The sequence below is a fragment of the Maricaulis sp. D1M11 genome (genome assembly GCF_047308265.1).
Taxonomy (GTDB): Bacteria; Pseudomonadota; Alphaproteobacteria; order Caulobacterales; family Maricaulaceae; genus Maricaulis.
In genome coordinates, this window is the sequence record NZ_JBKQWY010000001.1 from 1 (window position 1) to 451,402 (window position 451,402).

Here is a 451,402-nt window from a genome sequence, read left to right on the forward strand (position 1 = left end):
TCGATCAGCAGAACCGACAGGCCTGCCTGACCGGCACGCGCAGCGCAGAACAGGCCCGCGGCCCCGGCGCCCAGGACGATGAGGTCATAATCGGCTCGCGCAAACACGCTCGTCATGCGAATTCCTTTCGAACCCTGTCCGCCCTATCGCGCCTTTCGGTTCAAACCCACCCATCGGCATTTCGCCTTGTCTTGACAAGTGGTGCCAACACTTCGCCAATCGCACTCAGGGAGATCCGACCTTGATCAAGACACTCGTACCGCAAATCCTGACCAGCCGAACCCTCGCCGCCCTGTCTTACAGCGGACGTGCCGCTATCCGTCGGATCAGACGCGAACCGCCTGTGCTTCAGGCCTTCATCGAGCCCGGCGAACCCTATTCCGAACTACTGGCTCAAGCCCTTCCGCCCTTGGCCGATCGACTGGGTGCCCGGATACACTGGCACCAGGTCGGTCCGCCCGTTGCATCTGCAGCACCGGAACGCGAGCGCCTGGCACGCTGGTCACAACAGGACGCCGAGCTACTCGCGCAGGAGTACGGTCTCGACCCGAACGCCAGCCCCAGCGCCTCCCTCGACATGAGCCCGGTGGAAACCGGAGAGGCTTTGCGTCTCAAACTCGGGCACTATGCCAGTGCCATGACCTGGTTCGAGGGAGAGTGGTTTTGGGGCATAGACCGTCTCCACTTCCTGGAAAACCGGCTAGGAGGTGGGCGGCAGGATCTCACGCTCGCTCCGCCACGCCTGCCGGAGATGGAACTGGGCGGCGAAATGGACGTCTATCTCTCCCTGCGCAGCCCCTATAGCTATTTAATACTTGAACGCTTGGCGCAGGTCCGATCGGTCTGGAACACCCGGATTCATCTCAAACCGGTTCTGCCCATGGTGATGCGGAACCTGCCGGTACCCTGGGCGAAACGGGTCTACATCGTGCGCGATTGCACACGCCTGGCCGATTATCAGGGCTGTGATTTTGGCAGGATCCACGACCCGCTGGGGCCGGGGGTCGAGCGGGGGCTGGCCGTGCTCCATCATGCACTGTCCAACAATAAAGGGTTCGGGTTTGCGTTGAGTTTCCTGCGCGGCGCTTTCAGTGAAGGCGTGGACGCGACAACGCCGCAAGGGCTGAACCACCTGGCCCAGCGCGCGGGCCTGTCCTGGGATCAGGTCCGAGCTGCCCTCAACGATGAAAGCTGGAAAGAGGCGTTTGAGCTCAATCGACAGGCCCTGTTCGAGATGGGCTTGTGGGGCGTGCCCAGCCTGTCCGTAGACGGACAATTTGCCTTCGGCCAAGATCGTCTGGCCCGGGCGGCGGGTTGGTTGGCAAAATCAGCAACGCCTTCCGAAAGTTAGAGCGATCTGCCTCCGAATGAAGAGGCGAGCAAACTGAACGCTACATCAATATATAGGCGCTTTTTCTCAGGTCTCCCCCAAATATGGGCTTGTAATACGAATACAGTTCAGCTTCATATGTCATATGGATGACGAACACCGAAGGGTGGGCATCACCAAGAGAGACTGAGCGGAACTCTTTGTGCAGCCTTCCGTGGGCTGCAAGGAACGGATTCTTACGTTCCGCGCGTTTGAGTATGACTTTGAATGAGCGAGATTGACGCGAGCTTGAGCCATAAAATCTGACGGATGTTACTGGAGATATCCGGAAGAGCGTTTGCCTGATCTATCGACCAACTAGCGCAAACATGGCCAAGAGGGGATGGCTCCCGCCAGAGTCATCCCCACTCTCGCTCTGGAAAGCACAAGGCTTTCTCTCACCCTTGCCGGACATCCCCAGCCGTCAGAACTGACGACCGATCGCAATACCTGCGAAGAACTGGTCATCAGAACCACGCACACTGACCAGCGGGCTATCCGCAAAGTCACCCTGCAATTTGGAATAGTTCGAAATAAGCCACAAGGACCAATCATCGCTGAAACGGTAATTGGCCAGCGCAGTCAGTCCCACATCTCGGATGCCCCCATCCGCAGCAAACGTGTCGAGACCGGTCAGAGCTGATTCCTCTGCAGAGATCGACATGAGCTGGTCGGCATAGTCGTCCGGCGAACCGGAAACACTGGCACTGAGCGCAAAGATCAGGGATTCAGAAACCCCAAACCCGTAAGTCGCGCTGGCTTCCCAGGTGATGCCGTCAAATGTCCCGGTGATGTCTGTACCCACACGGCCCGACAGGAAAACCCGGTCGCGCGGCAGGAAGACCTCATTGGCCACCTGGGCGCGCACAAACCCTCCCCCAACGACACCAGCGTCCACATCCGGCATCAATCGCACGACAGTGTCATCGATATCCCCCGCATCGCGGCCCTGCAGATAGCGGACATAGGGGCCATACTGGATTGCACTGTCCGGATTGATGGTCAGGGTCAGCCCTGGGCCATCCGTCTCGATCCGCATGCCCGCGATACGACCGCGCACGGCACCAAAGGGGATAACGCGAAAATCATCCGATCCCAGATAGTCGGGTGTATAAGCCGCGCCTGCTGCGATCATGAGACCGGGATCCTCGCCCCGTTGAGCTTGGGCGGCGCCCGCCAGACACACGGTGGACAAGGCGGCAACAGCTAGACGCAAAACCATAACAACAAACCTCCAAATGGTATGCGAACAGACATGTCGCACCCGGTCGGGAAGTCAAGCAGGCATTGCGAGCTCTGCTAAAACTCGTACGGCTCGTGATCGAGAAGCCGCAGCGTATAGGCGGCATCACCCAGCTCATTCATGTGGCGATCAGCGCTGAGAACGCCTGTCACATATACCGGATCCCACATGCGCTCGACACGAATGGGCTCGTCAATCGTGACATAGACAATCTGGTTCGGCGGCGGGGGCGGGGTGTGAACACAGGCACCAAAATAGGGGACCAGCAGGAATTCGCTGATCATGGCTCCGCGCTCATACTCCAGGGGCAGGATGAAGCCCGGCATCTTGATCGTTTCACCGATCAGACTCTCTTCCACATTGAATGTACCGATCTGAATGGCCGGCCCGCCGAAATGGTTCATTTCAGACATCATCTGCGTGGCGTTGTAGAGCTGTTCGATCCGCTCCATCTCACCTTCTGGCAGAAGGTCATCCCAGTTGATTTCGATAAAGTCGGTAGCCTCACCCGCCGGTTGTGTTTCAGACCCGGTCGTCGACGGCACCTCGACACTGGTGGACAGACTGGCCAGCAGGCGGTTGTCGGCTACGCTTCCGGCTTCACTCTCCAGCTCAACCACGGCAGCGGTTTCCGCCTCCACAGTCTCGGCCGTATCGGCTTCAGCTTCGCCGCCCCCGGCAGAACACGCGATCAGCCCCAAAGTGAAAATCGGTAGCACAGACACAGACAACCATTCGCGCGTCATATTGAAACCCTTCAAAATCAAGGCTCTGACTAGAGCCGGATCGACAATCCATCCGTCAGCGACAGTCTCAGCGACCGCCAGGCCGGCAGTAGCCCCATAACGCCGCCCGCAATCGTCACGCCGGCAATCGTCAGGACATCCATCAGGCCAGGGCCTGCCAATTGAACAGATAGACCATACTGCGAAGCGACCCAGCCCGTCAGGCCCATCAACAGCGTATGGACGATCACAAATCCGCCAAGCGCACCCGCGAGTGACAGGATCAGTGTTTCACTCACGATCAGGCCAAACACATGTGCAGGACGGGCGCCAACAGCGCGCAGGATAGACATTTCCCGCCGCCGTTCATTGACGCTCGATGACAGACTCGTCAGAACGCTGATCAGCCCCACCAGTACCACAAAGACGGAGATGGCCTGCAGAGCACGCTCGCCGGCCCCGATCACCGTCCACAACTGACTGAGCGCCACACCCGGGATGACCGCGCTCAGGGCCTCGGCGGGATAGGTATTGATCTGCCTTTGAATACGAAGGATCTGCACGGGACTGTCCATGCCCAGAAGGAAAGCCGAGATCTGCTGCGGCTCATGACTGTGGTCATGCTCGTCCTCATCCTCATGCGCCTCGACCAGACCATGCATGGCATCCAGGCCTTCCAGGCTCACATGGACGCTGCGATCGACCGGGGTGCCTGTCGGCGCGAGGATGCCGACGATCCGGAAGGGATAGTTATCATGCTCAGCGAAACTGACCGCGCCCACTCCATGAGCCAGGACGATCTCCTGACCGAGACCATATTCGAGCGCACGCGCCACCTCGGCGCCCAGGACCACCTCGTCAGGCTCCGCGAACCAGCCCCCCTGCGACAGTCGCAAAGACTGGTCTCCCGCATATTTATAGCGCTCGAGATACGCTTCCGTCGTGCCGATCACCCGATAACCGCGGTGACTGTCTCCCAGTGATAGCGGCACCGTCCAGGCCACACCGGGCGCGTTTGCGATCTGCTCATAACTCTCCCAGCTCACCCCCCCTGTCGGGTCACCGATGCGGAATACGGTATAGAGCAAGAGATTGATGGAGCTGGACCGGGCGCCAACAATCAGATCCGTGTCCGAGATAGTCATCTCGAAACTCGCCCGTGCCCCCGTCCGCACCTTTTCTACCCCGAGAAAAAGACAGACGCTCAGCGCTACGGCCAAAATCGTGAACAGGGCCGACATGCGTCGATTGGCCAGACTTTTCAGCGCCAGTTGAACGATCATGAACCGCATCAGACCGTCTCCCCGGCTGTATTGATCTCGCGCAAATCGACCACGCGCTCAAAAGAACCCGCCAAGCCCGGATCATGGCTGACAAACAACAGGGCTGCGCCAGTCCGGGCGCATTCCTCTTTCAAAAGCCCGATAAAGGCATCGCGCGTATCAGCATCAAGCGCCGAGGTAGGTTCATCGGCGATCACCAGTCCCGGAGAACCGATCAGCGCCCGGGCGGCGGCAACGCGTTGCTGTTGTCCGACCGACAGATTGACGGCCGGACGGGTCAGAACATCGCCCTCCAGGCCCAGCCGGTTCAGTAGGCGCAGGGCTTCAGAGCGATCACTCCCTTCGACGCGCCGCGCGCGCGCCGATGAAAACCGCAGCGGCAGGAGCACATTCTCGATCGGGCTGAGGAAGGGCAGAAGGTTGAACAGCTGGAAGATCACGCCCAGCTGATCGGCACGCAGGGCATCGCGACGCGAGTCACTCAGCGCAGTCATGTCGACACCCAGCACGTTTATCTCGCCCTGCTGGGGTTTGGACACGCCGGCGATCAGTCCCAGCAGCGTACTCTTGCCTGAGCCGGACGGGCCAACAAGAAAGACACGTTCACCCCGTGAGAGTGAAAAACGATCCACATCCAGAACAGGGGCCTGGCCGGGCCAGGCAAACACTACAGACTTGATCTCGATGGCAGCGTCTTCAGTGGGAGAAGCGGTCATGGCACTCGGCAAACAACTAGCGGAAGAGCCGTTATATGGGAGCCCTATAGACCTGTCGAGGCGGACACAGAACCGCACCCTGTGCAGGCTGGGTCCCGGGGCAGGCGGACGGTCCGCCCAGTCAGACTCAACCCGTCAAACAGGTACAGGCGTCCATCCAGCGTCTCTCCGGCCGAACAGATGTGTTTGATGGCTTCAAGCGCCATCATCGATCCGATCACACCGGTCAACGCACCCACAATTCCCACAGCCGCGCAGGTCTCGGCATCGGGTGGTGCCTGGGGCACCCAGCACCGGTAACACGGGCTCTGCGGCGACGCGTTGAACAGCCCCACCTGGCCATCCCAGCGACCGACTGCTCCTGACACCAGTGGGATCCCGAGGGCGCGGCTCGCCGCGTTGACCGCATAGCGAGTCTCGAAATTGTCGCAGCCATCCAGGATCAGGTCCGCGCCAGCCAAGATCGACTGCGCGTTTGAGGTATCAAGCATTCGGGCCACGGTGTCGATCCGTGTCCCCGGATGGAGTGCGCTGAGCCGTTCGGCACCAACTTCGACCTTGGGCCGCCCCACATCAGGGGTAGTGAACAGGATCTGGCGCTGCAGATTGCTGAGGCTGACCGTATCTTCGTCGACCAGGGTCAGTTGTCCGACACCCGCTGCAGCGAGATAGAGCGCGGCCGGTGCGCCCAGACCACCTGCCCCGATCAGCACGATATGCGCCTTCGCGAGCGCCTGCTGACCCGCACCGCCAATCTCGCGCAACATGATGTGTCGCGCGAAGCGTTCGATATCGATTTCATCGGTCATAGGACAGGAGTTGGCTGAGTGCGCTCGATCAATCAAGGGCCCGGGCGTGGAAAACCCGTCCGGATGACCGGCCAATCTCACTGATAAACTGGCGAGACAGGTCAAAACACGGCAGTGTCCGCGCCATGTCGACCCTTTCCGCCCCAACCCTCTCCGAGAGCCAAAACCGCCTGCTCACATGGCTGTTGCGAGATCGCCCCAATGTCTTCCTTACCGGTCGTGCCGGGACAGGAAAAACCACGTTGATGCGCGAATTCCTGCGACGTGCGGGCAGCCGAGCCGCCGTTCTGGCCCCGACCGGTGTCGCCGCTATGCAGGCGGGCGGACAGACCATCCACTCGTTCTTTCATTTTCCGCCGCGCCTGATTGAGGGCCGCGATATCAAGAAAGTAAGGCACCGGCGCGCAATTCAGGCCCTGCACACCCTGGTGATTGACGAAATCTCGATGGTGCGTTCCGACATGATGTGGGCCATCGATGCCGCACTACGTCTCAACCGGGACAGTGCCGAACCGTTTGGCGGCGTCCAGATCATTCTGGTGGGCGATCTGGCTCAGCTACCACCGGTTATCCAGGGGGCGGAGGCGGAGTATCTTGAACTCTCCCACCTAGGCCCCTTTTTCTTCCATCCACCCAGCTTTCGCGATGCAGGGATTCAAATGGTCGAGCTGGAGGAAGTCTTCCGACAGTCGGACGAAGATTTCATCGACATCCTGAACGCTGTTCGTGATGGCGATATCGACGGAGACCAGGCCGAACGTCTGAATGAGCGAGTTACCGGGCTCTCCGGCCTGGAAGCGAGCTTGACCCATGTGGTCCTGACCGCGACCAATGAAGCCGCAAACCGGATCAACCAGGCCCGGCTCCAGGGGCTCAATACACCCGGACGATCCTTCGATGCCAAGATCGAGGGGCAGTTTGATCCACGCCTGTTTCCCATGGACAATCCATTGTTCCTGAAGATCGGTGCCCGCGTCATGCTCACCCGAAATGATCCCGGTGGCCGCTGGGTCAACGGAACACTCGGCGAGATCGAGGGATTTGACGAGGCGGCCGTTCGCGTTCGGATCGGTGATCAGGTGTATGCGGTCGAGCCCCAGAAATGGGAACGCAATGCGTATGAATTTGATCCCGCAAAACAGGGGCTGACGCAGTCGGTCAAAGGGGCCTACACGCAATATCCGCTGCGTCTGGCCTGGGCGATGACCATTCACAAGGCCCAGGGCCTGACACTCGACAAGGTGTATCTGGACCTGGCCCGGCGTCTGTTCGCCCACGGCCAGGCCTATGTCGCGCTTTCAAGGGCTCGTACACTGGACGGCCTGGAGCTGTCGCGCCCGCTCACCCCCCAGGATATCATCGCCGACCCGCGGATATTTGACGTAAAATCCTTCTGCGATCCCGCGCCGTCAAGCGTCCTCCTGGACCGCTAGTCAGCATCGAAAGAGCACTGAAGGGCCTCATCAAACCCGTGCTCGCGCTATGGGGACAGGCCTCAGGCCAATCCCCACAACGCCCATGCCTCAGACGCCGTCGAAAAGCGCGGTAGATAGATAGCGCTCCGCACAGCTGGCCAGCATCACCACAATCGTCTTGCCTGCCATATTATCCCGTGCCGCGATCTCGGCTGCTGCCTTCAGGGCCGCACCCGAGGAAATTCCGCCCGGCACACCTTCAAGGCGGGCCGCCTCACGGGCCGTCGCAAAAGCCTCGTCATTGGACACCGTCACGACCTCGTCGATCAGATCGGTCTCGAGGATGTCCGGCACAAAACCGGCACCAATGCCCTGGATCTTGTGCGGTCCGGGAGCTCCACCCGACAGGATCGGGCTATCGGTTGGCTCGACCGCGACAACATGGAAACCCGGCTTGCGGGCCTTCAATGCGGACGCCACACCGGTGAGTGTGCCGCCTGTTCCGACGCCGGACACCAGAACATCGGCCTCTCCGGCCGTGTCATTCCAGATCTCTTCAGCCGTTGTCTTGCGGTGGATCTCCGGATTGGCCGGATTGGCAAACTGGCTCGGCATCACAGCGCCGGGCGTCTCGGCCAGCAATGCCTCGGCCTTGGCGATCGCCCCCTTCATGCCCTTGGCCGCTTCTGTCAGCACGAGTTCCGCACCCAGGTATTTGAGCAAGGCCCGGCGTTCCATCGACATGCTTTCCGGCATGGTGAGGATGAGCCGGTGCCCGCGCGCCGCTGCGACAAAGGCCAGTCCGATACCGGTATTGCCCGATGTGGGCTCGACCATGACGGCGCCCTCGCCCAGCTTGCCGGCCGCTTCGAGAGCATCAATCATCGCCACGCCAATCCGGTCCTTGACGGAGGCCAGCGGATTGAAAAACTCCAGCTTGGCCAGGATCCGGGCCTTGGCCCCATGGGCCTTGGCGAACTGGCCCAGCTCGACCAGCGGCGTATCGCCAATGGTCTCGGTGATATCGGAATAGATGCGGCCGCGGCCGGGTTGCATGCTCATGCCTTTATCCTTTGTCCTGAATACGGAAAGTTCTAGACGCCTGTGGATCCGAAGCCGCCGCTTCCCCGCTCGGTCTCGTCCAGTGCCTCTGCAACGGTCCACTCAGCCTGAATGACCGGTGCAATGACCATTTGCGCGATGCGTTCCCCGCGCTGAACGACAAAATCATCCTGACCATGATTGATCAGATTGACCTTGATCTCACCGCGATAATCCGCGTCCACCGTGCCCGGCGCATTGACACAGGTAATGCCTTTTTTGGCTGCGAGGCCGGATCGCGGACGCACTTGGGCCTCAAAACCCGGCGGCAGGGCGATCGCAATTCCGACCGGGATCAATCGCCATTCCCCATGCGGGATCACGACGGGTTCGTCTGCCGCAATGGCGGCCCGCAAATCCATGCCGGCCGACAAGGCCGTCTCATAGGCGGGCAGGGCCAGACCCTCATAGTGCGGCAGGGGTTTGATCTTGACGTTCACGGTATTCATGCCTGTCCCTCAGAAACTTGTGTGACAGCGCGGGCAATGCGCTGGGCGATCCATTCTGCGATCTCGGCCTTGCTGGCCCGCTCGGATTGTTCGGACGGAGCCCGGGAGATGATCTGGACAGCATTCTGATCGCCCCCCATCACATCACCTGAAACATCATTGGCGATGATCCAGTCACAGCCCTTGCGGTGAAGCTTGCCCCGGGCATGGGTCTCGACGTCATGCGTCTCCGCCGCAAAGCCGATGACCAGTCCCGGGCGACCTACAGGCCTTTGGCTGATCGTTTTGAGAATGTCGGGATTTTCCACCAGGGCGAGCTGCCCCATGGCGCCCTTGTCACCCTTGATCTTCTTGTCCGAAACCTCGGCCGGCCGCCAGTCAGCGACCGCCGCAACCGCGATAAAGACATCCGCTGGAAGTCGTGCCTCAACCTCAGCCAGCATCTCGCGCGCCGTTTCTATGCGGATCGTCGTTACACCCTGGGGATCGACAAGCGCGGTTGGGCCGGACACCAGTACGACATCCGCACCCAGATCCGCACAGGCTTGGGCCAGCGCATAACCCTGTTTCCCGCTTGATCGATTGGAAATGAAACGAACCGGGTCAATCGGTTCGAGCGTCGGACCGGCCGTCAGCACAATCCTGTATCCCGCCAAGGACCGTGTCATGCGAGCTTCGCCTCAATCGCATCGGCGATAACCTGTGGTTCCGCCATCCGTCCGGGTCCAAACTCACCGCAGGCCATATCGCCTTTGTCCGGTCCGACGAAGGACACGCCATCAGCGGTCAGCGTCGCCAGGTTTCGCTGTGTCGCCGGATGTTCCCACATCCGCACATTCATGGCGGGCGCCATCAGGACCGCAGTGTCGGTTGCCAGCAGGGTTGTCGCGGCCAGATCATTGGCCATGCCGTGAGCAGCCCGGGCCATCAGGTCAGCGGTGGCCGGGGCAACGACAATCAAATCCGCAGACCGCGATAGCTCGATATGCCCCATCTCGGCCTCGTCAGTCAGGTCGAACAGGTCTTGATAGACCTTATCACCGGAGAGCGCCGAAACCGAAAGCGGTGTCACAAACTCACATCCGGAGCGGGTCAGAATACAGCGGGACGCAATGCCGCGACGCCTGAGCTCCCGAATGAGCTCCAACGATTTGTAGGCAGCGATACCACCGCCGATGATCAACAGGATCCGCTTCTCGCTCACGGGCCTCTCCACATTTCGCTCCCGCATACCTAACGAGCTGCGCCACAAACCGAAAGACCCGCTCGCTGACAGGATCGGCGAACGAGCACACTTTTTTGCGAGCCAGCCGGTTTTGCGGGCTCATCAGTGATTGCAGGATAGTTGGGAATGTCAGCCCGTCTGACTGTGTGGTGTATTGGCGATCATGTCCCGGACACGCAGAGCATCTGCATGGAGTGCAGCTTGTTTTTCCAGCTGGTGACGGTGGAAAGAGGCCATGACCAGTTCCATGTCATACAGGCAGACCCGGTTCAGTGCGATGACTTCTGCGGGTTTCATGGTCGGCTTGTCTTTCATGCCCCGCTCGATTACGGCCGCCAGCATGTTGGAATACCCCGAGGTGTAGGCGTGTGAGGGATATTCAAGCTTGGAGTGGCGCTCACCGATCACGTCACACTCGCGGTAATAATGCTCGTCGAATTTCGCCTGAAACACGATTTCCGCATGGGCCCGCAGACCCAGTTTGAGATAGCCGAGATTTTCCGGAATAATGAAATAGTGAGCGACCTCCGGCATGGATTCCAGATGGTCGAAAACGGTCTCCAGACACACGTCATAGTGCCGCATCAACCGTTTACGCATGTTGCGGACGGTCTTGATTACATCCTGATCAATCCGGAAATATTCCAGATGGTCATCGCGTTGTTCAGCGGTCGGTATCACGAAACTGGTCATGGGCTCACACAACCACAGAGTTGTTTCCAAACCATGTAGGATTTGGATCAAACTCTATAAAAAGGCCCAGCCAATTGCTGCACCCGCAGCAAGAGCTGCAATCAATCCCGTGCCCCATACCCACCGGCCGCCAGATGATCCCGAGCGCGCCAGTGTCAGACCGCCCGAACGGATCTCGTCTCCCAGCTCGGCCCAGGTATCGATCGCTCCGGGCAAACGCCCCAGGGCCTCCACAACCCGCTCCAGGTGAAGCCGCGCATCGCGCAAACGCCCTTCCGGGCCGAGCTCTCGTTTCATCCAGGTCTCGACCACCGGTGCAGAGGCCTGCCACATATCGTGCCGGTCATCGAGCATGCGCGCGACACCCTCACACTGCACCATGGTCTTTTGCAGCATAATTAACTCTGGACGAAGACGCATGTCGAAGATTTCGGTAATCTCAAGCAATTGCAGGAGAACGCGCGACATTGGCACTTCATCCGCTGTCTTGCCAAAGATCGGCTCGCCGACCGCACGCAGCGCGCTGGCAAAATCCTCGATCGAATGACCCTTGGGCACATAACCCGCTGCGAAATGAGCCTTTGCCGCAGCCAGATAGTCCCGGGTCAGAAATCCGTGCAGGATCTGCGCGAGGAACCGTCGTTCATCCCGTCCAATCCGACCCATTATGCCAAAATCCACGGCCCACAGACGCTCATCCCGATCCACAAACAGATTGCCGGCATGCATGTCAGCGTGAAACACCCCGTGGTCCAGAGCCGTGCCAAGGAAGGCGCGTGTCGCCAGCTGGGCCAGGGCGGTGCGATCAATGGAGGCCTGATCCAGTCCGGCCTCGTCTGTCAGCGCAATGCCTTCAATCCATTGCGTGGTGAGAACGCGCTTGCTGGTGCGCTCCCAGATCACATCGGGAATGCAAAATCCCTCGACAGACCGCGACGCCTCCGCCAGCTCCGTCGCCGATGCCGCCTCAAGTCGCAGATCCGTTTCCAGACGCAAGGACCGCGAGACGGTCTCGACAAATTTCACAGGTTCGAGCCGTCGACTGGCCGGGAAAAACCGCTCGGCCAGCTTCGCCCCCAGCTCCAGGGACTCGATGTCGCGCGCGATCCGGAGCTCGATATCCGGTCGGATGATCTTGACCGCAACGTCTCGTCCATCCGCCAGGCGCGCTTTGTGGACCTGGGCAATCGATGCCGCAGCGACGGGTTCACCCAGCGTGTCAAACAGGTCTTCGGGCTCTGCGCCAAACTCCTCGGTCAGGGTTTTTCGGGCCTCGGACATGCCAAAGGCGGGCATGCGGTCCTGCAGACGAGAGAGACCGCGCGCAAAACGCGGCCCGATCACGTCCCCACGTGTCGCGAGAACCTGGCCAAGCTTCACATAGGACGGGCCGAGTTTTTCAAGAGCCCGCGCCAGTCTCTCTCCCGGATTGTCTTCGCGAGCCCGCTTAGCAAACACACGCAGGACACGCCCGACAAACCGGGCAGGCCAGGGGTAAAGCGCCTGATACTCCAAGGGTAGCACGGCATCGTGGCGCACCAGCGTGAGCGCAGCATGAATCAGGCGGAACAGGGCGGAAAGTCGCGACAACATGCCGGAGGGTTTAGACGCAAGCGGGGGTCTTGGCGAGGGCGACGTGAAGTCGCGCCGCGCCCGGATCGGATCCATTATGGGATTGAAATATTCTCGACATCCACCTAGCGCGCCAATATGGTTTCCTAATGAGACATGTTGCGGAAATCGATGCTCACAACAAGCTGGCGCTTATCCGGTTTCAAGGTCCCGTAAAGGCTGAAGACGGCCCCAAACTCTTGGAGACCCTCGTGGCAGATCCCGACTGGCAAAGTGATTTTGATCGCCTGGTCATTCATGATGGCGGCCAGTATGGCGATCTCGACATCGACAGCCTGGCACGGATCAAGCCCGTCATGGCGAACACTCTGACCCATGCCCAGCACGGCGAGATGACACGCGTGGCTCATGTGTGCAGCAACGATCTCTACCGGCCTATTATCGAATACTGGATCTTGATGACCCGGACCCACTACCCGTCTGAAGCCCGCCTGTTTGAAAGCGAGGCTCTGGCCCGGTCATGGCTTGCCCAGACCCGCGCTTCTTCAGGCCCAGCCGGTATGGAGCGCTGCGATACCGCCTGAAAAATTCGTGTAACTCACACGGTTGAACCCGGCATCGCGCAGTTCCTGCGCAAAACTCTCCTGGTCCGGAAAGCGCCGGATCGACTCCACAAGATATTGATAGCTGTCCCGATCTTTGGCGACATGTTCACCGAGCGTCGGCATCACGTTGAACGACCAGGCATCGTAGAGGGCCTCCCAGGCGCGACTGGTTGGCCGGGTGAATTCGAGACACAGGAACTGCCCGCCTGGCTTGAGCACGCGTCGCATCTCGCGGAGCGCCAGCGACCGGTCAGTGACGTTGCGGATACCGGTCGAGATCGTCACACAGTCTGCCAGCCGGTCCGGGAGTGGCAGATACTGGGCATTTCCTGTTACCCAGTCGATGCGTCCGGAATGAGTGTCCGAGACGCCCCGCTTCACGCCAGCGCGCAACATCTGTTCATTGATATCCAGAACAATCGCCCGGGCATCCCCCACACGCCCCCGGCGACGCGCCGCCCGATCCGCCTTTGTCAGGAAACTGCGCGCCAGATCGCCCGTGCCTCCCGCGACATCGATCAGAGTTTGTCCGGGCTGCGGATTGGCCCGCGTGATCACCATATCCTTCCAGACCCGGTGAACGCCCAGCGACATCAGATCATTCATCAGGTCATAGCGGCGTGCCGATTTGTCGAAGACATCACGGACAAGTCCGGCTTTTTCAGATGCCGGCACATCCCGAAATCCGAACGAGGCTGTATCCTGGGGTGAGGGCGAGGAGGTCTGGCGCTGTGTCATGAGGCCAATCTAGGGCAAGGCCGCATCAACCGAAAGACTTGGGCGCGGTTCACAAGGTCGCATACCGCACGCCAGGTGCAGTGACGACTGGTGAAGCCCCTGGAGAACGCCCTAATGTTCGATACGCATCGAAGAGCGGAGTATGTCATGCCCGAACTGCCCGAGGTCGAAACCGTTCGCAGAGGCCTCATACCCGCGCTGGAAGGCCGACGCCTGCTGAGGGTGGATATTCGCCGCCCCGATCTTCGTTTCCCCTTTCCCGAACGGATGCAGCAAAGACTGGAACACAAGACCATCGAACGCATTGACCGCCGGTCCAAATACCTGCTGTTCCGCCTCTCCTCCGGCGAAACCCTGCTCAGCCATCTGGGCATGTCCGGTCGCTTTTCCATCGAGTCCGACACGGACAGCACCCAGCCCGGTGATTTTGTCCACGCCCAGCCCGCCAATCCTCGACATGATCATGTCGTTCTGGAGGCGGAGAACGGCGTCACGGTTCGCTATAACGATCCGCGTCGTTTCGGTTTCATGGACCTGTTTAGTACCGATGATGACACCGCCTGCGCCTATCTCACCAGTCTAGGTCCCGAACCCTTGTCCAACGCCTTTTCAACGGCGTATCTGGACGAAGCCTTTCGAAACAAGTCCACGCCCGCAAAAACCGCCCTGCTCGACCAGTCGCTGATAGCGGGCCTTGGCAATATCTATGTCTGCGAAGCCCTGCACGAAGCGCGGATCAGTCCACGCCGTGCGGCCAAGACCCTCGTGGGTGCACGCAATGCCCGCCTCGTTCCCGCCATCCGCCGCATTCTGTCCCGGGCTATAGAGGCCGGCGGATCCAGCCTCCGCGATTTCGCCGGAACGGATGGCGCTCTTGGCTATTTCCAGCATACATTTCGGGCATATGGCCGCGAAGGGGAGGCGTGCATCAATGATGGATGTCCGGGCTCGATCGACCGCATTGTACAGTCGGGCCGCTCAACCTTTTTCTGTCGTCGCTGCCAACGTTGAACCAAGGGACCGGCCCACACGCATTTCCCCTTGAACTCGACCGCGAGCTGCGATGCTATCACGCCCTACCCTTCGTTGTTCCAAAAGGCAAATTCATGTTTTCCTTCTCGACCCTCGGCCGCCAACTGCTTGCAGGTGTGGCCGGTCTTCTCGCTCCGGTCGTCACCTTGGCCTCGGCCCATGCCGCACAGGTTGACACGTCCGGCTTTAATGTGGACCCGGCGCTCTATGTGCTCGAGGCCGATGATCACAAGGTCTATCTGTTCGGCACATTCCACGTCCTGCCGTCCGACCTGGCCTGGAACACAGACAAGGTTGCCAGCGCTTTCCTTGAGGCTGACACGCTGATCCTGGAAGCAGATGCCTATTCGCCCCAGGCCCAGGCCTCGATGCAACCGCTTATCGGTCAGCTGGGCCTGGATGGGTCCGGTACACCGCTTGCCGAACGCCTGTCCGCTGAGGCTCGCACAGACCTGGCAGCCCTGGCGACGACCCTTGGTGTACCCGCAGAGGCTCTTGAGGCCAGCATCAATCCGATGCGCCCCTGGCTCGCCAGCGTCATCCTTGGCGTGGGCTACATCACCAATCAGGGTTTTGACCCCAATAGCGGTGTCGACCAGTATTTCTTCACCCAGGCCTCAACGAACGGCAGCCATGCCATGCTGTTTTTCGAGACCGCTGAACAGCAGCTGAACTTCTTTGCCAATATTCCGGACGAGGTGTCTCTGGCGGCCCTGGAAGCATCCCTCGACGAAATGGCGACAAACCCGGCCATGCTGGATGACCTTCTCAAGGCATGGGCCGAAGGTGATATGGTCACGCTTGACCAGCTGGTTCTGGAATCCATGTCCGGCGGTGATGAGATCATCTATGAAACCCTCATCGCCTCGCGCAACTACGCCTGGGTGGAATCGATTGAGACGATGATCGACGAAACCCCCGGTGGCGTCACCTTTGTCGCTGTCGGTGCCGCGCATTTGCCCGGTGAGCAGGGGGTTGTTGAACTTCTCCGCAATGCCGGCTTCGGCGTGGAAGAAGTTGAATAAACTTGACCTTTAGCCTGTTTGGTCGCGGAGCATGTGACTCTGCGACCGGACAGGGTGTCGACCCCCGGTCAGGCTTCATGTATGCAATCGCCGGATTTTCCGGCATAGCCGGAATTCGGAACAGCCAATCGGAGTGCCATATGGCCTATAATACGATCCAGACCCGCACAGAGGGCCGCGTCGGCGTCATCACGCTGAACCGTCCCGAAGCGCTCAATGCGCTGTGCGACGAGCTGACCGGCGAACTCACAGAAGCCCTTGCCCAGTTTGAGTCCGATGACGACATCGGCTGCGTGGTCCTGACAGGCTCCAAGAAATCCTTTGCGGCCGGCGCCGATATCAAGGAATTGCAGGGCCGCAATGCGGTGGATCTTTATCTGAATGATCCGTTCGCCAAGTCCTGGGAGTCGGTCGCCCGGTTCCGCAAGCCCATTCTCGCGGCTGTATCGGGTTATGCCCTGGGCGGCGGATGCGAGATCGCCATGATGTGTGATTTCATCATCGCCTCGGACACAGCCAAATTCGGCCAGCCGGAGATTAATCTGGGTGTCATGCCCGGCGCCGGCGGCACGCAACGCCTGCCCCGCGCCATTGGCAAGGCCAAGGCCATGGATCTGTGCCTGACCGGTCGCATGATGGATGCCGAGGAGGCCGAACGCGCCGGACTTGTGGCCCGTATCGTCCCCGCCGATGAATTGCTTGAGGTGGCCCTCCAGGCAGCCGAGACGATCGCGTCCAAATCGCTCGTGGTGGCCATGCAGACCAAGGAAGCCATCAACCGGTCCTATGAGATGACCCTGGACGAAGGCATTCGCTGGGAACGTCGTGTCTTCCAGTCGCAATTCAATCTGGAAGATCAAAAAGAAGGCATGGCTGCCTTTGCAGAGAAGCGCAGCCCCCACTTCAAACATCGCTGACTCTCACCGAGTCACCTGAATGGTTGACGTGCAGGCCACAAGGGCCTATACGCCGCCGCTCACGGATTTTACCGCCCGGCCTTGAGAATGTGACCGGCCGGCTGCTGGAAGAGGTATGACACATGGCCAATACGAGCTCGGCCAAGAAAATGGTGCGCAAGATCGCTCGTCGCACCGCCATCAACAAATCCCGCCGCTCTCGCGTGCGGACCTATGTGAAGAAGGTGGAACTGGCCATTGTTGCCGGCGACCAGCCTGCCGCTCAGGAAGCTCTGCGCTCCGCAGAGTCCGAACTGATGCGCGCTGTGTCCAAGGGCGTGATGCACAAGAACACCGGCTCCCGCAAGGTCTCCCGCCTGACGGCGCGTGTGAAGGCCATGTCGGCCTGATCCACACGAATTTCCGATCAATCGGAAATTGAATATAGACGCCCGCAGTGTCCACTGCGGGCGTTTTTCTTTGCGCGTCACGCAGAGGGGTCAACGACTGAGACAGGCTCTCAATTCTGATATTTTATTAGTCTGACTACTGACATTTGGGTTTGCCCGAAAAACGCTGATTTTTGGCCCTTCAACACGCCCGCAATGTCGCTTGACGGAACCTTTTTGGAGGGACTGAAATAGCTGCAATGCAGCAAGCTTTGACGCCGCTTTGCATTTCTCGTGTCAAGCGAAGAATCTCCTGATTCCGGAGTTGAATCCTGTTGACCGAAAACGGGGAAGGCGTAACTTAGGAACACCTGAGGGCAATCATTCCCATGCGGATCAAATTACAGGCAAGCGCGACGCAATGCGCGCGCGGCTGGCGGGGGAATTTTGCCAAAAAAACAATAACTTGCGCCCGCCTCGACGCGGGTGACACCTTTAGGGTGAAAGAAGATGGCGTACGAAAAAACGGCGGTTGCAGAGCCTCGTTCAGCGGGCTTTGAACACCAGGAAACCGGGGCAATTTCCGGCATTTGGCGGCAGGTCAGAGCGCGTCTTCGGACCGAATGCGGGCCCGCAATCTATTCGCAAGAAATTGCACGACTGCGAGTCCGTCAGGGCGATACCGGTTCGGTGATTATCATTGCGCCCACCAGTTTTGATCGCGATTGGGTGGAAGATCATACCGGCGCGCGCATTCGTGCGATTTGGGCTGAACTTGATCCGGTTTTGCGTGAGATCCATGTGTTGGCTGAAGGCCAGGTCGAACCGGCCTCCGCGATTGATGTCGCGCTTTCAGACGCTCCGCGCGCTGATCAACCGAAAAGCGAAACAGCATCTCCTCAAGCCAGCTCCAAAACCATTGAGCCGCGCTTTACGTTTGATACGTTTCGTGTGGGACCGGCAAACGAGCTTGCAGCAGCCGCCGCCCGCTCGATCGTCTCGCTGAACGCTGCTCCGTTCAACCCGGTCTTCTTCCACGGCGATTACGGCGTCGGCAAAACGCACCTGATGCATGCCATCGCCAACGCAATCGAGCACGGACCGTCCGGGCGCAAGGCGCTCTATCTGACAGCCGAAGAATTCCTCTCCGGCTTTGTCACCGCCATGAAACAGCGCGACACCATCGCCTTCAAGGAAACCGTCCGCAGCGTCGATGTTCTGCTGATCGATGATGTTCACTTCATCGCCGGCAAGCCCAAGACGGAAGACGAATTCCTGCACACCATCGCCGCCCTCGCTGCCGAGCACAAACAAGTCGTCCTGGCCTCTCACCGGGCACCCAATGAATTGCCCGTGGCGGATAATCGTCTGCGTTCGCTTTTGACCGGTGGCCTGTCCTGTCCGCTCAACACACCGGACCTGGACCTGCGCCGTCAGATTCTCGACTGCAAGATCGCCCAGGCCAAATCACACTACCCGGTGCTGGAAGTGGAAGAAACCGTTCGGGATTTCCTGGCTGCCCGCATCACGTCCAGCGCCCGCGAGCTGGAAGGCGTTCTCAACAATGTCATCTGTCGCACGGCACTGCTGGGCCTTCCGGTAAGCATGGAAGCCGTGTCCTCTGCGCTGCAGGAGTTATCGCTGTCCACCGAAAAACGCCTGACGGTCGACGAAATCCAGAAGGCTGTAGCGCGTCATTTCGGCGTTACACCGCAGGACATCTGCTCCAAGCGCCGCACGCAATCGGTTGTGCGCCCCCGCCATGTCGCGATGTATCTGTCAAAGAAGCTCACGACGCGCTCTTTGCCTGACATCGGCCGACGCTTTGGCGGACGCGACCACTCCACCGTGATCCACGCCGTCAACAAGGTGACCGAGATGCTCGACAAGGGCGACCCGATCGCCAGCGACATCGACACGCTGATGCACACCCTGCGTCAGTAGAAGAGGCAAGCCGCCGACCCCGGTCAGGCGGCGTCCTCGTAAATGTGCTGGATAAATTTCTTGCGATCGCGCATTTTCGGGTATCCTCTGCAATCCTGACTGATTTGCCCGTGACATTTCCTGTCACTGGACCATCCTGATGACGCTGATAGCGGAACGCGAGACATGAAGCTTACTCTCGAGCGCGCCACACTGTTGAAAGCCCTCGGACACGTGCAGGCCGTTGTGGAACGCCGCAACACTATTCCGATCCTGTCCAACGTGTTGATCTCTGCAAGCGCCGAGGGGGCAAGTTTCGCCGCCACGGATCTGGACATCGAGATTCTCGAGACCACCGACGCCACCTGCGAGGGCGAAGGCCTGGTCACCGCCCCGGCCCATACCCTCTATGAGATCTGCCGCAAACTGCCCGACGGTGCGGATGTAACCCTGGAGATCAATGGCGGCGATCCGCGCCTCACCCTGAGCGCCGGCCGGTCCAACTTCTCCCTGCCCTCCCTGCCGCCGGGGGATTTCCCGGTCATGCCGACCGAGGATCTTGAACACCGCTTCTCGCTTGAGGCCTCTGAGCTGGCACGCCTGATCGACAAGACGCGTTTTGCGATCTCGACAGAGGAAACCCGCTTCTACCTCAACGGCATTCACCTGCATGCCGCAGACACCGATGGTCGCAAGACCTTGCGCGCCGTCGCGACAGATGGTGTCCGGCTGGCGCTGAGCGAAATGGACCTTCCCCCAGGTGCCGACGGCATGCCGGGTGTTATCATCCCGCGCAAAACCGTCCAGGAGGTCCGCCGCCTGATCGAGGATGCAGACGAACAGATCGAGGTCTCTGTGTCCGAAGGCAAGATCCGCTTCCGTCTCGGACAGGCTGTCTTGACGTCCAAGCTGATCGACGGCTCCTTCCCCGACTATGAGCGTGTCATTCCACGCGGCAATACCCGCACCATGTCAGTTGAGAACAAGCGTTTCGCCGAAGCTGTGGATCGTGTCGCCACGATCTCGGTGGAGAAGTCCCGCTCGGTCAAACTCGCACTGGCCACCGACACCCTGACCCTTACCGTCAACAATCCGGAAAGCGGTCAGGCCGAGGAAGAACTCGCCGTCTCCTACAGCGATGAAGGCTTCGCGATCGGTTTCAACGCCCGGTACATGCTGGATGTCGCATCGCAGATTGAAGGCGATGAGGCCCGCTTCCACTTTGCCGACAGCGCGTCTCCGGCCCTGGTCACTGACAGTGGCGATGCTGACAGCCTTTATGTGCTGATGCCGCTGCGCGTGTGAGCCCGTCTGACACGACACCTGAACCCTTACCGCCGCAGGTTCCGCCTGCGGCGGTCCGCGTTTTACGCCTGAGTCAGTATCGCTCCTACGCCCATCTGGACCTGGAACTCGACATCAGGCCTGTGGCGTTTTTTGGGGAGAACGGAGCCGGTAAGACCAATCTCATCGAAGCGGTGTCTTTTCTCTCGCCCGGCCGGGGCATGCGATCCAGCGGAGCCGACGCCATCGCCCGACGCTCGGAGGTCGGTACTGCGCCCCAATGGGCCGTGTATGCCGAAATCGACAGTTTCTCCGGTCGCCACGCCATCGGTGTGGGCGCCCAGGGTTCGGCGCGCCGCGAGACGCGTATTGACGGGGATCCAGCGCCGCAGACCGCGCTAGCCCGCCTTGTGCCCCTGATCGCCCTCACCCCGCATCATGATCGACTGTTTGCAGGCCCCCGAGCAGACCGACTGAAGTTTTTCGATCGCCTAGTCTACGCTGCCGATCCAGCCCATGGGGAAGCCGCCTCAGCCTATGAGAAAATCCGGGTGCGACGCCAGCGCCTGCTAGACGAGGGCCATCCGGATCCAACGTGGATCCGTGCACTGGAAACCGACATGGCCGGTCATGGTGTGGCGATGGCGGCCGCCCGTCTCGACGCCCTATCCCGCTTGCAAGCAGAAATCGATCTGCGGCCAGACGGACATTTCCCCGCAGCGGATCTGGGCCTCGACGGCGCCGTAGAGGCGGACCTGGCGGACGGGCTCAGCGCCGCGGAGGCCGAAGACCGGTTTGCCCAGGCGCTGGAAGCTGGTCGTGTGCGCGATGCAGCATCCGGGCGCACTCTGACACGCGGTCCCCATCGCACCGATCTGATCGCGCGCCACCGAATCAAACAACAGGCTGCGGCCGACTGCTCAACCGGAGAGCAAAAAGCCCTCCTGCTGACCCTTGCTCTGGCCCAGGCCCGGGTCTTGCGCGGGCAGATCGGGCTTGTCCCCCTGCTCCTGCTGGACGAAGCCTGTGCCCATCTCGACACCAAACGTCGCGAAGGCCTGGCCGAGGATATTCTTGCTACCGGAAGCCAGGCCTGGCTGACCGGGGTCGAAAAGAGCCTCTTCGACGCCTTTGACACCCAGGCCCAGTTTTTTGAGGTCAAGGATGGTGCAGCGCACCGGGTCTAGGCTGCCGCTTCCGAGTCTGTGCTACTGGGGGACGCTCCGGTGAGATGGAAAATCGCCCCTCCCGTCAGGTCGACCAGGATATGCAGTGCTATCCCCGGCCAGAGGGAACCCGACGCCAGGAAAAGCCCTGTAAGCAAAAGACTGATGGGCAGGATGCGCACCATGCCGCTCACACCCTGGTAGGAATGTCCGATCACAAAGACCATTACAGCCAGACCGGCAGCTGCCCAAACCGGCAGGATCAGGGCGAGCGCTCCAATCAGAAAACCCCGGAAGATGATTTCTTCCGTCACACCCGCTGTGACCGCCACACCATAGAAACGCCGGTATTCACGCCCGTGCTTCGGCTGGATCAAGGCGTAGTCTCCCGACTCCTCAAACTGCTTGCGAAGCGTATCTCTCGTTGTGGACGACAGAGCCGTCTGGGCGATCGTGTAGAGGAGATAAGCCGCACAGAGGCCCGCAACCAGCCAGCTGCCCCATCCCCACACGGTCAAGGCCGGAGCAGATAGTCCAAGGCTCACAAGATCACGCCCGGACACAAACCATGCACCAACCACAAGACCGGCAAGGCTCCAAAGGTGGATCATCAATGAGGCGTAGGCATCAAGCTTGGCGCGCGGGTCCTCGGCCTCAATACACCGACGCAGGGCCGGTTCGCGCCACCAACTTACCAGGAAGAAAACTGCGATAGCGGCCATTCCCAGAACGAGCGGCCATTCAGCTAAAAGAAACTCGATGAGATCGGGCATTGGGTTTCATCCTGTCCTGTGATCATCTCTGATGGATATCAATAACGCGAATGCGAATTCGCATTCACATATGGACATGATTTGGGAATGAGTCAAGGTCAGCGCCCTGCCCTGCAAACACGCTCGCGTGAAACGCGCGACAAGCTGGTCGCCGCTCTCGAAACCTGCCTGCAGAGCAAACGGTTTGATGCGATCAGCGTGGCCGACATCGCGCAGGAGGCCGGTCTGGCAGTGGGCACCGTCTATCGGCGTTTCGAAAACAAGGACGCCTTCATTCCCGTCCTGTTCGAACTGTTTCGAGACCGCCTGAACGAGAGTTACGGGGACGCGGGCGGTCTGGAGATAGATCCGGAGCAAGGGTTGAAACCGGCCCTTCACACAATCACGACCACCAGCTGGTCATTTCTGATCGCACAACAACATCTGGCGCGCGAAACCCTGTTGTATGCGCGTCTCCGTCCGGACCTGGTGGGCAAGGAATGGGATGATCTCTTGGCGGTGGGCCAGGCGAGCTTTGTATCACTGGCCCGGGCCTTTCCCGAGGAGGTCAAGCGCGACCCAAACGAAGCCGGAGAAATGCTCGCCTATTTCTTCAACACCGCCCTCAATGAACGCGCAATCTTCGGTCAGAGCGGTGTCGCAGCCCAGATGACGATGGAAGACACAGCCTTCCTCGAAGCGCTCACACTCTTCGCCTATGGCTATCTGACGACGCCCGACCCATGACGCTGTTTGATTACCTCCAGTTTGCCGGCGCCCTGCTTGTACTGTTTGCTCTTCCGGGCCCGGGCATTGCGGCGATGATTGCACGCACGCTCGACACAGGCCCCTGGCATGCGGCCGTCTATGGGGTGGGCATTCTGACCGGCGATATCTTCTGGTTTACCCTCGCCGTCACAGGGCTGTCGGCTGTCGCAACCCAGCTGGGCGGATTCTGGCTGATCGCGAAACTTCTGGGGGCAGGGTATCTGTTCTACCTCGCGGGAACCGCGTTCTGGTCAGCCTGGAAGGGCAGTCGCCCCAAACCGGTCTTTCCCACCGGGTCCCGACGGTCCTGGGCCGCGACCTATCTCGCGGGGATCGCCATGCCACTCTCCAATCCCAAACCCATCGTCTTCTATCTGACACTTGTCCCGGCATTTGTGCCGTTGGACGCGATCACCCCCCTCACCTTCCTGGCCATGATCGGCTTGATGGCGCTTCTCGCCATACCGACAGCGGGCGCCTATATCGGAGGGGCTCACTACGCCCGGCAGTTTCTGACAACACCGCTGGCACGCCGCGGAACAGATCTTGTCACAGGGCTGGTGATGAGCGGAATTGCCATCATCCTGCTCACGCGCTGAACGCTCTGCCGGGACGTCGATAGAGCACCATGCCGGACTCACGCGCACGCGTGCGCGCGCGTATGGCCACGGCGACAGCTGTGCTGTAAAAAAATGTCATGAGCGAATCACCGAATCACGAGTATGGCGCGGACAGCATCAAGGTCCTCAAGGGTCTCGATGCCGTGCGCAAACGTCCCGGCATGTATATCGGCGACACCGATGACGGTTCCGGCCTGCACCACATGGTCTATGAGGTCGTCGACAACGCGATCGACGAAGCCCTGGCTGGACACTGTACCGAAGTTCTCGTCTGCCTTCACAGCGATGGCTCGGCGAGCGTGCGTGATGATGGGCGCGGCATCCCCACCGAGATTCACCCGGAAGAAGGTGTGTCTGCGGCCCAGGTGATCATGACCCAGCTGCATGCCGGCGGGAAGTTCGACCAGAATTCCTACAAAGTCTCGGGCGGTTTGCATGGCGTGGGCGTGTCTGTGGTGAACGCCCTGTCAGACTGGATGGACCTGACCATCTGGCGCGGTGGCCAGAAACACCATATGCGCTTCCGTCGGGGTGACGCTGAAGACGATCTCAAAATGGTCGGACCGGCTCAAGACGGTGAAACCGGTACGGAAGTCCGTTTCATGCCGTCAACCGACACCTTCTCGATGATCGAGTTTTCGCGCGACACCTTGCTGCATCGCCTGCGCGAACTGGCCTTCCTCAATTCGGGCGTGCAAATCCGTCTGCGCGATGAGCGTGATGCCGAACCGTTTGACGAAGTCATGGTCTATGAAGGTGGTGTGGCCGCTTTTGTCAGCCATCTCGACCGCTCGAAAACCCCGCTGTTCACTCCGCCCGTCCTGATCCAGGGCGAGCGCGAAGGCGTGTCGGTTGAAGCGGCGCTGGAGTGGAATGACAGCTATCACGAAAACGTCCTCTGCTTCACCAACAACATTCCCCAGCGCGATGGGGGTACCCACCTCGCCGGTTTCCGCGCTGCGCTGACACGGATCATCAACAGCTACGCCAATTCCTCCGGCCTGGCGGCCAAGGCCAAAGTCGCCATCTCCGGTGATGATGCTCGTGAAGGTCTGACCTGCGTGCTATCTGCCAAGGTGCCAGATCCGAAATTCTCCTCGCAGACCAAGGACAAGCTTGTGTCGTCCGAGGTCCGGCCCGCCGTCGAGGGCGTGGTGGGCGAAGCTCTCGCGGAATGGTTTGAAGAACACCCCAATGAAGCCAAGGCGATTGTGTCCAAGATCATCGAGGCCGCAACCGCACGTGAAGCCGCGCGCAAGGCCCGTGAACTGACACGACGCAAATCCGCGCTTGATATCACCTCGCTCCCGGGCAAGCTGGCAGACTGCCAGGAGAAGGATCCGGCCAAGTCCGAACTCTTCATCGTTGAGGGTGATTCAGCCGGCGGCTCGGCCAAGCAGGGTCGACATCGAGAGAACCAGGCTGTTCTGCCCTTGCGCGGCAAGATCCTGAATGTAGAACGGGCGCGGTTCGACAAAATGCTGTCCTCTGAACAGGTTGGCACTTTGATCACCGCGCTGGGCACCGGTATCGGGCGCGACCAGATCGACTATGACAAGCTGCGATACCACAAGGTCATCATCATGACCGATGCCGATGTCGACGGCGCTCATATCCGAACTCTGTTGCTGACCTTCTTCTATCGGCAAATGCCAGAGCTGGTTGAGCGCGGCCATCTCTATATTGCCCAGCCGCCCCTCTACAAGATCGCCAAAAACCGGTCCGAACGTTATGTGAAGGACCAGGCTGAGATGGATGCCTATCTCGTCGAGGAAGGCTCGCGCGAAGCCAGCCTGACCCTCACATCGGGCGAAGTGGTGACCGGCGCCGATCTGGCGGACCGTGTTAATGCGGCCCGCGCCGTCAAACTGGCAGTCCAGCGCCTGTCCGCTCGCGCGCCCGGTTTTGCCATCGAGGCCGCAGCATTGAGCGGTGCGCTTGTCACCGAGCCGAGCGATGCGTCCATCGCCGCTACGACCGACCGTCTCAACCGACTGGCGGATGAAGGCGAAGACGGCTGGACGGGCACACGAGGCGATGGCGACAGCCTGGTCTTCGCCCGTGATGTCCGCGGCGTGACCGAGACCGTCGTGCTTGATTCCCATTTGCGCGATACCACGGATGCCCGACGCCTGCATGAACGCGCTGGAACACTGGCCGAAGACTATGCCGGACTGGCCCTTCTGTCCGCAAAAACCGGAACTGTGGACATCCACCAGCCGTCCCAACTGGTCGATGCGATCATGAAATCCGGCGCCAAGGGCATGAATATCCAGCGCTATAAGGGACTAGGCGAGATGAACCCGGATCAGCTCTGGGAAACCACGCTGGACCCGAATGTGCGCTCACTGTTGCAGGTCTCTGTGACCCACGCTGACACAGCGGATGAGCTATTCTCCAAACTGATGGGCGATGTTGTGGAACCTCGTCGCGACTTCATTACGGAGAACGCGCTGGACGCCGAGGTAGACGTCTAGGCGTCTCCTTGGTCCGAAAACAGCTTAGTTCGAGAAGATGATCGGCCCCAGAGCCGAGGCGGCCGCTGCGATCAGGGCAATCGCCAGGACATTGAGGCGGAAGCCCGCCTTGATCATCTGAGCCTGCGTGGCGGCGCCTGAGGCGTAGACGATGGCATTGGGCGCCGTTGCCACCGGCAGCATGAAGGCACAGCTTGCCGCCAGTGCCACGGGAACGATCAAGCGTTCAGGCGGAAGCCCCGCCCCGGCCGCCAAGGCGCCCAGCACTGGCAGGAAGGCGGACGTGGTCGCGACATTGGATGTCAGCTCCGTCAAAAAGACGACGACACCCACCAGCACCAGGATCAGGACCGGTTCGGGAAGATCCGCCACAAAGCTGAGTTGACCGCCCAGCCATCCTGCGAGCCCCGTCGCGGTCAGGGCGGCAGCCAGAGACAAACCGCCTCCGAACAGAATGATCACATTCCAGGGCAGGCGCGAAACACCCGGCCAGTCCATCAAGGCCTGCCCCTTGCCCGACACTCCACCCGCCGGGACCAGGAAGGCCATGACGGCGCCCAGAACAGCAATCTGGGTATTGCCAAGGGACAGGGTCACAGGAAAGCCGGCCCGATCGGACACCCACGCCAATAGCGGGTTCCAGCCAAACTCGCTCCCGGGCTGGCCAATCAGTTCGCCCGGAAGAATACGCCCCATCCACAACACGGCCACCGTACCAAACAACAGCGCCACGCGGATCTCGGGCGAGGTCATCGGGCCCAGCGCTTTCAGCTCGTCACGCACCAGGTCGCGAGCGCCCTGACTGTCAGCACTGTCACCCAGTTTGAACGCCATGCGGGTCAGTACAAACCAGCCCGCGGGAATGACCAGCAATACCGCAGGAAGGCCCATGGCCATCCAGTCGGCAAAACTCATATCGCGGGAAAATTCCCGTTCAAGATAACCAATCCCGATGAGATTGGTGGGTGTACCCACGGGCGTCGCCATACCCCCGATCGAGGCGGCATAGGCCACACCCAGCGCCAGGGCTGTGGCAAACTGGGCCGACCCGCCCCCCTCACGGCGCACCTCCTCGGCGACTTTCATCGCAATCGGGATCATCATCAGCGTCGTCGCTGTATTGGAGATCCACATCGACAACAGGGCCGAGGCCAGCATGAAACCGGCCACCAGCATGCCCGGGCGTCCGCCGAAACGCAGCACGATATTGAGGGCAATGCGTGAATGCAGATTCCACTTCTCGATCGCCAGGGCGACAATAAATCCACCCAGCAGCAGCATCACTATCGGGCTGGCATAGGGACTTGTCGCTGCACCGGTTGATGTAATGCCCAGAAGCGGAAACGCGGCGATGGGGATCAGGGCCGTCGCCGCAATCGGAATCGCTTCCGTTGCCCACCAGCTGGCCATTAACAGTCCGAGCGAGGCCAGGAGCCAGGCTTCAGGCGACAGCGTATCGGGGCGAGGAATGAGTTGCAGGCCGACCGCCAGAACGAGGCCGGTGACAAGTCCGATCCGTTTGGCGGTAAGCAGGCCCGACATCCTGCGTCAGGCGTTCGGGTCTTGAGACGATCCGGCCCGCACATAGCGACGATCGCAATAGGGGCAGACCACAAAATCATCCTGGCCCATTTCGAGAAAGACCCGGGGATGACCCAGCGCGCCACCACCGCCATCACAGGCCACGCGGTGATCGGGAGTCACGATGATTTCGGACGGCGAAGTGGATTTCTGTGCGTCAGCCATGGACAGCCCTCATAGACAGACCGGTATTGGATGCCTAGTTATGGCGGAACAATGATTTCCGTCAATTGCGGGTCGACATGTCTTCTGTCTCTTCTGCCTCAAAATCCCTGCCTGATTACGCCCTGGAAGCCCGCGGGCTTCGCAAGATCTACGGAACCGCCGGGTCCGGGACAGCAAAAGAGGCCCTCAAAGGCGTCGATCTGCAGATTCCGCGCGGCTCGATCTTCGGGCTACTTGGTCCCAATGGTGCGGGAAAATCGACCTTCATCAATATCTTCGCGGGTCTGGTGAAGAAAACCGAGGGCGAGGCTCGCACCTGGGGGCTGGATATCACCACGCAAAGCCGCCGCGCGCGCGCCGCAATCGGGGTCGTTCCGCAGGAAATCAATATGGACGTGTTTTTCACGCCGTATGAAATTCTCGAACTGATGGCGGGCTTTTATGGCGTGCCCCAGGCGGAACGCCGGACCGATGAATTGCTGGACGCGGTCGGACTGGCCGACAAGCGCAATGCCTATGTGCGTCAGCTCTCCGGCGGAATGAAACGGCGCCTGCTTGTCGCCAAGGCCATGGTGCATAATCCCCCCGTTCTGGTCCTCGACGAGCCCACAGCCGGCGTGGATATCGAGCTGCGGCGCCAATTGTGGGACTATGTCCGCGAACTGCATGCGCGTGGCACCACGATTGTTCTCACCACACACTATCTCGAGGAAGCGCAGGAATTGTGCGACCAGATCGCCATTATCAACCAGGGCGAAGTGGTGGCCTGCGAGCCCAAAGAGAAACTCCTGCAGCGCATGGATCGAAAGACTTTGGTCATTCAGCCGGTCGAGGCCCTGTCAGCCATTCCTGAAGGCCTCTCGGGATTTGACGCCAGCTTGCGGGAAGATGGCGGTCTGGCGATCACCTATCGCAAGGGCGAGGCCTCGGTGGCAGAGATGATTGAACGTTTCCGAGCGTCCGGCTCCCGCATCGATGACCTGCGAACGGAAGAGCCTAATCTGGAAGATGTCTTCCTCGCGCTCACCTACAATAATCCCGACGTTCAGCCTCCCACACAGGATCGTTAGCCACGCCGCCAAAGGGCCTTATTCTCCCCGTGCTTTCGGCATGATTTCCCCTTATGGGTGAATTCCGGGGAGGAATAGGAAAAACCAGGGGGAGTTCAAAATGTTCCGAGCATTTCGCAAACTATTCGCCATCGTCATAGCGGCGTCCTTGTTTGGCTTTCTGTCCTGGTTCTTCGGCATATTCATCCAGCCTCAGGGCACGCAGGGCGCCGGTTTTGCCCTCGGCCTGATCGCGGCCAGCGCGGTCGCGTCGCTCATAGTCTACAGCTGGCTGGCCACACCGGGCCCGCTGGCCCGGTTCCGCAATCGCGGGGTCGATGGCATGGACAAGGACTGGGGAGTGGGCATGGTTGCCGAAGGCCAGCGCCAGAAACAACGTCGTCGCGATGAAGACGCTGATCCGGAGGATCTCGGTGGACGCCGGTCCAGCGGCGATATCGATAGCGATATGGATGACGGGGCGATGGCCTGAGCCATCGATCTGACTGTACCGCGTGGCGCCTGCGCAAGGTCTGCATGGATGATTGCGCTCGCGCCCCGCATCAGGTATTCAGCGCTTTCTCTTTGCACCTATAGCTCAGCTGGATAGAGCGCTGCCCTCCGAAGGCAGAGGTCTCAGGTTCGAATCCTGATAGGTGCGCCATCTCTTTCATTGTTCCAGCTCCGCTCGACCCAAGTTTGTCGCCGCTTTCGGTGTCGGGGTCGATGCTCACATGGAACGCGCTCAAGGCTGTGGGTGGCCTGAGCCCCATTTTGTCCCGCATTTGACATGAGACTCTGTAAGAACGGAGACAGACGATGCGCAAGCGCAGATTTTCCGACGAACAAATCATCGCGATCCATGACCGAGCTTGCGCCAATCGATCAAATCGTCTGGCCCGCAAAGACAACCATAACCTTCCCTTGCCCGCTGAACTGGCCTGTCGAATTCGACGCCTTTCAGGCACGTCTGCGGTCACCGCCCGTCGTCACCGTCACTTTTTAAACCTCTATGGAATAACCGAGCGCATCAATCTCGCTGCGCAACCTGGTGTTCACGGCCTCAATGATCGGGGCGTACTTGTCGGGCGCAGTCCGCCATCCCCCCGCCTGACCGCGCGGTCGCTCTGAACTTCCGTATTGCGACTGTAAGCTCTCAATGCCTTTGAGCTCTTCGGGCATGGAACGGTCGAGCGCATCAAACACGGTCTTAAACCCATCACCGGAGGTCAGAACCAAATCTTCAAATCGAACGAGCCTCCCCTGACCGTTTGCGACCTGCTGTCCCATCCAGTATCGCAGCCATTGCCGATAAGCCTGTATTATGTTCACCGTCTTAAAACGTTTATACCGGGCGATCCGTCCACGTTCCGCATCGAAAAATCCCAGGAAATAGTCGGTCGCCAGAAACTGGTCCGGCGGAACCGTCTGGCCAAGTCGATTACAGACATAATCATAGCCGGACAGAAACATATCCCTCGGGTCCCGTACCAGCACTATTCTTGCCGCAAATCTCGACTTACTCGCCCACAACTCCTTCAACTCATGACCGACACCCGCATCATTCAAGTTGTGTGACTTCAGAAAGGCATCGCGGTCAGAGAGGCGCCCGCCTGCATAAATTGAAGCACACCGCATATCAGTCAGCGATTGACGCACGACATTCTGCAGAAAATTACTTCCACTCCGGGGAAAGCTAGCCAGAAGATAGGACTTTCCTTCTGGAGGCGACGACCGCGGCACATACTTCAAGTCACAATCCGAGGGTCTGAATTCAAACACGTCCACCGCGGACGGCTTGATATCAACCAGACAGCACAACTGGCTAAGATCGGTTAGAAACACCTCGCGAAAGAAGACCGCCATGGCATTCCCACCCCAGGGCTCGGCGCGGGCTGCAATACACATTCCATCTGCCTGCAAGGTCAGGATACGATCATCCATCGCGGCTTCGGGTTTGAAAGCCACGCGCAATATGCCGCCTTCATAGTTGTACAGAATGCTGTCAATTTTCTCTTTCAGCTGACGTGCTTCCACCATCGAATAACTTCCCTCTACTTACTGCACTTGGGCCCAATAAGCCTCTCGTAATTGAGAAAAATGTGAGGCGCATTGATTGGAACCGTCCCGGTGAACCGCTTGCTAAGATTGTATGCTGGCACCTGCGCAGCTTAGCTCAAAGTCAGCCCGATATACCCCGTAAAATCTCGAACAGACCCGCTTGATCCGAAGGTGCTAAGTGCCCCCTCAGCGTTGTATCGATTTCGGACCATTCTTTCGCCCCTCGATTGGAGCCAGAGCTAGCTCAAACCCTCACCACTTTTGCGAGCACAGACCAACACCCCCATCCATCGGCCGAAATCTAGAGGACAGGGTCAACCGTTTTGTCACACCCAGAACACAGGAACCGGGACTGCGAGCTGTTACTCCGTAAAGCCGGTAGACGCTCCCAGGGGCGGTTTGAATAAGACCGCTCCAAGATTCAACTTGTATGGACTGGATCCACGGCTAAAGCGAAAGAAGTACAGCCCTGGCAAGAAAATCATGAATTCAGCGCATCCAGACGTCTGACTATTCTGCGCTCCTGAGGCAGAAGATGACGCGCCTCAACATAAGCTGCCTTCGCTTCGTCAATGTGCCCGAGGGCGGAGGCGGCATCCGCCAGATTCAACCAACTCCTCCCGTGATCCGGGCGAAGCCCTGTTGCGACTTTAGCGAAGGTTTCAGACATCTGCAGATCGTTAATAGATTTCGCCATTTCGCTGAGCCAAAAGGCTGATGGAAAGTGCGAGTTATTGAGCTCATAGGCGCTCTGACTCGCTTTGATCGCGGACGGTATATCCTCCAGCAATCTTGAAGACTTGGACAACAAATGAAACGGCTCCGGATGAGCGTCGGAGATCTTTATAGCCTGACGGGCCATGTACTCAGCCCCCATAAAGTCTTTGGCTCTGAACAAAGCTTCGCCGACTGCCGTCCGAAGCTCATAGGAACGCGGATACTTGTCGGCCAACAAATGAAGTTCGGGAAGAAACTTTTCGCTGAATTGCGCGGCTTTAGCTTGTGATAGCGCCTCCGCTACCTCCCCTGAACGTTTGTATCTTATGTATCGATTCACCCACTCCATGAAGGTGAAATCGCCCTCATCATGGAAACGATAGCGCGTGTGTTCATCGACCCAATCAAGGTCAAAATGTCGAATGATGCTTGGATGAACCGGCGCTTGTTTGCTGCGGTAATGCTCGATCGTCAGCGGTACGGGGCGCGGTGTGAGTTCCGGGAAGATCTTGCCAAACAGTTGGTCCGCAATGAAGCTGAGAACAGCATTCGATGGGTGCCTCGGCGAATGAAACAGCCGTTCGGAGCGATACCTTGCTTCGATAAAATCCCACAGCCCGGGCATACCCGTCAGTTCTTCGAGCTTGCGCGTATGAAGCTCGTCCATGTACCTGAGGTGGGTGAGGTCGAACAGCGAGGCGAGATCCAGGGCGACAAACTCATCGAAAATGGGTTCCGGAAGGTCCTGCGCTTCTAACTTCGCATTAATCCAGACATCGCCAAGTTCTTTAGGATAGGCGCCGCTGGGGTATCCCGGCTCGGATCTGTTAAATGGATGAGCTTTGCCACTTAATGGCCAAAGAAAGTGAAGATGTATACGGGGAAAGCGAACAAGCCTCGCTGCGCCTTCAATCGCCTCTTCGACAGGAGGCACCCGGGGTTCGGCGACTTCTGCTGCGATGACATCAGCCGAGGCAATGGCGGATTTCGAAGCCGGTGAATTAAGATAGACAGAAGCAATCCAGCTTATCTTGTGCGAGCTATTGAAGCCAAGCGCCGCCTCTAGCCGCCGCTTGAGAAATTCGCCCTGACTATTGCCGATAATAACGATCTGCATGTGTCACTTTCTGCCGTAAACCGGAGCGCCCATCGCAACCGCGTCACCCGCTACACCCATTACACCGCCGTCAAGCGGGGCTGACCCTAACTCTGGAGTCCAGATTGTTCCCATACAGCCGAACTCCACCCGGACAACGTGGCGCTTAGACACCGCCACAAGAGAAGATGGAGCCCATCTGAATCGTCATAAAGTTCAGACGGTGAAGGTTTTTATTCTACCAGCGCAATCAAATCATCAACGGAATAGTACTTTGGTTCGAGTTTCTCGAAATTGTTGATGTTCTTTTCGAGCCAAGAAACAGATTGTTCGATCTTTTCTATGTTCACTCCTCCGAATTCGAAGAGGCAGTAATCCCACCATTTCAGCGCCAGCAGGCGATCAATGATCTCGCGCGGGAAACGGTATCGAATAATCTTTGCAGGTACGCCGCCAACGATCGCATAAGGTGGAACGTCTTTAACCACCGCCGCATGAGCCGCGATAATGGCGCCGTCGCCAATTGTGACGCCCGACTTCAAAAATGCCCCCTGACCAATCCAGACATCATTACCGATCTTGGTGATCGGACGATCGTTAAACGGGGCAATCTGCATCTCAGTCGTGCGACCAATGCTCTCAGAATATGTTCGCCAGCCCTGGAAGTCGTGAGAGAAGCTGGCAGTTGAAGAGGTCAAGCGGTCGATTGGGTGCTCGGCGAAGCCAACTGCGATATTGTTTGCTAAAGAGCAATAGCGACCCATGCTGAAATGAGCGAGGCTGCCACCATTTATGAGCGCATAGCCGCCAATCTTGATTTCGGTGCTGGAGTGAAGCCCCGCAACGCAGAATACAGGTGCTTCGATGAGCGTTTTTGGATGGAGCGCCAAACCACTGCTTGCGGCAGGAAATCGTAGCCCCAGTTCACTCAGTTTATCCTTGCGTTTAGCGTCGAGCTGAATGACCGCCATGTCTCACCTATAATGTGCTATAGTTTCAACCTACGAATTTCAAAGAAAATTAGTCGAATTACCGAGGCCAACAAGTCAACGACACAATACTAACTTGTGCCCATAACAATTTTTCTGCGCGTCTGTCCAAATTGCTTGCGTCGGTCCGCACGGAAGGCGGGCAGGTCTTCCGGGGTTTTGACCGAAAGTGCCTTGATAGGTGAAAACCCCGGACGAAAATCTGTGAGGGCAACCGCAGCGGCCTCGTGACTAATCTGCCCAAAGCATTTTGGGTAACGAAAACCTGTTTCTGAATGCTCTCGGCGCCGACGTATACACGCATTCTGGATACCTTTCGGACCAGTTTTGCCTGTCCCGCTGTGGACAACACGTTCTTGAGCCACTGTTTTCTTTGTCCCTTTTGGTCAAGCAAACGCACAAAACACCGGCTGGAATTTTAAGACAATCAGGTTTTCGATGCTGTACCGGCTAACTCAAGAATGTCACTTGCGAGATCCTCATATGACAAGGCGAGCTGAGGATGCTCTTCACCATATGGATAGAGATACTTCTGAATGAGTGTACCGACATGATTGACGAAACGTACGCGGCGCTCTTCATCCGAAACATTTATTAAGGCCGCTTCCAGAACATCACGTAACTCATCCCGGGATTGAAGCTCAAAGACCGCTCCCGTTCCACTGAGCGTATTTCGGCCCATCTGGACAATCGGCTTGTTATGGCAACGGCCGATATAGGAAATTGACGAGAGCAGGGTGACGATCAGGTCAGCTGCCATGATGATGTCGATTGTATTCGATTCCCGGATAGTCATCAGACGCGGGTGTTCAAAGTTGAAATTCCCGGGATGAAGGTTGGGATGAGGTTTGAAGAGAACCTCAAAATCCAGCTCTTCAGCCAGGTCTAGAAGCTCAAACAAGGCCTCGCGTGTGTCGCGATAGAAAGGTGAGTGGATCTCCGCCTTAGCGTCGCGAGGTAAAATGCCGGAGTGCCAGTCGTTAATCCCTGCATAGAAGACCAGCGGACGGCCCGGATACCGGCGATTTGCAAGAAAGCCTTCTATCGCATTTACCTGAGAGGCCGGCTTGCGGTCTATACGGGCATCGCGGATTCCGTCGATCATCGCTTCGGCTTTGGCCCGAATGGCCACCGGAAGACGTGTTTTGATTTTACCAACACAGCTCGCTTCGGCCATCATGCCTTGCGGGTCAAATGTGAGTGTGTGCGGAAGCATGCCTTCGTGGGTGACAGCAGACGTCACCCCAATCCGCTCAGCGCCTTTCCGTATGAGGTCCATCAGCGTATTCCACTGGTGCCAGACCAATATGAGTGTCGGTTTGGAGTTTCGCAAAAAGAAGTCAACGACACGCGCCTCGTCAAACACGTCTTCGGTCGTTTTGTTCCAGTCCGGTGCCGAACGGTTGATAGAATTCTTGAAACCGTAAGCATGCTTTTGATTGTACTTAACAACTTCATCAGATTCAGGGTCTTCCGCGGAGTAAATTTCCGGAAGGAAGTCGTCGACGCGACCATATTTGCCATCTATCAGACCGCGGAGCTCAGGGTCGAAGAAGTTGATTTCTTTGGCTGAGGTTCCTGATGAGTTTCGACTATGGTGGAACAGGATGAGTTCGGCGCCGTTTGCTTCGAGCGCATCCTTTAAATTCTCGACGAAAACACGTTTTTCCGGGCGGTCGACAGCATCAAGATTGTGAACGCAGAGAAAGATGCGCGGTTTGTTTGGCTCGCCTTCCAGAGGCAGATGCATAAGATGGTCGCGAAGACCATTCGGACCGTATTCTGCAAGTGCAGACGCAGTGCCAGGTTCTTCTGTTGTTTCCCGCTCAGGTACGGCCATACGGGCCCGAGCCGTCATGCCGCCAACGATTTTGGCTTCGGCAAGAAGCTCGGTGCCCGGCAATAATGTGCCCGAAATGAAAGTTTCCACACGCCATCCGGCGAGCGGGTTATCCTCGACCTTCTGTTTAACGCCAGACACGGCCTGGCACAGAAACTCACCATTCTTGAAGATGTTGATTTCTTCGAGTTCGAGTCCAGCTGCATTAAAAACGCCGCGAATCCAGAGAAGTTTCGTGGACGGATCGAAATCAATATCGGTGAATCGGAAATGCTTTACATCTACAAGATCAGGAACATCGATCGGTTTTAGAAGAATAGCGGCATCATTCTGTATGATGCGCAGGCTAAGACTATTTATATCTTCAGCATCAACTATGTGTTTAAATTCAAACCCGGCTTTTTTTAAAGAAGAATCGCCAGTTTTCGCATATAATTTTTCACTTGGTAGTCCCGTCTTAGCGCCACCAAGCATCTTGCGATTACGGTTTGAAATAAACTCAACTTTTATATTAGTGGACGTGTGGACCAGACCTTTAATCGTCAGCTCTTTTCTACCGACCGCATAGACGATTTTGGAGATGGAAAATTTCGGTGGAGAAGCGACGATAACAGCTGTCTTGCCAGATCCAGCTAGCCAGTTGGGAGTCTGACTGAAAGTTTCAACCGGTTTTATGCGAACATTGTCGACCGTGTCCGAATTGCGGTGACCCGTGTCAACAACGTCATTGTCTATAATATAGTCGACCTTATTGCCCACTTCGTCCTTACGAGCGATGAAAAGTGTAAAACCCTGATTGTGCGTGGTGGGCAGGTCAAACTTGCTGATGATGTCCGGCCGCAACTCGTTCACCGTTGTAAGAATCTGCGTTGGACTTGATTCATCGCCGCACGATTTGCGGATGCCAATGTTAACAATGTCGCTGGAGTTCCTGATCCAGCCACGAACAACGCGAACCTTGCTGTTCTGAGGGCAATCAGAAAGCTGAATGCGGAGCGGTTGGTTTGATTTTGCGGAACCATCAGCATGAGACGGCGAACTACTGCCGAGAACAGCGGATTCGTGTGTTTGCGTGTTCGACGGAGAAACATAGACCGCCTCGGATATACTGTGCGGCACACCATTGCGGAGCGCGACCAAGTGCAGCTCAAAACCGGCCTCAAACAAGATGGATGGAACGAGCGCCGAGAATCCGCAAGGTGTAATCAACCCGCGCTCGGCGAAGTGTTCAAGATCCGGATTCGGCAGGCCAATCACGGCATCGAAAACCTGTCCGTTCGGCAATAGAACAACGACTTCGTCATAGGTCTTGAGCGGTTCGAACCAACCACGAATTTCGGTGAACGCACCCAGGACACAGGCGGATGAGACTTCATAGTGACCCTCATCAACAGATTTCAGTCTTGTGGGGTGGATATCGAGATCCACATTTTCCGCAATAAAACCCTGTCCTCCGTCTATTGTTCCGATCAGGTCGTTATCTGCTACCTCTTCGGCATCGAATTCCGACTTGTTTCCTACAAAATAAACAGCGTGGACGAGGGTTTCATCTTGATAACCGCGAACCGTAACCTTGGTGCAGTTTTCCCAGTTCGTGCCTGTGACCAATGAAGTGATTGGCTTTTTGCTGGTTACGGAACCGCAAACAATGCGAGTATCACCGATATCAAAATGGGTGAACTTACCTATGCCGAGGCGTGAGTCTGGCCCACCAATGCCTTTTCTATGGTTTTCACGGCTGCGCAGGATGAGCTTCTCAAGTTCCTCAGCGCGAAGGTCAACATCACTGAGAAACCGGACATGTTCGTTCGATGAGGACGCCGGATTCGGCATGTTAACAGCCGAAACAAGAGCCTCTCGCATGGCATCCACATCCCCGACAGGAACGAAGTGAGCCCAGTCTCCACAATTTTCGCGCGTCATTGGCAGGTCGTAGGCGACGACTTTCACGTCACAGGCCATCGCTTCGACCGGAGGATAACCATATCCTTCAAAGAAGGATGGAAAAATGAGAACCTCTGCGCTTTTGATGATGCGGAATTTCTCGACATCATCAGGGGCCTGACGGATTTCGATGTCGATACCGTATGGTTCGGCTTTTTCCTGCATGAGTTGAATGAAATCTTCGGACTTGCGCGGATTGCCGATGATTAAAGTGAAGGTGTAGCCTCGTAGGCGTTCGTCAAACAGTTTCCAGAGGTCGACACTACCCTTGTGCGGATCGCTCGGGCGGACGAAGGCAAGGATGCGCTTTTCGCGGCGGACATCCCCTGCCGCTTCCAGTGCCACGCTATTGATGGCGGGCTGCCAGACATCAAAGCCTGTGGAAGAGAGCCGCTTTTTATAGAATGTCCTCGCGTAGCGGTCACTCTCATGACAGCTAGATACGACCGTTCCGCCCATCTCCGGAATGAGGTGCCATTCGCTCCAGCAGGACAGATCGCGCTTTGCGGGTGAATATTCGTTGAACCAGTTGCCGGCCTCAAAGTTGATGAGCATGGGCACGGCACCAGACGCGCGCGCAAAAGACAAAGCGTAGGTGTAAAGCTTGCGAATGGAAGATGCTTGAGGTGCGATGAAAACAGCATCGAAGCGCTTGCTGGGATAGGCGTTAAAGTCTTCCAATTGAACAATGTTAACGGGATTTTCAGGGCAGATCTGCGCCAGATCCTCGTAAAATACCGGATAATTGTTTGTCACGAAGTAGGTTTCATGCCCCCGACGCGCGAGGACCGCGCAGATCATAAGCGCGTGATAGCGACCTCCCGAATAAATTCCCTCAGGACAAGTACTGAAAACCGCCACTCTCATCTGTACCCCCTACAGAAAACTTAAGTCCACAAACATCTCAAAATAACCGCTAAACATATACGATGAAAAAATAATGACAAAGATATCATAACAATTCAGTCGCACATGCCATTTATTGATGGAGCGATTTATAAACATTAGTCTAATTCAGTTTAAATCAATTTACTTTTTAGTTGACTAAATCTATCATATAAAACTCACTTGAAATTAGAAATATAAATAAAAACCGCCCTAGACTATCGCTACAGATTATATTTCCGTCACAATTAGAACACTGCTCACGAACCAAGAATCGAAATTCTCACAATTATCCAATTCAAGACCACCTTTGAATTGCACTCCAACTCGAACATCGTCAAACTTTACTTTTTCTCAAGTTCGTTGATCATCAAAACACCCTGAACACGTTCAGCTCATCGCTTAGTTTCGCAGTCACTTTACTTCACCCACGAAACCCACAAAGCAACCCGAATCAATTCAAAAACTAATTTTGAAAAACAAGGCCCGCGCGGAACCCTTCGTTTATCAAACGCTCGACCACCATACAACTATAAATAGTGGGTTCGGATAAGTAGCTTCCATTACTGGACAACACTTCGAAATTTTTCCAGTCGGCCCCAAACAAATAGGCATTCGGTCTCCGCCACTCTGGTTGTGTCATTTGCTAGACAGTTTGCGGAATCGTTGCAACTCTCCACTTGCTTTGACACCGAAGTTTCAACCAATGCTCGATAACTGAACAGCCAGCTCAGATGCGAAATTTTTGATGAACCCAATCGCTATGGAGAAAGAATAATTGTGGTCACAAGATCACAGCGCGGTCGTCGCAAGACCTCCACGTCTGACGGTGTTGTTTATTCTCAAAGCTTTATCATTTGCGGCTTAGCCGTTTCTCTGCACCCTGACGTCGAATAGATCGCGTAGCTCTCGTTATCGGCAGTGCGCTATCGGAAGACAGGCAGGAAACTTCGCTTCGTAGCTAGTTCTGGCTACAAATGACTCCATTCCGTTCACTTATTGTCGCAAATTTTCAGCACCTTAACCTCCCGCTAGGGCGGAAGCTCAGGTTCAAATCCTGAGAGGTACACCTTTTAGACCTTTGTTCCCGCTCCGCCCGACCCAAACCCCGTAAACCGATGCGTGTTGGGGTCGATGCTCAGATGGAATGCGCTCAAGGCTGGGAACTTTCCAGTCTGCACCGGCAGGTACACCCTCTAGTCCTTTGTTCCCGCTCCGCTCGACCCGAGCCCCGTGACGGGAGGGGGCTCACACACCCCGGACCAATGAGTTTGATCCGGCTTTGCTCCCGCCACGGCAAGGCTTGATCTGGATTGGCGGGGCTAGAAGGCCGACCCCGGTACCCGGCTTACTCAAACACGAGATCACCATCAGAGATCGCGTCGCTCGTCTCATTGCCTGCGATCACCAACAAAGCCAGAAGGGCGACACCCGCGACAAGCCCGATCGTAGCTAGGGTGCCCGGTCCGTCTCCCGATTGCTGATTGTCGTAGGGATTATTCTCATATCCCTGGGAGGGGGTCGTCGCACATCCTGCCGTCGCAAGAGACAATGACGTCAGACCACACATCAACACACGCTTCATCTTGTTTCCTTCACATCCACTGTTGGCGCACGCGATTTGGGGCGCGCGGTTCAAACTGTTTAGCGAGAGGTGGATGATGCCGTGTCCGGTCCAATGGGGAGGATGACACTGCGCATCCACGCCACTTGGCTCGGACATGGCGAAGCGCAGCTCTGGCTGGACAAGTCAGACTGTGTTCGATTGAAAAGGACAAACACCCAGGGATCACACCATGTCGCCCCAGATCACGGCTTCAAGCTGGCTCGACGCGATGCTGGTAGGCATTTGCCTGCTGGCCGCGGTCCAGCAATCTGAACGTCTGTCCCAGGCACCCGCCTATCGCGCCCTTGCCCTTTTTTTTGCGCTCCTGGCCGGATGGTTCAGCCTGCAGATCGCGAGCGACGCCCTGCCCGACGAAGAGGCCCGCCTGACCGGCATCGGCCTGCCCGTATTCTCAAGTCTCGCACCGTCGTTCTGGTTCTACCTGCGAGACATCGCAAGTGATCGCGAAATCCGGGTACAGCCAAACGACTGGCCACACTTGATATTGCCCGCACTCGCTCTGGTTTTTGGCGTTTTGATGTGGGTGATCCCGGCCTCTATTCTGCTCCCCGTTTTCTCGGGTCCTCATCCGGGGATTGGTCCTGTCGGAGCGCTACGATGGATCGCGCAAGGTCTAGGGCTCGCGACACTCGGACAGGTCTTGGTCTATGCCGTGCTGGGCTTCAGACTGTACATAAAAACAGATCGACGGGTCAAAGACCTGTTTGCCACGACCACGTCCCGCGATCTCATCTGGCTACACCGACTCGTGCTTCTGGGAGGACTGGCGGCGGTGACCGCCATCATCGCGGCATTTTTACCCTTTCAATGGGTTGGAGAAAGTCTTCGCTCGGCCTGGGATCTCGTGCTCATCCTGACACTGGCGGTGTGGGCTGGTCGTCAATCCCCGGTCTTTGCGCTCGACACGCCCTCGCCCCAGCGCACCGTGACACGGCTCGCTACGCCGCAAACGCCCCCGGCCTATTCACGATCATCTCTGGATGAGACCCGCCAGGCCGAAATCGCAAAACGGCTCGACAAAGCCCTGAGGATCGATCATCTCCACCTCAATCCCATGATCACCCTGCCAGACCTGGCCCGAGCGGTGGGCGCCAAACCCGGTCACCTTTCCCAAACCCTGAACCAACACATGGGAACCAGCTTCTTCGAGCTGATCAATCGCCACCGTATACTGGAGGCGAAACGGCTACTCCTGACCTGCGAAGATACAATTCTGGACATCGCCTATCGCGTGGGTTTCAACTCACGATCCAGTTTCTACAAGTGTTTTCGCGATATCTGCGGCATGTCTCCCTCCCGATATCGTCAGGAAAACCTGCCGGAAGAGTAAGCCGGACATCGGATCGGCCCCATGGGCTATCCAACAAAACACCAAAGGCCCGTGCAGATCCCGAAGATGAACTGCATCGCCAGATCCATCAGACCGGTGACGACCAACAGCGGCACGCCGGCATAGAGAAAGATCAGCCAGATCGCCATTGGAGTGAGGCGCGATTCCGGAATGGTATGCCCCATCACTGTCTCGGCTTTTTTGGAAAACATGGACTTTGCCCCGGCTGGCTGGTGTGATTCTCGGTGCACACTGAAAGTGATTCCCTGATTTTTTCTCAAGAGAGCCCGCCATGGAGATCCGCACCGGCCTGTCACGCCCCCGCTGGGATAGCCTGATCGGCGACCAGCCGGTCAGCCTGCAACAGGATTGGTGTTACGGCGCCGCAATGGAGACGCTGGGCGCACAGATCATTCGCGCAGAACTGGGCCCCTCTGACAATCCGCTGGCCCTGGCCCAGATCACAACACGTAAGCTGGGCGGTATGCTGACCCTGGCGCTGACCCTGCGGGGTCCGGTCTGGCGCGGGGATGTGTCGGACGGCGACAAGCGCGCTGTGTACAGGACCCTGAAATCCCGCCTGGGACTGGGCTGGCCCCGGATTACCCTGTTCAGCCCTGACGAGACCGAAACGACGGGCACACAAGGACTGGCTCGGGTCACAACGGGATACTCCACCGTGATGCTGGATTTGCAGCCAGACCTGGACGCCCTGCGCAAAGGGTTCAACGGCAAATGGCGCAATCGCCTGGTCGCAGCTGAGAAATCAGACCTCAAGATCCAGGTCAACGGTACCAAACCGGCCCAGTATCTCTGGCTTCTGGAGACAGAGGACGGTCAGCGGCAGGCCCGCGGATACCGCGCGACACCGGGAGAGCTGGTCCCAGCCTTTGTCGAAGCTAAGGGTGATCGCAACAGCCTGTTGATCCTGCGTGCGGACCTGGGCAAGCAAAAGGCTGCGGCCATGCTGTTCCTCATCCATGGCCGCGCGGCCACGTATCATATCGGATGGTCCAGCGATGAGGGCCGCAAGCTGGGTGCCCATAATCTTTTGCTCTGGTCTGCCCTGGGGGCGCTGAAGGATCGCGGGGTGACACAGCTCGATCTCGGCGGAGTGAATACTCAGTCCGGCGCTGGAATCGCCCGGTTCAAAATCGGGACGGGTGGCCAAGTTGTCACATATTCGGGAAGCTGGACGTAATCGACTAGGCAAGGCGGCATCACCTGCCTAAATAAGCGTTCGGGACGACATGCAGGAGATGATCATGCGCCTCGGTCTGGCCGCTCTGGCCCTGGCTACCCCGCTCGTTTTGACAGGATGCGATCAGGCCTCCGGCCCGCAGCGCTATGCCGCCGACTTTCTCGTCATTCATGGCGAAACCGGAACCGTCAATCGCGGCCCGATTGATCCGGTCTATGAACCCCTTCTCGATCGTCTCGGCATAGAGTTCGAAGTCGCCTTCCAACTCAACACCCCCGTGCTCGAGGCCCTGCCACAGTATGAAATCCGCGCGGATTTCCCTGAGGGCGGAGATTTTCACACATTCTCCGGACCTCGGCTGAGTGACGTTCTGGCGCTCGCGGATATTCGTGGCAATACGCTACGCATCACCGCGATCGATGGCTATCAACGTGACGTGGATCTGGAACGCATTCGCCAGTTCAACGTTGTTTTAGCTGTAGAAATGGATGGTCGCGCTCTGCCTCTCGGCGGGTTCGGACCGGCAATGCTGGTCTGGCCCCGGCAGACGGACGAGGCTCTTTTTGGCATGCCCGACGATGATTGGGTGTGGGGCGTTTTGGCCATGGAAGCGCTGGAAACCCCGCAAAACTGACCAAGCCTGACGTCTGTTGCAGAAAATCCCTCCCCAAGCGTGTCTTAAATCCTTAATGTGCGCCCACGATCAATCACGCCCGGGGAGGGGACGAGTACATGTATCAAGAGTCCAGCGCGGCGGCTGAAGAAGCCGGTCCGCTTGCCAATCTTTACGAGACCGTAGTCGGCGGTATCGAGACCTTCAGCGACTTTCTCTGGGGCGGCAATTGGGGCGACACCACGCTTCTGCCGGTCGGCCCGATCACCATCCTCCTCCTGGGTACCGGTCTGTATCTGATGATCGGTCTGCGTTTCATGCCGCTGCGTCAGCTGCCACGGGCCTTCCGGTCCCTGCTGGCCAAGCGTGATGGTAATGATGACGGCGCGATCTCGCCCTTCCAGGCCCTGGCGACAGCTCTCTCGGGCCAGGTCGGAACCGGCAATCTCGCGGGTGTGGCCACAGCGATTACGCTGGGCGGTCCGGCCGCCATTTTCTGGATGTGGATCACGGCCCTGGTCGGCATGGCGTCGGCCTATTCGGAATCCATGCTTGCCGTACGCTATCGCGAACACCCCAAGGATGGCTCCTCCTCAGTCGCGGGTGGTCCGATGTACTATATCCGCAACGGGTTGGGTAAAAACTGGATGTGGCTCGCCGTTCTGTTCGCGGTGGGTACGCTGTTCTCGGCCCTGGCGACCGGCAACATGATCCAGTCCAACTCCCTGACCAATGGTATCGTCACCGCTCTTGGCAATGCCGAGGTGATGGACCCGGACGCCTTGTCCTCGAAAATGATCGTCGGCGTCATCCTGGCTGTTCTGACCTTCATCGTGATCATCGGCGGCATCAAATCCATCGGCTCGGTAGCCGGTCGTGTTGTGCCCATCATGGCCATCACCTATGTCGCCGTCGCCCTCGTCACACTGGTTATCAATTTCCAGGAAGTGCCCGCCGCCTTCTTCTCGATCTTTGAAGGCCTGTTCGAACCTGCCGCCGCTGCAGGCGGTTTCCTCGGCGCCTCGATCGCCGCAGGCATTCGCTTCGGTGTGGAACGGGGCCTGTTCTCCAACGAGGCCGGTCAGGGTTCAGCCCCGATCGCCCACGCTGCGGCTCAGACCAAGGACCCGGTCCAACAGGGCAAGATCGCCATGGTCGGTACCTTCCTCGACACCATCGTCATTTGCACCATGACCGCCCTGGTGATCCTCACGGTGACCGGAGATTTTGTGTACAATGAAGCGGGCGACGTCATCGACTATGCCTGGCAGGCCGGCTTGGAAGGCATTGAGGTCACCCAGGGCGCCTATGCCGCGTCCATGCCCTTTGGTGACTGGTATATCGCCATCATCCTGATGTTCTTCGCCTTCACCACGATTTTGGGCTGGTCCTACTATGGCGAGCGCGCCATTGCCTTCCTGTTCGGCGAAAAAGCGGTCCTGCCATTCCGCCTGGTCTGGGTTGCCTTCGTGTTCATCGGCGCCCTGCAACAGGTCGATGTGATCTGGCGTCTGGGTGGTATCGCCAATGCGGCCATGGCAGCGCCCAACCTGCTGGCACTTCTCATGCTCTCCGCAGCGGTCTTCAAGATCACCCGCGAGCACGATGCGAAGATTGTCGAAGGTGGACTGGATGTCGATTATGACGCCAGCGCCCACGTCGATGATGCGCCGGCAGAGACGGATACCGACACACCGACCGACGGTGAAAAGAAAGACGACTGATAGGTCTGTCCAACGCACTAAAGAAAAGGCCCTGCTTCTGCGGGGCCTTTTTTGTATCTGCTGTTTTAGGGGCCTGTATCCCGAATTGTGGAGCCGCAAGATCAGCGGGTTCGGCGGGGGAACAGGGCGATGATCAGAGCCAGTCCGGCCGCCACCCCGGCGCCATCGGCAATGAAATCGGCCACAGAGGATGTACGGCCAACCCAGTCCATGCCCTGCACCAGCTCGATCAGGGCTCCATAGCTCAGCACAATGATCGACAGCAGGATCAGCGACCGGCGCGGCCAGCCTAGCCGGATCAAGACGGTCAGAACAAGAAACGCGAGGAAATGCTCGACCTTGTCTGAACCGAATATGCGAGGAGGCGTGGCAGATCCTGGCTGAAGTGCTAAATCGGTAATCAACACGACCGCTGTCACGAACAAGATCCGTCCACCCCAGCGCAGTGCGCGGTCTGGACGGGAGGCGTTTGGCTTTTTAGGGTCCGCCGACATTTTCTGGGAGTTCACCATGACCGAATTGCTGAATGACATTGACCGCCTTATCACGCCCCGCACCAACTGGACACGGGAAGAGGCGGCCGAAGTCTATCGCGCTCCCTTCAATGATCTGATGTTTGCCGCTCAGGCCGTGCATCGCCGCAGCCAGCAACCCAATCAGGTCCAGACCAGCCAGCTTTTGTCGATCAAGACCGGTGGCTGTGCCGAGGATTGCGGCTACTGCAACCAGTCTGCCCATTTCGACACCGGCCTTAAAGCATCCAAACTCATGCCGCTCGACGAGGTCCTTGACGCGGCGGAGAAGGCCAAGGCCGGCGGCGCGACCCGCTTTTGCATGGGCGCCGCCTGGCGTGAACTCAAGCCGCGTGACGAAGCCGCGGTCTGCGACATGATCTCCGGCGTCAAGGCCATGGGGATGGAAACCTGTGTCACCCTGGGCATGCTCACCGACGGCCAGGCCGAGAAACTCGCTGACGCGGGTCTGGATTACTACAATCACAATCTGGACACCGCGCCTGAAGACTATGGCCGCGTAATCTCGACACGGACCTATCAGGACCGTCTGGACACTCTGTCGCGTGTTCGCGGTGCCGGTCTGAACGTGTGCACCGGTGGCATCATCGGCATGGGCGAGGATCAGAACGCCCGTATCGGCCTACTGGCCGAGCTCGCCAATCTGGACCCTCAGCCTGAAAGCGTTCCGATCAACCAGCTCGTGGCGGTTCCGGGCACCCCGCTAGGCAATTCCAAACCGCTCGACGGCATCGAATTCATTCGTGCGATTGCCACCGCCCGGATCCTGCTGCCTCAATCGATGGTTCGCCTGTCTGCAGGCCGCGAGACCATGAGCCGTGAATTGCAGGCCCTGGCCTTCCTCGCGGGCGCCAACTCCATCTTTGTCGGTGAGGAATTGCTCACCACGCCCAATCCGGACACCCAGCAGGATGCGGCCCTGTTCGCGGATCTGGGCCTGGAAGCCATGCCCCTGCCCACCGCTCCCGCAGAATAGGACCGACCCTCATGGCAACGCTCGAGACCCAGGATGTCCTTGACAAGCTGACCGGATGGTCGGCGGTGGAGGGCCGCCCGGCCATCACCCGAACTTTCACCTTTGAAGATTTCAACGCGGCATTCGGTTTCATGAGCCGTGTCGCGCTCAAGGCCGAGACGCTCAATCATCATCCGGAATGGTTCAATGTGTGGAATCGCGTCGATGTGGTTTTAACCACGCATGATGCCGGAGGGCTCACCCCGCTCGATCTTGAGCTGGCCGGTTTCATGGACTCTCTGGCCTGACGCAAGGCGCGCTAGTCGGCGTGCACCATCACTGCCGCCAGCAGGACCTCTCCCTTATCCGCACCCAGGACGTGATCCGTCGCGTCCTGCAGCAGCTCGGCTAGCCGGTCAGTATCGGGCACATCACCGAAACGGTAATTGGCACCGGCAAAGTGGCTGAGCGCCGAGGCATAGGCGTCGCGAAGGCGCGGCATGTAACGCTCGGCCCGGGCACGGTCTGCTGTTGTCTCGAACTCCAGCCCCGCCTCGATCTGCAACATGCCGCGATGGCGGAAATTCGCCTGCACCGTCGTGGCGAGCGGCGCCAGCGGCAGATACGTGGTGGACGAGGTGAGATTGCGCCGCCGCCCATCATCCGCTGCCGGCGCAGGCGCGGGTTCTGCACCGCCACCCACCAGGGCATATCCAGGCGTAGCACTCAGGCCTGAGAGCATGAGGGCACTCAGGCCGGTCAGGATCAGGCGTTTATGTCGGCGCAATTGGGTCATGAGCCCGGTATAGCAGGACGGGCTGAAAGAAGATTTCCGGAATTCGTTCGAATTCGATCTTAATTGTACGGAGTCAGAATGATGGGTGCCCGGCGCTTTGACAGGCGCTCATACTCATCCAGCGGCAATTCCGACATCTGACAATGTAACAGCCAGAGACCGTTCTCGGCGCGAATAGGCGTGTTGATGGCCCGCCAGGCCCGCTCCACACCCTCGCGCTGCGCCCGCCAGATCGCATCCATAGTTTCCAGATCGCCAGAAAAGGCACCACTCGCCAGCAGATCGCTTGTGAGGATTTCACCATCGATCACGAAACCCGCCTCGACCGGTTCATTCTCGCTCAGACTCTGAAACTGCGGGTGAGCCCGGAAGCCTTCCGACAAGGCGCGATAAACCAGGCGATCACCATCAAGCGCGAGCACACATATGATCTGAGGGCTGCGGCGCACACCGGTCAAAACGAAATCCAGTACGCTTTGATAGGCTGGATCCTGTAGAACACGGCGAATACGCAGGCGGATATCCTCCGGTGGATCCACCTGACCGGCCTCCAGACGGGAGACATAGGCCTGGCTGACACCTAGCATATCAGCCAGCGATACCTGATTGACACTCGCCATAGTCCTGAAGGATCGCAAGGCCTGCGGCCAATCATCTCTCTCCAAGGCCTCGATCCAGCGACGCTTCATGTCGACGGACACCTTTCCTAGTCAGTCCAAATCCGGCGACGGTAAGATCTGTGCCTGTCCCGAACGCCAGAGGGCAGCGACCTAGCGGCTTGCCGTGTTAACTGTCAAGCACACCTGGATGTCTTGCCGGTGATCTGGACGCTTTGTATCGTTACAGGCTAAGAGCACGTGAGTTTTGCTAGGAAGCGATCACCATGAACCAGCAGCTGATTGCCGATACGTCCCTTTTCGACGCGATCGTGATCTATTTTCTCTATCCGATCCTCAGCCTGGCCTGGCTGATCATTATCATCGGATTTGTGATGTCCCTGCTGATCCAGTTCAATGTGATCAACACCTATAACCCGTTCGTCGCCACGGTCTGGCGCATCGTCACCACGCTGACCGAACCGATCTACCGTCCCATCCGTCGGGTACTGCCTCTCATCGGAGGGCTGGATTTCTCGCCACTGGTCGCACTGTTGATCATCGAATTCTTGCGGGGCTATGTGCTGCCGACGCTGATGCGCATTCTTTAGCCACAGGTCCGCGGATGAAGCCCGCCTGGTCTGTGTGTGATGACGGTATTCTGCTTCACATCCGATTGACCCCCAATGCGCGCAAGTCTGAGCTGGGGCAGATCACAAACATTGATGATACCGCTCACGCACTGTCTGCACGGGTCACGGCCCGTCCCGAGAAGGGCAAGGCCAACACAGCTTTGATCGCCTTGCTGGCGAAACAGTTCAAGCGCCCCAAATCCAGTATTTTGCTGGAGAAAGGGCACGCCTCACGCCTCAAAACGGTCCGAATCCGGGTAGAGGGAGAGGCGAAATCACAATTGACCAGACAATTGGAGGCCTGGCCCCATGAGCGCAATCCTGATTGACGGCAAAGCCGTTGCCGCTGAAATCGATGCCCGCGCCGGAGAACGGGGCAAGATCGTCGCCCAGACGCTGGGACGCGCACCCTGCCTCGCCGTGGTCCTGATCGGCGACGATCCGGCCAGCGATGTCTATGTCCGTAACAAGGTACGCCGGACCGAGGCCGCCGGTCTCACCTCGATCGAGATCCGCAAACCCGCCAGCCTGACCGAAGACGAGGCGATCGCCATAGTGCGCGAGCTGAATGACGATAACAGTGTCGATGGCATTTTGGTTCAGATGCCTCTGCCCGACCACATCAATGCCAATCGGGTGATCGGTGAAATCCATCCGGACAAGGATGTCGATGGCCTGACCGAAACCAGTGCCGGACGCCTGGTGCTGGGCAAACCCGGGCTTAGGCCCTGCACCCCGGCAGGTTGTGTCGAGCTGGCCAAGAGGGCCCTAGGCGACCTGTCCGGCAAGAATGTTGTTGTGGTCGGTCGCTCGATTCTGGTCGGTAAGCCTGCCGCCCTGCTGTTCCTGGAACAGAATTGCACCGTGACCATCGCACATTCGCGGACAGCCGACCTGCCGGGCTTGTGCCGAACCGCCGATATTCTGGTGCCCGCTGTGGGTCGCCCGCAGATGATCAAGGGCGATTGGGTCAAACCGGGCGCCTGTGTGCTGGATGTTGGCATCAATCGCATTGATGCGCCCGAGCGCGGCGCCGGCAAGACCCGCCTTGTGGGCGATGCCGCCTTCGACGAGATCGTGGGACATGCGGGCTGGATCACCCCTGTTCCGGGCGGTATCGGTCCGATGACGATTGCGATGCTTCTGGACAATACAGTCACAGCCGCCGCCATGCGAGCCGGCCTCGCCTGAGCGAAACGACACAATCACTCAATCTCATCCGGTTGCGTAAACGGTTCAGTGACAGCTCTCATGGTATACCTGTCCACCATGGGGAGGGAAAATCATGGCTCAGTCCGAATTACGCGTCTTGCACATTGAAGACGATTTCGCCGATGCACTCCTGGTGCAGAATGCCGTCTGCGAAGCCGGCGATTTCGGTATCGCCTTTGAAGTGGTCCGTACGTTGAAGGATGCTCAAAAGCGTCTCGACAAGGACGAGTTTGACCTCATTCTTCTGGATCTGCGCCTGCCCGACAGCATTCACCCGTCCGAGACCTGGGAGACGACCAAGCGCGCCAGCGGCGATACGCCCATTCTTGTTCTCTCCGGTTCCATCAGTATCGACAGCACCTATTTGCCGTCCGACACACCCAGCCTCGACAAGAATAAGAGTTTTCGAAGCAAGAAGGGCGCGCCGCCGGTCGAAGTGGCAGGGCTCATCCGGGAAACGGTTGCCCAAAGCGACGTCTTCACGCTCTGAGCGGTCTTCGGTCCCTCACCGGGATGCGACAGTTTGCAACTGCGTCGCATGTTTTATGTAGTTGACAGTCATTCGCATAAACACCACATTGGGAAACGTTCTCAACAAGGCGTTTTGCCCATGTATGTCTGCATCTGTAATGCCCTGCGCGATCGCGACCTGGCCCAGGCCGCATCCCATCCGGATGCGACCTCTGCGGCCAAGGTGTTTCAGCGCTGCGCTGCCCGCCCCAAATGCGGCCGCTGCATTCCAGATGTCACGGAGATCATTTCCTCCGTCCAGATCAGTCGCGATGACACGCTGAACGAAGCCGCAGAATAGATTTTTCCGCAATCGCGTCGAAGTTTCACTTGCAAAGATAGTGCTTGGCCACAGGCGAATTGTCACTAGATTGGGCCCTCCTGAAACCGAGGGAGGTCCGCATGAAGGGCGACGCAAAAGTCATTGAATATCTGAACGGTGCGCTGAAGCTCGAACTGGCTGCCGTGAACCAGTATTTCCTCCATGCCCGCATGTTCAAGGACTGGGGTTTTGGCAAGATCGCCAAGATCGAGTACGAAGAATCCATCGACGAGATGAAACATGCGGACGCGCTTATTGACCGCATTCTCTATCTCGAAGGTCTGCCCAATGTTCAGGACCTGGCAAAGATCTATATCGGCGAGACCCTGAAAGAGTGTCTGGAATGCGATCTGAAGATCGAGCACCGGGCTCATCCCTATTATGTGGAAGCCATCGCTCATTGCGAACAGGTCCAGGATTTCGTGAGCCGCCAACTGCTGGTCGACATCCTCAAATCCGAAGAAGAGCATATCGACTTCCTCGAAACCCAGCTGGACCTGATCAGCAAGATCGGTGAAGAACGATATATGCAGTCGCAGATGGAGCCGGGTCAGCATGAAGGCTGAGGATCTCACGCCCGAACAACAAGATGCGCTGGATGCCGCTGCGTTTCGGCGGCTTCTGGCTCATCTTGATGCCCGCAAGGATGTGCAGAATATCGATCTGATGATCCTGGCCGATTTCTGCCGGAACTGTCTCTCGCGATGGTATCGCGAAGCCGCAGACGAGCACGGGCTCGACATTGATGATGCCTCTGCCCGTGAGCGGGTGTACGGCATGTCTTACGCGGACTGGAAAGACCAGTTCCAGCTGCCGGCCAGCGATCAGCAGATGGCCGCATTCAAGGCACGCAAGACTGACGCTTCCTGACGCCTGGCTTCAATTGCAGTTGTGCGACCTGCCCGCGCTCCGGTTGCTTAATAGACGCTAAAGCATCCCCTCGTTAGTCTTTGCAGACTCAAAGCGGGATGGGCTGAATGTCTGCGGATACTGAAAACCTGCGCCTGGACGCACTTTATGCCCTCAACCTGCTCGACACGGAGCCGGAGGAGGAATTCGACGCGATCACGGATCTGGCCGTCGCGTTGACAGGCGCGCGCATGGCTGCCGTTTCGCTGGTCGACCGGGATCGCCAGTGGTTCAAGTCCAATATCGGTATTCCAGCGACTGAGACCCCGCGCGACATCGCGTTTTGTCACCATGCGATCCAGAAGGATGATGTGTACATTGTCCCGGACGCCTTGGCAGATCCGCTCTTCGCCAATAATCCCCTGGTCACAGGCGCACCCCATATTCGCACCTATGCTGGTGTTCCACTGCGCGAGCCCGACGGCTACAAGATCGGCACGTTGTGTGTGATCCATGACGAGGCCCTGTCGATATCCGATGCCGCCCTCGAGCGATTACGAGCCCTGGCGCGTGTGGTGGAAGAGCATCTTGTCTCCCGTTCCGCACTCAAAAACAGCAATCAGCTCTCTTACCTCCTGGCCGCCATTACCGAGGCGCAAAGCGCGCGATTGCTGTCACCGGACGCGGATGTCTTTCCCGACCTGCTGGCCGCACTGAGACGATATACGCAGTCTGAAGCCGGATTCATCGCCCGTATCGATGGCGTGCCCAGCTTGCTGGCGCTCTCCACTGGCTCGATGGCCGAGTCTGATGTTCGAATTGCCATCTCACGCCTGCATGATGTCCAGAAGACTTTGCCGTCCTTGCTGGCCGGCCAGCGGATCTATGATCACGCGACACTTTCCGAACTCGGCACACCTTTTGACAACGCCCTGGGCCTGCCCTTGCGAGATGGAGACCAGCAGATTGGCTGGGTGGGTCTTTTCAATCGCGCCGGTGGCTTCTCGCCCGAGATTGCACAAACCTGTCGCCCGGTTCAGACCTTGCTCTCCAGCCTCCTGCAGGCCGAGGCCCATGAGACCCAACGCCAAGCGATGGCCAACACTCTGGCCCTTACTCATCGACGCTATGACCTGGCTGTTCGCGGATCCGGGGTCGGAATCTGGGAGCTGGACCTCGAACGAAACGAGCTCGCAGCGTCGTTGAACTTGATGCACATGATCGGGCTCGAGTCGCAGATAACGAAGGATGAAGCGTTCACCATCGTTCCCCGCGGCACCATGAGAGGGCCCATCCATCCCGATGACCTGGAACGCGTTGACGTCAAGCTGGATGCGTTGGTGCGAGGCGAGAACGAGGTCTTTGACGCTCGCTATCGTCACCAGCACACGGATGGACATTACATCCACGTCCACACGGTGGGTCGTGCTTATCGCAACGAAGAGGGCCGCCTGACCCGCATGGCGGGATGGACGCGGGATATCACGGACAGTGTTCGGGTTGAGCGAGCTCATGCCCGGGTGAAAGATCGACTGCAAGCGGTGACTGAGCTCGGCGGTATTGGCTCGTGGGAAGTCAACCTTCCAGACGGGCAACCCAGCTGGGATGCCATGACGCGCAAGATCCATGAGGTCGACAGCCAGTACACACCGGACCTGGAAAGCGCCATCAATTTCTATGCCCCCGAGGCCCGCCAGACCATGACAGAGGCCGTCGAGCGGGGATTGAAAACCGGGGCCAGCTGGGATCTCGAACTTCCGTTTGTCACCGCGAAGGGGCGGTCGATCTGGGTCCGCGCGGTGGGCAAGCCTGTCTTTGAACGCGGCCAAGTCGTGCGCCTTGTCGGATCATTCCAGGACATCACGCAACGGCGCCAGTATGAGGCCGAACTGGATCAAAAACGCCGCGATGCTGAAGCCGCCAATCTGGCGAAGTCCCAATTCCTGGCGAATATGAGTCACGAAATTCGCACTCCGCTGAACGGCGTCTTGGGCATGGCGCAATTGCTGGCGGACACACCGCTCAATGCCGAGCAAAACCGTTACGTGTCCACACTTGAAGACTCAGGCACTGCCCTCCTCGATCTCATCGAAGACATTCTCGATTTGTCCAAGATCGAGGCAGGGGCCCTGGTGCTGGAAAGCCATCCTTTCTCACCCGTTGAGATCGGGACCGGCGTCCTGAACATGCTTAGCGCCAACGCCATGGAAAAGGGTATCGATCTCCAGCTCGACACGACTCTGCCCGAGGGACAGGCTTATCTGGGAGATGCCAAGCGCATTCGTCAGGTTCTGATCAATCTCATCGGCAATGCTGTCAAGTTCACCGATTTTGGCGAGGTCGTGCTTGCGATCTCCGACACGAAAGACGGACTGGTTCTGGAAGTCACGGATACCGGTCGGGGTATCCCCGATAATCAGCAGGACAAGATCTTCGGGCGCTTCTCTCAGGTTGACGAGAGCTTTACCCGCGAACATGGCGGGACAGGGCTCGGCCTGGCCATTACACGCGAGATCATCGAGCTTTGTGGTGGTCAAATCACCCTGACCAGTCAGGTTGGCCAGGGGTCGCGTTTTACCGTAATCCTGCCCTTGCCGTCCGCACAGGGACAGACAGCATCTTCCGATGCTGAGGCTCAAACCGATCGCATCCGCAAGCCTAATTCCGTCAGCACAGCCAAACGGACGGGACGGGTTCTCGTGGTCGACGACATCGCCACCAACCAGATTGTGGTGTCTGCTCTGATCCGCAAGCTGGGACTGGGCTGCGACCTCGCCGGCAATGGCGAGGAAGCCTTGCAGATGCTGCAGAGCCAGAGCTTTGATTTGATTTTGATGGATGTGCACATGCCCGTCATGTCCGGCGATGATGCGATCCGGGCCATCCGCGCCTCAGACCAGCCCTGGGCCAACATTCCGATCTATGCTCTATCCGCCGATGCAACGCCCGATGCGCGCGAGGCTCTTTTGAGCATCGGAGCCGACGGGTTTTTGACAAAACCCCTCGATCTCGCAGAAGTCGAAGCTGTTTTGGCCCGGATAACACCGGTAACTGTGGACTAGACGCGGTTCCCGTCAGGCAATCTGGCGGGTTTCCTCTTTCAAGGCCCGGGTAGAGCGGTCCAGCGCCTCACTCGCCTGGGCCACTTCGTTCACACCCGTGCTCATGGAATCGACCCCGGACGCGACTTCCTGCATGTTACCGGACAATTCCGAAGTCACCTGTGTCTGCTGGTCGACAGCTTCAGCCGCCGATGTGGCGACCTGGTCGATCTCGCCAATCGTTGCGGTGATCTGATCGATGGCATCGACAGCACTGCGGGTGGTGTCCTGCATGTTCTCGATCTGCGAGGAAATTTGTTCTGTCGCCTTGGCAGCCTGAGTGGCCAGACCTTTCACTTCAGAGGCCACAACAGCAAAACCCTTGCCGGCCTCGCCCGCGCGGGCCGCTTCGATCGTGGCATTCAAAGCAAGCAGATTGGTCTGTTCAGCAATCCCATTAATCAAGGCGACGACTTCACCAATCTTGCGGGCGCCCTCTGACAACCCACCGACAACCTGATTGGTGGCCTTCGCGCGTTCCACAGCAGACTGCGTAATGGCCGTGGTTCGATCAAGCTGTCCCGCCAGCTCACCAGCGGACGCGGCGAGTTCCTCAATACCCGCTGCAATGCCCTGAACCGAGGCCGAGGTCTGCTGGGATGTCGACGCCATGCCGGTTGCCCGGGCTGCCGACTGAGTCACGGTCGCAGCAATGCTTGAGAGTTCCGCATCGATTGCCTTCACGGCCGCATCGCGCTGCTGGTTTCGGGTGACACGGTCTGTAATGTCAGTTGCAAATTTCACCACACGGTCGATCCGGCCGTTCATGTCATAGATCGGGTTATAGATTGCCTGGATCCAGACATCCTCTCCGGCCTTGTTGACCCGGCGAAACTCTCCCGAATGAAACTTGCCTTGCGCCAGGTCGGCCCAGAACGTCTTGTACTCTGTTGTTCGGGCAAAGTCGGGATCCACAAAGATCGCGTGATGCTCGCCCTGGATCTCGTCCAGAGAATACCCCATCGCGCTCAGAAAATTCTCGTTGGCATCGAGAATACGCCCCTCGAGGTCAAACTCGATCACAGCCTGAGCGCGCCCAAGGGCTTCAATCTTGCCAGCAATCCGAGCGTCAGCCAGCTTGCGCGCCGTGATGTCGGTCGCAAACTTGACGACCTTGTAGACGTCACCCTGATCATTGGTCACGGGGTTATAGCTGGCCTGGATCCAGATCTCACGGCCATCCTTGCCAAACCGTCGAAACTCATCACTCTTGAATTCGCCAGCGGCCAGATCCCGCCAAAACTGGCGATACGAGTCGCGGTCAGCCTCGCCTTCACCCATGAACATCGAGTGGTGCTGGCCTTTGATCTCATTGAGGCTATAGCCCACTGCGCCAAGGAAATTGGCATTGGCCCGCAGGATTGTGCCATCCGGTTTGAATTCAATGACCGCCTGGGATTTCTCCAGGGCGTCCATCACATTCACTGCTGCGTCTTCCGACCGACCAAATGTTAACATAGCCAATTCTCACCCCAACTTGATAATCATATCAAGATGAACAAGATTCCGGTTTCCGGTTTCTTAACATGACCAATACTTCGACCCTACTAAATGTACTGAAATATAACCATCCACAATGTCTGGTTTTGTTGAGCAAGTCTGCATTCCGTTATCATGCGAGCTTCCAACAAAAAACGGCCGAAGGTTGATGCCCTCAGCCGTTATTCAGTAATTTATGTCCGGTTTATCCGTCTAGCGAAGGAAATCGGCCGCGCTATGACGTTCATGGAGCTGGGTCGCTTCATCGCCCCAGGATTTGTTAACGCGAATACCGCGTTTTACGGCCGGTCGGGCATGGATGGTTTCGGTCCACCTCTGGACATTCTTGTAGTCATGAACGGAGAGGAATTCCGCGGCCTCATAGAGAACACCCCGGGCCAATCCGCCATACCACGGCCAGATCGCCATATCGGCAATGGAGTAGTCATCCCCGGCGATGAACTCACGCTCGGCCAGGGTACGGTCCAGCACATCCATCTGACGTTTGACTTCCATCGCGTAGCGATTGATCGGGTATTCAAACTTCTCCGGCGCATAGGCATAGAAATGTCCAAATCCGCCGCCCAGGAAGGGGGCAGATCCCATTTGCCAGAAGAGCCAGTTCAGCACTTCCGCGCGTTGCGGGCCTGATTGCGGCAGGAATTCACCAAACTTCTCGGCCAGGTGCATCAGAATGGAGCCGGACTCGAACAAATGAACCGGCGTGTCACCACTCCGGTCCAGCAGGGCGGGAATTTTGGAATTGGGATTGATATCGACAAAACCGGAGGAGAATTGCTCACCCTCGGTAATACGGATCAGCCAGGCATCATACTCTGCGTCCGTAATGCCCTTTTCCAGCAATTCCTCGAAGAGGATGGTGACTTTCACACCATTGGGCGTGGCCAGGGAATAGAGCTGGAACGGATGCTCGCCCACGGGCAGGGCCTTGTCGTGTGTCGCTCCCGCGATCGGCCGGTTGATATTGGCAAACTGCCCGCCGCTGGCCTCGTCCCAGGTCCAGACCTTCGGCGGTGTGTAAGTGGTGTCAGTCATGAGATTTCCCCGGTGGTTACCGATGGTAACCTAAGAACAGCCCGCGACAGTTCAAGACGGAGCCCTAAAAAGCACCAGATCACGAAGCCGTGTATCTGCGCCCTCGATTCGCATCTATGGACGCCAGCCCGCATACCCCGTAGCACTGCAATACAGGGGAGGCGGACATGACATCCAAGATCACCATTGATGAACTGGCAGGCGATCTGTTTGGCCTGAACATTATGGGCCTGCGGTCAATCATCACGCTATGGCTGAACCCGGCCCGGTTTTTCGAAGCGGCTGATAGTGCCGACTGGCTCGACCGATACACACCATCCGTCAGGCTCTGGCTGTCCCTCATCGCCGTCTCATCGCTTCTGCAGGTCTTCTGGATCGGCAGTCAATCACCGCTTGTCGCGGCCTATACGAACGGTTTTGAGAATGCCGGCCTCATTCTTGGGCCCGACATGACCTATCAGCAGTTGGGTGAGGAAGCCGCTGTTTTGATCTTTGCGGTATTTCCCATCGTCCAGCTTGCAACATTCCTGCTGATCCTGCCCCTCTTTCGGCTTTGGGGGCGTCCCACCACATTCAGCCTGCGCGTTCGCTACGGCTTTGCCATGATGATCCCGAGTGCATCGATGATGCTGATCATTCTTCCCGGCATGTCACTGATGGATCCGGGGTGGGTGACCTATTTCGGGATGGTGATCGGCCTCGTCGCCTTCCTGGTCGATACCCAAACCCTCTATCGAGGCGGCAGACCGGGCAGAACCCCGACGGGTCGCCTCGTTCGGTCGGTCGGAATTGCAGCGATCGCACTCACACTCAACACACTGATGCACGCTCTAACCCAGATTGCAGGCATTATCGCGATCAGTATCAAATACGGGCTGACGACCGCGTAGAACACGCGCCGGTCAGCACCGATCTGGTCCAGGATCCAGGTCAGTCTGGGACAGATGTGCGCTGGGCATTCTTGCTCATCGAGCGATCCCAATCCCACTCGGCGGGCATGGACACACGCGCCACGCGGGAGCCGGTTTGCCGGGCGATCAGGATCAACTGATCAGGTTTGTCCTGCCACGGATAGTGCATCAGCTCCAGCCAGTCACACGGCAGTGTCGGGCCGTCATTCTGGTCAACAATGCAGAAATCCCGGGCCTTCTTGTCCTCGACAAGCACAAGACCTTCGTCTTCCAGGCTCTTGGCAAAGGCCTGTACATCTTCCGGCGTGACCAATGTGCAGGCATACAGCTCGCCATCATTACGCTGACTTGGCGTGCCTTTGAGACGTCCATCCAGACGCTCACCGCCATCGGGCAGGGCCTCCACGGCCGCTTTGCGAACAATAATGGTCAAGGCCTCAACAAGAACAGGCATGCAACTCTCCCCGGCACCATGTTGTGTTGCGCCATGCTGCCATCTGTCTCCCGACACAGCCATCAGCAATTGCAGAACCGGGCGTGTGTCAGCATTGCTCTCGATACCCATACGTCTACTGAGCCAGTATCGAGCCATGAACCGGGACAGTTACATACAGTCGGGAAACGATGAAGCCGATGCTGTGAGTAGATGTATTGACCAGACGGCAGGCCCGGCGCCAGGAGATCTCGTAAGCCTCGATCACCCTCAGCGCCGCCCGCAAGGTCACGGCGAAGGCCCGCACCGAGGTCGCGGCCAACAGCGAGGATGCGCGCTGGGCGTACATCCGAGAGCTAAACGCCGCATCGGAGGCCGGCGCCACCAAGAACAAGGTGCTGGGTGCGGCCCTCGTGACGATCATCGACCGGATGCCCGCACGGTCCCGCCCGTTCAGCTCCGCCGAGCTGGCGGAGCGGCTCTGCGGCGAGGAGACGCGGGCCGTGCAGGAGGCCGTCACCCGCGTGAAGCTGGCCACGCAGGAGGCCCTGAACCGCAACCGCCAGTTCCAGACCGGGCGTGGCGACCCGCTGTCCCGCGTCAAGCAAGCCTTAGACAAGAAGGAAGCCCAGTGATGCCCCTCTACCTGATCCACCGCGAGCGCGAGAACCAGCGCAACCCACACGGCGCGCGTGCCGCCCTCGTTTACGCCGCTGGTCCCGCCGCCGCCATCGCCACGGCCAACGCGCTGGTGCCCGGAGCGAACACGCCCTTCGACGGCTTCGCCACCATTGAGGTCGCCGCCACGGCGGGCGGCTCCCACGTGGACACCTACTTCGACGGGGACGCCGTGAACGTGCTCGGCATGACCCGGGGCGGCAGCCCCGCATGACGCCTGCGCGCCCAGCCTTCCTTGCTGAGATGACGCAGATCGAGCGGGATGAGTGGATCTTCGACGGCTACAGCGTGGTGTTCGATGACGCCACGCGGCTGACCCACACTGCGCTGGTCGCATGGGCGGCGGAGCACCCGGACGGCGACGGCTGGCCGAGGCCTCGGGACGTGATCCGCTTCGCGCGCTTCTACGGTGTCCAGGAGGCGCGCCTTGGCGGCCTCGTCGGGCTGATCCCGCACCGCTGTGGCAACCGCAAGGTCTGGATCGACATGGCCCGCACGCCCGAGGTCGGCTACCGCCTCGGCATCGACCGGTTCGGGCGTGAGGCGCTCTTGGGCTACGGCATGTTCCGCGCAAGCTGGAACCTCCTCGCCCGCAACCGGGCCACCGTCCACTAAGGGTGCCAGCGGGCCGTTGTTAGCTGGGCAAGCGCATATGCGCTTCGCAACGGGATAAATTACTTGCTCGCATCTCACTCTTTTGTAATGGTTTGACCGAGTTTGTGAGCGTTTTCGAAAGAAGAGAGGCGCATTTGAGTACCGATAATCGATTTCTCGGCTTGGCGGACAGCTTGAACCAACTCAGAAGTGATCTTCTGCAAGTGGAAAACGAAGGTAGCGATTCTGAGCTCAAACTGCGCATAGAGAAAGCCCAACTTGAACTCACGATGGTTGCGGCGAGCAAAGCTGGTGGAGAGGTAGGCATGAAGTGGTATATTCTGAGTGCCAGCGCTAGCGGAGAGGTATCGTCAGTATCTACTCAGAAACTCTCTCTCACCCTAGGCGTTGTCGATAAAACCGGCTCCAAGAAAGATATCGGCGGCGTTGACGAATAGTCGTGAGCTGGCGTCAATGCATAGTTGAATTGCGTGGCCGACGCTCTGACGGGAAGATCGGCGTTTGCACCGCTTTTTTTGTCTCAAACATACTCGCCCTGACTTGCAAGCATGGTTTATATTACCGTGACCAACGGCTTAGCGACATTCGCGCGCGACCAAGTGAAAACGAACCCAACTGTGAATTCGAAACCACTATAGTTGGCGAATGCAAAAATAGTGACATTGCAGTGATTCTGGTCACTGATTATTCTTCCCAATGGATGATCAGACTGAGTAGCGAACTGCCTCAATCTGGAACTCGCTGTGCAACAAGGGGTTTTCCAGAGGGAGCAAAGGTCGATAATCAACGATCTGCTATATCCCTTTTTGGTACTGCGCATAGCTATGTTGAGGGGCAAGACTTTATCCAAGTGGATACTGATGTGGACCCCGATGAAAACCCGGAATGGGGCGGACTCTCTGGCGCACCAATGGTCACTGAAGATACTAAAATGCCATCCTTGGCATTTGGGGTGGTTAGGACTGTTCGTAACGCAATGGGGAAATCAAGGCATCTCGAAGTAATTCCGGCTCATGATATTCTAAATTGTCCTGAGTATTGTAGCGCGCTAGCGGAGCATCATTCTGAGTTGACGCGAGCTGTGCGGAAATCGCGGCTAATGGCTGCTCTGGCAGGAGGGAAGTCTGGTCAAAGATTAAACGCGGAGAGCGGGCATCATGCATGGTATCAAAAAGACTATCTAACGCTCGTAAAAGCGGGATTGATGTACCAGTCAACGCATGAGCGCACTCTGTTAGGAATGACCATTACTGAAATCGTGGAACAAAGTGGAGGCTTCGAATACTTGTATTAACTCCCGTCTATAATGTTCTCGATGTCTCCATTCTCAAGTGCTTTTTGAAGTATAAAACAACACCATTTGTTACGAGTCGAGCCTTGCGCTTTCGACCATTCGTTCAATGCGTCACGAACCTGCTCAGTGACTTTAGCACTAATGTGTTTGCCCGGGTGAGTGCCTGGCGATTTGAGCGGCGGTTTGTACGCCGCCTGATTATTAGCTGCATGAGTAATAATCTTTGATGCAATATTTGAGACATTGGTTGCCCGCCCATGCGCCAATTTCTCTAGTTTTTCGTGTAGTCCCTCGACAGACGCATCTTTGTTTATGTTCACCGAGCACGGTTTTGACATTGCCACTTCATCCACTTTCAGAATTTCTCAAAATTAACTTTGTAACTCGAAGACAGTCGGAGTCAACACGAGTCAGTTTGAAGGGGTTCGATCTCGTCTGCAGATTGCGGGGCGATTGGGCTCGCTCAGGTCCTCGACACACATAGAAAGTGTCTGGATGTTGAGCCGGTTGCCGCACAAAAACTCGGAGCCAATTGGCTACTGCGTACCGTAGGTGTCTGTGTTTTTGAGGGAGAGATGGTGCCGCTTGCGTGACTTGAACACGCGACCTACGCATTACGAATGCGTTGCTCTACCAGCTGAGCTAAAGCGGCCTACCACTTGTGGACCGACCCGGTTTCCCCGGTCGGAGGCGGCGGAAACTAACCGCGAATGATGCCAAGGGCAAGACCGGAATCAGCGCGCGCTACACCCCTGTCTTCAGATTGATTTCCACCCCGATATCCGACGGACACAGGCCGGCCACACGGCGCGCCATGGCCTTAAAATCCGGATCTCCCTTGTTCTCCAGGAGCAGATCGACACAGGTTTTCTGCGGCTCGACATGCAGCGCATGCATGGGCTGGACGTTGAGCGCAAACTGTTCACGAACAGAGCTTTCCGTGCGGGCCCGCTCGGCGACGTCCCGCGCCACGCGGCGGGCGAGGCGGATCGGTTCACCCGCACTGACATAGACTTTGAGATCAAAGATATCCGCCAGTTCCGGAGTGCAGAAGATGTGCAGGCCTTCGACGATGAGTATCCGGGCTGGCACACGGCGAGCTGACACATCCCGCCGCGTGTGCGTGGTGAAATCATAAAGAGGAGCCTCGACACTCGCCCCGGATTTCAGTGTACGCAGATGTTGGGCCAGCAGGCGGTGATCTTTTGATGCCGGCTCATCAAAATTGAAGGTGTCCGCATCGAAGTCTTCGAATTCCGACGCGTCGATATAGTAGTCATCCTCGGACAGGACATAGCCGCCCAGGGGTTCGAATAATTCGGCCAGCGCGTCGGCCAGGCGGGTTTTCCCGGAGGCTGAGCCCCCCGTAACCCCCAGCATAAAAACAGGCGTCGTCATGCGGCCCGACCATCCTCTTCGTCCTCGCCCGGCACACCCGGATCATCGGGCAAGCGTGGCAGGTCGCTTGGATCCACCGTCTGGGCAGGCTCGACAAACCGCGGAGCTTTTTTCGGGGCATCCAGCAAAGCCGTTTCCGGAACCGCCTCGATCGCGCCTTCAAAACGTTCATAGCGCGGATGGATCAACCGGTTTTCATCGCCGAAGACATAGACCATGCGGATCCAGTCCGTCTCATCATAGGGAAATGCCCGACCGTCCGGATCCATATCCGACCAGTCAGCCTCGGCAGGAGCGTGAGCCGCGCGTGTCATCCAGCGACGCGCCTGCTCATCCTCTCCCTCCAGACGGGCCAGCCGGGCTGCCAGAGCACACAATCGCGCACTCACAGGAGCGTCATTAAGGAAGGGGTCCAGCAGCGACCGCGCAAAACGGGCATCTCCATCATCCAGCGCGGCCTGCACCAGAAGAAGCTTGCTCTCACGATGATCGGGCTTCAAAGCCGCCAGACCCTTGATGCGCTCGGCCCGGCGGGCCCGAGTATCCGATTTGCGCAAATCGCGATAAGCTCGGGCAAGAGCCGGGTGGGGCGCCGTTGCCCAGGCCGTTTCCAGCAGATCGGAGGCGCGCTTGTGTCGGCGGGCCAGAACCATCAGGCGCGCGGCCAGCGTGGCAGCCGGGGCAAATCCGGGGGCGGCCCGACAAGCCGTGTCCGCATTGTCACGCGCCTTGGCCGGCTCTGTGGTCTCACAGGCCAGGGCCGAGGCTGTCAGCAGGACAGCACGACGCCGCGCGGCGCGATCGGCTCCGACCTGTTTGCGACGCTCACCTTCGGCCAGGGTCTCCAGGGCGTCGTCCCAGCGTGCCTCAGCGAGTTGCGCATCAAACAGGGCCTCGAACGCCCAGTGTGCATCGCGTGACCGGTCGAACGCGTCACGGGCATGCAGGGCGGTGTCGCGATGGTCGCCGCGATCATGCGCCAGCTGAGCCAGTCCACGGCGAGCCACGAGACGGGTTTTAGGATCCTCCAGAAGTGCTTCGTAATGCGCTTCGGCACCCTCCACATTGCCTGCGGCTTCCGCCGCCCGTGCCGCCAGAAGACGCGACAGGGCCGGTCGTTCGAGCAGGGCATCGGCCCGCGCCGCCTGGCGCACAGCGGCTTCACCCTCTCCAGCCGCAGAAGCAATCAGAGCCCGCTCGAGCGCGTCATACCCTTTTTCACGCTGGCGGCGCTTGTTATAGGCGCGCAGCTTGTCCGGGGAGGTCCACAGAATGAAGACCAGCCACCAGATCACCAGAAACAGGAAGGCGAATACGATGATCCCGCCAGCTGCGACGACAAAGGGCAGCTCGGCTTGCCAGCCCAGAAACTGGAACTGCGCCGTGCCGGGGTTGAGCGCCAGGAATGCTCCCAGCGCGGCGGTGAAAATCGCAAAGGCGACAGCCAGGATCAAGCGGATCATGACGGGTCCTCTTCCATGTCCAGGGCCTGACGGGTCAAGTCATCGGAGAGCGCGGCCAGGTGATCATCAACGGACTGACGCGCCCGCACCTGTAGCAGCCAGTCCCGGGCTGCGGCAAGCGAGGCCTCAGGCAGGCGTTCGGTGAGAAGGATCGCGCCCTCCAGGTCCTGATCAGCAAGGCGCGCCTTGATCAACGGCACCAGAGCCAGCGCACCGACGGCATCCGCCTCATCGGCGTGGGTCTGACGATAACGGATTAGTCCGAACAGGGCCTCACCATCATTGTCCGCAGCCAGGATCAGCTCTTCAGGGAAATCCGCCCGGATCGAATCGCGGGTCGCGACTCCCGTTCGGGAAAAATCGCGCAGGGAATCCAGATCGGGCTGGCGACGCCAGATACGGGCAAGCGCTGCACGCTCAGCCTCGAAAGGCTGGTCCGTCTCCGCCCGATCCAGCAAGGCGGTCAGCGCCAGGGCGCGTGAGGCGAGCTGACGATCGGGATCCGTGCCGGTCGCCGCAGTCTGCCCGGCCAGATCGTCCATCCGGCTATCCACCCGGTCGATCCGACGCGTGAGTGTAACAAGCCGGTCTTCCACATCGGACACATCTGTTTCCGGTACGGGTGCCTGCTCCAGACGCTCAATTCGCGCGACAAGAGGCGACAGATCCACAGCTTCGGCCACTTCAGACGACGCCGTCTGGTCATCTCTAATGGGCAATTGGGTGACACGAGCATCGAGATCACTCACCACGCCTTCAAGCGTGCCGATCCTTTGACCCAGAGCACCAATTTGCACACTGAGTGCTTCAAGATCTGCCGGGCGCACTTCAGGCTGCTGTGCGGTCGGTTCGGGCGCCGCCTCCAATGCACTCACCCGAGCCTCCAACGCCTCGACAATGGCAGGGGCAACACCCACGGTGCTTGTCTCGCCTCCGTCGCCCTCACGGGTGACGGACCGGGCTTCAATGGCCGTCAGCCGATCAGAAAAGTCTGTCATCTCCGCATCCAAGGCGGAGCTGTCGAAGCGCGGTTCAGGCCGGGCCTCGAGCTCGGTCAGACGCGCCTGCAGAGCCGCAAACGCCGCCGCGCTCACCTGCGGATCGGAGCCCGCCTCCAGCTGGGTTGCCGGAGCCGGCTGCACAAAGTGCGCGCCATATCCCAGCACCGCTCCGCCAAGCGTGGACAGCAAAAAGAAAAACAGCACGACGGGCAAACCGACGCCTCGTACGGGCGGGCGCTCATCTGCGTCCGGCGCATCCGCCGCAGGCTCGAAATCGACATCGACCGGTTCCGGGTCGATCGCATCAGAATGTTTGGACATGGCTCGCCGCGATTCGTTGAACGCGGGCAGTTTAGGACGCGTTGTGGACCCGCGCCAAGCGCATAGGCTGTGTCACCAGATCCAGAAGCTGGTCTTCATCCGGTTCAGCCGCCGCATAAAGCCCCCCAAACCCAGCCCCTGACAAGGGGCGCAGCGCCCTGTCGCTAATGCCATAGACACTGACTGAACCCAGCCAGTTCTCCAGCCCGAACCGCCGTAAAAGATCGAGGAAGGTCTTGGCACTGCGTGCAGAATGGATCACGACCTGGACCGGTGCACCGGAGATGATGGCGGCAATCGCTTCCTCGCTCAGTATATCGACCGGCACCGCGCCATAACCGATGGCCTCGCGGACACGAAAACCATCCGCCTTCAGGTCCCCCTTGAGATCACCGGCGACATGAATGCCCCGCACATGGAGTAGATCACCCGCCTGCGGGTCGCGTGTCGACCGGATCAGCTGAACCAGCGATGAGACATCGCCACCCGCAGCGGTGACGGATTTGAAACCGATCGAACGCGCGGCATCCGCAGTCGCACTCGCCACGGCCAGAACGGGCAAATCGCGCTCGAAACGCCGCGGGCCCCAGGCCCTCACACCATTGGCGCTGGTGAACACCAAGGCCTGTACATCCGTGAGATCCACATCAATGGCGGCCCGGAAACTGATATCCATGACCGGGGAGATAATCGGCTCGACACCGCGATCACGCAGTCCCTGAGCGGTTCGCTCGGCCCCGGGCCAGCCACGTGTCACCAATACTGTCATGCGGGTCCGACAATCGGTTTGAGCGCGTCTCCGGCGCGGTCACGAATGCGTTGCGCCAGTTCAAAGCCCGCTTCACGGGCCGAAGCCAGATTTGCTGTTTTCACATCGAATCGCATGTCTTCACGCCACGTCATCTCACCGTCAGGAGTCAAAACTTCACCCCTAAAGTCCATTGATTCAATATGAACATTGGCCGCGATCGGCGTTCGACAAGAGCCGTCAAGCCTGTCCAGGAAGGCCCGTTCGGCCTCAATAGCGATTTCAGACGCACTGTGATTGAGGGCCTCAAGGAGGGTTTGAGCCGTGTCATCCCCCTGCCGGATGGCCACACCGATCGCACCTTGCGCTGCGGCGGGCAGCATTTCCGACCGCTCCAAAGCGGGCCGAGCGGACAATTCATGCCCCAATCGCTTCAGTCCGGCCTTGGCGAGAAACGTCGCATACACCTCGCCTGCATCCAGCTTGGCGAGGCGTGTCTGCACATTGCCACGCAGAGGCACGACACGCAGATCCGGTCGCGCGGCCAGCAATTGCGCCTGGCGTCGCAAACTGGCGGTCCCAACCACCACACCCTGCGGAAGATCGGCCAATCGTGTCTCGTTCCGACTGGAAATCAGCATGTCGGCCGGGTCTTCGCGCTCAAGAACCGCCCCGATGACCAAACCGTCAGGCAGGTGAGTGGGGACATCCTTCATGGAGTGAACAGCAAAGCCAGCCCGACCCTCCAGCTGAGCCTCGTCGATCTCCTTGGTGAAAAGCCCTTTTCCGCCTGCTTCCAGCAAGGTCCTGTCCTGGATCTTGTCCCCCGTGCTCACCAGCCCGAGAATGGGAAACAAAGCCTCCCCCTCGGCCCGGTCTGCACCACACGCCACGATGAGGCGCGCCTGCACATCGAGGGCCTGCGCCATGGCCAGCGGTGAACGACGAGTTGCGATCGGCAGGGGATGAGATGGAAGCGACACGTTGCAGGTTTCCGGGACTGGGGATATCGAAGGGATATGGACTTAGCCTCCCCTTCCCCCGCGATGCAAGATCGCCCGCTCACCGTACTCGGCCTGGAATCGAGTTGCGATGAAACCGCTGCGGCCGTTATCCGGCGCTACCCCGACGGCCGGATCGAGGTGCTCGCCGACCAAGTGCGCGGCCAGGCCAGTCACCATGCCCCGTATGGCGGTGTGGTCCCGGAGATCGCCGCCCGGGCCCATATCGATGTGATGGATGATTTGATCTGCGACGCGCTAGAGGAATCCGGTCTCGCGCTGTCGGATATGGATGGGTTTGCTGCGACATCAGGTCCCGGTCTGATCGGCGGTGTGATGGCCGCGCTGATGACCGCCAAGGGCCTTGCCCTGGGCACCGGACGTCCGCTCATCGCCGTCAATCATCTGGAGGGTCACGCCCTGTCGCCTCGTCTCGCCGAGCCGCTGGCCTTTCCCTACCTGCTTTTACTGGTCTCGGGCGGGCATACCCAATTGCTGATCGCCGAGGCCTTCGGTCGTTATCACCGGGTTGGATCAACACTCGACGACGCTGCGGGTGAGGCGTTTGACAAGACCGCCAAGGTGATGGGGCTGGGCTTTCCCGGCGGACCAGCACTGGAACGTATGGCCCAGGCGGGCGATCCGGATCGTTTCCCGATGCCGACCCCGCTCAAGGGCCGACCCGGATGTGACTTCTCCTTTGCCGGTCTCAAGACCGCCGCTCGCCAGATTTTTGAGGCGCTCGACACTCCCGACGAGACAGACAAGGCCGACCTCGCGGCCGCTGTCCAGCGCGCGATTGCCACCAGCCTGGCGTCCCGGGCGCGTCGCGCCATGGTCATGTTCAAGGACCGGTACCCTGACACGCCCACGCCCAGCCTTGTCGTTGCGGGCGGGGTGGCGGCCAATGCCCTTGTGCGCTCCTTGCTGGACGAGGCGGCTCGGGAGGAAGGGTTTCAACGTGTGGCCCCTCCGATGAAATGGTGTACGGATAATGCCGCCATGATCGCCCTGGCCGGTGCGGAACACCTGGCGCGCGGCGAGACAGATACGCTGGATGCGCCTGCACGGGCGCGCTGGCCCCTTGATCCCGAACGGGCGCTCGACGCCCCGATTCTTGGTTCCGGTCGCAAAGGACCCAAAGCATGACCCAGTATGATCGTATCGGCGTTCTTGGCGCCGGAGCCTGGGGGACAGCCCTGGCCCAGACAGCGGCAAAGGCCGGTCGTGATGTCGCCCTGTGGGCCTTCGAGACCGATGTCGTCGCGCAGATCAATGAAACACGCGAAAACCGGACCTATCTGCCCAGCGTACCGCTTGACCCTGCGATCGACGCGGTCTCCGCCGTCTCCGACCTGGATGATTGCGATGCCATTTTGATGGTCGCTCCCGCCCAACATGCCCGTCGCGTGATGGAAGGTTTTGCGCCCTATGCCCGCGCAGGTGTGCCCGTCGTGTTGTGCTCGAAAGGCATTGAGCGTGACAGTCTGCAGATGATGACCGATGTGCTGCACGAAACCCTGCCGCGCGTGGTTCCTGCGGTGCTCTCTGGTCCAAGCTTTGCTATCGATACGGCACAGGGCCTACCGACCGCCGTGACACTCGCCTGTCGCGACGAAGTCGCAGGCAAAGCACTGCTCAAGGCACTCGGGACCAATCGTTTCCGACCCTATCTCAGCGATGATCTAGTGGGCGCCGAGATTGGCGGCGCCGTCAAGAACGTGCTCGCCATCGGCTGCGGGATTGCGGAAGGTCGTCAACTTGGCAAGTCCGCCCATTCTGCGCTGATCGCACGCGGGTTTGCGGAGATGACCCGTCTGGCCCTGGCGCTTGGTGCCAAACGCGACACACTCGCTGGCCTGTGCGGTCTGGGTGATCTTGTGCTGACCTGTTCCTCCCCACAATCGCGCAACATGTCCTGTGGTCTGGCCCTGGGGCAGGGGGAAAGCCTGGATGAGATACTCGGCGCACGCAAAGCCGTGACCGAGGGTGTCGCGAGCGCTCCCGCCGTGGTCGATCTGGCGCGGTCAAACGGCGTTGAAATGCCGATCTGCGAAGCCGTGCGTGATATTCTTGCAGGTGATACCGATGTCGATACCGCGATCGAAGCCCTGCTCTCACGACCCTTCACGTTTGAAACCCATTAAGGCCCAAACCATGTTGTTTCTTGTCTATTGCACCGACAAACCGGGTTCGCTCGATGTGAGAATGGCCAATCGGGCCGATCACATAAATTGGCTCAAGGCACGCGGTGACCGACTGAAAGCCGGAGGCCCCTGGATGAATGACGCCGGGGAGATGGCCGGATCGCTGCTGATCGTTGATGCCCACGATGCCCATGAACTCTCAACCTGGCTGTCTGAAGACCCCTATGCCAAGGCAGGGTTATTCGACCGCGTCGAGACCCGCCCCTATAAATGGGTGTTCCACACGGCCCCGGATCTGGGCTGATGAGCGATCTGTCGCCACCATCCGGCACCCGGCTTGGACATCTCGACCAGCTGGACGATCCCGGAGCATGCCTGTCCGAGTGGCAGGAGGACGCGGTAATCCTTGTGCGCAAGGGTGATGAGGTCCGCGCCTATCTCAACGTCTGCCCGCATGCCGGACGCCCGCTGAACCTGCCGGACGGCCGGGTCTTCCTGCATCAGGGTGAGTTTATTCTCTGCCCGGTGCACGGAGCGAGTTTCGACCTGGTCAATGGACAGTGCGCGGGTGGGCCGGCCGTCGGCGACAGGTTGACCGAGATCGCTATCCGGCTTGAGGATCAGGAGATTTGGGCGGCCTGAACGGCTGAGCGAGCATGAACCGCTCTTGCGCGCCCGATTGACCGGAATGTTTCCCGTGAAACAGGTCTATTCCGGCTGCTCACCGGGCATGTCCGGCGTTTCGGTGTTGTCCTGCGCGCTGGCATCGAGCTCGGCCTGAACGGTGCGAGCAGCCGTCGCGACCTCCATGCCGGACTCCCGATTTTTCACTACAGCGCAGAAGGATCCGTCCATCTCGCGGTGATAGATCACATCATCCGTCGTGACGTTGTAGTCCACGCCAGCGGTGCGGAAGAAGTTTGCTGCCGCACCTTCAACCAATTGACGGTGGTCCTCATTCAGATCCAGAACCTGGAAGAGATAGTCTTCACGGGCACCGTCCAGCGCATGGGAAATGCGAACCGTGCCATCCGGCGAGCGCTCGAGCAGGGTTTGCCCCTCTTCAAGAAGGCCAGATCGGTCTTCAGCAAAACAGGCATCAGAAAACGCCAGATTATCTTCGCTGTAAGGGCCTGTAACCTCGGTGTTCTCTGCCGGAGCAGCAGCGGTATCCTCGCTGGCTGGGGCACAGGCGACCAGAACAGCAAGAGCAGGCAGGATGGACCAGGCTTTCATTTCGAACCCCTACGAATAAACAACCGGATGCGCTCTAACAAAGCTGACACCCGGAATGAAATGAAACTTATGTGTCTGGGTTAAACCAGACCCGGTTACGACGCGAAAAACGCGGCCACATCTCGCACCAGAGCCGTCCGGGCCGCCTCGACAATCCGGGCCCCCGCCTCGGGACTGGCCTGGGCCGGATCCGACCCACACCGCCCGTCCGGGAAGCTTGCCCGAAAATCAGCCGCATCGGCAAAGCGGCCACTCGGCGCGATTTTCGGATGCATCTCCACCGACTTGATCGCCTCAGGATAGGCATAATAGGTCACCGACACTTCAGACGGTGTGGCATGCCCCCCTTCCCCGACCGGGAAATGCTTTTTGCAAACATCCATGACGCCGGGCAATTGCCACCAATTATTCTGCGTCAAACGCACGGGGCAAGCCTCACCGCGCAGGGAGTACTCTGCGTAGAACTCACAAAACGCCGCGTTGAGTGTCGTGATGTTGCCGCCGTGACCATTGAGGAAGTAAATCCGGTCAAAGCCGGTGCGGACAAGGCTGGTGATCCAGTCCTGCAGGGCTGCAATCATGGTCGAGGGACGCAGGGTCATCGATCCGGGGAAATCCAGATGATGCTGGGCCATACCGACATTGAATGTGGGCCCCACGAGGAAACCGGCCGCGTCGGCCGCTTCACCCGCAATAATTTCCGGACACAGCGCATCGGTTCCGATCAGGCCGTTTGGACCGTGTTGCTCCGTCGAGCCGATCGGAATGACAATTCCGCGGGAGGTTTTCAGATAGGCCTCAACTTCCGGCCAACTGGAGAGATGTAGCTTCATTCCGGATCCTCCGCACGCTGTCGCCCGGACCCGTCCCGAACGCTAGCGTGTGCTGCGTCTGCTTCCGCGACGGTAGACGAGTGCAGCGGTAACAGCCATGCCCGCGGCCAGTACCAGAAGAAGATTGAGCATATCCCTCACGGTCTCTTTGCGGACCGCTCCCCGAAAGTCTTTGATTGGGACTTAAGCGCAAACCTCCTTATGCTTGGTAAATTATGATTCACTGTGTCCACAGCCGGAGACTGCGAGCGTCACGAAGTCGTGACTGGAAATCCCGTCATTGTCACAGGCATTAGACGATTACAGCGACGTCTTGGGGGAGAGCTGGACTTGCGGTTCGACATCACACTCATCCTGGCGATATCCACACTGGCTGCTACCGCCTGTACTCCGAATGATCCGCGGCCCCAACAGACCGCGATTGACCGGGCTATCGAGGATTCGACCCGGCCGGAATCTGAGCGTGTTCTGGATGAAAGCCGTCATCCCGCAGATGTCCTGCTGTTCGCCGGTGTCGAACCGGGCTGGGCGGTTGCCGACCTGACGGCAGGATCAGGGTATTACAGCCGTGTTTTGTCGACCGCTGTCGGCGAGAACGGACATGTCTGGTCGCACAATCCGACCTGGATCGCTGAGCGCTTCACAGACATGAACATGGCCATGGCGCAGCTTGCCGAGACCCGAACCAATATGACCTATGTGGTCGAGCCGATCGAGTATTTCGCAAAGGATATCGAGGTGCCCCTCGATGCCGTCTTCATGGTCCTCTTCTATCACGACACGGCGTGGGATGGCACGGACCGCGCCGCGATGAACCAAGCGATTTTTGACGCTCTTAAACCCGGCGGGGTGTTTCTGGTCATCGACCATCACGCTCCAGACGGTTCCGGTGTTCAGTTCGTGAATGACACACACCGGATCGAAGCACGCGTCGTCCTCGAGGAAGTCACGGCCGCCGGGTTCGAACTCATCGAGAACAACGCGATGCTGGCCAATGAGGCCGATCAGCGCGTCCTCTCGGTTTTTGATCCCAGCCTGCGCCGACGCACGGATCGTTTTGTGTATCTCTTCCAGAAACCACTCTGAGACACGTAGACCAAGAAAAAGGGCAGTGTCGATGACACCGCCCTGTTTCCGGAATTACAAGGCAAGCTCACTGGCCCTGTACTGTTTCAGGTCGGATCAGGCTGCATCCAGGGCTGAACGGAAGGCATTGAGTTCCTCTTCAAGCGCACCTGCAGACTGATTGAGCTCGGCAGAGGCTTGAGCGAACTCGCTCGCCGCATCGCTAGCCCTGGAAGCCGCATTTGTCACCTCACCCATGTCTTGCGACACATCGGAGGTGGCACTGGCGGCGCGTTCAGCCAATTCGGCGATTTCACGTGTCGCTGCGCTTTGTTCCGTGAAGGCATCACGCACGCTGTCAGAGGAGGATCGTAGTTCGGCGATGATCTCCGCGATCCGGCCAAGCGCCGTCGCAGCCCCGCCCGATGCTCCGCGCATGGAATCGATCTTACCTGCGATGTCGTTTGATGCCTGGGCCGTCTGTTCTGCCAGGGCCTTGACCTCCGATGCTACGACCGCGAAACCCTTGCCGGCTTCCCCGGCCCGGGCGGCCTCGATGGTGGCATTCAGGGCCAGGAGATTGGTTTGCTCGGCCACGTCGGCAACCAGTTTCATGATCTCTTCGATCTCACGAGCAGCACCCTGGAGATCATCAATGGACCGGCCTGCACCCTCTGCCTCGGCAACGGCCCGTTCGGACACTTCGTCCGAGGTCGAGAGGATCCGGGCCACTTCTGCGATGGAGGCGGACATTTCCTGAGCCGCAGCCGCCACAGACTGAACGTGAGAATTGGTCTCGGATGCTTTGTGAGACGCGCCGTCAGCGCTGGACCGTGTCGCATTGGCGTCACCGCTCAGCTGGGCCGCCAGGCCATCGACCTGGGACGCTGCGCCCGCAACACCGGTCGCGACCGTCCGCAGAGCCGTTTCAAAATCGGCGGCCAGTTTGGCAATCGCTTCGCGGCGGTTTTCAGCCTCGGCCTGAAGATGCGCCTCGGACTCGGCACTTTCAGCCGCAGCATCCTGGGCTGTTTGTGCTTCAGAGGTCTTTTCCTCAGCCTCAACCAGGGACCGGGCCGTATGGAAGGTCAACCACAGCAGGGCGGCTGACTGACCGACAACGACGACGGCATGGAAGACCACACGCCCGAAACTGGCGCCATCGGGAAACACCATCCACGGCAAAGCAAAATTCAAAGTCAGGTGATGCACTGCCGTGACGACCGCTGCCGCCAGGATCGCACGCCAATCCACCAGCATGGCCGTAGCAGACAGGCAGGCGAAGAAGACCATATGCATGTCGAGCTGCCAGGTCGTTCCGCTCAGCAGATAGACCAGAACAGCCGGAAGAATAATGGTGGCACCGCCCGTCGTAATGCGCGACGCATTGGTATTGGGCTGAGTTTTCCAGCTCAAGGCGTTGAGACCCGCAACCAGTCCCAGCACGATTGTCCCCGGCAAGAGTTTGTCAGGCGCGACCCACCAGGCCGCCAGCGGATAGACCAGTGCCGCCAGCCCGAGAAAGACGGTGAGAAGGGTTTGGGCCTGTGCCCGCAATGCGTCCAGCCGGTTCATAGGCTTGTCTCCACACTTGATATGTTTGCATCCTGGATCAGGAAGGTGTTTTCACGACCGGCCAGGCATCCACCCAACGCCCCGGGCGGGAGGACGAGCCAGGCGCCTGACTGTTTCAGGGCCTCCAACGTGTCCGTGCTGTCGATCTGCACGATGGCGATATTGGGCCGGGCTCCAAAACGAAGAAGCCCGGTTTGAGCTGTCGCCGCCGCCCGAACCACGTCGGCATGGCCCCAGCGCATTGGATACACCACAGCGCCCTGCCCCCCCACCACCGGAGCGGTGAGTGACAGGAAAGGTGTGGTCAGGATGGTGAGAACCACCAATCCCGCCGGCAACCATGAGATGAAATCCCGTGCCATAAACACTATTCGTTCCAAGAATAATCCTGGTCCGAAACAACAGTGACACGGTTAACAAAGTGCTTTTCTGGCCGCACCAGAAGGATCGACAAGGCGTACAAGACTGCAGGCTCGGGTGAATTAGGCCCGCATATTTTATGACCCGACGTCTGGATCCGGCGATGTTTCGGGCACAAATCCGAAGATCAGACTGTCACGCACGCCCAAATGCGTCTCCCAGGCCGCCTTGAACCGCCCTTCCCGCTCAAAGCCTAGCGCCTCCACAAGACGGATCGAGGCCTGGTTGTCGGGATCAATATCGGCAAACACCCGCCGCAATTGCCGGGCCGAGGTCGCATAGGTCATCACGCGCTGACAGGCCTCCCGTGCGATCCCTTCGCCCCGTGCGCCCGGCACCAGGATATAGCCCAGTTCGGCGGTGCCCGGCTTGTTGTCAATCAGGACAACCCAACCCAGGGCCGTTTCGATCGCGCCCTTTCGCGTTATGGCAAAGGTCTGCACACCCTCGCCTGTGATGTTCCAGCGCATATAGCTGCGCACCTCGTCAAGGCTCTCAAGCGCCGGGCGCGACCAATAGGTCATGCTGGCTTGATCACCCAGGGCGGCGAACAAAGCTTCCGCGTCCTCGATCTGAAGCGGGCGTAGAACCAGGCGTTCACTCTCCAAAACCGGCACGTCGAGCGCCCGCCCGCGCATCGCGATCAGATCGGAGGATATTTTAAGCCGCACCTCGTCATATCGCTCGGCAATCGCGCTCTGCATGACCTGAAAACACTCGATTTCAAGCCAGTCGCGCCCAGAGAAACAGGCCTGCCGCTGGGCCTCGCTGGGCCAGAGCGCATAGGACCACACAAGGCCGTCCTCGCCATCATGAAGACAGGCGCCATACGAGGCACAAGTTTGGTGGATCAGGCGTGTTGCCTCTTCCCAGGCGCGACGGAAATCCCCCTCACGGCCAGGCTTGAGACGCCAGCGATAAAGAATAGCAACGGTCATACCCTTGTTTAAACGGGTAAAATCATTGCGTCCATGGGCCCGATCAAGCCTCATCCGCCAGACGCTGCTTGCGCAACACGCTGGCCTTCACCTTTTCGCTTTCCGAGCGGAGCTGACCGCAGGCAGCGAGGATATCACGGCCACGCGGTGTACGGATCGGGCTGGCATAACCGGCCTTATTCACCACATCGGCAAAGGCTTCTATCTGATCCCAGTCAGAACATTCATACGGGCTGTCCGGCCAGGGATTGAACGGGATGAGATTGATCTTGGACGGCACGCCCTTGAGCAGTTTCACCAGCGCCCGGGCTTCGGCCAAGCTGTCATTCACGCCTTTCAGCATGACATATTCAAAGGTGACGCGCTTTGAGTTGTTGAGCCCGGGATAGGCCCGGATCGCATCCATCAACGCCTTGATATTATAACGTTTGTTCAGCGGGACCAATTCATCGCGCAGCGGATCATGGGTGGCGTGCAACGAGATGGCCAGCATGGCGCCCGTGCGTTCACCCAGTTCAACAATCTTGGGCACCACGCCGGAAGTGGACACCGTCATGCGGCGACGACCGATGGAGATCCCGTCTCCGTCGGAAATGATGTCGATCGCATCGCTGACCGCGTCGAGATTATAGAGCGGCTCGCCCATGCCCATGAAGACGATATTGGTCAGCTTGCGGTCTTCATTCGAAGTCGGCCATTCGCCCAGATCATCCCGGGCCACCATCACCTGCAACACGATTTCCGCGGCGGTCAGATTGCGCACGAGGGCCTGGGTTCCCGTATGACAGAAGGTGCAGTTGAGCGTGCAGCCCACCTGGCTCGACACACACAAGGCCCCTGACTTGGAGACATCGGGAATGAAGACTGTCTCACACTCCACGCCCGGCGCGAGCTCGATCAGGTATTTGCGAGTCCCGTCCACCGAAACCTGGCGATCAATAATGCGAGGACGATCAAGGGTGAACCGTTCTGCAAGCTGGGCGCGCAGGACCTTGGATACGTTGGACATCTCGTCGAACGAGGTGACACCGTAGTGATAGATCCAACGCCAGAGCTGATCGGCGCGCATCTTGGATTTGCGTTCCTCGACACCGATCTCCATCACAGCCTGGCGCAATTCCTCACGCGTCAGACCGGCCAGTGAACGTTTCACGGGCGCAGTCGCCTCGGTGCCGTCGAGGCGCGGGGCTTGCGGATTAGCAGCAGTGATATCGAGGGCGTGCGCCATGGAGCAGTCCAGCTTTGGTTTTACACAGGGCCGCGGGCCATATCATATTTTTGTCGCGAAGCCGAATCCGAATACGCGGGCCTGGATCAGCCGCACAGCTCACCGACCCGGCGCAAGGCCGCTGTGACCCCACTCAGGGAGAATTCATAGGAGGTGGCCACACCGTCTTGCGTGGCCGTGGCCGTCAGGCGCATGGTCGATCCACGTCGCATGGCCCGCAGAAGCGCCGGCTCGTCTTCAAGATCATCGAGGAAGCCCTCCTGGCCGTCGACAAACATGTCATACCGGCTTGAACCAACCGAAACGCGGGGAGGGCTGGTCGGCAGAAGATCATATCCGACGAGCAGGCTGGGCTGACCCTCCACGACACCGGACTGCCAGCTGGACACCAAGAAATAGACATTGCCATGACCATGTGAGCGCGGTGCGCTATCGCGCGGACGGCTGAGAGCATAACAGATCAGACCGGCATCAGACTGACGTGTGAACACCCGCCAGTCTGAATATTCGCCGCGAAATTGCGGCGCGGTTTGAGCATGAGCCGCGGACAGACCCGACAGCGTGAAACAGGCAAGGCAGACAGCCAGAATAGAGCGCATGACACAGTCCCAGGATGGTTTCACGAACCGATAAAACGCCCGCCATGGGGCGGTTTTGAGGCGTGGTTAACACAATCCTAGAGGTCGGGGGTTTCCGAGATGTTATCATTGCCACCGCGTGCTGCATGCGCGGGAGAGACCGGGGCCAGCCCGCCAAACCGGCTCATATCGTCTGCGAGCTGGGTCGACACAGCCTCCACCACCGCGTCGGCACTCATCCGGCCGGAGAAGCTCAGTCCATAACGACCAACCCGGCCAACAGACCACACATACTGGCGGGTACGGGACCGGTAACGCAGGGTGTAGCTGGTGGCTCCATCTTCCGACAAATGCGCAAACCAGGCCAGTTTGACACCATCGATCAATTCACCCCGTTCGCCTACAAGCGGATGAGGGCGGTGCGGATCATCCAGAACATCCTCGTCCGGCTGACAATCAGCCGTCACCCGATATCCCCGGATCTGAACCTCCTCGGGTGAGGCTTCCGGCCAGCACAGCATAAACACCGGACCTATCGATCGCGGGATGATGAGACAGGTTTGCGGATCTGAGGGATGGACCAGGGCATCCGCATCAAGACGCAGCGCCGCACGTTCGGCCGCGCGAAGGGCTAGACCCGTCATGCGCCGAGCATGAAATACCCGATCCCAGATGTGTTGAGCCTCCCGCCAGAGCGGGCGCAGTCGGCCTGTCAGTGTCATGCCTGCCCCCCGGTCAGACCCGACGGGCCTTCAGGCACCGTCATGAAACCTGATCCAGCCTATAGGCAAGATGGTCTAGCGATGCGAGCCGTATTTTTTCCAATCGCTCTCCGGGCCCAGTTTTGGTCCACCGGGCATCAAGGGACGCTCAGGATAGCCACCCATTGAGACAGTCCGGTCATACAGGGTGACCGCGCAGGCAACGGAGACATTGACGCAGAATTTGGTCGGGATTTTCACGATATGGGCGCACTGGGCCTGCATGGTTTCGGTCAATGATCCGCGCTCACGGCCAAAAACATAGGCCGCACAGGTTGGATGACGGAAGGAGGGCAAATCGACCGCATCATCGGTCAGCTCAATCCCGACCAGCTGGCAGTTTTGCGGCAACACCATCGCATCCATATCCTCCCACTCGTAATAGGGCAGGTGGTCGGCCGATTTCGAGGTGTCAGCCTTATAGACATCGCGCACCCGGTGATGGGCATTGACGGAAAAGGCGAAACTCGCCCCGAACGCATGGGCCGTGCGCATGATGGCCCCGAGATTCATCGGTTTGGAAATGCCTTCCGCCCCGACGGCAAAATAACCGCGCATGATCGCTCCTGGCTGGATTTGCGCGTCATCTTAAGCCGTTTCGACGCGGATGGAGCCATCGACATGCAGTATAGCCCGTTTCATACCCGGCGAGTTGAACGGGGTCGCCACACTGCCGTCCGCGCCCAGCACCAGCATGCCGCCTTCGCCGCCCAGCGCCCCCAGACTGTCGAGCGTGGCCCGGGCAGCGCTCGGCAGGTCCTGACCTCCATAGGCCATACGGGCCGATACGTCCTTGGCCGCTGCGACACGCATGAAGAACTCGCCCTGACCCGTACAGCTGACCGCCACGGTCTGATCCGCCCAGGTCGCTCCGCCAATAATCGGCGTATCACCGACCCGGCCTTCCATCTTGTTCAGCGTTCCGCCGGTCGAGGTGGCCGCCGCCAGACGCCCCTCCAGGTCCAGCGCCACACAGCCCACAGTGCCGGTCGGGAATTCGCGATCATCCGGAGCGGCAGCAGGCGTGTAGTAATCATTCACGCTTTCAACCCGTTCCAAACCCTTGAGGGCCGCAAAACTCTCTGCACCGCGACCCGCCAACATGACGTGAGGTGTTTCCTTCAACACCGCCCGAGCTGCCTGAATGGGGCTGATAAACCCTGTGAGAGCTGCCACGGCTCCGGCCTGCTGGCCCGAACCCTCCATAATGGATGCATCAAGTTCATAACGGCCCGCGCGATTGGGTGAGGCGCCCTTGCCCGCCACATAGAGACCACAGGCTTCCAGGCCGGATACGATCTCGGTCACCACATCCAGGGCGCTGGCCCCGGCATCAAGCAGGTCGCGGCCCATTTCGGCCAGTGCCTGCATGTTGGCGCGTTCCCGAGCATAGTCATGATCCGCCAGAACGCCGGCACCCCCATGTAGCGCCAGGGCACGCTGGCCACGAAACATCTCGCTCATTCTCGTCCTCCAGAGACTTCCGGTCTTGTGACAACAGGCTCTTGATGGCCGGACCGGTCTGACGCCCATAGCACCCAATTTGCCGGGCTTGAAGCCTCATGCGACAGGGCGCGTTTCCTTTTCTAGCAAGCCGCGTTATGTCGGTTCACACAAACAAATTGGTCGATGGGGAGAACATCATGAAACTCGACGCTTCGATTGCCGCCATTGTCACGGGCGGTGCTTCCGGTCTGGGTGAGGGCACAGCTCGTCGCCTGGCCGCTGACGGCGCAAAAGTCGCCATTTTCGACATGAATGCCGAACGCGGCGAACAAGTGGCCCAGGAGATCGGCGGCGTGTTCTGCCAGGTCAATGTGGCGGACGAAGCCAGTGTGGATGCCGGTTTCAAAGCCGCACGCGCTGCGCATGGCCAGGAACGCGTTCTCGTCAATTGTGCCGGTGTGGGCTGGGCCGAAAAAACCGCTCGCCGGTCCTCATCGACGGGTGCCATCTCCGCCCACACAATGGATGGCTTCAATCGTGTCATCTCGATCAATCTGATCGGTTCTTTCATGTGCGCCGCGAAATCGGCCGCAGGTATGATGGCGCTCGACCCCCATGGCGAGAGTGGTCGGGGTGTTATTATCAATACGGCGTCTGTCGCTGCCCAGGATGGTCAGATTGGTCAGGTCGCGTATTCGGCCTCCAAGGGCGGCATCTACGGCATGACCCTGCCGATGGCCCGCGATCTCGCCAAGGAAGGCATTCGCGTCAACACCATCCTGCCCGGCTTCTTCGAGACACCGATCTACCAACAGATGCCGCCGGAGGTGAAAGTGAACCTAGCCTCCCACCTGCAATTCCCGCAGCGTTTCGGCACACCGGCCGAGTATGCCGACCTTGTCGCATTCATGGTCAATAGCGACTACATCAACGCCGAATGTGTGCGCCTGGATGCCGGTGCCCGCATGCCGCCGAAATAGATGATCCGCTGCGGGTTGATCGCCCGCGGTCGAACAATCGAGACGACGCAAGGCCGGCCCTTCAAGGGCCGGCTTTTTGGTACGTGGGTCACGCTTGTTTGTTGCGTGCTTGATACCTTTTCAAGCAGCGATTGAATGCAAAACGGCGACCCCATCGGGGCCGCCGTCTGCTGTCTTCACACCTTGAAACGCGCTCTAGAATGTATGTCGCAGCGTCAAGCGCGCATTGAGCGGCTTGCCGGTCGAGATATTGTCGTTGGAGTGCGCAGCCGGGAAGTAATCTTCATCGAGCAAGTTTTCGATGTTCAGCTGAATTCCGGTCGTTTCGCTAAAATCATAGTACACGGCCGCATCGACCCGGGTGAAATCCGGCACGAGAACAGCATTGTCCTCACGCACAAAGAATTCATCCTGGTAGGTCACGCCCAGAGCCACGGCCAGAGCCTCGGTCGCCTGATACTGGTTCCACACCGAGATCATGTGTTCCGGCGTCTGGCGTGTCGTGTTTCCATCGCTGGATCCGCCTTCAACCTCACCATTGAGATAGGAATAACCGGCCGAAACGAACCAGCGATCGGTCACATCGCCGACCAGTTGCAACTCAAAGCCTTCGGTTGTGCTGCCGGGAACGGTCGTCACGATCGAGGCATCATCCGGGTCCACCGACGTGAACTGCCCCCTCTCCAGCTGGAACAGCGAGGCCGTGAAGCTCAGACCGGAAGAGATATCCCACTTGGCCCCGATCTCGGTGTTCTCGAACACCTGCGGTTCGAGATCTTCCGTCGTCGTGCTCAAGGTCAGGAATTGATCACCCGAGCTGGGCAGGAAAGTCTCGCTGTAACTGGCGTAGAAGGAGACGTGCTCGGCGGGTTTATAGATCACGCCCAGACGCGGGGAAATCTCCTCATCCACGCGACCGCGGCGACCATCATCCGTGGCATTCACCGCCAGATGATCCAGCACCGACACGTCGAACTCGTCATAACGGGCGCCGATGATCAGTTTGACATTATCCGCGATCTCGATCTGATCCTGGATGTAGACGGAGGTAAAGCTGACCTCGGACGAACGGTCACGAACCAGCGGCACGAAATCGAACTCCGGAACAACCAGCGGATCACTCAGAGCGATCGTGATCCGGTCGTCCTGGCTGTCAGCGAAGATATTGTCGATCCGCGCATTATCGGTGTCCTGATTGCCAAACTCTGCGCCAACCAGAAGCGTATGGGCGAACGGACCGATCGTAAATTCAGAAATCAAATTGCCCTGAACGATCAGGTTCTGACGATCTGTCCGGTCCTGATAACCGTCCAGCGTCAGCAGTCCCGGATTGACCGAATTGTCAAATCCAGCCGGATAGAGATTTTGATACAGCTTGTCATAGTCGGCGAACTGAACGGTGACATTGCCTCGTAGAGAGTTGGAGAATGTGTGATCCGCCCGGGCCCGGAAGATATGAGCTTCCAGCGTGGTCAGGTTTTCATCCGGATCCCCGAAGAAGGTGTCGGAATAGCCCTCCAGAGGAACGTCGGGACCATTGGCCACCGAAACGGACGGCACGCCGCGATCGACTGTCCGGTCATCATTGAGATATTCGTAGAACAGCACCACTGTCGTGTCATCGCTGAGATCAAACCGCGCCGTCGGGTTAAGCCCGTAGCGTGTCCCATCATAAAAATCGCGGTGATTGTCGATCTCTTCATAGAAACCATTGAGGCGCACCGCGGCCGTGTCACCGGTCTCGATGTTTGTGTCTGCTGTTACCTGCCAGGCCCCGAATGTATCGATGCTGGACGAAACGGACGTGAAGCTGTCACCGATCACCGGGGATTTTGTGACCCGATTGATCACGCCGCCGCCACCACCCCGGCCGAACAAAAGCGCGTTGGAGCCTCGCAGGATTTCCACCTGTTCGAGATTGTAGAGCGGACGGAAATACTGAACATCATCGCGAATGCCGTTCAGGAAGAAGTCGGCGGTCGTCTGGTTGCCGCGGATATTGATCGCATCCCGGTGGCCCTCGCCCTGGCTGATCGACAGACCCGGGGTGTACCGCAGGATATCACCCAGATTGGTGAACGCCTGGTTCTCGATCATGTCGGCGGAAACGATTGAGAGGCTTTGGGGAACATCGATGATGGGCGTTGGGGTTTTCACCGAATTGATCTGATCGAGCGAGAGGAAGCGCCCCTCGACCCGGATCACATCGTGGATCACATCACCTGCTTGTGTCGGGGCGACCTCTACACTGTCGGCCGCGGCCATACCCGTCACGACTCCACACGCCAGGACCGTCGACAGGCACAACGCCAGTTTGTTCCGCATTGTTCTAACCTTGTTTGCGAATAATTGTTAATTGCGCAAATGATCCAGAATGGCGGAAAACACAAGCCCGAAGTGAGAACGAGATGCAGTTACCAAAGTCGGTGTGACCCGGAATCCTCGGGAGCGCTGAGCATTCGGCGGGGTGCGACACAGCGTCACCGCCCCGTGGGCTCACACGAAAAAGCCCGCACCATGACGGTGCGGGCCGTGTTCATGACACTGAACAGACGCATAAGCTCAGGGAGCTTCAGGCCGCACGATCTGATCGCCCAGGTTTTCAATCACCGAACGAGCATCATAGGCGTTTGCGTCGTCCGGCTTCGGACCGCGGCCAAACAAGACTTCGGCGCTGGCCTCAAACCGCGTGGATTCGCGATACTGGGTATTGTGCCACACCGGATCGTAGCGGCTGCGCCATCCCCAACGCGGGTGATAGAAGGAATAGTGGATCCCGTAGCGATCAAACGGGTCCGAACCAATCGTTTGCACACGGGTTTCCGTATCGGTTGCCCGCGTAGCCAGGATGAAGTGGTCAAACCCTTCCGACACCGTCAGTTCAGCAGCCCGGTACAGAAGATAGGTCTCGACCGTCTCCCGATCCGTGAGGGAATTGCCCTGAAAGGACACGCGATAGCGATTATTCTCGATCTGGCTTTCCTGATAGCCCCAGCGACCGCCGTCCGGGGTCGGCTGATAGGGTGTGGCACTGGCACACGCCGCCACGAATGAGGCCGCAGCCAGTGTCAGAATGCGATATTTCATCATCAACTCTCCCATCTCTTGGCCCATCAAAAGGATGAGGTCAGATCAAAGCCTAGCGCATTCCGTGATCAAGCACAGTGCACATCCCCTTGATGTGTTCACCTGGTCAGGGAATTTAATCCAATGTCCATTCAAGAACCACGGTTTGAGGACGAGCCCGTTCCGGATCCGATCCGTCGGCGGGAAACAAAGGCCACGCCGCATTGGCGAGGAGCCAGGCCCGCCCATCATGCAGATCAATCAGCGTCGGCTCCGTACCCTCGGTCATGCTTGCATGACCGCGCAAAACCACACGCGTCTCCTCAATGTGGCGCCCGATATCATCCAGAACCAATTCCATCACCTGGTGAGGACGCGCCCCATTGCGCACCGCATAGACCCGGCCATCCCGGTCGTTCAGCAGGCCATCGATACCAATGAGGCTGTGCCCGCGCGCATGGACAAGACTGACACTTTGATCACCCAGATCAACACGCCAGATACCGGTTGAATAGTCCGCCACATAGAGCGCCGCACGCGCCAGAGCCAGGCCCTGCGGATTGACCATGCGCGCATCCTCGGCCAGCACCCGCAACTGACCGCCCAGCTCATCGAGGACATAGATCCGTGGCGATCGGGCGTCCGAGACAAACACCATCCCGTCTCTCACAACGAGATCCGCCATCTGAACGGCGTCCTCGATGGTGTAGCGACGATAGAGTTCTCCGGTGACCAGGTCGAAGGCCACAAGCGCTGTTCCAACGGTTTGTGCGGTCTCACCCTCACGCAGGGGTGTTTGATCAACCACACCCGTCGTGACCCAGAGCAGACGGTTACGATCATCCACCCGCATGCCAAAGACCGAACCGAGCCCGTCCGCCTCATCGGCAAACAGAATGGGAGAAGCGCGATCAAAAGGCTCCAGCATCCAGATCTGGCGTCCCGTCACCGAGGACAGGAAGGCGCGGTCGGTTTCAATATCAACAGCGACGGATTCGATCAGCTCATCGCGCAAATCGACCCGAGCGAAGATCTCGGCTGATCCCGCCGGGCGCTGATGGGCGCGCAAGGCAGCCGCAACGGCATCAAACCGCTCCGGATCCGTCAGGCGCACTTCGTCGAACCCGGTCGAGAGATCTACATACAGTCCCGCCTCAGCCATGCGGTCGAGCGTGTCGAACACGAGTTCCATATCATTGTCGCGCACGCCAATGGTCAAAAGCCCGTTCAAGACGGCCGGGTGACCTGGTTTAAGCGCCAGGGTCGCCTCAAGTGCGCGCCGGGCCGATTCATAATCACCGGCCCGCATGGCACTGCGCGCAAAGCCGAACAAATCCATTGCGACGCTCTGCGGCGTACGCGCCTCATCTTGCGCAAAAACCGGGACCGACCCTGCGGATGCACCGAACAGACACAGTGACGCCAAAACGCCCCGAACAAGAGATTTCATTGTCATTCCCCAAGCCTGCACCGCCGCCAAGGTCCCAACAAGGCGAGTTTACGGCCATCCTAGGTCATTTCACCAAAAGGGGAAGCGGATGTTCTCTTTCAGGTGCAAGCCGGTCAGGCATTCGCCTCAGGCGGCAGATGTCAGCTTGATCTGCACATCTTCGATCGGTTCGATCAGTTTCAGGCCCGCTCCGCCGATATCGACCACGCAGGCAACAGGGTCCTGATTACTGTCACTGATCTCGAAGGGCTTGGGCAGGCGCGGGGCATCGGCCTGGCGCGCATCGACCCAGAACGTCCGTCCGCTCAATCCCTGCAAGGCAATAAAATGGGGATCCTGACCCGACAAGGCCGAGCCGACATCGGTGATCGACTCCAGCACGATCTGCTTGTCGGAACCCGCCAGAAACAACACGGCACCATCATGTCCGGGACGGTTATAGATCTCATTGCTCAAGCTGGGCCGGGCCCAGATGACGTCATCAGCCGCTACGCTGACCGCTTCCCCATCGGGACGGTGAAGATTGATCATAGCACTCGCTCCCTCGTTGCTTAATTCGCGCGTTACGCGAATCAGGGCAATTGCCTAGTTGTTTTTCAGCACTATGCGTCAGAACCTTTGGAGGTTTTGCGACAGATCGCTAAAAATTCCACGACGAAGTGAAACAACGAACCGCCAAGCAGGCATGACCTGACCGGTTCACCACGCTAGTTTTGTCCGACTCAGATACCAATCCCCAGCGAAAGCGAGCGCATCATGGCCACGCAAAAACCGGTCGATGAAAACAGCCATGTCTATCTCATTGACGGTTCGGGCTATATTTTTCGGGCCTATCATGCGCTGCCGCCGCTGACCCGGTCAGACGGCACCCCTGTCGGGGCTGTTCAGGGTTTCTGCAACATGCTCTGGAAACTGCTCGAGGACCTCAAGGGCGAGGATCAACCCTCGCACCTGGCAGTGATTTTCGATCATTCCGGCAAGTCCTTCCGCAATGATCTCTATGACCAGTACAAGGCCAACCGACCACCGGCGCCCGAAGACCTAGTCCCGCAATTCTCGATCATCCGCGACGCAACTCGCGCGTTTGGCACACCGTGTATCGAGATGGAAAACTACGAGGCCGATGACCTGATCGCCACCTATGCCCGCCAGGCCGAGGCGCTCGGCGCTGATGTGACCATTGTATCCTCTGACAAGGACCTGATGCAGCTCGTCTCGGACAAGATCACCATGTTTGATGCGATGAAGAACAAACGGATCCAGGCGCCCGAAGTGGTGGAGAAATTCGGTGTCGGACCAGACAAGGTGATCGATATCCAGTCCCTGGCGGGTGATAGCGTGGATAATGTTCCGGGCGTGCCTGGTATTGGCGTGAAAACGGCCGCCCTTCTTATCAATGAATATGGTGACCTGGACACGCTTCTAGAGCGTGCAGGCGAGATCAAGCAGAAGGGACGCCGGGAGAAATTGCTCGCTCATGCCAATGATGCGCGTGTCTCCCGCGATCTTGTGACCTTGAAGGTCGATACTCCGGTGAGTGAACCCCTGGATGACTTTGGCCTGTCCGATCCGGACCCGGAAACCCTGGTCGGCTTCCTGCGGGAAATGGAGTTTCGCACCTTCACCCGCAAGGTCGAGGAAGCCCTGGGCGCTCCCGCAGCCGATGAGAGCGGCGACGCCACTGCCCCAATTGATCGCTCCAAGTACGAGTGTGTCACAGATCTTACCATGCTCGACCGCTGGATCGCACGCGCGCGCGCCGTGGGTCATGTCGCCGTGGATACCGAGACAGACGCATTATCGGCGACAGCCTCGGGCCTGGTCGGGATCAGCCTGGCCACAGCGCCGGGCGAAGCCTGCTATATCCCGCTGGCGCACATCGATCCCGAGGGCGCCGGTGACATGTTCGACACGGGCGCTGCGCCCAAGCAGATCGATATGACGTCTGCGCTCGCGGCGCTCAAACCCTTGCTGGAAGACGCCTCGGTCCTGAAAATCGGCCAGAATTTCAAGTATGACCTGGCCGTACTCGCGCGCTACGACATCCAGGTCGCGCCTTATGACGACACCATGCTGTTGTCCTATGTGATCGCTGCCGGACTGGAAAAACACGGCATGGATGCGCTGGCGCAAACACATCTCGGACATGCCTGCATCCCCTTCAAGGAGATCTGTGGCACCGGAAAATCCCAGATCACCTTCGACAAAGTCCCGCTCGACAAGGCCACGGCCTATGCCGCCGAGGATGCCGACGTCACCCTGCGCCTGTGGGAGATCCTCAAACCCTCCGTCACAGCGAAGGGCAAGGCCACGGTCTATGAGACACTGGAACGCCCGATGCCGTCCGTTTTGGCAGATATGGAACGGGCGGGTATCAAGGTTGATCCCGATCAGCTGCACCGCTTGTCCTCGGACTTTGCCCAGAAAATCGCAGCCGCCGAGGCCGCTGCACACGAGGCCGCAGGCAAGACGTTCAACGTTGCATCTCCGAAACAAATTGGAGAAATTCTGTTTGGGGACATGGGTTTGCCCGGCGGCAAGAAAACCAAGACCGGGGCCTGGTCAACCGGCGCAGACGTGCTGGACCAATTGGCCGCGGAGGGACATGCCCTGCCGGTCGCACTGCTCGAATACCGGCAGTTTGCCAAGCTGAAATCGACCTATGCCGATGCCCTGCTCTCCCACATCAATCCCCAAACCGGACGGGTACACGGCTCATTCTCCCTCGCCTCGACCACCACTGGGCGTCTCTCGTCCACGGATCCGAACCTTCAGAACATCCCGATCCGCACCGAGGCCGGTCGACAGATCCGGGAAGTCTTTATTGCCGAGCCCGGCCATGTTCTCGTCGCAGCCGATTATTCCCAGGTCGAGCTACGCCTTCTGGCCCATATTGCCGGGGTAGATGCGCTCAAGGACGCCTTCCGCGATGGGGTAGATATTCATGCCATGACCGCATCAGAGGTCTTCGACACCCCGATCGAAGGCATGGATCCCATGGTGCGCCGCAAGGCCAAGGCTATCAATTTCGGGGTCATTTACGGCATTTCTGCCTTTGGCCTGTCCAAACAGATCGATGTGTCCCGCGAAGAGGCCAAAGCCTTCATCGAAGCCTATTTCAACAAATTCCCGGGCATTGCCGACTATATGGAACGCATGAAGGAGCAGGCGAAAGAGCACGGCTATGTCGAGACAATTTTCGGTCGCCGGGCCCACTTCCCTTCCATCAAGGACAAGAACCCCAATATGCGCATGTTCGCCGAACGCCAGGCGATCAATGCCCCCATCCAGGGCTCGGCCGCCGACGTGATCCGCCGCGCCATGATCCGCATGCCCGCTGCGCTCAGACAGGCCAATCTGGACGCGCGGATGCTGTTGCAAGTGCATGACGAGCTGGTGTTTGAAGTCCCCGAAAACCAGGCCGATGATTTGATCGCCCTGGTCGAGACCACGATGTCACAGGCCTGCCGTCCAGCCATGGAATTGTCTGTCCCGCTGGTGGTCGATGCGAAGGCCGGCGCCACCTGGGGCGAAGCGCACTAAAACCCGGAAGAAGGCAATCGGATTCAGACGCCTAAGTCTCGGGATCATCGTCCAGGGTGTATCGAAGGAAGAATTCAATGATCATGTCATTCGCGTTGATATCCCGGTTGGTCACACCCAGGACGTCGGACTCTGCGGCATCCGGCCATGTATGGCCAGCATCCTGGACAAGAACAGTTTCCACTGCCCCAACGAGACAGCCTGAATACGGTTTGAAAATGACAGTGCTTCCATCCTCGGGAACGTGGTCTGGCAATGCAATCATGTCCGGAGCCGGGTGACACCCATAGCGTTCGGCAAAAAAGCGGGCGCTCGCCTCTCCGCCCAGCGAAAAACCGGGAACCCCTGTCAAAGGAACGGTCGGGTCCGTGTCGCTATAGATATTCATGACGGGAACGGCGCGAGATTGTTGGCAGGTTTGGGCCCGCTGCAGAGGCAGTTGACCGGCGACGGATGCGACCGCCGTCACCCGATCTGACATGCGGCAGGCCAGTTCGAAGGCAAAAAAGCCGCCATTCGAGAAGCCGGTCGCATAGACCCGCGTCGTGTCGACGGCATAAACACGGGCGACATCATCGATAAGCGCCGCCATGAAACCCAGATCATCAAACCCGTTCAGGTCTGCGATTTCCCAAGTCTGACCCTCTGCCCCATTCAGTTCACCATACAAGCCTTCAGGATAGGCCACGATCATCCCTGCGCGGTCTGCGGCCGTATTGAACTGGGTGTAGCCCATATGGGATCGGGCATCCGAGGTGAAGCCATGGAGATTGATCACCAAAGGGCGCGGGCCTTCAAACCCTTCTTCGGGCGGCAGGTGGAGATAATACTCCCGCTCGATGTCACCAACCCGCACACTCTGGCGCTCGACAACCTGCGCGGCTGCAAGGTTTGGGTCCGTGTGCACAACGGCCAGCACCCCCATCATGGCTACCAGACTTCCCATATCACCCTCCGTCGCTCGATATCTTGAGCATCAAATGGTAGCGCTCACAGAACGTTGGGCAACTGAATAACGATCAGAGGTCGCGCATTTCTGCTTTATAGCTTTAGGTTATTTATGACTCGAATACACCCTAAAGTTCTCTCATCATAGGGGCGTTGCGCTACTTAAGGGGCGCATATCAAGGAGGAAATCATGACCAACCTGATCGTACAGTTCGCCGTGTATGGCGCGCTCAAAGATGGCAATGAAAATGAATCCCAGGCCTATGATGTCAGACAGACACTGCAGGCGGTGTTCAACGCCGCCCCAAGTGGCAGTGATGGCATCGTGAAGATCGACAACAACACGATGGGCGGTGACCCCAGCCCGGGCAATAAGAAACATTTTGCGGCGATCGTCACGCATGATGGCGTGACCGCCAACTTCGCGTGTGAGGAAGGTCAAACGATAGACTTCCACCATTCCTTGGCCCCGAACCCGCCAAACAAGGCAGAAGAACCCGCCTGACCCTTCAGGATCCGATCAAGCCTCCGGCACTTCCATCACAAGATGGGGGTGCCGTCCTGGCCTCAAAACTCCCGCGCCTCACAGCGCAGGCCCTGCCGCAGTTCATCCGCCGCTTCAACAGTCACACCGCCAGCGAGAACCTGGCGAAACAGCAAAACGCCGCGCCGTGTTGGAGACCCGATCACGAGGTCCATACCGTCCAGATCATAGCCGGGCACGGTGTGCCAGGTCGGTGGGTAAACAAAGATCTCGGTTGTCTCGCCCACCTGAACATCACGCATATTGATCGTCTCGAAATTATTCGTGCGGGCATCAAAAAAGCTGACGGACGCATAGCGCTCCGGATCGAGCGGCGGCACTGTCACATTCAACGGCCCTTCCGCCAGATCATACAGACAGGCCGAATAGAGAATATCCGGGCTGGGACGCACCACATTGCGCGAGCTCTCGTCCACGCGGGGCACATGCCCGACCTGGTTCGCCCCGCCGCCCAGCGTGTCAAACGCCTCCATGGCCTGGCCCATGATCACGCCCGGAAGGGCGTGCAGAACCAGATAAAACCCGGCAATACCACCCACGAGGAGTGCAATGACAGGGCCGATCCAGCGGGTCATGACTCATCTCCACAGCCCAGCCGGTTGATACGCGGCAGCGTCGCCGTGCGCGGGTCCATGGCGATGGTCTCGTCCGGCAGATAGAGGCGCAGGGTCAGGTTAAAAGCGCCACCATTGCGGGTCGACAGGCCGTTTTCGGCCGACGGATGACCCACCGCGACAACGCCGCGTCCATTATCGGACCAGACCATAGTGTCCGCATGCACGGAATGTGCGTCCTCACCATTCACAGCCAGGAAATCGTCCTGGGCATAGACGGTGAGGCTCCACCAATAGGCTGCCGGAGCCTCGTCAAAGACCACGTCGTAACGACAGGCCTCGTCCAGTGCGTCGCCGTGACTGTCTTGGTCAGCACTGAAATAAACGGTCTCACTGCGGTTCAGGGCCAGCAGGCCTTTTCGCGCAATGATGGCGCGTACGGTGGCCGGCGCATCGGGCGCTCCGATATGTAGATTGGTCCGCCAGGGGCCGATGGCGATACCGCCCAGATCCATCGGACCGAGTACGGCTGTGATCGCGACCAGCCCTCCCAGAGCGAGACCGGCCACACCAAAAACAAAGGAGCGCATGATCATACCGGGCACGCTAGCCGGGATTGGCCCGCCCGACAATCAGTGACGTGTGGCTTCCAGACCAGCGCCGATGGCCAGTCCCAGACCCAGGCCGAAAATGCCAGCCAGGACAAGTTCGCCTGTCATGGCCCAAAGGAAGAGAAAAAGAGCGACACCGCCGCCAAGGCCGGCCAGAAAACCGGCCCGGGGCGTACCCTTGGGGGGCTGGACAGGGTCTTGCGGGGCATCGCTCATAGCCACCATTAAAAACGGGCCCAGCTTGAAGGAAGCTGAGCCCGTCGTGAATTCGCGGCAAGAAATCTCACGCGCTGTGTGAACGCTTATTCGAAACTCCGCTCACCGCCTGTGGCCGCATTATAGAGTGTCTGCACCATTCGGTCGGTGGTGATGAAACCCCAATTCCAGGTCTCGTGAAGGTCCGCCAGCGGCTCGGCTTGCCGGACAGCGTCGAGATCCGCGCCCCCTTCAACCAGGGTCGCCACACGGAACTGGGCTTCGCGCAACATGGCAATCGAGGCCTCGACCTCGGCGCGGGTGGAGAGTGGACCATGCCCGGGGATGATGCGGGTTTCATCGCCCGCCATTTCCGCGATGCGCTCCATGGCCGAGATGTAACCCTCGACCGTGCCGCCTGCCGAGATATCGATGAAGGGATACAGGCCCGAGAACATGATATCGCCGGTATGGATGACGTCCGACTCGCGGAAATAGACGATCGCATCTCCATCTGTATGCGCGTGGGGCACATGCACGACTTCAACGGTCTGCCCGTTCATGTGAAAGGTCAGATCATCTCCAAAGGTCAGGATCGGCAGCACAGCCGGATCCTGTGTCCACGCATCCTCGGCCGCCTCCAGGCGCGTGCGGATATTATGGTGCGCCGCGACCGTAGTGCCCTGACTGGCAAAATGCGCATTGCCGCCCGTATGATCCCCGTGCCAGTGGGTATTCACAATAAAGCGCGGTGCGCCGGTTCCGCTGATTTCGACCACAGCGCCCTCGATCAAAGACCCGGTATTGGGCAGCTGGTCGTCAATCATCACCACACCGTCATCTCCGGCCAGAACAGCCAGATTACCGGCAATTCCGGTGGACAACATATAAAGACCGTCGCCCAGATCGGTTGTTTCCACCGTCGGACCGTCCTGGATGATGCTTGTATTGGCGGCCAGCAAGGCTGCCGCACTCGTGATGGCAAGACTGATGCTCATCTTGTCCCCTCTGCTATCTGCTCCCAAAGGGAGCCCTCTTCCGCGACGCAATATAGGGAGGGTGTCAGCCGGTTTCACCACACAGACCGGTGATCCGTCCGAGAGCGTGGCAAATTTACCGGCCCTTTACCGTTGCAGGCCAGAGAATCCAAAGAAGGAGTCTATCATGCGTCATCTGGTTCTTGCCCTGCTTGCCACCATAATGGCCGGCCTTGGCCCGTCTGCGCTCGCACAAGGTGACCGCGCAACCGGGGGGCAGCCCGACACGCCGAGCGGCCTGCCAGTCCCGCGGTTTGTCAGCCTGAAATCGGATGTCACCAATGGCCGGGTTGGCCCGAGCCAGGCGCACCCGATTGCCTGGCGGTATGTTCGCGCGGGCCTGCCGATGGAAGTCATTGCCGAAACGCGCCAATGGCGCCGCGTCCGGGACCCGGAAGGCGAGGTTGTCTGGATGCACCGCGTGGTCCTGTCCAGCCGCCGTTCGGTCTATGCGCTGGAGGAGACCCCGCTGCACGCCCGTGCGGCCCAGGACAGCCCGGTGGAAGCCATTGCGGATGCGGGCGTGGTTCTGTCTCTCGAGCGCTGTCGGTCTGGCTGGTGCCGTGTGGAAGCCAATGGACGCCGTGGCTGGGCGCCTGCCAGCCTGCTCTGGGGGGTCTACCCGCACGAGCGTGACGGGTCCCTGCCTGCCGAGAGCGGGCTTTCCCCTAACGGCAGCTCCGCCTTGAGCGCGCCTGCGCCCCATGATACCGCTCTGCGCTAAGACGTCCGGATAAACCTATCACGGATCCCTGAAAGTCCTGCGCGTGCCGCAGCAGACCTGGTGTTTTACCAGGCCAGACATGACCGGTATACATGACTGAACGTCCCTCTTCCTACGGATTTGACGAACTGATCGCCTCTGGCGAAGGCAAGCTCCACGGCCCCGACATGGCCCAGCTCCCTGCGCCGCCGATGCTGATGTTCGACCGCATCACCCAGATCAATGATGATGGCGGTGAGTATGGCAAAGGGCAGATTGTCGCCGAGCTGGATATCAAGAAGGACCTCTGGTTCTTTGATTGCCACTTCAAGGGCGATCCGGTGATGCCGGGCTGTCTGGGACTGGACGCCATGTGGCAGCTGTGCGGCTTCTTCATGTGCTGGCTGGGCGAGAAGGGCAAGGGACGCGCCTTGGGCGTGGGCGAGGTGAAGTTCACCGGTCAGATCACCCAGGACGTCAAACACGTCAAATACATCATCGACCTTAAACGCGTCATTCGCCGCCGCCTGATCATGTCGATCGGCGATGGCCGGGTGGAAGCTGACGGCAAGACTATCTATACCGCAAAAGATCTTCGCGTCGGCCTCTTCAAACCCGAAGAAATGGCCTGATCGCACGCTTTCTGGGAGGAACCCGCATGCGCCGAGTAGTCGTCACCGGTCTGGGGGTGATTTCCCCGATCGGCAATAATGCTGATGAAGTCACCCAGTCCCTCAAAGTGGGCAAGAGTGGCATTGGCCGTATGGAAGAATTTGCGGCCCATGGCTTCAAATGCCAGGTCGGCGGCAAGCCTGACATTGATCCCGCCGCCCATGTGGACAAGCGTGTCTACCGCTTCATGTCCGAAGGCGCCGGCTGGAACTATATGGCCATGGAACAGGCCATTGCCGATGCAGGACTGCCGGACGAGGATATCTCCAATATCCGCACCGGCATCATCATGGGCTCAGGCGGTCCGTCTGCCGGCACGATTGTCAATGCGGCTGATGTGACCCGTGAAAAGGGTCCCCGGCGCATTGGTCCGTTTGCCGTGCCCAAAGCGATGAGCTCGACTGCATCGGCCACGCTGGCCACGCCGTTCAAGATCCTGGGTGTGAACTATTCCATCACCTCGGCCTGCACGACCTCGCTGCACTGTATCGGCGCAGCGGCCGAGCAGATTCAGTGGGGCAAGCAGGATGTGATGTTCGCGGGCGGTTGCGAGGAGATCCATTGGGCCCTCTCCAACCTGTTCGATGCCATGGGCGCGATGTCCACCAAATATAACGACACGCCGCAACAGGCATCACGTGCCTTTGACAAGGATCGCGACGGGTTTGTCGGAGGCGCCGGTGCCGGCGTGGTGATCCTGGAAGAGTATGAGCGCGCCAAAAAGCGCGGTGCTCCGATTATCGCGGAAATCACTGGCTATGGCGCCACCTCTGACGGTTATGACATGGTGGCACCGTCCGGCGAGGGTGCCGTTCGCTCGATGAAGCTGGCCATGGAGACCGTGGACACTCCGATCGACTATCTCAATCCCCATGCCACGGCGACGCCGGTCGGCGATATCCGCGAAATGGAAGCCGTCAAAGAGGTCTTCGGCGATGCCGGTCCGGCCATCTCCGGCACCAAATCCATGACCGGACACGCTCTGGGCGCCGCAGGCGTGCACGAAGCCATTTACACGCTCTTGATGATGAAGAACGGCTTTATCGCGCCGTCGATCAATGTCTTCGAGATGGATCCGGAGATTGCCGCACTCAATCTCGACATCGTCACTGAAACCCGTGAGGCGGACATCAAGACCGCCATGTCCAACAGCTTTGGTTTCGGCGGTACCAACGGCACCGTCGTCTTCTCCAAGGTCTGATCTGACGCAAGAGGAGACTTGCAATGTCTGATACCGTTTTCCCGACCGGCGAGCTGATGAAAGGCAAGCGCGGTCTTGTCATGGGCGTGGCCAACAAGAACTCCATCGCCTGGGGTATCGCTCAGCAATTGGCGGCCCAGGGCGCCGAGCTGGCCTTCTCCTATCAGGGTGAAGCGCTTGAAAAACGCGTCCGCCCGCTGGTTGAGAGCCTGGGCAGCGAACCCTTCATGCTTTCCGCTGACGTGACCGATGACGAATCCATGGATGCCTGTTTCAAGGCCCTGGAAGACAAGTGGGGCACGATCGACTTCCTCGTCCACGCCATCGCCTTTGCCGGCAAGGACGAGCTGGTGGGATCGTTCACGGAAAACACCACGCGTGAAGGCTGGCGTCGCGCCATGGAAATCTCCGCCTTCTCCTTCGTGGATGCCGGCAAGCGCGCCTCGCGCCTGATGCCCAATGGCGGCTCCCTCGTCACGCTCACCTATCTGGGCGCAGAACGGGTCGTGCCCTCCTATAACGTGATGGGTGTCGCCAAAGCGGCACTGGAAGCATCCACGCGCTATATGGCTCGCGATCTCGGCCCGAGCGGTATCCGCGTGAATGCGCTGTCCGCCGGCCCGATGCGGACCCTGGCCATGGCCGGCATTTCCGGTGGCAAGTCTCTGATGAAGACCGGTCGTGAATGGTCGATGATGAAAGAAGATACCCGCATGGAAGGCGTCGCGGGCGCCGCGCTGTATCTCCTGTCTGATCTCGGCCATTCCTGTACGGGCGAGACCCTTCATGTCGATGCCGGCTTCCACGCCGTGGCGGTTCCGGACATTGATGAGGACTAATAATCCCTAAAATTGTTACGCGTACTGAAGCGGGCCGGTAACACCGGCCCGCTTTGTTGTGTCAGACTGATGATTTCTGCTTGTACCGACTCACCTGCCCCGCTACAGCCGCAGGGAGGGGCCGCTTAAATATTTGAATATTTGAGACAAAGGGACAGGACATGAAATCAATCTTGCTCGCCGGCAGCGTTTTCACGCTGGCCACCACTATTGTGGGCGCACCGGCGATGGCCGATGACCACGCCACAGCAGACGACCGGATTTCCGCACTGGAAGAACGGATTGAACAGCTCGAGGCAACCAATCAACAGTTGTTGCGGTATCTGGAAACACTGACCGCTCAACAAGCTTCAGCTCAACCGGTTGAAAACACCGCGACATCCGCACCCGCCACTGCCCAACACACGGCCACGGGCAATGATAGCATTGAGCGTGTGGTCCATCATGGCGGTGAACATGACGGCCATCATGCCCGGCATCAGGCCGAATATGCAGAGCGTTTTGTCGGTCTCAATTCCACCTATTCCTACCAGGTGTTGGATCACGCCGAGAACTCCAACATGCGCCAGATCATCCAGCTGGAAGCCATTCGCGATGGCGAGCTGGACAATCGTGTCACCCTGGGCGGCGCCATCACAGCCATTGCCAACTACCAGACCACAAATTCGGACAGCAAGTTCAGCTGGCTGACCCGAAATCCCACATCGGCCAACCAGATCGGCGACGAAGTCTCCGAAATTGTGGTTCATTCCGCTCAGCTGCAAACGACCGCCCGGTTTACCAACAACATCACGGGATTTGTCGAACTGCTCTATAATCCCGAGCAGAGCTTTGGCTCCGGCACGATTACCGGTCTCAACCGTAATCAGGTCCAGGTCCGGCGGGCCTATGTGCTGTGGGGCGATCTCGAGTCCACACCCTGGTATGCCGCAATCGGCAAGATGGACACGCCATTCGGCCTCAATGACACCGTAAGCCCGTTCACCAATTCCACCGTCTGGCACTCCTTCGCCGGCCTCGCCTATGGTGGCATGGTGGGATACTACAAAGACGGACTTCATGTGCGCGGCATGGCGATCCAGGGTGGCTCGCAGTTCCGCGCGGCTAACACGCCCGTGGAGGGCACGAATGTGCCATCCCGCGTCAATAATTTCGCGCTGGACGCCAATTACTCCGGCACATTCGGTGATCGCAATACATTCCTGGTGGGTGCCAGCTATCAGCATGGCAGCCCCTATTGCCAGGAGTATCCGATCTTCCATTTCAATCCGTGTGACGACAATAACCCGGCCTATTCTGTCTATAGTCGGGTCGATCTGGGCGATCTGCGATTGATCGGCGAATATGCCCGCACGACCAATGAGTGGCCAGGCACCCAGGTACCGGACCCGACCAATCCGCTGTCTGTCTTTGAGGCAGAAGAGACCACATCCTGGGGCTTTGGCGGTCGCTACGCGTTTGATATTGGCCAGGACTCACCACTTTACGTCTCCGGTGAGTTCTCCACCTTTATCGCAGGCGATGACGGCGCACCCTGGGAACGCCAGAACCAGTGGGTCCTGGGCGGTTCCTATTTCATCACGCCAAGCGTGAATATCTTTGGCGAACTGATCCGAGCCGAAGGTTTTGCCCCGCTCAACTTCCTGACCGGCGGCAATTTCCCCGATGGTTCCACCTGGTCCGAGCGAGACGCCCAGACCGATGTGGTCAATTTCGGGATCCAGGCCGCCTTCTAGGCCATCGACCCTGTTCAGATGAACACCCCGCCGGAGAGCGCTCCGGCGGGGTTTGTTTATGGGCCAATATCAGGACGTTTCCGGATCAGGTGCCCGGTGCGCGTGCCCCTGACCGGTGTCCAGAAAAGCCTTGAGGCTGGAGACGAAGAACTGGTCCCATCCGGCTTCACAGATTTCGTAACAGAGCAATTGCGGGTTCAGTCCCTGGTGTTCAAAGCGGATCTCACTGCCCTGAGCGGCCGATTCAATCCACCAGACCAGGCGTGTTTCGAGCCATTCTGTCTCGATCTCCGCAGGCTGGCCCTCATGCTGGTGGAGCGCATCAACACAGACCAGCTCGACCCGCTTGCCCGGTTCAAGAATAACGGCCTCGAATGTCCAATAGGATCGTCCGGGCGGGAAAGTGAACCTGGCACGGTCGCCAACCCTCGAGATCGGCTTGTCCGGCTTTGTCCACCAGTCCTCGAACCCCGCGGTCAGCGCGCGGAAGACCTCCTCCGGTGAAGCGGAAACTGTAAGTGTTCGGGTGTAATTGGGTTGTGACATGTCAGAAATCTTCCTGGTCTCAAGCAGCCCAGTGGGGCGGCATGGTCTGCATCACGCCGGCATCTCCATGGAGCCGGTCCTTCCAGTCAGACAGGTGCGGATAACGGCTTAGTTGTGCGTCGAAGCCCAGCGCAGTCATGCGGATCGGCTTGGTGTCGCAGCCACGCTGAACCAGCCGGATTTCCGGGAAGGCAACAGCATCGGCCGCACCGGGCCTTTCCCCACCCAAGTAACGCCGCCCGTCCGCCAATATCTCCTCGAGATAGCTGAATTCCGCATGGACCAGCGCCGCGGCGTCCTCGAACTCCTTGTTTTCCGGAGTTCCTCGATCGGCCACCGCGTCGACCGAGGAGAATACGCGAGACAGGAGGGCATGATTGCCGTCACGCAGATAGTCACAACACTCCATGACGATCTGCCAACTTTGCGCAGCGTCGTCGGTGGTCGTGCCAAAGAGCGGTCGCTCAGGATATTGCCGGTCCAGCCAGGCCAGAATGGCGATGGAATCCCGGATCACACCCTGTTCGGTCGCCAGAACCGGAGTTTTCGCCCGAGGGTTCAAAGCCAGGAAGTCTGGTTTGTGATGGTCCTTGTCGGAGGCGCTGAGGTATTTCACGTCAGCGGACAGACCCTTGAAAACGAGGCCGAGGTGAACGCGCCAACCCCTCGGCGCACCGCTGAATGTATACAGTGTAAGAGGCATTTTTCACTCCAATCAACTGATCTAGAGCTAATGCTTCATGGTCTGTTACAACAAGTAGGCAGAATTATCGTATATAGTATCGAAAACGGGACTATTGTAGTTATAGCTGGTGATGACAGCAGAAGTTTCTTCTCGATCCACTCTCATTGAGCCCCAGGATGAAGCTGAGCTGTGCCCGATGCCGGACATTGCCCGGCTGATCGGAGGCACGCGGACACCCATCATCCTACGGGTCCTGATCTACCGCGGCACCAAGCGCCTTCACGAGGTCCGCCGAACAGTCGGTAATATCTCCAGACCATGCCGACCCAATAGCCGCGCTCACTGGAGATGAACGGTCGCGCAAAAAACCCCGCCGGAGAGCGCTCCGGCGGGGTTTTAGATCTGCGAATGACAGCTGGCCTATTCGGCCTCGTCATCCCCCATCGGGTTTTCGATCGGCTTGACCCAGGTGTCCAGCCATTCGATGGACTCTGCCAGAACATGCAGCACGCTCTCGCGGCCACGATAGCCATGGCTTTCATAGGGCAGCATCACGAGACGGGCCGTACCGCCATTGCCCTTCACCGCCGCATACATGCGCTCGGACTGCATCGGGAAGGTGCCCGAATTATTGTCCATCTGGCCGTGAATCATCAGCATGGGCTCATTGATATCGTCCGCATGCATGAACGGGCTCAGCTCGAAATAGACCTCAGGTGCCTGCCAGAAGGTCCGGCGCTCCGACTGGAACCCGAACGGGGTCAGGGTGCGGTTATAGGCACCGGATCGGGCAATACCGGTCCGGAAGATATCAGATCCGGCCAGGAGGTGAGCGGTCATGAAGGCCCCGTAGGAGTGCCCGGCAATCGCTGTGCGCTCCCCATCTCCAAAGCCGCGCTCGACAGATACGTCCACGGCAGCCTGGGCCGACATCACCAATTGCTCGATGAACGTGTCGTTCACCGTTTCCGGATCATCACCCACGATCGGCATCGTGGCGTTCTCAAGCAAGGCATACCCCTGGGTCACCAGGAAGCGCGGAGATGTGCCCGCCACGCGGGTGAACTCATACGGCGACCCACTGACCTGACCAGCTGTGGCCGCATTATTGTACTCCAACGGATAACCCCACACGAGCAGCGGCAGCGGACCGTCTTCCGGCTCGTAACCGGCCGGCAGATAGAGCGTTGCCGACAGCGGTACACCATCCGAGCGTTCATACGTGATCAGTTCGCGGGAAATATCGTTGAGCTGCGGGTGAGGATTGGCGAACCGGGTGACCTGTTCCACATCACCATCTCGGTGCCAGCGCACATTGGGCGGCGTGGTCGGATCTTCCCAGGAGGTCAGGAAGGAAGACGCGTCGTCAGACGTCAGGCCGATGACTTCCTCGAAATTCTCACCGCTATTGCGCCAGATTTCCTCGGTTTCCATCGTCTCCAGGTCGAGACGGCGCAGGAAGGGACGGTCCCCGTCCGGGCTGGCGCCCTCACCGGCGAAATAAATGCCGTTGTCGCGAATCCCGATCACTGACTGGCCATATTCATTGCGGACGGTCAGCGCGGTTCCCGGATCAGCATAGGCATCTTGCAGGTTCCGCTCTTCAATCAGCCGCGGCTCGGAGCCCGGAGCATCAAAATCGATCATCCAGCGACGAACGATGCGTGTGTCCCGGTCATATTCAACGGCCAGACCGTTTTCGCCATCCGTGGTGAACTGGGTACCGTAATAACGATCTTCCATGCGGGCCACTTCCACCGGCGCACCGTTGAACGGGGCTTCCAGCGCCCAGATACTGTCGCGCTCCTCGGCCTCGGCGCGCGGATCACCGCCATCAAGAGCCTCCGCCCAGACAAGTTGAGCCGCATGGCTGTCCTGCCAGCCAATGCTGCGACGACCGGTGATGACCCCTCCGATCGGAATACCATCCGCGAGCGGCTGACGCGCAATCTCGGCAACGTCATTACCGCGCAGATCCATCACGAAGGTCCGGTCCGGAAAGCGCGACCACGGCACGATATAGGAGAAGGGCTGTTCCATCTCACCGACGAGGATGTAGTCCCCGCCCGGCGCTACATTGGCGCTATAGTACAGACCCGGTTCGCCGATCTCGCGCACACGACGGCCGTTGACGTCGACAATCGCGAGCTGGCTTGTGGCCAGCCAGGCAAATAGGTTGGCATCGTGCTCGTCTTTCAGCAGATCCTGATAGGTGCGCACCGGGGCTTCATAGCCATTGGCTTCCTGAATGACCGGACCATTGGGCACACGCGGGCGCTCGGGCATGGGACCACGATCCTCATCGACCAACTTGACCAGAAGGCCTTCCCCGTTCGGCAGCCATTCATAGGCCGTGAAGATGGCGTTGACCCCTTCATCCACAACCCGGCGGGCTCGGGCGCGCTCGACATCCACAACCCACAGGCTCAGCGTATCATCGCGGCTCATGACAAAGGCGAAGTGCGACCCATCAGCCGACCACTGAATGGACGACATGCCCGCATCGTCCGGCAGGTCGATCGCCCGCTCTTCACCGCTTTCCAGATCCAGAAGGCTAAAACCGACAACAGACCGGGGGCCATGACGGCCATTCGTTGCCGCATCTAAGCGCAGGCCTGCGAGGCGCTCCATGGGGCGAGCCAGCTCGGCAACCGGCGGCAAATTCTCTCGATGCATCAGCAAAAGCGTGTCGCGTGCCGGGGACAGGGATGTCCAGGGTGATGGGGCCGCGTCGACGATATCGACAATGTCCTGCGGGGGCAGCCGATAACTGTCCTGGGCCAAGGCCGGGGCCAACGCAAGGCTTGCCAGCGCCGTTACGGCCAGGGCCGATCGGGCCACTGTTGTGAGTGTGGTTTTCATGATGATCTCCCTCTGAACCTGTTTTCAGGTCTGGGGAAATCATAACGCGTTGAAGCGCCGAGAAAACCACACCACAAACGTTACTATGTTACATTACATCCACCTTAGGTGAGGCTGGTTGTCTAGCGATGCCATTTGAGACCCATCACGGGCCGCAATGGCGCGATCCGCTTGACCAACTCGAAACCCAGGACACACCCGCCCAGTGTCGCAATCACCAGAATGACAAACTCCACCCACACATTCAGCCCCAGCGGCGCGATCCAGAACCCGGTCACCACCGTGATCGTCTGGTGTAGGATGTAGAACGGAAAAATGGCCTCGGAGAGATAGCGACGAACGGGCCCGTCATGATTGAGATAGCGGCGCGCCAGACCCAGAAGTGCGAGAATAATGCTCCAGGTGTAGACTACGCGGGCAAGACGGGCCGCCCACAGCCAGATCTCGTGTGAGGCCGTCACCTCCCAGTCCTGGTAGGACAGCAACAGAAAGCCAAACAGGATAAGGGTCACTGAAACGGCCAGCCAGCGCGCCCGGTCCACCAGCTCCCACAGAGCCTCCCGTTTGGCGATCAGATAGCCCCAGAACACGAAGCCGAACGAGATCGCATGATTAGCCCAGTCGTTGAACAGGTCATGCGTTGTGTCAAACCGGTTGCTGAGCGTGAAACGGATCACAAACAACGGAATCGTGGGCAATAAAAGGATCAGGACAGGGCCCATGCGCGAGCGGCGGGCCCAGGCTGTCATCTCACTCATCCACCGATAATCAACCAGCCAGCGCAACACCGGAATGAGCGGTGCCAAAAGCAGGCAATAGACGAACAGGTAGACCACATACCATAGATGATTCCATGTGGGCGTGTGAACCGAATAGGGACCATCCCATGTGCCGGCATAACCCAGATAGAACTCGACGAAACCGCTGGAAACTTCACCGGACTGAACCAGTTCGGAGTAGGTCTGCGGCGCAACGATCACATACATACCGAATAAAATGACCGGGAAAAGGCGCCAGACACGGTCGACGGCGAAGCGTCCCGACCCCAGCTTGTCCGACAGATACCGGATCGCGATTCCGGAAATGAAAAACAGAAGCGGCAGGCGCCACGGGCTGGACAGCCACATGATGGGTTCCATCGCCGTATTGGCGGACGTGGACTTGGCGTGCCACCCCTCCGTGTTGAAGAACATGCCGATATGATAAAAAATCAGAAGGCCAAATGCGCCGATACGCAACCAGTCGATATCATACCGACGGCGTGATGAGGCGTTTCCCGCGGGCGTGGACGGTTCGGCCGGGGTGGTAGAGGACATGACGATCTCCAGAACTCGATACAGCTCTGGTTTCCGCACCTCACCCGAATCTGACCATAGGCCTGGGGCCGACGGTCGAGATTTGCCGTAAAATTCCGAAACCAGGGGACAAGCGGCGGGAGGCGGGGACGAAATTCTGCAATCATCCTGCCCCGATCTTGCAATCTCTCGCCACGTGATCGAAACAGAGATATGTCTCGACCCTGGTTTTTCCTCTCCGATCTGACCCCGCTGGGTGCCGACCAAAAGGCGGAATGGCAGGCCTGGCGACTGGCTGTCCTGATTGCCTGGGGCACGCTCGTTCTCGCCTTGATCGTCAACGCCACATCCATCCAGCTGGAGGACGCCCGCTCGGGCGGTCCGACGGCGGCGCTCTACCCCTGGATTCTGGAAGGCTCGAGTGTGGTCATCACGATGGCCCTCGTTCCCCTCATCATGCGGTTCGGACTATGGGCACCGTTGGAAAGCGGTCGCTGGTTGAGCGCCCTGCCCTGGCATATCGGCGGATTGCTGACCTACAACATCCTGCATGTCATCGGCATGGTCGCCCTGCGCAAACTGGCTTGGTGGGCCTGGTATGACGGCCCCTATGTCTTCTTCGGTCATGTGTGGCTGGAACTGGTCTATGAGCTGCGCAAGGATGCCTTCACCTACATGCTGCACCAGCTCATACTGATCGGCACCCTGGCTCTCGCCCGATCGCGACTGGAACTCGCCGCGGCCCGCGACACCGCCCGTGAGGGTCAACGCCTCACACTCAAGTCAGGCGGCCGGGTCATCCGGGTCGAGGCCGCCTTGTTCTCCCACGCTCAGGCCCGGGGCAATTATGTCGAAATCCATTTCACCACGGGCCAGCACCTCGTCCGCATGACGCTCGCCCAGTTGGCAGATCAACTGGCGGAGGCCCGCATTCCGGCTGTGCGGTGTCACCGGTCCTGGCTGGTCCATACGGGGCGGATCCGCGAGATCCTGCCGACCGGAGAGGGCGATGCCCGGGTGCGCCTCGACGATGACGTGGAGATCCCCGCCAGCCGCCGTTATCGCGAGCGATTGCAAGCGGCCTGATAACAGCCCGCCCCCAAAGAAAAACCCCCGCCGGCCCAGGCCCGCGGGGGTTTCAATTCGATCATCGGATCGAGGATCAGGCTTCGTCAGCCGCGTCCTCTTCCTTGGTGATCTCGGTACCGGTTTCCTGGTCGACAATCTTCATCGACAGGCGAACCTTGCCGCGATCATCAAAGCCGAGAAGCTTGACGTAAACTTCCTGGCCTTCAGAGACGACGTCAGACGGGTGCTTCACACGCTCATTCTTCAGCTGCGAGACGTGCACAAGACCGTCACGCGGACCGAAGAAGTTCACAAAGGCACCGAAGTCCATGATCTTGACGACCTTGCCCTTGTAGATCTGGCCTTCTTCCGGCTCTGCCGTCAGACCATGGATCCAGCTGCGTGCGGCTTCGATCGACGCGGCATCAGAGGAGGCAATCTTAATGATGCCCTCGTCATTGATGTCGACTTTCGCACCAGTGGTTTCGACGATCTCGCGGATCACCTTGCCGCCGGAGCCGATCACGTCACGGATCTTGTCGGTCGGGATCTGCATGGTCTCGATGCGCGGTGCATAGGCACCCAGCTCAGTCCGGGAGGTGTCGAGCGCCTTGCCCATCTCATCGAGAATGTGCAGACGACCGCCCTTGGCCTGGTCGAGAGCCGTTTCCATGATGTCCTTGGTGATACCGGCAATCTTGATGTCCATCTGAAGGGAAGTCACACCCTCGGACGTACCGGCCACCTTGAAGTCCATGTCACCGAGATGGTCTTCATCACCCAGAATGTCGGACAGAACTGCCACGCCTTCCGGGTCCTTGATGAGACCCATGGCGATACCGGACACCGGACGCACGATCGGCACACCGGCATCCATCATGGCGAGAGACGAACCACACACCGTCGCCATGGACGAGGAACCGTTGGACTCGGTGATCTCGGAGACCAGGCGAATGGTGTACGGGAAGTCTTCATGCGCCGGCAGGACAGCCTTCACTGCGCGCCAGGCCAGCTTGCCGTGACCGATCTCGCGGCGACCCGGAGCCAGGCGGAAGCTGGTTTCACCCACGGAATACGGCGGGAAGTTATAGTGGAGCAGGAAGCGCTCCTTGTACGTCCCGGTCAGATCGTCGATGAACTGCTCGTCTTCACCCGTACCCAGCGTTGCCACGACCATGGCCTGGGTTTCACCACGCGTGAACAGGGCAGAACCGTGCGTACGCGGCAGGATGGAGGCTTCGGACACGATCGGACGGACCTGGTCGAGATCACGGCCATCGATACGCTTGCCGGTCTTGATGATGCCACCGCGAACCACGGAGGCCTCAACAGATTTCAGCACGTCCTTGAGTACGACTTCGCCAATACCGTCCGGGTTTTCCTCGGTCTGCAGGAGGGCCGCCATGGCCTTGTCCTTGGCAGCGCCGACAGCGGCATACCGCTCGGTCTTCTCGGAGATGGTGTAGGCTTGGGCGATATCATCACCGACGAGATCGCGAACCTGGGCTTCCTCGGCAGAGTGATCCACCGGCTGGAATTCCCACGGCTCTTTGGCCGCTTTTTCCGCCAGACGGATAATCGCTTCAATCACCGGCTGGAAAGCCTCCTGGCCAGCCATGACGGCGCCCAGCATGATCTCTTCAGACAGTTCTTTCGCTTCTGATTCCACCATCATGACAGCATCGGTCGTCCCGGCCACCACGAGGTCCAGAGCACTGTCGTCCATCTCGTCGACCGGCGGGTTGATGACGTATTCGCCATCGACATAACCCACGCGCGCCGCACCGATCGGACCCATGAAAGGCAGACCGGACAGACACAGAGCGGCGGAGGCGGCAACCATGCCGACTACATCCGGATCGTTTTCCATGTCGTGAGACAGGACGGTGATCATCACCTGGACTTCGTTTTTGAAGCCTTTGACGAACAGCGGGCGGATCGGACGGTCGATCAGGCGAGACGTCAGCGTCTCTTTTTCCGTCGGACGGCCTTCCCGCTTAAAATAACCGCCAGGAATTTTCCCGGCGGCAAAGTATTTCTCTTGATAGTTGACGGTCAGCGGGAAGAAGTCCGCGCCCTCTTTTACCGCCTTCACACCGACGGCAGTGGCGAGAACCGTGGTCTCGCCATAGGACACGACGACCGCGCCGTCAGCTTGCCGGGCGACCCGCCCGGTTTCGAATGTGAGTGGGCGACCCGCCCACTCAATCGTTTCTGTTTGGATATCGAACATATCGTCTTTCGTACGGATAGCGTCGCGTGTTAGCGGCGCAGGCCAAGCTTCTCGATGATCGCTTTATAGCGAGCCTCGTCTTTATTCTTCACATAATCGAGAAGACGGCGGCGCTGGGAAACCATTTTCAGAAGGCCGCGACGCGAATGGTTGTCCTTCTTGTGGCTTTTGAAATGCTCGGTGAGGTTCACAATACGCTCAGTGAGAATAGCGATTTGAACTTCCGGCGAGCCAGTATCGCCCGTACCACGGGCATGTTCAGCGATGAGAGCTTCTTTGCGCTCTTGCGTGATCGACATCGGAGTCTCCTACAGTCTTTAGGCGGCCCGCCTACGGGGCCAGATTAAATACGCGCGAAGGCTGGAACTTTCCCGCTTTCGCATCGCCCAAGGCCACTGCGACCCCATCGCACTCGGCAAGCGCCAAAAAAGTACAGTCCTTGCCGGCCACCTGACGGGGTCGACGCTGTTCTTTCAGCTCTTGCGCTTGACGCGGGAGCAGGACGATTGAGCGTCCTTGCTTCAACTGGAAGGCTTCGTCCTCGGAGACGGCCAGCGCCGGGATGTCGTCCAGCGCGGTCTGAACCGGGAGCAGAGCTTCCGAAGCGGCGTCCTTATGGGCCATTTCTTTCAAGGCGTCCAGTTTTATTGATTCCACCTCGGCATAGGGGCCGACCTGGACTCGCCGCAGGGCCGCAACATGGCCTTCTGTTTGAAGTTCAAAGGCCAGATCACGCGCAAGGGCGCGCACATAGGCGCCCTTCCCGCACTGCATTTCAAATACGGCGAGGTCGTCTTGCGGGCAGTCGAGTAGAACCAGGCGTTCGATGCGCACCATGCGCGGTTCCAGCTCCACGGTCTCTCCGTCCCGCGCCAGATCATAGGCCCGCTCGCCATCCACCTTGATGGCAGAGAAGGCGGGCGGAACCTGTTCAATATCGCCGATGAAACGGTCGAGAACAGCCTCGATCGCGGCACGCTCGGGCAGATTGTCAGACCGGGCCACAATCTTGCCTTCCGTGTCGAGCGTATCGGTGCGCTCGCCCCATTTCACCGTAAACCGGTACAACTTGGTTCCGTCCATGGTGAAGGGCACAGTCTTCGTGGCCTCTCCCAGGGCTATCGGCAAAATCCCGGTTGCCAGAGGATCGAGCGTCCCCGCATGTCCGGCCTTCTTGGCATCAAAAACCCGGCGCACTGCGGAAACAGCCTGTGTGGAGGTCATGTCGAGCGGTTTATCGAGGATGACCCAGCCATGCACGTCCTGGCCCTTGCGACGACGCCCCATTACCAGCTCTCCCCGCCATCCTCGTCATCATCGAGATCCTGCTGCACTTCCGGTCGCGAGAGCAGGGCATCGATATGCGTCGCCGTGTCATACCGGTCATCGCGGTGGAACCGCAGTTCCGGGGTGAATTTCATGTCGATCTGATGTCCCAGGCGTCCACGCAGAAAGCCCGCACACCGGTTGAGACCGGCCGCCAGCCGATCTCCATCACCCTCGCCCATCGGTGCGATATAGACTTTGGCCGAGCGCAGATCCGGACTTGGACGCACTTCGGTGACCGTCACCAATTGGCCTGTCAGATCAGGATCACGGAATTCCTCGCGCGCGATAATGTCGGACAAGGCGTGACGGATGAGTTCGCCCGCGCGCAATTGGCGCTGGGTCGGGCCTTTCGGGCCCTGGTTATGACGACGTGCCATGGAAATCCCTGGTGTTCTGGACACCGTTTAAAATCATCAAGCAGGGTGCCGGCGGAGTTGGACCGCCCGGTACCGGCGAAGCGCGGGCTTTTACGCGACCCGTCGCTCAAACGCAAGACATGTCGATACAGAGAGTTTTCGAATTCTTGATCGAATAGGCACAGAATCAAAAGGATTGAAATCTCTTCCTCCTGTCGGCAAACAGCGGGAATCATGTTTCTGACAGGAGTGTGCATGCCTCGTTTTCTATCCGGCGTTCGTCGTTTCCAGACTGAAATTTTTCCTGAAAAACAAGCCTTGTTCGAGAAACTCGCCACAGGCCAATCACCTGAGGCCTTATTCATCACTTGCTCTGATTCTCGTATTGAAACGGCGATGATCACCCAGACCGATCCAGGCGAACTCTTCATATGTCGCAACGCAGGTAATATCGTTCCACCACACACCAATCATACCGGAGCCATGACTGCTTCGATTGAGTTTGCCGTTGCTGCTCTCAAAGTTCCACACATCGTAGTCTGCGGGCATACGGAATGCGGCGCCATGAAGGGGGCCCTTAATCCAGAGGGCCTTGAAGCCTTGCCTCACATCAAGGAATGGCTGGGCTATTCTCGGGCTGCCGTAGAGGTTGTTCGCCAAGCTGGTGATCTAAGTGAAGACGCACGCATGAAGCTCATGCTCGAACAAAACGTGATCCTGCAACTCCAGCACCTGCGCACTCACCCTGCCGTCGTTGCCGCCGAGGCGCGCGGTGAAGTCGAGTTGCATGGATGGGTGTATGACATCCGTTCAGGCGGCGTCACGGCCTATGATGCTCAAACGAAATCGTTTCTGCCCATCGAAACTCGCTACGCGTCAGAATTGGCTTCCATGGCAACGGATTGCGATCACTCTTGACTGGGACTGCACAGCCGTTACCCGGTTGACGCTCCCAACATGACACAATCAACATGCACTTCACACGCATGTGAGCCCCCAGACCTCGCCAGCCCGCTAGTCTTCTGGACAGACAGATCAGGGGGACAGCATGGGCAAGAGGATAGGATCCAGCCTTTCACACTACCTTGTCGGCGGGCTCGCGGCGTTGGCGATGAGTGGGTCAGGACAGGCGTCAGACCCGATGTCCCCCATCGATATCGCACAACGTTATATTGCCGCCTATGAAGCCCAGGACTTTGACACCATGCGGGCCCTGTATGCGAGCGAGGCACGGTTCATCGATCCGAACTCGTTCGAGATGGATCATCTGACACCGGATATCGACTGGCACGGTCCGGATGAAATCCTGGCAGGCATCGCTTCATGGGGATTGGTTCGCGGACACTATCGTATCGACCGGATGTATGAGGCGTCGGGACGTGTTGTCTTCGATGCCGATATCGATGTGGTCTACGCCACGCCCGAGGGCGAGCAGATCTATCGTTTTCCCATCATCACCATTTTGACAATTGAAAACGGGCTCGTGGTGGAACATCGCGACTATACCGGCTTCAATGAAATGCAGCGTTTGGAGACTGCGCCATGATTACTCTGACAAGCCTCAGCCTGGCACTCGCGCTCTGGCAAACGCCCGTGCAAGCCGACACTGTTTCTCCGGCTGAAGACCTGGCCCGCACCTATATGGACCACTATGCCTCGGTGGACTGGGATGCCATGGAACCCTTCCTAGCCGAGGATGTGGTGTTCTCCGACCCGACAGTGATTGATGACAGCCTGGGGGCGACCGGCCTGCATGAAACCAGCCGGGAGGCCATGATGGCCCTGCTGCGATCCTTCGGGGCCGAGTATAATCCGATCGAGCTGGGCTTTGACTGGCATACCATTTTCGAGAGCAATGGCCGGGTTGTCTTTATGGGCCATGTGAATGCACGCTATCCCACCGAAAATCCCGATCAGCATTTTCTCTGGCGGGCGGAACAGGTCACTGTGATCACGGTCCAGAACGGAGAGATCATCCGCCAGGACGATTTTGCCAATTATGCCGGAGCACAGCAAAGCCTCGTCCCGGCAAACTGATCCTGAAACATTCCTTCGACATGAAAAAGGGCGGCTCAACGAGCCGCCCTGATATCATAACGTTTTGTACGAGGTTCAGGCCTCGAGCTTACGGGCCACTTCGGTGACCTGGAAACACTCGATCTGGTCGCCGACCTGGATGTCCTGGTAGTCGACAAAACCCATGCCGCATTCCGTACCGGCGCGAACTTCAGGCACCTCATCCTTGAAGCGCTTGAGCGTGGACAGCTCGCCTTCGTGGATGACTGTATCGTCGCGCAGCAGACGCACGCCGCAGCCCCGTTTGACAACACCTTCGGTGACACGACACCCGGCCACCTTGCCGACCTTGGTGATGTTGAAGGTTTCCAGGATCTCGGCATAACCGATGAAATCCTCGCGTTTTTCCGGCGCGAGCATGCCTTCCATCGTACCGCGTACATCATCGATCACATCATAGATGACCGAATAATAGCGGATCTCGACCCCTTCTGCCTCAGCCAGATCCCGCGCCTGTTTATTGGCACGCACGTTAAAGGCAAAGATCGGGGCGCCGGACGACTTGGCCAGCAGGACATCGCTTTCATTCACACCGCCCGGAGCCGAGTGGATGACGCGAGCCCGCACTTCATCATTGCCGATTTTCTCCAGCGATTGCTTGATGGCCTCGGCAGAGCCTTGCACATCCGCCTTCACCAGAAGCGGCATCTCCTGAACCTTGTCCTGTTTCAGACGTGCCATCATCTGCTCGAGCGACGCACTCGCACCGCCAGAGACCACACCGGACGCATCGCGCTGCTTGCGCTGACGATACTCCGCGAGCTCACGGGCGCGCGCTTCACTGTCGACAACAGCCAGGACCTCGCCCGGCTCCGGTGCACCGTCGAGACCCAGGATCTCGACCGGCACGGACGGACCGGCATCAGACAATTGCTGACCCCGTTCGTTAACCAGAGCCCGGACCTTGCCCCACTGGGTGCCGGCGACGACGATATCGCCGCGCTTCAGCGTCCCGCGCTGGACAAGAATAGTGGCCACAGGTCCACGACCGCGCTCCACCTGGCTCTCGATCACCATGCCTTCGGCGTCACGGTCCGGATTGGCTTTCAGATCCAGCAATTCCGCCTGGAGCGTGATCGCTTCTGTCAGCTCCTCCAGCCCCATGCGCTTGAGCGCAGAGACATTGACGGATTGGGTCTCACCGGACATCGCTTCGACAACGATTTCGTGTTGCAAAAGGTCTGTGAGCACCTTGTTCGGGTCGCTGTCAGGCTTGTCGCACTTGTTCACCGCCACAATGATCGGCGTCTCTGCCGCCTTGGCGTGATTGATCGCCTCGATCGTCTGCGGCATCACTGAATCGTCAGCGGCCACAACCAGGATCACGATATCCGTTGCCTGGGCCCCGCGCGAGCGCATAGCCGAGAACGCGGCGTGACCAGGTGTATCCAGGAAGGTGATCTTGTCACCCGATTCCAGCTGAACCTGATAAGCACCGATATGCTGGGTAATGCCACCGGCCTCACCTGACACGACATCGGTGGAACGCAGGGCATCCAGCAGGGAGGTCTTGCCGTGGTCCACGTGACCCATCACCGCCACAACCGGCGGGCGGGACACTTTGGCTTCCTCGGCATCATCCTCGGCGATAAAGCCTTCCTCGACATCCGCCTCTGACACGCGTTTGACGATGTGGCCAAACTCCTCGACCACCAGTTCGGCAGTGTCAGCGTCCAGCAGATCGTTCTGGCGCACCATCTGACCCTGCTGCATGAGCATTTTCACCACGTCCACGGCCCGTTCAGCCATGCGGTTGGCGAGGTCAGAAACCGTGATGGCTTCGGGAACCACGACTTCACGCGCCTGTTTGTCGCGACCCTTGCCGGTATCGATCCGGCGCTGTTTCTCACGCTCACGGGCGCGGCGCACGGAGGCCAGCGACCGTTGCCGCTCTTCATCACCGTCCAGAATATTCTGGATGGTCAGCTTACCGCGGCGTGGACGCTCATTCTTGCGTGCTTGCTGTTGTTGCTGCTTGGCGGCGTTCGGATTGGCCGAACCGCCGGCTCCACCCTTGCGCTTGACCCGTCCGCCCATGGCTTCCAGGGCATTTTCAGCAGGATTGGCCGCCGGGGTCGGCGTGTTGTCCCGCGGCTGACGCGGCTTGGACTTGTCAGCCCCACCCGCCGGTGCCTTGGCAGGCTTGGACGACTTGGCCTGGGCCGCCGCTTCCTGTTCGGCTTTCAGGCGCGCTTCTTCGGCAATCCGCGCGGCCTCGGCCTCAGCAGCCTGGCGCTTTTCCTCTTCAACCGCACGTTCAGCGGCGATACGAGCCTCTTCCGCTGCCCGACGCTGGTCTTCAAGTGCCTGTTTTTCAGCAGCCGCACGCTGAACACGCGCTTCTTCTTCCTGCTTTTTCCGGGCGTCACGTTCGGCCGCCTCAGCCCGCGCACGTTGAATGGCCCGCTGACGAGCCAGCAATTCCTGTTCGGACAGGCCCAGCTGGCGCGCCTTAGCGGCCAGGGCACTCTCGCCACCCTTGCCTTTGCCGCCCTGTTTGCCGGCAGGCGCATCCTTGCCCGGCGTGGCGACGCGCTTGCGCTTTTTCTCCACCACAACAGCCTTGGACCGACCGCGCGCAAAGCTTTGCTGCACGGTGCCTGAACCAGACCGTTTCATGGAGATCGGCCGGCGGCCGGAATTGTTATTGTCGTCTGCGTCGCTCATGGCGTCTTTCAACTTCGGCTCTGTTTCACGTCACATCCCGGTCGCCGTTTACCGAAATGCCAGCACTCAATTTCTCGCCCCGGCGCGAAGGCTCGCTAACCTAGCCAGCTCGCGCCCGGATTCAACCGCTCTTGCGATCACGCTTCACCCCGAGACCCTTTTCGAGCCCCCGGGTCCAGCGCCCGAAAGCCCGCGAGCTTCCGGATAACCACGTCAAAGGACCGCGCCTGCGGGCCTTCATCCAGCAGGGCATGGACAACCGGTCCACGTCCCAGCGCCGCGCCAAGCTGTTCCGCCAGGAAACAGCCGGCCACCGGCATATCCTCGTCCCAGACCGAGCGCGTCAGCCCGTCCAGCTTACGCCGACCATCCGCCGCGCCGTCACTTGCCTCGATCCGCCAGGCCGGATGCCCCTTGCGAAGGGCCACCTGGACAGCATCGAAACCCACCGCCAGATCTCCGGCCCGCCGGGCCAGACCCAGCAGGTTGAGCGCCCGCTGTTCCAGCAAGTGCTCAAGACGGTCAGCCAGATCATCCGGTGCCGTCACAGATGTCTTGGCCGCGCGCGAGAACAGACCCTTCTTTAGGGCCAGCTCCACGGCATCGCGGTCCGCCGTGATCCAGATCCCGCGACCTGGCAATTTGGCCGACAGGTCCGGAACCAGATTATCGTCCGGGGCCAGAGCCAGGCGGATCAGCTCCGCCTCGCCCTTGACCTCGCCACTCGCCGCGCATCGGCGCTCCCGATCAGCGGCCATGCAGCGCCCCTAGGCCTGAGCGTCGTCGGCGTCGTCCAGGGATCCCTCGAAATCAATCCCCAGTGCCTCGGCTTCGGCTTCCAGCTGCGCCAGATCCATATCGGCGATATCGATCTCGCCATCCGCTTCAGTATCTTCAGTCTCGGCAGCCTCGTCCTCGGTCTCCACAACCGGGAGATCGTCTTCGGAAATCCAGCCTGCCACGACCCGCGCCCGCATGATCATCATGTCAGCATCCTCGGCCGACAATTCCATGCCCTCGAGAATGCCCGGTTCGCGAACACGTTCGCCGTCGCGCGTTTCGAACCAGCCACGCAGATCATCGCCAACCAGGCCGGCCAGGTCTTCAACCGTACAGACTTCATTCTCGCCGAATTTAACGGCCATGGCGAGATCCACGCCTTCGATTTCCAGAACACCGTCTTCCACACCCAGCTCGACACGCTTGGCGTCCTGCTCGGCGGCGATACGCTCAAGGTAGTCGCGGGCACGGTCCTGGATCTCGGAGGCGGTATCTTCGTCAAAGCCTTCGATGGCGCCAATCTCGGACGGATCAACAAAGGCGATGTCCTCGACATCCGTAAAGCCTTCTGTTGCCAGGAGTTGGGCAATCACCTCGTCAACGTCAAGAGCCGTCATGAAGGACTGGGTCCGCTCGGCGAATTCTTTCTGGCGACGCTCGGACTCTTCCTCTTCGGTGAGGATATCGATCGACCAACCGGTCAGCTGCGACGCCAGACGCACATTCTGTCCACGACGACCGATGGCGAGCGAAAGCTGCTCGTCCGGCACGACTACCTCGATGCGGCGGTCTTCCTCGTCGAGCACCACTTTGGCCACTTCTGCAGGCTGAAGCGCATTGACGATGAAGGTTGCCGGTTCGTCCGACCACGGGATGATGTCGATCTTCTCGCCTGCCAGCTCAGACACCACGGCCTGAACACGGCTGCCGCGCATACCCACACAGGCCCCGACCGGGTCGATGGACCCATCATTGGAGATCACGGCGATCTTGGCACGCGATCCGGGATCACGGGCGACGGAGGGAATTTCGATAATGCCTTCGTAAACTTCGGGCACTTCCTGTGAGAACAGCGCCGCCATGAAGTCCGGATGCGCACGCGACAAGAAAATTTGCGGACCCCGCACTTCCTCACGCACATCATAAATGAAGGCGCGAACACGTTCGCCGTTCTGCAGGTTTTCACGCGGAATTCCGTCAGCCCGGCGGATGATAGCTTCCGCACGACCCAGATCCACGATTACATTGCCATATTCCACACGCTTGACCAGGCCATTGACGATCTCGCCAATGCGATCCTTGTACTCGTCGAACTGGCGGGTCCGCTCAGCTTCGCGAACCTTTTGAGTAATGACCTGTTTGGCCGTTTGAGAGGCTACACGGCCAAATTCGAACGGCGGCAGTTCGTCAGTAAAGACAGTCCCGATCTCGGCGTCCGGATCGATGCGTTGAGCATCCGCCAGGGTCATTTCCTGGTTCTCGTTCTCGACCTCTTCCACCACTGTCATACAGCGGGTCAGCGTCAAGACGCCGGTCTTCGGGTCAATCGAGGCACGGATATCGTTTTCGGCACCATAGCGGGAACGCGCGGCCTTCTGGATCGCCTCTTCAATAGCTTCGAGCACGATCGTTTCCTCGATCGATTTCTCAGCCGCAAGGGCGCGGGCAATCTGCAGCAATTCCAGCCGGTTGGCACTGACACCAATGCTCATCAGGCGCACTCCGCAATCAGCGTATTGGACATTATTCGTCTCCTTCAGACGGCGCGGCGACCGCACCGCGCGCTTTCAAATCCGCCTCAATCAAGGCGTCAGTCAAAACCAGTTTGGCGTCGGCAATCCAGTCAAACGGGATGCCGACGAGATCCTCTTCCCCGTCCATATCGAGCAGGACGGTATCCTCTTCCACACCCGCCAGTGTGCCGCGAAAACGCTTTCGGCCATCAGCAAGCCGATCAAGTTCGATCTTGCTGTCAAAACCCTCCCAGCGGGCGAAATGGGCCAGCGTGGTCAAGGGCCGATCAATACCCGGCGAGGAGATTTCCAGATCATACTCGCCCGAGATGGGCTCGTGAACTTCAAAGACGTCCGACAGCCCGCGAGACAGCTTGGCGCAGTCATCCACATCCATGCCGCCATCGAGGCGTTCAGCCATGAACTGGACCCGGGCACGTTTGCCACTCATCACACGAACGCGCACAATCTCCATATCGAGATCGGCAGCTACCGGCTCTGCGAGAGCCAGGAGTTTGTCGTCCTGTGGCGTCTTCGTCTTCAACACTCGTCTCCATCCAGCCGAGCCGGATTAGGCAATAAAAAAAGCGGCCGCCGACGCGACCGCTCGACTGCATCATCCGATGCGATCGAACATGTTGGGGGCCTTATACGCCTCGGCAACCGGTTTGGCAAGATGGTGTCTGAACGAGCGGATCAGACCCGCACAAAATCCATGAAAACCGGGGCGCAATCCCCCAGATTCTTGGCCTCATACCGCGTGCGAATATGATCGGCCGGAGCAATCCGCCAGTCATCCGCCATCGCAGCTTGCCAGACGAACCGCTCATCGTCATGCATCTGCATCATGACATGATCAGCATAGGCTTTGACATCCGTGGCAATGCGCAGTTGACCGCCCGGTTTAAGAAGACGCGCAAAATGGTCCCGCGTGATGGCCTGGACGAACCGACGCTTGGCGTGGCGCTTTTTCGGCCAGGGATCCGGGAAAAGCAGAAAGATCCGGTCGAGACTCCCATCGCGGAAACGCGGCAAGGTATCGCGGGCATCACCGCGGTGCAGCCGCACATTGCCCAATTCCATTTCCTCGACCTGGGTGACCGCCTTGGCAAACCCGTTGAGGAAGGGCTCGATGCCGATATAGCCGAAATCGGGATTGCGATCGGCCTGGCCCGCCAAGTGCTCGCCCCCGCCGAAACCAATCTCCAGAATGTGTGATCGTGCATCCGGCAAAAGCGCGACCGGATCGATCTGTCCGGCATCGGGAAGGTCGATGTCCGGAAGAATGCGATCGATCAAGGCCTGCTGACGCGGGGAAAGAGGTTTGCCAACAGAGCGCCCATACAGGCGATAGCCAGGATTGCGCGGCATGTCCTCGGCGCCGTTGGTGTCTGCATCGGCGGGGCTAATGGACGGATCGGAATTATCAGTGCGGTCAATCATGGCGCCGCTTTACCCGATCCGTCCGGAAATTTCACGCCCCGCCGTGCACGTGTTTCAGACCAAGCCTGATAACTCAGGCATCGATCGTCCCGGGTGCGACCGTCGCGGCGCTGGCCGCGTCCGCCTCATCAGCCAGGGTGCGTACCAGTTCGAGGATACGCCGCCGAACCGCGGCCTGCTGGATCCGTGAAAAAGCCTGCGCCAGGGCAACTCCATCCGAGCTCTGGATGAAATCATACACGATGGGAGTCTGGTCATTTTCTGCCAGACCCGGTGCAGAGGGCATATCGCCCATCCCCTCGAAGAAGAACTGGACCGGTACATCGAGAACCCGCGCGAGACGATACAGACGGCTCGCACCGACACGATTGGACCCGCGCTCATATTTCTGGACTTGCTGGAATGTCACTCCAAGCTCGTCACCGAGCTTTTCCTGACTCATCTTCAATAACTGGCGACGGAGCCGGATCCTTGAACCGACGTGGACATCAATTGGATTGGGGCCACGCGGGCTGGTTTTGGGCATCATGCTACCTTGCTTTCTCCCCCATCAGAGAAGTGACGATCTCGTCCCCGGTGCCAATTTCATAACACAACCGGGTGTAAAAATCACAATCACAAATCGTTCAGGTTAGAATTACGCGTCTTTGCGCGCGCGAGCGGCACGCCATCGACCGCCGATGCGGCCTGCCATATAGCCGTAGACCAATACGAGGATGAGAAAAAACACACCCTCGCCCAAGCGTTGATAAAGCGTTATCGGCAAGGCGACCGGCAGGTCCGCATCCAGCACGCCTTCCGTGCCTGCGGCCGCCTGGACCGGCATGCGGCCATATGGATCGACAATACCGGAAATACCACGCGTGGCCGAACGTGCGATGGGCAGACCGGACTCGATCGCCCGATAACGCACCTGGTTCATATGCTGGTCAGGGCCAGCATTATCGCCGAACCAAGCGTCATTGGAGAGGTTAAACACCCAGTCCGGACGCGTTTCCACGCTGCGCAGAAACTCCGGAAAAATCGCTTCATAACAGATCAGTGGGACCACTGAGGGCGAGCCTTCCAGATACAACCGTCTCGGACCCGGTCCGGGCGTGAAACTATAGCGCGCGAAATCAGCAAACCCGATCGCGGACATCAGGTCCGTCAAGGGCAGCACTTCGCCGAAAGGCACAAGTCTCGCTTTCACATAATAGGCTTCAAGACGCGGTTGATCGGCCGGAAAATCCACCACGGCCATGGCATTGTGTAATTCCTCGGTCTGGTCCGGCATCACCGAGCGACCGAAAATACCGCTCATCAAATACTGGTCCGGGCTCATCATCTCGCCCAACTGCCGCATCGTCCGGGCATCCTCGAGCATGTAATAAGGCAAGGCGCCTTCCGGCCAGAGGATATGTGTAACCTCATCCAGTCCCGGACGGGCGCTCAAGGCCATATATCGATCCCGCACCTCATATTCACCCTGCGGGGCCCATTTTTCCGCCTGGGTGATCGCCGTGTGCACAATACGAAGCCGGACATCATCATGGAGCGCATCCGATGCCTGGGCGAGGCGCACGGCCCCGGCCCCATAAAGGCTGGCCCCCAAAACAAGAGCGCCTGCTACGGGCAGAAACCCGCGCCAATGACCTGTCCGGCTGACCGCCACCGCCGGGGAGACCAACAAAAAGATCGTCACCCAGGACAAGCCATATATCCCGATCCACGCCGCGGATTGGCTAATCTCGCCCCCTGCAGGCCAGGCATAACCCGGCAGGTTCCAGGGCAGGCCCGACAGCACATGGCCGCGAAGCCATTCGAACAGCGCCAGGTTGGACGCAAACAGCAAGACCCGCCAGGGCGAGCGATAGGTAAACAGGCGAAAGGCCAGCATCGCGCCGCCCCAGAAGAAGGCCAGGAGCGCCGCAAATCCGGGAACCGCCAACGGGATAAGGGGAATAAACTCTGGTCCGCGACTGATGAACGCGAAGGCGATCCAGAACGTACCCGCCATGAAATAGCCCATGCCAAACGCAAAACCGCGCACAAAGGCTGACAGATGTGGGCGACGCCCCGGTCGGTCACCATCCACCATCCAGAAGAGGATGATCAGCCCCAGTGCGAGAGCCGGCCAGAGATGCAGCGGTGGCATAGACAGGGCAGAAACCGCACCACTGCCCCACAAGACAGACCAGGCTTTCCAGCCACGCAATCGCGCCAGACCTGCACGTAGACGCCAGGGCGCCCAGGCTGACAGGTCCGGCCGGGTCACGCGCTGTCAGGTTCCGAGGTTTCACGCGGTGCTACAACGCGCAGACGCTTGATCCGGCGCGCATCGGCTTCAAGCACTTCAAACTCATAGCCGGATGGATGGATGATCACTTCGCCGCGCTCCGGCACACGCCCGACCAGGGTAAAGACCAGCCCGCCCAGGCTATCCACATCCTCTTCCTCGTCTGGTGTAGCGATCTCCTCGCCGACCACGGCTTCGAAATCGACAATATCCGCCCGGGCATCCGCGACCCAAACGCCGGATCCACGCGTTTTGATGGCCGGCGTTTCACCGACATCGTGTTCATCCTCAATATCGCCCACGATCGGCTCGATCAGATCTTCAAGCGTGACTAGACCATCGGTGCCGCCATACTCATCCACAACAAGCGCCATGTGCATGCGGCGCCCCTGCATGCGACGCAAAAGTTCAGTCGCACGCATGGACGGCGGGGCGAACAGGAGTGGACGGCTGATGTCCTCGAGAATTTCCTTGCGCGACCAGCCCGGTTCGCGCGTGCCATCTTCGGACGGGCGGAGTTCACCGATCACGTCCTTGATGTGGACCACACCGATCGGGTCATCCAGTGTATCGCGATAGACCGGCAGCCGCGAATGTGCGGCATCGGAAAAAACCGACGCCAACTCACCCAAAGGTGTGGTCATCTCGACGCCCGTGATCTCGGCGCGCGGGACCATAACATCCGCCACGCGCAGGTTTTCCAGGGCATCCGCCATGATACGTTGCTGCGCGGACGGGCTGGCGGGTGGATGTGATTCCGTAGGCGCAGACGCCCCGTTCAACACGCGCCGCCACCAAGACGGCTTTACAGGTGATCCTTCACTCATACTCATCAGGGCTGCTCCCCGGAGGCCGGTGCGTCCGTCAACATGGCATCCGCGTCGGGCACCCTGTAGGGATTGGCAACACCCAGTCGGGCCAACGCCCGGATTTCAATCGCTTCCATCAGCTCCGCATCCTCATCGGTGAGGTGATCATACCCCTGAAGATGCAAAAATCCGTGAATGACAAGGTGTTGTATGTGATCAATCAGCGAAATGCCCCGTTCGCGGGCTTCGCGCTCCATGACGCCATAGGCGAGCGCAATATCACCCAGATGGTTTTCGATCTCGGCCTGAGCCGGGAAGGAGAGAACATTGGTCGGCCCCGTTCGGTCGCGGAAGCGCTGGTTGAGATCAGCAATCATATTGTCATCGGCCAGGAGAATAGCGGTCACACCTGGACGCAATTCCACATCGACCAATTCCTTGGAAACAGCCTTGAAGGCTTTCTCAATCAAGCCATTCAGCGAATCTATCGCTGACCAGGCCTCGTCTTCGACGATCAGATCGATGGCGTTCATCGCGTATCGCGTGGGCCCGTTTGACGGGCATCCTCCTCGTAGGCCGCCACAATGCGGGCAACCAGATCATGCCGGACAACGTCCTCCCGGGCAAACCGGGTAATCGACACACCACGCGTATTCGACAGGATTTGCAAGGCGTGTGGCAAGCCAGACGGGTCTCTGGGGTGCAAATCACACTGCGTCGGGTCACCCGTAACCGCCATGCGCGAGCCTTCACCCAGACGGGTCAGAACCATCTGCATCTGGGCGCGCGAGGTATTTTGCGCTTCATCCACTATTATGAAGGCGCGGTTCAGCGTGCGACCGCGCATGAACGCAATAGGTGCGACTTCAATCCGGCCATCCTCGCGCATTTTTTCCAGCTGGGACCGCCCCATCGTATCAGCCAAGGCATCCCAGACCGGCAGAAGATAAGGATCCACTTTCTCGGTGAGGTCACCCGGCAGAAAGCCCAGCTTTTCTCCCGCCTCGACGGCCGGCCGGGTGATGATCAGCTTCTCGACCTCCCGCCGGACCAGGAGCGAGGCGCCATAAGCCACAGCCAGCAGGGTCTTGCCGGTTCCAGCCGGTCCCACGCCAAAGATCAGGTCATACTGGCCCGCATCTTTGAGTGCGCGCACATATTCGCGTTGACGCGGTGTGCGGGGGATCAAGGACGAGCCGCGCGGAACACGGATGACATCACCCTCATCACCGGTATCAGGGGCATCACGCAGCCGCAGGACGGATTGCACCATTGCTTCGTCACAGGTCAGCCCATGTTCCAGACGATCATAGAGCGTCTGAACCACATGACGGGCTTCCTGCCGGGCCTCCGGCATGTCGGCGGTGATGATGATCTGTCCCCGCCCGGGGGCTGACAATCGCACATCCAGCGCCTGTTCCAGAATCATCAAGAACCGGTCTTCCGGCCCGGCGAGGCCGCGAACACGGTCAGAATCCTCGAAATGCAGGGTCTCGGCGACCTGGCGTTTAGGCTTTGCAGAGCGGGAACGGCTGGCTGGTTTACTCACGCGGCATCCTGTTCGGGATTGACCAGTCGGCCGGAAAGCGCATTCCGGCTGGCCGTCTCGATCACCACCTCGCCGATCTGGCCGATCAGGTGTTCGGGGCCCTCGACGTGGACCGATTGCAGATAGGGCGAACGTCCGTGCAATTGCCCCGGCAAACGCCCGGATTTCTCAAACAATACCGGCAGGGTCTTGCCGATCTGACCTTCATTGAAAGCAATCTGTTGCTGGGTCAGCACATCCTGCAGCACGGCCAGGCGTTCAGACTTCACGCTCTCATCGATCTGGTTGAACATCGCTGCACCCGGTGTGCCCGGTCGACGCGAGTATTTGAACGAGAAGCACGAGGCGTAGTTCACCTGGCGCACCAGATCGAGGGTGGCTTCAAAATCCTCGTCCGTTTCCCCCGGGAAGCCCACGATCATATCGCCGGAAATGGCAATATCCGGCCGGGCCGCCCGCAGGCGCTCAATGATCGCGACATACTCATCGGCCGTATGTTGACGGTTCATCGCCTTGAGGATCTTGTCGGACCCCGCCTGCACAGGCAGGTGGAAATACGGCATCAGTTTGGGCGTGTCGGCGAAGGCCTGGATGAGATCCTCATCCATGTCGCGCGGATGGCTGGTGGTAAAGCGGATGCGTTCAATCCCGCCGATCAGAGCCAGGTGCCGCACCAGTTGGCCAAGCCCCCAGGTGCCCTCAGCCTCACGACCCGCCGGGGCCTCACCATGATAGGCATTCACATTCTGACCGAGCAGCGTGACCTCTCGCACACCCTGGGCGGCCAGCGCACGCACTTCCGCGACGATCTGATCCACCGGGCGGGACCATTCCGCACCGCGCGTATAAGGCACGACACAGAACGTGCAGAACTTGTCGCACCCCTCCTGCACAGTGACAAATGCCGTGTATCCATCGACTTGGCGGTCATTGCCCAGCCGGTCAAACTTGTCCTCGACTTCAAACTCGGTGTCGAGCGCCTCGCCGCGTTCACGATGAGCGTGGGCGATCAGCTCGGGAAGCTTGTGATAGGTTTGCGGCCCGACCACAAGGTCCACCACTGGCGCGCGCTTCATGATCTCCGCGCCTTCGGCCTGGGCCACGCAGCCCGCCACGGCAATAGTCATGCCGCCCTCATCGGCTTTCGCCTCTTTGAGAGGGCGCAGGCGACCGAGCTCGGAATAGACTTTTTCCGCCGCTTTTTCACGAATATGGCAAGTGTTGAGGATCACCAGATCCGCATGATCGGGCTCTTCCGCCGGCTCATAGCCCAGCGGGGTGAGCACATCGCGCATGCGCTCGCTGTCATAGACATTCATCTGACAGCCATAGGTTTTGATATAGAGGCGTTTACGCGTCTTGGTCATAGATCGGCCAGCTCATTTCCTGCACTTCCCCAACCATATAGGCAGCCATCCGGCATTTGGGGAGCGGGGGGTTATGCTCGAAAACCCCCATTCGCGCAAGAGCAGCAGGCTATTCCGACCGGCCTGCCAATGATTCTGGTGTCTCAGCCTCACCTGCCGGGGTTTCAGCTTTCGCGACGCTCTCGTTCGCCGAGCCATCATCCTTTTTGCGCGCCAGAAGCGCCACCAGCAGAGCGGCGGCCGTCAGAGCCGATGCGAGCAGGAAGGGCGCTCCGGGGAGTTCCACAGGCGCTCCCTCGCCGGAAAACCCGGAAAACAACCGTGACATTATCAAGGGCCCGATCACCATCGACAGACTTTGCAACGATGTCATGGCTCCCTGGAGCTCGCCTTGCGCATTAGGGGGCATGATCCGCGACATGACACCCTGCAAGGCCGGTTGACCAATGCCGCCGATCGCACCCAGCAAGATGACGGCATAGACCATCCAGCCCTCTGTCACGAGACCGTATGCCGCGTAACCACCGATGCCCAACAACAAAGAAAGCGTGATGGCGCGCCATTCACCCATCTTGGGCACCAGAACCCGCGTCAAGCCACCCTGGACTATGGCTGCGGTGATCCCGACGACCATCAAGGACAGACCGATTTGGCCTGCATCCCACTCAAACTTGTAGGCCGTGTAGTAGGACCAGATTGCGGGGAAAACCGAATGACCGAGCAACATCAGGGCGACTGCGAAAATCAGGCTGAAGACGGCCGGGTATTTGCGAATCTGCCAGAGCGCTCCGAACGGGTTGGCACGGGACCACTCAAACCGCCGGCGATTTTCCGGTTTCAATGTCTCCGGCAGGACGATCAGGCCATAGAGGAGATTGAGACCCGCGAGAACAGCTGCCGCAAAAAACGGAGCGCGTGGACCAAACATATCGCCAAGAATACCGCCAACAGCGGGTCCAATGATGAAGCCCAAGCCAAAGGCGGCTCCGATCATACCAAACCGGCCCGCACGTTTTTCCGGAGGCGTGATATCGGCAATATAGGCATTAGCCGTGGAATAGCTGGCGCCAAAAATACCGGCCAGCAGGCGGCCGATCAAAAGCATCCAGAAAAACGGTGCAAATCCCATGACCGCATAATCGATCGTGAAGCCTGCTAGCGCGGCGAGAAGGACCGGCTTCCGACCGAACCGATCTGACAAGGCCCCGACAATTGGTGCGAACACGAACTGCGTCACCGCATAGGTGACCATCAGCCAAGCGCCCAGGACCGCAGCATCATCCGCTCCGAGCCCAGTCAGCTCCTCGATCAAGTCCGGCATCACCGGAATGATCAGACCGAAGCCGATCATATCGATCAAGACCGTGATGAAAATGAAGGTCAGGGCATGCTTGCCTGGTTCACGCGCCGACATGGCTACTCCACAAGACCGGGGACGGCGCCCTAGTCGTCGGCACTGTCGATAGGAACGCCGTAAAGCTCCATACGGTGATCGACAAGTTTATAGCCCAGCTTGCGAGCCACGGCTTCTTGCAGGCGTTCAATCTCTTCATCGACAAATTCGATGACTTTTCCTGACTTTAGGTCAATCAAATGGTCGTGATGATCATCACCCGCCTCTTCATACCGCGACCGTCCGTCGCGGAAATCATGGCGCTCGATAATGCCGGCATCCTCAAACAGGCGGACCGTACGATAGACCGTCGCCAGGGAAATCCGCGGATCTTCCTCAGCCGCCCTCCGGTGAAGTTCTTCCGCATCCGGATGGTCTTTCGACGTCGACAAAACCCGCGCAATCACCCGGCGCTGTTCGGTCATCCGAAGGCCTTTTTCGATGCACAGTTTCTCAATCCGGTCCGGCATTTTGACTCTCCCGCTTGGTGTTTAGCTTGATAGGCGTTCAACCGGGGCGATGTCCATCTTCACGCAGTATTTTTTCGAGGATAAGGGCATCCGTGCCATCGCTGTAATACGCCTTGCGGCAGGCGATCTCCGAGTAGCCGGCTCGGTCATACACGCGGCGAGCCGCGAAATTCGCTGTCGACACTTCAAGGATGATCCGGCCAATCCCCGCCGCCTCGGCGCGGCTCTCCGAGACATCGAGCAGTTTGGACGCCAGACCACGACCTTGTTGGTCCGGATGCGTACAAATTGTCAGCACTTCGGCTTCATCCACAGCCAACCGGAAAAGGCTCAACCCGGCCAGAATTCGACCTGACCAGGCGAGCTCGGCCTGCGACGTCGACTGATGCAGAAGGGCCGTGAACTCTTTGGAACTCCACGGCGTCGCAAAACAGTGCCTATGCAGTTCAGCCATCGCGTCACCGGCAGCCGGACCGGCCGGTTCAAACCGCCACGCAGACAAGCCGGTAATCACACGTCAACTCCACCCGGCAGTTTGGCATCCGGAGGGCGAGCATAAAACGGGCTGGCAGGATGCTCAGTCGGGTCCAGCGCCATCGTCAGGTCCAGCAAGGCGGTCATGTCGGGATGGTCTGCACGCGGCAGAGATGGCAACGCCAACATTGAACTTCCGCTGCCTGCGACCCGCGCGCCTGCCAGATCCTGATGACCCAGCCAGGCGGGAATCTCATCCACCGTCAACCGGATCGGGTCCGTCGTCTCGGTCTCACGAAAAATCTGCAGGATGAGCTCATCGCGCCGGGCATCATGAGCCACAACAAGCGGCCGAACCGTCTGATGTTCATGGGCAATGGCCGCCAGATTGGAGAGCCCCACCACACCTGCATGGCATGCCAGGGCCAGACCACGCGCAAAGGCAACACCCACACGGGTTCCTGCAAAACTACCGGGTCCGATCGCAACACCAATGCGGTCGATCTGCGAGGCTTGGATCCCCGCGCCCGACAGAAGCGCGTCCACCATCGGGGCCAGTTTTTCCGCGTGACCCCGACCGATCTCCGGTGCCTCGATCAGGTCTTCAAATCCGGGACGGCGCAGGCCCACAGCGCACACCGTCCCGGTCGTTTCGATAGCCAAACAAATCATGGCCCTCGATTTAGACGATTTTTGCAGCCTCGTCGAAGCTCAGACGCGGCAAGCGACCAAAGAGGTTCGTCGTGGTGCCAAAACCCAGATTGATCAGGAAATCGGATTTCCAGGTTTTCATCTCCGGATTGTCCGCAAAAAAGGCGGCATCGAGAGCGGCATTGTCGAAACCCGACATGGCGCCTGTATCCAGGCCCAGCGCACGAGCGGCCAGGATCAGATAGCCCCCCTGCAGCGTGGCATTCCGCTTGCCATTGTCCAGAGTGGCTTCAGGCGCCGTAAACCAGTCGCGCGCACCGGGATTGTGCGGCATCAATTGCGGGATCTTGTCGTAGAATTCCGTGTCCCAGGCCACAACCACGGTGGCAGACGCCGCCATGGTCTTCCCCTGATTGCCTTCCATCAACAGCGGCTTGAGCTTGGCCTTGCCTTCATCGGAAGTGATGAACAGGAAGCGGGCCGGGGACGAGTTCGCACTCGTGGGGCCCATTTTGACGACATCATACAGCTGGCGCAAAACATCTTCCGGGATCTCGCGATCCTCGAAATCATTATAGGTGCGCGCATCCGTAAAGACTTGTTTCAGAACATCTTCGCCGAGTGGATTATTATGTGTCGGCTTGGTGGAAACCTGTTCGGTCATGGTATTCAGCGTCCCTTGGCTAATCGGTTGGGCGGCTCATCTCCGCCCGCACCGCCTATCTAGCCCGACGCCGTGGGCACACAAACCCACTTTCCCGAAAAGGATTAGTGACGCTCTTTCACTAATCCGTCAGACCGCCTCAACCGATTTGACTTCCGGTACATAGTGTTTGAGCAGGTTTTCGATCCCAGCCTTCAAAGTCATGGTCGAAGACGGACACCCAGAACATGCGCCCCGCATTTTCAGCTTCACCAGCCCGTCCTCGGAATTGAAGGAATGGAAAAGAATATCGCCGCCATCCTGGGCCACAGCCGGGCGAACGCGCGTGTCAATCAGCTCGACAATTTCCTTCACGATACCGGCTGCTTCGCCTTCATACGCAGCGTGGCCACTTTCCGTCTCAGCCTCTCCCACGATCGGGCGCCCCGACTGCAGCACATCCATGATCGCGCCCAGCAGGAAGGGTTTGATGTGATCCCAATCGACTGAATCGACCTTGGTAATGGCAATAAAGTCCTCGCCGAGGAAGACACCAATCACCCCGTCTATAAGGAACAGATCGGAGGCCAGCGGCGAGGCTTCAGCATCTTCAGCGCTTTCATACTCGCGCGGCATGTCGGGAGAGATCTCTCGACCGGGCAGGAATTTGAGCGTCGCCGGGTTAGGTGTGCTCTCGGTCTGAATAAACATGGCGCATCTCCGAATTGAGGCTGGGTGAGTGTCATCTGGCGCTTTCAGCGGGCGAATTCAACCATGCTGGCAGGAGGGATATCCGGCCACCGGCGCCTTTCCCGCTCGACGGATCAGACCAGCGCGTCGATTTCGTCTTTTGACAATTCGGCCGGGACGATGGTCACCGGAACAGCCCGTCCGGCGAACAGGCCCTTGCCCCGCGCCAGCGCAGAAACCAGCGGACCCGGCCCTTCCTTGGCGGGAGAGGCTCCGAGAATGAGGATCGAGATCATGGGATCCTCCTCCAGGACATCGGCCAGGACTTCGCGACGCTTGCCCTCACGCAGCAGAAGATCGGGCCGTTCGCCCGTCACGGCTTCAGCATCTTCCGCGAGGGATTCGAGCAAGGTTTCCGCAGCTTCCATTGCTTCACGCTGGGAGGCTTCGGCGACACCCAGCCAGTGATTGAAATCGCCCGGCTCAATCACTGCGAGAATGCACACACGCGCGCCCGTAGCCTCAGCCCGGCGCGCGGCAAAATAGAGCGCCGTCCGGCATTCGGGTGATTCATCCGCGACGATCAGGAATTTCCGCTGGCTCTTTCGCATGCCTCATCTATGTCGATTTCGGCCTGAGTCGTCCAGTCATGGATCAACCCTGCGACGTTCTGCATCAAATTCAGAGATCAGAGGCTGTCTGTCACGGCCTTTCAGGGTCAGGATTAAGCGCCCAGGCCCGCATCATGCGATCAAACAGGCCGCTGACGCGCAGGGTTTCCGCCTCATCGGCCCCGGGATCTGCTTGCGGGAAACCCAGATAAAGCGCGTACTCAATACGGGCCAGATCGCGCGCGGCCCCCTCATCAAGTCCAAACTCGCGCTCGTTCAATTGCGCGACATATTGAATACGCAATGCGTCTGCACTTTCCAGTGCCGCCCGCGCAGCCTCGTCCACAGCGGCCCAGCGGCGAATACCGCGCTCCACCCGCGCATCGAGGCGGGCCGTGACCCGACTGAGCATCAAGCGTCGCTCTCGCGCGGTTTCCGCGGTCCGTTCAACCTCGTCGATCACATCGCGGGTACAGGATTGACTCCAGTGAGCCAACACCGCCTGGCCAAAGGCGGCCTGGTCTTTGAAATAATGATAGAACGATCCCCGAGTCACCCGGGCGCGGCGACACAAGGCTGCCAGTTTCAACCCGTCAGGGCCTGTCTCGGCAAGCGCCTTAAGACCGATGTCCAGCCATGTGTCGCGTGTGAGCTTGGTCATCCAGCAAAGATGCCCGCACCTCCCAGAATTGTCATCGGCACAAAGAAGACAAATTGCGGATGACGCTGCCATTTCAGCCGGTGGGCATAATTCATGGCAAAATTCCACAGCGCAGTCCCCAGCGAGAGGATGGTCATGACAACAGCAATGTCCGCCCCCGCCGGGTAGACGCCGGCATAGAAAAAGCTTGCAGCCTGGACCGCCAGAACAAGCGTCACGATGTGCCAGCAGAAATACTGGGTAAAACGTGTCAACGACGTCAAACCGTCCGCTTGCAACAAAGGTTTGGCGACCTCTCGGCCTCCCAGAAAAACATGGGCCAGACAGGTCAGCACGCCCAACCCGCCTGCGATCAGAAACCAGATATTCACGACTTTCTCCCAAAATATACCATCTGGTATGTTTTGGGCTCAAATAGAACAAACGGCCATGAGGCCGTTTGTCGCAACGCTTGAACGCGTGAACGGAAGCTGCGGATCAGTATTCGGTGACCTGGCCCGGCGGCATGGAGCGGACCGAAAAACGGACAGGCACTTCGCCCGCGCGCTCAAACACCAGAACACCCTCAACCTCATCGCCCTCGACGACCGTCGGGAGGCCGTACACCATCAAATGGCGACCGCCCGGGGTGAACACCATCGGACCGGCTGCTGTGATCTCCTGCGGTCCCAAGGCCCGCATCTGCATCACACCGCCCTCGCCCATCAAATGTCCGTGCAGCTCGACGCGGTCAGCACCCTCGATCCGAGCCGCGACAAGCGTGTCTCGCTGACCCTCACTGAGGCGCGCTGTGAAATAGGCCGCCGTGATATCACGGCCACCGGGATGCGGACGCATCCAGACCGCGCGGACATCAAGAACCGGGTCCACATCGTCAGCGCCCGGAACCGGAGCGGCTTCATCTCCCGACATATTGTGCGTCATAACCGAATGGTTTGATCCATGATCCATACCATCTTGCTGAACCGTCTCGTCCGGGGACGAAGCGGGAGAACACGCCACCGCGAGAACCGCCAGACCCGTGAGGGCGGGTAGAGTGTAGGCACGCATGCGATATCCTTCCTAGAAACCGCAGGCAGACTATCGCGGAATGGACAAAGCCTGCCCTGCGGTAAAATGTCTTAGCCCCAGAAACCGATGATTTTCCTGGCCTCATCCGCAACAGGTTGAGCCACCGCCTGAGCACGCTCGGCACCCTGGCGCAGAATGCGGTCAATCTCCGTGGTATCCGTGATCAAACGACGATATTCGTCCGAGATGGGAGCGAGATACTCCACAGCGACCTCAGCCAGCGCCGGTTTGAAAGCACCGAAGCCCTGACCACCGAACTCCGCGAGGATATCGGCCTTCGTCTTGCCGGTCAGCGCGGCATAAATGCCCACCAGATTGGAGGCCTCGGGCCGGTCCGCCAGACCGTCTTCACTGTCCGGAAGGGGTTCCGGGTCCGTCTTCGCCTTCTTGATCTTGCGGGCGATGGTATCCGCGTCATCATCCAGATTGATACGCGAATTGTCGGATACATCCGATTTAGACATTTTCGACGCGCCATCGCGCAGGCTCATGACCCGTGCACCTGGTCCCTGGATTACAGGTTCAGTCAGCGGGAAGACTGCCTCGCCCTTGCCGTAATCCCGGTTGAAACGAGCGGCGATGTCGCGACACAGTTCAAGATGCTGTTTCTGGTCCTCTCCAACCGGTACATGGGTGGCCTTGTAAACAAGGATATCCGCCGCTTGCAGCACCGGATAGGTAAACAGGCCAACAGAAGCCCGTTCTTTATCCTTGCCAGCCTTGTCCTTGAACTGGGTCATGCGCTCCAGCCAGCCCAGCCGGGCTACACAATTGAAGATCCAGGCCAGTTCGGCGTGGGCCGGAACCGCGGACTGGGCAAAAATCGTGCTCTTCTCGGGATCCACGCCCGATGCGATATACGCTGCGGCGGCTGAACGCACCGCATCGGGCAGCTTGGCCGGATCGTGCGGCATGGTGATGGCATGCATGTCCACAACACAATAGAAGCAGTCCCACGCCCCATCATCCTGCAGCGCCACCCAATTCTTCAGGGCGCCGAGATAGTTGCCAAGATGCAGCTGACCCGTCGGTTGCATGCCGGACAGCACACGTTGAGGGCCGGAGTAATCGGTCGGAGTATCGCTCATGGTCATGTCTCGCAGGATAAGCGCGGATAGAAACACAGGTGATAGCCGCGCGTGATGGGGGCAACAAGCCTGCGATGAGCCTCAGCCTCAGCTATCGACCAACGGAATCGAGGATTTCGGACGGACGCAGCGCGCCGGTCACGATCGCCAGCACTCCATAAACCGCTGTACCGGCACCCGTCACAACAATCAGAGCCAGAAGCTTGACGTTGAAGAAGAGCGCTGTGAGGTCGGAGGCAAATACCTCGGCCAGTCCGACAACAATACCCATGCCAATGACCGCCAGTGCAACACGGGGCATGCGATCCTTCAATCGTGCGTCCGGGTCCAGCCCACCATCCTTACGCAGAGCCCGCATAAGCAGGACGGCGTTGATCCAACCAGCGAAACTGGTGGCCGCCGCCAGGCCCACATGAGCAAAATCAGGAAAGAGCTGACGGATCCCCCAGAACATCGCTACTCCTGCGACGACATTCACCATCATGGAGGTCGCGGCAAAACGCATTGGCGTCTTTGTGTCTTCACGGGCAAAAAAGCCCGGAGCAAAGACCTTGATCAAAACAAAGGCCGGCAAACCCACAGCGAAAGCCTGGACCGCCAACGCGGTGCCTAGTGCATCGGAAGCGTCAAATTCACCCCGTTGAAACAGGCCTGACACCAGGAAATTGGGCATGACCAGCATGGCCATCGCCGCCGGCAATGTCAGGGCCATCGAAATCTCAAGCGCCCGGTTCATCGCATTGGCGGCACCCTGGGTATCATCCGCTCTCAGGCGTTTGGTGAGCGTGGGCAAGAGCGCGACGCCCATGGCAATGCCGATCACGCCCAACGGCAATTGATAAAGCCGGTCGGCATAATACAGCAGGGCCACAGCGCCATCCTGGAAGGACGCAATCTGCTGACTGACGATGATATTGATCTGGGTCACACCGGCCGCGATCGCTCCGGGAACCCCCAGCACCACCAGACGCTTCACTCCGGGTGTCAGACGGGGGCGGATTAGGGACAGCTTGACCCCGAGACGCCGACAGCCCGCATAGAGAAACAGGCCCTGCAGCAGGCCTGAAATCGTTACGCCAATACAGAGATAAAGTCCAAACCGCTGTGCACCCGCGACTTCGACCGGCTCATTCGTCAAGGCTTCGGCCAGCCCAATTCCCGCCCTGTTCATTGACCAGGCCAGAATGGAAATCAGCACGATATTGAGAATGATCGGTGCCGCTGCCGCAACAACAAACCGATCATGGGAGTTGAGCACACCGCCCATCATCGCCGTGATCGACATAAGAAGGATGTAGGGCATCGTGATCTGCGTGAAGATCACAGCAAGCGAGAAGCGCTGCCCGTCCTCATCCATCCCGAAACCGGGAGCGATGACATACATCAGCCATGGCATGACAATCATGCTGACCACCACGAACACGCTGAGCACCATCACCATGACGGAGAGAATTTCCCGCAACAGCGCAAGCGCCGTCTCGCGTCCGTCTTGTTCCAGGGTACGCGCATACATCGGCACAAAGGCGGCGTTAAACGCGCCTTCGGCAAACAGGCGCCGGAACAGGTTGGGGAAACGCAAGGCGACAAAAAAGGCCTCCGCGACGGGACCGGTGCCCAGGACTGCCGCGATGAAGATGTCGCGAACAAAACCGAGGATCCGACTGCCCATGGTGAAACCACCGACAACCGCAGACGAGCGCAAAAGCCTCATGGAGTATCCGCCTTGCTCATTATCACCTTCCCCGGTCGGGCCTAGCGAAGCTCACTGGCCTGGGCCCGCGCCACACCGCGACGGGCCGCTTTTTCCGCCAGTGCCGCCTCGCCCTGGTCGAGTACATCAATCAGAGCATCCGTGACACTGTTTATCAGTTCCGGATCTGTCAGTTTTCCACCTTTGTGGGTGACGTAGAAACTGTCGACCGCCCGCTCGCCGTAGCCATCAATCTGGGCTGAAGCGAGGCCCAGACCATGATCAGCAATCACACCGGCCAGCTGGGCCAGCAATCCTGGTCGATCCCGACCGGTGGTTTCGATAACCGTGGCCTGGTCTGACGCGTCCATTTCAACGGAAATCTGCGGGACGACCTTGAAAGCCGCATCCCGACTGCGAATGAGGCCCGGACCAAACCGCTCATCCAGTCCCGGATTGAGAGCGATGGCCCGCAGACGGACCACAAGCTCGTCGCGCAGCTCCGGATCTCCTGCGCCATATGGGCGCCCGGACACATCCTGAATGTAGAAGACATCAAACGCATGACCGGACGCGCTGGTCGTGATACTGGCCCCGACAATATCCGCACCTGCCCGCGCCAGACCTGACGCAAGCTCGGCAAACAGGCGTTCGCGGTCCGGTGACCAGACCATCACCTCGGTGGCGGACCTTTTGCGATCCACCCTGACAGACACTGACACTGCCGGATCCCGACGCCAGGCATGGCGTACAAAATTGGCATGGCGCAGCCGGTCCGCCTGCGTGAAGGCCAGCCAGTATCCCGGCGGAAGTTGACCATCCCAGAACGAAGAAAAAGCCGGATCAAGCCGGGTCATACGCTGGATGACCGGAGCTTTCATCTGGTCAGACCGTTCACGGATCTGGTCAGTCCCACTTGCCAGGCTTTCACCTCCGTCGAGCAACACCGATTGGGTCGCCTCATAGAGATCCCGGATCAGCTGACCCTTCCAGCCATTCCAAACACCCGGTCCGACCGCACGGATATCCACGACTGTCAGGAGTGTCAGCAGGCGCAATCGCTCCGCTGTGCCCACCGCCTGGGCGAAGTCCAGCACGGTGCGGGGATCGCCAATATCACGACGTTGAGCCGTATCGCTCATCAAAAGATGGTTTTCGATCAACCACGCGACCAGTTCGGTTTCGGCATCGTCCAAACCCAGACGCGGACAGGCGATCCGAGCCCGTGCGCCCCCTTCTTCACACTGGTCACCCGATCCCTTTCCGGTGTCGTGCAACAATACAGCGAGATGGAGCGCCCGTCGTGCCTTGATCTTTGTCGCAATACGCGTGGACAGCGGGTGATCGACCGGATGCTCGCCTTGCTCGATCTCACGCAGGAGACCGATGGCCTGCAGGGTGTGTTCATCCACCGTGTAGTGGTGGTACATGTTGAACTGGGTCCGGCCCACAACATCCCCGAATTCCGGAATGAAACGGCCCAACACGCCCGCTTCCGTCATCAGGCGCATAACGGCCATAGGTGCCGGGCTGTCCAGAAGAACAGCAAAAAACGCCCGCGCTGCACGCGGATCCGAACGGAAGTCATCATCGATATGGTGGAGGGTCCGACCAATCCGTGCGACCGCCTCGGGATGGAGATCATAACGGCGTGACGAGGCGACATGAAAGAAACGCAGAAGATTGACCGGATCATCGGCAATTTGAGAGGGCCGGGAGAAATCCAGGCGACCATCACGCTCGATGAAATCACCCAAATCCTCGGCGATGCTGTTCTCACCCCCCGGGAGAAAACGGGCCAGGCCGGACGGTTTCGATTTCCAGGCATCGGCCTCCAGCTTGGCACACACAAGGCGGGTCAGACCGCCCACATGCATGGCCGTCTTGAAATAGCGGCGCATCAGGCGTTCAACACCGCTTTCGTCTCCGCGATCCTCAAACCCCAGGCGTTTGGCCAATTCCGGCTGAACATCAAAGACCAGACGGTCATCCTTCGATCCCGTAATGGCGTGGAGGTGGAAGCGCAATGTCCACAGAAAATCGCCTGCCTCGACATATTTGATCACATCATCGACCGAGAGAAGGCGCTGTCCGACCCAGCGTTCAAACGCGTCCACGCCGTAGAGAAACTGCGCCAGCCAACGCATGAGCTGCAGATCGCGCAGCCCGCCCTTGCCATCCTTCAGATTGGGTTCAACCGTATAGCGGGACCGCCCGGCCCGTTTCACCCGGGCATCGCGCTCCGCCAGCTTGGCCTCCACAAAGGCGGTGGCATCCGCGGACACGATCTCTTCGCGAAAACGACGGACAAGCTTGCCCGCCCGAGCGGTCTGTCCCGCGAGGGTCCGCAGACTCAGCAAAGCCGTGCGTTCAGACACATCCTCGCGCGCCAGTTCCAGGGTCTCCTCGGTATTGCGGCAGGCTCCCCCGCCAACATCAATCCCCAGATCCCACAGCGCATACAGAAACTGCTGGATGAAATCGTCCGTAGCCTTGCCGGCAGACTTGGCTTTGAGAAACAGGATATCCACATCCGAGGCGGGAGCCATCTCCCCCGCGCCCGTCCCACCCAGAGCGCAAAGAGTGACCTCCTGCGCTGCATCCGGGTTTTCCATGGCCATAGAATCGAACAAGGCCCGCAAAGCGACGCTGGTCCCGTCGCACAGCAAACGCGCCGCCTCCAGACCGCCCGTTGCACCATCGAGGCGTTCAAACGCCTTGGTTTCATACATCGCCAGGGCGGTTTTCATGTGCGCAAGGCCGGCGGAACGTGCCGCCGGAATGGACCAGCCTTGCCCGGCCACGGCCGCAGCAAGCTGGGCGCGAAGTTTGAGGGCATCAAGGCTGGCAGGCAGACCGGTTTGGAACATGGATGGAGTTTAGATCACCCATCACACGCTCGTCACTCGCTGATGAGCATGCCCTTCAGTGAATATACGAGTTCCAGAGCGTCACGCGGCGTCAAACCATCAACATCGACCGATTTCAGGCGTTCTTCCACTTCGGATGGGCTGATTACCGGGTCCTCGGCGGCATCCAGCGCAAAGAGGGGAAGATCGCTGAGCGCGGCCGCAGGCGCATCATCCGATTCCAGTCGGTCAAGAATGGTTTGTGCTCGCCCGATCACGCCTTTGGGAAGGCCTGCCCGGCGTGCCACCTCAATACCATAGGACTTGTCAGCGGCACCGGGGCCAACCTGGTGCAGGAAGACCAGTTCGCCCTGCCATTCCTTAGCCTTAAGCGAACAATTGCCGGCATGATCGAGTTCGGCGGCTAGACGTGTCATCTCGTGATAATGGGTCGCGAACAGGGCGCGGCAAGCATTGAGCCCGTGCAGATGTTCGGCCGTGGCCCAGGCAATAGACAAGCCATCAAAGGTCGCGGTTCCCCGACCAATTTCATCAAGGATCACAAAACTGCGCGCCGTTGCCTGATTGAGGATCGCGGCGGTCTCGATCATCTCCGCCATGAAGGTCGAGCGCCCGCGCGCGAGATCATCTGCAGCCCCGACCCGTGAATAGAGACGATCCGCAATACCGATCTGGGCCGTGCGTGCAGGAACCGGGCACCCGGCCTGGGCCAGGATCAGGATCAGGGCGTTCTGGCGAAGATAAGTGGATTTACCGGCCATATTGGGGCCGGTTACCAGCATTAAGCGCGGCGCCGCCTGACCATTACCATCCAGCTGACAATCATTCGGCGTGAACCGGCCGTCCGCCGTCTTGGCGAGAGCCTGTTCGACGACAGGATGCCGCCCGCCCTCAACGATAAAGCGGGTATCGGCCGAGATCTCAGGTCGTACTGCACCCGACTCCACCGCCCACTCGGCCAGACCCGCTGAAACATCGAGCTCGGACAGGGCCTCGCCCGCCGCACGAACCGGGTCGGCCATCGCTTCGATCCGATCGCGCAGACCATTGAACACATCCAGTTCCATCGCCAGGCTGCGCCCGGCCGCGGAGGCGATCTGCGCCTCGAGGTCCGCCAGTTCGAGCGTTTTGAACCGCACGGCATTCGCCATGGTTTGTCGATGCGTGAACTCTTCAGAATTCATCAGGGCATCGGCGTTTTTTGATGTCACCTCGATGAAATAGCCCAGTACATTGTTGTGCTTGATCTTAAGCGCGGAGACTTCAGTCTTCTGGGCGTAGGATTCCTGCAACCCCGCGATAATACGCCGGCTTTCATCACGAAGCTTGCGGGCCTCATCCAGCTCTGCCATCCAGCCCTCAGCGACGAACCCGCCATCGCGCGCCAGAAGCGGCGGCTCGTCTTGTATGGCGCGCTCGATATCACTCACCAGTCTCGCCAGTTCCGGCAGGCTGGAGAGGGACAGGGCCGCAACCGCGGATTCCAGACGCGCCGGCAAAGGTGCCAATGAGGCCTGGGAGAGCAAACCGGCCAGGGCCTCGCCTTCTTGCAGGGCCGCCGCGAGGGCTTTCATATCCCGCGGTCCACCACGACCCAGAAGCAGCCGGGTCAGAGCCCGCTCGGGATCACCGGCGGCTTTCAGACGCTGTCGGACATCCTCACGCACGGTGGATGCGGTTTCAAAGAGTTGATAGGCATCCTGACGAGCGGAGATGGCAATCGGATCGGTTAGCGGGCGAGCAAGATATTCATTGAGACGCCGAGCGCCCGGAGCCGTCACTGTGCGATCGATCGCGTCAAGCAGAGAGCCGGATCGCGCGCCGGCCTGCGTGCGCTCGATTTCCAGAGAGGCACGGGTCGCCGGGTCAATCGCCAGTACCGAACCCGCCTGAACCTGTTGGGGAATGCGTAGCTTGGCCGGTGCGCCGGCCTGCGACAAGGCCAGATAATCCAGCAGCGTCCCCAGCGCAGACAATTCCGCCCGATTGAAATCCCCGAACCCGTCCAGTGTCTGCACGCTGAATTGTTGTTTCAGCTGTCGTTCCGCCGAGCCCGTATCGAACTTGGCCCGCGGCAAGGGCGTGACCGTGCGTCCTGAGCCACCATGGCGCTCAAGCTCATAGCGGGACTCCTCGATGAGGAGTTCGGCCGGGTTGAGAGCGGCCAGTTCGGCGTCACTCTGCTGGGCCGTCAGCGCCATCACCTTGAACTCCCCGGTCGACACATCGGCCCACGCCAGGGCCGCGTCACCAGAGGCCAGGTGTGCCAAGGCCGCGATCCGGTTGGAGCGACGCGGATCCAGCAGAGCGTCCTCGGTCAACGTGCCCGGCGTAATAATACGTGTCACATCGCGGCGTACGACAGCCTTGGATCCACGCGCCTTGGCGGTCTTGGGATCTTCCATCTGTTCGCCGACGGCAACCTTGTATCCCGCCTTGATCAGCCGCGAGAGATAGGCATCAGACGCCGCAACCGGCACACCGCACATCGGGATTGGCTGACCCTGGTGCTCACCGCGTTTTGTCAGGGTGATGTCAAGAGCCGCCGCCGCTTGCACCGCATCATCGAAAAAGAGCTCGTAGAAATCGCCCATGCGATAGAACAAAAGCGCATCAGCAGGCGTTTCAGCACGCAGGTTCAGGAACTGAACCATCATCGGAGTCGCCCCGTCAGGGGTCGGGAACTGACGGTCGGTGGAGAGGGGCGGGGCAGACTGCACAATCATGAATACGAGCGTGGCGAGGATTGAACTTGCGCGCAAGACCCCGAAGCGGCTACTTCCCTTCGTAATCGGGGAAAACCAAAATCTAACAAGGATCTCACGCTATGAGCGACAGAACGAGCCCGGTGGGCGATGATGAAGCCCTGGCCTTTCACCGCGAACCCACGCCGGGCAAGCTCGCTCTGCAACCGACCAAGCCCATGGCGACCCAGCGCGATCTGTCGCTGGCCTATTCGCCTGGTGTGGCTGCTCCGGTCAAGGCCATCGCACATGATCCCGAGAGTGTCTACGACTATACCTCCAAGGGAAACATGGTCGCGGTGATCTCCAACGGTACCGCCATTCTGGGTCTGGGTAATCTGGGCGCCATGGCCTCCAAACCTGTCATGGAGGGCAAGGCCGTCCTCTTCAAACGCTTCGCGGATATCGACGGGATTGATATCGAAGTGGAAGAAGAAGACGCCGAAGCCTTCATCGAATGTGTCAAACGCTTCGGCAACACGTTCGGCGGCATCAATCTGGAAGACATCAAGGCGCCGGAAAGCTTCATCATCGAACAGCGCCTGCGGGAGCTTCTCGACGTACCGGTGTTCCACGACGATCAGCATGGCACGGCCATCATCTCCGCCGCGGGCATCATCAATGCCTGCGAGATCACCGGCCGGGCGATGGAAGATCTCACCGTTGTGGTCAATGGCGCCGGCGCTGCGGGTATTGCCGTCCTCGAACTGCTCAAGGCCATGGGTGTGCGCGGCGACAACGCCATCCTGTGCGACAGCAAGGGTGTGATCCACACAGGTCGGGACAATCTCAACCAGTGGAAGGCCGCACACGCGATCGAAACCGACAAACGCACCTTGGCCGATGCTGTGGAAGGGGCTGACTGTTTCCTCGGCCTGTCTGTGGCGGGCGCGCTGACACAGGACATGGTGAAATCCATGGCCGACCAACCGATCATATTCGCCATGGCCAATCCGGATCCGGAAATCACACCGGAAGACGCCAAGGCCGTGCGTCCCGATGCCATCGTCGCAACAGGTCGGTCGGATTATCCTAACCAGGTCAATAATGTCCTGGGTTTCCCCTATATCTTCCGCGGTGCGCTGGATGTCCGGGCCCGCACAATCAATGAAGAGATGAAAATCGCCGCCGCCAAAGCCCTAGCGGCCCTGGCCAAGGAAGATGTGCCCGACGAGGTGGCCGCCGCCTATCATGGCGCACGCCCGAGTTTTGGTCGCGATTACATCATCCCCTCGCCCTTTGATCCGCGTCTGATCGCCTATGTACCGCCGTATGTGGCCCAGGCCGCCATGGACACAGGCGTGGCACGTCGTCCGATCGAGGATATGGATGGCTATCGCCGATCCCTGGCCCGTCGTCTCGACCCCACAGCTGCTCTGTTGCAACGCATTCAGGGCGCCGTCATGGGCCATGGCCGACGCATCGTCTTTGCCGAAGGTGAGGAACCCAGCGTCATCCGCGCCGCCTATGCCTTCCAGAATATGGAGCTGGGCAAGGCCGTTCTGGTGGGTCGCGAAGAGATTTGCCGCGCCAATATGCGCCAGGTCGGTGTGCCCGAAGACGCGATCGAAATCGTCAATGCGCGCCTGTCGGAAAACAATGAGGCCTATTCGGACTTCCTTTACAAGCGTTTGCAGCGCAAGGGTTATCTGCGTCGGGATGTGCAGCGACTGGTCAATAATGACCGAAATGTCTTCTCAGCCTGCATGGTCAAGCTGGGTGATGCCGACGGCATGGTCACCGGTACGACCCGCGCCTATGGGGCCGCCCTGAAAGACGCGCAACTGGTCATGGACCCCGCGGCAGGCGAGCGCATTATTGGCATGTCCATCGCACTGGCCAAAAACCGGACCTTCTTCATCGCTGACACCAATGTCACCGAATTCCCGGATGCCGAAGCGCTGGCCAGTATCGCCAAGGAAGCGGCCGGTGCCGCAAAAGGCTTTGGTTTCAAACCCCGGGTCGCCTTCCTGTCCTACTCCACCTTCGGCAATCCCGCTGGCGCGCGTTCGGAAAAAATCCAGGAGGCTGTCACTCTTCTGGATCAGGAAAACGTCGATTTCGAATACGAGGGCGAGATGAATGTCGACGTCGCACTCGATAAATCACATCGCTTCCTCTACCCGTTCTCCCGCCTGACCGGACCCGCCAACGTTCTGGTGATGCCCGCCATCCACTCCGCCTCCATCTCCACCAAACTCCTGCGTATTGGCGGGGGAGCGACGGTTTTGGGTCCCATGCTGCTGGGCTTTGAAAAGCCGGTGCAGATTGCCCGCCTTGGAGCCTCGGTCAACGAGATCCTCAATCTGGCCGCTCTGGCCGCCTATGATCCCGAAAAACACCAGGTTGAACAGGTGGCCGCGGAGTAATCACTCTGCCTGACATACTGCTGACAACAACAAGCCCGGACCCGTAGCTTTGTTACGGTCCGGGCTTTTTGGGAACGTTTTGGCAGTTCATGTCAGGAGAAAATTTCGCTGGTCTTGTCCTCTTCTTCCTTCGACAGGTCCAGCTCGCCCTTGGCGGCCTTGGGCGCGAAGATCATCAGCACGACAATGATCACAGCGGCCGGAAGCGCATAGCTGGCCGTGATCAGGAAGAAATTCATGTATCCGACCGCATCGGCCAGAACGCCGGAGAAGCCCGCAATTATCTTGTTCACAAAGGCGTAGATCGAGGAGAGGAGCGCATACTGGGTCGCCGCGTTTGCCGGATCGGTCAAAGACGACAGATACGCAATGAAGACCGTGCCCACAAAACCACCGGCGATATTATCACCGACGATCGAAATCACGATGCGCCAGGTCTCATCCGGATTTCCGGTCACAGACAGCCACGCATAGGCGCCATTGGTGACCAGGGTGATAGCCGCGCCCGCCAGCATGGCGCGCATAAGCCCAAATCGAAAGGCAACAATACCACCCAGGAAGCCTCCGGCAATCGTTGCGAAAATTCCGGGTCCGCTTTGAACGCTCCCGACTACCGTGCCGGAATATCCCAGATCGGCATAAAGCGGGCTGGCCATGATCCCCATGGTGAAATCACTCATGCGGTAGATCATGATGAGCAGGAATACAGGGATGATCCAAAGCTTAAGCCTTTCGAAAAACTGAACAAAGGGGTCCACCACGTTCACAAGAAAACGTGTGGCCATCGTCAGGTTTTCGCCCACCTGCTTGCGCACAACCGCCGGCTCTTTCATCAGGAGAATGAGGCCGGCACACACCCCCATAGCCAGGGCCATCACCGTAAATGAGAAGGGCCAGCTGGTCTGGTCTGCGATCAGAAGCCCCATTCCCGCAAAGAAAATCGCGCCGCGATACCCCATCACATAGGCTGCGGCGAGATTGGCCTGTTGGTCAGTTTCAGCCGATTCAATGCGCCAGGCGTCGACCGAGATGTCCAGGGTCGCCCCTGAATAAGACAGAAGCGCCGCCCCGATGAGTGTAAGGGTCAGGCTGACGGAGGGCTGGGAATATCCGATTAGCAAAAGCCCGATTATCGTGCCGGCAATAGCGACAATCATCCAGGAACGGCGCTGACCAAGACGGGGTTTGAGGAAGGGGATCTGAAGCTTGTCAACGACCGGCGACCACATCCATTTCACGGTATAGGACAGCGTGACCCAGTAAAGAAAACCGATTGTTGTGCGATCAATGCCCTCAGCCCGCAGCCAGTATGAGAGCTTCTGAAACACCATCATCAGCGGCAAGCCCGAGGCAAAGCCCAAGATTAGCATCGAGAGCATGACCGGCTTGGCATACAGCTTGAAGGTCTCGGCCCACGTCTTGCGCATTGCCACATCGTTTGGCGCCATGGTCCGACACTCCCTGCTACGCGGCTCTTTTTATTGAGCGATCATCAAGCGCGCATGCTGGCCTGCTTTTGATCGGCACACAAGCGCACAAGCGTCTCCCGAAGAACCTCCGGATCGAGCGGTTTGGTCAGAAATTCATCCATTCCCGCCCCCAGACAGCGTGTGCGGTCCGCATCTGACGCATTTGCGGTCAGCGCAATGAGCGGGATATCGACACCCGCCGCACGGGCATATTCAGCAACAGAGGGACCATCCATGCCGGGCATGCGCTGGTCGAGCAAGGCGGCGTCAAGGTCGGTCGATTCGAGGGCCTGAAGAGCTGCGGGGCCGCTTTCCGCCGGGACAACATCAATACCAAAACGCTGCAGCGTCTTGCGCGCGATCAGGGCATTCACCGGCTCATCTTCGGCCACCAGCACACGCAAACCTGCCAGCGGGTTGGTTTCAGGTTTCGGGGTCTGCATCGGCTCTGCCTCCGTGCGGTGGAAGGATTGCGGGATTCGATTGGTAATCTGTTCAATCAAGGTCGCCCGACGCACGGGTTTGACAAGCCAGCCATCCACACCCCGGGTTTTTTCTTCCAGAACAGCTGGTTTCTCATCCGGCCGCACCAGCACCCAGCAATGACGCGCGCCTGTACGGTCAGCCTCGTCCCGCCATGCCTGATCCAGGATAAGGTTCTGACCCGCCGCCGCCCGCAGATGCCCGATCTCGGAAATCTCTGTGACCTCGCCGCCCAGAGCCCGGACCTGGTCGATCAGGCCCCGCCGGACAAGCGCATCAGGCCCGGCCACCGCAACCGCATATCCCTCAAGCGGGGTCTCATGTGCATAGGCCTCAACGGGCAGATTGAAGGTCATCCAGAAGCGGGCGCCCTCTCCGGGACGGCTTTCAAGCCCCAGCTCACTTTCCATGGCGTCTGCCAGCCGGCGCACCATCGACAGGCCCAGACCTGCACCACCCTCGCGCCCTTCCCGCTCGGCCGACCCACGTTCAAACGCTTCAAACAAGTGTTCCTGGTCGGTTTCGGAAATTCCCGGGCCAGTATCCGTGACCGACAAGGTGAGAAGACCGTGGGGCGCCTCTTCGCTCGATTGCGGCGTCACCGCGATATCAATCCGTATGCCGCCCTCATCGGTGAACTTCACTGCATTGCCGATCAGGTTGAACAGGATCTGCTTGATCCGCGCGGCATCACCCAAAATGCGTGTCGGCGCACCCGTATGGTGAACAGCCAGGATATCCAGGCCCTTCTCGTGCGCACGTGGTGCCGCCAGCTCGATCGTATCGCGGACCAGCTCGGCAACATCACAGGGTTCAGGGCGCAGGTCGAGCTTTCCGGCCTCCAGACGCGACAGGTCGAGAATGTCGTCGATCAGCTTGAGCGCATGTCGCGTGGATTGCCCCACGGCGCGCAGATAATCCGCCTGGTCAGCCTTGAGGTCGGTGTTTTCCAGCAGCCGGGCCATGCCCAGCGCCCCGGCGAGAGGTGTACGCAACTCGTGTGTCACGCCCGCAAAAAAGAGCGCCTTGGCCCGTTGTGAGGCCTCCATATCATCGGCCGCGCGACGTCGATGGGTCACATCCCGGCCGATGGACAACACGCCGCGATCCCCGCGAAGCCGTGTTTCCGACCACTCGATCCACAGGGGTCCGGTCCGGGTCCGCATCAGCATGTCATAACTGCGCGGGCCCTCATCCTCGCGAGGTGGCGCCATGGCGAACCAGCGGCCCAGCCAGTCTTCCTCCTCGCCGCCAAACGCCGTGAGAAAAGCCTGGTTCACATAGGATACGCGACCGCGTCCGTCCCGCATCAACACAAGATCGGCAGCTCCCACCAACGCGTCCAGAACATTCTGGTCGCTGGCGCGCAGATCACTGCGGTCACCGGAAAGGGGTGTGGGGAGACTCATAAAACACGTATCCTGCTGGTCGTGTGGGAGTGTGCCCTGACAGGCGTTAAGGAAATGTCGTCAGGACGCCCCGTCCCGCCGGGCGTCAAGAGCGGCCGCATAAGCCTCAACGCGACCCGTATCAAATTCGGAATCGTCGCGAAGCGGCGCGAGGAAACGTTCACTCAGATGGGCATGTAGATCCTGCCCGAGCCGGAAAACGGCGAAATCCTCTGCAGGCAAGGCAGAAAACAACGGCGCCAGGCGGTGCAGATGTTCGTCGCTGCCAAATTCCGCGATGCGACGGGTCGCCCATTGTGCAGCTTCATCAAGCTCTTTCAGCTTGGCCTGCCGCTCCTGCTGGGCATAGGTCGGCAAGTCCAACGCTCCATAGACCTCGACAAGGGCGTCCATGGACGCATTCATGGCGGCCAGGCTGGCCAGGCGCAGATTAAGCGACTGGTTGGAAAACTCTTTCTCGGCGGCCGCTTTCAACAAAGCCGGGGCGGGCCGTGGCACATCGAGCCGACGGGCATAGTTGGACCAGAAGCCCTCAGGATCCTCACGCAATTGTTCAGCCGACAGGATCACAATATTGCTAAACCAGGGACGATAGGCCTCCAGAACAGTTTGAAGATCGAGCACCCCCCGGATCAACCCTTCCTGACGCACCACAAATTCAGCAGCTGTTTGCGACCCGCGCTGCTTGATGGACTGTTCATGCGCTGCACGGATCCAGTCGATCGGATTTCGCACGATGATCAGGAGCGAATCTGCCAAATCGGACTGACCGAGAAGTTTCGCAGACAGAGCGTGCAGTTGGGGGATATGAACTTGCCGGTCCGGCTTGTTGATATAACCCCAGGTAAAACCTTCACTCGTTGCGATCAGGCTTTGCCCGCCACCAGCCCGTACGCCGAGATCCAGCTTGGGAAGACTGACCGGATTGGGAGATAGGGCAAGATCACGAACCGCCTTGGCGGCCCGCAACATGTCCGCCGACACGTAGCGCGGCTCATTCAGCCACACGGTCTGAAGATAGGTCGACGCACATTTTCCCAATCCGATGTGCACGAATTTGGCCGGTTTGCTGGATGATCGGGACACCATATCCTGTCGCTCCAATTGTTTACCTGCCCGTTCCCCAGACGGTCACAACGGACACTTCATTGCCACAACACGGTCACCGCTTGTCTCACAGGCCCCTGTCGCCCTCTGACCCTCTGCAAGTCGCTCGAGGCGATCCGCGAATTGCGACGGTGTGAACTGACCCGGCTGCAATGACAAGTCGCCGGATTATGCGACCCCTCCTCTCCTCACCTCAGATCAAGCTTCCTCAAGTCGCCGAGCCTTACATCACTGGGTCTCACATCATGGAGCGGTCTGCATCCGAACCCGGAATCGTCCGCTCAGGTGATGTCAGCCGTGCGGGCCGACGTATTGCTGAGACGGGCGGAGGCTGGCGCCGACACGACAGGGCTTCAGCCAGATGATGGCGCGCCACGGTTTCGCTCCCGTCCAGATCCGCGATGGTGCGGGCAACTCTGAGAATTCGGTGATAGGCCCGAGCGGACAGTCGCAAACGGTCGGCCGCCTGTTGCAACAAGCTCAGCCCGGCCTCATCGGGTTCCGCGACATGATCCAGCTGATCGGGCGAGAGATGGGCGTTGAGCGCTCCACGCCCAACCTGCACCTCCCTTGCCTTCAAGACCCGTTCGGCGACCTCCTTCGTGCCTTCCTTTGCGGGTGGCAGGGACAGATCAGCCGGTGTGATGGCCGGTAAATCGATCTGAAGATCAATCCGGTCCATCATCGGTCCCGAGATGCGCGACTGATAGTCCCGCAGGCAGCGCGGTTGGCGTCCACACCCCTCATCTGTGAGGCCGCCCGTGCCGCACCGGCAGGGATTCATGGCCGCGACCAGCTGGAATCGAGCCGGATAGGTGATGTGGGCATTGGCCCGGGCTACAGTGATTTCCCCCGCTTCGAGCGGCTGACGCAGACTGTCGAGCACCTGGGGATGAAATTCGGGCAGCTCATCAAGAAAGAGAACCCCCCGATGCGCCAGGGTGGCTTCGCCGGGCTTGGCCTTCGACCCTCCGCCCACCATGGCCGCCATGGACGCCGAATGATGGGGCGCGCGAAACGGGCGCGTCCGGGTGAGCTGGCCGCGCTCCAGCAATCCGGCGACAGACTGGACCATCGAAACATCGAGCAATTCAGTCGCATCGAGCGGAGGCAGAAGACCCGGCAAACGTTCTGCCAGCATGGACTTCCCGGATCCAGGTGGCCCGACCATCAGCAGGTTGTGGCATCCGGCCGCGGCGATTTCCAAAGCCCGCTTGGCCTGTTCCTGACCTTTGACCTGGTTCAGATCCAGCCCGGTTTCTGGCTGCACCAGAACCCCCGGAGCTGGTCTCGACAAGACCTGGCTACCCTTGAAATGATTGACCAGCTGAATGAGGGATTGAGGGGCCAGAATGGCCAGTTCGCCACCGGCCCAGGCCGCTTCCGGACCACAGGCAGAGGGGCAGATCAAACCCAGATTCTCAGTCTGGGCCGTCAATGCGGCTGGAAGCACACCCGGTGTGGACGCGATTGAGCCATCCAGGCCCAGCTCCCCCAGCGCCAAATGGCCCAGGGCCTGGTCCGGCGGAATTATACCCATGATGGCCAGCAGACTGACGGCAATGGCCAGGTCGAAATGCGAACCTTCCTTGGGCCGATCCGCGGGTGCCAGGTTCACGATGGTCCGCTGAGGCGGCAGCGACAGGCCCAGGGCCGCAAACGCAGCGCGGACCCGCTCCTTGCTCTCGGCGACCGCCTTGTCGGCCAGACCCACAATGGTGAACACCGGAAAGGCTCCGGCTTCCGCCACTTGCACCTGTACAGCAATCGGTCGCGCCTCCGCACCATCAAAGGCCACGGACCAGGTCTGAGCCGCCATCTGTCCCGTCGGTCGCCCGGCGACCGCCCCCTTGGGTCTAAACCGAAGTCTTAATTTCGGTTAAACCTTTGCCGTTATTTGGTTTTCCACATTTTTCAGCACAAAACCGGAACACAACGGAACAGATAATGAACACAGACCAGTTTCGCGTCAAGATCGTTAATGCGTCTTAACGCAATTTCTGGTCCACCACATCCCAGAAACGCGCACAGGTATCAATTCCGGAAAAGCGTTTGAGTTCCTGAACCCCGGTCGGCGAGGTCACATTGATCTCGGTCAGCTTGCCGCCAATGACATCAATCCCGACAAGAACGAGGCCGCGCTCCTTGAGAACCGGACCGATCGCCTCACAGATCCTGAGATCGTGTTCATCCAGATCAGATGCTTCAGCACGGCCGCCGACATGCATGTTCGAGCGGGTCTCACCCTTCAACGGCACACGATTAATCGCGCCCACCGGGTCTCCATCAATCAGAAGAACGCGCTTGTCCCCGGCTTCAACCGCAGGGAGAAAGGCCTGGGCAATCACCGGCTCCCGAGAGGTCGCAAAGAACATTTCCAGAAGGGAATTCAGATTGCCATCACCGGGCTTGAGACGGAAAACGCCCGCGCCGCCATTACCATAGAGAGGCTTGATGATGATATCGTCATGGGTCTGCCGGAACGACTTGATCGCCGCCTCATCCCGCGTGATCAGGGTCGGCGGGATCAAGTCGGGGAACATCAGCGGAATGATCTTTTCCGGGCTGGAGCGAACCCAGGCCGGATCGTTGAGAACCAGGGTCTGTCCGGCGAGGCCCTCCAGGATATGCGCAGCGGTCTGGTACGCCATGTCGAACGGTGGATCCTGCCGCATCAGAACGACATCCACATCGCTCGCCAGATTCAGCACAACCGGCTCACCCTGCACCGCGTGTTCAGTCGCCGTACGCGACAGCGTCACCTGTCGGGCCAGGGCTTCGATCCGCCCCTCATTCCAGGCCAGCTGATCGGGATGATAGGTATAAAGCGTGGCCCCCCGGGCCTGTGCTTCTTCCATCAGGGCGAAAGTGGTGTCGGCATTGATGTCGACAAGGTCAATCGGGTCCATCTGGACCGCAACACGCAGGCTCATCCTGTTCTCCGGGCGTCTGGATTCGCTCTTATATGGGGTTGGCCGCGTGCGGTTCCAGTGCCGGAAGGCTTTCACCGCCACACGCCGCAGCCCGACGCTCGCCCCGGGACGGCAGATCTGTGGGCACGCCGCTCACACGGACATAGCTGACCACGTGGTCCACGCCCTCTGAGATCGACGCATGCGATGTGGCCCGCTCGAGCTCTCCGCGACTGCGCGCCACTCCGAGCAGGTAGAGTGTATTGCGAAAGGCGATCACGTTGAAATTGACGCTACGAACTGAGCGGTCTGCCAACAGGCGTCCACGCACATTCTGGGCGGTCAATGTATCACGAGACCGTTCGCCAACGGTACGATCCGGCCCGATCTCGAGAACATTCGCCACCGAGCGCACCGCCGGGGAAGACCAGGCCAGGCATTCGGCTTGCTGCTTGTCGACCTCACGCGAAACTGTGCCAACAAGAAGCGCGATGCCTTCTGTGACCTCAACCTGCACGCCGCCAAAATCATACCCCTCGGACCGCAACATGGCGGACTTGATGCCGAAGGAGGCTGTGTTGTCATCAACCTCCCGCCCGAAGGAGCGCTCCTCCTGGATGGATGAACACCCGGTCGCCGCCAGTAGCGACAGACATCCGGCAATCAAGAAACGACGCATGACATAATCCTCAATCTCTCCCCCACAGAGCATAACGGCCCAAGCCGTTCCTTAAATCAAGCATCCTAAAGCAAGCTTTCCAGACGATGATTATCGAGAGTCCAGGCTGCACGAAAATGTTGCGGACACTGACCGGACGGCCACAAAACCAGATCGAACCGGGGTTGAAGCTGCGACCAGCGACGGTGACGGGATCGCCATAGTGCGGCAGCGCGCACCAGTTTCAAACGCTGACCGGCCGAAATCGCACTTGATACGGGTCGATTGGCGTCCAGCGCCTTGACCTCGACAAACACCAGGACCTGTCCCCGTGCGGCGATGATATCGATTTCGCCCATGGGCGTTCGGGCCCGTCGCGCGAGGATCCGGTAGGCTTTCAGCTGCAGCCAGAGACAGGTCAGGGTTTCCGCACGGCGACCGCGTCTTTCCGCTGCCGCCCGAACGTTCACGATCCCGCGTCCTTGAGGACCAGCGCCCGGGCATACAGATCGCGGCGGGGCTGACCCGAGAGCTGGGCGATATGGGCCGCCGCCTCTTTGACCCGCATCCGCGACAGGGCCTCCATCAACGCCGCATCCACACGTGCGGCATCCCAGGCCTCGTCCTCGCCTGCACCAACCAGGATCACCACCTCACCCCGCGGCGGACCGGCAGCGGCATAGTGGTCGGCCAGTTCCGACAGCGAGCCACGGCGGGCTTCCTCGTGCAATTTTGTCAGTTCGCGACAGACAGCGGCGGGCCTGTCACCAAAAACGCGTCGCAGGGACGCCAGACAGTCGGCAATCCGCGAAGCACCTTCGTAAAAAACCAGGCTGCCTGGACATTGAGAGAACCCGGAGAGGAATTTTTCACGGGCCGCCTGTTTTTGCGGCGGGAAGCCGGCAAAGGTGAAACTGTCTGTTGGCAAACCCGACAGGCACAGCGCCGCGAGCACGGCCGAGGCCCCTGGAACCGGAACAACTGTCAGGCCTTGTGCAATCGCTTCGGCAGCCAGCTTGTATCCCGGATCGGACACCATGGGCGTACCCGCATCCGAGACAAGGGCGATCACGCCTCCTTCGGTCAGATCCTGCAAGATGCCGGGGCGCACCCTTTCACCGTTATGGTCATGATAGGCTTGGAGTTTTGCAGTTAGACCATGCGCGTCCAGCAAACGCCGTGTCACGCGTGTGTCCTCCGCAAGCACGAGGTCCGCGGCGGCCAGCACATCCAGCGCACGCAAGGTTATGTCGCGCAGATTGCCGATGGGTGTCGAGACCAGATAAAGCCCCGGTTGCAAAGCTTGCCCGCCCGGCCCAAGACGGTTAGCTTCGCGGGAGTTCTCGGGGGGTGGTGTCGTCATGAATTCGGCCTGGTCAATGCTTGCGTTTCTCAATGAGCTTAATCCGCTGCGCGGCGCGCGGAAACCGGTCAAGGCGGTTGTGCCGGCCCTTCTCGCGCTGAGCCTGGCGGCGTGTGCCACAACACCACCGGAGCCGGTGATCCAGCCGGTCATACCGGAACCGGAACCGGTAATCGAGGAACCGGTGATCGAAGAACCCGAACCGGAACCCGTCGACACGGGCCTGATCCCGCCGCACATGCAGGATCAGGAGATTGTCCGGGTCGCCCTTCTCCTGCCCTTCTCGGCTGAGTCCAGCGGTTTGCGCGGCGAAAGCCTGCGCCTCCTGCGTGCTGCCGAACTGGCATTGTTTGAACGCGCGGGCAGCAATCTGGTCATGATCCCCAAGGATACCGGTGGCACACCGGAAGGCGCCCAGTCTGCAGCCACAGCGGCGATCGCGGATGGTGCTGACCTGATCATCGGCCCCTTGCTCGGCTCTTCGGTCAATGCAGCAGGCGCGATCAGCCGCGCCAATGACGTCCCCATGATCGCCTTCTCCACCGATCTCAGCACGGCCGGGGATGGGGTTTACCTGCTAAGCTTCCCGCCCCAGCTCGAAGTCGCCCGGGTGGTCGAATACACCTCCCGCCAGGGTGTGGACCGGTTTGCCTATCTGGGGCCGCAAAATGCCTACGGCATGGCGGTCTATAATGCGCTGCAAAACGAAGCGGAAATGAATACAGGCTATGTCGCAGCAGAGTCGTTCTACACCGGTGACGTGGAAGCCATGTCCCGGGCGGCCTCGCGGCTCGCCGAAGGTGTGTTCGAACCCTTGACCCCGGAAGAGGCCGACGCACTGAGACAGGAAGAGTGGATGCCGTCGGAGGATGCCCCGTTCCAGGCGGTAATTCTGCCGGAAGGTGGCGTTCGACTGCGTGCCCTGGCGCCGCTCCTGATCAGTCAGCCTGTGGATCCGCTTGTTGTCCGTTTCCTGGGAACGGGTCTGTGGATGGATGAACGGCTGCAACGCGAACCCGCACTGGCAGGAGGCTGGTTTGCCGGTCCGGACCAGTCCTCACGCTCGCGCTTTAAAACATCCTATGAAGTCGCTTATGGCAGTGAACCCTCGCGTATCGCCAGCCTAGCCTATGATGCCATGGCTCTGGCCGCTCACCTTGATGGCGGCGAAGACGGATACAGCGCGGCCGCGCTGGAAAATCCGGAAGGGTTTTTTGGAGCCGATGGCCTGTTTCGGTTCGGACCTGATGGTGTCATCGAGCGAGGCCTTGCCGTCTACCAGATGCATCCGCGCGGTTTCCGTGAGATCGAGCCTGCACCCCAGAGCTTTGAACCCGAAGCCTTCTAGCTCAGCTCATTCAGGCACCAGTTCCTGGGCGATCCGGTCGGCATAGAGTCGACCGGCTGGTGTCAGGGCAATTCGGTCTTGCGACAAAGACACCAGGCCCTGCCGGGCAAAGTCGAGACTTGTGTCAGTGTCTATGTCATGGCTCGTCTTGGCTCGCAGACAATCGCGATCAAGCCCGTCCATTGTGCGCAGCCCCATCAGGATACGTTCCGCAGCCTCATCTTTTGAGGAGAGGATCTCAATGGGCTCCAGGCCCGTACCGGCTAGCGAAACCCGGGCGATGTAATCGGCCGGACGCCGCAGCGCCGCGGTGGCGCGCCGACCTCCTCGACCAGACTCTCCCCATCGTCCATGAGCGCCGGGTCCCAGGCCGAGCCAGTCCGCCCCTTCCCAATACAGACGATTATGCCGTGACTGATCCGAGGCAGACGCTGCATGATTTGAAATCTCATAGGCCGGCACGCCCCCGTCTGACAGCACGCTCTGCGTGACCTCGAAAAACCGGGCACCCTCATCCTCGTCGACAATCAGGAGCTCGCCCCGGTCCGCACGCTTGCCAAAGGCGGTTCCCGGCTCAATCGTCAGTTGATAGGGCGAAACATGGCGAACTCCGGCCCCGAGCAGCGCGTCCATTTCTGCTACCCAGTCATCCAGCGACTGGCCGGCCCACGCATAGATCAGATCCGCAGAATGGCGCACATCCAGTGCGAGCAATGTGTCGAGTGCGCGTCGGGCACTATTGCCATCATGATCGCGCCCAAGACGGCGCAAAACGTCATCATCAAAACTCTGCACCCCCAGCGAGAGACGGTTCACGCCGGCAGCAACGATATCGGCAAAACCTGCTGCCTCCTTGGGATTGGCCTCCAGCCCGATTTCGATACCGTCTTCGAAGCCAAACCACCGGTCCGCCGCCTCGATCAACGCCGCGATCTGATCCGGACGCATCAAAGACGGCGTACCACCCCCGAAGTGAAGGCTGACAAGGGGGCGATGCATGCCCTCGCGCTCCAATTGACGCGCCTGTCCTTCCAGATCTCTTAGCATGGCAGCCAAGAGTGTGTCGGTCTCACCGCGCGCGCGGTAGACATTGAAGTCACAATACGGACAGATCCGCGCGCAAAACGGCCAATGAATATAGAGGCCAAGCGGAGCGAGGCCGGGTGTCATGACCGGTCCGGGAACTGATCGGTCAGCATAGCATCAAGGGCACGTGCACGGTGACTCAGTTGGCGCTTTTCGTCAGAGGTCATTTCGGCAAAGGTCCGAGTCTCGCCCTCAGGCTGAAAGATAGGATCATACCCAAACCCGCCTTCGCCGCGCGGCGGCCAGACGATTTCACCGACGACCTCTCCTCGATACAGATGTGTTTCGCCCTGTTCCGTCGTCAGGGCAATGACACTGACAAAACGCGCCGTACGATCGGCAGATCCCGACGCCGTCAATTGCGTCCAGACTGTTTCCATCGCCTTGTTGAAGTCACGCGGCTCCCCAGCCCAACGTGCTGAATATATTCCGGGATCTCCATTGAGCGCATCCACGGACAGGCCGGAATCATCTGCCAGAGACACCAGTCCTGTCCGTCGAAACGCCGCCTCCGACTTCAGGGCCGCATTACCCTCAAAGGTGGATTCTGTTTCCTCCGGTTCCGGGAGATCATGGCTGGCCGCATCCCCAATCTGGATACCCAAAGGCGCCATCATTTCTGTCAACTCTTTGATTTTGCCTACATTATGGCTTGCCAGCACCCAGGTCTTCGACGTGAAATCGGGGTTTTGTGTCATGGAGGTTACCTCGGGCTTCATATCGCATTTCGAAAAATTCATATCGAGAAACGATATTTTTCGCTTGCGCGCTTCGATCTTATCATTTATCGATAAACAACAAGGACGGGAGACATCGTCCTGAACACACGGAATGACAACGGTTGTTGGTCAGATGCAAGTCAAAGGAGACATTAAGATGGTCAGGCCCCAAGGTAACGCAGCTCGCACGTTCGCTTCTATTGCGATCAACATGATGCTGCTGGTGTGCGCGGCTACGGGAGCGTTCTACGCTTTCGCTTCCACCGTCGCATGAGTGCGGTAACAAGCTAACATTGCCTGGGGATGCGGGTGCCGTTTGACCCAGGCAGTGTTTGCGAAGAGGACTGAACAGGAATGAAGGCATTAGGACAGGGTTCACTGGCGTCCGTGCTCAAGGTCGGGCTCGACATTGTTTGGTACGGGCTATGGGCCTTCATGGCGATGATCGGATTGATCCTGCTCGCCACCATCACCGCTTTCATCATGGATGTTATCGGCCACACACCGAGTGTCCTGTCGGAACTCTTCGACTACCTGATGGTCCGGGGCCGAATGGTGCCCCTGGCGATCCCGCTTATGATCGCAGCCCTTGTGCTGATCGATCGGCTGCGCCGGATCTTCGCCACCCTGGTGGCCGGTGATCCATTTGTGCCGGAAAATGCCGGCCATTTGCGGGTGATCGCGATAACGATCGCGGTCTTCCAGCTACTGCGCCATGCCATCCAGGGCATACTGGCGATGGTTCTGACCGTTGCCGACCAGCCCATCGAAGGGGGTTATGCGCTTGAGTTCAATGCCTGGAATGTAGATCTGGGCGCCTGGTTCGCGGTGGGTGTGCTGCTCATCTTTGCGGAAGTCTTCCGCGAAGGAGCCCGCATGCGCCAAGAACAGCAGCTGACGATTTAAGGAGGACGCCCATGCCCATTCGCGTCACCCTGGATCGCATGCTGCTCGAGCGGCGTATGTCGCTCACCGAATTGTGTGATCGGGTTGGTATCACGATGGCCAACCTGTCGATTTTGAAAACCGGAAAGGCCAAGGCCGTCCGTTTTTCAACACTCGAAGCCCTGTGCCGGGAGCTGGGTTGCCAGCCCGGGGACCTGTTGAGCTTCGATGATGAGGATGATGACAACCAGGCCTCCGAGTAGTGGTGGCCTGAATACTGAACGCCCCGGTTGGGCGATCAGGACAGACGGCGGGAGTGGGTCTGCACGTTCGCCCTTCCCAAGAGGTCGTGCGGGCCATTTCCAGCCCCCCAGCGCGCTCCCGCCGTCTGATCTCCTATGATTCCCGTTTCAGGAAACCATGCCGTCTGAGCCCTCCGCGCGATGGCTCGATGGATCAAGCAGCCCTACTCGGGTGCCAATCTATTTCCAGGCCCAACCTATTTCTTGGCAAGAGCCGCGATTTGCAGCTCGGCCAGCTCTGTCACACCCTTGCGCGCCAGGGCAAACATTTCATCAAACGCCTGACCGGAGAACGGCGTGTCCTCGGCCGTCGCCTGAACCTCGACGATACCGCCATCGGCCGTCAGGACAAAATTGGCATCCGCCTCGGCCTTGCTGTCTTCTTCATATTCAAGATCAAGACGGGTTTCACCGTCAATCACCCCACACGAGATCGCTGCCAGTTGACCGTGCACCGGGTCAGACTCGAGCACGCCCTCCTCGATAAGATAGGCCGTCGCCATTTTCAAAGCGACCCATGCCCCCGTGATCGACGCCGTGCGTGTCCCACCATCGGCCTGGATCACATCACAATCCACCGTGATCTGGCGCTCTCCCAGAGCCTTCAGGTCCACCACAGCCCGCAGTGACCGACCGATCAGACGCTGGATTTCCTGGGTTCGACCTGATTGTTTTCCCGCTGTGGCCTCCCGGCGCATGCGCGAATGGGTCGAGCGCGGCAGCATGCCGTATTCTGCTGTCACCCAGCCCTTGCCGCCACCGCGCAGCCAGGGCGGGACATTCTCTTCCACACTCGCCGTGCATAAAACCTGCGTGTGACCGCACTGGATCATGCAGGCCCCCTCGGCATAACGCGTGGGCTGAAGGGTGAAACTGACCTCGCGCAGGGCATCACGGTCACGACCAAAAGGTCTCATGTGGATCTCCAATATCTGTCTGATGCCGCTCGTAGTCTGCCGCGCCCGCTGCATCAACTCCCTGCGTGAAAGAAATCTGGGCGGTCCGGGCAATTGAACCGGCTCAAGAGGCAGATTATCTGTGGTCCCATGAGTGACTTCACCCCGCCCACCTCCGGTCTGGCCGATCTGGATCAACGCATGCGCGTGATCTTTCGGCAAATCGTGGAGTCCTATCTGGAAACCGGTGAACCGGTCGGGTCGCGCACCCTGTCGCGCACACCCGGTCTCGATCTCTCTGCTGCATCGATCCGCAACACGATGTCAGACCTGGCCAGTCTTGGCTTGCTGACCGCCCCGCATAGCAGCGCCGGACGGCTTCCGACCCATCACGGCCTGCGTCTGTTTGTGGACGGGCTGTTGCAGATTGGCGAGCTGAGCGATACCGAGCGCCAGGCCGTTGATACCCGGATCGGCAATACCTCGCGAACTACAGATGATCTGGTACAGGACGCATCGGATCTTCTTGGCGGTCTGATCGGCGGCGCCGGCCTCGTCGTCTCGCCAAAACGCGAAGCGCCGCTGCGCCATATTGAATTTGTCCCGCTATCGCGCACGGAAGTGCTTGTTGTCCTGGTTCTGTCTGATGGCACGGTTGAAAACCGGCTGATGCCCTCACCGCCTGGCCTGCTGCCTTCCAGCTTGATCGAAGCGGGGAATTATCTGTCATCCCGCCTGGTCGGTCGTACGCTGAGCGAGGCCCGGACGGAAATCGAGCGGGAGATTGCCGACCGCAAGGCGCAGATCGACAAGGCCGCCGCGACCCTGATCCAGGCCGGACTGGCTGAATGGAGCGGTGGAGAGGGCGAACGCTCCCTGATCGTACGCGGCCAGTCTCGCCTGTTGAATGATCTCGATGCCACAGAAGATCTCGAGCGTATTCGACATCTGTTCGATGATATCGAACGCAAGCAGGATCTGATCTCCCTCCTCGACCAGGCCGGTGAGGGCAATGGAGTCCGCCTGTTCATAGGATCCGAAAACCCCTTGTTCAGCCTGTCCGGTTCCAGCGTGATCGTGGCGCCCTATCGCAACAGCGAACAGCAGATCATCGGGGCCCTGGGTGTAATTGGCCCCACCCGTTTGAACTATGCCCGTGTTATCCCCCTGGTGGATTACACGGCCCGTGTCCTGGGCAAACTCCTGGACGATGCCAGACTATGAGAGCTTGAAAATGAGCGATAACGACAAGACCGTTGAAGACACCGAGATGGACGCCGCCACCGAAACCGCTGAAACGTCACCGGAAAATGGCGGCGAGCCCACGCCGGAAGAGCGCGAAGCCAAGCTCGTGGCCGACCTGGATGCCATGCGCGACCGCCTCCTTCGCGCTGTTGCCGAGTCCGAAAACACCCGCAAGCGGACGGAAAAAGAACTCCAGGACACGCGCCAGTATGCCGTCAGCAAGTTTGCGCGGGACATGCTGGAAGTCGCCGACAATCTGTCTCGGGCTCTGAGCGCTCTCGACGCCGCCGAGCTTGAAAACGCCTCCGAACCGCTTCGCAATCTGGTCGAAGGCGTGGCCATGACGGAAAAACAACTCGTACAGAAAATGGAATCGCATGGCGTGACCAAGCTGGCTCCGGAACCGGGCGAGGTCTTTGACCCGAACCTGCACCAGGCCGTTGCGCAGATCCCTTCCGATCAGCCCGCTGGCAAGGTCGCAGCCCTTATGCAGCCTGGATACACGATCGGCGCGCGAACACTGCGTGCGGCCATGGTCGCCGTGTCGGCCGGCCAGCCCGCCGCACCCTCCGGAGACACGGGCGGATCCGTGGATGTAACCGCATAATCTGTCAAAGCCAGACCACGAAGACCCGGTTTTACTCGCCTTGGACCACGGCCCCGCTATGATGCGAGCAGGTCGAGTTTTGGGGGTGTTACATGCCGGGTCTTCCAGGATGGGCGCTTGAAGCGCTGAGTATTCTCACACAGTTATTCATCCTGGCCGTCGGCCTGGGTGTGCTGGTGGTCATCGTCTTCTATCTGCGCGATGTGACCCAGCAGAAGGATGCCGTCCGGCGAAACTATCCGGTGTTTGGACGGTTTCGCGGCCTGTTCACCACGCTCGGCGAGTTCTTCCGCCAATACTTCTTCGCTATGGATCGCGAAGAATTGCCGTTCAACAGGGCGGAACGCGACTGGGTCTATCGGGCGTCGAAAGGCAAGGGCGGTACTATTCCGTTTGGTTCCACGAAGCCCCTGGACAAGACGGGAACAGCCATCTTCGTCAATTGCCCCTTCCCGCTGCTCGATGATGACGCCGCGGCAACCCAGCCATTGCGGATCGGACCCCATTGCCGTCACCCTTATGACGCACCCTCCTTCTTCAATGTTTCCGGAATGAGTTATGGCGCTCTTTCGAAACCGGCCGTGCGCGCCCTGTCGATCGGGGCAGGCCAGGCGGGGATCTGGATGAATACCGGTGAGGGTGGGCTTTCTCCCATGCATCTGGAAGGCGGTGGAGATATCGTCTTCCAGATTGGCACGGCCAAATATGGCGTCCGGGATGCTGACGGTCATCTCTGCGATGACAGGCTGCGCGAGATCGCGGCGCATAAACAGGTGCGCATGTTCGAACTCAAGCTCAGCCAGGGCGCCAAACCCGGCAAGGGCGGCATTCTGCCAGCCTCCAAGGTGAACCGGGAAATCGCCAAGATCCGGGGCATTCCCGTGGGACAAGCCTCGATCTCCCCCAATCGCCACCCGGAAATCGGCGATGTCGACAGTTTGCTCGACATGATCGCCCATATTCGTGAGGTCACGGGCAAGCCGGTCGGATTCAAGGCGGCCCTGGGCGCCTATGGCTGGCTGGACGAGCTCTGCCGCGCCATTCTTGAGCGTGGCCCGGAATCGGCACCGGACTTCTTCACGCTCGACAGCGGGGATGGCGGCACAGGCGCGTCTCCCATGGCCTTGATGGATAATGTGGGGCTGCCCATTCGCGAGAGCCTGCCCATTGCGGTGGAAATCATTGGCAAGCACGGGCTGCGCGAACGCATGCGCATTGTCGCATCCGGCAAGCTGGTCATTCCCGGCTCCGTCGCCTGGGCGCTGGCCGCCGGGGCCGATTTTATCCAGTGTGGCCGCGGCTTCATGTTCTCGATCGGCTGCATCCAGGCCCTGAAATGCCATCAGAACACCTGCCCCACCGGCGTTACGACCCACAAGAAACACCTCCAGCGCGGCCTCGTGGTGAAAGAGAAATCGGCCATGGTTGCACAGTATGCCCGCACCATTCACGAGCATGTCGAACTGATCGCTCATTCATGCGGCGTTGCCGAGCCGCGTCAGCTACGCCGCAAACATGTCCGGATTGTCCAGGAAAACGGACGCTCCATACCCATGGACCATCTCGATTTCCTGCCGCGCGACGAGTTGGCCGACTCACATTTCCCTGATGCGTCCTGATCGATGAAAACCCGCCTTTTCCTGCTCCAGGCTGTCCACACGCTTGTGACCCTCCTCGCCTTGTCGAGCCTGGTGCCCATGGCTGTGTATGCGTGGACGGGAGAGGGGCTCAATCTGGCCCTGTGGGCCTTGTGCCTGCCGCTGGGGATTCTCTCCGGGCTCTTGCTGAATGATGGCCGCTGCGTCCTGCAGGACCTGGCCCGCAAATGGTCCGGTCAACACGAAGGCTGGGCCCGTGATATTCTGCTTCTGCCCGAGCGCTGGGCCTTGAACCTCGTTCCGGCCACCACACCCTTTTTTTCGCTCGTGATCGGCGCGCTTTGCATGCGGCTTGTTCTTGATTTCCTGCGCTAGCACGGTTTCGGGGCGCTCGGGATCGTGACCCGGCGCAGGGTCAGATTGATACGCCCGCCACCCGGGAAACTCGTTTCGTCGAGCAAGGTCGATGTCCCTGGATAAATGCGGTCCACACCGTGATAGCAGCGGCGCGATGCGCCACCGAGCACAACCACATCCCCCGACGACAGGATCATCGATTGTGTCGTTCCGCCGCGGGTATGATTGCCCAGACGAAAGCGCGCCTTGTCCCCCAGCGATACCGATATGACGGCCGCATCCGTCGCAGCCTCATCCCAGTCGACATGCATGCCCATGCGACTGTCCGGCGCATACCAATTCACCAGACAGGCTTCCGGCACAGCCGGATAATCCGCGTGAGCCTCCCAAAGCGCCATCAGGGGCTCGGGTATGACCTGCCATGGCGCTCCCGTTTCGGGATGGTGGGTCACGTATCGGTATCCACCCGCCTTGTCGGTCATCCATCCCAGAGACCCGAAATTGGTCATTTTTACCGATAAGGGCTTGCCTGTCCGGGGCATGGTCGGACGCCAGAACGGGGTCATCGCCTGCACATTGCGAACATGCGCCAATAATTGAGCTTGAGCCTCACGATCAAAATAGCCCGGCAGGACACGGAAACCGGCGATCATCTCATCGCGATTTGTCATTGTAGTTCCGCCCCTTGTGTTGACCCGTCGACCGTCCTGTCAGCTCAATATGGTCGCTGCGGAGATAACATCCACCCGCTTTCAGCTCGCAGCACGTCACGGATCTCGGCCCGCCCCAGCCGGTTGCGCAATGCGGACAGGCATAAAGCATGACTGAAGGCAAACTGTCCCCACCTTACAGCAACCCTTGCGTTGGCCCGCCAAGCTACCTAAATCGCCCATGAGCGTCGGATAGGGCCAAAGGCTTTGTCCGCACACGGAACCACACCGGTGTCGGCATCACCGGTTTTCGGAACCACCCCGAACAAAGGGGGCTGAGGGACGGGTATCAGGTGCTTCCTGTGGAAGGCCCGGTATTGCTGTTTCGGCCCCGCTGAATGAACGGAGAGACTAAAAATGAGCAAGGTCATTGGTATCGACCTGGGTACAACCAATTCCTGTATCGCCATCATGGATGGAGACCAGGCCAAAGTAATTGAAAACTCTGAAGGCGCGCGGACGACACCGTCAGTGGTGGCCTTTACAGAAGACGGTGAGCGCCTGATCGGCCAGCCCGCCAAACGCCAGGCCGTCACCAATCCGGACCATACCCTGTTTGCTATCAAGCGCCTGATTGGCCGCAAGATGGACGACCCGACCGTGCGCAAAGACATCGACATGGTGCCCTATGCGATTGTCCCGTCTGATAAAGGCGATGCCTGGGTCCAGGGACGCGACAAGAAATACGCCCCGTCCGAAGTTTCTGCCTTCATCCTCCAGAAGATGAAAGAGACGGCCGAAAGCTATCTGGGTGAACCGGTTGAGAAAGCCGTGATCACCGTTCCTGCCTATTTCGACGACGCCCAGCGCCAGGCCACCAAGGACGCCGGCAAGATTGCCGGTCTGGACGTCCTGCGGATCATCAACGAACCGACGGCAGCGGCCCTGGCCTATGGTCTGGACAAGGGTGATAACCGCACCATCGCCGTTTACGATCTTGGCGGTGGTACGTTCGACGTGTCGATCCTGGAGATTGGCGACGGCGTGTTCGAGGTGAAGGCTACCAATGGTGACACCTTCCTCGGCGGTGAGGATTTTGACCTGCGGATCGTCGATTATCTCGCCGACGAGTTCAAAAAGGACAATGCCATCGACCTGCGCCAGGACAAGCTGGCCCTGCAACGCCTCAAGGAAGAAGCCGAGAAAGCCAAGAAAGAGCTGTCCTCTGCCTCGGCCTATGAAGTGAATCTGCCGTTCATTACGGCGGACGCCTCTGGCCCGAAACACCTCAACATCAAACTGTCCCGTGCCAAGCTGGAAGCGCTGGTCGAGGATCTGATCAAGCGCACGCTCGACCCGTGCCAGAAAGCTCTGTCCGATGCGGGCATGAGCGCGTCTGATATTGATGATGTGGTTCTGGTCGGCGGTATGACCCGCATGCCGAAAGTCCAGGACGCGGTCAAAGGCTTCTTTGGCAAGGACCCGCACAAGGGTGTGAACCCGGATGAGGTTGTTGCCATGGGTGCGGCCATCCAGGCCGGTGTCCTCCAGGGCGATGTCAAAGACGTGCTCCTGCTGGACGTGACGCCGCTGTCGCTGGGTATTGAAACCCTCGGCGGTGTGTTCACGCGCCTGATCGAACGCAACACGACGATCCCGACCAAGAAGTCCCAGACCTTCTCCACCGCTGACGACAATCAGACGGCCGTGACCATTCGGGTCTTCCAGGGTGAGCGTGAAATGGCCGCGGACAACAAGTTGCTCGGCCAGTTCAATCTGGAAAACATCCCGCCGGCTCCGCGCGGCATGCCGCAAATCGAAGTGACCTTCGACATTGATGCCAACGGCATTGTCAATGTGTCGGCTAAGGACCAGGCCACAGGCAAGGAACAGAAAATCACCATCCAAGCCTCCGGCGGCCTGTCCGACGCGGATATCGACCAGATGGTGAAAGATGCCGAAGCCAATGCCGAGGCTGACAAAAACGCCCGCGAACTGGTTGAGGCCAAGAACGGCGCCGAAGCCATGGTGCACCAGACCGAGAAACAGCTCGAGGAGTTTGGCGACAAAGTCCCGGCTGAAGACAAGACCGCGATCGAAACCGCCCTGTCCGAACTGAAAGAGGTCAAGGACGGTGAAGATCTCGAAGCCATCCAGCAAAAAACCCAAGCGCTGGTACAGGCAGCCATGAAGCTGGGCGAAGCCATGTATTCGGCCCAGCAGGCTCAGGCGGACGACGCGTCCGAAGCGGCAGGTGATGACGATGTTGTCGATGCCGAATTCTCCGAAGTCAAAGACGACGACGGCAAGAAGGACGCCTAAGACATTGATCGGGCGGTGGGTAACCGCCGCCCGGTAACTGTCCGGTGTAATCCGCCATGAGCAAGCGTGACTATTACGAGATCCTCGGCGTTGACCGTTCGGTTGACGACAAAGCCCTCAAAAGTGCCTACCGAAAACTCGCCATGACCTATCACCCGGACAAGAATCCGGGCGATGAAGCGGCCGAGGCGAAGTTCAAGGAAATCGGTGAGGCCTATGCCATCCTGTCAGATGCCGACAAACGTGCGGCCTATGACCGGATGGGCCATGCTGCGTTTGAGCAAGGCGGCGGTATGGGCGGCGGTCAGGGTCCGTTTGGTGGCGCAGGTGCTGCTGAATTTGCCGATATTTTCGAACAAGTGTTCGGAATGGGTGGCATGGGCGGCGGCCGACGGGGTGGTCGATCCTCAGGTCCGGCCCGCGGTGCGGATCTGCGCTATGATCTGGAAATCACGCTTGAAGAGGCCTTTGCCGGCAAGGAAGCCACGGTTTCCATCCCGTCATCTGTGACGTGTGAACGATGCGATGGTCAGGGCAATGAGCCGGGTACCGAACTGGAAACCTGCCCCACCTGCAACGGGCAAGGTCGTATCCGGCGGAGCCAGGGTTTCTTCACCATGGAGCAGACCTGTCCCCAGTGTGGCGGACGTGGCAAATTCTTCAAAACACCCTGTAGGGATTGTGATGGCGTAGGCCGGGTTCGTCAGAACCGTACGCTCAATGTCACCATCCCAGCAGGAGTCGAGGATGGGACCCGCATCCGGCTGGCCGGCGAAGGCGAAGCGGGTGCCCGCAGTGGCCCACGCGGCGATCTGTATATCTTCATCGCCGTGCGCGAACACGACCTGTTCGAACGCGACGGACCCAATCTCTATTGCCGCGCACCGTCTTCCATGGTCCAGGCCGCCCTGGGATGTGCCATCCAGGTTCCGACCATTGAGGGCGGCAAGGCCGAGATGAAGATCCCGGAAGGCGCCCAGACCGGACGGCGCATGCGCCTTCGCGGCAAGGGCATGCCCCGGCTTCGCGGCGGTCCGCGCGGCGATATGATTGTTGAGCTGTTTGTAGAAACACCCCGGAACCTCTCCGAACGACAAAAGGAATTGCTGAAGGAATTCTGTGATTTGTCTGGCGATGGCTGTAATCCGGATAGTGCGGGCTTCTTCAAGAAGGTCAAACAGTTCTGGGACGATGTCACGACAGAGGATGGCCGTCCGAACGCCTCCTGACACATCAACTCAGACTGGCGGGCCGGGCTAAATCGCCCTAGTGTGCCGCCATGACTGAGACGGCAACCTCACCCCTGCAATCCAGACCGGACGACGACCGGTCTTCCCGCGACACCATGGCTGTATCCACCGATCGGTTCGTCCCGTTTGAGGGGCGATTATACGATCAAAGCCCGCTGGGCTTCTGGGGCACAACGATCGCGATTTTTGGTGTCACGTTCGGCAGTTTTCTGTTGATCGCCCATTTCACGGGACGTCCGCCTCTTCTCTACCCCAGCGAAACGGGTTTTTCCCTGCCCTGGGAGACGAGTGGTCAGACCTACCGGACGCCGGATGTGCTGCACATCGGCTTCACCCTCTCCTGCATTCTCACAACGGCCCTGGCACTGGTCGAGAATGGTCGGCGATTGTGGGCCTATAAACGTCCAGCGCTGATGGCGGTGTTGCCCGAAACGGCGCATGGGGATGTGGAAGGGCTGACCGGAGGCGTGCCGCGCGTGTGGCGCACCCGATACATGCTCTTTTTCCTTCTGGGCGCGCTGGGCGGGGTGAGTTTCAACATCGTGATGATGGTGTCCATGGACGCGTCACCCGGCGTCTATCTGACCTCGATTGGCTTGTGGTTCCTCATATTTTCGCCGCCTCTTTACGGTCTTGGCTTGCGTTCGGGGGTAGACCTCAACCGCGAAGGCAGTGAAATCAAACGGTTGATCCGAACCCACCTGGTCGTTGACCTGCATGATCTTGAAGCCCTGGAAGTGTTTGGACGACTGGGTCTTCACGCCGCCCTATCCTGGTTCATCATGGGGGCTGTTCTGCTGCTGTTTGTGATCAATCCCGACCAGATCTGGTACGCCCTGCCTGGCTGTGTTCTGTCCGTGGGCGGCGGATTGTTTATTTTCTACAGCGCTGTTCAGCCTGTCCGGGAAAAGATCATGGCGGCGAAGGCCGAAACCATGCGGGCCTGCCACGCAGAAATGAAGGTGTTGCGCGAGAGGGGATCAAGGGACGACATGGCGGCCCTGGGGGGGTTGTCAGCCTATTGTCAGTGGGTGGAAAACCGATCGGACTGGCCCATCTCGTCCACCACATCGCTGCGGATCCTGCTTTACATCCTGATCCCTGTCCTGCCGATACTGGGCTCCTATCTCTTTGAAAGACTGGCCGACAGCCTGATTAGCTGAGGACCTGCCATGCAGACCCATTCCATTGCCATTCTGGGTGTCTCCGGCCGCCTGGGGCGCGCCATCCTTCTTGAAAGCCTGCTCTACGACAATTTCAAACTCGCAGGCGCTGTCGTCCGGGCCGGATCAGACTGGGACGGAATAGATCTGGGTCAGGCTGCGGGTATCGACCCGGTCGGAATCAAGGCCACGGTCTCCATCGAAGAGGCCTGTGAAACCGCAGACATTGTGATCGATGCCAGCCAGCCCGATCTCACCGTGATTGCAGCCCAGCGCCTGGCCAGAATGCCCGGCAAAGCCTTTGTCACGGGTGTCACCGGCCTGGACAGCGAACAAGATCGTCTCCTGCGCGCGGCTTCGGGCACGCTTCCCATCCTTCGCGCCGGCAATTTCTCAATCGGCGTTGCGATCATGGAGGCCTTGGTGGCCAAGGCCGCATCCTTGCCGGCCCAGGACTGGGATGTGGAGATCGAAGAAGCTCACCATCGTATGAAGGTGGATGCGCCGTCCGGGACGGCCTTGATGCTGGGTGAAGCCGTTGCACGGGCCAGACAGCTTGATTTTGACCAGGTCAAACATTCCGGCCGGGATGGACAAACCGGACAACGTCCAGCCGGGGTGATCGGTTTCTCTGCGACCCGCGGCGGCGGTATTGTAGGCGAACACGCCGTACGCTTCATCTCGGAACTGGAAGAGATCTCGATCCAACACCGGGCCTTCGACCGCAGGATCTTTGCGCGTGGTGCGCTGATCGCTGCAGGATGGATGGCCGACCGCGAGGCCGGGCTCTATACCATGCAGGATGTTGTAGCGGACGTGTGATTGCTTTTCCGTGCGAACACTGACATCTAACTGACATGTCATGAAGATGTCGGGAGGGATGCATGCGTCGCGCCGAACGCCTAATCCGGATCATCCAGGCTCTGCGCGAAGCCGCACCCGGTGCCGTTACCGCGCAGGAACTCGGTCGGGATTTCGAAGTCTCCGAACGCACAATCTATCGGGATGTGGCCCATCTGATTGAAACGGGCGCGCCCATCGATGGTGAAGCCGGTGTGGGTTATGTCTTGCGGCCCGGTTTTGATTTGCCCCCCTTGACCTTCAGCTACGAACAGCTCGACGCGCTCGCGCTGGGTGCGCGTTTTGTGCAAGCGGTGGCAGACCGTGATCTGGTCCTTTCAGCCAATGAAGCCTTGGCCAAGATCGAACGCGCCTTGCCCGCTACGCATCGCGCCCGGCTACGCAGCGCTCCGCTTTATTTTGCCGGGTCTGACGAAGCCAAAATGCGTCCCGAGGCCTTCGGCCCTGTTCGCAATGCCATTACAGACCGGCGCAAGCTGCGGGTACACTATAATTCGCTCGGTGATGAGAAATCGATCCGGGTCATCCGACCCCTGGCTCTCACCTGTTTTGGCCATGTCTGGCTGCTGACAGCGTGGTGCGAGCTGAGATCGGACTTCAGACACTTCCGTGCCGACCGGATCGAGCGCATGACGGTGCTGGCGGAGAGTTTTGACGACGAAGTCGGAAAACGCCTCGAAGACCTCAACTATGATGACGAGCCCGTCGCCAAAAGCGCCTGAGCCCTACCAGGCGCCCGTATTCTCCATCGAGGCCCAGGGCTCCTGGGGTTCGAGATGCGGTCCGCGCTGCAGGAGTTCAATCGAGATACCATCCGGCGAGCGCACGAATGCCATGTGCCCGTCACGCGGCGGACGGTTGATGACATAGCCCATATCCATCAGACGTTCGCAGACCGCGTAGACATTCTCGAACCGATAGGCCAGATGACCAAAATTCCGCCCGCCGGAATAGGCTTCCGGATCCCAGTTATAGGTCAGTTCCACACAGGGCAGACCGTCAGGAACGCCGTCACCATCATTGATGGTGAATTTGTCCATATCGTCCGGTGCCGCCAGGAAAACGAGGGTGAAGCGACCCTTTTCATTGTCAAAACGGCGCACTTCCTTCAGGCCGAGGCCCTCACAATAGAAACGCAGGCTGGCATCGATATCGGTCACGCGGACCATGGTATGCAGGTATTGCATGGCTCTAGCTCTCGTTTTGCGAACTCTCGGATGAGATAGCGGAGTCTTTGCGTGGCAGTTTGGGCGCCCAGGATGGCCGGGCACGCTTCGCCCATTTGGGGCGCTGGCGTGGAATTTCAACCTGGTCGAGCGGTTCTCCCCGCGCACGCGCCAGCCCTGCATGATAGTTTTCCGGCGCTCGCTGGTGATGCAGACGTGCAAAACCTGCGCCCACCAGAGCCCAAAGAGCACTCATCCCGAAGAACATGAAGAACATCCAGGGATAATATCCCACATCATACCAGGGACCATTCTCCAGCCCCAGGACCAGAACCGGCCACAGGCTCATCAAGAGTACGACCATCACGGGGGAGAGCATGATATTGGCCAGCACAGCCGCAGCGCCATACAGCGCCCATCGGGGTTCATGAGCACCGACATACATTTTTATGAAATCGGGACCATCCATGTGGGTAACGGTGCCCGGCTTGCGCTCACGACGAGCCTCATACTCTTCTGCGGCTTCGACACGCAATTGGCGTCGCGCCAGATACCAGCGCAACATCAGCAAAAGGGCAGCGATAAGGGCACCAAGGCCGGCCAGATAGAAATTCGTAAACATGGCGCCAATCTAGCGCCTAACAGCCTCATAGGCGAGCATGGCCCGCTTGCGATCCACACCCCAGTGATAGCCAGTGAGCTTGCGATTGGCCGAAAGCACCCGATGACAGGGAATCAACCAGGACACAGGATTGGCACCCACCGCTGCGCCGACCGCCTGACTGGCTTTAGGCGATCCGATTTTTTCGGCAATATCCTTGTATTTACAGGTTTCTCCTGAACCGAGAGACAATAGAGCACGCCAGACCTGTCTTTGCCACGGGGTGCCATAAAGCACGAGGGGGAGTTTTTCTGGTTCCTGCGTATTGAACACACGCTCCGCCCAATGTCCGGCCAGAACATCATCTCTGTGATACTGTGCGGCAGGAAAGCGCTGGTACAGATCCGCATAACCCGCATCAATGTCGTCATCACAAAACGCCAGAGCGGACAGGCCGCGCGGTGCGATGAGAAACACTCCCGTCCCGAACGGAGTTGGCGCGGCCCCCCAGCGGAAGGTCAGGCCTTGTCCCCGTCTTCGAGCCTCACCAGGCGTGACCGCCTCATGCGCAATGAACAGATCGTGCAGCCGCCCCGGACCTGACAGTCCTGCCTCAAAGGATGCATCGAGAATATTGGCCCCGGTATCCAATGCCTCGCGAGCCGCATTGTGGGCCAAAGCTCCAACAAAGCGTTTCGGGCTCAACCCGACCCATCGGGTAAACAGACGCTGGAAATGATGAGGGGACAATCCTGCCCGATTGGCGATGTCATCCAGATTGGGATGGTCTTGCCAGTCATCTCCCAGCACAGCGAGGATCCGGCTGATACGATGGTAGTCACGGCGGGCGGAGTCGAGGGAGTAAAGATCGGCGCTCATGACGGCATGATTACGTCTCCGGCGATGCAAAACCACCCGCTTCTTGCGTTCCTGCCCGAGCCTGTTGAAGAGCATTGTCCAACGCCTTCGCGAACTCACCACGTTCTTTGGGGCTCAGCGTACTGGCCAGAACCAGGGATTTTCCCGAAACAGAGACTGCGACCTGGCTATGGTGTTGACCCGCATCGATATGACGAAACTGGGCCCAGGCAGTTGGCATTCTGAACCGGCGCAAATGCCCGGTCGGGTGTCGACGTGTCACTTCAATATCGCGCGCATTCACCTTCACCCATTCACGCGCTCGCCCGTCCCGATAGGAGATCCGAAACGCCAGCCAGACCAGAATGGCATCCAGACCGAAAAAGGGCGCGACGGGCCAGGCCCCCATCGTGAAAAACAACAGACCCGCGGTAAACGATATGGCCGTAATTGCGACCATGAGCGCGATGAAGGCCGGATTGGGCAGAGACCGGTTGGGCGCGATTTCCGCATCCAGGTATAACGGCCCCTCATGGGGATCCGGACTGTCCGTCTCAGCAGGCCAGGTTTCGATCACTGTGGGCATGACACTACTCCTACGACATGACCTAGACCGTTCAGCGCGACAGGCAAAGCGCAAGAACCGGGATGACAGGCCCCCGGCGCACCTGCTAGCCCTGACGGCATGAGCAAAACGACCGACTCCTCTGCCAAGCCGGCACGCAAACCCGCCAAAAAAAGCAAATCGCAACCGCGTGGCCTGACCCGCGAACAGGCTCACGATCTGTTTGCTCGATTGGCTGAGGACCGGCCCGACCCGAAGACAGAACTCAACTACTCCAACGCCTACACGCTCGTTGTTGCAGTCGCTCTGTCCGCACAGGCCACCGATGTCGGCGTGAACAAGGCCACCGAACGCCTGTTCGAGGAAGCCGATACACCTGAGAAAATGGTGGCTCTGGGCGAGGATCATGTCCGTGATCGCATCAAGACGATCGGGCTGTTTCGCAACAAGGCCAAAAATGTGATCGCCTTGTCCCGCATGTTGATCGATGATTTTGGCGGACAGGTTCCTGACAATCGCGACGATCTGGTCAAACTGCCTGGTGTGGGGCGCAAGACGGCCAATGTCGTGCTCAACGAAGCCTTTGGTCAGCCTACAATCGCCGTGGATACCCATATCTTCCGGGTCGGCAACCGGACCCGGCTGGCACCGGGTAAAACCCCCGATGATGTGGAAGCGCGACTGGAACGCATAACGCCGGATAAATACAAACTGGGGGCTCACCACTGGCTGATCTTGCACGGACGCTATTTGTGCAAAGCCCGTTCGCCGGAATGCTGGCGGTGCCCGATCGAGGATTTGTGCCGCTTCAAAGACAAAACTCCCGCGCCCAAATAGCCCAGGCTAGTCAGCACGCCCATCGATCAAATTCATCAACGCCTGAGCAAACACGTTACCCATGTTCGCGCCCTGCTCGGGATAGAGATACGGTTCGATCAATTCCAGCTCGATCAGGGCCAGCTTGCCATCAAGACCGCGCAACATATCGACCCGCGCGTAGAGCAAATCACCCTCCACATGATCGAGTACAGAACGCGCTAGGGCGAGCTCGTCCTCGGACGGCTGATACACGCTTTCTGATCCGCCAAACTCGGATTGGACACGATAATCGCCGGCTGCGGGACGCTTGAGCGCACAGTGTGAGAAGCTGCGGTTGAAGAAGAGGAAGGTGTATTCTCCCTCTTCGGCCACGGCGGGCAAGAAGGGCTGGATCATGCATTCGGCCGGTGGCAGCGCATCTGGTTCAGGCAGATGATCGCCCCGTTTCACACGGGCCTGGCGCCATGCACCGGCACCCAACACCGGTTTGATCACGATATCCTCTGCTCCCAGCGTATCGAAGGCCGCCTCGATCGTCTCAGCTGTGGCGTGATCCGCCCAAACCGTAGGGATCATGGGCGCACCTCGATCGGCAAGATCCTTGAGATAGGTTTTGCGCATATTCCAGGTCAGGGTGGACAGAGGGTTGAGCAGAAGGCTCGCCTGGTCACAGCGCGCGAGCAAGGCTGAGAAGGCGTCTGGTTTTTCCATATAGTCCCAGACCGTGCCCACCATGACAGCATCATAGAGTGCGGGATCAAAATCCGGACTGTCCCAGATCCGCGCTTCGAGCTGGAGACCAAACTTGGCACAGGCCGGTTTCAGAGCATTGAATTCCAGATCATGTTCCCAATAATCCGCACGTGCGTCCGGATGGTCTTTGAACATGCAGCTGGCCGTCAAAAAGGCGACACGTTTCATACGGCTCTCCCACTCTGGATCCAATTTTCAGTTGCGCAGTTAGACCGGCTTCATCCTGCCCGCAAGCCTTGCTCCGTACGGGAACTGCATTTAACCCTGCGACTTGACCCAATTTGCCTGAAACCTGACCGGAGCTCCGCATGTCCTCGATCAAATTCGACGTCCTTGGCGTGGGTAATGCCATTGTTGATGTCCTCGCTCCGGCGACGGACGACTTCCTGAAAACCCATGATATTGCCAAGGGCGGCATGACCCTGATCGACGAGGACCGCGCACGCACGCTGTATGATGCCATGGCCCCCGGCAAGGAAGCGTCCGGCGGTTCAGCGGCCAATACCATGGCAGGGATCGCATCCATGGGCGGCAAGGCCGGCTATGTGGGCAAGACCGCAACGGATCAGATCGGCGATATTTTCCGACATGATATTCGCGCAATTGGTGTCGCCTTTGACAGCGCGCCTCTGGACGATGGTCCGGGATCGGGTCGGTGCCTGATCAATGTGACGCCCGACGCTCAGCGCTCCATGTGCACATTTCTCGGCGCATCTGCGCTGGTCACCGAGAAAGATGTCGAGGATGCTGCCGATGCGCTCAAATCCGCAGCGATCGTCTATCTGGAAGGTTATCTGTTCGATCGGGAAGACGCCAAGCGCGCCTATGTTCACGCTGCGGAACTGGCAGCCGCTGCAGGACGCAAGACGGCCCTGACCCTCTCGGACCTCTTCTGTGTCGAGCGCCATCGGCCGGCTTTCCGGCACCTCGTCGCCCATCACGTCGATATCCTGCTCGCCAATGAGGCCGAACTCCTTGCGCTTTATGAAGAGAGTGATTTTGAGACGGCGCTGGAAAAACTGCGAGCGGACGTGTCCGTGGCCGCTGTCACCCGGAGCGAACAGGGCGCTGTGATTATCCGCGGTGATGAAACCGTCAGTGTGCCTGCGGAACCGATCGACACCCTCGTGGACACGACAGGGGCCGGAGATCTGTTCGCGTCCGGTTTCCTGCTCGGCCTGGCGCGCGGCCGGGACCTCTCCGAAGCCGGTCGCATGGGCGCCATCGCGGCGGCAGAGATTATCTCTCACTATGGTGCGCGGCCGGAAACCGAGCTCAAGGACCTGCTGGAAGCTGCAGATCTGGAACTCGATCGCTAAGCGCTGTCAGGGCTCTCGCAACCTGTTAACGAAACATCTCTTCCGCTTTAACGCTGTTTCAAGTGGTTTCTGAGACATTCATAGCTGAAACCGGCTGGACAAAGTATCCGGTCGAATTTGGTGGTGTTGTATGCGGGCGAATTTCGCCTGCCAGTCTCAGGGGTAGACATGGCTCCTCTCCGCAAAGCGGCGGCGCGTGTCATGCGGTCCTTGGTCGTGAAATTCACGGTCATGACCGGCGCACTGATCTTCGCGACGATCTTCATGCTGATGGCATTGGAGAGCATTTCAGCCGAGCGTGATGCGAAACGCTTGCTGACGGATCGAACGATCTCCGCACTGGAGGCCGCGGCCTCCCGCTTGTCCGGCAGTATCGCCGAGCAGGATCGCGAACATCTCGATGGTCAGCTCTCTGATCTTCTGGAAGCCAATTCCGCCCATGAAGTCTATGCGCTCAACACGCATCGTGAAGTTCTCGGCTATGTCAGCGCTGAACACGCCGGTCAGCGCCCTCAGCGTCAGGCCAATATCGCTGTCATGGCTCTGGGCTCCGGTGACCAACGCCACGCCATTCAGGGTGGCACGCTGGAAGTCGCCGTTCCCGTCTATACCTTGAGCCATCGGCTGGTTGGCGTCATCTATGCGCGCCAGGATCTGGTTGAACTGGCTCAGATGCGCAATGCGATGCTGTTCCGCCAGGCTCTGATTTCGATCTTCGCCCTGTGTATCTTCCTGCCCCTGGCCGCAATCACTGTGGGCAAGGCCCTGCAGCCTGTTCGCAAGCTGACAGAAGCGGCGCGGCTGGCGTCCTCGAAAAATCTGGATATGCGGATCGATGTAAACACCGGCGACGAGCTGGAAGTCCTGGCCAACGCGTTCAACCGCATGTTCGCGCGCCTGGAAGGCAATCTGAAACGCATTCATCGGCTGGCCTATGTCGATATGGTCACTGAACTGCCCAACCGCGAACGCTTCCGCAAGGAAACCGAGCGGGTGACCCGTCGGGCCATGGAAGATGGCACGTCAGGCGCGGTTCTCTTCCTCGACCTCGACCGGTTCAAGCGCGTGAATGACAGTCTGGGCATCGGCGAAGGCGACCGCCTTCTTGAGATGGTTGCCCGGCGTCTGACCGAGGTTGCGCGCGGCTGTGATCTCGCAGCGGGCCGCGGACAGGATCCGTCCCTGGTGGCGCGCCTGGGCGGCGATGAATTCACCGTTCTTCTGCCTGACATCAATGACAGTGCCGAGGCAGCCCGTGTCGCCAACAAGCTGGTTGATGCTATTCGTCTGCCGTTTGATATCTCGGGCCACCAGGTTCACCTGGGTGTCTCGGTGGGTGTCGCCGTCTTCCCGCAGGACGGGGCCGATCCGGAAACCCTGATGCGTCATGCTGACCTCGCGATGGCCCATGCCAAGCGGGCCGGGGGTTCGGGTGCGCAATTCTTCGAACCGTCGATGAACCAGTCAGCCTTTGAGCGCCTGATCCTCGAGAACGAGCTGCGTGATGCTGTTCTGAAAGACCAGCTGGTGGTGTTTTACCAGCCCAAAATCCTGATGCAGGATGGGGCGGTTGCCGGTTGTGAGGCTCTGGTGCGCTGGCAACACCCGACTGCCGGACTGCTGTCCCCGGGGGCCTTCATCGAGGCGGCCGAGGAATGCGGCCTGATCGGTGAAATTGGCGATTACGTGCTGCGCCATGCCTGTATGGAAGCGGCCGCCTGGCGCGCCAAAGGGCTGGAGATCCCAGTGGCAGTCAATGTTTCGGCCATGCAGTTCGAACGCGACGGCTTTTCCGAAACGGTTCTGGAAGCCCTGGCGGACGCAGGTCTGCCGCCTCATCTGCTGGAACTGGAACTGACCGAATCCATCGCAATGGAAAATCCGGAACGGGTCATCGAACAGGTTCAGCCTCTGCGTGATCGTGGTGTGCGTTTTGCCATCGATGATTTTGGCACGGGCCATTCCTCGCTCGCCTATCTGACGCGCATGCCGTTTGATGTGTTCAAGATCGATCAGAGCTTTGTGCGCAACATGACGACGGACAAGCACTCGCGCATTGTGGTCGAGACCATTCTGGCGATGGCCAAGTCCCTGAAGCTGGAAACCGTCGCGGAAGGCGTCGAAACGCCGGACCAGATGCACATGCTGCGGGCCCAAGGCGCGACACTGGCCCAGGGTTTCCTCTTCGGTCGTCCGATGCCGGTGGTGGATTTTGTCGACTACGCCTCTGAACAGATGCGGTCTCGCAAGGCTGCGGGCTAACTCGCAACAGACGCACATATGGTGCGCGGGCTTGATTGACCCGGAAGAGACCGCCATCTCTGTTCCAAGCACATCTGGGAGAGAGATATGAACGCGGCCGACCACGAAATCCCGTCCTACACGGATGCATCCGCCTGGCGCGGCACAACCATTCTCGCCGTCCGCAAGAATGGCAAACTCGTTCTCGCGGGTGATGGACAGGTCTCCATTGGACCCACCGTGATGAAAGGCAATGCCAAGAAAGTCCGTCGCCTGGCCGGTGGGCGTGTGATTGCCGGTTTCGCCGGGTCCACGGCTGATGCGTTTGCGCTGTTTGAACGTCTCGAAGCCAAGCTCGAACAATACCCGTCACAGCTGACACGCGCCTGTGTGGATCTCGCCAAGGATTGGCGGACTGATAAATACATGCGCCGTCTCGATGCCATGCTCATTGTCGCAGATGCCGAGTCGACCTTCCTGCTCACCGGTGCCGGCGATGTTCTGGAACCGGAAGACGGTATCGTGGCTGTTGGATCGGGCGGGAATTATGCGCTCTCGGCAGCGCGGGCAATCTTCGAGTACGAGGATGATCCCGAGCAGATTGCGCTCAAATCCATGGCCATCGCGGCCAAGATCTGTGTGTACACAAACGATAATCTGACAGTTGAGATCATCGGATCCTGATCCGGCACATCCCGATGACGTCGCCGAACAACCATGATGGAAATGTAATACGGCGGTAAAATCAGGCGATCATGACCACTTCTATGGTCCCGCCTCGCTCGTCGGGAGGCTTCCATGCGTTTTTCAGACCGTTTTCAATTTGCTGCTGCCTGCGCTCTAGTACTGGCCGGTTCAGGATTGGTCTCGGTGTCCGCCCTTGAGCAAGTCGGCCCGCAGAATCTGACGACAGAAGACGCTGTCGCCCACACCCTTGCAGACTCGGTCGAGACCTGGGTCAATTCCACGCAATTCAGTGGTCAGGTTCTGATCTCCCGCGCTGGCGAGACAGTCTATGAGCTCAACACGGGATTGGCGGATCGCGACACCGGCACACCCATCACAGCGCAATCACGCTTCGCCATTGCGTCACTGAGCAAGACCTTCACCACCGTACTGGCGCTGCAGGCCGTGGAGGCAGGGCAGCTCTCTCTCGATGACACCCTGTCTGACTGGTTGCCCGAATATGACGCGCCCTATGCCGATGTCGTCACTGTGCGTCACCTGTTGCAGAACCGCAGTGGCATCCCGCACTACATCGACTTGCCGGACTGGTTCACGCCGCAAGGCAAGGCCGCCTACACGCCGGATCACCTTCTGAACACTCTGTCGGACTTGCCGCTCCAGTTTGAACCCGGGTCAGACTATCTCTACTCCAATTCGAACTTTTATCTTGTAGGCCTCATACTCGATCGGGCCACGGGCCAAACCTATGAGGACCACCTCGCGCAAACCCTTCTGGAACCCCTGGACCTGACGTCCACCGGCCAGATCTATGAGACGCAAGGCCGTGTAGGCCTGGCTCACAACTACCTTCCAACCGATAATGGCGAATACGAGCGGATTGAGATTGTGAATCCCGCCGTGTTCCGTGCAACCGCAAGCCTCTCGTCCAACGCCCGTGATCTGCAACGCTGGGGGGAGGCGATCATGGATGGTGACCTGCTGGACACAGACAGTTCAGACATCATGCTGGATGTGGATCGCCCGATGGCCTGGACCCTCGCGCAACTGCCGGTCGAACACGCCGACACCCCGATCACCCTTCAAACCTATAATGGCCGCCTGGTTGGACATACCAGCATGCTGACACTTCTTCCCGACAGTGAGACGATCATTATCGTGCTCAGCAATAATGCGGTGGCCTATAGTGAGCTGGCCGAGCTGACCGTGGAACTCGCAGGCCTTGTCAGCACGCCCGAGGACTAGCGCGCAAACACATGCGCATCGATGTCGCGAAACGTTTTGAACTCCAGAGCGTTGCCTGACGGATCGCGGACGAAGAACGTGCCCTGTTCGCCCGGCTGGCCCTGAAACCGGACATAGGGTTCGATCACAAAGGGAGTGCCGGCCCGTCGGAATCGCTCGGCCAGGGCCTCCCATTCCTGCCACTCCAGGATCAGGCCAAAATGTCGAACCGGGACTGACTTTCCGTCAACCGAGCTCGTATCGGCTGGCATGCACTCGTCCGGCGCCAGATGCGCGACGATCTGGTGCCCGAACAGATCAAAATCAATCCAGCTGGATGAAGACCGACCTTCAGGGCAAGCCATGAGACCGGCATAGAAAGCCCGAGCCGCCGCCAGGTCATGGACCGGAAAAGCCAGATGGAAGCGGGGCCGTTGGCCGTGTTTCGGCGTGGATGTCGGTCCTGATCCAATGCCTGTCAAATCGATCATGTCAGCAGGTGTCATGCGGCGTCTCTGCCTTTCAGGTCTGGTCGTGTCATCACCGGGTTATTACATGAAGGGTATAGACCTCATGACCGCAAGCCCAGACGGGAAACAGATGACAGACTTTTCGCCCCGGGAAATCGTATCCGAACTCGACCGGTTCATTATCGGCCAGGCCGATGCCAAGAAAGCCGTAGCCATCGCCCTGCGCAATCGCTGGCGGCGGCGTCAGCTGGAATCGGATCTCGCGGACGAAGTCACACCGAAAAATATTCTGATGATCGGGCCAACGGGTGTCGGCAAGACGGAGATTTCCCGCCGCCTCGCCAAACTGGCCCAGGCGCCGTTTCTCAAGATCGAGGCAACCAAATTCACCGAGGTGGGGTATGTTGGCCGGGATGTGGATCAGATTGCGCGTGATCTGGTTGAGGCTGCTATCCATCTGGTCCGCGACAAACGTCGTGATGATGTGAAAGCCAAGGCCCATTCTGCCGCGGAAGAGCGGGTTCTCGATGCCCTGGTCGGAGAGACAGCCTCTGCGTCTACACGCGACAGTTTCCGTAAACGCCTAAGAGATGGCGAGCTGGATGACAAAGACATCGATATCCAGATGTCCGACACCAGCTCTCCAATGCAGATGCTGGACATTCCGGGCATGCCCCAAGGCGGGGCCGGCGTCCTCAATCTGTCAGACATCTTTGGCAAGGGTATGGGTGGACGGACAAAATCCGTACGGATGAAGGTTCGCGAAGCCTATGAGCCGCTGATCAATGAAGAAGCCGACAAACTGATCGATGATGCCCAGATTGCGGCCGAGGCCATCGCCAAGGTTGAGAATGACGGAATTGTTTTCCTGGACGAGATCGACAAAATCGCAGCCCGGTCAGACGCCCGAGGCGGGGATGTCTCCCGAGAAGGGGTCCAACGCGACCTTCTTCCGCTGATCGAAGGCACGACTGTGTCGACCAAACATGGTCCGGTTCGCACCGATCACATCCTCTTCATCGCCTCCGGTGCCTTCCATGTCGCCAAACCGTCCGATCTCCTGCCAGAATTGCAGGGTCGGCTGCCGATCCGCGTCGAGCTCAAAGCCCTGACACGTGAAGATTTCCGCCGCATTCTCACCGAGCCGGAAGCCAGCCTGATCAAGCAGTACATCGCCTTGATGGCGACCGAAGGGGTGACGCTGGATTTCACCGATGATGCCATTGATGCCATCGCTGAACTGGCCGCAGATGTGAACGCCACAGTTGAAAACATCGGAGCCCGGCGTCTTCAGACCATTATGGAAAAATTGGTGGAGGATGTGTCCTTCTCAGCCTCTGATCGGGATGGCGAGACCATCCGGATCGATCAGGCCTATGTGCGCGACCATGTCGGAGAACTGGCAGCTAATACGGATCTGTCCAAGTTTATCCTCTAGATCGCGTTTGAGGTGCTGGGCGGTCTAACGCCGCCTCAAAGTGACATAAAACGCACCGCTGCCGCCGTGTCGGAGATGCGCTTGAGCAAACCCACTGACTATACCTGTCATCTGGGGTGATCTCAGCCACTCCGGCAAGCGGCGCTTGAGCACACCTGGCGCTTCGCGCTTTTCCCAGAACGCCGCCAGATCCTCATCCTTGTCGAGGGTCAGACCCTTTCCTGTAATCACCAGGACGGTTTTTTCTCCCCGGCCATGAGCCGCCCGAAGAAATCCTTCAAGGGCCGGACGCGCCTGGGCCTGGGTCATGCCATGCAAATCAATTCGACTGTCGATCTCCACCTGACCCCGACGCATCTTCTTTTCCGATCCACGATCAACCGGAACACCCGGTTTGCGGTGAACGGCCGGATCTGGCGGTTTCAACGTCATGGCCGGCTTGGTCTTCGGGATGTCAGCCTCGCCCGCCGTCTCCGCGCCGTCCCTGTTCAGGTTCTGAAGGCGAGCTCTTGGCTTTCGTAGCGGGTTCACGGACCGTGCAATCCGGTTCCACAGCGATTTTTCTTCCGGATCGAGGTCGCGCTTGCGTGTCATGGGTCAAGCCGGTGGAATGCTGTCCAGAATTTGCTGGGCCAGAGGTTGAGGCAAAAGGATGATCCAGCGGGCGTCGGAGCGCGTTGTACCGGCTCGGCGTTCCTCTGTCTCGCCCCAGCCCCAGAAAAAATCGCCCCGCAAGGGCCCCCGGATCGCTCCACCCGTATCCTGCGCAATTACCAGGCCGTTCCAGTCCGGAAAATCGGGCAGATCTGCCTGGAGCCATATTGGCAATCCATAGGGATGAAAGGCGGGGTCAACCGCCATGGATGCCATGGGAGTCAGGGCCAAGCCCGGCGCACCACGTGGACCCAGCTGGGGGTCGTCAATGTTTTCAAGTCCAAACCAGACGTAACGGGGATTGTGGGCGAACAGGTCCGCCACAGCGTCTTCGCTTTGCTCATTCAACCAGGCTTCAATGCCCTGTTTGGAGGCTTCATGACGGCGCAATTCACCGCGCCGGATCAGTTCACGACCGATCGAACGATAGGGCAGATCATTGTGTGCCGAAAAGGCAGCCCGAATCTGATCGCCATTTTCAAAAACCAGCCGACCTGATCCCTGGATCTGCAGAAAAAAAACATCAATCGGACGACCCCAGGCCAAGACCTCTCCGTGATCACCCGCCTCGATTTCCGAGCGATCATGATAGTGCACCAATCGCCCGTTTTCCGCTCGTCCGTTCAATCGACGGCCGGAGAGGTCTTCAAAAAAATCCCCGAGATTGACGCTGATCAGATCATCAGGTCGCGCGCGTACGGGGTGCGAGAACACCATATCCGGTTGCTCCCGAACATCCACATAGGGCTCATAATAGCCCGTCAGCATGCCCGTTGAACGAAGCGTGTCATCCTCAAGACGAGCCTCCACCACCAGGGGCGTAAACGCCTGTTCGACCATGACACGATAGCCCGACGGATCTTCACCTGCCGGCGTATCATTCAACACATCACAGACAGGCAACCAATCGGAGACACGGCCACTCCAGGGTGCCTGAACATTCAGGTGCGTATCCTCCGATCGGGATCGCCAGAGCGCGCATTGCCGCCTGAAGGCTTGGATGGCCGGTTCAAGTTGAGCGTTGTCCCAACCAGGGACCTCATCCCAGAATATCGGTGTGAGCTGAAGACCTGTAGGCGCAGCGATGTCACGCGGGGCTTCCACCTCAATCGGTGGATCTTCAACCGGGTCCGGCGCTGAACATGCTGTTAACAGGCACAGAAACGCGGTTGCGAATGCCGAATCAAGCGAGCGATGTAACACGGGTGAGTACCCAGTTTGGATCCGTAGACGTTAGATCGCGTTCAAACACCCAAGCTTCGTGAACCTTGCTCAAACGGTCCAGATCGCCAGAGATGGCCTCACCTTGATCATTTCGAGTTTCCGTTCCGATTTGCGCCGCAAACTCGACAGTGACACGTGCTGTGTTCCCGCTCTTCTCTGCTGCGGTGATGTGTGCCTTGTCGATGTGTTCTATGACGGTCAACAGATCTTCGCCACGTGCCTCGCGCGCTTCGATGGCTGTGACATAAGCCGTGTAAACCTTTTCGGACAGGAGGGTTTTCAAAGTTTGCCGATCACCCTTGGCGAAGGCCTCCACAATCGTCGCATAAGCGGATTTGGCGCCTTGGACAAAACCCTGGGGGTCAAACCGCATGTCATGGCGTGCAATGTCTTCAAGACCAGAAATGGCGGAGGCGTCCCATTGGGCAAGAACCGGATCGGGATCGACGGGCTTGGGTGAGGTATCAAGGGTCGGGGACGGTGCCTCCGTCGGCGGCTCCATATGGCCTTCGTGGCGGCCCAGCACCGAGTAGAGTTTGACGGCAAAGAACACCGCAACAGCGGCAAAGATAAGAATGCTGAACAGATCCATGCGGTCAAAAATCCTGATTGATGCACTGTCATTAGAAATAGCACGTGTTGATATAGTGCTATTTGCTCGTGGCGTCAGCCTTGTCAGCTTCAGCGCTGCGCTTGCCCAGACAAGCCCCGCATGCTACCCGGCCCGCTTGCCGTGGAAAACTCACGGCTTATCGTTTTTAACAGTCTCTTCCGACAGGAATTGTCATGACCGACGCGCCTGCTACGCCGAACCAGCCCCAACAACCCCAGCTGACAATCCTGCGTCAGTATGTGAAGGACCTGTCTTTCGAAAATCCAGGCGCGCCGGATACGTTGCGCGCGGGTGCTGCAGCGCCGGCTATTGACCTGTCATTCGATGTCCAGGCTCGTTCGGTGCAGCCGGACGTCTATGAAGTGATGCTGAACGTCGAAGCACGCGCAACGCGTGAGGACAATGTGATCTTCATCGTCGAACTGGCCTATGCGGGTCTGTTCCAGATGACGGGCTTCGCGGATCCGGAACGTGAAGCCATGCTGCTGATCGAATGTCCGCGTTTGATCTTCCCCTACGCACGCAAGGTTCTGGCTGATACCACACAAGAAGGTGGCTTCCCGCCGCTGATGCTGGATCCGGTCGATTTTGCCGGCCTTTATCGTCAACAGCTGGCGAAACGCCAGGCCGCGGCACAAGGCCAGGAGCCGAACGGAACAGCTGACCCGTCCACGGCGAACTGATACAGATCCTGTTCAACAGCTAAAGACCGGCCTCTCTTTGAGAGTGGCCGGTTTTTTTGTGTCTCTTATTTTCAGTGCTGTGTTTTGGAGTCCAGCTCAGCCCAAATCGGGGTCTCGCCAAGGTCGGCGATAAACTCCGCATGTGCCTCAGCTTCTGTGTCTCGAACACGAGAGGGTAGCGGTTGAGCGCGTGTCTGACGGGGAGGAAACTCAACAGGTCCTGTGTTCGCCGATCCGCGCCCTGACAGGTCCAGAGCGCGCGTCCGACCACCTGTTAACTCCAGATAGACTTCAGCCAAAAGAAAACTATCAATCAGAGCGCCGTGTTTCTCTCGGGTTTCCAACGAGATATCGAAACGTTTACACAGGGCATCAAGCGACACGAAGGCTCCTGGGAACATTTCCCGCGCCATGCGGGCTGTATCCTTGAACCGTTCCTCTGGATAGACAGGTTTCCCGAGACGCTCCATCTCCATGTTAATGAAACCCATGTCGAATGGCGCATTATGAGCGACCATTACGGCGTCACCGACAAAGTCGATGAAATCCTGAGCAACCTCCTCAAACAGAGGTTTGTCAGCGAGAAATTCTGTGGTGAGGCCGGTTACCTCTACAACTTCAGCCGGAATCGAGCGTTGTGGATTGACATAGGCATGGAAGGTTCGGCCGGTCGGAATACAATCAATAACCTCAACACAGCCAATCTCTGTCACCCGGTCTCCCATTCGAGCTTCGAGGCCCGTTGTTTCCGTATCAAAGACAATTTCGCGCATGTGTCCAGACCTTTGGCTTTCCTGGCGTTTTCAGCTATTCAGTAGAGCTTCCAGCAAAGTGTCGACCTGTTTGCGGGCATGGTCCACACCCCGATCAGTGTCGATGATATAGTCAGCTTTTGAGCGCTTGAATTCATCATTGCTCTGCCGGCTGATTATCGTGTCAAGCTTCTCTCCAGTCATCCCGGGTCGAGCGAGAACACGTTTGCGGCGTATACTATCTTCAGCCGAGACCACGACAATGCGGTCAACCAAGGCATCTGCTCCGGTTTCAAACAAGAGCGGGATATCGAAAATAACAATCTGATGCCCTTCATGTTTGGCTTTCGCCAAAAAGTCGTCTCGCCGCTGGGTCACTAGCGGATGAATGATCTCTTCCAACTGTTTGAAATCTTCAGGATGACGGTTGAGGTGTTCAGACAGTCGGGCTCGATCAACACCTCCGTTTACGTCGAGACAGTCCGGGCGCCAAGCTCCGATCTGCCGGCTTCCCGCTTCCCCGGGCAGATAAAGAGCATGGACCTCAGCATCACTATCAAAAACAGGAATACCTCGTTCGCTGAACAAACCAGCGGTCGTGGATTTACCCATCCCGATGCCGCCGGTGAGTCCGAGAATAATCACGCCTGTTCTCCCAGGGCCTCAATCAGCGCTGGTCGTGGGTCCAATTGAGGCACAGAAACCCCGAAAAAGGCTTCAAAACTGGGCCGCGCCTGTCCGACCAGCATTCGCAATCCATCAACAGTTCTAAGACCCGAGGAATGAGCCGCCTGTAGAAAGCGCGTGTTCAAAGGCGCGTATACTGTGTCAATGACCACAAGGTCAGACCGGACCGCGCTAAAATCGATCCCCAACTCTCCTTTGCCGTTCAGTCCAAGCGCCGTGACATTTACAACGTGACCGACGGTCCGGGCGGCGTCCGATCGGTTATCCCAATCGATAATCTCGGCGTTGGGGCATAAATCCTTCGCCAGAGTCACAGCGCGTTCACGCGTACGATTGGAGATCAGAATGCGATCCACCCCGGCCTCAAGATAGCTGCACATGATTGCTCGTGCCGCGCCGCCGGCCCCAAGGATCAGAACCGAATCCGGTCGGTCCGCAATGCCTGCGTCTTGAAGGCCGGCCTGATAACCGGGAACATCTGTGTTATCGGCGTGAATTTCACCGTTGCGGAATACGAGCCGGTTCGCTGCCCCTACGCGACGCGCCCGGTCTGTGACGCTGTGTGCGATATCCAATGCCAGCTCTTTGTGCGGCATGGTGACGTTGACACCCACCATGCCCGAACGAGCGTGTGTCTGGAAAGATTGAGCTGCATCGTTCGGAGGGATTTCGATCTTATCGTAAACAGCGTCGAGACCTGCCGCATTAATCCATTGCGACATGATCAGGGGAGAGAGGGAGTGAGAGACAGGATAGCCGGTCACCGCGGCGTGCTGGTTATCCGGTTGTCTCATCTTAAACAGATCCCAAAATCTCGCAGAGCTGAAAGCAAGGGTGAAAGCGGTAATCCCAATACGGCATAATAATCACCCTCCACGCTATCAAATAATTGTGCTCCCAGCGCTTCATACGCATAGGCGCCGACGGCTAGGGTCAATTCCTCTCCGGCGGTCTGGAGGTAAAAATCCAGGAATTCATCGGAAAATTGTCGAACATGCAGGGTCGAAGTCTGTGCATGCGACCAAACAATGTCCCCATTGCGTGCAAGTGCCAAACCAGAGTGAAGATTATGCGCCCGGCCTCGCATGGATCTCAGTCGATCAGCGGCCAAGGACGCGTCGGGTAGTTTGTCGAGAAGCTGTCCATCCAGTTCCATGGTTTGGTCAGCGCCCAACACCAGTCGATCCGCGTGACGTTTACTAACATCCAGGGCTTTTTGCTTGCCCAGAAACAACGCCATGTCAGCAGGTGTCAGATGATCATTTTGATCCTTGAGCGCCTGTTCATCGACACGAGCCTTGCTGACAGAGAAGGGAACAGCCGCGCGCAAAAGGATGTCGCGGCGAATCTGGCTTCCAGAAGCCAATATGAGTTCAGACATCAGGACCGGTTTTTCCGCTCGTTGAGCATATTGATAATCTTTGCGGCTGTTTCTTCGATCGACCGACGTGTCACATCGATCGAGGGCAAGCCATGTTTTGCGTAAAGCCTTTTGGCATATAGAATTTCTTCACGCACGGAAAAGTCATCCACATATTCTGTATCGCGATCTTCATGCAGGCTGAGCAGGCGATTGCGTCGTATCTGAACAATTCTTTCCGGGGACGCAGTAAGTCCCACGATGACCGGACCATCCAGATCGAAAATGTGTGTTGGAACTTCGACGTTGGGGACCAGTGGGATATTTGCGGCACGATATCCGCGATGTGCCAGATAGATGCTTGTCGGAGTTTTGGAGGTTCGACTAACACCCAGAAGGATGATGTCGGCCATCTCATAATGCTCACCCGCACCATCATCATGAGCCATGGCATAGTTCAGCGCATCGATACGGCCATAATATTCAGCATCCAGACCCCTCTGCGCACCAGCCCGACTGGCTACAGGCGTTCCGAGATAAGATGACAGTGTTGCCAACATCGGGTCCAGCACGGCAATTGCAGGGATGCCGATATTCGCGCAATGCGTCTCGAGCTGACGTCTCAATTCGGTATTGACCACCGTGTACATCACAATGCCGGGATAGGACTCAATCTCCTTGAGAACCCTGTCCATCTGTCGGGTTGAACGCACCAGGGCGTATAAATGTTCGAGGGGGTTTGTGCCTTCGAACTGTGCCACAGAGGCACGCATGACTTCCATAAGTGTCTCACCGGTGGAATCGGAGACCATATGGACGTGAAAACAGGTTTCGAAGGACTGTGTGCTGGTATCGGCCATATCTGTGAGAAGCCTTTCAGGTGTTAACAGAGTGTTAACAAGTCTGCCTGTTTTCCCCAAGCCCAAGTTTTTGAATGTCTGCCTGTGAGAAAGTCCGGTCCTACCCAGAACTACTCACGATTTAATCCACAGCCCGTGTTTCTGTGGATCTAGCTGTGGATTTGGCGGGAAATGTGGGGGTTTTGTCAGGAAATCCACAGGTCTAATCGCTAATTTCACTTCACTAGAGGATTGAAAAATATCTATTAATATTGGTCTTTCCCCGGTTCTGAATGGCGGCGTTTTGTCTCTGTTGAAAAAGCTTACAGCCGTGAATTGTCGGGGTAAAAACAGTCATACCCACATTTCACACCCCAACGACTCCGACTCCCTAAGATTCTAAAGATTAGAAGTCAGAGAAGAGGCTCGGGATAAAAGAGAGATAACGGATCATGACCGAGACCGCGAAACCCTTCCTTCAAGTGCTTTCAGGACAAGCCCTGGACACACCGCCCGTGTGGCTCATGAGACAGGCCGGCCGATATCTTTCGGAATATCGAGAGGTGAGGGCTAAGGCTGAGAATTTTGTACAATTCTGTCTGTCTCCCGATCTGGCAACGGAGGTGACACTTCAACCTATCCGTCGGTTTGGTTTTGACGCCTCTATATTGTTCGCTGATATTCTGTTGATACCGATCGCGCTTGGCCGAAAGGTCTGGTTTGTGACGGGAGAGGGCCCAAAGCTTGAACCTTTCGATCCTTTGAACTTTGAGAGCTTGCTCGAGGGGCGTTCAACTGAGGTCTTGGGGAATGTGGGGGAGACAGTTCGGCGTGTCAGCGCCTCTTTGCCTGATCATGTGACGATGATTGGCTTTGCGGGCTCTCCGTGGACTGTCGCGACCTATATGGTTGAGGGCGGTGGCTCCAAGGACCGGTTCAAAACACGGGTATCCGCATGGGAACATCCAGAAGCGTTTGACGCTTTCATGGATCGTATCGCTGATGCCACTATCGACTATCTGGAGATGCAGTATCAGGCGGGCGCTGAGTGTCTGAAACTGTTCGATAGCTGGGCGGAAGGTTTGCCCCGGCCTCTGTTTGAACGGGTGATCATTCGACCCACCAAACGTATCGTCGATGGGCTAAGGGCACGCGGTGTGGATTGTCCCGTCATTGGTTTTCCGCGTGGTGCATCGACGCTGTATCCGTTCTATGCTGAAGCAACGGGAATTACAGGCATGGCGCTGGATACGGGTGTGGATCCGGCCTGGATGAGATCTCAGTTACCAGAAGGTTTTCCTGTTCAAGGGCATTTGGACCCTTCTGCTTTGAGAGCTGGAGGAACCGCGCTCGATTCTGAAGTGCGACGACTGCGGGCTGCCTGGTCAGGACATCCGCATATTTTCAATCTTGGGCATGGTATCACGCCGGATGTTCCGGTATCTCATGTCGAACAATTGCTTCATTTGATCCGTGACGGAGACGTATGATGCTGGCAGCCGCGGCCTATGACTGGTTGAGAGGTTTACACATCCTGTCAGTGATCGCCTGGATGGCCGGTCTACTCTATTTGCCACGCTTGTTTGTGTATCACTGTGATGCTGTGCCAGAGGGTGAGCTGGATCTCACTCTACGAGACCAGGAGAGGCGCCTTCTCCAGCTCATCATGAATCCGGCGATGATCGCGACCTGGGTGTTTGGTCTTCTGCTTATCTGGTCCAATATCGAACGCGCTGGCGGCTGGGCCGTCCTGGGCGGATGGGCCTGGGGTGCCAAATTTGTACTGATTATCGCGATGACCGGTATCCATCACGTTTACGCAGCGCGCCGAAAACGTTTTTTGAATGGAAGCAATGACTGGTCTCAACGCCGTTACCGGATCCTCAATGAGGTTCCCGCTTTGCTCGCTATCTTTATTGTCTTAATCGCAACGGTTGCAGTACGTTAGGCTTATCTTGCTGTAGGGCCTGCATAATCGCTTGACCAATTGGGGTGGACATGGCACCTCAATCGCAATTCCTTCTTGCGAATCCCATTATACCCCTGATCGTGGCTGTCCTGTCTGGATAGCGATTCTGTCCGCCTGAGAGTGGATGATGCCTATGAAACGGCATCGGTCTTGCTTCTGCGTTCAGCATCACCCTCGGGATGGGCCTGTCCGGATTAAACTCACAATGACCGAAGAAACCGCAACGCCTGCTTTGCTGGACGGACTGCAGAAAATGACTCTGCAGGATCTGAAAGAGAAGAAGCCGACTGAACTCCTCGAGTTTGCGGAAGCGCTTGAAATCGAGAATGCATCATCCTTGCGCAAACAAGGTATGATGTTCGCGATCCTGAAGGCTCTCGCTGAACGCGATGTTGAAATTCATGGCGGCGGCGTTCTGGAGGTTCTCCAGGACGGATTTGGGTTCCTACGGTCTCCAGAATCCAATTACCTCGCCGGTCCTGACGATATCTATGTATCACCGACACAGATCCGGAAGTTCGGTCTTCGGACTGGTGATACTGTGGAAGGTGAAATTCGCAGCCCGCGTGACGGTGAACGCTATTTTGCGCTGTTGAAAGTCAACTCGATTAATTTCGAGGATCCGGAACGGGCCCGTCACAAAGTCCATTTCGACAATCTGACCCCGCTTTATCCGGACCAGCGTTTCGTGATGGAGAACCCGAATCCGACAATCAAAGATCGGTCGGGTCGCGTTATTGATATTGTCTCACCTCTTGGCAAAGGTCAGCGCGGTCTTATCGTTGCGCCGCCGCGTACGGGTAAGACGGTTCTGTTGCAAAATATCGCGCACGCGATCGAGACCAATCATCCCGATTGTTATTTGATGGTGCTGTTGATCGATGAACGTCCTGAAGAAGTGACGGACATGCAGCGTACGGTCCGGGGAGAAGTGATTTCATCGACGTTTGATGAACCTGCCACGCGCCATGTCCAGGTCGCTGAGATGGTGATCGAGAAGGCGAAGCGTCTGGTGGAACACGGCCGCGATGTTGTGATTTTGTTGGACTCTATCACGCGTCTGGGTCGGGCTTACAACACGGTTGTTCCAAGCTCAGGCAAAGTTCTGACGGGTGGAGTGGATGCCAATGCGCTGCAACGACCGAAGCGTTTCTTCGGTGCAGCCCGCAATATCGAACACGGTGGGTCATTGTCGATTATCGCGACCGCACTGATCGATACCGGCAGCAAGATGGATGAAGTCATCTTTGAGGAATTCAAGGGTACGGGTAACTCGGAGGTCGTGCTTGATCGCAAGGTCGCCGATAAACGCGTCTTCCCGGCGATTGATATTCTCAAGTCTGGTACACGTAAGGAAGAGCTCCTCGTTGATCGTGCCCAGCTTCAGAAGATGTATATCCTTCGCCGCATCCTGAACCCGATGGGGGCCCAGGATGCGATCGAGTTCCTGCTCGATAAATTGCGTCAAACCAAGACGAATGACGAATTCTTCGATTCTATGAACACCTAACGGGTTGCGTCGTGTCGCCAAGCGGCACACGTATCGGCTTCAGACTGAAGAACGGCCGCTCCGCCAAGAGCTGTGGAGGCCAGGGTCACATCATCGATCGACAGGATTTCGAGACCCGCGGACTTAGCATTTCGATACGCGTCTTCTGAGTGGTTGAAACGGAACAGGCCTGCAGAGGCTTCGATCTCCTGGCGTTCAAGTTCCGCATCGCGGTCTGCATTGATGCGATTGACCCCCAGCCAGACATAATAGTTCTCGTTCGGGATACCAATCGCACTGATCTCTTCTAGTCGGTCCGGTACGGATAGAAAAACGTCCTCGTTCGCAGCGTAGTATTCTGCGGCCTGGTCCACGGTGTAAGCAATGAAGCTCACACGGCTTATAGCGTCATGTCGTTCGACTTCTTCAACGATTTCCGACGGTGTAATGCCTTTAAGATCGATATTCAGCAAAATACCTGTTTCACGTGAAACACGAAGAGCGTCTTCCAGGGTGGGCAGGGTTTCATCGAGCTCCACGCCATTTTGGTCGACAAGCTGGAATGTGTTGATCTGATCCCAAGTTTGATCTTGCCATTCGCCTGTTCCGTTGGTCGTGCGGTCTAAAGTGTCATCATGGATCAGGAAGAAGACACCATCGGAGGTCTTGGCCACATCAATCTCAGCAAACAAGGCGCCGCGTTCAGCGGAGTAGGCAATCGTCGACAAAGCGTTTTCTGCATAGCCTGGAGCCGGTCCCGCGCGGTGTGCTGCCAGAACAGAATAGTCATTGTTGCGGATACAGTTGAAAGTCTCAGCTAATGCGTTCGTAGTGGATTCTTCGACCGGATCAGTGGCTTGTTGTGTGGGTGAGCAAGCCATAACGGCGAGAGCCGAGAGTGAAATGAGATAACGCATGTCTGGATGTCCGTGATGGGAGCTTTAAGATAGCGGGACACTAGGTGGCCATCATGACAGCAACAATACGATAAATCAGAAGGGGATAGGTGATGACGGAAGAATTGGTGCTCTATCATGCGCCTCGAACGCGTTCGGTTCGTGTGCGATGGCTGCTCGAAGAAATGAAGCTTCCCTACACGCTCGAGCCGGTCGCTTTTGATCGTCGTCCCGCCGGGGATGAAAATTATGCCCGTATCCACCCGCTTCGAAAGATACCCGCTTTGCGGCATGGCTCTATGACCATGATCGAGTCAACGGCGATGGTGGAATACATTCTTGCCCGCTTTGGACCATCTTCGCTGGCGCCAGATAGTCAAAGTGAAGATTATGGGCCTTTCCTGCAGTGGATTCATTTTAGCGAGGCCAGCATGTCGATGCCGGTCAATCTGCTGCTGGCACATACAGCAATATTGCCGGAGGCGCACCGCAATCCGGGCCTTGCCCATTGGGCAGAGCAGGAGACGCTTAAATTGCTCGAGTTTATCGGCGAGCATGGCTTGAAAGGGGAAGAGTATCTGATTGGCAATGCGTTCAGTGCGGCCGATATTTGTGTGGGTTACATGTTTTTGCTGCTCAAACTAATCCGCAAATTTGATATGGCCCCACCCGCCGTGAAAGCGTATTTTGATCGTCTGTCTTCTCGCGACGCGTGGATTGTCGCCTCATCCTGAGGCTTGGGAGTTCCGACATGAAAATCAAACTCGATATTGAATGTACACCCGAAGAGGCCCGTAGTGCCCTGGGCCTGCCGGATGTATCGTCGATCAACGAGATGATGACCGAAGCCGTTAGAAAACGGATGGAGGATAACCTCGCCCAGCTGGATCCAGATGTTCTTATGCGTCAGTGGACCCAGTTCGGTACGCATTTCAGCGGCCAGATGACGGATCAGTTTATGTCTATGATGCGTCAGGCCGGAAGTGCCGGCGAAAAGTCGGAATAATCCATCGAAATGGCGGATACTATATTTGCGCTGGCCACACCCCCGGGTCGATCCGGTGTCGCTGTCATCCGATTGTCTGGTCCAGATGCCTTGTCGATTAGTCAGCGATTGGTGGTGGGCGCTTTACCAAAGCCGCGACAGGCGGGATTGAGACGCTTCCAGACCGAAAACGGAGAAGTCTTCGACCAGGGCCTGGTTCTGGTTTTTCCCGGTCCATCCAGTTTTACGGGTGAGGACTGTGTAGAGCTTCATCTTCATGGCGGCTCAGCGATTCTCTCGGCAGCCAGTGAGGCACTTGTCGTTTTGGGGACCAGACCGGCTGAAGCTGGTGAGTTTACGCGTCGGGCCTTCGAGAATGGCAAACTTGATCTGACAGAGGCAGAGGGGCTGGCTGACCTGATCGATGCAGAAACCAGCGCGCAGAGACAACAAGCGCTCGCTCAGTTGTCAGGGAGCTTGCGCCGGGTGTACGAGTCCTGGCGTGAGGATCTGGTAGCGACCCTCGCGGCTATCGAAGGCGAGATTGATTTTCCGGATGAAGCCGATGTTCCCGATGATCAATCGCATCAAGCCTGGGAGCCCTTGTCTCAACTGATCGAGTCCATGTCGGACCATCTTGACGATGATCGTCGCGGTGAACGTGTCAGAACCGGTTTTTCGATCGTTCTGATTGGCGCACCCAATGCCGGCAAATCCAGTCTGTTGAACCGTCTGGCCAGACGGGACGCGGCGATTGTCACTGATACGCCCGGGACCACTCGCGATATTGTCGAAGTACGTTTGGTGATGGGGGGGTTCCCGGTTGTGGTGTCCGATACAGCAGGTTTGCGTGATGCCGTGGATGCCATCGAAGCAGAGGGCGTCCGTCGCGCTCTCGACCGAGCAGACCATGCGGACCTTCGCATCGGTGTTGTGGATGCGCGACGTCTGGCCGATCTGGAGGATTTACGCGGACGTTTGAAGGATACGGACCTGGCTGTGATCAACAAGCTGGATCTGGCCCCTGGCGCACCGCTGGACGGTGCTCTCGGTCTGAGTGCCAAGTCCGGTGAGGGACTTGATGCCCTGGAAGCCCGTATCGAACAAATTGTTGTTGATCGTCTGTCAGCGCGTGAAACTCCAGCCTTAAGCCGGGCCCGTCATAGGCGTTCTGTTCAGTCTGCCCGGGACGCACTGGTGCGAGCGCGTACCATGTTGGCCGACGCGCCTGAATTGGCGGGTGAAGATGCGCGTTTGGCCGTCAGAGCGCTGGAAAGTCTCACCGGTCGGGTTGACGTTGAGGATGTTCTGGATCGCGTGTTCAGCCAGTTCTGTATCGGAAAATAGTGTCGACGTGTTTCACGTGAAACATCCTGGATGAGTGATCCGTCTCGCACGCTCGACATTTCCCGCTAAAAGCACTATCTACCCCGCCTGACGATGACCGTGCCTGAAAGGCGTTGCTGCGTATCGCGCACGCCCGGTACGAGAGGATATCTAACATGGACATGTCTGAAACATCCCGGTGGGATGTGATCATTATCGGTGGGGGACATGCGGGCTGCGACGCAGCCGCCGCTTCGGCGCGTACGGGTGCTCAAACCCTGCTCTTGACCCACAAGCTCGAAACCATCGGCGAGATGTCGTGTAACCCTGCGATTGGTGGGCTGGGAAAGGGCCATCTCGTTCGCGAAGTCGATGCTCTGGACGGCATAATGGGGCGTATTGCAGATGCCTCCGGTATTCAGTTTCGTCTTCTAAACCGTTCAAAAGGTCCTGCGGTCCGTGGTCCTCGAACGCAATCGGACCGGAAGCTTTATCGGGAGGCCATGCAAAACGAGTTGAATCGGACCGATAATCTCACCATCCTGGAAGGCGCCGTGGATGATTTGATTGTATCGGATGGGCAGTGCGTCGGTGTCATCACAGAAGATGGCAAGGCCTATCGGGCTGCCGCCGTCGTCCTGACGACGGGCACGTTTTTGCGTGGTGTCATCCACCGGGGTGAGCAGCGTATTCCGGCCGGCCGGTTTGGTGAGAAGCCCGCGCAAGCGCTGGGTGAGCGGTTGTATGCCTTGGGCCTGGACATGGGTCGTCTGAAAACCGGCACGCCGGCGCGGCTGTCCAAAGCGTCTATTCATTGGGATGCATTGGAGATGCAGGCCGCGGACGATCAGCCGATACCGTTTTCTTTTCTGACACCAAAAATCACCGTGCCGCAAATCGCCTGCGGCATTACCTATACCAATGAAGCCACGCACAGGATCATCGAGGACAATCTCCATCACTCGGCGGTTTATGGTGGGGCGATTTCCGGACGTGGGCCGCGTTATTGTCCGTCGATCGAGGACAAGGTCGTCCGTTTTGCCGATCGGACCTCGCATCAGGTGTTTCTGGAGCCGGAAGGCCTGGATGACGATACTGTCTATCCCAACGGCATTTCGACCTCCCTGCCTGATCGTGTCCAGCAGGCCTTCCTGGAGAGTATCCCGGGTCTGGAAGACGTTGTTGTGAAGCGTTATGGCTACGCGATTGAATACGACTATGTCGATCCACGAGAGCTTGGACCGGATCTCCAGGTGCGCCGCTTGCCCGGTCTATATCTGGCCGGTCAGATCAACGGAACGACAGGATATGAGGAAGCCGCCGCTCAGGGTGTGATGGCCGGTTGGAATGCGGCTAGGGCGGCCGGGGGTCAGGATGCGATCATTCTCAGCCGTTCTGACGCCTATATCGGTGTGATGATCGATGATCTGGTCACGCGGGGGGTCTCTGAGCCTTATCGCATGTTCACGTCACGGGCCGAGTACCGACTGACCCTTCGTGCAGATAACGCAGATCAAAGACTGACTCCGATCGGCGTCCAGCACGGTCTTGTTTCGAGCCGAAGAGAAATCGCGTTTGTCGAGAAGATGGACGCGCTCACCTGGACACGAGAGCGGGTTCAGACATTGCAGCTGACGCCGCCCGAAGCGCGCAAGCATGGTCTCAAGGTCAATGAAGACGGCAAACGCCGGTCCATTGGCGAGCTGCTGGCCTATCCTGACATCCAATGGGCCGATGTCACACGGATCTGGCCAGATCTGGCCGACGTCCCGGAAGACATTGCGGAGCAGGTCGAGATCGATGCCCTCTATGCTGGGTATCTGGAGCGGCAACAGGCGGATATTGTCGCCTTCCGGCGAGATGAAGCCATCCGGATCCCAGTAGACTTCAACTATGGAGAGGTAGGCGGCTTGTCGAATGAGGGACGTGAAAAACTCGAGCGGGCTCGACCAGAGACTCTGGGTCAGGCGTCTCGCATCGAGGGCGTCACACCAGGAGCGTTGACTGCCGTGCTGGCTCACATCAAGCGTCGACAGAAAGAGACCGGGTAATGGATCGCAAAGCCTTTGCGTCTGCCACGGGTGTTTCACGTGAAACACTGGACGCCTATCAGCTTTGGCAAGACACGCTTGTTCGCTGGAGCGAGCACACCAATCTGGTCAGTCGCCATACGCTCGATCAGTTCTGGGAACGCCATGCCTATGATAGCTGGCGACTTGCAGAGCTGATTCCGCACGACCGTCACCGCATGGTTGATCTGGGATCGGGTGCTGGATTTCCTGCAATTGCTCTGGCTTTGGCGTTTAGGGACAGAGGGCAGGACTGCCCGATTACCATGGTCGACTCCGTGGGCAAAAAAGTGACGTTTTTGCGTGAAGTCATTCGAGCTCTGGACCTCCAGGCGGATGCCCGCTCTGTGCGCGTTGAAACACTCGATCCGGCTGAAGGGTATGATCTTGTCACAGCGCGCGCCTTCGCCCCCTTGAATAAATTATTGGGCTTTGCGGCCCCGCTGTTGAAAAACGGGGCAATCGGGGTGTTTCCCAAGGGTAGAATGTACGAGGACGAATTGACCGAAGCCCGGAAAAACTGGACATTCGATGTGGAAGTCATACCCAGTCAGACCGGTGATGGCGTTGTGCTCAAACTCGCGCAGGTTCGCCGATGCAGCAGTAAGGGAACCAATCGGTGAAAACGATTGCGATCGCCAATCAGAAAGGCGGAGTGGGCAAAACCACAACCGCCATTAATCTCGGCACAGCGCTTGCGGCCATTGGCCAGAAAGTCGTGATCCTCGATCTCGACCCTCAGGGCAATGCCTCCACCGGATTGGGCGTACCCAAGGCGGAGAGAACCTGTACATCCTATGATGTGCTGCTAGGGGATGACCGACTGTCCAGTGCAGTAATTCAGACCTCGGTGCCCGGCCTGTCAATCGTTCCGTCGGATGTGGAGCTCTCAGGAGCCGAACTCAATCTGGCAGATGACCAACGTCGGTCCTATCGCCTAAAGATGGCGCTGGCAGATTATCGACAGGAGCTAGAGGCAAATGATGATCAATGTGACTACGTGCTCATCGATTGTCCGCCATCACTGAATGTCCTGACCGTCAACTCCCTGGCCGCATCTGATGCTGTGCTGGTCCCCCTCCAGTGTGAATTCTTCGCACTTGAAGGTCTGACCCAATTGATGCGGACGGTGGATCTTGTCCGGGATCACCTCAATCCCAATCTCACCATTCAGGGCGTCGTTCTGACGATGTATGACAGCCGTAACAATTTGTCAGGCGAAGTCGCAGCGGACGTTCGGGAGTTCTTCGGGGACAAGGTCTATCAAACCATGATTCCGCGAAATGTTCGGGTGTCTGAAGCCCCGTCGATGGGCAAGCCTGTTCTGTTGTATGATCTGCATTGCCCGGGTTCGAAGGCTTACCTCAGCCTGGCCAAAGAAGTGGTCCAACAAGAACGTGCGGATACATCTAAGAATGAAAATGAGCCTGCATGACTCCCTCTGAAAAAAGCAAACGTCTCGGCCGTGGACTGTCCGCCTTGCTGGGCGAGCCCGATGTGGAGGCCGCAACGGCCAAACCGGATGACAGTCCAGAACCGGTAAAGCCTGATAGCGCCATTGGACAGACGGTTCGGTCTTTGCCAATTGAATGGATCCGACCCAATCCTGACCAACCGCGTAAAACCATTGGTGACGATGAACTCGCGGCGCTCACAGAGTCGATCGCGGAGAAAGGGGTTGTTCAACCCATTCTGGTTCGGCCAGTTGACCGTTCAGGCGAAAGCTATGAAATCGTTGCGGGTGAGCGCCGTTGGAGAGCGGCTCAGCGCGCTCGACTTCATGAAATTCCTGTTTTAGTTCGGGAACTTACCGATCGAGAAACGCTTGAAATTGGCATCGTCGAAAATGTACAGCGTGCAGATCTGAACCCGATCGAAGAGGCCTATGCCTATCAGCAATTGATTGAAAAGTTTGGACATACCCAGGCCGACGTCGCCAATGCCGTCTCTAAAAGCCGTTCTCACATCGCGAATATGGTTCGACTCCTGAATCTGCCTGAACCTGTCCGTGAGCTTGTCGCTAATGGGGCTCTGTCCGCCGGCCATGCGCGAGCGATCGCGACGGCACCCAATTGCGTAGAGCTGGCACTGAAAATTGTCGAAGAGGGTCTCTCGGTTCGCGAAGCAGAAAAATTCGCGCGCGCCGCTGACGGAACACAATCGAAGACGGCAACCAACCGGGCTCCCGAAACCAAGGATGCGGATACACGCGCGCTTGAATCCGATCTGACAAATCGCCTGGGTCTCACTGTCGACATCCGGCATGGGAAGTCGGGAGGCGAGATTCGCGTTTCATACTCGACGCTTGAGCAATTGGACGACGTCTGTCGCCGACTTGGGAGTAACTAGACCCGGCTGGGAGTATTTAGCGGCTTCTCACAGCCGCTCCACGCGCCAGTCTGAGGACGAGATTACCAACCAGGACAGGCGTGGGGGCGCCACTGCGCTTCACCATCCGTTCAGCCTCAAAAACGAGATTTCGGGCCATTTCAAGCTTTCGACCCTGCCAGATGCGCACGTGTTGCTTGAACACCGTCGCGGCTGGTCCGAAGCGAGGGGCTCCCAGTCTCATGCCGGCTTGCTCTTGTCCGCCTGACGCGTGGATTGCGCCGATCTGATCAAGGCGACGTTGGAGGGCTCGCAATATCGCAACTTCACTCGTGCCTGAGCTTGTGGCTCTCATATAGGCGCTGTCGGCTGCCTGGAGATCACCTAGGAAGACCGGTCCAATAATGTCGTCAAGCGCCGCATCTCCGAGGCCGGACGCGATTTCCGCGATATCCTCCAGCGATACTTCATGACGATCTCGCGTCTCCGCTGGACCCATGTACAAGATCAGTTTTTCGATTTCGTTTCGAGCGAGCGCGCGATCCCCTTCAAGACGAGGTAGCCACTCTTCGCGTGCGGTCGGGTTGAGGGTTAGTCCGGCCTCTTTCAGCATTGTATCGACGAGGTCCGAAAGGTCTCGCGCGCTGTCCGCATAACAGGGAACAGCCAATCCTACTGTGGAGGGTTCAAACCCTTTTCTCAACTTGCCACGAGGCGTTAGATCACCGGACTCAACCAGCATGACCGCCTCGCTGGTCACCATTCCCGTATCGAGTTCCTTGAGGAAGTCGAGAATAGGTCCATTACCAGTTTCGCCATTCAGACGAACACGGACAAGCCGCGCCCCGCCCGTGAGAGACATCGCCACCATGGCATCCGCCAATGCCGCTGGATCTGCCTTGAGATCATCTTCAGTCAGCAAGGTCAGGGCAAAGGGATCGTTGGGATCGTCCAACACAGACTGGGTGAGCAATTCGCCGCGTTCACGGACAAGTCCCCGGTCAGGTCCATAAACAAGATAGGCCCGGATCGCAGGATCGGGCCTTGTCAGTTTTGTGTTGATGTCGCGTGGACTGGCCTTCATTCGGACTGGTCAATAATGGCCCGGGCTAGATCGAGCGCAATACGTTCAGCCGCTTGACGAGCCGCCTGGGCTTCCGCGCTCCGCTGGGCGGTGAGGGCACCATAAACCTGGCGTGGATCATTATAAGCCGCTTCCACGGACTCACGTCCGACCAGAACGGCATCACCTGTTTGGGTGTCTACAAGCTGATAGTCAACAAGGAGAAGGACGGCATAGCGGGTCGCCACATCATCTGCACCGACACCCAGGCGAATTGTGTTTAGATCCGTGAGCGTTTCCAAAAGATAGCGACCTTCGCCCGCTTGAGCACCCAGTTCGTCCTGGAGTGCCTCTTGGAGCAGATAGTCGACCCGTGTTTCACCGGTCTCAACACGAATATCTTGTAGCTGAGCGGTGTAGCTCGCATCGCCGTACATCGGCTTGAAGCCACAGCCGGCCAGCAACACGGTCGAGGCAGCCAGAATGCTCCAGACTTTTAGATGTGACAGGGCCATGTGCTTTATCCCGCGACGATGTTGACGATCCGATCAGGTACGACGATCACTTTGCGAACCGTAAGGCCTTCTAGCGCGCGCGCAATGCTTTCCTGTGACAGGGCGAGATTTTTCACGCTTTCCTGGTCAGAACCTTTCGGCACGCTGATTTCCGAACGTCTCTTGCCGTTGATCTGAATGGGCATGACGACACTGTCTTCGACGAGGAGGGTGGCATCGGCAACCGGCCAGTCCGCATCAATGATCAGTCCCTCACCGCCCAGACGAGCCCAGCACTCTTCGGCGAGGTGCGGCATGAAGGGTGAGATCAGGCGCGCGAGAATGCCCAAGGCTTCAGACCGGGCCGCCAGTATGTCTTCGTCTTCACCTGTTGCCTTGCGTAGTGCATTTACGAGATCATGGATCTGAGCGACGGCTGAGTTAAATCGGAAGCCCTCAATCGCGTCTGTAACGCCTTCGATGGACTTGTGCGCAGCTTTACGAACGTCCAGAGCCGGCCCAGCGGCTTCGGTCGCAATTGTCAGCGGGCCGGGAGCAGCTTCAGGCAAGGAATCAACCGTTGTCCAGAGGCGTTGGATAAAGCGCCAAACGCCTTCAACACCGCTATCAGTGTACTCTACATCCCGTTCGGGTGGGCTATCCGATAGGACAAACCAACGAGCGGAATCCGCTCCATAATCCGCGATGAATGTGTCCAGATCGACGACATTCTTTTTGGACTTGGACATTTTCTCGATCGCGCCCTGGGTCACGGCTTTGCCGTTCGCGATTTCAAAAAACTCTCCGTCCTTCTCCTCAACCTCTGTTGGCGCCAGCCAGCGACCGTCCTCGGATTTGTAGGAGGCGTGTGTAACCATGCCTTGGGTGAACAGACCGGAAAAGGGTTCTGGCGTGTCCATTTGAACGAGGCCCGCGTCATTGAGCGCACGCGTGAAGAAGCGGGCGTACAGCAGGTGGAGGATGGCGTGCTCGACACCACCAACATACTGATCAACCGGCATCCAGTGTGCGGCGTCGGACGGATCAAAGGGCAGATCCGTGGTGTGGGGCGAGGTAAAGCGCAGGAAGTACCAGGAAGAACAGACGAAGGTATCCAGCGTGTCTGTTTCCCGCCGTGCGGGTTTACCGCATTTTGGACAGTGGGTGTGTTTCCAGGTCGGATGTCGTTCTAGCGGATTGCTAGGATGATCAAACGTCACATCCTTGGGCAATTCGACGGGCAATTGATCATCGGGAACAGGGACCACACCGCAATCATCACAGTGGATGATCGGGATTGGACATCCCCAATATCGCTGGCGCGAGACGAGCCAGTCGCGAAGACGATAGGAGATCGCTCCCTTACCCCGAGACTTCTCTTCAAGAATGCCAACCACACGTTCAATACCGACCTCGGTGGTCAGGCCGTCCAGCTCACGCGAGTTATACAGCGTGCCCGACCCGGTATAGGCTTCATTTTCAATGACATGTTCCGAGGGCTGGGTGTCAGCCGGTAGAACGACCGGGGTCACGGGAAGCTCGTACTTCCGGGCGAAGTCGAGATCGCGCTGATCACCGGCCGGCGAGCCGAAAATGGCGCCTGTTCCATAGGTGGACAGCACAAAATTGGCTGACCAGACGGGGATTTCCCACTTGTCATCGAGCGGATGTGTCACGGTGAAGCCCAGATCGACTCCCAGCTTGGGAGCTTTCTCGATTTCTTCCTCCGTATTGCCCATCTTCTGGCATTGGGCCACGTAGTCGGCGATTTGAGGGTTTTTGTCCGCGAGGGCCTTTACGATCTCATGATCCGGTGCCAGCGCGACAAAGGAGGCGCCGTACAGCGTATCCGGACGTGTTGTGAAGACCGTGATATCATTGCCATGCACTTCGCGAATGGACGCATCATTGATCGCCCAATGCACCTCGGCACCCAGGGATTTGCCAATCCAGTTGGATTGCATGGTGCGAACCTTGTCCGGCCAGCGATCCAGTTCGTTCAGGGCTTCTGCGAGTTCATCAGCATATTCTGTGATCTTGAAGAACCATTGGTCGAGCTCTCTTTGCTCGACCTCGGCGCCAGAGCGCCAGCCCTTGCCGTCGATGACCTGCTCATTCGCCAGCACGGTTTGGTCAACCGGGTCCCAATTGACCTTGGCTGTCTTACGATAGACCAGGCCACGCTCCAGCAGGCGGGTGAAGATCGCTTGCTGATGCCGATAATACTCTGGGGAACAGGTTGCGATCTCGCGGGACCAGTCAAGTGCCAGTCCGAGACGCTGAAGCTGGCCGCGCATGACATCGATATTGTCGAAGGTCCAGCCACCTGGATGGACGCCCCGTTCCCGCGCTGCATTCTCTGCGGGCAGACCAAAGGCGTCCCATCCCATTGGATGAAGAACATCAAAACCCCGCGCCCGTTTATACCGAGCTACGACATCACCCATTGTATAGTTGCGCGAATGCCCGACGTGGATACGTCCGGACGGATAGGGAAACATCTCAAGGACGTAGTATTTTTCCTTCCCACTGTCCGGCCCGACGGCGCGGAAGGAATCATGAGCGTTCCAGGCCTCTTGCCATTTTGGCTCAGCCTCGCGGGGATTGTAACGTGTCATAGGCGCGGTTCGCGGCGAACCGCGTCCCTTCAATAGAGGTTAGTTGTCCAGCGAAGAAATTCGCAGCTGGCGGGCGCGGGTCAAAATGGCGTTCTCGATATCGATCGCTGTTTGATCGCTGGTCGGTGCATCAATCCAGTCACCAGCCTCGGAGCGGACCTGGCGGAACACGTTCACAGCCAGTGCGTCCGCGCGCAGGCGTGTGTCGAGGATATAGACTGTCAGTTTGAAACGCTCAGTTGGCATCTGAGGATTGGCATACCAGTCAGTAATGATCACACCACCAAACGGATCGACTTCCTCCAACGGCATGAAGTTGATCGTATCCAGGCTCGCACGCCAGAGAAATCCATTGACGCCAATGCCTTCGGGAAGTTCTGAGGAGCTGGAGCCCAGCGAGGGCAGGCTCGGGATCCAGGACGAACCGCTGCCGGAATCCGACGAAGCGTTGTTGGATGTACAGGCTGGAAGAACAAGAACGCTTGCCGCGAGAATGGCGCTGATGAACCGGCGATCGGTCATGAACCATGACTCCTTAAAAACTATCCGGGCCGCGCAGGCCGCAACAGGGGATGGGGCTGCATTTGCAGCAGTTTGAGCACACTGTATAGCACGCGTTCTGAGCGACGCCAGCGCCGTTCGACACTCAAGTTAACCGTGGCGTGTTTGCAACATGAACGCGCTAACGGGTCTGTTTACCGTCTGGGGCCCTTGATCTTTTGCCGCCGGTCGCGTGTGTTAGCGCCAACGTCCGGGGGGACGGGGCCAATCGGTGGGGCCGTGAGTGCGATGCGGACATTGGGCACGATCAGTGTCGGAATTCTGTCTGTTGCGCTAGCGGCTCCGCCGGTTTTTGCATTTGACGACACGTTTTTCCTCACATCCGAAGATCTTCTTCCTGACGCACCAAATACCGATCTGACGATCGATGGTGATCTAGGCTTGGTCTACGCCTTTTCAGATAACGTTGATCCAGCCCTGTTGTCCGATTTGGAAGTGCGCTTGCTTGGCGAGCACTATCTGGAAAACGGGTGGCAGGTACAGCTGAACTTCGAGGGACGATGGAACCGCAATACGCTGGGTGATCCGTTGGGGCAGCCCCTCCCATTCTGTGACTTGGATCCAGCAGCTTGCCCGTCGGTTCGCCTTAATTCTCGCCTCAGACCGATTGTTGCGGGGTATTCGGGTTTCCGGCCTGTGACAGAGATTTCACCCGACCGTAACCGGGCCTCTCTGGAAACAGCCTCTCTCACCTTGAAAACGGGATGGTTTGACGCGCATCTGGGGTATGGGCCGGGCGCTGCGCGCTTAGATCCGGCAGGAGGGCCCACGGCGTTTCGCCTGACACGGGCCGATGCCGGCCGGGTGAATACAACAGGGATTGATGCGACACGCACGATCAATGAGACATCGAGCCGCTCGCCCAAACTGACCGTTCAAAGTGTGGAACTGGGTCAGGCGAGCTCCGTTGGCTCGGCTTGGGTGGCTGTATCCTTTACACCCGACACCCAAGGATGTTTCGCCGAGGTGTGTCGTGATGCCTTTGGGCCTGAGGGCCAAGTTCAACCCGTCGCGGAAGATGTGATCGAGCTTGCCTTCCGATACGAGATTGAGCGTGCGGGTGTCGAATGGGCTATTTCTGCTGACTGGAGCCAGGCACTCAGTCAGTCCAAACTGATCCGGGACGATGGTTCCCGGCCCGATGCTTTTTCAACCGTTTCAGCAGGGCTCTCGGCGCGATACGACCTGGACAGTGGCGGTCTGGAAGCTGGAATGCGCTATCTGGTCAGTAATAATGGCTGGTCGGATGACGCCCGGTATCACGCGATGTCGGTGTCAGCCGGATTCGAGCAGGGACTTTGGCTGAGTACGATTGAGTGGTCTGGTTTTGAGGATGATCTGTTCTCGGTGGATGGAGAGACCGTTCAGATCGGGACATCACGGCTGATTGGTGACCATTTTGTCGCGGGAGCGGGCTGGCAGGTTAGTAGACAGAAGATGAACCGTGTTTCATCGACCACACTCTTGAACAACTCCTCTCGCGTTGACACTTTCTTTATCGAGTTTGGCGTCCAATTTTGACATATCGGCCACAGTCGTACGGTGAAAACCGTACGGGGCGCAGAATCCCCTGTGACAGGTGCTGACCTGTGATGTAGTCGGGTATGAGGGACTGGAGATGAGCACGGTGTTTTTCACCACACATACGGATGAGCTGGGTAAAGCCCGACGCGCTGGACGACTGGTCCAAGCGACGTCTGCGCTTGTTCTGGGCTTGTCCTTGTGTGCCCCCGCTTTCTCTCAAGACTCGTCAGAGAACTCCGTGTCGTCCTTTGTACCGGAGACTGAGGGCCGGACGTTCGATAGTTTCGAGTTTGCGTCTGACGCCGACATCCAGGAGCTCTGGTCGAACAGCACGAAGTTTGACTGGCAGTCTGAAGGCGGACGCTGGGGTTTTGTTCTTGAGGTTGAAGAAGGCACAAGTGCCAACATCACCGGCGCTCTGGAAGATAATCCCATCTTCGAAACAGAAGAATTGCGTGCAGGCGCTTTTGTGAACGTGGGAGACCGGTTCCGCTTTGGTGGACATGTGCGGTTTTCTTCGCCGGACCTTCCTGACTCTGATCCGCTGATCGAAGAGCATCAACCGGAAGTGAAGTTTGAATCCGCTCTGCGGTTCTAACGGTTAAAAGCTGCTCACGCCTGCGGCACCTGACAAACCCAATCCATTCAAGCGCTTCAGAGTGACAGGCGTGATACCGCCCAGCGCGTAGACCGGAACTTTGAACTTCGATTGCAGACAGGCAAGTCTCCAGGGACCCAAAGGCCGGGTGGCCGTAGGACTTTGGCTACTAAAAGCCGTCGACACGATAACCGCGCCCGGGTGGAGTGAGAGCGTTTTGCGCACTGCGCCCGGAGAGTGGGCAGAGACCGTGAAAAAGCGTTTATCGCCCCGGGCACGGAGTCGTGCGGCACAGGCCTGATGTCGCTCGGGAAAATGGAACCCGTCCAGATGTTTGCATGAGACAAGTCCGGACATCCAAGACGCCAGAAACAAGCCTTGGCGTTCATGGACGATACGCTCAAGTTCGGGCAGGTCGGAGAGAATATCCTCACGACCGAAATGGCGGAGCACATAGATTCCCCCCCGGGGCAGCCGCTGTGCGTGTTCCAGCACATCCGGAATACGTCCCGGGTCACTCATGAGGATCAGAGGTCTGTGATCGGGATTTCGCACGGCAAACACCCGATGTGCCTGTCTTGCCATAGTCCGTGCGTCGTCATATGTGCGGGGCATGTCGGATCTTGTTTCCCAAATCACCGCGCGGCGGTCAGACATTCTCGCCCGCCTTGCCAAGGCCGCGCAAGACGCTGGTCGCAGCGCTTCGGAATGTCAGCTGGTGGCAGTCTCCAAGCGTCAGCCTGATGCGCGTATCGAGGCGATGCTGGAGGCAGGACAGCGTGTATTCGGTGAAAACCGTGTTCAGGAAGCCCAAGACCACTGGCTTGCCCGTCGTGAGCGTTATCCGGACCTGGAATTGCGTCTTATCGGCCCGTTGCAGAGTAATAAGGCGGCCGATGCCGTGGCCTTGTTTGATGTGATCGAGACGATTGATCGAGACAAGATCGCAGGCGCGATCGCCCGCGAGATCCGTCGCCAGGACCGACACCCGCAGCTCTATGTCCAGGTGAATACCGGTGAAGAGGCCCAGAAGGCTGGTGTGACACCCTTGGAACTGCCCGCCTTTCTCTCACGCCTTCGTGAAGTTCACGGTCTGAGCGTTCACGGTCTGATGTGCATTCCCCCGGTCGATGAGCCGGCGGGGCTTCATTTTGCCCTTCTGGCAAAGCTCGCTCGAGAGGTTGGCGTGACGTCTTTGTCCATGGGTATGAGCAGTGATTTCGAGATCGCCATCGGGCTTGGGGCAAGCTCGGTTCGGGTCGGATCGGCACTGTTTGGTGAACGTCAGTCCTGATCGCCGGATGTGAAGCCGACAAGGTCGCCCGGTTTCAGACGCGCCAACAGGGTGCGGACATCCTCAGGCGACAGGGCGATACAGCCTTGCGTGGGTTCATAATCGCCACGCTTGCAATGTAGGAAGATCGCCGAGCCGCGTGGCGCCACGGGTGGATCATCATTGTGTCCCAGAACGAGGATCATGTCGTAGAGTCCGTCCTCACGCCACAGAGTCTCCGCGGAGGCCTTGTAAGGCAGGCGAACCGGACGATTGTAAGCGCGGTCTGACGGGTCATCGCACCAGCCATCATCGCGACGTATCGCCCGGCAGGGCAGTTGTGTAATCGGGCGTTCAACTCGATCGTCGCGGTAATACACGCGCCGTACGGGATAGAAACCCAAGGGCGACGCTCCATCCCCTTCACACTTCTCGATCGCGCTGATTACGCCCGCCTTGCCAATTGCGGCACGGACCCGGCTTTCGCCCAGATGAAACACCCCGTCGGGGGTTGCGTAGAACAGGGAATTATCTGACATGCTGAGGACCGCGGGTTGGCGAGGGACACGGTTTACACCTGAAACAGGCGCCGCGTCCCCTTCGCCTCCCCCACCACGGAACACAGTCCGCTGACGCGAACTCGCTGTTTTGTGAGCAAATATCAGGCCACGAATCGACGCCAAAATAGGATGATTGGACGAATTCAACCGGAAAAAATAACCGGGTCGAATTTACCGCCCGGCAGGAATTGCCTTGTTGGACGAAATCAGCATGATCTAGGGACATGAGCGCACAAAAAACTATTCTGGTCATCGATGATGATGACGACCTCCGGGAAGCCCTCATCGAGCAGTTTGCCCTGCACGAGGAATTCCGGACCATCCAGGCTGATCGCGCAAGCGAAGGCCTGAACCGGGCCAAGGATGAACGGGCTGATCTGATTCTTCTGGATGTGGATTTGCCTGACATGGACGGCCGTGAAGCCTGTCGCCTGATGCGCAAGAACGGTGTCACAGCACCTATCATGATGCTCACAGGGCAAGATACGGATGCGGACCAGATCCTGGGCCTTGAATCTGGCGCCAATGACTATGTCACCAAACCGTTCAAGTTTTCGGTTCTTCTGGCCCGTGTCCGGGCGCATCTGCGCAGTCACGAACAGTCAGAAGATGCCGTCTTTCAGGTCGGACCGTATGAGTTTCGTCCGGCGATGAAATTGCTGGTCACAGGCGATGACAGGAAAGTCCGGTTGACCGAGAAAGAGACCAATATTCTCAAATATCTTTACCGGTCGGGGGGCAAGCCCGTGCCGCGTGATGAATTGTTGCACGAGGTCTGGGGCTACAATCCGGCTGTGACCACACACACTCTGGAAACCCATGTCTACCGCCTGCGCCAGAAGATCGAACCTGATCCCGCGCACGCGCGTCTCCTGGTCACGGAGAGTGGGGGTTATCGCCTCCAGACCTGATTGCCTGCATGATGCAGCGTAAAAATGCCGTCAGCTTTTACTGGCGGCATTTTTTGTGTCTGCATCGCGGTTGGCGAGCCAGGCACTGACCAGTGATACGGCAAAGGGAACAAGAAAGGTCAGACCCGTCTGAAGAGGTGCGGGACCTTGCGTCCAGAGGCGGTCCCACTGATTGATGAGTGTCAGCACCGGCCCGACGATCATCATCACCACAAGAGCCCGTCGGACAGATGCCATCGTCATCTCGATCTCCGTTCAATACGCGTATTGACTATCCGTCGGCGAATATCGACCGGCAAGGCGCTCAACGCGAACGTGATCCTTAATCGCCGAAATCCAGCACGACCGGGGCATGATCGCTGGGTTTCTCCCAACCGCGCACGTCTTCCCAGATCTGGAATCCGTCACGCCCGGTGGCCAGGGCGCGGTCCCGGGCGGCCGGCGCGGCCCAGATATGATCCAGTCGGCGGCCGCGATTGGCCTTGCGCCAGTCTCGGGCGCGATAGCTCCACCAGGAATAGAGTTTCTCGTCCATCGGCACGAGCTCCCGCGCGATGTCCGAGAATTCCCCGGCGAGGCGAATACGCTCCAGGGCATCGGTCTCGACCGGCGTGTGCGAAACCACTTTCAGAAGTTGTTTGTGCGACCAGACATCATGTTCATAAGGCGCGATATTGAAATCGCCGACCAGAACGAGCGGAGCATTCTCCGTCTTGCGCGACGCAAAATAGGCTTCAATCCGCGCCAGAAACTCCATCTTGTGCGCAAAACGCGGATTGGTCTCCGGATCGGGCTCATCCCCTCCGGCAGGGATGTAGAAATTATGGAGTTCCAACCCCTCTACACCCACGCGCTGATGACGGGCTTCGCCCTTGGGGCATAGATCGGCATCGGGCAGGTCTTCGAGTTCATACTTTGACGCAATGGCCACGCCATGCATGCCTTTCATGCCGCGTACATGAAAGTGGGAAAAACCCATCTCCCGAAACGTCCCTTCAGGGAATTCATGGTTCTGGCACTTGATTTCCTGCAGGCACAGGACATCGGGATCGGCCTGTTTCACCCACTCCGCGACCATGGGCGCACGCAGGCGTACGGAATTGATGTTCCAGCTGGCAAGACGTAGAGCGGCCATGGGGATCTCCTGAGAACAAGTCAGGCTGCGTGAACCGCAGCGATGAATGCGTTGAGTTTGACGGGGTCGAGCCTGTCATAGGTACGTATTCCCGAACACAGGTCGAGGCCAAAGGGGCGAACAGCACGAATGGCGTCTGCGGCATTGTCGGGGGTCAGACCGCCGGCGAGGAAGACCGGAATAACTAGATCAGCAACAATTTTGGCGCTGATTTCCCAATCATGCGTGCGTCCAGTGCCGCCGAGTTCGGGAATGGCAGCGCTGGGGCGCCCGCTGTCCAGCAAGAGCGCATCGGCGGTGTGCGCGTAGGCCCGAGCCAGAGACAGTGTTTCTTTTCCCCCGACATGGAGCACTTGGACGAGGCGAACAAAGGGCCTGTGTGCACGGATCTGTGTAAGCACGTCGGGTTCGACAGGGCTGACGACTTGAAGCGTATCCGTGCCAGCTTGATCAACTGCGGCGATGAGGCCGTCCGCTGTTGTGTCGCTGGACAGGAGAAAGCGGGAGACCGACGGAACAATCTGGCGGGACAGCGATGCGATGGTATCTAGATCCAGCGTGCCGGGTCCGGAGGGCATGGGGCCGACCAGGCCTAGGGCATCAGCACCCGCTTTTACAGCGAGACGCGCTTCCTCGATCGATGAAATACAACAGATCTTGATGCGAGTGCGCGCCATGTCCGGGGCCTAGAGGATGTTGAAGCTCGAGCCGATGAGCCCGATGGGCCAACGACCCCGGGCAAACAGACGCCAGCGGGCCACAAACGGATGAGGATCGTCGTCATCCTCAGCTTCCGCCAGAACGACCAGGGCGGCGCCATTGGCCGCCTGAACAAGTGCCCCGGCTCCGGCCTGGATCAGGGCTTCATCTTCCAAATCCGCGATATGAGCGGCGTCTTCCATGGCTTCACGGGCATTGTCAGCGGTGGCTTGCGCCACATAGGTCAGCGCCGTCTGGACCGCGCTTTCATCAAGGCGTTCCAGAGCCCGTCCAACGAGTCCGGAGCGCAACATTTCTTCCGCTTCCCAGGCCTGGGAATTCATCTCAGGGTTTTCTGCTGCGTACCCGGCCTCTTCCCAGCTCTCTACAAGAGCAGGATCGGCATCGGGGAACCCCAGACCGTCGAGATAGAGACGGGCGAGATGTTTCTCACGCTCATCCAGGTGTTCGCCAAGCCGCGAAAACCAGGAATGCGCATTCAGGCCGTCAGCAAACGCGCGCACGCGATAGAGCAGAGGAATTTCTTCCAGCAGACGCGGGATATCGGCGTCAACGCGATCATCATCTTCAAAATCCATGTCCGATATCTAGACCCCGTCGCGCGTGAGCGAAAGGGATGGACTGGCAAAAGCGGTGGGCAAAGGGAGGAGAAAAGCAATGCGCCCGACCTCGAGGGGGGGAGGCCGGGCGCTTAGCCTTGCGCCGGTGTCAGCGCATGCGCCGGGAGGGGATAGTCCGGCGCGACTGTGGGACGGATCCGCAAGCGGGGGGACGACGCCGATCCATGTCGCCCTCAGTCAGCGTCACTATAACGCCACACGTTCCAAAAGAAGACAAATAAAAAATGAGAAAGGAATTGCCTGTGGCGAATATGTCGCAGTGGTTTGTTAAGAAGTCGCGCTAGCGGCGTCCGCGACGGGAATCGGAACCATCATCATCCAGGACAAACAGGCGACGGTCGAGGCGCAGACCCGTATTGACCTCGCTGAGGCTCAAACGTGTTGTCTGACCCAGGCTGTCGGTCGCCCACCACTCTTGCAAGGCATGGGACATGCTATCAAAGCGGAACAGTATTTCTCCGTCCATTTCGCCGTCGGGATCGCGAACACCCAGATAGATCGACCCGGCTTCCTCGAAAACTTCCGTCACCTCGGCATCTTCAGACAGGTCTATATCGCGCTTGAGAATCCACCACAGCGGCGTGGACCGCAAGGGCGCCCGGTCTGTGGTTTCCAGAGCCTGATCCTGGAGGGCAACGGTTGAACCATCTGCAACGATCAGAAACGGGCTCGGATCATCATAGTCGAAGCGCAAGCGGCCCGGGCGCTGGATGGACAGGAGACCACTGGCATAACTGCCATCGGGCGAGACCTGGTGAAAGCGGGCCTGCAGTGTGTCGATAGAATTCATCCAGGCATTGATCTCGACCAGAGCCTGGTCCGCATCAAACAGCACGGGTGACGGGCTTGTCATTGTCTCAGACGGAGTCTGATCCGTTTGTACCTGCCCTGTTTGTGACTGGGCGGGCAGAGCCTGGGACGGGGATGCCACGTCCTGGGCAGATGGAAGAGGTTCGGCCTCTTGCGCGGCAAGAAGGCTGAAGGACATCAGGGCGGTGGTCAGTAGCGTGTTCATGGGCGCAAGCTGGACTGTGATTGCGGCTTGAGCAAGACCGTATCATTCATCCGCGGTTAGATTTCTGAATTGTCATGCAGCGTCATGTTCGGGCAGGAAGATTTCCCGTCGTCCCGCATGATCCGCCGGACCAATCATGCCTTCCTGTTCCATTTGTTCAATCAGGGTTGCCGCACGATTGTAACCGATCTGAAGACGACGCTGGATATAGCTGGTCGAAGCTTTTCGGTCGCGGGCAACAATGGCCACGGCTTGATCGAACAGGCTTGCTTCGACATCGATATCCTCGCCGCTATCACCGCCCTCCAGCTCGTCATCACTTTCCGTGACGGCTTCTAGATAATCGGGAACACCCTGGCTTTTGAGGAAGTTGGCGACCTCTTCAACCTCCCGGTCGGACACAAAGGGGCCGTGAAGACGTCGAAGTCGACCGCCGGATGCCATGTAGAGAAGATCACCCATACCCAGCAATTGCTCGGCGCCCTGCTCGCCCAGAATGGTCCGGCTGTCGATTTTCGAGGTCACGGAATAGGAAATCCGGGTCGGGAAATTCGCCTTGATGGTGCCCGTAATCACATCGACGGAGGGGCGTTGTGTGGCGGTGATCAAGTGGATGCCGGCCGCCCGGGCCATCTGGGCAAGACGCTGAACGGCACCCTCGATATCCTTGCCGGCGACCATCATCAAATCGGCCATTTCATCGATGATAATGACCAGATAGGGCATTTTTTCTGCCGGAATGCTCTCGGTTTCATAGATGGGTTCGCCGGTTTCCCGGTCATACCCGGTCTGCACGGTCCGGCTGAGGTCTTCATCACGCGCCTTGGCTTCAGCGACGCGTTCATTGAAGCCAGCCACATTGCGCACACCCACCTTGGACATGCGCAGATAGCGGCTTTCCATCTCCCGAACGGCCCATTTGAGCGCGACGACAGCTTTCTTGGGATCGGTGACGACGGGGGCTAGGAGATGGGGAATGCCATCATAAACCGAAAGTTCGAGCATTTTCGGGTCGATCATGATCATGCGGCACTCTTCCGGAGGCAGGCGGTAGAGTAGCGAGAGGATCATGGCATTAATGCCCACCGATTTACCTGAGCCGGTCGTACCGGCGATCAAAAGGTGGGGCATGCGTGCCAGGTCAGCGACAAAGGGTTCACCGCCAATGGTTTCACCCAGCGCCATGGGTAGGTCAGCCTTTGTCTCCTCAAATGCTTTCGCGTTGAGCAGGGCCCGCAGGAAGACTGTTTCCCGGCTGGGATTGGGTAGTTCAATACCAATGGCATTGCGTCCCGGCACCACGGCAACACGAGCGGCCATTGTGCTCATGGAGCGGGCGATATCGTCGGCCAGATTGATTACACGAGAGGATTTCACGCCAGGCGCCGGTTCGAATTCATACAGCGTGACCACCGGACCCGGCCGGACCTGGACAATCTCGCCCTTCACGCCGAAATCAGAGAGCACGCCCTGAAGCAATTCGGCATTCTGGCGCAGCGCTGTTTCGTCGATGGCTCCGGTACGAACGGCAGGTTTGGACAGGAGATCCAGCCGAGGCAGTTTGAAACCTTCTGTTTTTACGAAGGGCAAGGCACCTTGGGCTTCACGAATATCGCGGTCGCTCTGACGCGCCTGTTTGCTCGCTGCGACCTTGATATGCTTGCCGGGGTCCGCGTCTTCGGTGTCAACGTGTTCAGTAGACGGACGAACAGGCTCTGGATCTGTGTCGGTGGACCGATTGACGGCAACGGCGGGTAGAACCGTATCTTCGGCAGCTGCGCGCAGGGCCTGACGCAAGACCGGTTCAGAGTGATTGCGTTCCACGGTGTCGTCCGTGGGGGAGAGCCCCATCAGACGCATCAGGTCCATGCCCCGACCGGCCAGTGAATCGATCCAAACACGCACGGTGGCCCAGAAAAGCTGGGCGGCGTCCATGGCAGCCGTGATGTCGGCCGGCCTCAGTCCAAAGGTGAAAAAGACTCCGGCGATCGCCAGGACGAGGCCGAGCAGTGCGCCGATAGATGTCGCGGCTGGTAGGTCCAGTGCGCGGATCGGGGCACTGAGAGTCTGCAGCATCATATCTCCCGACACACCCCCCAGTCCAACGGCATAAGGCCAGGCCTGGGGCAGCGGCAAGGCGCTGACTGCGGCAGCAAATCCCAGCGTGCCCACCAGAGCAAACATCCAGCGAAGGGCGGTGACCAGCCGACCGCGCGGCCGAGGCGATTGGGCCAGCAGCAATCCACCCCACAAGCTGAGCGCCAGGGCCGGACCACCGGATGCCCAGCCCAGGGTTTGCAACAAGGTGTCCGAGATCCCTGCACCAACGGGTCCCATCCAATTGCGGACTGGCTGATCGCTGGCCACATTCCAGCTTGGGTCCAGGATGTTGTGACTCAGCAAGGCGGCAAACAGATACAGACCTGCCAGCAACATGACGGATCCGACCAGCCAGGCGCGCAGACGGGTCACCAAACCCGGACCGGACGCGGCCGTGTCATCCTCGAACTCGGTATCGGAAACAGCTGATCTCGACATGGGGCCGGATTTTACCGGCAGAGTCTTCCAAGAGGGTAAACGCGGCTTAACCCTTTCGATCTGCGACTGCGGCAGCATGGCCGCTTTTTTTTCGCGTGGATCTGCCTATTCTTCGCAGTCATGATGACACACACCGATCAGACCGAAACCGCCTTTGATGGCGATGTGGTGATTGCGGGCGGCGGACTGGCTGGAATGACGCTCGCATTGGCCCTGCGCCAGGCCGGGCTCAGTGTCGCCCTGGTCGACCGTCAGCCCTATGAGACACAGCTCGCTCCTGACTTTGATGGTCGGGCCTCGGCGCTGGCCTACACATCCTGGCGATTGTTCGAGGCATTGGGTGTTGCTGAGCGTCTGAAACCCCACACGGCGCGGATCGAACACATCTTGGTCTGTGATGGCCGACCCTATGGAGGCACGCGGCCGGGTGGACCGGGGCCAGACACGCTGCACTTCGACAGGCGAGAGATCTCAGACGGTGAGACCGGTGAACCCTTGGGCTGGATGGCCGAAAATCGTCACACCCGTATCGCCCTGCTCGATACCTTGCGGGAAGAGGGTGGAACCGAGTTTTTCGCACCGGTCGCGGTGGAGCGGTTCGATGCCCGATCGGATGGGGTGGATGTCTTTCTCGCGGACCAGCGCGTGCTGAAGGGCAAGCTTCTTGTTGCGTGTGATGGACGGTTCTCGCGGATACGTCAGCAGGAGAAAATCCGCACATCGGGCTGGATGTATAATCAGAAGGGTATTGTCACCACGGTGCGTCATGCCGAACCGCATAACGGTGTGGCGTATGAGTATTTCATGCCGGGTGGACCCTTTGCCATCCTGCCACTGCCTGACAATCGTTCCTCGCTGGTCTGGACCGAGGCGTCGGAGACGGCGGATGCGATCGTGGGTTTGGAGGCTGAGGGGTTCCAGGAGGAGCTGGAGAAGCGGTTTGGTGACTTCCTCGGAGAGGTGCGGCCAGAGGGGCCGCGGTTTACCTATCCGCTGGGGCTGACCTATTCGGAACGCTTTTTTGGGGACCGGATTGCCTATGTCGGCGATGCGGCTCGCGGCATTCACCCCCTGGCCGGGCAGGGTTTCAATCTGGGTATTCGTGATACAGCCGCACTCGCCGAAGTGCTGTCAGATGCACGTCGGTGTGGTCTGGATCTGGGCGCTCCGGCGACCTTGTCGCGCTATCAGGCTTGGCGACGGTTCGACAGCGCCACGCTCGCCATGGGTACGGATATTTTCAACCGCCTTTTCTCCAACGATATTGAACCCTTGCGCCGGGTGAGAGGACTGGGCCTGTCCCTGGTCAACAAGATCGGGCCGGCCCGTCGATTTTTCATGCGGCAAGCCGGGGGCGAGACGGGTGATCCGCCCCGTCTGCTCAGGGGTCAGCGACTGGACGCAGCTTGAACCGACACAATGTTGAAAAAAGCCCGGCCATCGGCCGGGCTTTTCCTTGTTTCAAATGGTAGGGACCGCCCTGGGAAGGGTCAGACCTTTGCCGGTTCGCGGAAACACTCCTCGTCCAGCTCGCCTTCCCATTTTGCCACGGCTGTTGCGACAGCGGCATCACCCGTCACGTTCACAGCTGTGCGCGCCATGTCCATGATCCGGTCTACAGGAAGAATAAAGCCGACGATGATCGCGGTATGCTCGGGCGTGACGCCGAAAGTTTCCAGCACAATTGCCAGCAGGAAGAGGGAGGCCGAGGGGATGCCGGCCGCACCGATGGACACCACAGCGGCGGTGAAGGCAATCAGCACATAATTTGCCAGGGTCAGGTCATACCCGAAGGCCTGGGCTGTAAAGAGCGCCAGGATGCCCAGATACAGCGCCGTACCATCCATATTGATGGTGGCACCCAGCGGCAGGATAGAACCGGCCACGGATTTCTTGACCCCCAGATTGTCCGATGCCGCAGCAATGGTTACCGGCAGGGTCGCCGACGATGAGGCTGTGGAATAGGCCACGGCAATCGGGTCGGTCAGGCCGCGCAGGAAGCGGAAGAAGGGAAGGCCCAGGACCACGCGCACCAGGAAACCATAGGTGATCAGGAGGTGAGCCAGCAGACCCAGATATACAGCCACAATCAGTGTGAGGATGGATTGCAGCGCTTCCAAGCCCTGGCTGGCGGCGGTGTAGGAGACAAGGGCAAAAATGCCAAACGGTGCCACTTCCATCACATAGTGGGTCATCTTCAGAACGACGTCTGAAGCGGAGTTGAAAAGGGTTCCCAGCGGTTTTCCCTCTTCCCGCGTGGCCAGGATGGACACACCCAGCAGAACGGAGAAGAAGATAATGGCCAGAACATTCCCATCTGCCAGTGCCGCAACCGGATTGGTCGGGATGATGGCCAGAAGCCGTTCGGTCAGCGAAGGCGCTTCAGTCGCAACCGGAACAGCGTCAACGCCTGCCAGATCGGCGCCGCGACCGGGCTGGAAAATCGTTCCGAAGACCAGGCCGATAATGTTGGCAAAGATAGTCGTGGTGAAATAAAGCAACAGCGCCTTGACCCCGAGTGAGCCCAGCTTGGCCGGATTACCCATCGCGATCACGCCGGAGACCAGGGTGGTGAAGATCAGCGGGACAATGAGCATGCGGATCAGGCGAATGAACAGATCGCCAATCCAGCGGACACGCTGGTCAAGAAACTGAGTTGCAGCGTCCTGACCCATGATCTGGCTCAGACCCAGTCCGAACACCACACCGAGCACCAGCGCGATCAGGACGCGCTGCCACAATTTCATGCCAAACCACCAACCCATGATCACTCCCCGAAATCACGGCGTCCGACGTGGACGCTTTGGCCAGCACACTAGTCACTGACCGGTCAGGGTCAATCTTTGCGGCTGGGTTTGAGCTCGGTCAGGTGATCAAGAAGTCGATAACGCGCGGTGAGGCCTCGTACTGCACCAGCTAGACCCAGACCCGCGCCAAGCCAGAGCAGTCCGGCCATGAGCGGGGTCAGGGCATACAGGGCCAGCAGTGCGAGGATCACGCCCAGGGCCGCTGGCCATAACAAGCGCCAGAGCGGCAGGTCATCGAAATGGCGCGCACTCTCGATCGTGGACCCGGAAAACCAGGTCCGACCGCCCCGCATGGCGTGCTGATCGGGGTCAGCACGCTGTGGTAGCGGGTGAATATCGCGTTCGATGATCGACATTCCGTCATTATACGGAATAAAACGAAATGAAACAACAATCGCAACTGAACGCGAATTTACGCACTTATTCAGATCTTTAACTCATGTATCTGAGTTCAGTAACACAAAATTCATCAACCCGCTTCGGCAGTTTCTGCGCGAATGACGGCGGCAACAGCGTTAACAGTCGCTGCAATCCGGACAGCGGCTTGAATCTGTTGGCTGGTCAGGCCGGCTTTGCGTAATTCCGCCTCGTGGCTGTCGATACACATGCCGCAGCCATTGATCGCGGATACCGCGAGGGACCACAGTTCGAAATCCGCCTTGTCCACACCCGGATTGGCAATGATGTTCATGCGCAGACGAGCCGGCATGGTCGAGTATTCATTGTTCGAGGCCAGGTGTACAAACCGGTAGTAGACATTATTCATGCCCATGATGGCGGACGCGGCCTTTGCGCCGGTCCGGGCGGTGTCATCCAGCTGGTCGCCAATTTCGCCGATAATGGCTTTCAGCGTCGCGGGTTCACCGATCGCGTGGGCCGAGGCGAGAAATGTGCCCCATTTTTGTTGATCCGTGAGGGCTGTTTCGCGGGCCATGGAGGACAGGTTCAGTTTCAGGTCCTTGGCATAGTCCGGCAGGGCGTTTTTGAGAGTGTCCAGGCTCATGGCGGTTCCTTTCTTGGAATTCGGGCACAAAGAAACCCCCGGGTTGACAGAACAACGCTCTGCCCGCCCCGGAGGTCTCGGGGGGTGCATCAAAGACCCCGCTCCGGCCCATTTTCAGGGCCTTGGAGGCATTTTAGAGGGTGTCGCCACCCACCGGACGGTTGCACGGGCACAGCTCGTCCGTTTGCAGGCCGTCAAGAACACGCAGCGTGTCTTCCGGCGCGCGGCCCACATTGAGATTGTTCACGTAGACGTGCTGAACGACACCATGCGGATCGACAACATAGGTTGCGCGCAGCGGCACGCCTTCGTCAGAGCGGATGCCCAGCGCGTCGATCAGGGAGCCGGTCGTGTCGGCAAACTGCCACATGCCCAGCTTGTTCAGGTCCGGATGCTCACGGCGCCAGGCCAGTTTGCAGAATTCATTGTCTGCAGAACCACCGAGGACGACAGCGTCACGGTCGGAAAACTCGTCGTTCAGATTGGCGAACGCAACGATTTCGGTCGGGCACACGAAGGTGAAATCCTTCGGATAGAAGAAGATGACCTTCCACTTGCCTTCAAAGCTGTCCTGATTGATCGTCTCAAACGCGGACTCGCCATTCTCTTCGTGAGCATTGAAGCCCGGCTTCACACCGGTGATTTCGAATTCAGGCAGTTTCTCGCCGACACCCAGCATCACATTCTCCTGTGTTTGGCCCCGGACCGTCCGGGGTTGCTGTTGGTTCGCGGCGGATATGCGCCTGTTTTGTGCATCAATCCAATGGATTGTTTTTGGGGTACCCATAAATTATATCGATAATCATGTCCCAGCTCCCCACACTGCGCCAATTGCAATTTCTTATCGCCTTGTCTGACAAAGGGAGTTTCTCCCGCGCGGCCGAGGCTTGCTTTGTGACCCAGCCGACGCTTTCGGCAGGGATCAAGGAGCTGGAAGCCATTCTTGGCACGGTTCTGGTTGAACGCGGCGCGCGCGGGGCCAGCCTCACACCGGCCGGAGAAGCCGCACTGGAGCGTGCCAAACGCGTCCTCACCGAGGCAGAAGATCTCGTCACAGCGACCCAGGCGGCGGGTCAACCTCTCAGCGGGCCCTTCAGGCTGGGTGTCATCCCGACCATCGCGCCTTTCCTCCTGCCCCAGGTCCTGCCCACCCTGCGCCGGACTTTCCCGGATCTGGAACTGTTTCTGCGTGAAGATCTGACAGGCCGCCTGACTGAAGCCTTACGGGACAGGCGTCTCGATGCGGCATTGATCGCCCTGCCCTATGAGTCGACGATCATCTCCTCGCGTGCCATTGCCTCGGATGAATTCCTGTTTGCCTGTGCACCGGACCATCCGCTGGCCAAGCGGGTGCCGCTGACGGCCGAGGATCTGTCGTCGGAGGCGCTATTGCTGCTGGAGGACGGACATTGCCTGCGTGACCATGTCCTGTCGGCCTGTTCGGCGGGGGCTGCCCGTTCGGATTTTGCCGCAACCTCTCTGCACACGCTGGTGCAAATGGTGAAATCCGGGCTGGGCGCAACACTCCTGCCCGCCATGGCCGTCAAGGCCGGCCTGGTTGATCGTCTGGGCCTGACGGTGAAACCCTTCGATCCTCCGATTGTGGGTCGGGAGATTGGTATCGCCTGGCGCAAGGGGTCGGCCCGGGCGGATGAGGCCGCCCAGCTCGGTGAAGCGATCCGGACATTGCTGGATGCGGACTAGTCGTCGTTAGCGGCGCTGAAGACGGCCGGTGGTGACGTATTCAATGATTTTTGCGACTTGCAACGGATCCTGGGCGGTGGCCAGGGCAGCGCCATCCACCTCTTTCAGGGCATGGGTGAGCGCGGGGTCGTGCAGGGTGATGTAAGGGGTGTTGAGAGCCGCAGCATAGCCTGCATCAAAGGCGGCATTCCACTGTTTGTACTTCTCCCCGAAACGCACGACGACCAGATCCGCACTTTCCATCAGGGTACGAGTCCGAATGGCGTTCATGCGGGCGCCTTTCTGGTCCCGCCAGAACGGATTGTCTTCCTCGCCCAAAATCACAGCGCCGCAATCATCGCTGTCTTCATGCACGGTGACCGGGCCGATGAAATTCACGGGCAGATCTTTCGCTTCACAGGCGGAGATGATCTGTTCGCGCCAGTCCGTATGGATCTCGCCAGACAGGTAGATGGTCCATTCGATCTCAGTCATGTCAGGTCTCCCAGTTCAGCTCGACGCTTTCTTCGCGTTCAACTTCGCCCGTCAGATGGATATGATTGCTGGTGGTATTCCAGTCGACGCTCAGCCATCCGCCATCGGCTTCGATCCGGACGGTTCGTTCGGTCAGTCCCCGACGGTGGGCGGCCACGAGGGCGGCACAGGCCCCCGTACCACAGGCCAGGGTCACACCGGTACCGCGTTCGAACACCCGTAGCCGCATCTCACCCGGCGATCGAATGTGTGCGAAACCGACATTAACCCGTTCGGGAAACAGCGGATGTGTCTCGATGAGTGCGCCTAGACCTTCAATCGGCAAGGCGTCCATGTCGTCGATAAAAAACACGACATGAGGATTGCCCATATTCACCGCACCGGGATCACAGACCCGATAACCTTGGTGTTCGACAGAAAAATCAAGTTTTTGAGTCTCCATGGCCCGGGCGAGGGGGATGGAGGGCCAGTCAAGACGCGGTTCGCCCATATCGACGGTGATGTTCATGGGCCCCGCTTCCCGGGTGAGCAATCGGCCCCCATCCGCGTGCAGAGAGGCATTCTGGGTTTGATCTGATTGCATGACATGCCAGCCGGCAGCGCGTGTGCCATTCCCACAGGCGCCCACCTCGCCGCCATCCCGGTTCCAGAAACGCAGACGGGCATCGCTATTGGTGTCCGGACCGAGCCAGATCAGCTGGTCGAACCCATGCTGTTGCGCCCAGCTACGGACCAGGTTTTCGTCGGGTTCACGGGGGGTTGCGACTGCTCTTTGGTCGAGCAGAAGAAAGGCATTTCCCGTTCCATTCATTTTCCACGCACGCATCGTGCTGCGATACCGCTCTGCGGGGTTTACGTCCAGCCTCCGTCCGGGGTTAATAGCGCCAACCTGCAATTTCGAGGGGAGATCGATATGGGACTGCGCCACACTATCTGGCCGGCTCTGGCTGCCATCAGCCTAGCTGCCTGTAACCCGCCGGCGGATACCGGCACTGATGAAGGACAAGATGTGAGCGATACTGACATGCCCGTCAATGAACGCGCCATTGTCGAGATCGATCCGGCCAATGATCCGCGGGTCTGGCTGGAAGACGTCGAAGGCGATGAGGCCCTGGCCTGGGTCGAGAGCGAGAACGAGCGGACATTTGATCGCCTGCAAGGTGATGATCGTTATCAGGGCCTGTTCGACCAGGCGCTGGAAATCTACCAGTCCGAAGACCGCATTGCCTATGGCGCATATTATGCCGGCTATGTCTGGAATTTCTGGCGTGACGCCGAGAACACGCATGGACTGTGGCGTCGGACGACGCTGGACAGCTATCTGTCGGATGAGACCGAATGGGATGTGATCCTCGATGTGGATGCGCTCTCCGAAGCCGAGGACACCAACTGGGTCTGGCGCGGCTCGTCCTGTCTTGCCCCGGATTATGATCGCTGCATCATCACGCTGTCCGATGGCGGTTCGGACGCCGCGGTGCGCCGCGAATTTTCCATCGCAGATCGCGCCTTTGTCGAGGGTGGTTTTGTCACGCCCGAAGCCAAGGGCGGCGTGACCTGGGTGGATGAGGACCATGTTCTTGTGGGTCTGGCGACGTCTGACGCTGACAGCACGGCATCGGGCTATCCGTCCGTCTCTTATCTCTGGACCCGGGGTACGGACCTGTCCGAAGCCACGGAAGTGGTACGGGGCAATCAGTCAGATGTGGGCCTGTTTGCCTTCCGTGCGGAAGACAGTGATGGCACGGCCTATCTGATGGCGTCTCAGGCCACCACGTTCTACGATACCAATTGGTGGTATTTGCCGATCGATTCCGATCCGGTTCAGCTAGGTCTGCCGACGAAATCCTCCGTCCAGACCTTGTACCAGGGTGAGCTGGTGTTCACGCTGGAAGAGGATTGGACCCATCTGGGAACGGATTATCCTTCCGGTGCTCTCCTCTCTTTCACCTTCGCGGACTTTGTTGAGACCGGCGAAATTCCGGCTGTGAAGACGGTTTTTGTGCCGCGTGAGCGTCAATCCCTGGGATCTGTCTCTGCCACCCGGTCTGCACTTCTCGTGTCGATCGATGAAAACGTGGTGGGGGGTCTGGAAGCCTTTACCTTCGCCGATGGTTCCTGGTCGTCCCAATCCATGCCGGTGCCGGACAATATGACGATCAGCGTCAGCTCTGCCGATAATCAGGAAGACCTCGTCTTCTTCAATGCCGAAGGTTTCCTGACGCCGGACACGCTCTACTCGCTGGATCTGACGTCTTTTGAGGTTGAGCCGACCCAGTCCATCCCGGCCCGGTTTGATGCCGAAGGCCTGGTGGTTGAGCAGCTCGAAGTCGCGTCTACCGATGGCACGATGATCCCCTATTTCGTTGTTCGCGCTGAAGATACGGTCATGGACGGGTCCACCCCGACCCTGCTGTACGCGTATGGCGGTTTCCAGGTTTCGATCCGTCCGTCCTATTCCGGATCGCGGGGTCGACTGTGGCTGGAAAACGGTGGCGCCTATGTCGTGGCCAATATCCGCGGTGGCGGCGAGTTTGGTCCGTCCTGGCACCAGGCTGGCCTGAAAATGGATCGTCAGCGCATCTACGATGATCTGATCGCAGTTGCTGAAGATCTGGCAGACCGGGGTCTGACCTCTCCGGAGCATCTGGGTGTGTATGGGGGCTCAAACGGCGGTCTTCTGACGGGTGTGATGTATACCCAGCGTCCGGACCTGTGGAATGCCGTTGTCTCGGCTGTGCCGTTGCTTGACATGCTGCGTTATCACACGCTGCTGGCCGGCAATTCCTGGATGGGTGAGTATGGTAATCCGGAAGACCCGGATGAAGGCGCATTCCTGCGTTCAATCTCGCCCTACCACAATGTGGATGCGAACGGTGAGTATCCGGAGATCTACATCTACACCTCGACCAAGGACGACCGTGTCCATCCTGGTCATGCGCGGAAAATGGCGCATCTCCTGTCCGATCTCGGTCATGACTACCTGTATTATGAGAATACGCAGGGCGGTCACTCCGCTGCGGCTGACCTCAGCGAAACCGCTCGCCGTGATGCCATGCTCTACGTGTTCCTCATGCAGCGCCTGATGGATGAGGCTTCATCCACGGACGCCGAATAAGGCTCCGCACAGAAATACGGGACCGGCTTTTGTGCCGACCCCAAGTTCAAAAAAGCGAAGCCCCGGTCACCATCTGGCCGGGGCTTTGATTTTGGTGCGGCTTGCAACGATCAATCGTCGAAGGCGGCTTCGACAGGCCAGTTATCCGTTTCGGTACGCCAGAGGATGGAGGCGATCTTCCATTCGCCTTCAACCTTAAACAGCGTGATGAAATTGACGCCGATCAGGAACGTCTCGCCCGTTGCGCTGTTGGTGCCCTCATAGGCCGAACGGGCGGTGGCAATCTCGCCCCAGACCGAGATGTCGGTGCGTGTGGGCACTTCTACGAACCCGTTTTCGACCAGCCAGGGGCCGCTGCGTTCGATATAATCGTCCAGCGTGATCACCCGGCCACGCCCCTGCCCGTCCGGTCCGGGACCAACCGCACCCATGGCGGCACCGTCCATATACATGGATCGCATCCGTTCGAAGTCTCGTTCTTCGCCGACGGGCCCGGAGATCACGTCATAGACTGCATGGATGGCCGCTTCGACGGCTGCGGTATCGTCCACCGGCTCATCGGCTAGCGTGCTCGTTGACAATGACACAGCTATGCCGAGCGCAGTCAGGCTCGTTCTCACAGACTTGAACATGTATTCCCCCAGTTTGACAGATCGGATGAAGAGCGAGTGTGACCGGCTATGGGTCACAAAGACAAGTGACGTCTCCGACAGGTCGGGAGTGCCTTTGAACCTGCGACAATATTGCGCTTGGGGGCAGACCGCATTTGCGCTATTTCTCTCATCACAGAAATAAATGAAAGATACCGCCATGCACCTCTCCGCACCCATGCAACGATTTGTTCTTCACTGGGGTGAGATGGGCGCGCGCTGGGGTGTTAACCGGTCCATTGCCCAGATCCATGCCCTGCTCTATCTGGCCGATACTCCGATGCATGCCGAAGATATTACCGACACGCTGAAGATCGCCCGATCCAATGTCTCCAACTCTCTCAAGGAATTACAGGTCCTGGGTCTGGTACAGCGCGAGCATGTGATGGGAGATCGCCGCGATCATTTCACAGCCAGCCATGAACCTTGGGACATGTTGATGGCGATCGCTGAGGCGCGCAAACAACGCGAAATCGACCCAACCATAGCACTTCTCAAGGAGTGCGCGGCCATGGCAGCAGAAGATCCGGACACGCCGCAAAGCGCTGTTGAGCGCCTCCAGCGCATGGAGAGTTTTGTGTCCAATCTCACAGACTGGTACGGCCAGATCCGGAAACTGCCCCAGGGCACTCTGATCAAACTCATGAATTTGGGCACGCGTATCGCGAAATTTGTTGGAGGTTGATCCGGTCATGGATGCTGTATTCCTTGCCCTTCTCACCGCGCTGGGGGCGCTGCAGGTCCTGCGTACGACCATTGGTATTCGCGCTCGTGCAGGGGGGCGTTTGAGCCGGGTCGTGCACACGCTGGTGCTCGTGGGTCTCTATCTCCTGCTGGCCCAGAGTGACCTCCTCGCCCGGTCGCCCCAGCTGATACTGGGGCTGATGGGTCTTTATGCACTCTTGCTGATGGTCGATATCGGGCTGAGCCGGACCGAGGGGCCCGGCTGGGCGGGCCTCGTTCACCTGATCATGCTGGTTCTTCTGGGCGCAACGCTGATGGCCTTCCTGCCCTTGATGAATCGCCCCGACCTGACCGAGTTTCCGCCCGCCCAGGCGCCCGTCATGTTGTTTGCGGCGGGAGCGGTGCTGGCATCAGGGCTGAGCCGGGGGCTGCCCCGATCTGAAGCGGGTGCGGACCGGGCCGCTGCGTGAAACCGGTCTTGTTTAGTCCCGGTCAGCGGTGGACAGGTCGGTGAAACTAGATCATGTCGGCAAAAGCGAATGGGGACCGAAAACTAGTCCGAAAGGCGAATTTACCCTCTTTTACTGACTCTGCCGGGCCCCGGTGAACGGTTAACCCTCTTTTAACGCCAGAAAAGAGTCTGTTTTCGAGGACTCACCACACAGGGCCTCGACTTGACGATTGCCACGGCCTCCACCACTTATCGACACTTCATGGACACGCCCGAAGACAATCCTGCGGCCTCTGGTGCCGATCGCCCGCCCCAACGGGATGAAAAGCCCGATGAGGCCCTGAAAATCATGACATTCGGCTGCCGGCTCAATGCCTGGGAGAGCGAGGTCATGCACAATCATGCGCGCGATGCCGGGCTGACGGATGCCATTCTGGTCAATACCTGTGCGGTGACCAATGAGGCCGTGCGCCAGGCGCGCCAGTCCATCCGCAAAGCGCGCCGCGATAATCCCGATGCCAAGATCATTGTTACAGGATGTGCGGCCCAAGTTGATCCCGACATGTTTGCCCAGATGCCCGAAGTAGATCGGGTGATCGGTAATGACGAGAAGATGAAGGCGGAGACCTTCCAGCCCGCCACCTTGCTGGGCGGCACCGAGAAGGTGCGGGTCAATGACATCATGAGTGTCACCGAAACCGCCGGCCATCTCGTGGAAGGGTTGGGGGGCCGTGCCCGGGCCTATGTCCAGGTTCAGAACGGCTGTGATCACCGCTGCACATTCTGCATTATCCCCTATGGCCGGGGTAATTCACGTTCCGTGGCAGCGGGTGAGGTGGTGGAAGCGATCAAGACCCTGGTTGGAACCGGTCATAGCGAGGTTGTTCTGACCGGTGTTGATCTCACCTCATGGGGGTCCGATCTGCCCGGTCAGCCGCAATTGGGGCGCCTGGTCCAAGCCATTTTGAAGGAAGTTCCGGACCTGCCGCGTCTGCGCCTGTCGTCAATCGATGCGGTTGAGATCGATGAAGCTCTGTTTGATGCGGTATTGGGCGAAGTGCGCGTGGCGCCCTATCTCCACCTCTCGCTTCAGGCGGGTGATAATATGATCCTCAAGCGCATGAAGCGGCGGCACTCTCGTGAAGAGGCCATCGCCTTGTGTGCACGTTTGAAGGCCGCCCGCCCCGAGATTGCGTTTGGCGCGGATCTTATCGCTGGATTTCCAACCGAGACCGAGGAGATGTTCGCCAATTCGCTGGCCCTCATCGAAGCGTGTGCACTGGCTTATGTGCATGTCTTCCCCTTTTCGCCCCGGCCAGGGACACCGGCGGCGCGCATGCCCCAGCTCGACCGCGCTTTGATCAAGGCGCGCGCAGCCCGTTTGCGATCGGCATCCGCCGATGCCTTGGCGCGTCATCTTGATGGCATGATCGGTCGGGTAGAGGCTGCCTTGGTGGAAAAACCCGGCTTTGCCCGCGCGGCGAATTTCGCCCCCATCCGTTTTGATTCCGCTGCACCGCCGCGGGCCGGGGCTCTTGTCAATCTGGATGTCTCCGGTCATGACGGGCAGGAATTGCAAGGACAGCTTGTTTCATGAGCGAGAAAAAACCCGGCTTCTTCTCACGTCTGGCCGCGGGCCTGAAACGATCCTCGTCGAAGATTGGCGAAAGTGTCAGCGCCATATTCACCAAGCGCAAGCTGGATCAAGAGGCGCTCGATGAGCTGGAAGACCTTTTGATCGCTGCCGATCTGGGGGCGTCCGCAGCCATGAAGGTGACGGCAAAGCTCGCCCAGGACCGATTTGACAAGGAAGTCACCGATGAGGAGGTGCGCGAAGCTCTGGCGGATACGGTCGCGGAGATTCTCCAACCGCTTGAAAGTCCGCTGAGCCTGGACGCCGTGGATGATGGTGCTCGGGTTATTGTGTTTGTGGGGGTCAATGGATCCGGCAAGACAACGACCTTGGGCAAGATTGCGGTCAAGCTGGGGCGCGAGGGCCGCACCCCCCTTCTGGTCGCGGGAGACACGTTCCGCGCGGCCGCGATCGAACAGGTCTCGGTCTGGGCCGAGCGCGCAAATGCCCCCGTGGTCAAGCGAGAGATCGGATCGGATGCGGCGGGCCTGGCCTTTGACGCTCTCGAGCAGGCGGAAACAGACGCGCGTGATGTTGTGCTGATCGATACCGCCGGTCGATTGCAGAACAAGGCCGAGCTGATGGATGAATTGCGCAAGGTGATGCGGGTGATTGGCAAGAAACGCCCCGACGCTCCGCATGATGTCCTTCTGGTGCTGGATGGAACTGTGGGGTCCAACGCCGTGTCCCAGGCTGAGGCCTTCCTTGAGGCGGCTCAGGTCACGGGCCTGGTGATGACCAAGCTGGACGGTACGGCCAAGGGCGGGGCGCTGGTCCAGGTCGCAGAAAAATTCCAGTTACCGATCCATTATATTGGCGTCGGGGAGGGTGAATCGGATCTCCAGCCCTTCTCTGCGCGAGGGTTCGCGCGTGCGCTCGCGGGCCTAGAGGACACGCCCTACTGATTACCGGAATGGACCCGGTCACGGTGGCGAGCCTCGCGATGCTGGGCTCGGCACTCTGCCATGCCTTCATGGGTCTTTACACCAAGGCCTCGGAGGACACGCTCGTCTTTCGAGCCGTCATGATGCTTGTCGGCGGGATTGCGCTTTTGCCGGTCTTGCTGACCCATGACATCCCCGGGTGGGAGGTCTGGCGATTCTTGCTCGTCGCAGCCGGTCTCCACTGGGCCTTTCAGATGGCCATGATTTCCGCGTTTAACCAGGCAGATATGGGACTTGTCTATCCGGTGATGCGCGGAGCGGCACCGGCTATGGCGGCGGGGTTTGCGCTTTTGTTCCTTGGGGAGGTTCTGTCCTGGGGCCAGACCGCGGGTCTGGCGATCGCCGTCGCTGCTGTGATCGGGTTCGGCTGGTCGGCAAAGGGGGGCTTGCCCGCTGCCAAGCCTCTTGGTTTTGCCCTTTTGGCGGCCAGTATGACGGCTCTGTATTCGGTCAATGATGCGGCGGGCGCACGGGCCGCAGAAAACCCACTTGTCTATCTGGCCTGGCTCTACTGGATGATTGCTCTGCCGGTGGGTCTCACCGCATTGGTGCGCCGAGGGCGCCGCTTGCCGACTTTGGCGCGAGCTGCCCTTCGACCCGCCATCATCGCTGCTCTGTTTGGCATGGGCACCTATAGTCTGGCGATCTATGCATTTTCTCTCGCGCCCGTGGGGCCAATGGCGGCACTTCGGGAAACATCTGTCGTGTTTGGTGCGGGTTTGGCGGCCTGGGTCCTGAAAGAGCCTTTTGGTCGAAGACGCATCCTGCTAGCAATCTGTCTTGCCGCGGGCCTCGTATTCATGCAGGTCAGTCCCGGTGTGTAACGAGGAATTCCCATCATGAGCGAAGCCCAGCCGACCGAGCGCAAAAACGCCCCCTCCAGCAATCTCTGGGTGGATGTGGGACCGATTGCGATTTGGATCCTCGTCTACAATGTAGGGCGACGTATCGCCAAGGATGATGCGATCTACTGGGCCACGGGGGCCTTTATGGTTGCGGCGGTCATTGCGCTGTTCATCGCTGTTCGCGAACAGAAACGCATCCCGCCCATGCTGGCCTTTTCGGCGGCCGTGGTCGTGGGGTTTGGGTCGATCGGCATTATTCTGCAGGATCCGATCTTCATCTACATCAAGCCCACCGTGATCAATTTCTTCTATTCGGTCATTATTCTTCTGGGATTGGCGTTTCGCTTCAATGTCTGGAAATTCGCGTTTGGGTCGATGTTCACTCTGCCGGACGAGATCTGGACTACGCTTGCCATTCGCTGGGCGCTTTGGTTCCAGTTCCTGGCCTTTCTCAATGAGCTTCTGTGGCGCCATATCACCGATACGGTGGTGCCCGAATCCGCCCGCTGGTTTGCCGAATTCAGCATCACGGAAGACATCTGGTCGAATTCGAAACTGGTGCTGATCTTTGCGGCCATGGCTTTCATGGTTGCGAATTTCCCCTTGGTCCGCCCCTATATGGACCTAGACAAGGACGACGATGATGAGGCCAAAACGGACAAGGTTGTGGACAAGGAATAATTCCGTGTCCTGACATTTGTCACAGTCTCGTTATAGTCAGCCCGTAAGACTCTGTAGTCCTCTTGCAGGAGCGGATCGATGGCGGGTGAAGAGCCAGAGACGACCGAATTTGACCTGTCCCAATCGCCCGGGCATTTGCTGCATCGTGCGCAGCAGTTTGCATCCGAGCGATTCATGAAGGCAATGGAGGGTGAGAAACTCACCCAGCGTCAGTTTGCCGTGCTTCATGCCACGGGCTCGCGGGAGGGACTGACCCAGACCGAGCTGGTCAAAGCGACCGGTATTGATCGCTCGACACTGGCTGAACTGGTCTCGCGCATGCAGCGCAACGGGTTTCTTGCCAAGGAAAAACTTCCCGACGATGCCCGCGCCAACGCCATTCACCTGACGGCCCATGGGCGCACCGTGCTCGACAAGATTACACAGGGCGCACAGGACGCGGATTCCGATATTCTCTCGGCGATACCCAAGAACAAGCGCACAAGTTTTCTGAAAACCTTGCGGCGGATTGCCGAGGTGCTCGAAGAAGGTGAAGCAGCGGAACGGCTCGCTCGCGAGAAAGAAAAAGAGAAAAAGAAAAAGAAGAAGGCAAAGGCTAAGGAAAAGGCCAAAGCCAAGCTCAAGGCCAAGGAAAAGACGCGTCGAAAAAAGAAGGAGCGTCAGGCGGCCTGAGCAGGGTCTGTCTCAGCGCGAGGGTGTGCGTTGCCAGGCCTGTTCCAGGGACGGGTAGATTTCCTGACGCAGGGCGTCGACCGTGATCGGACCGCCCCAACGACCAACAATTTCACCGCGGTGATTGATGATCAGCGTTTCGGGTGCTCCGGTGATCTCCAGCAAACGCACGGCCTGGCCGTCCGGGTCGGCCAGAATGCCGTCATAGGGATTGCCCAATTCTTCAAGAAAGGCGTGGGCGTCGCGTGTCTCGTCGCGCCAGTTGATCCCGTAGATCGTGATGCCTTCAGCCTTGAGAGCCATCAAGGTGGCGTGTTCAAAGCGACAGGGCGCACACCAGCTTCCCCAGATATTGATGAGATAGGGCTCACCGGTGGCGCTTGCTTGGAAACCTGGGTAACCGTCAAGCGGAGACAGGTTGAGAACGGGCAAGGGTGTGCCCGGTTGCGGGCGGGGGCTGGTCAGCGTGAAAAACGCGATTGAGCCAGCCAGTGCAGCCAGCAGAAGAATGGCTGTCGCTTGAAAGAAAAACCGCATGTCCCGTGCCCGATAGCTTTGCCCCACGTGCACCGGTCGGGATCAGTGTTCGTCGTTGGCCGTGCCCTCGTGTGCCATATCGGCTTCAAGCTCGGCAAGACGGGCCTGTTTGGACCGGCGTTCGGCGAATGCAAACACGATCAGTCCGGCAAGCGCAAGCAAGGACAATCCCCAGGCCGGCCAGATATAGGCGGCATACCCGCCCATGGAGAAAAATTCGCTCATAAGGCGCCTTTCGCCTCTCTCTGATTGAGAAGGGTCTTGATCCGGCGATCCAGTGCCTGGCTGCGCAGGCGATACATGACCCACCAGCCTCCCAGAAAAGTATAACCGAAGATCATCAAAATGAGCGGACCGAGCTGACTTCCATGAATGGTCGGGCCATCTAACCGGATCAGGCTTGCGGGTTGGTGCAGGCTGGACCACCAGTCGACCGAGAACTTCACAATGACCAGATTGACGGATCCGGCCATGGCCAGAATGGCTCCAAGGCGCGCAGCGTGTTGCGGTGTCTCCATCGCGGCACGCAAGGCCATATAGCCCAGATAGACGAGCAACATCACCAGGACCGAGGTCATGCGGGCGTCCCATTCCCACCAGGTGCCCCACATGGGCTTGCCCCAGAGCGACCCGGTTGCCAGGGCAAGAAGGGTGAAGAGAGCTCCGGCCGGCGCGATGATTTCCGCAGCAGCATCGGCCAAGGCATGGCGCCAGACGAAATAGACAAAACTGCACACAGCGAGGGCCGCATAGAATGCCATCGACATATAGGCCGCGGGGACATGGATATACATGAGGCGGATTGTGTCGCCCTGTTGATAATCGGGCGGCGAGATGAAGAGCGACATGTACACGCCCACGGCCAGGCAGAGCGTGGCCAGGACCGCGAAAATCGGTATGGCGCGACGGGCAAACCCGTCAAACCGCTGGGGATTGGCAAGATAGGACAGCATGCCCGTGATTTAGACCGGGCACGCCCGTCCAGCAAGCGTCGTGCTGTCGCAGTGCGGGCCTTGGCGCGCCATGATGGACGATTGGCGCGTGATGGAAGTCGCTGTCCTCTCGCTGGGGCTGAGCCTCTCGGTCAGCCCGGCAGATGCCCTGTCTTCACATAGATCAGACATCCTTCATCGGAGAAGGGTGTGTGCTGGGATCCGTGCGGGCTCCGGATCCATGTCCCTGCGGGATAATCGCCAAACTCGTCCTGAAACATGCCTTCAAGAACATAAATCTCCTCGCCGCCCCAGTGTCTGTGCGGATTGAATTGCGTGCCCGGCTCCCATTTGACCAGGGCGACATTCTCGGTGCCAGCGGTGTGCAGGGGCAGGACGGAGAGACCCTCAACCAGACCCGGCTGAAAGGCCGTTTGACGCGTGTCTATGACTTTGTGAACCCGGTCCATCGGGTCGAACTGGCGGAGTTTCACAAAGATTAGGGCACCGGGGTCGGTGTGGGGACGATGCCGACTGCCGGGAGGGTTTCGCACATAGGTCCCGGCCGGATAGTCCCCGGTCTCGTCGGAAAAGACGCCGTCCAGAACGATGAATTCTTCGCCCAGTTCGTGATCATGCGCGTCGAAATAGGAGCCCGGGGCGAACCGGACGAGCGTTGTTGCCCGGGCGACTTCGTCTCCAATTCGGTCCAGCATCATCCGGTCCACCCCGTTTGCAGGCGAGTGAACCCAGGTGTGGTCATCGGGACGGATAACAACACGCTTGGAAAAATCGGCATGGATCTGCATCTCGGTCTCCCGCATCGGTTCGATAAGACAAGCATAAACTATCTACTGCTAGATAGATAATATCGAAAAGCTGGAGTTCAAGAGCCGACCCATGCTGCGACTTCAGGATGTGAGGGGATGTTGGCACCCTGTGTCATCACACGACGTGTCTGGAGAGGATGACGGTGTCATACTGCGAGACGATGGCGCACCGAGCAGGGCCCCGATCTGTGCCCCCAGTACCAGGTCGTGGACATGACCGAAATGCTGGGCACGCCGCTGTCCGTCCTGGTCTATGATCACCAATGTCGGTGTGCCCTGCATGCCATAGGCGTCCATGGTCTTGGGCAGGTTTCGCGTGCCCCGGGTCGCATCGACAGCGACCGGGAAAGTGATCCGGTATTCCTGCAGGAAGGCTTTGAGTGCAGGAGGCTGCATGGCGTCATGATGTTCGAACACAGAGTGGAGGCCGATGACGGCGACAGCCCGGGGATCAAAATTCTCTTGAATACGTTTAGCCTGGGGCAATCCATGGCTGACACAGCCCGGACACAACATCTGGAAGGCTTCCAGGATGACGACCCGACCGCGGAAGTCAGCCAGCGCGAGATCCTGATCTGTGTTGACCCAATCATCGGCCATTATTTCGGGCGCGGTTCGGGGTGTGGGGTTCATGGAGTCAACTCCTGAACGTCTGGGTGGATAACGGCACAGGCGGCGCGTGGTCCTGACCCGCCCGTCGGCGGTGTTTGACCATCATCGCGTCTGACGTGGATGATCAGCGCGCTGCCGTCTGCATCACGGAGTCCGGACGGGCCGGAATCCAGCCGCACGCGATGATGGACCAGATTGACCCTGACGGCTCCGCTGGAGGGTATGATCAGATTGGGCAAGTCACCGTCATGGGGGCCGTGAGGGTGTAACACGCCATGATGTCGACCTGACGCATCAACATGGCCCCCGGCACTGACAAATTCCGCATTAGCATCACAGCGGCCGATTTCGTGAAAATGCATACCGTGCGCTCCCGCACTCAGGCCGGCCACAGTGATGTCCAGATACAACGCATCACGTCCCTGCCAGACTGTGACGTGGCCGATTGTCTCTGCCGAAGTATTGATGACGGGTGCAGTGATCCTGTGACCGAACGCGGTATCGCCCCCCAAAAGGGGGGCGCCGAGAACGGTTCCTCAGGGCAGTGCAATGCACAGGCCCAGAAACACAGACCGGATCATTCGGTTTCACCCATGATCACGCCAGGCAAGGACAGATCACCTGACCCAATATCATAGACGCCCGTGACACAGAGCAGGGGCTGAGCCCCATCCGGGTGAACTTCCAGCCGCGCCGTTACAGCGTCGAACGACTGATGTTCGGCCTCGGAAACCGGTACGGTGATACGCGCGGTGCGACCTTGCAGAACCGGACTCATGCCAGGGCTGTCGAGGGCGATCGGCAGACCCGGAGCCGTGGCTGGCAGGAGATCCTGACCGGGCGAGACGTCTCGCACCTTCAGTCCGGCGCCACACGCGTCCTCAGGAACCAGAACAACCCAGTGGGAGTGCCAGTCGGCACCGTCATTGGCCGGATCCCCATCATTGTTTTCATCAAACAGCGGCGTGTCATCGAAATCGGGATGGGCTGTGATCGCCAGCGCGAGACGTCCGCTTCCGGCATCGAAACCAACCGTGGCAGGGTCCAGAGAGGTCGGCCACACGTAGGCATCAACCTGGGAACCGGTGAGCTGGCCCACGGCCTCCGGTTTTACACTTCCCGCCATGCCATTGAGCTCCATCATGAAAGTCACAAGGCGGCCATCCGTCGTGGCGTGAGCGTCGAGAATATCGAAGGCAGGTGTGAGCGTGTCATCTGCGGGTGAGCGAACCGGGTGGGCCAGCGCCGTCGCCGTGAACACAGTCGAGAACAAAAGAGTGGGGATAAGGTGAGACAGGGTCATGTAATCCTCTAAGGTGTCGAGTCGAAACGATCTTGCATTTAGGGTATGGAGCCCGATCTGGCAAGATGGTATTTACTCGATACGAAAGAGAGGCTGGATGTCTGATACCCTTAATTTGCTCGATCGCCTGTCCCGCATTGTGGTCAATGAGCGCCATGCGCTGGGCCTCAAGCCCGTACAGTGGGAGGTTCTGGGGTATCTGCGAGTCGCCAATCGTGTCTCTCGAACCCCGGGCGGGGTCGGGGCCTATCTCGGCCTGACCAAGGGCACGGTGTCTCAGACGCTCTTGGCCCTGGAGCGCAAGGGTGTGATGACCCGGTTGGCGGATCCCTTCGATGGTCGCAAGCAGAACCTCAGTCTGACGCCGGCGGGTGAGGCCCTGGTCTCACGCGATCCGTTGAACACTCTGGGAGAGGCACTGGACAGGTTGTCCGAAACTGATCAGGTCGCTTTGCAAACCGGTCTGGCCCGTCTTCTGGACCAGAGTCTCAAACGTCGAAACGGCAGGCCTTTTGGTGTATGTCAAACTTGCCGGTATTTCCGGTCGGACGCTGGCGAATTTTCGTGTGGCTTGCTCGAACAGCTCATTCCCGCTGGTGACGAAAAGGCCCGCTGTATCGAATACGCGGCGGAATGATCAGCTGATCCGGGCCCGCAGGGCCGCAGCCATTGCAAACGGGAACAGCGCCAGTGATCCTAGAGACAGGGCCGCGGTCACCATGACGGTCGCGAAGGCCTGATCCGGATTATTATCCAGAGCAGCCCGTCCCGTCCCTGCGGCAAAGACCAGAATGGGCACCATCAAGGGTGCGGCGATGAGGGCGATCAGGAAACCGGCGCGTTTGATACCGGCACCCAGCGCACCGGTAAAACCAGCAATCATCACCAGGCCGGGCAGGGCTGCGAGCAGCCCCAGACCCAGCAGAAGTGCCGCCATGACGGGCACGCCGAACATGATACCGCCCAGAATGCCGATAAATGGCAGGGGCCAGAGCGTGGCGAAGCCGTGTCCGAGGGTTTTGGCGAGGCTGATAGCCACAAGCCCGGACGGCGCCAGGGCGTAGAGATCGAGTGTACCATCAGAGAGGTCTTCGCCGTGCAGGCGCTCTGCAGACTGCAGGACCGACAGAAGAGCGAGAAAGGCCATGATCCCCGGGCCTGCCTGGCTGAGGAATTGCGGATCGGCACCCATGGCCAGCGGGGCGAGGGTCAGAGCCGAGAGGAAAAAGGCAGCCGGACCCGCGGCCCCGCCCCCTCCGGCCCATGCTAATCGGGCCTCACGCGTTGCAATGGCGACGAGGTCTCTCATCCGTCCACTCCATCGACAATGCTGACCGGCTTGGCGCCATCTAGCGCGTTCAGATCAATACGCTGGGCGTTGGGCCAGTCGAGAACCTGGTGGGTTGCGGTGATCACAATTCCGCCGCGGGCCCGGTGTTCAGACACCAGCCACGCCAGCCTGTCGCGACCACTTTGATCGAGCGGTCCCACGGGTTCGTCCAGAAGCCAGATCGGGCGTTCACTCATCCAGATGCGGGCAAGACCACAGCGTCTTTGCTGCCCCCGGGACATGCGGGCGGCGGCGCGATCAATCAGGGCATACATGCCCAGATGGTCAAGAGCGGGCCGCAAACGGTTGGGGTCGACCCCGTAAACCCTCGCCCAGAAGGCCAGGGCCTGTCTCGGGGTTTCTCCGGGCTTGATACCGTCAGCATGGCCCAGCCAGGCCAGAACATCCTCCGGACGGGCCTGTTGTGCGTTGCTGGAGAGATGAACATGTCCCGCGTCAGGTTGGACAAAACCCGCCAGGGCGCGCAGAAGCGTGGTCTTTCCCGCGCCATTGCGCCCGGTGAGCTGGATCGCATCGCCGGGTTTCGCCTTCAGGGCCAGCTCGCGGACCAGGACATGGGGACCACGCGAGAGGGTCAGACCCTCGGCGCTCAGGGAGACCGGAGAAAAATCACGTTCATTCATGGATTTCATCTCGCCCAATCCGGGCTGTGGCGTCAACGCACAGTGCATTGCGTTGCAGCTTTGGCCATGTGGCGTTACAACGCGGCCAACCGTGTCACGACCGGATCCGCCGATGCCGACGGATGCGCGTCACCCGCCCCGGGTGGAAGCGCCGCTCAATCATAAGGAAGACCCCACCTCAAATGTTCTGGGGGTGATGGGTCGTGGTTAGAGAAAACGAGGACGATATGGCTTCTCTCGACAGTTTTTCCTGTAAACGGACCCTCACCGCTGCAGGTGAGACCTACACCTATTATGATCTGAAAGTGGCCGAAGCGAATGGTCTGACGGGCGTCTCCCGCCTGCCGGCCTCGCTGAAAGTGCTCCTGGAAAACCTTCTGCGCTTTGAAGACGGCAAGACCGTCACCAAGGCCGATATCGAAGCCATGGCACAATGGCTCACCACCAAGAGCTCCACTCACGAGATCGCCTACCGACCGGCCCGCGTGGTCATGCAGGACTTCACAGGTGTACCGGCCGTTGTCGACCTGGCCGCGATGCGTGATGCCGCTGGAAAGCTGGGCGCCGACCCTGAGCGGATCAACCCGCAAGTTCCCGTCGATCTGGTTATCGATCACTCGGTGATGGTCGATAACTTTGGCGGAGCTGACAGTTTCAAACGCAATGTCGAGCGTGAATACGAGCGCAATGGCGAGCGTTACAAATTCCTGAAATGGGGCGCCAAGGCGTTTGACAATTTCCGTGTTGTTCCGCCGGGAACCGGCATCATCCACCAGGTGAACCTGGAAAATCTGGCCCAGACGGTCTGGACCAAGGATGAGAATGGCGAAACCGTGGCCTATCCGGACACCTGCGTGGGTACTGACAGCCACACCACCATGATCAACGGCATGGCTGTTCTGGGCTGGGGTGTCGGCGGTATCGAGGCGGAAGCGGCCATGCTAGGCCAACCGGTCTCCATGCTGATTCCGGAAGTCATCGGTTTCGAACTGACGGGCAAAATGCCTGAAGGCGCAACCGCGACAGACCTCGTGCTGAAAATCGTCGAGATGCTGCGCGCACGCGGCGTGGTCGGCAAGTTTGTCGAATTCTACGGCACCGGTCTGGACAATCTGTCGCTGGAAGACGAAGCCACGATCGCCAATATGGCACCGGAATACGGAGCCACCTGCGGCTTCTTCCCGGTTGATAACGAAACGCTGGCCTTCCTCAAGGCCACGGGCCGTGATGACAAGCGTGTCGCCCTGGTGGAAGCCTATTCGAAAGCCCAGGGCATGTTCCGCCCGGACTACGAGGCGGACCCAGTCTTCACCGACACGTTGCACCTCGACATGTCGACCATCGTTCCGGCTGTCTCCGGTCCCAAACGTCCGCAAGACTGGATCGAGCTGTCCAAGGCGGCCGAGGGTTTTGCCAAAACCATGGCCGATGAATACGGCAAGGGTGATGAAATGGGCAAATCCGCGCCGGTCGAAGGCGAGGATTATGCGTTCACCAATGGTGATGTGGCGATTGCGGCGATCACCTCATGCACGAACACATCCAACCCGTCCGTTCTGCTCGGTGCCGGCCTGGTCGCTCGCAATGCGCGCGAGAAGGGTTTGACACGCAAGCCTTGGGTCAAGACATCGCTCGCCCCCGGGTCGCAGGTTGTGACGGACTATCTGGAAAAAGCCGGTCTTCAGGATGATCTCGACGCGCTCGGTTTCAACCTTGTGGGTTATGGCTGCACCACCTGTATCGGTAACTCCGGTCCGCTGCCGCCGGCCATCTCCAAGACGATCAACGAGCACGATCTCGTTGCGACATCTGTCCTGTCCGGGAACCGTAACTTTGAAGGCCGGATCTCGCCGGATGTGAGGGCAAACTACCTGGCCTCGCCGCCGCTCGTGGTGGCCTATGCCATCGCCGGTACGATGACCAAGGACATCACCACTGAGCCGCTGGGTCAGGATCAGGACGGCAATGATGTCTACCTGAAGGACATCTGGCCGACGTCTGCTGAAGTGGCTGAAGCCGTTCGCACGGCCATTACGCCGGACATGTTCGCGACGCGTTATGCGGATGTGTTCAAAGGTGATGAAGCCTGGGGGTCCATCGAGGTCTCTGGCGGTTTGACCTATGCCTGGGATCACACCTCCACCTATGTTCAGAACCCGCCTTATTTCGAAGGCATGACGATGGATCCGGAAGCACCGGGTGATGTCGTGAACGCCAAGATCATGGGTCTGTTTGGTGACTCAATCACCACCGACCACATCTCTCCGGCGGGTTCGATCAAGGCCGACAGCCCGGCCGGTCGTTATCTGCAGGAGCGCCAGGTTCCGGTTCTCGAATTCAACTCTTACGGATCGCGCCGCGGCAATCACGAAGTGATGATGCGCGGCACGTTTGCCAATATCCGCATCAAGAACAAGATGCTGGATGGCGTCGAAGGTGGCTACACGCTCAAGGACGGCCAGCAGGTCGATATCTATGATGCGTGCATGGATTACCAGTCTGAAGGCACGCCTCTGGTCGTGTTCGGTGGCAAGGAATACGGTACCGGCTCTTCGCGTGACTGGGCCGCCAAGGGCACACGCCTTCTGGGTGTGAAAGCCGTGATCGCAGAGAGCTTTGAGCGTATTCACCGGTCTAACCTCATCGGCATGGGCGTGTTGCCTCTGCAATTCGAGGACGGTCATTCCTGGGACGGGCTCGGCATGAAGGGTGATGAGACCGTCACCATCACCGGTGTGTCCGAACTGGAACCGCGCGGCTCCATGACCGTTGAGATCACTTTCCCGGACGGCTCGACTAAGTCGGCACCGGTGAAGGCCCGGATCGATACCGAGAACGAGCTGGAATACTTCCGCAATGGCGGCATTCTGCACTACGTGCTGCGCAATCTCGCTCGCGGTTAAGCACGAAACCTGGATTGCTCCCGCCTCGTCACGCGCATTTGATTGGCGCATAGAGGCGGGAGCGTCTAGCAAGACAGTATGCACCATTTTTACGTCACCATATTGTCTGGTCTTGTCTTGGGCCTGTCCGCTGTTTCAGCCGCGGCCCAGACAATCGCCCCCGCATCCACGCCTGCCTCGCAGGACCGCCCGGTCCTTGTGGAGCTGTTTACCTCACAAGGCTGCGGTCTGTGCCCCGAGGCGAATGTGTTTCTGGGCGAGCTGGACCAGGACGAAGATGTTTTTGTGCTCGCCTGGGGCGTGAATTACTGGGACATGTATGGCTGGACCGATACGTATGCGCGTCCGGAATATGTCCAGCGTCAGCGCAATTATCTGCCTAATCTGGGTGCACCGCGTCCTTACACGCCGCATTTCATCGTCGATGGTGTGGTCGACGCTCCGGGCTGGAATCAGGATCAGGTCAGCCAGATTGTCGATGAACGCCTGCAGGCCATGCCGCAAACGCCGTCCATCGCCATCGAGACGGGTCAACCCGGCATGTATGATATCCGGATCAATGGCGACGTTTCCGCCGATGCGCTGGATGTCTGGCTGGTGGCTTACGCGCCCGGCTGGGCCCAGGTCGAAGTCGGTGCCGGAGAGAATGCCGGCCTCGACATGCTCCATTACAACATGGTCAAAAGTGTCACTTACCTGGGTCACTGGGCCGGTGGTGAGGCGCAGTTTTCCGGTGAGTCCTATCGTCGATATGGCATGGCGGTGATCATTCAGGGCGCCAATGGCGGGCCGATCTACGGTTTTGCCCACCGCGAGCCGACGGGCGAAAGCTAGTCTTCGACATACCAGCGGACTGCAAAACCGCCCGTGGTTGACAGAATGGCTGTCCACTCCTGATCCTCAGCGCCCAGTTCAATCTCAGGCGGAGTGGTTGTGCGAGAGGGGCGTTGCGGCCGAATGCGCGGAAGCTGGGCAAAGACCTCATCCCCGAATACCGTCAGAAATACCGCATCCGCCGTGTGCTCGACACGACCCCCCGCCCAGTAGACCCGGATCGGTTTGCCAGCTCGTACGGCTGCAATCAGATCCGCCTTGGATCCGTCTATCTCCTGGCCAGCCTCATCATGAGCGTAGACCAGTGACCAGCGCTCCTGATCATCAAACGGGCCGAACAACCCATAGGAGATCGCCAGGAGAATGGGTGACAGGATGACGAGGAAGGTCCAGAAGGGGAGGCGGTGTCGTGTGGTCATGTCAGTCTGTCACTTTCCAGGGTGGATCGAGGCGGGCCGTACCGCCATTGAAAATCTTGATCTTATGACCATCCGGATCGGCAAACAGGGCCTCGCGCCACAGCCAGCGTTGATCCGTGGGGGGGTCGAGCAGCGTCAATCCAGCAGAAACCAGTCGCTCAACTTCGGCATCCACGTCCTGCGTTTCCAGATACAGGACGGCGCCGGGGGTGATGGGTTGATCCGTCAGGGACAGTGAGAGTGTTGTGTCGCCCTCGGGGGCGAGAAACCGGCAATAGTGTGTTTCGTCAACGATGCGATGAAAGCCAAGCGCGACATAGAAGGCCCGCGAGCGGGCCATATCACTGACCGGAATTGTTATCTGGTTGAGTTTCATCCGGGATCTCCGTCGGGGTGGTCGGATCAGCAAAATCCGCGAGCGGGCGGAGCAGGCGGTCCAGGCTGAAATCGCTGACAAGATAGGCCCAGCCGGACAGGGTGGCATTGAGTTCATCAGCCTGGGCCCGTGCATCATCGCTCAAGGCCTCGGCTCGCAGCAAGGCCCAGCGTGTCTCGCCCTGTGCGATGAGGGTCATGTCAACACGCAGGCCGTCGAAGGTCTCGCTGATATGTCGACCCACGACGGCACCACGCATGCGCTCGGCGGAGCGGACATCGCGGAACCGGATCCGGCCGAGGGCTGAACCGGGACCGTCCGGTGCTCCGGCCGTAATGGGAGACCAGCCGCGAGGTTCACGGAGCGAGAAATTCCGGCTGGTGCGTGATGCGCGTTCGAGAACATAGGGTGGCCCGGTCTCCGGATAGATCTCGGTGCGGGCGATACGGGTTCGGCCCAGTTCCAGAAAATCCAGTTCCAGCCAGTCACCGGCCTGGGCAATCGCAGGCTGGCTCATCCCGTCCTGCGTCGGAGTGGCCGCATAGGCCTGGGGAGTATCGGGACGTCTGAGATAGAGCCGGTTTCCCAGCTCGCGTCCCAACATCCAGCTGTCGAGGACCGCGCCATCTGCCTGTTCGAAACGGATCAATAGACCGCTATTGTCCTCGCCCAGTTCGGCCAATCCCAGGCGGGCAAGACGATCTCTTCGTGCAGTTAGGGCGCGATCGAAGGCGAGGCTGCGCAAATAGGCATCCAGCTCGGCCAGACGTTCCTGGCGGATGGGATAGTCGTCACGCTCGGGCATGACCCAGCCCGTGTCCCGACGCTCCAGGGTGAAACTTCCATCACCTGTGCGGATGTGAATGCGATCGATGTCGGCGACAATTACGTCCCAGCTAGGGAGGACTGCACCGGAAATCTCGGGCGACCATTGCTGGGACAGATGCCGGGCCTGAACGCTCAGGGCCAGCACGGTCAGAACAATCACTGGCACGGCAAGCCAGATCAATTGCTGTCGACGTCGAGGATCCAGGGTCTTCATGATGCGGACCTCCGGCGCCGGACCAGCGAACCGGCAATGCCCACGAGGATGACCAGGGCGGGCGGCAGCCCGATGGTCCAGAATTGAAGCCCCTGTTCCAACGCATCAATGTCGGAGCGGAAACTCCGTTCGATGTCACGCAATTCGGCCTGGCCTTCGGCGATCAGGCGGCGCTGAGCCAGGGCGTCATCGCGTTCAGCTAGGCTGATGGAGGCGCTCAGACCCGTGCTCTGGCCAGAGGCCTGCAGGCGCGCCAGCCGGTCCTCGGCCTCCGCAATTTGATCTTCCAACTCGGATTGGCGTGTCAGATAGGCCTGTTCCGCCGCGTCCCGCAAAACTTCGACGCGTCGCATGGGCCGGATCGAGGGTACGCGGGATCTCAGGGCAATCAGATCGGGATCTCCGGCGGCCATGTCGATCAGGTTGAGGGCAAAAACAAGATTATCCGCCAGCTGCGTCTCGCCCACTGTGGGATCTGTACGCAGGTAATAGATGTCATCCAGCCAGTCCGTATCGCCAATGACCACAAGGTCGACGGGTCGTTCCGTCTCACTGAGATGTTCATCTGGGTTGAACAGACCCTCTCCAGCGGGAGGGCCTCCAGGGAAGGCTGTCGACAGACGTCCGGTCAGACGTCCGGCCAACAAGATGGGATCGCCGGAAGGTGTGTATTCACGCTGCAGGTCTTCCGGGGAGGGCGCCGATGCCGCGATATCCGCTTCGGTCAGTGTGCCATCCTCGGTGGTTTGTACCAGCGGCGTCAGGGTCAGGGGTGAGCCTTCAATCAGGGTCAGGGCTCCCGGGGAGCCGAAATTGACGCCCCGTTCCAGACCGGTCGTGGCCAGATCACCGGACGGCATTTCGGAGGGACCGACCGAGAACCAGAGCGGATAGGGAAGATTGCGTGTCCGGCCATCCTCTCCCACGACACCGACAGTGAGTGCTAAAGAGCGATCCATCGCGACCGTATTGGCATCCCAGCCCAGCCCCCAATGAGCCAGTAGAGGGCCAAGATGACTATCGCGCCGCGTGTCGATCGGGGGCAGGCCATCGGGTCCCGCCTTCAGCGCGATATGCGACATGGGATCGAGAAAGGCGAGTACTCGACCACGCTCCAGCACAAACTGGTCGATCAGGTAAAGCTGTTCCTCGCTGAGCTGGGGCGGGTGGATGAGAAGTAGCGCATCCGCCGCACCGATCTCGGAAAAGTCGCGTCCGAGGAAGTCAATCTCGTAATTGGCCGCCAGCTCCGCGACAAAGCGATTGGGTGCGCCGTCCTCGGGCGTGATCGGCAAGGTAGTCACCACCGCCAGCCGGGCCTGTTCGGCGCGTTCAATATCGCTGATCAGTCGTGTCAGATCGTATTCCAGTCGGTATTCTGTGGTCTCGCTAAACAGCGGGATCAGGGACTGTTGATCCACTGCATTGGCAGCAACCAGTCCAAAAAAGATCCGACCGCCATCCGGCGTCGGCATGGGTACCAGACCGGCGTTCAGCGCGGCATCCTCGTCTGGCGAAAACGGGGCAGGATCAATCTCGACAAGCTGGATCTGACCTCCCGCCTCGGCTTCATAGCCGGCCAGGAACTCGCGGACACGACTGGCATAGGCTCGGATGGCCGGGAAATCGGCGGCCTGGGTCCGTGAGTAATAGAAGGTCCAGTGAACTGGTTCCTCGATCCGCGAGATGACGGCGCGTGAACCCGGTGAGAGGCGATACAGCTGATGTTCGGTCAGATCCAGACGCCAGCTGGAGAAAACCAGGGCGGAGACCAGGTTGAGACTGAAAAAGCCTAGCATCAACAGGCCGATCATCACGGGAAGATAGAGGCGTTTATTCATCGGCCTCCTCCGCGTCGCTCAGATATGATCAATCCTGCCAGCGCCAGGGCGGTGGCGATCAGCGAGGCGAAATAAATCAGATCGGCCAGTCCGATCACGCCAAAACGCAGAGCGTCATACCGTTCCATGGCGCTCAGGCGGGCGATGGATTCCACCAGCCAGGCTGGACTGTTTTCTCCGAGCGCGGACAAGACGAAGGGCAGACCGGCCATGGAGAACAGGAAACACACAGCGGTGCCCAGAACAAATGCAACGACCTGGTTGGATGTGGTCGCGGATACGGCCTGACCGAGCGCCAGATAGGCGCCAGCAAGAAGAAGGGCGCCAAGATAGGCGGTGGCGATCGCCAGGTTATCCGGGGAGCCGAGATAATTGACGGCGATCCACAAGGGGAAGGTCAAGATGAGGGCGATCGCGGCAATCGTCCAGGCGGCGAGAAACTTGCCGGAGGCAGCGGCCCAGATCGGAACCGGCAGCGCCATGAGAAACTCCAGTGTCCCGCGATCACGCTCTTCGGCCCAGGCCCTCATCGCCAGAGCCGGCATCAAAATGACCAGAAGCCAAGGCAGATAGTCGAACAGGGGTCCAAGATCAGCACGCCCGGTGTCAAAGAAACGGCCGATATGAAAGGCAAAGGCGGGCGCACAGAAGGCAAACACCGCCAAAAACACATAGGCCAGCGGGGTCTGGAAGTAGGCCGCGATCTCACGGCGGTAGACAGCCGAGAGGGCAGTCATGAGACCCCCTCACCTGTTGCCGAAGCGCGTGTAAACTGGCCGGGGTTCGAGGTCATGTGACGGAAGGCAGTTTCTACTGTGCCGCCCTCTGATTGCCGGGCCAGGTCATGGGGCGTGCCATCGAACAGAATCCGACCCTGGGCGATGAGAATGCTCCGGGTGCACACGGCGGGCACTTCTTCGAGAATATGCGTGGAGATGATGATGGCCTTGTCACGGGCCAGTTCCTGGATCAGGGCGCGCACGCTGTCTTTCTGATTGGGATCAAGACCATCGGTGGGTTCGTCCAGGATCAGCACGTCGGGATCATGAGAGATCGCTGCAGCGAGGGCCGCGCGTCGTTTATAGCCCTTGGACAGTGTCCCGATGGGTTGGCGGGCCTTGTCGCCCAGTCGGGCGCGTTCCAAGGCCAGATCTCGAGCGTGCGCCAGCTCCGGTCCGGAAAACCCCCGCGCGCGCAGCCCGAACTCCACGAAACTGCGTGGTGTCATCGCCGGATAGGCCGGAGCGCCTTCAGGCAGATATCCCAGACGGGCCTGAGCCTTGAGACGGTCGAGCTGGCAATCATGGCCTGCGATCAGAGCGCGTCCGCCATCGGGTTCCAGACACCCGGCCAGCATTCGCATCGTGGTGGATTTGCCCGCGCCATTAGGACCAAGAAAACCCAGGACCTCGCCCGTGTTCAGGCTGAAGCTGACACCGCCCACTGCGCGATGGTGTCCGAAATCCTTGATCAGGCGATCTGCTACAAGCATGGGCTGAGAAATCCGTCAGGAATGTCCTAGCGTTAGCGTGTGGGAGCAGGTTTGACCAGCCCTGGAAGACGCGTCTGTGTGCAAAGCGCGAAATTTGGCAGACAGGCAAGGAAATGGAGGGTGTCGGCCAGACTGGCTCCATGGATCCGGGGGGCTGGGGGGGCTGTCTAAAACCGGGATCCCGGAGACTGATCAGCTGGCCGACACAGGAACGGTGCCGCTGGTTCGGGGCGTGAAAGTGCCGGAAATGCGGCGAGAGCAAGGCAGGGGGTGAAATCTTTGTAAGCTATCTGCTAGGATTCGTCCTACAGGAGAAGGCGTGTGAATATAGTGTATCCGAACGGGAAAAGACCTGCCAGTTCAGTCATGTGGGACCGGCGCGAGCTGGACACGATTCTCAGGGTCTACGGACATATGGTCGCTCGCGGTGACTGGCGCGATTATGCCATTGATGGCATGGGCGACCGTGCCTTGTTTTCCATTTTCCGGCGGGCCAGCGAAATGCCTCTCTACACTGTGGAGAAAGTGCCTGCGGATCGCTTGCGCCAAGGTCAGTACCGGGTCGTAGCGCTCGGCGGACAAATCCTCAAACGCGGCGCTGATCTCAAACAGGTTCTGCGTGTATTCGAGAAAAAGCGCTTCCATCTGGTTGGCGAGTAGTTTCACGTTCGCGCATGAACAGGCCAGTTTGCCTCAACAAAAAACCCCGGCTGCTTGGGCAACCGGGGTTTCATGTTTTCTATCCGTCAGGATCCTATTCGCGGCTACCGAACAGACGCAGCAGGAAGAGGAACATGTTGATGAAGTTCAGGTACAGCGACAGGGCACCGTGGATCTGCATCTTGCCCGCAATTTCCGGCGTGCCGCCATACTCGTAATAGCTCAGCTTCAGGCGCTGGGTGTCGTAGGCGGTCAGACCCGCGAAGATCAGCACACCGAGCACCGAGATCGCAAACTCCATGGCGGAGGATTGCAGGAAGATGTTCACGATGGAGGCGATGATGATGCCAAACAGGCCCATAATTAGGAAGCTGCCAAAACCTTTCAGGTCGCGCTTTGTCGTATAGCCAAACAGGCTGAGACCGGCGAAGGCGGCGGCTGTCACAAAGAAGGTCTGGGCGATGGAACCGCCGGTATAGACCGCGAAAATGGACGACAGGGACACGCCCATCAGAACCGCAAAGGTATAGAAGGCGATCAGCGTGGCACCGCGGCTGAGCTTGTTGGCGCCGAAGGAAATTAGCATGACCATGCCGAGCGGGGCCAGCATGATGACCCACTGGAGGGGCGATCCGAAGATCATCAGGCCCAGATCTGTCAGCGCGTAGCTGCTGTTGATCATGGCAATACCGCCCTCGATGGTCGCGGCTTGTGAGAGATCGGTCGTGAAGAACAGGCCGGCTGCCGCAAAGGCCACCAGGCCCGTGACCACAAGGCCGATCATCATCGTGTTGTAGATGCCCAGCATGTATCCGCGCAGACCCGCGTCCACGGACATGTCCATGGCGGGTGCGCTGGAGAAGGGACGGGAGAAATCGTTCATGGGTTTGGCTCTTCTGTCCTGCTAACTATCGACGGGGCGGGGCATCCGCAAGTCTGGATCCTGGAAGAAGAAGCCAGATGGTTGCATCAGACACCCATAAGCCCTGCGCGGGCGGATCCCGTGCAGCGGCGATTTCGTCAACAACGAATATTGTCCGACCGAGCGCGCTTGGCAAGGCGGGACAGAGCGGCCTCCAGTCCCGCTTCGCAGTAAAATCATACGTCGCGACCGTGAAATGAGATGACGCTGTCACTTTGGCCTGCTAGGCGCCAAGCCTATGACACTACGATTGTTTGCTGCCCTTCCCCTTCCGGAAGATCTGGCTCGCCGGCTGAAAACCCTGCAAAAGGGCGTGCCTGGCGCACGCTGGCGTCCGGTCGAGAATTTTCACCTCACATTGCGTTTCTTCGGCGAGATGGATGAACGTCGGGCGGAAGACCTCGACGGTGAACTTGCGCATTTAACGGCCAAACGCTTCGACCTCGCGCTCAAAGGAACGGGCTGGTTCGGCAAAACCCAGCCTCATGCCTTGTGGCTGGGTGCACAAGGCGGAGATCGGTTGACGGCCTTGCAGGAAAAGACGGAACGGGCCGCTCGCAAGGCCGGGCTGGATCCGGAGACCCGAAAATTCGCGCCCCACGTCACGCTCGCTTATCTCCAGGGAACGCCGTTGGAAAAACTGATCGCCTATCAAAAACGCCTGGCCGATTTCGAGACGGACAGATTTCCGGTCACGCATTTCTCGCTCTATGCCAGCTGGCCGCGACGGGGTGATGCGAATATCTACGAATGTCTTGCGGACTATCCGCTGATCTGACCGGTTCAGAGGGTGAGATCGTTCAGACTGGGCGGGTGTGGGCGAAAACCCGATCGAGAAGTGCCGCCATTCCGGTTTCTACGAGGTCCAGAGCCCGGATGAAATCTTCGGTTTCACCATAATAAGGGTCGGGCACATCGATCTCGCCGCTCTCAGGAGCCCAGTCTAGGAGCCGGGAGATCTGAGCCAGTTCATGCCCTTGGGCCATCGTCTGCAATTCCCGCAGATGATAGCTGTCCAAGCCGATAACATGGTTGAAGCGATCCAGGTCAGCCGGCTTGATCTGGCGACCCCGGATGGAGGCCAGGTCATAACCACGTTCAGCCCCGATCTGTACGGAGCGTGGGTCGGGGGGCTCACCGACATGCCATGCGCCGATCGCTGCGGAATCGACCTGACCGTCCCACCCCCGGTCAGCCAGCATTTTCCGGGCGACGGCCTCGGCCGTCGGAGAGCGACAAATATTCCCGGTACAGACAAAAAGCAGGCGGATCAAAAGCGGATCAATCTTTGAAATGAAGGGGTAGCTTCAAAAGTCGTGCAACTTCGTATTCAGGTCAAGCTTACAGGACCAGATCATCCAGCTTGATGGAATCCGGATCGCGTTCCACCCGAATGCGGGCACGGATCCGGGTTCCCTTATCCAATTCGGTTTCAACCGCAATATCGCCCTTCATGAGAAGAACCAGCTGGCGCGAAATCAAAAGCCCCACACCGGCTTCGTAGAGACGGTCTGAATCCTCGCTGTTCTGACTCTGGATCTCTTCGATCAGATCCGGGTCAAGACCACGACCGGTATCGCTGATCGTGAAGGAGAGCCACAAATCATCATGCCCGGTGGAGCTGATATCCGTCCGGATGGCGACCTCACCGAGGTCGGTGTTTTTTACCGCGTTGGAGACAAGCTGGCTGAGGATCTGTTTGATGAGTGTCGGGTCGCCCAGCACATTGCGAGCGGCCTGGTGACCTTCAACGGTTTTGAGCACAAGGCCCTTATCCGTAACGAGGGGGGCGTAGAGAGCTTCAACAGCCCGCATCAGATCAGCGGGGGAGAAGCTGACAGCCTTGGGTTCCACGCGGCCGCTTTCCAGACGGGCAAGCTCAAGAACATCATTGATCCGGCCCAGCAGAGACTTGGCTGACTGGTCGAGCGTGGTCAGGAGTTTGCGCTGGTCGGGCTCAAGATCGGTATTGGACAACAGTCCGGTCAAGCCGAGAATACCATTGAGCGGCGTGCGCAATTCATGATTGAGGCTGAACAGGAATTCGGTCTTGGCACGGTTTTGGGCCTGGTGCAGCTGTGCCTGTTCCCGCATTTCCAGATGGGCCGTGGCCTGCACCTGTTTTTGCTCCTGGGCGTCATCGGCCTGCTCCTGCAGAACCGAGAGCTGGGTGCTCAGGCGATAAATCATCCGCAGGAAACCGACAGCCAGCAGAGCGCTGGCGACAAGATCGGAGTACCAGACGACTTCAAGATGCAGGAATTCGCGCACTGATGTGCGATTTGTACCGGAAAGGCCGGGGACCCAGTCCAGAATCAGCAGGATGTCGACGATCGAGAACAGGGCCCAGATGCTCAGTCCGCCTGTCATCAGGCCGACATCCAGACACAGACGGGATGCCTTGAGGAACTGGTAACGCGAGAACATGGCATAAATGGCCACGAGCGCCATCGCGACATAGAACAGGTTCAAAAAACCCGTTGCCGTGATGGAGTTCCACACCATCCGATACCCTTCCTACCTCGCCTCACGATACAGCTCACACGTCGTTACACGCTTGGTGACCCGCATCTCCCCAGAAAGCGCGCATGATTAGCAGTCGTATCGCCGGTGTAAAGACGCAGTCTCTACATACTTTATCAATTTGCGTAAGCGCGAACCCGGCTCGTGGTATTAGTCATTGCGGCCAAGACGTTGACGGCGCTGTGCCAGGAGCTGAAGGCGCAAGGCGTTCAGGCGGATAAAGCCTTCCGCATCGGTCTGGTCATAGACCTCATCCTCTTCGAAGGTCACATGATCGAGAGAGTAGAGTGAGGCTTCGGACTGACGACCGACGACTTTGGCCGAGCCTTTGAAGAGTTTCAGCGTGACCTCTCCGGATACATCCGTCTGCGATGCATCGATCGCAGCCTGCAGCATTTCGCGTTCGGGAGAGAACCAGAAGCCTTCATAGATGAGTTTGGCGTATCGCGGCATCAGCTCATCCTTGAGATGAGCGGCTCCCCGATCCAGCGTGATCTGTTCGATGCCGCGGTGAGCCAGCATCAGGATCTCGCCACCCGGCGTTTCGTAGATTCCGCGTGATTTCATGCCGACAAAACGGTTTTCCACCAAATCCAGACGGCCAATGCCATGCTTTTTGCCCAAGGCGTTCAGACGGGTGAGCAAAGTGGCGGGGCTCAGGCTTTCACCATTGATGGAAACGGCATCGCCACGCTCAAAGGCGATGGTCACGAGTTCGGGCTGGTCCGGTGCTGTTTCCGGGTTGTCTGTACGTTGATAGACAAATTCCGGTGCATCCACCGCCGGATCCTCCAGGGCCTTGCCCTCAGACGAGGTGTGCCAGAGATTGGCGTCTACGGAGAACGGCGCCTCGCCGCGCTTGTCGGTGGGCACGGCAATGCCTTGGGACTCCGCATATTCGATCAGTTTGGTCCGGGAGTTCAGATCCCATTCGCGCCAGGGAGCGATCACTTTCAGGCTCGGATCGAGCGCGTATACACCCAGCTCAAAGCGGACCTGGTCATTACCCTTGCCGGTCGCGCCATGGGCGACGGCATCGGCGCCGGTGGCTCGGGCGATTTCAACGAGTCGTTTGGCGATCAAGGGACGGGCGATGGAGGTGCCGAGCAGATACAGGCCTTCATAAACCGCATTGGCGCGCACCATCGGATAGACATAATCGCGGACGAATTCTTCGCGCACATCCTCGATGAAGATTTCGGAGACACCGGCGGCTTCCGCCTTTTCACGCGCGGGCTCGAGTTCTTCCCCCTGGCCAAGATCGGCGGTGAACGTCACGACCTCTGCATCATAGGCATCTTGCAACCATTTCAGGATGACCGAGGTGTCCAGACCACCGGAATAGGCCAGAACCACTTTTTTGACGCTCGATTTCGCTGTCATTTGATCATCCTTTCCTGATTGAAGATCGCATCGCTACCCCTCCGCTCCGGGACTGGCAAGCCTGCCGCGCTGCATGAGCGATTACACGAACGTTCGCGCGGGCGCTGGACAAGCACGAACCGTCTGTTCCAGACTGTGGTCAAAGGCCATCAAATACAAACGGGACGAGGCATATTATGCGGAAATTCGCTTTGATCACCGGAGCTTCGTCGGGAATTGGCCTGTCTTTGGCGCGGGAGTTCGCCGCGGAAGGCTGGGATGTCGGCCTGGTGGCGCGACGCCGCGAGAAGCTCGAGCAGATCGGTCACGAGATCGAGGACCGTTACGGGGTCGAAGCGGTTGTCATTGTGTCTGACTTGTCCCAACCCGACGCACCACATGCGATCGTCGAGGCCTGTGAGGTGGCCGGTCGCCAGATTGATGCCCTGGTCAATAATGCGGGCGCGGGCATGAATGGCGGGTTTCTCGAACGAAGCTGGGACGAGCAATATGGCTTCCTCGAACTGATGCTACACAACTATCTAAAGCTGGGTCATCTGGTTCTTCCGGGCATGGTCGATCGCAAATTCGGCCGGATCATCAATGTTTCATCCGTCTCGGCGCTGTTACCGATCTCGCCGGCCCATACACGCTTCTCCGGTTCGCTGTATCCGGGCATCAAATCCTTGCTGGTGCGTTGGTCACAAAGCCTGCGTCTGGAGCATGAAGCCGACAATATTCATGTCACCGCCCTGTGTCCGGGCTTCACGCTCTCCGAATTCCATGATGTCAACGGTGCGCGTTCCATGGTGTCGAGCCTGCCCTCGTTCTGGATGCAAACCGCGGATCAGGTCGCGAAATCGGGATATGAGGCCGTGATGAACAATATACCGGTGCGTGTCACGGGGGCGTGGAATAAGTTCATGGTCGGATTGAACCGTGTTCTGCCGGATCCTGTGTCCGAAGCTTTGATGCGTGCCCAGACGAAAAGAATGAAGCGGCAACTGGAAAAGGCGCCAGAAACCGCCTAGACACGGGTTTTATGACCCAGATCCAAGCTGACCCCCGCCTCATCATTGCTCTTGATCTTCCCGACACGGACCTTGCCTGGTCTCTGGTCGACCGGTTGGGAGATGCTGTCAGTTTCTACAAGATCGGGCTTCAGCTCATTCCGGTCGGTGGCATGCAGCTCGCCGAGCGCCTGAAAGCGGCTGGAAAACAGGTCTTTCTCGATTACAAACTGCACGACATCCCGGCGACAGTTGAGAAGGCGACGCGCAATCTGGCGGGCATTGGCGCTGATATGCTGACGGTTCATGCCGAACCGCCGGTGATGAAGGCTGCGGTCGAGGGCAAGGACGGCTCCGGTATGAATATTCTCGGCGTCACGGTACTGACCTCGAATGATGATGCCATGCTGGAGCAGATCGGCTATCGACACGGGGTTCGCGATCTCGTCATGCGGCGGGTCGATCAGGCCGTTTCTGCGGGTGTGGATGGGGTTGTGGCCAGTGCCCTTGAGGCAGAGGCCATTCGCGAGCGGGTAGACAAGGATTTTCTGATCGTCACGCCGGGTATTCGTCCGGCCGGCGCAGACGCAGGGGATCAAAAACGTGTTGCCACGCCGGCATCAGCCCTGGCATCGGGATCCACCCATCTCGTTGTGGGACGGCCGGTCAACGCCGCCGCCGACCCGCGTGGTGCCGCGCAATCCATCCTCACCGAGATATCACCGGTCTAGAGACAATCCATCGCTCATTCGGATGGGCGGGGTCTGTCGAGAGACGTGATTAGTGGGTCCGGCGCACACGCTGGGCCGTACGCGGACGGGTCTGGCGTATCGTGTAACCAGGTTGAACCGGAAGCCATTCGCCCCGTGCGTTCATGACCAGACCCCGACTGTAGAAAAACAGGACCGGGTCATGGCGATCGACACCACCGGTCAGGGCGCCGGTAAAGAAGCTGTCCGGCAGCGTTACCGGATCGACCGACACATTGGCAGAGTTCGCACTCAGATCAGACAATTCCAGGGGTGGAAGGGTCAGGTCATGGGTGATTACATCGCCAACCTGGCCCGTATCACCGGCCAGGCTCGCCGGATTTTGCAGGGTCGGATGGGGTTGATGCGACACTGAGTGTGACGTCGACCGGGTGGAGGTGGTCGCTTGCATCAGCGCCGAGTTGGTGAACCGACAGACCGGCCCGGTATAGACGCCGGCCTGGGCGGCTCGAACCACATCGGGTGTGCACTCCGGCATGTCGCCTTGCGCGAGCGCAGGCGTACTGACCAGGGTCAGACCGGTAGAAACGACGCACAGGGACAAGCTCAAACGTACCATGCGCTAATCCTTAACGAGGTGTTAACGCCCCGCAAGCGCACTCAACCCACAGGGGAGAAGAAACATCAGAAATCACGGGTCAGGCCATTGCGTTCCCAATCGCCAAAACGGGTGGGTTCCGGGCCGCTGGGGCCGCCCTCCTCGTTTGTGTGGGAGTCGGCTCTGTCGCTCTGGGCTGCGTGTTGTTCCGCTGCAGCACGTCGTTCCGCCGCTTCAGCCAGGGCGCGTCGTGCGGCGGGCGTCAAAACCTTGACGACGGGCGTTTCGGTGTCGGGATCATGTTCATCGCTCATGCGTTTGAAGATAGGCGGATCAGGACAAAAGTCAGCCCGGCTCAAACAGGTCTGATCATCAGAAGCGAACAGGAGCAACGGGATTGGGTGTCTGATTGTCCCGTCTTGAGGATGAGGCAAGGCGCCCCCATGTCAGGGATCGATCCCGTGGGTTGCTGAACGCCCCACCGGGAATGTCCGCCTCGTTTAAATGGCTGGCAGGCATAAATGTCTGTCACGGATGAAAGAATGACTGGAAACACACTTCGCACCTTTGCGCTTCTGGCCGGCATGACCGCGCTGTTCATGGGGATCGGTTTCCTTCTGGGCGGAACGGCCGGGGCCTTGATTGCGCTTGTCTTCGCGGGAGGTATGAACCTGTTTGCCTGGTGGAATTCCGGCGACATGGTCTTGCGCATGCATGGCGCTCGGGAAATTCGTGGTGACGAAAACGATCCGGCTTTGCGCCAATATTTTGCCGACACCCAGCACCTGGCGCGCAAGGCCCAGATGCCCGCACCGCGGGTCTATGTGATTGCCAGCCAGCAGCCTAACGCGTTTGCGACCGGCCGGGACCCAAGCCATGCGGCTGTGGCGGCGACCGAGGGTTTGTTGCGGGCGCTCTCGCGCGAGGAAGTCCAGGGTGTGATGGCTCACGAGCTGGCGCATGTGAAAAATCGCGACACGCTCACCATGACCGTGACGGCGACACTCGCGGGCGCGATCGCGATGCTGGCCAATTTCGCCATTTTCTTTGGCGGCAATAATCGTGCTGGGTTTCTGGGCTCTTTGGCGCTCATGATCCTTGCGCCACTGGCCGCCGGACTGGTCCAGTCAGCGATCTCACGCACCCGCGAATATGAAGCGGATCGGGTGGGAGCCGAAATCCATGGCAATCCCATGGCGCTCGCATCCGCGCTTGAAAAGATTGAACGCATGGCTCGGGGCATGGTCAATGAGGAAGCCGAGCGCAATCCGGCGACGGCTCATATGTTCATCATCCATCCGCTGAACGGGCAGCGGATGGATAATCTCTTCTCGACGCATCCAGACACCGCCAATCGCATTGATCGCCTGCGCCAGATGGCCGGAACGGCCGCGATGGTCCGCTCGGGTCCGTGGGGGCCGCGCGGGCCGTGGGGATAGGTCGCCTCGTTGCGCCGCGCTGACCGGTGGATTTGTCCGTATGGCGCGGGCGTGATAGCAGGCGCGCATGACCCAAGGATTGCTCTCCCGCCAGGCCGCCATTCGTGCGGTCCGACATGTGCTTGAAAAAAACACCATGCTCGACATGGTCTGGCCACTCATCGACGGCTATGACGCGCTTGACCCGCGCGATCGGGCCTTTGCTCGCTCCATTGCCGTCACCAGCTTGCGCCGTCTGGGCCAGATCCGCAAAATCCTGGATGAGTGTCTCACACAACCCTTTGAGAATGCGCCTCACGAGGTTCAGGCCATACTGGTGACCGGAACGGCCCAACTGGTCTTCCTCAAATCGCCGCCTCATGCGGTCGTGTCGTCGCTGATGGAGCTTGCGAGTGGCCATCCCCAGGCCCAGCGTCTGAAAAAGATGATCAATGCCGTGCTGCGCCGGATTGATCGCGAAGGCGACAAGATGGTTCTCAAAACTGCTCCACAGGACAATCTGCCTGACTGGATGCGCCAGTCCTGGAAAACCAGTTTCGGGCCTGGTCGCACAGCCCGTATCGCCCGCGCGCTGACCGAAGTGCCGCCGCTGGATATCACTTTGCGTGATGGCGAGGATCTCAACGCCTGGGCTGAAAAACTGGGAGCAGAAATACTGCCGGGTAGTTCCCTGCGGCTGGAGAATGCCGGCCGAGTGACCGAACTGCCGGGTTTCGACGAGGGCGCCTGGTGGGTGCAGGATGTGGCAGCGGCCCTGCCGGTCCGTCTCATGCGCGTGGGTGAAGGTCAGAGCGTGATCGATATGTGCGCGGCCCCGGGTGGAAAGACCCTGCAGCTGGCGGCACGCGGAGCCCGTGTGAGCGCTGTGGACCTCAACGAAAAACGCATGGGACGCCTCCACGATAATCTGACCCGCACAGGATTGAGTGCCGAAGCTGTCATTGCTGATGGTCGGACCTGGAAACCGGACGAGCGGGTGGATGCCGTTCTGCTGGATGCCCCGTGTACAGCTACCGGGACCCTGCGCCGCCATCCTGAAGCCGCATGGATCAAATCGCCCCAGGACGTCCGGAAACTCTCCGGCATCCAGCGCGACCTAGCCGTGGCCTCGGTCAAATGGCTCAAACCGGGCGGCGAGCTTCTGGTTTGCACCTGTTCCCTTCAGGCCGAGGAAGGTGAGGCGCTGGCCCAGCACATCGCGTCCAACCTCCATGCGCTGGATGCAGATCCGGTCACGCCCGAGGAGTTGCCAGGGCTTGAAAACGCGCTGACGGCTGAGGGGCATGTGCGATTGACCCCGGATCTCTGGAGCGAACGGGGCGGTATGGACGGGTTCTTCATCTCGCGTTGGCGCAAAAAAGCATAGCGGCACAGTTCGTCTCACCTCACCCGTGAAGCGCCGGGGCCGCGTTCTCATGCACAGTGATATGCGGTCAGGGCGTCGCCATTGCTTGCACCTGTCACAGGCCACTGTTATCGGGTGTTACATGGCTCAGAACACGATCATCTCCCCGTCTATCCTCTCCGCCGACTTTGCCAAGCTGGGCGAGGAGGTTCGTGCGATCGACGCTGCCGGCGCCGACTGGATCCATATCGATGTCATGGACGGTCATTATGTGCCCAACCTGACGATCGGACCGGGTGTGGTCAAAGCGCTGCGTCCACATTCCCAAAAGCCGTTCGACGTGCACCTGATGATCTCCCCGGTAGACTCCTATCTGGAGGCCTTTGCGGCGGCGGGGGCCGATATCATTACTGCGCACCCCGAGGCCGGCCCGCATTTCCACCGAACGGTTCAGGCCATCAAGGCGCTGGGGAAGAAGGCGGGTGCAGCGCTCAATCCATCGACACCACCCGAGGTGATCGATTATGTGCTCGACGAGCTCGACCTGGTGCTGATCATGAGTGTGAATCCCGGCTTTGGCGGTCAAAGCTTTATTCCCGGACAGCTGGCAAAGATCGAGGTTCTCGCGGAACTGATCGAGGCCCGTGGGCTTGATTGCATGATCGAAGTGGATGGGGGTGTGAACCCACAGACGGCCCAGCAATGCCGGGACGCAGGGGCGAGCGCACTCGTGGCCGGGTCGGCGGTCTTCAAGGGCGGACCAGACCACTACGGAACGAATATTTCCGCGCTTCGGGGTTGAACTCCATGGCGCGCGCTGTGCGAATGACCGATTATGCGCGTGCGGGCTGGATGGCGGCGCGACGCGAACTGGCGCTGACCACGAATGCGCTCGGTCTTGTTCAGCTGCTTCAACAACCCAGCGGCACGCCTGACACCATCGAACTCAGTCCGGAGGACCCCTATTCCGTTCTCGAGGACCGCGGCGATGAGTTTCTGGCCGGACGTTTGGTGTTCGCCGGCGAAACGCTCAGCCTGAATGACGGTGAAACGGTATGGGATCGTCCGCTTCCCTCCGAGGCGTTTGCCCGGCGGTTGCACGGTTTCGACTGGTTGCGTGATGTGAAAGACCGCGGTGAAACCGCGGATGCGACCCGGCTTATTGATGGATGGGTCGCGCGGTTCGGGCGCTGGAATGGCTTTGCCTGGTCGCATGAAGTGTTGGCATTGCGTGTCATCAACTGGCTGCGCGCCGGACCGGAGGTGCTCAACGCGTCTGGCGAGACTGAAAAGGCTCGCAAAGCCCGGTTTAAATCCCTGATGCGACAGGTGCGTTATCTGCAACGTGATCTGGGTCTGGCGCCGGATGGTCTACCACGATTGCGCGGCGCCCTGGCGCTGAGTCTGGCCGGCCTGTGTCTGCCTCGCCAGGATAATGTCTTGAAGTCTGCGCTCTCGGCACTCAGTCGCGAATTGAAACGTCAGATCCTTCCGGATGGCGGGCATGTTTCACGGTCGCCCGAAGCTGGACTGGTCACTCTTGTTGATCTGATGTGCATTCGCGATCTTGCCGACGAACGCGGTACAGTGCTGCCGGACGAGATCCTCAAGACGATTGACCGCTTGGCTCCCATGGTGCGGTTCCACCAGCTGGATGATGGCTGTTTAGCTTCGTTCCACGGTGGGGGTGAAAGTGATCAGGCCGCCCTTGCCTGGGCACTGGAAAAAGATGACAGCCAGGGGCGCCCGTTCGGATTCGCCCCGCATTCCGGGTATCACCGCGCCCATGCGGGTGGCGCCACCGTGATCCTCGATGCAGGGGATACGCCGCTAGGGGAGGTCTCGCGCGGATCCCACGCCAGTGCACTGGCGCTGGAAATGGCCACGCCCGGGGGACGCCTGATCGTCAATTGTGGTTGGCAGGCCGATCAACCACGTAGCTGGCGCGAGGCTGTGCGGGCCAGTGCGGCCCATTCGACCCTGACCCTGGAAGAAACATCTTCGGCCCGCCTTCTCACCCCAGGCTGGAAACGCGATCTTCTGGGCACGCGTCTTGCTACCCATCCCGGACCAGTCACGGCCAGGCGGAATGAAGAAGACATGGGTATCTGGCTCGAGGGCATCCACGAGGGCTATCGCGAGCTGTTTGGCCTCTCTCATCGCCGTAGAGTTTTTCTGGCAGCCGATGGCGGTGATTTGCGCGGGGAAGACGCCCTCTTTCGACCGGTCTCTGATGGCACGCCCGATGATGTGGAAGTGCGCTACCGTTTCGCGATCCGTTTCCATCTGCATCCAGAAGTGAAAGTCTCGTTGTCTCGAGACTCCATGAGTGCGATTTTGGTGCAACCCAATGGAGATGGATGGCGTTTTCGGACGGATGGCGGGCCGGTACGGCTTGAAAGATCTATCTATCTTGCGGCAGGATCACCTCCACAGCGGGCGACCTTAATCATCGTGCGCGGGGACGCCGAACCATTCGGCGCAGGGGATAGACCACCCAATCGTGTGCGTTGGGCGTTTCAGCGCCTGGGCCGGATCGGTGCGACCGAGGGAGAGGTCGGATGAGCACTCCGCGACCGCCAGAGCGGGCGACATCCGTACAGCGGGTTCCAGGCAAGCTAACCCTGATGACCGTTGCGATGTATGATTTGTGGGGCGCAGCCGTCTCGATGGGTCTGGCTGTGTGGATTCGCTACATCATCGAACAGAAAGACGCTCCGCCCTTCATCTATATCCAGTCGATCACGGTGTTTTTGATCACTTGCATGGTCGTATTCCCGGTCAACGGTCTGCATCGCGGCGTCTGGCGCTACACGGCGCTCAACGATATCTGGCGGATCGTGCGTGCGGTGGGGGCGGCCAATCTGATTTTTCTGCCGATACTGTTTCTTATCAACCGGCTGGATGGTTTTCCCCGGACCAGCATGTTGATCGAAATACCGCTATTGCTGACGTTGATGATTGGCGGGCGTTTCGCGGTGGCATTGTGGCGGACACGCGGCCTGGGCTCCCTGCTGGAGCTGGAAGACCGTTCCCGGCCGGCGGCTATCCTTGTTGGGGCCGAATCCGAGCTGGATGGGGCATTGCGTGGATTTGAACTGAACGCGTCCGATACGCCGTTTCGGGTCAAGGCGCTGGTTGCGCCGGGCTCGCAGCTAGGCGGGCGATCCATTCGGGGTGTGGCGGTTCTGGACGGACTGGACAATCTGCCTGAAGCCCTCAAAAGCCTCAAGCGGGCGGAGGATGAACCGCCTCGCCTCGTGTATATCGGGAAATCCCAGGACGTGCGCCTGGTCAATACCTTGATCCGGATTGCCGCGCAGACCGGCGCGAAGCTTACACGCTCGCGGCCAGGTGAGGGACCTGCCGCCTTTTCTCCGATCGAGGCCGCCGACTTACTCAATCGTCCCCCCAATGAACCGGATCTCGAGCCGGCCCGCGCCCTGATCGAAGGCCGCCGCATCCTCGTGACCGGAGCGGGTGGAACAATTGGAGGGCAGCTTGTACGTCAGGTGCTCAATCTGGGTCCTGAGACGATCACACTGCTCGATAGTTCGGAAAACAATCTCTACCAAATTGATATGGACGTGGCCGGCCGGTGTGCGGAGATGGACGTAGCGCCTCGCTGGCGGGCGGTTCTGGCCGATGTGCGTGATACCCAGCGCCTCGAACAGGTATTTGCCGAAGAACAGCCCCACGTGGTCTTGCACGCAGCCGCACTGAAACATGTGCCGTTGAGCGAGGCCAATCCGGCGGAAGCTGTTCAGACCAACCTGCTCGGTACGATCCGGACGATCGAGGCTGCGCGTCGGCAGGACGTGGACGTTGTAGCGGTCATCTCGACCGACAAGGCGGTTGAACCGTCCAATATTATGGGGGCATCCAAGCGTGCCGCCGAACTATACGCCCGCTCGGCGTCCCGGGATCTGGGTGGCACGCGGATTTGTGTCGTGCGTTTTGGCAATGTGCTCGGATCGTCAGGATCTGTGGCGCCCTTGTTCGAGCGTCAGATCGAGGCGGGCGGCCCTGTGACGGTGACGGATCCGGAGGCCACCCGGTATTTCATGACGGTGGAGGAAGCAACAGGCTTGGTTCTGGCTGCGGCGGCGCAGACGGGACAGGATGATAGTCTGAACGGTGCCCTCTATGTGCTCGACATGGGAGAGCCCGTGTCCATTCTGGGCCTGGCACGGCAATTGATCCGCCTGCGCGGTAAGGACCCGGACGCCCCAGGCGCCATTGCGATCATCGGATTGCGACCGGGTGAGAAGCGCCATGAAAAATTGGTCTATGAGTATGAGCGGACCCGCGCGACCGATATTGGCGGTGTGCGGTGCGTTAGCGGCCCGACACCGGAAGGACCGGACGTGGATGCTGTGCTCAAACGTCTGAGTGCAGCGGCGGAAATCCGCGATCTGGACCGGGTTCGAGCCGAGCTTGATCACATTGCGTCCCTTAAGCCCGTCGCGACGGGCCACACCCGGCTCCGGTCGCGAGCTGGCGTGCGTGTTTGACACCTTGCTGGGGCGTGATACGTCCCCGCCCCATTGATTGATATTGCTCCGGGAGGCCTTTTTATGGCTGAGCTTCAACTGGCGCCGGTGCGCCGGGCCCTGATTTCTGTTTCCGACAAGTCCGGTCTCGTGGACCGTGCCAAGGCTCTGGCCGAGGCCGGTGTGGATATCCTGTCGACGGGCGGAACACTGCGCGCCCTCCATGACGCGGGTATCGCGGCGCGTGATGTCTCCGAGGTCACGGAATTCCCGGAAATGATGGACGGTCGCCTCAAGACCCTGCATCCGCGCGTTCATGGTGGCCTGCTCGGGCGCCGGGATCGCGAGGATGATCGTGCCTCCATGAGCGAACACGGCATCCCGGACATCGATCTGCTCTATGTGAATCTCTACCCGTTTGAGGACACCGTGGCCAAAGGCGGTGACTACGCCGCATGTGTCGAGAATATCGATATCGGCGGGCCGGCCATGATCCGTGCCGCCGCCAAGAACCACGCCTTTGTGTGCGTGTGTACGGATGGTGCGGATGTGGACCAGGTTCTCGCGGCCATGGACGAGCATGCGGGCCAGACCCCGCTGGCGCTGCGCCAGACGCTTGCCGCCAAATCCTATGCCCGGACAGCGGCCTATGACGCAGCGATCTCATCCTGGTTTGCGGATACGCTGGGCGAGGCGGCTCCGGCTTATCGCACAGTCGGTGGTGCGCTGAAGGAGAGCCTGCGCTATGGGGAAAACCCGCATCAAAACGCGGCCTTCTACGCCACCAGTGAAAACCGCCCGGGTATTGCCACGGCGCGCCAGGTTCAGGGCAAGGCACTGAGCTATAACAATCTGGCCGACGCAGATGCGGCGTTTGAATTGGTCGCTGAGTTCGACGCGGCGGACACGGCGGCGGCCGTGATCGTCAAACACGCCAATCCGTGCGGTGTCGCTGTGGGAGCAGATCTGGCGCGGGCCTATGAGGACGCGTTTGCAGCCGACCCAATCTCTGCTTTTGGCGGGATTGTGGCGCTCAATCGCAAGCTCGATACCGCAACGGCACAGGATCTGGTGAAAATCTTCACCGAGGTTGTGATTGCGCCGGCGGCAGATGAAGATGCCCTGGCGGTCCTGTCGGCCAAGCCCAATCTGCGGGTTCTGCTGACCGGAGGTCTGCCCCGCCCCGATCAAACCGGCTGGACGACCAAGACTGTGGCCGGTGGCCTGTTGATGCAGGAGCGCGATACGGGCCATGTGGGTGCCTCTGACCTCCAGGTCGTGACCGAGCGTGCGCCCACCGATTCCGAGCTGGCAGACCTTTTGTTTGCCTGGCGCGTTGTCAAACATGTGAAATCCAACGCCATTGTGTATGCCCAGGGCGGTTCAACGGCGGGTATCGGGATGGGTCAGACCAGTCGACTGGAAGCGGCACGTTTGGCTGTACGCAAGGCTGAAGTGACCGCTGAGGAAAACAAGTGGGACACGCCGCGCACCCAGGGCTCGGTCTGTGCCTCAGATGCCTTCTTCCCGTTCGCCGATGGTCTCCTCGCGGCGGCCGAGGCCGGTGCTACGGCCGTGATCCAGCCGGGCGGTTCCATTCGGGATGAAGAGGTTATCGCGGCCGCCAACGAAGCCGGTCTTGCGATGGTCTTCACCGGGATGCGGCATTTCCGCCACTAGTTCAAAGCGGTTTTCAAGCCGAACCGGATGTGAATCCGTTTAACATTGACGGGTAGCGTGGGTGTCTGCAATCAAACGTCCATGCGCCTGATGACGTTCATTCGCCGCGCTTTGCCGCTCATTGCCGCACCCATTCTGGGTGTGGGGGGATGCGCTGTTCTCAACGGTGCGGGCATCACCGTTCCGCAACGCAGTCTTGAAGCCCAGGTCCAGCTGATCAAGAACCATGTCGTCACACGACTACCCGAAAATCGGGCCGGGCCTGTGCCTGTGGTGATCCTGTTTCACGGATGTGGCGGACGTCGGCCCTTGCAGGAGTTCTACGCCGACGCCCTGACGGATGCGGGATATGGCGTTCTGATTGTGGATTCGGCCGGCGCGCGCGATATCGGCCGCACAGAGGCGCTGGCCAGCGTTTGCACGGCCGTGCGGTTATGGGGCCAGGAGCGCGCGGCCGACGTTTATGCGGCTGTCGAGCTGGCGCGCAGACATCCTGATCTTGATGGTGAAACGATCGCCCTTGTGGGTTGGTCTCATGGCGGGTGGACCGCGCTTGAGGCATTAGCCTATGCCGGCGAGCGCGTACGACCACCAACCTTTCAGGACACGATCTACACCACGCCCACGCTGGGCGGACTGGGCCTCGTGATTGGCATGTATCCTTATTGCAGTCCGCCCTTGCGCTCAGAGCCTGCTCATTGGCATCGGGATGTCCGGGTCCGTATGGTTTTGGCGGGGGATGATCGTATCGCCAATCCGGCGCATTGTCGTGCCAAGGTCGACGAGGCCCGCCGGCTTGGCCTGGATGCGGCCTACGTTGAGTGGCCCGGGTTGAGTCATGCTTTTGACGATGACAAGCCGGGCAATTGGTTCATGCAATACGATGCCGACGCAGCTCATCGTGCGCGCGACCATTTGGTCGCCCTTCTCGACGAGTGGCAGGGTGGGCCGGATGATGACGCATCCGAACCTGGCATTGCCCTGACGCCTTAAGCTCAATTCGCGACGAGTGACCGCGTGATCTGCCGAGACCTGAGGACTGACGTCCTCAGGGATCTCGCAGACCCGATTGTCTGTCTATTGGGTCCGGGCGATGGCGGCCATTTCACGCAATTGAGTCGAGGCGATCGCCAGTTTCGAGAGTGTCCAGACACCGGATGTGTCTAGCTGTCGGTAGACGCTGTCGACCCGTCCGGCTTCTTCCTCGTTGACCGTGCTCCAGGCCTCGACCAGGCCTTCAGCCCAATCCCGGCTCGGTTCTTCAATCCCGGCCACCAGCGAACCGCCCACATCCCGCGCGAAACTCATGGCCGACGCAGCAAAGGTCTGTTGCGAGGCGTAGAAGTCTTCCATCAGGCGGCGCACGGCAAGGCGATCCCAGTGCAGGTCGGACGACACTTCCGTGCCCATGCCGCGCAGACGGTCGAATCGGAAGCGGGCTCCCATGGCGTGATAGACCAGTGCAGCCGATTCAAGCGGCCAACCGTGTGTTCGAGCGAGGTCGATGACGTCGGTTGACGAGGTCAGTGGCCGCAGTTCCGCAACGGCGTGTGCGATATCTTCCGGGGCGCCAGCGGCCACAAAGTCATCGCGACGCGTCTCAATGCCTCGGCGTTCATGGGACGAGATAATGTCGTAGGCCATGGATTTCAGTGTGTCCACGCCCGGACGATAGGCGTCGATGACATCGGAGATTTTCTGATGTCCCGAGCTTTCCTGGGCGCGGGAGCGACGGACCAGCCAGTAGGTCTGACGGCGCAGAAGGCGAATAATCTCTTCGTGGAGGCTGACCTGTACGGCGGCGGGCGCCTGATTATCCAACGCATTGATGCGATCCGTCAGCGCTGCAAATCCGAAGATTTGACGACCGGCCTCGAAACCGCGTGCAATCGAGGCGATGTCCGCACTTGTGGAATCGATGGCCCGGTTGATGAAGGTAGGACCACCCAGATTAATCATCTCATTGGCCAGGATGGTCGCATTGATCTCGCGCTTGAGCCGGTGAGACTGCATGCCCTCTTCATACTGGTGCAGAGCGTGCGGGAAGTAATGTTTCAGGGCTGCACGGAAATGCGGATCATCCGGCACGTTCGACGCAACCAGCTGGTCGAATAAGGTGATCTTGGCGTAGGAAATGAGAACTGCCAGTTCCGGTCGTGTCAGGCCACGACCCATGCCTTTCAGGCTCAGAACGCCATCGGTCGACGGCAGGCCTTCCACATCGCGATCGAGACGGCCTGCGCCTTCAAGCTGGGTCATGAACCGCTCATGCGCATCCAGATCGGCCACGGCCGCGCTCTCGGCGAGCGTCAGCGCGAGGGTCTGGTCGTAATTATGGCGCAAGACGTGGTCGGCGACCGTATCGGTCATCGATTCCAAGAGGGTGTTGCGCGCATCCATGCCCATATCGCCACCGCGGATCATCGGCTGGAGCAGGATCTTGATATTGACCTCATGGTCCGAGCTGTCGACACCAGCGGAATTGTCGACAAAGTCGGCATTCACCCGGCCACCATGGCGGGCGAACTCGATGCGTGCGGCCTGGGTAAAGCCTAGATTGGCACCTTCCCCGATGACCTTGGCGCCGACATCGGTGGCGTCGACACGCAGGGAATCATTGGTTTTGTCGCCGACTTCCCAGTGCTGTTCGTCGGTGGCTTTGACATAAGTGCCGATACCGCCAAACCAGAGCAATTCGGTCTGGGTCTTGAGCAAGGCCCGGATCAGCTCGTTGGGTGAGACCTTGGCTTCGGTGAGACCGGTCATTGCCCGGATCTCGTCGGTCAGCTCGATCTGTTTCGCGGCACGCGGGAAAACACCGCCGCCTTTGGAGATCAGGCTCTTGTCGTAATCCTGCCAGCTTGTCCGCGGTAGATTGAACAGGCGTTTGCGCTCGTTCCACAGCGTCTCCGGATCCATTGGATCGGGGTCAATAAAGATGTCGCGGTGGTCAAAGGCGGCCTGAAGGCGGATCTGTTTCGACAGCAGCATGCCATTGCCGAACACATCGCCCGACATATCGCCAACACCGATCACCGTGAAGGGATCGCTCTGCGTATCCTTGCCCAGTTCGCGGAAATGGCGTTTGACCGACTCCCAGGCACCCTTGGCTGTGATGCCCATTTTCTTGTGGTCGTAACCGGCGGATCCACCCGAGGCAAAGGCGTCGCCCAACCAGAAATCATACTCGTCGGTCGCCACGCCATTGGCCGTGTCCGAGAAGGTTGCGGTACCCTTGTCTGCAGCAACGACAAGATAGGGATCTTCCGCATCCCAACGCACGGTCAGATCAGGACCATGAACCGTGTCATCGACGATGTTGTCGCTGAGATCCAGCAAGCCTCGGATGAAGGTCTTGTAGGCTTCGCGGCCTGCTTCGAAAACTTCGTCACGGCTGCCATTGCGAGGCAGGGCTTTGGGATAGAAACCGCCCTTGGACCCGACCGGCACAATGACGGCATTCTTGACCTGCTGGGCTTTGACTAGGCCCAGAACCTCAGTCCGGAAATCATCGCGGCGGTCCGACCAGCGTAGACCTCCCCGTGCGACCGGACCGAAGCGAATGTGCACACCTTCCACCATGGGAGACCAGACGAAAATCTCCCGATAGGGCTTGGGAAGCGGCAATTCTTCCAGCTGTTCGGACGCGATCTTGATGGAGATCCTGGCCTTGGGCTGAGCGTCCGCATCGTGCTGGTAGAAATTCGTACGCAACGTGGCTTCAATCAGGCGCAGAATCCGTCGCAGAGCCCGGTCGTGGTCGAGGCTGGCCACGCTTTCGAGCTGGCTCCGCAAATCATCGGCACAGGTTTCAACGGCCTGGCGGCGGGCATTCATGTCGTTAAAGGCAGCGGGGTCGAATTTGAGACGGGCCAGCTCCAGAAGCCCACGCGCAATGTCCGGATTGGCCGACATCGCCTCTTCCTGGATAGACTGCGAAGGGTCGAGGCCGGTTTGCTGGCGATAGCGTGCGCAGGTCCGCAAAAAGGCGACATCCCGCCAGCTCACGCCCAGATTGACGATCAGGCGGTTGAAGCCGTCATCCTCGGCCCGTCGGTCTGACAGGGCGATCATGGCGTCTTCGAGAATGGGCGCCAGTTCGTCGAGGTTCCTACCTTTAAGCGCATCCGATTTCATCTCGAAATCATGAACATAGGCTCGGTCCGGCCGGCCGGCGCCCTTGGGTTTGCGATCAACCGGGAAACCCGTTTCCTGCACGACATGCAGTCCGAGATGTTCCAGGACTGGCATCACACGCGACAGGGAAACCGGTCGGCCGACGCGGTAGATCTTCAGGCGCAGATCCGTGTCGGTATCATCGGCTTCACGATAGACACGCACAGCGACCGCCTTGGAATCCCGGCCCGTGAGGCTTTCCAGCTTGATGACGTCCTTGAGGGCTTCGGACGGTTCATAGAGCTCGCGATAGCCCGCCTTGAATGCACCGTCATACACCGGCATGCGCAGGCGAATACCTTCGTCGGCCTCATCGCGGACCAGGGTATCGAGATCATCTTCCCAGGTGCGGGACAGGCGAGCGACACGGCGTTCGAGATCCTCGATATCGGGCTCAGGGTGTTCATATGGATCCAGGCCGATAATGAAATGGACACGGGCGAGGGCACCATCGCCAAATTGCGGATAGTAAGCCGACAAACGTCCGCCAAATGCATCGCGGATCATTTCACCCGCGCTCTCCCGGACTTTCGAGCTGTAGCGGTCGCGCGGAACAAATAGGAGCGCAGAGACAAAACGATCAAACTGGTCGCGACGGATGAACAGCTTGGTACGGGGACGGTCCTGGAGATGCTGGATTCCCAGGCAGATTTCGAGCAGGTCATTTTCGTCGGTCTGGAACAATTCGTCCCGCGGGAAGTTTTCGACCGTGTTGCGCAGGCGTTTAGCGTTGTGTGTGCCGGGTGTCTTGCCCGCCCGTTCCAAGACACGACGCACCTTGCGGCGGATCAGAGGCACAGCGCTGGCGCTTTGGTCATAGGCTTCGGCGGTAAACAGGCCGACAAAACGGGCTTCGCCGATCACGGCACCATCTTCGCGATACCGTTTCACGCCGATATAATCCATGTAGACCCGGCGATGGACGCGCGACTTCATATTGGCCTTGGCGACAATGATTGGGCTCGGTTCGCGCAGGAAATTTTCGATCTGGGGCGTGAGCACCGCCGGTTCCGAACCGCGCCGCAGGACATGACGTTCCGGATCGCGCAGAACACCGCGTCCGCTTTCATCACGCACATGGGGCAGGCTGTCGGACATGGAGCCGTCGTCGCCGACCTGGAAATCATAGACCCGGCAGCCCAGGAAGGCGAAATGATCGTCCCGGATCCAGCGCAGGAATGCGAGGGATTCCGCCAGCTCATCGGGTGAGGCATGCGTTGCCGCCTGTTCGAGATGGGCGATGGCTTCGTCCATCTGGGCGCGCATGGCGGACCAGTCCTCCACGGACACGCGGACGTCCTCAAGGGTCTCGGTTACACCGTCGATCAGTGTGCGACGCGAGAGTTCGTCAAGCTGCGGTAGGTGGACCTGGATCATGGATTCGGCCAGGCAGCGACCGCCGCTCTCGGCCCGTTGACCGTCCGAACCTCGACGGGCCTGTACGATGGGGTGGAACATGGCGAGAATGCTGATGCTCTGTGCGCCAATCTCGCCCATGACCGAGTCGACAAGGAAAGGGCGATCCTGACCGATAATCTCCAGCACATCGCGTGTGAGAGGCTTGCCGTCCTCGCCAAGGGCCGGACGAATGCGGATCAGGATGTCATCGGATCCGCGCTGCTGCCCGAAGGCCCAGAAATCGGCGCTGAGTCGTGCCAGATCACCCGCGCTGAGCCCTTCAAGGTCTTCGGCTAGAGCATCATCATGGATCTGGGAGAGATAGGAGGTTTCGGCCGCGCCGATCCCCGTTTTGAAAGACTGGGTCCAGCTCGCACTGGCCTTGTCCATGAACTCGGACCGCGAGAAAGCATATGCCACACCGACGACCGCACCCATGATTACCGCTCCTTCGGGCCTTGTGATTTCGGCCCGACCCTAGTCCAGTTTTTTCAAGGCGCAAGTGGTGTGCACTGCAGCAAACGCATTGAGAAAAAATATTCACGAAAAAAAGAAGTTGGGGGCAATTTGACCGGCGGGAAAAGTGACCGCTCACATCAATGATCGAGGCCTTGTTGAACTACGTTGACGTAAAGGAGAGGGGGTTCATATGGCGGTCACGCCAGACCCAAGTTCCGGGCGTGAGCCGACGATACTTTGAAACCGCTAAGGTGCCGGACCGGTGCCATAAGGGCCAGGAAAGAAACCGGGATAGAAGTGGCACCGCCGAGTAGGGACAGGGGGAACCCGGCGGTGCCGTTCAGACCTCATGCGGCAGGCTGGGGGGACGCACGTCTGAGGCCTGTTCTTGTGTTCTACGTTCGACAGTCGATTTGGATGACTGGCATCCAGATCAGGCTAGGCGATGAAGATCTGGCCTTGCTCCGTTGTCGCAAAGGCCACGATCGTTGCAACCAGGGCCATGCTGGCCAGGGTTACGGCGATTACTCGTGCCATTCTCTTTCCCTCGCTCGGGCACAATGCCCGTCAGTGCCGCTGATATGGGGATGGGAAAGGCGGGTTAAAGGGGCATGGGATGACACAGCTGCTCACAGACGCGTGAGCGGACGCTTTGTCGCAGCCCAGTGGCGCAATCGGTGGGGTTTTTGTCAGTGGCACAAAGGTTTTTCGCCAACCGGGAAACCCATTTCAGGCTCGAGCGTTCGGGCATGGCGGTTGAGAGCCCGCTTGAGCCCAAGCCGCAAGACCTCGGTCATATAGGCAAGATCATCGGCCTTCTGGTCGAGTGCCTTGAGTTGGTGTTCCAGAACATTGAGGGCCTGGTTGGCAATTTCCAGGCGTTCCTGGTCCGATTGGGCCAGCAGAGTCAGATCGGCAGAAGTATGGTCGGTCATGGCGCTGTTATCCGTGTGACTGGAAAAGAGAAGCGGTGTTGCTGCCCAGGCGGGCAGCGTGATCGAGGCCAGCAGCCCAAACGGCATCCCAGTCCTCGGTTCGGGTGAGTCGGTTGATCATCTCCATGGACAGGTCCTGGACCACGGGAGCGGAGCGATCACCGATATCAATGGTGCCGATGGCTTCACGTACCACACTGACCACGTGACCGTGGGCGGCCGCATCGAAGGCCGTCGCGAGAAGCGAAAACGGGGCCCCGAAGCCTGCGAGATAGCACGGGCTGTCCTGGCAGCTATCCATCAGCCTTTTGAAGTTCACATCGGCGTAGGCGGAGTAGGCCGAGCGCACGAAGACGGGCTCCTGCCCTGAGGGGCGAAGGCTGGGAATGGGGCCATTGTCCGGGGCGGGTGAGCCGGGTGTCTGGGCCGGGCGATACTGGCTGTGCACGACATTCCAGCCGGCGCGTCGGCCCAAGGCCAGCAGGCGCCGGAGGCGGTCGATGATGGCCGTATCACCGGGGGTGTCGGGCAGCTGGCTAACCTGGCAATCGAGCAAAATGAGCAGAGGAGGAGTCATGCCGAGTTTGCCGCCTTTTCCAGCCGTGTCAGGGAGTGATCGAACGGGCCGGGTTCATCCCAGGCACCGTCCGGGCGAATGAGCACCATGGGATCGGTATCCATGGTGATGGCATCGACGGGCGGAACGAGAATGTGTTCGATTTCGACATATTCATAGTCGGAGAAGGCAAACAGGGGACGATCCGTGCGGACATGAAAGCCCGCCTTCTTCCAGTACTTGACCCGATCGAGCTGGGCATGCCCCAGCACGCGCCGATAGCCGCGGCGTGCGCAATAGGACAGGGCCTCGCTCATCAGGACTTCCATCACGCCTTTTGCCCGAAAGGCGGGCAGCACAGCCGCGCGCTCCACCTTGGCAAAATCGGCAAACCAGCGCACACGCAGCACGCCGACCGGTTCCTGGCCAAATCGGGCGATGAGATGCGATGTCGCGGCGAGATCATTGCCATCATACTCTTCGTGATAGGGGGCATACTGCTCGCCCAGATAGGTGACGCCGCGCAGGGTGAGCGCCATGACGACCTCATCCAGCGTGCGGGCGACATTGACGGTGATTTCGGGTGTGGAACTCATGATACTAACTCCTTGGACGCGCGGCGGGCGAGCAGAGGGGGTGGTGTATGGCGTACCGAGAGACCCTCAATTGCGTCCTGTGCAGGGCGAAAACCCAGGCGCCGCATAATACTTTGACCTTCCGGGCTGCGCGCCCGGCTATAGATTCGCTTCCCGGCATAGGTGCCGGCCCAGCAATCAAGAAAGGCGCGAATGGCGCCGAGACGATCGGCCGGACGATCACCGGCAAGACCCCAGATCAGGACCGCCGGGCAGGTCTCGCCCGGGCGCGCCATCCAGTCCGCGCGATGATCATCATATCCAAATTGCCCATTGCGCAGGGCCGTCTCACCGGACGCCGTCAACGGAATACCGGCCACTAATGCAACCGGACGCCCTTCATCCCATTTGAGATAGAGCGAGCCGCCGGTGCGGGCCTGCACGCGAGTCATGGTTGAAATGGAGGCGATGTCTCCTGGAATGACGGTATCGGCAAACGCATGCAGTTCTGACATTTGATCAGTCGGCACGAGTGTGAAGCCGCGTTCGCGAAGAAGTGCGTTCTGGCTGACCAAATCAAATTGAAGCGCGGTTGTGCCTTCTATAGTATGGGTTGTTCGGTCGAGCATTTGCGCGCCTCTCGCTTGTGTGCCCGACAGGGTTAACCGGTGTTCATACTGGCCGCCTCTTCGAAGATGGAATGATGGATAGTCTGGAAACAACACTCGACTTGCGCCGCAATGTCTTCGACTGGGACGATCTTCAGATCTTCCATGCGGTCGCGACCACCGGTTCGATGAGCGCAGCGGCCAACGCACTGGGCTGGCAGCAGCCCACCGTGTCCAAGCGCATGCGACAGCTTGAGGCGCGTCTGGGCACCAAGCTTATTGTGCGTCGAGCCGATGGTGTGTCGTTGACGGAGTCCGGTGAGCTGGCCCTGGACTATGTCAAAACCATGCAGCGTTCGGCCCAGCAATTGGAGAGCCGTGTCGCCGGTGCGGACAAGTCTCCCAATGGGACCGTGGTGCTGCGCGCTTCTGATGGTCTTGCTACGTACTGGCTTGCGCGACACATGCCAGCCTTTATGCGGGTAAATCCGGGGATTGATCTGGTGGTGGAAAATACGGCCACAGCATCATCCACGGATCCGGCTCCGGATCTGGCCATTACGTTTACGCCGGAAAAGGATATGGACACCAAGGCGGTTGCGCTGGGCAGCCTGCATTACATGCCGTTTGCGTCGCGTGAATTCATACAGACCTATGGAGAGCCGGCATCGCTGCACGAAGCGCTCAGCCTGAGATTTCTGCAGCTGGGTACCTACAACCGCGATGAGTCCCGTTGGGGAAACCGGGTGCTCGCGGTCGATTCGTATATAAATTATAGCTTTCGCACTCAGGTCAGTTCGGTGTTGTTTGAAACCTTACGTCATGGAGGCGGGATCGCAATGGCCCCAACCTTCTTGGCCGAACTATATCCAGAAGAACTGGTTGTGCTGGATTATGACTTCACTCAAAGCGTACGCTTTTGGCTGAAGTATACGCCCGAAAGCCAGAGAATGAGCAGGACTAAAAAGGTCGGTGAGTGGATTGTTGATTGTTTTGATAGACAAATCAATCCATGGTTCCGCGAAGAATTCGTTCACCCCGAGGAATTCTGCGGCATCGACGTCATCAGGTCCAAGACGTGAGGTAAGATATGAGTGCTCGAGGTCCGACGAGTATTGACCAACATGTAGGCGCACGACTTCGTCTGCGTCGCAGCCTCCTGGAAATGAGTCAGTCCGAGCTCGGAGAAAAGCTCGGCGTCACATTCCAGCAGGTTCAGAAATATGAGCGCGGTGCCAACCGCATCGGCGCCAGCCGCCTGTTCCAGGTCGCCAAGGTTCTTGGTGTGCCGGTGAGCTATTTCTTCGAAGGCCTGGATGAAACCGGCGCTAACGAACTGGGCGGTGACGAATCCGATACGCTGTATGATTTTATCGCGAGCCCGGATGGTCTGGCGCTTGCGTCCGCCTTTAGCGGCATCTCCGATCAGACGGTTCGCCGTCGTGTGATCGATCTGTTGCGCTCCCTGTCCGACTAATATCGACAGGTATGCCATGTCATGAACACCGGTCCTTGCAGGGCCGGTGTTTTTGTTTGCCGATTGACTGCAAACCTTGCCCTGAAATGCCCGAGATTGCGTGTGACTGGAGCATGAACACGCTCGCCTAGGAAACGCCCGCTTCAGGCCCAAGACCTGCCCTGTCCTTTTGCGACACAGTGATTACGCACTTTGGGAGGGCGCCATGACACAGACATCCAACACCAAAACGACGCATCGCACCGGCCGGGAAACATCCGCACAGGGACTGCACCCCCTGTTTCGGATTGGCGGTCTGGGTCCGCGAAATGCGTCTTCCGTCGGACGGCCCATGAGCCAGTCCAGCCATCAGACCCGAAACTAGCGCGGGTCGATAACACTCAATGGACGCCGCGAAGCTGGGTCTGTGCCGGCAGCGAGGATATCGCTTCTGCGGGTGACCAATCGAAATCGCGGCCATCAAACGTCGGGAAAGAAGGATTAAAAATGGAGCGGGCGATGAGATTCGAACTCACGACATTCACCTTGGCAAGGTGACGCTCTACCCCTGAGCTACGCCCGCTCACTGTTTGCAGGGCCGTGGCCCCGCTGGGGAGCGGGGTATATCGCGCAAAGCCGTTCCGATTGCAAGCGGTGATGTGAGACCTTTTGCAGTCGGGTTGATTTCGGCGCGGTTGCGGGTTTGATATCTCCATGCCTGCAAGTCGATCCGATCTTTTTACCTATCTGGACGAGCTGGATATCGCGCATTCCACGCTCGAACATCCGGCCGTGTTCACTGTGGATGAGGGCCGGGAGATCAAGTCTGCCCTGCCGGGCGGGCACACGAAAAATCTCTTCCTCAAAGACAAGAAAGACAATCTGGTCCTGGTCTCGGCGCTCGGTCAGACACCGATCCGGATCAACCGGCTTCATCCGGTTCTGGGGTGTGCCCGCCTGTCGTTTGGCAAGGAGGAGCTGTTGTTCGATGTGCTGGGCGTTCGGCCCGGGTCTGTGACGGCCTTCTCTCTCATCAATGACAGCGAGAAACGTGTGCGTTTCGTGGTGGATGCGGCACTGATGGCCCACGAGATCGTGAATTTCCACCCGCTTGAGAATACCGCCACGACCTCCATCTCGGCCGATGATCTGCGACGGTTTGTTCAGTCAACCGGCCATGGGATGGAAGAAGTCGACTTTGCGGCACTGGCGGCTGCAGAATGAAGACTTGATCGCCTCCGGGTGCAGGTCCACTTAGAGCGTGACAGAACAAGGATGACACTCATGGCAATGACCGGTGATGGCGCTACTGCGGATCTGATCAAGAATTCCTCCGATCAGACCTTTATGGCCGACGTGATCGAACCGTCGCGAGAGGTCCCGGTCCTGGTCGATTTCTGGGCCCCTTGGTGTGGTCCGTGTCGCCAGCTCGGGCCGGCGATCGAGCGCGCGGTCTCTCTGGCCAAAGGTGCGGTTCGCCTGGTGAAGATCAATATCGATGAAAACCCGGGCATTGCCGGCCAGCTTCGGGTGCAATCCATCCCGGCGGTCTTTGCGTTCAAGGATGGTCAGCCTGTCGATGGTTTCATGGGGGCTATTCCGGAAAGCCAGATCCAGGACTTCATCAAACGCCTGACCGGTGACGGACCGAGTGCGGAAGAGCTTGCCGAGATACTCAAGCGAGCCGAGGCGGCCTTTGCTGAGGGAGATCCCGGTGGGGCTTCCCAGGATTATGCGATGGTCGCCCAGATGGATCCGGGGAATCCTGAGGCCCTGGCAGGTTTGGCGCGGATCTGGTTTGATGCCGGTGAAGTGGAGCGTGCCGAGGAAATCCTCAAACAGGTTCCTGCCGAACGGGCAGACCACCCCGCGGTCAAAGGTGTTCGGACGGCGATGGAACTGGCGGCATCTGGCGGAAATGAAGCGACCGCCGAGCTTGTTGTGGCTGTCCGCGATAATCCTGCCAATCTTGAGGCCCGCTTCGAGCTGGCCCAGGCCTATCTGGCAGAGGCCGATTATCAGGCCGCCGCCGATCAATTGCTGGCGATCACTGCGCTGGAAAAGGAATGGAATGACAAGGCGGCACGCGAGCTCCTGCTTAAAGTGTTCGAGGCGGCCGGGCCGAACAGCGAGGTGACCCGAAGCGGTCGTCGCCGACTGTCCTCCCTTCTGTTCGCATAGGAAGAGCATCATGTCTGATACCCAAGAACGCACACTTGATCCCAAACTGCTCGAGGTTTTGGTCTGTCCTGTGACCCGGGCTCCACTGCGGTATGACGCCGAGGCTCGCGAACTGGTCTCCGAGAGTGCCGGTTTGGCCTATCCGGTGCGCGACGGTATTCCGGTTATGCTGGAAGACGAGGCACGTCGCCTGGAGGAGGCGGGATGAGCCGTCCCTGGCCCCAGGCGCTGAATTTCTCCTCTGGCCGGAAGGTCCTCGACATCCAGTTCGATGATGGACGTCGTTTTGCCATTCCCTTTGAAACCTTGCGGGTGGAAAGCCCCAGTGCCGAGGTGCAGGGCCATGGTCCCGGACAGAAAAAAACCGTGACGGGAAAGGCCAACGTGCTGATCACGCAAGCGGACCCCGTGGGACGATATGCCGTGCGGCTGGTCTTTGATGATGGTCATGACAGCGGCATTTTTACCTGGGACTATCTCTACGCGCTCGGCGAGGCCTCCGCCGCCTGATTGGCGAGGTCTGATCTGTGTGGCCTGCGTGTCACGGATCACGCGTGCATACCCCCTCCTCGCGTTATTGCATCCCGCGACATCTGGTTTTCAACCGTCGTTTTCCCATATGAGCGACATCTGAGAGCCTTGATGAGGCGGGAGTTCGACGATGACACGGCTGCGCAAACCTATCGGCATTCAATTGCTCGCCCAGTCCGGCCTGGTCTGGGGGGCAATGGCCATATTCATCGGATTGTTTGCATGGGTCGCCTGGACCAGTCGGCCCGAGCCCATCGAGCTTATGATGCAGGGCGCCATCCCGACGGCGGATGTCCAAAAGCCCCTTTCCCAGAACCTGGCCGCAGAAAACCAGGTCGCGGACACTGACGGGTGATCCGCTGTCCTGTGCCGGGCGTATCGGAGACAGGTTGTTTCGGGAATTTTCATCATGCCTGTCCGCGCACGCTTGCTCATCGCCCTGCTCACTATTGTGCTGACCGGATTGATCGTGTGGGCGATCCAGGCCGGTGAATTTGGTGCAGCCGGCGATTTCCTGACCCAGCGACCCTGGGGCATTGTGACTCTGGTGGACTTGTATTTCGGCTTTGTGATTTCGGCCCTGTTGATTGGCTGGACCGAACGGAAGGTGTGGCTGACGCTGGTCTGGGCGATGCCGATTTTCGTGTTGGGAAATGTCTGGACCGGTGTCTGGCTGGTCTTTCGTGGGCCGCGGCTCTATCGCAAGCTGGTCGATAAAAACGGCCCGGAGCGTGAACCGTCCTGAAGGTCGGCGTGGTTATCCTTGACTCTTTCGTCCTGACGGCGTAAACGCGCCGCTTCATCATTCAAGCTGTCTAGCTTGTCTTACCTGCACAATCTCCCACATGCCGGGAGAGGGAGGCAGGCGAGCCCTCCGCTCGGCGAAGTTTTCGCTCAGCGGGGCTACACTGCTTTGCGTGATGGTCTGAGAAAGAGGCAAGGGTCATGTTTGACACGCTGACAGAACGATTAGGCGGAATTTTCGACGGGCTCACCGGACGTGGTGTGCTCTCGGAAAAAGATGTGGACGCGGCCCTGCGCGAGATCCGCATTGCTCTGCTTGAGGCGGATGTCGCCCTGCCGGTTGTCAAATCGGTGATCAAACAGATCCGTGAGCGCGCCGTGGGTGAGGATGTCATCCGCGCTGTTGCGCCCGGTCAGCAAGTGATCAAGATCGTCCATGATGCCCTTGTCGATCTGCTGGGCGGTGAGGGAGAACCGGTCGGTCTGACCCTCGAGGGCGAGCCGCCGATTGCCATCCTGATGGCCGGTCTGCAGGGCTCAGGTAAAACGACGACCTCGGCCAAGCTGGCCAAACGCATCCAGGACAAGCACAAGAAGAAAGTGCTGCTGGCCTCGCTCGACACCCGTCGCCCGGCCGCGATGCAGCAATTGCAACAGCTGGCGGGGACTGTGGAAGCGGGGTTCCTTCCGATCGTTGAAGGCCAGACCGCTGTCGATATTGCCAAGCGTGCGATGAGTGCGGGCAAGCTTCAGGGCTATGATGTCGTCATTCTCGACACCGCCGGCCGGACCTCGATCGACGAGGAGATGATGGCGGAAGCCAAGGCGATTGCCGAGGTGACACGCCCGCACGAGACTTTGCTGGTGGCTGACAGCCTGACTGGCCAGGACGCGGTGGAAACCGCCAATCGTTTCCATGAGCGTCTGCCTTTGACGGGTCTGGTCCTGACCCGTATGGACGGTGATGGTCGCGGCGGTGCAGCTCTGTCGATGCGCCATGTTACCGGTCTGCCGATCAAATTCCTGGGTGTTTCGGAAAAGCCGGATGGTCTCGATGCGTTTGACGCACGCCGTCTGGCCGGCCGGATCCTCGGTCGGGGTGATATTGTCTCGCTGGTCGAAAAGGCAGCGGAACAGGTCGACCAGGAAAAAGCCGAGCGCATGGCCAAGAAAATGGCCAAGGGCAAGTTCGATCTCGAGGACCTGCGCGAGCAATTCGGTCAACTCAAGAAAATGGGTGGACTGGGCGGTCTGATGGGATTGATGCCGGGCATGAACAAGGCGGCGAAATCACAAATGGCCAATGCCGGCTTTGACGACAAGATGCTCTCACGGCAGGAAGCGATCATCCTGTCGATGACCAAGCAGGAGCGGGCGCGCCCGGAAATCCTTAAGGCCAGTCGCAAAAAGCGTATTGCGGCCGGAGCCGGCGTCCAGGTCGCCGATGTGAACAAGCTTCTCAAAATGCATCGCCAGATGTCTGACGTCATGAAGAAGGCTGGCAAGAAAGGCCGTGGCGGACTGGCAGGCATGATGGGCGGAATGCCCGGCGGCATGCCGCCAGGCGGCATGAATCCGGCCGATCTGGGCGGGGCGACACAGGATTTGCTGGGGGGCAATGCGCCGTCCGGCCTGCCCGGCTTGCCGGGCTCCAAACCCACCCTGCCAGGACTTGGGGGCGGTTCGCCGCTGGGGCCGAAAGGCCTGCCCCCGGGATTTGGCAAGAAATAGACTTTGAACAAGACCTAAGTGACTGAAGGAATACCACAATGGCACTGAAAATTCGTCTCGCCCGCGGTGGCGCCAAAAAGCGCCCTTACTACCGAATTGTTGTGGCGGACAGCCGCATGCCGCGCGACGGCCGTTTCATCGAGAAAGTCGGCACCTATAACCCGATGCTGCCGAAAGACGGTGAGCGTGTGAAGCTGGAGATGGACAAGATCAAGGCCTGGATCGCCAAGGGCGCCCAGCCGACCGATCGTGTCGCTCGCTTCATCAGCCAGGCCGATGCAGAGGCGTGGACGTGGGAGCGCGGCAATAACCCGCAAAAAGCCGAGCCGGGTCAAAAGGCCAAGGAACGTGCTGCCGAGAAGGCCGAGAAAGAAGCCGAGCGCAAGGCGGCTGAAGAAGAAGCTGCGGCGGCCGCCGCTGCTGCTGAAGCCGAGGCGTCCGAAGCTCCGGCGGAAGACGGTGGTGAAGAGGCTTCCGAGTAAGCTCTCACCCTCTATTTCAGTCCGATGGATGCCGGGAGAGAAGGTCTTTCCCGGTGTCCACCGGAATGGCGACCTGACCGGGTGACCTGAGATGAGCGAACAGGATATGGATCTGGTTCTGGTGGCCGCGATCACGGGTGCGCACGGCGTGCAGGGTGATTGCAAGGTGAAAAGCTTCACCCAGGATCCGGAAATGGTGTTCTCTTACGGACCGTTTCTGGACAAATCCGGGCAAACGCTGATGACCGCTCGCTCTTGGCGGGCTGTGAAAGATGCCTGGGTCGTCCGGTTTGACCGCCGTCTCACCCGGGAGCAGGCGGCTGAACTGAGAGGCACACAGCTCTTTGTGTCTCGTGAAGTTTTCCCGCAATTGGCAGAAGACGAATTCTACCACTCAGATCTCATCGGCCTGAAGGTCCAGAACCTGGATGGTGAACCGATGGGTGAAGTGCGGGCCGTGCATGATTTCGGCTCCGGTGATCTACTGGAGATCCATAAAACTCCGGGTCAGAACGGGGCGTGGCTGATTGCGTTTTCGCGTGAAGAAGTTCCCCACGTCTCACTGGCTGATGGCGTGGTGACGCTGGATCCTAAAGAGATGATTGGCGACAAGGCTGAGGAAACACGCGCAGCCCAGGCTCGATCCCAAACAGCCGATCGTCCGGACACCGACTGATCGGCCCACGCCTTGCTCCGTAAAGGGTCAAACGACCCTATAAAGCGGAGCCTGCCATGTATCTTTCAGATTGTATCGGCCGCCGGGAAAACCGGATCGACCAGATTCGCCTGGGCGCAGCATTTGCTGTTCTCGTTGGGCACAGTTGGCATATTTCTCAAGGCCCACAAGCCGTTGTGCCGCTCGAATACAGCACAGGTGTCGGATTTCACGAGCTGGCTGTGCACGTGTTTTTCTTCCTTTCGGGCATGCTGATTGTGGAGAGCGCGCGGCGTTATCAATCTCGCATTTTGCAATTTTCCTGGGCCAGAATGCGAAGGCTGATGCCCGCATTATGCGTCAATGCTGTGGTCGTCCCGCTTGTCCTGGTTGCGACCGGTTTTTGGTCTCCCGCGTCGCCTGAGGCGTTGGCCGAGTACGCCACTCGGCTTGTCATGCTCATGTCGATCCAGTTCACTGATCCCTATGTGTTTGTGGGGCACCCGTTCGAGCACGCGATCAATGGCTCGGTCTGGTCCTTGCGCCATGAGGTCCTGCTCTACGCTGTGATTGGTCTCGGCGGTCTGCTGGGCATGTTCAAACGCCCGCCGGGCTTCTGGCTTGTTGTCTTGCTACTGGCCGGGTGGTCGGTGGCCGGGCATGCGTTGACAGACGAAGCGCAGGGCGGATGGTCCTTTATTCTTGTCGAGGGGCGGTACTTGGCCTTCTCAGGATTGCTGGGTGTTCTCGCACATCGGTATGCCAGCCATGTCCCGGTTCGTCTGGATGTGGCCGTTTGTCTTTTGATCTGGACGGTCGTTGCGAAACTGATGTTGCCCGACAGTCTCTACATGCTGATCCTGATCGTGACGGTCTGTTACGCGACCTTGATGCTGGCCTATGCCGGTGAGGGCCGTAAGGCAGGCCTGCCACACGATATCAGCTATGGTGTCTATATCTATGCATGGCCCATTCAACAGATGATCGTAGGCCTGTGGCTGCGCGAGACCGGACACGCGATCGATCCATGGATGCTGGTTGTGCTCGCGACACCACTGGTCCTGGCCGCCGGGGCGCTCAGCTGGTTCCTGGTCGAACGTCCGGCAATGCGTTTGACCTACCCCTTCAAGCGCGCGACCCGACCGGTGGCCGCCGAATAACAGGAGCGCGCTCTGGTTCTGGCGGGCTGGCTCTGCTAAACCCGCGCGCCATGACCCAGACCCAAGACCCGACTCCCTGGACGGCCAGCGTCCTGACCCTCTTTCCCGGAGCCTTTCCCGGGCCTCTGGGTGTGTCTGTCATCCAGACAGCTGCGAATCGTGGGATCTGGGCGCTAGAAACTGTGGACATCCGGGATTTTTCCCGTCATAAGCACCGCTCCGTTGATGACACCCCTGCCGGGGGCGGTGCCGGTATGGTACTCCGGCCGGATGTCGCAGCGGAAGCGATCGATACGGTGCAGTCCCGCTGGCAGGGCGAGAAACGGCCGTTGATCTATTTGACGCCTCGGGGAAGACCGATCACCCAATCCCGCGTGAGGGAATGGGCGGACGGACCCGGTGTTGTTCTGTTTTGTGGACGTTTCGAAGGCCTGGATCAGCGGGTCATCGAGGGTCGCGAGATGGAAGAGGTCAGTGTCGGTGATGCCGTTCTGGCCGGGGGTGAAGCGCCCGCACAGTTGCTGATTGAAGCCTGTGTCCGCTTGCTTCCCGGTGTTCTGGGCGACCCGATGTCGACTGTTGATGAGAGTTTTGAGGGCGATCTGCTCGAATATCCTCACTACACCCGACCGCGGGAATGGGAGGACCGACAGATCCCGGACATCCTGCTCTCTGGCGATCATGGCCGCATCGCGGACTGGCGTCAGGAACAGGCGGAAGAGATAACGAAGACGCGTCGTCCCGATCTGTGGGGTCGGTACAAGCGACGCAAGGAGAATGCACGATGAACATGATCGAGCAGCTGGAACAAGAAGAAGCCGCCCGCGTCCTGGGCGATAAGGAACTCCCGGCCTTCGATCCGGGTGACACCCTGCGTGTGCACGTGCGCATCAAGGAAGGCGATCGCGAACGCGTTCAGGTCTTCGAAGGTGTTTGCATTGCCCGTTCCGGCACCGGCCTGAACGAAAGCTACACGGTGCGCAAGATTTCCTTCGGTGAAGGTGTCGAGCGTGTATTCCCGGTCTATTCTCCGATGATCGAGCAGATCGAGGTCAAGCGTCGCGGCAAGGTCCGTCGCGCCAAGCTCTACTATCTGCGTGATCGTCGCGGTAAGTCCGCACGTATCGCCGAGCGCACGACCGGTCGCGGTATCGTCAAGCGCGAGCCGAAAAAATAAGCCGACCGGCTTTAAGTTTCGAAGAACCCGTCAGCGCAAGCTGGCGGGTTTTTTCGTATACTGGGCCCCGGGAATCTTGACCGGGCTCATTGCGGTTGCTCCCATATGCAGGCGTTCAGAGGGAGACCGATCATGTCCGGACATCTCGTGATTCTGACAGGAGCCGGGGTTTCTGCCGAGTCGGGATTGGGCACGTTCCGAGATACGGATGGAATCTGGTCGAAATTCGACTGGCGTGAACTGGCCACACCCGAGGCGTTCGCGGCGAAACCCCATGAGGTTCATGCCTTCTATAATGCGCGTCGGAAAAACCTTGTCACGGCTCGGCCCAATGCAGCACATCAGGCCCTCGCCGAGTTGGAGGCGGCCTGGATTGCACGCGGCGGCGAGTTTCTCCTCGTGACCCAGAATGTCGACAATCTCCATGAGACGGCCGGATCCGAGCGTCTGGTTCACATGCATGGTGAGTTGTCTCGGATGCGATGTACCAATTGCCACGCGACGGGCGAGGCTCCGAAAGAGCTCTCATCGCTGGATACGTGTTCCGCGTGCGGATCCACAGGGACTCTGCGCCCTCACATAGTCTGGTTTGGCGAAATGCCTTTGCAGATGGAGCTGATTTATAGCCAGCTGGAATCCTGCAACCTGTTTGTTTCCATTGGGACCTCCGGCACGGTCTATCCAGCGGCTGGCTTCAGCCAGGTGGCCCGCGACGCGGGTGCCCGCTGTATTGAAATCAATCTGGAAGAGACCGACATGTCGCCGGTCTTCCATGAACACCGATTGGGCAAGGCAAGTGAAGCTGTGCCGGCCTTTGTCCGCGAAACCCTCGCTCAGTCCTGATCCTCGATACGGTGCATGTCATCATCGGAAAAGCCGAAATGGTGACCAATCTCGTGCACAAGGACGTGGGTGACCAGTTCGCCGAGGGGGAGATTTCCGGTTTCAACCCATTCAATCAGGATCGGCAGGCGAAACAGATAGACCCGGTCCATATGCGGTGAGGGATCGGTGATGCTCTTGTTCATCAGATCAACGCCCACATACAGGCCGGTCAATTCATAGGGATGCTCCAGGTTGACCGCCTTGAGCATGTCATCATCGGGCAGGTCCTGAATGTGGATTTCAAGCGACTGGCTGATGGACCGAATGGAGTTTGGGAGTGAGTCCAGCGCCGACTTCGCCAATTGCGCGAATGCGTCCGGATCGGGCGGTGTCAGATGTGCAACAGACATGAGGAAAGCAGCGACTCCGGGCTGAAATACTGGGCGGTGCTGCTGAGTCCCGGTTGTATCCGCGTCAGCCCCCGACTACGGCTTAAAATACTGTGGGGGCGAGGCATGACAATGAAAAATCCAATCCGATTTCTGACACTTCTCCTGATTTCACCGCTCTGGGTGGCGGTCGCGAATGCCCAGGTGGATTTCACGCCGGTCGCCGTTCCGACCGAGGCGGTCTGGGATGCTGCTCCGGCTTTTGTGCAAGAGGTGCGTGCCCCGCTCGCTGAAGAGGCTGAGCTGGAGGCTTTTGGCGGCGTGGTCTATCTGCTGACCGACACGCAGCACGATGCGCGCGGGGAAGAGCCTGTCAATTTCCGACGTATCGTGCGTGAAGCGCGCAATATTTCGGGCGTTGAAGAGGTGGCCCAGCAGCAGATTGTCTTCGATCCCAGTTTTCAGCGACTGGTGTTTCATCATGTCTATATTACGCGCGACGGTGAGCGCACGGATCGTCGAGACAGTGTGCGCGTTGATTTTGCCCGGCAGGAGACCGAATTTGATCGCCTGATGCTGAACGGCCAGGTCACCGCGCTGATGCGTCTCGATGATGTCCGCGTGGGTGATGTTGTGGATGTGGCCTATACGATCTATGGCAGCAATCCGGTGTTTGACGGTCAGGATTTCCGTGAGTTTACGCTGAGATGGGCTGTTCCGGTCGAGCGTTTGTTTGTGCGTTCACTCTGGACGGACGGTGATGTGGGATACTGGGACGTCTTCGGTGGAAAGGTGGATGTGATCCATCAGACCGGCGCTGGCTTTGAAGAGTTTCGTTATGACGGGCTTCAGGTTGAGGCGTTGGATCCGGAAAGCGGTGCCCCCTCCTGGCATTACCAATACCCGGCCTTGCGGATTACCGGTTTTGATGATTGGCAGGATGTGACGGACTGGGCCGAACCGATTTTCAACCTTGAACCGAATGCCGCCGTTCGGTCTGAAGTGGAGCGAATTCGGGCGCGCCACGAGACGCCGGAAGATCAGCTGCTGGCGGCCTTGCGCTTCGTTCAGGATGAAGTGCGCTATCTGGCGCTCAGCTTTGGTCAGGGTGGATATGTGCCCGCGAGCCCGGATCAAACCCTGCAGACCCGTTTCGGGGACTGCAAGGCCAAGACCGTCCTGTTCAACCAGATGGCCCGCGAGCTGGGTTTCACAGCCGATCCGGCGCTTGTGAATCTTTATAGTGGGCGAGGTTTGGACAATTACATGCCGTCGCCGGGTGGTTTCGACCATGTCATCACCCGCCTGCGCCATGACGGTGAAACCTATTGGGTGGACCCGACCAATTCGCATCAGGGCGGCACGCTCGCTGCGCTGACACAGGCTGATTATGGTTGGGCCTTGCCTTTGACCGAGCGCGGCGAAGGCCTGGTTTCGATGGCGGCCGAGCGAGATGCCGAGGGGCCATCGCTCATCGTTCGCGAGGAAGTGGATCTGTCAGGCGGTCGTTCTGCGCCGATCCGTCTTTCAGTTGAAACCGTTCGGACACGCGATGAAGCGGATTTTGCCCGTGCCGTGATTGCCGAGGTCGGGCGTAGCGGGCTGCAACGCAATTATCTCGATTTCTACAATGGTGCATTCGGGGACAGTGAGTTTGTGGAACCGCTCCGGTATGAGGATGACCGGGCCAACAACCAGCTCACCGTCTGGGAAGAAGTGGATCTGCACACCCCCTATGAAGATGGAGCCACTCCGTCCGCCTACAGCTTCAACTTCTTTGCCCACGCGCTGACCCGGGTGGTGGAGAATGATGCAGAGCGTCGCCGCGTATCCCCTCTCGCTGTCGGGCATCCTTTCCATATTCGCCATGAGATCACGATCAAGCTCACCAATGGCGGGCGCAACTGGGATCTGGAGAATGAGAGCGAGCGGATCGAAAACTCAGCCTTTGAGTACAGCTACACCGCCCGCCGAAGCGGGGATGAATACCGCATGGTGTACGAGATGAAGAGCCTGGGACATGTGGTTCCGTCCGACGCGGCCTCGGAAGTCCTTCGTGAGCAGGATGATATGATGGACGCCATTTTCTACGGGTTCGATATGACGGAACCGCAGCGGCGGCCCTCGAAATAGGGAACGGACCTCGACGAAACATCGTCTGAGCTCACAGTCGCGAGACCCCGGATCACCTGGTCCGGGGTCTTGTTTTGTGAACAAAGGTGGAACATAGTGCGCGTATGGATATGCACGATGTCGCCTCAGCGAAAAACCCCGATATCGATGATGCCCAGGCCTTGATGCGTGGGGCGGCCCGATTGCTCTGGCAGATGGGCTATTCCTCCATCCCCGAATTCACGCTGCCCGACGGGCGCCGAGCCGATATCGCCGCGATTGGCCGCAAGGGCGAGATCACGATTGTAGAGGTGAAGTCGGGCATTGCAGATTTCCGGGCCGACCAGAAATGGACGGATTATACTGGGTATTGCGATGCGATCTTTTTTGCTGTGTCCCAGCGTTTTCCCCATGACCTGATCCCCCAAGAGGCGGGCCTGATCATCGCCGACGGGTTTGGCGGGGCCATTGTACGCGATAGTCCGGTGTTCAAACTGGCCCCGGCCCGGCGTAAGGCCATCACCCTGCGGTATGCCCGCACGGCGGCTGATCGGCTCATGCGCCAGCCGGGGGAAGAGGATCTTTTGTGACGGCCTAGGCCGGTGCACGGTCCGTTATACGCTCAACCACAGTATTGAAGCTGGCGATACGGGGCGCCAGTCGGGCTTTGACGGCTTCGACCAGCGCGGGATGGGCCCGATCCGGATGGCCGCTATCGAGGACGGGCGCCGGATCATACTCCACACCCAGCTGGATCGCGGAGGCCACTGTGTCTCCTGCAATCTCACGGGCCATGACCAGACCAAAATCAATCCCGGCGGTCACACCACCACCGGTCATGAATCGGCCATCCCGCACAACGCGTTCATTGACCGGTTCGGCGCCAAATGCGCTCAGGGCCTCATGATAGGCCCAATGTGTGGTGGCTTTGACACCCTTGAGCAATCCAGCGGCTCCGAGCACAAAAGCGCCTGTGCAGACCGACGTCACATAACGGGCGCCCTCAGCCTGGGTGCGCAAAAAGCTCAGAAGCGCCTCGTCTTCCATGACCGCATCAATGCCAAATCCACCCGGTACACAGATCACGTCGAGCGGCGGACACGTGTCCGGTGTGTGAGAGGGCATGAGAAACGGTCCGCAATCCGACTGGATGGGGCGAAGTTCCTTGGCCACAATATAGGTCTGCGCATCCGGGATGCGGCTGAGCACTTGCAGGGGACCGGTGAAGTCCAGCTGTGTGACATCATCAAAGATCAAAAATCCGATATTCAGGCTCATGCGAAACTCTCCTGGGCATAAGGACTGCGAAAACGGGCACGAAATTCGCGCGGTGTGGTGCTCATCTGGCGTTGAAACGCCCGCTCCATGCGTTGCAGCGTGGCAAAGCCCGAGCGGCGAGCGATCTGGCCGAGCGGGGCATCCGTCTCCACCAGGTGAGAGCGGGCGCGATCAAGGCGCAGGCGCTCGACGAGTTGTGCGGGCGACAGACCGGTTTCGGACTGACAGAGCCGGGTCAGGGTTCTCCGGGACACATGCAACAGCTCACACAGATTATCGATCTGCCAGTCGGCTTCGGGTTCTCGGCGCACGGCAGAGAACAGGCGCGCCAGGCGCGTTTCACCCTCATCCTGGGCGGCCAGCTCGGCGGAGTACTGGCTCTGTCCACCGGAGCGGATGCGGGGCACGAGAATATTGCGGGCAATCGACAGCGCGGCTTCGCGGCCAAAATCCTGTTCGACCAGGGTCAGCGTCAGATCAATACCGGCGGTGACACCGGCTGATGTCCAAACCGGACCGTCCTGCACATATAGGGCATCGGAATCGACGCTCAGATCAGGGAAGGCGCGGGCCAGGCGCTGCGCAGCCCTCCAGTGCGTGGTCACGCGGCGTTGACGGGCTAAACCGCTTGCAGCCAAGAAAAACGTGCCTGAACAGACGGATATGCGCCGCTGGGCGCGTTGACCGGCTTCGGCTATGGAGCGTGTGAAGGTCTTGTCTGCGATCGCGGCGCCGATCTGGGGCTGGTCGCCGCCGACGCACACCAGGCTGTGCACGCCCTGTTCGGACTGGGCCAGGTCACAAAGCCGGTGCTCCGCCATAACCGTCAGGCCGTTGGCAGAGCGGATCTGACCCGTCTCGCGTGCGGCGACGCACAGTTCAAACCGTTTCTCCGGGTCCTTGCGCGCAGCGGCACTCAGAACCGTGAACGGGCCGGTGAGGTCGAGAAGTTCGAAACCGTCATAGATGACGAAACATATGCGCTGAGGTGAAGTCATGCTTCACCCTAACGCCGGATTGTCCTGGCCTTAAGTGACCAAAGCCGTCAATTTGGGCCAATCAGCGCGGAGCGCGCTTGGCCAGGATGCGCTGAAGGGTCCGGCGGTGCATGTTCAAACGGCGCGCCGTTTCAGATACATTGTGATCGCACAGCTCGAACACGCGCTGAATATGCTCCCAGCGCACCCGGTCTGCCGACATTGGGTTTTCAGGCGGTTGCGGCTTGGTATCAGGCAAGGCGAGTAGGGCCTTGACGACGTCATCCGCGTCAGCCGGCTTGGAGAGATAGTCCACAGCACCGGCCTTCACAGCTGCGACAGCTGTGGCGATATTGCCGTATCCGGTCAGCATCACGACCCGGCAGTCTGCGCGGGCCTTGTGCAGGGTCTGGACCACTTCCAGGCCATCACCATCCTGCAGACGCAGGTCCAGAACGGCGAAAGCGGGTGGATTGGCCACGGCCACTTCCTTGGCTTCATCCACGGAACCGACAGCGGAAACGACAAAGCCTCGTGCCGTCATGGCGCGTCCGAGACGCGTCCGGAAGGGCGCATCATCATCCAGAATCATCAGGGATTTGTCGTCGGGAAGTTCGTATTCGAGTTCGCTCACCGTGTTACCTCTAAGCCGAGTTCTTCGATCAGTTTGATTATTTTAGCGGACGATAGGTGCCGCCTCCACCCGTTTGCGCGGCCAGCGCATCAACACGCGGGCTCCGCCTTGCTGGCCGGCATTCTCGAAACGCACCTGGCCGCCTACGCGTTCTGTCATGGTCTTGGCGATAAACACGCCCAGTCCCAGACCGCCCTGGCCGACAATACCCGGCCGTGTGGTGACATAGGGTTCGCCGATCTTGGACAGGATATCGGCCGAGAAACCCGGCCCGTCATCCTCAATGCGCACCGTGATGGTCTCGCTATCCCAGCTGGCTTCGATGATCACGCGTGTATCGGCGAAGTCGACTGCATTCTCGATGAAATTCCCCAGCCCGTAGAGCAGTTCACCCTGCCGCTGGAGTACGGGCGGCGACCCACTTGAGCTCGTATCGAGCCGCACCTCCAGCTGCGGGCCCAACCCGCGCAGCGGTGCGGCTGCTTCTTCAAGGGCCGCGTCCAGTTCCAGACGGTCATGCCGTTCATCGCTGGCGGCCCGCTCCTCGCCCAGGCGTTTGAGAATATCCCGGCAGCGTTTGGCTTGGGTGACCAGCAGTTCGGCATCCTCCTTGAGCAGGGGATCGTCCTTCATCTCGCGCAACATTTCCTTGGCGGTGAGCTGGATGGTCGCCAGGGGCGTACCCAGCTCGTGGGCTGCAGCGGCAGCGAGGGCGCCAAGCGCGGACAGGCGTTGTTCCCGCGAGAGAACGGACTGGGTTGCGGCCAGAGCGGTCGCCATGCGACGGCCCTCGCTGGTGATGCGCCAGGAATAGATGGCGGTAAAGGCGACCGCGATAAAGATCGCGATCCACAGGCCCAGCAGGTAAAAGCCCGGCAGGTCCAGTGAACCGCCATCCAGCCAGGGCAAAGGCAAACTCCAGAACCACATGCCCAGCGTCCCCAGCAAGGCGGTTGCGGCCACACCTGCGGACCAGCGTGCGGGCATGGTGGCCACGGCAATGGTTACGGGCGCGACCAGCATCACAACGAAGGGGTTTTGCAGCCCGCCAGTCAGCGTCAGAAGGGCGCACATCTGCAGGACATCAAATCCCAGTTGCAGGAAGACTTCCCATTCCTTGGCGAATCGTTGCGGCGGGACGGCCAAAGTAAGCCAGGTATTGATCCAGGCGCTGACGAGAATCACCCCGAAACAGAAGCCGATCGGCAGGGTGAAGCCCAAAACATAGTGAACTAACACAACCGTGACAGTTTGCCCTGCAATCGCCAGCCAGCGCAGCATGGCCAGGGTTCGCAGGCGTAAGCGACCGAAAACAGGTGTTAAATGCGCATCGGCACCGTATGGATCCCAGTCTGCTTGGCTCATTCTCGTCCACTTTCCTGAATGGGTATTCATATCACCGCATGGACTCGCGTCGTGCAAATGTTACATTTCGCGCATGCAACATGCCTCGGACAGCCGAATCCCCTGCTGTCCGGTCTAATAGATGGAACGCGTTCATGTCACGTAATTGGCTCTGGCTTCTCATCGCCGCTCCGATGGTGATGGTTTTGACCTTCATGAGTCTGATGATTCTCGACAGAGATCGCTCCGACTCCGCACGCCCGGCTGTCCGGGTCAGTGGAGAAGCGGATATCGGTGGCCCTTTCACGCTGGTCGACCACACTGGTCGCACGGTGACCGAAGCCGATTTCCTGGGGCGACCCATGCTGATCTATTTCGGATACACCTACTGTCCTGACGTATGCCCCTTCTCCCTGCAAATCATGGACGGCGCACTGCGACAAATGGATCCGGAGGATGCGGCGCGCATTCAGCCGGTCCTGATTTCCATCGATCCGGAACGCGATACGGTTGATTCCATGGCGGCCTATGTTGCCTCCCCTGCCTTTCCGGACGGATTGGTCGGGCTCACCGGGTCCACCGAACAGGTGGCGGCGGTGTTGTCAGAATACCGGGTCGTAGCCCAACGGGCTGAGGACGACCAATCCAATGATTATCTTATGGATCACAGCTCCTTCCTTTACCTTATGGATTCCCAAGGGAAATTCGCCGACGTCTTTCCTCATGGTACCAGTACGGGCGATCTTGCCGCTCGGCTTCAAGACTTCCTTGAGACTGATGAGGCATCCTCCTGAACACGGTGGCGAGCTGAACAAGCGCGCCTGGTGGCGCGGTGTGGAGTAGCGAATGCTGTACAGCATGTATGAAATGAGCCGACTGGCGATGACGCCCTGGCGTGCCGCAGCGGCGTCAACCAAACGGACGCTGGAAGCGCCCTGGAATCCGATGGGCGATACCATCGCCGGCCGGACCATGGTGGCGGCCGCCGATCTGTTTGAAAGTGTGACCCGGCGTTATGGCAAGCCGGAATGGATGCTTGACCAGGTCATGATCGAGGGCGTGGACGTTCCGGTTGTCGAGACCATTGTGTGGGAGAAGCCCTGGTGCAAGCTCCTGCATTTCGAGCGCGAAGAGAGCGGATTGCGCGCTGCGCGGGGCGAGCGAGAGGACCCGAAAGTCCTGTTCGTGGCGCCGATGTCCGGTCACTATGCCACCCTCCTGCGGGGCACGGTGGACGCCTTCCTGCCCGACAGTGAGGTTTATATCACGGATTGGTCCGATGCCCGCATGGTGCCGATGTCTGACGGTCGTTTCGACCTGAATGACTTCGTCGACTATGTGCGCGAGATGATCGCGTTCTTGGGCCCCGATGTTCATGTGGTGGCTGTATGCCAGCCCGGACCGCCGACACTGGCCGCGATTGCCTGTATGGCGCATGAGCAGGATCCGTCGCGTCCCGCCACGATGACATTCATGGGGTCGCCGATCGACACGCGTCTTTCCCCGACCGTGCCGAACAAGCTGGCAGAAGAAAAACCTTATGAGTGGTTTGCCGGCAATCTGGTGCACTCCGTTCCGATGCCCTACCCAGGCGCCATGCGTCGGGTCTATCCGGGCTTTCTTCAACTGGCCGGATTCATGAACATGAATCTGGATCGTCATGTTGATGCGCACTGGAATTTCTTCAATCAGCTGGTTGAGGGCGATGGAGACAGCGCCGACAAGCACCGCACATTCTATGATGAATACCTTGCGGTGATGGACCTTTCGGAGGAATTCTACCTCCAGACGATCAAGGATGTATTTCAGGACCACGCCCTGCCGTTGGGCACGTTTGACCATCGCGGCTGGACCGTGAACCCAGCGGAGATCACTGATACGGCGCTGCTGACGGTTGAGGGCGAGAAGGACGATATCTCCGGTATTGGCCAGACCCAGGCGGCTCACACCCTGTGCAGCAATCTGCCGGAGGGTCTTCGGGAGGACTATATCCAGCCGGGTGTCGGCCATTATGGTGTGTTCAATGGACGACGCTTCCGCGAACAGATCGCTCCGCGGATGAAAGCCTTCATGAAGGAGCAGGGCGCCCAGGCACTGGCGCGTCGCAAATCTCGAAAAACTCGCAAGGCCAGCTAGAGCGTCTTCTCAGACAGAGAACGCGATCAAACAAAAAAGCCCGGCCAATGGCCGGGCTTTTCATGTCAGGGGAATGAGCCCTTATTGTTCTTGCGTGATGGTCAGGCCCAGCGCATTGATATCCAGAGTGTTGGACATGCCATCCTGAACAACTTCGCCGATGGAATAGGGCGTGTCGGGTTCCGAAGCGATCCGCAGTGTCCCGCCATTGGTGATGAAACTCATCAGCGCCGGGGTCAGCTGGCTGGATACTTCACGCGGGATGGCATCGCCCGCGCCCATCATCGAAATCATCACAAGCGCTGACATTTGAGCCCGCATCTCTTCTGCCGTCAGGCCTTGTTCTGCACCTGCCAAGGTGAAGGCGCGCTCCAGCAGGGAGTTGTCCTCAAGCTGGATGTCCAGCCGGTTGAGGTGGAGCAGTTCCAGATCTGACAGTGTCACATCGAGCGGAACCTCGTCCTGTTCCAGCCCATACTCGGCCATGGTGGCGCCGTTGGCATCCTGATAGGCGAGATAACCGGAGAAATCCTGGTCGATCGTGATGCGCAGACCGTCCTCCAGCTCGATAATGCCTGGACGCACGCTGTAATAGCGGTCATTGACCGTATCAATGCGGGCTTCATATGAGGCTGTCAGCGACATCTCGTCATAGCCCAGCCCATCGAGAGCTTCGGCCAGTTCGGTCGCTTCCTGAGACGACCCCTCAGCGCCCAGGGTCAGTGCGCCCAGTTCCATGCGCTCTGTGACGATATCGCCGTTGATTTCATACCCAGAGCGCAGCGCATCCATGGCAATCACAATGCCGCTGGCATTCATAGCGATATCGTCCAGTTGCCAGGATCGGTACACTTCCCAGGGACGGCTCTGGAATTGGCCGACGAATTCGGCAGTGATGTTTTCAATGGCAGACTCGACGCGTTCATCATCGCCTTTGAGAGCCGCCGCTGTCGTGCCTTGCATCAACGGGATCAGTGAACGTGTTGCCAGTCCGGACAAGGTGGCCGCACCAACCGAGAGGCTGACCGGTGTGTCATCTTCCGTGGCGGACAGGTAGAAATCGCTCAGTTCCAGCTCGCCCAGCCCGGTCTCAAGGTCATGATCAATACCCATGCGATCAAGCCGGATCGCAACATCTGAAGCCTCGGCGTCTTTTGTGGCGGGTGTGTTGGCGACTAGCTCCAGATCCTCGATCGCGAGCGTACGGAATGTATATGCCGAAATATCCACCGACTCGTCTTCGAAACTACTGCCGGAGAACAGGAAACCGATATCATTGGCCATCATCGCATTGGGTTGGTCCACAATGATGCGGCGAATGCTCAACTCACTGTCTTCGTCCTGCATGCTGATCTGGTTGAGTGTAAGGCCGTCCAGTTCCAGCATGTCGCCCGCACCTAGACGGGGTGCCGTTACGATCATTTCCGCGACCCGAACCGGGGCCGGGAGCGTGCCTTCATCGTCTGCTTCCGCCTGGAAAACGACATCCCGAAACACCGCCTGATTGTCCGAGACGTCGAGGGTGGCATAGGTGATGTTCGGATTGATATCACCGAACAGGCCCATCTCCGACAGCGCCGTTTCGGCTTGAGTCTGAGTGACCCGAACATTGGACGTGTTTTGATTGTCTTCCGGTGAACACGCGGCCAACAGGGCGGCACTGGCAAGTCCGGACAAAAGAAGATGTTTCATGCAATCCCCCTCAGAAGTGCTCACAGCGAGCAAGGTGCTGGCACGCACTCTAACAGGGGAAATGTGACAGGTCTGCGGCCTGAACCGGTCTGGCAGCAGGGAAAATGATCCTGGCTGTCCCACCTTCCACTAGCCGCCGATGGCCGAGAGCAGGGCGCCGATCGGGTCTTCGGGATCGTCGACCGGCTCGGAGCGCGTCTCCCCTGCCGGAGCAGGATCCGATGGTGTTGTTTGCTCGATCAGATCGGCGAGGTCCGGCGTATAAATCGGTGTGATCTCGGCGGGCACATCCCGCAGATAGGCCGAGAAGATCCGCGCCGGAGGGCCGCCGCCTGTGGCGCGGTCGGTCGGTGAGTTGTCATCATTGCCGGTCCAGACAACAGTGACAACACCGCGCCCGTATCCGGCAAACCAGGCATCGCGGAAATCATTCGTGGTTCCGGTCTTGCCGCCGGCTTGTTCGCCGGGCAAGGCGGCACGTCGTCCGGTGCCTTCACGCACCGTCGTTTCGAGCAGATCACGCATGAGAGCCAGATTGCGCGGAGAGAGGACAACCGGGCCGGGCTGGGGATCCTGTTCGAAGATGACCGTATCGCCTCGTTCAACCCGGCGCAGCCCATAGGGCAATTCGCTGTGGCCACCATTGGCGAAGGGCAGATAGGCACGCGCGAGTTCGAAGGGGGTTACCTCATAAGCGCCCAGTGCCAAAGCCCGGTCCACCTGGAGCCGGCTCTCGATGCCGAACCGGTGGGCCAGTCGTTCGACATGGCCGCGACCAGTCTCCTCGGTGATCCGCACAGCAACCATGTTGGACGAGCGTGAAAACGCCTCGCGCAGGCTCATGGGACCACGATATTCGTTGTTATAGTTCTGCGGAGACCAATCGCCGATCGTGATCGGCTCATCTTCTCGGATATCCTCGGGCGTCAGACCGGCCTCGAAGGCGGAGGCATAGACAAAGGCCTTGAACGCCGAGCCGGGTTGTCGGTGGGCCAGCACCGCCCGGTTGTACTGGCTGGAGGCATAATTGCGCCCGCCGACCATGACCCGTATCGCTCCGTCCGGGGCGAGGCTGACAACCGCACCCTGGCTGGCACCGGCATGGGTGTCGGGGTTGACCAGTACGGTCTCAAGCGCGGTTTCGGCGGCGCTCTGCATGTCGATGTCTAAGGTGGTGTAGACATGCAGGCTGTCCGGCTGGTCGCCGGAAATCGCGCGAACCTGGTCGGTCAGGTAGTCGATGAAATACTGTGCACCGGGAGATGAGGCGATGCGGGACACCCGGATGGGTGTGGAGGCGGCGGTGACGCGTTCCTGGGGTGAAATCCGACCGGTCTGGGCCATCAGATCGAGAACGACGGTCGCGCGGGCTGCTGCCCGTTCGGCATCATTGACCGGAGAGTATCGTGAGGGTGCTTTCAAGAGACCGGCCAGAAGGGCTGCCTCGCCCAGAGTGACCTGGGAGGCCGACTTGCCAAAATAGCGCAGGGAGGCCGCTTCGATACCCCAGGCACCGGAGCCGAAATAGACCCGGTTGAGATAGAGTTCGAGAATTTCGTCCTTGGTGAAACGCTGTTCCAGCTGGAAGGCGAGGATCATCTCCTCGACCTTGCGTTCCACTGTGCGATCAGGGCTCAGGAATAGGTTCTTGGCCAATTGCTGGGTCAGGGTTGAGCCGCCCTGAACAACCCGGCCAGCCCGTATATTGGCCACAAGGGCCCGGCCTGTACCGATCACGTCCACGCCGGGATGGCTGTAGAAACGCCGGTCCTCGACCGCCAGGACGGCGTCAATGAGATAGTCGGGAAGATCGTCCAGGGCTGCAATACGACCATGGGCGGCACCACGACGGGCGATCACTCGGTCATGCCGGTCATAAAAGGTGATCCGCGAGGAACGTTCGACTTCTGCCAAGCGGTCAATATCGGGCAAGTCGCGCGCGACCCACAAGACCCAGCCGGTGAGTATGAGCCCCAGAACCAGGCCGAGTTGAAGACCGCGCTTGATCAGGCGGCCCAGAAGTCCGGGACGACGGGCGGCGCGGCGGCGCGCGGCGGCACGACGACGCGTCCGGGTGCGGGTTGTGGAACGCTCCCGGGACAAACGGCTTTGACGATTGGTCTTGCGTGCCATTCCGGCGCTCTCCCTGTCGGGTTGTTGTGCCCGTATCAGGGTTAAGGTGCGGTGAATCCGGCCTGTCCGGAAAAGCGCTCAAACCGGCATGCACTCCCTTGTCATGACCGGTGCGCTCCCACACAATGACGGTCTGCTTGTGAGGGTGAGTTCATGTCCAACAAACGTCGTCTTGTGCGTGTCGCCGGCCTGGTGCTGGCCGGCATCATGTCTGCCAGCCTGTCTGCGTGTGCGATCTATGAAGGCACGGATGCGGTTTGTCCCAATGGCGACCCAAATGCTGATAACTGGCCTTATTGCGGACCCGCTTCTCCGGGCGGTTATCAGCCGACACAGGATCCGGTCTACGGCTGATCCACGGGTTTGGCCTCATCGGTCTCGGGTGGGGCAAACCGGATAATCAGTGTGCCGGGCGCTTCCGGCGGAGTTTTGCCGGGGCCGAGCATGGCAAATGTGCCATTGGGGCGACGGGCGAGAACGAGGTCCGACCCGGCGTCCGCGTCGGCGAGGCAATCGTCCAGCGTATAGGTCTCTGACAGTTTGGTGGCCCGAAAGCGCCAGCCCGACCACCAGTCGCGATTGAGACTGTCATATCCGCGTCCCCGGTGGATGAGGGTTCGGCCGCGGGCGGTATAGGCAATCGCGCGTGGATCGGTGTCCTGGTCCGGCGGTCCGTCGAAACCGCTCAGCTGAAACACCCGACTTCGTCCCAGTTCCGGCGCATAGTCAACACACACCAGTGCGTTGTACGCATCATTCGGCGTGGCGGCGAGCAGGGCTGAAAACCGTGAAACCTGGAGTTTCCAGTCCGCGGTTTCCGACAGGATTTCCCCGAAATAGACATCATGGCCGGCCAGGCGCGCGGCGCGGAGGCGGCGCCAACTGGTATCGGCGATGGTGACCGGTATGTCCTGGGCCTTCAGCGCGTCCGCTAGGCCCAGCGACCAGGGATTGGCACCGACCAGAAGAAGGCTGTCCGGACCGGTCTGGGAGAGACCAAGGAGCCGGGCCAGGGGAGCCACAGCAAAACCGCAACCAAAAACCGTGATGAATATGGTCAGGAAGACTAGCGGTGCCAGAAGGGCGGCGTCTTCACGCCCTGCAGCAACAAGACTGGCGGCGAGATGGCCGGCGGCAGCGGCTGCCACCACGCCGCGCGGCCCGATCAGCGCAATAAAGCCCGTTTCCTTCAGGCTCAATCCGGAACCAATCATCGAAAGAAACACGGTGACGGGGCGAACGAGCAGCATGAAGGTGAAGATGAAGGCGTAATGGGGCCAGCCCAGCTGTCCCAGCTCGGCCGGAGCCAGGGCCGCCGCCAGCACAACAAACACGCTGGCCACCAGTATCGCGGCAATCCCTTCCTTGAACCGACGCATTTCCTCAATTGATGCGAGGCGCGAATTGGCCACGACCAGACCGAAGACTGTCACCGCCACAAGACCGGTCTCGGACGCCAGGGCATCCGCACTGGCAAAGCACACAAGCACGGAGGCCAGTACGAGCGGGGCTTTCATGGGCTCGGGGGCCCAGCCGCGGCGAAAGGCCTGTGAGAGGCCAAAGCCGAACAGGAAACCGAGCCCGGCACCGATCAGTGCGCCAAGGACCAGATAGCCCGCCGCTGCGTGCCAGGCATGTCCGAGCGCGCTTTGTCGCGCGGCCTCGAACACAAATACAGCCGCCAGAGCGCCGATGGGGTCGTTGACGATGCCCTCCCATTTCAACACGGAGGAAACTCGGCCTGGCAGTTTCGCCTGGCGTAACAAGGGCAGGACGACGGTCGGGCCTGTCGTTGTCAGCAGGGCGGCAATCATGGCGGAGAGGTCGAGGGCGAGACCGGCAAGGGCATGCAGGGCCAGGGTCGTCAGACCCCAGCCGATGGGAAAGCCGAGAAAGACGATCCGGCGTACCGGGACGGACGCATCACGCAGTTCGCGAAAATTGAGCGTTATCCCGCCTTCGAACAGGATCACGGCCACGGCCATGGCGATCATCGGGCGCAGATAATCGCCGAAGGCGATCGAGGGATCGAGCAGAGGTGTTCCAGCGAGGAAGGCCCAGATGGGGCCGAGGATGAGGCCGGCTCCCATCATCAAGACAATGGACGGCCAACGCAGTCGCCAGGCGAGCCACTGGGCCAGCGCACCTGAACCGGCGATGACCGCTATCGTCAGGGTGAGGTCAGAGGACATGTCTATCATGGTCCTCGTTCCATAGCGTGATTGTGCGGCCCGGTCGCCCCTCAATGCAGGTGCGAGCCGAAACCCCGGCAGGGCTGCGGGCAAGGGAGGCAAGCATGGAATTTTCGATGGATACACTCCAGATGGCCGGAGTCGCGGCGGCCACGGCACTCATTCTTGGTGGTTTTGTTCGTTTGATCGGATCCAACACCCTGGCCAGCGGGCTGGGCCTTGTTGTGCGCTTTTTCATTCGCCGGCGCCTGCAAGCCGGGCTGGGCGCGACAGGGCTCAGCCTTGTCGGGGGCGCTCTCGCCTTCATATGGCAGAACCCGCAGAGCGTTGCGTCGCTCATCCCCGGAGTTTGAATTTTACGCGACACGTATGTTCGTTCGTGTCGCAACAGGCTAGGGTCCGCCCCAAATCGTGGTTTGGGGGAATTTATGCCAACAATCAAACAGATGGGCCGATTGGTGACACTCGTCTCTGTCTCCGGCCTGGCCCTGGTCGCCTGTGCGGCCGAGCCGTCGGAGACCGAGCCTGCCGCAGGTTCAACCGAAAGCGTTGAATGGGCCACACTTACGGGTGAGGCACCGCTTGTCATCGCCCACCGTGGCGCTAGCGGGGACCGGCCGGAACATACGCTGGAAGCCTATGCGCTGGCGATCGAGCAAGGTGCGGACATTATCGAGCCGGACCTCGTCATGACGTCGGATGGTGTGCTGGTGGCCCGGCATGATCGTTATCTCTCCACGACCACCAATGTGTCGGACCGGCCGGAGTTTGCCGAGCGGCGTCGTACCGTAGAGGGTCGTGATGACTGGTGGGTGGAAGATTTCACGCTCGCCGAGATCCGCAGCCTGCGGGCGCGCCAGCCTTTCCCCGGTCGCTCGGACGCCTTTGATGATCAGTTCGTGGTCCCGACCTTCGAAGAGGTTCTGGACCTGGCGGCGGCACACGGCGTGCGTACCGAACCTGAGGTGAAATCACCGGCGCATTTTGTCTCCATCGGTCTTGATCCCCTGCCCGAGCTGGTTCGCATCTTGCGCGAGCGGGGGCTGGACGGGTCTGACGCAATGACCGCGATCCAGTGTTTCGAGCCGGAGTTTCTGGCGCGTCTCAACGAGGTCGTGGACACACCGCTCTTGATGCTGGTCTTCCCGCTGCGACAGCTGGACCCGGGCGCTGACCCTCTGGCACCAAGTGTTAGCTTTGACGCCATGGCGGAATTTGCGGACGGGGTTGGTCCCTACAAGGGATTGCTGGTGGATCCGGCTGGAGCGGATACGGGCTTTATCGCTGAGGCCCATGCGCGGGGTCTAGCCGTTCACCCCTGGACCTTCCGGGATGATCAACCGGTCGGTGATGGCAGCAGTATTGAAGACGAGTTGCGCCGGATTTATGCGCTGGGCGCTGATGGCGTTTTCACCGATTTCCCAGAAACAGCCATTCGTGTCCGCAACAGCGTGCAGGCCGAGGCGGAGTAACTTGATCGTGACGCGTTCTCGCTGTGCGCGTTCAGATCGCGTATCTGACGTAAACCGGGTATCTGACATGAAAACGGGGACGCACCGGCGTCCCCGTTAGAAACCTGTGGCCGATTAGTCGGCGGCAGCCAGGTTGACGGCCTTGGGGCCTTTCCCGCGCTTGTCCGGTTCGGTTTCGTAGGACAGGCGCTGACCGTCCGTCAGGGTCGGCAGGCCGGCGGCCTGGACAGCGCTGATGTGGACAAACAGGTCCTTGCCGCCTTCATCCGGAATGATGAAGCCGAAACCTTTAGTTTCATTGAAAAATTTAACAGTGCCCGTGGCCATGCGGGAGGCCCTTCCATGATAGAGTTACCGCGTCCGGCAAGCAGTGCTCCTGCCCGAGGCGTCCCCACGGCAGGGCTGGACGTCGTAAGTCGGGGAAGTCTGACGGGTAGAATCCGGCGGGCGCCGGCATTGCGATCAGTAATTCCGCCGGGTCTATCGGGCCGCCCGAGCAAGTGCGTTATGCGCACGCTTTTGGCCGCAAGGCAAATGAAACTATTGTAGCGTGTGAAGCCTTTCCATGATTGAAAATATCGAAACTCAAGGGTCCTGTTATGGATCCTTCAGGTTCGGGCTGGAATATGAGGGTAACGGAAAAAGATGAGGCGCAGACGCTTCCTTGAGAGAACCCACAAAAATCGAGAGGATCGTGCCCGGTCGGGGAGATTCAACCCTGGCGGGATGATCCGACTGGCCGGATTTGGCGCAGCGATCCTGGTTCTGGTGGCGGTCTATATCGGTTTTCACCGCGACGATGAGATTGTGATCGAAGGCGGGCGCGGAGCCGTGCTCGCGAGCCTTGTTCGCCCTCTGATATTCGGGGTGAATGCCCTGGAAATCCTGTCGGTTGTGGTCGCCGGTCTCATTGCCTGGCGGATCTGGAGCCGGATGAACCGGTCCTGACCCTCACATTTGCATAGCCAGTTGATGAAATCGGCCCTAGTGCTGGAGCAAGAGGGGCGTTAAGTCCGTCGGCCACGTTTCGAGAGGGTCCGAAGGCCCGTAATCCGCCCCCGGGGCGCAAGGAGAGATCAATATGGGTGTGAAGCTAGCCGTATTTGGCGCGACCGGTGCCGTGGGTCGCGAAATTCTCACCATTCTGGCTGAGCGCCTTTTCCCGGCCGATGAAGTCTACGCCCTGGCCAGCCGTCGCTCTATGGGAACAGAATTGTCCTATGGCGATAAGACCCTGGTCTGCAAGGATGCAGAGACCTTTGATTTCTCGACTGTCGACCTGGTTTTGATGTCTGCGGGTGGCGATGTGTCGCGCGAATGGGCACCGAAAATTGTCGCCGCGGGAGCGCGTGTCGTCGACAATTCCTCCGCCTGGCGGACCGATCCCCAGGTGCCCCTGGTCGTGCCTGAGGTCAATGTCGAGGCGCTTGATGGTGTGACGGAGAAGGGCATTATCGCCAATCCCAATTGTTCCACCATCCAGCTCATGGTCGCCCTGAAGCCGATCCATGACCGGGCGGGCATACAGCGCGTAAACTGTTCGACCTATCAGTCGACCTCTGGCGCAGGTCAGGCGGGCATGGATGAATTGTGGACGCAGACCAAGGGTATCTACGTCAACGACTCGGTGGATCCGCAAGCCTTCACCAAACAGATCGCGTTCAATGTCATTCCGCACATCGATGTCTTCATGGAAGACGGTTCCACCAAGGAAGAGTGGAAGATGATGGTGGAGACAAAGAAAATCCTTGATCCCAAGATCAAGCTGTTCGCCACCTGCGTGCGGGTCCCGGTCTTTGTGGGCCATTCCATTGCCGTGCATCTGGAGCTCGAAAATCCACTTGATGCCGAGGAAGCGCGCTCCCTTCTGCGGGAGAGCCCGGGTCTAATGGTCATCGACAAGCATGAGGACGAGGGCTACGTCACGCCGGTCGAGTGTGTGGGTGAGTTTGCCACCTTTGTGTCCCGCGTGCGCGAGGATCCGACGGTTGAAAACGGTCTGGCGCTGTGGGTGGTCTCGGACAATCTGCGCAAGGGCGCGGCTCTCAATGCGGTGCAGATCGCAGAAGGCCTGCTTAATCGCGGTCTCATTGCTTCGTCCTGAGACGAAGAAATAAGCGGATAGCGGGGGTCGCTTTCGGCAAGGGGCGTGCTTAAGTGTGCGTCATCCCTTTCGCCGGAGCGCGCCCCATGTCCTCGCTAACAGCCTCAAACAATGCCGATATCCAGCGTGCCACATTGATTGGTATGTCGGCCTATCTGCTGTGGGGCATTTCTCCGCTCTATTTCCAGCTGGTCGGATTTGCCAGTGCGGCAGAGATCATCATGCACCGGGTGATCTGGGCGGTGATCTTGCTGGGCGCCATCCTGGCCTATGCCGGCAAGGTGAATGATGTCTGGGCGGTGCTGCGTGACCGCAAATCCCTGCTGGTCCTGGTGCTGACCGCCGGTCTGATCTCGATCAACTGGTGGGGTTTTGTGTTTGCGGTCAATAATGGCCAGGTTCTGCAGGCTTCGCTGGGATACTATATCAACCCCCTCATGAGCGTCGCGGTCGGTGTTGTGGTCTTGCGTGAACCACTTGGCCCCTGGCGGATTGCCGCGATCAGCCTGGCAGCGCTGGGGGTTCTGGTTCTGATCATTGCCGGTGGAACCCTGCCGTGGATCTCGCTCCTTCTGGCGATCAGTTTCACGGCCTATGGATATTTGCGCAAAGTGGTCGCGGTGGATGGCCGGGTCGGATTGTTCTGGGAAACGCTGTTTGTGCTGCCCTTTGCGATCGGCGGATTGATCTGGCTGGAAACCAGCGGGCAGGGACATTTTTTCACCAGCCTGTCTTCCGCCATTCTCCTGGCTGCGGGCGGTATGGTCACAATCATTCCCCTGCTTTTTTACATTATCGCGGCACGCGGCCTTCGACTGTCCACCATGGGTCTGTTGCAGTTCACCGCACCCAGCCTGCAATTCCTGATCGGCGTTTTGGGAGGCGAGGTCTTCACGACAGCGCATCTGGTGACCTTCATCCTTATCTGGGCCGGGGTGGGATGTTTCACGTGGAGCCAGATCCGTCGCGACCGCCAGGCCCAGACCGAATAACGCCCTTGGTTGCAATGCGATGAGGCTTGACCCCTCGTCCAGACCAGTGTCCGCTGGACACCAAACCGGCCCAGACCGGTGCAAGTTGAGGATGGTCATGACGCATTTCCCTGCCGCACATCGTATTCAAACCAATGGGGTTGAACTCTCCGTCCACCTTGCCGGGCCGGAAGACGGGCAAGCCCTGCTGCTGGTCCATGGCTGGCCGGAATTGGCTTACAGCTGGAAGAACCAGATCGCGCCTTTGGTAGAGGCCGGATATAGGCTCATCATTCCGGACCTGCGCGGGTTTGGGGCCTCGGAGGGGTTGGACCGGGCCGAGGATTACTCGATCGACATGATGGTCGCTGATCTGACGGGCCTGCTGGATGCGCTGGGGCATGAGACAGCAGTGTTTGTCGGGCATGACTGGGGCGGGATCATCGTCTGGCATGCGGCCATGCTGGCCGCCGCGCGCGTGGCCGGCGTGATCGGTGTGAATACGCCGCATCTGCCCCGCGGTTCACAGCCGCCGCTCGACAGTTTTCACGAGATTGGCGGCGATGATCACTATATCCTGCGTTTCCAGGACAAGGGTTATGCGGAAACCATCTTTTCCGGTCGTGAGGATGCGTTTTTCGAATTCATGTTCGGTTCTCCGCCCGAGCCCGGAGACGTAGAGAACCTCTATCCCGACATCACCCATATTCCGCGCCTGTTCGAAAGCTTTTCTGGCCGACCGGAGGACCGGATTGTGGTGCCCAAGGCGGATCGCGATGTTTACGCCGAGGCGTATCGCCAGTCCGGCTTTGCGGGAGGGATTAATCTCTATCGTAATTTCAACGCCAATTGGGAACGTATGGGCGGCGTCGACCATCGTCTCGCAATGCCCTGCTGCATGATCACGGCAGAGCGCGATTTCATGCTGCCCCCCAAACTGGCGGGCTGGATGCCGGCCCTGTGCCGGGATGTCGAGTTCAATTCGCTCGATTGCGGGCATTGGACGATGTGGGAAGAACCCGATCAGCTGAATGCCATTTTGCTGGACTGGCTCGGGCGCCGGTTTCCCGCCGGAAAATAGGACGGCGTCCTGACTCCCGGTTGCGTTGAGCGGGCGAACCTCGTATGGCGAAAGCCAGATTCAACGTCAGGAGGCAGGCATGACGGATTCTCAGCAAACGCCGGATAGTGGCATCCAGGTTTCGTTCAACCCGCAGGACAAGGGCCAGGCGAATCTTGTCTATATCCTTTACCTCGTGGGCCTTCTGGTCGGCCTGACTGGTATTATCGGCGTAATCATGGCTTACGTCGCCAAGGACCAGGCCGATCCGGTTCTCAAATCGCACTACGATCACCAGATCGCGATTTTCTGGAAAGGCTTTGCCTATTTGGTGGTTGGAACCATTCTGTCTTTTGTTTTGATCGGCATTTTTGTCCTTCTTTGGTGGGCCATCTGGATGATCATCAATGTGGTGCGCGGAATGCAGACCCTGTCACGCGGTGAGCCGATGGCCAAATCCGCAGGCTGGGGCCTCTAGAGACAGGCACCAAATCAGAGCATCAAGACGGGCCGGTCACGGGATCGGCCCGTTTTTCATGGAGCGTATTTTGAAACTCTTCCAGATAACGCTTGTTGTGCCGGACTATGACACAGCGATTGCTTTCTATCGCGACCGGATGGGGTTTGAACTGGTCGAAGACACGGATCTGGGACAGGGAAAGCGATGGGTGGTGGTCCGGCCGGGGGCAGCGGGTGCTGATATCCTGCTGGCCCGGGCTGTCAGCGACCCGCAGATCCGCTCCATCGGCAATCAAACGGGTGGGCGTGTGGCGTTCTTTCTGGAGAGCGATGATTTTGCCGCCGATCACGCCCGTTTGACCGCAGCAGGTGTCACGTTTCTCGAAGCGCCGCGGCACGAAAGCTATGGTTCGGTCGTGGTGTTTGAAGATCCCTTTGGCAATAAATGGGATCTGATACAGCGCGCCTGATCTAGAGACAGGTATAGGCCGTTTCGATCAGGCGGACCGGTCGGGGGTCTCCGGCGAGGAAATGCTGCTGGCGGTTCATCACATAGGCACCGGACAGGCCGGTTTCCGGATCGGCAAAGGCGCATGATCCGCCCCAGCCGGAATGACCGACAGTCTGATCGCCCGGACCATAAAAATGCGTGGTGGTATTGCGCATCACGCCCGCACCCCAGGACAGGTTGAACGGCAGCACCTTGTCATCCCCGCAGATACGTTCCTTGACCAACTGACCCAAGGTCACGGACCGGATGAAGCGGCGACCCTCCAGGCGTCCGTCGTCGGCATACACCGTCATCAGGCGAGCCAGGGCCTTGGCCGTGGCATGACCATTGGCAGCGGGGAATTCGGCCGAGCGCCATTCCGCAGCGCCCCGACGGCCCGGCGATGACCAGGGTTTCATGAAGGCGATCTCGCGAAAGGCATTCATATTGCCCAGTGCAGGCAATTGGCGCGGCATGGCATGCTCGCCGGTCCGGGCGTGTTCGCTTTCGGGCAGCCCGACATGAAAATCAATGTCCTCGGGACCGCAAATATCTTCTCGGAGAATGGCGCCAATGGACCGGCCGTCCGTGCGCCGTGCGAGGGCATCGGCAATGAAACCCACTGTGATGGGGTGATAACCTGACCCATCGCCCAGCGGCCAGAGCGGAGCCTGTCGTGCCAGTTTGTCTTCGATCAGGGCCGCATTGAACCAGTCCCCGGCATCCATCTTTTCGACCAGTCCGGACAGGCCGGCCTGGTGCGAGAGTGCTTGGGCAACCGTGACATCGGATTTTCCGCCTGCAGCGAATTCCGGCCAGTAATCCGCGACGGGGGCGTCGTAGTCGAGGAGGCCGCGATCCACCAGCTTGCCCAGAGTCAATGCCATGACGGCCTTGCCTGTGGAATAGACCGGGATCAGCGTATCGGCCTGCCAGGCTTGGGTTTTCTTGCGGTCTGACCAGCCACCGATCAGATCGACAACCACCTCTCCATTGCGAAGCAGGCAAAAGCCGGCACCGATCTCGTCGTGATCGGTCCAGTTGGCACGGAAGGCCTCGGCCACCGGTTCGAAACCGGGAGCGACATGGCCGCTGAAATTTGGTGTGTGCGTACTCGACATGGTTCATCTGCTAGCCTGTTCCGGGCGGGCCGATCAAGCCATGAAACCGGCCGGTCAGACCGGCTCGGCGACAAGGGTGATATCGGGTTCTCGCAGCAGATTCTGGGCGGCCACGATGGGAAGTTCCGGTGAGGACCATTCCTGCGCCTTGCGCACCAGGGCGAACACAGCCGAACAGGCGTGTTCCAAGGCTTGGCGTGCGTCAGCTCCCCGTAAAAGCGCCCCTGTGAAACAGGCGGTGAGCGCGTCTCCCGTGCCGTTGGGCACTTTGGGCAGGCGATCATGCTTGACCAGCCAGGCCTCGTTTTCATCGGCGAATAGCGTACCGATCTGGCCTTCACACGGTAGGGAGGACACCAGAACCGGTTTTTCAATGGCCCGGGCAGCGCGCAGGATGGAGGCCTGGTCTGTCAGGGGGCGACCGGTGATATGTCCCAGTTCAAACAGGTTGGGCGTGATCATGTCGGCCCGGCTGATGAGCTGATCCTTGATGGCGGCCGCAACGGGTTTGGGGACATAAAGACCGTGAGGTGAATCGCCCATGATGGGGTCGACGATCAGGATGGCGCGGTCCCAGTGGGCCCTGTTGACGGCCGGGCGCGGGGTGGCGCGTACCGCGTCCATGGCTTCGGCGGCGGCAAAGACCTGACCGACTTCGGCAAAATATCCGGTCAGGACAATATCCGTCAGGGCATAGAGATTTTGTTCCGAAATGCCGCGCAAAACAGCACGCACCTGGTCGTCATCCACCGGCCCGCCTCCCGGCTCGCCCCAGCCCGGATGGCGTCCATAGAGCACGGTTGGAACCAGCATGGAGTCCGAGCCCAGCACCTGCAGGATCCGGCTGCTCGCCTGTCCGCCGACACATGATGCGGCAACATGGCTGGAAAGGATGAGGCTCATTGGCATATCATGATCCTAACCGAAAGTGAGAAGGACAAAACCCCCTCATGCGCCAGATGATCCGCTCTGCCCTCTTTGTACCGGCCATTAAACCCCGGGCCGTGGAGAAGGCCGCCCATTTGGGGGCGGACATGCTGGTACTGGATCTGGAAGACAGTGTGGGCCCGGGCGAGAAATCGGATGCTCGGGCTCATATTGCGCCGAGCCTGAAGGCCTGGGAGGCGAGCGGCGCCATTCGGTGTGTGCGGGTCAACGGGCTGGAGACGGAGTGGGGGCCTGCTGATATGCGCGTCGCGGCTGAGGCGGATGCGGTGCTCTTGCCCAAGGTCAGTTCAGTGGGAGATCTGCATGATGCGCGCGCAGCGTTGAATGCTCACGGACGCTCCACACCGATCTGGGCGATGATCGAAACGCCGCTGGGTGTGGTCAATGTCAATTCGATCGCGGGCTCATCCGGAACCGGCCTGGCGGGTTTGATGGCTGGCACCAATGACCTGGCCAAGGAATTACGGTGCGCGTCGGACATGGAGCGTGTCGCTCTGGTGCCCCATCTTGCATCCATGGTCGCTGCGGCCCGGGCCCATGGTCTGTACGTGCTGGATGGAGTGTTCAATCAATTCCATGATGAGGCCGGATTGCGCGATGAGGCGCGTCAGGGCCGGGCGTTGGGGTTTGATGGCAAGAGCTTGATTCACCCCTCACAGATTGAAAGCACGCACCAGATTTTTGGTCCCTCTCCCGATGATCTGGAGAAGGCTGCGCGTATCGTGGCCGCTTTCGCCGATCCCGAAAATGCCGGCAAGGGGGTCATCGCTTTGGACGGTGACATGGTGGAGCGATTGCACCTGGAAGCGGCGCGACAATTGCTCTCCACGGCCGGGCACAATGATGCGTGAATGACGCCAACGCAGATGCGGGGGTTGCCATTGAGCGTCAAGCTTCGTTTTATCCCGTCCCTTCAAAGGACTTCAAACATGACCGAAAAGACCATTATCTGGCACAATCCACGTTGCTCCAAATCCCGTGAAACCCTGGCTCTGCTGGAGTCGCGCGGTGATGCACTCGAGATTCGCGAATACATCGACACGCCCCCCGGCGTTGACGAGCTGAAATCGGTGATGGCGATGCTGGGCTTCCAGTCTGCGCATGAATGGCTGCGCAAGACAGAACCGGTCTATCGCGAGCTGGGCCTGAAGGCGATCGAAGATGAAGCCGTTCTTCTGGACGCCATGTCGAAAAACCCCAAACTGATCGAACGCCCTGTGGTGATCCATGGCGGCAAGGCGATGATCGGACGTCCGCCGGAACAGGTCCTCGAACTGTTCTAGCTGCACGATGATCGCAGAAAAAAGGCCTGCCCGCATGAGCGGACAGGCCTTTTCTGTGTGTGAGCACGGGTGATTACTGCGCGGCCTGTTCGTCAATCCAGGCCAGCATTTTGGCTTCCAGAGCCGAGAGCGGCATCGCCCCGTCATCCAGCAATCGGTCGTGGAAGGCGCGGATGTCGAAATCATCGCCCAACCGGGCTTCGGCCTGGGCCCGCAGATCCCGCATCAGGAGTTCACCGGTCTTGTAGGCCAGGGCCTGACCGGGCCACGAGATATAGCGCAGGACTTCTGTTCTCACATTGTGCGGCGCAAGGGCGGAGTTTTCCAAGAGGCAGGCTTCGGCGTCTTCCTGGCTCCAGCCCATGTAATGCATGCCGGTGTCCACGACGAGGCGGCAGGCTCGCCACATCTCATAGGTCAGCTTGCCAAATCGCTCATACGGGGTGGTGTACAGGCCCATATCCTCGGCCAGGGTCTCGGTGTAGAGGCCCCATCCCTCACCAAAGGCGGTGATATAGGTCTGACGGCGGAAATCCGGCACACCTTCCAGTTCCTGGGCGATCGCGCCCTGGTGATGGTGTCCGGGCACGGCCTCGTGAACGCTGAGTGCCGGCAGGGTGTAAAGCGGGCGCTGATCCAGGGCATAGGTGTTGACCATGTATCCGCCCGCAATGCCGCGTTCCAGATTTCCAGGCCAGTAGCGACCGGTCGTGTAGGTTGGCGCCAGGCTCGCTGGAACCGGTCGCACACCATAAGAGAGCCGCGGCAAATGCCCGAAAAAGCGTGGCATGGCATCATCAGCCCGTTTGGAGATCCAGGCTGCATGCATCAGCAATTCTTCTTCGGTCTCGGCGTAGAATTGCGGATCGGTACGCAGGAAATGCAGGAAATCGGCGAATGTACCTTCGAATTCGACCTCTTCGATGATGGCTTCCATCTCTGCGCGAATGCGGGCGACTTCGGCAAGGCCGCGGGCGTGAACCTCCTCCGGGGAGGTGTCGAGCGTGGTGTGGTAGCGCACCAGCGATTGATAATACTCGCGTCCCCCCGGTACCTCGGAAATGCCCACGCTGTCACGCGATGCAGGGTAGTATTCGTCCCGCAGGAAACGGGCCAGTTCGACATAGGCCGGCAGGACATGTTCGCGAATGGCGGTTTCTGTCTCCGCTCTCAGGCGATCGGTTTCGGCGGTGTCGGTTGACGCCGGCAGGCTGTTGAGCGGGGTCGTCAGGAGCTCGATCAGTGCAGCCTCGTCCGTCAGGCTGTCGACCTGGGCCAGAACCGCATCCACTACGACGCGGGGCGAGGTGAAACCGTCCTCCATACCGTCCCGCATCCAGTTCTGATGGGCCTGGAAGAAGGCGGGCAGCGCTTCCAGCCGATCAATCCAGGCCTCCGCTTCTTCCACATTGCGCGGACGGACCGAGGAGGCCGCGTAACCCGGAGACGAGAAAAAGCCGCTGTCATTGGTGAAGGGAATACGCTGGCTCTCATAGGGGTATTGTTCAACGCTGAAGCTCAACAGATAGTCCAGCACGGCATAGCTCACCCCGTCATTCTCATCGAGTGTCGCCGGATTAATGGCGTCCAGACGGGCCAGAAAGGCTTGATGGGCCTCCTGATTGGTCGCGTAGCGCTGCGCCGACACGTCCTGCCATTGGCGAAGAGCATCCAAGTCTCCGGCCCGCGCGCGAGCGCTCGGATTGTTTTCGGTCCGGAAGGCTTCGTAGTCGGCGATCAGGTCCGCAAAGGTGTTGTCCTGTGCATGGGACGCGCTTGTGGCCAGCCAGGTCGACGCCAGAAGGGCGCCGGTCAGCAAAAGTGTGCGCATGGATATCTCCCCAGTTATCCGCGTATTGGATCCACTGTGTGCGTCCGACCCCGGTGACGCAAGTGCTGCGATGCAAGTCCAGGGGCGCAAGTGCTGTGAGGCGACTGCCTGAAGCGGGCTATTCTGGTGTGTCCAGGTCTTCCGGGCGCAGGCCAATGCGTCTGGCGACGATGTTGTCGACCATGCGTGCCGGCAAAAGCTTGGGCAGGGTCCAGTTGGAGAAACGCTGGGGGACAAGTGCGTAGCGAAAACGCGGGCGGCTTTGAGTCAGGCTCTTGTGGACACGCTTCGCGATGACGTCCGGTGCCAGCCCGGCGGGACCATTGCGGGTCATGTAGTCTCGAATGGCCATCAAGGGTTTGTAGTAGGGTGTGTGTTCATAGGCGCTCGGATCCACCTCCTCGGCCTTCGCCCAGATCGGGGTGGCGACGGCGCCCGGCCCGAGAACCACAACCTGGATTCCGAACAGCATCAGCTCCCGGCGCAGCGATTTGGTCAGGCCTTCAACGGCGTGTTTCGACGCCGAATAGGGTCCGAGGAAGGGGGCGCCCATCTCACCGGCCATGGATGACATCATCACAATCCGGCCGGGTTTGCCGATGCGGTTACTGTCCCGGCCCAGAAAGGGCGCGAAGAGCTGAGTGGTGCGCACGACCCCGGTGACGTTGACGGCCATTTGCCACTCAAATTCATCGATGGGAATGTCGGTCATCGGACCGGAGACGGCGATGCCCGCATTATTCACAAGCCCGCCCAGTGTATTTTCGCCTAACGCTTTTCCGACCTGCTCGGCGGCGGCCGTCATGCCGGCCGCATCGGTAACGTCCATTACGAGGGGCGTCACGGCCGCGCCCAGCTCCTCGGTCAGACGATCCGCGTCGGCCTGTTTGCGAATACCGGCAAAGACATGCCAGCCCATCCGGGCCAGATAAGTCGCACAGGCATGGCCGATACCGGTGGATGCGCCGGTGATGACAACAGTGGGGCTGGGTTTGGACATGGCTCTCTCCGGGTCTGGCCCCACAAACTAGGGGATTGTCCCGCGAAGACCAGCGAGCGCGGCCAGGGAACGCAACTTTAGTCGGATGCGGACGGTCAGTTTTTAAGAGCCCTTCGCAAAAACTCCAAAAATGGCGGGAAGTTGTCAGCGGGGAGTAGGTTCTGTCGTTGACCCTGACACTTACCCGCCTATTGTGCAGCGCGACACTTTATCTTTGGTGCTTTGCTGTCTGCACCAATCCACATCCCAAGACTATTGAAAGGCTGCCCATGGCTTCCGACTGGTCTGATCCTCGCCCGCTTTCGCCGCACCTGCAGGTCTGGCGCTGGCATGCGACAATGGCGTCCTCCATCCTTCACCGTGTTACCGGCATGGCCCTCACCTTCGGTGCAGCGGCTCTTGCGATCTGGCTTGTTCTGCTCGCCTTTGGCGCAGAAGACGCGGTCGCCTTCCTCTTCGAGGGCTGGATGGCTTGGGTCACGCGCTTCGGTCTCATCGCCCTGACCTGGGCGGTCAGCTATCACTGGCTCAATGGTTTGCGCCACCTGATGTGGGATGCGGGCAAGGGCTTTGATCCCAAGGGCTCCAATCTGCGGTCCATCCTGATCATGATCGGTGCCGTCATCCCGACGGCGGCCCTGTGGCTGAGCATCGGAGGCTGAACCATGAGCGATTTTCGTACACCGACCTCTCGTGTGCGTGGCCTGGGCGCGTCCGGCCATGGTGTGGGGCATTTCATCTCCCAGCGCGTCTCCGCGATTGCGCTTTTCTTTGTGATTCCGCCATTTGTGTGGACGCTGGCCACGTCGGGTGCGCCCGATGGGGATGCCATGCGCGCCTATCTGGCCACTCCGGTCGGCGCCATCCTGACCCTGCTTGTCCTGACTGCGGCCTTCTATCACATGCGTCTGGGTGTCCAGGTGGTCATTGAGGACTACATCCAAAAACACGGCATGAAGACATTCCTGCTTCTGCTGAACACGCTGCTGACTGCGGGCCTGTGGCTCGCCGCGGTCTTCAGCCTTGTCAAAATCGCGCTTTAGGACGGATCACATGGCCGAATATGAATGGATCGATCACACGTTTGATGTCGTGGTTGTCGGTGCTGGCGGTTCCGGTCTGCGGGCCGCGCTGGGCGCCTCCCAGGCCGGTCTGAAGACCGCTTGTATCACCAAGGTTTTCCCGACCCGCTCCCACACCGTGGCGGCCCAAGGCGGAATTTCCGCCTCGCTGGGCAATATGGGCGAGGATGACTGGCGCTGGCATATGTTCGACACCGTTAAGGGGTCTGACTGGTTGGGTGACCAGGATGCAATCGAATATTTGTGCCGCAATGCCCCGGCCGCCGTGTACGAGCTGGAGCACTGGGGTGTGCCCTTCTCCCGGACGGAAGAAGGCAAGATCTATCAGCGTGCTTTTGGCGGCATGACCAAGAATTTCGGAGAAGGCGGCCCGGTGCAGCGCACCTGTGCGGCGGCCGACCGTACGGGTCACGCGATCCTGCACACGCTGTATGGTCAGTCGGTTCGCAATGAGACCGAATTTTTCATCGAATATTTCGCGCTCGACCTCATCATGGATGATGACGGCACGTGTCGCGGTATCACGGCATGGAAGCTGGATGATGGCACGCTGCACCGCTTCCGGGCGCAGACGGTCATCCTGGCGACCGGCGGTTATGGCCGCGCCTATTTCTCCGCCACCTCGGCACACACCTGCACCGGTGATGGCAATGCCATGGTGTTGCGGGCCGGTCTGCCGCTTCAGGACATGGAATTCGTGCAATTCCACCCGACGGGCATTTATGGCGCAGGTGTGCTCATCACCGAAGGCGCACGAGGCGAAGGCGGTTATCTGACCAATTCGGAAGGCGAGCGCTTTATGGAGCGTTATGCCCCGTCGGCAAAAGACCTGGCCTCACGTGACGTGGTCTCTCGGTCGATGACGATGGAAATCCGCGAGGGCCGGGGCGTCGGTCCGAACAAGGATCACATCTTCCTGCACCTCGATCACCTGGATCCGGCCATCCTGGCGGAACGCCTGCCGGGCATTTCCGAGAGTGCGAAAGTCTTTGCCGGAGTCGATGTGACCAAGGAGCCGATCCCGGTTCTGCCGACTGTTCACTATAATATGGGCGGGATCCCGACCAATTATCACGGTGAAGTCGTGACCAAGGTGGGTGATGATGCCGACACGGTGGTGCCGGGCCTGATGGCCGTCGGCGAAGCCGCCTGTGTCTCGGTTCACGGCGCCAATCGTCTCGGCTCCAACTCGTTGATTGACCTTGTGGTGTTTGGCCGGGCTGCCGGTCTGCGCGTGGGTGACACCGTGACCGCGGGCGCGACCCAGAAGGAGCTGAGTGCCAGCGATGGTGAGCAGAGCCTGGCGCGCCTTGACCGCTATCGTCATGCCAAGGGCGGCACGCCGACAGCGAAACTCCGTCTGGAAATGCAGCGCGCCATGCAGAATAACTGCGCCGTCTTCCGAACGGGTGAGGTGATGCAAGAGGGCGTTGACGCCATCAAACAGGTCTATGCGGGCATGCCGGACATTTCGGTGTCCGACCGCACCATGTCCTGGAATTCGGATCTCATGGAAACGCTGGAGCTGGACAATCTGGTCAGCCAGGCGGCCGTCACCGTGAATGGCGCGGTGGCTCGTGAAGAAAGCCGCGGTGCTCATGCCCGCGAAGACTTCACGGAACGGGACGATGAAAACTGGATGAAGCACACCCTGGCCTGGTGTGATGAAGCCGGAAACGTGAAACTCGATTACCGGGGCGTGCATACCTACACCATGTCCAACGAGATCGAGTACATCAAACCGAAAGCTCGGGTTTACTAAGGGATAGCGAAATGGTTCAGCTCACACTCCCCAAAGGCTCGCAGCCTAAAAAAGGCAAGGCCTGGCCCAAGCCGGACGGTGCCAAGAAAACACGGTCGTTCAAGATCTACCGCTATGATCCGGAAAGCGGAGAGCAGCCGCGTTGGGACACATACCAGGTCGATATGGATGATTGTGGCCCGATGGTTCTCGATGCCCTCCTGTGGATCAAGAACAATGTCGATAGCTCGCTGGCTTTCCGCCGGTCCTGCCGTGAAGGCGTGTGCGGCTCCTGTTCGATGAATATCGGCGGTCGCAACACCATCGCCTGTACGTCGGGTATTGATGACTACAAGGGGACGATCGCGGTTTCGCCGCTTCCGCACCAGCCGGTCGTGAAAGATCTGATTCCGGATCTGACGCAGTTCTACGCCCAGCATGCGGCGGTGAAGCCCTATCTCAAGACGGACACTCCGGCTCCGGAGAAAGAGTGGAAACAGTCTCCCGAGCAACGCGAAAAGCTCGACGGTCTGTATGAGTGCATCATGTGTGCCTCCTGCTCCACCGCTTGCCCGTCCTATTGGTGGAATGGCGACAAATATATGGGCCCGGCCGCCTTGCTACAGGCCTATCGCTGGTTGGCAGATACGCGAGATGAGGCGACGGGCGAGCGTCTGGACGATCTCAATGATCCGTTCAAACTCTATCGCTGTCATACCATCATGAATTGCGCGCAGGTCTGTCCGAAGGGGCTGAACCCGGCTGAGGCGATTGGCGAGATCAAGCAGATGCTGGTCGAACGCGAAACCTGATCTCTCTGGTTCACACGTTTCAGATCAACCCCGTCAGCCCGGCTGGCGGGGTTTTTCTTTGGGGCGAGAATGCCCTGATCTGGCCCTGTTGCCTCCGCAAAGTCTTGCGACACCCGCGTTCGGCAATCTGCAAAACACGGTAAGGTTCGGCTTTGTTTGAGCTTTTTCTTCGAGATCGAGTAAATAAAATTCACTGTATTTACAAAGACTTGTCTGTGTGCACACTGCGGATTGAGTAGACTTGTATGTGTCTCGAAGAGGAGTGAGGCGATGACACAGTCAACAACAGGTGTGGGGGCTGCGCCGGGGCGCAAGGCCAGCCGATCCCTGGGGCTGAAAATTCTCCTGGTAGGGCTGATCGTTGTGGTTCTGGCCATTCCGCTGGCGTTTGTGAACATGCTGGCGTGGGAGCGCGCGAACCGGGCCAATGAGGCCCTTGTGGAGGTCGGGGCCGCCTATGGCGGGCCACAGGTTGTGCGTGGTCCCTTCCTGACCATTCCCTACCGGGTGACGGAAATCGTCGAGATCAATCGCGGTGACGAAACCATTGAGGAAACCCGGATACGCACCGAGACGGTCGTCTTCTCCGCGGCGGAACTGGATTATCAGGTCGATCAGACCGTCGAGCTATTGCAACGGGCGATCTATGACATTCCGGTCTATGAGGCGGATATCGCGATGCGCGGCCGGTTCAGCCGGTTTGACGTGGCGCAATTCATGCCGGCCGGCGCAGAAATCCTCTGGGATGAAGCCGAGCTGGTGATGGCCGTCAGTGATCTGCGCGGCATCGATACAGATGTTGGCTTCACCATTCTCGGTCAGGACCAGGTGCCGGTTTTCGAGCCGGGCACACCGTTTGACGTGACCAATAACGATATCCGCTTCACTAGGAGTATTCCGTCCTGGCGGGGTGTTCGTGCGCCTGTGACCGGTGTGACCGAGGACTCCGAGTTCGATTTCGAAGCGCGGTTCACGCTCTCCGGTGCAGCCTATTTGCAGCTTGTCGCCTCCGGACGGGAAACCACGGCCACGATCCGGTCCAACTGGCCTCATCCCGGATTTGATGGTCAGTATCTGCCTGATGATCGCGAGATTTCATCAGAGGGCTTCACGGCCAGCTGGAGCGTGCCCTATCTGGCGCGGGGTGTGCCGGCGTCCTGGCAGGAAGGCCGTTATTCCATTCGAACGGCCGACACGGCCCAGTTCACGGTCAATCTGGCGACCCCGACTGATGGCTATCGCCGTGTCAGCCGCGCACTGAAATACGCCATCTTCTTCATTGGCTTTTTGATGCTGATGTATTTCCTGCTGGAAACCACTTCAAAGAAGCGCATCCATGCGGCGCAATACATTCTGATCGGCCTGGCACAGATCGTCTTCTATCTCCTGCTTTTGGCCCTGTCGGAGCATTCGAGTATCAACCAGGCCTTCGCCATAGCCGCGGGTGCCACGATTACGTTGACCAGTCTCTATTCCATTGCGGTGTTCGGTGGATTTGGACGCGGTGCGCTCACCTTCCTGGTGCTCAGCCTCGTCTATATCATGCAGTATGTTCTGCTCTTGCTGGAGGATTATGCCTTGCTGATCGGGGCCGGTCTGTCCTTCACGGCGCTGGCAATCACCATGTATGTGACCCGCCGGATCGATTGGTATGACACGATGAATAACCCGGTCAGCGCGGATATTCCCGCCGTCGCCCCGCCGGCTCAGCCCAAGGGCTAGCCGAACCGGGTCTGACGTCTGTCACCCGATATGAGAAAGCCCCGGCCATTGGCCGGGGCTTTTTGCTGGGTGCGTTAGCGCAAAATGATGCGCGAGAGCACGAAGCTCGTGACGCCCGTTGTGACGGAATAGATGGAAGACGATGTGTTGAGACCCAAGATCGGGGTGAGTTCACCCAGAGATTGAGCCAAATCGAGCGCGGTTACGGTTTCCACAAGCAGGGGGGCGCTCAGTTTGAAAATCCAGATCAATGATGTCAGCACGACAACTCCAACACCGCTTTTTTTACGGGGTGGCGGGCAGTTTTGAGACTCGGTCATCGTCATGGTCGGCTCCCTTTTCTGACCGTTTCGATGCCATCTTAATAGCCAGATTTTGCCGTGATTGACACAATTCAATATCGGTAAGAATTTGATCTTCAAAGATAAATTAGAGGGTAGCTATAGCGGGGCCAACCAGCTGGGTAGTCTTCTGGCTCAACCGGTAACGGGGAGTTCTTTTCAGGGGTGATCGCCCCTTGCCGGTCCGGCCCGCTCCTGGTTGATGCTACAAGCGCTCCTTGTTTGATTTGTTGTTCCGGGTATTGGGGAAGCAAGGCCTTGGGCAAAATCTAGGCAAAAACCCCCCAAAACCCCACGAAAGTATCCAAAAATACCGAAAATACCTATTAACCCTAGGCTGTAATCCTCTAGCCTGGAACAGTAGTATCAAGGTGAAATCTGCGAGGGGTCGCATTCATTTCGGTTATTTGTGTCGAACCATTCGGTTGGGCGCAATAATCGGGCGAGTAGGAGGGAAAGCATGCGTGATGGTGCCCATACGCCCTTGGGTGGCGAGGAAGACATCGATAGCAAGGAGACGCTTGCCCGTCTTTTCGACGCGCGCTTGACGGATAATCCGAGTTGGCTGGAAGCCCTCAAGAACCATCGGGGATTCCGGATCCCCGGATTTGCAGAGCGTCATGGTCAGCTCTATTCTGCTGTGCAGAAACAAGATCCCACGCTCAACCTTGAACAGGTTTTCCTGGATGAGGCGTCGCGTATTTCCGCAGTGCTGGGAACCCGATCAAGTTTGGGGCTGAAGGCTGGCGCCTTTGGTGCATCGCAATATCACAATGCCATCAACAATGATGGCGGTTTGCGTCTCGACAAGGCCGTCGTCACGATCCTGACGTTTAACAATCTTGCTCGACCCTTGCTGTCGTCTGAGCTGCTTTTCTCCTGGCACTCGATTGTGGCCTGCGTCTTTCTCTTTGAACGTGACCTGGGGGGTCTGATCCGGACAGCCGCCAGAGACTTCATGACCCATCATGCCATGCCGTCGGGCGAGCGTGAAATAGAGAAACGGGATAATCTGGAACGCGCGGTGTCCGAAGTTGTCAGCCGGATCGCTTGGGCGGCTCATCAGGATTCCAAAGTGATTATGGACCTGGCCGGGCTGAGCCCGGCCGACGGTGAGTCAAAGAAGGGCAATAAAAAGCGGAGCACCGCATCCTATCCGACATGGAGAGCCATTTACAAAGCGCTGATCCAGTATCCCAGTGTGGCACTGGAGTTTCCGGATCCAAAAGTGCGCTACATCCGGCCGCGTCGTGCTGCGGATTCGAATATCGAAGCCGTCGAGAACGAAACACTGGTCGAACTGCGTCCGATTGAGCGCCCGCCGTTCAACTGGACGGAAAATGATGACCCCGTCTGGGCTCACCCACCCAATATTCCCACGAATTTTGATCCGTTCGGACCTAAACCGGACACGCGTCTGACAGACCGGGACGAGGTCGAGGCCTCAGGTGTAGCGGGCGGAGGACCGGACGACGCGACGGATTAGCGTGTCCAAGCCATGCGTTCGCAGATGTCTCGGACCATTTCGGTGATCTCGGCATCTGTGGCCCCCTGGGCGGCAACGTCGATAGGCTTGCCAAAATCGAGTTGATAGCGTGCCTTTGCCTTGCCCATCAGACCGTGGAAAATAGTCATGTCCTTGAGCTCTTCATTGATCTGCGCGAGCACGTAGTACAGAATTGGCATGCGCTGGCGGACGGCCATGGGGATCAGCGGCACACCAAATTTTCGGGCCAGACTCACACCGGTCGGGGCCCAGGGGCGTTCGGCCAGTCGCCAGTGTTTCCAGCTCCATTCCGACATGCGTCCGGAGGGGAAGATCACCACGCATTTTCCGGCCTTGAACTCGGCAAATGTGCGTTTGAGCACATCACGGCTTTGCTGGCGTGAGCGCTCCTGATCGCGCCACTCCACCGGAATAATGCGTTCTTCCAGACCAGGGCAGACTTTCAACGCGTCGCGGTTGGCAAAAAACACCATGTCCGGGCGTTTGGCCTTGAGCGCATCCCACAGGGCCAGGCCGTCGGCAATGCCGCCAGGATGATTGGCGATAATCACGCAGGCCCCGGTTTCGGGAATGTGATCGAGACCGGATGTGTGGACGTTCAGGTCCAGAAAGCTAGCGGCCCAGTCAAAGCACTGTGTACCGGTCATGGGGGAGATGGTGTCGGCCATCGCGACCGCCCGGTTATAGCCCAGCAGGGGATAGCCCAACGTCTTCACCAGCGGCCATAAGGGCGTGTGGATGAGCTTGGGGGCCCGGTCTTCGATCAGCTCGTCGACAATATGCTGGGCCGGCTGAACCGGCAGGGATTCGATATGAGTCATGACGCTAAAAACACCGGGAGCTTAGCCTTCGACAAGTTGTTTTGCATGACGCAGCTGCGAGATCGGTACCGATAATTGCAGCGCTTCTGTGCTGCTCCTGCGAATAACTGCGCCGCATGCGTCGCAAAAATGTAACCCGTCTGTCATCAGATAGTTCGAAAGCCCTCGTAGTGACACGCGCATGACTGATCGTGACGCACTCGCGGGCTTTGCAGCCCTGTCCCATCCGGTTCGGCTGATGCTGTTCCGTGAATTGGCTTCTTGCGCACCGCAAGGTGTTCCAGCCGGCCAGTTGGCCGAGCGTTTTGATGTGCCGCCGTCCACAATGACCGGCCATCTGCAATCGCTTGAACGCGCCGGCCTGTTGAGCTCTGAACGTCGCTCGCGCTCCATCCTGTACGCGTTGAACATGACCGGTGCCCGCTCGCTGGTTGACTATCTCGTCCATGATTGTTGTGCTGGCCGCTCCGACATCTGTGGTCCGGCGGGTTCGGTTGAGCCGCTGGCCATGCAGGAAGCCTCCTAGTCTCCTCGGCTCCTGATAAACTGGAGATTTGCTGTGAGCACGCCCACAGTCCTGTTTCTGTGTACAGGCAATTCGGCTCGATCCATTCTGGCTGAAAGCCTGCTGAATACCCTGGGTGCCGGACGGTTTAGCGCTGTGTCCGCAGGATCCTTTCCCAAGGGGCAGGTCCATCCAGCGGCGCTCGCTCTGCTCGAGCGCAAGGGGCATGACCTGACCGGTTTGCGGTCCAAGAGCTGGGATGAATTCGGAACGGGACCGGACGCTGCGCCGATCGATTACATCTTCACGGTATGTGACGCTGCGGCGGCAGAAACCTGCCCGGTCTGGCCCGGACGACCTTCATCCGCCCATTGGGGTATTCCCGACCCCGCGGCGGTCGAACCGGCCGGCCCGGAACAGGACGCGGCATTTGAAACGGCCTACGTCCAGATGGAGCGTCGTATTCGCGCTTTTCTCGCTTTGTTTGACGGCGAGACACCGGCCGATCTGACGGCCGAACTCAAGGCGATCGGCCAGATCCGCGATTAAAACCATCCCTGTCGGGTCGGGCCCGGTCAGGTCGCGTCCAGTCGGTTATCTTCAGTCAAGCCCGTGCGACCTCCCCTGCGCTCGCTAGGCCCGCCGCGGCCTCGGGCCCCAGGGCCGCCGCGTTGTGATCCGGGTTGCGCCATCAGGGGCTGGCAATGCGACGGCGCAGACCCCTGGGCCAAGGGCTCGAACTGAAAGGCGTCGGCGCGCGCTTGCACCTCGGACTTCTGGGTATCGTCAAGCATCGTTTCGATCTCGCGCTCCATACTTGCATCCAGGCGATCCAACCCCATCAGGATCTCTCGGCGGTTGGAGCGATAGACGCGAGCCCAAAAGGCCGCTTCGAGGTGTGCAGCCGGTGTTCCGAAAGCCCAATAGGCCATTGCAAGCTCGGACTGTGCGGCGGGCCAGCCTGCCTGCGCAGCCCGGGTGAGCCGGTCGAGACCTTCTGTCTTGTATTCATCCTGAAGGAGAGGCGGGGTTGCTTCATCGTCTGCCAGGGCCAGGGCGCTGACACCGGCCAGATATTCTGCGATCTCGTAGCCGCGTCCCAGGCTGGCATAGCAACGCAGGACGGGGAGCGCATCTCGATATCGTCCCTGCTCCACCATCACGCTGGCGCGGGTGAAGGGGTCACTTGTGCCCCGACCAGGTCTGTCGTCATGAGGGGACCCGTCTCGCATCATCTGCCCGCCGGCGCGGTGTGGGGTATCTGCACCGGAGGTACAGGCCGACAGGGAGATAACGGCAAGCGAGACGAGTAAGGGGACACGTTTCATTCAGACAAATATCCTGTCGTGGCACAAGTGACATACGTACTACGGCCAGCTTCGGACAATCCGTCGAAAAAAGAAAAACCCCCGGCCGAGGCGGCCGGGGGTTGATCAGGTCAAAATGAGATCTGACTAGAACGGCATCTGGTAGTTCACCGTGAAGACTTCCGCCTCGAGGAATTCACGATCGTAATCCACCTCATAAGAGGCAGAGACTTCGGCGCCCCAGGGCAGTTCCGTAGACACGCTGGCAGCAACTTCCTGCCAGCTTGTACCGACGTCCAGACCGGTTTCGAAGCCGACCGTTGCGGCTGTCCCATTCACAAGTGACAACCGATAGGCTTCCCGATCATCGCCAAACTCCTTCGCGCCGCCGACATAGAGGCCGGCAGTGAAAGAGTCGCCGACCCAGCTGAGCACACCGCCACCACGGCCAACCGTGGAATAGGTCGAGCGTTCCTGGATCGTGCCATTACCCAATCCCGGGGTGAGCGGCGCGGCGTCGTAATCGATCTGCCAGGACGAAATGCTAGCCATGGGTACAAAGCGCCAGCCGGTTTCACCGCGACGATTATCCCACTGCACGTGAGCGCTGATGCCGGTGCTGTCGGCGTCATGATCCGACGCAATGGTCGTTGCCACATTGCCCAATGTCGCGGTGCGCGTGCCATTGTGCTCGTGTTGCGCCGCATTGATGTTGATCGTTGCCAGGAGACCACTGCGGGTATAGCTGGCAAAGGCGTTGACCTGGGTGGTGGTGACGCTGGAGCTGGAATTGCCCAGGGCGCTTCCTGCTTCGGTATCACCGTCGGCCCAGCCAAAGGCGGCACCGATCCGCAGGGAATCTGTCACCGCATAATCACCACCCAACAGGGCGAATTCGCCGTCCAGATCGCTCTGCGCCATGTTGGCAAAGGTCAGGGTTTCGCCCGAGATGACACCGGCGGAGCCAAAGGCGCGGAACCCATATCCATTGCGTTCGTGATCACCGTGGCCATCGATGGCGCTGGACATGGCCGAAGCCGCCAGAACCGGCGATTGGCCAAACACACGTGCATTGCCGTTCAGGCTTTTGCCGCGTTGGGACAGAGAGGCCATGGCGATATCCGTGGAGCTCACGGACTGGTAGGTAGAGGAGCTGACGCCCAGCTGCTCGCTCAGAGCCGAAGACAGCGCGTCCAGTTGGCTGCGGACATTCCGGTCAAACTGAACCGCGTCATGCGGTGTCAGTGTGTCGAAGGCCGTTGTCAGATCATCGCCCTGCAGCAGATCGACAACGCCGTAGAGTGTCGCCAGGTCGGCATAGTAGTCGTCCCGGAAGGCGTCCAGTGCGGAACCCCAGGTCTCCTGAGCGCCGTTCGTGAAGGACGCCTGGCTGCTGAAGTCTGCAGCCATCAGCTCGATGGACAGGCTGCCATTCTCTTGGCTGAGGATCGGGGTCAGAACGCCCGGCAGATCCGTGATTGCGGCGAAATCACCGATCATCTCGCCGGACACTGTCAGGAAGGTGAAAGAGTCACCATAACGCGGGACATAACCACCGACCGGGTTGAGAGCCAGAAGGCCATCGATCGACGCGTCACCCAGAATGTTGAAGTGGTCGCTTCCACTTCCATCAAAATCGATGACCAGGCCACCGCCGAGAGTTTGAACGTAATCGCCCCACAGGGTCAGTTCACCCACTCCGCCGACTTCACCTGGGTTGACCGCACCGGCCACGTTCCAAAGAGCAGAGGTGTTGAGCAGGCCAGAGCCGGACAGCATGCCCTGGGCGAGCATGTATTCGCGGGCGTTGACGACACCATTGATCTCAACGTCACCGGCGAACTGGTTGAACGCGATCAGTGTGTTGAAGACATAGTTCTCGCCAACGACGAGAGCGGCATCGGTGTGGGAGATGGTGAAGCCATCCAGCTCCACATTCATATCCACCGTGGTGGTGCCGGCCCGGGACAGGTTTACGTCGTAGAAGCGGGCCGTGGTGCCGCTGGCCGCACCCTGGAAGGTTCCATAGGTACCAAAATCATTGTTTGGAACCCAACCTGCCGGCAGTTGGGCAATCAGATCGCTGGAGACGCCATTGAGCGCGGCCAGCGGATCCGAGACATTCACGTTACCCGTCTTGTTGAGCGAGTCTAAGACATTGACCTGAGCACCTGTGACAGCAGCATCTGGTGTGAAGCCCGGCAAAGTCGCCGTTCCAACCGCATTGGTCGCCGCCACGCCGGTAGAGGCCGTTGTGAATGTGTTGGCATCTGTGGCTGCAGAGCCTTCACCCTCTGTAGCCTGGCCACGCGCACGGATGTCGGACACTGTGGTGTCGAGGATTGTGCCCCAGGCCGGGTCCTGGGTGCCCAGAGCCCCGGTCAGATCGGTTGGCGCATCCGGATTGGTGCCGTTGACGGCATTGCCTTCAGCATCGAGGACATAATAGTTGGGGTCCAGATCCTGTTGCCAGTGGCTGGCATCCGACCAGTTGCCATCACCTTCGACGGCGCTGGCGTAAACCATCGGGTTCGAGTCAATGATCCAGTTCTGATAGAGGAAGAGGGGGTTGTAGTAGCTGACATCACCATATCCGCCGTTCGGGCTGGTGAAGCCCCAGCCACCGGACAGGACGCCAAGGATCAGGTTCTGCCCGCCGATATTGGCGAACATGGCCGATCCGGAATCACCCCCTGCAGTGCCGGTCTCGCCATCGGTCGCGCCACCACCGAACCAGTTGATGTTGTCCGTGCCCAGGAAGACGGAGCTATTGTCGAAGGTCACCAGGCCGGTATTGTCATTGCCGCCAAAGGCCGAGAAACACACATAGTCATTGTCGCCGGCGAACACGGCGCCCCGCGCACAATCCTCTTCGTCGCGGTCCGGGCGGTCGAAATCCATGTGATAGAGAAGCTGGCCGCCGCTTGGGCCGACCAGATTGCTCCACAGACCGGGACCATGGCCGAAGAGACCCGCCAGGAAATCATCCTGGGAGAATAGGCCATCGAGCATGTTGGTGCCCGCGCGGCGACGCCAGTCGATGTCACCGAAATCACCACCGCTTCCGGTACCGTGGCGGCCGTAGCCAACCGTTGAAACGGCCGTGGTTTCCGTGACCGGAGAGAACAGCATGCCATAGGTTGGCAGGCCGATCGCTGGCGTGTCCAAAGTCGCCATGGCCACATCGGCGCCCGGGAAGGGCAGGCCCTGATTGGTCACGGTCTGAACCTGGAGGACGTTATAGGCCAGCAGATCGGTATTGGTCTGGAATCCGCGGTTAAACCAGTCGACAATGCCCGGGAAGGCGTCTGGCGCAAAACTGAACACCATGCCCGTGCCGCCGAAATTCGAGCCATAGGCCTCATCCGGCAGATTGTCGACACAGTGTGCGGCGAAGATCACGGTGCGTGCATTAACCAGCTGACCCGTACACACAAAGCCGTTGGAGAACATCATGCCCACGCCGGCCCACTGATTATTGACGTCAAACGCACCATCCGGCCCAATATCATCCCGAACGGGCAGGGCGTTGGCTGCGCCTGCAGCGATCAGCGCAATGGCAGACGCGCTGGCGGCCATAAGGCCTTTCAGACCAAGTCGGCTCATTGTGTCCAAGTTTTGTTTTTTCATACTCAAAATCCCCTCTGAGTTTCCCCTGATGCCCGTCTGTAGGGCGACGGACAAAGCGTTTTTCGCCATATTCCAGATGACAGGGCGCGTCTGCCTCAATCATGGACACAAGGCTTGTTGGCGCAACAATCCAAGCGTGCATGAATGGGCGGCCGCCCCACATATCCTGCCGATAATTTGAAGCGGTATGAAACTACGGTCAAGGGATTGTGAGCGGCTTTGAGCGCGATAGCGATACCAAAGTGCGGTTGCGGCCCAGCCGCTGGTCTCGACACCGGTGAGGCGATGATCTACACGGGCTGAAAATTCCGGACCGTGTGGTTTGGCCGCACGAAAACACCACAATCCCCGGGGAGTAGGATTAAATGACTCGCGAAATCCATCATTTTATCGACGGACGGTCTTTCATTGGGACGGCTGAACGACAGGGCGATGTCTTCAACCCCAGCACGGGTGAGGTTCAAGCTCGCGTCGGTTTTGCCACGCCGGACGAAGTGGACCGCGCAGTCGCGGGAGCGCGGACGGGCCAAGCCGCCTGGGCTGCCATGAACCCGCAACGTCGCGCGCGCGTCCTGTTCAGGTTCAAGGACCTGGTCGAGCAGGAGATGGATAGCCTGGCCGCATTGCTCTCCTCGGAACATGGCAAGGTGATCGCAGATGCCAAGGGTGATCTGATCCGGGGCCTGGAGGTGATCGAATTTGCCTGCGGTGTGCCGCACCTCATGAAGGGTGAGTACACTGAGAGCGCCGGTAGCGGGATTGACGTGTATTCCATGCGTCAGCCGCTGGGTGTGGTTGCCGGTATTTCGCCGTTCAACTTCCCGGCCATGATCCCGATGTGGTTCATGGGCATGGCCATCGCCACGGGCAATGCCCTTGTGCTCAAACCCTCTGAACGCGATCCGTCCGTACCGGTTCGTCTGGCGGAATTGTGGATGGAAGCCGGTCTGCCGGAAGGCGTGCTGCAGGTGGTGCATGGTGACAAGGAAGCCGTCGATGCCCTCTTGCATCATGATGATATCAAGGCCGTGAGTTTTGTCGGCTCTTCCGACATCGCCCACTATATCGCGCGCACCTGTACCGAACAGGGCAAGCGCTTCCAGGCGATGGGGGGTGCGAAAAACCACGGCATCATCATGCCGGATGCCGACATGGACCAGGTCGTCAAGGATTTCCTGGGCGCCGCGTATGGTTCCGCCGGGGAGCGTTGCATGGCTCTGCCTGTCGCTGTGCCGGTCGGGGAAGACACGGCGGAAGAGTTTGTCACCCGCATCAAAGCGGAGGCCGAAAGTCTGCAGGTGGGTGTGTCGAACGACCCCAATGCTCATTATGGGCCTGTCGTCACATCGACGCATAAGGCGCGCATTGAAAGCTATATCCAGATGGGCGTGGATGAAGGCGCAGATCTTCTGCTGGACGGTCGCGGCTTTTCGCTTCAGGGACATGAAAACGGTTTCTTCATTGGTCCGACACTGTTCGACCGTGTGAAGCCGGAGATGAAATCCTACCAGGAAGAGATCTTCGGTCCGGTGCTCCAGGTGGTTCGCGCGTCAAACCTGGAAGAGGCGGCGGCCCTGCCCAGCCAACACCAGTACGGCAATGGGGTGGCGATCTTCACACGATCGGGCTTGGCGGCCCGTGAGTTTGCGGCCAAGGTCAATGTCGGCATGGTGGGGATCAATGTCCCGATCCCGGTACCGGTGGCCTATCACAGCTTTGGCGGCTGGAAGCGGTCCGCCTTCACGGACACCAATCAGTACGGCACGGAAGGCATCCGCTTCTTCACCAAGATCAAGACGGTGACCCAGCGCTGGCCGAGCGGCGATATCGGTGATCAGGCGTTTGTCATTCCGACGATGCAGTAATGGGTCGAGCATGACGTGAATCAGAAAGCCCCGGCCACAGGCCGGGGCTTTTTTGTCAACATCATTGGGAGAACGCCATCAACTCGCAAGGTCAAGGCGCTCCGTGACCCAGGCCTGCGCCTCATCAGCATTGTCAAACACGACTGGAACCACGGGCATGTCCTCGATCCGGTGACGCAGAGCCGTGCGAAAATTCTCGTCCCAGTCCACCGGACGCACGAAGGCGAGTGTCAGGTGCGGCGGCATGGACAGCAGGAAATCTTCGATCAGATCACCATTCAGCGCAGCGGTGCCAATCGTTTTGTATTGACGGGCATTGGTCAAAAGGGCGCGGGCGGGGCCGTCTTCCAGACGGGATCGGATGCATTGCGTGAGCTTGCGGGTCTCTGTGGCGGTAACTTCACCAGAGAGTTCGACTTTCAGCAGCAGGCCCTGATGGGCGTCTTCCAGGGTAACGGACATGGGTACTCACATTTCAGGCGCAGGTTTAGCGCAAACACTGTTCACTTATCTACCGGATGGCAGACTTGGGAGGTGAGTCATGTTTGATGAGAGTCATTCGCATTTATGGTTAATGTTTGTCAAACGCGCGCGTCGACTGCTGGACGCCGCTTCCTGGCTCTGCCATCACTGAGGCCAATACACATGCCGAGCGGGGACTTTATGCCTGATTTTGCCTTTCGAACCGTGCCCCACATCCATGTCGGGGCGGGAAGCGCACAGCGTCTGGCGGACATTACCGGGGACCATTTCAAGGACAAGCGGACCTGTTTTCTGGTCACCGATCCGGGTGTTCGCCAGGCGGGCCTCATCGAGGGCGCGCTCTCGTCTCTTCAGACCGCAGGAATCACCGTCGTCGTATACGACCAGGTGCAGGCGGACCCACCCGAAGCGATTGTTCGAGCCGCAGCAGAACAGGCGCGGGCTGCAGGCGTGGAGATAGTTGTGGGTCTAGGCGGCGGGTCCTCACTGGATACGGCTAAACTGGTCGCGATGCTTCTCGGCTCAGCGCAGCCGCTCGAGGCGATGTATGGCGTTAACCAGGCCACGGGGCCGCGCCTTCCCCTTATTCTCATACCGACCACGGCGGGCACCGGGTCAGAAGTCACGCCCATCTCGGTTGTCACGGTGGGGGAAACGACCAAGATGGGCGTCAACGCGCCCGCGCTGTATGCGGATCTGGCGGTGCTGGATGCTGATCTGACACTCGGTTTGCCGCGTGCGGTCACCGCGGCCACGGGCATTGATGCGATGGTGCATGCGATCGAGGCCTATACTTCGCGGGTCGAGAAAAACCCGGTCTCCGATGCCCTGGCCTTGGCGGGTCTGAAAAAACTCCACGGCGCCATCGAGGCCGCCTGTCTGGATGGATCGAACCGCCAGGCCCGCGAGGACATGTTGCTGGGGGCCCTTCTGGCCGGTCAGGCGTTCGCGAATGCCCCTGTAGGCGCGGTTCACGCTCTGGCTTATCCGCTCGGCGGGATTTTTCATATCCCGCACGGGCTGTCCAATTCGCTGATGCTGCCCCCGGTGCTGCGTTACAATGCGCAGACGGCCGAGCCGCTCTACGCTGAACTAGCCGCGCATCTGGGTCTGCACCCGTCCACCGAGGCCCTCGTGGATGACATGGAACGCATCGCCGATGCCGTGGGGATCGAGACCCGGTTGAGCCAGTGCGGCATCAGTCACAATGATCTGCCGCAGCTTGCGGAAGATGCGATGAAGGTGACGCGTCTTCTGGTCAATAATCCGCGACCGATGACATTAGAGGCCGCGCAGGCGTGTTATGAGGCGGTACTGTGACGGCGCCGGAACGTTATCCCCGTGCGGCCTATAAATGCTTTCGCGCTCTTCCCACGCGCTGGGCGGATAATGATATCTACGGCCACATCAACAATGCTGCCTATTACGGGTTTTTCGACACGGCGGTGAACAGCTTCCTGATCGAACAGGCCGAGCTGGATATCCAGGCGGGCGAGGTGATCGGTCTGGTGGTTGAAACGGGTTGCGCCTATTTCGCCCCGCTGGCCTATCCCCAGATTGTCGAGGCCGGTATTCGGGTCACGCGCATCGGGACGTCATCCGTGCGCTATGAGGTCGGCCTTTTTGCCGAAGGCGAGGACCAGCCGTCGGCCCAGGGGCATTTCATCCATGTCTATGTCGATCGACAGACCCGACGCCCGACACCCCTTCCGGCCGGGATGCGGAGCGCTCTGGAGACCCTTCATGCGTGAGGTTCGCGAGCCCCGCCTTCTGGTGCTGGCCCTGGTCGTGACCGGAGGTCTCGCAGTGATCGCCCTTTTCTCCCTGCTCGGCGGGCTTTAGGGCTGTGTTGTGTTGATGTGATTGAAACATGCCTGCCGTAAGACCTCTCCCATGACCACGCCTTTGGATATCTGGCGCGCCCGCGTTGCCGACGGTCAGTTGACCGCCGATGCCGACCAAGAGCGTGCTGCCGTCAAGCTCACGGAACTACAGGCGCGCCTGAAGTCCTGGCGACCGGAAAAGAAACCCCTGTTTGGCAAACCCAAACCACCGCCCATCGGTCTTTACATGTGGGGAGGTGTCGGCCGCGGCAAATCCATGCTGATGGATCTCTTCATCGAGACAGCGGGTGTGCGACCGCGGCGGCGCGCGCATTTCCATGAATTCATGCAGGACGTCCACCGTCGCATCGCCGGCTGGCGGGCATTGACCCCGGCTCAGCGCAAGCGTCAGCCTCACTATGTTCGTGGTGCAGGCGATGACCCTGTTCCACCGGTTGCGCGGGCTCTGTCCCGCGAAGCGCGTCTTCTGGCCTTTGACGAATTCCAGGTTACCGACATCACGGATGCCATGATCCTGGGCCGGCTGTTCGAACACATGTTTGACGAGGGTGTTGTGGTCGTGGCCACGTCCAATCGCCACCCGGATGAACTTTACAAGGATGGCATCAATCGGCAGCTGTTCGTGCCCTTCATCGACCTGCTCAAGACCCGTCTGGAGGTGTTTGAGCTGAATGGCGGGGTTGATCACCGTTTGCGCCAGTTGCAGGCCGCGCCCGTCTATTATTGCCCGCTGGGCATGGATGCCGAACTGTCCATGGAACGGGCCTGGGAGCGTCTGACACAGGGCGCCGTGCCGCAGCACTGTATGCTGGAGGTCCAGGGGCGTGAGCTTCATATTCATCGCGAGGCCGCCGGGGTCGCTCGTTTCAGCTTCGAGGAATTGTGTGCTCGGCCCCTGGGGCCGGCGGACTATCTGACCATTGCCGCCAATTTCCACACGGTATTGCTGGAAAACGTGCCGCGTCTGCAGCGCGACAAGCGCAATGAGGCGAAGCGGTTTGTGACGCTGATCGATGCCCTCTACGAGGCGCGGACCAAGCTGGTGATGAGTGCAGATGCGCAACCCCGCGATCTTTATCCGGATGGAGACGGGGCTTTCGAGTTCGAACGGACTGTGTCACGCCTGATGGAAATGCGGTCCGAAGCCTATCTTGCGGCAGAGCGCCGGACGGTTGAGGTGGAGTGATCGCACGCCACCGGGTAGAGGATTTTTCGGGAGACGATCATGTCACACTCCATCGGTCTGAATGAGACCCTCACAGCTTATGTCCAGGCGGCCAACCGGGACGAAACTGCGGCTTTGAAAGCCTGCCGTGAAGACACAATGGCGATGGGCGATGTGGCGAACATGCAGATCAGTCCTGAGCAGGGCGCTTTCCTGCAGATTTGCGCGCGCATGGTCCGCGCCCGTATCGCCGTCGAGATCGGCGTGTTTACAGGTTATTCCGCCCTGGCGACCATTCTCGCGATGAAAGACATGCATGGGTCCGACGCGCGGCTTTTTGGCTGCGATATCTCTCGCGAATACACTGACCAGGCCCGCACGTATTGGGCGCAGGCCGGTGTGGATGACCAGATCGAGCTGACCCTGGGTGATGCCCGCGAAACGCTGTGTGCCCTCGCTCCTTCGATTGTCGGTGAGGTGGACATGATTTTCATCGATGCCGACAAGACCGGATACGATGCCTATTATGAAGCCGGGCTGGATTTGCTGCGCCCAGGCGGGGTGATCCTGTTCGACAATGTCCTCTGGAACGGAGATGTGGCCGACCCGGCCAAGGTCATGGCGGACGCTGACACGGCGGCCCTGCGGTCAATTGCTGAGACCGTAAAGGCGGATCCGCGGGTCGATATGGCGTTCACGGGTCTGGGTGACGGTATCCTGATGGCCGTCAAACGCTGACGAGCAGATGTGTCAGAGCTGGGGTTTCGGGAAAGGCGCTTCGCCGCGAAAACAGGCGGCATGGGCCTTGATCCCGTCTGCCAGTGTATTGAACAGGGTCCGCACGCGGGGTGAACGCAACAGGTCTCGGTGGGTCAGGACCCAGATATCGCGATTGGGCCAGCTCCTGCCCTCGTGCAGTCGAACCAGATCGGGATGGGCGTCACCAACCATCACCGGCAGGGCAGCAATTCCCATGCCCTGGGCGGCAAGTGATAGCTGTGCCCCCATCTCGTCGGCATGCCAGATTCGACCGTGGACCGGGACATCAAGCTCGCGTGCCCACGCTTCCATCTCCCCGGTTGTACCCCAGCCAATCCAGTCCTGCTCAAGACCTTTGGATGCATGGTCCCGATGAGCGTAAAGGGCCACATGATAGGTGGCGGCCTTGCGGCCGATCAGGTGTTCAGGCGGATTATTGGAGCCGCGCACCGCGATATCCGCTTCGCGCTTAGTCAGGCTCGCCTCGGTCATGGAAACATCCACTTCCACATGAACATCGGGATACTGGTGATGGAAGTCCGCGAGGATGGCACCCAGAAACACATCCATGGTGTAAGGCGGGACAGTCAGGCGGATCTCTCCGCTCAAATCGGCATCCTCTCCCATGAGTCTGCGTTCTAGGGCGTGGACCTGGTCTTCCACATCACGGGCCGTTGCCAGCATAGCCTCCCCCGCCGGGGTCAGTACGAGCCCGGTCGGCAGGCGTTCGAACAGGCGTTGCCCCACGGCGTGCTCGAAGGCCCCGATTCGTCGAGAAATCGTGCTCTGATCCAGACCCGTCTCGCGGGCCGCGGCCTGGGTTGATCCGGCCTGGGCCGTCACCAGAAAAGTTTGAAGGTCGCGCCAATCCATGCCGGGTGTATAGCTGATGCAAAATAACATCGCCAGAAGAAAATAAATCATTTCACCTTTGCGCAATCGCATCGGCATAACAGGACACACGCATCATGGAGGTAAGGATGACGTTTGAGCTTTGGATGGCACTGGCGGCCGCGGGATTGTTGTTTCTAGCGGTGAACTACCAGGCTGTCATCGGGATTGGGGTCTACGGTCTCATCGCGCAAATCGGACCACGTGACGGCCGTTATGAATTCCCCAATGTCATCGGCCGGGGACAGCGGGCGGTCCGCAATCACATCGAGGCGATGGCCATGTTTATCCCGGTTGTTCTGATTGCTCATCTGGCCGGCATCAGCAATGAGTGGACGCGCTGGGGTGCGCTGACCTTTATTCTTTGCCGGACGCTCTACCTGCCGGCCTATTGGAGCGGAATTCCCGCAGTGCGCACCTTGTTGTTCTCGGCCGGGTTGATGAGCACGGTCGCAATCGCCCTGCCCATTCTTTTACCCTCGCTGTTTGCCTGAGCCCGGTCGGGCCTTCCTCAGGCCGTATTCTTTGCCCAGTCCAGTCGTGTCCCGTCGGGCGTATGAATGGTGCCGAAGGTGAAAGCACCGGGGCCGGGCCCTTCCGTGTTCAGGCGGTCGAGCCGCGCCTTTGCTTCGGTCAGGTCGGGTCTGTGCCCGGCCTTCACCCACCACAAAACCATGTGATGCGTTTCCATGGCGCCGAACCATTCCTTGCGGCGCCCCATCACCTTGGCGTGGACGGTCTTGTTGACAAAGGCCTCCAGGCTCTCTGCGTCTTCCCAGACGCTGAGATTGACCAGCAAACGCGGATCATCAAACGCCTGGATATCCATCGTGCCCACACCTCCCTTGTCGGTCAGTCGCCAGACATAGCCCGGCATGCGTTCTGCCATTTCATTGACGGGGCCGATCATGTCGACGAAATCCTTGAAACGTGGATCATCGTTCTCGTATCGCGCCTTGGCGATGTTGAGCTCGGCTAGTTGCCAGCCAGCGGTATCGGACATTCTGTGCTCCCTCGTCAGACCTTGGTCTAGTTGGGGTTGCCCGGTCGGGGCCGCAAGCACGCCTTGAAGAAATCATCGCGCAGCGGTAGACCGCATCAACGCCTTACCTTTCCGCAGAGGAGACCTCCCCATGGCACGTAAAAAGATTGCGCTTATCGGCGCCGGCATGATCGGCGGCACACTGGCTCACATTGCTGCTCGCGAAGAGCTGGGTGATGTGGTCCTGTTCGACATCGCCGAAGGCACGGCCAAGGGCAAGGCGCTCGATATCGCCGAAGCCAGCCCGGTGTTCGGCAAGGACAGCAAGCTTGCCGGCTCTGATGATTATGCCGCCATCGAGGGCGCCGATGTCTGCATCGTCACCGCTGGCGTGCCGCGCAAGCCGGGCATGAGCCGTGATGACCTGCTGGGCATCAATCTCAAGGTCATGAAAGCGGTGGGTGAAGGCATCGCCAAATATGCACCGAACGCCTTCGTCATCTGCATCACCAACCCGCTGGATGCCATGGTCTGGGCACTGCGAGAGTTCTCCGGTCTGCCGCATAACAAGGTCGTCGGCATGGCCGGCGTTCTGGACAGCGCGCGTTTCCGTCATTTCCTGGCTGACGAGTTTGAAGTGTCTGTTGAAGACGTGAACGCGTTCGTCATGGGTGGTCACGGCGATACCATGGTTCCGCTGCTGCGTTACTCCACCGTCGCCGGCATCCCGGTTCCGGACATGGTCGAGATGGGCTGGTCCACGTCTGAAAAAATGGATGCCATTGTTGACCGGACCCGGAAGGGCGGCGGCGAGATCGTGGCGCTTCTCGGTAACGGGTCGGCCTTCTACGCACCGGCTGAGAGCGCCATCGAAATGGCTGTCTCCTACCTGCGCGACAAGAAGCGCATCCTGCCGTGTGCGGCTCACCTGACCGGTCAGTTCGGCCAGGATGATCTCTATGTCGGCGTGCCGGTCATCATCGGTAAGGATGGTGTTGAGAAAGTTGTCGAGATTTCTCTCAACGCGGATGAGCAAGCCATGTTCGATCACTCTGTTGAGGCGGTCAAAGGTCTGGTTGAGGCCTGTAAAGGTCTGGAGCCGTCCCTGGCCTGAGCGTATTGACGCTAGTGGATTAAAGGCGCCGGGCTCCTCAGAGTCCGGCGTTTTTTGTGCGTCCGTTAGACCGCGGCTGGGGGGCTGCAGGGGCAGTGCGCTTATAGAGGCGGATTGAGCCGCATAAGCTCGAAATTGATGATCAGCCCACCGCTCAGCATCACAAAGGCGGGCCAGAGCACAAAACCGGCCGGGCGGCTGATCTTGCCAACCAGGCCGATGGCAAAGAGGTTGAACACCCAAATGGCCAGGCTCAGGACAAAACCCAGCTGCACATTCTCTGTTGCAAAGAAGGCAACAATTCTCAGTACCTGAGTCGCAATCACGGTGAGGACGAGCAATTGTCCGAACAGGCGCACGCGGGGCGATTGTGAACGCTCAACCAGCCAGAGGCTGACCATATTGAGATGGATCAAAATGGCCCAGGCCAGGGTCTGCATGGAGAAACCCGGCACCCAGTCCGGATGCACGAGCTGTGAGGTCCACATGCGTGCGCCACTGGCATTGACCCAACCTGCAAGGCTTCCCGTCAACGCGGAGGCGATGATGAGATAGATGATCAGGCGCAGGACGCCGGGCCGGTGCTCCTCTTCCATGTCTCGATCTCCTCACAAAAAATCGACGAGATTGTGAAGTCTCGCAAGAATTGCGCCGGTTGAACGCCCGTGCATACCGCGTATGTCTGACATCATTCCGGTCACAGGTGGTGCACCGGATGCAGTTTATGATTGAGCATCACCGGTATTGCGCTGTGGGGGCGACATTATGATGAAGATTTTCAAAACAGCGGCCGCATTGGCCGTTTTCCTGTCGTCTGCGGTCCTGGCCCAGGAGACGCAAGACGCGATGGCCGTGGCGCAGGAGCGCGCCATGGATCTGGGTCCGGCCATTGGTTCCCAGGCGCCGACGGACTGGTCGTTGCCGGATCAGACCGGAACAGTCCGCACACTGGCGGATATTTCCGGACCTTCGGGTACCGTGATCTTTTTTAACCGCTCGCTGGACTGGTGTCCCTTCTGCCAGAACCAGACGATCGAGCTGGAAATGATGTATGAGGCGTTCGTCGAGCGTGGTTATGGCGTGGCGGTCCTGACCTATGAACCGGTCGAGACCAATGCCCGCTTCGCGGCGGAGCACGCGTCACGGGTTGTCCTTCTGGCCGATGAGGGCAGTGTGGTGATCCGCCAGTTCGACATTCTCGACCCGGTCTATATTGGTCGTTCGGGCCGGTTTGACGGGCTGCCCTATCCAGTCGCATTTGCCTTGTCACCGACGGGGGAGGTTAAGGCCAAGTTCTGGCACGAGCCCGGTTTTGGTGAGGATCGCGGATATCGCATCCGTGTCTCGACGGAAGACGTCCTGACCTCCCTGGACACGTTGAAAGTCGAATAACGGCATTTTACTTGACGAACAGATCGGTCTGGCCTGAGCTGAGGTCATGACCGGTCCTGTTCTGTTTACTGAGCGCCTGATCCTTCGCCGTCCGGAGGAGGATGATTTTCCCGCCATGGCGGCCATGATGGCCGACGACGAGACCACGCGTTTCATTGGCGGTGTGCAATCTGAACCTATTGCCTGGCGCGCCTTTGCCAGTGTGCTCGGTCATTGGCAGCTTCGGGGTTACGGTTTCTTCTCGGTTCTGGAAAAAGAGACCGGCCAGTGGTTGGGGCGGGTCGGTCCGTGGTATCCCCATGGCTGGATCCAGCCCGAAATCGGCTGGACCCTGACCCGCGACAGCTGGGGGCGCGGCTATGCGGTCGAAGCCGCCCGCGCGGCGATGGATTTTGTCTTTGACCGTCTGGCCTGGGACAGCGTTATCCACTTGATCGACGCGGACAACACACCCAGTCAGGCTGTGGCCTCGCGCATTGGTTCGCGTAATCTGGAATATCAGGCAGAGGTGGCCGGTTTTGACATGAAAGTGGATGTTTGGGGACAGAATGCCGGAGATTGGGCGGAGTTCCGCAAGACTCTGGCTTGATAGTTATTCCGGGGCCTGTTGGTCACCCTGAGGCCGGCGGATCATCCCGCAGCCAGCCTGTAATCTGGAAGCGGCCTGCCCCGGCAAAGGGTGAGACCGGGCTGACGGCGTGAATGCGCCGTCCGTCGAACAAAGACAGGACATTGAAGCGCGGCAAAAACGCCTGGCTGACATCCTTGCTCTCATCGAGAAACATCAGCAATCCGCCCCAATCGGTCTGCCAGTCCTGGGTGAAGCCGAACGTCAGGGCAGCCCGGCGCTCATTATCCATCCCCGTATCGACATGCTGGGTCAGAAAATGGCCCCGTGAGTAGAGGGTCGCCTGGACGTCTGCCTTGGTGATCCCTGGCACTCCGATGACGCGGCTCCCGAATTCGAGAAACTCCGGCGAGTTGAGAAACTCGGTGATGCGGTGGATGGGGTGTCCCGGATCCCAGTTTTGCATATAGGCCTGGATCATGGGATAGGCCGAATAGAGATAGCCAATATTGCGCTGGGCGCGCTCCATGACGGCCTGGATTTTAGCCCGGAGGGCAGCTTGCCCCATGGCCTGGATGTCGGCCTGCGACAGCACGTGGATTGTCTCCTTCCCGTTCTCTGGCAAAGGAAAGATCAATCGCCAGGCCAGGTGTTTGGAAAGTACATCGTGAATCGCCTGGGCTGTCTGCGGGGCGAACACGTCAGGTATGCGCACAAGCGGATCTCTTTGATAGGCCGCAGCATAGGCCTCGACATCAATGTCAGGATTGAGTTTGAGCTCCATCTCTCTCTCCGGGCGCGGCAGATAAATCTAAATACCAGTGTTTCCTGCTCGCGAGCGGGTGGCAAGCGGGAGGACTGCGACGTGGCGTCCTCTTTTCGAGTGGACCGGGGAGGCGCACACTCATGATGGCCAACACAGGAGAGGGCAAATGAAGCGCGCACGGCTTGTACTGACCGGACATGATCGGGATGAGAGCCTGCTGGATCAGGGTTTTGCCCTGGCCTCGCGATGGGATTTCTGCCTCGACGCCCTGTTCGTGCGTCCAACCGCCGAAGCGGCTGGTGCGTATTGGGGAGACGGTTTCTCAGTCTACGCCCTGGACAGCATGATGGCGTCTGTCGACAGAACCGGCGCCGAACTCGCGCTGAAGGCTCGCGACCGGTTTGAAGATGCTCGCACCCATGTTTCGGCCGACCATGCCGGTAGTTTTGTCGAGTTTTCGGGCTTGCCGCGTGAGGCCATGGCGGTTGAAGGGCGGCTGAGCGATCTGCTGATTATGGCGGGGCCGGGCACTCGCGATGCTGCGGCCCAGCTCAATGCGATCGAAACCGCAGCGATGGTATCGGGACGTCCGGTTCTGGTCTTGCCGGAGGCGGGTGAGAGCGACAGGGCGGGGCGTCATGCCGGGATTGCCTGGGACGGATCATTGGAAGTCTCGCGCGCGGTGCAGGGCGGGCTGGGTCTGTTGAAACGCGCGGAGCGGGTCTCGCTCCTGCATGCCGGACCGGAAGCGATGGATCTGCCCACGACGGATGCCCTGGCCCGATATCTGGGCGCGCACGGGCTCATGACGGAACAGGCCGAGATGCCTCCGAGCGGTGTGCCGGGTCAGCTCATTCCTGAGATGGCGCGAGCCCTGGACGTGGATCTTCTGGTCATGGGCGGGTTCGGAGCACCGGGGTGGCAGCGCTCGCTGGGGCGGGATGAAACCACGCAATTACTGCGCGATGCGCCCTACGCAATCTTGCTGGCACACTAGTCCGACGCAATAACTGAGGGCTGGCGGGCGGTTCAGTACCACCCGGCTTCGCGAAGGCGCGGTGAATAGGTGCGGCTGACCGGGACCTCAATGTCGTTTTTCAAGGTCAGCACGGCCCGTCCATCGCCCCTCGAGACCTGCACCACCGCCTGCCGCGCAACCCACCAGGAGCGGTGTGTTCGTGCGCCGTCCAGCGTCTCTACTGCGCTCAGGGCATCGCTCAGTCGCATCAGGACGAGCGCGTCGCCGGCCTCGGTATAAACCCGAAGGTAATGATCTTCGGAGGCGAGCGCCAAAATCGATGAAGACCGCAAACGATGGGGCAGTTTGGACACGAGCGCCTCGCCGACTTGCGGCGCGTTCTCTGTTGGCGGGGCGCTGTCCGCCGAGGTTCTGCGTTCGCTCATCCAGGAGAGTGCGCTGACCGCCGCAGAAATAACCCAGACCATCACATAGACGATCGGTGCGGCCTGCCAGGGAAGTTGACCGCCGGTCAGCCATTCAATCGAGATCACCCCGAAGGTGATCGGGATCGAAACCAGAAAGGAATTGAGCACGGAGACGGCCCAGTCAGGCAGGTCTGGCCAGAGTTTCTCCAGCGCCCGGGAGAATATCGTACCGCTGATCCAGCCAATGGCCATCATACCGGTCCAGTAAAACCAGATCGCGGGCCACCCCAGGCGTCCTGACTGGTAGGGGGCCAGGATGGCCATGAACGTGCCTATGCCCAACACCCAACCGATCGTGGGCAGGGCAGGACGCAGGCGGTTAAGGAGGGTGGAGACGGTCATGCTTCGTGTCGTTTGGCGCTTCGCGAACCGACATCTAGCGCGTTTCGCGCATGACGGCAGCCCCTTCATGCAATGTCGATTTTCTTCGCTGCCGAGGCCGGCTTCTCTGGGGTCACCGGCCGGTGCCGGACATTCGACTGATCAACCCTATTGGACCCGGGTCGCCCAAGGAATGGCCCCGTCCAGATCGAAAGGACGCATGAAAATGACCCGCATGATCTCTTTGCCTGCTGTTTTTGTTTCCACTGCGCTGGCTCTGGGGATGACCGCGCCCAGCCTGGCCAACGGCGAATCCCGTATTCAGGTCACGATTTCAGGACTCGACGCCCAGCGTGGCGGCCAGGTTCAGGTCGGCCTGTATGCCAGTGAGGCATCCTGGGATGAACAGGATGCGATCACAGGCGAAATGGCCCATGTTGACGGAGATACTGTCACCGTGGTGTTCGAGAACCTCGCGGATGGGGCTTATGGCATCATGCTGTTTCAGGATTTTGACAGCGATGGCGAGCTGGACATGAACGCGTTTGGCATTCCTTCCGAGCCCTATGCCTTCTCCAATAATGCCACCGGACGGTTTGGTCCGGCGCGATGGAGCGATGCCCATTTCATGGTAGCCGGTTCAGCGGAACAGTCCATCTCGCTCGACTAGGAGATTATCATGGATGTTCAGGCCTTTTTTTCAGCACCCTGGCATATCCAGCTGCACGCGGGAGCGGCGATCGCCGCTCTCGTTGTGGGCACGGTGCAATGGCTGGGCCCCAAGGGCACGCTCCCGCACCGTACGCTGGGCACGCTTTTTGTGGTGTTTATGGCCATCACGGCCGTGACGGCGGTGTTCATCCGTCAGATCAATGCCGGCGGGTTTTCGGCGCTTCACATCTTTGTGCCGCTGACCCTGTTCGGGCTCCTCGGATTACTGGTGGAGATCCACCGCAAGCGGCCGGGCGCACACCGGCGCGCGGCGAGCGCCCTCTATTTTGGTGCTCTGATCATACCGGGTGTGTTCGCCTTCCTGCCCGGCCGGCTGATGCATGAGGTTTTTCTGTCTGCGTGGTAATCTTATCGTCACATGTGTGACACGGGTCAGGCGTAGATCGACCGGACACAACACATTTCGGGAGATGTTGAATGTCCGCTCGCCTGTCTGCCCTGGCCGCTCTGATTGCCAGCACCGCTTTGGTATCCAGCCCGGTTCTGGCCCAGCAATCCGCACCCACCAATGTCGTGGATGCGCTGAAACCCTATTACGACCAGCTGGACATTGAACTGCCACAGGCGTCCTTGGGCATGGGCGAGCCGGCAACGGACGCGGTTTACTCCCGCATTCTGTTCGGGTCGTGTTCGCGCCCGGAAGAGGGGATGGAAATTCTTGATCAGGTCACAGCGGCCGATCCGGATCTCTTCCTGTTCATTGGCGATAACGTCTATGGCGACGCTTATTCCTGGGACGCCACCCTGCCGGAGCTGCGTGATGCCTATGCTGCGCTGGCCGCAGCGCCGGAATTCATTCGACTGCGTGAGAACGCGCCCATGCTCGCGACCTGGGACGATCACGACTATGGCATGAATGATTTTGGCGCCCAGTTCCCGTACAAGGGCTATGCCGAGGAGATCTTCCTCGACTTCTGGAATGTGCCTGCTGATGATGTTCGCCGCACCCGCCCGGGCATTCATGACGCGCGTATCCTCGGACCGGAAGGGCAGCGCATCCAGATCATCATGCTCGATACGCGTTACTTCCGCGGGCCGCTGACCATGACGGACGAGCGGAATGCGCCCGGTCGTGAGCGTTACATTCCGAGTGAGGATACCAGCGTCTCCATGCTGGGTGACGAACAATGGGCCTGGCTGGCGGAAGAATTACAAAAACCGGCCGAGCTGCGCCTGATCGTCTCGTCGATCCAGGTGCATGCCGATGGACACGGATATGAAGCCTGGCGGACGATGCCGCATGAGCGCGAGCGCCTTTACAATCTGGTTGCCGAAACCGGAGCAAACGGTGTGGTTCTCTTGTCGGGCGATCGGCATTCCTCCGGCCTGTATCTGCGCGACGATGTGGCGCCTTACCCGCTGTACGAGATCACCTCTTCCTCGCTGAACCTGTCTTTCCGTGACGAAAACAACGAAGCGGGTCCGAACCGGATCGGTGACATGTATGCGCCCGTGAATTTCGGTGAAGTGGCCGTCGACTGGGCCAGCGGTGATGTGGATCTCATCATCCGCGATGGCGAGGGCGACGCGGTGCGCGAGATCGAATTCAATCTGTCGGATCTGCAAATCGACTAACAGGCTGATGGCCATGGTGTGAGATCAGCGCTGTGGCCATCGATCGAAGGGGCGTTGCCCGGGCGGCGCCCTTCTGTCCTTTGGCTGTCTGTTCGGAGCCTGTCTGTATCGGGATCTGTGGGGGTTAGGTCCGCGTTGTGTGGCCAACAGGGTTAGCGCAGCTTAACCGCCCTCACAGATTGGTGACCCGACTGCGGGTGGACGTGATTCGCTTGTTATCGCCTCATCTGGGACTGTCTCCCTGCCCGCCGGGGACTGTCCCGCCCGGACCGGGAAACGAGGAGATGAGACTGATGAAAGCCGATACCAAAATCGCCGCCGCTGCGGCATCTGCCCTGGCCCTGTCCCTGTCCGCTGCTGCGGCCCACGCTGACACGTCCAGCGCCCTGGACGAAACCGAACAGTGCTATGGCGTGTCCCTGGCCGGTGAAAACGATTGTGCTGCAGGCCCGGGTACGTCCTGCGCCGGTACGTCTACGGTCGACTATCAGGGCAATGCCTGGGTCTATGTTCCTGAAGGTGAGTGCGAAACCATCCAGACGCCGTACGGCAATGGATCCCTGGAGCCGATCGAGCGCCCGTAACGCCTGATCGATCAGGTTCCCGAGCACGCTACCGGTCCTGTGCCCCCCATTTCAGCCGGTAGCAGGAGGCCGCCGACTTGACTTCCGCTGTTTCTGTCCCTTCGGCAAACCCCGTGCCCTCTGCCGGCATTGGTTTGAAACCGGAGCATTATCGCCCGGTTTTGGAAGCGCAGGTCGACGGTCTCTGGCTCGAGATCCATCCTGAAAACTACATGGAAGCGGGGGGGGCGCGCCTCGACTGGCTGACCGCGCTCGCTGAAACCCATGACCTGTCCTTCCATGGTGTGGGTTTGTCGCTGGGCGGTGTGGATCGACCGGATCCGGACCATCTCAAACGCTGGACGCGGCTTATGGAGCGGGTCAATCCGGTCCGTGTGTCTGAGCACCTGGCCTGGTCCGCGCATGCTGGCGTGTTTTTCAATGATCTCCTGCCGGTTCAGATGACGCGATGCGCGCTCGACCGGTTCGCTGATCATGTTGATATCATGCAACAGGCGCTGGGGCGCCAGGTGCTGATCGAAAACCCCTCGCGCTATATCGATCTTCCCGAAGAATTGCCGGAAGCCGAGTTTCTGGCAGAGACTGTCGAGCGAACCGGGTGTGGCCTGTTGCTTGACGTCAATAATCTATACGTGACCGCCCGGAATATGGGTTGGGATCTCGTCGATGATATCAATACGTATCTGGCGACATTGCCGCTGAAGGCCGTGGGTGAGTTGCATCTGGCCGGACATGAAGCCGACAGCCAGCTGGGCGAGGCGCTTCTGGTCGACACACATGGAGCGCCTGTGCCCGACCCGGTATGGAGTTTGTGCGCCCGTGTACTGGCCCGAACGGGTCCCAAACCTGTCCTGATTGAACGAGACAACGATATTCCCCCCTTCGACGTACTGCTGGCTGAGCGGGATCGCGCCCAGTCGCTGCTCGACATGTTGTCGGAACCCCTGATGGGGCGCCGGCATGCTTGAGCGTCTCCAGGACCAGTTTGCGAGCGCCCTTCGTTCGGGTGATACAACCGCCCTGAGTGAGCTCGGCCTGGACGCGGATCAGCGCGCGCGTTTTGCCGTTTATCGCAATACGGTCGTACGTAGTGCGATTGATGCACTCCGAGCAGCCTATCCGTCGGTTCAGGCACGGCTGGGTGAAGAGAATTTCCAGGCTGTAGCGCGCTTTTATTGGGAACGTCGCCCACCGACCGCGCATCGTATGACCTTGTATGGAGAGGCGCTGGCCCAGGTGCTGGAGCAATGGAGCGGGCCGGCCTTCCCCAAAGACTTGCCCGGACTTATTGCCCATGATCGGGCCTGGCTGGAAGCGCATCATTCTGTGAACGCGCCTGCCTTCACTGCAGCGCAAGCGGCCGCCCTGGAACCGACAGAACTGGTGTCACGGGCGCCGGGTTTGCATCCGTCTGTGCGATTGCTGGAGACGGCGCCGGGTCATTATGCGCTGTGGCGCAATCTGAGATTTGAGGCGGCGGTCCAGTCTGATCACCGTCACAGCCTGGTCTGGCGAGTGCGGGGTGAGGTTCGCCACGCTCCGCTTGATCGTGGCGGCCATGAATTCTTACGCCGGGTTGGAGCTGGGGGAACGCTCGAAACGGCAATCGCGGCAACCCAAGAACATGTAGACGGGTTCAACCCGGCCCCTGTGTTTCAATGGGCCCTGTCGCAAAACGTATTGAGCGGCGAAGCCGCCGGAAAGGAAGACTGATGAGTTCAACCCACCGAACCGGTGGCCTGGTCGCAAGACTGCATGCCACTCATATGGCCGCCATCGCCATTCTGCGAACGCCATTGCTGGCTGATGTTCTGGCCTTGCTGGCCCGATTGACGCTGGCTGGCGTGTTCTGGCGTTCGCTATTGACCAAGGTGCAGACCACCAAGCTTTTCACCTACACGGAATACATCAATGATTTCCCGGTGGAACGGGCCCGCATGCGCATCCCCGCTTTGCCGCTGGACATGAAGCCTGCGACGATCACCCTCTTCGCCAATGAATATGATCTGCCGATCCTGCCGCCTGCCGTGGCGGCCTGGATGGCCACACTGGCGGAATTTGTCCTGCCTCTCCTGCTGGTGGTGGGTCTGGCAAGCCGTCTTTCGGCCCTGGCCCTGCTCGCCATGACGCTCGTGATCCAGTTCCTCGTCTATCCCGAAGCCTGGTGGGGGACGCACGCCCTGTGGATCGTCATGGCCGGATATCTGTCTGTTTATGGTCCCGGACGCGCGAGTTTGGATCATCTCGTGGGCGCACGTTTCGCGCGATAGGTGCAGCCGGTTGAAACTGTCACACGAGGCGGGCAAGGTCCGCCCGGAAATGGGGTGACGCATTGGCAGGGGTGCCCAGATGTGTCCGGAAAGGCCCCGGGGGTGACCATGTTGAATATGAATCCGAGCGAGACCCGTCCCGCTGGTCCTGAGCGTTTCATGCCCGACTGGGTGATGGGGCTTGTGGTTCGAGTATGCCTGGTTCCGGGCATCTGGATGTGGGCACGCGAGCATGCGGGTTCCTGGCCGCAGGTCGATCCGGGTTTGGTGGCTGCGGCCGAAGTCTGGGGCCTGCCCATGATGTCGGCAGAGGCTGTTGCCTTTATTGCGGTCTGGGGTGGCCAAATCCTGTGTGGGTTTCTTGTGGCTGGCTTCTTGACCCGCTTGTCCGGTCTTGGTCTTTTGCTCGGCATTCTCGCGTACCTGATCTGGGTGTCGCCTCTCGCCTGGCCGATTGCCATAGTGCATGGCGCGGCCGCGTTTTACCTCTTCGCTCGAGGGGGCGGGGCGTTTTCCATCGATGGTGCGATTGTCGCCACCGCCCGCTAGCAGCCCCTAGCGCGGCCCTATCTGCACGCCATCGGAATACGTCCATCATGAAACTCTTCTTTCAAGGTCTCAAAGCCCGCTTTCGCGACCCTCGCCAGTTCTCCGTGCCGAAAATGGCGCGTCATTGTCCGATTTGTGGCTATGAGGGTGTGTTTCATGCGCTGGGTACGCCGCCGCGCTGGGATGGTCGGTGTCCGTCCTGCGGATCCCGTGAACGTCATCGCTTGATCCATTTATGGCTTGAGCGCGAAGGTCTCGATCTGAAGGACGGCCGTACCATTCTGCATTTTGCGCCGGAGAAGTATTTCATCCGCCAGATGGACGGTGCCAGCGAATACCACACGGCCGACATCGTTCCGGGCAAGGCGCGTCACGCCATGGATATGGCCGATATGACATTCGAAAATGCCTCGGTCGACGTGTTGATTTCCAATCACGTGCTCGAACATGTGCCCGATCATCACAAGGCGATGGATGAAATTGCCCGCGTGCTCAAGCCGGGCGGTTTTGCGCTTCTGACCGTGCCGCAGAACTGGGCACGTGAGGAAACCTATGAAAATCCGGAGCTTTCGACAGACCCGGAGCGTTACGCCCACTATAATGACGTCCACCATCTGCGGTTTTACGGTCGCGACTTCCCGGACCTTGTGGCCGCGCACGGTCTCGACGTGTCGGGCTGGCGTTTGCCGCCGGAAGAAGAGCCCCGATACGGGCTCTGCCGTGACGATGTTTTGTGGATTGCCCGCAAACCGGCCGGGTGAGTCGCCCAAAGTCTAACTGACACATCTGTGAATGCCCGGATAAGGTTTTGAAAACATATCGGGCTTACGGACCGCATTGCACCGGTGTATGCCGGTGTTATAAGGCGGTGCGCCGTCCTGGCCATCCCAACCTCCCTCCCAAGAGGCCTTACATGAATATCCACGAACATCAGGCCAAAGCTGTCCTGAAATCCTTCGGCGCGCCGGTCGCTGAAGGCGTCGCTATCTTCTCTGCCGATGACGCTGCTGCGGCTGCGGATCAACTGCCCGGACCGCTCTGGGTTGTGAAGTCCCAGATCCATGCGGGCGGGCGCGGCAAGGGCAAGTTCAAGGAACTCGGTCCGGATGCCAAAGGCGGTGTGCGCCTGGCCTTCTCCAAGGACGAGGTTGTCGCTCATGCCAAGGAGATGCTCGGCAATACGCTGGTGACGCACCAGACGGGCCCGGACGGCAAGCAGGTCAACCGTCTCTACATCGAGGACGGTGCTGATATCGCGACCGAGCTGTACTGCTCTCTCCTGGTGAACCGCGAAACGGGTCGTGTGGCCTTTGTTGTGTCCACCGAAGGCGGTATGGACATCGAGGCTGTGGCCGAGGAAACCCCGGAAAAAATCCACACGATCGATATCGACCCGGCGACGGGCGTGACCGAAGCGGATGCCGGCAAGGTTGCTGACGCGCTGGAGCTGGACGGCGATGCACGGGCAGACATGCTCAACATTGCGAAGATCCTCTACACCGCCTTCACCGAGAAGGATATGGCGCTGCTTGAGGTCAATCCGCTGATCGTCATGGAGAATGGCCGCATGCGCGTGCTGGACGCCAAAGTGTCCTTCGACGGCAATGCGCTCTTCCGTCACGACGACATCATGGAGCTGCGTGATACGACCGAGGAAGACGAGAAAGAGATCGAGGCGTCTAAATACGACCTCGCCTATGTCGCTCTCGACGGCAATATCGGTTGCATGGTGAACGGCGCAGGTCTGGCCATGGCGACCATGGACATCATCAAGCTTTACGGAGCCGAGCCGGCCAACTTCCTCGATGTGGGGGGGGGTGCCACCAAGGAGAAAGTGACCGCAGCCTTCAAGATCATTACGGCTGATCCGAATGTGTCGGGCATTCTGGTGAATATTTTCGGCGGCATTATGCGTTGTGATGTGATCGCGGAAGGTGTCCTGGCGGCTGTCCAGGAAGTGGGTCTGCAAGTGCCGCTCGTGGTTCGCCTGGAAGGCACCAATGTCGAGCTCGGCAAGAAAATCATCAATGAGAGCGATCTCGATGTCATCTCTGCCGATGATCTCGACGATGCTGCCCAGAAAATCGTCGCTGCGGTGAAGGGAGCCTAAGCCATGTCCGTCATCGTCAACAAAGACACAAAGATCCTCGTTCAGGGCCTGACCGGTAAAACCGGCACCTTCCATACGGAACAGGCCCTCGAGTATTACGGCACTCAAATGGTGGCCGGTGTGCACCCCAAAAAGGGTGGCACGACCTGGACCTCCGGTCTTGATGCCGAAAAAAACCTGCCGATTTTCGCCTCTGTCGGTGAAGCGGCTGAAGCCACCGGTGCGACGGCATCTGTGATCTATGTGCCGCCGGCCGGTGCCGGTGCCGCGATCATCGAGGCCATTGATGCGGGCATCCCGTTCATCTCCTGCATCACTGAGGGTATTCCGGTGATGGATATGGTGAAGGTGAAGGCCAAGCTGGAAAAATCCAGCTCCATGCTGCTGGGGCCGAACTGCCCGGGTATCCTGACGCCGGAAGAATGCAAGATCGGCATCATGCCGGGCTCTATCTTCTCCAAGGGTTCCGTGGGCGTGGTCTCCCGCTCCGGTACGCTGACCTATGAGGCCGTTTTTCAGACCACGGCGGAAGGCCTCGGCCAGACCACCGCAGTCGGCATTGGCGGCGACCCGGTCAAGGGCACGGAGTTCATCGACGTGTTGGAGAAATTCCTGGCGGACGACGAAACCAAGTCCATCATCATGATCGGTGAAATCGGCGGTTCTGCCGAAGAGGAAGCCGCGCAATTCCTGGCCGATGAAGCCAAGAAGGGCCGCTCCAAACCGACCGTCGGCTTTATTGCCGGCCGTACGGCGCCTCCGGGCCGTACCATGGGCCATGCCGGTGCGATTGTGTCCGGCGGCAAGGGTGGTGCCGAAGACAAGATCGCAGCCATGGAGGCTGCGGGCATCAAAGTGTCTCCGAGCCCGGCGCGTCTGGGCACAACGCTGGCTGAGCTGCTCAAGGGCTAGGTCGCGCCAGAATATCGTGTGAGAGCCGCGCTCCGGAGGTGTCCGGGGCGCGGTTTCTTGTTGCGGGCAAGGCGCGAGGGGACAACGCGTTCCGAAATCTCTTTGTCTTCACGCCTTGTCAGGACTATAGTGCTATTGCATTTATGCAACAGGCATCTATATCGGTTCGCTCCGGCGGGTTGTCGCGTGTCTGATGCATGCTGCAGCCGATGTCCGTTTGAAGAAAAATTACGCTGTTCCCATGGTTTATCATTCGCCTTACGCCCACATTCGAAAGAAGCGCGCGTCCGCCAACGAGACGGAGCGGCGGGAGGCCATGACCAAGGCGCTCCAGGCGATCGAACAGGTGATCTCGACCACGGCGAGTGCTGCGACGGTGAATGCCCGGGCAACATCCAAGGGTACTGTTGCCGCAAAGTCGGGCAAGGCTGCGCACAAGCCCGCCGGGAAACGAACGCGAGCGTCTCACCAGGACCTGTCGCAACGGGTCGATCTGGCTCTGCAGGAGCAGGAAGCTTTCTATCACAGCGATGATCCGATCGCGGTCGAGGCTCGCGAGCTTGCCGAGTCTCACGATAAGGCCGAGGTTGAAGCGCTGATCGCAGAAAAGCTCGAAGCCGCTCGCAATGCCGGAGACAAGGAGCAGTTCAACGACGCGCTGAAGCTCCGTGCCGCCACGCATTATCACCGTCACAAGCGTTTGGCCGCTATTCGGTCGCGTAATTGGCAAGCTGATACAGCCGAATAATCTCGCGCGTGTCCCAGGTGTCATGCAGGGCCAGGATGCGCCGGGCCAGTGCAGATCGGGCCAGCTCGGACAAAAGTGGCATATCCTCGAATTCGGTCGGATCATACATGCCGTTTCGGCCTTCTGATATGAGATGACCGACGAGCGCGCGAAAGTTCGAGACAGCGTCCGTTTCGATCTCCAGCAGTTCGATTGCATCGGGCGCGCTCAGACTGGTGGCGATATCAGGATAGAATGAGATCAGAAGATCAGAAATCGTGATGTAGATCTGGTGTTTCCCGGTCATGGACCGATTGTGGAAGAGTTCCTGCCAGTCTTCGGGATAGGCTTCAGAGAAGAGGTGGTCACCAAAGCGGCTATGGAGGTCACCGATCCAGGCCAGGCCTGCATTATCAACGGGTGACTGGCACACGCTCTGCGGGGCGAGGTTAAGCTGGTAATACAGCCAGCGCGCAATGCGTTTGATCTTGCGAGCATTCGCCGGTGCCAGGTTGAAATTGCGGCGCATCACCGCGAACTCGGAATTGGGTGCAGAATGCACACCGGCCGGGTCTTCCCGTGTCATGATCTCGGCCAGTTGTTGGAGGCGAGGCACGTCCTGAACACTGCGCAGGAGTTCGTCCCAGGTTGTGTCCCGGACGGTTTGCGGGATGCCGCGCATTTCCAGTTCGGCATCATTGAGATCGAAGCAATAGAGGAAGAATTTCTCCAGATAACGCCGCGCCCAGGTCCGCGCCGCGATATAGTCCTGATCGCCGGCCATGTGCTGTCGGCCAAAGCGTTGGTCCGTCAGGGCAGCCGTGACCTGGGCTTCATCCAGGGCGAGAATATAGGTGACATCCTCGATCCAGAGGAAGTTCTTCATGGATTCCAGCATGCGACGAACCTGGGAAGGCGAGCACCGGTCCAGATCATCAATCAGGATCACCACCGGGCGACGGAAGGGTTCGCTATCCGTGTTTTGCAGGGTCTCCATATGGCCGCGCGAAGCGAGCAAAAGCAGGTCGCGCAAATCACTCATGAAGGCCTGTTGTTCGCTTTGTGGATAGGAGTATCGGTCTGCCCGTTCCTCATAATAGCTGGCGAAATCCTCACCAATCCGGGTGATATCCTCGCCATCCAGTCCGATTTTCTTGGCCAGCGTGTTTACAGCCGTGCGCCCGGCGGCCCGTGCTGCGCGTCCGAGCAGGCGCATCCCGGTTTCCGCAGCAGCCTTTTTGACGGATTCTTTTTGGATCGAGCTGGCGATCTGAGCACTCAGCTCGGCGAGCAGGGGCAGGATCAGATTATCCTCACCTTCATATCGCCAGGGTTCGAAGCGCAGGGTAAAGGCCTCGGCTTCTGTTGAAATATAGGTGCGGCCTGTAGTGTTGGAGCGGGAGTAAATGCCTTCGATCTGGCGCAGTATGCTGGTTTTCCCCGAGCCCCAGGGACCATAGACGGCGATGGTGATGGGGCCGCGGTGATTATTGTGGTTTTGCTCGTGCAACCTGCCGCCGGGTTGATAGGGGCGGGTCGCCCGGACAATCGCCTCCGCAATGGCGTTGTGATCATTCGACGTCGGGTGATCCTCCGCCCGATCGGACGGGGAACCCTGCAAACCCACTGGTTCATCCCAGAAAAAACTCATGGTGCAGTTCCGCAATTCCTGACCGTATTTCAACCAGAAAAACGCATGGGTAGAGGCGTGTCAAACGGCAAAGTGTGGATGTTCGCTTTACCTCTGTCAGGAAGTTGTCACCAGTCGGGTGAAAATATCTTCTAATCCGAATTAAAGAGGCCTAGACCAACAGTATAAAAGCGCCAAATCCCTCCCGCGCTGATGCTTTCCCACAGGATGATCATGTCCGACCAACACCGTTCCGACGAAAACCAGGCCTTCCTCGACACGTCTTTCCTGCAGGGCGCAAACGCCTTGTATATCGAGCAGATGGCCGCGATCTACGCCCAGGATCCTGCCAAACTTCCTGACAGTTGGCGAAATTTTTTCGCGCAGATGGATGACAGCGCCGCTGACCGCGCGCGGTCAGCATCCGGACCGTCCTGGAAACGTGCAGACTGGCCGCGTCAGGCCAATGGTGAAATGGTGTCGGCCCTGGGGGATATCGGGTCAGACGAAGCCGCCATGGTCGACAAGGTGGCCGCTCATGTCGAAGTCACACGTCCGGACGCGTCTGCGGCTGATCTGCGCAAGGCGACACAGGCATCGATCAAGGCGATCATGATGATCCGCGCTTATCGTATGCGAGGCCATCTGGCGGCACAGCTTGATCCGCTGGGCCTGACCGATTTCGGGCCGCAACCGGAACTTGACCCCGCCACCTATGGCTTTGTTGGCGAGGCGCTGGACGAAGAAATTTTCATCGATGGCTATCTCGGTCTCGACACCGCTACACCGCGCCAGATGCTGGATATTCTGCGTCGCACCTATTGTGGTTCGGTTGGCGTCGAATTCATGCACATCTCCAACCCGGAAGAAAAAGCCTGGCTTCAGGAGCGGTTTGAAGGTCCTGACAAGGAGATTGTCTTCACGCCGGAAGGCAAGAAGGCCATTTTGCAGAAACTGATCGAGACCGAGCGGTTCGAGCAATTCCTGCACAAGCGCTATCCGGGCACCAAACGGTTCGGGGCCGATGGTGGTGAAGCCATGGTTCCTGCGCTGGAACAGGTGATCAAGCGCGGCGGTGCGATGGGTGTCGAAGACATCATCATCGGCATGCCGCACCGGGGGCGCCTGAATGTGCTGGGCGCTGTGATGGGCAAGCCCTATCACCAGATCTTCCACGAATTCCAGGGGGGCAACACCCAGGGTGAGGACGAGTTCGGCTCCGGCGATGTGAAATACCACCTCGGTGCCTCATCGGACCGCGAGTTTGATGGCAATACCGTCCACCTCTCGCTGACCGCCAACCCGTCTCACCTCGAGGCCGTGGACCCTGTCGTGCTGGGCAAGGCCCGCGCCAAACAGGAAGAGAATTGCGTGACGGCACCGGGTACGCCGCGCATGAATGTGCTGCCGCTCCTCTTGCACGGTGATGCGGCCTTCGCTGGTCAGGGTATTGTGACGGAATGTCTGGGCCTGTCGGGTCTGCGAGGTCACCGCACGGGCGGCGCGATCCATTTCATCGTCAACAATCAGATTGGTTTTACGACCAATCCGAAGGACAGCCGCTCCAGCCCCTACCCGTCTGATGTGGCGCTGATGGTGCAGGCACCGATCTTCCACGTGAACGGAGATGATCCGGAAGCCGTCGTCCATGCCACAAAGATCGCGACGGAGTATCGTCAGCTCTTTGGCAAAGACGTGGTCATCGACATGATCTGCTATCGTCGCTACGGCCACAATGAAGGCGATGACCCGACCTTCACCCAGCCGATCATGTATCGCATCATCAAGGACCTGCCGCCGGTCCGTAAAGTCTATCAGGAACGCCTTCTCAAGGAGGGCCTGATCACCGCGGCTGAAGCCGAGGCGATGGAAAACGAGTTCGACGAATTCCTCGACAAGGAATTCGAAGCCGGCAAGGCGTTTGAACCGGCCCGTGCGGATTGGCTGGATGGGCGTTGGTCCGGTCTGGGCCTGCCTGAAGGGGATGATCGTCGTGGCGAGACATCGGCCTCTACAGAAAGCCTTGAGGCGGTGGGCATGGCGATGACGGCGGTGCCGGAGGGTGTGAACATCCACCGCACGCTCAACCGTGTGATCAATGCGCGCCGGACGATGATCGAAACCGGTGAGAATATTGATTGGGCAACCGCTGAACACCTGGCGTTCGGTACGTTGTTGACCGAAGGCTTTGCGGTTCGTCTGTCCGGACAAGATTGTGGACGCGGTACTTTCTCCCAGCGTCACTCGCACATCATCGACCAGCAGACGGAGGAGCGTTACACGCCGCTCAATAATCTGTCTGAAGATCAATCGCGCTATGAAGTGATTGACTCCATGCTCTCCGAAGAGGCCGTACTGGGCTTCGAGTATGGCTATTCCCTGTCCGCGCCGAACACGCTGACCATGTGGGAAGCCCAGTTTGGGGATTTCACCAACGGGGCCCAGGTGATCATCGACCAGTTCATTTCCTCCGGTGAGCGCAAATGGCTGCGCATGTCCGGTCTGGTGATGCTGCTGCCGCATGGTTATGAGGGCCAGGGGCCGGAACACTCCTCCGCGCGGCCCGAGCGCTTTCTGCAATTGTGTGCGGAAGACAATATGCAGGTCGCCAACTGCTCCACGCCGGCGAATTATTTCCACATTCTGCGGCGTCAGATTCACCGCAATTTCCGCAAACCGCTGGTGATCATGACGCCCAAGAGCCTGCTGCGTCACAAGCGCTGTGTCTCCAACCTGGCAGCGTTCGGTCCGGGGTCGTCTTTCCACCGGGTTCTTTGGGATGACGCGGATAAGACGGTGCGTCCCGAGGGCGAGCTCGCCAAGACGTCGGTCAATCTGGTTGCGGACGAGAAGATCCGTCGTGTCGTGCTGTGTACCGGCAAGGTGTATTACGATCTCCTGGAGGCACGTGAGGCCAAGGAGATCGACGATATCTACCTGCTGCGCGTCGAACAGCTCTATCCGTTCCCGTTCAAATCCCTGATCACCGAGCTGGCTCGCTTCCCGCAAGCGGATGTCGTCTGGTGTCAGGAAGAACCGTTCAACATGGGCTATTGGACCTTTGTTGAGCCCAATCTGGAATACGTACTCACAAAGCTGGATGGCCAGTCCAAGCGCCCGCGTTATGTGGGTCGTGCGCCCACCGCGTCGACAGCGACCGGTATCGCCTCCAAGCACAAGCAACAACAGGATGCCCTGGTCGATGAGGCGCTGTCGTAAGACGGCATCGACCCTGCGAATAGGAAAGAGATGATCATGACTGATATCCTTGTGCCCCAGCTGGGCGAATCCGTAACGGAAGCCACGGTTGGCTCCTGGATGGTCAAAACGGGCGATACGGTGGCCCGCGATGATGTTCTGGTTGAGCTGGAAACTGACAAGGTTTCCGTCGAAGTGCGTGCCGAAGCTGACGGTGTGATGGGCGCGATTGCTGCTCCGGAAGGTGAGACTGTCGAAATTGGTGCGAAACTGGGTGAATTGACAGCCGGTGGCTCAGCCGCTGCTGCGCCGACTGCCGCTGAGGCTCCGATTGCTGATGCGGCACCGACCGCAGACACCGCACCGGCTGGGGGTGTGGTCGAGGCCTCAGTCCCTCAGATGGGCGAGAGTGTGGCTGAGGGAACAATCGGGTCCTGGCTGGTGAAGGCGGGTGATACGGTTGAGGTCGACCAGGCGCTTGTCGAGATCGAAACTGACAAGGTGGCTGTTGAGGTGCCGTCCCCCGTCGCGGGTGTCGTGTCCGAACTCCTGGTCGCGGAAGGGGACAGCGTGGCACCGGGTGATGCGGTCGCCAAGATCGCCGAAGGCGGTGCAGAGGCTGGCGCACCGGCTCCTGCGGTTGCGGCTGACACGTCGGCCGCGCCGACCGGCGGGATTGCCATGCCGTCCGCTCAACGCGTGATCGAGGAAAACAAGCTGGACGCCGGTGCCATTGCGGGTACGGGCAAGGATGGCCGGATCACGAAGGCCGATGCCAAGGCGGCCGCCGCCGCACCGGCACCGGTGGCGCAACAAACCACTTCCGCATCCAGCGCAGCGCCGGCCGCGCCTTCGGCACCGCGTGAACTGGGGCCGCGTGAAGAGCGCGTCCGCATGACCCGCCTGCGCCAGACCATCGCGAAACGTCTGAAGGATGCCCAGAATTCTGCGGCCATTCTGACCACCTATAATGAAGCCGACATGTCGGCCATCATGAAGGCGCGCAAGACACATCAGGAGGCCTTTGTGGCCAAGCATGGTGTGAAGCTGGGCTTTATGAGCTTCTTCGTCAAAGCGTGTGTCCATGCTCTCAAGGAGATCCCGGCCGTTAACGCCGAGATCGACGGCACGGACATTATCTACAAGAATTATTACGACATGGGCGTGGCCGTGGGCACCGACCGCGGTCTGGTTGTTCCGGTGATCCGGGATGCAGACCAGATGTCCCTGGCTGAGATCGAAAAAGAGATCATCCGTCTCGGTAAAAATGCGCGGGATGGCAAGCTGACGATCGAGGACATGCAGGGGGCGACGTTCACCCTGTCCAATGGCGGTGTCTATGGTTCCTTGATGTCCATGCCGATCCTCAACGCTCCGCAATCGGGCATTCTGGGCATGCACAAGATCCAGGAACGCCCGGTTGCCGAAAACGGCCAGGTTGTCATCAAGCCGATGATGTATCTCGCCCTGTCCTATGACCACCGTATCGTGGACGGCAAAGAGGCCGTGACGTTCCTGGTGCGTGTGAAGGAAAACCTTGAAGACCCGCAGCGCCTGCTGTTTGACCTCTAGGCGCGCACGCCAAAACGGTTTGAGACGCCCGACCCTGAATCAGGGTCGGGCTTTTCAATGCGTCATTGAGTTTTGTCACGCATCCGATATTCTGAATCGGAAGGGGGTGGCCATGATCTCAATGCGGGTCGTTTTGCGTGTCATCCAGATCCTGATGACAGTGCGTGTCACCTATGCGGTGGGGCTCTTTTACGCGATGCTGTTTTCCCGGTTCGGCTGGAGCGAACTGGCACCGGATGGCAGTTTCATTGGTGAAATCGTCCACAATATGGACTGGCAGAATTTCCTGACCTGGTTTGTCTATGTCCATGCTTATGCCCTGGCGACGTTTTTGGTCTGGAGAGGTCATGTGCTCAGCATCTGGATCTACACGGGCGCCTATGCTGTGGATCTTGCGTCCTGGGTCTGGATCGCATTGTCGCCGACCTATTCCATCGCCCTCAACGGGAAGGCCCCACTCATTGATGGCGTATTCAACGTGTTCGACCTATTGATAATAGCCATGTTGGGTTTTTTGCGGCTACGTGGCCAGCTCGGCGGGCGTTGAATGATGGCATGCAGCCAAGAGCGTGCGACCCCCTTACGTTTTGCTGCACGACGCGTCATATAAGGCGTCAGTCTTCGCGGATTCCCGCACCTCATATTCCTCAAAGAGGCGAGCATGTCTGAAACTTACGACGTCGTGATCATTGGCGGTGGCCCCGGTGGTTATAATTGCGCAATCCGGGCCGGTCAGTTGGGCCTGAAGGTGGCGTGTGTGGAAATGCGCGGCAAGCTGGGTGGCACGTGTCTGAATGTGGGCTGTATTCCGTCCAAGGCGCTGCTCCACGCTTCCGAAATGTATGAGGCCGCCCGCACTGAATTTGCCGGAATGGGGATTGAGACTGGTGAACTGAGCATCAATCTCGAGCAGATGATGTCGCAAAAGTCCGATGCGGTTGACGGTCTGACGAAGGGCGTCGAATTCCTCTTCAAGAAAAACAAGGTCGACTATATCCGCGGCAAGGGCCGGATTGCCGGTGCGGGCAAGGTGGTCGTTGAGGGCGAGGATGGCGAGCAGGAGCTGGCGACGCGCAATATTGTCATCGCGACCGGCTCTGAAGTGACCCCGCTGCCCGGAGTTGAGATCGATGAGACACGCGTCGTGTCTTCCACCGGGGCACTGGATCTCGAAAAAGTCCCGGGCAAGCTGGTTCTGATCGGTGCCGGTGTCATCGGGCTGGAGCTGGGCTCCGTGTGGCGCCGTCTGGGTGCCGAGGTGACCGTGGTTGAGTATCTCGATCGCATTCTGCCGGGGATGGATGGTGAACTGGCCAAGACCGCTCAGCGGACGTTCGCAAAACAGGGGTTTGACTTCCACCTGGGCACCAAGGTGACCGGTGTGGACACCTCTGATGACACGACACTGAAGGTTACAGTCGAGCCCGCCGCTGGTGGCGATGCACAAACACTCGAAGCCGATACGGTGATTGTGTGTATTGGTCGACGCCCTTACACCGACGGTCTGGGTCTGGAGACGGTGGGTGTCGAAACCGATGCCCGTGGGTTTATTCCCAACGATCATTTCCAGACGTCGTCTGAAAATGTCTGGGTTATCGGTGACTGCACACATGGTCCCATGTTGGCCCACAAGGCCGAGGACGAGGGTGTGGCCTGTGCGGAACGTATCGCCGGCAAGGCCGGTCACGTAAATTACGGCATCATTCCGGGTGTTGTGTATACGTCTCCTGAGATTGCAAGCGTCGGCAAGACCGAAGACGAGCTCAAGGCCGAGGGTCGCAAGTACAAGAAGGGCAAATTCCCCTTCCAGGCGAATTCCCGTGCGCGAACAAATCACACCACGGATGGTTTTGTGAAAATCCTGGCGGATGCAGAGACCGATGAAATCCTGGGCGCTCACATGATCGGTGTGAATGTCGGGGAAATGATCAGCGAGGTCTGCCTGGCCATGGAATTCCGGGCCGCCTCCGAAGATGTGGCGCGGACCTGCCATCCTCACCCGACCCTGTCCGAGGCGGTGCGCCAGGCAGCCATGGGTGTCGAGGGCTGGACCATGCAAGCCTAGTCTCGGCAAACTGAAATTGCGTTTTACTCAAGACGCCGCTCAGAGGTCATGACCATTGGGCGGCGTTTTTACGTTCGAACAGGAAAAAACCACTCAACTTCCAGTAAAGGCCATTTTTGAGCGGACAAGAGTCAATCCCTGGGGCATAAGGGGCGCGTGTGGGAGTGTTTCCAGGTTCGGAATCATTGTGGGGATGTTCGGAACGCCATGACCAATTCGACTGAAATCGTGGCCGATATTATCACGCCGCGCTTGCGAATTACGCCCCTGACACGCGAACTGGCAGCGTTGCAGGTCGATGACCTGTCCGGGTTTTTCGACGCCTTGGGCGTGGAATTCGAACCCGCCTGGCCCCCGCAATTTGCCACGCGCGAAAGCCTGGAATGGATGAAGACCAAGCTGGCCGAACGTCCCGAGGATACGGGTTGGTATCAGTGGATCTATATTTCACCCGTCATGAACCGGCTGATGGGCACCGGCGGTTTTGTTGGTCCGGTGGATGCGCGAGGCCAGATCGAGATCCGCTATTCCATGCTGCTCTCGTTCCGTGAACAGGGGCTGGCGACCGAGGGCGTGTCGGCCCTGCTGGACTGGGCGTACGCCCATGACGCGGTCAAGCAGGTCGTGGCCTATCCACGGGCGGATGGTACAGCGGCCATCCGGATTCTCGAGAAACTGGGTTTTGAGCCGACCGGTACCTGCCACACGACGTCAGACGGCGATGTGCTGGATGTCTATCTCCACAAGCGCACCGCGTAAGCTCAATCCGGCTTAGTTTTCCCGGTCAATCTATTGCGGTTTCGGTCTGGACTGGTCGAGCAGGCTCGCCATCTGATCCAGATAGGCAATCCAGGCAGATCGCCCGGCTTCGGTCAGGCCAGCCTCGGTCAGAGGCTTGCGACCTTCAAACCGCTTTTCGATGAACGCATAACCGGCCTCTTCGAGCTTGCGCAGATTGACCGACAAATTGCCATCTGTGGCCTTGGTGCGTGCCTTGATCTCGTTGAACGAGGCCCGCTCCACGCCAGAGAGGTAGGCCATAATGGACAGCCGCAATTTCCCGTGGATCAAATCGTCCAGGGCTTGGGGGTCAAAGGCCTCTGTCATGCATCAGCCGCAGGTTCACGGCCCATCAGAATGAGGCCGGGGCCAATGGAAATCACCAGTTGGGAGGCGGCCGAGAAAAGATAAAGTTCAGGTGTGCCGACCAAGATCAGGGCTCCGGTGCAGAAGGCAAAGCTCAAATACGACAGCGGTCCGAAAAAGCCGGGTCCGCCGAGCGCATTGTTGATGCGGAACGCCAGACCATAAACAAGGAAAGCGAGGGGCGGAATCGTATCGAACAGAATCACGGAACCGCCACGCAGAAGTACCAGAGCTACAATGCCGGCGACATAGGCAATGAAACCGATGGTGGCGGCTGTCCAGAACGCGCTTTCGGCCCGGTTGAGCGCGGCGCCACGGCCTGGCTTGCCTCGCAGGCTGGCGCTCAGAACGGCAGAGCCGGTGACACCGACAAGGCCGTAAACGGCCCAGATCAGACCGATCATGGGCATGGGCAGGGGCGATAGTCCGACGAGTGTGGCCCAGTGTGCCAGCAGTGCGAGGCCTGCGAGACCGCCCCACCACATGAAGAAACGCCCACCCAGTTGGGGCGCACGCTGTCCGGATTCAGCAATGGCACGCAGTTCGGCCAGGTCGGCATTGTCTGACATGTGGTCCTCCAAGAGCTTTATACAATAAAGTACAGAAGATTTATGGGAGAACAAGCGAGTGGGCCAGAGAGATTGGACGTATGGGTGTCCCGCTTCGGCTCACTCGGGGCGGCGGGCGCGCGGGTGCGCCTGATCATACAGAGAGACGAGGCGTTGGGTATCCACATCCGCATAGATCTGCGTCGTCGACAGACGGGCATGGCCGAGCAATTCCTGGATGGTTCGCAGATCGCCGCCATGGCCCAGAATATGAGTGGCAAAGGCATGGCGAAGCGCATGGGGGGTCGCGGTAGAAGGCAGTCCGAGCAGGTGTCGCAGGTCCTGCATGAGATGCTGTGCAGCTCTCGAACCCATGGCTCCGCCCCGAATACCAAAAAAGACCGGCCCGGACGCTTCAACCGCATGAGGCAGCACAGCCAGATAGGCATTCATCGCTTCGCGCACGACCGGCAGGAGCGGGACTGTGCGCGATTTTCCGCCCTTGCCGATGACGGTCAGCATATCAGTCAGAGGCAGATCACGCCCCGTCAGGCCAAGCGCTTCGGAAATGCGCAGCCCACAGCCATACAGCAAGGTGATCAGTGCCGTATTGCGGGCTTGGAGCCAGGGCTCGATATCCTGGTCCGACGGAGCCTCCATGAGGGCTCGAGCCGCCCGCTCCGTGACGGGTTTGGGCTTGGCGGGTGCGAATTTGGGACTTTCCACGAGGCTCAACGCACAGTTTTTGATGCCGTGGCGTTGCTCGAGATAACGAAACAGTCCACGGATCGAGGACAGGCAGCGGGCCAGAGATCGCGCGGACAAGGCATCGGGTGGGCGCCGGCAATCTGCCATGAAGGCGCGGAAATCGGGCAGGGCCAGCGTCTTGAGATCATTGACCAGGAGTTCGCGACCCTTGTGTCCTGTCTGGAAGTCGATGAAGCGGTCGAGGTCACGGCGATAGGCCGAGAGCGTGTGCACACTCACCCGGCGCTCACCGTCCAGATGATCGAGAAATCGCTCCAGAGCGCCCTTGGCTGTGATCGGGGTCAAAGCCAGCGCACCAGAAGGCGTTCCAGGCTTCGCGCGAGGAAGTTGAGCAATTCCGTGCCTTGTCCGGCCTGGAACATGTGTGCATCTCGGGCTGCAAGCGCCAGGACGCCCTGATGGGACCCCATATCCAGTCGGACAAGGGCGTGGGATTTCATGCGCTGCCCTTGCGGCGCATAGAGTGCGTCACCGTCCGCTCCCTCGATCGGTCCGAGGCGTTCCACATTCTGGCCCAGAATGCGGTCAACAAACCCGGTCGCGCATGGTTTAAGGCTTTCGCCGTCCCGCAGCGGTGCATGATCCTCGATGAAGACCCGCGCCAGATCGACACTCAGGGCGCCCGGAATTCGGTTGGCCAGTTTACGGTCGAGCGTGGCCAGGCTGTCGGCTTCCAGCAGCGCCAGAACCGCCATGTGAACCTGGGACTGGATGGCGAGATTGGCGCGTGCGGTCTCGACAATGCCCTCATTGAGGGCTTTGAGCTGTTTGATCTCTGTCATCAACCGGTTGCGAGCGGCTTGTCCGAGGTCGAAAACCCCTTCGCGTTCTGGTGCCGCAGAGAGAATGGCGAAGAGCTCTGCATCTTCGCGGATGAAATCGGGATTCTGGATGAGCCAGGCCCTTAACTGGTCCAGTGCTTCAGGCGCCGGGCTGGACGTGTCGATAGTCGCGCTCATAGTGTCACTGCCTCTTGCCTCGTCGGGGCTGAAGTGTCGCTAGTTAATGGTTTCTGAATTGCAAACCGGACCGCAAAGCCTTGGGTCCGTAAGAAGGATCAAACACGCATGTCCGGGGAAATGATGGATCTTCTGGGGCCACGCAGACGCGCGGCGATCCTCTTTCCCATGCCGATGCCAGAGCCATTTGATTACTGGATTCCAGAGGATATGGAGCTCGCCGCCGGTGATCATGTGATTGCCCCCTTGGGCAAGCGCGAGGCTCACGGTGTGGTCTGGCGCATTGAGGACGGCCATGTTGATCGCAAGCTGAAATCCCTGCTGGAACGTCTGGACGCGCCGCCCATACCCGAATCAACCCGTCAGTTCGTGGACTGGGCGGCCGGATATCTGGTCCAACAGCCGGGCATTGTCCTGCGATCCGTTTTGCGCAGCCGGGAGGCGCTCAGCCCATCTCCGACCGAAACCCTCTATGCGCGATCGGGCGGGGAGCCGGCTCGCATGACCGAGGCGCGACGCAAGGTTCTCGATGTTGCGGACGGTTCTGACCCGATGACGGCCGCAGATCTGGCTCGTTCGGCCGGTGTAACCGCATCGGTCGTCAAGGGACTGGCCGAGGCTGGCGCATTGCAGCCGGAAATCCGGCTGGTTGACCCGCCCTATGAGGTGCCTGACCCGGATGGGGCTGGTAAAGACCTGACCTTGCTCCAGGTCGAGGCGGCGGGAACCCTGCGACGTTTGGCGATGGCCGGGGGGTTCCAGGCCGCCCTGCTCGATGGTGTGACGGGGTCGGGCAAGACGGAGGTCTATTTCGAGGCGATCGCTGAAGTCTTGCGACGCGATCCGACGGCCCAGATCCTGATCATGCTGCCGGAAATCGCTCTGACGGAAGCCGTGCTGGGACGGTTTACTGCACGGTTTGGCGCGGAACCAGCGGTCTGGCATTCAGGGGCAGGCCCGAAAAACCGTCGGCGGGCCTGGCGGGAAGTGGCTCATGGACGGGCGCGCATTGTCATCGGTGCCCGGTCCGCCCTGTTCCTGCCCTTTGCCAATCTCAAATGCGTTGTGGTCGATGAGGAGCATGATCCGACCTACAAGCAGGATGAAGGTCTGGCCTATCAGGCGCGGGATCTGGCTGTGGCCCGGTCGAAACTGGCGGGCGCCCTGGTCATCCTTGCTTCGGCGACGCCGAGCCTTGAAAGTCTCACCAATGCGCGATCAGGGCGATATGTGCATGTGCGTCTGCCTGCACGACCCGGAGCGGCGGTATTGCCCGAAATCGCGACGATTGATCTGCGCGTGACACCGCCGGAACCGGGGCACTGGTTGTCGCCACCCTTGCTCGAGGCCATGCGCGAGACCCTCGAGCGCAAGGAACAGGTCCTGCTCTATCTCAATCGTCGGGGGTATGCGCCGCTTGTGCTCTGCCGGGCTTGCGGTCACCGCATGATGTCGCCGGACACGCATGCCTATCTGGTCGAGCATCGTTATACGGGTCGGCTAGTCTGCCACGTGACCGGGTTTTCCATGCCCAAACCCGATACATGTCCGTCTTGCGGCGCAGAGGATAGTCTGACCAGTGTCGGTCCCGGTGTGGAGCGTGTGGCCGAGGAAGCGGCGCGCACCTTCCCGGAGGCCCGTTGTGCCGTCTATTCTTCCGACAGCGCCTCGGGTGCGCAGATTGTTGCGGCCATGGAGGCGGGCGAGATTGATATCATGATCGGCACCCAGATTGCCGCCAAAGGCCATAATTTCCCCAATCTGACCCTCGTGGGAGTTGTGGATGCGGATCTTGGCCTGGCGGGCGGGGATCCCCGGGCCGGGGAGCGAACCTTCCAGACCCTGGTTCAGGCCGCCGGGCGTGCAGGTCGAGCCGAGCGCCCTGGTCGCGCTCTTTTGCAAACACACCAGCCCGAACATGAGGCGATCCAGGCCCTGGTCGCCGGGGATCGCAGCGCTTTTCTGGATCTGGAAAGTGATATGCGGGCCTCGCTGGGACTTCCCCCTTTCGGGCGTCTGGCTGCCGTGAACTTCATGGCGCGGGAGTTGGAGCCCGTGGAGAGGGTTGCCGGTGATTTCGCGGCTGCGGCGCCACGAAGCGAGGGGGTCGATATCTGGGGGCCTGCTGAACCGCCCCGCGCCATGGTGCGCGGGTGGCACAGGCGGCGCATTCTGGTGCGGGCCGACAAATCCATCGACATGTCCGCCTTCATGCGCAGCTGGAAAGCGCGCGTGAAACTGCCGTCCTCCGTGCGCGTCTCCATCGATATCGACCCCTACAGCTTCATCTGAAACGGTCAGGCGCAGTTGGCCTCAGGCCGTTTCGGCTTGCAAGGACTGCAACAGTTCAGCCAGCACCTCCATGCCGGCGCCCCAGCCCTTGTCGAGACCGGCCAGAGCCATGCGGAAGCAGTCGAGCTCCGCTTGCGTGGCGTTGTGAGGGGTCCAGGTCAGGGTCAGATGTGTGCCGTCCTCGGTATCGGTCAGCGTGATTCTTGTATCGAGAACCCGCGGCCAATCCGGCATTTGGGGCATGGGTGCGATATGCCAGTTTTCGTCCACGGCGGATTGTAGCCATCGGATCTGGTGCGGCGCATCCAGCTCGGTGATCTCGATGCGCTCGTGTTTGGATCCGCCGTCCCACCGCATTTCAAGCAGGATGGATCCGCCCGGTTGAATGTCGAACGTGTGGAGAATGGTGTCCACATTGGGGCCGTACCAGCGGGCGAACAGGTCGGCCTGTGTCCAGGTTTTCCAGACCAGGTCTCGGGGCGCGCTGAACTGGCGTTCGAGTGTAAAAACGGGGCGTTCGGTCATGTCAGTCCTCTTTGTGGGTGTCTGTCGGGTGAGGTGGGTCGGCAGGAAGATCCGGCTGGCGGCCGAGTAATTCATCCATCTGGTCCAGACGGGTTTCCCATTGGGCCTTGAAGCGCGCCAGCCATTCGGTGGCGGCGGCCAGTGTGTCGGGTCGCAGTCGGGCGGGGCGTTGCTGGCCGCGACGATGCCGTTCAATCAATCCGGCCTCTTCCAGCACTTTCAGGTGTTTGGAGATCGCAGGCTGGCTGATCGGGAAGGGGTCCGCGAGGTCATTGACCGTTGCATCGCCCTGAGCCAGGCGAGACAGGAGCGCTCGCCGGGTGGGGTCGGCGAGGGCCGAAAACACCGCATTCATCTGTTGCGGAGACAGGGAGTTGGGGATGGGTTCAAACATAACCATCTAATTATATAACTCAAAAGCTATATACAAGCAAAATTTCAGTCCGGACCCCTCTTGCTCGCATCCGCAATATTCTTGTTGGATTACGGATGAATTCTTCCCCGGTTTTCCTCTGGTGTAAGTTATTGTTTTTTCGTCAAATGTGCGCTCGCGCTGAATCCTCTGGCCCGTTCGGCTTGCTGCGCATGAATGGCTGTGCTATCGCAGCGCCGAACTGGCTGGACACTTTACGCCCTGTGAGGGGTTTGGCTGTTTTATTCGTTGTCTATCAAGGGCTTGCGCCGATTTCGGTGGTTCTCAAGCCCAGACCCAACAAGAGAGCGACGTCACGGTGGATACCGGCGAAGACGTGATGACCGCGAACGCAGCGGGGCGATATGCCGCCGCACTGTTCGATCTGGCTAAGACTGCCGACGCAATCAGCGCGGTGGAAGCGGACCTGTCTGCATTCCGGACTATTCTGGAAGACAATGACGAGCTGAGTGCCATCCTGGCCTCTCCGCTGCACCCGGCTGAAGCCAAGGAAGCCATAGTGGTGGCCCTGGCGGATAAGGCGAAGTTTCACGAATTGACCAAGAATGCGCTGGGCGTGGCGGCGGCAAATGGCCGTGCAGCCGAGCTTGGTGATCTGGCTCGGGCCTTTGCCCGGCTGGCAGCTGATGACCGCGGTGTGGTTGCAGCTGATGTCGCGTCCGCTGCGGCGCTGACAAAAAAACAGGTGGATGCCATCACGGCATCTCTTAAGGGTGCCTTCGGGCGCGAAATCGAGGTCCGCACTTCGGTGCGGCCGGAATTGTTGGGCGGGCTGATCGTCAAGGTTGGTTCGCGCATGTTCGACTCCTCTCTCCGCACTAAGCTGGACGGGGTGAAGAACGCGATGAAAGAGGCTTGAAGCCATGGACATCCGGGCTGCGGAAATTTCTGCGATCCTGAAGGATCAAATCAAGAATTATGGCGCCGAAGCACAGGTTTCGGACGTGGGTAGCGTGCTGTCCGTTGGTGACGGTATTGCCCGTGTCTACGGTCTGGACGAGGTGAAGGCCGGTGAGCTCGTTGAGTTTCCGGGCGGCATCAAGGGCATGGCCCTGAACCTGGAGCGCGACAATGTGGGTTGCGTGATCTTCGGTGATGACCGCGGCATCAAGGAAGGCGACACCGTCAAGCGCCTCGGTTCCATCGTGGACACCTCCGTCGGTCGCGGCCTGCTGGGTCGCGTCTGTGATGGTCTGGGTGAGCCGATTGATGGCAAGGGTGCCCTGACAGACGTTGCCGAACGTCGTCGTGTGGACGTGAAAGCGCCGGGCATCATCCCGCGTAAATCCGTGCACGAGCCGATGGCAACGGGCATCAAGGCGATTGACGCCATGATCCCGGTCGGTCGTGGCCAGCGTGAGCTGATCATTGGTGACCGTCAGACCGGCAAGACCGCGATCGCGATTGACACCATCCTGAACCAGAAGGCCATCAACGAAGGTGATGACGAGAGCGCCAAGCTCTACTGCATCTACGTCGCTGTCGGCCAGAAACGCTCCACCGTTGCCCAGATCGTGAAGACGCTCGAGGAAAACGGCGCCCTGGACTACACCATCGTGGTGGCCGCAACGGCGTCTGACCCGGCACCCATGCAGTTCCTGGCACCGTTCACCGCGTGTGCCATGGGCGAGTGGTTCCGTGACAACGGCATGCACGCCCTGATCGTGTATGATGATCTGTCCAAACAGGCTGTCGCCTATCGTCAGATGTCCCTGCTGCTGCGCCGTCCGCCGGGCCGCGAAGCCTATCCGGGTGACGTCTTCTACCTGCACTCCCGTCTGCTGGAACGTGCGGCGAAGATGAATGACGACAATGGTGCGGGTTCTCTGACGGCTCTGCCGGTCATCGAAACCCAGGCCAATGACGTGTCCGCCTATATTCCGACCAATGTGATCTCGATCACCGATGGTCAGATCTTCCTGGAAACCGACCTGTTCTACCAGGGCATCCGCCCGGCCGTGAACGTGGGTCTGTCCGTGTCCCGCGTGGGCTCGGCCGCCCAGACCAAGGCGATGAAACAGGTTGCCGGCAAGATGAAGGGTGAACTCGCGCAGTATCGCGAGATGGCGGCCTTCGCCCAGTTCGGTTCTGATCTGGATGCCGCGACCCAGAAACTTCTGAGCCGGGGTCAGCGTCTGACCGAGCTTCTCAAGCAGCCGCAATTCTCGCCGCTGTCCATGGAAGAACAGGTCTGCGTGATCTACGCCGGTACGCGTGGCTTCCTCGATGAGGTCCCGGTTTCCGACGTGGGTCGTTACGAAGCGGACCTGCTGCGTCACATCCATGCCGACCATTCAGACCTGCTCGCATCCATCCGGAGCGAGAAGAAGCTGACCGATGACTCTGAAGGCAAGCTGAAGGCGGCTCTGGACGCGTTCACGAAAAACTTCGCGTGAGCCTGATCTGGAACCCCTGACGAGGAGAGCCGAATGGCGAGCCTTAAGGACCTGAAAAATCGGATCGACTCGGTCAAATCGACCAAGAAGATCACGAAGGCCATGCAGATGGTGGCCGCAGCCAAGCTGCGCCGGGCACAGGACGCCGCTGAAGCGGCGTCCCCGTATGCCGAGCGCATGTCTGCGGTCATGGCCAATCTGTCTTCGGCCATGTCCAACACGCCTAACGCCTCACCGCTTCTGGTGGGTACCGGCAAGGACGATGTCCGTCTCCTGGTCGTGATCTCTGCGGATCGCGGACTGTGCGGCGGTTTCAACACGAATATCGTGAAGAAGGCCCGCGAACGCGTGAACGCGCTGCTGGCCGACGGCAAGACGGTGAAGATCATCTGTGTCGGCAAGAAGGGCTTTGACCAGCTCAAGGGCCGCTACAGTCATCTGATCGAGGACCTTATCGAACTGAAGGGCGAGAAGACCATTACCGGTGCGACCGCCACGATGATCGGTGACAGGATCCGTCGCATGTTCGAGCAGGATGAGTTCGATGTCTGCGAACTGATCAGCTCCGAGTTTGTGTCCGTGATCTCCCAGAAGCCGCGGGCCAAGACATTGATCCCGGCAGTGGATGCCATCGACGAGGGTGTCGAGCGTCCTGACCTGGGTGGCGCCGTCTACAGTGCTGAGCCGGACGAGGAAACCATCCTCAATGTTCTGCTTCCGCGCTATGTGGATACGGTTATCCTGGCAAACCTGCTGGAAAATGCAGCCGGTGAGATGGGTGCCCGTATGGCCGCCATGGACAACGCCACGCGTAATGCGGGCGATCTGATCGACAAGCTGAACCTTATCTACAACCGTACGCGTCAGGCGCAGATCACCACGGAGTTGACTGAGATCATCTCCGGCGCCGAGGCACTTTAGGGCCGAAGGAAAAGACGATGAGCACACTTAAAGGCCGCGTTGCCCAAATCACGGGCGCCGTCGTTGACGTTGAATTCGAAGGCGGACTGCCGGACATTCTCAACGCCGTTGAAACCACCAATGATGGTAAGAAACTGGTTCTCGAGGTTGCCCAGCACCTCGGTGAGAACACGGTCCGCACCATCGCCATGGACGCCACCGAAGGTCTTCAGCGTGGCGCTGAAGTGACCGATACGGGCGCGCCGATCATGGTTCCGGTTGGACCGGGTACGCTGGGTCGCATTATGAACGTCACTGGCGACGCGATCGACGAAGCCGGCGACGTGGCTCATACGCAAACCGCTCCGATCCACCGTCCCGCTCCGTCCTTCGACGAGCAGGCCACGGAAGCTGAAATCCTGCCGACCGGTATCAAGGTCGTCGACCTGCTCTGCCCGTATGCAAAAGGCGGCAAGATCGGCCTGTTCGGCGGTGCCGGCGTGGGCAAGACGGTTCTGATCCAGGAATTGATCAACAATATCGCGAAACTGTTCGGCGGCTATTCTGTCTTCGCCGGTGTGGGTGAGCGGACCCGTGAGGGTAACGACCTCTACTGGGAGATGATCGAGTCCGGTGTGAACAAGGACCCGAAAGAAAATGACGGAAACACTGACGGTTCGCGTTGCGCCCTTGTTTTCGGTCAGATGAACGAGCCGCCGGGAGCGCGTGCACGTGTCGCCCTGTCTGGTCTCGCACAGGCAGAGTATTTCCGGGATGAAGAAGGCAAGGACGTTCTGTTCTTCGTCGACAACATCTTCCGCTTCACGCAGGCTGGCTCGGAAGTGTCTGCTCTGCTGGGTCGTATCCCGTCTGCAGTGGGTTACCAGCCGACGCTGGCCACCGATATGGGTGCCCTGCAGGAGCGTATTACCTCCACCAACAAAGGATCGATCACCTCGGTCCAGGCCGTTTACGTCCCGGCCGATGACCTGACTGACCCGGCTCCGGCGACAACCTTTGCCCACCTGGATGCGACGACGGTTCTGAACCGCGCCATCTCGGAAAAAGGTATCTATCCGGCTGTGGACCCGCTCGACAGTACGTCTCGTATTCTCGAACCGCGCATTGTTGGTGAAGAGCACTACAAGACGGCCCGTATGGTTCAGGAGATCCTGCAGCGCTACAAGGCTCTGCAAGACATCATCGCCATCCTCGGCATGGACGAGCTGTCGGAAGAAGACAAGCTGACCGTGGCCCGTGCCCGTAAGGTTGAGCGCTTCCTGTCCCAGCCGTTCGACGTGGCTGAAATCTTCACCGGTTTCCCAGGCATCCAGGTGCCGGTGGCTGACACGGTGAAAGGCTTCAAGGCCATCTGTGAAGGCGAATATGACCACCTGCCAGAGCAGGCTTTCTACATGGTTGGCACCATTGAAGATGCCGTCAAGAAAGCCGAAAAACTGGCTGCTGAAGCGGCTTAAGCCGACTAACCCGGAGGAAGCCGTCCATGGCTGACACTCTCCATTTTGATCTTGTCTCGCCGGAGCGACGCCTGTTCTCCGGCGAGGTCGACCAGGTTGTTGTGCCCGGTGAAGAGGGTGATTTCGGTGTTCTGCCGGGTCATGCTCCTTTCATGTCGGTCATTCGCCCCGGTGCGATCAGCGTGATCAGCGGGTCCGAGACGTCCCGTACGTTTATCCATGGTGGATTTGCTGAAGTGACGGCCGGTGGCCTGACCATTCTGGCAGAGCAAGCTGTACCGGTCTCCGAAATCGACGCCGATGCGCTCGCCCAGGACATTCAGGACACCAAGGAAGACATCTCTGTCGCTAAAAGCGATGAAGAGCGTGAAGAACTGGAGGCCAAGCTGTCCCGGTTCGAGGCGATGCAGGCTGTGCTCTAAGCTTACGCTGAATACAGACAGACTCAATGACGGGCCGCTCCTTGGGGAGTGGCCCGTTTTTGTTGAGATCAGGCGGGCCCCAGATATTCGAGAACAGCCGAGAGCACACCATCGGCGTCTTCCCATTGCGGATAATGACCAACATTCAGGCGTGTCAGGGGAGCGGACGGGAAGAGCTGTGCAAACCGGTCGGCCAGATGGCGTCCGGACACGGGGTCCAGCGAACCGTTGATCATGGCGATACGAGACGTTTGTGTCCTGAGTGCCGCCTCCCAACGCGCGGCGTGGAGTTTACGATCCTCGATATAACGGATAAGGCGATGACCGCGTCGATGGCCGTTCTTGTGTGACAAGAGCGCCCAGAACAGGTCGATTTCCTCGCGGTCCGGCTGTGTGTCCGGACCAAAGACTGCCGAGAAAGATCGCGTAAAGGCACGCCGGTTCACGCCTTGGGACACCAGTCCGCCAAGCGGTGAGTTGAGGAGTTTCTGGATCAATCGGGCCCGATGTTGATCGGGGAAGAGCCCGCCATTGAGGAAGACCACCTTGTCGATACGAACTGGCAGTTGTCCCTCATCCTGACGGGCCAGAAGTTCCTGAGTGACCGAGACGCCGTAATCATGGGTGAGGATGTCACAGGCTTGGACCCCGAGATGACCCAGGAGCGCAAGCTGTAGATCGGCCTGTTCAATCAGATCGTAACGGCATGCGGGTTTGTCAGAGAAACCAAAGCCCAGCATATCCAGCGCGATTACCTGACGACCGCTTGCAAGCAAGCCGGGCCACACTTTCGCCCAGTCCAGACTGGCCGTTGGAAATCCATGAATGAGGAGAAGTGGTCGCCCCTCGCCCTCACGCCACCATGCGATAGTGCCATGTGGACCGTTCAGGCTGTGCTTGGCGGCGTTCCAGGCATCAAAATCGGGAACAAGCCGGGTCTGAGTCTGGGGCATGCAGGCTCTCCTCTCGGCTCATGCTAACAGGAGAGCGAGGATTGGCTAGCGGGCAAAAGGTGTGAAGGCCTCAACCACCGCCGCATAGACGGGCCGTTTCCAGGGAATGATGAGGTTTGGCAAATCGGACAGCTCAGCCCAGCGCCAGGTGTCGAACTCGATCTCGCCATGGGCTTCCAGATCGAAATCCGAGTCCATTCCTAAAAACTCGAAAGCGAACCAGCGCTGTTTTTGACCTAGATGCCGCTTCTTGTGAAAGCGCGGATCATCCCGCACCTCGGGCGGGTAATCATAGGTCAGCCACTCATTGATCGAGCCAAGGAGGCGGACTTTATCAGACCGGATGCCGGTTTCTTCGAACAGTTCACGTTGGGCAGCGTCGAGCGGGTCTTCGCCCTCATCCATCCCGCCTTGAGGCAACTGCCATTGCCAGGGCGGCTCAGCCAGATTGCGCCGACCTAGCCAGACTTTGCCCTCTGCATTGAATAGAGCGATACCGGCATTGGGCCGGTAAAGAGACAGATCGCGTTCCATGATGGATGTCCTAGTGGTCGCCAGCGTCGGCTGTGTGGGTGTCTTCGGCGTCGTTATGGCCGGACTCGCTGCCATGGTCATCACCGATATTGATAGTTCCGTGATAGGTGACGCTGACATCGGGTTCTGCGGCCTGTGCTTCGGCTAGCAGGCGAGCCTCCAGCCGTCGGCGGGCCATGACGGCTGACGGGGGTGCGAGCTGATAGCCGCGCAGATCCAGCCCCTCCGCCCAGCGTTGCACCTGATCCACCGTGGCCGGGAAGGCAAAACCGGATCCGATTGCAGATCCATTCTGCAGCGCCAGGGCCTCCAGCGCGAGCAGATGATTGTCAATGGCGTCCGGTGTCGGGTTTTCATCCAGAATTCGATCGGCAATCGCATATTCCACACCCGCCGAACGGGCCGCGCTGTCGATGGTGTTCCGGCGTCCCGCACCATCATGGAGGAAGGCAACGCCGCGTTCTTCCAGATCCTCAAGCACGTGGGTCAATGCGCCTTCCGAGGCCGAGAAGCGGGCGCCCAGATAATTGGTGATGCCGTAATATCCGGTTGCCCGGCTCATCACCCACAACAGGCGGCGGGTGTTTTCGCTGGGCGTACCATCGGCCAGAAGCGTATAGGGGCCTGGATCATTGTTGGGATAGTCATAGGGCTCCATGGGGGCTTCCAAGAGCACTTCATGACCTGCTGCGCGGGCCCGGTCGATCCAGGTTTGAAGATTGTCTGAGGACGAGGCGAAGCTCAGCGCGACTTCGGGTGGCAGATCATTGATCGCAGCCTGGGTCACCTGGGGGTTGAGGCCCATACCGCCTATGACAATCGCCAGGGTGGGAGAGGCCGGATCACCATGGAAGGGACGGGCATACTCCCGCGAAACCCGTTCGCCATGGCCACCTACGACCGGAAGAGGGCCGCCCGGGCCGGGTTCAGACAGGCCGCTGATGGGAGCGGGTGGCAGGGCGTTGGGATTGGCAGGTTCTGGCTCGATTGCGGCGATCTGGCTGTCTTGCGCATGATCGGCTTCTTCGGCACTCGGCGCGGCAACAAAGACTTCTTCATCAAAGCCTGCGGGCGCGCCAGTCAGCTGGACATCGGCACCAGGCTCGTCCTGCACAAAGGTGATCCCGTCTTCTCCGTTATGAGAAAGGTCATCACTTCGGACCCCATGAGACGTATCGTCATGGCTGTTCTCGGCCGTTCGGGCCATAGAGCTCACTTCACCGCGCGCTTCCGTCAAATGCCGGGGTGCTTCTCCGGTCAGGGTCAGCACCGCCACGGCTCCACCAAACAACGCAAACGTCGCCACAGTCGCCAGGAGCGGGGCTTTCAGTGTGAGCAAGGGCGCAGCAAGAGATGCGATGCGATGGGACATGAACAGGACCGGTGATTGAGATTCCCGGCCAACATGACGACAAAGCCCGAAAAAAACGGTTAATGGACAAAAAAGAACGGACCGTCAGACGACGATCCGTTCCCGTGTCTGGTCAGTTCCGGCTGCTTATTGCAGCGCGGCCTGCTGGCTTTCCATCTGGGTCCGCAAAATCTCGATGGCGCGGGCCAGTTGGTAGTCTTCATCTTCAGGCCAGTCGGCGGGCGGTTGTTCGATCTGGGCAATGTCGGCTTCGTGGCGTTCCTCACCGGTCTCATTGACCAGCGCGCCATCTAGATCAGCCTCGGAATACCGTCCGTTTTCCTCTTCCGGATCAATCGGGAACGAGGAGATATGGATATCCGGCTCAATGCCCGTGGCTTGGATGGACCGACCTGCCGGCGTGTAATACCGCCCCGTGGTCAGGCGAAGGGCGCCATCAGCGCCGCCACGCAGCGGGATGATGGTCTGAACAGAGCCCTTGCCGAAACTGGTCATGCCGACCAGCGTGGCGCGCTGACGATCCTGAAGCGCACCGGCAACGATTTCTGCAGCAGAGGCGGACCCGCCATTGATCAGGATAACCACCGGAGCGCCATTGATACGATCACCCGGCCGGGCATTGTAGCGCTGGGTGTCATTGGGGTCGCGATTACGGGTGGAGACCACTTCGCCTCCATCGAGGAAGACTTCGGTGACGGTGATGGCTTGTTGCAGCAGCCCCCCCGGATTATTTCGCATATCCAGGATGAGGCCGGGCAATTGACCATCCATCTCGTTTTCCAGCTCGGTGATGGATTCCAGCAGCATTTCGGTTGTCCGGTCGTTGAATCCAGCGACGCGGATATAGGGGATGGTTTCGTCTTCCAGACGCGATGCCACGGTGCGCAGCGGAATAGTGTCGCGTACCAGATTGACGTCGAACGGTTCGTCATCTCCACGCGCGATCGTGATCGTCACCGGTTCGCCCACGGCGCCTCGCATCAGCTCGACGGCCTCGTCGATGCTGTGACCGATAATGCTGTCACCATCCACCGCAATGATACGGTCATTGGTCATCAGGCCAGCGCGTTCGGCCGGTGTATCCGCGATCGGTGAGACAACGGTGATGAAATCATCGCGTGAGGTCACTTCCATGCCCAGGCCGCCATATTCGCCGCGTGTCGTCACGCGCAGATCGGCATAGCTGTCCGGGTTGTGGTAGTTGGAATGCGGATCGAGGCTGGTCAGCATGCCCTCGATGGCGGCTTCGATCAGCTCGCTCTGCGCGGTATCGGTGACGTAGTCCTGTTCGATCCGGCTCAGCACGTCGCCAAAAAGCACGAGATTGCGGAAACTGTCTTCCTGGTTGGACTGGGCCCCTTCTGCCGAGACCGCAATGGCTGCGGCGCCCATGCCGAAGGCCACGAGGGAAGCCAAGATATTGATACGCATGTCCGCTTGCGTCCTTTTTCGCGACTGGTTTAGCCGGCGGGTGTGCCGGATTGGAGCCAGGGTTCTGGATTTACGGCTGTCGAACCCCGTCTCAGTTCCAGATAGAGATCCGGTGCGGGATTCGTGCCATCCGGCATGGCGCCCACGGGTTCTCCGGCCAAAACCTGCTGTCCGGCGGTGGCATAGGTCGCTGCCATGCCAGCCAGGACAATATAGTAGTCATCTCCGACATTCAGGATCAAGAGACCGCCATAGGTCGTGAACGGCCCTGCATACTCGATCCTGCCATCAAAGGGAGAGATTACCTGAGCCTGGGGGCGTGTTCGAATGAATATTCCTTCAGCTGTATCACCATTGTCGTCCCGTTGACCAAAACGACGCACGATCTCGCCGATTGCAGGGCGGGGCAGACGCCCGCGGGCATCGGGAAAACGCAAGGTGGCAACAGGTGTCGTTATGGCTCGGGCTGCGACCATGGTTCGAACCGGTCGTGGCCGGGGTGTGGGGATTTCATCCGGTCGCACGCGTCGGGACGGGTGTAGTGTGGGCACCACATCCGACATGCGCCGGATCTCGGCCAGCAGATTGCGGATGTCTTCCGCCTGCTCCGCGAGGGAACTGGCTTGAGTCTGGAAGGCCTCGGCCTCGGAACGACGGGTCCGTTCCAGGGTCTGGCGTTGCTGGATCAGGTCTTCGAGTTGCCGCCTTTGTGAAAACAAGGTGGTTTCGGTCGCTGCGAGACTGGCCTGTTCCTCCTCCCGTGACAGGCGAACGGCCGCCAGGGCGTCCAGCTCGACAAGCAGCGCATCTGCCCGCTCTCGAAGGGCCGGAGCGATTTCGCTCATCAGGGTCGCCGCCCTGGCCGCGTCAGCAGCATCATCAGGCGCAGCCAAGACCGCGGGGGGCGCTTGCAGTTCGATCTGTTGGAGGGCGGCGAGTACATCAATCAGAACTTCACGGTCCTGATCCAGGCGAAAGAGGATTTCGGCCTCGCGATCCGCCAGACGACCCAGCTCGGCTTCTGTCTGATTGGCCCGAGTTTCACTTGATCCAATGGCCTGGCTCAGTGCAATCAGCTGGCCCTGGAGATCGCTGATCTCATCTGAGATTTCTTCAGCTTGCGCTAGCCGGGCCTCGGCCTCCGCACGTGCCGCGTCTTCCGCCTCACTCAGGCGCTCTGCCTCGGCTTCGTCGGGCAGAGTCTCCGGTACGGCGTCCGGCGGCTGGGACAACAGGGCGAGTGACAGGATCAACCACATGAGGTGACGCTAGACCCGCCCCGGTTAACGCTCAATCATCATTTCAGAGAGACAGAAGACAGAGACCGTCTTTTTTCAGACGCGATGATAGGGTGTTCCGGCCAGAATAGAGACCGCCCGATAAAGCTGTTCCGCGAGCATGATTCGCACCAGTTTGTGAGGCCAGACTGCGGGACCAAACGCCAGCATCAAATCGGGGTTGGGCAAGACCGAGCGGTCATGTCCATCTGCTCCCCCAATGCAAAACACGGCATCACGCACACCGTCATCACGCCACTGCCCGATCGTGCAGGCGAGTTCGGGAGAGGTGAGCGATTTACCCCGCTCATCGAGCAGGATGAGTTTGGCACCTGCAGGCAGGCTTGCGGCTAGGGCATCACTCTCGGCGCGCCTGCCAGACAGCGAGCGGGTATCAATCTCATGTTCTAAAAGGGGGCCGAGGCCCAGCGGTCGGCCCGTGGCCGTGGCCCGCTGGCAATACTCATCAACGAGTTCACGCTCGGGGCCGGACTTGATCCGGCCGAGCGCGGTCAGCGTGAGTTTCATGTGTTAGTGTGCGGCTGGAGCGGCATCATCGGTATCCACCGACCACATCTTTTCCAGATTGTAAAAGGTGCGCACTTCCGGGCGGAAGAGATGAATGACGATATCGCCGATATCGATCAAAACCCAGTCGCAGGTTTGCAATCCTTCGATGCGGGCTTTGTTGCGACCTTGTTCCTTCAGGATTCGGGTCAGGTTATCGGCCAGCGCGTTGACGTGGCGCGCCGAACGTCCCGAGGCGATAATCATGATATCCGTGACGGAAGACTTGCCGCGCAGATCAATCGACATGATCTCTTCGGCCTTGTCGGCATCGAGCGTATCCAGCACCAGTGTTTCAAGAGCCACGATCGCGTCGTCATCACCGGTAACGCGAACCTCGGCGGTCCGGCTCGTTTCATCCCGGCGTACAGAGTCCATAGACAGGGCGTAATTCCTTTATGCCATTCCTACAAACAAAGCCCTATATCATGCTTTGCTGTCGGGTTCGAGCCAGTAAAGCGTAAACAGTTCACGCTCGTCGGACCAATGCGTGCGGACCGTGAATCCGGCGCGGGCCGCCAGAGCGGAAAACGCCTCCGGCGTGAATTTATGAGAATTTTCGGTGTGGATGGTCTCGCCGGACTTCATCGCAAACGTCTCACCAGCGATGGAGAACTCAATGTCGTCCACGGCCTGGAGATGCATTTCAATGCGTGAGGCCTTCTCATTCCACAGCGCAAGATGCCGTAGCTTTCCGGCATCGATCGTGCCATCGAGTTCGCGATTGATACGGGTGACGAGATTTAGGTTGAACGCGGCCGAGACGCCCTGGCTGTCATCATAGGCGTCGACCAGGGTTTGTTCGTCCTTCACTCGATCGACACCGATCAAGATGGCATCATCGTCCCGCATGCCCGCGCGAAACCCTTTGAGCAGATCGATCGCATCCTGGATTTCAAAATTCCCGATCGTGGAGCCCGGGAAAAAGACAAGGCGTCGGCCGCCCGGCAAGTCATACCCGTCCAGATCCAGACCGGTCGTGAAATCTGCGCAGATCGCGCCAATGCTCAGTCCTGGATAGTCTTCGGCCAGGACTGTGCAGGCCTGTTGCAGATGTTCCCCGGAGATATCCAGCCCGACATACGCGGCGGGAGTGTCCAGGGCGTCGATCAGCTTGCGGATCTTGATGCTGGATCCGGAACCGGGCTCGACAATAACGGCCCCGGAGCCTGCCCGTTCGGCCAGCTCATTGCCAATCGTGTCGAGAATGGAAAGCTCGGTTCGTGTCGGATAATATTCCGGCAATTCCGTGATCGCGTCGAACAGGGCCGAGCCCTCCGCGTCATAGAAGTAGATCGGCGAGAGATATTTTTGCGGGGCGGAGAGCCCGTCGAGTACATCGCGTCGGAAATCGGCGGCGGACGGATGCTGGTCATCGAAGAAGGCAAGCGGAGTCGACGGCCGGGAAGCCGCCTTCAGTGTCGTCGTCATGGAAAGGAGGCCTTCGGTCAGTCTGCGATCGAGATGATCTCTATTAAAACGTGCCAGCGCGTAAAGCGCTAGAAGATTGATAATGAAAACGTCCGATCAGGTAGGACCAGGCCGGGGCTTTGCGAAGGGGTAAGGTCCGGATTTCGTTGTCACGAATACGTGAATGGGCCTGAAGCCGCGCAACGGGGGCCAGGCGGGCGCGGACGGCATCTTGCGGGCGCGCGATTACGGCGATCGGCAGGGTATGGAGAATATCGCGCCATTCCCCCCATTTGTGAAACCCGGCGAGATTGTCCGCCCCCATCAGCCAGACAAATTTCACCTTCGGATATCGACGGGTCAAAGCGCTGACGAGGTCATAGGTATGCCGGATCCCCATCCGGTCCTCGAGATCTGTGGGAACCATGCCCGGATCATTGGCCAGGGCGGCGATTTCCATCAGGCGCATGTCCAGAGGTCGGGCCAGGCGGGATTTGAGGGGGTTTTGAGGGGAGGCCAGCCACCACACGCGATCCAGCCCAAGCCGTTTCTTGGCCAGTCGGGCGACATGGAGATGACCCGCATGGGGCGGATCGAATGTGCCCCCAAACAATCCAACGGTCATGCCGGCCGCCAGACCGGTATTGCGCAAGGGGAGCGTTGAGCGCCCGGATCGACGGATCAGGCCTTTGAGGCCCATATGCGCCCGTTTCCGGGGCCTGGAGACGGGACGCGCGCTCATTGCAGGACTATTCCGGTGCCCACCCGCTATCATCCGCCTTGGCCGCGGCTTCGGCCTTGCGGCGGGCGACAACCAGATCCCAGGCCCGGGCACACAGCGGTTTTACGCCCTGGCCCGACACGCCGGACAGGGTCATGACCGATTTGCCGGTCGCAACTTCAAGGGCCGCCTGTTTTTCCGCGACGTCCTCATCGCTCATACTGTCCGTCTTGTTCAGTGCGATGATCTCGTCCTTGCCTTCCAGATCGGCGCCATAGGCTTCCAGCTCATGGCGAACGGTTTCATAGGCGCCGACAACATCCTCCTGCGTGCCGTCAATGAGGTGGATCAGCGAAGCACAGCGTTCGATATGACCGAGGAAGCGATCTCCGATGCCAGCACCCTCGTGGGCTCCTTCAATCAGGCCGGGGATGTCGGCGAGCACGAAACGCGCGCCGGGTCCCAGATCGACCACCCCCAGATTGGGATGCAGCGTGGTAAAGGGATAGGCGGCGATTTTCGGATGGGCGCGTGTGGTGACGCTCAGGAAGGTGGACTTGCCGGCATTGGGCAGGCCGACCAGACCGATATCCGCGATAAGCTTGAGCCGGAGCCAGACCCATCTTTCCTCATAGGGCCAGCCTGGCGTGGATTTGCGGGGGGCCTGATTGGTAGAGGATTTGAACCGGGCATTACCATGACCGCCATCCCCGCCGCGGGCCAGCATTACGCGCTGACCAATCTCTGTGAGATCGGCGAGCAATTCCTCGCGATCTTCGTCGAGGATCTGGGTGCCGACCGGAACTTCCAGGGTGACATCCTCGCCGCCGGCGCCGGTGCGGTTCTTGCCCATGCCAGGCGTGCCGCTCTGGGCCTTGAAATGCTGCTGATAGCGGAAATCGATCAGCGTATTGAGGCCCTCAACCGCCTCAATCCACACATCGCCACCCTTGCCGCCATCGCCGCCATCCGGTCCGCCATATTCCACATAGGCTTCGCGGCGGAAGGAGACACATCCACTTCCGCCATTACCGGAGCGGACATAGACTTTGGCCTGGTCGAGAAATTTCATGCTGTTTCCTGTCGTTCCCCTGCAGGTATACGCGTTTTTTCCCGCAGGGACAGGGGCGGCCTCAGGCCGCCCGTTCCATGTATCGCACAGCGGCCTTGCCCAGTCGCGCCATGGACCAGCTGGGCTCCTCTCGCCCGTCATAGGCGAAACCCAGCTTTTCCAGAACACGGCCCGAGGCCGGGTTATCCGCATTATGACCGGCGATGATCCGCTCGGCCCCCAAGTCGTCGATCGCGAACCGGATCAGAGCCTCGCCCATTTCCGTGGCCAGACCCTGGCCCCAGAACGGTTTGGCAATCCAGTAGCCAATCTCCCAGTCGGCATCCGGGCGGCGTTTGAAAATACCGCCCCCGCCTGCGACCTGGCCGTTTCGTATCGCGGTCAGCGCAATGCTCCGTCCCGGCCGATATCCGGCGCGGGTTGAAAGGATCCACATTTCAGCGGCCAGAACGGGATAGGGAGAGGGGATGCGCGAGGTATTCTTCGCAACGTCATAATCTCCGCTCAGGCGGGCCAGATCCGGCGCGTCGTCCAATTCGGGCAGACGCAATTCCAGGCGTTCAGTTTTTATGTGCGGACCCATGGTCTCGCTCCATGTGTGCGGGGAGCACGAAAAAGGGGAGGCGGTGGCCCGTCTCCCCTTGATGCCGATCGGCTGTCCGGGCCCCGCTCAATCGTTGAACGGCCCCGTCATGTCGGTTCCGTTCTATTCGGCGGCGTCTGCGATCGGTTCAACCGATACGAAGGATTTGCCACCCGCCTTCTTGGCGAATTTCACGCGACCTTCGGTAAGCGCGAAGAGGGTATGGTCTTTGCCCATGCCAACATTTTCACCCGGATTTACCTTGGTGCCGCGCTGACGCACGATGATGTTGCCCGGGATCACGGCCTGGCCACCGAATTTCTTGACGCCAAGGCGACGGCCTTCTGAGTCGCGACCGTTACGGGACGAACCGCCTGCTTTTTTGTGAGCCATGAGTTAGTCCTCCTACTCGGCTGCCAGATCTTTGGCAGCGGAAATCCATTCACCCTTCTCGGCCTTGGCCTTGAGACCCGTGATGGTCTCGGAGAGGGCGTCGAGATCGGCATCCGTCCACGCCGCAATCTGGGCGAAGGAGGTGATGCCGGCATCATTCAGCTTGGTAGCCAGAGCCGGGCCAACGCCGGTCAGCTTGGTCAGATCGTCCGCAGCGGCGGCGGCTTTGGGAGCCTCGGTTTTCGGAGCGGTTTTCTTGGCCGGAGCCGCTTTTTCCGCCTTCGGTGCGACTTCGGCTTCAGCAGCCGGCGCAGCCGTGGTGGTTTTCAGCTCGGTCTTGGCCTTGCCGCCCGGTGCGACGATCTCGGCGATGCGCACAACAGAACCCCACTGGCGGTGGCCCTTGGTGCGACGATAATTCTGACGACGGCGCTTCTTGAAGACGATGATCTTGCGTGCGCGATTGGTGTCGACCAGCTCACCGATGACCTGGGCGCCTTCAACGAGCGGAGATCCAACGGTCACACCGTCTTCACCGCCCAGCATCAGAACATCACCCAGAGCGAAGGTGTCGCCGGCTGCGCCTTCGAGTTTTTCAACCCGGATTTCGTCTCCGGCCGCGACGCGGTATTGCTTGCCGCCGGTTTTGATCACTGCATACATTGTATGACTGCCTTATGTATTCGGTACCGGATCTGCCTGGTTTTCAAGGCGTCCCTCGCGGGGCAACCTGTCCAACCTGTCCATCCCGGACCCTTTTTCTTCGCCCTGTTATCGAGATGTCTGACGACCTCTCTCCAGTCAGGGCGTTGTTCCAATAATTTCCCCGCCCAAACGCAAGGCGCAGAGCGGAAAGCGGGCTTTATACGGCGCTTATCCACAGAGTCAATGAAAACTGCATAGGATCGGTGACGCGTTTCGCCCGCCTCGATGCCGGAACCCGATGGGCGCGTGACCCATTGATCTTCGTTCCACTCCGGTTGAAGCTTGCATCAAGGTGAAGATGAACCCATCGGAGGGGACGATGAAACATGTAATGGCTCTGGCGGCGAGCGGTCTCGTTCTGGTGGCGTGCGGGTCCGAAACGCAAACTGCGGCGTCAAACACCCCGTCCTTTCCCGAAGCGCGTCCCGATGTCGTTGAGGATCGTTTTGCGCGTCTGGCGCTGACCTGCGTTCATCAGGAATACCCTAACAAGATCAGCCATGTCCTTCAGGGCGATGGGGATGTGCGTCCACCGCGCGAGCTGTATCCCGCCTTCTACGGGTGTTTTGACTGGCATTCCTCGGTGCATGGCCATTGGCTACTCGTTCGTATTCTGGCCACGGATCCGGACACGCCGATGCGATCGGCCATCGAAAGCGCCCTCAGTCAGAGCTTCACGGCGGACAATATTGCGGGCGAGACAGCTTACTACCTGCAGGACGGGCGACGCTCGTTCGAACGGCCCTATGGCCTGGCCTGGTTCCTCCAGCTCGTCGCGGAACTGGAGGAGAGCGATGATCCGCTCCAGCGGGAATGGCGTGAGACCTTGCGGCCGCTTGAAACCGCGATTGTCGAGCAGATCCAGGCCTGGCTGCCCAATCTGGCCTATCCCATTCGCCTGGGCACACATGCGCAGACCGCCTTCGCCTTCGGGCTCATGATCGATTATGCGCGTACGACCGGCCAAACGGAGCTGGAGCGTCAGCTGATCGCCAAAGTGCTCGACTTCCATGCCGGTGATGAGAATTGCCCACTGGCCTATGAACCGTCGGGAGAGGATTTCCTCTCCCCCTGCCTCATGGAAGCAGACCTGATGCGGCGTGTTCTGGAGGCGGAAGAGTATGCGGACTGGCTGAGCGCCTTCATGCCCGATATTCCTTTGGACGGCCGCGGCGACTGGCTGGCGCCGGGCGTGGTGACCGATGCGACGGATGGCAAGCTGGTCCATCTGGACGGGCTGAACCTGTCGCGGGCCTGGGCCCTGGAGGGCATGGCATCGGGCCTGCCGGAGACGGACCCCCGTCGCTCCGCGCTGCTGGCCAGTGCGGAGCGTCACAGTGCGGTGGGTATCGCCGCCGTGTCGGACGAGCATTATTCGGGCAGCCACTGGCTAGGCAGTTTTGCCACCTATCTGACAACACAGCGGGGATTATAGCGCTCAACGGGACGTATTTTGATCGCGTTCCCGAGGGCCTGTGGAGAGCTGCTACAGCCTGCCTGCGGCAGCGCTGCCCTCGTGATTTTGTTCGACCACTCAGTCAAAACCCCCGCTCCCATACGCAGTGCGTAAGACCCTTTTGCGGAGAGGTGCCGGAGGGGTCGCCCGCGCTGCCTGCGGCAGCGCTCCCCTCGTGATTTTTTTAGACCACTCAGTCAAAACCCCCGCTCCCAAACGCATTGCGTAAGACCCTTTTGCGGAGAGGTGCCGGAGTGGTCGCCCGCGCTGCCTGCGGCAGCGCTCCCCTCTTGATTTTGTTCGACCACTCAGTCAAAACCCCCGCTCCCATACGCATTGCGTAAGACCCTTTTGCGGAGAGGTGCCGGAGTGGTCGCCCGCGCTGCCTGCGGCAGCGCTCCCCTCTTGATTTTGTTCGACCACTCAGTCAAAACCCCCGCTCCCATACGCATTGCGTAAGACCCTTTTGCGGAGAGGTGCCGGAGTGGTCGCCCGCGCTGCCTGCGGCAGCGCTCCCCTCTTGATTTTGTTCGACCACTCAGTCAAAACCCCCGCTCCCATACGCATTGCGTAAGACCCTTTTGCGGAGAGGTGCCGGAGTGGTCGCCCGCGCTGCCTGCGGCAGCGCTCCCCTCTTGATTTTGTTCGACCACTCAGTCAAAACCCCCGCTCCCATACGCATTGCGTAAGACCCTTTTGCGGAGAGGTGCCGGAGTGGTCGCCCGCGCTGCCTGCGGCAGCGCTCCCCTCTTGATTTTGTTCGACCACTCAGTCAAAACCCCCGCTCCCATACGCATTGCGTAAGACCCTTTTGCGGAGAGGTGCCGGAGTGGTCGCCCGCGCTGCCTGCGGCAGCGCTCCCCTCTTGATTTTGTTCGACCACTCAGTCAAAACCCCCGCTCCCATACGCATTGCGTAAGACCCTTTTGCGGAGAGGTGCCGGAGTGGTCGCCCGGGGCGGTCTCGAAAACCGTTGTACCTTTACGGGTACCGAGGGTTCGAATCCCTCTCTCTCCGCCACTCAGACCGGCAGGGCAGTGTCAGATTAAACGCCGCTTGAGCGAGTTCGCTTGATTTCGTAGCGTTTTCTGATGCGTAATCCGTTCCGATACTTCAAGACGTCGCCTGAGATCATCCGCCTTGCCGTAATGATGTACATCCGCTTCCCGCTTTCGCTACGGAACATCGAAGATCTGCTCCACGAACGCGGCATCGACATCACCCACGAGACGGTGCGCTTTTGGTGGAACCGGTTCGGTCCACTCTTCGCGAAGTCGATCCGAAGAGGCCGCGTCCGGAACACGAACTACTCGAACTGGACCTGGCATCTCGACGAAGTTTTCGTCCGGATAAACGGCGAACTCCACTATCTCTGGCGGGCCGTCGATCATGAGGGCGAAGTGCTGGAGGCGTTCATCACCAAACGCCGGGATCGCAAGGCAGCGTTGAAGTTTTTGCGCAAAGCAATGAAGCGATATGGCCGCCCGGATGTCGTTGTGACGGATCGGTTGGGCTCATACAAAGCCGCTATGCGAGAGATTGGAAATGCGGGCCGCCAAGAAACTGGGAGGCGGCTCAACAATCGGGCCGAAAACTCACATCAGCCGCTAAGGGGACGAGAGAAAGTCATGACGCGGTTCAGGTCGATGCGAAGTCTTCAGAAATTCGCCGCCGTCCAGTCTTCCATCCACAACCACTTCAATCTCGAACGGCATTTCTACCGCCGCGAAGAATTCAAGGAAAACCGTACCCAAGCCCTGGCCGAACGGCATCAACTCGCGGCCTGAGTCGGGATCAAACCCGGTCTTTTGAGACCGATCCGTTTTCGTCTGACAGCACCTTTGTCTGACAGCACCCGCGTCTCAACTCGGCCTTTTTCCAAGTTGAGACGACTGTAAGAGCTCACACGCTCCATCATGGCTATGACACAAATTTGCTTTGGAACGTGATGATGACCTCTTTGTTCAGGCGGATCCGCCTGGTGCTAATTATCCTGACCGGTTTGACAGTGACAGGCTGTAACGTCCACTGGCGCGCCGGGTATGGCTTTTTATGGGTGCTCAAGCCCGGTGGCGAAGCCGAAAATGTGGGTGTGCAGCCAGACTATGGTTCGCTTGAGGGCTGGCTGGCCCATCCGCAATCGTTTGAGGCCGCAGACATCCTGCCTGAGCATGTCGCCGCTGCACCGGAGGTCCGCCCCGCCGCCGCGTTTTATGTTCACCCCACCAGCCTGATCAGCCGCGCCGCCTGGAACCAGGCCGAACCCCAACTGTATGACGAGATGCGCGACGGGTTACACCTGCCCAACCAGGCCAGTGCTCTGCAGAGCTGTTGCGATGTTTTTGCGCCGCGCTATCGCCAGGCCACGTTTTACAGCTTTGCAGACCGTGGGCCCAATGGCGCGCTCGCGCTCGATATCGCCTATAGCGATGTTGAAGCCGCGTTTGACGCCTTCCTCGCTCAGATCCGCCCTGATCGCCCGATCATCCTGGCCGGTCACAGCCAGGGTTCGGCTCATATCCAGCGTCTGATGGTGGAGCGGTTCGATGATGCGGCGCTCCGTCGTCGACTGGTGGTATCCTTGGTACCTGGCTATCCGCTGGCCGCTGGTGATGGCGGGCAGGTCCTACCATGCGCTAGCGAAACCGATAGCGGCTGTTTTCTCAGCTGGAATATCCGCACCGACACCGCCTTCATCCCCGGATTTTTCAAGCACGTACCGATCTGGGATGGCAGTGATTATCAACGCGCCGATGATGCGGGTGTCTGCCATGATCCAGGCATCGAGACCGCCGCGCCGAGCGGCTATCTGGGCGGGTTTTACCTGATCGCCGAAGGGGGGCCTGGCCCCCGCCTGCTGGATACCGGCGCACAAGGCCGATGCGAGAGCGGCTGGTTGACCCTGACGGAGCTGACTGATGAGCGCTTTGCCGAGGTCCAGCTATCGGGCGGCTGGCTGCATGCCTATGAGTATGCGCTGGTCTGGGGTGGTGTACGGGCCGATCTGCAACAGCGGCTCGCGGCCTGGGAGTCAGCGCAATGACCCGGCTGATGACATATTTTGCAATCACTCTGGCCGCGGCTGCGGCCTGGTCGATCACCGTTGGGGCCCATGAGCTGGTCGGACATGGCGGCGGCTGTCTAATCGTTGAAGGCTGTACCGGGCGGTATGCCGACGCGATGTATTTCGACTTTGCCTATGATGGCGATGAGCTGGGCCGGGCGATCATTCTCATCGCCGGGCCGCTCGCCAGCTTTGTACTGGGCCTTGTGGGGCTGGTGCTACGGTTGGGATTAAAGCGCCCGCGCCCTGGTCTGGACTGGCTCGCCTGGGCGCTAATCCCTGCAGGCTGGATATCAGGCGGCGCCTATGTGGCCTTCGGTCAATTCATCCATCCAGGCATGGACACCGCCCAGCTCGCCCGCATGGGTGGAGACAATGCCAGCGTGATCATCACCATTATTGGCAGTGCCAGCATTCTGCTCGGCGTGATTGCCTCGGCCCTGTTGATGCCGGTGAAAATCCCAAAGTGGAGCCGGCCGCTGGTCGTGCTGGCAGCTGTCCTCGGCTATGCGCTGTCCGCACTGGGCGCGGCCTATTTTGTTCCCGGCGAGCGTGAGTTTTTGATGATGGGCGCATTTGGGGCCAGCGTTTTGTTCACCACAGCGCTGTGGATCGCCGCCCTGCCCTGGCCCACATTGCGACCACGCCAGACCAGTGGCAGGCCAGGCATACTGGAAAGCCTGGTATTGCTGGCGCTGACCGGCGGGTATGTCTTTATCCTGGGACCAGGAATTAGTTTCGGCGCGGGAGGCTAGCGATGTTCATACTGGGCGCAGGCTTTGCCATGGCGCTGGCGGCTGCTAGCCTGCTGCTCAGCACCGGGCGTAGCGCAGATCGGTGGCTGGCGGCGATGGGCTTGGCGGCGGCTTTGGCCACTGGCGCGATTGCGCTGGTGCGCGCTGAAGTCTCGCTGCCAGGCGTGTGGCCAGCCTATCTGGCCGGGCCAGTTTTCATGGCGACCCCGGCGCTTTTCTATCTGTACATCCGAGCAATGACCGGTGCTGTACGCTTTTTGGACTGGGCCTGGCTGCTGCCTGGTCTGATCTACGGATTGGGGCTGGTCCTGGTGGCGCTCGCAATGCCGGATGCGCTGGGCGTAGAGGCCGGGCTGACTACGTTAAGCGGCGAAGCTGGGGTTTGGTTGACGCCAGTGCCCATTTTGGTGACGCTGATCCTGCCCGTGGTCGGACTTGTTCAGATTTCCCGGCATCGAAAGCGGCTAGAAGCCAATCTGGCAGAGCTGGATAGCCGCGATCTGGCTTGGGCACGGGCGCTGCTCTGGCTGAACCTTTTTGTTATCGCATTCAGTGCGGTCTCAGCGGGCCTGGCCGCCCAGTTCGGCCTTGATGCGTCGGTGCGGATTTTTGATCTGTTTGTTGTGTTCCTTGCGGTGCAACTAGGCGCGATCCTGCATTTCGCCGCGCGCGAACGTCGACCTGTGCTGGAACGCGAGCCAGCCCTCGCAGCAGCTCCGGCGCCAGCCCGGCTCGACGCCAAGGCGCTTAATGCGTTGCTGGATGATGATGCGCTGTTGCTCAGGCCAGACCTGCGCATTCGCGATGTGTCCGATGCAGCCGGATTGCCGGTGGAGGACCTCTCCCACGCGATCCGGACCAGCCTTGATGAGAGCTTCTTTGACTTTGTTAACCGCAGGCGCGTGGAACGGGTTCAGGCGCTGCTTACCACGCCGGGCAATGAGGCGCGCTCACTGCTTGATCTGGCTTTTGAAGCAGGATTTCAGAGCAAGGCGACATTTAATCGAGTCTTCCGCGCCCAGACCGGGCACACGCCCAGCCAGTGGCGCAAGGGCCTCAACCAGTAAGCCGCAACGTCAGCGGGGCGCTGTCAGACAAGAAGAACGGTCTCGAAGGCAAACAAGATCCAAAAGCTTCCGGACCACTGATGGAGCTAGGCAGCAAGCGGCGCGTGGCTCTATCGTCCAAGGTGCTTGAGAGAAGTTTAGTGCTCCAATTTTGTGATGTGTTGATATGAAAAAATATTTCTGTTTGCCTGTAGTGGTTTTGGCGACGGCGTGTGCCGACTTGGACTCTGTACAGGATGCTTCCGTTGCCGAGGACCTCGACTCGACTCTGTCGGCCCTTAGTCGCGCTGGCTCTGTCTACGAGCAATATGGGTTTTCCGGGACAATTCAGGTGTCGCGCTCCGGTCAGACTTTAGTTGAGCAATATTCAGGTTATGCAGACTGGCAGAGCGGGCGTTCTCATGACCAAAGCACTGTTTTTGACATTGCATCTGTCACGAAACACATGACCGCTTTGGTTATCTTGCGGCTGCAAGATCAGGGAAAACTGTCTCTGGACGACCAACTGGTGGCTTATTTTGATGATGTGCCCGAACCGGTAGGTCAGATAACGATCGCTCAATTGCTTGATCATACATCGGGATTGGAAAAAGACCCGGAAGGTGACTTCGGGGCTTATCCTCAGAGCGTTCGAAACGCACTTTCACAAGCTCAGTTGGGATTCCGGCCAGGAACAGATTTCGAGTATTCAAATCTGGGTTATTGTGTATTGGGCAGGATCGCCGAGCATGTTTCCGGTTCAAGCTTTTTAGAGCTGCTTCAAACGGAGCTTTGGGATCCGGCAGGTGTCTCAGCGACACTGTTTGACCCAGCTCATCAAGACAATCTCAGCCTGGGTTACGAGAACCTGGAGAGAAGTCAGCAGCCTGTCGAAAGCACTTATGCTTGGACAGATCTGGACCTTTGGCGGTGTGGAGCGGCCGGTGTTCAGATGACGGGGCCTCAGGTCATCAATTGGATCGAAAGCGTGTTTGGACCGCCTTCGCGGTTTGAGGCCCTGGTTCCTGTGCTTACAGCCAGTGACGGTGTCGCGAGCACGCAAAGAGCCCCTTACGCACAGGGTATTCGTGTCGGTCATCCGGATGTGGATCAACCCGTTTTTTGGCATGATGGTGATACCAGCGGCGGTGAAACCCATGCAGCTTATTTTCCCGATCAGAATTTCGCGGTGTTCGTAGCATCGAATGAGAGAATTGGTTGGCGAGATTTAGTGCGCGATACGGTTTTTCATGTGCTCGAAGGCGGTGATCTTGATCTGCCCCCCAATGCGCGCGGAACCGGTGAAGATCTTGATGGATTAGATTTGGACGGGCTTCGCTTGGAGTATCGCGGCTCCGCGTTGGTCGCTGAAGCTATGACCCAAGAGGGTGTCGACATACTGACCTACACGAGGATTGGTCCCGACGAGGCCCAGATATGGAATGATAGAGGCGATGATCTGGCTGATGCGTTGATCAACCGTAATGCGATTGCTTTTGAAGACCATGTAGCGTCTGACAATCAAACGCCGTCGGAAAGGATGGTCGAGATCGTTCAACGCATCGGATTCGAGCCCAGCCAATTTGAGGTGCTGGGCACGACACCATGGCGTCCGCGAATTTTCCAAACTCATATTGTTTTTCGTGGCGCAGAGGGTGAATCCGAAATATTGAGATTTGTATGGCACCCGCGCACGCAGCAATTGATGTTTGTCGGTAATGCCCCGTCTAGGGCGTTGATATCAAGACAAGTTCGGCCCGTTGAGGTTGGCCAGTTCGTTTTTCTGGACCATCGCGCTCAAAGCTATCGGACCGTCTCCGCCGACATTGGAAATGCCCGACTTGAAACCGCTGACTGGGTCTCGATTTTAAGGCCACAAAGGGACACCGTTCAGGAGCACACGCGATGATCAGATGGTTCGCTATCGCAATGGTTTTTTTGCTCACTTCAGCTTGTGCCACTCAATCTGAAACACGATCAAGCGATACCGTGGGAACTGAAGAGAGCCCAACGTTTCAGACAAGTTTCCGACAGGCTTTGATCCAAGCTCAATCCAAGCATTACGGTATGGCTCAGGCCTTTGCTGAGACCGCTTTGGCACTCGCTGAATCGGATATGCAGAACTATCAGGTGCGTCACCTATTGGTGGATGTGCATGGTCGCCAAGGTCATTGGGATGTGGTGGCTCAGTTTGCCGGAGAAGCCGCAGCCATTATTCGATCAAGTCCAAACCTGAGCAGTCGCCTTATGGTGATGGCGTCACATATGGAAGCCGAGCGTGCTCGCGCCGCGTACCAAATGGGTCAGACACAAATCGTGCAAGCGTCCAATGCTCAGATGATCGAAGACCACCCCGACGCTGGCGAGTTATGGCAACCGGTTGGGGTGGATGGAGCCGAACATGAAGCGGGTTTGTCTTGTCCGTTGCTGAGACAAGGTTATCTGCGGTTTGACGTCTATGACGGAAACTTCGAAGCGCCAGGCTGTGAGTATTGGGGGCATAATGATGTCGGCGCACGAGTGTTCTTAGGTGATGTCGTTGCTAGCGAGGAAGATCAGTTGGTGGCACGGTCCGCGACCGATATGCCTGTGAATATTGACCTCGGTGACACGCTAAATATTAGCAGCCAGTGGCAGGTGCGTTCTGGAGTGACCGCGTTTGTTGCAACTAATGCAGACTCTTCTATAACGCTAACGTTGCAATTTCCCGATGGCCAGCGTGACGCGGCGGAACAATTTGCGCGTGAGCTGGCAGTGTCAGATTAAACGCCGCTTGAGCGAGATCGCCCGATTTCGTGGCGTTTTCTGATGCGTAACCCGTTCAAGTATTTCAAAACTTCACCGGAAATCATCCGTCTCGCTGTGATGATGTACATCCGCTTTCCGCTCTCACCGCGCAACGTCAAAGATCTGCTCCATGAACGGGGCATCGACATCACGCATGAGACAGTGCGTTTCTGGTGGAACCGGTTCGGTCCACTCTTCGCGAAGTCGATCCGAAGAGGCCGCGTCCGGAACACGAACAACTCGAACTGGACCTGGCATCTTGACGAAGTGTTCGTGAAAATAAACGGCGAGCTTCATTACCTCTGGCGCGCCGTTGATCACGAGGGTGAAGTGCTCGAAGCTTTCGTCACCAAACGCCGAGATCGCGAGGCAGCGTTGAGGTTTCTGCGAAAGGCAATGAAGCGATATGGCCGACCAGAGCAGGTAGTCACGGACAAGCTATCGTCCTACAAGGCGGCGATGTGTGATCTAGGAAATGTGAGCCGCCAGGAGACGGGGAGGTGGCTCAACAATCGGGCCGAAAACTCACATCAGCCATTGCGGCGACGAGAGAAGATCATGAACCGGTTCAGGTCGATGCGAAGTCTTCAAAAGTTCGCCGCCGTCCAATCGTCCATTCACAACCACTTCAACCTCGAACGCCATTTCTACCGCCGTGAAGAATTCAAGGAGAACCGATGCGCCGCCCTGGCCGAATGGCGTCTACTCGCAGCCTGAGTTAGACTCAAACCCGGTCTTTTGAGACCGATCCGTTTTTGTCTGACAGCACCGCCACTCTTCTGCCTTAAATCACAAAGCGTGCACGAGCCCTGGAATTCCGGCGGCGCTTTGTTGCGTAGGCGCCACGCGCCACTCGGAACCCGATGTGCGAGGTGGATAGCTCTAGATCCGGGGCTTGGCGCGCGGCAGGTCTGAAGCGAAAACAATAGCAACGCGCGCATAGAAATGACCCATCTTTGACGATGCCCACAGCCCGACCCGGCTGGCTCGGATCAAACCCGTCAGGATCAGCATCCTCTCCGGGAGCATGAGAACCGTGATAGAGCGTCAACTCGCGGCTTGAGTTGGGCGAAAGGGTGTCTTCCGAGACCAGTTCACTTTGGTCTGACACCACTGACCGAAAGGGTGCTTCGCTCTACAGAAACCCGCCGTGTTTGAGGAGTTTTCGATAGTTGGCAAAATTGCAGTACGCACAGAGATGAACCTTTTCCTCGTCGGTCAGGGCTGACCGCTGAGCTTCCAGAGACAGGCTGCGCTCGTGAGCGTCTTGCCAGCCGGAGCGCGCTCCGTCGTTCATCTCGAGACCAAGAAAAGCGTAAACGTTCTCAAACTCCTCAAAATTTTGGAAAATGGTCTCGTAGCGAACAATGTGAAAATCGAGTTGGTCGAGAAAATTGACGGCTTGTCTGATATCGAAATTCCATTGTTTCACGGCAACGCTATAGTCTGTGACAGGGCGCCAACGTTTGTCATTTTCATTGCGCGCCCTTTTGTTGTATGACGCGGCGACGTCAAACGGATTCCGCAACAAGTAAATGATCTTGATGTCCGGAAGAGTCTCTGCGAGCACTTCAAAGCTGTTGGCAGAGCGTGGCAGCTTGTCGCCGATGTAGTCGAGGGTGTCGTAGTTGTCACGAACGCGGTCTATCGCTCTGTTTGCGATACCCCAAGACCGGTGATTGGGCTGCACGTGGGTATCGTTTGGTTGCACGTCGATGAACCGCTCGCGCTCCCAAAGATCAGGCGTCAGTTTTTTATTGATTGAAAGTCTTAGGTATCTCTCGAGGCCGATGGCCAGGCGGGTATCCTGTGTTAGGGTTGTGCGGAACCCTGTTGTGCCGGATCGGGGGCAGCCAGAAATCAGCATGACTTTGGGCATTGTATCTCTTCTTAGCGCACCTGATGCGGAAACGGTATTTCAATTGGCGCGATTGCCGGTTCAACCGAATACACCTATACGTGGTCCGCATACCTTGGAAATTCTTCAGCGACAAGAAGGCAGTGTCAGAGGGTACTCGGCTTGAGTGAGAAGCGTCGGATTCCTAGCCTTATCTGAAAAGTAACCCGTTTTGTTAATGCAAAACCTCGCCTGAGATCTTTCGTCTTTCGGTGATAGGGTGCAGCCGCTTCGCGCGCTCGTTAAGCAGCGTCGAAGATCTGCTCCACGGATGCGGCATTGATATTAATCACGAGACGGTTCGGTTTTGGTGGAACGGGTTTGGCCTGATGATGGTGCGCGATATCAAGAAGCACCGGTCCCAACAGCTTTGCCAGATCCCACACGGCAGACCGCTGACCGCTCCTTCTCACCGAAATGTGTTTTCCGCAACGTGGTGGATGTGTGGGGGGGCTTCTATGCTGTGGGCCAGCAGAGGGAGGCTTTTATGAAAGCTATGGGATATGTCAGCGTGATGGCGCTGGTTCTGGCGGCCTGTTCAAACGAGGCTGCAGATCCGGTCTCACAAGAGACGGATGAAATCGCGGAATCCGGCATGGAATCCGACATGGAATCCGGCACGGATGTGGCCACGCAGAGCACGCAACTGGCTGAGGTGATTGCCCATCCGCGCCGCGATGAACGCCGCGCCCGGGATGACTGGCGTCATCCTGAGGAGACGTTGACCTTCTTCGGAGTTCAGCCGGATATGACGGTGGCCGAGGTCCTGCCGGGCAATGGCGGCTGGTATTCCCAGATCCTCACCCCCTATACGGCGCGTGAGGGCCGCATGATCGGTCTCACCTATCCCGATAGTTTATGGGTTCAGATGTTCTCGTCCTGGAGCGAGGACAATTACGAGCGCTTTGGCGCGGATATCACGCAAATGCACCGTTATCTCGGCGTGGACGGGGTGGAGCCCGCCCAGCCTGTTCTGGGATATACGATCGACAATATTCCTGACGCCGAAAACGGACAGGTCGATGCGGTATTGTTTTTCCGCGCCCTGCACCATCTGTTCCGCTTCGAGGATCCGATGATCGATACGGCTCTCGTTGAGGTCTATGAAGCGCTGGCGCCCGGGGGGCTGGTCGGCGTTGTCCAGCACCGGGCACCGGAAGCGGCGACCGCGGAGTTTGCCAGCGGCAATAATGGCTATCTCAAACAGAGCGATGTGGTGGCGGCATTCGAACGCGCCGGTTTTGTGCTGGAGGCCAGCAGCGAGATCAATGCCAATCCCAATGACCCGGCAGACGGCTTTGTGTGGCGTTTGCCGCCCACGACCCGGGATAATCCGGACACCCAGGCGATCGGTGAATCCGATCGCATGACCCTGCGGTTTCGCAAGCCGGCCTGACGGCGCTGAACTTAGGTGAGCCGGGCGAGGGGGACGGCCTCTCGCCCGGTCACGGATTGATTACTCGGCGCTATAGGGCAGCGAGGAGTGGTGCAGCACGATTTTCAGCTCACCCTCTTCGTCGCGGACATAACCGAAGCTGTACTCGACCTTCACCTCATTGCCTTCTGTCGTGGTGAAGAAATAATTCCCCATCGCCATGGCGCTGTCGCTGTCGATAAACGTGCCCTCATTCTCCCAGCGCACCTGGGTATAGGGCGCGATGGCGAAGCCCTTGTCCTCGTCGATCGAACCGCCCACGAAATAGGACAATGCGCCGGCGAAATCACCGCGGAATTGTTGTTCAGCGGCCAATGTCGGCTTGAACAGGATCGGATGAGAGCCGTAAGCGTAGAAACGCTCGATGTGAGCCGTCGCGGCTGCACCATAGTCTTCGCCAGCGGTATAGGCTTCGCCAATCGTGACAATGCCCTCACCCCAGGCTTGCTGGGCGGCGGCCACTTCGGCCGGTGTGATCTGGTCAGCCAGGGCGGCCGGGCCAAGCAGGGCTGTTGCGGCAATGGCGGACATCAACGTCGTTTTCATGGTGGTCTCTCCTCCCCCTGCGGGGTCTGTGTGGTTTGTTCCGCCACAGATCTAGGCAGGCCCGCGGCCTGTTTCTAATGGAAATCGTGTCCGCGATTGATTACTTCAGGGCATGAATGAAAGGCGGAGCGAGGCATGCGACCCACATTGAGGCAATTGGAATACTTCGTGGCAGTGGCCGAATTCGGCGCCTTTGGTCCGGCGGCCGATAGTCTGAATGTCACTCAGCCCAGCCTGTCCAAACAGATCGCCGTGCTCGAACAGGAGCTGGGTCTGCAATTGTTCGAACGCACCTCGCGCACCGTCTCGCTCAGTGCGCATGGCGATGCCCTGATGGCGGATGCGCGGAACACGCTGGATGCCGCGCGTGCCTTTCGCTCGCGGGCGGAACGTCTCTCGGGTGACGTGAAAATGCGACTGCAGACGGGCGTTCTACCGTCGATCGGAGCCTATTTCCTGCCGCGTGTGCGCGAACGCCTGCAATCGGAGTTTCCCGGCCTGCGGATGTCCCTGGTGGAGGGCACGTCCCGGGATTTGCTCACGCGACTCAATGCCGGGGAGCTAGACCTGGTGGTGGCCTCGAAAAGTGATCTGGACGGGTTTGAGGTCTTGCCTCTGTTTGAGGAAACCCTGTGGGTCTGCAGCGAGGTCGATGATCCGATCATGAAAAGCGACGGGCCGGTCCAGCCCGCTGAGCTCAGGGGGCGGGAAATCTTCGCGCTCAGTCGTGATTATTATCTGACCCGTATCATCCAGGATATCGCCCAGGAAGCCGGGGCAGTGCTGAGCGAGGCCTATCATGGCTCCAGTCTTGATGCGATCCGGCAAATGGCCACAAGTGGCGAGGGCATTGCAATCCTGCCCAGCCTTTATGCGCTTGGCGAGGCGATCCGGGAGCCGAATTTCAAGGTCCGCCGCCTGGACCATTCCCATGCCTCACATCCGGTCTTTCTCTATTGGCGTCGCACCATGCGCAATCAGCGTCTGCTCCAGCGCTTGGGCGCAGAAATGATCGCCGAGAAAATGGCCATTCGCGCCGAGCGTGCCGAGAAATTCCGGCAATAGCCGGTCCTTAGGGCACGCCCTAGCCGGAATTGGCCATGTGGTAGAGCCATTGCAGGTGCCGCTGATAGTCGCGCAGGAATTCCCGGATTAACTGGATCTTGGTGTAGCCATAGATATCGGCCTGACGGCTGCCATCGCTCAGAACAATCTCCGCCTGGGCGTATTCGTCCTCGCCTTCTGCCTCCGTGTCGTCTTCGACATCGTCTGTCTCCGGCGCGGCAAAGTGAGCCTCGTCATAGAAGCGACGCTCCACGGCAAAGAGGAAGGGGTGGTCGCCATGATCAATGGTCAGCGCGACACGGCCTTTTCGGCTCTCCAGTTCGACAGCATAACCCTGTTGCCGGATTTCTTCCGCGACCTCCAGCAACGCGTCTTTTGCGGTGGAGGCGATATAGGCATTGACCTCCTTGCGGGTCGGCTGGGCAAACATCAGTTTTAACCGGGTGCGCCAGGGCACGGCGGCGCCTTCCACGGGCAATTGCGCGGCCGTCTTGTGACCTGCGCGTTTGGCGGTCTCGGCGGTCCAGGCACGGACCAGACCGATCATGGCCAGGAAGATGACCACCGTGAAGGGAAGCGCGGCGGCGATTGTGGCAGACTGCAACGCCGCTAGGCCGCCAACTGCCAGAAGGGCGGCGGCTACCACACCCTCGAGAACCGCCCAGAAAAACCGCTGGGACACGGGCGGATTGAGATTGCCGCCGGAGGCTATGGTGGATTTGACCAGGGATCCTGAGTCTGACGAGGTAACAAAGAAGGTCGTGACCAGAATGATGGCGAGGACAGACGTGATCCCCGACAGCGGCAGGGTGTCCAGGAAGGCAAACAGAGCCAGTTCGCTGTTACCGTTGGCAACGGCATCGACCATGGGCTGAGCCATATCCATCAGGGCCAGGCGCAGCGCGGTATCGCCATACACCGTCATCCAGAAAAAAGTGAACAATGTCGGGCCGAACAGAGCACCGAGAATGAATTCGCGAATGGTGCGGCCGCGGGAAATCCGGGCGATGAACATGCCCACAAACGGAGACCAGGAAATCCACCACCCCCAGTAAAATAGGGTCCAGTCGCCGACCCATTGACCATCGCCATAGGCATCAAGATTGAAGGTGAGGCTGGCCAGCTGGTCGATGTATTCGCCAATATTCTGAATGTAGGCAGAGATAATGAACAGTGTCGGCCCGGCGATCAGCACGAAGACCATCAGGCCGATGGCCAGAACAAGGTTCAGTTCGCTCAAACGCTTGATACCTGCATCCAGCCCGGCGATGACTGAGATCGTGGCAAAGGCCGTGATGATCGCGATGAGGACCAGCTGAACCGTGATCGAGATCTCCAGTCCGAACAGGTCATTCAGACCGGCATTGATCTGTGTGACGCCATATCCCAGCGAAGACGCGACACCGAAGAGTGTGCCCAGGATCGCGATCACATCCACGACATGACCGATCGGTCCGTTCACCCGATCTCCGATCAGCGGGTAGAGCGCGGAACGAATGCTCAGTGGCAGGCCTTGCCGGTAGGTGAAATAGGCCAGGCTCAATCCGACGACCACATAGATCGCCCAGGCATGAACGCCCCAGTGGAAGAAGGTCAGGATCATGGATTGCTGGGCGGCTTCCAGCGTTCCGGCGTCCACCATGCCGGCTTCAGCGCCGGGCGGGTTGAGAAAATGTGTGACGGGTTCGGCCACGCCAAAGAACATCAGCCCGATACCCATGCCGGCGGAAAAGAGCATGGCAAACCAGGGCCAGAAGCCATATTCCGGTTCGCTGTCGTCCGGGCCGAGCCGGATCCGGCCCCAGTCGGAGAAGGCCACGAGCAACATGCCCACGAGGAATGTTCCCACCCCGACCGTGTAGAACCAGCCCACCGTATCGGTGATGCCGACGCGGATCTGGGTGAACAGGGCTTCGGCCTGGTCTCCCGCGGCAACGGCATAGCCCACGCCAAGCGCGACCAGTATCGCGGCAGGATAGAATACAGCGGGTTCAAAACGTTTCATGGGATCAGGTCCTGTACGCGGTCAGGCTCTCACCGAGCGCATGTTTGAGGGGCTCAAGGTGAGGCTCGAAATGGCGCCATTGCTCGACGCCGGAGGTGAAAATGGGCTGGCGGACCTGTTCCGAGCTGGCTGTGCGCACAGCCCGGTCGGTCTGGTGAAAATCAAGGCAGGCGTCTTCAAAGGGCAGGCCACAGAAGTCGAGCAGGCGTCGCACCTGGCTGTCGAGATCCGCCACGACGTCTTCGTAGTGAACACGCAGGATCTCGCCGGGCAGGACGCTGTCCCAGTGCGCCATCAACGCGACATATCCGCGGTAATAGCGCCCGATCTCGTCCAGCCCGTAGGTAAACTCCTGGCCTTCGGCGAATAATTGTTTGAACCCGGAGAAACAGCAGGCCATGGGTTCGCGCCGTGCATCGATGATCTTGGCGTTGGGCAAGATGGATTTGATCAATCCGATATGCCGGAAGTTATTGGGCATTTTGTCGGTAAAAAACGGTGCGCCGGCGCGATGAATGCGGGTGCTTTCGATATACGCCTCACCAAATGACCGCTTCTGTTCGGCGGTCAGCTCGCCCAGAATCCGCGGATATCGGTCCCGATCCGAAAGTTTGGAGCGGCCGCGCAGGGTGTGGGCGAGCGAGAGAATATTGGGCAATTCCAGCGTACCATCCACCTGGCTGTGAGAGGCGAGGATCTGCTCCAGCAGGGTGGATCCGGCTCGGGGCAGGCCCACGATGAAGATCGGGTCCGGGGATGGACAACCTTCTGCGGTCCGATGAGCGAGAATCTCAGCTGTGACATGGCGTTTCTGGGCCTCGAACTCGGCGTCCATCTGCTCCGACGTGTATCGGGTCTGGACCTGTTTCAGGCGATTGCCGGTCTCATAGTGTTCGAAGGCCGCATCATACTGCCCCATGTCCTCGAAGGCCTTGGCGAGGGCAAAATGAATATGGATCCGGTCCGCATACGGAAGGGCCGGGGTGGCCGCAGCCTGGCGCATGGCCTCAGCATCGTCCGCGTCCAGCTTGACGGTTTTCAGATTGGCCAGGCCATACCAGGCATCGCCATGGGTGGGGCTGGCCGACAGCGCCTGGCGATAGGCCTGAACGGCGTCCTCCTGCCGGCCCATTGTCTTGAGCGCATGGCCCCGGGATGTCTGGACCCGAAAGTCCTGGGGATGGGCGGCGAGGATCTCGTCAAACAGGGTCAGGGCATCATCATAGTGGCCGGCCTGCATGTTTTCGATGGCGAGATGTGATTTGAAGAGCGGGTTGTCGGGCTCGCGTGCGTGAAGTGTGCGGGCCTGTTTGAGAGCCAAGGCGAATTTCTGGCGCTTGCGCAAAACCTGGATGTAATCCAGCTGGAGCTGGACATTCTCAGGCTCGAACGCAATCGCACTTTCCAGCAGGAATTCCGCGTCTTCAAGAATGCCCAGCTGAACACCGATCTCGGCCAGCAATCGCATGGCTTCGACATGTTTGGGGTTTTTCTGCAAGAAGGCCCGGCACAGGGTTTCTGCCTTGAGCAGCTTACCCTCGGCAAGCAGGTTGGTGACGGCCAGAACGGGTTGGGGCAGGGCCTTGAGCCGCTGGGCCTGGGCCCGGGCATGCTCGGCCTCTGTCGTGCGGCCCGACGCCTCATAGAGTGAGGCCAGTTCCAGCCAGCTGCTGATCAGGGCCGGATTGAAACGGCAGGCCCGTTCAAACGCGGCGAGCGCCAGATCAGGCTGTCCCTGATCGCGCCGCAGATAGGCCTCTTCCTGGTGTGCCCGGCCAAATTCCGGGGCGCTCTCCTTCAACCGCTCCAGAGCCCGGTTTGCACTGTCGAAATCGCGTTCGTAGCGACCACAGACGGCCAGGGCGTAAAGGGAATCAATATGGTCGGGGTATTCGTCGAGGATGGGGGCCAGTGTTTCGCGCGCTTCGGCAAAACGACCGGACATCAGGGCTTTTTGGGCCTCTCCCACCGTGCGGGCGATGATGTCTTCGGAAAGTGCCAAATGCGGCTCCTGACAAACGCAAAAGGGAAGCGCATATCATGATGCGCTTCCCTTAGAGGTCTAAGCTAAACGAATGGACTTAAAAGTCCACGCCGACCCGGACACCCCAGGTGCGCGGGCGGGCGATCGTGACCCGTTCACGGTCGTTGACAAAGTTATTGCTCAGCTCGGCGCGTTCGTCCGAGAGATTGTTGACGAAGAGCTCGACGCGCCAATCGTCCTCGGACACACCGGCGGAGAAATGAGCCATGGTGTAGCCGTCGATCGAGACCTTGTTGATCTCGATGACATCGCTGTAGCTGTCATCCGAATAGACGATTTGCGGCTGGACGTGCGCCAGCCAGCCATTGGACAGATCCCACTCATAACGAGCCCGGACATTGGCCTGGAAGCCCGGCGCAAAGGCCAGGTCGGATCCTTCGACCACATCATTTGTCGGGGTCAGAACCTCGGTGATTTCGGTGTCCAGGATGGAGAAGGCGCCCGACACGGTCAGGCCCCGTACTTCAGCCGGTGCCCAGGTCACATCACCTTCAATACCGCGGATTTCCGCATTGGCGGCGTTGTCCGAGAAGAAGAGATTGGTGATCGAGGGGTCGAAGATCGTGGTCTGGAGGTTCTCGATCTCGACGAAGAAGGCCGAGCCGTTGAAGCGCAGCGTGTTGTCGAAGAGGTCGGTTTTCCAGCCCAGCTCATAGTTTTTCACATCATCGGTGTCGAGCGCGAACGGGACGGTGAAGCCGTTCGGACCCGCAGCACCGCCCGGACGGTTGAGCAATCCGGGACGGAAGCCTTCCGAATAGGTGGCGTAGAACAGCGTCGTGTCTGTCGGGCGCCAGGTGCCGGTCACCTTGGTGATAATGCCATCGGTGCGGGCAGCATCCGGAGCAGACAGCGCCGCAGCGGCTTGCGCCGGAATGCCGGGCGTATTCGGGTCGGTGTAGGTGATGTGCGTGGAGGTGTCACAGGAACCGCGGAAGGTGATCGCGCCATCGCCGTTGTAAAGGTCGGAAATGTCGGTTCCAAACCCGTTGGCATCGGCCTGGAAACCGTTACAGAAAGACGCGTTCGCGCTGCCTTCCAGATCCACCTCGATATCATACCAGCGGGCACCGACAGTGATGGAGAAGCTGTCGGTCAGATCATAGGAGAACTCACCGAAGACGCCGGTCTGTTCGTCTGTGCGCAGCACGTCATTGCGGAAAATCACACCGGCCGGGAACGGGCCATCATCCGAGCGATAGCCCGTGGTGAACGGAAAGTTCGGGGAGAATCCGGTCTGGCCAAACAGCACCGCATTGACGGAGCCGGGATAGGTGAAGTCATTACGCTCGGCGAGTTCAAGATTGGAGTAGAACGCTCCCACCGTGGCGCGCCAGCGATTGTCGTCTGGCGTGTTGACGCGGAATTCATGGGTTTCAACGGTGGTTTCCGTGAAGCTGTCCACGAACAGGTTCGGTGCCTGACACGTGCCTGCCGGAGCCGCGGCGCCCGGATAGGTGACGGAGCCGTCACAGATGTAATAGGGCAGATATTGGCCGACGAAGAGATAGTCGGTGTAATCCACGCGCTGATCCGTTTCGCGGTCGGTGTAGGCACCGGTATAGACAACGTCCAGCATGCCGAGGCGACCTTCCAGCGTCCAGGCCGTGTTGGTGAACTCGTCATTCAGCTCGTCGCGCTCGTACCGTTGGATCTCCAGATCGTCCAGATTGGGGTCCTGGAAGAAGACGCCCTCGGTCTCCATCTTCTGGCGAGTATGGCTGACTAGAAGCGACCAGTCGGCATTGAACTCATACAGGCCGCTGATGCGGAAGCCGTTATAGGAGGTGTCGTTGAAGTCCTCTTCCACCAGTGCCGCATTGTCGGCCTCGAGGAAGGTGACGCCCGTAAGATCAGCCGTCGACTGGAAACCGGCGCGGTTGGCATTTACGGCGACGCCATTGGCGCGCACGGTGCCTTCCGGACGAAAACGGGCCGACTCTGTGAGGTCGATCGTGCCAGCCACATTGTCGATGTAACCGCCCTGATTGTCGGAATACACGACACCGCGCAGGGCGAAATTGTCAGCGACAGGCAGGTTGAGCACGGCCTCGACCTTGTTGCTCATTTCACCGCCTTCGGTGAATGAGGTGCCGAAATTCGCAGACCCTTCATAAACGCCCAGAACCGGACGATTAGTGATCAGGCGGACCGTGCCGGCCTGGGAGCTGGAACCGAACAGCGTGCCTTGCGGACCGGGCAGGACTTCGATGCGCTGCAGGTCAGCGGCATAGACGTCGAGATTTCGGCCCGGCTGGGCCAGCGGTTGTTCGTCGAGATAGAAGGCCACATTCGGTGCCAGACCGGCCACACCCGATGTGGTCAGGTTCGGCGTAGTGGATGCCAGACCGCGGATATAGATGGTATTTTGACCCGGTCCGGAGCCCCCGGCGGTCACACCCGGCAATTGCTGCAGATAGTCGGTAAAGACATCGACCCGCAATTCTTCCAGCGTGCTTTCCGGCATGGCGTTCACGGCAACCGGAATATCCTGCGCGGATTGTTCGCGCTTGGTGGCGGTTACGGTGATCTGCTCGATCTGGGCTGCGGCCATGCCGGTCCCGATCAGCGAAATGGATGCAGCGGTGAGAATGGTAGACGCGAGTACGCGTTGTTTGAACATGATGGTGTGTGTCCCTATCGATCACATTGTTTGAGCCGGGGTCTATGTCAGCTGCGGCAGTTTGGCCAGTTCCTTTGAAGACTAAAAATAGATGTCTAAGGGATTTGCGTGGCTTGGCGCTTGGCAAAGGATATATTAAACAGCACTTTGCAGCATTTGTTGCTGAAAGAGCACATGTTTTGCCATCGTTCACGAAGCAGTTGCGTGCAGGCCCTGGTCCAAAATAATTTGAGTTCGAACCATGTGTGGGGAACCACCCAGACTTGCGTTTTTGCGATTCTTCACCGAAATGATGGCCATGACTGATCATGACGACATCCTGATCGCGCTGCGCCGCATCACGCGGGCGATTGACCTGCAATCGAAGAAACTGGTGAAGAAGGTCGGCTTGACCGCACCCCAGCTCGTGGTGGTGCAGGCCTTGCGACGGGAAGGCCAGATGTCGCCCTCCGCTCTGGCCAAGACCGTGTCTCTGAGCCAGGCGACGGTCACCACAATTCTTGACCGCCTGGTGCGACAGGGGCTGGTCACCCGCGACAGGTCGCCCAATGACAAGCGGGTCGTTCTGGCCTGCCTGACCGACGAGGGGCGTCAGCGCGCCCTGGCCGCTCCCGAGCTGTTGCAGGCGGGATTTCTGCGTGAATTCCGCAAGCTTCAGGATTGGGAACGGGCCATGCTGGTGGCCTCTCTTCAGCGCATCGCCGAAATGATGGATGCAGATGATATCGACGCGTCCCCGATCCTGGAGACCGGGGATCTGGATCAGACCTGCGTCGAGAAGTAGGGCTCAGGCGAGGCGGGCGCCATTGGGGGCGTCCTGATCCGGTCTTGCGAGCACAATCTCTCCGCTCTCATCGGGAAAACCCAGGACCAGGACTTCGGACCGCACCGGGCCGATCTGTCGGGGCGGGAAATTGACGACAGCCATCACCCGTGTGCCGATCAGCGATTGAGGGGTGTAGTGTGTGGTGATCTGCGCCGCGCTGCGCTTGATGCCCACACCCTCGCCAAAATCGATGCGGAGCTTGTAGGCGGGATTGCGAGCCTCGGGAAATACCTCTGCCTCAACAATGGTCCCCAGACGCATATCCACCTTGAGGAAGTCGTCAAAGCTGATCGTGTCTACCGGCCCGGATTTCGGATCATGTGTCAGGTGCATGAGGACGTCCTTTCATGATGTGTCGATGCGGGCATACCGTCTGCAGACGCAAGGGCAAACCCGGACCCGCTTCCCGATTCTTCTTTCGGTCCAAGTCGAAACCTGAATAAGATCAGGCAAAGACAAAAACCTAGGGGAGAAACATGGTCGAGTCACATGAGGGTGAAAGCCCGCCTGCCAATGCCGGAATCCAGCCTTTAGCCGAGGGCCCGCGACGGTATGCCCTTGGCATGTTGCTGGTGATCTATGTGTTCAATTTTCTTGATCGCCAGGTGGTCAATATCCTGGCCGAGCCGATCAAGCTCGATCTCGGTCTCGCAGACTGGCAATTGGGCATGCTGACAGGGCTGGCCTTTGCGCTGTTCTACACGGTGCTGGGATTACCGATCGCCCGGATGGCCGAGCGCGCCGATCGAGTCAAGATCATTTCCGTCGCCGTGGGTGTGTGGAGTGCCTGTACACTGGCCTGTGGGCTGGCCGGCAATTTCATCCAGCTCCTGCTGGCCCGCATTGGTGTGGGTGTGGGTGAGGCCGGGTGTACCCCGCCCGCGCACTCCCTGATTTCCGACTATACGCCGGCTGAAAAACGAGCCTCCGCGATTGCCTTTTACTCGATGGGTATCCCGCTGGGTTCCCTGGCCGGTATGGCGCTGGGCGGCATGATTGCCGACAGTTTTGGCTGGCGTGCGGCCTTTTTTGTAGCGGGAGCTCCCGGTGTGCTGCTGGCACTGCTCGCCTGGTTCACCCTGCCCGAGCCCAGGCGCTCAGCGGCAGCCATTGCCCCCGCTGACCAGCCTCAGCTTGCGGATGCGATGAAGGAGCTGTTTCGCAAACCGGCTTTCTTCTTTATGGCGATTGCCGCCGCAATCTCCGCCATGGTGGCCTATGGGCATATTGCCTTTTATGGATCTTTCTACCTGCGCAATCATGGTGAAGGCCTGCAAGGCCTCGCGGATGTCGTGAATGGAAGCCTCGGTACACAGTTTGGCGCCATTGGGTTTGTCGGTCTGGTGCTGGGATTGTTGATTGGCGTGTTCGGCGCGATTGGCACTTATCTGGGCGGACAATTTGCGGATCGCTGGGTGGCCCAGGATGCGCGCGCCTTTGCGGCAATCCCGGCGTTCGCCCTGGTTCTGGGTGTCGTGCCGTTTCTTGTCGCCATGCTGGCCGGTTCAACTGTCGTGTCCCTGGTCGCCCTGGCCTTCGTCACACTATTGAACTCGGTGTGGTATGGGCCGGTGTTTGCCTGTGCCCAGAGCCTGGTCAAACCGCGCACACGTGCCACGGCATCAGCGTTGATCCTGTTCATCATCAACCTGATCGGACTGGGAGCCGGCCCTGTCGCCGCCGGCCTGATCAGCGATGCCTTTGCTGTGGAACACGGGGTGGCCGAAGGATTGCGCCTGTCCTTGATCACGATCGGATTGATCGGCCTTTTGGCCCTCCCGGCCTTCTACATGGCGTCACGCACGCTTCGGGACGAAGTGGAGACCTAGACCGCGTCGTGTGGGGCGCATTGTGCGCCCCGCCGTCATCGATCCAGTAAATCCATGACGGCGTGGCGAGTCTCACTTGCCAGCCGTGAGGGTCACCTTTAGGTTTTTAAACGACGTTTTACGTCGGGGGTCGTGCTTTCACACCGGAGTGTGTTTTCCATGTCCAGTCTCAGCAGATCTGCGCCTGCGCGCGGGCGGTCATCTGCGCTCATCTGGGCCGGGGTCGTGGTGCTGGGCGTATTGATCGCCCTGTGGGCTTGGACAAATTCCGGCACATCGGAGACTTCGACGCCCTCCACCTATATAGACGGCGCTGAGCAAGCCCAGCTGCAGATCGATCTGGAACAGCTGGACGCCGAGGATGATTGGCGGGAACGGGTCAATCTCCCCCGTCAGCATGATCGCGATGTCCCGGTCGACTGGTGGAGGAGCCTTCCCATCGGGATCCTGTTGCAAGTCATGTTCTGGGGGGTGTGCGCGCTATTGGTGGCGGGGTTGGCCTATGTGATCTACGTGATCATCCGCAATGGCCGGGCGTCCGGGGTCACTGAAAGTCCAACACCCAAGCACAAACGGTCACGCCATCGCGCGACAGCCATGGCGCCACCAGACGATGCGCCCTTGCGAGGCCTGGATGACATCCTGGTGATGGATGATGTCGAGGCGGCCATGGGAGCGCTCCTGCGCCTTGCCCTGCAAGCGGCCGGACGCCTCACCGGTCGCATGCCGCTCCGCAGTGAAACCGCTCGTGACGTCCTACGCGCACTGCCGATGGATTGGTCCTATCGGGCGCTGATCCGCGAACTGGTTCAGGCTGCCGAACGGTCGCGGTTTGCCGGTTATGAGATGAGTCGCGAGGAATTGGAGCGCCTGGTCGAAAAGGCCCGCCCGCTGATCGCCGAGGCGGAGCGGAATTCATGAACGCAATCCGTAACATACCGGTTCTACCCGTTATCTGTGTGGCTGGACTGGGGCTGTTTATCGTCATCATGTCCAACATGCCGGAGCGCAATCCGCCCCTGCCGCGCAGTGCTCTGGGGTTTGACGGACTGACGCTTTGGCTTGAGGCGAATGACCAGCCTGTCCGGCGGGTCGACAATGCGCGCCGCACTGAGGTGTGGGACGTCGATCTTCGAGTCTTGCCGGTGTTTGTTGGCCGGGACCGGCCTCTTCGGTTTGTGTCTGGAGATCCGGAGACACTCTATCTCCAGGCGCCCGATCATGAAATCTCGATCTCGGTCTTGCGCCGAAAAATTATCAATGTTCCGACATTGTTGGTCTATCCGAAATGGTCAGATGGTGTGCGCCTGTCCGGCTTGATGCATGAGGATTTCCTCCTCCATGACGCAAATCCCGGAGTGGCTCATTTTGGACAGCAGCGTCCTGTCGCGTTGACCGAGACCGACGAGATCGGCGATGCCGATGACAACTCGGACCAAGACTTCGGGCCTGACGGAGCGGTGGAGGCGGCACTGCCGGCTGATCCGCCCGTCTTGAAACTGCCCATGGTGTTTGTGTCGCAGACAGACGTGACACAAGAGGAGCGCATTGCAGTCCCGGACAGGCTGGGTGGAGGTCAATTGACTGTCCGCGCTCCCCAGTGGATGCACGTGCGACAAGACTGCAAGCCCTTGATCGGGGATGCGGAGCGCGCACTTTTGGCGCAATGTCAGCATTCGGGGTGGGATTACTGGGTTCTGTCAGACCCGGATGTTCTCAACAATTTCGGTCTGGCACAGAGTGAGAACAGCCAGGTGGCACTCGCACTGATCGAGTTCCTCTCGGATGCGAGGGATAGCAATGAATATCGCTACCCGGTCATGGTGGACTATTCCCAAATTGAAGAGGGACTTCAGGACGGGCGGGCACGGACATGGGCGGATCTGATGCGATTTGTTCAACCACCCTTCCTGTTTCTGTGGCTGGGCGCGTTTCTATTGTTCCTGCTGGCCTTCTGGCGAGGGACGGTGCGGGACCGGCCCGTGGCCAGCATGTTTGGTTTCGCGCATGGAGCAGCGCGCCGAACCGTGATGCAGAGCCAGGCGCGCATCATGCACTACACAGGACGCAATGGCTCGATGTTGCGGATCCTGGCTGATATCCGTGTCAGCCAGTTGAGCCGCCGCCTGATCGGTCGCGAACCGCGCGCTCTGGATCGACAAGCCTTGCTGATCGACGTCTTGCACCGCCGGGATGAGGGCCTGGCCGACCGGTTGCAATCTCTTCTCAATGAAATCGCCAGCCTGCCTGATCGTTTGCCCATCCAGCAGGCCGAAGAGATGCTGGTACGCCTGGAAACAGTTTACAAAGAGGTTCTTGAACGCGCATGACCGAACTCACGCTCGAAGTTTTTGCCGCCGCAGCTGACCGTCTGCGCTCCGAAATCCGCAAGACCATCATCGGTCAGGATGATGCGATACACCATCTGCTGGTTGCGGCCTTTTCTCGCGGTCACTGTCTTCTGGAAGGGCCTCCGGGAACGGCCAAGACATTGCTGGCCCGCAGTTTCGCCGCCGCGCTGTCCCTGGAGTTCGGCCGGATCCAGTTCACACCGGATCTGATGCCGGGCGATGTGCTGGGCGCCAATCTGTTCGATTTCTCCACCAATGCATTCCGACTGGTGAAGGGTCCGGTCTTCACGGATATTCTTCTGGCCGATGAGATCAACCGCGCCCCGCCCAAGACCCAGGCGGCTTTGTTGCAGGCGATGAACGAGCGTGTGGTGACGATTGACGGGACGGATTATGCGCTGGGCGGGCATTTCCAGGTGGTTGCGACGCAGAACCCGATCGAGCAGCAGGGCACCTATCCGTTGCCCGAGGCGCAGAACGACCGCTTCCTGTTCAAGATTGTGATCGATTACCCCGAGCGCGAGCATGAAATTGCCATTCTGCGCCAGCACGCGGATGAGGCGCTGGACTTTGGGACGCGCACCGGCCGGATCGAGGCTGTGCTGACACCTGAGGTCCTGGACGGCGCTCGCCGCTTGATCGACTCCATTCGCCTGGACGACAAGATCCTGGCCTATATCCTCGATATTGTCCGTGAAACCCGCACCGATCCGGATATTCGCGAGGGAGCGTCAACCCGCGCGGCGGATGCGATTGCCAGCGCTGTGCGTGCGGCTGCTGCTCTGGATGGGCGCGATTACGCCATCCCCGATGATGTCCAGTCCCTGGCCCTGCCGGCCCTTCGACACCGTATCTTGCTCTCGCCAACGGCGGAGATTGAAGGTCGCACAGCTGATGATGTGTTGCAGGCCATTCTTGCCCGTATCGAGGCGCCGCGCTGATGCGGCCCGCGCCGCGTCTGATAGTCTGGGCCTTTGTGGCCCTGGTCCTGACCGGCCTGGCGATTCCGCTCAGCTGGACCTGGCTTCTCTTGGCTCCGTGGGTGGGGCTGTTTGTCCTGCTGGTTGTCGATGTGGCGTCCAGCACCCGGCCGCGCCTGCATGCCCGGCTGGTGGGAGGGCTGGAGATCTTCGCCAGCGAGGTGCGTGATTTCGAACTCCGGCTCAACCCGCCCGCGCCTGTGGGGATGACGTTGAGTTTCGACTGGCCCGATGGTCTTACCGGGCCCGATATCATCGAAGTGGAGCCGGGCACAAAGGCCTTGCCGCTTCCGGTCATGGGACGTCGGCGCGGCGCGTGGACTCTCGACCGCGTCTGGCCGGTCTGGCCTTCCCGCATGGGCCTGGTGGAGTTTGTCCCGAAAGTGAAGCTGGACGCCGTGATCACCGTCCTGCCGGATCTGCGCCCGATCTCGTCCGGGCAGATTGATGTTTCGGTGAATGCTGTCCTGCATGGTCAGAAATCCACATTTGTGGAGGGTGAGGGGTCAGAGTTTCACCAGTTGCGAGATTTTGTTCCGGGCGAGGGTTTGCGCAAGATTGATTGGAAACGCTCGGCCCGTCAGCGGCGCCTCTTGTCCAAGGAGACCCGGTCCGAGCAGAACCATAATGTCATTATCTGCCTGGATTCAGGTTATCTCATGCGTGAAGAGTTTGGCGGTCTCGCGAAGCTGGATCATGCCATCAATGCCGGTCTGGCCGTAAGCTGGGCTGCCTCGATCGGAGGCGATCGGGTGGGGCTGTACACGTATGACAGCCAGCCGCGTCACTGGTTGCCGCCCGCACCCGGGCGCAATGTCTTTGCAAAACTGCGCCAGACCCTCGGTGGGCTCGATTACGATACGCGCGAGAGCAATCACACCCTGGGCATGGCCACGCTCAATGGCCATCTCAACCGACGCAGCCTGGTGATAGTGTTCTCCGATTTTGTCGACACCACCACGTCAGAGCTGATGGTCGAGCAGCTGGCCTACATGTCCAAGCGGCATCTGGTGATTTTTATTGCCCTGCGCGATGCCCAGACGACAGAACGGGCGGAGCGCCCGGCTGAGGATCTGGAAGAGGCGGCAGAAGCCATTGCAGCATCGGACCTCAAGCGAGAGCGTGAAATCGTTCTCGAACGTCTCAACCGGCTGGGGGTGCGGGTTATGGATACGGACCCGCGTGCGCTGAGTGCCAAGCTGGTCTCCACCTATCTCAATCTCAAGGCCCAGGAGGTGGTATGAGCGAGCAACCTCATCTGCGATCGACCCGCTTTCGGGCAGAACGCGAGGCCGATTGGCAGCGCCTGGAAAACCTGGTCGCCCTAGCTGAGCAATCAGGCATACGATCCCTCACCCTGGTGGAAGCCCAGTCCCTGGCGGGTTTGTATCGTAAGGCGGCCACTGGCCTGTCCGTGGCCCGCGATATCTCGCTGGACCGCAGCCTGCGTGACTATCTAGAAAGTCTTGTGGCCCGCGCTTTTCTGGCGGTTTATGCCCCGCGAGAGAATGTCAGCGGTGTGGTGGTTCGGTTTTTCGTGTCGTCTGGACCGCGGGCCATGCGCGAATGCGCGCTGTCTGTGGCCATGGCGTTTTTTGCGCTCTTCCTCGGGGCGATCCTGGCCTATCTGCTCTACTTGGAGGATACGGCCTGGTTCTATACCTTCATTCCCGGTGATCTGGCTGGAAACCGGACGCCGGACGCGTCTACCGAAACCCTGCGCTCCACCCTGTTCGATGGTGATATCAGCATGGCGGGCCAACTGGGCGCCTTCGCCGCCTACCTCTTCTCCCACAATACGCGCGTGGCCTTGTTTGCCTTTGCACTGGGCGTGTTTGCCTGTGTGCCAAGCTTTATCCTGACCATGTATAATGGATTGATTTTAGGTGCTTTTTTCGGATTGTTTGCAGAGCGCGGCCTGGGATATGAACTGTTCGGATGGCTCAGCATTCATGGCGTCACCGAGCTGTCTGCGATTGCGATTGCGGCGGGTGGCGGGTTTCAAATGGGCCGGGCCGTCCTGTTTCCGGGTGTTCTGAGTCGCAAGGACGCTCTGCGAGCCTCTGCCCGTCCGGCGGCGAAACTGGCGGTGATTGCGGCGCTCATGCTGTTTGTGGCGGGCTTGTTGGAAGGATTTGCCCGCCAGCTGGTCCAGGACACGGAGCTGCGCCTTCTGATTGGCTGGGGAATCGGTGCGCTGTGGCTGGCCTGGTTCACCCTGGGTGGGCGGAGATCGTCCTCATGAGCGCGCCACGCAATGCCGCCGAGGCTGCGCGCGCGTTAGAGGCCCAGCGCCGCTGGTTTGCCCTCACGCCACCGGAAGGGGTGGAAATCCGGTTCGAAGTGGCCACTCTGGCGGCGCGCTTCGGCGCACAATTGCTCGATATCCTGATCACGGTGATCGGGGCCCTCGCATTGACCATTCTCATCGCTCTTACCGCATTCCAGGTCGGGGACGCGGCCCTCATCGTGTTCTCGCTCATGACGCTGCTTATTCGGGCACCATACTATATCGCTTCGGAATTGTTCTGGAACGGACAGACGCTGGGCAAGAAAGCGCTCAGGCTGCGTGTCCTGTCGGCCGATGGCCGGGGATTGACCACTCAGGCTGTGGTCATCCGCAATCTGCTCAAGGAAGTGGAAGTCTTTATGCCAGGAACGCTCCTGCTGGGGGCAGGAGGGCTCAGTCCGTTCTGGCTGGTTGTGATGTTGATCTGGATTGCAATTGTGCTGGCTGTGCCACTGTTCAATCGTCAACGTCTGCGTCTGGGAGATATTCTGGGGCACACGATTGTGGTGCAAGAGCCCAAACCGGTTCTTCTCCCCGATCTGGCCGATCAGGCTGTCGACCAAGAGTTTGTGTTCTCGCCAGACCAGCTCGAGCATTACGGCCGTTTCGAGCTGGAGACACTGGAAACCTTCCTGCGAAGTCATCCTTTGACGATGGCTCCCGTCGAGCCCGATTCAGCAGTGGTCTCGATCGCGCGTCAGATCATTCGAAAGATCGGTTACAAGGACCCGGTTCCGGTTCACCGGATGCTCGCTTTCCTGCATGCCTTCTACAAGGCCCAGCGCGCCTTCCTTGAAGGTCGGCAGATGTTGGGCGATGTGCGCGACGACAAACACCACAACCAATAACGCTAACCCCGGGGTGAGAGATGCGGCTCCCAGGCTGGAATGAGGAATAAAATGGCAGACGTGAATTCCTATCCCGAACCTCAAGCACATCTGGGCGTTGGGGCGATCCTGAGCGAAACCTTCGGCCTGTTCGGCAGGAATTTCGTGTTTTTCTTTTCCCTGGGTGCTCTTCCCAGTATTGTTTGGGGTATGATCAATATCGGCGTCGAACGCGCACAGCGCAGTGCGATAATCGAGACTGACGCTTTTCCCTCCACGTTGGTGTACACTTCGTTTGTGATCGGTCTTGTCGCCCTGATCGGTTATCTTGTGCTGCAAGGTGTCATGGCACGTAGTGCCATCGCCTTGAAAACCGGTAATGGAACCCAGCTATCACAGGCTGTGATGTCGTCATTGAGCGGTCTGTTTCCGATCATGATACTCGGCCTGGCCGCGGGCGTGATGATCGTGCTTGGTTTTCTCGCCCTGATAATCCCCGCTCTTTATGTCGCGGCCATGGTATCGGTTTTTGTACCGGCCATCGTGTTTGAAAAACGTGGTTTTGGCGCATTGGGCCGCAGTTTCGAGCTCACGCGCGGCTATCGCTGGGCGATCGCGGGCGTGATGATTGTCATCAACCTCATCGGTACGGTTATCAGTGGTGTGCTTGGCGCCATCGTGGCACTTGTTGTCGTGGGTGGGGTTTACGGCAATGACCCAACGACTTTGGTGATGCAAGATGTTGTGCTGGGCCACCAGCTACTGGGGGTCGGCATTGAGGCTTTGATCAACGGGATCACCTTGCCGCTTTCAATGATTTCAACGGCTTTGATCTTTGTGCGTCTGCGCGAGATCAAGGAGGGCGGTGACGCCGAAGATCTGGTTCGTGTCTTCGAGTAGGACGCACGGACGTGGATGTCGAATTCAGGGGGTAATATGACAGACACGAATTTTACACCGGCACCGGCTGCACCGGCCGAGCTGGGCATTGGCGCGATCATGGGCGAGACGTTCAGCCTGTTTGGTCGAAATTTTGTTTTGTTTTTCGGGCTGAGCGCAACGCCGTTTTTGCTTGTTTTTGCCGTTTTCATGATGGCGCTTTTTCCGGAAGACATTGGCCTGGGTTCTGTTGATGCCGGTCGGATCCTGATCTTTTCAACGCTTCTGGGTCTGGTGACAGGTCTTCTTTATGTGTTGATCCAGGGCGTGATGGCGCGGGCCGCTGTCGCGATCAAGACGGGGCGCGGGCCTCAGCTGGGCCTAGCGGTTCAAGCGACTCTGTCGGGCTTTTTCCCGATCCTCCTTCTGGGCATTCTTTATGCCCTGGCGGTCAGTCTGGGCCTTATTCTTGTGATCGTGCCGGGCCTCTATGTCATGGCGATGTTTTACGTCTATGTTCCGGCCATCGTTTTCGAGCGTCAGGGTTTCAACGCCCTTGGCCGCAGCGCAGAGCTGACAAAAGGGTATCGCTGGGCGGTTGTTGGCGTGGCTCTGATCGTGATCGTGATTGGTGTCCTGCTCGATATCACGGGGTCCGCTATTGTTGGCGCGCTCGATGCTGGCAATGCTTCCGGTCTCGCGACAACCTGGATCTCTGTTCTCATGGAAGCGGTTCTCCAGGGGCTTATGGCCCCGATCGGCATTATCGCTTCGGCTTTGGTGTTTGTGCGATTGCGCGAGATCAAGGACGGTGGGTCGGCGGAAGACCTGATGAGCGTGTTCGAGTAGGGGCGAACCAGGCCGGCTCATCGTCGGCCTGTATCGTTGATGTCGAGCCAGAGTTTTGCACGACACAATCGTGTGCCTGCCTGTCGACGAAAACGGGAATCAGTCTATCGGCTGGCCCCCATGTCCAAGCTCTATTTCACCTATAGCGCCATGAATGCGGGCAAGTCAGCGATCTTGTTGCAGGCGGCCCATAACTACCGCGAGAGCGGCATGGAGGTCATGCTCTGGACCTCCGGGCATCATGCTCATGACCCTCAGGCGGTCATGGGAGAGATCGAGAGCCGGATCGGGTTGAATGCCCCGGCTCATCTCTTTCGGGCCGGAATGGATGTTTACGAGGCCATAAAGGCTCGCCGCGATGCCGGCCCCCTGCACGCGGTGTTTCTGGATGAGGCACAATTCCTGACCCGTGATCAGGTTTGGCAGCTGGCCCGTGTGGGTGACGAGTTCGGCCTACCCGTTCTGTGTTACGGTTTGCGAACCGATTTCCAGGGCGAATTGTTTGAAGGTTCGGCGGCTCTGCTTGCGATCGCGGATGACCTACGAGAAGCTCGCACGATTTGTCATTGTGGACGCAAGGCAACCATGAATCTGCGTCGTGATGCGTCCGGCGAGGCGGTGAGCGAGGGAGAGCAAGTGGGCGTCGCCAAGACAGATTATGTCTCTCTGTGTCGCAAACACTGGCTTGAGAGCCTCGAGCGCTGATCTCATACCGAATTCACTTGCCCGACGGAATTGGCGCTTTACCTTCCCCACATGCCTGATCTCGGGGAGGAGATTTTATGTTTCATTCGTCATTCAAATCAAAAGCTTCGCTACTTGCGGCCTGTTCCGCCTGTGCATTGGTTCTGGGCGCGCCGGCCTTTGCCCAGGACGTCACCATCATTCAGCCAGGGGCTCCGGGCGAGGATGTGCGCACGCTGAGCGCAGATGAAGCGATTGATATTGCGGCCAATCAGTATTCCGAAGCCGATGTCAAATTCATGCAGGACATGATCTGGCACCATTTCCAGGCGACGGAAATGGCTGATCTGGTTGCGGATCGCACGAATGATGAGGGTGTGGTCGATATTGCATCGCGCATCAATGTGACCCAGGCCGATGAGATCGAATTCATGCAGGGCTGGCTGACGGACCGGGGTCAGGATGCCCCCAATCCGGCCGGATCGGAACACAGTGCCGGCCATCATGCGCACCATGGCGGACATGCGGCGCATCACACCATGGCCGGCATGGCTACGCCGGAACAGATGGCCCAGCTCGCCGCATCGAATGGCACGGAGTTTGATGCCCTGTTTCTGGAACTGATGATCGCACACCATGATGGTGCGGTGATCATGGTCGACAATCTCCTGCGCACCTCCGGATCGGCCTTTGATCCGGTCCTGTTCGATTTCATCAATGATGTACGCAGCGAACAGCAATCGGAAATTCGCCGGATGGCGGCCATGCTGACCGAGCTGACTGCTGATCCGCGCTCGGGACTGGCGCCGGGGTTCCGCGATGCCGGCGAAGCGATCCGCAATCTCAGCCATGTCTCGACCCAGCCCAAGCCGACCGGTTTCTTTGACGCCGAAAATCCGGCGGGTCTGCGTCCTGAGATTGAAGACGAGGATGCGGACGAGGATGCCGATCCGCGTTTTGGCTCGCGCTTCCCCTTCCTGAGCTTCTCCAATACCGATATGGCCTTCTCCGGCAATCTGATGGCCGTGGGCAATTATCACGGCTTCAACCTCTATGAGTTGGGCGATGCTCAGCCGGATCTGATCGCGTCCGTGGTGTGTCCGGGCGGTCAGGGCGATGTGTCGATTGTCGGTGATTTGCTGATCATGTCCGTTGAACAGACCCGCGGGCGTCGCGATTGTGGCCGTGAGGGCATCAGCGAAGATGCCAGCCCGGACCGTTTCCGGGGCGTGCGGATCTTTGACATCTCCAACCCTCGTGCGCCGCGCCAGGTCGGGCAGGTTCAAACCTGTCGGGGATCACACACCCACTCTGTTGTCTCCAACTCGGATGGCCGCATTATTGTCTATAACTCCGGCACATCCTCTGTGCGTCCGGAGGAAGAGCTGGAAGGGTGTATCGGCGCTGTCCTGGGTGATGACCGTACCGCGCTCTTCTCTATCGATGTGATCGAGATCCCGGTCGACAATCCGGCCGCCTCTCGCATCATCGACAGCCCGCGAGTCTTCGCGGATGACGAAACCGGTCAGATTGCCGGTCTCTGGCAGGGCGGCAACCACGGTGAGGGTACCCAACGGACCTCGCGGACCGATCAGTGTCACGATATCACTGTCTTCCCGAGCCTGCAGCTGGCCGCAGGCGCATGTTCGGGCAATGGCATCCTGCTGGACATCTCCGATCCGCGCCAGCCGCGCCGGATCGATGCCGTGGTGGATGAGGGGTTTGCCTACTGGCACTCGGCCACGTTCAACAATGACGGCACAAAAGTGATCTTCACCGATGAGTGGGGTGGCGGTGGCCGCCCGCGGTGTCGGGCACAGGATCCGCAAACCTGGGGCGCTGACGCCATCTACGACATCGTCGACGGCGAACTGGTGTTCGAAGGCTATTACAAACTCCCCGGTGCCCAGTCGGACGAAGAAAACTGTGTCGCGCACAATGGCTCGGCCGTTCCGGTTCCGGGGCGCGATATCTTCGTGCAGGCCTGGTATCAGGGCGGCCTCTCGGTGATCGACTTCACCGACAGTGCCAACGCCACCGAGATCGCGTTCTTCGATCGGGGCCCGATCGATGAGCATCAGATGGTGACAGGCGGGTTCTGGTCCACCTACTGGTATGATGGCCGTATCTACGGCACCGAAATCGTGCGCGGTCTGGATGTGTTCGAGCTGGAGCCGAGCGAGTTTCTGACCGCGAATGAAATCGCCGCCGCTGCGCTGGGGGATCAGGGTGAGACCTTCAACCCGCAGCAGCAATTCCCGGTGACATGGCCTGATCACCCGGTGGTGGCGCTGGCCTATATCGACCAGTTGCAACGGTCGGACGTATTGTCCGATGAGCTCGAGGGCGAGCTGCGCACGGCGCTCGGCTCGGCCATGACCCATGTCGAGGCCGGCACGGAAGATCGCGGTCTGTCACGCACCCTGTCTGGTCTAGCGGATGATCTGCCGCGTTCGGCCGAGGGTGTCCGGGATGACCAACGTCTCGAGGCGCTTCGCGATACGCTGGACGGTGTCGCCGGCGAACTGCGCTAAAACACTGAGTGATACCCCTCTCCTGCCCGTCGGTGGGAGAGGGGTATTGTTTGGGCTTTCTACGGTCTTTTTGCATTCCAAAGACACTGGACCCTCCGGGCTGAAGTGCCTGTAGGCTCCCCCGGGTTCGGGCCACGTCTTCACTTATGTGGGACGAAGGTCCTGACAATACCGCTTGGCCTTCTCTGGGCTGCGTGTAGGACCAAGGCGGGCATCGATATCCGGTTCACGGACCGGACAAGATGAAAGCTTTGAAATGTCATTCTTCACTTCGACGCTGTCGTCCCGGCGTTGTTTGCGAGCTGCCGGACTGGGTCTGGCCTGGCTCACCTTGACCCTGGGATTTTCATTCCCGGCGGTCCCATGCCGCTTCGTGATTATAGCTATCTGAATGCCAGCCTGCTGGACGTTCTGATTACGCCCGGCTTGCTCCTGGCGACGATCGCGGCGGCTATGTCAACTATCGCCCTTGCCTGTGCGACACCCCTTGCCGCGATACCGGCTATTCTGGTCAGCCTGTATTATCTTCTGGTGATGTTCGTGCACGGCCATCATGAATTTGTCGCGGCTACACACGGGTTCCATCAGGTCTTGAGTGTGCTGGAGATGTTCGATGTGATCGCGCCCCTTGCGGTGATCCATTACGCGCTTCGTGGATTGCTATTGCGCTGAGGCCATCTCGACGAGTTTATATACAGAATCTCTATCGATCAAATCCAAACTATCGATTATCCAGATGGTTTTGGTCTGGTTACAGTGAGGGTCAGACGGGTGTTGTCCGTCGCACACCTGTCGACCCATTCAGACAAAGGCCATGATCATGAGCAATCCCCCTCAAGGCTGCCCGATGCACGGGCAATCCCAAGCCGGTAATCACGGTACCTCCAACCGTGACTGGTGGCCCAATCAGCTCAATCTCAGCATTCTTCACCAACACAGCGAGCGTTCCAATCCGCTCGATAGTGATTTCGACTATGCTCAAGCGTTCCAATCCGTCGATCTGGATGCATTGAAGCGCGATATCGAAGCGGTGATGACGACATCACAGGACTGGTGGCCGGCCGATTATGGTCACTACGGCCCATTGTTTATCCGCATGGCCTGGCATTCCGCGGGCACCTATCGCACCGGTGATGGACGAGGCGGAGCTGGAACAGGCAATCAACGTTTTGCGCCGCTGAATTCCTGGCCCGATAATGGCAACCTCGACAAGGCCCGCCTGCTCCTGTGGCCGATCAAGAAGAAGTACGGCCAGTCTGTGTCCTGGGCGGATCTGATGATCCTGGCAGGCAATTGCGCTCTGGAGTCCATGGGCTTCAAGACTTTTGGTTTTGCCGGAGGTCGCGAGGACATCTGGGCACCGGAAGAGGATATTTATTGGGGTCAGGAAGCCGAGTGGCTGGGCGATAAGCGGTATTCAGGCGAGCGTGATCTGGAAAACCCGCTCGCTGCGGTCCAGATGGGGCTGATCTATGTGAATCCGGAAGGTCCCAATGGCGAGCCGGATCCTCTGGCGTCTGGTCGTGATATCCGCGAAACCTTTGGTCGCATGGCCATGAATGATGAGGAAACGGTGGCCCTGGTCGCGGGGGGGCACACCTTCGGCAAGGCCCACGGCGCCGGTCCGGCGGATCATGTGGGTGCGGAGCCGGAGGGTGCGCCGATTGAACAACAGGGTCTGGGCTGGAAGAACTCCTACAAGTCCGGCAAGGGCGTAGACACGATCACGTCGGGCATTGAAGGCCCGTGGACGTCCAATCCGATCCAGTGGGACAATGGCTATTTCGACGTCTTGTTCGGTTACGACTGGGAATTGGTGAAGAGCCCGGCGGGCGCCTGGCAGTGGGCGGCGAAAGATCTGGCAGACAAGGACCATGCCCCGCAGGTGGATGGACATGGCCAGGTGGGGCTGATGATGACCACGGCGGATATGGCGATGCGTCTGGATCCGGCTTATGCGGCCATCTCACGCCGTTTCCATCAAAACCCGGATGAGTTTGCCGACGCGTTTGCGCGTGCCTGGTTCAAGCTGACGCATCGGGATATGGGTCCCAAGGCGCTGTATGTCGGGTCCGAGATTCCGGCTGAAGACCTGATCTGGCAGGACACTTTGCCGGCACGTGACTTTGATCTGGTCAATGCCGATGATGTCGCGGAGCTGAAGGCCAAAATCAGCGCGTCGGGCTTACCGGTCTCACGCCTGGTGTCTGCAGCCTGGGCGTCGGCCTCGACCTATCGCGGGTCTGACAAGCGCGGTGGCGCGAACGGTGGGCGTGTGCGTCTGGCACCCCAAAAGGACTGGGCGGTCAATCAGCCGGATGAGCTCGCCGATACGCTGGCGAAACTTGCAGCCATCCAGTCGGAATTCAACGCCGGGCAGAGCGGGGCCACGCGTATCTCCCTGGCCGATCTCATCGTTCTCGCCGGAAACACGGGTGTTGAACAGGCGGCCAAGGCTGCGGGCCATGATATCGACGTACCGTTCAATCCTGGACGGGTGGATGTCGGCCAGGATCAGACGGACGCCGCCAGTTTCGAGCCGATGGAGCCGCAGGCTGACGGGTTCCGCAATTATCAATCCGCACAATTCACCGTCTCGGCGGAAGAATTGCTTGTGGACCGGGCCCAGCTCCTGACTCTCTCAGCACCGGAAATGACGGTGCTTCTGGGTGGTCTGCGGGTTTTGGGCGCCAATGCGGACGGGTCTGCCCATGGTGTGTTTACAGATCGGGCCGGACAGCTGACGAATGATTTCTTTGTAAATCTCCTCGATTTCACGACGACCTGGTCGTCTGCATCGGAAGATGACAGCGTGTTCGAAGGCCGGGATCGCCGGACGGGTGAAGTTCGCTGGACCGGGACGCGCACGGATCTGATCTTTGGTTCCAACTCGCAATTGCGCGCTTTGAGCGAAGTCTATGCGTCCGATGACGGAGCGGCCGTGTTCCGCGAGCAATTCGTGAAGGCCTGGGTCAAGGTCATGGAGCTTGACCGGACCGATCTCGACTAGGTCGAACGGTTCGAAACGACAGGAAATCGGGCGTGTGAATTCCACTTCGCACGCCCGTTTTATTCTACCCGTGTTTATGCCGTACATTTAGGGGAGGTCAGAGGATGAAGGCTTCAATCGCTGACGTGGAGATAGAGCATCATCCAGACCAGTGGCGCGTTCCAGTTGATCGCGACTTCATTGAGGGCGTAGGCATCCACATGATCCTGCCAACAGCGTTGCGCGGCACACTCACCCTCCATCTCCCGGGCAATCGGATCGCGCATGGTCCGGTTATTGGCACCGCCTGACAGGGCACCGGGAGGTGCTGTGGGAAATTCCGGATCAGCCCCGGCGGCCCAGAAACGGTGATGAGCAAATTGCATCGCATTTCGGCCCCAGCCTGAAATATAGGACTGATCCAGGGCATTGCGGCCCAGCAGATAATCGGCCGCATCGACGACACCTGCGCGATATCGGGCTTCACCGGTCAGGCGTTCGGCCATTGCAAGCACAAGGGCCCGGTTGGCCAGATTGCCGTTTGAACCCCAGGAAAACAGGGTCTCGTCGGCGGGGATCAGATAACCGGACCGGTCGCGGTGTTGCAGATATCTATCGGCCCGTTCCAGGATCCAGGTCTCTGCGTGTGTATAGAGAGGGTCTGCTCGATCGAGTTGGATCAAGCTCAATGCGACAAGAAAATCGGCTTGGGCCCAGCCAATATCCGGTGCGTCGCTTGCGCCGTACTGTGCAAACCAGCGTTCCAGATAGGTGCGATAGTGTTTTTCGCCTGTGGTGCGGAACAGTTCCGCTGCAGCCCAGGCAAATTCGTCGGCGATCTGTGTATCGCCATAGGGACCGCCCCCATCGAATATTCCGGCCGCATAGAGATCGGGTTCACGTTCTGCCGCATCAAAGGCCCGCCGGGCTGCGTCGAGGCAGGTTGCAGAACGGTCTGCATCTATCTCAAGCCAGAGACGGGCACACTGCGCCGCGGCGGCGGCTAGATTCAGGCTCGCGGCTGTTGAGGGGGGATAGAGATACCGTGTCTCGCGGGCATCTTCGGGCAAGAGCGGCAGGGGCAGCCATGCGGCTTCATGCGTTTTGTGATGCACAAGGCCCGAGCCATCGATTTCCACGGGCTGTCGGTCGCCATCCCCCGCATCGCCCTGAATGGTCCACACGCGGGCCCCGTCCGGGATCTGCATCGCCATCATGAACGCCAGATGGTACCAAGCTTCGTCCAGCAGGTCGCTGATATCATTGCCGCCTTCGGGCAATCTTTCAGGCTGGTCCAGCCAGCCCGGTTCGCCCGGATTGGCACCCAAAACCTCGTAGGCATGCTGGAGGGTCCAGACGGCAATCCCGCCATTGACCACATATTGCCCGTAATCCCCCGCATCCGCCCATCCACCGGTCACGTCGAGTGAATACTCACATCCCGGCCAGTCCCGACCGCGTTCATCCTGTCCGTCAAAACACGACAACACCATGTTTTCGAACCCGGGTTCACGCGCCCATTGCGGCCCAAGCACATGCCTTTCCAGAATGGGTTCGGCGAGACGGTTCATGTAGAAATAGGCCAAGCTGTCACTGGCCAGGGCCTGATAGTCCGGGGCCTCAAGGACAAAGGAGGCGCTGTCCTGAGCGCACACACGCAGGCGATAGGAATTGTCGTTATCCGTAAAGCCCGTGAAGTCGATCTGATGGACCGGATCGCCGGACAAGACGTCATCGCCGAACACACGGGTCTGACCGCGAAACCGTACGGTGTTGTTCTCGTCCATGATCTGCCAATCGAGAGGCGTGCTTGCAGGGTGTCGGTAGATGGCAATCTTGCGTCCGCCCGGTTCAAAACCGGCCTGTCCCATCACGACGGACGGCGAGAAGCCTGACGGCGCACACATCCCTTGCGGTATTGGACCTGTCATGGCGGGAGACAGTCCTGTCAGGAACAAGGCGGCAAGCATCGCGGTCATGACGGCATCCAGATATGAAAAGAGGTGACCACGGTATTGACAGCGATATCACTAGGCAAGTCATATGCTGACAGACAAGGCGTCACACACGAAGAGGACCCGGGTCAATGAGTCGATTGATCATCATCATGGGTGTGAGCGGATGTGGGAAATCCACTCTGGGTCAGGCGCTCGCGGATCGCACTGGTTTGGCCTTCCTGGAAGGGGATGCCTTTCACCCGGAGGCGAATGTCGAAAAGATGAGCCAGGGCATCGCACTTGATAATGATGATCGAAAAGGCTGGATCGAGAACATAGTTCGCGCGGTCACCCGGCTGGGTGAAGGCGACAAGATCTTGGCGTGTTCTGCGCTCAATCCGGTCGTGCGCGGATATCTCGCGGAAACGCCCGGGCATGCACTTGTCTGGGTCTTTCTGAAAATCAGTCAATCGGATGCGATCCAGCGCGTGTCGTCGCGATCAACTCATTTTATGCCGTCCAGTCTTGTCGCCTCCCAGTTCGAGGCCCTGACCCCTCCCGACACAGCCCTTGTCCTGGACGCGACATCACCACTCGACAGCCTGGTTGACACGGTTCGATCGAAACTGTGACGACAGGTGCAAACTTCAAGCCGGCATGTTTGCGCCCGTTTCGCTCGCGCAATTCTTGCGGATGAAATCGCTGTGAGTGGGCATGTGATTGGCCGATTCACGGACCACACCCAGGATTTGATGCAAGCGGGCATCCACTTCCGCTTCACCGAGTGCCGTGACAAGCGGATGATGTCCCCGGGGCTCAATCCCCTGGCCGTGCATCACGGCCAGCCAGCTGGTTTCGTTGAATAATTCATCCCGCTCACGGCTGACACGACCATTGCCGGCATAGAGGTCGATCTTGCGTTGAAGGTGGTCACTGACGGGCAGGGACTGGCAGTGGCGCCAGAAGTCCGTGTCGTCCCGCTCAGTTTGTCGATAATGAAGGACTAGGAAATCGCGAATATAGGCGTATTCGATTTCGGTCAGCCGATTGTATTCCTCGATCTCGGCCGGGTCGAAGCCCTGGTGGGGGAAGAGGGTCATCAGCCGGGCTATGCCGCTCTGGATCAAGTGAATGCTGGTCGATTCCAGCGGTTCCAGAAATCCTGAGGCCAGGCCCAGTGCGACCACATTCCGGTTCCAGGCCTTTCGGCGTCGACCGGTGACGAAACGCAGCTGGATCGGATCGCGCAAGGGCGTGCCTGACAGGCTGGAGATGAGGTCGTCATGCGCTGCGTCATCGCTCGTAAAACCCGTGCAATAGACATGGCCATTGCCCATGCGGTGTTGCAGCGGGATGCGCCACTGCCAACCGGCCCGTCCGGCGATCGAGCGGGTATAGGGGACAGGATCTCCGGTATGTTCGGCGGGCACCGCCAGTGCACTGTTGCAGGGAAGGTAATGGCTCCAGTCTTCATAGCCTGTTTCGAGCGCCTGTTCGATCAACAGGCCGCGAAAGCCGGAACAGTCGATAAAGAGATCCGCATCGAGGCTTTGGCCATCCTCGAGTGAAATGCGGGTCACATGTCCCGTCTGTGGGTCCAGTGTGTGATCGCAAACCCGTCCTTCAATACGCTCCACACCGCGTGCTTCGCTGTAGTCGCGCAGGAAAGCGGCATAGAGGCCCGCGTCGAAATGAAAGGCATAGGCGATGTGGCCGAGCGGAGAGTTTCGGGCGTTGGCCACAGGCCTCAGGAACCGGTTTTCATCAGCTGCCACAGCCTGCAGGCAATAAGAGGACAGATCCGTCGAATGTCCCCTTTGGCGTGCGTGGAGCCAGAAATGATGGAACATCACCCCGTCCATATCGCTGCCATAGGAGCCGAACGGGTGGAAATAGCGATGATTATTCCGTCGCCAGTTCTCAAAGCGAATGCCCAGCTTGAATGTGCCCTGGGTGCGTTTGAGGAAATCATCCTCATCTAGACCCAGCATGCGATTGAACAGGCTGATCTGGGGAATCGTCGCTTCGCCGACACCCACCGTTCCGATCTGCTCGCTCTCCACCAGCTGGATCTTCGGTCCTTGAGGGCCCAACAGCTTGGACAGGGCGGCGGCGGCCATCCAGCCGGCGGTTCCGCCGCCCACAATCAGAATTTTGGAAATCGGCGTGATCATGAGGTCTCCGCAGACGGGGAAGTACAGAATTGATTCAGATAGGCTGCATGCGGCGGCATATGCTGGGCGGCTCGCGCATAGACATGTTCGAGATTTCCCAGGAATTGCGCGCGTTCGGCAGGCGGGATGGCTCGCGCGAGCGGGTCCGCAGCCCCGGGCTGGATGTTCTGCCCGTAAAGCACAGCGACCCAGCTCGTCAGGGTGAACAGGTCCCGGTCATGGACAAACAGGCGTCCATGCTGGCGGAAGACATCCAGGATGGATTGCAGCCGATCGGGCAAGACCATCTCTCTGAGACCGCGCCAGAAGGCGTTGTCCTCGCGCTGGTTCGCGGCGTAGTGCAGGATGATGAAATCGCGGATGATATCGAAACTCTCGATCATCAGCCGATTATACATTCCGGTCTCGGCCTGGTTGCCCTGGGCGCCCGGGAAGAGCGCCAGAAGTTTTGAAATACCTTCCTGGATCAGGTGAATACTGGTGGATTCAAGTGGTTCCAGGAAGCCGGCCGCCAGTCCCAGCGCAACGCAGTTTTTCTCCCATAACCGGGATCGTCGGCCGGTGGTGAAGCGCAGTTGGTTGGGCTCGCCCAGCACCTCGCCATCCAGACCCGCCAGGAGTTCCTGCAGGGCGGTGTCATCATCCAGTGCGGCGCTGCAATAGACATGGCCATTGCCGGTGCGGTGTTGCAGCGGGATACGCCATTGCCACCCGGCCTGACCAGCACGGGCGCGGGTGAAGGGTCTGAGCGGTTCTGTCCGGGCGCTGGGCACAGCGATGGCCCGGTCGCACGGTAGCCAATGGGACCAGTCTTCGAACGGGACGTTGAGGGTCTGGCCCAGCAAAAGGCTGCGAAACCCGGTGCAATCGATGAAGAGATCGGCCTCCAGCCGGCGTCCATCCTCGAGGAAAAGCGCGACGATGTCACCGGTTTCGGGGGCTTGCTCCACGGTGGCTATGCGCCCCTCATGCCGCACCACCCCCTGGTTTTCCGCCCGTCGGCGCAGAAACCGGGCATAGAGCCCCGCATCGAAATGATAGGCATGACGCAATTGCGAGACTGGCGATTGCGGATCGGTATGCGGTTGCATGAATTTGCCCGACAGGGCGGCCTGGGCACACATGGAAAACGCGTCCAGCGGTGGCGATCCGACCGTCTGACGCTGTGCGTGCCAGATCTGGTGGAAGGGCTGACCGCCAAGATCAAGCCCGTACGTGCCAAAGGGGTGGAAGTAGTGATCCTCCGGCTTGCCCCAGTTCTCGAAGGCAATACCCAGCTTGTAGGTTCCGCGTGTTGCGGCGAGGAAATCATGTTCCTCAATGCCCAGCATGGCATTGAAATCGGCGATATTGGGAATGGTGGCCTCGCCCACACCAACCGTGCCGATCTGTTCGGACTCAACCAGCTCTATTTGTACCCCGGTGGGACCGACAAAGCGTGCGAGGGCGGCCGCCGCCATCCATCCGGCCGTACCACCGCCTGCAATAAGAACGCGTTGTGGTGAGACCGTCATGCGGTCATCCCCTGCATCTTCCGGGCGGTCTGTATCATCATGCTGAGAAAGGCTTCGTGAGGCGGGAATTCAGCGACGACCCGTTCCAGAGTCTGCCGTAATTCAGCCCGTCGTCGGGTGAGCTCCTGGGTGGGCAGGCGTTCACTGAGTGGATCATGATGGCGGGGGAAAAGGCCCACAGCCAGACAATGACGTGTCCAGTCGGCCGCCTCGAGAATGGGGGCATCGTCCGGCACAACATGGCCTCGATGACCGAACAAGCGGGTGCGTACCGCGAGGTGCGGGGGCGTGATGTCATTCAGCTGTGCGTGGCGGGCCGCTTCGTAGATCGCAGACAGATCGGCCAGGGCTGTGCCGCGTTCAACCGCCAGACGGTTGTATTCAGCGCGTTCGGCATCAGGAGCGTTTCCGGCCGGCAGAAGCTTGATCAGTGTCTCGACCTGTTCGAGCAAGGCTCGGGCTGCCAGACCGATCAGGACGGGTTGATCCAGTCCCGCCTGTCCGACGCGCACGACATTGCCTGTCCAGGGCGTCAGGGCATGCCCCGTCTGGATGGCCAGGGCTTGGGACTTGCCGGGTTGATCGTCGATGAAGAATGTGTGGCCTTGCGATCCCGTTGTGATGTCCAGGGTCCAGCCGTCCTCACGCGCTGTGAGACGGGCCTCCGTGCGCGGGTCAACCGGTTCGACGTGGTGTGAGCTCAAATAGACAGGTGGCGGGCCCTGCCAGTCTTCCCGTCCGCCAAGGCGCGATTGGCGCCCGGTGGCGTCCACAAAGAGGTCGGCGGCGTGTACGGTTCCCGACGTGTCACGAAGATGGGTGATCTCACCCGTGTCTGTCCGTTCGATCCCGTCCAGACCCTGGTCCAGAACAGTAACGCCCAGCCGTTTGGCATTGTGAAGCAGCAAAGCCGTTACATCGCGGGGCTGGATATGAAGCCCGGTCTCATGCTGCAGCGTGCCGACGCGATTGCGCGGGTCCGCAGGCGCAAAACGGCCGCTCTTCATCGCCAAGACAGCCGGTGAATAGCTGTAATAATCGTCCAGTGTGGCGTCGGGAGAGAGCCTGCGCCAGTGGTGGAGAAATCCCGTTCCGCCCCAGTCCTCGCCAATACCGCCAAGAGGCAGATAATGCGAGGCCGTCTGACCGGGAAAGCCATCCAGGCGCGTGCCCAGCCGGTAGTTGAACCGACACCGTGAGATCAGCAGCGGATCGCTTACACCCAACGTCCGGAGCATAGCTGCGGGTTCAGGGTCGAGGACAAGATAGGCCCAGTCATCCCGATCATCATGGACGGTGGGCATCAAGGTCACTTTGACCGCTGGGGAGACGGCCTGTGCGAGATGGCAAGCTGTGAGAACCGCCTCGAATCCGCCGCCACAAATCAAGACATGCAAGCTCGGGCTCATGCCACCACTCCCGTATCGAACAGGCTGTCATGATCGGGGTGTTGGGCGACCAGTTCGCGGATCTGCCCCTGCAACTTGTCGATGGAGGCGTTGAGCCGGGCGTTATCATAGCGGGAAAGACGCGGATCCAGCGCGCGCGGGCGCACGCCCTGTCCCAGATAGACTGCGATCCAGGAGGGTTCGAGAAAGAGGCCTTGCTGATAGGTGGCAACACGGCCGGTCGCTTCGAACAGGGCACGTTTCTCCGCGAGACTGTCGGGGATGTCCATCGCCCGCATATACCTCCAGAACTCACTGTCTTCGCGGCGCGTCGCGACATAGTGGAGGATCAGGAAATCGCGAACACGTTCGAATTCCCGGTTCATCAGCGCGTTGTAGGCTGTGCGTTCCACGGCGCAGTCATCGCCCAAGGGGAAAAGCTCGAGGAAATGCGTGATGGCGAGTTGGGTGAGGTGAATACTGGTCGATTCAAGGGGTTCCAGAAATCCACTCGCGAGGCCGGCCGAGATGCAATTGTGCGACCAGATGGATTTGCGCTTGCCCGTCTTGAAAAAGAGCCGTCTGGGCTCGGCCAGAGGCTCACTGTCGAGCGCCGTCAGGAAGGCCTCATCGGCAGCGTCGTCTGACAGGAAATCGCTGGCATAGACATGGCCATTGCCCATACGGTGCTGGAGGGGGATGCGCCACTGCCATCCCGCGTCTCCCGCTGTGGCGCGGGTATAGGGAGGGCGAGGCCCCGTCAACGCTGTCGGGGCGGCGATGGCCTGATCACAAGGCAACCAGTTTGACCAGTCTTCATAGCCCGATGCCAGAGTGTCTTCGATCAGGAGGCCCTTGAACCCGGAACAATCGATAAAGAAATCGCCTTCAATACGTTCGCCCCCGTCCAACCGGATTGCGGTGATATTGCCGGTTAACGCATCCTGATCTGCCCCCAGTGCCCGCCCCTCGATCCGGATGGCGCCCCGGGCTTCGGCATGGCGACGCAGCAAGGGGGCATAGAGCGTGGAATCAAACTGGTAGGCATAGCCATAACTGTCGGCCAGCCCTGGTTGATCACTCTGGGGGCGCGCAAATCGATTGGCACGGCAGGCCTGAATGGGAAGGGAACAGGCCTCCAGATCCGAGATGGGCGCTTCAGGACGACTGGCGAGCCAGAATTGATGGAAGGGGATTCCGTCGGTCTCATTACCAAACGCCCCGAACGGATGGATATAGCGTTCCCCCGGCGCGCCCCAATTGACGAATTCAATGCCCAACTTGTAGGTCGCCCGGGTCTCCCGGATAAAAACATCCTCGGCCAGGCCAATTGTCTCGTTGAACTGGCGCAGATGGGGGAGTGTAGCCTCGCCCACGCCGATAATGCCGATTGCTTCAGACTCGACCAGCGTCACGCTGACCCGGTGTGGGGGCAGCATGGAGGTCAGCGCGGCTGCGGCCATCCATCCAGCGGTACCGCCGCCAAGTATGACGACCCGACGTGTCCTGGCCCCCGAATCGGGCGTGTTCGACATGGTTTTCTCCCCCGAAGGACCCTGTGACATTTTCGTCTCTCTCGTTTGGGTCCGGTCGAATTTTCTACCCACACGATTGACATTTTTTTGTCTTCAGGCAACGTTGTCAGAAATTGACAGCGCTGTCAATTTGTCAAAAAACAGGAATCAGGGGAGAAGGATCAATGTTTAAAGGCGGTTACCGGGGATCCGGGCCTGCATGGCGCAATCGATTGGCGACGGGAGCCTCCGTGACGGCTCTGAGCGTTGCTTTGCTGGCTGTCCCGGCCCATGCGCAAGAGTCCGATGACACTGTTGAGCCGGGCGAGGTGATTGTGGTGCGGGGCGTGCGCGCCAGCCTGCAGAACGCCCAGGCCATGCGTCGTGATGCGGACGTTCTGATGGACGCCGTGACGGCTGAAGATATCGGCGCATTGCCGGATCGTTCCGTGGCGGAAGCCCTGCAGCGAGTTCCCGGCGTGAATATCACGCGTTTCGAGGGCGCTAACGACCCAGACCACTTCTCCGTTGAGGGGACCGGAGCCACGGTGCGGGGTCTGACCTTCACACGCAGTGAGCTGAATGGCCGCGATGTGTTCTCGGCCGATGATGGCCAGCAGATCGGCTTTAACGACATCCCGCCGGAATTGCTGGGATCCGTCCAGGTGTTCAAAAACCAATCTGCCGAAATGATCGAAGGTGGGTTGTCGGGCACGGTAAACCTGAATACGCGCCTGCCGTTTGACAGCGCCGAGAATATCCGCGCCTTCTCGTTGGAGGCCAACTATTCCGATCTGCGCGAGGCGTTCACGCCGGGCGTGTCCGGTGTGTTCTCCCAGCGTTGGGAGATGAATGATGGCAGCGAATTTGGTGTTCTGATTGGTGGCTCGTATTCCGAGCTGGATTCTCGTGCCGACGGCACGCTGATTGCGGACTATATCGATCGTGACGGTAATGGGCAGTATGTCCCGTCCGGTGCGGGTATCCGGACGCAATTGTTTGACCGCGAACGCTCCAGCATCGCGGCTGCGGCTCAGTGGAGCAGTGCTGACGGCCAACTTGAAGCCACGGCCCAGTTCTTCCGCGCGACCTATGAAAATGCCTGGTCCGAACACGCGATCGAACCGAGCATTGATGATGGACCGGGCATTGTCCCCGCTCCGGGCACCAGTTTTAACTTCGACGAAAACGGTTTGTTCGAGAGCGGTGTTATCTCACAATCGGTGGGCTGGCGGTCCAATGATCCGAGCCTCCCGCTCAATGGGGTGCGCAATCTGGTGCTCAACCGCGAGCGCCTGGACCAGTCTGAAAACACCGATTTCGGCTTTAACCTGAAATGGGCGCCGACGGATCGTTTCCGGGCGAATTTCGACTTCCAATACGCTGAATCCACCGCTGAAGTGGCTGATGTCACCTTGCACTCAGCCTTCTTTGCGGACACGGCGCTGGACACGACCACGGATATCCCGTTGGTGACCTACCGCGCTCCGGCCGATGGTACCGATCCGTATTTCGAGGATCTGAACAATTATTACATCCGCTCGGCGATGGACCATCTCTCAGACAATGAGTCTGAATTCATGGCTCTCAAGGCGGATGGTGAATACGATTTCAGTGGTGACCACTGGCTGGAATCCATCAAGTTCGGTGTGCGCGTCTCCGAGCGTGACCAGATTGTGCGTCGCTCCACCTTCAACTGGGGCAATATCTCGGCCACATGGAATACGCCGTTCGCGCTCGACAATGCCGCCATTCCGGCAGGCACGTTCGAATTACGGACCTTGGACAACTTCCAGCGCTCCGGCTATGACAATGGCATCCCCAATGGTCTCCCCTTCTACACGGGCGAGCTGGGGTTCAATTATGATGCAGGTGTTTCGCAGATCTTTGCCTTGCGCGAAGCTGCGGGCAATGGCGGCTGGGTGCCGCTGGCGCAACGCGGCGGTGTCGTCGCAGGCACACCTTTCCTGCCGTCGGAAATCACCGATGTGACGCAGGAAACCCAGGCGGCCTATGTCCAGTTCAACTTCGCCCAGGATGATTTCCTGGGCACCGGCATGTATCTGGACGGTAATTTCGGTGTTCGTTATGTCGAGACCACCACCACTGCGGCGGGCGCGCTGTCCTTCCCGGATAGTGCCTTGTTCCTCAATGGTCTCTCGCCGACCGACTTCTGTGCTGCGGCTGCGGGCGGTGGTGGAGGCTTGCCGGGCTTCTGTCTGCTTCCGCAATCCGAGCAGGACGCTTTCGCGGCCTGGGCAGATGGAACGAACCGTCCGCTCTCGGCTGAAAACGGTTATGAGAATATCCTGCCGAGCCTGAATGCCCGGCTGGAAGTCACCGAAGATGTGATCGTGCGTCTGGGTGTCTCCCAGGCCATGTATCGTCCGGACTTCGGTTTCGCGCGCTCGAACTTCGTGATCCAGGACCGGATCGGTCAGGATGATCCGGTGACCGGTCAGTGGCTGCGTCCGCTGGCCTCGACGGGCAATATCAATCTGAACCCGGCCACAGCGACCAATTTCGACCTTGCTGTGGAATGGTATTTTGCGGATGTCGGTTCGCTGACCCTCACTTATTTCCACAAGGACCTGGATGATGTCGTGACTCCGGGTGTCTCGGTACAGACCTTCGAGAACAATGGCGTCGAGTTCGATGTCAATGTGAACGGTGTGGCCAACGCCCCTGACAGTGGCTCGATCCAGGGCTTCGAGGTGGCGTACCAGCAGACCTATGATTTCCTGCCGGGTCTGTTTGGCAATCTGGGCACCCAGATCAACTACACCTATATCGACGCAAGTGCTGTCCCGGTCCTCCAGCCGGACAACACGGCCGGAAATGGCAGTGCCAGCGCGGTCTTTGATGTGACCGGGTTGGGTTTCCCGCTCTTGTCGGAAGACACGTTCAACTTTGTAGGCTTCTATGAAGATGACCGTTTCTCCGCCCGCCTGGCCTGGAACTGGCGGTCTGACTACACGTTGACGACACGGGATGTGATTTTCCCGTTCTCGCCGATCACACATGAATCGACGGGTCAGCTGGATGGTTCCTTCTTCTACACCGTGAATGACTACTTCACCGTGGGTGTTCAGGCTGTGAACCTCCTCGACGAGGTCTCACAAACTCGCGCCGTTCTGGACGCGACCGGGCTGAATGCGCCCCGGAACTCGTTCACGAATGATCGCCGCTTCGCCTTCGTGGTGCGCGGAACATTCTGATGCAGTGGGGCAGCCTGGTTTAGACCGGGCTGCCCCGTTTTGCTTTTTTAAGAACAAAATATGGGAGAGGTGCGCATGAGCGCAGCGTGGATGACTCGCGCCGCGAGCCTGGTGATGGTGTCTGCGGGATTGTGGGCCTGTTCGCCGTCGGACAATCCGGCCGGACAAACGATTGCCGAGGGTCAGTCTTCAGCTTCAGAGGCGCCATCGGCCTGGTCGCCGCGTGTGACACGCTTGCTGAGCGAGATGTCGGTTGAGGCCAAGATCGGTCAATTGCATCAGGCGGCTGGCGGGCGTTCGCGCAATCTCAATTCCCGGCTGACGCCCGAAGAACTTGACCGGGTGCGAGAGGGTGGTGTGGGTTCCTATCTGCATGTGGCCGGTGCCGAACCTCTCGAAGCCCTACAACGCGTTGCGGTGGAAGAGAGCGAGCACGGTATTCCGCTCCTGTTTGCGATGGACGTGGTGCACGGCTATCGCACGATTTTTCCTGTGCCGATCGCCATGGCGGCCAGCTGGGATGAAGCGGGCTGGGAAGAGGCGGCACGGATCTCTGCCGAGGAGGCCGCGGCTTCGGGGCTGCACTGGACCTTCGCTCCCATGATCGACATTTCTCGCGATCCAAGATGGGGTCGGATCGTTGAGGGGGGAGGATCAGATCCCTATCTCGGCTCTCGCATGGCAGTCGCCCAGGTGAACGGATATCAGGGCGCCGATCTTGCGGCCGGAGACACCATCCTTGCGACGGCCAAACATTTCGGTGCGTATGGCGCGCCAACCGGGGGGCGCGATTACGGGACGGCGGACATTTCCGAGCGCAGCCTGCACGAAATTTATCTGCCGCCTTTCCACGCAGCGACCCAAGCTGGTGTCGGTTCGATGATGACCGCCTTCAACGATATCGCCAGCGTACCGTCGACCGCGAATGGCCATCTGATTGAAGGGGTCTTGCGGGATGAGTGGGGTTTTGACGGCTTCATCGTGAGCGACTGGAATGCGATCGCGGAATTGATGAATCATGGTGTGGCCGAGACCCGGACGGATGCTGCCGCACTGGCTCTGGAAGCGGGTGTGGACATGGATATGACCAGCGCCGTTTATGTGCAGGACCTGGCAGCAGCCATCGAAGCCGATCCGGCGCTTCTGGCTGCGCTGGACCGGTCGGTGGGGCGCCTCCTGGCGTGGAAAGAGGCTTTGGGCCTGTTTGATACGCCCTATATCTACCACGATACCGACCGTGAGGCGGCAGAGTTGCTCGCCCCGGATCACCGTGTCGCAGCCCGGCGGTTGGCAGAGCGCTCTATAGTTCTTCTGAAGAATGACAACAACACCTTGCCCCTGGCCCGCGAGGCAGGCTCGATAGCCGTGATCGGGCAGCTCGCCGAAGATGCCTCCACCCAGCTGGGGAGCTGGCGGGCACAGGGCCGGCCGGACGATGTTGTCTCTCTGCTCGATGGCATTCGCCATGAAGCGGGTGATGCGATGGCTGTGTCTTACGCAGCCGGGGCGGCTCCGCGCTCTGATGATATGAGCGGCCTGCCGGATGCCATCGCGGCTGCTGAAGCGGCCGACCGCGTGGTGTTGGTGATCGGTGAGGATTACGACCTGTCCGGAGAGGCGCGTAGTCGTTCCGATATCGCACTTCCTCCGAGCCAGCAGGCATTGGCCGAGGCGATCTTCGCGACGGGCAAGCCTGTGACCGTGGTTCTGGTGTCGGGTCGGCCTCTGGCCATTCCACGTGTGGCCGAGGAGGCTGATGCGCTTCTTGTCAGCTGGATGTTGGGTGTAGAGGCCGGCCCGGCCCTGGGGCGCATCCTGTTCGGTGATGTCTCTCCCGCAGGTCGCTTGCCGGTGAATTTCCCGCGGGCGACAGGCGCTGTGCCGTTCACCTATTCGGAAAATCCGGGCGGGCGTCCCGCGCATCCCGATCTTGAGCGCGACACCAATCGCTATATGGACCAACCCATTACCCCGCTTTTCCCGTTCGGACATGGTCTGGCGTATTCGCAGTTCGAGTATGGCGAGATGGAGGTCCGCGAAACACAAACGGGCTATCGCTTGTCCGTGACGGTGCGCAATTCGGGCGATCGCGAGGCTGATGAGGTGGTGCAGCTCTATATGCGCGACCCCGTGGCACGTGTCGCGCGCCCGCGTATCGAATTGCGAGGTTTTGAACGCGTCACGCTCGCTCCGGGTGAAAGCGTTGAAGTCGCCTTTCATTTGACACCGGCTCAGACGGCGATTTTTCAGGCACCCGGGCGATGGCAGGTCGAAGCGGGCCGGATCGAGGTGATGATCGGTGCCAGCTCCGCGGATATTCGCGCGCGCGGTGAGATCCAGATCGTTGAGGCGCAGACCGGTTCGGCTCCGGCAACGGCTCTGGAAACCCGGGTCGAGGTGATCCGATGATGGACCGCAGAACCCTTCTGGCGGGCGGGTTGTCCGGTCTGGCGCTGGCAGGGTGTACCCCGGGGCGGTCTGTAGACGCTGCAGGTGGGCTGGGGGTCGAGATCCGGGACAGCGCTGCTCGCCGCGTGCTCCATCCGGGGATGCGGCCGCAGGTTCTGTCTTCAGGTTACATCTGGTCGGAAGGCCCGGCCTGGGATGAGAGACGTCAGTGTCTCTATTTTACGGACGTTCCGGGAAACACGGCCTATCGTTGGTCCGAGCCGACGGGCACCCAGGTCTGGCAACAGCCCTCCGGCATTGCCGCACAAGAGGCCGTCGGGATGCGCGAGGCCGGGCTGAACGGGTTGTGGTGCAATGCGCAGGGCGAGCTGTGGGGCTGTAATCACGGTCGTCGCCGGGTTGAACGGATTGATCCGGAAACGGGCGAACGTACGGCGCTGGTCGAGCGTTTCGATGGGCAGGCCTTTAATTCTCCCAATGATCTGGCGATATCCTCTGCCGGGGCCATCTATTTTACAGACCCGCCGTACGGACTTGAGGGCCTGGATGCCTCGCCGCTCAAGGAAATGTCGGTGAATGGTGTCTATCGCCTCGATCCGGATGGGCATTGCGTGCGCCTGATCGACGATATGACCTTTCCCAATGGAATTGGTCTGTCGCCCGACGAACGATGGCTCTACGTGGCCCAGTCTGATCCCGATGCGCCTGTGATCCGGCGCTTCCGGCTGGATGCCGAAGGGGGTGTCAGCGGTGGCGAGGTCTGGGTCGACGCCCGAGACGCTCTTGCCGCCGGCGAGCAGGGCCTGCCTGATGGCATGAGCGTCTTGCCCAATGGTTGGGTGTTCGCCACAGCCCCGGGCGGCGTCTCGCTGTTATCCGAGGCGGGTGATGTGCTGGCACGGATCCGTACGGCCAGTGCGACGGCAAACTGCACTCTGGGCGAGGATGGCGGAGCTCTGTTTATCACAGCTCATGATCGTTTGCTGCGCCTCGAACTGCGCCGTGAAGGTGTGCGTTGATGTCTCCGCTTCTCGTGACCGGTCTCGCGGTTCTGGTGTTGCTGATCCTGATCTTGCGTTTCAAGATTCCGGCCTTTGCCGCCTTGATCGCGGTCTCACTTGTTGCAGCCCTCGCGGCCGGCATGGACTGGGACAGCGCCACGGATACGGTCGTGCGGGGCATGGGCGGGACGCTGGGCTTCATCGCGGTCATCATCGGTCTGGGTGCCCTGTTCGGCACCTTGCTCGAGGTCAGTGGCGGACTGGAGCGACTGGCCCGGCGGCTGGCGGGCTCCCGATTGTCCGGTCCCGGCCTGGGGTTTGTCGGACTGGTTGCGGCCATTCCGGTCTTTTTCGATGTGGCGCTGTTGATCCTGGCGCCTGTCGCGCTGGCGCTCAGTCGCAAGGTCAAGCGGCCGGTCATGCTCTATGGCCTGCCCCTGCTGGTCGGACTGGCTACGGCCCACGCCTTTATTCCTCCGACTCCCGGCCCGGTCGCCATCGCCGATATACTCGGTGTGGAGCTGGGCTGGGTAATTTTTGTCGGGGCTGTGTGTGGTCTTCCGGCGTTCCTTCTGGCCGGTCCGGTCCTGGTCTCTACACTGTCGCGGTTGAACTGGCTGCCTGAACGTATTGCTGATGACAATGCCGACGGGTTTCACGCGCATGACCGTGAACAGCTATCGGGTGGGCTGGTTATCTTGCTGATCCTCCAGCCGCTGGGGCTGATACTGGCGGGCACCCTCGCCACGATGCTGCTTGAGCCGGGGCCCTTGCGTGATGTGATGCGGATTGCCGGCCACCCCTTTGTCGCCTTGATGATCGCCTGCGGCCTGGCGGCTGTTGCCGTGTCAGGCCTGGGTGAGGAGGTCCGGTCGCGCATGGCGTCCGGCATGGTGCGGGCGCTGGAACCGACCGGCGCGGTTATTCTGGTGACCGGGGCCGGAGGCGCATTCAAACAGGTTCTGGTCGATACGGGTGGTGGCGAACAACTGGCCCAATGGGCGCTCGGGCTGGGTATCTTGCCTATTATGGCCGGTTTTCTGCTCGCTCTTCTGGTGCGCGTCGCCCAGGGCAGTGCCACGGTGGCGATGATCACGGCCGCAGGCCTGATCGCGCCTGTTGCGGATACCGCGGGGCTCGGCAACTGGGATCTGGCTTGCTTGGCCATAGCGATCGCGGCGGGCGCCAGTGCGCTCTCGCATGTCAATGACTCCGGATTTTGGCTGGTGTCGCGCGTGTTTGGCTTGAGTGAGGCACAAACCCTGCGCAGCTGGACCCTGGCGACGGGTGTTCTGGGCATCAGCGGGCTTGCATCCGCGCTCACACTATCGGCACTATTCTGACAGGGTTGTCAGAACGGAGCCGATACATGCTCGGACGTCTCGGGCGATATCTCGGCTATGGCGTCGGGGATTTCGGCCTCAACATCTTCTGGAATACACTCTCTCTCATCCTCGTCTTCTGGTATGTGGAGGTGGTCGGGCTGGATCCGCGGGCGGCCGGGCTGGTCTTCTTTATCGGTGTGGTCTGGGATGCCCTGGCGGATCTGTGGGTTGCCGACCTTGCCCAGAGGACACGGACACGCTTTGGCACCTATCGGCCCTATCTGCTGGTAGGAGGCGTGGTCCTGGGTGGATCCTTCTGCCTGTTATTCTGGATACCGCCCTGGCAAGGCCTGCCGCTGGTCCTGACCCTGACCGTTGTGCATATCCTCTTTCGCACGGCCTATACGTTTGTCGCTGTGCCCTATGCTGCGCTCGCCTCACGCCTGACCTTTGATTCCGGTGAGCGGACCTGGCTCGCTGGCATTCGCATGGGATTTGCCTTTGCAGGTTTATTGTGGGTGTCCGGTTTTATCTTTCCGCTGGCCCGGACGTTCGGTGAGCGAGAGGGCATGGCAGCCTGGGCCTATTTTGGTGCGGCCGCTGTCGGGGCTTTGACAGCCTTCGTGGCCTTTGTGATCTGTTTTTTCGGGACGCGTGAAAAAGCGCCACCTGGCCATGTCGAGGCTCCCTCTGCCCGCAGTGGCTTTATCAAGCTGATCGGGGAGTGGCGGGAAAATCCGGCCCTCTCGCGTCTTCTGCTTCTCCTGTTTGTGAATTCAGTAGCTGTTTCAAGCTTTCTGCTCCCGCTCTCCTTCTATCTCGAAGCCTCGTCGGGCCTTCTTGCGGAGAAGGAAGTCGTGCTTTCGGCCTACGCATTGGCGACCGTGCTATCTGTGCCGGTCTGGACGGTGGTCTCCAGTGTGATCGGGGTCCGACAAGCCTGGTTATGGGCAGTCGGAGTTTTGTCCAGCAGCGCCCTGGCTTTCGCCCTGTTTGGTCCGATTATTGTTGGCGGCATTCCCATCCAGATCTTCGGGTATGGGGCGGGATATGCAGCGTTTGGCGTCTATATCTGGGCATTGATCCCCAATGCGATCGAAATTGGTCAATGGCATTCGGGAAAGCGTCGCGAGGGGGCGGTATTTGGCGCGTCTCTTTTCGTGCAGAAGACCGCGGGGGGTGTTGCCGGTATTCTTGTGGGTCTGATGCTCGCTATGATCGGTTATGACCGTGAACTGGGTATGCAATTGCCTGAGACTCTGGCACGGCTAAGCTTGTATCTCTATATTGTACCACCGCTTCTTGTCGTGCTCTCAGGGGTTCTGGTCTTGCGCCTGCCCTTCACCGAGGAGGAGCATCGCAAGATCGTGTCCGATCTGGACAAGCGCACGCGCTGACCCCGGGAGATCCATCTCATGGCCCGCATGATTGATATTGCAGAACGTGCTGGTGTGTCGCTGAAAACGGTCTCGCGCGTCCTCAATAATGAGCCCCACGTCAAAGACGAGGTCCGTGACCGGGTGCGGCGTGCGGCCGAGGATGTGGGTTATGTGCCCAGTACATCGGCACGGCGCCTGGCAGGAAGCCGCAATTATGCCATCCAGCTGATCAGCCATTCCAGTCGCTCCAATTACGTCAATGCGATCCAGTTTGGCGCGGTTCAGGCCTGCCAATCGCTGGGGTATCAGCTGATCGTGTCTTTGCTCGCCGGGGCCGACAAAATGGACTGGTCCGAGCTCTACAAAAACGCGGAAATCCTGGTCAAAACGGCTCGTCCGGACGGCATTATCCTGGTGCCGCCCCTGTCCAATGACGGGCGTTTGGCGGAAGTGCTCCAGCAGCTGGGTGTACCCGTCGCGCGGGTCGATCCCCGGGCGATAGACGGATCGACGATTGTGGTGCGGATCAATGAACGTCAGGCTGCATGTGAACTGGTCGAGTATCTCCTGCAACAGGGGCACACCCGCATTGCCTTTATCCGCGGCAAGGAAGACCAGAATGCCACCCATGAGCGGTTTGCCGGCTACCAGGACGCGCTGAAGGCGGCGAATATTGATCTGGATCCGTCCCTGGTCCTGCCCGGGACATTTGATTTTCCGTCGGGCTTTTCCGGGGGAGAACATTTGATACGCCTCGACGACTCCCCAACCGCGATTTTCGCCGCGAATGATGACATGGCTGCTGGCGTATTGATGGCCGCATTGCGCAATGGTGTCTCTGTGCCAAACGATCTTTCAATTGTCGGGTTTGATGATGCGGACGTGGCCGACAAGACTTGGCCAGCTCTGACAACGGTGCGACAGCCCCTGTTGGAGATCGGGGAGGCTGCAGCGTCAGAACTGATCCGCTTGGTCTCAAACAATGGCCCGGTCCGCGCTGAGACACTGAACCGCGTTCTCGACCACGAGATCGTGTATCGCAGCTCGGCGGGTGCACCGCCAAATGCTAGCTGATCTGGTCTGCGAGACCTCTGATGTCGCCAATGCCAGATTGGAAAAATGGCGGCCGGGATCCGAGGGAAGATGCAGGGGGATCCCGGCGCGCCAACGGGGAAGATCAGATATTCCCGCAGTCTGTGGCTGCATCCGTATCCGGACGCAGTTGAATGTCTCCCAGCCCGATCTGCCCGGCGTCATCGCGCGTGGTGAGCAGGAAGGGGCGGGTGATTGCTGTCAGCGGTCGGCCGGCCTGACTGAAGCATGAGAGGCTGATCCGGTATTCGGTCCAGTTGCCCTGTGTGATCTCCATGTCGATGGCGTCCGCACATTCCGTGTCGGCGCAGTCCACACCGATCGCGATGCGTGCAGGTTCAGCACCGACGGAGCGGGCCTGGAAGCTCAGCTCCATGGCCCCATTGGCCTGACGGCTGAGATCAACGGCATCAGGACCTTCGATCATCATCACGGCGCCGGCCTCGTTCCAGACCAGCTGAAGGGAATCTTCCTGTGCGGTGCGATCTGTCGCGCTCACATCCATGGACCGGGTGGAGATGGCCCACGGCGCTATGGCCTGACCCTGGCTGTAGTATTGCTCCACATAACTGGTGTCGCGCACCTCAACCCCTGACTCTTCGGACAGTTGACCGAGCTGGTGGACGTCGCCGAAGGACAGGCCATACCCGTACGCAAACAGCGGGGCGTAGTCGGTATCACCGCGATTGAGCTGGCCTCCCAGGCCGTCCGAGGGCCAGGAATAGGACAACCGACCCGTGAAATCAAAACCCGACTCACTCTGGAAGAGCAGGTCGGCGACACCCGCCCCTTCGCTGCCCGGCAGCCAGGCGGCGATAAAAGCATCCGATGCGTTGATTTCGGGATTAGTCCACATGGGGCGGCCCGACAGGAATACGCTGACGACGGGCCGTCCGGCGTCCTGATGCGCGGACAGGGTTTGCGGTGTCAAACTTGTGGACTGATAGTCCAGATGATCACGATCCCCCTGGAATTCCGCATAGGGGCGTTCGCCATACACAGCGATGACGACATCGGCCTCAATTTCGCTCGTTCCGTCTGCATCATAGAAAAGTTCACCGCCCGCCTCGGTCACGGCCGCTTCGATGCCGGACAGGATGCTATCCGCATTGGGGAATTCGGAGTTGGGGAAGTCGCCCCCCTGCCAGGACAGGGTCCAGCCCCCCGCGGCTGCTCCGATATTGTCGGCATCCGGTCCGATCACCAGAACACGGCTGCCGGCATCCAGGGGCAGGAGCTGGTCGTTGTTTTTAAGCAGGACAAGGCTTTCGCGAACCGCCTGTCGCGCGATGGCCCGGTGTTCGTCCGAGCCCAGCAGGTCCTCGCGCCCGGCGTAAACACGTTCGCTCGGGCGGGGCATCTCGAAGAGCCCCATATTGATTTTGACACGCAGGATGCGTCGCACGGCATCATCCAGACGTTCCATCGGAATCTCGCCGGACTGAACATGGGCCAGTGTGCTGTGCCACAGGCCTCGCCAGCTGTCGGGAGCCATGTACATATCGAGCCCGGCATTGAGGCTTTCCGGGCAGTCCGTTGCGGTACAGCCCTCAATCAGGCCGTGGCCATTCCAGTCACCCACAATGAAACCCTGAAATCCCATGCGGTCCTTCAGAACGCCGGTCATCAGACTTTCATTGCCGTGCATACGGATGCCGTTCCAGCCCGAGAAAGAGGCCATGACCGTTTGAACACCCGCAGGAATGGCCGTGTAATAGCCTGCCGCATGGATGTCGCGCAGTTCGGTCTCCGAGATCAGCGCATCTCCCTGGTCACGACCATTCTGAGTGCCGCCATCAGCGAGAAAATGCTTGGCGCTGGACAGGACACGGCCTTCGCCCAGGAAATCATCCTGACCGGGATGCCCTTGCAGGCCATAGACGATGCGGGGTGCATAGTCGGCGACGATTGCAGGGTCCTCGGAGAAACCTTCATAGGTGCGACCCCATCGGTCATCGCGCGGGACCGCCAGAGTGGGGGCAAACGTCCAGTCATGGCCGGAGACCAGCAATTCAAGCGCGGTTACCCGGTAGATCTCCTCGATCAGATCTGGGTTTCTGGCAGCGCCCAGTCCGATGTTATGCGGGAAGACCGTGGCACCGCGCAGGTTGGCATGTCCGTGCACGGCATCAATGCCCCAGATGATCGGAACAGCCAATTCGACAGCGCTGTCATCGATAGATGCGTCGAAATAGGCATCCGCAGCGGCAAGCCAGGTCCCGGTATCAGCATAGGGCAGTGGGCCCGGCGCAGAATTGCCTCCGCTGAGCACAGAACCCAGATGATAGTCACGCACCTCGTCCGGGGTGACAGAACCGCTATCGGCCTGGATGATCTGTCCGACTTTCTGCTCCAGCGTCATTTGCGCCATGATGCTGTCGATCCGCGCCTCTACAGCCGGATCCAGTGGTGCGGCAGGCAGGGCCGGCCAGGTGTCAGGATTGGCGATGGCGGACATTGAGGGCGTCGCCTGCGGGGCGGCTTCCTGCACCTCAGCCTGGGTCTCTCCCTGTTCGGTATTGAGCGTTTCAGATTGGGCGCAAGCCGCCAGGGCGGTCAGAAGCGCAAGGCTGGAGACCTGGCAGAACCGGGACAGGGGCGTCGTCATTATTATCCTCCCAAGGACGTAACGTGCGGGCGGTGCATTGCCGCCAAGGCTGAGTTGAGGGGCACCATGCCCGACTATGACAGCGATGTCAAAGTGAACCGAGCCGGCCTTGCCAGTTTCTCCCTTGGTCCTAATTGCGGTCATGAATGGCCGTTAAACGCAGAGGTGATCAGGCGTTATCTTGATGTTGGCCGTCGTTGTCATAGTTTGTGGCGAAGTCGCTGTGTCCTGTGGGGCAGGGACGGGCAGGTACGCGCTACAGCGTGCGACTGACAGTCCGCACCTTGCCGAGGAGAGTATTTCTGCGCATGGTTTTTGATACGAGCAGGCTGGGGGAACGGCCAGTATCGTCAGGGAGAATCGGTCAGGGGTGTCCACCCCGTCGCCGGTTGTCATGGGACTTTGAAAGGATGATGCATGGCGCGCATGATTGATGTCGCGAAAAAGGCCGGCGTTTCGCTAAAAACCGTCTCGCGTGTTCTGAACAATGAGCCCCATGTGAAAGATGTCTTGCGGGAAAGAGTGAAGACCGCCGCTGAGGAAGTGGGTTACGTCCCGTCGGCTTCGGCGCGACGTTTGCGGTCCAATCGGAGTTATAATCTGCAACTCCTCTCCCACTCTGATCGAAGCAATTATGTTAACGCTATCCAGTTCGGAGCGATCGATGTCTGCCAGACATCGGGCTATCAGCTGGTGATCGCCCTGCTGGAGGGTGTGTCCAAGCGCACCTGGTCGGAATTGCATGACGAGCTGTCGCGTATACTCAACCAGGCGAAGCCGGATGGATTGATTCTGGTGCCGCCGCTCTCCAACGATGAACGCGTAGCCGGAATTCTGTCCGAGTTTGACATTCCCGTGGCGCGGATCGGGCCGACACACGGGATTGAATCCCCGATTACCATCGCCATTGATGAACAGGCCGCTGCACAACAGCTGACCGATCTGTTGATTGCAGCGGGACATGAGAAAATCGCTTTCTTGCGCGGCAAGGAAGATCAGGCGGCCACGCATTTGCGCTTTCGCGGGTATCGCGACGCTCTGGACGCGGCGGGTCTGACATTCAACCCGGAATGGGTGTTGCCGGGTAATTTCGAATTTCCATCGGGCCTGGCGGCCGGAGAAGCGCTTCTGGCAATGGAGGATCGTCCCACCGCTGTATTCGCAGCCAATGATGATATGGCTGCCGGCGTCATCATGGCGGGCCACCGTGCAGGTCTGGATTTGCCCGCAGAGCTGAGCGTTGTCGGATTTGATGATTCCGAGATCGCCGACAAGACGTGGCCAGCGATCACTACCGTTCATCAGCCGCTGGTCGAATATGGACGGTTGGCAGCACGGCTTCTGATTGAAAAGTTAGGCGGTATTCCCGTTATCGGTGCGTCTGTGGACGCGCCTGAATTGTCTCCGGGAATGATCTCCTATTCCCTGGTTGAACGCGATTCAATCAGCGATAAATCTATTAAAACAAAGCAATAGCCAAAATTGTCTTTCGTTGTCAGAATCTAATTGATTTGCCTCATCTGAGCATGATAACGTTGTCAAAATAACAAATATGACAACAGTGCAAGTGGGAGGACACTATGAAGTTTGTGCTGACAACAAAGCGGCCTGCGCGTTTGGCGGGGGTCTCGGCTTTGGCGATTGCCATGTCGTTGGGGAGCGGCGTGGCACTGGCTCAGGACGAGGCAGAAACGACCGAGATCGCTGATACCATCCGGGTTCTTGGTTTCCGCCAGGCGGTTCAGGATGCCCTGGACACACGTCGAAACTCAAACGAGCTGGTTGAGGCCATCGCGGCCGAGGATATCGGCAAGTTTCCCGACCAGAATATCGCGGAATCCCTGGGGCGCCTGCCGGGCATCCAGATTGACCGCGAAAACGGTCAAGGCACACGCGTCCGTATCCGGGGGCTTGAGCAGAACGAAACCGTGCTGAACGGCGATACATTCCTGACGGGGATGGAGTTGTTCACGATCGGTGAGGGGCGCGACCGGGAGATCAATTCGCTCGAAGGTATTCCGTCCGAACTGCTGGCGGGCGTCAATGTCTATAAATCGCCGAATGCGTCCCTGGTTGAAGGCGGTGTGGGCGGTCTTATTGATCTGCAAACCCGAAATCCGCTGGATCTCAACCCGGATGAATTGCTGGCGGCGGGCAATGCGCGCTTCTCGTTCAGTTCGGAAGTGGACGATCTGCGTCCGACCGGTGCCGCGGCGCTCGGATACAATTTCGATGACCGTTTCGCGGTCATCGGGACCTTGTCCTATGATCGTCAGGATATACAGACCGATTATCTGGGCGGTCAGAACCGGGGCAACTGGGCCTTTTCGGACCGTGGTGACGCAGCCAGCGTGCCGACAGACTACTTCGCGCCGGAGTATCGCTACGCCACCGATCGCTTTCAGGAGCGTGAACGGCTGGGTGCGTCCCTGAGCCTTGCCTGGCAGGCGACCGACCGTCTGGAGATCACCGCTGACTGGTTCCACTCCGACCTGGAGATCCTGACAGAGGAAGCCTCTCTCAAATTCCCGTTCACCGTGGAAAGCCCAGGCCTGGACACCAGTCGCCCCTACGAGATTGACAGCAATGGTGTGCTGCAATCGGGCACGTTCATCGCGAATTCCGCGGAGGCGATTTCCTTCGTGAAGAATTTTGAAGCGCAGACGGACAATTTCCGGCTGGCCTTCGACTATGATGCCAGCGACCAGCTGCGCGTGTCCGGTTCTATCGCCCATGCCATGGCCGATCAGGAATCCAACTCCGCCAATAGTGATGTACGCTACACGCGCTATAACGTACCGACAGCGGATCCGTCCTCACCGACCGGATACAGTCATCAGCCTGCCAATCCCAATGCGCCGGCGAATTTCCTTTTCACCTACGATAATAATGGCGGCACGCTGCCGTCCTTCTCGCTGGTGGACGTGCAGGACCTCTTCTCCAACCCTGATTACGGCTATTTCAAATCGCACTGGGCCTTCGGTGATCGCGCCGAAATGGAAAACACCTCGGCCCGTCTCGATTTTGAATACACCCCGGACTTCATCACCAATACGGATGTGATGTTCTCCTTCGGGGCGCGTTATTCGGATCGCGAGATCGACTATACGGCTGGCCGTTATCTCGCTGATTATTCCGGTCTGGGTGAGTTGAGCGGTCTTGATTTTGGTGAGAACTGGACCCCTTACGGCTACTTCCAGGATGGCGCTATCGGTTTCCGGTCCTGTCAGCTTCCCGCAGCCACGCCGGGGCGTGGTGCAGGCACGGCACCCAATGGCTGTACCAACCGGTTTGGCGATTCTCCGCCTCTGATCACACCCTTTGAAACCTTCGTCTCCAACCCGGGCCGGGTCGAGACCATCAGCGGGTTCTGGGACAGCGGCACGGCCGGCAATGGCACGGTTCTCGTCCAGGATCGCAGCCAGATGAGCGATGCGCTGGGGTGGATTCAGGCGCTTTATCCCAACACGCCGTTCAGCTTCTTCGAAGAACCGCTGGAAAGCTTTGTGATCGGCGAGGAAACCACCTCTGCCTATCTGATGATGGATGTCGGCGGGGTTGATGACCGTTTTCACCTGAATGCCGGTGCGCGCATTGTGAACACCGAGCTGACGGTTAATCAGGGGCAGGCGCCGTTCAGCCCGACCTATTTCGGCACGGACAGCTGGAATGGTGTGACGGCGAATGCCGAACGCACGATCACGTCGCGTGACTATACGGATATCCTGCCGAGCGTGAATGCGGTGCTGGATGTGACTGACTCGATCAAGGTGCGCGCGGCCGGCGCCCGTGTGGTGGCCCGTCAGAACCTGTTCGAACTGGGCCGAGGATCGGCGTTTGAGTTTACCCGCGATCCGGTGTCCGACCTGTTCACCTTCACCAATGGCTCATCCGGCAATCCGACCCTGGATCCGTATCGGGCCAATCAGTTTGACCTCGCTGTGGAGTATTACTTCGCCGAGAGCGGGCTGGCCTTTGTCACCTTCTTCCGCAAGGATGTGGACAGTTTCATTCTCAATGAAACGCGTCCGGAATTCGTCAATGACCAGGCAGGCGGGCGTGAAGGTCCGGTCACCCGTCCGGTCAATGGCGAGGGTGGCGAGATCATGGGTCTCGAACTGGGTATCCAGAACAGCTATGATAACGGCTTCGGCTTCATCGTGAACTACACGTATTCAGACTCTGAATCGCCGTTCTTCAATGATGTCGACGATAACCTGCCGATCCCGGGCGTGGCCGAACATGCCTTCAATGCCCAGGTTTATTACGAGCGGGACCGTCTGCAGGCTCGGGCCGCCTATTCCTGGCGCGACGAGAGCTTCGACAGCAATTTCGGCTTCAATGACGGATCTGCGGGCACACGCACATTCGGCATCTGGAACCGTGCCTATGGTCAGCTCGATGCCCAGGTGGCCTTCGAGGTGATGCCGGGTCTCTTGCTGACGGCGGAAGGGGTCAATCTGACCGAGGAGGAGCAAAGCCAGTACCTCCAGTATGACAATCTTCCCTTCACCTATTCCTCTGGCAGCGCTCGCTACATGTTTGGCGCGCGCTATACCTTTGGCGGATAATCCGTCTGTTGGGGCGGTGGGGGTCTAACCCCGCCGCCTTTTTCTTCTATGAGACTGCCATGACCCATGCTCGTCGGCCTGACACGCTCTCCCGGATTCTGATCGTGGGAGGAGGAACAGCGGGCTGGATGTCAGCCGCTCTTCTCGCCCGTTCCCTGCATGGCAGCGGATGCCGGATCGAATTGGTTGAAGCCCCGGACATTCCGACTATCGGTGTGGGAGAGGCAACCATTCCTCCCATCCGGCAATTCAATCAGCTGATCGGACTGGATGATCGCCGCTTGTTTGCCGAAGCATCAGCCAGTTTCAAACTGGGCATTGAGTTTGTGGACTGGCTGGAACCCGGGCAGCGTTATTTCCATCCGTTCGGGGTTTATGGCGCGAATCTGAACACACGTTATACTCATCACAAATGGGCCCGCCTGGCCGCCACGGGTCGACTAGATGCGGATCTGTCGGATTTCTCCCTGTGCTCAAAAGCAGCGCTCTCCGGTCGCTGCGGACTACCGCATCCCGATCCCACGCAGTGTCAGTCGACGCTGACCTCGGCCTATCACTTCGATGCCGGGCTTTATGCCAAGCTTTTGCGGGATCATGCGCAAGGGCTGGGCGTTGTCCGGATTGAAGGGCGTGTCGAGACGGTGAATCTCGATGCGCAGACCGGTTTCATTCAATCGGTACGCCTCGCCAATGGTCGACAGATCGCTGCGGACTTTTATGTGGACTGTAGCGGACAGCGTAGCCTGCTGCTGGGTGAGGCACTGGGTGTGCCCTTTGTGGACTTCAAACACTGGCTGCCGTGCGATCGTGCTGTGGCAGCGCCCGCCAAACGTTCAGGACCCAGACTGCCCTATACACGTTCAACGGCACGGTCGGCCGGATGGCAATGGCGTATTCCCCTGCAGCACCGTCTGGGACAGGGATATGTCCACGCCTCCGATTTCATCGATGAGGCTGCGGCTGAGGCTGAGTTTATCGAGGGGCTGGACGGAGAGTTGATCGCCGAGCCGCGCTTTATCCCCTTCCGAACCGGACGTCGGGCGGTGATGTGGGACAAGAATTGCCTGGCTGTGGGGCTGAGCAGTGGTTTTCTCGAACCCCTGGAATCAACCAGCATCCACCTGATTCAGACCGCTTTGACGCGATTGCTCGACCATTTCCCGGACCGTCGTTGTGAGGTCGCTAACACCCGGGCCTATAATGATCTCGCTGTTGCCGAATTTGATTCCATTCGTGATTTCCTGATCCTTCATTACAAGGCCACGCGCCGTCGTGATACGGCCTTCTGGCGCCATGTCGCGGACATGGATATTCCCGATGCCCTGGCAGAGCGTATTGCTTTGTTTGAAGAAACAGGGCGTGTGCCCTTGCGGACCGTGGACCTGTTCACCGAGACCAGCTGGGTCGCGGTGTTCATCGGACAGGGCATTGTCCCCGTGACCTGGGACCCGCTCGTGGACAACATGTCGCTGGACGCATTGGCAGCCGAAATGACCGATCAGAAGACGCGTATCGACCAGACGGTGTATGCGCTGCCGCGCCATGACCAGCTTATCCAGGCGATGTCGGGTGCCCCCGTGTCGGAGACGGCCTAAACGCTCGGCATCCGGTCTCGGCCTGCCCCGAAGCATGGTGATCGCTCCGGGCGGCACTGACCTTCCCTGCAAAAAAGCATTCTGTTGCTGTCCGGTTTTGCGTCCATGCCGCGTCTAGTCTGTGTCACATGCGCAAAGGCAGGCGATCAAAGGTTATGTCCGGCACTCCCTACAATCCAGGATCTGACAGACTGCTTCGGGAGTTGGGCCTTGTGCCCGGTGCCGTAAACGGATCGTCGCAAAAGACGGCTACCACCCATAAGGCGACTGATGGGACCGAGGAGCGGCCGGGCATGGCGGACCTGGATACGGAACTCACCGCATCGCACCGCAAGGATATCTTTGCGTATATCCTGAAGCGCGTGCGCGATCGTGACCTGGCAGAGGATCTGACCCAGGATACGATGACGCGTCTCTATGAGTATTCCAGCCGAGCCGATGTCCGTTCGATGCGCGCACTGGCCTACAAGGCTGCAGAAAATGTTGTGCGCAGTCAGTTCCGCAAGGCCGGTCGTCGGCATCACACGCCGATCGACAGTGACCTGCCGGATACGGCGCCGTGTTCCGAACAGGTGGTCATGGACCGTCAGCGGCTGGACCTCCTCAAACAGGTTATCGCCAGCCTCTCGCCTCGCCGACGTGAAGTTCTTCTGCGCCGACGTGTGCAGGGTGAAAGCTATGATGCGATCGCCTCGTCGATGGGCTTGTCCCGTGCCGGTGTTGAAAAACACCTCACTCGGGCCCTGGGAGATCTACGTAAGGGCATGGATGAACACGCCCTGCCGCCCTCTCTTCGTGAGGAGGGCCATTCTTGATGATGACTGAACACGATATTCGAAAAACCGCTCTGGATTGGGTGATTGCCCAGGAAGCCGGGCTGGACGGTGCGGAAACGGCCGCACTGCGCGCCTGGCTGGATGAAAGCCCCGAGCACCTGGAAGAGTTCGAGCTGTGTCGGGATCTGTACCGGGCACCGGAGCTGGATGAGGTGCTGGCCGGTTTTACCACTGACCCCGTTGAAGAGCAGTCGGATTCTGCGATCACGGCCGGACCGTCCCGCTGGTGGACGACATGGCGCGGTGCAACGGCCGGCCTGGCTGTGGCCGCCAGTGTGATGCTGGCATTTGTGATCGGTGTGCCTTCCCTCAATTCATCCAGCCGCCCGGCGGTATCAGACATTGTGCTGGCCTATGACACGGCGCGCGGTGAAACCCGCGATGTTACGCTTCCCGACGACAGTGTCATTCGCCTGAGCGCTGATTCAGCGGTGCGGGTCCGGCTGACGGCGGGGCAGCGCCAGGTTCACCTGGATCGGGGTGAGGCCTATTTTGATGTGGCCTCCGATGCGACACGCCCGTTCATGGTGGTGGCTGGATCGCAGATTGTTCGGGTTCTGGGCACGCGCTTCAATATTGATCGCCAGAGAGATGTCTTCGAACTGAGTGTCTATGAGGGCCGGGTTCAATTGTTTGAACCGGGAGAGGCCAGTGCGGACGCACCGGTCTTCACGCGGGCCACACGGGTAACTCAGCCGCACGGCGGCGAGCGTGTGGTCACGGCGTTGCCGGGCGTGGATGAGCCCGATTGGATGCAGGGTTGGTTCGAAACGGAACTGATCACGCTGACACGTCTGGAAGAGGAATTGCAGCGATATTCCAGCCGGGAGATCGAATTTGACGAGAGCCTGTCGGATCTGACCCTGTCCGGTCGGTTCCGCCTCGATCAACCGGTTGAAGTGTTGAACAATCTGGCCCTTCTGTATGATCTTCAGCTCGAGGAAAACGAACAGACGATCCAGCTGCGATCGCGTGACTGAGTTGACCTTTTCCGACATTTGCGAAGTGTGTCGTTAAACTTTCATTCAATTCCCTGTCCGGTTTGCGGGGTTAGGGGCGTCTTACCCGGCGCAGTCTGATCGGCCGCGCTGTGGCGGCCATGTGTTGGGGGATCAAATGACCGTCACCTGTAAAGTTTCCACGCGGGCCCGCTTGATTGCGTCCGCAGCTCTTCTTCTGGGCGCTCCGGCGCTGGCCACTCCGGCCCTGGCCCTGTCTGTCCAGCAGGACGAGACGACGCGCTATTCGGTTGCGGCCGGCAGCATGTCCGACGCTCTGGCCAATGTCGCCCGTCAGGCGGGATTGCAGCTGATTGCCAATCCGGCTGATCTGAGCGGTCTGCGTTCAGACGGTTTCGATGGCGACAGCAATGCGCGCACGGCCATCGAGGCCGTGATAGGCGGGGCGCCGCTGACAGCCACGTTCAATGGCGACACGGTGATCATTCGCGCCGGTCAAGCCGCACGCCAGACTGCTCCGGCCCCGGTGTCGCAGCCGCAACAACCCACCGAAACAATTGTTGTTCAAGGCTTCCGTTCTTCCTTCGCTTCCTCGATCGAGACGAAGCGGAATGCGGATCAGGTGCTTGATGCCATTACGGCAGAAGATATTGGTCAGTTTCCGGATCAAAACATCGCCGAGGCTGTTCAGCGGATCACCGGCGTGCAGATCACGCGGAATAACGGCGAAGGTGAAAGTGTCGCCGTTCGGGGTCTGAGCCCGACCTTCACGCGTGTGGAAGTCAATGGTCGGACAACATCGGTGACGATCGACAGCGCCAATCCGGAGCGTCAGTCTGTTCTATCCGTGTTCAATTCCGATCTCTACAACTCCATCGAAGTGATCAAATCCCCGACGGCCGCGGATGTCGAAGGCGGTGTTGGCGGTATTGTGCGTCTCAACACGCCACGTCCGCTGGATATTGGCGAGCGTACCTTCGGTTTCGACCTGGCCTATACAGACGCGGATCTGCGCGACGAGGCCGAGCCGGCTGTATCTGTATTTTATTCCGACCTGACCGCGGACGAGCGTTTCGGTGTGCTGCTGGCCGGCACCTGGGAAGAGCGTGATCGTCGTATCGATAAGGTCCAGTCGACGAATGGTTGGCGTGAGCTTGGCGATGCCGCCTTTGCTGAGCGTCACCGCTTCGAACAGCGTCAGGGCACGGCGCCGAAGCTCAACATGAACCTGAACCTCCAATTCCAGCCGAACGATAATCTCGAAGTCTTCGCCGATCTGCTCTACACCTCCGAGGAGCGTGAAGAAGACCGTTCGCGTCTGCAGATTGATTGGACGCGCGGCAAGACCGACCCGACGGATCTGGTCGTCAATGATAACGGTTCGATCATTGCTGGCACGTTCGCGGCGCCGCGTGTGGAATTCCGCAGTTTCACCCGCCAGGCAGATATCGTTACGCAGGGCCTGACCACCGGTTTCAACTGGGACCGCAATCGCTGGCATGTCCAGGGCGAGATCAGCATCACGGAATCTGAAGAGGATTTCGTGGAATATCGCGCAGACGCCCGGATCGACGACAAGAAGGGTTTTGGCACTTATTCCCTGGAAGACAATGTGCTCTTCCCGGTTGTCACGGCCGGCCCGCTGACCCTTGACCTGGGGGATATCGATTTCCGCCGCATTCAGCTCCAGCGCCGGATCATCGGTCTGGAAGAGAGCGATGCCGAGCTGGATGTTGAGTATGATCTGGGCGCAGGCTCGGGCATGTTCACCTCCATCGAATTCGGGGCGCGCATCGCATCGTCCGAGTTTGACCGTCGCCAGGGTGCGATTTCCGGTGATACGAGCGGTCTGACCTATGCCGATGGACAGCCTTTTGTGATCGACGGGTCCTACGGCCATGGCCAGACCCCGTCCGGCTTTGTGACCGAATGGCCATCCGTCGACCCGGTCCCGCTCTACGAGGACAATCCGTCCAGCGAACCTTTCAGCTTCAATGACGAAAACCTCTGGACGATCACGGAAGACACCGTCGCCGTCTACGGCATGGCGAACTACACCGTCGAAAACAGCGCGCTGAACATGCGCGGTAATGTTGGTGTCCGTGTTGTCGAAACGTCGTTTGAAGGCTCGGGTCGGGTCGATATCGACACGGCGACGGAGGAAATCCTCCTTGATGATGATCGCACGCTGGATCGGTCCTATACGGACATTCTGCCCTCCTTCAACCTGCTTGTGTCTCCTACGGCCAACACCGATCTTCAGTTCCGCTTTGCGATCTCGCGCGCTCTGAGCCGCCCGACGATCAACGAGATCAATCCGGGTCTGGACATCAATTCGGAAGACTTCGAGGGCGAGCGCGGAAATCCTGAGCTGGATCCGTTCGAGGCCTGGCAGTACGACGCCGGTGTCGAATACTATTTCGGTGAGACGGGCGAGGGCCTGATCTCGGCGGCACTGTTCTACAAGGATGTCGAGAACTTCATCGCTCCGGTTTCCATCAATGAAGACTATGATTTCGGCAATGGCACCTCGGGTACCTATGAAATCGATACCTTCATCAATGGGGGTGAGGCGACAATCCAGGGCCTGGAAGTGGGTATCCAGACCCCATTCAGCTTCCTGCCGGGTTTCTGGTCCAATTTCGGTGGCCTGGTGAACTATACTTATACGGATAGTGAGTTCACCGATGCGTTCGGCAATACCTTCACCTTCCCGGGTGCGTCGGAACATGCCTACAACATCGTCGGTTATTATGAGCAAGGCGGGTTCTCCACGCGTCTGGCCTATAACTTCCGCGATGATTTCCTGCTGGTTCAGTCATCTCAGGACGATGGCCAGAACGCCGAGTATACGGCCGATCAGGGGCGTCTGGACTTTGCCATGCGCTATCGGTTCGAAAACGGTCTGAACCTGTCCTTTGACGCGCTCAACCTCACTGAAGAGGTCAGCTACGACTACTGGGACACGACGGACCGGCTTTCGGACTACGAGTTCGAAGGCTCGATCTACACGCTGAGTGTGGGTTACCGCTTCTAGTCTGACCCGTGATGTAAGGGGCGGGCCGTGCATGTCATGGCCCGTCCCGTTTCTTTCAGGACATCTCCATGACACGCTTGATTGTGATCCTTCTGGCCACCTGGTGCGGTCTTGCCGCGCCTTCTTGGGCCCATCCCGACCACTGGCCGCAGGGGACTGCGCCCTGGGACACGGCCTCGGACTGGCCCGACAGGATCATCATGACACCCGCGGACGATCCGGCGACCACACTCACGCTGGTCTGGAGGACATCCGCGACCGTGTCGGAGAGTGTCGCTGAACTGGCTCCGGCCACGGCAGCCGCGCAGCCTGACCTGGCCTCGCATGCACGAAATGCCCGGATCGAGCGTGTTGATCTCGATCAGGTCGCGGGCGGGTATGGGCGTCCGGTGACCCGGAATTTCGGGCGTGGTCCGGTCCACTATCATACCGTGACATTCCGAAACCTTCAGCCTGACACACCCTATCTCTACCGGGTGCGCGGCGCGCGGGGGCATTGGAGCGAATGGTTCCAGGTCAAGACCGCGCCGCAATCCGGACCGGTGACCTTCCTCTATTACGGTGACGCACAGCGCGGTGTGCATTCGCACTGGTCACGCATTATTCGGCAGGGTCTTTTGACGGCACCCGAGGCCGAATTTGTTCTCCACGCGGGTGATCTCGTCAATCAGGGCGACCGGGATACGGAATGGGCCGAATGGCATGCCGCGGGCGGCTTCTTCCATGCCATGCGCAATGTCATTCCCGTTGCCGGCAATCATGAATACACCTCAACGGGCCCCGGCGGCTATCGGAATGGCGAGGGCGCTGTGACGGCATTGTGGCGTCCGCAATTCACCCTGCCTGAAGAAGAGGGCTTGCCAGACGCCCTGGTCGAGACCGTCTATGACGTCCGTTACACGCAGGATTTGCACATCTTTGTGCTCGACAGCTCCTCGCCGGACTGGGATGCGCAGCTGGATTGGTTTGACGAGACCGCGCGTGCGTCCGACGCTCGTTGGAAGATTGTATCCATGCATCATTCTCCTTTCCGGCCGGGCGGCGCAAACAATCCGACCCTGGTTGAGCGTCGAGACAGTTTTGTGCGCCTCGCACGACGGCATGACGTGGCCATGGTCCTGGCGGGTCACAATCACTCTTACACACGCGCGAGTTTTGGCACGGGCATGACCGCCCGGACCCTGCTGGGTGAGGCAAGGGACGTGGAGATGGTCATTGCTGTTTCCGTTTCCGGTGGCATGACCGGTCGAGGAACCGGTCCGGCCTATATGGAGAGCAATCACGCGCTGGCCGATGAGCTCACGGTCGACCGATGGGGTAATAACACCCCGACATTCCAGAGCATCCGGATCGACGGGGATCAGCTCGTCTACACGGCCTATACCGCGCTGGGGCAGGCTTATGACGCCTTCACGCTGACACGGGATGCTGACGGTAATCTGCGCCTTGTGGATGGCGAAGCCGCCTTTGGCGACATCCGTCAGCTGGAAACGACCGAGCCCTATGCGGGCAATGATCATTTGCGGTGAGGAAGTCCGTCATGCGCGTATTGCTGTCTCTATTCGCTTTTGTGCTGCTGAGTGTGCCGGCGGGCGCACATCCCAGTCATCATCGAACGCCACCGCCCCCCTGGCAGGCCGCGTCGGACTGGCCGGACCGGATCGCCACCACTTTTGTCGATGATCCGCACACGAGTGTGTCGGTCACCTGGCGGACGGATGTCTCGGTAGACCGCACCCGTGCCGAGATCGCCTTGGCGACGGATGATGCGCGGTTTGATCTGACCGCCCGAAGCTCCAGAGCCACCACACGGACTGTCAATCTGGAACACTGGTCAGGCCATGGTGGAGAGCGGTTTGAGGTCTTCAATATCGGTCTGGGGTATGTGAACTATCATGAGGTTACGTTTGAGGGTCTGGAGCCCGACACGCTCTATGCCATTCGCGTGAAAGGTGGAGATGGAAACTGGTCTGAATGGTTCCAGGTCCGCACCGCGCCCGAACGTGGTCCTGTCGAATTCATCTATTTCGGTGATGCCCAGAACTCCATTCGGCAACACTGGAGCCGCTTGATCCGGTCCGCTCACGCGACGGCGCCGCAGGCTGATTTTTATCTGCATGCCGGCGATCTGGTTCATGATGGGTCGCGGGATAGGGATTGGGCCGAATGGTTTGACGCGGGCGATTTCCTGCATGCGCAAACCCCGATCATCCCGGTCGTGGGCAATCATGAGTATCCGCGTATGGACCGGCGTGCTGACGGCAGTCGGAATCGGTCTTTGAACATGCTCTGGCGCCCGCAATTCGCACTGCCCGTTGTGGAGGAACTGCCCGAACCCCTGCACGAGACGGTGTATGATGTGCGCTGGAGTGAAGACCTCCATGTTTTCGTCCTGAACTCTGCAGCGGGCTGGTTTGAAGAACAGGCCGAGTGGCTGGACCGAAAACTGGCGCAGACCGATGCCCAGTGGACGGTGGTGACGATGCATCACCCCTTTTTCGCCCAGCCCCGGGATCGCAGCAACGCAGACAGCCGCGCCCGCGAAGCCGCCTTCCTGAGTGTTATCGAGCGCCATTCTGTGGACATGGTCCTGGTCGGTCACATGCATTTCTACGGGCGCCTGACATCGGGCCGGACCAGCCGTGTGAGTGTGGGTGAGGGCGATGCGGTCGACACGGTCTTTGTGATCTCCGCCGGGACGATTGCCCAGTCCGATCCGATTGATGCTGATTTTCTCCCGCGCGTTGGTGATGGACAGGCGGATCTTGACGGATTGTCAGCGGACCGTGTGGCCGAGAATACCCCCCTCTTCCAGGTTATTCGACTGGATGGGGATCACCTTGAATACGAGGCCTACACTGCGACCGGCCGGGTCTATGATGCATTCTCGCTGCAGGCAGACGAGGGGCATAAACGCCTGGTGAATGGTGATGCAGCCTATGGTGAAACGCGTCTGTTCGAGCAAAATACAGGGCCTTGGGCGCCCGGAGAGCGACGGCCTCACAATAACTGGGAAGATTTGCGGGGCGATTAGACGCGCGAGGGCTGGCGCGCAATCTCCCGCAATAGGTCGGACAGCGCGTCGATCTGGAGAGGTTTGGGCAGGCAGCCATTCATGCCTGCCGCTTTGTAGCGCCGGATTTCCTCGTCCAGTGTGCTGGCGGTTAGAGCGTAGATAGGACTGTCAGCATTTTTTCCCGGATTCTGGCGAAGCTGTCGTGTCGCTTCCAGACCATCCATGTCCGGCATGTGCACATCCATCAGGATCAGGTCGAAGACCTGATACCGGGCCGCCTCGATCGCCTCTTTTGCCGACGCAGCCATGACCGGTGACTGCCCGAGGTGATTGAGCAGGCCCAAAGCGACTGTGCGATTAATGGCCTGATCATCAACGACACAAATGGATAGCGGAGCAAGCTCGGGGCTCTCCTTGATGTCGGTTTCGCTGTTCGGGGCGTTGCAAGAGCGCGCCGGCAGGCTGAAGCAAAACTCGCTGCCCTTGCCCAGCGTGCTTGTCACGCTCAGCTGGCCTCCCATAAGACGAACCATCTCGCTGGAGATCGTCAAACCGAGCCCGGTTCCGCCAAAGAGCCGTGTTGTCGTATCATCGGCCTGTTCAAATCGGTCGAATATGCGCGAGCGAGCGTCCTCGGATAGTCCGATACCGGTGTCCGTGACACAAAAGCGCAGGCGATCGGCGTCGGGGCGTTCGACGGTCAAACGCACCTCACCGTCTTCCGTGAATTTCACGGCATTGCCCACCAGATTCCACAAGACCTGGCGCACGCGCACAGGGTCAATCTCGAAATGGTCGGTGAGCGTGTCGGAATAGTCAAGAATGATGTTTACCGGTTTGGACGAGGCCTGGGCCGCAAACAGACTCATGGTTTCCTCGCACAGGCTGCGCAAATCTGTAGCGACAGGCAGGATGCGGATCGTGTCCTGGTCCAGTTTCGAAATGTCCAGAATATCGTTGAGTACCGCGATGAGGGAGCTCGCTGATGCGTGGATGGTCGACACGCCACGTGCATCGAGTTCGCCTGTGTTCGACCGTCGCGCAATTTCCAGCATGCCCAGAATACCGTTCATGGGCGTGCGGATTTCGTGACTCATATTGGCCAGGAAGGCGGCCTTGGTCCGCTCGGCGGTCTGCGCCGCGTTGAGCATGCGGTGGGTGGCCTGGGTGAAGCCGATCACGCAGATCAGGCTGAGTACGGTCGCTGTGGCGAGCACGAAGAGTGCGGCGATCCGTTCTGCCTCTGCGGAATAGGCCATGGGTTGTACGACCCCGGCAATATCCAATACGAGCATGGCCAGGAAGAGAAGAATGGAGACCACGCCATAGGCGAGAGCCGATCGTGCGCTCAGGAAAAACCCGGCGGCGAGCGGTGGGACCATCAAAAAGGGCGCGAGATAGCCGGTCACACCGCCATTGGTGAGGGAGCCCAGAAAGACCAGAAGCTGTGCTGTGGCGACAAAACCATGGGCGGTGGGCGCATAGATGTGCCAGCGCCAGGCCAGAAGGCTTTGAGTCGCAAAGAAGATAACGGCTACCGCGCCCGCAAGCTTTGCCGGAGAGAGGCCGGGAAGGGCGACACTGATCACGGCCAGATACACGCCAATGACCGCTGCAAACGCCCCGGTCGTCCACGCAAGGATGCGCGACTTGTTTTGGAGTGAGAGTGTGTTGTCAGCAATCACGGGTGGGAAAGGCCTCATCAGTTCACGATGGGATCAGCCTCTCCGTCTAGCGGGTACAAGTAAAGCACAAGTTGAAGTCTTGCGAGACCAGACTTGTGGGGTGGGTCCGGAATGCGAAGCCGGGCCAATCAGGATTGCGGGGCGTAATCCGACGTGACCGGTTCGAAATTCGGCAGATTTGCGCAGATATCGAGGATGGTTTGACGCATCCAGCGGCACGCCCCGTCATGTTCGGAGCGACGGTTCCAGTACAGGATCAGATCGACATCCGGCATGTCAAACGGCATCGGGAAGGCTTGGACGCCAAACTCCTCAACCAGTTTTCCGGCCAGCCGACTGGGGATGGAGCCCAGCATGTCTGACTGCAACACCATGCTCGCGACCGTGCTCATGGTTTGGGTCGTGACGAGAACACGGCGTGTATAGCCCAGCGCGTTCAGAGCCTCGTCGACCGGTGAGCGCGCATCGCCGCGTTGAGAGAAATTGATATGGGGCAAACGAGCAAAGGTCTCGATATCGGGCTGCCCCTTGATCAGCGGGTGATCGCGCCGTGCGGTGAGGATATGGCGCTCGCTGAACGCCTTGGAGACACCGAAGCGTTTGGGTGCGGGACCATCATGATGCATCAGGAAGTCCAGCTCACCGGCGTCGAGTAGGTCGAGGCCTTCCTCCCGATTGATGGACCGAAGACGGATATCAATATGGGGCGCCTCGTCGGCCATGCGATGGATGAGCGAGGGCAGGATCAGGAGATCGAAATAGTCGGCGCAGCCGATCTTGAACTCTCGGCTACAGGTGCCCGGGTCGAAATCCGGCGCGCCATCAATGGCCTGTTCAATCTGCCGCAAGGCCTGGGTGACATCCCGCGCGATTTCATTGCAGCGCTCAGTGGGCTCGATCCCTTTGGGTGTGCGAATAAAGAGCGGATCGTGAAGTAGATCGCGCAGCTTGGCCAAGGCATTGGAGACGGTCGGTTGCGCCACATTCAGGCGAGCAGCGGCGCGGGTCACGCTGCGTTCTCGCCACAGCGCCTCGAAAGTCACCAGCAAATTGAGGTCGAGCTTTTTGAGCATCATGATGGGTAAGTAGGAAGCTGTGGCGGGATCCGCTAGGGGCTAGAAATAGCGAGTGAGCCGCAAGGTGATGGAATCGTCGGATTCGACGGCGAAAAGCGGGTCAGCCTCATCAATATTCGTGGTGAAACGACCTTCCAGCTCGACAAAATAGTTGGAGCCGATCCGGCGTTCCGCTTCCATCAGCAAGGCCGTGGACCCGTTCTCCAGATCGACAACAGCGCCACCGAGCAGGCTGGTGTCCGCGAAATCATTCATCGCCAGTCGACCGCCGACAAACAGATCGTTCTGGAATGCGGTCTGAGGTGCGATGGTGAAATCATCGCTGCGACCATCTTGGAGGTATTCCGCGAGGATGCCGAAATCCGCACCGTTCCGGGTCACGCCATAGAAGGTGTATTCAACGCCGGCGACAAGAGCGCCAAACGTGTCGCCATGCCCGTCCTGTACCAGACCTTCGAACTTCCAGAGCCAGGCGCCACGGGTCAGCTGCACATCTGCCGAGACCTGGCTGATGACGGAATAGTGCGGCAGGAAACGGTCGGCCTCGGGTGCGAGGCGAAGTGTGGGTTCGCGTGACGTGCCGTGAAAGGCCGCAATGCCGATATCCCAGTCCCCGATGAAGTGGGACCATCGGGCAGCGAAGTCGACATGTTCATCCTCGTCATCATGTTCATAAAGGGCGCTGTCGGCATCCACCGGAAGCGGCCCGCGCAAACGTCCATCCACGCCGGCAAAGGTGCGCTCCCGGAACCCGGGCAGGACATAGGCTTCCAGTAGACCCCAATCGCGTTGCCATGACACGCGCAGGGCTTGCTGACCCAGCTTGTCCTCGCCGTCGCTGTCTTCGACCGCATCGGTCTGGTTGATGATGTCGACGAGGTGGCGGGATTCGGTCACACCCCAGAACACTTTGATCGCACCGGCCTCCAGCGTGACCGTGTCGCCACTATAGCGGTAATACGCCTCCCGAAGGTCGAAGTGAGAGCGTTCATCATCCACACTGTCCATGCGGCCCCAGGGGACAAACACCCATTGGTGACGTCGGTCTTCGCTGCGCCAGCGGAAATCGCCTTCCAGAATGAGCGAGGTCTGAACATCGTCAGACTGGCCGGGATAGGCTGCATCCTGGGTGAACCAGCGGGCTTCAGTGCCTAGGGAAGCCCCAATGTCCCAGTCGCCGGCATGGGCGGCTGTGGTCAGGGTCAGAGCGGACACGGCGGTCAGGAAAACGCGGATCATGTGAGTACCGATGTAACAGTGTCAAAAAGGTGGCCGCGCCGTGAAGGGACAGGACACGACGCGGCCGGGGACGCGGGGCTGCAGGGGATGCGCCCCGAGCCGGGGGATTAGCGAGCGCGTTCGAGGACGCCGCGCACGAAATCATTCTCGTCCAGGCCGACATCGAACAAGAAATCGCCGTACAGCAATTCCGTGGACTTGTTGGTCTGGTGATTGGTCATGTTCAGGCTGTGGGCGCGCCAGATGCCGTCGCCGTATTCGCGGTAATCGCTCAGATCGAGGGTTTTGAGGAGATCGCCGCGGCGGTCGAAAAACTCGACCCGACGGATCTGGTAGACCTCCTGGTCGATATAGCTGAGCTGGCGCGTATATCCGGAATTTTCATAGAGCGGAAAACGCTCCACGACATCCACAGACAGGGTTTCACCGGCAACCTCAATGGTGCTCTCGCCCTGGAAATCATAGCTGTACTTGTTCAGCTCCAGGGAGGTGAAATCCTCGAAAGCAAATTCAGACCCGACAAACGGACCGGACTTGTTGGCGGACGAGATCCGACGCACCCGGGCGAGGGCGGGAAGGAACAGCCATTGATCATCCGGATCAAGAATGCGGGCGTGGGAGAGGAGGGCGGTGCCCTCCACATCCCGGGGAGTCTGGAAGACGACGATGGATTTGTCGCCGACCGAATTGTCTTCGCGTTCCAGGGTCTGGAAGGTCAGCTCGCGGCTGGTTTCCTGACCGGCGGCATTGCGCAGGACCATGCGGGCCTCGACCCGGCTGTCACCGAAACCATTGTCGGAATTGTCCGACCGTTCGGCGATTTCATAGCCCTGGCGCTGGCTGTCGGTTTCGATCCAGGCCGGGGCCTCCTGGGCCAGGCTGGCCGAGGTGAGGACAGCACCCAGAGCGGTGGCCATCAGCGCCTTATTCAGCGTGTTGAAGCGAGCCATCTTTGTCTCCAATGCGAGTGTTTTTCTTGCCGAGCTTGGACAATTCCATCAGCAGGGCGGGGAGGAGGAGGAAGTCGAGGACCAGGGCGAAGACGATGGCGAGTGCCGTCAGGAGGCCCAGATCCGCGTTGAGCTTGAAGGTCGAGAATGCGAGCACCGCAAAACCGGCCGCCAGAACGATCGTGTTGATGACGACCGCCATGCCGACCGTGCGGAAGGCGTAGCGAATGGCCGCTTCGGTTGACGCGCCCTGTTCCACGCGCGCCCGGCGATACTTGGTGAGGAAGTGGACTGTGTCATCGACGACAATGCCCAGGGAGACCGCACCCA

At 59.3% G+C, this 451,402-nt stretch carries 438 protein-coding genes, 4 tRNA genes and 1 pseudogene (1 of these 443 cut by a window edge); 223 read left to right on the plus strand and 220 right to left on the minus strand.

Annotation, left to right across the window (positions count from 1 at the left end):
* The coding region (locus tag RMQ97_RS00005) for an FAD-binding protein (RefSeq protein WP_413659562.1) at positions 1 to 116 on the minus strand (116 nt) is incomplete at its 3' end.
* Positions 117 to 241: 125 nt separating this feature from the next.
* Between RMQ97_RS00005 and RMQ97_RS00010 the strand changes: the two genes are divergently transcribed.
* The gene (locus tag RMQ97_RS00010) at positions 242 to 1,351 is read left to right on the plus strand and encodes a DsbA family protein (RefSeq protein ID WP_413658770.1); all 1,110 of its coding nucleotides are present in this window, start codon (positions 242 to 244) and stop codon (positions 1,349 to 1,351) included.
* A gap of 442 nt (positions 1,352 to 1,793) precedes the next feature.
* On the opposite strand, the gene RMQ97_RS00015 is transcribed toward RMQ97_RS00010, so the two are convergent.
* The 5 genes from RMQ97_RS00015 to RMQ97_RS00035 form a co-directional block, all read right to left on the minus strand.
* Positions 1,794 to 2,591, minus strand: a complete 798-nt coding sequence (locus tag RMQ97_RS00015; RefSeq protein ID WP_413658771.1) for a MipA/OmpV family protein — start codon at positions 2,589 to 2,591, stop codon at positions 1,794 to 1,796.
* Between the two features lie 77 nt (positions 2,592 to 2,668).
* Positions 2,669 to 3,358: a DUF3299 domain-containing protein gene (locus RMQ97_RS00020; protein ID WP_413658772.1), complete on the minus strand. Its 690-nt coding sequence runs from the start codon at positions 3,356 to 3,358 to the stop codon at positions 2,669 to 2,671.
* A 29-nt stretch (positions 3,359 to 3,387) separates the two neighbouring features.
* Positions 3,388 to 4,629: an ABC transporter permease gene (locus tag RMQ97_RS00025; RefSeq protein WP_413658773.1), complete on the minus strand. Its 1,242-nt coding sequence runs from the start codon at positions 4,627 to 4,629 to the stop codon at positions 3,388 to 3,390.
* On the minus strand, positions 4,629 to 5,336 hold the full coding sequence (locus RMQ97_RS00030) for an ABC transporter ATP-binding protein (protein WP_413658774.1): 708 nt from the start codon (positions 5,334 to 5,336) through the stop codon (positions 4,629 to 4,631). Before RMQ97_RS00030 ends, RMQ97_RS00025 begins: the two co-directional genes overlap by 1 nt.
* A gap of 44 nt (positions 5,337 to 5,380) precedes the next feature.
* Complete coding sequence (locus RMQ97_RS00035; protein ID WP_413658775.1) at positions 5,381 to 6,145, minus strand: HesA/MoeB/ThiF family protein; 765 nt, start codon at positions 6,143 to 6,145, stop codon at positions 5,381 to 5,383.
* Between the two features lie 125 nt (positions 6,146 to 6,270).
* Here RMQ97_RS00035 and RMQ97_RS00040 point away from each other — a divergent pair, with 125 nt between their 5' ends.
* Positions 6,271 to 7,578, plus strand: coding sequence for an ATP-dependent DNA helicase (locus tag RMQ97_RS00040; protein ID WP_413658776.1), 1,308 nt, complete (start codon positions 6,271 to 6,273; stop codon positions 7,576 to 7,578).
* Positions 7,579 to 7,668: 90 nt separating this feature from the next.
* Here the strand turns inward: RMQ97_RS00040 and cysK are convergent, their stop codons facing one another.
* From cysK to ubiB, 5 genes and pseudogenes are all read right to left on the minus strand, one after another.
* On the minus strand, positions 7,669 to 8,622 hold the full coding sequence (gene cysK / locus RMQ97_RS00045) for a cysteine synthase A (protein WP_413658777.1): 954 nt from the start codon (positions 8,620 to 8,622) through the stop codon (positions 7,669 to 7,671).
* Positions 8,623 to 8,654: 32 nt separating this feature from the next.
* Positions 8,655 to 9,110: a dUTP diphosphatase gene (gene dut, locus RMQ97_RS00050; RefSeq protein ID WP_413658778.1), complete on the minus strand. Its 456-nt coding sequence runs from the start codon at positions 9,108 to 9,110 to the stop codon at positions 8,655 to 8,657.
* Positions 9,107 to 10,314: pseudogene (gene coaBC / locus RMQ97_RS00055) on the minus strand (bifunctional phosphopantothenoylcysteine decarboxylase/phosphopantothenate--cysteine ligase CoaBC). Before coaBC ends, dut begins: the two are co-directional and overlap by 4 nt.
* 150 nt (positions 10,315 to 10,464) lie before the next feature.
* A complete protein-coding gene (locus tag RMQ97_RS00060) occupies positions 10,465 to 11,028 on the minus strand; it encodes a protoglobin domain-containing protein (protein WP_413658779.1) in 564 nt (187 codons plus the stop codon).
* 54 nt (positions 11,029 to 11,082) lie between these two features.
* Positions 11,083 to 12,621: a 2-polyprenylphenol 6-hydroxylase gene (ubiB, locus tag RMQ97_RS00065; RefSeq protein WP_413658780.1), complete on the minus strand. Its 1,539-nt coding sequence runs from the start codon at positions 12,619 to 12,621 to the stop codon at positions 11,083 to 11,085.
* A 128-nt stretch (positions 12,622 to 12,749) separates the two neighbouring features.
* Between ubiB and RMQ97_RS00070 the strand changes: the two genes are divergently transcribed.
* Positions 12,750 to 13,184, plus strand: a complete 435-nt coding sequence (locus RMQ97_RS00070; RefSeq protein ID WP_413658781.1) for a hypothetical protein — start codon at positions 12,750 to 12,752, stop codon at positions 13,182 to 13,184.
* Here RMQ97_RS00070 and ubiE read toward each other — a convergent pair.
* Complete coding sequence (gene ubiE, locus RMQ97_RS00075; RefSeq protein ID WP_413658782.1) at positions 13,146 to 13,943, minus strand: bifunctional demethylmenaquinone methyltransferase/2-methoxy-6-polyprenyl-1,4-benzoquinol methylase UbiE; 798 nt, start codon at positions 13,941 to 13,943, stop codon at positions 13,146 to 13,148. The two genes, RMQ97_RS00070 and ubiE, sit on opposite strands and share 39 nt — an antisense overlap.
* A gap of 147 nt (positions 13,944 to 14,090) precedes the next feature.
* Between ubiE and mutM the strand changes: the two genes are divergently transcribed.
* From mutM to recF, 7 genes are all read left to right on the plus strand, one after another.
* Positions 14,091 to 14,954, plus strand: a complete 864-nt coding sequence (gene mutM / locus RMQ97_RS00080; RefSeq protein ID WP_413658783.1) for a bifunctional DNA-formamidopyrimidine glycosylase/DNA-(apurinic or apyrimidinic site) lyase — start codon at positions 14,091 to 14,093, stop codon at positions 14,952 to 14,954.
* 95 nt (positions 14,955 to 15,049) lie between these two features.
* Positions 15,050 to 16,000, plus strand: coding sequence for a TraB/GumN family protein (locus RMQ97_RS00085; RefSeq protein ID WP_413658784.1), 951 nt, complete (start codon positions 15,050 to 15,052; stop codon positions 15,998 to 16,000).
* Between the two features lie 140 nt (positions 16,001 to 16,140).
* A complete protein-coding gene (locus RMQ97_RS00090) occupies positions 16,141 to 16,917 on the plus strand; it encodes an enoyl-CoA hydratase (protein WP_413658785.1) in 777 nt (258 codons plus the stop codon).
* Positions 16,918 to 17,039: 122 nt separating this feature from the next.
* A complete protein-coding gene (gene rpsT / locus RMQ97_RS00095) occupies positions 17,040 to 17,306 on the plus strand; it encodes a 30S ribosomal protein S20 (RefSeq protein WP_413658786.1) in 267 nt (88 codons plus the stop codon).
* A gap of 489 nt (positions 17,307 to 17,795) precedes the next feature.
* A complete protein-coding gene (gene dnaA / locus RMQ97_RS00100) occupies positions 17,796 to 19,229 on the plus strand; it encodes a chromosomal replication initiator protein DnaA (RefSeq protein ID WP_413658787.1) in 1,434 nt (477 codons plus the stop codon).
* A gap of 165 nt (positions 19,230 to 19,394) precedes the next feature.
* Positions 19,395 to 20,513, plus strand: a complete 1,119-nt coding sequence (dnaN, locus tag RMQ97_RS00105) for a DNA polymerase III subunit beta (protein ID WP_413658788.1) — start codon at positions 19,395 to 19,397, stop codon at positions 20,511 to 20,513.
* Positions 20,510 to 21,679 (plus strand): DNA replication/repair protein RecF, encoded by a 1,170-nt coding sequence (recF, locus tag RMQ97_RS00110; RefSeq protein ID WP_413658789.1) that lies wholly within the window; start codon positions 20,510 to 20,512, stop codon positions 21,677 to 21,679. The genes dnaN and recF overlap by 4 nt, the downstream gene beginning before the upstream one ends.
* On the opposite strand, the gene RMQ97_RS00115 is transcribed toward recF, so the two are convergent.
* On the minus strand, positions 21,676 to 22,431 hold the full coding sequence (locus RMQ97_RS00115) for a CPBP family intramembrane glutamic endopeptidase (RefSeq protein WP_413658790.1): 756 nt from the start codon (positions 22,429 to 22,431) through the stop codon (positions 21,676 to 21,678). The two genes, recF and RMQ97_RS00115, sit on opposite strands and share 4 nt — an antisense overlap.
* Before the next feature lie 87 nt (positions 22,432 to 22,518).
* On the opposite strand from RMQ97_RS00115, the gene RMQ97_RS00120 reads away from it, so the two are divergent.
* From RMQ97_RS00120 to gyrB, 3 genes are all read left to right on the plus strand, one after another.
* Positions 22,519 to 23,157 (plus strand): TetR/AcrR family transcriptional regulator, encoded by a 639-nt coding sequence (locus tag RMQ97_RS00120; RefSeq protein WP_413658791.1) that lies wholly within the window; start codon positions 22,519 to 22,521, stop codon positions 23,155 to 23,157.
* Positions 23,154 to 23,777 (plus strand): LysE family translocator, encoded by a 624-nt coding sequence (locus RMQ97_RS00125; RefSeq protein ID WP_413658792.1) that lies wholly within the window; start codon positions 23,154 to 23,156, stop codon positions 23,775 to 23,777. The genes RMQ97_RS00120 and RMQ97_RS00125 overlap by 4 nt, the downstream gene beginning before the upstream one ends.
* A gap of 98 nt (positions 23,778 to 23,875) precedes the next feature.
* A complete protein-coding gene (gene gyrB / locus RMQ97_RS00130; protein WP_413658793.1) occupies positions 23,876 to 26,275 on the plus strand; it encodes a DNA topoisomerase (ATP-hydrolyzing) subunit B in 2,400 nt (799 codons plus the stop codon).
* A gap of 24 nt (positions 26,276 to 26,299) precedes the next feature.
* On the opposite strand, the gene RMQ97_RS00135 is transcribed toward gyrB, so the two are convergent.
* The gene (locus RMQ97_RS00135; RefSeq protein WP_413658794.1) at positions 26,300 to 27,817 is read right to left on the minus strand and encodes an SLC13 family permease; all 1,518 of its coding nucleotides are present in this window, start codon (positions 27,815 to 27,817) and stop codon (positions 26,300 to 26,302) included.
* A gap of 6 nt (positions 27,818 to 27,823) precedes the next feature.
* Positions 27,824 to 28,021 carry a zinc-finger domain-containing protein gene (locus tag RMQ97_RS00140; RefSeq protein ID WP_413658795.1) on the minus strand — a complete coding sequence of 66 codons (198 nt, stop codon included), beginning with the start codon at positions 28,019 to 28,021 and terminating at the stop codon, positions 27,824 to 27,826.
* Positions 28,022 to 28,098: 77 nt separating this feature from the next.
* On the opposite strand from RMQ97_RS00140, the gene RMQ97_RS00145 reads away from it, so the two are divergent.
* The 3 genes from RMQ97_RS00145 (at position 28,099) to RMQ97_RS00155 (ending at position 29,734) form a co-directional block, all read left to right on the plus strand.
* Complete coding sequence (locus RMQ97_RS00145) at positions 28,099 to 29,091, plus strand: ABC transporter ATP-binding protein (RefSeq protein WP_413658796.1); 993 nt, start codon at positions 28,099 to 28,101, stop codon at positions 29,089 to 29,091.
* 100 nt (positions 29,092 to 29,191) lie between these two features.
* A complete protein-coding gene (locus tag RMQ97_RS00150) occupies positions 29,192 to 29,563 on the plus strand; it encodes a hypothetical protein (protein WP_413658797.1) in 372 nt (123 codons plus the stop codon).
* 94 nt (positions 29,564 to 29,657) lie between these two features.
* Positions 29,658 to 29,734 (plus strand) — tRNA-Arg (locus RMQ97_RS00155).
* A 338-nt stretch (positions 29,735 to 30,072) separates the two neighbouring features.
* On the opposite strand, the gene RMQ97_RS00160 is transcribed toward RMQ97_RS00155, so the two are convergent.
* The 5 genes from RMQ97_RS00160 to RMQ97_RS00180 form a co-directional block, all read right to left on the minus strand.
* Positions 30,073 to 31,110 carry a hypothetical protein gene (locus RMQ97_RS00160; protein ID WP_413658798.1) on the minus strand — a complete coding sequence of 346 codons (1,038 nt, stop codon included), beginning with the start codon at positions 31,108 to 31,110 and terminating at the stop codon, positions 30,073 to 30,075.
* A gap of 502 nt (positions 31,111 to 31,612) precedes the next feature.
* Entirely contained in the window at positions 31,613 to 32,965 is a 1,353-nt protein-coding gene (locus tag RMQ97_RS00165) for a WcbI family polysaccharide biosynthesis putative acetyltransferase (RefSeq protein ID WP_413658799.1), read from the minus strand.
* Between the two features lie 212 nt (positions 32,966 to 33,177).
* Positions 33,178 to 33,915 carry a CatB-related O-acetyltransferase gene (locus tag RMQ97_RS00170; protein WP_413658800.1) on the minus strand — a complete coding sequence of 246 codons (738 nt, stop codon included), beginning with the start codon at positions 33,913 to 33,915 and terminating at the stop codon, positions 33,178 to 33,180.
* A 445-nt stretch (positions 33,916 to 34,360) separates the two neighbouring features.
* On the minus strand, positions 34,361 to 38,584 hold the full coding sequence (locus RMQ97_RS00175; protein WP_413658801.1) for a glycosyltransferase: 4,224 nt from the start codon (positions 38,582 to 38,584) through the stop codon (positions 34,361 to 34,363).
* 1,366 nt (positions 38,585 to 39,950) lie between these two features.
* Positions 39,951 to 40,187 carry a hypothetical protein gene (locus RMQ97_RS00180; RefSeq protein WP_413658802.1) on the minus strand — a complete coding sequence of 79 codons (237 nt, stop codon included), beginning with the start codon at positions 40,185 to 40,187 and terminating at the stop codon, positions 39,951 to 39,953.
* A 211-nt stretch (positions 40,188 to 40,398) separates the two neighbouring features.
* On the opposite strand from RMQ97_RS00180, the gene RMQ97_RS00185 reads away from it, so the two are divergent.
* Complete coding sequence (locus RMQ97_RS00185; RefSeq protein ID WP_413658803.1) at positions 40,399 to 41,559, plus strand: helix-turn-helix domain-containing protein; 1,161 nt, start codon at positions 40,399 to 40,401, stop codon at positions 41,557 to 41,559.
* A 26-nt stretch (positions 41,560 to 41,585) separates the two neighbouring features.
* On the opposite strand, the gene RMQ97_RS00190 is transcribed toward RMQ97_RS00185, so the two are convergent.
* Entirely contained in the window at positions 41,586 to 41,771 is a 186-nt protein-coding gene (locus RMQ97_RS00190; RefSeq protein WP_413658804.1) for a hypothetical protein, read from the minus strand.
* Positions 41,772 to 41,851: 80 nt separating this feature from the next.
* Between RMQ97_RS00190 and RMQ97_RS00195 the strand changes: the two genes are divergently transcribed.
* From RMQ97_RS00195 to RMQ97_RS00205, 3 genes are all read left to right on the plus strand, one after another.
* A complete protein-coding gene (locus RMQ97_RS00195) occupies positions 41,852 to 42,760 on the plus strand; it encodes a lipid II:glycine glycyltransferase FemX (protein ID WP_413658805.1) in 909 nt (302 codons plus the stop codon).
* Positions 42,761 to 42,824: 64 nt separating this feature from the next.
* Positions 42,825 to 43,394, plus strand: coding sequence for a molybdopterin-dependent oxidoreductase (locus RMQ97_RS00200; protein ID WP_413658806.1), 570 nt, complete (start codon positions 42,825 to 42,827; stop codon positions 43,392 to 43,394).
* Between the two features lie 98 nt (positions 43,395 to 43,492).
* Positions 43,493 to 45,097: an alanine/glycine:cation symporter family protein gene (locus RMQ97_RS00205; protein WP_413658807.1), complete on the plus strand. Its 1,605-nt coding sequence runs from the start codon at positions 43,493 to 43,495 to the stop codon at positions 45,095 to 45,097.
* Between the two features lie 101 nt (positions 45,098 to 45,198).
* Here the strand turns inward: RMQ97_RS00205 and RMQ97_RS00210 are convergent, their stop codons facing one another.
* Entirely contained in the window at positions 45,199 to 45,609 is a 411-nt protein-coding gene (locus RMQ97_RS00210; RefSeq protein WP_413658808.1) for a VanZ family protein, read from the minus strand.
* Between RMQ97_RS00210 and bioB the strand changes: the two genes are divergently transcribed.
* Together bioB and RMQ97_RS00220 are read left to right on the plus strand one after the other, a co-directional pair.
* On the plus strand, positions 45,608 to 46,606 hold the full coding sequence (gene bioB, locus RMQ97_RS00215; RefSeq protein WP_413658809.1) for a biotin synthase BioB: 999 nt from the start codon (positions 45,608 to 45,610) through the stop codon (positions 46,604 to 46,606). The genes RMQ97_RS00210 and bioB overlap by 2 nt on opposite strands.
* An 11-nt stretch (positions 46,607 to 46,617) precedes the next feature.
* Entirely contained in the window at positions 46,618 to 46,893 is a 276-nt protein-coding gene (locus tag RMQ97_RS00220; RefSeq protein ID WP_413658810.1) for a 4a-hydroxytetrahydrobiopterin dehydratase, read from the plus strand.
* A gap of 11 nt (positions 46,894 to 46,904) precedes the next feature.
* Here the strand turns inward: RMQ97_RS00220 and RMQ97_RS00225 are convergent, their stop codons facing one another.
* Together RMQ97_RS00225 and RMQ97_RS00230 are read right to left on the minus strand one after the other, a co-directional pair.
* On the minus strand, positions 46,905 to 47,381 hold the full coding sequence (locus RMQ97_RS00225; RefSeq protein ID WP_413658811.1) for a hypothetical protein: 477 nt from the start codon (positions 47,379 to 47,381) through the stop codon (positions 46,905 to 46,907).
* Positions 47,382 to 47,440: 59 nt separating this feature from the next.
* Positions 47,441 to 48,070, minus strand: coding sequence for a helix-turn-helix domain-containing protein (locus RMQ97_RS00230; RefSeq protein WP_413658812.1), 630 nt, complete (start codon positions 48,068 to 48,070; stop codon positions 47,441 to 47,443).
* 194 nt (positions 48,071 to 48,264) lie between these two features.
* Between RMQ97_RS00230 and RMQ97_RS00235 the strand changes: the two genes are divergently transcribed.
* The 8 genes from RMQ97_RS00235 (at position 48,265) to RMQ97_RS00270 (ending at position 54,564) form a co-directional block, all read left to right on the plus strand.
* A complete protein-coding gene (locus RMQ97_RS00235; RefSeq protein WP_413658813.1) occupies positions 48,265 to 48,588 on the plus strand; it encodes a YggT family protein in 324 nt (107 codons plus the stop codon).
* Positions 48,589 to 48,602: 14 nt separating this feature from the next.
* Positions 48,603 to 48,938 carry a DUF167 domain-containing protein gene (locus RMQ97_RS00240; RefSeq protein ID WP_413658814.1) on the plus strand — a complete coding sequence of 112 codons (336 nt, stop codon included), beginning with the start codon at positions 48,603 to 48,605 and terminating at the stop codon, positions 48,936 to 48,938.
* Positions 48,919 to 49,800 (plus strand): bifunctional methylenetetrahydrofolate dehydrogenase/methenyltetrahydrofolate cyclohydrolase FolD, encoded by an 882-nt coding sequence (gene folD, locus RMQ97_RS00245; protein ID WP_413658815.1) that lies wholly within the window; start codon positions 48,919 to 48,921, stop codon positions 49,798 to 49,800. Before RMQ97_RS00240 ends, folD begins: the two co-directional genes overlap by 20 nt.
* Before the next feature lie 94 nt (positions 49,801 to 49,894).
* A complete protein-coding gene (locus tag RMQ97_RS00250; protein ID WP_413658816.1) occupies positions 49,895 to 50,311 on the plus strand; it encodes a response regulator in 417 nt (138 codons plus the stop codon).
* A gap of 120 nt (positions 50,312 to 50,431) precedes the next feature.
* Complete coding sequence (locus RMQ97_RS00255) at positions 50,432 to 50,632, plus strand: bacterioferritin-associated ferredoxin (RefSeq protein WP_413658817.1); 201 nt, start codon at positions 50,432 to 50,434, stop codon at positions 50,630 to 50,632.
* 101 nt (positions 50,633 to 50,733) lie between these two features.
* Positions 50,734 to 51,219: a bacterioferritin gene (gene bfr / locus RMQ97_RS00260; RefSeq protein ID WP_413658818.1), complete on the plus strand. Its 486-nt coding sequence runs from the start codon at positions 50,734 to 50,736 to the stop codon at positions 51,217 to 51,219.
* On the plus strand, positions 51,209 to 51,523 hold the full coding sequence (locus RMQ97_RS00265; protein WP_413658819.1) for a DUF1244 domain-containing protein: 315 nt from the start codon (positions 51,209 to 51,211) through the stop codon (positions 51,521 to 51,523). The genes bfr and RMQ97_RS00265 overlap by 11 nt, the downstream gene beginning before the upstream one ends.
* A gap of 107 nt (positions 51,524 to 51,630) precedes the next feature.
* Positions 51,631 to 54,564 (plus strand): ATP-binding protein, encoded by a 2,934-nt coding sequence (locus RMQ97_RS00270; protein ID WP_413658820.1) that lies wholly within the window; start codon positions 51,631 to 51,633, stop codon positions 54,562 to 54,564.
* A 12-nt stretch (positions 54,565 to 54,576) separates the two neighbouring features.
* Here RMQ97_RS00270 and RMQ97_RS00275 read toward each other — a convergent pair whose 3' ends face one another.
* Together RMQ97_RS00275 and yghU are read right to left on the minus strand one after the other, a co-directional pair.
* On the minus strand, positions 54,577 to 56,061 hold the full coding sequence (locus tag RMQ97_RS00275; RefSeq protein WP_413658821.1) for a methyl-accepting chemotaxis protein: 1,485 nt from the start codon (positions 56,059 to 56,061) through the stop codon (positions 54,577 to 54,579).
* A gap of 234 nt (positions 56,062 to 56,295) precedes the next feature.
* Entirely contained in the window at positions 56,296 to 57,138 is an 843-nt protein-coding gene (yghU, locus tag RMQ97_RS00280; RefSeq protein ID WP_413658822.1) for a glutathione-dependent disulfide-bond oxidoreductase, read from the minus strand.
* 167 nt (positions 57,139 to 57,305) lie between these two features.
* Here yghU and RMQ97_RS00285 point away from each other — a divergent pair, with 167 nt between their 5' ends.
* Positions 57,306 to 58,028, plus strand: a complete 723-nt coding sequence (locus RMQ97_RS00285; RefSeq protein ID WP_413658823.1) for a hypothetical protein — start codon at positions 57,306 to 57,308, stop codon at positions 58,026 to 58,028.
* A 40-nt stretch (positions 58,029 to 58,068) separates the two neighbouring features.
* Here RMQ97_RS00285 and RMQ97_RS00290 read toward each other — a convergent pair whose 3' ends face one another.
* Entirely contained in the window at positions 58,069 to 58,503 is a 435-nt protein-coding gene (locus RMQ97_RS00290; RefSeq protein ID WP_413658824.1) for a hypothetical protein, read from the minus strand.
* A 115-nt stretch (positions 58,504 to 58,618) separates the two neighbouring features.
* On the minus strand, positions 58,619 to 58,831 hold the full coding sequence (locus tag RMQ97_RS00295) for a hypothetical protein (protein ID WP_413658825.1): 213 nt from the start codon (positions 58,829 to 58,831) through the stop codon (positions 58,619 to 58,621).
* Positions 58,832 to 58,895: 64 nt separating this feature from the next.
* Between RMQ97_RS00295 and RMQ97_RS00300 the strand changes: the two genes are divergently transcribed.
* The 5 genes from RMQ97_RS00300 (at position 58,896) to RMQ97_RS00320 (ending at position 61,069) form a co-directional block, all read left to right on the plus strand.
* On the plus strand, positions 58,896 to 59,117 hold the full coding sequence (locus RMQ97_RS00300) for a hypothetical protein (protein WP_413658826.1): 222 nt from the start codon (positions 58,896 to 58,898) through the stop codon (positions 59,115 to 59,117).
* Complete coding sequence (locus tag RMQ97_RS00305) at positions 59,117 to 59,374, plus strand: hypothetical protein (protein WP_413658827.1); 258 nt, start codon at positions 59,117 to 59,119, stop codon at positions 59,372 to 59,374. Before RMQ97_RS00300 ends, RMQ97_RS00305 begins: the two co-directional genes overlap by 1 nt.
* 29 nt (positions 59,375 to 59,403) lie before the next feature.
* Positions 59,404 to 59,775, plus strand: a complete 372-nt coding sequence (locus RMQ97_RS00310) for a hypothetical protein (RefSeq protein ID WP_413658828.1) — start codon at positions 59,404 to 59,406, stop codon at positions 59,773 to 59,775.
* A gap of 104 nt (positions 59,776 to 59,879) precedes the next feature.
* Positions 59,880 to 60,212, plus strand: coding sequence for a trypco2 family protein (locus tag RMQ97_RS00315; protein ID WP_413658829.1), 333 nt, complete (start codon positions 59,880 to 59,882; stop codon positions 60,210 to 60,212).
* 2 nt (positions 60,213 to 60,214) lie between these two features.
* A complete protein-coding gene (locus tag RMQ97_RS00320; protein ID WP_413658830.1) occupies positions 60,215 to 61,069 on the plus strand; it encodes a hypothetical protein in 855 nt (284 codons plus the stop codon).
* Here RMQ97_RS00320 and RMQ97_RS00325 read toward each other — a convergent pair.
* The 7 genes from RMQ97_RS00325 to hemC form a co-directional block, all read right to left on the minus strand.
* Positions 61,066 to 61,422 carry a hypothetical protein gene (locus RMQ97_RS00325; protein WP_413658831.1) on the minus strand — a complete coding sequence of 119 codons (357 nt, stop codon included), beginning with the start codon at positions 61,420 to 61,422 and terminating at the stop codon, positions 61,066 to 61,068. The two genes, RMQ97_RS00320 and RMQ97_RS00325, sit on opposite strands and share 4 nt — an antisense overlap.
* 223 nt (positions 61,423 to 61,645) lie before the next feature.
* Positions 61,646 to 61,721, minus strand: a tRNA-Thr gene (locus tag RMQ97_RS00330).
* A 92-nt stretch (positions 61,722 to 61,813) separates the two neighbouring features.
* Positions 61,814 to 62,467, minus strand: coding sequence for a uridine kinase (locus tag RMQ97_RS00335; protein ID WP_413658832.1), 654 nt, complete (start codon positions 62,465 to 62,467; stop codon positions 61,814 to 61,816).
* Positions 62,464 to 63,930 carry a heme biosynthesis protein HemY gene (locus tag RMQ97_RS00340; RefSeq protein WP_413658833.1) on the minus strand — a complete coding sequence of 489 codons (1,467 nt, stop codon included), beginning with the start codon at positions 63,928 to 63,930 and terminating at the stop codon, positions 62,464 to 62,466. The genes RMQ97_RS00335 and RMQ97_RS00340 overlap by 4 nt, the downstream gene beginning before the upstream one ends.
* A complete protein-coding gene (locus tag RMQ97_RS00345) occupies positions 63,927 to 65,252 on the minus strand; it encodes a COG4223 family protein (RefSeq protein ID WP_413658834.1) in 1,326 nt (441 codons plus the stop codon). The genes RMQ97_RS00340 and RMQ97_RS00345 overlap by 4 nt, the downstream gene beginning before the upstream one ends.
* A gap of 31 nt (positions 65,253 to 65,283) precedes the next feature.
* The gene (locus RMQ97_RS00350; protein ID WP_413658835.1) at positions 65,284 to 66,021 is read right to left on the minus strand and encodes a uroporphyrinogen-III synthase; all 738 of its coding nucleotides are present in this window, start codon (positions 66,019 to 66,021) and stop codon (positions 65,284 to 65,286) included.
* Positions 66,018 to 66,983, minus strand: coding sequence for a hydroxymethylbilane synthase (hemC, locus tag RMQ97_RS00355; protein WP_413658836.1), 966 nt, complete (start codon positions 66,981 to 66,983; stop codon positions 66,018 to 66,020). The genes RMQ97_RS00350 and hemC overlap by 4 nt, the downstream gene beginning before the upstream one ends.
* A gap of 63 nt (positions 66,984 to 67,046) precedes the next feature.
* Here hemC and tsaD point away from each other — a divergent pair, with 63 nt between their 5' ends.
* The 4 genes from tsaD to RMQ97_RS00375 are packed head-to-tail and all read left to right on the plus strand — an operon-like array spanning position 67,047 to position 69,790.
* Complete coding sequence (gene tsaD, locus RMQ97_RS00360; protein ID WP_413658837.1) at positions 67,047 to 68,150, plus strand: tRNA (adenosine(37)-N6)-threonylcarbamoyltransferase complex transferase subunit TsaD; 1,104 nt, start codon at positions 67,047 to 67,049, stop codon at positions 68,148 to 68,150.
* Complete coding sequence (locus tag RMQ97_RS00365; protein WP_413658838.1) at positions 68,147 to 69,148, plus strand: NAD(P)H-dependent glycerol-3-phosphate dehydrogenase; 1,002 nt, start codon at positions 68,147 to 68,149, stop codon at positions 69,146 to 69,148. Before tsaD ends, RMQ97_RS00365 begins: the two co-directional genes overlap by 4 nt.
* Positions 69,149 to 69,158: 10 nt before the next feature.
* The gene (locus RMQ97_RS00370) at positions 69,159 to 69,452 is read left to right on the plus strand and encodes a YciI family protein (RefSeq protein ID WP_413658839.1); all 294 of its coding nucleotides are present in this window, start codon (positions 69,159 to 69,161) and stop codon (positions 69,450 to 69,452) included.
* Positions 69,452 to 69,790 carry a Rieske (2Fe-2S) protein gene (locus RMQ97_RS00375; protein WP_413658840.1) on the plus strand — a complete coding sequence of 113 codons (339 nt, stop codon included), beginning with the start codon at positions 69,452 to 69,454 and terminating at the stop codon, positions 69,788 to 69,790. Before RMQ97_RS00370 ends, RMQ97_RS00375 begins: the two co-directional genes overlap by 1 nt.
* A 66-nt stretch (positions 69,791 to 69,856) precedes the next feature.
* Here the strand turns inward: RMQ97_RS00375 and RMQ97_RS00380 are convergent, their stop codons facing one another.
* Together RMQ97_RS00380 and RMQ97_RS00385 are read right to left on the minus strand one after the other, a co-directional pair.
* Positions 69,857 to 70,384 (minus strand): hypothetical protein, encoded by a 528-nt coding sequence (locus RMQ97_RS00380; RefSeq protein WP_413658841.1) that lies wholly within the window; start codon positions 70,382 to 70,384, stop codon positions 69,857 to 69,859.
* Between the two features lie 95 nt (positions 70,385 to 70,479).
* Entirely contained in the window at positions 70,480 to 71,217 is a 738-nt protein-coding gene (locus RMQ97_RS00385) for a creatininase family protein (protein ID WP_413658842.1), read from the minus strand.
* A 330-nt stretch (positions 71,218 to 71,547) separates the two neighbouring features.
* Between RMQ97_RS00385 and RMQ97_RS00390 the strand changes: the two genes are divergently transcribed.
* Positions 71,548 to 72,303, plus strand: a complete 756-nt coding sequence (locus RMQ97_RS00390; RefSeq protein WP_413658843.1) for a class I SAM-dependent methyltransferase — start codon at positions 71,548 to 71,550, stop codon at positions 72,301 to 72,303.
* A 96-nt stretch (positions 72,304 to 72,399) separates the two neighbouring features.
* Here the strand turns inward: RMQ97_RS00390 and RMQ97_RS00395 are convergent, their stop codons facing one another.
* The 8 genes from RMQ97_RS00395 to RMQ97_RS00430 all read right to left on the minus strand — a co-directional run bounded on the left by RMQ97_RS00395 (position 72,400) and on the right by RMQ97_RS00430 (position 79,237).
* Positions 72,400 to 73,857: a methyl-accepting chemotaxis protein gene (locus RMQ97_RS00395; protein ID WP_413658844.1), complete on the minus strand. Its 1,458-nt coding sequence runs from the start codon at positions 73,855 to 73,857 to the stop codon at positions 72,400 to 72,402.
* Complete coding sequence (locus RMQ97_RS00400) at positions 73,854 to 74,219, minus strand: hypothetical protein (protein WP_413658845.1); 366 nt, start codon at positions 74,217 to 74,219, stop codon at positions 73,854 to 73,856. Before RMQ97_RS00400 ends, RMQ97_RS00395 begins: the two co-directional genes overlap by 4 nt.
* A gap of 135 nt (positions 74,220 to 74,354) precedes the next feature.
* Positions 74,355 to 75,215, minus strand: coding sequence for a GNAT family N-acetyltransferase (locus RMQ97_RS00405; RefSeq protein WP_413658846.1), 861 nt, complete (start codon positions 75,213 to 75,215; stop codon positions 74,355 to 74,357).
* A 43-nt stretch (positions 75,216 to 75,258) separates the two neighbouring features.
* On the minus strand, positions 75,259 to 76,443 hold the full coding sequence (gene rlmN, locus RMQ97_RS00410; RefSeq protein ID WP_413658847.1) for a 23S rRNA (adenine(2503)-C(2))-methyltransferase RlmN: 1,185 nt from the start codon (positions 76,441 to 76,443) through the stop codon (positions 75,259 to 75,261).
* A gap of 86 nt (positions 76,444 to 76,529) precedes the next feature.
* Complete coding sequence (locus RMQ97_RS00415) at positions 76,530 to 77,042, minus strand: hypothetical protein (RefSeq protein WP_413658848.1); 513 nt, start codon at positions 77,040 to 77,042, stop codon at positions 76,530 to 76,532.
* 77 nt (positions 77,043 to 77,119) lie between these two features.
* Positions 77,120 to 77,743 (minus strand): hypothetical protein, encoded by a 624-nt coding sequence (locus RMQ97_RS00420; protein ID WP_413658849.1) that lies wholly within the window; start codon positions 77,741 to 77,743, stop codon positions 77,120 to 77,122.
* 75 nt (positions 77,744 to 77,818) lie between these two features.
* On the minus strand, positions 77,819 to 78,340 hold the full coding sequence (locus tag RMQ97_RS00425) for an RNA methyltransferase (protein ID WP_413658850.1): 522 nt from the start codon (positions 78,338 to 78,340) through the stop codon (positions 77,819 to 77,821).
* 30 nt (positions 78,341 to 78,370) lie between these two features.
* Positions 78,371 to 79,237 (minus strand): isoaspartyl peptidase/L-asparaginase family protein, encoded by an 867-nt coding sequence (locus RMQ97_RS00430; protein WP_413659563.1) that lies wholly within the window; start codon positions 79,235 to 79,237, stop codon positions 78,371 to 78,373.
* Between the two features lie 188 nt (positions 79,238 to 79,425).
* Between RMQ97_RS00430 and RMQ97_RS00435 the strand changes: the two genes are divergently transcribed.
* Entirely contained in the window at positions 79,426 to 80,208 is a 783-nt protein-coding gene (locus RMQ97_RS00435; protein ID WP_413658851.1) for an SDR family NAD(P)-dependent oxidoreductase, read from the plus strand.
* A gap of 195 nt (positions 80,209 to 80,403) precedes the next feature.
* On the opposite strand, the gene RMQ97_RS00440 is transcribed toward RMQ97_RS00435, so the two are convergent.
* The 4 genes from RMQ97_RS00440 to RMQ97_RS00455 all read right to left on the minus strand — a co-directional run bounded on the left by RMQ97_RS00440 (position 80,404) and on the right by RMQ97_RS00455 (position 85,255).
* Positions 80,404 to 82,533: a TonB-dependent receptor gene (locus tag RMQ97_RS00440; protein ID WP_413658852.1), complete on the minus strand. Its 2,130-nt coding sequence runs from the start codon at positions 82,531 to 82,533 to the stop codon at positions 80,404 to 80,406.
* Between the two features lie 237 nt (positions 82,534 to 82,770).
* Positions 82,771 to 83,295, minus strand: a complete 525-nt coding sequence (locus RMQ97_RS00445; protein ID WP_413658853.1) for a CC0125/CC1285 family lipoprotein — start codon at positions 83,293 to 83,295, stop codon at positions 82,771 to 82,773.
* 115 nt (positions 83,296 to 83,410) lie between these two features.
* A complete protein-coding gene (locus tag RMQ97_RS00450; RefSeq protein ID WP_413658854.1) occupies positions 83,411 to 84,724 on the minus strand; it encodes an L-dopachrome tautomerase-related protein in 1,314 nt (437 codons plus the stop codon).
* Positions 84,725 to 84,850: 126 nt separating this feature from the next.
* Positions 84,851 to 85,255, minus strand: a complete 405-nt coding sequence (locus tag RMQ97_RS00455; protein ID WP_413658855.1) for a hypothetical protein — start codon at positions 85,253 to 85,255, stop codon at positions 84,851 to 84,853.
* A 225-nt stretch (positions 85,256 to 85,480) separates the two neighbouring features.
* Here RMQ97_RS00455 and polA point away from each other — a divergent pair, with 225 nt between their 5' ends.
* On the plus strand, positions 85,481 to 88,267 hold the full coding sequence (gene polA, locus RMQ97_RS00460; RefSeq protein ID WP_413658856.1) for a DNA polymerase I: 2,787 nt from the start codon (positions 85,481 to 85,483) through the stop codon (positions 88,265 to 88,267).
* A 31-nt stretch (positions 88,268 to 88,298) separates the two neighbouring features.
* Here the strand turns inward: polA and RMQ97_RS00465 are convergent, their stop codons facing one another.
* Entirely contained in the window at positions 88,299 to 89,213 is a 915-nt protein-coding gene (locus RMQ97_RS00465) for an alpha/beta hydrolase family esterase (protein WP_413658857.1), read from the minus strand.
* Between the two features lie 192 nt (positions 89,214 to 89,405).
* Between RMQ97_RS00465 and RMQ97_RS00470 the strand changes: the two genes are divergently transcribed.
* On the plus strand, positions 89,406 to 89,720 hold the full coding sequence (locus RMQ97_RS00470; RefSeq protein WP_413658858.1) for a hypothetical protein: 315 nt from the start codon (positions 89,406 to 89,408) through the stop codon (positions 89,718 to 89,720).
* Between the two features lie 62 nt (positions 89,721 to 89,782).
* Here the strand turns inward: RMQ97_RS00470 and RMQ97_RS00475 are convergent, their stop codons facing one another.
* From RMQ97_RS00475 to RMQ97_RS00490, 4 genes are all read right to left on the minus strand, one after another.
* Positions 89,783 to 90,334, minus strand: a complete 552-nt coding sequence (locus RMQ97_RS00475) for a DUF1254 domain-containing protein (RefSeq protein ID WP_413658859.1) — start codon at positions 90,332 to 90,334, stop codon at positions 89,783 to 89,785.
* Positions 90,331 to 90,909, minus strand: a complete 579-nt coding sequence (locus RMQ97_RS00480) for a DUF1214 domain-containing protein (RefSeq protein ID WP_413658860.1) — start codon at positions 90,907 to 90,909, stop codon at positions 90,331 to 90,333. The genes RMQ97_RS00475 and RMQ97_RS00480 overlap by 4 nt, the downstream gene beginning before the upstream one ends.
* Positions 90,910 to 90,945: 36 nt before the next feature.
* Complete coding sequence (locus tag RMQ97_RS00485; protein WP_413658861.1) at positions 90,946 to 91,140, minus strand: hypothetical protein; 195 nt, start codon at positions 91,138 to 91,140, stop codon at positions 90,946 to 90,948.
* An 86-nt stretch (positions 91,141 to 91,226) separates the two neighbouring features.
* Complete coding sequence (locus tag RMQ97_RS00490) at positions 91,227 to 92,117, minus strand: MBL fold metallo-hydrolase (RefSeq protein ID WP_413658862.1); 891 nt, start codon at positions 92,115 to 92,117, stop codon at positions 91,227 to 91,229.
* Between the two features lie 166 nt (positions 92,118 to 92,283).
* Between RMQ97_RS00490 and RMQ97_RS00495 the strand changes: the two genes are divergently transcribed.
* From RMQ97_RS00495 to RMQ97_RS00515, 5 genes are all read left to right on the plus strand, one after another.
* Complete coding sequence (locus RMQ97_RS00495) at positions 92,284 to 92,880, plus strand: SH3 domain-containing protein (protein WP_413658863.1); 597 nt, start codon at positions 92,284 to 92,286, stop codon at positions 92,878 to 92,880.
* A 92-nt stretch (positions 92,881 to 92,972) separates the two neighbouring features.
* Complete coding sequence (gene fabA, locus RMQ97_RS00500; RefSeq protein ID WP_413658864.1) at positions 92,973 to 93,491, plus strand: bifunctional 3-hydroxydecanoyl-ACP dehydratase/trans-2-decenoyl-ACP isomerase; 519 nt, start codon at positions 92,973 to 92,975, stop codon at positions 93,489 to 93,491.
* Positions 93,492 to 93,517: 26 nt separating this feature from the next.
* Positions 93,518 to 94,732: a beta-ketoacyl-ACP synthase I gene (gene fabB / locus RMQ97_RS00505; protein ID WP_413658865.1), complete on the plus strand. Its 1,215-nt coding sequence runs from the start codon at positions 93,518 to 93,520 to the stop codon at positions 94,730 to 94,732.
* Between the two features lie 23 nt (positions 94,733 to 94,755).
* On the plus strand, positions 94,756 to 95,571 hold the full coding sequence (locus RMQ97_RS00510; RefSeq protein ID WP_413658866.1) for an enoyl-ACP reductase: 816 nt from the start codon (positions 94,756 to 94,758) through the stop codon (positions 95,569 to 95,571).
* A 161-nt stretch (positions 95,572 to 95,732) separates the two neighbouring features.
* Positions 95,733 to 97,307, plus strand: coding sequence for a hypothetical protein (locus RMQ97_RS00515; RefSeq protein ID WP_413658867.1), 1,575 nt, complete (start codon positions 95,733 to 95,735; stop codon positions 97,305 to 97,307).
* Positions 97,308 to 97,376: 69 nt separating this feature from the next.
* On the opposite strand, the gene RMQ97_RS00520 is transcribed toward RMQ97_RS00515, so the two are convergent.
* From RMQ97_RS00520 to RMQ97_RS00535, 4 genes are all read right to left on the minus strand, one after another.
* A complete protein-coding gene (locus RMQ97_RS00520) occupies positions 97,377 to 97,853 on the minus strand; it encodes an SRPBCC family protein (RefSeq protein WP_413658868.1) in 477 nt (158 codons plus the stop codon).
* 19 nt (positions 97,854 to 97,872) lie between these two features.
* Positions 97,873 to 98,556 carry a glutathione S-transferase family protein gene (locus RMQ97_RS00525; protein WP_413658869.1) on the minus strand — a complete coding sequence of 228 codons (684 nt, stop codon included), beginning with the start codon at positions 98,554 to 98,556 and terminating at the stop codon, positions 97,873 to 97,875.
* Between the two features lie 402 nt (positions 98,557 to 98,958).
* Positions 98,959 to 101,400 carry a S9 family peptidase gene (locus RMQ97_RS00530; RefSeq protein WP_413658870.1) on the minus strand — a complete coding sequence of 814 codons (2,442 nt, stop codon included), beginning with the start codon at positions 101,398 to 101,400 and terminating at the stop codon, positions 98,959 to 98,961.
* A 122-nt stretch (positions 101,401 to 101,522) separates the two neighbouring features.
* Complete coding sequence (locus RMQ97_RS00535) at positions 101,523 to 102,716, minus strand: acyltransferase family protein (protein ID WP_413658871.1); 1,194 nt, start codon at positions 102,714 to 102,716, stop codon at positions 101,523 to 101,525.
* A gap of 192 nt (positions 102,717 to 102,908) precedes the next feature.
* Between RMQ97_RS00535 and RMQ97_RS00540 the strand changes: the two genes are divergently transcribed.
* Positions 102,909 to 103,781: a LytR/AlgR family response regulator transcription factor gene (locus RMQ97_RS00540; RefSeq protein WP_413658872.1), complete on the plus strand. Its 873-nt coding sequence runs from the start codon at positions 102,909 to 102,911 to the stop codon at positions 103,779 to 103,781.
* 76 nt (positions 103,782 to 103,857) lie between these two features.
* On the opposite strand, the gene pnp is transcribed toward RMQ97_RS00540, so the two are convergent.
* Genes pnp through rbfA form a run of 4 tightly spaced genes read right to left on the minus strand, consistent with a single transcriptional unit; the run spans position 103,858 to position 107,702 of the window.
* Entirely contained in the window at positions 103,858 to 105,996 is a 2,139-nt protein-coding gene (gene pnp / locus RMQ97_RS00545) for a polyribonucleotide nucleotidyltransferase (protein ID WP_413658873.1), read from the minus strand.
* A gap of 29 nt (positions 105,997 to 106,025) precedes the next feature.
* Positions 106,026 to 106,295, minus strand: a complete 270-nt coding sequence (gene rpsO, locus RMQ97_RS00550; protein WP_413658874.1) for a 30S ribosomal protein S15 — start codon at positions 106,293 to 106,295, stop codon at positions 106,026 to 106,028.
* A 31-nt stretch (positions 106,296 to 106,326) separates the two neighbouring features.
* Positions 106,327 to 107,283, minus strand: a complete 957-nt coding sequence (truB, locus tag RMQ97_RS00555; protein ID WP_413658875.1) for a tRNA pseudouridine(55) synthase TruB — start codon at positions 107,281 to 107,283, stop codon at positions 106,327 to 106,329.
* Entirely contained in the window at positions 107,283 to 107,702 is a 420-nt protein-coding gene (gene rbfA, locus RMQ97_RS00560; RefSeq protein WP_413658876.1) for a 30S ribosome-binding factor RbfA, read from the minus strand. Before rbfA ends, truB begins: the two co-directional genes overlap by 1 nt.
* Before the next feature lie 234 nt (positions 107,703 to 107,936).
* Between rbfA and RMQ97_RS00565 the strand changes: the two genes are divergently transcribed.
* The 3 genes from RMQ97_RS00565 (at position 107,937) to RMQ97_RS00575 (ending at position 109,718) form a co-directional block, all read left to right on the plus strand.
* On the plus strand, positions 107,937 to 108,599 hold the full coding sequence (locus RMQ97_RS00565) for a carbonic anhydrase (RefSeq protein WP_413658877.1): 663 nt from the start codon (positions 107,937 to 107,939) through the stop codon (positions 108,597 to 108,599).
* Positions 108,600 to 108,729: 130 nt separating this feature from the next.
* Positions 108,730 to 109,227: a nuclear transport factor 2 family protein gene (locus RMQ97_RS00570; protein WP_413658878.1), complete on the plus strand. Its 498-nt coding sequence runs from the start codon at positions 108,730 to 108,732 to the stop codon at positions 109,225 to 109,227.
* Positions 109,224 to 109,718, plus strand: a complete 495-nt coding sequence (locus RMQ97_RS00575; RefSeq protein ID WP_413658879.1) for a nuclear transport factor 2 family protein — start codon at positions 109,224 to 109,226, stop codon at positions 109,716 to 109,718. The genes RMQ97_RS00570 and RMQ97_RS00575 overlap by 4 nt, the downstream gene beginning before the upstream one ends.
* Positions 109,719 to 109,793: 75 nt before the next feature.
* Here RMQ97_RS00575 and infB read toward each other — a convergent pair whose 3' ends face one another.
* The 25 genes from infB to mutS all read right to left on the minus strand — a co-directional run bounded on the left by infB (position 109,794) and on the right by mutS (position 137,421).
* Entirely contained in the window at positions 109,794 to 112,424 is a 2,631-nt protein-coding gene (gene infB, locus RMQ97_RS00580; protein WP_413658880.1) for a translation initiation factor IF-2, read from the minus strand.
* Between the two features lie 137 nt (positions 112,425 to 112,561).
* Positions 112,562 to 113,182 (minus strand): RNA-binding protein, encoded by a 621-nt coding sequence (locus RMQ97_RS00585; RefSeq protein WP_413658881.1) that lies wholly within the window; start codon positions 113,180 to 113,182, stop codon positions 112,562 to 112,564.
* 9 nt (positions 113,183 to 113,191) lie between these two features.
* Positions 113,192 to 114,916 (minus strand): transcription termination factor NusA, encoded by a 1,725-nt coding sequence (gene nusA / locus RMQ97_RS00590; protein ID WP_413658882.1) that lies wholly within the window; start codon positions 114,914 to 114,916, stop codon positions 113,192 to 113,194.
* 31 nt (positions 114,917 to 114,947) lie between these two features.
* On the minus strand, positions 114,948 to 115,484 hold the full coding sequence (rimP, locus tag RMQ97_RS00595) for a ribosome maturation factor RimP (RefSeq protein WP_413658883.1): 537 nt from the start codon (positions 115,482 to 115,484) through the stop codon (positions 114,948 to 114,950).
* A gap of 149 nt (positions 115,485 to 115,633) precedes the next feature.
* Entirely contained in the window at positions 115,634 to 116,308 is a 675-nt protein-coding gene (gene trmB, locus RMQ97_RS00600) for a tRNA (guanosine(46)-N7)-methyltransferase TrmB (RefSeq protein ID WP_413659564.1), read from the minus strand.
* Positions 116,309 to 116,453: 145 nt separating this feature from the next.
* Complete coding sequence (locus tag RMQ97_RS00605; protein ID WP_413659565.1) at positions 116,454 to 116,906, minus strand: helix-turn-helix domain-containing protein; 453 nt, start codon at positions 116,904 to 116,906, stop codon at positions 116,454 to 116,456.
* A gap of 111 nt (positions 116,907 to 117,017) precedes the next feature.
* Entirely contained in the window at positions 117,018 to 118,637 is a 1,620-nt protein-coding gene (lnt, locus tag RMQ97_RS00610) for an apolipoprotein N-acyltransferase (RefSeq protein WP_413658884.1), read from the minus strand.
* Entirely contained in the window at positions 118,634 to 119,491 is an 858-nt protein-coding gene (locus RMQ97_RS00615) for a hemolysin family protein (protein ID WP_413658885.1), read from the minus strand. The genes lnt and RMQ97_RS00615 overlap by 4 nt, the downstream gene beginning before the upstream one ends.
* Positions 119,491 to 120,000 (minus strand): rRNA maturation RNase YbeY, encoded by a 510-nt coding sequence (gene ybeY / locus RMQ97_RS00620; protein ID WP_413658886.1) that lies wholly within the window; start codon positions 119,998 to 120,000, stop codon positions 119,491 to 119,493. The genes RMQ97_RS00615 and ybeY overlap by 1 nt, the downstream gene beginning before the upstream one ends.
* Positions 119,997 to 120,896, minus strand: a complete 900-nt coding sequence (locus tag RMQ97_RS00625; protein ID WP_413659566.1) for a PhoH family protein — start codon at positions 120,894 to 120,896, stop codon at positions 119,997 to 119,999. Before RMQ97_RS00625 ends, ybeY begins: the two co-directional genes overlap by 4 nt.
* 116 nt (positions 120,897 to 121,012) lie before the next feature.
* Positions 121,013 to 122,383: a tRNA (N6-isopentenyl adenosine(37)-C2)-methylthiotransferase MiaB gene (gene miaB / locus RMQ97_RS00630; protein WP_413658887.1), complete on the minus strand. Its 1,371-nt coding sequence runs from the start codon at positions 122,381 to 122,383 to the stop codon at positions 121,013 to 121,015.
* 109 nt (positions 122,384 to 122,492) lie between these two features.
* Positions 122,493 to 123,797 carry a TCR/Tet family MFS transporter gene (locus RMQ97_RS00635; protein ID WP_413658888.1) on the minus strand — a complete coding sequence of 435 codons (1,305 nt, stop codon included), beginning with the start codon at positions 123,795 to 123,797 and terminating at the stop codon, positions 122,493 to 122,495.
* Positions 123,798 to 123,826: 29 nt separating this feature from the next.
* Positions 123,827 to 124,246, minus strand: a complete 420-nt coding sequence (locus RMQ97_RS00640; protein ID WP_413658889.1) for a Fur family transcriptional regulator — start codon at positions 124,244 to 124,246, stop codon at positions 123,827 to 123,829.
* A 37-nt stretch (positions 124,247 to 124,283) separates the two neighbouring features.
* Positions 124,284 to 124,760: a ribosomal protein S18-alanine N-acetyltransferase gene (gene rimI, locus RMQ97_RS00645; RefSeq protein ID WP_413658890.1), complete on the minus strand. Its 477-nt coding sequence runs from the start codon at positions 124,758 to 124,760 to the stop codon at positions 124,284 to 124,286.
* Positions 124,757 to 125,392 (minus strand): tRNA (adenosine(37)-N6)-threonylcarbamoyltransferase complex dimerization subunit type 1 TsaB, encoded by a 636-nt coding sequence (gene tsaB / locus RMQ97_RS00650; protein ID WP_413658891.1) that lies wholly within the window; start codon positions 125,390 to 125,392, stop codon positions 124,757 to 124,759. Before tsaB ends, rimI begins: the two co-directional genes overlap by 4 nt.
* 10 nt (positions 125,393 to 125,402) lie before the next feature.
* On the minus strand, positions 125,403 to 126,035 hold the full coding sequence (locus RMQ97_RS00655) for a malonic semialdehyde reductase (protein WP_413658892.1): 633 nt from the start codon (positions 126,033 to 126,035) through the stop codon (positions 125,403 to 125,405).
* A gap of 129 nt (positions 126,036 to 126,164) precedes the next feature.
* Positions 126,165 to 126,725, minus strand: coding sequence for a NifU family protein (locus RMQ97_RS00660; protein WP_413658893.1), 561 nt, complete (start codon positions 126,723 to 126,725; stop codon positions 126,165 to 126,167).
* Positions 126,726 to 126,838: 113 nt separating this feature from the next.
* Entirely contained in the window at positions 126,839 to 127,315 is a 477-nt protein-coding gene (locus tag RMQ97_RS00665; RefSeq protein ID WP_413658894.1) for a universal stress protein, read from the minus strand.
* Between the two features lie 91 nt (positions 127,316 to 127,406).
* A complete protein-coding gene (locus RMQ97_RS00670) occupies positions 127,407 to 127,976 on the minus strand; it encodes a TetR/AcrR family transcriptional regulator (RefSeq protein WP_413658895.1) in 570 nt (189 codons plus the stop codon).
* A complete protein-coding gene (locus tag RMQ97_RS00675; RefSeq protein WP_413658896.1) occupies positions 127,973 to 128,347 on the minus strand; it encodes a hypothetical protein in 375 nt (124 codons plus the stop codon). The genes RMQ97_RS00670 and RMQ97_RS00675 overlap by 4 nt, the downstream gene beginning before the upstream one ends.
* A 106-nt stretch (positions 128,348 to 128,453) precedes the next feature.
* The gene (locus RMQ97_RS00680) at positions 128,454 to 129,026 is read right to left on the minus strand and encodes a copper chaperone PCu(A)C (protein ID WP_413658897.1); all 573 of its coding nucleotides are present in this window, start codon (positions 129,024 to 129,026) and stop codon (positions 128,454 to 128,456) included.
* A gap of 71 nt (positions 129,027 to 129,097) precedes the next feature.
* A complete protein-coding gene (gene trpS / locus RMQ97_RS00685; protein ID WP_413658898.1) occupies positions 129,098 to 130,135 on the minus strand; it encodes a tryptophan--tRNA ligase in 1,038 nt (345 codons plus the stop codon).
* Between the two features lie 91 nt (positions 130,136 to 130,226).
* Positions 130,227 to 131,846, minus strand: coding sequence for a murein biosynthesis integral membrane protein MurJ (murJ, locus tag RMQ97_RS00690; RefSeq protein ID WP_413658899.1), 1,620 nt, complete (start codon positions 131,844 to 131,846; stop codon positions 130,227 to 130,229).
* 41 nt (positions 131,847 to 131,887) lie between these two features.
* Positions 131,888 to 134,695 (minus strand): [protein-PII] uridylyltransferase, encoded by a 2,808-nt coding sequence (gene glnD / locus RMQ97_RS00695; RefSeq protein ID WP_413658900.1) that lies wholly within the window; start codon positions 134,693 to 134,695, stop codon positions 131,888 to 131,890.
* A gap of 32 nt (positions 134,696 to 134,727) precedes the next feature.
* Positions 134,728 to 137,421, minus strand: coding sequence for a DNA mismatch repair protein MutS (mutS, locus tag RMQ97_RS00700; protein WP_413658901.1), 2,694 nt, complete (start codon positions 137,419 to 137,421; stop codon positions 134,728 to 134,730).
* Between the two features lie 101 nt (positions 137,422 to 137,522).
* Between mutS and RMQ97_RS00705 the strand changes: the two genes are divergently transcribed.
* Positions 137,523 to 139,808, plus strand: coding sequence for an NADP-dependent malic enzyme (locus RMQ97_RS00705; protein ID WP_413658902.1), 2,286 nt, complete (start codon positions 137,523 to 137,525; stop codon positions 139,806 to 139,808).
* 92 nt (positions 139,809 to 139,900) lie between these two features.
* On the opposite strand, the gene RMQ97_RS00710 is transcribed toward RMQ97_RS00705, so the two are convergent.
* The 8 genes from RMQ97_RS00710 to rsmI all read right to left on the minus strand — a co-directional run bounded on the left by RMQ97_RS00710 (position 139,901) and on the right by rsmI (position 149,209).
* On the minus strand, positions 139,901 to 141,256 hold the full coding sequence (locus RMQ97_RS00710; RefSeq protein ID WP_413658903.1) for an AmpG family muropeptide MFS transporter: 1,356 nt from the start codon (positions 141,254 to 141,256) through the stop codon (positions 139,901 to 139,903).
* 44 nt (positions 141,257 to 141,300) lie between these two features.
* A complete protein-coding gene (locus RMQ97_RS00715; RefSeq protein ID WP_413658904.1) occupies positions 141,301 to 143,169 on the minus strand; it encodes an ATP-binding protein in 1,869 nt (622 codons plus the stop codon).
* A 60-nt stretch (positions 143,170 to 143,229) separates the two neighbouring features.
* Positions 143,230 to 144,222 carry a hypothetical protein gene (locus RMQ97_RS00720; RefSeq protein WP_413658905.1) on the minus strand — a complete coding sequence of 331 codons (993 nt, stop codon included), beginning with the start codon at positions 144,220 to 144,222 and terminating at the stop codon, positions 143,230 to 143,232.
* A gap of 292 nt (positions 144,223 to 144,514) precedes the next feature.
* Positions 144,515 to 146,095, minus strand: coding sequence for a YifB family Mg chelatase-like AAA ATPase (locus RMQ97_RS00725; protein WP_413658906.1), 1,581 nt, complete (start codon positions 146,093 to 146,095; stop codon positions 144,515 to 144,517).
* 169 nt (positions 146,096 to 146,264) lie between these two features.
* Entirely contained in the window at positions 146,265 to 147,209 is a 945-nt protein-coding gene (gene gshB, locus RMQ97_RS00730; protein ID WP_413658907.1) for a glutathione synthase, read from the minus strand.
* Between the two features lie 28 nt (positions 147,210 to 147,237).
* Positions 147,238 to 147,867, minus strand: a complete 630-nt coding sequence (locus RMQ97_RS00735) for a BON domain-containing protein (protein WP_413658908.1) — start codon at positions 147,865 to 147,867, stop codon at positions 147,238 to 147,240.
* A 65-nt stretch (positions 147,868 to 147,932) separates the two neighbouring features.
* Positions 147,933 to 148,316, minus strand: coding sequence for a YraN family protein (locus RMQ97_RS00740; RefSeq protein ID WP_413658909.1), 384 nt, complete (start codon positions 148,314 to 148,316; stop codon positions 147,933 to 147,935).
* Positions 148,313 to 149,209 (minus strand): 16S rRNA (cytidine(1402)-2'-O)-methyltransferase, encoded by an 897-nt coding sequence (gene rsmI, locus RMQ97_RS00745; RefSeq protein ID WP_413658910.1) that lies wholly within the window; start codon positions 149,207 to 149,209, stop codon positions 148,313 to 148,315. Before rsmI ends, RMQ97_RS00740 begins: the two co-directional genes overlap by 4 nt.
* Before the next feature lie 16 nt (positions 149,210 to 149,225).
* On the opposite strand from rsmI, the gene RMQ97_RS00750 reads away from it, so the two are divergent.
* Entirely contained in the window at positions 149,226 to 150,557 is a 1,332-nt protein-coding gene (locus RMQ97_RS00750) for a penicillin-binding protein activator (protein WP_413658911.1), read from the plus strand.
* Between the two features lie 6 nt (positions 150,558 to 150,563).
* On the opposite strand, the gene hemW is transcribed toward RMQ97_RS00750, so the two are convergent.
* Together hemW and rdgB are read right to left on the minus strand one after the other, a co-directional pair.
* Complete coding sequence (gene hemW, locus RMQ97_RS00755; protein ID WP_413658912.1) at positions 150,564 to 151,727, minus strand: radical SAM family heme chaperone HemW; 1,164 nt, start codon at positions 151,725 to 151,727, stop codon at positions 150,564 to 150,566.
* On the minus strand, positions 151,724 to 152,341 hold the full coding sequence (rdgB, locus tag RMQ97_RS00760) for an RdgB/HAM1 family non-canonical purine NTP pyrophosphatase (RefSeq protein ID WP_413658913.1): 618 nt from the start codon (positions 152,339 to 152,341) through the stop codon (positions 151,724 to 151,726). The genes hemW and rdgB overlap by 4 nt, the downstream gene beginning before the upstream one ends.
* A 375-nt stretch (positions 152,342 to 152,716) precedes the next feature.
* On the opposite strand from rdgB, the gene RMQ97_RS00765 reads away from it, so the two are divergent.
* Both RMQ97_RS00765 and RMQ97_RS00770 read left to right on the plus strand, forming a co-directional pair.
* Positions 152,717 to 153,268, plus strand: a complete 552-nt coding sequence (locus tag RMQ97_RS00765) for a DUF2975 domain-containing protein (RefSeq protein WP_413658914.1) — start codon at positions 152,717 to 152,719, stop codon at positions 153,266 to 153,268.
* 11 nt (positions 153,269 to 153,279) lie between these two features.
* Positions 153,280 to 153,510, plus strand: coding sequence for a helix-turn-helix domain-containing protein (locus RMQ97_RS00770; protein WP_413658915.1), 231 nt, complete (start codon positions 153,280 to 153,282; stop codon positions 153,508 to 153,510).
* A gap of 236 nt (positions 153,511 to 153,746) precedes the next feature.
* Here RMQ97_RS00770 and rph read toward each other — a convergent pair whose 3' ends face one another.
* Positions 153,747 to 154,466, minus strand: a complete 720-nt coding sequence (gene rph, locus RMQ97_RS00775; protein WP_413658916.1) for a ribonuclease PH — start codon at positions 154,464 to 154,466, stop codon at positions 153,747 to 153,749.
* 129 nt (positions 154,467 to 154,595) lie between these two features.
* Between rph and hrcA the strand changes: the two genes are divergently transcribed.
* From hrcA to RMQ97_RS00795, 4 genes are all read left to right on the plus strand, one after another.
* Positions 154,596 to 155,669: a heat-inducible transcriptional repressor HrcA gene (gene hrcA / locus RMQ97_RS00780; RefSeq protein WP_413658917.1), complete on the plus strand. Its 1,074-nt coding sequence runs from the start codon at positions 154,596 to 154,598 to the stop codon at positions 155,667 to 155,669.
* Between the two features lie 10 nt (positions 155,670 to 155,679).
* Positions 155,680 to 156,297 (plus strand): nucleotide exchange factor GrpE, encoded by a 618-nt coding sequence (locus RMQ97_RS00785; protein ID WP_413658918.1) that lies wholly within the window; start codon positions 155,680 to 155,682, stop codon positions 156,295 to 156,297.
* Between the two features lie 92 nt (positions 156,298 to 156,389).
* Entirely contained in the window at positions 156,390 to 157,916 is a 1,527-nt protein-coding gene (locus RMQ97_RS00790) for an FMN-binding glutamate synthase family protein (protein WP_413658919.1), read from the plus strand.
* A 3-nt stretch (positions 157,917 to 157,919) separates the two neighbouring features.
* Positions 157,920 to 158,270: a hypothetical protein gene (locus tag RMQ97_RS00795; protein ID WP_413658920.1), complete on the plus strand. Its 351-nt coding sequence runs from the start codon at positions 157,920 to 157,922 to the stop codon at positions 158,268 to 158,270.
* Here RMQ97_RS00795 and RMQ97_RS00800 read toward each other — a convergent pair.
* On the minus strand, positions 158,267 to 158,923 hold the full coding sequence (locus tag RMQ97_RS00800) for an alpha-ketoglutarate-dependent dioxygenase AlkB (protein ID WP_413658921.1): 657 nt from the start codon (positions 158,921 to 158,923) through the stop codon (positions 158,267 to 158,269). The two genes, RMQ97_RS00795 and RMQ97_RS00800, sit on opposite strands and share 4 nt — an antisense overlap.
* A gap of 396 nt (positions 158,924 to 159,319) precedes the next feature.
* Between RMQ97_RS00800 and dnaK the strand changes: the two genes are divergently transcribed.
* The 5 genes from dnaK to RMQ97_RS00825 all read left to right on the plus strand — a co-directional run bounded on the left by dnaK (position 159,320) and on the right by RMQ97_RS00825 (position 165,220).
* A complete protein-coding gene (gene dnaK / locus RMQ97_RS00805) occupies positions 159,320 to 161,224 on the plus strand; it encodes a molecular chaperone DnaK (RefSeq protein ID WP_413658922.1) in 1,905 nt (634 codons plus the stop codon).
* Positions 161,225 to 161,280: 56 nt separating this feature from the next.
* Positions 161,281 to 162,453: a molecular chaperone DnaJ gene (dnaJ, locus tag RMQ97_RS00810; protein ID WP_413658923.1), complete on the plus strand. Its 1,173-nt coding sequence runs from the start codon at positions 161,281 to 161,283 to the stop codon at positions 162,451 to 162,453.
* A gap of 50 nt (positions 162,454 to 162,503) precedes the next feature.
* The gene (locus tag RMQ97_RS00815; protein WP_413658924.1) at positions 162,504 to 163,637 is read left to right on the plus strand and encodes a hypothetical protein; all 1,134 of its coding nucleotides are present in this window, start codon (positions 162,504 to 162,506) and stop codon (positions 163,635 to 163,637) included.
* 9 nt (positions 163,638 to 163,646) lie between these two features.
* Positions 163,647 to 164,459 (plus strand): 4-hydroxy-tetrahydrodipicolinate reductase, encoded by an 813-nt coding sequence (gene dapB, locus RMQ97_RS00820; RefSeq protein ID WP_413658925.1) that lies wholly within the window; start codon positions 163,647 to 163,649, stop codon positions 164,457 to 164,459.
* 62 nt (positions 164,460 to 164,521) lie between these two features.
* A complete protein-coding gene (locus RMQ97_RS00825) occupies positions 164,522 to 165,220 on the plus strand; it encodes a helix-turn-helix transcriptional regulator (RefSeq protein ID WP_413658926.1) in 699 nt (232 codons plus the stop codon).
* Positions 165,221 to 165,223: 3 nt separating this feature from the next.
* Here RMQ97_RS00825 and RMQ97_RS00830 read toward each other — a convergent pair whose 3' ends face one another.
* The 4 genes from RMQ97_RS00830 to RMQ97_RS00845 are packed head-to-tail and all read right to left on the minus strand — an operon-like array spanning position 165,224 to position 167,709.
* The gene (locus RMQ97_RS00830; protein ID WP_413658927.1) at positions 165,224 to 165,685 is read right to left on the minus strand and encodes a VOC family protein; all 462 of its coding nucleotides are present in this window, start codon (positions 165,683 to 165,685) and stop codon (positions 165,224 to 165,226) included.
* Positions 165,686 to 165,689: 4 nt separating this feature from the next.
* Positions 165,690 to 166,286 (minus strand): hypothetical protein, encoded by a 597-nt coding sequence (locus RMQ97_RS00835; RefSeq protein ID WP_413658928.1) that lies wholly within the window; start codon positions 166,284 to 166,286, stop codon positions 165,690 to 165,692.
* Between the two features lie 9 nt (positions 166,287 to 166,295).
* On the minus strand, positions 166,296 to 167,144 hold the full coding sequence (locus tag RMQ97_RS00840) for a methylated-DNA--[protein]-cysteine S-methyltransferase (RefSeq protein WP_413658929.1): 849 nt from the start codon (positions 167,142 to 167,144) through the stop codon (positions 166,296 to 166,298).
* Between the two features lie 10 nt (positions 167,145 to 167,154).
* A complete protein-coding gene (locus RMQ97_RS00845) occupies positions 167,155 to 167,709 on the minus strand; it encodes a DUF2244 domain-containing protein (protein WP_413658930.1) in 555 nt (184 codons plus the stop codon).
* A 99-nt stretch (positions 167,710 to 167,808) separates the two neighbouring features.
* On the opposite strand from RMQ97_RS00845, the gene nth reads away from it, so the two are divergent.
* Positions 167,809 to 168,525: an endonuclease III gene (gene nth, locus RMQ97_RS00850; RefSeq protein ID WP_413658931.1), complete on the plus strand. Its 717-nt coding sequence runs from the start codon at positions 167,809 to 167,811 to the stop codon at positions 168,523 to 168,525.
* 6 nt (positions 168,526 to 168,531) lie between these two features.
* Here the strand turns inward: nth and RMQ97_RS00855 are convergent, their stop codons facing one another.
* Complete coding sequence (locus RMQ97_RS00855) at positions 168,532 to 169,428, minus strand: ATP-grasp domain-containing protein (RefSeq protein WP_413658932.1); 897 nt, start codon at positions 169,426 to 169,428, stop codon at positions 168,532 to 168,534.
* A 140-nt stretch (positions 169,429 to 169,568) separates the two neighbouring features.
* Here RMQ97_RS00855 and RMQ97_RS00860 point away from each other — a divergent pair, with 140 nt between their 5' ends.
* From RMQ97_RS00860 to RMQ97_RS00875, 4 genes are all read left to right on the plus strand, one after another.
* Complete coding sequence (locus RMQ97_RS00860; protein WP_413658933.1) at positions 169,569 to 170,579, plus strand: adenosine kinase; 1,011 nt, start codon at positions 169,569 to 169,571, stop codon at positions 170,577 to 170,579.
* Positions 170,580 to 170,747: 168 nt separating this feature from the next.
* Positions 170,748 to 172,841, plus strand: coding sequence for a putative bifunctional diguanylate cyclase/phosphodiesterase (locus tag RMQ97_RS00865; RefSeq protein ID WP_413658934.1), 2,094 nt, complete (start codon positions 170,748 to 170,750; stop codon positions 172,839 to 172,841).
* Between the two features lie 87 nt (positions 172,842 to 172,928).
* Positions 172,929 to 173,504, plus strand: a complete 576-nt coding sequence (hslV, locus tag RMQ97_RS00870) for an ATP-dependent protease subunit HslV (protein ID WP_413658935.1) — start codon at positions 172,929 to 172,931, stop codon at positions 173,502 to 173,504.
* Between the two features lie 114 nt (positions 173,505 to 173,618).
* Positions 173,619 to 174,749: a serine hydrolase domain-containing protein gene (locus RMQ97_RS00875; protein WP_413658936.1), complete on the plus strand. Its 1,131-nt coding sequence runs from the start codon at positions 173,619 to 173,621 to the stop codon at positions 174,747 to 174,749.
* On the opposite strand, the gene RMQ97_RS00880 is transcribed toward RMQ97_RS00875, so the two are convergent.
* Complete coding sequence (locus tag RMQ97_RS00880; RefSeq protein ID WP_413658937.1) at positions 174,746 to 175,219, minus strand: VOC family protein; 474 nt, start codon at positions 175,217 to 175,219, stop codon at positions 174,746 to 174,748. The two genes, RMQ97_RS00875 and RMQ97_RS00880, sit on opposite strands and share 4 nt — an antisense overlap.
* A gap of 109 nt (positions 175,220 to 175,328) precedes the next feature.
* On the opposite strand from RMQ97_RS00880, the gene hslU reads away from it, so the two are divergent.
* Positions 175,329 to 176,636: an ATP-dependent protease ATPase subunit HslU gene (hslU, locus tag RMQ97_RS00885; protein ID WP_413658938.1), complete on the plus strand. Its 1,308-nt coding sequence runs from the start codon at positions 175,329 to 175,331 to the stop codon at positions 176,634 to 176,636.
* A 24-nt stretch (positions 176,637 to 176,660) separates the two neighbouring features.
* Here hslU and RMQ97_RS00890 read toward each other — a convergent pair whose 3' ends face one another.
* The 3 genes from RMQ97_RS00890 to RMQ97_RS00900 all read right to left on the minus strand — a co-directional run bounded on the left by RMQ97_RS00890 (position 176,661) and on the right by RMQ97_RS00900 (position 179,106).
* The gene (locus RMQ97_RS00890) at positions 176,661 to 177,230 is read right to left on the minus strand and encodes a Smr/MutS family protein (RefSeq protein ID WP_413658939.1); all 570 of its coding nucleotides are present in this window, start codon (positions 177,228 to 177,230) and stop codon (positions 176,661 to 176,663) included.
* Positions 177,231 to 177,233: 3 nt separating this feature from the next.
* A complete protein-coding gene (locus RMQ97_RS00895; RefSeq protein ID WP_413658940.1) occupies positions 177,234 to 178,178 on the minus strand; it encodes a murein transglycosylase A in 945 nt (314 codons plus the stop codon).
* Positions 178,179 to 178,473: 295 nt separating this feature from the next.
* Complete coding sequence (locus RMQ97_RS00900) at positions 178,474 to 179,106, minus strand: Tim44/TimA family putative adaptor protein (protein ID WP_413658941.1); 633 nt, start codon at positions 179,104 to 179,106, stop codon at positions 178,474 to 178,476.
* A 194-nt stretch (positions 179,107 to 179,300) separates the two neighbouring features.
* Between RMQ97_RS00900 and secB the strand changes: the two genes are divergently transcribed.
* Positions 179,301 to 179,810, plus strand: coding sequence for a protein-export chaperone SecB (gene secB / locus RMQ97_RS00905; RefSeq protein WP_413658942.1), 510 nt, complete (start codon positions 179,301 to 179,303; stop codon positions 179,808 to 179,810).
* 71 nt (positions 179,811 to 179,881) lie between these two features.
* Here the strand turns inward: secB and dnaQ are convergent, their stop codons facing one another.
* Genes dnaQ through RMQ97_RS00930 form a run of 5 tightly spaced genes read right to left on the minus strand, consistent with a single transcriptional unit; the run spans position 179,882 to position 183,469 of the window.
* Complete coding sequence (gene dnaQ, locus RMQ97_RS00910; protein ID WP_413658943.1) at positions 179,882 to 180,583, minus strand: DNA polymerase III subunit epsilon; 702 nt, start codon at positions 180,581 to 180,583, stop codon at positions 179,882 to 179,884.
* Between the two features lie 30 nt (positions 180,584 to 180,613).
* On the minus strand, positions 180,614 to 181,207 hold the full coding sequence (gene coaE / locus RMQ97_RS00915; protein WP_413658944.1) for a dephospho-CoA kinase: 594 nt from the start codon (positions 181,205 to 181,207) through the stop codon (positions 180,614 to 180,616).
* Positions 181,204 to 182,043 carry a shikimate dehydrogenase gene (aroE, locus tag RMQ97_RS00920; RefSeq protein WP_413658945.1) on the minus strand — a complete coding sequence of 280 codons (840 nt, stop codon included), beginning with the start codon at positions 182,041 to 182,043 and terminating at the stop codon, positions 181,204 to 181,206. Before aroE ends, coaE begins: the two co-directional genes overlap by 4 nt.
* Positions 182,040 to 182,630 carry a Maf family protein gene (locus tag RMQ97_RS00925; protein WP_413658946.1) on the minus strand — a complete coding sequence of 197 codons (591 nt, stop codon included), beginning with the start codon at positions 182,628 to 182,630 and terminating at the stop codon, positions 182,040 to 182,042. The genes aroE and RMQ97_RS00925 overlap by 4 nt, the downstream gene beginning before the upstream one ends.
* Positions 182,630 to 183,469: a pyruvate, water dikinase regulatory protein gene (locus RMQ97_RS00930; RefSeq protein WP_413658947.1), complete on the minus strand. Its 840-nt coding sequence runs from the start codon at positions 183,467 to 183,469 to the stop codon at positions 182,630 to 182,632. Before RMQ97_RS00930 ends, RMQ97_RS00925 begins: the two co-directional genes overlap by 1 nt.
* A 431-nt stretch (positions 183,470 to 183,900) precedes the next feature.
* Between RMQ97_RS00930 and hemE the strand changes: the two genes are divergently transcribed.
* The 3 genes from hemE to rho all read left to right on the plus strand — a co-directional run bounded on the left by hemE (position 183,901) and on the right by rho (position 186,927).
* Positions 183,901 to 184,938: a uroporphyrinogen decarboxylase gene (hemE, locus tag RMQ97_RS00935; RefSeq protein ID WP_413658948.1), complete on the plus strand. Its 1,038-nt coding sequence runs from the start codon at positions 183,901 to 183,903 to the stop codon at positions 184,936 to 184,938.
* Positions 184,935 to 185,396: a CopD family protein gene (locus tag RMQ97_RS00940; RefSeq protein WP_413658949.1), complete on the plus strand. Its 462-nt coding sequence runs from the start codon at positions 184,935 to 184,937 to the stop codon at positions 185,394 to 185,396. The genes hemE and RMQ97_RS00940 overlap by 4 nt, the downstream gene beginning before the upstream one ends.
* Positions 185,397 to 185,622: 226 nt before the next feature.
* Entirely contained in the window at positions 185,623 to 186,927 is a 1,305-nt protein-coding gene (gene rho, locus RMQ97_RS00945; protein ID WP_413658950.1) for a transcription termination factor Rho, read from the plus strand.
* On the opposite strand, the gene RMQ97_RS00950 is transcribed toward rho, so the two are convergent.
* Positions 186,924 to 187,823 carry a glycerophosphodiester phosphodiesterase family protein gene (locus RMQ97_RS00950; protein ID WP_413658951.1) on the minus strand — a complete coding sequence of 300 codons (900 nt, stop codon included), beginning with the start codon at positions 187,821 to 187,823 and terminating at the stop codon, positions 186,924 to 186,926. The genes rho and RMQ97_RS00950 overlap by 4 nt on opposite strands.
* Before the next feature lie 92 nt (positions 187,824 to 187,915).
* On the opposite strand from RMQ97_RS00950, the gene RMQ97_RS00955 reads away from it, so the two are divergent.
* From RMQ97_RS00955 to RMQ97_RS00985, 7 genes are all read left to right on the plus strand, one after another.
* Positions 187,916 to 188,536, plus strand: a complete 621-nt coding sequence (locus RMQ97_RS00955) for a glutathione S-transferase family protein (RefSeq protein WP_413658952.1) — start codon at positions 187,916 to 187,918, stop codon at positions 188,534 to 188,536.
* 17 nt (positions 188,537 to 188,553) lie between these two features.
* Positions 188,554 to 188,808: a DUF6489 family protein gene (locus RMQ97_RS00960; protein ID WP_413658953.1), complete on the plus strand. Its 255-nt coding sequence runs from the start codon at positions 188,554 to 188,556 to the stop codon at positions 188,806 to 188,808.
* A gap of 9 nt (positions 188,809 to 188,817) precedes the next feature.
* On the plus strand, positions 188,818 to 190,134 hold the full coding sequence (gene mnmE / locus RMQ97_RS00965) for a tRNA uridine-5-carboxymethylaminomethyl(34) synthesis GTPase MnmE (RefSeq protein ID WP_413658954.1): 1,317 nt from the start codon (positions 188,818 to 188,820) through the stop codon (positions 190,132 to 190,134).
* Between the two features lie 161 nt (positions 190,135 to 190,295).
* Positions 190,296 to 192,164, plus strand: a complete 1,869-nt coding sequence (gene mnmG / locus RMQ97_RS00970) for a tRNA uridine-5-carboxymethylaminomethyl(34) synthesis enzyme MnmG (protein ID WP_413659567.1) — start codon at positions 190,296 to 190,298, stop codon at positions 192,162 to 192,164.
* On the plus strand, positions 192,164 to 192,805 hold the full coding sequence (gene rsmG / locus RMQ97_RS00975; RefSeq protein ID WP_413658955.1) for a 16S rRNA (guanine(527)-N(7))-methyltransferase RsmG: 642 nt from the start codon (positions 192,164 to 192,166) through the stop codon (positions 192,803 to 192,805). The genes mnmG and rsmG overlap by 1 nt, the downstream gene beginning before the upstream one ends.
* Positions 192,802 to 193,617: a ParA family protein gene (locus tag RMQ97_RS00980; RefSeq protein ID WP_413658956.1), complete on the plus strand. Its 816-nt coding sequence runs from the start codon at positions 192,802 to 192,804 to the stop codon at positions 193,615 to 193,617. The genes rsmG and RMQ97_RS00980 overlap by 4 nt, the downstream gene beginning before the upstream one ends.
* Positions 193,614 to 194,531 (plus strand): ParB/RepB/Spo0J family partition protein, encoded by a 918-nt coding sequence (locus tag RMQ97_RS00985; protein ID WP_413658957.1) that lies wholly within the window; start codon positions 193,614 to 193,616, stop codon positions 194,529 to 194,531. Before RMQ97_RS00980 ends, RMQ97_RS00985 begins: the two co-directional genes overlap by 4 nt.
* Before the next feature lie 16 nt (positions 194,532 to 194,547).
* Here the strand turns inward: RMQ97_RS00985 and holA are convergent, their stop codons facing one another.
* From holA to RMQ97_RS01005, 4 genes are read right to left on the minus strand one after another with little or no spacing between them, the layout of a single operon-like run.
* Entirely contained in the window at positions 194,548 to 195,594 is a 1,047-nt protein-coding gene (holA, locus tag RMQ97_RS00990; RefSeq protein WP_413658958.1) for a DNA polymerase III subunit delta, read from the minus strand.
* Positions 195,591 to 196,088, minus strand: a complete 498-nt coding sequence (lptE, locus tag RMQ97_RS00995; protein ID WP_413658959.1) for an LPS assembly lipoprotein LptE — start codon at positions 196,086 to 196,088, stop codon at positions 195,591 to 195,593. The genes holA and lptE overlap by 4 nt, the downstream gene beginning before the upstream one ends.
* Positions 196,089 to 196,093: 5 nt before the next feature.
* Entirely contained in the window at positions 196,094 to 198,685 is a 2,592-nt protein-coding gene (gene leuS, locus RMQ97_RS01000; protein WP_413658960.1) for a leucine--tRNA ligase, read from the minus strand.
* A 39-nt stretch (positions 198,686 to 198,724) separates the two neighbouring features.
* Positions 198,725 to 199,207, minus strand: a complete 483-nt coding sequence (locus RMQ97_RS01005; protein WP_413658961.1) for a DUF3576 domain-containing protein — start codon at positions 199,205 to 199,207, stop codon at positions 198,725 to 198,727.
* A 258-nt stretch (positions 199,208 to 199,465) separates the two neighbouring features.
* Here RMQ97_RS01005 and RMQ97_RS01010 point away from each other — a divergent pair, with 258 nt between their 5' ends.
* Together RMQ97_RS01010 and RMQ97_RS01015 are read left to right on the plus strand one after the other, a co-directional pair.
* Complete coding sequence (locus RMQ97_RS01010; protein WP_413658962.1) at positions 199,466 to 200,767, plus strand: hypothetical protein; 1,302 nt, start codon at positions 199,466 to 199,468, stop codon at positions 200,765 to 200,767.
* Between the two features lie 97 nt (positions 200,768 to 200,864).
* Positions 200,865 to 201,368 (plus strand): NtrZ family periplasmic regulatory protein, encoded by a 504-nt coding sequence (locus RMQ97_RS01015; protein WP_413658963.1) that lies wholly within the window; start codon positions 200,865 to 200,867, stop codon positions 201,366 to 201,368.
* Between the two features lie 3 nt (positions 201,369 to 201,371).
* Here the strand turns inward: RMQ97_RS01015 and RMQ97_RS01020 are convergent, their stop codons facing one another.
* Entirely contained in the window at positions 201,372 to 201,890 is a 519-nt protein-coding gene (locus tag RMQ97_RS01020) for a thiamine phosphate synthase (RefSeq protein ID WP_413658964.1), read from the minus strand.
* Between the two features lie 91 nt (positions 201,891 to 201,981).
* Here RMQ97_RS01020 and RMQ97_RS01025 point away from each other — a divergent pair, with 91 nt between their 5' ends.
* Positions 201,982 to 202,662, plus strand: a complete 681-nt coding sequence (locus tag RMQ97_RS01025) for a YggS family pyridoxal phosphate-dependent enzyme (protein ID WP_413658965.1) — start codon at positions 201,982 to 201,984, stop codon at positions 202,660 to 202,662.
* Here the strand turns inward: RMQ97_RS01025 and RMQ97_RS01030 are convergent.
* Positions 202,653 to 203,180, minus strand: coding sequence for a L,D-transpeptidase family protein (locus RMQ97_RS01030; protein WP_413658966.1), 528 nt, complete (start codon positions 203,178 to 203,180; stop codon positions 202,653 to 202,655). The two genes, RMQ97_RS01025 and RMQ97_RS01030, sit on opposite strands and share 10 nt — an antisense overlap.
* 245 nt (positions 203,181 to 203,425) lie before the next feature.
* Here RMQ97_RS01030 and RMQ97_RS01035 point away from each other — a divergent pair, with 245 nt between their 5' ends.
* Positions 203,426 to 204,112: a response regulator transcription factor gene (locus RMQ97_RS01035; protein ID WP_413658967.1), complete on the plus strand. Its 687-nt coding sequence runs from the start codon at positions 203,426 to 203,428 to the stop codon at positions 204,110 to 204,112.
* 30 nt (positions 204,113 to 204,142) lie between these two features.
* Here RMQ97_RS01035 and RMQ97_RS01040 read toward each other — a convergent pair whose 3' ends face one another.
* The 6 genes from RMQ97_RS01040 to RMQ97_RS01065 all read right to left on the minus strand — a co-directional run bounded on the left by RMQ97_RS01040 (position 204,143) and on the right by RMQ97_RS01065 (position 210,140).
* Complete coding sequence (locus tag RMQ97_RS01040) at positions 204,143 to 204,355, minus strand: hypothetical protein (protein ID WP_413658968.1); 213 nt, start codon at positions 204,353 to 204,355, stop codon at positions 204,143 to 204,145.
* A 79-nt stretch (positions 204,356 to 204,434) separates the two neighbouring features.
* Entirely contained in the window at positions 204,435 to 205,247 is an 813-nt protein-coding gene (gene xth / locus RMQ97_RS01045; protein WP_413658969.1) for an exodeoxyribonuclease III, read from the minus strand.
* Between the two features lie 20 nt (positions 205,248 to 205,267).
* Positions 205,268 to 205,924 carry a phosphoribosylanthranilate isomerase gene (locus RMQ97_RS01050; protein WP_413658970.1) on the minus strand — a complete coding sequence of 219 codons (657 nt, stop codon included), beginning with the start codon at positions 205,922 to 205,924 and terminating at the stop codon, positions 205,268 to 205,270.
* Between the two features lie 9 nt (positions 205,925 to 205,933).
* Positions 205,934 to 206,545: a hypothetical protein gene (locus RMQ97_RS01055; protein ID WP_413658971.1), complete on the minus strand. Its 612-nt coding sequence runs from the start codon at positions 206,543 to 206,545 to the stop codon at positions 205,934 to 205,936.
* Positions 206,546 to 206,867: 322 nt separating this feature from the next.
* The gene (locus tag RMQ97_RS01060; RefSeq protein WP_413658972.1) at positions 206,868 to 207,602 is read right to left on the minus strand and encodes a LolA family protein; all 735 of its coding nucleotides are present in this window, start codon (positions 207,600 to 207,602) and stop codon (positions 206,868 to 206,870) included.
* 72 nt (positions 207,603 to 207,674) lie between these two features.
* Positions 207,675 to 210,140 (minus strand): DNA translocase FtsK, encoded by a 2,466-nt coding sequence (locus tag RMQ97_RS01065; RefSeq protein WP_413658973.1) that lies wholly within the window; start codon positions 210,138 to 210,140, stop codon positions 207,675 to 207,677.
* A 120-nt stretch (positions 210,141 to 210,260) separates the two neighbouring features.
* On the opposite strand from RMQ97_RS01065, the gene RMQ97_RS01070 reads away from it, so the two are divergent.
* A complete protein-coding gene (locus RMQ97_RS01070) occupies positions 210,261 to 211,550 on the plus strand; it encodes a UbiH/UbiF/VisC/COQ6 family ubiquinone biosynthesis hydroxylase (protein WP_413658974.1) in 1,290 nt (429 codons plus the stop codon).
* Between the two features lie 80 nt (positions 211,551 to 211,630).
* On the opposite strand, the gene RMQ97_RS01075 is transcribed toward RMQ97_RS01070, so the two are convergent.
* From RMQ97_RS01075 to RMQ97_RS01090, 4 genes are all read right to left on the minus strand, one after another.
* On the minus strand, positions 211,631 to 212,905 hold the full coding sequence (locus RMQ97_RS01075) for a dicarboxylate/amino acid:cation symporter (protein ID WP_413658975.1): 1,275 nt from the start codon (positions 212,903 to 212,905) through the stop codon (positions 211,631 to 211,633).
* Positions 212,906 to 212,976: 71 nt separating this feature from the next.
* Positions 212,977 to 213,303, minus strand: coding sequence for a hypothetical protein (locus RMQ97_RS01080; RefSeq protein WP_413658976.1), 327 nt, complete (start codon positions 213,301 to 213,303; stop codon positions 212,977 to 212,979).
* A gap of 113 nt (positions 213,304 to 213,416) precedes the next feature.
* Positions 213,417 to 213,950, minus strand: a complete 534-nt coding sequence (locus RMQ97_RS01085; protein WP_413658977.1) for a carboxymuconolactone decarboxylase family protein — start codon at positions 213,948 to 213,950, stop codon at positions 213,417 to 213,419.
* Between the two features lie 133 nt (positions 213,951 to 214,083).
* The gene (locus tag RMQ97_RS01090; RefSeq protein WP_413658978.1) at positions 214,084 to 214,629 is read right to left on the minus strand and encodes a peroxiredoxin; all 546 of its coding nucleotides are present in this window, start codon (positions 214,627 to 214,629) and stop codon (positions 214,084 to 214,086) included.
* A 125-nt stretch (positions 214,630 to 214,754) separates the two neighbouring features.
* Here RMQ97_RS01090 and RMQ97_RS01095 point away from each other — a divergent pair, with 125 nt between their 5' ends.
* Complete coding sequence (locus RMQ97_RS01095) at positions 214,755 to 215,654, plus strand: hydrogen peroxide-inducible genes activator (RefSeq protein WP_413658979.1); 900 nt, start codon at positions 214,755 to 214,757, stop codon at positions 215,652 to 215,654.
* A gap of 6 nt (positions 215,655 to 215,660) precedes the next feature.
* Here the strand turns inward: RMQ97_RS01095 and RMQ97_RS01100 are convergent, their stop codons facing one another.
* Together RMQ97_RS01100 and dapF are read right to left on the minus strand one after the other, a co-directional pair.
* A complete protein-coding gene (locus RMQ97_RS01100; protein WP_413658980.1) occupies positions 215,661 to 216,128 on the minus strand; it encodes a YtoQ family protein in 468 nt (155 codons plus the stop codon).
* A gap of 1 nt (position 216,129) precedes the next feature.
* Positions 216,130 to 216,954, minus strand: a complete 825-nt coding sequence (gene dapF / locus RMQ97_RS01105) for a diaminopimelate epimerase (RefSeq protein ID WP_413658981.1) — start codon at positions 216,952 to 216,954, stop codon at positions 216,130 to 216,132.
* Between the two features lie 87 nt (positions 216,955 to 217,041).
* Here dapF and RMQ97_RS01110 point away from each other — a divergent pair, with 87 nt between their 5' ends.
* Positions 217,042 to 219,243 carry a prolyl oligopeptidase family serine peptidase gene (locus RMQ97_RS01110; RefSeq protein WP_413658982.1) on the plus strand — a complete coding sequence of 734 codons (2,202 nt, stop codon included), beginning with the start codon at positions 217,042 to 217,044 and terminating at the stop codon, positions 219,241 to 219,243.
* Between the two features lie 110 nt (positions 219,244 to 219,353).
* Here RMQ97_RS01110 and RMQ97_RS01115 read toward each other — a convergent pair whose 3' ends face one another.
* Entirely contained in the window at positions 219,354 to 219,875 is a 522-nt protein-coding gene (locus RMQ97_RS01115) for a hypothetical protein (protein ID WP_413658983.1), read from the minus strand.
* Between the two features lie 163 nt (positions 219,876 to 220,038).
* Here RMQ97_RS01115 and RMQ97_RS01120 point away from each other — a divergent pair, with 163 nt between their 5' ends.
* The 7 genes from RMQ97_RS01120 to RMQ97_RS01150 all read left to right on the plus strand — a co-directional run bounded on the left by RMQ97_RS01120 (position 220,039) and on the right by RMQ97_RS01150 (position 225,803).
* On the plus strand, positions 220,039 to 220,578 hold the full coding sequence (locus RMQ97_RS01120; RefSeq protein ID WP_413658984.1) for a GbsR/MarR family transcriptional regulator: 540 nt from the start codon (positions 220,039 to 220,041) through the stop codon (positions 220,576 to 220,578).
* A 7-nt stretch (positions 220,579 to 220,585) separates the two neighbouring features.
* Positions 220,586 to 221,047 (plus strand): hypothetical protein, encoded by a 462-nt coding sequence (locus tag RMQ97_RS01125; protein WP_413658985.1) that lies wholly within the window; start codon positions 220,586 to 220,588, stop codon positions 221,045 to 221,047.
* 243 nt (positions 221,048 to 221,290) lie between these two features.
* Entirely contained in the window at positions 221,291 to 222,625 is a 1,335-nt protein-coding gene (mtaB, locus tag RMQ97_RS01130; RefSeq protein ID WP_413659568.1) for a tRNA (N(6)-L-threonylcarbamoyladenosine(37)-C(2))-methylthiotransferase MtaB, read from the plus strand.
* Complete coding sequence (ftsY, locus tag RMQ97_RS01135) at positions 222,622 to 223,566, plus strand: signal recognition particle-docking protein FtsY (RefSeq protein WP_413658986.1); 945 nt, start codon at positions 222,622 to 222,624, stop codon at positions 223,564 to 223,566. The genes mtaB and ftsY overlap by 4 nt, the downstream gene beginning before the upstream one ends.
* Before the next feature lie 8 nt (positions 223,567 to 223,574).
* Positions 223,575 to 224,429, plus strand: coding sequence for an EamA family transporter (locus RMQ97_RS01140; protein WP_413658987.1), 855 nt, complete (start codon positions 223,575 to 223,577; stop codon positions 224,427 to 224,429).
* Positions 224,430 to 224,444: 15 nt separating this feature from the next.
* Entirely contained in the window at positions 224,445 to 225,131 is a 687-nt protein-coding gene (locus RMQ97_RS01145; protein WP_413658988.1) for an inner membrane-spanning protein YciB, read from the plus strand.
* A 78-nt stretch (positions 225,132 to 225,209) separates the two neighbouring features.
* The gene (locus RMQ97_RS01150; protein ID WP_413658989.1) at positions 225,210 to 225,803 is read left to right on the plus strand and encodes a MarR family winged helix-turn-helix transcriptional regulator; all 594 of its coding nucleotides are present in this window, start codon (positions 225,210 to 225,212) and stop codon (positions 225,801 to 225,803) included.
* A gap of 12 nt (positions 225,804 to 225,815) precedes the next feature.
* Here RMQ97_RS01150 and RMQ97_RS01155 read toward each other — a convergent pair whose 3' ends face one another.
* From RMQ97_RS01155 to RMQ97_RS01185, 7 genes are all read right to left on the minus strand, one after another.
* Positions 225,816 to 226,340 carry a redoxin family protein gene (locus RMQ97_RS01155; RefSeq protein WP_413658990.1) on the minus strand — a complete coding sequence of 175 codons (525 nt, stop codon included), beginning with the start codon at positions 226,338 to 226,340 and terminating at the stop codon, positions 225,816 to 225,818.
* Between the two features lie 42 nt (positions 226,341 to 226,382).
* A complete protein-coding gene (gene ccmD, locus RMQ97_RS01160) occupies positions 226,383 to 226,565 on the minus strand; it encodes a heme exporter protein CcmD (protein ID WP_413658991.1) in 183 nt (60 codons plus the stop codon).
* A complete protein-coding gene (locus RMQ97_RS01165) occupies positions 226,562 to 227,293 on the minus strand; it encodes a heme ABC transporter permease (RefSeq protein WP_413658992.1) in 732 nt (243 codons plus the stop codon). Before RMQ97_RS01165 ends, ccmD begins: the two co-directional genes overlap by 4 nt.
* A 131-nt stretch (positions 227,294 to 227,424) precedes the next feature.
* On the minus strand, positions 227,425 to 228,081 hold the full coding sequence (locus tag RMQ97_RS01170; RefSeq protein ID WP_413659569.1) for a cupin domain-containing protein: 657 nt from the start codon (positions 228,079 to 228,081) through the stop codon (positions 227,425 to 227,427).
* A gap of 102 nt (positions 228,082 to 228,183) precedes the next feature.
* Positions 228,184 to 228,735: a redoxin domain-containing protein gene (locus tag RMQ97_RS01175; protein WP_413658993.1), complete on the minus strand. Its 552-nt coding sequence runs from the start codon at positions 228,733 to 228,735 to the stop codon at positions 228,184 to 228,186.
* Positions 228,732 to 229,226 carry a superoxide dismutase family protein gene (locus RMQ97_RS01180; protein ID WP_413658994.1) on the minus strand — a complete coding sequence of 165 codons (495 nt, stop codon included), beginning with the start codon at positions 229,224 to 229,226 and terminating at the stop codon, positions 228,732 to 228,734. Before RMQ97_RS01180 ends, RMQ97_RS01175 begins: the two co-directional genes overlap by 4 nt.
* Before the next feature lie 65 nt (positions 229,227 to 229,291).
* Complete coding sequence (locus RMQ97_RS01185; protein WP_413658995.1) at positions 229,292 to 230,017, minus strand: hypothetical protein; 726 nt, start codon at positions 230,015 to 230,017, stop codon at positions 229,292 to 229,294.
* A gap of 97 nt (positions 230,018 to 230,114) precedes the next feature.
* Between RMQ97_RS01185 and RMQ97_RS01190 the strand changes: the two genes are divergently transcribed.
* Complete coding sequence (locus RMQ97_RS01190) at positions 230,115 to 230,654, plus strand: MarR family winged helix-turn-helix transcriptional regulator (RefSeq protein WP_413658996.1); 540 nt, start codon at positions 230,115 to 230,117, stop codon at positions 230,652 to 230,654.
* Here the strand turns inward: RMQ97_RS01190 and RMQ97_RS01195 are convergent, their stop codons facing one another.
* A complete protein-coding gene (locus RMQ97_RS01195; RefSeq protein ID WP_413658997.1) occupies positions 230,655 to 231,326 on the minus strand; it encodes a heme exporter protein CcmB in 672 nt (223 codons plus the stop codon). It lies immediately after the preceding gene.
* Positions 231,323 to 231,991 carry a heme ABC exporter ATP-binding protein CcmA gene (gene ccmA / locus RMQ97_RS01200; RefSeq protein WP_413658998.1) on the minus strand — a complete coding sequence of 223 codons (669 nt, stop codon included), beginning with the start codon at positions 231,989 to 231,991 and terminating at the stop codon, positions 231,323 to 231,325. Before ccmA ends, RMQ97_RS01195 begins: the two co-directional genes overlap by 4 nt.
* Positions 231,992 to 232,218: 227 nt before the next feature.
* Here ccmA and acnA point away from each other — a divergent pair, with 227 nt between their 5' ends.
* Positions 232,219 to 234,894 (plus strand): aconitate hydratase AcnA, encoded by a 2,676-nt coding sequence (gene acnA / locus RMQ97_RS01205; RefSeq protein ID WP_413658999.1) that lies wholly within the window; start codon positions 232,219 to 232,221, stop codon positions 234,892 to 234,894.
* 78 nt (positions 234,895 to 234,972) lie between these two features.
* Positions 234,973 to 235,728 (plus strand): DUF1223 domain-containing protein, encoded by a 756-nt coding sequence (locus tag RMQ97_RS01210; protein ID WP_413659000.1) that lies wholly within the window; start codon positions 234,973 to 234,975, stop codon positions 235,726 to 235,728.
* On the opposite strand, the gene RMQ97_RS01215 is transcribed toward RMQ97_RS01210, so the two are convergent.
* The 6 genes from RMQ97_RS01215 to RMQ97_RS01240 are packed head-to-tail and all read right to left on the minus strand — an operon-like array spanning position 235,725 to position 240,898.
* On the minus strand, positions 235,725 to 236,147 hold the full coding sequence (locus RMQ97_RS01215) for a hypothetical protein (RefSeq protein WP_413659001.1): 423 nt from the start codon (positions 236,145 to 236,147) through the stop codon (positions 235,725 to 235,727). The two genes, RMQ97_RS01210 and RMQ97_RS01215, sit on opposite strands and share 4 nt — an antisense overlap.
* Before the next feature lies 1 nt (position 236,148).
* Positions 236,149 to 236,523 (minus strand): VOC family protein, encoded by a 375-nt coding sequence (locus tag RMQ97_RS01220; protein ID WP_413659002.1) that lies wholly within the window; start codon positions 236,521 to 236,523, stop codon positions 236,149 to 236,151.
* Positions 236,489 to 237,565, minus strand: coding sequence for a DUF4340 domain-containing protein (locus tag RMQ97_RS01225; protein ID WP_413659003.1), 1,077 nt, complete (start codon positions 237,563 to 237,565; stop codon positions 236,489 to 236,491). The genes RMQ97_RS01220 and RMQ97_RS01225 overlap by 35 nt, the downstream gene beginning before the upstream one ends.
* Entirely contained in the window at positions 237,562 to 239,406 is a 1,845-nt protein-coding gene (locus RMQ97_RS01230; RefSeq protein WP_413659004.1) for a Gldg family protein, read from the minus strand. Before RMQ97_RS01230 ends, RMQ97_RS01225 begins: the two co-directional genes overlap by 4 nt.
* A complete protein-coding gene (locus tag RMQ97_RS01235; protein ID WP_413659005.1) occupies positions 239,403 to 240,143 on the minus strand; it encodes an ABC transporter permease in 741 nt (246 codons plus the stop codon). The genes RMQ97_RS01230 and RMQ97_RS01235 overlap by 4 nt, the downstream gene beginning before the upstream one ends.
* Complete coding sequence (locus tag RMQ97_RS01240) at positions 240,140 to 240,898, minus strand: ABC transporter ATP-binding protein (RefSeq protein WP_413659006.1); 759 nt, start codon at positions 240,896 to 240,898, stop codon at positions 240,140 to 240,142. Before RMQ97_RS01240 ends, RMQ97_RS01235 begins: the two co-directional genes overlap by 4 nt.
* 366 nt (positions 240,899 to 241,264) lie before the next feature.
* Here RMQ97_RS01240 and RMQ97_RS01245 point away from each other — a divergent pair, with 366 nt between their 5' ends.
* The gene (locus RMQ97_RS01245; protein WP_413659007.1) at positions 241,265 to 241,558 is read left to right on the plus strand and encodes a DUF2794 domain-containing protein; all 294 of its coding nucleotides are present in this window, start codon (positions 241,265 to 241,267) and stop codon (positions 241,556 to 241,558) included.
* 94 nt (positions 241,559 to 241,652) lie between these two features.
* Here the strand turns inward: RMQ97_RS01245 and RMQ97_RS01250 are convergent, their stop codons facing one another.
* Complete coding sequence (locus RMQ97_RS01250; protein ID WP_413659008.1) at positions 241,653 to 242,441, minus strand: Bax inhibitor-1/YccA family protein; 789 nt, start codon at positions 242,439 to 242,441, stop codon at positions 241,653 to 241,655.
* Between the two features lie 277 nt (positions 242,442 to 242,718).
* Between RMQ97_RS01250 and thpR the strand changes: the two genes are divergently transcribed.
* Positions 242,719 to 243,258, plus strand: a complete 540-nt coding sequence (thpR, locus tag RMQ97_RS01255; protein ID WP_413659009.1) for an RNA 2',3'-cyclic phosphodiesterase — start codon at positions 242,719 to 242,721, stop codon at positions 243,256 to 243,258.
* A gap of 22 nt (positions 243,259 to 243,280) precedes the next feature.
* On the opposite strand, the gene RMQ97_RS01260 is transcribed toward thpR, so the two are convergent.
* The 3 genes from RMQ97_RS01260 to RMQ97_RS01270 all read right to left on the minus strand — a co-directional run bounded on the left by RMQ97_RS01260 (position 243,281) and on the right by RMQ97_RS01270 (position 246,386).
* Complete coding sequence (locus RMQ97_RS01260) at positions 243,281 to 243,754, minus strand: low molecular weight protein-tyrosine-phosphatase (protein WP_413659010.1); 474 nt, start codon at positions 243,752 to 243,754, stop codon at positions 243,281 to 243,283.
* A 67-nt stretch (positions 243,755 to 243,821) separates the two neighbouring features.
* Positions 243,822 to 244,985 carry a sensor histidine kinase gene (locus RMQ97_RS01265; protein WP_413659011.1) on the minus strand — a complete coding sequence of 388 codons (1,164 nt, stop codon included), beginning with the start codon at positions 244,983 to 244,985 and terminating at the stop codon, positions 243,822 to 243,824.
* A gap of 168 nt (positions 244,986 to 245,153) precedes the next feature.
* Entirely contained in the window at positions 245,154 to 246,386 is a 1,233-nt protein-coding gene (locus RMQ97_RS01270; protein ID WP_413659012.1) for an argininosuccinate synthase, read from the minus strand.
* Positions 246,387 to 246,562: 176 nt separating this feature from the next.
* On the opposite strand from RMQ97_RS01270, the gene RMQ97_RS01275 reads away from it, so the two are divergent.
* Both RMQ97_RS01275 and pyrF read left to right on the plus strand, forming a co-directional pair.
* On the plus strand, positions 246,563 to 247,396 hold the full coding sequence (locus RMQ97_RS01275) for an SDR family NAD(P)-dependent oxidoreductase (RefSeq protein ID WP_413659013.1): 834 nt from the start codon (positions 246,563 to 246,565) through the stop codon (positions 247,394 to 247,396).
* 20 nt (positions 247,397 to 247,416) lie between these two features.
* On the plus strand, positions 247,417 to 248,106 hold the full coding sequence (gene pyrF, locus RMQ97_RS01280; protein WP_413659570.1) for an orotidine-5'-phosphate decarboxylase: 690 nt from the start codon (positions 247,417 to 247,419) through the stop codon (positions 248,104 to 248,106).
* A 49-nt stretch (positions 248,107 to 248,155) separates the two neighbouring features.
* Here the strand turns inward: pyrF and RMQ97_RS01285 are convergent, their stop codons facing one another.
* Positions 248,156 to 248,704: a hypothetical protein gene (locus RMQ97_RS01285; protein WP_413659014.1), complete on the minus strand. Its 549-nt coding sequence runs from the start codon at positions 248,702 to 248,704 to the stop codon at positions 248,156 to 248,158.
* Between the two features lie 65 nt (positions 248,705 to 248,769).
* Positions 248,770 to 248,997, minus strand: coding sequence for a DUF1674 domain-containing protein (locus RMQ97_RS01290; protein WP_413659015.1), 228 nt, complete (start codon positions 248,995 to 248,997; stop codon positions 248,770 to 248,772).
* A 228-nt stretch (positions 248,998 to 249,225) separates the two neighbouring features.
* On the opposite strand from RMQ97_RS01290, the gene htpX reads away from it, so the two are divergent.
* From htpX to RMQ97_RS01325, 7 genes are all read left to right on the plus strand, one after another.
* Entirely contained in the window at positions 249,226 to 250,122 is an 897-nt protein-coding gene (gene htpX / locus RMQ97_RS01295; protein WP_413659016.1) for a zinc metalloprotease HtpX, read from the plus strand.
* 67 nt (positions 250,123 to 250,189) lie between these two features.
* Complete coding sequence (locus RMQ97_RS01300) at positions 250,190 to 251,488, plus strand: RsmB/NOP family class I SAM-dependent RNA methyltransferase (RefSeq protein ID WP_413659017.1); 1,299 nt, start codon at positions 250,190 to 250,192, stop codon at positions 251,486 to 251,488.
* Between the two features lie 121 nt (positions 251,489 to 251,609).
* On the plus strand, positions 251,610 to 252,269 hold the full coding sequence (rpe, locus tag RMQ97_RS01305) for a ribulose-phosphate 3-epimerase (protein WP_413659018.1): 660 nt from the start codon (positions 251,610 to 251,612) through the stop codon (positions 252,267 to 252,269).
* A 5-nt stretch (positions 252,270 to 252,274) separates the two neighbouring features.
* Positions 252,275 to 254,032, plus strand: a complete 1,758-nt coding sequence (locus RMQ97_RS01310) for a heparinase II/III family protein (RefSeq protein WP_413659019.1) — start codon at positions 252,275 to 252,277, stop codon at positions 254,030 to 254,032.
* Positions 254,029 to 255,981, plus strand: a complete 1,953-nt coding sequence (locus tag RMQ97_RS01315; RefSeq protein WP_413659020.1) for an SDR family NAD(P)-dependent oxidoreductase — start codon at positions 254,029 to 254,031, stop codon at positions 255,979 to 255,981. Before RMQ97_RS01310 ends, RMQ97_RS01315 begins: the two co-directional genes overlap by 4 nt.
* A gap of 63 nt (positions 255,982 to 256,044) precedes the next feature.
* Positions 256,045 to 257,640 (plus strand): bifunctional phosphoribosylaminoimidazolecarboxamide formyltransferase/IMP cyclohydrolase, encoded by a 1,596-nt coding sequence (gene purH, locus RMQ97_RS01320; protein ID WP_413659021.1) that lies wholly within the window; start codon positions 256,045 to 256,047, stop codon positions 257,638 to 257,640.
* A gap of 81 nt (positions 257,641 to 257,721) precedes the next feature.
* On the plus strand, positions 257,722 to 258,633 hold the full coding sequence (locus RMQ97_RS01325; protein ID WP_413659022.1) for a dienelactone hydrolase family protein: 912 nt from the start codon (positions 257,722 to 257,724) through the stop codon (positions 258,631 to 258,633).
* Positions 258,634 to 258,717: 84 nt separating this feature from the next.
* Here the strand turns inward: RMQ97_RS01325 and RMQ97_RS01330 are convergent, their stop codons facing one another.
* From RMQ97_RS01330 to RMQ97_RS01350, 5 genes are all read right to left on the minus strand, one after another.
* Entirely contained in the window at positions 258,718 to 263,652 is a 4,935-nt protein-coding gene (locus tag RMQ97_RS01330) for an NAD-glutamate dehydrogenase (protein ID WP_413659023.1), read from the minus strand.
* A 710-nt stretch (positions 263,653 to 264,362) separates the two neighbouring features.
* Positions 264,363 to 264,608: a hypothetical protein gene (locus RMQ97_RS01335; RefSeq protein ID WP_413659024.1), complete on the minus strand. Its 246-nt coding sequence runs from the start codon at positions 264,606 to 264,608 to the stop codon at positions 264,363 to 264,365.
* Positions 264,609 to 264,615: 7 nt separating this feature from the next.
* A complete protein-coding gene (locus tag RMQ97_RS01340) occupies positions 264,616 to 265,185 on the minus strand; it encodes an isochorismatase family protein (RefSeq protein WP_413659025.1) in 570 nt (189 codons plus the stop codon).
* Positions 265,182 to 265,760 (minus strand): GNAT family N-acetyltransferase, encoded by a 579-nt coding sequence (locus RMQ97_RS01345; protein WP_413659026.1) that lies wholly within the window; start codon positions 265,758 to 265,760, stop codon positions 265,182 to 265,184. The genes RMQ97_RS01340 and RMQ97_RS01345 overlap by 4 nt, the downstream gene beginning before the upstream one ends.
* On the minus strand, positions 265,757 to 266,368 hold the full coding sequence (locus tag RMQ97_RS01350; protein ID WP_413659027.1) for a hypothetical protein: 612 nt from the start codon (positions 266,366 to 266,368) through the stop codon (positions 265,757 to 265,759). The genes RMQ97_RS01345 and RMQ97_RS01350 overlap by 4 nt, the downstream gene beginning before the upstream one ends.
* A gap of 71 nt (positions 266,369 to 266,439) precedes the next feature.
* Here RMQ97_RS01350 and RMQ97_RS01355 point away from each other — a divergent pair, with 71 nt between their 5' ends.
* The 3 genes from RMQ97_RS01355 (at position 266,440) to RMQ97_RS01365 (ending at position 268,188) form a co-directional block, all read left to right on the plus strand.
* Positions 266,440 to 267,429, plus strand: coding sequence for a LysR family transcriptional regulator (locus RMQ97_RS01355; protein ID WP_413659028.1), 990 nt, complete (start codon positions 266,440 to 266,442; stop codon positions 267,427 to 267,429).
* An 8-nt stretch (positions 267,430 to 267,437) separates the two neighbouring features.
* Positions 267,438 to 267,824: a helix-turn-helix domain-containing protein gene (locus tag RMQ97_RS01360; RefSeq protein ID WP_413659029.1), complete on the plus strand. Its 387-nt coding sequence runs from the start codon at positions 267,438 to 267,440 to the stop codon at positions 267,822 to 267,824.
* 205 nt (positions 267,825 to 268,029) lie between these two features.
* Entirely contained in the window at positions 268,030 to 268,188 is a 159-nt protein-coding gene (locus RMQ97_RS01365; protein ID WP_413659030.1) for a hypothetical protein, read from the plus strand.
* A gap of 123 nt (positions 268,189 to 268,311) precedes the next feature.
* On the opposite strand, the gene RMQ97_RS01370 is transcribed toward RMQ97_RS01365, so the two are convergent.
* Positions 268,312 to 268,386: transfer RNA gene (locus RMQ97_RS01370), tRNA-Gly, on the minus strand.
* A 131-nt stretch (positions 268,387 to 268,517) separates the two neighbouring features.
* On the opposite strand from RMQ97_RS01370, the gene RMQ97_RS01375 reads away from it, so the two are divergent.
* The 13 genes from RMQ97_RS01375 to RMQ97_RS01435 all read left to right on the plus strand — a co-directional run bounded on the left by RMQ97_RS01375 (position 268,518) and on the right by RMQ97_RS01435 (position 277,307).
* On the plus strand, positions 268,518 to 269,027 hold the full coding sequence (locus RMQ97_RS01375; RefSeq protein WP_413659031.1) for a prolyl-tRNA synthetase associated domain-containing protein: 510 nt from the start codon (positions 268,518 to 268,520) through the stop codon (positions 269,025 to 269,027).
* A gap of 60 nt (positions 269,028 to 269,087) precedes the next feature.
* Positions 269,088 to 269,984, plus strand: coding sequence for a tetratricopeptide repeat protein (locus tag RMQ97_RS01380; RefSeq protein WP_413659032.1), 897 nt, complete (start codon positions 269,088 to 269,090; stop codon positions 269,982 to 269,984).
* A gap of 10 nt (positions 269,985 to 269,994) precedes the next feature.
* Positions 269,995 to 270,192, plus strand: a complete 198-nt coding sequence (locus RMQ97_RS01385; RefSeq protein ID WP_413659033.1) for a Trm112 family protein — start codon at positions 269,995 to 269,997, stop codon at positions 270,190 to 270,192.
* Positions 270,189 to 270,494, plus strand: a complete 306-nt coding sequence (locus tag RMQ97_RS01390; protein WP_413659034.1) for a gamma-butyrobetaine hydroxylase-like domain-containing protein — start codon at positions 270,189 to 270,191, stop codon at positions 270,492 to 270,494. The genes RMQ97_RS01385 and RMQ97_RS01390 overlap by 4 nt, the downstream gene beginning before the upstream one ends.
* 151 nt (positions 270,495 to 270,645) lie before the next feature.
* Positions 270,646 to 270,870, plus strand: coding sequence for a hypothetical protein (locus tag RMQ97_RS01395; RefSeq protein WP_413659035.1), 225 nt, complete (start codon positions 270,646 to 270,648; stop codon positions 270,868 to 270,870).
* Positions 270,871 to 270,924: 54 nt separating this feature from the next.
* Complete coding sequence (locus RMQ97_RS01400; RefSeq protein WP_413659036.1) at positions 270,925 to 271,260, plus strand: hypothetical protein; 336 nt, start codon at positions 270,925 to 270,927, stop codon at positions 271,258 to 271,260.
* Positions 271,261 to 271,460: 200 nt separating this feature from the next.
* Entirely contained in the window at positions 271,461 to 272,990 is a 1,530-nt protein-coding gene (ffh, locus tag RMQ97_RS01405) for a signal recognition particle protein (protein WP_413659037.1), read from the plus strand.
* Positions 272,991 to 273,028: 38 nt separating this feature from the next.
* Complete coding sequence (gene rpsP / locus RMQ97_RS01410; protein WP_413659038.1) at positions 273,029 to 273,472, plus strand: 30S ribosomal protein S16; 444 nt, start codon at positions 273,029 to 273,031, stop codon at positions 273,470 to 273,472.
* A 91-nt stretch (positions 273,473 to 273,563) separates the two neighbouring features.
* Positions 273,564 to 274,148 carry a ribosome maturation factor RimM gene (gene rimM / locus RMQ97_RS01415; protein WP_413659039.1) on the plus strand — a complete coding sequence of 195 codons (585 nt, stop codon included), beginning with the start codon at positions 273,564 to 273,566 and terminating at the stop codon, positions 274,146 to 274,148.
* 56 nt (positions 274,149 to 274,204) lie between these two features.
* A complete protein-coding gene (locus RMQ97_RS01420; protein ID WP_413659040.1) occupies positions 274,205 to 275,287 on the plus strand; it encodes an acyltransferase family protein in 1,083 nt (360 codons plus the stop codon).
* 50 nt (positions 275,288 to 275,337) lie between these two features.
* Positions 275,338 to 276,075 carry a tRNA (guanosine(37)-N1)-methyltransferase TrmD gene (trmD, locus tag RMQ97_RS01425; protein ID WP_413659041.1) on the plus strand — a complete coding sequence of 246 codons (738 nt, stop codon included), beginning with the start codon at positions 275,338 to 275,340 and terminating at the stop codon, positions 276,073 to 276,075.
* A complete protein-coding gene (rplS, locus tag RMQ97_RS01430; RefSeq protein ID WP_413659042.1) occupies positions 276,072 to 276,464 on the plus strand; it encodes a 50S ribosomal protein L19 in 393 nt (130 codons plus the stop codon). The genes trmD and rplS overlap by 4 nt, the downstream gene beginning before the upstream one ends.
* Positions 276,465 to 276,596: 132 nt before the next feature.
* Complete coding sequence (locus RMQ97_RS01435; protein WP_413659043.1) at positions 276,597 to 277,307, plus strand: NAD-dependent deacylase; 711 nt, start codon at positions 276,597 to 276,599, stop codon at positions 277,305 to 277,307.
* On the opposite strand, the gene RMQ97_RS01440 is transcribed toward RMQ97_RS01435, so the two are convergent.
* Positions 277,298 to 277,699 carry a metallopeptidase family protein gene (locus RMQ97_RS01440; RefSeq protein WP_413659044.1) on the minus strand — a complete coding sequence of 134 codons (402 nt, stop codon included), beginning with the start codon at positions 277,697 to 277,699 and terminating at the stop codon, positions 277,298 to 277,300. The genes RMQ97_RS01435 and RMQ97_RS01440 overlap by 10 nt on opposite strands.
* A gap of 105 nt (positions 277,700 to 277,804) precedes the next feature.
* On the opposite strand from RMQ97_RS01440, the gene RMQ97_RS01445 reads away from it, so the two are divergent.
* Entirely contained in the window at positions 277,805 to 279,811 is a 2,007-nt protein-coding gene (locus RMQ97_RS01445) for a DUF3857 domain-containing transglutaminase family protein (RefSeq protein ID WP_413659045.1), read from the plus strand.
* A gap of 110 nt (positions 279,812 to 279,921) precedes the next feature.
* Positions 279,922 to 280,380 carry an MmcB family DNA repair protein gene (locus tag RMQ97_RS01450; RefSeq protein ID WP_413659571.1) on the plus strand — a complete coding sequence of 153 codons (459 nt, stop codon included), beginning with the start codon at positions 279,922 to 279,924 and terminating at the stop codon, positions 280,378 to 280,380.
* Positions 280,381 to 280,384: 4 nt separating this feature from the next.
* Here RMQ97_RS01450 and RMQ97_RS01455 read toward each other — a convergent pair whose 3' ends face one another.
* From RMQ97_RS01455 to RMQ97_RS01470, 4 genes are all read right to left on the minus strand, one after another.
* A complete protein-coding gene (locus tag RMQ97_RS01455) occupies positions 280,385 to 281,068 on the minus strand; it encodes a DJ-1/PfpI family protein (RefSeq protein WP_413659046.1) in 684 nt (227 codons plus the stop codon).
* Positions 281,065 to 282,066: a GlxA family transcriptional regulator gene (locus RMQ97_RS01460; RefSeq protein ID WP_413659047.1), complete on the minus strand. Its 1,002-nt coding sequence runs from the start codon at positions 282,064 to 282,066 to the stop codon at positions 281,065 to 281,067. The genes RMQ97_RS01455 and RMQ97_RS01460 overlap by 4 nt, the downstream gene beginning before the upstream one ends.
* A 61-nt stretch (positions 282,067 to 282,127) precedes the next feature.
* The gene (locus tag RMQ97_RS01465) at positions 282,128 to 282,637 is read right to left on the minus strand and encodes an ActR/PrrA/RegA family redox response regulator transcription factor (RefSeq protein ID WP_413659572.1); all 510 of its coding nucleotides are present in this window, start codon (positions 282,635 to 282,637) and stop codon (positions 282,128 to 282,130) included.
* Between the two features lie 84 nt (positions 282,638 to 282,721).
* Positions 282,722 to 284,044, minus strand: a complete 1,323-nt coding sequence (locus tag RMQ97_RS01470) for an ActS/PrrB/RegB family redox-sensitive histidine kinase (RefSeq protein WP_413659048.1) — start codon at positions 284,042 to 284,044, stop codon at positions 282,722 to 282,724.
* A 134-nt stretch (positions 284,045 to 284,178) separates the two neighbouring features.
* Between RMQ97_RS01470 and RMQ97_RS01475 the strand changes: the two genes are divergently transcribed.
* Both RMQ97_RS01475 and RMQ97_RS01480 read left to right on the plus strand, forming a co-directional pair.
* On the plus strand, positions 284,179 to 284,817 hold the full coding sequence (locus RMQ97_RS01475; protein WP_413659049.1) for an SCO family protein: 639 nt from the start codon (positions 284,179 to 284,181) through the stop codon (positions 284,815 to 284,817).
* 52 nt (positions 284,818 to 284,869) lie between these two features.
* Entirely contained in the window at positions 284,870 to 286,159 is a 1,290-nt protein-coding gene (locus RMQ97_RS01480) for a polyhydroxyalkanoate depolymerase (RefSeq protein ID WP_413659050.1), read from the plus strand.
* A gap of 81 nt (positions 286,160 to 286,240) precedes the next feature.
* Here RMQ97_RS01480 and RMQ97_RS01485 read toward each other — a convergent pair whose 3' ends face one another.
* Together RMQ97_RS01485 and RMQ97_RS01490 are read right to left on the minus strand one after the other, a co-directional pair.
* A complete protein-coding gene (locus RMQ97_RS01485) occupies positions 286,241 to 287,851 on the minus strand; it encodes a hypothetical protein (RefSeq protein ID WP_413659051.1) in 1,611 nt (536 codons plus the stop codon).
* A 129-nt stretch (positions 287,852 to 287,980) separates the two neighbouring features.
* On the minus strand, positions 287,981 to 289,984 hold the full coding sequence (locus RMQ97_RS01490) for a transglycosylase domain-containing protein (protein WP_413659052.1): 2,004 nt from the start codon (positions 289,982 to 289,984) through the stop codon (positions 287,981 to 287,983).
* A gap of 153 nt (positions 289,985 to 290,137) precedes the next feature.
* On the opposite strand from RMQ97_RS01490, the gene RMQ97_RS01495 reads away from it, so the two are divergent.
* A complete protein-coding gene (locus tag RMQ97_RS01495) occupies positions 290,138 to 290,338 on the plus strand; it encodes a hypothetical protein (RefSeq protein WP_413659053.1) in 201 nt (66 codons plus the stop codon).
* Here RMQ97_RS01495 and RMQ97_RS01500 read toward each other — a convergent pair.
* A complete protein-coding gene (locus RMQ97_RS01500; RefSeq protein ID WP_413659054.1) occupies positions 290,329 to 292,176 on the minus strand; it encodes a cation:proton antiporter in 1,848 nt (615 codons plus the stop codon). The two genes, RMQ97_RS01495 and RMQ97_RS01500, sit on opposite strands and share 10 nt — an antisense overlap.
* A 104-nt stretch (positions 292,177 to 292,280) precedes the next feature.
* Between RMQ97_RS01500 and RMQ97_RS01505 the strand changes: the two genes are divergently transcribed.
* Entirely contained in the window at positions 292,281 to 292,529 is a 249-nt protein-coding gene (locus RMQ97_RS01505; protein WP_413659055.1) for a hypothetical protein, read from the plus strand.
* A 75-nt stretch (positions 292,530 to 292,604) separates the two neighbouring features.
* Entirely contained in the window at positions 292,605 to 293,648 is a 1,044-nt protein-coding gene (locus RMQ97_RS01510) for a glycerophosphodiester phosphodiesterase family protein (protein WP_413659056.1), read from the plus strand.
* 114 nt (positions 293,649 to 293,762) lie between these two features.
* On the opposite strand, the gene RMQ97_RS01515 is transcribed toward RMQ97_RS01510, so the two are convergent.
* A complete protein-coding gene (locus RMQ97_RS01515; protein WP_413659057.1) occupies positions 293,763 to 293,975 on the minus strand; it encodes a cold-shock protein in 213 nt (70 codons plus the stop codon).
* Between the two features lie 399 nt (positions 293,976 to 294,374).
* On the opposite strand from RMQ97_RS01515, the gene RMQ97_RS01520 reads away from it, so the two are divergent.
* From RMQ97_RS01520 to RMQ97_RS01545, 6 genes are all read left to right on the plus strand, one after another.
* Positions 294,375 to 294,596, plus strand: a complete 222-nt coding sequence (locus RMQ97_RS01520; protein WP_413659058.1) for a hypothetical protein — start codon at positions 294,375 to 294,377, stop codon at positions 294,594 to 294,596.
* 133 nt (positions 294,597 to 294,729) lie between these two features.
* The gene (locus RMQ97_RS01525; protein WP_413659059.1) at positions 294,730 to 295,752 is read left to right on the plus strand and encodes an aspartate-semialdehyde dehydrogenase; all 1,023 of its coding nucleotides are present in this window, start codon (positions 294,730 to 294,732) and stop codon (positions 295,750 to 295,752) included.
* 86 nt (positions 295,753 to 295,838) lie between these two features.
* On the plus strand, positions 295,839 to 296,744 hold the full coding sequence (gene rarD / locus RMQ97_RS01530; protein ID WP_413659060.1) for an EamA family transporter RarD: 906 nt from the start codon (positions 295,839 to 295,841) through the stop codon (positions 296,742 to 296,744).
* A 97-nt stretch (positions 296,745 to 296,841) separates the two neighbouring features.
* The gene (locus RMQ97_RS01535; RefSeq protein WP_413659061.1) at positions 296,842 to 297,804 is read left to right on the plus strand and encodes an alpha/beta fold hydrolase; all 963 of its coding nucleotides are present in this window, start codon (positions 296,842 to 296,844) and stop codon (positions 297,802 to 297,804) included.
* A gap of 79 nt (positions 297,805 to 297,883) precedes the next feature.
* Positions 297,884 to 298,261 (plus strand): DUF4870 family protein, encoded by a 378-nt coding sequence (locus RMQ97_RS01540; protein ID WP_413659062.1) that lies wholly within the window; start codon positions 297,884 to 297,886, stop codon positions 298,259 to 298,261.
* Between the two features lie 58 nt (positions 298,262 to 298,319).
* Positions 298,320 to 298,712: a VOC family protein gene (locus tag RMQ97_RS01545; protein WP_413659063.1), complete on the plus strand. Its 393-nt coding sequence runs from the start codon at positions 298,320 to 298,322 to the stop codon at positions 298,710 to 298,712.
* Position 298,713: 1 nt separating this feature from the next.
* On the opposite strand, the gene RMQ97_RS01550 is transcribed toward RMQ97_RS01545, so the two are convergent.
* Both RMQ97_RS01550 and RMQ97_RS01555 read right to left on the minus strand, forming a co-directional pair.
* Positions 298,714 to 299,853, minus strand: coding sequence for a serine hydrolase domain-containing protein (locus tag RMQ97_RS01550; RefSeq protein ID WP_413659064.1), 1,140 nt, complete (start codon positions 299,851 to 299,853; stop codon positions 298,714 to 298,716).
* A 54-nt stretch (positions 299,854 to 299,907) separates the two neighbouring features.
* Complete coding sequence (locus tag RMQ97_RS01555; protein ID WP_413659065.1) at positions 299,908 to 300,756, minus strand: PfkB family carbohydrate kinase; 849 nt, start codon at positions 300,754 to 300,756, stop codon at positions 299,908 to 299,910.
* Positions 300,757 to 300,803: 47 nt separating this feature from the next.
* Between RMQ97_RS01555 and RMQ97_RS01560 the strand changes: the two genes are divergently transcribed.
* Together RMQ97_RS01560 and arsC are read left to right on the plus strand one after the other, a co-directional pair.
* Entirely contained in the window at positions 300,804 to 301,652 is an 849-nt protein-coding gene (locus RMQ97_RS01560; RefSeq protein ID WP_413659066.1) for an HpcH/HpaI aldolase/citrate lyase family protein, read from the plus strand.
* A 78-nt stretch (positions 301,653 to 301,730) separates the two neighbouring features.
* Positions 301,731 to 302,084, plus strand: a complete 354-nt coding sequence (gene arsC, locus RMQ97_RS01565; RefSeq protein ID WP_413659067.1) for an arsenate reductase (glutaredoxin) — start codon at positions 301,731 to 301,733, stop codon at positions 302,082 to 302,084.
* A 73-nt stretch (positions 302,085 to 302,157) separates the two neighbouring features.
* On the opposite strand, the gene RMQ97_RS01570 is transcribed toward arsC, so the two are convergent.
* The gene (locus RMQ97_RS01570; RefSeq protein ID WP_413659068.1) at positions 302,158 to 303,915 is read right to left on the minus strand and encodes a DUF885 domain-containing protein; all 1,758 of its coding nucleotides are present in this window, start codon (positions 303,913 to 303,915) and stop codon (positions 302,158 to 302,160) included.
* A gap of 118 nt (positions 303,916 to 304,033) precedes the next feature.
* Positions 304,034 to 304,915: an SDR family oxidoreductase gene (locus RMQ97_RS01575; protein ID WP_413659069.1), complete on the minus strand. Its 882-nt coding sequence runs from the start codon at positions 304,913 to 304,915 to the stop codon at positions 304,034 to 304,036.
* Positions 304,916 to 305,184: 269 nt separating this feature from the next.
* Between RMQ97_RS01575 and sdhC the strand changes: the two genes are divergently transcribed.
* The 5 genes from sdhC (at position 305,185) to creD (ending at position 310,272) form a co-directional block, all read left to right on the plus strand.
* A complete protein-coding gene (sdhC, locus tag RMQ97_RS01580) occupies positions 305,185 to 305,577 on the plus strand; it encodes a succinate dehydrogenase, cytochrome b556 subunit (protein ID WP_413659070.1) in 393 nt (130 codons plus the stop codon).
* 3 nt (positions 305,578 to 305,580) lie between these two features.
* A complete protein-coding gene (gene sdhD, locus RMQ97_RS01585) occupies positions 305,581 to 305,958 on the plus strand; it encodes a succinate dehydrogenase, hydrophobic membrane anchor protein (RefSeq protein WP_413659071.1) in 378 nt (125 codons plus the stop codon).
* Positions 305,959 to 305,968: 10 nt separating this feature from the next.
* Positions 305,969 to 307,759, plus strand: a complete 1,791-nt coding sequence (sdhA, locus tag RMQ97_RS01590; protein WP_413659072.1) for a succinate dehydrogenase flavoprotein subunit — start codon at positions 305,969 to 305,971, stop codon at positions 307,757 to 307,759.
* A gap of 11 nt (positions 307,760 to 307,770) precedes the next feature.
* A complete protein-coding gene (locus tag RMQ97_RS01595; protein ID WP_413659073.1) occupies positions 307,771 to 308,550 on the plus strand; it encodes a succinate dehydrogenase iron-sulfur subunit in 780 nt (259 codons plus the stop codon).
* Between the two features lie 270 nt (positions 308,551 to 308,820).
* Positions 308,821 to 310,272: a cell envelope integrity protein CreD gene (gene creD / locus RMQ97_RS01600; RefSeq protein ID WP_413659074.1), complete on the plus strand. Its 1,452-nt coding sequence runs from the start codon at positions 308,821 to 308,823 to the stop codon at positions 310,270 to 310,272.
* 74 nt (positions 310,273 to 310,346) lie between these two features.
* Here creD and RMQ97_RS01605 read toward each other — a convergent pair whose 3' ends face one another.
* Entirely contained in the window at positions 310,347 to 310,598 is a 252-nt protein-coding gene (locus RMQ97_RS01605) for a hypothetical protein (RefSeq protein ID WP_413659075.1), read from the minus strand.
* Positions 310,599 to 311,073: 475 nt separating this feature from the next.
* Here RMQ97_RS01605 and RMQ97_RS01610 point away from each other — a divergent pair, with 475 nt between their 5' ends.
* Positions 311,074 to 312,099, plus strand: coding sequence for a hypothetical protein (locus RMQ97_RS01610; protein WP_413659076.1), 1,026 nt, complete (start codon positions 311,074 to 311,076; stop codon positions 312,097 to 312,099).
* On the opposite strand, the gene RMQ97_RS01615 is transcribed toward RMQ97_RS01610, so the two are convergent.
* Positions 312,096 to 312,941 carry a 1-acyl-sn-glycerol-3-phosphate acyltransferase gene (locus RMQ97_RS01615; protein ID WP_413659077.1) on the minus strand — a complete coding sequence of 282 codons (846 nt, stop codon included), beginning with the start codon at positions 312,939 to 312,941 and terminating at the stop codon, positions 312,096 to 312,098. The genes RMQ97_RS01610 and RMQ97_RS01615 overlap by 4 nt on opposite strands.
* A gap of 181 nt (positions 312,942 to 313,122) precedes the next feature.
* Here RMQ97_RS01615 and RMQ97_RS01620 point away from each other — a divergent pair, with 181 nt between their 5' ends.
* Both RMQ97_RS01620 and RMQ97_RS01625 read left to right on the plus strand, forming a co-directional pair.
* Positions 313,123 to 313,467: an ArsR/SmtB family transcription factor gene (locus RMQ97_RS01620; protein ID WP_413659078.1), complete on the plus strand. Its 345-nt coding sequence runs from the start codon at positions 313,123 to 313,125 to the stop codon at positions 313,465 to 313,467.
* Positions 313,468 to 313,500: 33 nt separating this feature from the next.
* Positions 313,501 to 313,995: an arsenate reductase ArsC gene (locus RMQ97_RS01625; RefSeq protein ID WP_413659079.1), complete on the plus strand. Its 495-nt coding sequence runs from the start codon at positions 313,501 to 313,503 to the stop codon at positions 313,993 to 313,995.
* Between the two features lie 26 nt (positions 313,996 to 314,021).
* Here the strand turns inward: RMQ97_RS01625 and RMQ97_RS01630 are convergent, their stop codons facing one another.
* Both RMQ97_RS01630 and RMQ97_RS01635 read right to left on the minus strand, forming a co-directional pair.
* On the minus strand, positions 314,022 to 314,774 hold the full coding sequence (locus RMQ97_RS01630) for a hypothetical protein (protein WP_413659080.1): 753 nt from the start codon (positions 314,772 to 314,774) through the stop codon (positions 314,022 to 314,024).
* Positions 314,775 to 314,900: 126 nt separating this feature from the next.
* Positions 314,901 to 318,359 carry an autotransporter domain-containing protein gene (locus tag RMQ97_RS01635; RefSeq protein ID WP_413659081.1) on the minus strand — a complete coding sequence of 1,153 codons (3,459 nt, stop codon included), beginning with the start codon at positions 318,357 to 318,359 and terminating at the stop codon, positions 314,901 to 314,903.
* 389 nt (positions 318,360 to 318,748) lie between these two features.
* On the opposite strand from RMQ97_RS01635, the gene RMQ97_RS01640 reads away from it, so the two are divergent.
* A complete protein-coding gene (locus tag RMQ97_RS01640) occupies positions 318,749 to 320,248 on the plus strand; it encodes a CoA-acylating methylmalonate-semialdehyde dehydrogenase (protein WP_413659082.1) in 1,500 nt (499 codons plus the stop codon).
* A 78-nt stretch (positions 320,249 to 320,326) separates the two neighbouring features.
* On the opposite strand, the gene RMQ97_RS01645 is transcribed toward RMQ97_RS01640, so the two are convergent.
* A complete protein-coding gene (locus RMQ97_RS01645; RefSeq protein ID WP_413659083.1) occupies positions 320,327 to 320,710 on the minus strand; it encodes an STAS/SEC14 domain-containing protein in 384 nt (127 codons plus the stop codon).
* 201 nt (positions 320,711 to 320,911) lie between these two features.
* Between RMQ97_RS01645 and RMQ97_RS01650 the strand changes: the two genes are divergently transcribed.
* From RMQ97_RS01650 to RMQ97_RS01665, 4 genes are all read left to right on the plus strand, one after another.
* The gene (locus RMQ97_RS01650; RefSeq protein WP_413659084.1) at positions 320,912 to 322,051 is read left to right on the plus strand and encodes an iron-containing alcohol dehydrogenase; all 1,140 of its coding nucleotides are present in this window, start codon (positions 320,912 to 320,914) and stop codon (positions 322,049 to 322,051) included.
* A complete protein-coding gene (locus RMQ97_RS01655; protein ID WP_413659085.1) occupies positions 322,048 to 322,482 on the plus strand; it encodes an acyl-CoA thioesterase in 435 nt (144 codons plus the stop codon). Before RMQ97_RS01650 ends, RMQ97_RS01655 begins: the two co-directional genes overlap by 4 nt.
* A gap of 142 nt (positions 322,483 to 322,624) precedes the next feature.
* Positions 322,625 to 323,761, plus strand: a complete 1,137-nt coding sequence (gene zapE / locus RMQ97_RS01660; protein ID WP_413659086.1) for a cell division protein ZapE — start codon at positions 322,625 to 322,627, stop codon at positions 323,759 to 323,761.
* Positions 323,762 to 323,800: 39 nt separating this feature from the next.
* On the plus strand, positions 323,801 to 324,478 hold the full coding sequence (locus tag RMQ97_RS01665; RefSeq protein WP_413659087.1) for an O-methyltransferase: 678 nt from the start codon (positions 323,801 to 323,803) through the stop codon (positions 324,476 to 324,478).
* Positions 324,479 to 324,490: 12 nt separating this feature from the next.
* Here the strand turns inward: RMQ97_RS01665 and RMQ97_RS01670 are convergent, their stop codons facing one another.
* Entirely contained in the window at positions 324,491 to 325,372 is an 882-nt protein-coding gene (locus tag RMQ97_RS01670) for a LysR family transcriptional regulator (RefSeq protein ID WP_413659088.1), read from the minus strand.
* Positions 325,373 to 325,479: 107 nt separating this feature from the next.
* Between RMQ97_RS01670 and RMQ97_RS01675 the strand changes: the two genes are divergently transcribed.
* Positions 325,480 to 325,884, plus strand: a complete 405-nt coding sequence (locus RMQ97_RS01675; protein ID WP_413659089.1) for an MAPEG family protein — start codon at positions 325,480 to 325,482, stop codon at positions 325,882 to 325,884.
* Between the two features lie 17 nt (positions 325,885 to 325,901).
* Here RMQ97_RS01675 and RMQ97_RS01680 read toward each other — a convergent pair whose 3' ends face one another.
* Positions 325,902 to 326,393, minus strand: a complete 492-nt coding sequence (locus RMQ97_RS01680; protein ID WP_413659090.1) for a DUF3291 domain-containing protein — start codon at positions 326,391 to 326,393, stop codon at positions 325,902 to 325,904.
* A 130-nt stretch (positions 326,394 to 326,523) separates the two neighbouring features.
* Here RMQ97_RS01680 and mdh point away from each other — a divergent pair, with 130 nt between their 5' ends.
* Positions 326,524 to 327,486 carry a malate dehydrogenase gene (gene mdh / locus RMQ97_RS01685; protein WP_413659091.1) on the plus strand — a complete coding sequence of 321 codons (963 nt, stop codon included), beginning with the start codon at positions 326,524 to 326,526 and terminating at the stop codon, positions 327,484 to 327,486.
* A 101-nt stretch (positions 327,487 to 327,587) separates the two neighbouring features.
* On the opposite strand, the gene RMQ97_RS01690 is transcribed toward mdh, so the two are convergent.
* Positions 327,588 to 328,082, minus strand: a complete 495-nt coding sequence (locus RMQ97_RS01690; protein WP_413659092.1) for a tryptophan-rich sensory protein — start codon at positions 328,080 to 328,082, stop codon at positions 327,588 to 327,590.
* Between the two features lie 172 nt (positions 328,083 to 328,254).
* Here RMQ97_RS01690 and RMQ97_RS01695 point away from each other — a divergent pair, with 172 nt between their 5' ends.
* Together RMQ97_RS01695 and RMQ97_RS01700 are read left to right on the plus strand one after the other, a co-directional pair.
* The gene (locus RMQ97_RS01695; RefSeq protein ID WP_413659093.1) at positions 328,255 to 328,878 is read left to right on the plus strand and encodes a peroxiredoxin family protein; all 624 of its coding nucleotides are present in this window, start codon (positions 328,255 to 328,257) and stop codon (positions 328,876 to 328,878) included.
* Between the two features lie 46 nt (positions 328,879 to 328,924).
* Complete coding sequence (locus RMQ97_RS01700) at positions 328,925 to 329,467, plus strand: GNAT family N-acetyltransferase (protein WP_413659094.1); 543 nt, start codon at positions 328,925 to 328,927, stop codon at positions 329,465 to 329,467.
* A gap of 22 nt (positions 329,468 to 329,489) precedes the next feature.
* Here RMQ97_RS01700 and RMQ97_RS01705 read toward each other — a convergent pair whose 3' ends face one another.
* Positions 329,490 to 330,230 carry a 2OG-Fe(II) oxygenase gene (locus RMQ97_RS01705; protein ID WP_413659095.1) on the minus strand — a complete coding sequence of 247 codons (741 nt, stop codon included), beginning with the start codon at positions 330,228 to 330,230 and terminating at the stop codon, positions 329,490 to 329,492.
* Positions 330,231 to 330,378: 148 nt separating this feature from the next.
* On the opposite strand from RMQ97_RS01705, the gene RMQ97_RS01710 reads away from it, so the two are divergent.
* Complete coding sequence (locus RMQ97_RS01710) at positions 330,379 to 331,209, plus strand: hypothetical protein (RefSeq protein ID WP_413659096.1); 831 nt, start codon at positions 330,379 to 330,381, stop codon at positions 331,207 to 331,209.
* A gap of 32 nt (positions 331,210 to 331,241) precedes the next feature.
* On the opposite strand, the gene RMQ97_RS01715 is transcribed toward RMQ97_RS01710, so the two are convergent.
* Positions 331,242 to 332,000, minus strand: a complete 759-nt coding sequence (locus RMQ97_RS01715) for a LytTR family DNA-binding domain-containing protein (protein ID WP_413659097.1) — start codon at positions 331,998 to 332,000, stop codon at positions 331,242 to 331,244.
* 205 nt (positions 332,001 to 332,205) lie between these two features.
* On the opposite strand from RMQ97_RS01715, the gene RMQ97_RS01720 reads away from it, so the two are divergent.
* From RMQ97_RS01720 to RMQ97_RS01775, 12 genes are all read left to right on the plus strand, one after another.
* Entirely contained in the window at positions 332,206 to 332,649 is a 444-nt protein-coding gene (locus RMQ97_RS01720; RefSeq protein WP_413659098.1) for a DUF2141 domain-containing protein, read from the plus strand.
* 9 nt (positions 332,650 to 332,658) lie between these two features.
* A complete protein-coding gene (locus tag RMQ97_RS01725; protein WP_413659099.1) occupies positions 332,659 to 333,057 on the plus strand; it encodes a DUF2306 domain-containing protein in 399 nt (132 codons plus the stop codon).
* A 71-nt stretch (positions 333,058 to 333,128) separates the two neighbouring features.
* Entirely contained in the window at positions 333,129 to 334,286 is a 1,158-nt protein-coding gene (locus RMQ97_RS01730) for an alkaline phosphatase D family protein (RefSeq protein WP_413659100.1), read from the plus strand.
* A 293-nt stretch (positions 334,287 to 334,579) separates the two neighbouring features.
* Positions 334,580 to 334,870: a DUF2282 domain-containing protein gene (locus RMQ97_RS01735; RefSeq protein WP_413659101.1), complete on the plus strand. Its 291-nt coding sequence runs from the start codon at positions 334,580 to 334,582 to the stop codon at positions 334,868 to 334,870.
* 113 nt (positions 334,871 to 334,983) lie between these two features.
* A complete protein-coding gene (locus tag RMQ97_RS01740) occupies positions 334,984 to 335,838 on the plus strand; it encodes a DUF692 domain-containing protein (protein WP_413659102.1) in 855 nt (284 codons plus the stop codon).
* Positions 335,831 to 336,583, plus strand: coding sequence for a DNA-binding domain-containing protein (locus tag RMQ97_RS01745; RefSeq protein WP_413659103.1), 753 nt, complete (start codon positions 335,831 to 335,833; stop codon positions 336,581 to 336,583). The genes RMQ97_RS01740 and RMQ97_RS01745 overlap by 8 nt, the downstream gene beginning before the upstream one ends.
* Positions 336,583 to 337,140 (plus strand): DoxX family protein, encoded by a 558-nt coding sequence (locus RMQ97_RS01750; RefSeq protein WP_413659104.1) that lies wholly within the window; start codon positions 336,583 to 336,585, stop codon positions 337,138 to 337,140. The genes RMQ97_RS01745 and RMQ97_RS01750 overlap by 1 nt, the downstream gene beginning before the upstream one ends.
* A gap of 108 nt (positions 337,141 to 337,248) precedes the next feature.
* Positions 337,249 to 337,689 carry a TQO small subunit DoxD gene (locus tag RMQ97_RS01755; protein ID WP_413659105.1) on the plus strand — a complete coding sequence of 147 codons (441 nt, stop codon included), beginning with the start codon at positions 337,249 to 337,251 and terminating at the stop codon, positions 337,687 to 337,689.
* Positions 337,690 to 337,736: 47 nt separating this feature from the next.
* Entirely contained in the window at positions 337,737 to 338,450 is a 714-nt protein-coding gene (locus RMQ97_RS01760; RefSeq protein WP_413659106.1) for a methyltransferase domain-containing protein, read from the plus strand.
* Positions 338,451 to 338,602: 152 nt separating this feature from the next.
* The gene (gene sucC / locus RMQ97_RS01765) at positions 338,603 to 339,799 is read left to right on the plus strand and encodes an ADP-forming succinate--CoA ligase subunit beta (RefSeq protein ID WP_413659107.1); all 1,197 of its coding nucleotides are present in this window, start codon (positions 338,603 to 338,605) and stop codon (positions 339,797 to 339,799) included.
* Between the two features lie 3 nt (positions 339,800 to 339,802).
* Positions 339,803 to 340,711 carry a succinate--CoA ligase subunit alpha gene (gene sucD, locus RMQ97_RS01770; RefSeq protein ID WP_413659108.1) on the plus strand — a complete coding sequence of 303 codons (909 nt, stop codon included), beginning with the start codon at positions 339,803 to 339,805 and terminating at the stop codon, positions 340,709 to 340,711.
* Between the two features lie 316 nt (positions 340,712 to 341,027).
* Positions 341,028 to 341,459 (plus strand): hypothetical protein, encoded by a 432-nt coding sequence (locus RMQ97_RS01775; protein ID WP_413659109.1) that lies wholly within the window; start codon positions 341,028 to 341,030, stop codon positions 341,457 to 341,459.
* Here RMQ97_RS01775 and RMQ97_RS01780 read toward each other — a convergent pair.
* A complete protein-coding gene (locus RMQ97_RS01780) occupies positions 341,419 to 343,089 on the minus strand; it encodes a P-loop NTPase fold protein (RefSeq protein ID WP_413659110.1) in 1,671 nt (556 codons plus the stop codon). The genes RMQ97_RS01775 and RMQ97_RS01780 overlap by 41 nt on opposite strands.
* Before the next feature lie 213 nt (positions 343,090 to 343,302).
* Here RMQ97_RS01780 and RMQ97_RS01785 point away from each other — a divergent pair, with 213 nt between their 5' ends.
* From RMQ97_RS01785 to RMQ97_RS01805, 5 genes are all read left to right on the plus strand, one after another.
* Complete coding sequence (locus tag RMQ97_RS01785) at positions 343,303 to 346,287, plus strand: 2-oxoglutarate dehydrogenase E1 component (RefSeq protein ID WP_413659111.1); 2,985 nt, start codon at positions 343,303 to 343,305, stop codon at positions 346,285 to 346,287.
* 36 nt (positions 346,288 to 346,323) lie between these two features.
* Positions 346,324 to 347,838 (plus strand): 2-oxoglutarate dehydrogenase complex dihydrolipoyllysine-residue succinyltransferase, encoded by a 1,515-nt coding sequence (gene odhB, locus RMQ97_RS01790; protein WP_413659112.1) that lies wholly within the window; start codon positions 346,324 to 346,326, stop codon positions 347,836 to 347,838.
* A gap of 112 nt (positions 347,839 to 347,950) precedes the next feature.
* Positions 347,951 to 348,385 (plus strand): hypothetical protein, encoded by a 435-nt coding sequence (locus RMQ97_RS01795; protein WP_413659113.1) that lies wholly within the window; start codon positions 347,951 to 347,953, stop codon positions 348,383 to 348,385.
* Positions 348,386 to 348,499: 114 nt separating this feature from the next.
* Positions 348,500 to 349,903: a dihydrolipoyl dehydrogenase gene (gene lpdA, locus RMQ97_RS01800; protein ID WP_413659114.1), complete on the plus strand. Its 1,404-nt coding sequence runs from the start codon at positions 348,500 to 348,502 to the stop codon at positions 349,901 to 349,903.
* A gap of 207 nt (positions 349,904 to 350,110) precedes the next feature.
* On the plus strand, positions 350,111 to 350,662 hold the full coding sequence (locus RMQ97_RS01805; protein WP_413659115.1) for a GNAT family N-acetyltransferase: 552 nt from the start codon (positions 350,111 to 350,113) through the stop codon (positions 350,660 to 350,662).
* A gap of 30 nt (positions 350,663 to 350,692) precedes the next feature.
* Here the strand turns inward: RMQ97_RS01805 and RMQ97_RS01810 are convergent, their stop codons facing one another.
* The 4 genes from RMQ97_RS01810 to RMQ97_RS01825 form a co-directional block, all read right to left on the minus strand.
* Positions 350,693 to 351,010 (minus strand): winged helix-turn-helix domain-containing protein, encoded by a 318-nt coding sequence (locus tag RMQ97_RS01810; protein ID WP_413659116.1) that lies wholly within the window; start codon positions 351,008 to 351,010, stop codon positions 350,693 to 350,695.
* Positions 351,007 to 351,618: a hypothetical protein gene (locus RMQ97_RS01815; protein ID WP_413659117.1), complete on the minus strand. Its 612-nt coding sequence runs from the start codon at positions 351,616 to 351,618 to the stop codon at positions 351,007 to 351,009. The genes RMQ97_RS01810 and RMQ97_RS01815 overlap by 4 nt, the downstream gene beginning before the upstream one ends.
* 99 nt (positions 351,619 to 351,717) lie before the next feature.
* Positions 351,718 to 352,650: a tyrosine recombinase XerC gene (locus RMQ97_RS01820; protein WP_413659118.1), complete on the minus strand. Its 933-nt coding sequence runs from the start codon at positions 352,648 to 352,650 to the stop codon at positions 351,718 to 351,720.
* Complete coding sequence (locus tag RMQ97_RS01825) at positions 352,647 to 353,324, minus strand: DUF484 family protein (RefSeq protein WP_413659119.1); 678 nt, start codon at positions 353,322 to 353,324, stop codon at positions 352,647 to 352,649. Before RMQ97_RS01825 ends, RMQ97_RS01820 begins: the two co-directional genes overlap by 4 nt.
* Before the next feature lie 108 nt (positions 353,325 to 353,432).
* On the opposite strand from RMQ97_RS01825, the gene RMQ97_RS01830 reads away from it, so the two are divergent.
* The gene (locus tag RMQ97_RS01830) at positions 353,433 to 355,616 is read left to right on the plus strand and encodes a primosomal protein N' (RefSeq protein WP_413659120.1); all 2,184 of its coding nucleotides are present in this window, start codon (positions 353,433 to 353,435) and stop codon (positions 355,614 to 355,616) included.
* 21 nt (positions 355,617 to 355,637) lie between these two features.
* On the opposite strand, the gene RMQ97_RS01835 is transcribed toward RMQ97_RS01830, so the two are convergent.
* Entirely contained in the window at positions 355,638 to 356,141 is a 504-nt protein-coding gene (locus RMQ97_RS01835) for an SRPBCC family protein (RefSeq protein WP_413659121.1), read from the minus strand.
* A 1-nt stretch (position 356,142) separates the two neighbouring features.
* Positions 356,143 to 356,535: an ArsR/SmtB family transcription factor gene (locus tag RMQ97_RS01840; RefSeq protein ID WP_413659122.1), complete on the minus strand. Its 393-nt coding sequence runs from the start codon at positions 356,533 to 356,535 to the stop codon at positions 356,143 to 356,145.
* Positions 356,536 to 356,893: 358 nt separating this feature from the next.
* On the opposite strand from RMQ97_RS01840, the gene RMQ97_RS01845 reads away from it, so the two are divergent.
* The 5 genes from RMQ97_RS01845 to RMQ97_RS01865 are packed head-to-tail and all read left to right on the plus strand — an operon-like array spanning position 356,894 to position 361,770.
* Positions 356,894 to 357,433, plus strand: a complete 540-nt coding sequence (locus RMQ97_RS01845; protein ID WP_413659123.1) for a F0F1 ATP synthase subunit delta — start codon at positions 356,894 to 356,896, stop codon at positions 357,431 to 357,433.
* 4 nt (positions 357,434 to 357,437) lie between these two features.
* Positions 357,438 to 358,970, plus strand: coding sequence for a F0F1 ATP synthase subunit alpha (atpA, locus tag RMQ97_RS01850; protein WP_413659124.1), 1,533 nt, complete (start codon positions 357,438 to 357,440; stop codon positions 358,968 to 358,970).
* Positions 358,971 to 359,003: 33 nt separating this feature from the next.
* Positions 359,004 to 359,891, plus strand: coding sequence for a F0F1 ATP synthase subunit gamma (locus RMQ97_RS01855; protein WP_413659125.1), 888 nt, complete (start codon positions 359,004 to 359,006; stop codon positions 359,889 to 359,891).
* Positions 359,892 to 359,908: 17 nt separating this feature from the next.
* Entirely contained in the window at positions 359,909 to 361,348 is a 1,440-nt protein-coding gene (gene atpD / locus RMQ97_RS01860) for a F0F1 ATP synthase subunit beta (protein WP_413659126.1), read from the plus strand.
* Positions 361,349 to 361,374: 26 nt separating this feature from the next.
* The gene (locus RMQ97_RS01865; protein WP_413659127.1) at positions 361,375 to 361,770 is read left to right on the plus strand and encodes a F0F1 ATP synthase subunit epsilon; all 396 of its coding nucleotides are present in this window, start codon (positions 361,375 to 361,377) and stop codon (positions 361,768 to 361,770) included.
* A 68-nt stretch (positions 361,771 to 361,838) separates the two neighbouring features.
* On the opposite strand, the gene RMQ97_RS01870 is transcribed toward RMQ97_RS01865, so the two are convergent.
* The 13 genes from RMQ97_RS01870 to RMQ97_RS01930 all read right to left on the minus strand — a co-directional run bounded on the left by RMQ97_RS01870 (position 361,839) and on the right by RMQ97_RS01930 (position 372,746).
* Entirely contained in the window at positions 361,839 to 362,723 is an 885-nt protein-coding gene (locus tag RMQ97_RS01870) for an alpha/beta fold hydrolase (RefSeq protein ID WP_413659128.1), read from the minus strand.
* A 45-nt stretch (positions 362,724 to 362,768) separates the two neighbouring features.
* Positions 362,769 to 363,257, minus strand: coding sequence for an RNA pyrophosphohydrolase (locus tag RMQ97_RS01875; protein WP_413659129.1), 489 nt, complete (start codon positions 363,255 to 363,257; stop codon positions 362,769 to 362,771).
* Positions 363,258 to 363,267: 10 nt separating this feature from the next.
* A complete protein-coding gene (locus RMQ97_RS01880) occupies positions 363,268 to 364,629 on the minus strand; it encodes a divergent polysaccharide deacetylase family protein (protein ID WP_413659130.1) in 1,362 nt (453 codons plus the stop codon).
* Positions 364,630 to 364,755: 126 nt separating this feature from the next.
* Positions 364,756 to 366,060, minus strand: a complete 1,305-nt coding sequence (locus tag RMQ97_RS01885; RefSeq protein WP_413659131.1) for a S41 family peptidase — start codon at positions 366,058 to 366,060, stop codon at positions 364,756 to 364,758.
* A 29-nt stretch (positions 366,061 to 366,089) separates the two neighbouring features.
* Positions 366,090 to 367,319, minus strand: a complete 1,230-nt coding sequence (locus RMQ97_RS01890; RefSeq protein ID WP_413659132.1) for a murein hydrolase activator EnvC family protein — start codon at positions 367,317 to 367,319, stop codon at positions 366,090 to 366,092.
* 75 nt (positions 367,320 to 367,394) lie between these two features.
* The gene (rlmH, locus tag RMQ97_RS01895; protein WP_413659133.1) at positions 367,395 to 367,865 is read right to left on the minus strand and encodes a 23S rRNA (pseudouridine(1915)-N(3))-methyltransferase RlmH; all 471 of its coding nucleotides are present in this window, start codon (positions 367,863 to 367,865) and stop codon (positions 367,395 to 367,397) included.
* Between the two features lie 3 nt (positions 367,866 to 367,868).
* Positions 367,869 to 368,282, minus strand: a complete 414-nt coding sequence (gene rsfS / locus RMQ97_RS01900; protein WP_413659134.1) for a ribosome silencing factor — start codon at positions 368,280 to 368,282, stop codon at positions 367,869 to 367,871.
* 48 nt (positions 368,283 to 368,330) lie between these two features.
* The gene (gene egtD, locus RMQ97_RS01905; RefSeq protein ID WP_413659135.1) at positions 368,331 to 369,335 is read right to left on the minus strand and encodes an L-histidine N(alpha)-methyltransferase; all 1,005 of its coding nucleotides are present in this window, start codon (positions 369,333 to 369,335) and stop codon (positions 368,331 to 368,333) included.
* A gap of 43 nt (positions 369,336 to 369,378) precedes the next feature.
* The gene (locus RMQ97_RS01910) at positions 369,379 to 370,056 is read right to left on the minus strand and encodes a nicotinate-nucleotide adenylyltransferase (protein WP_413659136.1); all 678 of its coding nucleotides are present in this window, start codon (positions 370,054 to 370,056) and stop codon (positions 369,379 to 369,381) included.
* 7 nt (positions 370,057 to 370,063) lie between these two features.
* Positions 370,064 to 371,107 (minus strand): GTPase ObgE, encoded by a 1,044-nt coding sequence (gene obgE, locus RMQ97_RS01915; protein ID WP_413659137.1) that lies wholly within the window; start codon positions 371,105 to 371,107, stop codon positions 370,064 to 370,066.
* Positions 371,108 to 371,168: 61 nt separating this feature from the next.
* Positions 371,169 to 371,690, minus strand: coding sequence for a GNAT family N-acetyltransferase (locus RMQ97_RS01920; RefSeq protein WP_413659138.1), 522 nt, complete (start codon positions 371,688 to 371,690; stop codon positions 371,169 to 371,171).
* A 123-nt stretch (positions 371,691 to 371,813) separates the two neighbouring features.
* Positions 371,814 to 372,083 (minus strand): 50S ribosomal protein L27, encoded by a 270-nt coding sequence (rpmA, locus tag RMQ97_RS01925; RefSeq protein ID WP_413659139.1) that lies wholly within the window; start codon positions 372,081 to 372,083, stop codon positions 371,814 to 371,816.
* Positions 372,084 to 372,095: 12 nt separating this feature from the next.
* A complete protein-coding gene (locus RMQ97_RS01930) occupies positions 372,096 to 372,746 on the minus strand; it encodes a 50S ribosomal protein L21 (RefSeq protein WP_413659140.1) in 651 nt (216 codons plus the stop codon).
* 361 nt (positions 372,747 to 373,107) lie between these two features.
* Here RMQ97_RS01930 and RMQ97_RS01935 point away from each other — a divergent pair, with 361 nt between their 5' ends.
* The 9 genes from RMQ97_RS01935 to RMQ97_RS01975 all read left to right on the plus strand — a co-directional run bounded on the left by RMQ97_RS01935 (position 373,108) and on the right by RMQ97_RS01975 (position 382,613).
* Complete coding sequence (locus RMQ97_RS01935) at positions 373,108 to 374,223, plus strand: DUF2891 domain-containing protein (protein ID WP_413659141.1); 1,116 nt, start codon at positions 373,108 to 373,110, stop codon at positions 374,221 to 374,223.
* A gap of 951 nt (positions 374,224 to 375,174) precedes the next feature.
* Positions 375,175 to 375,264 (plus strand) — tRNA-Ser (locus RMQ97_RS01940).
* A 71-nt stretch (positions 375,265 to 375,335) separates the two neighbouring features.
* On the plus strand, positions 375,336 to 376,031 hold the full coding sequence (locus RMQ97_RS01945; RefSeq protein ID WP_413659142.1) for an IS6 family transposase: 696 nt from the start codon (positions 375,336 to 375,338) through the stop codon (positions 376,029 to 376,031).
* A gap of 164 nt (positions 376,032 to 376,195) precedes the next feature.
* Positions 376,196 to 377,287, plus strand: a complete 1,092-nt coding sequence (locus RMQ97_RS01950; RefSeq protein ID WP_413659143.1) for a DUF3089 domain-containing protein — start codon at positions 376,196 to 376,198, stop codon at positions 377,285 to 377,287.
* Entirely contained in the window at positions 377,284 to 378,063 is a 780-nt protein-coding gene (locus tag RMQ97_RS01955; RefSeq protein WP_413659144.1) for a hypothetical protein, read from the plus strand. The genes RMQ97_RS01950 and RMQ97_RS01955 overlap by 4 nt, the downstream gene beginning before the upstream one ends.
* A gap of 2 nt (positions 378,064 to 378,065) precedes the next feature.
* A complete protein-coding gene (locus tag RMQ97_RS01960) occupies positions 378,066 to 379,130 on the plus strand; it encodes a helix-turn-helix domain-containing protein (RefSeq protein ID WP_413659145.1) in 1,065 nt (354 codons plus the stop codon).
* Between the two features lie 166 nt (positions 379,131 to 379,296).
* Positions 379,297 to 381,018 carry a serine hydrolase domain-containing protein gene (locus RMQ97_RS01965; protein WP_413659146.1) on the plus strand — a complete coding sequence of 574 codons (1,722 nt, stop codon included), beginning with the start codon at positions 379,297 to 379,299 and terminating at the stop codon, positions 381,016 to 381,018.
* Positions 381,015 to 381,875 (plus strand): hypothetical protein, encoded by an 861-nt coding sequence (locus tag RMQ97_RS01970; RefSeq protein ID WP_413659147.1) that lies wholly within the window; start codon positions 381,015 to 381,017, stop codon positions 381,873 to 381,875. The genes RMQ97_RS01965 and RMQ97_RS01970 overlap by 4 nt, the downstream gene beginning before the upstream one ends.
* 42 nt (positions 381,876 to 381,917) lie before the next feature.
* Positions 381,918 to 382,613 carry an IS6 family transposase gene (locus tag RMQ97_RS01975; RefSeq protein WP_413659148.1) on the plus strand — a complete coding sequence of 232 codons (696 nt, stop codon included), beginning with the start codon at positions 381,918 to 381,920 and terminating at the stop codon, positions 382,611 to 382,613.
* A 418-nt stretch (positions 382,614 to 383,031) separates the two neighbouring features.
* Here the strand turns inward: RMQ97_RS01975 and RMQ97_RS01980 are convergent, their stop codons facing one another.
* Positions 383,032 to 383,775, minus strand: a complete 744-nt coding sequence (locus tag RMQ97_RS01980) for a sulfotransferase family protein (protein WP_413659149.1) — start codon at positions 383,773 to 383,775, stop codon at positions 383,032 to 383,034.
* A gap of 505 nt (positions 383,776 to 384,280) precedes the next feature.
* Between RMQ97_RS01980 and RMQ97_RS01985 the strand changes: the two genes are divergently transcribed.
* The gene (locus RMQ97_RS01985) at positions 384,281 to 385,189 is read left to right on the plus strand and encodes a class I SAM-dependent methyltransferase (RefSeq protein WP_413659150.1); all 909 of its coding nucleotides are present in this window, start codon (positions 384,281 to 384,283) and stop codon (positions 385,187 to 385,189) included.
* A gap of 60 nt (positions 385,190 to 385,249) precedes the next feature.
* Here the strand turns inward: RMQ97_RS01985 and RMQ97_RS01990 are convergent, their stop codons facing one another.
* Positions 385,250 to 385,774, minus strand: a complete 525-nt coding sequence (locus RMQ97_RS01990) for a phosphoribosyl-AMP cyclohydrolase (protein ID WP_413659151.1) — start codon at positions 385,772 to 385,774, stop codon at positions 385,250 to 385,252.
* A 135-nt stretch (positions 385,775 to 385,909) separates the two neighbouring features.
* Between RMQ97_RS01990 and RMQ97_RS01995 the strand changes: the two genes are divergently transcribed.
* Positions 385,910 to 386,839 (plus strand): LysR family transcriptional regulator, encoded by a 930-nt coding sequence (locus tag RMQ97_RS01995; protein WP_413659152.1) that lies wholly within the window; start codon positions 385,910 to 385,912, stop codon positions 386,837 to 386,839.
* A gap of 19 nt (positions 386,840 to 386,858) precedes the next feature.
* Here RMQ97_RS01995 and RMQ97_RS02000 read toward each other — a convergent pair whose 3' ends face one another.
* The 3 genes from RMQ97_RS02000 to RMQ97_RS02010 form a co-directional block, all read right to left on the minus strand.
* The gene (locus tag RMQ97_RS02000; RefSeq protein ID WP_413659153.1) at positions 386,859 to 388,844 is read right to left on the minus strand and encodes a BCCT family transporter; all 1,986 of its coding nucleotides are present in this window, start codon (positions 388,842 to 388,844) and stop codon (positions 386,859 to 386,861) included.
* Between the two features lie 4 nt (positions 388,845 to 388,848).
* Positions 388,849 to 390,846, minus strand: a complete 1,998-nt coding sequence (locus RMQ97_RS02005; RefSeq protein WP_413659154.1) for a tetratricopeptide repeat-containing sulfotransferase family protein — start codon at positions 390,844 to 390,846, stop codon at positions 388,849 to 388,851.
* Positions 390,847 to 390,925: 79 nt separating this feature from the next.
* Complete coding sequence (locus RMQ97_RS02010) at positions 390,926 to 393,511, minus strand: TonB-dependent receptor (protein WP_413659155.1); 2,586 nt, start codon at positions 393,509 to 393,511, stop codon at positions 390,926 to 390,928.
* Between the two features lie 298 nt (positions 393,512 to 393,809).
* Between RMQ97_RS02010 and RMQ97_RS02015 the strand changes: the two genes are divergently transcribed.
* Entirely contained in the window at positions 393,810 to 394,295 is a 486-nt protein-coding gene (locus RMQ97_RS02015; protein WP_413659156.1) for a MarR family winged helix-turn-helix transcriptional regulator, read from the plus strand.
* A 3-nt stretch (positions 394,296 to 394,298) separates the two neighbouring features.
* On the opposite strand, the gene RMQ97_RS02020 is transcribed toward RMQ97_RS02015, so the two are convergent.
* Positions 394,299 to 394,670, minus strand: a complete 372-nt coding sequence (locus RMQ97_RS02020; RefSeq protein ID WP_413659157.1) for a tRNA-binding protein — start codon at positions 394,668 to 394,670, stop codon at positions 394,299 to 394,301.
* Between the two features lie 143 nt (positions 394,671 to 394,813).
* Between RMQ97_RS02020 and RMQ97_RS02025 the strand changes: the two genes are divergently transcribed.
* The 13 genes from RMQ97_RS02025 to katG all read left to right on the plus strand — a co-directional run bounded on the left by RMQ97_RS02025 (position 394,814) and on the right by katG (position 410,570).
* Positions 394,814 to 396,166 carry a spinster family MFS transporter gene (locus tag RMQ97_RS02025; protein WP_413659158.1) on the plus strand — a complete coding sequence of 451 codons (1,353 nt, stop codon included), beginning with the start codon at positions 394,814 to 394,816 and terminating at the stop codon, positions 396,164 to 396,166.
* 159 nt (positions 396,167 to 396,325) lie between these two features.
* Complete coding sequence (locus RMQ97_RS02030; protein WP_413659159.1) at positions 396,326 to 397,087, plus strand: DUF4129 domain-containing protein; 762 nt, start codon at positions 396,326 to 396,328, stop codon at positions 397,085 to 397,087.
* A complete protein-coding gene (locus RMQ97_RS02035; protein ID WP_413659160.1) occupies positions 397,084 to 398,496 on the plus strand; it encodes a hypothetical protein in 1,413 nt (470 codons plus the stop codon). The genes RMQ97_RS02030 and RMQ97_RS02035 overlap by 4 nt, the downstream gene beginning before the upstream one ends.
* A complete protein-coding gene (locus RMQ97_RS02040) occupies positions 398,493 to 399,458 on the plus strand; it encodes an AAA family ATPase (RefSeq protein WP_413659161.1) in 966 nt (321 codons plus the stop codon). Before RMQ97_RS02035 ends, RMQ97_RS02040 begins: the two co-directional genes overlap by 4 nt.
* On the plus strand, positions 399,458 to 400,741 hold the full coding sequence (locus tag RMQ97_RS02045) for a DUF58 domain-containing protein (RefSeq protein ID WP_413659162.1): 1,284 nt from the start codon (positions 399,458 to 399,460) through the stop codon (positions 400,739 to 400,741). The genes RMQ97_RS02040 and RMQ97_RS02045 overlap by 1 nt, the downstream gene beginning before the upstream one ends.
* A complete protein-coding gene (locus tag RMQ97_RS02050; RefSeq protein WP_413659163.1) occupies positions 400,738 to 401,742 on the plus strand; it encodes a stage II sporulation protein M in 1,005 nt (334 codons plus the stop codon). The genes RMQ97_RS02045 and RMQ97_RS02050 overlap by 4 nt, the downstream gene beginning before the upstream one ends.
* Entirely contained in the window at positions 401,739 to 402,635 is an 897-nt protein-coding gene (locus tag RMQ97_RS02055; RefSeq protein ID WP_413659164.1) for an RDD family protein, read from the plus strand. The genes RMQ97_RS02050 and RMQ97_RS02055 overlap by 4 nt, the downstream gene beginning before the upstream one ends.
* A gap of 51 nt (positions 402,636 to 402,686) precedes the next feature.
* Positions 402,687 to 403,514: a hypothetical protein gene (locus RMQ97_RS02060; protein ID WP_413659165.1), complete on the plus strand. Its 828-nt coding sequence runs from the start codon at positions 402,687 to 402,689 to the stop codon at positions 403,512 to 403,514.
* A gap of 36 nt (positions 403,515 to 403,550) precedes the next feature.
* Positions 403,551 to 404,342, plus strand: a complete 792-nt coding sequence (locus RMQ97_RS02065) for a hypothetical protein (RefSeq protein WP_413659166.1) — start codon at positions 403,551 to 403,553, stop codon at positions 404,340 to 404,342.
* A 120-nt stretch (positions 404,343 to 404,462) separates the two neighbouring features.
* Positions 404,463 to 405,047, plus strand: a complete 585-nt coding sequence (locus RMQ97_RS02070; RefSeq protein WP_413659167.1) for a thymidine kinase — start codon at positions 404,463 to 404,465, stop codon at positions 405,045 to 405,047.
* Positions 405,048 to 405,124: 77 nt separating this feature from the next.
* The gene (locus RMQ97_RS02075) at positions 405,125 to 407,560 is read left to right on the plus strand and encodes a DUF305 domain-containing protein (RefSeq protein WP_413659168.1); all 2,436 of its coding nucleotides are present in this window, start codon (positions 405,125 to 405,127) and stop codon (positions 407,558 to 407,560) included.
* 363 nt (positions 407,561 to 407,923) lie between these two features.
* Complete coding sequence (locus tag RMQ97_RS02080) at positions 407,924 to 408,232, plus strand: hypothetical protein (protein ID WP_413659169.1); 309 nt, start codon at positions 407,924 to 407,926, stop codon at positions 408,230 to 408,232.
* 148 nt (positions 408,233 to 408,380) lie between these two features.
* Positions 408,381 to 410,570, plus strand: a complete 2,190-nt coding sequence (gene katG, locus RMQ97_RS02085; protein WP_413659170.1) for a catalase/peroxidase HPI — start codon at positions 408,381 to 408,383, stop codon at positions 410,568 to 410,570.
* A gap of 113 nt (positions 410,571 to 410,683) precedes the next feature.
* On the opposite strand, the gene RMQ97_RS02090 is transcribed toward katG, so the two are convergent.
* Positions 410,684 to 412,528 carry a glycoside hydrolase family 9 protein gene (locus RMQ97_RS02090; RefSeq protein WP_413659171.1) on the minus strand — a complete coding sequence of 615 codons (1,845 nt, stop codon included), beginning with the start codon at positions 412,526 to 412,528 and terminating at the stop codon, positions 410,684 to 410,686.
* Between the two features lie 107 nt (positions 412,529 to 412,635).
* On the opposite strand from RMQ97_RS02090, the gene RMQ97_RS02095 reads away from it, so the two are divergent.
* Positions 412,636 to 413,118 carry a gluconokinase gene (locus RMQ97_RS02095; RefSeq protein ID WP_413659172.1) on the plus strand — a complete coding sequence of 161 codons (483 nt, stop codon included), beginning with the start codon at positions 412,636 to 412,638 and terminating at the stop codon, positions 413,116 to 413,118.
* Between the two features lie 15 nt (positions 413,119 to 413,133).
* Here RMQ97_RS02095 and RMQ97_RS02100 read toward each other — a convergent pair whose 3' ends face one another.
* The 4 genes from RMQ97_RS02100 to RMQ97_RS02115 are packed head-to-tail and all read right to left on the minus strand — an operon-like array spanning position 413,134 to position 419,097.
* Positions 413,134 to 414,660 (minus strand): tryptophan halogenase family protein, encoded by a 1,527-nt coding sequence (locus RMQ97_RS02100; RefSeq protein ID WP_413659173.1) that lies wholly within the window; start codon positions 414,658 to 414,660, stop codon positions 413,134 to 413,136.
* Complete coding sequence (locus tag RMQ97_RS02105) at positions 414,657 to 416,174, minus strand: tryptophan halogenase family protein (protein WP_413659174.1); 1,518 nt, start codon at positions 416,172 to 416,174, stop codon at positions 414,657 to 414,659. The genes RMQ97_RS02100 and RMQ97_RS02105 overlap by 4 nt, the downstream gene beginning before the upstream one ends.
* Positions 416,171 to 417,583: an FAD-dependent oxidoreductase gene (locus RMQ97_RS02110; RefSeq protein ID WP_413659175.1), complete on the minus strand. Its 1,413-nt coding sequence runs from the start codon at positions 417,581 to 417,583 to the stop codon at positions 416,171 to 416,173. Before RMQ97_RS02110 ends, RMQ97_RS02105 begins: the two co-directional genes overlap by 4 nt.
* A complete protein-coding gene (locus RMQ97_RS02115; RefSeq protein ID WP_413659176.1) occupies positions 417,580 to 419,097 on the minus strand; it encodes a tryptophan halogenase family protein in 1,518 nt (505 codons plus the stop codon). The genes RMQ97_RS02110 and RMQ97_RS02115 overlap by 4 nt, the downstream gene beginning before the upstream one ends.
* Positions 419,098 to 419,327: 230 nt before the next feature.
* Between RMQ97_RS02115 and RMQ97_RS02120 the strand changes: the two genes are divergently transcribed.
* The 6 genes from RMQ97_RS02120 to RMQ97_RS02145 all read left to right on the plus strand — a co-directional run bounded on the left by RMQ97_RS02120 (position 419,328) and on the right by RMQ97_RS02145 (position 429,482).
* Entirely contained in the window at positions 419,328 to 422,294 is a 2,967-nt protein-coding gene (locus RMQ97_RS02120) for a TonB-dependent receptor (RefSeq protein ID WP_413659177.1), read from the plus strand.
* Positions 422,295 to 422,369: 75 nt separating this feature from the next.
* Positions 422,370 to 424,703, plus strand: coding sequence for a glycoside hydrolase family 3 N-terminal domain-containing protein (locus tag RMQ97_RS02125; protein ID WP_413659178.1), 2,334 nt, complete (start codon positions 422,370 to 422,372; stop codon positions 424,701 to 424,703).
* Complete coding sequence (locus RMQ97_RS02130) at positions 424,703 to 425,722, plus strand: SMP-30/gluconolactonase/LRE family protein (protein WP_413659179.1); 1,020 nt, start codon at positions 424,703 to 424,705, stop codon at positions 425,720 to 425,722. Before RMQ97_RS02125 ends, RMQ97_RS02130 begins: the two co-directional genes overlap by 1 nt.
* Positions 425,722 to 427,047 carry a GntP family permease gene (locus RMQ97_RS02135; RefSeq protein WP_413659180.1) on the plus strand — a complete coding sequence of 442 codons (1,326 nt, stop codon included), beginning with the start codon at positions 425,722 to 425,724 and terminating at the stop codon, positions 427,045 to 427,047. Before RMQ97_RS02130 ends, RMQ97_RS02135 begins: the two co-directional genes overlap by 1 nt.
* A gap of 26 nt (positions 427,048 to 427,073) precedes the next feature.
* Complete coding sequence (locus RMQ97_RS02140) at positions 427,074 to 428,426, plus strand: MFS transporter (protein WP_413659181.1); 1,353 nt, start codon at positions 427,074 to 427,076, stop codon at positions 428,424 to 428,426.
* 18 nt (positions 428,427 to 428,444) lie between these two features.
* Positions 428,445 to 429,482, plus strand: a complete 1,038-nt coding sequence (locus RMQ97_RS02145) for a LacI family DNA-binding transcriptional regulator (RefSeq protein ID WP_413659182.1) — start codon at positions 428,445 to 428,447, stop codon at positions 429,480 to 429,482.
* A 103-nt stretch (positions 429,483 to 429,585) separates the two neighbouring features.
* Here RMQ97_RS02145 and RMQ97_RS02150 read toward each other — a convergent pair whose 3' ends face one another.
* Positions 429,586 to 432,108, minus strand: coding sequence for a glycoside hydrolase family 3 N-terminal domain-containing protein (locus tag RMQ97_RS02150; protein ID WP_413659183.1), 2,523 nt, complete (start codon positions 432,106 to 432,108; stop codon positions 429,586 to 429,588).
* 417 nt (positions 432,109 to 432,525) lie between these two features.
* On the opposite strand from RMQ97_RS02150, the gene RMQ97_RS02155 reads away from it, so the two are divergent.
* The 8 genes from RMQ97_RS02155 (at position 432,526) to RMQ97_RS02190 (ending at position 446,140) form a co-directional block, all read left to right on the plus strand.
* Positions 432,526 to 433,584: a LacI family DNA-binding transcriptional regulator gene (locus RMQ97_RS02155; RefSeq protein ID WP_413659184.1), complete on the plus strand. Its 1,059-nt coding sequence runs from the start codon at positions 432,526 to 432,528 to the stop codon at positions 433,582 to 433,584.
* 104 nt (positions 433,585 to 433,688) lie between these two features.
* Positions 433,689 to 436,679: a TonB-dependent receptor gene (locus RMQ97_RS02160; RefSeq protein WP_413659185.1), complete on the plus strand. Its 2,991-nt coding sequence runs from the start codon at positions 433,689 to 433,691 to the stop codon at positions 436,677 to 436,679.
* Between the two features lie 59 nt (positions 436,680 to 436,738).
* Positions 436,739 to 438,274: a tryptophan halogenase family protein gene (locus RMQ97_RS02165; RefSeq protein ID WP_413659186.1), complete on the plus strand. Its 1,536-nt coding sequence runs from the start codon at positions 436,739 to 436,741 to the stop codon at positions 438,272 to 438,274.
* 293 nt (positions 438,275 to 438,567) lie between these two features.
* Complete coding sequence (locus RMQ97_RS02170; protein WP_413659187.1) at positions 438,568 to 439,089, plus strand: RNA polymerase sigma factor; 522 nt, start codon at positions 438,568 to 438,570, stop codon at positions 439,087 to 439,089.
* The gene (locus RMQ97_RS02175; protein WP_413659188.1) at positions 439,089 to 440,090 is read left to right on the plus strand and encodes a FecR family protein; all 1,002 of its coding nucleotides are present in this window, start codon (positions 439,089 to 439,091) and stop codon (positions 440,088 to 440,090) included. Before RMQ97_RS02170 ends, RMQ97_RS02175 begins: the two co-directional genes overlap by 1 nt.
* 136 nt (positions 440,091 to 440,226) lie before the next feature.
* Positions 440,227 to 443,106, plus strand: coding sequence for a TonB-dependent receptor (locus RMQ97_RS02180; protein ID WP_413659189.1), 2,880 nt, complete (start codon positions 440,227 to 440,229; stop codon positions 443,104 to 443,106).
* A gap of 68 nt (positions 443,107 to 443,174) precedes the next feature.
* Entirely contained in the window at positions 443,175 to 444,635 is a 1,461-nt protein-coding gene (locus tag RMQ97_RS02185; protein ID WP_413659190.1) for a metallophosphoesterase, read from the plus strand.
* Positions 444,636 to 444,646: 11 nt separating this feature from the next.
* Positions 444,647 to 446,140 (plus strand): fibronectin type III domain-containing protein, encoded by a 1,494-nt coding sequence (locus RMQ97_RS02190; protein WP_413659191.1) that lies wholly within the window; start codon positions 444,647 to 444,649, stop codon positions 446,138 to 446,140.
* Here the strand turns inward: RMQ97_RS02190 and RMQ97_RS02195 are convergent.
* From RMQ97_RS02195 to RMQ97_RS02215, 5 genes are all read right to left on the minus strand, one after another.
* Positions 446,137 to 447,825 (minus strand): ATP-binding protein, encoded by a 1,689-nt coding sequence (locus tag RMQ97_RS02195; RefSeq protein WP_413659192.1) that lies wholly within the window; start codon positions 447,823 to 447,825, stop codon positions 446,137 to 446,139. The two genes, RMQ97_RS02190 and RMQ97_RS02195, sit on opposite strands and share 4 nt — an antisense overlap.
* Before the next feature lie 110 nt (positions 447,826 to 447,935).
* Complete coding sequence (locus RMQ97_RS02200; protein WP_413659193.1) at positions 447,936 to 448,883, minus strand: LysR family transcriptional regulator; 948 nt, start codon at positions 448,881 to 448,883, stop codon at positions 447,936 to 447,938.
* A 39-nt stretch (positions 448,884 to 448,922) separates the two neighbouring features.
* Positions 448,923 to 450,122 (minus strand): hypothetical protein, encoded by a 1,200-nt coding sequence (locus RMQ97_RS02205; protein ID WP_413659194.1) that lies wholly within the window; start codon positions 450,120 to 450,122, stop codon positions 448,923 to 448,925.
* Between the two features lie 107 nt (positions 450,123 to 450,229).
* Positions 450,230 to 451,072 (minus strand): outer membrane lipoprotein-sorting protein, encoded by an 843-nt coding sequence (locus RMQ97_RS02210; protein ID WP_413659195.1) that lies wholly within the window; start codon positions 451,070 to 451,072, stop codon positions 450,230 to 450,232.
* Positions 451,047 to 451,402, minus strand: partial view of an efflux RND transporter permease subunit gene (locus tag RMQ97_RS02215; RefSeq protein ID WP_413659196.1) — the 3' portion only. The gene runs 2,014 nt beyond the window's last position; only the last 356 of its 2,370 coding nucleotides appear in the window; its start codon lies off the right edge, out of view; its stop codon occupies positions 451,047 to 451,049. Before RMQ97_RS02215 ends, RMQ97_RS02210 begins: the two co-directional genes overlap by 26 nt.

Bases quoted from the DNA above. Each gene is read 5' to 3' on its own strand.
- RMQ97_RS00015 (WP_413658771.1), bottom strand. From the start codon at position 2,591: ATGGTTTTGCGTCTAGCTGTTGCCGCCTTGTCCACCGTGTGTCTGGCG.
- RMQ97_RS00020 (WP_413658772.1), bottom strand. From the start codon at position 3,358: ATGACGCGCGAATGGTTGTCTGTGTCTGTGCTACCGATTTTCACTTTG.
- RMQ97_RS00025 (WP_413658773.1), bottom strand. From the start codon at position 4,629: ATGCGGTTCATGATCGTTCAACTGGCGCTGAAAAGTCTGGCCAATCGA.
- RMQ97_RS00030 (WP_413658774.1), bottom strand. From the start codon at position 5,336: ATGACCGCTTCTCCCACTGAAGACGCTGCCATCGAGATCAAGTCTGTA.
- RMQ97_RS00035 (WP_413658775.1), bottom strand. From the start codon at position 6,145: ATGACCGATGAAATCGATATCGAACGCTTCGCGCGACACATCATGTTG.
- RMQ97_RS00040 (WP_413658776.1), top strand. From the start codon at position 6,271: ATGTCGACCCTTTCCGCCCCAACCCTCTCCGAGAGCCAAAACCGCCTG.
- cysK (WP_413658777.1), bottom strand. From the start codon at position 8,622: ATGAGCATGCAACCCGGCCGCGGCCGCATCTATTCCGATATCACCGAG.
- dut (WP_413658778.1), bottom strand. From the start codon at position 9,110: ATGAATACCGTGAACGTCAAGATCAAACCCCTGCCGCACTATGAGGGT.
- RMQ97_RS00060 (WP_413658779.1), bottom strand. From the start codon at position 11,028: ATGACCAGTTTCGTGATACCGACCGCTGAACAACGCGATGACCATCTG.
- ubiB (WP_413658780.1), bottom strand. From the start codon at position 12,621: ATGTTGTCGCGACTTTCCGCCCTGTTCCGCCTGATTCATGCTGCGCTC.
- RMQ97_RS00070 (WP_413658781.1), top strand. From the start codon at position 12,750: ATGAGACATGTTGCGGAAATCGATGCTCACAACAAGCTGGCGCTTATC.
- ubiE (WP_413658782.1), bottom strand. From the start codon at position 13,943: ATGACACAGCGCCAGACCTCCTCGCCCTCACCCCAGGATACAGCCTCG.
- mutM (WP_413658783.1), top strand. From the start codon at position 14,091: ATGCCCGAACTGCCCGAGGTCGAAACCGTTCGCAGAGGCCTCATACCC.
- RMQ97_RS00085 (WP_413658784.1), top strand. From the start codon at position 15,050: ATGTTTTCCTTCTCGACCCTCGGCCGCCAACTGCTTGCAGGTGTGGCC.
- RMQ97_RS00090 (WP_413658785.1), top strand. From the start codon at position 16,141: ATGGCCTATAATACGATCCAGACCCGCACAGAGGGCCGCGTCGGCGTC.
- rpsT (WP_413658786.1), top strand. From the start codon at position 17,040: ATGGCCAATACGAGCTCGGCCAAGAAAATGGTGCGCAAGATCGCTCGT.
- dnaA (WP_413658787.1), top strand. From the start codon at position 17,796: ATGGCGTACGAAAAAACGGCGGTTGCAGAGCCTCGTTCAGCGGGCTTT.
- dnaN (WP_413658788.1), top strand. From the start codon at position 19,395: ATGAAGCTTACTCTCGAGCGCGCCACACTGTTGAAAGCCCTCGGACAC.
- RMQ97_RS00115 (WP_413658790.1), bottom strand. From the start codon at position 22,431: ATGCCCGATCTCATCGAGTTTCTTTTAGCTGAATGGCCGCTCGTTCTG.
- RMQ97_RS00120 (WP_413658791.1), top strand. From the start codon at position 22,519: ATGAGTCAAGGTCAGCGCCCTGCCCTGCAAACACGCTCGCGTGAAACG.
- RMQ97_RS00125 (WP_413658792.1), top strand. From the start codon at position 23,154: ATGACGCTGTTTGATTACCTCCAGTTTGCCGGCGCCCTGCTTGTACTG.
- gyrB (WP_413658793.1), top strand. From the start codon at position 23,876: ATGAGCGAATCACCGAATCACGAGTATGGCGCGGACAGCATCAAGGTC.
- RMQ97_RS00135 (WP_413658794.1), bottom strand. From the start codon at position 27,817: ATGTCGGGCCTGCTTACCGCCAAACGGATCGGACTTGTCACCGGCCTC.
- RMQ97_RS00140 (WP_413658795.1), bottom strand. From the start codon at position 28,021: ATGGCTGACGCACAGAAATCCACTTCGCCGTCCGAAATCATCGTGACT.
- RMQ97_RS00145 (WP_413658796.1), top strand. From the start codon at position 28,099: ATGTCTTCTGTCTCTTCTGCCTCAAAATCCCTGCCTGATTACGCCCTG.
- RMQ97_RS00150 (WP_413658797.1), top strand. From the start codon at position 29,192: ATGTTCCGAGCATTTCGCAAACTATTCGCCATCGTCATAGCGGCGTCC.
- RMQ97_RS00160 (WP_413658798.1), bottom strand. From the start codon at position 31,110: ATGGTGGAAGCACGTCAGCTGAAAGAGAAAATTGACAGCATTCTGTAC.
- RMQ97_RS00165 (WP_413658799.1), bottom strand. From the start codon at position 32,965: ATGCAGATCGTTATTATCGGCAATAGTCAGGGCGAATTTCTCAAGCGG.
- RMQ97_RS00170 (WP_413658800.1), bottom strand. From the start codon at position 33,915: ATGGCGGTCATTCAGCTCGACGCTAAACGCAAGGATAAACTGAGTGAA.
- RMQ97_RS00175 (WP_413658801.1), bottom strand. From the start codon at position 38,584: ATGAGAGTGGCGGTTTTCAGTACTTGTCCTGAGGGAATTTATTCGGGA.
- RMQ97_RS00180 (WP_413658802.1), bottom strand. From the start codon at position 40,187: ATGAAGCGTGTGTTGATGTGTGGTCTGACGTCATTGTCTCTTGCGACG.
- RMQ97_RS00185 (WP_413658803.1), top strand. From the start codon at position 40,399: ATGTCGCCCCAGATCACGGCTTCAAGCTGGCTCGACGCGATGCTGGTA.
- RMQ97_RS00190 (WP_413658804.1), bottom strand. From the start codon at position 41,771: ATGTTTTCCAAAAAAGCCGAGACAGTGATGGGGCATACCATTCCGGAA.
- RMQ97_RS00195 (WP_413658805.1), top strand. From the start codon at position 41,852: ATGGAGATCCGCACCGGCCTGTCACGCCCCCGCTGGGATAGCCTGATC.
- RMQ97_RS00200 (WP_413658806.1), top strand. From the start codon at position 42,825: ATGCGCCTCGGTCTGGCCGCTCTGGCCCTGGCTACCCCGCTCGTTTTG.
- RMQ97_RS00205 (WP_413658807.1), top strand. From the start codon at position 43,493: ATGTATCAAGAGTCCAGCGCGGCGGCTGAAGAAGCCGGTCCGCTTGCC.
- bioB (WP_413658809.1), top strand. From the start codon at position 45,608: ATGACCGAATTGCTGAATGACATTGACCGCCTTATCACGCCCCGCACC.
- RMQ97_RS00210 (WP_413658808.1), bottom strand. From the start codon at position 45,609: ATGGTGAACTCCCAGAAAATGTCGGCGGACCCTAAAAAGCCAAACGCC.
- RMQ97_RS00220 (WP_413658810.1), top strand. From the start codon at position 46,618: ATGGCAACGCTCGAGACCCAGGATGTCCTTGACAAGCTGACCGGATGG.
- RMQ97_RS00225 (WP_413658811.1), bottom strand. From the start codon at position 47,381: ATGACCCAATTGCGCCGACATAAACGCCTGATCCTGACCGGCCTGAGT.
- RMQ97_RS00230 (WP_413658812.1), bottom strand. From the start codon at position 48,070: ATGAAGCGTCGCTGGATCGAGGCCTTGGAGAGAGATGATTGGCCGCAG.
- RMQ97_RS00235 (WP_413658813.1), top strand. From the start codon at position 48,265: ATGAACCAGCAGCTGATTGCCGATACGTCCCTTTTCGACGCGATCGTG.
- RMQ97_RS00240 (WP_413658814.1), top strand. From the start codon at position 48,603: ATGAAGCCCGCCTGGTCTGTGTGTGATGACGGTATTCTGCTTCACATC.
- folD (WP_413658815.1), top strand. From the start codon at position 48,919: ATGAGCGCAATCCTGATTGACGGCAAAGCCGTTGCCGCTGAAATCGAT.
- RMQ97_RS00250 (WP_413658816.1), top strand. From the start codon at position 49,895: ATGGCTCAGTCCGAATTACGCGTCTTGCACATTGAAGACGATTTCGCC.
- RMQ97_RS00255 (WP_413658817.1), top strand. From the start codon at position 50,432: ATGTATGTCTGCATCTGTAATGCCCTGCGCGATCGCGACCTGGCCCAG.
- bfr (WP_413658818.1), top strand. From the start codon at position 50,734: ATGAAGGGCGACGCAAAAGTCATTGAATATCTGAACGGTGCGCTGAAG.
- RMQ97_RS00265 (WP_413658819.1), top strand. From the start codon at position 51,209: ATGAAGGCTGAGGATCTCACGCCCGAACAACAAGATGCGCTGGATGCC.
- RMQ97_RS00270 (WP_413658820.1), top strand. From the start codon at position 51,631: ATGTCTGCGGATACTGAAAACCTGCGCCTGGACGCACTTTATGCCCTC.
- RMQ97_RS00275 (WP_413658821.1), bottom strand. From the start codon at position 56,061: ATGTTAACATTTGGTCGGTCGGAAGACGCAGCAGTGAATGTGATGGAC.
- yghU (WP_413658822.1), bottom strand. From the start codon at position 57,138: ATGACTGACACCACTTACACACCGCCGAAGGTCTGGACCTGGGACGAG.
- RMQ97_RS00285 (WP_413658823.1), top strand. From the start codon at position 57,306: ATGACATCCAAGATCACCATTGATGAACTGGCAGGCGATCTGTTTGGC.
- RMQ97_RS00290 (WP_413658824.1), bottom strand. From the start codon at position 58,503: ATGCCTGTTCTTGTTGAGGCCTTGACCATTATTGTTCGCAAAGCGGCC.
- RMQ97_RS00295 (WP_413658825.1), bottom strand. From the start codon at position 58,831: ATGTACGCCCAGCGCGCATCCTCGCTGTTGGCCGCGACCTCGGTGCGG.
- RMQ97_RS00305 (WP_413658827.1), top strand. From the start codon at position 59,117: ATGCCCCTCTACCTGATCCACCGCGAGCGCGAGAACCAGCGCAACCCA.
- RMQ97_RS00310 (WP_413658828.1), top strand. From the start codon at position 59,404: ATGACGCAGATCGAGCGGGATGAGTGGATCTTCGACGGCTACAGCGTG.
- RMQ97_RS00335 (WP_413658832.1), bottom strand. From the start codon at position 62,467: ATGACGACGCCTGTTTTTATGCTGGGGGTTACGGGGGGCTCAGCCTCC.
- RMQ97_RS00340 (WP_413658833.1), bottom strand. From the start codon at position 63,930: ATGATCCGCTTGATCCTGGCTGTCGCCTTTGCGATTTTCACCGCCGCG.
- RMQ97_RS00345 (WP_413658834.1), bottom strand. From the start codon at position 65,252: ATGTCCAAACATTCTGATGCGATCGACCCGGAACCGGTCGATGTCGAT.
- RMQ97_RS00350 (WP_413658835.1), bottom strand. From the start codon at position 66,021: ATGACAGTATTGGTGACACGTGGCTGGCCCGGGGCCGAGCGAACCGCT.
- tsaD (WP_413658837.1), top strand. From the start codon at position 67,047: ATGCAAGATCGCCCGCTCACCGTACTCGGCCTGGAATCGAGTTGCGAT.
- RMQ97_RS00365 (WP_413658838.1), top strand. From the start codon at position 68,147: ATGACCCAGTATGATCGTATCGGCGTTCTTGGCGCCGGAGCCTGGGGG.
- RMQ97_RS00370 (WP_413658839.1), top strand. From the start codon at position 69,159: ATGTTGTTTCTTGTCTATTGCACCGACAAACCGGGTTCGCTCGATGTG.
- RMQ97_RS00375 (WP_413658840.1), top strand. From the start codon at position 69,452: ATGAGCGATCTGTCGCCACCATCCGGCACCCGGCTTGGACATCTCGAC.
- RMQ97_RS00380 (WP_413658841.1), bottom strand. From the start codon at position 70,384: ATGAAAGCCTGGTCCATCCTGCCTGCTCTTGCTGTTCTGGTCGCCTGT.
- RMQ97_RS00385 (WP_413658842.1), bottom strand. From the start codon at position 71,217: ATGAAGCTACATCTCTCCAGTTGGCCGGAAGTTGAGGCCTATCTGAAA.
- RMQ97_RS00395 (WP_413658844.1), bottom strand. From the start codon at position 73,857: ATGAACCGGCTGGACGCATTGCGGGCACAGGCCCAAACCCTTCTCACC.
- RMQ97_RS00400 (WP_413658845.1), bottom strand. From the start codon at position 74,219: ATGGCACGGGATTTCATCTCATGGTTGCCGGCGGGATTGGTGGTTCTC.
- RMQ97_RS00405 (WP_413658846.1), bottom strand. From the start codon at position 75,215: ATGACCGTTGCTATTCTTTATCGCTGGCGTCTCAAGCCTGGCCGTGAG.
- rlmN (WP_413658847.1), bottom strand. From the start codon at position 76,443: ATGGCGCACGCCCTCGATATCACTGCTGCTAATCCGCAAGCCCCGCGC.
- RMQ97_RS00415 (WP_413658848.1), bottom strand. From the start codon at position 77,042: ATGCGCTCTATTCTGGCTGTCTGCCTTGCCTGTTTCACGCTGTCGGGT.
- RMQ97_RS00420 (WP_413658849.1), bottom strand. From the start codon at position 77,743: ATGACACTGACAGGCCGACTGCGCCCGCTCTGGCGGGAGGCTCAACAC.
- RMQ97_RS00425 (WP_413658850.1), bottom strand. From the start codon at position 78,340: ATGCGCGGTTATTTTGCCGTCGGGGCGGAAGGCATTTCCAAACCGATG.
- RMQ97_RS00430 (WP_413659563.1), bottom strand. From the start codon at position 79,237: ATGTTTCGTGGCCAGCGTGCCCTGGCGCTACATGGGGGTGCCGGCGTT.
- RMQ97_RS00435 (WP_413658851.1), top strand. From the start codon at position 79,426: ATGAAACTCGACGCTTCGATTGCCGCCATTGTCACGGGCGGTGCTTCC.
- RMQ97_RS00440 (WP_413658852.1), bottom strand. From the start codon at position 82,533: ATGCGGAACAAACTGGCGTTGTGCCTGTCGACGGTCCTGGCGTGTGGA.
- RMQ97_RS00445 (WP_413658853.1), bottom strand. From the start codon at position 83,295: ATGAAATATCGCATTCTGACACTGGCTGCGGCCTCATTCGTGGCGGCG.
- RMQ97_RS00450 (WP_413658854.1), bottom strand. From the start codon at position 84,724: ATGAAATCTCTTGTTCGGGGCGTTTTGGCGTCACTGTGTCTGTTCGGT.
- RMQ97_RS00455 (WP_413658855.1), bottom strand. From the start codon at position 85,255: ATGATCAATCTTCACCGTCCCGATGGGGAAGCGGTCAGCGTAGCGGCT.
- polA (WP_413658856.1), top strand. From the start codon at position 85,481: ATGGCCACGCAAAAACCGGTCGATGAAAACAGCCATGTCTATCTCATT.
- RMQ97_RS00465 (WP_413658857.1), bottom strand. From the start codon at position 89,213: ATGGGAAGTCTGGTAGCCATGATGGGGGTGCTGGCCGTTGTGCACACG.
- RMQ97_RS00470 (WP_413658858.1), top strand. From the start codon at position 89,406: ATGACCAACCTGATCGTACAGTTCGCCGTGTATGGCGCGCTCAAAGAT.
- RMQ97_RS00475 (WP_413658859.1), bottom strand. From the start codon at position 90,334: ATGACCCGCTGGATCGGCCCTGTCATTGCACTCCTCGTGGGTGGTATT.
- RMQ97_RS00480 (WP_413658860.1), bottom strand. From the start codon at position 90,909: ATGATCATGCGCTCCTTTGTTTTTGGTGTGGCCGGTCTCGCTCTGGGA.
- RMQ97_RS00485 (WP_413658861.1), bottom strand. From the start codon at position 91,140: ATGAGCGATGCCCCGCAAGACCCTGTCCAGCCCCCCAAGGGTACGCCC.
- RMQ97_RS00490 (WP_413658862.1), bottom strand. From the start codon at position 92,117: ATGAGCATCAGTCTTGCCATCACGAGTGCGGCAGCCTTGCTGGCCGCC.
- RMQ97_RS00495 (WP_413658863.1), top strand. From the start codon at position 92,284: ATGCGTCATCTGGTTCTTGCCCTGCTTGCCACCATAATGGCCGGCCTT.
- fabA (WP_413658864.1), top strand. From the start codon at position 92,973: ATGACTGAACGTCCCTCTTCCTACGGATTTGACGAACTGATCGCCTCT.
- fabB (WP_413658865.1), top strand. From the start codon at position 93,518: ATGCGCCGAGTAGTCGTCACCGGTCTGGGGGTGATTTCCCCGATCGGC.
- RMQ97_RS00510 (WP_413658866.1), top strand. From the start codon at position 94,756: ATGTCTGATACCGTTTTCCCGACCGGCGAGCTGATGAAAGGCAAGCGC.
- RMQ97_RS00515 (WP_413658867.1), top strand. From the start codon at position 95,733: ATGAAATCAATCTTGCTCGCCGGCAGCGTTTTCACGCTGGCCACCACT.
- RMQ97_RS00520 (WP_413658868.1), bottom strand. From the start codon at position 97,853: ATGTCACAACCCAATTACACCCGAACACTTACAGTTTCCGCTTCACCG.
- RMQ97_RS00525 (WP_413658869.1), bottom strand. From the start codon at position 98,556: ATGCCTCTTACACTGTATACATTCAGCGGTGCGCCGAGGGGTTGGCGC.
- RMQ97_RS00530 (WP_413658870.1), bottom strand. From the start codon at position 101,400: ATGAAAACCACACTCACAACAGTGGCCCGATCGGCCCTGGCCGTAACG.
- RMQ97_RS00535 (WP_413658871.1), bottom strand. From the start codon at position 102,716: ATGTCCTCTACCACCCCGGCCGAACCGTCCACGCCCGCGGGAAACGCC.
- RMQ97_RS00540 (WP_413658872.1), top strand. From the start codon at position 102,909: ATGTCTCGACCCTGGTTTTTCCTCTCCGATCTGACCCCGCTGGGTGCC.
- pnp (WP_413658873.1), bottom strand. From the start codon at position 105,996: ATGTTCGATATCCAAACAGAAACGATTGAGTGGGCGGGTCGCCCACTC.
- rpsO (WP_413658874.1), bottom strand. From the start codon at position 106,295: ATGTCGATCACGCAAGAGCGCAAAGAAGCTCTCATCGCTGAACATGCC.
- truB (WP_413658875.1), bottom strand. From the start codon at position 107,283: ATGGGGCGTCGTCGCAAGGGCCAGGACGTGCATGGCTGGGTCATCCTC.
- rbfA (WP_413658876.1), bottom strand. From the start codon at position 107,702: ATGGCACGTCGTCATAACCAGGGCCCGAAAGGCCCGACCCAGCGCCAA.
- RMQ97_RS00565 (WP_413658877.1), top strand. From the start codon at position 107,937: ATGCCTCGTTTTCTATCCGGCGTTCGTCGTTTCCAGACTGAAATTTTT.
- RMQ97_RS00570 (WP_413658878.1), top strand. From the start codon at position 108,730: ATGGGCAAGAGGATAGGATCCAGCCTTTCACACTACCTTGTCGGCGGG.
- RMQ97_RS00575 (WP_413658879.1), top strand. From the start codon at position 109,224: ATGATTACTCTGACAAGCCTCAGCCTGGCACTCGCGCTCTGGCAAACG.
- infB (WP_413658880.1), bottom strand. From the start codon at position 112,424: ATGAGCGACGCAGACGACAATAACAATTCCGGCCGCCGGCCGATCTCC.
- RMQ97_RS00585 (WP_413658881.1), bottom strand. From the start codon at position 113,182: ATGGCCGCTGATCGGGAGCGCCGATGCGCGGCGAGTGGCGAGGTCAAG.
- nusA (WP_413658882.1), bottom strand. From the start codon at position 114,916: ATGAGCATTGGTGTCAGTGCCAACCGGCTGGAATTGCTGCAGATTGCC.
- trmB (WP_413659564.1), bottom strand. From the start codon at position 116,308: ATGCCGCGCAATCCTGGCTATCGCCTGTATGGGCGCTCTGTTGGCAAA.
- RMQ97_RS00605 (WP_413659565.1), bottom strand. From the start codon at position 116,906: ATGCCCAAAACCAGCCCGCGTGGCCCCAATCCAATTGATGTCCACGTC.
- RMQ97_RS00615 (WP_413658885.1), bottom strand. From the start codon at position 119,491: ATGAGTATGAGTGAAGGATCACCTGTAAAGCCGTCTTGGTGGCGGCGC.
- ybeY (WP_413658886.1), bottom strand. From the start codon at position 120,000: ATGAACGCCATCGATCTGATCGTCGAAGACGAGGCCTGGTCAGCGATA.
- RMQ97_RS00625 (WP_413659566.1), bottom strand. From the start codon at position 120,896: ATGATTCTGGAACAGGCGCTGGATGTGCGATTGTCAGCCCCCGGGCGG.
- miaB (WP_413658887.1), bottom strand. From the start codon at position 122,383: ATGACCAAGACGCGTAAACGCCTCTATATCAAAACCTATGGCTGTCAG.
- RMQ97_RS00635 (WP_413658888.1), bottom strand. From the start codon at position 123,797: ATGTCGGCGCGTGAACCAGGCAAGCATGCCCTGACCTTCATTTTCATC.
- RMQ97_RS00640 (WP_413658889.1), bottom strand. From the start codon at position 124,246: ATGCCGGACCGGATTGAGAAACTGTGCATCGAAAAAGGCCTTCGGATG.
- tsaB (WP_413658891.1), bottom strand. From the start codon at position 125,392: ATGATTTGTTTGGCTATCGAAACGACCGGGACGGTGTGCGCTGTGGGC.
- RMQ97_RS00655 (WP_413658892.1), bottom strand. From the start codon at position 126,035: ATGACCGAACAGGTTTCCACCAAGCCGACACATAATAATCCACTCGGC.
- RMQ97_RS00660 (WP_413658893.1), bottom strand. From the start codon at position 126,725: ATGTTTATTCAGACCGAGAGCACACCTAACCCGGCGACGCTCAAATTC.
- RMQ97_RS00665 (WP_413658894.1), bottom strand. From the start codon at position 127,315: ATGCGAAAGAGCCAGCGGAAATTCCTGATCGTCGCGGATGAATCACCC.
- RMQ97_RS00670 (WP_413658895.1), bottom strand. From the start codon at position 127,976: ATGACCAAGCTCACACGCGACACATGGCTGGACATCGGTCTTAAGGCG.
- RMQ97_RS00680 (WP_413658897.1), bottom strand. From the start codon at position 129,026: ATGCGTGCCTACACTCTACCCGCCCTCACGGGTCTGGCGGTTCTCGCG.
- trpS (WP_413658898.1), bottom strand. From the start codon at position 130,135: ATGAGCGATACTCCGACCGATTACTCCGGCCCTCAACGTGTGCTGTCC.
- murJ (WP_413658899.1), bottom strand. From the start codon at position 131,846: ATGAGGCTTTTGCGCTCGTCTGCGGTTGTCGGTGGTTTCACCATGGGC.
- glnD (WP_413658900.1), bottom strand. From the start codon at position 134,695: ATGTTCCAAACCGGTCTGCCTGCCAGCCTTGATGCCCTCAAACTTCGC.
- mutS (WP_413658901.1), bottom strand. From the start codon at position 137,421: ATGATTGTGCAGTCTGCCCCGCCCCTCTCCACCGACCGTCAGTTCCCG.
- RMQ97_RS00705 (WP_413658902.1), top strand. From the start codon at position 137,523: ATGAGCGACAGAACGAGCCCGGTGGGCGATGATGAAGCCCTGGCCTTT.
- RMQ97_RS00710 (WP_413658903.1), bottom strand. From the start codon at position 141,256: ATGGCGCCAAACGATGTGGCAATGCGCAAGACGTGGGCCGAGACCTTC.
- RMQ97_RS00715 (WP_413658904.1), bottom strand. From the start codon at position 143,169: ATGAGTCTCCCCACACCCCTTTCCGGTGACCGCAGTGATCTGCGCGCC.
- RMQ97_RS00725 (WP_413658906.1), bottom strand. From the start codon at position 146,095: ATGGCGGCTCAGACCTGGTCCGTGGCCTTTGATGGTGCGGAGGCGCGA.
- gshB (WP_413658907.1), bottom strand. From the start codon at position 147,209: ATGAGCCTGCGTGTTGCGGTCCAGATGGACCCGATTGACCTTGTCGAC.
- RMQ97_RS00735 (WP_413658908.1), bottom strand. From the start codon at position 147,867: ATGCGTCGTTTCTTGATTGCCGGATGTCTGTCGCTACTGGCGGCGACC.
- rsmI (WP_413658910.1), bottom strand. From the start codon at position 149,209: ATGACGACACCACCCCCCGAGAACTCCCGCGAAGCTAACCGTCTTGGG.
- RMQ97_RS00750 (WP_413658911.1), top strand. From the start codon at position 149,226: ATGCTTGCGTTTCTCAATGAGCTTAATCCGCTGCGCGGCGCGCGGAAA.
- hemW (WP_413658912.1), bottom strand. From the start codon at position 151,727: ATGACACCCGGCCTCGCTCCGCTTGGCCTCTATATTCATTGGCCGTTT.
- rdgB (WP_413658913.1), bottom strand. From the start codon at position 152,341: ATGACACAAAACCCCGATTTCACGTCGAAGACCTGGGTGCTGGCAAGC.
- RMQ97_RS00765 (WP_413658914.1), top strand. From the start codon at position 152,717: ATGAAGGCATTAGGACAGGGTTCACTGGCGTCCGTGCTCAAGGTCGGG.
- RMQ97_RS00770 (WP_413658915.1), top strand. From the start codon at position 153,280: ATGCCCATTCGCGTCACCCTGGATCGCATGCTGCTCGAGCGGCGTATG.
- rph (WP_413658916.1), bottom strand. From the start codon at position 154,466: ATGAGACCTTTTGGTCGTGACCGTGATGCCCTGCGCGAGGTCAGTTTC.
- hrcA (WP_413658917.1), top strand. From the start codon at position 154,596: ATGAGTGACTTCACCCCGCCCACCTCCGGTCTGGCCGATCTGGATCAA.
- RMQ97_RS00785 (WP_413658918.1), top strand. From the start codon at position 155,680: ATGAGCGATAACGACAAGACCGTTGAAGACACCGAGATGGACGCCGCC.
- RMQ97_RS00790 (WP_413658919.1), top strand. From the start codon at position 156,390: ATGCCGGGTCTTCCAGGATGGGCGCTTGAAGCGCTGAGTATTCTCACA.
- RMQ97_RS00795 (WP_413658920.1), top strand. From the start codon at position 157,920: ATGAAAACCCGCCTTTTCCTGCTCCAGGCTGTCCACACGCTTGTGACC.
- RMQ97_RS00800 (WP_413658921.1), bottom strand. From the start codon at position 158,923: ATGACAAATCGCGATGAGATGATCGCCGGTTTCCGTGTCCTGCCGGGC.
- dnaK (WP_413658922.1), top strand. From the start codon at position 159,320: ATGAGCAAGGTCATTGGTATCGACCTGGGTACAACCAATTCCTGTATC.
- dnaJ (WP_413658923.1), top strand. From the start codon at position 161,281: ATGAGCAAGCGTGACTATTACGAGATCCTCGGCGTTGACCGTTCGGTT.
- RMQ97_RS00815 (WP_413658924.1), top strand. From the start codon at position 162,504: ATGACTGAGACGGCAACCTCACCCCTGCAATCCAGACCGGACGACGAC.
- dapB (WP_413658925.1), top strand. From the start codon at position 163,647: ATGCAGACCCATTCCATTGCCATTCTGGGTGTCTCCGGCCGCCTGGGG.
- RMQ97_RS00825 (WP_413658926.1), top strand. From the start codon at position 164,522: ATGCGTCGCGCCGAACGCCTAATCCGGATCATCCAGGCTCTGCGCGAA.
- RMQ97_RS00830 (WP_413658927.1), bottom strand. From the start codon at position 165,685: ATGCAATACCTGCATACCATGGTCCGCGTGACCGATATCGATGCCAGC.
- RMQ97_RS00835 (WP_413658928.1), bottom strand. From the start codon at position 166,286: ATGTTTACGAATTTCTATCTGGCCGGCCTTGGTGCCCTTATCGCTGCC.
- RMQ97_RS00840 (WP_413658929.1), bottom strand. From the start codon at position 167,144: ATGAGCGCCGATCTTTACTCCCTCGACTCCGCCCGCCGTGACTACCAT.
- RMQ97_RS00845 (WP_413658930.1), bottom strand. From the start codon at position 167,709: ATGCCCACAGTGATCGAAACCTGGCCTGCTGAGACGGACAGTCCGGAT.
- nth (WP_413658931.1), top strand. From the start codon at position 167,809: ATGAGCAAAACGACCGACTCCTCTGCCAAGCCGGCACGCAAACCCGCC.
- RMQ97_RS00855 (WP_413658932.1), bottom strand. From the start codon at position 169,428: ATGAAACGTGTCGCCTTTTTGACGGCCAGCTGCATGTTCAAAGACCAT.
- RMQ97_RS00860 (WP_413658933.1), top strand. From the start codon at position 169,569: ATGTCCTCGATCAAATTCGACGTCCTTGGCGTGGGTAATGCCATTGTT.
- RMQ97_RS00865 (WP_413658934.1), top strand. From the start codon at position 170,748: ATGGCTCCTCTCCGCAAAGCGGCGGCGCGTGTCATGCGGTCCTTGGTC.
- hslV (WP_413658935.1), top strand. From the start codon at position 172,929: ATGAACGCGGCCGACCACGAAATCCCGTCCTACACGGATGCATCCGCC.
- RMQ97_RS00875 (WP_413658936.1), top strand. From the start codon at position 173,619: ATGCGTTTTTCAGACCGTTTTCAATTTGCTGCTGCCTGCGCTCTAGTA.
- RMQ97_RS00880 (WP_413658937.1), bottom strand. From the start codon at position 175,219: ATGATCGATTTGACAGGCATTGGATCAGGACCGACATCCACGCCGAAA.
- hslU (WP_413658938.1), top strand. From the start codon at position 175,329: ATGACAGACTTTTCGCCCCGGGAAATCGTATCCGAACTCGACCGGTTC.
- RMQ97_RS00890 (WP_413658939.1), bottom strand. From the start codon at position 177,230: ATGACACGCAAGCGCGACCTCGATCCGGAAGAAAAATCGCTGTGGAAC.
- RMQ97_RS00900 (WP_413658941.1), bottom strand. From the start codon at position 179,106: ATGGATCTGTTCAGCATTCTTATCTTTGCCGCTGTTGCGGTGTTCTTT.
- secB (WP_413658942.1), top strand. From the start codon at position 179,301: ATGACCGACGCGCCTGCTACGCCGAACCAGCCCCAACAACCCCAGCTG.
- dnaQ (WP_413658943.1), bottom strand. From the start codon at position 180,583: ATGCGCGAAATTGTCTTTGATACGGAAACAACGGGCCTCGAAGCTCGA.
- aroE (WP_413658945.1), bottom strand. From the start codon at position 182,043: ATGAGACAACCGGATAACCAGCACGCCGCGGTGACCGGCTATCCTGTC.
- RMQ97_RS00925 (WP_413658946.1), bottom strand. From the start codon at position 182,630: ATGTCTGAACTCATATTGGCTTCTGGAAGCCAGATTCGCCGCGACATC.
- RMQ97_RS00930 (WP_413658947.1), bottom strand. From the start codon at position 183,469: ATGGCCGATACCAGCACACAGTCCTTCGAAACCTGTTTTCACGTCCAT.
- hemE (WP_413658948.1), top strand. From the start codon at position 183,901: ATGACCGAGACCGCGAAACCCTTCCTTCAAGTGCTTTCAGGACAAGCC.
- RMQ97_RS00940 (WP_413658949.1), top strand. From the start codon at position 184,935: ATGATGCTGGCAGCCGCGGCCTATGACTGGTTGAGAGGTTTACACATC.
- rho (WP_413658950.1), top strand. From the start codon at position 185,623: ATGACCGAAGAAACCGCAACGCCTGCTTTGCTGGACGGACTGCAGAAA.
- RMQ97_RS00950 (WP_413658951.1), bottom strand. From the start codon at position 187,823: ATGCGTTATCTCATTTCACTCTCGGCTCTCGCCGTTATGGCTTGCTCA.
- RMQ97_RS00955 (WP_413658952.1), top strand. From the start codon at position 187,916: ATGACGGAAGAATTGGTGCTCTATCATGCGCCTCGAACGCGTTCGGTT.
- RMQ97_RS00960 (WP_413658953.1), top strand. From the start codon at position 188,554: ATGAAAATCAAACTCGATATTGAATGTACACCCGAAGAGGCCCGTAGT.
- mnmE (WP_413658954.1), top strand. From the start codon at position 188,818: ATGGCGGATACTATATTTGCGCTGGCCACACCCCCGGGTCGATCCGGT.
- mnmG (WP_413659567.1), top strand. From the start codon at position 190,296: ATGTCTGAAACATCCCGGTGGGATGTGATCATTATCGGTGGGGGACAT.
- rsmG (WP_413658955.1), top strand. From the start codon at position 192,164: ATGGATCGCAAAGCCTTTGCGTCTGCCACGGGTGTTTCACGTGAAACA.
- RMQ97_RS00985 (WP_413658957.1), top strand. From the start codon at position 193,614: ATGACTCCCTCTGAAAAAAGCAAACGTCTCGGCCGTGGACTGTCCGCC.
- holA (WP_413658958.1), bottom strand. From the start codon at position 195,594: ATGAAGGCCAGTCCACGCGACATCAACACAAAACTGACAAGGCCCGAT.
- lptE (WP_413658959.1), bottom strand. From the start codon at position 196,088: ATGGCCCTGTCACATCTAAAAGTCTGGAGCATTCTGGCTGCCTCGACC.
- leuS (WP_413658960.1), bottom strand. From the start codon at position 198,685: ATGACACGTTACAATCCCCGCGAGGCTGAGCCAAAATGGCAAGAGGCC.
- RMQ97_RS01005 (WP_413658961.1), bottom strand. From the start codon at position 199,207: ATGACCGATCGCCGGTTCATCAGCGCCATTCTCGCGGCAAGCGTTCTT.
- RMQ97_RS01015 (WP_413658963.1), top strand. From the start codon at position 200,865: ATGAGCACGGTGTTTTTCACCACACATACGGATGAGCTGGGTAAAGCC.
- RMQ97_RS01020 (WP_413658964.1), bottom strand. From the start codon at position 201,890: ATGAGTGACCCGGGACGTATTCCGGATGTGCTGGAACACGCACAGCGG.
- RMQ97_RS01025 (WP_413658965.1), top strand. From the start codon at position 201,982: ATGTCGGATCTTGTTTCCCAAATCACCGCGCGGCGGTCAGACATTCTC.
- RMQ97_RS01030 (WP_413658966.1), bottom strand. From the start codon at position 203,180: ATGTCAGATAATTCCCTGTTCTACGCAACCCCCGACGGGGTGTTTCAT.
- RMQ97_RS01035 (WP_413658967.1), top strand. From the start codon at position 203,426: ATGAGCGCACAAAAAACTATTCTGGTCATCGATGATGATGACGACCTC.
- RMQ97_RS01040 (WP_413658968.1), bottom strand. From the start codon at position 204,355: ATGACGATGGCATCTGTCCGACGGGCTCTTGTGGTGATGATGATCGTC.
- xth (WP_413658969.1), bottom strand. From the start codon at position 205,247: ATGGCCGCTCTACGTCTTGCCAGCTGGAACATCAATTCCGTACGCCTG.
- RMQ97_RS01050 (WP_413658970.1), bottom strand. From the start codon at position 205,924: ATGGCGCGCACTCGCATCAAGATCTGTTGTATTTCATCGATCGAGGAA.
- RMQ97_RS01055 (WP_413658971.1), bottom strand. From the start codon at position 206,545: ATGGATTTTGAAGATGATGATCGCGTTGACGCCGATATCCCGCGTCTG.
- RMQ97_RS01060 (WP_413658972.1), bottom strand. From the start codon at position 207,602: ATGAACACGCTACTGACCACCGCCCTGATGTCCTTCAGCCTTCTTGCC.
- RMQ97_RS01065 (WP_413658973.1), bottom strand. From the start codon at position 210,140: ATGTCGAGATCAGCTGTTTCCGATACCGAGTTCGAGGATGACACGGCC.
- RMQ97_RS01070 (WP_413658974.1), top strand. From the start codon at position 210,261: ATGATGACACACACCGATCAGACCGAAACCGCCTTTGATGGCGATGTG.
- RMQ97_RS01075 (WP_413658975.1), bottom strand. From the start codon at position 212,905: ATGGGTTGGTGGTTTGGCATGAAATTGTGGCAGCGCGTCCTGATCGCG.
- RMQ97_RS01080 (WP_413658976.1), bottom strand. From the start codon at position 213,303: ATGTCGATCATCGAACGCGATATTCACCCGCTACCACAGCGTGCTGAC.
- RMQ97_RS01085 (WP_413658977.1), bottom strand. From the start codon at position 213,950: ATGAGCCTGGACACTCTCAAAAACGCCCTGCCGGACTATGCCAAGGAC.
- RMQ97_RS01090 (WP_413658978.1), bottom strand. From the start codon at position 214,629: ATGCTGGGTGTCGGCGAGAAACTGCCTGAATTCGAAATCACCGGTGTG.
- RMQ97_RS01095 (WP_413658979.1), top strand. From the start codon at position 214,755: ATGTCCCAGCTCCCCACACTGCGCCAATTGCAATTTCTTATCGCCTTG.
- RMQ97_RS01100 (WP_413658980.1), bottom strand. From the start codon at position 216,128: ATGACTGAGATCGAATGGACCATCTACCTGTCTGGCGAGATCCATACG.
- dapF (WP_413658981.1), bottom strand. From the start codon at position 216,954: ATGCGTGCGTGGAAAATGAATGGAACGGGAAATGCCTTTCTTCTGCTC.
- RMQ97_RS01110 (WP_413658982.1), top strand. From the start codon at position 217,042: ATGGGACTGCGCCACACTATCTGGCCGGCTCTGGCTGCCATCAGCCTA.
- RMQ97_RS01115 (WP_413658983.1), bottom strand. From the start codon at position 219,875: ATGTTCAAGTCTGTGAGAACGAGCCTGACTGCGCTCGGCATAGCTGTG.
- RMQ97_RS01120 (WP_413658984.1), top strand. From the start codon at position 220,039: ATGAAAGATACCGCCATGCACCTCTCCGCACCCATGCAACGATTTGTT.
- RMQ97_RS01125 (WP_413658985.1), top strand. From the start codon at position 220,586: ATGGATGCTGTATTCCTTGCCCTTCTCACCGCGCTGGGGGCGCTGCAG.
- mtaB (WP_413659568.1), top strand. From the start codon at position 221,291: ATGGACACGCCCGAAGACAATCCTGCGGCCTCTGGTGCCGATCGCCCG.
- ftsY (WP_413658986.1), top strand. From the start codon at position 222,622: ATGAGCGAGAAAAAACCCGGCTTCTTCTCACGTCTGGCCGCGGGCCTG.
- RMQ97_RS01140 (WP_413658987.1), top strand. From the start codon at position 223,575: ATGGACCCGGTCACGGTGGCGAGCCTCGCGATGCTGGGCTCGGCACTC.
- RMQ97_RS01145 (WP_413658988.1), top strand. From the start codon at position 224,445: ATGAGCGAAGCCCAGCCGACCGAGCGCAAAAACGCCCCCTCCAGCAAT.
- RMQ97_RS01150 (WP_413658989.1), top strand. From the start codon at position 225,210: ATGGCGGGTGAAGAGCCAGAGACGACCGAATTTGACCTGTCCCAATCG.
- RMQ97_RS01155 (WP_413658990.1), bottom strand. From the start codon at position 226,340: ATGCGGTTTTTCTTTCAAGCGACAGCCATTCTTCTGCTGGCTGCACTG.
- ccmD (WP_413658991.1), bottom strand. From the start codon at position 226,565: ATGAGCGAATTTTTCTCCATGGGCGGGTATGCCGCCTATATCTGGCCG.
- RMQ97_RS01165 (WP_413658992.1), bottom strand. From the start codon at position 227,293: ATGCTGTCCTATCTTGCCAATCCCCAGCGGTTTGACGGGTTTGCCCGT.
- RMQ97_RS01170 (WP_413659569.1), bottom strand. From the start codon at position 228,081: ATGCAGATCCATGCCGATTTTTCCAAGCGTGTTGTTATCCGTCCCGAT.
- RMQ97_RS01175 (WP_413658993.1), bottom strand. From the start codon at position 228,735: ATGAACCCCACACCCCGAACCGCGCCCGAAATAATGGCCGATGATTGG.
- RMQ97_RS01185 (WP_413658995.1), bottom strand. From the start codon at position 230,017: ATGACCCTGTCTCACCTTATCCCCACTCTTTTGTTCTCGACTGTGTTC.
- RMQ97_RS01190 (WP_413658996.1), top strand. From the start codon at position 230,115: ATGTCTGATACCCTTAATTTGCTCGATCGCCTGTCCCGCATTGTGGTC.
- RMQ97_RS01195 (WP_413658997.1), bottom strand. From the start codon at position 231,326: ATGAGAGACCTCGTCGCCATTGCAACGCGTGAGGCCCGATTAGCATGG.
- ccmA (WP_413658998.1), bottom strand. From the start codon at position 231,991: ATGAATGAACGTGATTTTTCTCCGGTCTCCCTGAGCGCCGAGGGTCTG.
- acnA (WP_413658999.1), top strand. From the start codon at position 232,219: ATGGCTTCTCTCGACAGTTTTTCCTGTAAACGGACCCTCACCGCTGCA.
- RMQ97_RS01210 (WP_413659000.1), top strand. From the start codon at position 234,973: ATGCACCATTTTTACGTCACCATATTGTCTGGTCTTGTCTTGGGCCTG.
- RMQ97_RS01215 (WP_413659001.1), bottom strand. From the start codon at position 236,147: ATGACCACACGACACCGCCTCCCCTTCTGGACCTTCCTCGTCATCCTG.
- RMQ97_RS01220 (WP_413659002.1), bottom strand. From the start codon at position 236,523: ATGAAACTCAACCAGATAACAATTCCGGTCAGTGATATGGCCCGCTCG.
- RMQ97_RS01225 (WP_413659003.1), bottom strand. From the start codon at position 237,565: ATGAAGACCCTGGATCCTCGACGTCGACAGCAATTGATCTGGCTTGCC.
- RMQ97_RS01230 (WP_413659004.1), bottom strand. From the start codon at position 239,406: ATGAATAAACGCCTCTATCTTCCCGTGATGATCGGCCTGTTGATGCTA.
- RMQ97_RS01235 (WP_413659005.1), bottom strand. From the start codon at position 240,143: ATGACTGCCCTCTCGGCTGTCTACCGCCGTGAGATCGCGGCCTACTTC.
- RMQ97_RS01240 (WP_413659006.1), bottom strand. From the start codon at position 240,898: ATGCTTGTAGCAGATCGCCTGATCAAGGATTTCGGACACCATCGCGCA.
- RMQ97_RS01245 (WP_413659007.1), top strand. From the start codon at position 241,265: ATGTGGGACCGGCGCGAGCTGGACACGATTCTCAGGGTCTACGGACAT.
- RMQ97_RS01250 (WP_413659008.1), bottom strand. From the start codon at position 242,441: ATGAACGATTTCTCCCGTCCCTTCTCCAGCGCACCCGCCATGGACATG.
- thpR (WP_413659009.1), top strand. From the start codon at position 242,719: ATGACACTACGATTGTTTGCTGCCCTTCCCCTTCCGGAAGATCTGGCT.
- RMQ97_RS01265 (WP_413659011.1), bottom strand. From the start codon at position 244,985: ATGGTGTGGAACTCCATCACGGCAACGGGTTTTTTGAACCTGTTCTAT.
- RMQ97_RS01270 (WP_413659012.1), bottom strand. From the start codon at position 246,386: ATGACAGCGAAATCGAGCGTCAAAAAAGTGGTTCTGGCCTATTCCGGT.
- RMQ97_RS01275 (WP_413659013.1), top strand. From the start codon at position 246,563: ATGCGGAAATTCGCTTTGATCACCGGAGCTTCGTCGGGAATTGGCCTG.
- RMQ97_RS01285 (WP_413659014.1), bottom strand. From the start codon at position 248,704: ATGGTACGTTTGAGCTTGTCCCTGTGCGTCGTTTCTACCGGTCTGACC.
- RMQ97_RS01290 (WP_413659015.1), bottom strand. From the start codon at position 248,997: ATGAGCGATGAACATGATCCCGACACCGAAACGCCCGTCGTCAAGGTT.
- htpX (WP_413659016.1), top strand. From the start codon at position 249,226: ATGACTGGAAACACACTTCGCACCTTTGCGCTTCTGGCCGGCATGACC.
- RMQ97_RS01300 (WP_413659017.1), top strand. From the start codon at position 250,190: ATGACCCAAGGATTGCTCTCCCGCCAGGCCGCCATTCGTGCGGTCCGA.
- rpe (WP_413659018.1), top strand. From the start codon at position 251,610: ATGGCTCAGAACACGATCATCTCCCCGTCTATCCTCTCCGCCGACTTT.
- RMQ97_RS01310 (WP_413659019.1), top strand. From the start codon at position 252,275: ATGGCGCGCGCTGTGCGAATGACCGATTATGCGCGTGCGGGCTGGATG.
- RMQ97_RS01315 (WP_413659020.1), top strand. From the start codon at position 254,029: ATGAGCACTCCGCGACCGCCAGAGCGGGCGACATCCGTACAGCGGGTT.
- purH (WP_413659021.1), top strand. From the start codon at position 256,045: ATGGCTGAGCTTCAACTGGCGCCGGTGCGCCGGGCCCTGATTTCTGTT.
- RMQ97_RS01325 (WP_413659022.1), top strand. From the start codon at position 257,722: ATGCGCCTGATGACGTTCATTCGCCGCGCTTTGCCGCTCATTGCCGCA.
- RMQ97_RS01330 (WP_413659023.1), bottom strand. From the start codon at position 263,652: ATGGGTGCGGTCGTCGGTGTGGCATATGCTTTCTCGCGGTCCGAGTTC.
- RMQ97_RS01335 (WP_413659024.1), bottom strand. From the start codon at position 264,608: ATGACCGACCATACTTCTGCCGATCTGACTCTGCTGGCCCAATCGGAC.
- RMQ97_RS01340 (WP_413659025.1), bottom strand. From the start codon at position 265,185: ATGACTCCTCCTCTGCTCATTTTGCTCGATTGCCAGGTTAGCCAGCTG.
- RMQ97_RS01345 (WP_413659026.1), bottom strand. From the start codon at position 265,760: ATGAGTTCCACACCCGAAATCACCGTCAATGTCGCCCGCACGCTGGAT.
- RMQ97_RS01350 (WP_413659027.1), bottom strand. From the start codon at position 266,368: ATGCTCGACCGAACAACCCATACTATAGAAGGCACAACCGCGCTTCAA.
- RMQ97_RS01355 (WP_413659028.1), top strand. From the start codon at position 266,440: ATGATGGATAGTCTGGAAACAACACTCGACTTGCGCCGCAATGTCTTC.
- RMQ97_RS01360 (WP_413659029.1), top strand. From the start codon at position 267,438: ATGAGTGCTCGAGGTCCGACGAGTATTGACCAACATGTAGGCGCACGA.
- RMQ97_RS01365 (WP_413659030.1), top strand. From the start codon at position 268,030: ATGACACAGACATCCAACACCAAAACGACGCATCGCACCGGCCGGGAA.
- RMQ97_RS01375 (WP_413659031.1), top strand. From the start codon at position 268,518: ATGCCTGCAAGTCGATCCGATCTTTTTACCTATCTGGACGAGCTGGAT.
- RMQ97_RS01380 (WP_413659032.1), top strand. From the start codon at position 269,088: ATGGCAATGACCGGTGATGGCGCTACTGCGGATCTGATCAAGAATTCC.
- RMQ97_RS01385 (WP_413659033.1), top strand. From the start codon at position 269,995: ATGTCTGATACCCAAGAACGCACACTTGATCCCAAACTGCTCGAGGTT.
- RMQ97_RS01390 (WP_413659034.1), top strand. From the start codon at position 270,189: ATGAGCCGTCCCTGGCCCCAGGCGCTGAATTTCTCCTCTGGCCGGAAG.
- RMQ97_RS01395 (WP_413659035.1), top strand. From the start codon at position 270,646: ATGACACGGCTGCGCAAACCTATCGGCATTCAATTGCTCGCCCAGTCC.
- RMQ97_RS01400 (WP_413659036.1), top strand. From the start codon at position 270,925: ATGCCTGTCCGCGCACGCTTGCTCATCGCCCTGCTCACTATTGTGCTG.
- ffh (WP_413659037.1), top strand. From the start codon at position 271,461: ATGTTTGACACGCTGACAGAACGATTAGGCGGAATTTTCGACGGGCTC.
- rpsP (WP_413659038.1), top strand. From the start codon at position 273,029: ATGGCACTGAAAATTCGTCTCGCCCGCGGTGGCGCCAAAAAGCGCCCT.
- rimM (WP_413659039.1), top strand. From the start codon at position 273,564: ATGAGCGAACAGGATATGGATCTGGTTCTGGTGGCCGCGATCACGGGT.
- RMQ97_RS01420 (WP_413659040.1), top strand. From the start codon at position 274,205: ATGTATCTTTCAGATTGTATCGGCCGCCGGGAAAACCGGATCGACCAG.
- trmD (WP_413659041.1), top strand. From the start codon at position 275,338: ATGACCCAGACCCAAGACCCGACTCCCTGGACGGCCAGCGTCCTGACC.
- rplS (WP_413659042.1), top strand. From the start codon at position 276,072: ATGAACATGATCGAGCAGCTGGAACAAGAAGAAGCCGCCCGCGTCCTG.
- RMQ97_RS01435 (WP_413659043.1), top strand. From the start codon at position 276,597: ATGTCCGGACATCTCGTGATTCTGACAGGAGCCGGGGTTTCTGCCGAG.
- RMQ97_RS01440 (WP_413659044.1), bottom strand. From the start codon at position 277,699: ATGTCTGTTGCACATCTGACACCGCCCGATCCGGACGCATTCGCGCAA.
- RMQ97_RS01445 (WP_413659045.1), top strand. From the start codon at position 277,805: ATGACAATGAAAAATCCAATCCGATTTCTGACACTTCTCCTGATTTCA.
- RMQ97_RS01450 (WP_413659571.1), top strand. From the start codon at position 279,922: ATGCACGATGTCGCCTCAGCGAAAAACCCCGATATCGATGATGCCCAG.
- RMQ97_RS01455 (WP_413659046.1), bottom strand. From the start codon at position 281,068: ATGAGCCTGAATATCGGATTTTTGATCTTTGATGATGTCACACAGCTG.
- RMQ97_RS01460 (WP_413659047.1), bottom strand. From the start codon at position 282,066: ATGACTTCACCTCAGCGCATATGTTTCGTCATCTATGACGGTTTCGAA.
- RMQ97_RS01465 (WP_413659572.1), bottom strand. From the start codon at position 282,637: ATGATTCTGGATGATGATGCGCCCTTCCGGACGCGTCTCGGACGCGCC.
- RMQ97_RS01470 (WP_413659048.1), bottom strand. From the start codon at position 284,044: ATGAGCCAAGCAGACTGGGATCCATACGGTGCCGATGCGCATTTAACA.
- RMQ97_RS01475 (WP_413659049.1), top strand. From the start codon at position 284,179: ATGTCACGTAATTGGCTCTGGCTTCTCATCGCCGCTCCGATGGTGATG.
- RMQ97_RS01480 (WP_413659050.1), top strand. From the start codon at position 284,870: ATGCTGTACAGCATGTATGAAATGAGCCGACTGGCGATGACGCCCTGG.
- RMQ97_RS01485 (WP_413659051.1), bottom strand. From the start codon at position 287,851: ATGAAACATCTTCTTTTGTCCGGACTTGCCAGTGCCGCCCTGTTGGCC.
- RMQ97_RS01490 (WP_413659052.1), bottom strand. From the start codon at position 289,984: ATGGCACGCAAGACCAATCGTCAAAGCCGTTTGTCCCGGGAGCGTTCC.
- RMQ97_RS01495 (WP_413659053.1), top strand. From the start codon at position 290,138: ATGTCCAACAAACGTCGTCTTGTGCGTGTCGCCGGCCTGGTGCTGGCC.
- RMQ97_RS01500 (WP_413659054.1), bottom strand. From the start codon at position 292,176: ATGTCCTCTGACCTCACCCTGACGATAGCGGTCATCGCCGGTTCAGGT.
- RMQ97_RS01505 (WP_413659055.1), top strand. From the start codon at position 292,281: ATGGAATTTTCGATGGATACACTCCAGATGGCCGGAGTCGCGGCGGCC.
- RMQ97_RS01510 (WP_413659056.1), top strand. From the start codon at position 292,605: ATGCCAACAATCAAACAGATGGGCCGATTGGTGACACTCGTCTCTGTC.
- RMQ97_RS01515 (WP_413659057.1), bottom strand. From the start codon at position 293,975: ATGGCCACGGGCACTGTTAAATTTTTCAATGAAACTAAAGGTTTCGGC.
- RMQ97_RS01520 (WP_413659058.1), top strand. From the start codon at position 294,375: ATGATCCGACTGGCCGGATTTGGCGCAGCGATCCTGGTTCTGGTGGCG.
- RMQ97_RS01525 (WP_413659059.1), top strand. From the start codon at position 294,730: ATGGGTGTGAAGCTAGCCGTATTTGGCGCGACCGGTGCCGTGGGTCGC.
- rarD (WP_413659060.1), top strand. From the start codon at position 295,839: ATGTCCTCGCTAACAGCCTCAAACAATGCCGATATCCAGCGTGCCACA.
- RMQ97_RS01535 (WP_413659061.1), top strand. From the start codon at position 296,842: ATGACGCATTTCCCTGCCGCACATCGTATTCAAACCAATGGGGTTGAA.
- RMQ97_RS01540 (WP_413659062.1), top strand. From the start codon at position 297,884: ATGACGGATTCTCAGCAAACGCCGGATAGTGGCATCCAGGTTTCGTTC.
- RMQ97_RS01545 (WP_413659063.1), top strand. From the start codon at position 298,320: ATGGAGCGTATTTTGAAACTCTTCCAGATAACGCTTGTTGTGCCGGAC.
- RMQ97_RS01550 (WP_413659064.1), bottom strand. From the start codon at position 299,853: ATGTCGAGTACGCACACACCAAATTTCAGCGGCCATGTCGCTCCCGGT.
- RMQ97_RS01555 (WP_413659065.1), bottom strand. From the start codon at position 300,756: ATGAGCCTCATCCTTTCCAGCCATGTTGCCGCATCATGTGTCGGCGGA.
- RMQ97_RS01560 (WP_413659066.1), top strand. From the start codon at position 300,804: ATGCGCCAGATGATCCGCTCTGCCCTCTTTGTACCGGCCATTAAACCC.
- arsC (WP_413659067.1), top strand. From the start codon at position 301,731: ATGACCGAAAAGACCATTATCTGGCACAATCCACGTTGCTCCAAATCC.
- RMQ97_RS01570 (WP_413659068.1), bottom strand. From the start codon at position 303,915: ATGCGCACACTTTTGCTGACCGGCGCCCTTCTGGCGTCGACCTGGCTG.
- RMQ97_RS01575 (WP_413659069.1), bottom strand. From the start codon at position 304,915: ATGTCCAAACCCAGCCCCACTGTTGTCATCACCGGCGCATCCACCGGT.
- sdhC (WP_413659070.1), top strand. From the start codon at position 305,185: ATGGCTTCCGACTGGTCTGATCCTCGCCCGCTTTCGCCGCACCTGCAG.
- sdhD (WP_413659071.1), top strand. From the start codon at position 305,581: ATGAGCGATTTTCGTACACCGACCTCTCGTGTGCGTGGCCTGGGCGCG.
- sdhA (WP_413659072.1), top strand. From the start codon at position 305,969: ATGGCCGAATATGAATGGATCGATCACACGTTTGATGTCGTGGTTGTC.
- RMQ97_RS01595 (WP_413659073.1), top strand. From the start codon at position 307,771: ATGGTTCAGCTCACACTCCCCAAAGGCTCGCAGCCTAAAAAAGGCAAG.
- creD (WP_413659074.1), top strand. From the start codon at position 308,821: ATGACACAGTCAACAACAGGTGTGGGGGCTGCGCCGGGGCGCAAGGCC.
- RMQ97_RS01605 (WP_413659075.1), bottom strand. From the start codon at position 310,598: ATGACGATGACCGAGTCTCAAAACTGCCCGCCACCCCGTAAAAAAAGC.
- RMQ97_RS01610 (WP_413659076.1), top strand. From the start codon at position 311,074: ATGCGTGATGGTGCCCATACGCCCTTGGGTGGCGAGGAAGACATCGAT.
- RMQ97_RS01615 (WP_413659077.1), bottom strand. From the start codon at position 312,941: ATGACTCATATCGAATCCCTGCCGGTTCAGCCGGCCCAGCATATTGTC.
- RMQ97_RS01620 (WP_413659078.1), top strand. From the start codon at position 313,123: ATGACTGATCGTGACGCACTCGCGGGCTTTGCAGCCCTGTCCCATCCG.
- RMQ97_RS01630 (WP_413659080.1), bottom strand. From the start codon at position 314,774: ATGAAACGTGTCCCCTTACTCGTCTCGCTTGCCGTTATCTCCCTGTCG.
- RMQ97_RS01635 (WP_413659081.1), bottom strand. From the start codon at position 318,359: ATGAGCCGACTTGGTCTGAAAGGCCTTATGGCCGCCAGCGCGTCTGCC.
- RMQ97_RS01640 (WP_413659082.1), top strand. From the start codon at position 318,749: ATGACTCGCGAAATCCATCATTTTATCGACGGACGGTCTTTCATTGGG.
- RMQ97_RS01645 (WP_413659083.1), bottom strand. From the start codon at position 320,710: ATGTCCGTTACCCTGGAAGACGCCCATCAGGGCCTGCTGCTGAAAGTC.
- RMQ97_RS01650 (WP_413659084.1), top strand. From the start codon at position 320,912: ATGCCTGATTTTGCCTTTCGAACCGTGCCCCACATCCATGTCGGGGCG.
- zapE (WP_413659086.1), top strand. From the start codon at position 322,625: ATGACCACGCCTTTGGATATCTGGCGCGCCCGCGTTGCCGACGGTCAG.
- RMQ97_RS01665 (WP_413659087.1), top strand. From the start codon at position 323,801: ATGTCACACTCCATCGGTCTGAATGAGACCCTCACAGCTTATGTCCAG.
- RMQ97_RS01670 (WP_413659088.1), bottom strand. From the start codon at position 325,372: ATGGATTGGCGCGACCTTCAAACTTTTCTGGTGACGGCCCAGGCCGGA.
- RMQ97_RS01675 (WP_413659089.1), top strand. From the start codon at position 325,480: ATGACGTTTGAGCTTTGGATGGCACTGGCGGCCGCGGGATTGTTGTTT.
- RMQ97_RS01680 (WP_413659090.1), bottom strand. From the start codon at position 326,393: ATGTCCGATACCGCTGGCTGGCAACTAGCCGAGCTCAACATCGCCAAG.
- mdh (WP_413659091.1), top strand. From the start codon at position 326,524: ATGGCACGTAAAAAGATTGCGCTTATCGGCGCCGGCATGATCGGCGGC.
- RMQ97_RS01690 (WP_413659092.1), bottom strand. From the start codon at position 328,082: ATGGAAGAGGAGCACCGGCCCGGCGTCCTGCGCCTGATCATCTATCTC.
- RMQ97_RS01695 (WP_413659093.1), top strand. From the start codon at position 328,255: ATGAAGATTTTCAAAACAGCGGCCGCATTGGCCGTTTTCCTGTCGTCT.
- RMQ97_RS01700 (WP_413659094.1), top strand. From the start codon at position 328,925: ATGACCGGTCCTGTTCTGTTTACTGAGCGCCTGATCCTTCGCCGTCCG.
- RMQ97_RS01705 (WP_413659095.1), bottom strand. From the start codon at position 330,230: ATGGAGCTCAAACTCAATCCTGACATTGATGTCGAGGCCTATGCTGCG.
- RMQ97_RS01710 (WP_413659096.1), top strand. From the start codon at position 330,379: ATGAAGCGCGCACGGCTTGTACTGACCGGACATGATCGGGATGAGAGC.
- RMQ97_RS01715 (WP_413659097.1), bottom strand. From the start codon at position 332,000: ATGACCGTCTCCACCCTCCTTAACCGCCTGCGTCCTGCCCTGCCCACG.
- RMQ97_RS01720 (WP_413659098.1), top strand. From the start codon at position 332,206: ATGACCCGCATGATCTCTTTGCCTGCTGTTTTTGTTTCCACTGCGCTG.
- RMQ97_RS01725 (WP_413659099.1), top strand. From the start codon at position 332,659: ATGGATGTTCAGGCCTTTTTTTCAGCACCCTGGCATATCCAGCTGCAC.
- RMQ97_RS01730 (WP_413659100.1), top strand. From the start codon at position 333,129: ATGTCCGCTCGCCTGTCTGCCCTGGCCGCTCTGATTGCCAGCACCGCT.
- RMQ97_RS01735 (WP_413659101.1), top strand. From the start codon at position 334,580: ATGAAAGCCGATACCAAAATCGCCGCCGCTGCGGCATCTGCCCTGGCC.
- RMQ97_RS01745 (WP_413659103.1), top strand. From the start codon at position 335,831: ATGCTTGAGCGTCTCCAGGACCAGTTTGCGAGCGCCCTTCGTTCGGGT.
- RMQ97_RS01750 (WP_413659104.1), top strand. From the start codon at position 336,583: ATGAGTTCAACCCACCGAACCGGTGGCCTGGTCGCAAGACTGCATGCC.
- RMQ97_RS01755 (WP_413659105.1), top strand. From the start codon at position 337,249: ATGTTGAATATGAATCCGAGCGAGACCCGTCCCGCTGGTCCTGAGCGT.
- RMQ97_RS01760 (WP_413659106.1), top strand. From the start codon at position 337,737: ATGAAACTCTTCTTTCAAGGTCTCAAAGCCCGCTTTCGCGACCCTCGC.
- sucC (WP_413659107.1), top strand. From the start codon at position 338,603: ATGAATATCCACGAACATCAGGCCAAAGCTGTCCTGAAATCCTTCGGC.
- sucD (WP_413659108.1), top strand. From the start codon at position 339,803: ATGTCCGTCATCGTCAACAAAGACACAAAGATCCTCGTTCAGGGCCTG.
- RMQ97_RS01775 (WP_413659109.1), top strand. From the start codon at position 341,028: ATGACCAAGGCGCTCCAGGCGATCGAACAGGTGATCTCGACCACGGCG.
- RMQ97_RS01780 (WP_413659110.1), bottom strand. From the start codon at position 343,089: ATGAGTTTTTTCTGGGATGAACCAGTGGGTTTGCAGGGTTCCCCGTCC.
- RMQ97_RS01785 (WP_413659111.1), top strand. From the start codon at position 343,303: ATGTCCGACCAACACCGTTCCGACGAAAACCAGGCCTTCCTCGACACG.
- odhB (WP_413659112.1), top strand. From the start codon at position 346,324: ATGACTGATATCCTTGTGCCCCAGCTGGGCGAATCCGTAACGGAAGCC.
- RMQ97_RS01795 (WP_413659113.1), top strand. From the start codon at position 347,951: ATGATCTCAATGCGGGTCGTTTTGCGTGTCATCCAGATCCTGATGACA.
- lpdA (WP_413659114.1), top strand. From the start codon at position 348,500: ATGTCTGAAACTTACGACGTCGTGATCATTGGCGGTGGCCCCGGTGGT.
- RMQ97_RS01805 (WP_413659115.1), top strand. From the start codon at position 350,111: ATGACCAATTCGACTGAAATCGTGGCCGATATTATCACGCCGCGCTTG.
- RMQ97_RS01810 (WP_413659116.1), bottom strand. From the start codon at position 351,010: ATGACAGAGGCCTTTGACCCCCAAGCCCTGGACGATTTGATCCACGGG.
- RMQ97_RS01815 (WP_413659117.1), bottom strand. From the start codon at position 351,618: ATGTCAGACAATGCCGACCTGGCCGAACTGCGTGCCATTGCTGAATCC.
- RMQ97_RS01825 (WP_413659119.1), bottom strand. From the start codon at position 353,324: ATGAGCGCGACTATCGACACGTCCAGCCCGGCGCCTGAAGCACTGGAC.
- RMQ97_RS01830 (WP_413659120.1), top strand. From the start codon at position 353,433: ATGTCCGGGGAAATGATGGATCTTCTGGGGCCACGCAGACGCGCGGCG.
- RMQ97_RS01835 (WP_413659121.1), bottom strand. From the start codon at position 356,141: ATGACCGAACGCCCCGTTTTTACACTCGAACGCCAGTTCAGCGCGCCC.
- RMQ97_RS01840 (WP_413659122.1), bottom strand. From the start codon at position 356,535: ATGTTTGAACCCATCCCCAACTCCCTGTCTCCGCAACAGATGAATGCG.
- RMQ97_RS01845 (WP_413659123.1), top strand. From the start codon at position 356,894: ATGACCGCGAACGCAGCGGGGCGATATGCCGCCGCACTGTTCGATCTG.
- atpA (WP_413659124.1), top strand. From the start codon at position 357,438: ATGGACATCCGGGCTGCGGAAATTTCTGCGATCCTGAAGGATCAAATC.
- RMQ97_RS01855 (WP_413659125.1), top strand. From the start codon at position 359,004: ATGGCGAGCCTTAAGGACCTGAAAAATCGGATCGACTCGGTCAAATCG.
- atpD (WP_413659126.1), top strand. From the start codon at position 359,909: ATGAGCACACTTAAAGGCCGCGTTGCCCAAATCACGGGCGCCGTCGTT.
- RMQ97_RS01865 (WP_413659127.1), top strand. From the start codon at position 361,375: ATGGCTGACACTCTCCATTTTGATCTTGTCTCGCCGGAGCGACGCCTG.
- RMQ97_RS01870 (WP_413659128.1), bottom strand. From the start codon at position 362,723: ATGCCCCAGACTCAGACCCGGCTTGTTCCCGATTTTGATGCCTGGAAC.
- RMQ97_RS01875 (WP_413659129.1), bottom strand. From the start codon at position 363,257: ATGGAACGCGATCTGTCTCTTTACCGGCCCAATGCCGGTATCGCTCTA.
- RMQ97_RS01880 (WP_413659130.1), bottom strand. From the start codon at position 364,629: ATGTCCCATCGCATCGCATCTCTTGCTGCGCCCTTGCTCACACTGAAA.
- RMQ97_RS01885 (WP_413659131.1), bottom strand. From the start codon at position 366,060: ATGCGTATCAATATCTTGGCTTCCCTCGTGGCCTTCGGCATGGGCGCC.
- RMQ97_RS01890 (WP_413659132.1), bottom strand. From the start codon at position 367,319: ATGTGGTTGATCCTGTCACTCGCCCTGTTGTCCCAGCCGCCGGACGCC.
- rlmH (WP_413659133.1), bottom strand. From the start codon at position 367,865: ATGAAACTCACGCTGACCGCGCTCGGCCGGATCAAGTCCGGCCCCGAG.
- rsfS (WP_413659134.1), bottom strand. From the start codon at position 368,282: ATGGACTCTGTACGCCGGGATGAAACGAGCCGGACCGCCGAGGTTCGC.
- egtD (WP_413659135.1), bottom strand. From the start codon at position 369,335: ATGACGACGACACTGAAGGCGGCTTCCCGGCCGTCGACTCCGCTTGCC.
- RMQ97_RS01910 (WP_413659136.1), bottom strand. From the start codon at position 370,056: ATGAGCGCGCGTCCCGTCTCCAGGCCCCGGAAACGGGCGCATATGGGC.
- obgE (WP_413659137.1), bottom strand. From the start codon at position 371,107: ATGAAATTTCTCGACCAGGCCAAAGTCTATGTCCGCTCCGGTAATGGC.
- RMQ97_RS01920 (WP_413659138.1), bottom strand. From the start codon at position 371,690: ATGGGTCCGCACATAAAAACTGAACGCCTGGAATTGCGTCTGCCCGAA.
- rpmA (WP_413659139.1), bottom strand. From the start codon at position 372,083: ATGGCTCACAAAAAAGCAGGCGGTTCGTCCCGTAACGGTCGCGACTCA.
- RMQ97_RS01930 (WP_413659140.1), bottom strand. From the start codon at position 372,746: ATGTATGCAGTGATCAAAACCGGCGGCAAGCAATACCGCGTCGCGGCC.
- RMQ97_RS01935 (WP_413659141.1), top strand. From the start codon at position 373,108: ATGAAACATGTAATGGCTCTGGCGGCGAGCGGTCTCGTTCTGGTGGCG.
- RMQ97_RS01945 (WP_413659142.1), top strand. From the start codon at position 375,336: ATGCGTAATCCGTTCCGATACTTCAAGACGTCGCCTGAGATCATCCGC.
- RMQ97_RS01950 (WP_413659143.1), top strand. From the start codon at position 376,196: ATGACCTCTTTGTTCAGGCGGATCCGCCTGGTGCTAATTATCCTGACC.
- RMQ97_RS01955 (WP_413659144.1), top strand. From the start codon at position 377,284: ATGACCCGGCTGATGACATATTTTGCAATCACTCTGGCCGCGGCTGCG.
- RMQ97_RS01960 (WP_413659145.1), top strand. From the start codon at position 378,066: ATGTTCATACTGGGCGCAGGCTTTGCCATGGCGCTGGCGGCTGCTAGC.
- RMQ97_RS01965 (WP_413659146.1), top strand. From the start codon at position 379,297: ATGAAAAAATATTTCTGTTTGCCTGTAGTGGTTTTGGCGACGGCGTGT.
- RMQ97_RS01970 (WP_413659147.1), top strand. From the start codon at position 381,015: ATGATCAGATGGTTCGCTATCGCAATGGTTTTTTTGCTCACTTCAGCT.
- RMQ97_RS01975 (WP_413659148.1), top strand. From the start codon at position 381,918: ATGCGTAACCCGTTCAAGTATTTCAAAACTTCACCGGAAATCATCCGT.
- RMQ97_RS01980 (WP_413659149.1), bottom strand. From the start codon at position 383,775: ATGCCCAAAGTCATGCTGATTTCTGGCTGCCCCCGATCCGGCACAACA.
- RMQ97_RS01985 (WP_413659150.1), top strand. From the start codon at position 384,281: ATGAAAGCTATGGGATATGTCAGCGTGATGGCGCTGGTTCTGGCGGCC.
- RMQ97_RS01990 (WP_413659151.1), bottom strand. From the start codon at position 385,774: ATGAAAACGACGTTGATGTCCGCCATTGCCGCAACAGCCCTGCTTGGC.
- RMQ97_RS01995 (WP_413659152.1), top strand. From the start codon at position 385,910: ATGCGACCCACATTGAGGCAATTGGAATACTTCGTGGCAGTGGCCGAA.
- RMQ97_RS02000 (WP_413659153.1), bottom strand. From the start codon at position 388,844: ATGAAACGTTTTGAACCCGCTGTATTCTATCCTGCCGCGATACTGGTC.
- RMQ97_RS02010 (WP_413659155.1), bottom strand. From the start codon at position 393,511: ATGTTCAAACAACGCGTACTCGCGTCTACCATTCTCACCGCTGCATCC.
- RMQ97_RS02015 (WP_413659156.1), top strand. From the start codon at position 393,810: ATGACTGATCATGACGACATCCTGATCGCGCTGCGCCGCATCACGCGG.
- RMQ97_RS02020 (WP_413659157.1), bottom strand. From the start codon at position 394,670: ATGCACCTGACACATGATCCGAAATCCGGGCCGGTAGACACGATCAGC.
- RMQ97_RS02025 (WP_413659158.1), top strand. From the start codon at position 394,814: ATGGTCGAGTCACATGAGGGTGAAAGCCCGCCTGCCAATGCCGGAATC.
- RMQ97_RS02030 (WP_413659159.1), top strand. From the start codon at position 396,326: ATGTCCAGTCTCAGCAGATCTGCGCCTGCGCGCGGGCGGTCATCTGCG.
- RMQ97_RS02035 (WP_413659160.1), top strand. From the start codon at position 397,084: ATGAACGCAATCCGTAACATACCGGTTCTACCCGTTATCTGTGTGGCT.
- RMQ97_RS02040 (WP_413659161.1), top strand. From the start codon at position 398,493: ATGACCGAACTCACGCTCGAAGTTTTTGCCGCCGCAGCTGACCGTCTG.
- RMQ97_RS02045 (WP_413659162.1), top strand. From the start codon at position 399,458: ATGCGGCCCGCGCCGCGTCTGATAGTCTGGGCCTTTGTGGCCCTGGTC.
- RMQ97_RS02050 (WP_413659163.1), top strand. From the start codon at position 400,738: ATGAGCGAGCAACCTCATCTGCGATCGACCCGCTTTCGGGCAGAACGC.
- RMQ97_RS02055 (WP_413659164.1), top strand. From the start codon at position 401,739: ATGAGCGCGCCACGCAATGCCGCCGAGGCTGCGCGCGCGTTAGAGGCC.
- RMQ97_RS02060 (WP_413659165.1), top strand. From the start codon at position 402,687: ATGGCAGACGTGAATTCCTATCCCGAACCTCAAGCACATCTGGGCGTT.
- RMQ97_RS02065 (WP_413659166.1), top strand. From the start codon at position 403,551: ATGACAGACACGAATTTTACACCGGCACCGGCTGCACCGGCCGAGCTG.
- RMQ97_RS02070 (WP_413659167.1), top strand. From the start codon at position 404,463: ATGTCCAAGCTCTATTTCACCTATAGCGCCATGAATGCGGGCAAGTCA.
- RMQ97_RS02075 (WP_413659168.1), top strand. From the start codon at position 405,125: ATGTTTCATTCGTCATTCAAATCAAAAGCTTCGCTACTTGCGGCCTGT.
- RMQ97_RS02080 (WP_413659169.1), top strand. From the start codon at position 407,924: ATGCCGCTTCGTGATTATAGCTATCTGAATGCCAGCCTGCTGGACGTT.
- katG (WP_413659170.1), top strand. From the start codon at position 408,381: ATGAGCAATCCCCCTCAAGGCTGCCCGATGCACGGGCAATCCCAAGCC.
- RMQ97_RS02090 (WP_413659171.1), bottom strand. From the start codon at position 412,528: ATGACCGCGATGCTTGCCGCCTTGTTCCTGACAGGACTGTCTCCCGCC.
- RMQ97_RS02095 (WP_413659172.1), top strand. From the start codon at position 412,636: ATGAGTCGATTGATCATCATCATGGGTGTGAGCGGATGTGGGAAATCC.
- RMQ97_RS02100 (WP_413659173.1), bottom strand. From the start codon at position 414,660: ATGATCACGCCGATTTCCAAAATTCTGATTGTGGGCGGCGGAACCGCC.
- RMQ97_RS02105 (WP_413659174.1), bottom strand. From the start codon at position 416,174: ATGACGGTCTCACCACAACGCGTTCTTATTGCAGGCGGTGGTACGGCC.
- RMQ97_RS02110 (WP_413659175.1), bottom strand. From the start codon at position 417,583: ATGAGCCCGAGCTTGCATGTCTTGATTTGTGGCGGCGGATTCGAGGCG.
- RMQ97_RS02115 (WP_413659176.1), bottom strand. From the start codon at position 419,097: ATGTCGAACACGCCCGATTCGGGGGCCAGGACACGTCGGGTCGTCATA.
- RMQ97_RS02125 (WP_413659178.1), top strand. From the start codon at position 422,370: ATGAGCGCAGCGTGGATGACTCGCGCCGCGAGCCTGGTGATGGTGTCT.
- RMQ97_RS02130 (WP_413659179.1), top strand. From the start codon at position 424,703: ATGGACCGCAGAACCCTTCTGGCGGGCGGGTTGTCCGGTCTGGCGCTG.
- RMQ97_RS02135 (WP_413659180.1), top strand. From the start codon at position 425,722: ATGTCTCCGCTTCTCGTGACCGGTCTCGCGGTTCTGGTGTTGCTGATC.
- RMQ97_RS02140 (WP_413659181.1), top strand. From the start codon at position 427,074: ATGCTCGGACGTCTCGGGCGATATCTCGGCTATGGCGTCGGGGATTTC.
- RMQ97_RS02145 (WP_413659182.1), top strand. From the start codon at position 428,445: ATGGCCCGCATGATTGATATTGCAGAACGTGCTGGTGTGTCGCTGAAA.
- RMQ97_RS02150 (WP_413659183.1), bottom strand. From the start codon at position 432,108: ATGACGACGCCCCTGTCCCGGTTCTGCCAGGTCTCCAGCCTTGCGCTT.
- RMQ97_RS02155 (WP_413659184.1), top strand. From the start codon at position 432,526: ATGGCGCGCATGATTGATGTCGCGAAAAAGGCCGGCGTTTCGCTAAAA.
- RMQ97_RS02160 (WP_413659185.1), top strand. From the start codon at position 433,689: ATGAAGTTTGTGCTGACAACAAAGCGGCCTGCGCGTTTGGCGGGGGTC.
- RMQ97_RS02165 (WP_413659186.1), top strand. From the start codon at position 436,739: ATGACCCATGCTCGTCGGCCTGACACGCTCTCCCGGATTCTGATCGTG.
- RMQ97_RS02170 (WP_413659187.1), top strand. From the start codon at position 438,568: ATGGCGGACCTGGATACGGAACTCACCGCATCGCACCGCAAGGATATC.
- RMQ97_RS02175 (WP_413659188.1), top strand. From the start codon at position 439,089: ATGATGACTGAACACGATATTCGAAAAACCGCTCTGGATTGGGTGATT.
- RMQ97_RS02180 (WP_413659189.1), top strand. From the start codon at position 440,227: ATGACCGTCACCTGTAAAGTTTCCACGCGGGCCCGCTTGATTGCGTCC.
- RMQ97_RS02185 (WP_413659190.1), top strand. From the start codon at position 443,175: ATGACACGCTTGATTGTGATCCTTCTGGCCACCTGGTGCGGTCTTGCC.
- RMQ97_RS02190 (WP_413659191.1), top strand. From the start codon at position 444,647: ATGCGCGTATTGCTGTCTCTATTCGCTTTTGTGCTGCTGAGTGTGCCG.
- RMQ97_RS02195 (WP_413659192.1), bottom strand. From the start codon at position 447,825: ATGAGGCCTTTCCCACCCGTGATTGCTGACAACACACTCTCACTCCAA.
- RMQ97_RS02200 (WP_413659193.1), bottom strand. From the start codon at position 448,883: ATGATGCTCAAAAAGCTCGACCTCAATTTGCTGGTGACTTTCGAGGCG.
- RMQ97_RS02205 (WP_413659194.1), bottom strand. From the start codon at position 450,122: ATGATCCGCGTTTTCCTGACCGCCGTGTCCGCTCTGACCCTGACCACA.
- RMQ97_RS02210 (WP_413659195.1), bottom strand. From the start codon at position 451,072: ATGGCTCGCTTCAACACGCTGAATAAGGCGCTGATGGCCACCGCTCTG.